The 461,373-nt window shown below is 43.9% G+C and carries 363 protein-coding genes and 5 tRNA genes (2 of these 368 only partly in view); 227 read left to right on the top strand and 141 right to left on the bottom strand.

All coding sequences use genetic code 11. The annotated features are described in order from the left end of the window. The 3 genes from FSB76_RS11940 to FSB76_RS11930 form a co-directional block, all read right to left on the bottom strand. Positions 1–354, bottom strand: the 5' portion of a protein-coding gene (locus FSB76_RS11940) for a glycoside hydrolase family 73 protein (RefSeq protein WP_147053796.1). The gene continues 183 nt to the left of window position 1, outside the view; the window shows 354 of its 537 coding nt (coding positions 1–354); it begins with the start codon at positions 352–354; the stop codon falls past the left edge of the window. Between the two features lie 3 nt (positions 355–357). Further along, complete coding sequence (locus FSB76_RS11935) at positions 358–996, bottom strand: O-methyltransferase (RefSeq protein WP_147053795.1); 639 nt, start codon at positions 994–996, stop codon at positions 358–360. Between the two features lie 163 nt (positions 997–1,159). Next, a complete protein-coding gene (locus FSB76_RS11930) occupies positions 1,160–3,919 on the bottom strand; it encodes a glycoside hydrolase family 2 TIM barrel-domain containing protein (RefSeq protein WP_147053794.1) in 2,760 nt (919 codons plus the stop codon). 854 nt (positions 3,920–4,773) lie between these two features. Here FSB76_RS11930 and FSB76_RS11925 point away from each other — a divergent pair. The 5 genes from FSB76_RS11925 to FSB76_RS11905 all read left to right on the top strand — a co-directional run bounded on the left by FSB76_RS11925 (position 4,774) and on the right by FSB76_RS11905 (position 8,637). Beyond that, a complete protein-coding gene (locus FSB76_RS11925; RefSeq protein ID WP_147053793.1) occupies positions 4,774–5,211 on the top strand; it encodes a thioredoxin family protein in 438 nt (145 codons plus the stop codon). Further along, positions 5,198–6,151: an FAD:protein FMN transferase gene (locus tag FSB76_RS11920; RefSeq protein WP_147053792.1), complete on the top strand. Its 954-nt coding sequence runs from the start codon at positions 5,198–5,200 to the stop codon at positions 6,149–6,151. Before FSB76_RS11925 ends, FSB76_RS11920 begins: the two co-directional genes overlap by 14 nt. Positions 6,152–6,164: 13 nt before the next feature. Then, on the top strand, positions 6,165–6,386 hold the full coding sequence (locus FSB76_RS11915) for a DUF4266 domain-containing protein (RefSeq protein ID WP_147053791.1): 222 nt from the start codon (positions 6,165–6,167) through the stop codon (positions 6,384–6,386). Positions 6,387–6,411: 25 nt separating this feature from the next. Continuing rightward, positions 6,412–7,713, top strand: a complete 1,302-nt coding sequence (locus tag FSB76_RS11910; RefSeq protein WP_147053790.1) for a DUF3570 domain-containing protein — start codon at positions 6,412–6,414, stop codon at positions 7,711–7,713. Positions 7,714–7,788: 75 nt separating this feature from the next. Then, entirely contained in the window at positions 7,789–8,637 is an 849-nt protein-coding gene (locus FSB76_RS11905; protein WP_147053789.1) for a hypothetical protein, read from the top strand. A 439-nt stretch (positions 8,638–9,076) separates the two neighbouring features. On the opposite strand, the gene FSB76_RS11900 is transcribed toward FSB76_RS11905, so the two are convergent. Beyond that, positions 9,077–11,026, bottom strand: coding sequence for a glycoside hydrolase (locus FSB76_RS11900; protein WP_147053788.1), 1,950 nt, complete (start codon positions 11,024–11,026; stop codon positions 9,077–9,079). A 170-nt stretch (positions 11,027–11,196) separates the two neighbouring features. Further along, on the bottom strand, positions 11,197–11,865 hold the full coding sequence (locus FSB76_RS11895; RefSeq protein ID WP_147053787.1) for an MgtC/SapB family protein: 669 nt from the start codon (positions 11,863–11,865) through the stop codon (positions 11,197–11,199). A gap of 235 nt (positions 11,866–12,100) precedes the next feature. Here FSB76_RS11895 and FSB76_RS11890 point away from each other — a divergent pair, with 235 nt between their 5' ends. From FSB76_RS11890 to FSB76_RS11850, 9 genes are all read left to right on the top strand, one after another. Further along, the gene (locus FSB76_RS11890; protein ID WP_147053786.1) at positions 12,101–13,120 is read left to right on the top strand and encodes a metallophosphoesterase family protein; all 1,020 of its coding nucleotides are present in this window, start codon (positions 12,101–12,103) and stop codon (positions 13,118–13,120) included. A 2-nt stretch (positions 13,121–13,122) separates the two neighbouring features. Next, positions 13,123–13,653 carry a YceI family protein gene (locus FSB76_RS11885; protein ID WP_147053785.1) on the top strand — a complete coding sequence of 177 codons (531 nt, stop codon included), beginning with the start codon at positions 13,123–13,125 and terminating at the stop codon, positions 13,651–13,653. 20 nt (positions 13,654–13,673) lie between these two features. Beyond that, entirely contained in the window at positions 13,674–14,087 is a 414-nt protein-coding gene (locus FSB76_RS11880) for a c-type cytochrome (RefSeq protein ID WP_225976488.1), read from the top strand. A gap of 62 nt (positions 14,088–14,149) precedes the next feature. After that, positions 14,150–15,166, top strand: a complete 1,017-nt coding sequence (locus FSB76_RS11875; RefSeq protein ID WP_147053784.1) for a sensor histidine kinase — start codon at positions 14,150–14,152, stop codon at positions 15,164–15,166. After that, the gene (locus FSB76_RS11870; protein ID WP_147053783.1) at positions 15,163–15,882 is read left to right on the top strand and encodes a LytR/AlgR family response regulator transcription factor; all 720 of its coding nucleotides are present in this window, start codon (positions 15,163–15,165) and stop codon (positions 15,880–15,882) included. The genes FSB76_RS11875 and FSB76_RS11870 overlap by 4 nt, the downstream gene beginning before the upstream one ends. A 109-nt stretch (positions 15,883–15,991) precedes the next feature. Next, the gene (locus FSB76_RS11865) at positions 15,992–17,065 is read left to right on the top strand and encodes an alkene reductase (RefSeq protein ID WP_147053782.1); all 1,074 of its coding nucleotides are present in this window, start codon (positions 15,992–15,994) and stop codon (positions 17,063–17,065) included. Positions 17,066–17,112: 47 nt separating this feature from the next. Continuing rightward, positions 17,113–17,616 carry a cupin domain-containing protein gene (locus FSB76_RS11860; protein ID WP_147053781.1) on the top strand — a complete coding sequence of 168 codons (504 nt, stop codon included), beginning with the start codon at positions 17,113–17,115 and terminating at the stop codon, positions 17,614–17,616. 320 nt (positions 17,617–17,936) lie between these two features. Then, positions 17,937–18,923, top strand: a complete 987-nt coding sequence (locus tag FSB76_RS11855) for a helix-turn-helix transcriptional regulator (RefSeq protein ID WP_147053780.1) — start codon at positions 17,937–17,939, stop codon at positions 18,921–18,923. A 100-nt stretch (positions 18,924–19,023) separates the two neighbouring features. Then, on the top strand, positions 19,024–20,025 hold the full coding sequence (locus FSB76_RS11850) for a glycoside hydrolase family 43 protein (RefSeq protein WP_147053779.1): 1,002 nt from the start codon (positions 19,024–19,026) through the stop codon (positions 20,023–20,025). 102 nt (positions 20,026–20,127) lie between these two features. Here the strand turns inward: FSB76_RS11850 and FSB76_RS11845 are convergent, their stop codons facing one another. Both FSB76_RS11845 and FSB76_RS11840 read right to left on the bottom strand, forming a co-directional pair. Beyond that, the gene (locus FSB76_RS11845) at positions 20,128–21,384 is read right to left on the bottom strand and encodes a pyridoxal phosphate-dependent aminotransferase (protein WP_147053778.1); all 1,257 of its coding nucleotides are present in this window, start codon (positions 21,382–21,384) and stop codon (positions 20,128–20,130) included. Positions 21,385–21,595: 211 nt separating this feature from the next. Beyond that, positions 21,596–22,330 (bottom strand): acyl-CoA desaturase, encoded by a 735-nt coding sequence (locus tag FSB76_RS11840; protein WP_090641046.1) that lies wholly within the window; start codon positions 22,328–22,330, stop codon positions 21,596–21,598. A gap of 608 nt (positions 22,331–22,938) precedes the next feature. On the opposite strand from FSB76_RS11840, the gene FSB76_RS11835 reads away from it, so the two are divergent. Further along, positions 22,939–23,358, top strand: a complete 420-nt coding sequence (locus FSB76_RS11835; protein ID WP_147053777.1) for a response regulator — start codon at positions 22,939–22,941, stop codon at positions 23,356–23,358. Here the strand turns inward: FSB76_RS11835 and FSB76_RS11830 are convergent. Beyond that, entirely contained in the window at positions 23,355–24,131 is a 777-nt protein-coding gene (locus FSB76_RS11830) for an MBL fold metallo-hydrolase (protein ID WP_147053776.1), read from the bottom strand. The two genes, FSB76_RS11835 and FSB76_RS11830, sit on opposite strands and share 4 nt — an antisense overlap. Before the next feature lie 85 nt (positions 24,132–24,216). Between FSB76_RS11830 and recJ the strand changes: the two genes are divergently transcribed. The 3 genes from recJ (at position 24,217) to FSB76_RS11815 (ending at position 28,293) form a co-directional block, all read left to right on the top strand. Then, entirely contained in the window at positions 24,217–25,923 is a 1,707-nt protein-coding gene (gene recJ, locus FSB76_RS11825; RefSeq protein WP_147053775.1) for a single-stranded-DNA-specific exonuclease RecJ, read from the top strand. Positions 25,924–26,016: 93 nt separating this feature from the next. Beyond that, complete coding sequence (gene lptB / locus FSB76_RS11820) at positions 26,017–26,757, top strand: LPS export ABC transporter ATP-binding protein (protein ID WP_147053774.1); 741 nt, start codon at positions 26,017–26,019, stop codon at positions 26,755–26,757. 12 nt (positions 26,758–26,769) lie between these two features. Then, positions 26,770–28,293 carry a GH3 auxin-responsive promoter family protein gene (locus FSB76_RS11815; protein WP_147053773.1) on the top strand — a complete coding sequence of 508 codons (1,524 nt, stop codon included), beginning with the start codon at positions 26,770–26,772 and terminating at the stop codon, positions 28,291–28,293. A gap of 176 nt (positions 28,294–28,469) precedes the next feature. On the opposite strand, the gene FSB76_RS11810 is transcribed toward FSB76_RS11815, so the two are convergent. Beyond that, positions 28,470–29,981 (bottom strand): hypothetical protein, encoded by a 1,512-nt coding sequence (locus tag FSB76_RS11810; RefSeq protein ID WP_147053772.1) that lies wholly within the window; start codon positions 29,979–29,981, stop codon positions 28,470–28,472. Positions 29,982–30,723: 742 nt separating this feature from the next. Between FSB76_RS11810 and FSB76_RS11805 the strand changes: the two genes are divergently transcribed. From FSB76_RS11805 to FSB76_RS11795, 3 genes are all read left to right on the top strand, one after another. Further along, complete coding sequence (locus tag FSB76_RS11805) at positions 30,724–32,601, top strand: glycoside hydrolase family 30 beta sandwich domain-containing protein (RefSeq protein WP_147053771.1); 1,878 nt, start codon at positions 30,724–30,726, stop codon at positions 32,599–32,601. A 334-nt stretch (positions 32,602–32,935) separates the two neighbouring features. Further along, the gene (locus FSB76_RS11800) at positions 32,936–34,159 is read left to right on the top strand and encodes a family 16 glycosylhydrolase (RefSeq protein WP_147053770.1); all 1,224 of its coding nucleotides are present in this window, start codon (positions 32,936–32,938) and stop codon (positions 34,157–34,159) included. A gap of 54 nt (positions 34,160–34,213) precedes the next feature. Further along, a complete protein-coding gene (locus FSB76_RS11795; RefSeq protein WP_147053769.1) occupies positions 34,214–35,104 on the top strand; it encodes a hypothetical protein in 891 nt (296 codons plus the stop codon). A 47-nt stretch (positions 35,105–35,151) separates the two neighbouring features. Here the strand turns inward: FSB76_RS11795 and dinB are convergent, their stop codons facing one another. Continuing rightward, entirely contained in the window at positions 35,152–36,273 is a 1,122-nt protein-coding gene (gene dinB, locus FSB76_RS11790) for a DNA polymerase IV (RefSeq protein ID WP_147053768.1), read from the bottom strand. A gap of 186 nt (positions 36,274–36,459) precedes the next feature. On the opposite strand from dinB, the gene FSB76_RS11785 reads away from it, so the two are divergent. Continuing rightward, positions 36,460–37,257 (top strand): NIPSNAP family protein, encoded by a 798-nt coding sequence (locus FSB76_RS11785; protein ID WP_147053767.1) that lies wholly within the window; start codon positions 36,460–36,462, stop codon positions 37,255–37,257. Between the two features lie 9 nt (positions 37,258–37,266). Here the strand turns inward: FSB76_RS11785 and FSB76_RS32105 are convergent, their stop codons facing one another. Beyond that, a complete protein-coding gene (locus tag FSB76_RS32105; RefSeq protein ID WP_158642886.1) occupies positions 37,267–37,431 on the bottom strand; it encodes a hypothetical protein in 165 nt (54 codons plus the stop codon). A 498-nt stretch (positions 37,432–37,929) separates the two neighbouring features. On the opposite strand from FSB76_RS32105, the gene FSB76_RS11780 reads away from it, so the two are divergent. Genes FSB76_RS11780 through FSB76_RS11765 form a run of 4 tightly spaced genes read left to right on the top strand, consistent with a single transcriptional unit; the run spans position 37,930 to position 42,571 of the window. Then, on the top strand, positions 37,930–38,577 hold the full coding sequence (locus FSB76_RS11780) for a TetR/AcrR family transcriptional regulator (RefSeq protein WP_147053766.1): 648 nt from the start codon (positions 37,930–37,932) through the stop codon (positions 38,575–38,577). Next, positions 38,561–39,934, top strand: a complete 1,374-nt coding sequence (locus tag FSB76_RS11775) for a TolC family protein (protein ID WP_147053765.1) — start codon at positions 38,561–38,563, stop codon at positions 39,932–39,934. Before FSB76_RS11780 ends, FSB76_RS11775 begins: the two co-directional genes overlap by 17 nt. Before the next feature lie 20 nt (positions 39,935–39,954). After that, the gene (locus FSB76_RS11770) at positions 39,955–41,019 is read left to right on the top strand and encodes an HlyD family secretion protein (RefSeq protein ID WP_147053764.1); all 1,065 of its coding nucleotides are present in this window, start codon (positions 39,955–39,957) and stop codon (positions 41,017–41,019) included. A gap of 1 nt (position 41,020) precedes the next feature. Beyond that, positions 41,021–42,571, top strand: a complete 1,551-nt coding sequence (locus FSB76_RS11765) for a DHA2 family efflux MFS transporter permease subunit (protein ID WP_147053763.1) — start codon at positions 41,021–41,023, stop codon at positions 42,569–42,571. A 266-nt stretch (positions 42,572–42,837) separates the two neighbouring features. Here FSB76_RS11765 and FSB76_RS11760 read toward each other — a convergent pair whose 3' ends face one another. The 3 genes from FSB76_RS11760 to FSB76_RS32100 all read right to left on the bottom strand — a co-directional run bounded on the left by FSB76_RS11760 (position 42,838) and on the right by FSB76_RS32100 (position 44,537). Then, on the bottom strand, positions 42,838–43,422 hold the full coding sequence (locus FSB76_RS11760) for a carboxymuconolactone decarboxylase family protein (RefSeq protein WP_147053762.1): 585 nt from the start codon (positions 43,420–43,422) through the stop codon (positions 42,838–42,840). Between the two features lie 190 nt (positions 43,423–43,612). Beyond that, positions 43,613–44,158 (bottom strand): peroxiredoxin, encoded by a 546-nt coding sequence (locus tag FSB76_RS11755; protein WP_147053761.1) that lies wholly within the window; start codon positions 44,156–44,158, stop codon positions 43,613–43,615. A 226-nt stretch (positions 44,159–44,384) separates the two neighbouring features. Then, a complete protein-coding gene (locus tag FSB76_RS32100) occupies positions 44,385–44,537 on the bottom strand; it encodes a hypothetical protein (protein ID WP_158642885.1) in 153 nt (50 codons plus the stop codon). Positions 44,538–44,752: 215 nt separating this feature from the next. Between FSB76_RS32100 and FSB76_RS11750 the strand changes: the two genes are divergently transcribed. The 3 genes from FSB76_RS11750 (at position 44,753) to FSB76_RS11740 (ending at position 49,316) form a co-directional block, all read left to right on the top strand. After that, the gene (locus FSB76_RS11750; RefSeq protein WP_158642884.1) at positions 44,753–46,684 is read left to right on the top strand and encodes a YARHG domain-containing protein; all 1,932 of its coding nucleotides are present in this window, start codon (positions 44,753–44,755) and stop codon (positions 46,682–46,684) included. 86 nt (positions 46,685–46,770) lie between these two features. Then, positions 46,771–48,678, top strand: a complete 1,908-nt coding sequence (locus FSB76_RS11745; RefSeq protein ID WP_147053759.1) for a WG repeat-containing protein — start codon at positions 46,771–46,773, stop codon at positions 48,676–48,678. Then, positions 48,675–49,316, top strand: coding sequence for a DUF2306 domain-containing protein (locus tag FSB76_RS11740; protein ID WP_147053758.1), 642 nt, complete (start codon positions 48,675–48,677; stop codon positions 49,314–49,316). Before FSB76_RS11745 ends, FSB76_RS11740 begins: the two co-directional genes overlap by 4 nt. A gap of 94 nt (positions 49,317–49,410) precedes the next feature. Here the strand turns inward: FSB76_RS11740 and FSB76_RS11735 are convergent, their stop codons facing one another. The 15 genes from FSB76_RS11735 to FSB76_RS11665 form a co-directional block, all read right to left on the bottom strand. Then, positions 49,411–51,036 carry an NADP-dependent glyceraldehyde-3-phosphate dehydrogenase gene (locus tag FSB76_RS11735; RefSeq protein ID WP_147053757.1) on the bottom strand — a complete coding sequence of 542 codons (1,626 nt, stop codon included), beginning with the start codon at positions 51,034–51,036 and terminating at the stop codon, positions 49,411–49,413. Between the two features lie 95 nt (positions 51,037–51,131). After that, complete coding sequence (locus tag FSB76_RS11730; RefSeq protein WP_147053756.1) at positions 51,132–51,410, bottom strand: Atu4866 domain-containing protein; 279 nt, start codon at positions 51,408–51,410, stop codon at positions 51,132–51,134. Then, positions 51,377–52,216 (bottom strand): SDR family oxidoreductase, encoded by an 840-nt coding sequence (locus FSB76_RS11725; protein WP_147053755.1) that lies wholly within the window; start codon positions 52,214–52,216, stop codon positions 51,377–51,379. Before FSB76_RS11725 ends, FSB76_RS11730 begins: the two co-directional genes overlap by 34 nt. A gap of 69 nt (positions 52,217–52,285) precedes the next feature. Beyond that, positions 52,286–53,017, bottom strand: coding sequence for an SDR family oxidoreductase (locus FSB76_RS11720; RefSeq protein WP_147053754.1), 732 nt, complete (start codon positions 53,015–53,017; stop codon positions 52,286–52,288). 29 nt (positions 53,018–53,046) lie between these two features. Next, positions 53,047–53,880, bottom strand: coding sequence for an SDR family NAD(P)-dependent oxidoreductase (locus FSB76_RS11715; protein WP_147053753.1), 834 nt, complete (start codon positions 53,878–53,880; stop codon positions 53,047–53,049). Between the two features lie 82 nt (positions 53,881–53,962). After that, a complete protein-coding gene (locus tag FSB76_RS11710; protein WP_147053752.1) occupies positions 53,963–54,862 on the bottom strand; it encodes a helix-turn-helix domain-containing protein in 900 nt (299 codons plus the stop codon). A gap of 157 nt (positions 54,863–55,019) precedes the next feature. Then, the gene (locus FSB76_RS11705) at positions 55,020–55,769 is read right to left on the bottom strand and encodes a carboxypeptidase-like regulatory domain-containing protein (protein WP_147053751.1); all 750 of its coding nucleotides are present in this window, start codon (positions 55,767–55,769) and stop codon (positions 55,020–55,022) included. 377 nt (positions 55,770–56,146) lie between these two features. Next, positions 56,147–57,607, bottom strand: a complete 1,461-nt coding sequence (locus FSB76_RS11700; protein ID WP_147053750.1) for a glycoside hydrolase family 30 protein — start codon at positions 57,605–57,607, stop codon at positions 56,147–56,149. A gap of 181 nt (positions 57,608–57,788) precedes the next feature. Next, positions 57,789–58,637 (bottom strand): glycoside hydrolase family 16 protein, encoded by an 849-nt coding sequence (locus FSB76_RS11695; protein WP_147053749.1) that lies wholly within the window; start codon positions 58,635–58,637, stop codon positions 57,789–57,791. A 58-nt stretch (positions 58,638–58,695) separates the two neighbouring features. Continuing rightward, positions 58,696–59,538: a PKD domain-containing protein gene (locus FSB76_RS11690; protein WP_147053748.1), complete on the bottom strand. Its 843-nt coding sequence runs from the start codon at positions 59,536–59,538 to the stop codon at positions 58,696–58,698. 19 nt (positions 59,539–59,557) lie between these two features. Continuing rightward, positions 59,558–61,105: a RagB/SusD family nutrient uptake outer membrane protein gene (locus tag FSB76_RS11685; protein ID WP_147053747.1), complete on the bottom strand. Its 1,548-nt coding sequence runs from the start codon at positions 61,103–61,105 to the stop codon at positions 59,558–59,560. 11 nt (positions 61,106–61,116) lie between these two features. Beyond that, the gene (locus tag FSB76_RS11680) at positions 61,117–64,545 is read right to left on the bottom strand and encodes a TonB-dependent receptor (protein WP_147053746.1); all 3,429 of its coding nucleotides are present in this window, start codon (positions 64,543–64,545) and stop codon (positions 61,117–61,119) included. Positions 64,546–64,812: 267 nt separating this feature from the next. Beyond that, on the bottom strand, positions 64,813–65,844 hold the full coding sequence (locus tag FSB76_RS11675; RefSeq protein WP_147053745.1) for a FecR family protein: 1,032 nt from the start codon (positions 65,842–65,844) through the stop codon (positions 64,813–64,815). Between the two features lie 489 nt (positions 65,845–66,333). After that, entirely contained in the window at positions 66,334–66,915 is a 582-nt protein-coding gene (locus FSB76_RS11670; RefSeq protein WP_147053744.1) for an RNA polymerase sigma-70 factor, read from the bottom strand. A gap of 217 nt (positions 66,916–67,132) precedes the next feature. Then, the gene (locus FSB76_RS11665) at positions 67,133–69,112 is read right to left on the bottom strand and encodes an alpha-ketoacid dehydrogenase subunit alpha/beta (RefSeq protein ID WP_147053743.1); all 1,980 of its coding nucleotides are present in this window, start codon (positions 69,110–69,112) and stop codon (positions 67,133–67,135) included. A gap of 105 nt (positions 69,113–69,217) precedes the next feature. Here FSB76_RS11665 and FSB76_RS11660 point away from each other — a divergent pair, with 105 nt between their 5' ends. After that, positions 69,218–70,069: a DUF4198 domain-containing protein gene (locus FSB76_RS11660; RefSeq protein ID WP_147053742.1), complete on the top strand. Its 852-nt coding sequence runs from the start codon at positions 69,218–69,220 to the stop codon at positions 70,067–70,069. A 263-nt stretch (positions 70,070–70,332) separates the two neighbouring features. Here the strand turns inward: FSB76_RS11660 and FSB76_RS11655 are convergent, their stop codons facing one another. Beyond that, positions 70,333–71,229, bottom strand: coding sequence for a LysR family transcriptional regulator (locus FSB76_RS11655; RefSeq protein WP_147053741.1), 897 nt, complete (start codon positions 71,227–71,229; stop codon positions 70,333–70,335). 35 nt (positions 71,230–71,264) lie between these two features. After that, entirely contained in the window at positions 71,265–72,047 is a 783-nt protein-coding gene (locus tag FSB76_RS11650) for a hypothetical protein (protein ID WP_147053740.1), read from the bottom strand. A 227-nt stretch (positions 72,048–72,274) separates the two neighbouring features. Between FSB76_RS11650 and FSB76_RS11645 the strand changes: the two genes are divergently transcribed. After that, entirely contained in the window at positions 72,275–72,499 is a 225-nt protein-coding gene (locus FSB76_RS11645; protein WP_147053739.1) for a DUF4287 domain-containing protein, read from the top strand. An 84-nt stretch (positions 72,500–72,583) separates the two neighbouring features. Here FSB76_RS11645 and FSB76_RS11640 read toward each other — a convergent pair whose 3' ends face one another. Beyond that, positions 72,584–73,573: a hypothetical protein gene (locus FSB76_RS11640; protein WP_147053738.1), complete on the bottom strand. Its 990-nt coding sequence runs from the start codon at positions 73,571–73,573 to the stop codon at positions 72,584–72,586. 115 nt (positions 73,574–73,688) lie between these two features. Here FSB76_RS11640 and FSB76_RS11635 point away from each other — a divergent pair, with 115 nt between their 5' ends. Then, positions 73,689–74,090 carry a putative periplasmic lipoprotein gene (locus FSB76_RS11635; protein WP_147053737.1) on the top strand — a complete coding sequence of 134 codons (402 nt, stop codon included), beginning with the start codon at positions 73,689–73,691 and terminating at the stop codon, positions 74,088–74,090. A 19-nt stretch (positions 74,091–74,109) separates the two neighbouring features. Here the strand turns inward: FSB76_RS11635 and FSB76_RS11630 are convergent, their stop codons facing one another. Next, positions 74,110–74,994, bottom strand: coding sequence for a PhzF family phenazine biosynthesis protein (locus FSB76_RS11630; RefSeq protein WP_147053736.1), 885 nt, complete (start codon positions 74,992–74,994; stop codon positions 74,110–74,112). A 102-nt stretch (positions 74,995–75,096) separates the two neighbouring features. On the opposite strand from FSB76_RS11630, the gene FSB76_RS11625 reads away from it, so the two are divergent. Continuing rightward, a complete protein-coding gene (locus tag FSB76_RS11625) occupies positions 75,097–75,465 on the top strand; it encodes a winged helix-turn-helix transcriptional regulator (protein WP_147053735.1) in 369 nt (122 codons plus the stop codon). 104 nt (positions 75,466–75,569) lie between these two features. On the opposite strand, the gene FSB76_RS11620 is transcribed toward FSB76_RS11625, so the two are convergent. From FSB76_RS11620 to FSB76_RS11600, 5 genes are all read right to left on the bottom strand, one after another. Next, a tRNA-Gln gene (locus tag FSB76_RS11620) sits at positions 75,570–75,646 on the bottom strand. 7 nt (positions 75,647–75,653) lie between these two features. After that, positions 75,654–75,727: transfer RNA gene (locus FSB76_RS11615), tRNA-Cys, on the bottom strand. An 81-nt stretch (positions 75,728–75,808) separates the two neighbouring features. Next, positions 75,809–75,881, bottom strand: a tRNA-Ile gene (locus FSB76_RS11610). Positions 75,882–75,885: 4 nt separating this feature from the next. Further along, positions 75,886–75,958, bottom strand: a tRNA-Pro gene (locus tag FSB76_RS11605). A 275-nt stretch (positions 75,959–76,233) separates the two neighbouring features. Then, positions 76,234–76,443 (bottom strand): hypothetical protein, encoded by a 210-nt coding sequence (locus tag FSB76_RS11600; protein WP_147053734.1) that lies wholly within the window; start codon positions 76,441–76,443, stop codon positions 76,234–76,236. A 183-nt stretch (positions 76,444–76,626) separates the two neighbouring features. On the opposite strand from FSB76_RS11600, the gene FSB76_RS11595 reads away from it, so the two are divergent. Together FSB76_RS11595 and FSB76_RS11590 are read left to right on the top strand one after the other, a co-directional pair. Continuing rightward, entirely contained in the window at positions 76,627–78,207 is a 1,581-nt protein-coding gene (locus FSB76_RS11595; protein WP_147053733.1) for a TROVE domain-containing protein, read from the top strand. Between the two features lie 1,310 nt (positions 78,208–79,517). Then, a complete protein-coding gene (locus FSB76_RS11590; RefSeq protein WP_147053732.1) occupies positions 79,518–79,994 on the top strand; it encodes a DUF1801 domain-containing protein in 477 nt (158 codons plus the stop codon). Between the two features lie 82 nt (positions 79,995–80,076). Here the strand turns inward: FSB76_RS11590 and FSB76_RS11585 are convergent, their stop codons facing one another. Beyond that, on the bottom strand, positions 80,077–82,506 hold the full coding sequence (locus tag FSB76_RS11585; protein ID WP_147053731.1) for a TonB-dependent receptor domain-containing protein: 2,430 nt from the start codon (positions 82,504–82,506) through the stop codon (positions 80,077–80,079). A 62-nt stretch (positions 82,507–82,568) separates the two neighbouring features. After that, positions 82,569–83,420, bottom strand: a complete 852-nt coding sequence (locus FSB76_RS11580) for a helix-turn-helix domain-containing protein (RefSeq protein ID WP_147053730.1) — start codon at positions 83,418–83,420, stop codon at positions 82,569–82,571. Positions 83,421–83,507: 87 nt separating this feature from the next. Here FSB76_RS11580 and FSB76_RS11575 point away from each other — a divergent pair, with 87 nt between their 5' ends. From FSB76_RS11575 to FSB76_RS11555, 5 genes are all read left to right on the top strand, one after another. Then, complete coding sequence (locus tag FSB76_RS11575; RefSeq protein ID WP_147053729.1) at positions 83,508–84,449, top strand: NADP-dependent oxidoreductase; 942 nt, start codon at positions 83,508–83,510, stop codon at positions 84,447–84,449. A gap of 361 nt (positions 84,450–84,810) precedes the next feature. Next, entirely contained in the window at positions 84,811–85,104 is a 294-nt protein-coding gene (locus FSB76_RS11570) for an HU family DNA-binding protein (protein WP_076378439.1), read from the top strand. Positions 85,105–85,113: 9 nt separating this feature from the next. Beyond that, the gene (locus FSB76_RS11565; protein ID WP_147053728.1) at positions 85,114–85,959 is read left to right on the top strand and encodes a tetratricopeptide repeat protein; all 846 of its coding nucleotides are present in this window, start codon (positions 85,114–85,116) and stop codon (positions 85,957–85,959) included. A gap of 232 nt (positions 85,960–86,191) precedes the next feature. Then, on the top strand, positions 86,192–87,742 hold the full coding sequence (locus FSB76_RS11560) for an Rne/Rng family ribonuclease (protein ID WP_147053727.1): 1,551 nt from the start codon (positions 86,192–86,194) through the stop codon (positions 87,740–87,742). A gap of 201 nt (positions 87,743–87,943) precedes the next feature. Further along, on the top strand, positions 87,944–88,852 hold the full coding sequence (locus FSB76_RS11555; protein ID WP_147053726.1) for an RpnC/YadD family protein: 909 nt from the start codon (positions 87,944–87,946) through the stop codon (positions 88,850–88,852). 723 nt (positions 88,853–89,575) lie between these two features. On the opposite strand, the gene FSB76_RS11550 is transcribed toward FSB76_RS11555, so the two are convergent. The 8 genes from FSB76_RS11550 to FSB76_RS11515 form a co-directional block, all read right to left on the bottom strand. Further along, a complete protein-coding gene (locus FSB76_RS11550) occupies positions 89,576–90,931 on the bottom strand; it encodes a glucoamylase family protein (RefSeq protein WP_147053725.1) in 1,356 nt (451 codons plus the stop codon). A 21-nt stretch (positions 90,932–90,952) separates the two neighbouring features. Beyond that, on the bottom strand, positions 90,953–92,626 hold the full coding sequence (locus tag FSB76_RS11545) for a glucoamylase family protein (protein WP_147053724.1): 1,674 nt from the start codon (positions 92,624–92,626) through the stop codon (positions 90,953–90,955). Between the two features lie 69 nt (positions 92,627–92,695). Beyond that, entirely contained in the window at positions 92,696–93,571 is an 876-nt protein-coding gene (locus FSB76_RS11540; RefSeq protein WP_147053723.1) for a LamG-like jellyroll fold domain-containing protein, read from the bottom strand. A gap of 17 nt (positions 93,572–93,588) precedes the next feature. After that, positions 93,589–95,073, bottom strand: coding sequence for a RagB/SusD family nutrient uptake outer membrane protein (locus FSB76_RS11535; RefSeq protein WP_147053722.1), 1,485 nt, complete (start codon positions 95,071–95,073; stop codon positions 93,589–93,591). A gap of 11 nt (positions 95,074–95,084) precedes the next feature. Continuing rightward, positions 95,085–98,111: a SusC/RagA family TonB-linked outer membrane protein gene (locus FSB76_RS11530; protein ID WP_147053721.1), complete on the bottom strand. Its 3,027-nt coding sequence runs from the start codon at positions 98,109–98,111 to the stop codon at positions 95,085–95,087. A gap of 259 nt (positions 98,112–98,370) precedes the next feature. Beyond that, positions 98,371–101,265: a ligand-binding sensor domain-containing protein gene (locus FSB76_RS11525; protein ID WP_147053720.1), complete on the bottom strand. Its 2,895-nt coding sequence runs from the start codon at positions 101,263–101,265 to the stop codon at positions 98,371–98,373. Positions 101,266–101,368: 103 nt separating this feature from the next. Further along, positions 101,369–102,331 carry an oxygen-dependent tRNA uridine(34) hydroxylase TrhO gene (gene trhO / locus FSB76_RS11520; protein ID WP_147053719.1) on the bottom strand — a complete coding sequence of 321 codons (963 nt, stop codon included), beginning with the start codon at positions 102,329–102,331 and terminating at the stop codon, positions 101,369–101,371. A 156-nt stretch (positions 102,332–102,487) separates the two neighbouring features. After that, positions 102,488–104,968, bottom strand: coding sequence for a DUF5686 family protein (locus FSB76_RS11515; protein WP_158642883.1), 2,481 nt, complete (start codon positions 104,966–104,968; stop codon positions 102,488–102,490). 133 nt (positions 104,969–105,101) lie between these two features. On the opposite strand from FSB76_RS11515, the gene kbl reads away from it, so the two are divergent. Genes kbl through FSB76_RS11485 form a run of 6 tightly spaced genes read left to right on the top strand, consistent with a single transcriptional unit; the run spans position 105,102 to position 109,034 of the window. Then, the gene (kbl, locus tag FSB76_RS11510; RefSeq protein ID WP_147053717.1) at positions 105,102–106,292 is read left to right on the top strand and encodes a glycine C-acetyltransferase; all 1,191 of its coding nucleotides are present in this window, start codon (positions 105,102–105,104) and stop codon (positions 106,290–106,292) included. Positions 106,293–106,337: 45 nt separating this feature from the next. Further along, on the top strand, positions 106,338–106,601 hold the full coding sequence (locus FSB76_RS11505) for a DUF6364 family protein (RefSeq protein WP_147053716.1): 264 nt from the start codon (positions 106,338–106,340) through the stop codon (positions 106,599–106,601). 5 nt (positions 106,602–106,606) lie between these two features. Beyond that, a complete protein-coding gene (locus FSB76_RS11500) occupies positions 106,607–107,005 on the top strand; it encodes a PIN domain-containing protein (RefSeq protein WP_158642882.1) in 399 nt (132 codons plus the stop codon). Further along, positions 107,005–108,039, top strand: coding sequence for a phenylalanine--tRNA ligase subunit alpha (pheS, locus tag FSB76_RS11495; protein ID WP_192910146.1), 1,035 nt, complete (start codon positions 107,005–107,007; stop codon positions 108,037–108,039). Before FSB76_RS11500 ends, pheS begins: the two co-directional genes overlap by 1 nt. Beyond that, positions 108,036–108,449 (top strand): Rieske (2Fe-2S) protein, encoded by a 414-nt coding sequence (locus tag FSB76_RS11490; protein ID WP_147053713.1) that lies wholly within the window; start codon positions 108,036–108,038, stop codon positions 108,447–108,449. Before pheS ends, FSB76_RS11490 begins: the two co-directional genes overlap by 4 nt. Positions 108,450–108,452: 3 nt before the next feature. Next, positions 108,453–109,034: a TetR/AcrR family transcriptional regulator gene (locus FSB76_RS11485; RefSeq protein WP_090652075.1), complete on the top strand. Its 582-nt coding sequence runs from the start codon at positions 108,453–108,455 to the stop codon at positions 109,032–109,034. A 6-nt stretch (positions 109,035–109,040) separates the two neighbouring features. On the opposite strand, the gene FSB76_RS11480 is transcribed toward FSB76_RS11485, so the two are convergent. Then, entirely contained in the window at positions 109,041–109,427 is a 387-nt protein-coding gene (locus FSB76_RS11480) for a hypothetical protein (RefSeq protein ID WP_147053712.1), read from the bottom strand. Positions 109,428–109,588: 161 nt separating this feature from the next. Here FSB76_RS11480 and creD point away from each other — a divergent pair, with 161 nt between their 5' ends. The 5 genes from creD (at position 109,589) to FSB76_RS11455 (ending at position 114,556) form a co-directional block, all read left to right on the top strand. Next, on the top strand, positions 109,589–110,971 hold the full coding sequence (gene creD, locus FSB76_RS11475) for a cell envelope integrity protein CreD (RefSeq protein ID WP_147053711.1): 1,383 nt from the start codon (positions 109,589–109,591) through the stop codon (positions 110,969–110,971). A 282-nt stretch (positions 110,972–111,253) separates the two neighbouring features. Continuing rightward, entirely contained in the window at positions 111,254–112,660 is a 1,407-nt protein-coding gene (gene rlmD / locus FSB76_RS11470; RefSeq protein ID WP_192910145.1) for a 23S rRNA (uracil(1939)-C(5))-methyltransferase RlmD, read from the top strand. Positions 112,661–112,807: 147 nt separating this feature from the next. Continuing rightward, positions 112,808–113,206, top strand: a complete 399-nt coding sequence (locus tag FSB76_RS11465; protein ID WP_147053709.1) for a hypothetical protein — start codon at positions 112,808–112,810, stop codon at positions 113,204–113,206. A 107-nt stretch (positions 113,207–113,313) separates the two neighbouring features. After that, positions 113,314–113,823: a phosphoribosyltransferase family protein gene (locus FSB76_RS11460; protein WP_147053708.1), complete on the top strand. Its 510-nt coding sequence runs from the start codon at positions 113,314–113,316 to the stop codon at positions 113,821–113,823. 4 nt (positions 113,824–113,827) lie between these two features. Then, positions 113,828–114,556 carry a hypothetical protein gene (locus FSB76_RS11455; protein ID WP_147053707.1) on the top strand — a complete coding sequence of 243 codons (729 nt, stop codon included), beginning with the start codon at positions 113,828–113,830 and terminating at the stop codon, positions 114,554–114,556. A 5-nt stretch (positions 114,557–114,561) separates the two neighbouring features. On the opposite strand, the gene FSB76_RS11450 is transcribed toward FSB76_RS11455, so the two are convergent. Next, positions 114,562–115,716: a CapA family protein gene (locus FSB76_RS11450; protein WP_147053706.1), complete on the bottom strand. Its 1,155-nt coding sequence runs from the start codon at positions 115,714–115,716 to the stop codon at positions 114,562–114,564. A 40-nt stretch (positions 115,717–115,756) separates the two neighbouring features. Then, complete coding sequence (locus FSB76_RS11445; RefSeq protein WP_147053705.1) at positions 115,757–116,347, bottom strand: C40 family peptidase; 591 nt, start codon at positions 116,345–116,347, stop codon at positions 115,757–115,759. A gap of 505 nt (positions 116,348–116,852) precedes the next feature. Here FSB76_RS11445 and pdhA point away from each other — a divergent pair. Beyond that, positions 116,853–117,848, top strand: a complete 996-nt coding sequence (gene pdhA / locus FSB76_RS11440; protein WP_147053704.1) for a pyruvate dehydrogenase (acetyl-transferring) E1 component subunit alpha — start codon at positions 116,853–116,855, stop codon at positions 117,846–117,848. Between the two features lie 120 nt (positions 117,849–117,968). Beyond that, positions 117,969–119,621: a pyruvate dehydrogenase complex dihydrolipoamide acetyltransferase gene (locus FSB76_RS11435; protein ID WP_147053703.1), complete on the top strand. Its 1,653-nt coding sequence runs from the start codon at positions 117,969–117,971 to the stop codon at positions 119,619–119,621. Positions 119,622–119,747: 126 nt separating this feature from the next. Here FSB76_RS11435 and FSB76_RS11430 read toward each other — a convergent pair whose 3' ends face one another. The 3 genes from FSB76_RS11430 to pepT form a co-directional block, all read right to left on the bottom strand. Further along, positions 119,748–120,299, bottom strand: coding sequence for a DinB family protein (locus tag FSB76_RS11430; RefSeq protein ID WP_147053702.1), 552 nt, complete (start codon positions 120,297–120,299; stop codon positions 119,748–119,750). 104 nt (positions 120,300–120,403) lie between these two features. Then, on the bottom strand, positions 120,404–120,910 hold the full coding sequence (locus tag FSB76_RS11425) for a GNAT family N-acetyltransferase (RefSeq protein WP_147053701.1): 507 nt from the start codon (positions 120,908–120,910) through the stop codon (positions 120,404–120,406). Positions 120,911–121,001: 91 nt separating this feature from the next. After that, positions 121,002–122,252, bottom strand: coding sequence for a peptidase T (pepT, locus tag FSB76_RS11420; RefSeq protein ID WP_147053700.1), 1,251 nt, complete (start codon positions 122,250–122,252; stop codon positions 121,002–121,004). 74 nt (positions 122,253–122,326) lie between these two features. Here pepT and FSB76_RS11415 point away from each other — a divergent pair, with 74 nt between their 5' ends. The 4 genes from FSB76_RS11415 to FSB76_RS11400 all read left to right on the top strand — a co-directional run bounded on the left by FSB76_RS11415 (position 122,327) and on the right by FSB76_RS11400 (position 125,901). Continuing rightward, complete coding sequence (locus tag FSB76_RS11415; RefSeq protein ID WP_147053699.1) at positions 122,327–123,085, top strand: hypothetical protein; 759 nt, start codon at positions 122,327–122,329, stop codon at positions 123,083–123,085. Continuing rightward, positions 123,082–123,438 carry an MmcQ/YjbR family DNA-binding protein gene (locus tag FSB76_RS11410; protein ID WP_147053698.1) on the top strand — a complete coding sequence of 119 codons (357 nt, stop codon included), beginning with the start codon at positions 123,082–123,084 and terminating at the stop codon, positions 123,436–123,438. The genes FSB76_RS11415 and FSB76_RS11410 overlap by 4 nt, the downstream gene beginning before the upstream one ends. Before the next feature lie 87 nt (positions 123,439–123,525). Further along, positions 123,526–125,271 (top strand): M14 family zinc carboxypeptidase, encoded by a 1,746-nt coding sequence (locus tag FSB76_RS11405; protein WP_147053697.1) that lies wholly within the window; start codon positions 123,526–123,528, stop codon positions 125,269–125,271. Further along, a complete protein-coding gene (locus tag FSB76_RS11400; RefSeq protein WP_147053696.1) occupies positions 125,272–125,901 on the top strand; it encodes a rhomboid family intramembrane serine protease in 630 nt (209 codons plus the stop codon). Here FSB76_RS11400 and FSB76_RS11395 read toward each other — a convergent pair. Further along, complete coding sequence (locus tag FSB76_RS11395; RefSeq protein ID WP_147053695.1) at positions 125,870–126,859, bottom strand: hypothetical protein; 990 nt, start codon at positions 126,857–126,859, stop codon at positions 125,870–125,872. The two genes, FSB76_RS11400 and FSB76_RS11395, sit on opposite strands and share 32 nt — an antisense overlap. Positions 126,860–126,913: 54 nt before the next feature. On the opposite strand from FSB76_RS11395, the gene FSB76_RS11390 reads away from it, so the two are divergent. From FSB76_RS11390 to FSB76_RS11370, 5 genes are all read left to right on the top strand, one after another. After that, positions 126,914–127,927 (top strand): dipeptide epimerase, encoded by a 1,014-nt coding sequence (locus FSB76_RS11390; RefSeq protein ID WP_147053694.1) that lies wholly within the window; start codon positions 126,914–126,916, stop codon positions 127,925–127,927. After that, the gene (gene crtD / locus FSB76_RS11385) at positions 127,920–129,407 is read left to right on the top strand and encodes a 1-hydroxycarotenoid 3,4-desaturase CrtD (protein ID WP_147053693.1); all 1,488 of its coding nucleotides are present in this window, start codon (positions 127,920–127,922) and stop codon (positions 129,405–129,407) included. Before FSB76_RS11390 ends, crtD begins: the two co-directional genes overlap by 8 nt. A 348-nt stretch (positions 129,408–129,755) precedes the next feature. After that, a complete protein-coding gene (locus FSB76_RS11380) occupies positions 129,756–131,159 on the top strand; it encodes an aminopeptidase P family protein (RefSeq protein ID WP_147053692.1) in 1,404 nt (467 codons plus the stop codon). 603 nt (positions 131,160–131,762) lie between these two features. Continuing rightward, a complete protein-coding gene (locus FSB76_RS11375; RefSeq protein WP_147053691.1) occupies positions 131,763–132,146 on the top strand; it encodes a DoxX family protein in 384 nt (127 codons plus the stop codon). Between the two features lie 257 nt (positions 132,147–132,403). Next, positions 132,404–134,422, top strand: a complete 2,019-nt coding sequence (locus FSB76_RS11370) for a M13 family metallopeptidase (RefSeq protein ID WP_147053690.1) — start codon at positions 132,404–132,406, stop codon at positions 134,420–134,422. Between the two features lie 929 nt (positions 134,423–135,351). Here the strand turns inward: FSB76_RS11370 and FSB76_RS11365 are convergent. The 4 genes from FSB76_RS11365 to FSB76_RS11350 form a co-directional block, all read right to left on the bottom strand. Continuing rightward, positions 135,352–138,018 (bottom strand): ATP-binding protein, encoded by a 2,667-nt coding sequence (locus FSB76_RS11365; RefSeq protein WP_147053689.1) that lies wholly within the window; start codon positions 138,016–138,018, stop codon positions 135,352–135,354. Positions 138,019–138,264: 246 nt separating this feature from the next. Then, a complete protein-coding gene (locus FSB76_RS11360; RefSeq protein WP_147053688.1) occupies positions 138,265–139,503 on the bottom strand; it encodes a DUF3825 domain-containing protein in 1,239 nt (412 codons plus the stop codon). Between the two features lie 192 nt (positions 139,504–139,695). Further along, positions 139,696–139,911, bottom strand: coding sequence for a hypothetical protein (locus FSB76_RS11355; RefSeq protein WP_147053687.1), 216 nt, complete (start codon positions 139,909–139,911; stop codon positions 139,696–139,698). Positions 139,912–140,059: 148 nt separating this feature from the next. Continuing rightward, complete coding sequence (locus tag FSB76_RS11350) at positions 140,060–140,404, bottom strand: hypothetical protein (RefSeq protein ID WP_147053686.1); 345 nt, start codon at positions 140,402–140,404, stop codon at positions 140,060–140,062. A gap of 307 nt (positions 140,405–140,711) precedes the next feature. Between FSB76_RS11350 and FSB76_RS11345 the strand changes: the two genes are divergently transcribed. Then, positions 140,712–141,119, top strand: coding sequence for an EthD family reductase (locus tag FSB76_RS11345; RefSeq protein ID WP_147053685.1), 408 nt, complete (start codon positions 140,712–140,714; stop codon positions 141,117–141,119). A gap of 631 nt (positions 141,120–141,750) precedes the next feature. Here FSB76_RS11345 and yiaA read toward each other — a convergent pair. Further along, positions 141,751–142,221, bottom strand: a complete 471-nt coding sequence (gene yiaA, locus FSB76_RS11340) for an inner membrane protein YiaA (protein WP_147053684.1) — start codon at positions 142,219–142,221, stop codon at positions 141,751–141,753. A 133-nt stretch (positions 142,222–142,354) separates the two neighbouring features. On the opposite strand from yiaA, the gene FSB76_RS11335 reads away from it, so the two are divergent. Then, complete coding sequence (locus tag FSB76_RS11335; RefSeq protein WP_147053683.1) at positions 142,355–143,869, top strand: hypothetical protein; 1,515 nt, start codon at positions 142,355–142,357, stop codon at positions 143,867–143,869. Positions 143,870–144,009: 140 nt separating this feature from the next. Here the strand turns inward: FSB76_RS11335 and FSB76_RS11330 are convergent, their stop codons facing one another. Beyond that, positions 144,010–144,684: a hypothetical protein gene (locus tag FSB76_RS11330; protein ID WP_147053682.1), complete on the bottom strand. Its 675-nt coding sequence runs from the start codon at positions 144,682–144,684 to the stop codon at positions 144,010–144,012. 213 nt (positions 144,685–144,897) lie between these two features. Here FSB76_RS11330 and FSB76_RS11325 point away from each other — a divergent pair, with 213 nt between their 5' ends. Beyond that, entirely contained in the window at positions 144,898–146,046 is a 1,149-nt protein-coding gene (locus tag FSB76_RS11325; protein WP_147053681.1) for an AI-2E family transporter, read from the top strand. A 206-nt stretch (positions 146,047–146,252) separates the two neighbouring features. Here FSB76_RS11325 and FSB76_RS11320 read toward each other — a convergent pair whose 3' ends face one another. After that, positions 146,253–146,669, bottom strand: coding sequence for an acyl-CoA thioesterase (locus FSB76_RS11320; protein WP_147053680.1), 417 nt, complete (start codon positions 146,667–146,669; stop codon positions 146,253–146,255). A gap of 170 nt (positions 146,670–146,839) precedes the next feature. Between FSB76_RS11320 and FSB76_RS11315 the strand changes: the two genes are divergently transcribed. From FSB76_RS11315 to FSB76_RS11270, 10 genes are all read left to right on the top strand, one after another. After that, complete coding sequence (locus FSB76_RS11315; RefSeq protein ID WP_147053679.1) at positions 146,840–147,886, top strand: hypothetical protein; 1,047 nt, start codon at positions 146,840–146,842, stop codon at positions 147,884–147,886. A gap of 85 nt (positions 147,887–147,971) precedes the next feature. Next, the gene (locus FSB76_RS11310; protein WP_147053678.1) at positions 147,972–148,565 is read left to right on the top strand and encodes an SUKH-4 family immunity protein; all 594 of its coding nucleotides are present in this window, start codon (positions 147,972–147,974) and stop codon (positions 148,563–148,565) included. 244 nt (positions 148,566–148,809) lie between these two features. Then, positions 148,810–149,784 carry a YeiH family protein gene (locus FSB76_RS11305; RefSeq protein ID WP_147053677.1) on the top strand — a complete coding sequence of 325 codons (975 nt, stop codon included), beginning with the start codon at positions 148,810–148,812 and terminating at the stop codon, positions 149,782–149,784. Between the two features lie 899 nt (positions 149,785–150,683). After that, positions 150,684–152,186 (top strand): S41 family peptidase, encoded by a 1,503-nt coding sequence (locus tag FSB76_RS11300; protein ID WP_147053676.1) that lies wholly within the window; start codon positions 150,684–150,686, stop codon positions 152,184–152,186. Between the two features lie 225 nt (positions 152,187–152,411). Further along, positions 152,412–152,870 carry a GNAT family N-acetyltransferase gene (locus tag FSB76_RS11295; protein WP_147053675.1) on the top strand — a complete coding sequence of 153 codons (459 nt, stop codon included), beginning with the start codon at positions 152,412–152,414 and terminating at the stop codon, positions 152,868–152,870. Positions 152,871–153,372: 502 nt separating this feature from the next. Next, the gene (locus FSB76_RS11290; protein WP_147053674.1) at positions 153,373–153,978 is read left to right on the top strand and encodes a hypothetical protein; all 606 of its coding nucleotides are present in this window, start codon (positions 153,373–153,375) and stop codon (positions 153,976–153,978) included. Continuing rightward, positions 153,975–154,277, top strand: coding sequence for a winged helix-turn-helix domain-containing protein (locus tag FSB76_RS11285; protein ID WP_090641804.1), 303 nt, complete (start codon positions 153,975–153,977; stop codon positions 154,275–154,277). Before FSB76_RS11290 ends, FSB76_RS11285 begins: the two co-directional genes overlap by 4 nt. 51 nt (positions 154,278–154,328) lie before the next feature. Further along, positions 154,329–156,827, top strand: coding sequence for an XrtN system VIT domain-containing protein (locus FSB76_RS11280; RefSeq protein WP_147053673.1), 2,499 nt, complete (start codon positions 154,329–154,331; stop codon positions 156,825–156,827). After that, positions 156,808–158,157 (top strand): exosortase N, encoded by a 1,350-nt coding sequence (gene xrtN / locus FSB76_RS11275; RefSeq protein ID WP_147053672.1) that lies wholly within the window; start codon positions 156,808–156,810, stop codon positions 158,155–158,157. Before FSB76_RS11280 ends, xrtN begins: the two co-directional genes overlap by 20 nt. A gap of 101 nt (positions 158,158–158,258) precedes the next feature. Further along, complete coding sequence (locus FSB76_RS11270; RefSeq protein ID WP_147053671.1) at positions 158,259–160,715, top strand: PIG-L family deacetylase; 2,457 nt, start codon at positions 158,259–158,261, stop codon at positions 160,713–160,715. A gap of 91 nt (positions 160,716–160,806) precedes the next feature. Here FSB76_RS11270 and FSB76_RS11265 read toward each other — a convergent pair whose 3' ends face one another. Continuing rightward, positions 160,807–161,358, bottom strand: a complete 552-nt coding sequence (locus FSB76_RS11265; RefSeq protein ID WP_147053670.1) for a DUF922 domain-containing protein — start codon at positions 161,356–161,358, stop codon at positions 160,807–160,809. Between the two features lie 21 nt (positions 161,359–161,379). Continuing rightward, a complete protein-coding gene (locus FSB76_RS11260) occupies positions 161,380–162,318 on the bottom strand; it encodes an SPFH domain-containing protein (protein ID WP_147053669.1) in 939 nt (312 codons plus the stop codon). Positions 162,319–162,408: 90 nt separating this feature from the next. Here FSB76_RS11260 and FSB76_RS11255 point away from each other — a divergent pair, with 90 nt between their 5' ends. Continuing rightward, entirely contained in the window at positions 162,409–162,594 is a 186-nt protein-coding gene (locus FSB76_RS11255; RefSeq protein ID WP_147053668.1) for a hypothetical protein, read from the top strand. Positions 162,595–162,690: 96 nt separating this feature from the next. On the opposite strand, the gene FSB76_RS11250 is transcribed toward FSB76_RS11255, so the two are convergent. The 5 genes from FSB76_RS11250 to FSB76_RS11230 form a co-directional block, all read right to left on the bottom strand. Then, the gene (locus FSB76_RS11250) at positions 162,691–163,524 is read right to left on the bottom strand and encodes a maleylpyruvate isomerase N-terminal domain-containing protein (protein ID WP_147053667.1); all 834 of its coding nucleotides are present in this window, start codon (positions 163,522–163,524) and stop codon (positions 162,691–162,693) included. A gap of 211 nt (positions 163,525–163,735) precedes the next feature. Next, entirely contained in the window at positions 163,736–164,248 is a 513-nt protein-coding gene (locus tag FSB76_RS11245) for a shikimate kinase (protein ID WP_147053666.1), read from the bottom strand. Positions 164,249–164,438: 190 nt separating this feature from the next. After that, the gene (locus tag FSB76_RS11240; protein WP_147053665.1) at positions 164,439–165,497 is read right to left on the bottom strand and encodes an ABC transporter permease; all 1,059 of its coding nucleotides are present in this window, start codon (positions 165,495–165,497) and stop codon (positions 164,439–164,441) included. A gap of 2 nt (positions 165,498–165,499) precedes the next feature. Next, a complete protein-coding gene (locus tag FSB76_RS11235; protein WP_147053664.1) occupies positions 165,500–166,651 on the bottom strand; it encodes a BT_3928 family protein in 1,152 nt (383 codons plus the stop codon). Further along, positions 166,648–167,130: a DUF1599 domain-containing protein gene (locus FSB76_RS11230; protein WP_147053663.1), complete on the bottom strand. Its 483-nt coding sequence runs from the start codon at positions 167,128–167,130 to the stop codon at positions 166,648–166,650. Before FSB76_RS11230 ends, FSB76_RS11235 begins: the two co-directional genes overlap by 4 nt. Positions 167,131–167,294: 164 nt before the next feature. Between FSB76_RS11230 and folP the strand changes: the two genes are divergently transcribed. After that, on the top strand, positions 167,295–168,146 hold the full coding sequence (gene folP / locus FSB76_RS11225) for a dihydropteroate synthase (protein ID WP_147053662.1): 852 nt from the start codon (positions 167,295–167,297) through the stop codon (positions 168,144–168,146). A 273-nt stretch (positions 168,147–168,419) separates the two neighbouring features. Further along, entirely contained in the window at positions 168,420–168,923 is a 504-nt protein-coding gene (locus tag FSB76_RS11220; protein WP_147053661.1) for a GtrA family protein, read from the top strand. 11 nt (positions 168,924–168,934) lie between these two features. Here FSB76_RS11220 and FSB76_RS11215 read toward each other — a convergent pair whose 3' ends face one another. The 5 genes from FSB76_RS11215 to FSB76_RS11195 all read right to left on the bottom strand — a co-directional run bounded on the left by FSB76_RS11215 (position 168,935) and on the right by FSB76_RS11195 (position 172,939). Further along, entirely contained in the window at positions 168,935–169,609 is a 675-nt protein-coding gene (locus FSB76_RS11215) for a carotenoid biosynthesis protein (protein WP_147053660.1), read from the bottom strand. Further along, entirely contained in the window at positions 169,588–170,676 is a 1,089-nt protein-coding gene (locus tag FSB76_RS11210; RefSeq protein WP_147053659.1) for a glycosyltransferase family 2 protein, read from the bottom strand. Before FSB76_RS11210 ends, FSB76_RS11215 begins: the two co-directional genes overlap by 22 nt. Position 170,677: 1 nt before the next feature. After that, positions 170,678–171,298, bottom strand: a complete 621-nt coding sequence (locus FSB76_RS11205; protein ID WP_158642881.1) for a 1-acyl-sn-glycerol-3-phosphate acyltransferase — start codon at positions 171,296–171,298, stop codon at positions 170,678–170,680. A 102-nt stretch (positions 171,299–171,400) separates the two neighbouring features. Beyond that, positions 171,401–172,024 carry a 1-acyl-sn-glycerol-3-phosphate acyltransferase gene (locus FSB76_RS11200; RefSeq protein ID WP_147053657.1) on the bottom strand — a complete coding sequence of 208 codons (624 nt, stop codon included), beginning with the start codon at positions 172,022–172,024 and terminating at the stop codon, positions 171,401–171,403. An 81-nt stretch (positions 172,025–172,105) separates the two neighbouring features. After that, complete coding sequence (locus FSB76_RS11195; RefSeq protein WP_147053656.1) at positions 172,106–172,939, bottom strand: alpha/beta fold hydrolase; 834 nt, start codon at positions 172,937–172,939, stop codon at positions 172,106–172,108. 289 nt (positions 172,940–173,228) lie between these two features. Here FSB76_RS11195 and FSB76_RS11190 point away from each other — a divergent pair, with 289 nt between their 5' ends. From FSB76_RS11190 to FSB76_RS11135, 12 genes are all read left to right on the top strand, one after another. Next, positions 173,229–173,774, top strand: coding sequence for a YciE/YciF ferroxidase family protein (locus FSB76_RS11190; RefSeq protein WP_147053655.1), 546 nt, complete (start codon positions 173,229–173,231; stop codon positions 173,772–173,774). Positions 173,775–174,114: 340 nt separating this feature from the next. Further along, on the top strand, positions 174,115–175,170 hold the full coding sequence (locus FSB76_RS11185) for an AAA family ATPase (RefSeq protein WP_147053654.1): 1,056 nt from the start codon (positions 174,115–174,117) through the stop codon (positions 175,168–175,170). 271 nt (positions 175,171–175,441) lie between these two features. Continuing rightward, positions 175,442–176,317 (top strand): DUF58 domain-containing protein, encoded by an 876-nt coding sequence (locus tag FSB76_RS11180; protein WP_147053653.1) that lies wholly within the window; start codon positions 175,442–175,444, stop codon positions 176,315–176,317. After that, on the top strand, positions 176,314–177,270 hold the full coding sequence (locus FSB76_RS11175) for a protein BatD (protein WP_147053652.1): 957 nt from the start codon (positions 176,314–176,316) through the stop codon (positions 177,268–177,270). The genes FSB76_RS11180 and FSB76_RS11175 overlap by 4 nt, the downstream gene beginning before the upstream one ends. Continuing rightward, complete coding sequence (locus FSB76_RS11170) at positions 177,267–178,268, top strand: vWA domain-containing protein (RefSeq protein ID WP_225976487.1); 1,002 nt, start codon at positions 177,267–177,269, stop codon at positions 178,266–178,268. Before FSB76_RS11175 ends, FSB76_RS11170 begins: the two co-directional genes overlap by 4 nt. A 3-nt stretch (positions 178,269–178,271) precedes the next feature. Continuing rightward, on the top strand, positions 178,272–179,318 hold the full coding sequence (locus FSB76_RS11165) for a vWA domain-containing protein (RefSeq protein ID WP_147053651.1): 1,047 nt from the start codon (positions 178,272–178,274) through the stop codon (positions 179,316–179,318). Beyond that, positions 179,315–180,097 carry a tetratricopeptide repeat protein gene (locus tag FSB76_RS11160; protein WP_147053650.1) on the top strand — a complete coding sequence of 261 codons (783 nt, stop codon included), beginning with the start codon at positions 179,315–179,317 and terminating at the stop codon, positions 180,095–180,097. The genes FSB76_RS11165 and FSB76_RS11160 overlap by 4 nt, the downstream gene beginning before the upstream one ends. Positions 180,098–180,115: 18 nt before the next feature. Beyond that, on the top strand, positions 180,116–181,948 hold the full coding sequence (locus tag FSB76_RS11155) for a BatD family protein (protein ID WP_147053649.1): 1,833 nt from the start codon (positions 180,116–180,118) through the stop codon (positions 181,946–181,948). Position 181,949: 1 nt separating this feature from the next. Beyond that, positions 181,950–182,711 carry a tetratricopeptide repeat protein gene (locus FSB76_RS11150; RefSeq protein ID WP_225976486.1) on the top strand — a complete coding sequence of 254 codons (762 nt, stop codon included), beginning with the start codon at positions 181,950–181,952 and terminating at the stop codon, positions 182,709–182,711. Between the two features lie 228 nt (positions 182,712–182,939). After that, positions 182,940–184,880 (top strand): sialate O-acetylesterase, encoded by a 1,941-nt coding sequence (locus tag FSB76_RS11145; RefSeq protein WP_147053648.1) that lies wholly within the window; start codon positions 182,940–182,942, stop codon positions 184,878–184,880. Between the two features lie 21 nt (positions 184,881–184,901). Then, entirely contained in the window at positions 184,902–186,431 is a 1,530-nt protein-coding gene (locus FSB76_RS11140; RefSeq protein WP_147053647.1) for a glucuronyl esterase domain-containing protein, read from the top strand. 23 nt (positions 186,432–186,454) lie between these two features. Then, the gene (locus FSB76_RS11135) at positions 186,455–187,252 is read left to right on the top strand and encodes a polysaccharide deacetylase family protein (RefSeq protein ID WP_147053646.1); all 798 of its coding nucleotides are present in this window, start codon (positions 186,455–186,457) and stop codon (positions 187,250–187,252) included. Positions 187,253–187,350: 98 nt separating this feature from the next. Here the strand turns inward: FSB76_RS11135 and FSB76_RS11130 are convergent, their stop codons facing one another. Both FSB76_RS11130 and FSB76_RS11125 read right to left on the bottom strand, forming a co-directional pair. Further along, positions 187,351–188,097, bottom strand: a complete 747-nt coding sequence (locus tag FSB76_RS11130; protein WP_147053645.1) for an SDR family NAD(P)-dependent oxidoreductase — start codon at positions 188,095–188,097, stop codon at positions 187,351–187,353. Between the two features lie 153 nt (positions 188,098–188,250). Beyond that, positions 188,251–189,282: a LacI family DNA-binding transcriptional regulator gene (locus FSB76_RS11125; RefSeq protein ID WP_147053644.1), complete on the bottom strand. Its 1,032-nt coding sequence runs from the start codon at positions 189,280–189,282 to the stop codon at positions 188,251–188,253. A 155-nt stretch (positions 189,283–189,437) separates the two neighbouring features. On the opposite strand from FSB76_RS11125, the gene uxuA reads away from it, so the two are divergent. The 21 genes from uxuA (at position 189,438) to FSB76_RS11020 (ending at position 216,529) form a co-directional block, all read left to right on the top strand. Continuing rightward, positions 189,438–190,634, top strand: coding sequence for a mannonate dehydratase (gene uxuA / locus FSB76_RS11120; RefSeq protein ID WP_147053643.1), 1,197 nt, complete (start codon positions 189,438–189,440; stop codon positions 190,632–190,634). Positions 190,635–191,081: 447 nt separating this feature from the next. Beyond that, a complete protein-coding gene (locus tag FSB76_RS11115) occupies positions 191,082–193,265 on the top strand; it encodes an alpha-glucuronidase family glycosyl hydrolase (RefSeq protein WP_225976485.1) in 2,184 nt (727 codons plus the stop codon). 23 nt (positions 193,266–193,288) lie between these two features. Then, on the top strand, positions 193,289–194,398 hold the full coding sequence (locus FSB76_RS11110) for a glycoside hydrolase family 43 protein (RefSeq protein ID WP_147053642.1): 1,110 nt from the start codon (positions 193,289–193,291) through the stop codon (positions 194,396–194,398). 10 nt (positions 194,399–194,408) lie between these two features. Beyond that, complete coding sequence (locus FSB76_RS11105) at positions 194,409–195,245, top strand: alpha/beta hydrolase (RefSeq protein WP_158642880.1); 837 nt, start codon at positions 194,409–194,411, stop codon at positions 195,243–195,245. A 79-nt stretch (positions 195,246–195,324) separates the two neighbouring features. Beyond that, on the top strand, positions 195,325–196,953 hold the full coding sequence (locus tag FSB76_RS11100; RefSeq protein WP_147053640.1) for a GH35 family beta-galactosidase: 1,629 nt from the start codon (positions 195,325–195,327) through the stop codon (positions 196,951–196,953). 157 nt (positions 196,954–197,110) lie between these two features. Then, the gene (locus FSB76_RS11095; RefSeq protein ID WP_147053639.1) at positions 197,111–197,683 is read left to right on the top strand and encodes a Crp/Fnr family transcriptional regulator; all 573 of its coding nucleotides are present in this window, start codon (positions 197,111–197,113) and stop codon (positions 197,681–197,683) included. A 109-nt stretch (positions 197,684–197,792) separates the two neighbouring features. Beyond that, a complete protein-coding gene (locus FSB76_RS11090; RefSeq protein WP_147053638.1) occupies positions 197,793–198,311 on the top strand; it encodes a YceI family protein in 519 nt (172 codons plus the stop codon). A gap of 29 nt (positions 198,312–198,340) precedes the next feature. Continuing rightward, on the top strand, positions 198,341–198,559 hold the full coding sequence (locus FSB76_RS11085; protein WP_147053637.1) for a tautomerase family protein: 219 nt from the start codon (positions 198,341–198,343) through the stop codon (positions 198,557–198,559). 4 nt (positions 198,560–198,563) lie between these two features. Next, complete coding sequence (locus FSB76_RS11080; RefSeq protein ID WP_147053636.1) at positions 198,564–199,298, top strand: SDR family NAD(P)-dependent oxidoreductase; 735 nt, start codon at positions 198,564–198,566, stop codon at positions 199,296–199,298. Positions 199,299–199,371: 73 nt separating this feature from the next. Next, positions 199,372–199,752 carry a nuclear transport factor 2 family protein gene (locus FSB76_RS11075; protein ID WP_225976484.1) on the top strand — a complete coding sequence of 127 codons (381 nt, stop codon included), beginning with the start codon at positions 199,372–199,374 and terminating at the stop codon, positions 199,750–199,752. 11 nt (positions 199,753–199,763) lie between these two features. Continuing rightward, positions 199,764–200,849: an NAD(P)H-dependent flavin oxidoreductase gene (locus tag FSB76_RS11070; RefSeq protein ID WP_147053634.1), complete on the top strand. Its 1,086-nt coding sequence runs from the start codon at positions 199,764–199,766 to the stop codon at positions 200,847–200,849. 4 nt (positions 200,850–200,853) lie between these two features. After that, a complete protein-coding gene (locus FSB76_RS11065) occupies positions 200,854–201,693 on the top strand; it encodes an SDR family NAD(P)-dependent oxidoreductase (RefSeq protein ID WP_147053633.1) in 840 nt (279 codons plus the stop codon). A 113-nt stretch (positions 201,694–201,806) separates the two neighbouring features. After that, positions 201,807–202,523 (top strand): RNA polymerase sigma factor, encoded by a 717-nt coding sequence (locus FSB76_RS11060; RefSeq protein ID WP_225976483.1) that lies wholly within the window; start codon positions 201,807–201,809, stop codon positions 202,521–202,523. Between the two features lie 109 nt (positions 202,524–202,632). Further along, positions 202,633–203,814 carry an ATP-binding protein gene (locus tag FSB76_RS11055; protein ID WP_147053632.1) on the top strand — a complete coding sequence of 394 codons (1,182 nt, stop codon included), beginning with the start codon at positions 202,633–202,635 and terminating at the stop codon, positions 203,812–203,814. Positions 203,815–203,937: 123 nt separating this feature from the next. Then, the gene (locus tag FSB76_RS11050) at positions 203,938–205,089 is read left to right on the top strand and encodes a FecR family protein (RefSeq protein ID WP_147053631.1); all 1,152 of its coding nucleotides are present in this window, start codon (positions 203,938–203,940) and stop codon (positions 205,087–205,089) included. A 225-nt stretch (positions 205,090–205,314) separates the two neighbouring features. Continuing rightward, on the top strand, positions 205,315–208,587 hold the full coding sequence (locus FSB76_RS11045) for a TonB-dependent receptor (protein WP_225976482.1): 3,273 nt from the start codon (positions 205,315–205,317) through the stop codon (positions 208,585–208,587). A gap of 20 nt (positions 208,588–208,607) precedes the next feature. Next, a complete protein-coding gene (locus FSB76_RS11040; protein ID WP_147053630.1) occupies positions 208,608–210,230 on the top strand; it encodes a RagB/SusD family nutrient uptake outer membrane protein in 1,623 nt (540 codons plus the stop codon). Between the two features lie 49 nt (positions 210,231–210,279). Then, positions 210,280–211,608, top strand: a complete 1,329-nt coding sequence (locus tag FSB76_RS11035; RefSeq protein WP_147053629.1) for a BNR repeat-containing protein — start codon at positions 210,280–210,282, stop codon at positions 211,606–211,608. A 153-nt stretch (positions 211,609–211,761) separates the two neighbouring features. Continuing rightward, positions 211,762–212,991, top strand: a complete 1,230-nt coding sequence (locus tag FSB76_RS11030) for a DUF2264 domain-containing protein (RefSeq protein WP_147053628.1) — start codon at positions 211,762–211,764, stop codon at positions 212,989–212,991. Between the two features lie 385 nt (positions 212,992–213,376). After that, the gene (locus tag FSB76_RS11025; RefSeq protein WP_225976481.1) at positions 213,377–214,633 is read left to right on the top strand and encodes a glycoside hydrolase family 88 protein; all 1,257 of its coding nucleotides are present in this window, start codon (positions 213,377–213,379) and stop codon (positions 214,631–214,633) included. Beyond that, complete coding sequence (locus tag FSB76_RS11020) at positions 214,634–216,529, top strand: glycoside hydrolase family 97 protein (protein ID WP_147053627.1); 1,896 nt, start codon at positions 214,634–214,636, stop codon at positions 216,527–216,529. An 11-nt stretch (positions 216,530–216,540) separates the two neighbouring features. On the opposite strand, the gene FSB76_RS11015 is transcribed toward FSB76_RS11020, so the two are convergent. Genes FSB76_RS11015 through FSB76_RS10975 form a run of 9 tightly spaced genes read right to left on the bottom strand, consistent with a single transcriptional unit; the run spans position 216,541 to position 225,436 of the window. Beyond that, positions 216,541–217,626, bottom strand: a complete 1,086-nt coding sequence (locus FSB76_RS11015; protein WP_147053626.1) for a protein-glutamate methylesterase/protein-glutamine glutaminase — start codon at positions 217,624–217,626, stop codon at positions 216,541–216,543. Between the two features lie 12 nt (positions 217,627–217,638). After that, the gene (locus FSB76_RS11010) at positions 217,639–218,121 is read right to left on the bottom strand and encodes a chemotaxis protein CheD (RefSeq protein WP_147053625.1); all 483 of its coding nucleotides are present in this window, start codon (positions 218,119–218,121) and stop codon (positions 217,639–217,641) included. 30 nt (positions 218,122–218,151) lie between these two features. Further along, positions 218,152–219,009: a CheR family methyltransferase gene (locus FSB76_RS11005; RefSeq protein WP_147053624.1), complete on the bottom strand. Its 858-nt coding sequence runs from the start codon at positions 219,007–219,009 to the stop codon at positions 218,152–218,154. A 23-nt stretch (positions 219,010–219,032) separates the two neighbouring features. Further along, on the bottom strand, positions 219,033–220,682 hold the full coding sequence (locus tag FSB76_RS11000; RefSeq protein WP_147053623.1) for a methyl-accepting chemotaxis protein: 1,650 nt from the start codon (positions 220,680–220,682) through the stop codon (positions 219,033–219,035). A gap of 24 nt (positions 220,683–220,706) precedes the next feature. Continuing rightward, the gene (locus FSB76_RS10995; protein WP_147053622.1) at positions 220,707–222,266 is read right to left on the bottom strand and encodes a HAMP domain-containing methyl-accepting chemotaxis protein; all 1,560 of its coding nucleotides are present in this window, start codon (positions 222,264–222,266) and stop codon (positions 220,707–220,709) included. Positions 222,267–222,283: 17 nt separating this feature from the next. Further along, positions 222,284–222,757 carry a chemotaxis protein CheW gene (locus FSB76_RS10990; RefSeq protein WP_147053621.1) on the bottom strand — a complete coding sequence of 158 codons (474 nt, stop codon included), beginning with the start codon at positions 222,755–222,757 and terminating at the stop codon, positions 222,284–222,286. Next, positions 222,748–224,754 carry a chemotaxis protein CheA gene (locus tag FSB76_RS10985; RefSeq protein WP_147053620.1) on the bottom strand — a complete coding sequence of 669 codons (2,007 nt, stop codon included), beginning with the start codon at positions 224,752–224,754 and terminating at the stop codon, positions 222,748–222,750. The genes FSB76_RS10990 and FSB76_RS10985 overlap by 10 nt, the downstream gene beginning before the upstream one ends. Then, positions 224,754–225,128, bottom strand: a complete 375-nt coding sequence (locus tag FSB76_RS10980) for a response regulator (RefSeq protein ID WP_147053619.1) — start codon at positions 225,126–225,128, stop codon at positions 224,754–224,756. Before FSB76_RS10980 ends, FSB76_RS10985 begins: the two co-directional genes overlap by 1 nt. After that, positions 225,128–225,436: an STAS domain-containing protein gene (locus tag FSB76_RS10975; RefSeq protein WP_147053618.1), complete on the bottom strand. Its 309-nt coding sequence runs from the start codon at positions 225,434–225,436 to the stop codon at positions 225,128–225,130. The genes FSB76_RS10980 and FSB76_RS10975 overlap by 1 nt, the downstream gene beginning before the upstream one ends. 269 nt (positions 225,437–225,705) lie before the next feature. Between FSB76_RS10975 and FSB76_RS10970 the strand changes: the two genes are divergently transcribed. The 9 genes from FSB76_RS10970 (at position 225,706) to FSB76_RS10930 (ending at position 235,778) form a co-directional block, all read left to right on the top strand. Beyond that, positions 225,706–226,029, top strand: a complete 324-nt coding sequence (locus tag FSB76_RS10970; protein ID WP_147060947.1) for an ArsR/SmtB family transcription factor — start codon at positions 225,706–225,708, stop codon at positions 226,027–226,029. 6 nt (positions 226,030–226,035) lie between these two features. After that, entirely contained in the window at positions 226,036–226,527 is a 492-nt protein-coding gene (locus FSB76_RS10965) for an SRPBCC family protein (protein WP_147053617.1), read from the top strand. Further along, a complete protein-coding gene (locus FSB76_RS10960; protein ID WP_147053616.1) occupies positions 226,511–226,903 on the top strand; it encodes a DoxX family protein in 393 nt (130 codons plus the stop codon). The genes FSB76_RS10965 and FSB76_RS10960 overlap by 17 nt, the downstream gene beginning before the upstream one ends. A gap of 12 nt (positions 226,904–226,915) precedes the next feature. Then, positions 226,916–227,473, top strand: a complete 558-nt coding sequence (locus tag FSB76_RS10955; protein ID WP_147053615.1) for a DUF4256 domain-containing protein — start codon at positions 226,916–226,918, stop codon at positions 227,471–227,473. A gap of 40 nt (positions 227,474–227,513) precedes the next feature. Further along, positions 227,514–228,092, top strand: coding sequence for a YdeI/OmpD-associated family protein (locus FSB76_RS10950; RefSeq protein WP_147053614.1), 579 nt, complete (start codon positions 227,514–227,516; stop codon positions 228,090–228,092). A 342-nt stretch (positions 228,093–228,434) separates the two neighbouring features. Next, positions 228,435–229,682 (top strand): YdcF family protein, encoded by a 1,248-nt coding sequence (locus tag FSB76_RS10945; protein ID WP_147053613.1) that lies wholly within the window; start codon positions 228,435–228,437, stop codon positions 229,680–229,682. Between the two features lie 11 nt (positions 229,683–229,693). Next, a complete protein-coding gene (locus FSB76_RS10940; RefSeq protein ID WP_147053612.1) occupies positions 229,694–230,569 on the top strand; it encodes a hypothetical protein in 876 nt (291 codons plus the stop codon). Positions 230,570–230,945: 376 nt separating this feature from the next. Beyond that, the gene (locus FSB76_RS10935; protein WP_147053611.1) at positions 230,946–234,224 is read left to right on the top strand and encodes a SusC/RagA family TonB-linked outer membrane protein; all 3,279 of its coding nucleotides are present in this window, start codon (positions 230,946–230,948) and stop codon (positions 234,222–234,224) included. Positions 234,225–234,248: 24 nt separating this feature from the next. Next, complete coding sequence (locus FSB76_RS10930; RefSeq protein ID WP_147053610.1) at positions 234,249–235,778, top strand: RagB/SusD family nutrient uptake outer membrane protein; 1,530 nt, start codon at positions 234,249–234,251, stop codon at positions 235,776–235,778. Between the two features lie 97 nt (positions 235,779–235,875). Here FSB76_RS10930 and FSB76_RS10925 read toward each other — a convergent pair whose 3' ends face one another. After that, complete coding sequence (locus FSB76_RS10925; RefSeq protein ID WP_147053609.1) at positions 235,876–238,638, bottom strand: PAS domain-containing protein; 2,763 nt, start codon at positions 238,636–238,638, stop codon at positions 235,876–235,878. 622 nt (positions 238,639–239,260) lie between these two features. Here FSB76_RS10925 and FSB76_RS10920 point away from each other — a divergent pair. From FSB76_RS10920 to FSB76_RS10870, 11 genes are all read left to right on the top strand, one after another. Continuing rightward, positions 239,261–239,452 (top strand): hypothetical protein, encoded by a 192-nt coding sequence (locus tag FSB76_RS10920; RefSeq protein ID WP_147053608.1) that lies wholly within the window; start codon positions 239,261–239,263, stop codon positions 239,450–239,452. Continuing rightward, positions 239,430–239,630 carry a hypothetical protein gene (locus FSB76_RS10915; protein WP_147053607.1) on the top strand — a complete coding sequence of 67 codons (201 nt, stop codon included), beginning with the start codon at positions 239,430–239,432 and terminating at the stop codon, positions 239,628–239,630. Before FSB76_RS10920 ends, FSB76_RS10915 begins: the two co-directional genes overlap by 23 nt. Then, positions 239,623–240,588 (top strand): sterol desaturase family protein, encoded by a 966-nt coding sequence (locus FSB76_RS10910; protein WP_147053606.1) that lies wholly within the window; start codon positions 239,623–239,625, stop codon positions 240,586–240,588. The genes FSB76_RS10915 and FSB76_RS10910 overlap by 8 nt, the downstream gene beginning before the upstream one ends. A gap of 520 nt (positions 240,589–241,108) precedes the next feature. Then, positions 241,109–244,198 (top strand): SusC/RagA family TonB-linked outer membrane protein, encoded by a 3,090-nt coding sequence (locus FSB76_RS10905; protein ID WP_147053605.1) that lies wholly within the window; start codon positions 241,109–241,111, stop codon positions 244,196–244,198. Between the two features lie 24 nt (positions 244,199–244,222). Further along, positions 244,223–245,779, top strand: coding sequence for a RagB/SusD family nutrient uptake outer membrane protein (locus FSB76_RS10900; protein ID WP_147053604.1), 1,557 nt, complete (start codon positions 244,223–244,225; stop codon positions 245,777–245,779). A gap of 10 nt (positions 245,780–245,789) precedes the next feature. Further along, positions 245,790–246,266, top strand: a complete 477-nt coding sequence (locus FSB76_RS10895) for a hypothetical protein (RefSeq protein ID WP_147053603.1) — start codon at positions 245,790–245,792, stop codon at positions 246,264–246,266. Positions 246,267–246,287: 21 nt separating this feature from the next. Further along, positions 246,288–246,707: a rhodanese-like domain-containing protein gene (locus FSB76_RS10890; protein WP_147053602.1), complete on the top strand. Its 420-nt coding sequence runs from the start codon at positions 246,288–246,290 to the stop codon at positions 246,705–246,707. 12 nt (positions 246,708–246,719) lie between these two features. Beyond that, on the top strand, positions 246,720–248,603 hold the full coding sequence (locus FSB76_RS10885; protein ID WP_147053601.1) for an arylsulfatase: 1,884 nt from the start codon (positions 246,720–246,722) through the stop codon (positions 248,601–248,603). 17 nt (positions 248,604–248,620) lie between these two features. Next, positions 248,621–250,501, top strand: a complete 1,881-nt coding sequence (locus FSB76_RS10880; protein ID WP_147053600.1) for an arylsulfatase — start codon at positions 248,621–248,623, stop codon at positions 250,499–250,501. Between the two features lie 26 nt (positions 250,502–250,527). Beyond that, positions 250,528–251,259 carry a thioredoxin domain-containing protein gene (locus FSB76_RS10875; RefSeq protein WP_147053599.1) on the top strand — a complete coding sequence of 244 codons (732 nt, stop codon included), beginning with the start codon at positions 250,528–250,530 and terminating at the stop codon, positions 251,257–251,259. 51 nt (positions 251,260–251,310) lie between these two features. Continuing rightward, a complete protein-coding gene (locus FSB76_RS10870; RefSeq protein ID WP_225976480.1) occupies positions 251,311–252,852 on the top strand; it encodes an arylsulfatase in 1,542 nt (513 codons plus the stop codon). A 412-nt stretch (positions 252,853–253,264) separates the two neighbouring features. Here FSB76_RS10870 and FSB76_RS10865 read toward each other — a convergent pair whose 3' ends face one another. From FSB76_RS10865 to FSB76_RS10845, 5 genes are all read right to left on the bottom strand, one after another. Next, positions 253,265–254,524, bottom strand: a complete 1,260-nt coding sequence (locus tag FSB76_RS10865; protein WP_147053597.1) for a cation:proton antiporter — start codon at positions 254,522–254,524, stop codon at positions 253,265–253,267. Between the two features lie 11 nt (positions 254,525–254,535). Beyond that, positions 254,536–255,354 carry a serine O-acetyltransferase gene (locus FSB76_RS10860; protein WP_147053596.1) on the bottom strand — a complete coding sequence of 273 codons (819 nt, stop codon included), beginning with the start codon at positions 255,352–255,354 and terminating at the stop codon, positions 254,536–254,538. An 8-nt stretch (positions 255,355–255,362) separates the two neighbouring features. Further along, positions 255,363–257,279: a family 2A encapsulin nanocompartment cargo protein cysteine desulfurase gene (locus FSB76_RS10855; protein WP_147053595.1), complete on the bottom strand. Its 1,917-nt coding sequence runs from the start codon at positions 257,277–257,279 to the stop codon at positions 255,363–255,365. Then, entirely contained in the window at positions 257,263–258,183 is a 921-nt protein-coding gene (locus tag FSB76_RS10850) for a family 2A encapsulin nanocompartment shell protein (RefSeq protein ID WP_147053594.1), read from the bottom strand. Before FSB76_RS10850 ends, FSB76_RS10855 begins: the two co-directional genes overlap by 17 nt. A 330-nt stretch (positions 258,184–258,513) precedes the next feature. Further along, positions 258,514–259,413 (bottom strand): helix-turn-helix domain-containing protein, encoded by a 900-nt coding sequence (locus FSB76_RS10845; protein ID WP_147053593.1) that lies wholly within the window; start codon positions 259,411–259,413, stop codon positions 258,514–258,516. 169 nt (positions 259,414–259,582) lie between these two features. Between FSB76_RS10845 and FSB76_RS10840 the strand changes: the two genes are divergently transcribed. From FSB76_RS10840 to FSB76_RS10820, 5 genes are read left to right on the top strand one after another with little or no spacing between them, the layout of a single operon-like run. Continuing rightward, positions 259,583–260,326, top strand: a complete 744-nt coding sequence (locus FSB76_RS10840) for an SDR family oxidoreductase (RefSeq protein ID WP_147053592.1) — start codon at positions 259,583–259,585, stop codon at positions 260,324–260,326. A gap of 19 nt (positions 260,327–260,345) precedes the next feature. Next, positions 260,346–261,068, top strand: a complete 723-nt coding sequence (locus FSB76_RS10835) for a carboxymuconolactone decarboxylase family protein (protein WP_317131371.1) — start codon at positions 260,346–260,348, stop codon at positions 261,066–261,068. Between the two features lie 39 nt (positions 261,069–261,107). Then, on the top strand, positions 261,108–261,578 hold the full coding sequence (locus tag FSB76_RS10830; protein ID WP_147053590.1) for a (2Fe-2S)-binding protein: 471 nt from the start codon (positions 261,108–261,110) through the stop codon (positions 261,576–261,578). Beyond that, the gene (locus FSB76_RS10825) at positions 261,575–262,183 is read left to right on the top strand and encodes a hypothetical protein (protein WP_147053589.1); all 609 of its coding nucleotides are present in this window, start codon (positions 261,575–261,577) and stop codon (positions 262,181–262,183) included. Before FSB76_RS10830 ends, FSB76_RS10825 begins: the two co-directional genes overlap by 4 nt. A gap of 6 nt (positions 262,184–262,189) precedes the next feature. Then, positions 262,190–264,355: a xanthine dehydrogenase family protein molybdopterin-binding subunit gene (locus FSB76_RS10820; RefSeq protein ID WP_147053588.1), complete on the top strand. Its 2,166-nt coding sequence runs from the start codon at positions 262,190–262,192 to the stop codon at positions 264,353–264,355. Positions 264,356–264,459: 104 nt separating this feature from the next. Here FSB76_RS10820 and FSB76_RS10815 read toward each other — a convergent pair whose 3' ends face one another. From FSB76_RS10815 to FSB76_RS10795, 5 genes are all read right to left on the bottom strand, one after another. Continuing rightward, positions 264,460–265,368 (bottom strand): helix-turn-helix domain-containing protein, encoded by a 909-nt coding sequence (locus tag FSB76_RS10815; RefSeq protein ID WP_147053587.1) that lies wholly within the window; start codon positions 265,366–265,368, stop codon positions 264,460–264,462. 34 nt (positions 265,369–265,402) lie between these two features. After that, positions 265,403–265,900 (bottom strand): hypothetical protein, encoded by a 498-nt coding sequence (locus FSB76_RS10810; RefSeq protein ID WP_147053586.1) that lies wholly within the window; start codon positions 265,898–265,900, stop codon positions 265,403–265,405. Between the two features lie 28 nt (positions 265,901–265,928). Then, positions 265,929–266,369, bottom strand: a complete 441-nt coding sequence (locus FSB76_RS10805) for a DUF2147 domain-containing protein (RefSeq protein WP_147053585.1) — start codon at positions 266,367–266,369, stop codon at positions 265,929–265,931. A 43-nt stretch (positions 266,370–266,412) separates the two neighbouring features. Further along, complete coding sequence (locus tag FSB76_RS10800; protein ID WP_147053584.1) at positions 266,413–267,228, bottom strand: oxidoreductase; 816 nt, start codon at positions 267,226–267,228, stop codon at positions 266,413–266,415. Positions 267,229–267,452: 224 nt separating this feature from the next. Further along, a tRNA-Ser gene (locus tag FSB76_RS10795) sits at positions 267,453–267,543 on the bottom strand. Between the two features lie 265 nt (positions 267,544–267,808). On the opposite strand from FSB76_RS10795, the gene FSB76_RS10790 reads away from it, so the two are divergent. The 4 genes from FSB76_RS10790 (at position 267,809) to FSB76_RS10775 (ending at position 271,218) form a co-directional block, all read left to right on the top strand. Beyond that, positions 267,809–268,780, top strand: coding sequence for a polyprenyl synthetase family protein (locus FSB76_RS10790; protein ID WP_147053583.1), 972 nt, complete (start codon positions 267,809–267,811; stop codon positions 268,778–268,780). A gap of 71 nt (positions 268,781–268,851) precedes the next feature. Further along, entirely contained in the window at positions 268,852–269,331 is a 480-nt protein-coding gene (locus FSB76_RS10785; protein ID WP_147053582.1) for a group II truncated hemoglobin, read from the top strand. Positions 269,332–269,552: 221 nt separating this feature from the next. Beyond that, the gene (locus FSB76_RS10780) at positions 269,553–270,341 is read left to right on the top strand and encodes a diadenylate cyclase (RefSeq protein ID WP_147053581.1); all 789 of its coding nucleotides are present in this window, start codon (positions 269,553–269,555) and stop codon (positions 270,339–270,341) included. A gap of 43 nt (positions 270,342–270,384) precedes the next feature. Beyond that, a complete protein-coding gene (locus tag FSB76_RS10775; RefSeq protein ID WP_147053580.1) occupies positions 270,385–271,218 on the top strand; it encodes a sterol desaturase family protein in 834 nt (277 codons plus the stop codon). A 551-nt stretch (positions 271,219–271,769) separates the two neighbouring features. On the opposite strand, the gene FSB76_RS10770 is transcribed toward FSB76_RS10775, so the two are convergent. Then, entirely contained in the window at positions 271,770–272,129 is a 360-nt protein-coding gene (locus FSB76_RS10770; protein WP_147053579.1) for a hypothetical protein, read from the bottom strand. A gap of 195 nt (positions 272,130–272,324) precedes the next feature. Between FSB76_RS10770 and frr the strand changes: the two genes are divergently transcribed. Both frr and FSB76_RS10760 read left to right on the top strand, forming a co-directional pair. Continuing rightward, positions 272,325–272,888: a ribosome recycling factor gene (gene frr, locus FSB76_RS10765; RefSeq protein ID WP_147060946.1), complete on the top strand. Its 564-nt coding sequence runs from the start codon at positions 272,325–272,327 to the stop codon at positions 272,886–272,888. Between the two features lie 73 nt (positions 272,889–272,961). Next, positions 272,962–274,719 carry an ABC transporter ATP-binding protein gene (locus FSB76_RS10760; RefSeq protein WP_147053578.1) on the top strand — a complete coding sequence of 586 codons (1,758 nt, stop codon included), beginning with the start codon at positions 272,962–272,964 and terminating at the stop codon, positions 274,717–274,719. Between the two features lie 105 nt (positions 274,720–274,824). Here the strand turns inward: FSB76_RS10760 and FSB76_RS10755 are convergent, their stop codons facing one another. From FSB76_RS10755 to FSB76_RS10720, 8 genes are all read right to left on the bottom strand, one after another. Further along, on the bottom strand, positions 274,825–275,403 hold the full coding sequence (locus tag FSB76_RS10755; RefSeq protein WP_147053577.1) for a biliverdin-producing heme oxygenase: 579 nt from the start codon (positions 275,401–275,403) through the stop codon (positions 274,825–274,827). Positions 275,404–275,421: 18 nt separating this feature from the next. Next, positions 275,422–275,760: a response regulator gene (locus tag FSB76_RS10750; RefSeq protein WP_225976535.1), complete on the bottom strand. Its 339-nt coding sequence runs from the start codon at positions 275,758–275,760 to the stop codon at positions 275,422–275,424. A 22-nt stretch (positions 275,761–275,782) separates the two neighbouring features. Then, the gene (locus FSB76_RS10745) at positions 275,783–276,202 is read right to left on the bottom strand and encodes a response regulator (protein WP_147053575.1); all 420 of its coding nucleotides are present in this window, start codon (positions 276,200–276,202) and stop codon (positions 275,783–275,785) included. Between the two features lie 6 nt (positions 276,203–276,208). Next, positions 276,209–278,428: an ATP-binding protein gene (locus FSB76_RS10740; RefSeq protein ID WP_147053574.1), complete on the bottom strand. Its 2,220-nt coding sequence runs from the start codon at positions 278,426–278,428 to the stop codon at positions 276,209–276,211. Between the two features lie 144 nt (positions 278,429–278,572). Then, positions 278,573–279,298: a LytR/AlgR family response regulator transcription factor gene (locus FSB76_RS10735; RefSeq protein ID WP_147053573.1), complete on the bottom strand. Its 726-nt coding sequence runs from the start codon at positions 279,296–279,298 to the stop codon at positions 278,573–278,575. Positions 279,299–279,337: 39 nt separating this feature from the next. Continuing rightward, positions 279,338–279,685 carry a hypothetical protein gene (locus tag FSB76_RS10730; RefSeq protein WP_147053572.1) on the bottom strand — a complete coding sequence of 116 codons (348 nt, stop codon included), beginning with the start codon at positions 279,683–279,685 and terminating at the stop codon, positions 279,338–279,340. Between the two features lie 5 nt (positions 279,686–279,690). After that, on the bottom strand, positions 279,691–281,025 hold the full coding sequence (locus tag FSB76_RS32095) for a 3-keto-disaccharide hydrolase (RefSeq protein WP_158642879.1): 1,335 nt from the start codon (positions 281,023–281,025) through the stop codon (positions 279,691–279,693). Positions 281,026–281,181: 156 nt separating this feature from the next. After that, positions 281,182–282,234, bottom strand: a complete 1,053-nt coding sequence (locus FSB76_RS10720; protein ID WP_147053571.1) for a sensor histidine kinase — start codon at positions 282,232–282,234, stop codon at positions 281,182–281,184. A 234-nt stretch (positions 282,235–282,468) separates the two neighbouring features. Between FSB76_RS10720 and FSB76_RS10715 the strand changes: the two genes are divergently transcribed. From FSB76_RS10715 to FSB76_RS10705, 3 genes are read left to right on the top strand one after another with little or no spacing between them, the layout of a single operon-like run. Continuing rightward, a complete protein-coding gene (locus tag FSB76_RS10715) occupies positions 282,469–282,681 on the top strand; it encodes a hypothetical protein (RefSeq protein ID WP_090641167.1) in 213 nt (70 codons plus the stop codon). Continuing rightward, positions 282,675–283,574, top strand: a complete 900-nt coding sequence (locus tag FSB76_RS10710; protein ID WP_147053570.1) for an ABC transporter ATP-binding protein — start codon at positions 282,675–282,677, stop codon at positions 283,572–283,574. The genes FSB76_RS10715 and FSB76_RS10710 overlap by 7 nt, the downstream gene beginning before the upstream one ends. 5 nt (positions 283,575–283,579) lie before the next feature. After that, positions 283,580–284,377 carry an ABC transporter permease gene (locus tag FSB76_RS10705; protein WP_147053569.1) on the top strand — a complete coding sequence of 266 codons (798 nt, stop codon included), beginning with the start codon at positions 283,580–283,582 and terminating at the stop codon, positions 284,375–284,377. A gap of 91 nt (positions 284,378–284,468) precedes the next feature. Here FSB76_RS10705 and FSB76_RS10700 read toward each other — a convergent pair whose 3' ends face one another. Both FSB76_RS10700 and FSB76_RS10695 read right to left on the bottom strand, forming a co-directional pair. After that, the gene (locus FSB76_RS10700) at positions 284,469–285,272 is read right to left on the bottom strand and encodes an alpha/beta hydrolase (protein ID WP_147053568.1); all 804 of its coding nucleotides are present in this window, start codon (positions 285,270–285,272) and stop codon (positions 284,469–284,471) included. Positions 285,273–285,449: 177 nt separating this feature from the next. Next, positions 285,450–286,796, bottom strand: coding sequence for an OmpA family protein (locus tag FSB76_RS10695; RefSeq protein ID WP_147053567.1), 1,347 nt, complete (start codon positions 286,794–286,796; stop codon positions 285,450–285,452). A gap of 148 nt (positions 286,797–286,944) precedes the next feature. Here FSB76_RS10695 and FSB76_RS10690 point away from each other — a divergent pair, with 148 nt between their 5' ends. Continuing rightward, the gene (locus FSB76_RS10690; protein WP_147053566.1) at positions 286,945–288,237 is read left to right on the top strand and encodes an aminopeptidase P N-terminal domain-containing protein; all 1,293 of its coding nucleotides are present in this window, start codon (positions 286,945–286,947) and stop codon (positions 288,235–288,237) included. Between the two features lie 53 nt (positions 288,238–288,290). On the opposite strand, the gene meaB is transcribed toward FSB76_RS10690, so the two are convergent. Further along, positions 288,291–289,163 carry a methylmalonyl Co-A mutase-associated GTPase MeaB gene (gene meaB, locus FSB76_RS10685; protein WP_147053565.1) on the bottom strand — a complete coding sequence of 291 codons (873 nt, stop codon included), beginning with the start codon at positions 289,161–289,163 and terminating at the stop codon, positions 288,291–288,293. Between the two features lie 183 nt (positions 289,164–289,346). Here meaB and FSB76_RS10680 point away from each other — a divergent pair, with 183 nt between their 5' ends. The 5 genes from FSB76_RS10680 to FSB76_RS10660 all read left to right on the top strand — a co-directional run bounded on the left by FSB76_RS10680 (position 289,347) and on the right by FSB76_RS10660 (position 295,192). Next, complete coding sequence (locus tag FSB76_RS10680) at positions 289,347–290,342, top strand: glycosyltransferase family 9 protein (RefSeq protein ID WP_147053564.1); 996 nt, start codon at positions 289,347–289,349, stop codon at positions 290,340–290,342. A 73-nt stretch (positions 290,343–290,415) separates the two neighbouring features. Next, positions 290,416–291,417 carry a glycosyltransferase family 9 protein gene (locus tag FSB76_RS10675; RefSeq protein ID WP_147053563.1) on the top strand — a complete coding sequence of 334 codons (1,002 nt, stop codon included), beginning with the start codon at positions 290,416–290,418 and terminating at the stop codon, positions 291,415–291,417. 99 nt (positions 291,418–291,516) lie between these two features. Continuing rightward, positions 291,517–293,391, top strand: coding sequence for an ABC transporter ATP-binding protein (locus FSB76_RS10670; RefSeq protein ID WP_147053562.1), 1,875 nt, complete (start codon positions 291,517–291,519; stop codon positions 293,389–293,391). Between the two features lie 38 nt (positions 293,392–293,429). Further along, positions 293,430–294,380: a hypothetical protein gene (locus FSB76_RS10665; protein ID WP_147053561.1), complete on the top strand. Its 951-nt coding sequence runs from the start codon at positions 293,430–293,432 to the stop codon at positions 294,378–294,380. A 2-nt stretch (positions 294,381–294,382) separates the two neighbouring features. Then, positions 294,383–295,192, top strand: a complete 810-nt coding sequence (locus tag FSB76_RS10660; protein WP_147053560.1) for a DUF5672 family protein — start codon at positions 294,383–294,385, stop codon at positions 295,190–295,192. On the opposite strand, the gene FSB76_RS10655 is transcribed toward FSB76_RS10660, so the two are convergent. Beyond that, positions 295,180–296,085 carry a glycosyltransferase gene (locus tag FSB76_RS10655; RefSeq protein ID WP_147053559.1) on the bottom strand — a complete coding sequence of 302 codons (906 nt, stop codon included), beginning with the start codon at positions 296,083–296,085 and terminating at the stop codon, positions 295,180–295,182. The two genes, FSB76_RS10660 and FSB76_RS10655, sit on opposite strands and share 13 nt — an antisense overlap. A gap of 286 nt (positions 296,086–296,371) precedes the next feature. Between FSB76_RS10655 and FSB76_RS10650 the strand changes: the two genes are divergently transcribed. Then, positions 296,372–297,400, top strand: a complete 1,029-nt coding sequence (locus FSB76_RS10650; RefSeq protein ID WP_147053558.1) for a hypothetical protein — start codon at positions 296,372–296,374, stop codon at positions 297,398–297,400. A gap of 80 nt (positions 297,401–297,480) precedes the next feature. Here FSB76_RS10650 and FSB76_RS10645 read toward each other — a convergent pair whose 3' ends face one another. Continuing rightward, a complete protein-coding gene (locus FSB76_RS10645; protein ID WP_147053557.1) occupies positions 297,481–298,164 on the bottom strand; it encodes a porin family protein in 684 nt (227 codons plus the stop codon). Positions 298,165–298,358: 194 nt separating this feature from the next. On the opposite strand from FSB76_RS10645, the gene FSB76_RS10640 reads away from it, so the two are divergent. Continuing rightward, positions 298,359–300,083: a glycoside hydrolase family 3 protein gene (locus FSB76_RS10640; protein WP_147053556.1), complete on the top strand. Its 1,725-nt coding sequence runs from the start codon at positions 298,359–298,361 to the stop codon at positions 300,081–300,083. Between the two features lie 106 nt (positions 300,084–300,189). Here FSB76_RS10640 and FSB76_RS10635 read toward each other — a convergent pair whose 3' ends face one another. Both FSB76_RS10635 and FSB76_RS10630 read right to left on the bottom strand, forming a co-directional pair. Then, positions 300,190–300,489, bottom strand: coding sequence for a type II toxin-antitoxin system RelE/ParE family toxin (locus FSB76_RS10635; protein WP_147053555.1), 300 nt, complete (start codon positions 300,487–300,489; stop codon positions 300,190–300,192). A gap of 6 nt (positions 300,490–300,495) precedes the next feature. Next, on the bottom strand, positions 300,496–300,729 hold the full coding sequence (locus tag FSB76_RS10630) for an addiction module protein (RefSeq protein WP_147053554.1): 234 nt from the start codon (positions 300,727–300,729) through the stop codon (positions 300,496–300,498). 140 nt (positions 300,730–300,869) lie between these two features. Here FSB76_RS10630 and FSB76_RS10625 point away from each other — a divergent pair, with 140 nt between their 5' ends. The 4 genes from FSB76_RS10625 (at position 300,870) to FSB76_RS10605 (ending at position 307,936) form a co-directional block, all read left to right on the top strand. Then, a complete protein-coding gene (locus FSB76_RS10625; RefSeq protein ID WP_147053553.1) occupies positions 300,870–304,040 on the top strand; it encodes an ATP-dependent helicase in 3,171 nt (1,056 codons plus the stop codon). Between the two features lie 292 nt (positions 304,041–304,332). Further along, on the top strand, positions 304,333–304,701 hold the full coding sequence (locus FSB76_RS10620; RefSeq protein WP_147053552.1) for a transposase: 369 nt from the start codon (positions 304,333–304,335) through the stop codon (positions 304,699–304,701). Positions 304,702–305,075: 374 nt separating this feature from the next. Further along, positions 305,076–306,419, top strand: a complete 1,344-nt coding sequence (locus FSB76_RS10615) for a M28 family peptidase (RefSeq protein ID WP_147053551.1) — start codon at positions 305,076–305,078, stop codon at positions 306,417–306,419. Between the two features lie 644 nt (positions 306,420–307,063). After that, complete coding sequence (locus FSB76_RS10605) at positions 307,064–307,936, top strand: EamA family transporter (RefSeq protein WP_147053549.1); 873 nt, start codon at positions 307,064–307,066, stop codon at positions 307,934–307,936. A 404-nt stretch (positions 307,937–308,340) separates the two neighbouring features. On the opposite strand, the gene FSB76_RS10600 is transcribed toward FSB76_RS10605, so the two are convergent. Then, complete coding sequence (locus tag FSB76_RS10600) at positions 308,341–310,173, bottom strand: RagB/SusD family nutrient uptake outer membrane protein (RefSeq protein ID WP_147053548.1); 1,833 nt, start codon at positions 310,171–310,173, stop codon at positions 308,341–308,343. An 18-nt stretch (positions 310,174–310,191) separates the two neighbouring features. Beyond that, positions 310,192–313,512 carry a SusC/RagA family TonB-linked outer membrane protein gene (locus FSB76_RS10595; protein WP_147053547.1) on the bottom strand — a complete coding sequence of 1,107 codons (3,321 nt, stop codon included), beginning with the start codon at positions 313,510–313,512 and terminating at the stop codon, positions 310,192–310,194. A gap of 379 nt (positions 313,513–313,891) precedes the next feature. On the opposite strand from FSB76_RS10595, the gene FSB76_RS32835 reads away from it, so the two are divergent. The 5 genes from FSB76_RS32835 to FSB76_RS10575 all read left to right on the top strand — a co-directional run bounded on the left by FSB76_RS32835 (position 313,892) and on the right by FSB76_RS10575 (position 320,056). Next, complete coding sequence (locus FSB76_RS32835; RefSeq protein ID WP_317131370.1) at positions 313,892–314,035, top strand: DUF6728 family protein; 144 nt, start codon at positions 313,892–313,894, stop codon at positions 314,033–314,035. Beyond that, positions 314,032–314,409 carry a RidA family protein gene (locus FSB76_RS10590; protein ID WP_147053546.1) on the top strand — a complete coding sequence of 126 codons (378 nt, stop codon included), beginning with the start codon at positions 314,032–314,034 and terminating at the stop codon, positions 314,407–314,409. The genes FSB76_RS32835 and FSB76_RS10590 overlap by 4 nt, the downstream gene beginning before the upstream one ends. Before the next feature lie 352 nt (positions 314,410–314,761). Further along, positions 314,762–316,864 (top strand): ATP-dependent DNA helicase RecG, encoded by a 2,103-nt coding sequence (gene recG, locus FSB76_RS10585; RefSeq protein ID WP_147053545.1) that lies wholly within the window; start codon positions 314,762–314,764, stop codon positions 316,862–316,864. 138 nt (positions 316,865–317,002) lie between these two features. Beyond that, positions 317,003–318,388 (top strand): M20/M25/M40 family metallo-hydrolase, encoded by a 1,386-nt coding sequence (locus FSB76_RS10580; protein WP_147053544.1) that lies wholly within the window; start codon positions 317,003–317,005, stop codon positions 318,386–318,388. 342 nt (positions 318,389–318,730) lie between these two features. Next, a complete protein-coding gene (locus FSB76_RS10575; RefSeq protein ID WP_225976479.1) occupies positions 318,731–320,056 on the top strand; it encodes an MFS transporter in 1,326 nt (441 codons plus the stop codon). A 235-nt stretch (positions 320,057–320,291) separates the two neighbouring features. Here FSB76_RS10575 and FSB76_RS10570 read toward each other — a convergent pair whose 3' ends face one another. Beyond that, entirely contained in the window at positions 320,292–321,239 is a 948-nt protein-coding gene (locus FSB76_RS10570; RefSeq protein WP_147053543.1) for a tryptophan 2,3-dioxygenase family protein, read from the bottom strand. 197 nt (positions 321,240–321,436) lie between these two features. Between FSB76_RS10570 and FSB76_RS10565 the strand changes: the two genes are divergently transcribed. Next, positions 321,437–321,901 carry a universal stress protein gene (locus tag FSB76_RS10565; protein WP_147053542.1) on the top strand — a complete coding sequence of 155 codons (465 nt, stop codon included), beginning with the start codon at positions 321,437–321,439 and terminating at the stop codon, positions 321,899–321,901. A 298-nt stretch (positions 321,902–322,199) separates the two neighbouring features. Here FSB76_RS10565 and FSB76_RS10560 read toward each other — a convergent pair whose 3' ends face one another. From FSB76_RS10560 to FSB76_RS10545, 4 genes are all read right to left on the bottom strand, one after another. Continuing rightward, entirely contained in the window at positions 322,200–323,489 is a 1,290-nt protein-coding gene (locus FSB76_RS10560; RefSeq protein WP_090641689.1) for an HAD-IB family phosphatase, read from the bottom strand. A 269-nt stretch (positions 323,490–323,758) separates the two neighbouring features. Next, positions 323,759–324,745 carry an acyltransferase family protein gene (locus FSB76_RS10555; protein ID WP_147053541.1) on the bottom strand — a complete coding sequence of 329 codons (987 nt, stop codon included), beginning with the start codon at positions 324,743–324,745 and terminating at the stop codon, positions 323,759–323,761. 91 nt (positions 324,746–324,836) lie between these two features. Then, positions 324,837–325,364: a hypothetical protein gene (locus FSB76_RS10550; RefSeq protein ID WP_147053540.1), complete on the bottom strand. Its 528-nt coding sequence runs from the start codon at positions 325,362–325,364 to the stop codon at positions 324,837–324,839. 13 nt (positions 325,365–325,377) lie between these two features. Beyond that, complete coding sequence (locus FSB76_RS10545; protein WP_147053539.1) at positions 325,378–326,343, bottom strand: NAD-dependent epimerase/dehydratase family protein; 966 nt, start codon at positions 326,341–326,343, stop codon at positions 325,378–325,380. 199 nt (positions 326,344–326,542) lie between these two features. Here FSB76_RS10545 and FSB76_RS10540 point away from each other — a divergent pair, with 199 nt between their 5' ends. From FSB76_RS10540 to FSB76_RS10530, 3 genes are all read left to right on the top strand, one after another. Then, the gene (locus tag FSB76_RS10540) at positions 326,543–327,724 is read left to right on the top strand and encodes a formimidoylglutamase (RefSeq protein WP_147053538.1); all 1,182 of its coding nucleotides are present in this window, start codon (positions 326,543–326,545) and stop codon (positions 327,722–327,724) included. Between the two features lie 56 nt (positions 327,725–327,780). Further along, positions 327,781–328,953 carry a TlpA disulfide reductase family protein gene (locus FSB76_RS10535; RefSeq protein ID WP_147053537.1) on the top strand — a complete coding sequence of 391 codons (1,173 nt, stop codon included), beginning with the start codon at positions 327,781–327,783 and terminating at the stop codon, positions 328,951–328,953. Positions 328,954–329,139: 186 nt separating this feature from the next. After that, the gene (locus FSB76_RS10530; RefSeq protein WP_147053536.1) at positions 329,140–330,273 is read left to right on the top strand and encodes a TlpA disulfide reductase family protein; all 1,134 of its coding nucleotides are present in this window, start codon (positions 329,140–329,142) and stop codon (positions 330,271–330,273) included. A 202-nt stretch (positions 330,274–330,475) separates the two neighbouring features. Here FSB76_RS10530 and purD read toward each other — a convergent pair whose 3' ends face one another. Further along, positions 330,476–331,750, bottom strand: a complete 1,275-nt coding sequence (gene purD, locus FSB76_RS10525) for a phosphoribosylamine--glycine ligase (RefSeq protein ID WP_147053535.1) — start codon at positions 331,748–331,750, stop codon at positions 330,476–330,478. 181 nt (positions 331,751–331,931) lie between these two features. Here purD and FSB76_RS10520 point away from each other — a divergent pair, with 181 nt between their 5' ends. Together FSB76_RS10520 and FSB76_RS10515 are read left to right on the top strand one after the other, a co-directional pair. After that, the gene (locus FSB76_RS10520; RefSeq protein ID WP_147053534.1) at positions 331,932–333,665 is read left to right on the top strand and encodes a discoidin domain-containing protein; all 1,734 of its coding nucleotides are present in this window, start codon (positions 331,932–331,934) and stop codon (positions 333,663–333,665) included. Between the two features lie 71 nt (positions 333,666–333,736). Continuing rightward, positions 333,737–333,931: a hypothetical protein gene (locus FSB76_RS10515; RefSeq protein WP_147053533.1), complete on the top strand. Its 195-nt coding sequence runs from the start codon at positions 333,737–333,739 to the stop codon at positions 333,929–333,931. A 338-nt stretch (positions 333,932–334,269) separates the two neighbouring features. Here the strand turns inward: FSB76_RS10515 and FSB76_RS10510 are convergent, their stop codons facing one another. The 6 genes from FSB76_RS10510 to FSB76_RS10485 all read right to left on the bottom strand — a co-directional run bounded on the left by FSB76_RS10510 (position 334,270) and on the right by FSB76_RS10485 (position 339,667). Further along, the gene (locus FSB76_RS10510) at positions 334,270–334,860 is read right to left on the bottom strand and encodes a murein L,D-transpeptidase catalytic domain-containing protein (RefSeq protein WP_147053532.1); all 591 of its coding nucleotides are present in this window, start codon (positions 334,858–334,860) and stop codon (positions 334,270–334,272) included. A 369-nt stretch (positions 334,861–335,229) separates the two neighbouring features. Further along, a complete protein-coding gene (locus tag FSB76_RS10505; RefSeq protein WP_147053531.1) occupies positions 335,230–335,472 on the bottom strand; it encodes a hypothetical protein in 243 nt (80 codons plus the stop codon). A 313-nt stretch (positions 335,473–335,785) separates the two neighbouring features. Then, positions 335,786–336,661, bottom strand: a complete 876-nt coding sequence (locus tag FSB76_RS10500; RefSeq protein ID WP_147053530.1) for a hypothetical protein — start codon at positions 336,659–336,661, stop codon at positions 335,786–335,788. Positions 336,662–336,675: 14 nt separating this feature from the next. Beyond that, a complete protein-coding gene (locus FSB76_RS10495; RefSeq protein WP_147053529.1) occupies positions 336,676–338,031 on the bottom strand; it encodes a hypothetical protein in 1,356 nt (451 codons plus the stop codon). Then, positions 338,031–338,702 (bottom strand): hypothetical protein, encoded by a 672-nt coding sequence (locus FSB76_RS10490; protein ID WP_147053528.1) that lies wholly within the window; start codon positions 338,700–338,702, stop codon positions 338,031–338,033. The genes FSB76_RS10495 and FSB76_RS10490 overlap by 1 nt, the downstream gene beginning before the upstream one ends. Continuing rightward, the gene (locus FSB76_RS10485) at positions 338,699–339,667 is read right to left on the bottom strand and encodes a toll/interleukin-1 receptor domain-containing protein (RefSeq protein WP_147053527.1); all 969 of its coding nucleotides are present in this window, start codon (positions 339,665–339,667) and stop codon (positions 338,699–338,701) included. Before FSB76_RS10485 ends, FSB76_RS10490 begins: the two co-directional genes overlap by 4 nt. 264 nt (positions 339,668–339,931) lie before the next feature. On the opposite strand from FSB76_RS10485, the gene FSB76_RS10480 reads away from it, so the two are divergent. From FSB76_RS10480 to FSB76_RS10465, 4 genes are all read left to right on the top strand, one after another. Beyond that, a complete protein-coding gene (locus tag FSB76_RS10480; protein ID WP_147053526.1) occupies positions 339,932–342,892 on the top strand; it encodes a tetratricopeptide repeat protein in 2,961 nt (986 codons plus the stop codon). A 10-nt stretch (positions 342,893–342,902) separates the two neighbouring features. Beyond that, the gene (locus FSB76_RS10475; RefSeq protein ID WP_147053525.1) at positions 342,903–343,916 is read left to right on the top strand and encodes an STING domain-containing protein; all 1,014 of its coding nucleotides are present in this window, start codon (positions 342,903–342,905) and stop codon (positions 343,914–343,916) included. A gap of 7 nt (positions 343,917–343,923) precedes the next feature. After that, a complete protein-coding gene (locus FSB76_RS10470) occupies positions 343,924–345,762 on the top strand; it encodes a hypothetical protein (RefSeq protein WP_147053524.1) in 1,839 nt (612 codons plus the stop codon). Positions 345,763–346,356: 594 nt separating this feature from the next. Continuing rightward, positions 346,357–347,310, top strand: coding sequence for a hypothetical protein (locus tag FSB76_RS10465; protein ID WP_147053523.1), 954 nt, complete (start codon positions 346,357–346,359; stop codon positions 347,308–347,310). Between the two features lie 116 nt (positions 347,311–347,426). Here the strand turns inward: FSB76_RS10465 and FSB76_RS10460 are convergent, their stop codons facing one another. Then, positions 347,427–349,121 (bottom strand): GH39 family glycosyl hydrolase, encoded by a 1,695-nt coding sequence (locus FSB76_RS10460; protein WP_147053522.1) that lies wholly within the window; start codon positions 349,119–349,121, stop codon positions 347,427–347,429. Positions 349,122–349,213: 92 nt separating this feature from the next. Beyond that, on the bottom strand, positions 349,214–349,894 hold the full coding sequence (locus FSB76_RS10455; RefSeq protein ID WP_147053521.1) for a GNAT family N-acetyltransferase: 681 nt from the start codon (positions 349,892–349,894) through the stop codon (positions 349,214–349,216). Positions 349,895–349,959: 65 nt separating this feature from the next. Between FSB76_RS10455 and FSB76_RS10450 the strand changes: the two genes are divergently transcribed. Together FSB76_RS10450 and FSB76_RS10445 are read left to right on the top strand one after the other, a co-directional pair. Continuing rightward, entirely contained in the window at positions 349,960–350,589 is a 630-nt protein-coding gene (locus FSB76_RS10450) for a hypothetical protein (protein ID WP_147053520.1), read from the top strand. A gap of 212 nt (positions 350,590–350,801) precedes the next feature. After that, positions 350,802–351,086, top strand: a complete 285-nt coding sequence (locus FSB76_RS10445; protein ID WP_147053519.1) for a hypothetical protein — start codon at positions 350,802–350,804, stop codon at positions 351,084–351,086. A gap of 157 nt (positions 351,087–351,243) precedes the next feature. On the opposite strand, the gene FSB76_RS10440 is transcribed toward FSB76_RS10445, so the two are convergent. Further along, entirely contained in the window at positions 351,244–353,613 is a 2,370-nt protein-coding gene (locus FSB76_RS10440; protein ID WP_147053518.1) for an ABC transporter permease, read from the bottom strand. A gap of 308 nt (positions 353,614–353,921) precedes the next feature. Here FSB76_RS10440 and FSB76_RS10435 point away from each other — a divergent pair, with 308 nt between their 5' ends. The 7 genes from FSB76_RS10435 to FSB76_RS10405 all read left to right on the top strand — a co-directional run bounded on the left by FSB76_RS10435 (position 353,922) and on the right by FSB76_RS10405 (position 371,135). Beyond that, positions 353,922–355,019 (top strand): FecR family protein, encoded by a 1,098-nt coding sequence (locus FSB76_RS10435; protein ID WP_147053517.1) that lies wholly within the window; start codon positions 353,922–353,924, stop codon positions 355,017–355,019. A gap of 174 nt (positions 355,020–355,193) precedes the next feature. Beyond that, complete coding sequence (locus FSB76_RS10430; RefSeq protein ID WP_147053516.1) at positions 355,194–358,565, top strand: TonB-dependent receptor; 3,372 nt, start codon at positions 355,194–355,196, stop codon at positions 358,563–358,565. Between the two features lie 4 nt (positions 358,566–358,569). After that, positions 358,570–360,048: a RagB/SusD family nutrient uptake outer membrane protein gene (locus tag FSB76_RS10425; RefSeq protein ID WP_147053515.1), complete on the top strand. Its 1,479-nt coding sequence runs from the start codon at positions 358,570–358,572 to the stop codon at positions 360,046–360,048. A gap of 110 nt (positions 360,049–360,158) precedes the next feature. Further along, positions 360,159–362,357 (top strand): alpha-N-acetylglucosaminidase, encoded by a 2,199-nt coding sequence (locus FSB76_RS10420; protein ID WP_147053514.1) that lies wholly within the window; start codon positions 360,159–360,161, stop codon positions 362,355–362,357. Positions 362,358–362,941: 584 nt separating this feature from the next. Then, positions 362,942–365,890, top strand: a complete 2,949-nt coding sequence (locus FSB76_RS10415; protein WP_147053513.1) for a beta-galactosidase — start codon at positions 362,942–362,944, stop codon at positions 365,888–365,890. Positions 365,891–366,072: 182 nt separating this feature from the next. Then, a complete protein-coding gene (locus FSB76_RS10410; protein ID WP_147053512.1) occupies positions 366,073–367,200 on the top strand; it encodes an acyltransferase family protein in 1,128 nt (375 codons plus the stop codon). 539 nt (positions 367,201–367,739) lie between these two features. After that, positions 367,740–371,135 carry a GH92 family glycosyl hydrolase gene (locus FSB76_RS10405; protein ID WP_158642878.1) on the top strand — a complete coding sequence of 1,132 codons (3,396 nt, stop codon included), beginning with the start codon at positions 367,740–367,742 and terminating at the stop codon, positions 371,133–371,135. A gap of 153 nt (positions 371,136–371,288) precedes the next feature. Here the strand turns inward: FSB76_RS10405 and FSB76_RS10400 are convergent, their stop codons facing one another. The 3 genes from FSB76_RS10400 to FSB76_RS10395 form a co-directional block, all read right to left on the bottom strand. Continuing rightward, positions 371,289–372,191 carry a metallophosphoesterase family protein gene (locus FSB76_RS10400; RefSeq protein ID WP_147053510.1) on the bottom strand — a complete coding sequence of 301 codons (903 nt, stop codon included), beginning with the start codon at positions 372,189–372,191 and terminating at the stop codon, positions 371,289–371,291. Positions 372,192–372,306: 115 nt separating this feature from the next. After that, positions 372,307–372,483: a hypothetical protein gene (locus FSB76_RS32355; RefSeq protein ID WP_192910144.1), complete on the bottom strand. Its 177-nt coding sequence runs from the start codon at positions 372,481–372,483 to the stop codon at positions 372,307–372,309. A gap of 315 nt (positions 372,484–372,798) precedes the next feature. Then, complete coding sequence (locus tag FSB76_RS10395; RefSeq protein ID WP_147053509.1) at positions 372,799–373,803, bottom strand: LacI family DNA-binding transcriptional regulator; 1,005 nt, start codon at positions 373,801–373,803, stop codon at positions 372,799–372,801. Between the two features lie 201 nt (positions 373,804–374,004). On the opposite strand from FSB76_RS10395, the gene FSB76_RS10390 reads away from it, so the two are divergent. The 18 genes from FSB76_RS10390 to FSB76_RS10305 all read left to right on the top strand — a co-directional run bounded on the left by FSB76_RS10390 (position 374,005) and on the right by FSB76_RS10305 (position 409,140). Further along, entirely contained in the window at positions 374,005–375,534 is a 1,530-nt protein-coding gene (locus FSB76_RS10390) for a glycoside hydrolase family 28 protein (protein ID WP_147053508.1), read from the top strand. A gap of 274 nt (positions 375,535–375,808) precedes the next feature. Next, positions 375,809–376,678 carry an inositol oxygenase family protein gene (locus FSB76_RS10385; protein WP_090643896.1) on the top strand — a complete coding sequence of 290 codons (870 nt, stop codon included), beginning with the start codon at positions 375,809–375,811 and terminating at the stop codon, positions 376,676–376,678. 274 nt (positions 376,679–376,952) lie between these two features. Beyond that, a complete protein-coding gene (locus FSB76_RS10380; protein ID WP_225976478.1) occupies positions 376,953–377,543 on the top strand; it encodes an RNA polymerase sigma factor in 591 nt (196 codons plus the stop codon). A gap of 434 nt (positions 377,544–377,977) precedes the next feature. Then, complete coding sequence (locus tag FSB76_RS10375; protein WP_147053506.1) at positions 377,978–378,979, top strand: FecR family protein; 1,002 nt, start codon at positions 377,978–377,980, stop codon at positions 378,977–378,979. A 257-nt stretch (positions 378,980–379,236) separates the two neighbouring features. Next, positions 379,237–382,506: a SusC/RagA family TonB-linked outer membrane protein gene (locus FSB76_RS10370; RefSeq protein ID WP_158642877.1), complete on the top strand. Its 3,270-nt coding sequence runs from the start codon at positions 379,237–379,239 to the stop codon at positions 382,504–382,506. Positions 382,507–382,527: 21 nt separating this feature from the next. Then, positions 382,528–384,120 carry a RagB/SusD family nutrient uptake outer membrane protein gene (locus tag FSB76_RS10365; RefSeq protein ID WP_147053504.1) on the top strand — a complete coding sequence of 531 codons (1,593 nt, stop codon included), beginning with the start codon at positions 382,528–382,530 and terminating at the stop codon, positions 384,118–384,120. Positions 384,121–384,744: 624 nt separating this feature from the next. Then, positions 384,745–386,964 (top strand): alpha-N-acetylglucosaminidase, encoded by a 2,220-nt coding sequence (locus tag FSB76_RS10360; RefSeq protein ID WP_147053503.1) that lies wholly within the window; start codon positions 384,745–384,747, stop codon positions 386,962–386,964. An 18-nt stretch (positions 386,965–386,982) separates the two neighbouring features. Then, positions 386,983–388,182, top strand: coding sequence for an acyltransferase family protein (locus tag FSB76_RS10355; protein ID WP_147053502.1), 1,200 nt, complete (start codon positions 386,983–386,985; stop codon positions 388,180–388,182). 133 nt (positions 388,183–388,315) lie between these two features. Next, positions 388,316–390,601 carry a GH92 family glycosyl hydrolase gene (locus FSB76_RS10350; protein WP_147053501.1) on the top strand — a complete coding sequence of 762 codons (2,286 nt, stop codon included), beginning with the start codon at positions 388,316–388,318 and terminating at the stop codon, positions 390,599–390,601. Between the two features lie 980 nt (positions 390,602–391,581). Then, the gene (locus tag FSB76_RS10345; protein ID WP_147053500.1) at positions 391,582–394,236 is read left to right on the top strand and encodes a glycoside hydrolase family 78 protein; all 2,655 of its coding nucleotides are present in this window, start codon (positions 391,582–391,584) and stop codon (positions 394,234–394,236) included. A gap of 233 nt (positions 394,237–394,469) precedes the next feature. Further along, positions 394,470–395,072, top strand: coding sequence for an RNA polymerase sigma factor (locus FSB76_RS10340; RefSeq protein ID WP_147053499.1), 603 nt, complete (start codon positions 394,470–394,472; stop codon positions 395,070–395,072). A gap of 87 nt (positions 395,073–395,159) precedes the next feature. Beyond that, a complete protein-coding gene (locus FSB76_RS10335; RefSeq protein ID WP_147053498.1) occupies positions 395,160–396,401 on the top strand; it encodes a FecR family protein in 1,242 nt (413 codons plus the stop codon). 650 nt (positions 396,402–397,051) lie between these two features. Next, positions 397,052–400,432, top strand: a complete 3,381-nt coding sequence (locus FSB76_RS10330; RefSeq protein ID WP_225976477.1) for a TonB-dependent receptor — start codon at positions 397,052–397,054, stop codon at positions 400,430–400,432. 56 nt (positions 400,433–400,488) lie between these two features. Then, positions 400,489–402,375: a RagB/SusD family nutrient uptake outer membrane protein gene (locus FSB76_RS10325; RefSeq protein WP_192910143.1), complete on the top strand. Its 1,887-nt coding sequence runs from the start codon at positions 400,489–400,491 to the stop codon at positions 402,373–402,375. Positions 402,376–402,417: 42 nt separating this feature from the next. Further along, positions 402,418–403,602 (top strand): DUF5000 domain-containing lipoprotein, encoded by a 1,185-nt coding sequence (locus FSB76_RS10320; protein ID WP_147053495.1) that lies wholly within the window; start codon positions 402,418–402,420, stop codon positions 403,600–403,602. Positions 403,603–403,635: 33 nt separating this feature from the next. Beyond that, positions 403,636–404,748 (top strand): DUF4998 domain-containing protein, encoded by a 1,113-nt coding sequence (locus tag FSB76_RS10315; RefSeq protein ID WP_147053494.1) that lies wholly within the window; start codon positions 403,636–403,638, stop codon positions 404,746–404,748. Positions 404,749–404,959: 211 nt separating this feature from the next. Beyond that, a complete protein-coding gene (locus FSB76_RS10310; protein WP_147053493.1) occupies positions 404,960–408,211 on the top strand; it encodes a glycosyl hydrolase in 3,252 nt (1,083 codons plus the stop codon). Between the two features lie 35 nt (positions 408,212–408,246). Beyond that, the gene (locus FSB76_RS10305) at positions 408,247–409,140 is read left to right on the top strand and encodes an AraC family transcriptional regulator (RefSeq protein WP_147053492.1); all 894 of its coding nucleotides are present in this window, start codon (positions 408,247–408,249) and stop codon (positions 409,138–409,140) included. A gap of 10 nt (positions 409,141–409,150) precedes the next feature. On the opposite strand, the gene FSB76_RS10300 is transcribed toward FSB76_RS10305, so the two are convergent. From FSB76_RS10300 to FSB76_RS10290, 3 genes are read right to left on the bottom strand one after another with little or no spacing between them, the layout of a single operon-like run. Continuing rightward, entirely contained in the window at positions 409,151–409,969 is an 819-nt protein-coding gene (locus tag FSB76_RS10300; protein WP_147053491.1) for a sugar phosphate isomerase/epimerase family protein, read from the bottom strand. A gap of 19 nt (positions 409,970–409,988) precedes the next feature. After that, positions 409,989–411,449 carry a glycoside hydrolase family protein gene (locus FSB76_RS10295; RefSeq protein ID WP_225976476.1) on the bottom strand — a complete coding sequence of 487 codons (1,461 nt, stop codon included), beginning with the start codon at positions 411,447–411,449 and terminating at the stop codon, positions 409,989–409,991. Continuing rightward, the gene (locus FSB76_RS10290) at positions 411,446–414,025 is read right to left on the bottom strand and encodes an alpha-L-rhamnosidase C-terminal domain-containing protein (protein ID WP_147053490.1); all 2,580 of its coding nucleotides are present in this window, start codon (positions 414,023–414,025) and stop codon (positions 411,446–411,448) included. The genes FSB76_RS10295 and FSB76_RS10290 overlap by 4 nt, the downstream gene beginning before the upstream one ends. Before the next feature lie 514 nt (positions 414,026–414,539). Between FSB76_RS10290 and FSB76_RS10285 the strand changes: the two genes are divergently transcribed. Then, on the top strand, positions 414,540–415,364 hold the full coding sequence (locus FSB76_RS10285; protein ID WP_147053489.1) for a phytanoyl-CoA dioxygenase family protein: 825 nt from the start codon (positions 414,540–414,542) through the stop codon (positions 415,362–415,364). 49 nt (positions 415,365–415,413) lie between these two features. Here the strand turns inward: FSB76_RS10285 and FSB76_RS10280 are convergent, their stop codons facing one another. After that, the gene (locus FSB76_RS10280; RefSeq protein WP_147053488.1) at positions 415,414–416,892 is read right to left on the bottom strand and encodes a family 43 glycosylhydrolase; all 1,479 of its coding nucleotides are present in this window, start codon (positions 416,890–416,892) and stop codon (positions 415,414–415,416) included. 77 nt (positions 416,893–416,969) lie between these two features. Further along, a complete protein-coding gene (locus FSB76_RS10275; RefSeq protein WP_147053487.1) occupies positions 416,970–417,848 on the bottom strand; it encodes an AraC family transcriptional regulator in 879 nt (292 codons plus the stop codon). 402 nt (positions 417,849–418,250) lie between these two features. On the opposite strand from FSB76_RS10275, the gene FSB76_RS10270 reads away from it, so the two are divergent. The 5 genes from FSB76_RS10270 to FSB76_RS10250 all read left to right on the top strand — a co-directional run bounded on the left by FSB76_RS10270 (position 418,251) and on the right by FSB76_RS10250 (position 426,985). Further along, a complete protein-coding gene (locus FSB76_RS10270; protein ID WP_225976475.1) occupies positions 418,251–419,696 on the top strand; it encodes an arabinose isomerase in 1,446 nt (481 codons plus the stop codon). A 419-nt stretch (positions 419,697–420,115) separates the two neighbouring features. Next, positions 420,116–420,673 (top strand): RNA polymerase sigma factor, encoded by a 558-nt coding sequence (locus FSB76_RS10265; protein WP_147053486.1) that lies wholly within the window; start codon positions 420,116–420,118, stop codon positions 420,671–420,673. 165 nt (positions 420,674–420,838) lie between these two features. Continuing rightward, positions 420,839–421,831 carry a FecR family protein gene (locus FSB76_RS10260; RefSeq protein ID WP_147053485.1) on the top strand — a complete coding sequence of 331 codons (993 nt, stop codon included), beginning with the start codon at positions 420,839–420,841 and terminating at the stop codon, positions 421,829–421,831. Between the two features lie 238 nt (positions 421,832–422,069). Next, complete coding sequence (locus FSB76_RS10255; protein ID WP_225976474.1) at positions 422,070–425,432, top strand: SusC/RagA family TonB-linked outer membrane protein; 3,363 nt, start codon at positions 422,070–422,072, stop codon at positions 425,430–425,432. 11 nt (positions 425,433–425,443) lie between these two features. Next, complete coding sequence (locus FSB76_RS10250) at positions 425,444–426,985, top strand: RagB/SusD family nutrient uptake outer membrane protein (protein ID WP_147053484.1); 1,542 nt, start codon at positions 425,444–425,446, stop codon at positions 426,983–426,985. 161 nt (positions 426,986–427,146) lie between these two features. Here the strand turns inward: FSB76_RS10250 and FSB76_RS10245 are convergent, their stop codons facing one another. The 3 genes from FSB76_RS10245 to FSB76_RS10235 form a co-directional block, all read right to left on the bottom strand. Further along, positions 427,147–428,694, bottom strand: coding sequence for an FAD-dependent monooxygenase (locus FSB76_RS10245; protein WP_147053483.1), 1,548 nt, complete (start codon positions 428,692–428,694; stop codon positions 427,147–427,149). A 41-nt stretch (positions 428,695–428,735) separates the two neighbouring features. Then, the gene (locus FSB76_RS10240; protein WP_147053482.1) at positions 428,736–429,554 is read right to left on the bottom strand and encodes a helix-turn-helix domain-containing protein; all 819 of its coding nucleotides are present in this window, start codon (positions 429,552–429,554) and stop codon (positions 428,736–428,738) included. A 95-nt stretch (positions 429,555–429,649) separates the two neighbouring features. Beyond that, positions 429,650–430,837, bottom strand: a complete 1,188-nt coding sequence (locus FSB76_RS10235; protein WP_147053481.1) for an anhydro-N-acetylmuramic acid kinase — start codon at positions 430,835–430,837, stop codon at positions 429,650–429,652. 104 nt (positions 430,838–430,941) lie between these two features. Here FSB76_RS10235 and nagB point away from each other — a divergent pair, with 104 nt between their 5' ends. From nagB to FSB76_RS10210, 5 genes are all read left to right on the top strand, one after another. Beyond that, a complete protein-coding gene (gene nagB / locus FSB76_RS10230; protein WP_147053480.1) occupies positions 430,942–432,864 on the top strand; it encodes a glucosamine-6-phosphate deaminase in 1,923 nt (640 codons plus the stop codon). A gap of 61 nt (positions 432,865–432,925) precedes the next feature. After that, positions 432,926–433,285, top strand: a complete 360-nt coding sequence (locus FSB76_RS10225) for a four helix bundle protein (RefSeq protein WP_147053479.1) — start codon at positions 432,926–432,928, stop codon at positions 433,283–433,285. A gap of 3 nt (positions 433,286–433,288) precedes the next feature. Continuing rightward, positions 433,289–434,422, top strand: a complete 1,134-nt coding sequence (locus FSB76_RS10220; RefSeq protein ID WP_147053478.1) for an acyltransferase family protein — start codon at positions 433,289–433,291, stop codon at positions 434,420–434,422. A gap of 3 nt (positions 434,423–434,425) precedes the next feature. Further along, on the top strand, positions 434,426–434,929 hold the full coding sequence (locus FSB76_RS10215) for a DUF2059 domain-containing protein (protein ID WP_147053477.1): 504 nt from the start codon (positions 434,426–434,428) through the stop codon (positions 434,927–434,929). 68 nt (positions 434,930–434,997) lie between these two features. After that, a complete protein-coding gene (locus FSB76_RS10210; protein ID WP_147053476.1) occupies positions 434,998–437,862 on the top strand; it encodes a M16 family metallopeptidase in 2,865 nt (954 codons plus the stop codon). Positions 437,863–437,944: 82 nt separating this feature from the next. Here FSB76_RS10210 and FSB76_RS10205 read toward each other — a convergent pair whose 3' ends face one another. Beyond that, entirely contained in the window at positions 437,945–438,613 is a 669-nt protein-coding gene (locus FSB76_RS10205; RefSeq protein WP_147053475.1) for a hypothetical protein, read from the bottom strand. Between the two features lie 88 nt (positions 438,614–438,701). On the opposite strand from FSB76_RS10205, the gene FSB76_RS10200 reads away from it, so the two are divergent. From FSB76_RS10200 to FSB76_RS10120, 17 genes are all read left to right on the top strand, one after another. Continuing rightward, complete coding sequence (locus FSB76_RS10200; RefSeq protein ID WP_147053474.1) at positions 438,702–441,290, top strand: ligase-associated DNA damage response DEXH box helicase; 2,589 nt, start codon at positions 438,702–438,704, stop codon at positions 441,288–441,290. Positions 441,291–441,585: 295 nt separating this feature from the next. After that, positions 441,586–442,101 carry a hypothetical protein gene (locus tag FSB76_RS10195; RefSeq protein WP_147053473.1) on the top strand — a complete coding sequence of 172 codons (516 nt, stop codon included), beginning with the start codon at positions 441,586–441,588 and terminating at the stop codon, positions 442,099–442,101. Between the two features lie 119 nt (positions 442,102–442,220). Next, the gene (locus FSB76_RS10190) at positions 442,221–442,610 is read left to right on the top strand and encodes a RidA family protein (protein ID WP_147053472.1); all 390 of its coding nucleotides are present in this window, start codon (positions 442,221–442,223) and stop codon (positions 442,608–442,610) included. A gap of 154 nt (positions 442,611–442,764) precedes the next feature. Then, complete coding sequence (locus FSB76_RS10185) at positions 442,765–443,136, top strand: hypothetical protein (RefSeq protein ID WP_147053471.1); 372 nt, start codon at positions 442,765–442,767, stop codon at positions 443,134–443,136. Positions 443,137–443,679: 543 nt separating this feature from the next. Next, a complete protein-coding gene (locus FSB76_RS10180) occupies positions 443,680–444,069 on the top strand; it encodes a RidA family protein (RefSeq protein ID WP_147053470.1) in 390 nt (129 codons plus the stop codon). Between the two features lie 37 nt (positions 444,070–444,106). Then, positions 444,107–444,766: a hypothetical protein gene (locus FSB76_RS10175; RefSeq protein WP_147053469.1), complete on the top strand. Its 660-nt coding sequence runs from the start codon at positions 444,107–444,109 to the stop codon at positions 444,764–444,766. Positions 444,767–445,075: 309 nt separating this feature from the next. Next, entirely contained in the window at positions 445,076–445,435 is a 360-nt protein-coding gene (locus FSB76_RS10170; RefSeq protein ID WP_147053468.1) for a hypothetical protein, read from the top strand. A gap of 67 nt (positions 445,436–445,502) precedes the next feature. Continuing rightward, on the top strand, positions 445,503–449,984 hold the full coding sequence (locus tag FSB76_RS10165; protein WP_147053467.1) for a carbohydrate binding domain-containing protein: 4,482 nt from the start codon (positions 445,503–445,505) through the stop codon (positions 449,982–449,984). Between the two features lie 45 nt (positions 449,985–450,029). Further along, positions 450,030–453,620, top strand: a complete 3,591-nt coding sequence (locus FSB76_RS10160; protein WP_147053466.1) for a DUF6443 domain-containing protein — start codon at positions 450,030–450,032, stop codon at positions 453,618–453,620. Position 453,621: 1 nt separating this feature from the next. Next, complete coding sequence (locus FSB76_RS10155) at positions 453,622–454,041, top strand: DUF4265 domain-containing protein (protein WP_147053465.1); 420 nt, start codon at positions 453,622–453,624, stop codon at positions 454,039–454,041. Between the two features lie 342 nt (positions 454,042–454,383). Next, positions 454,384–456,054, top strand: coding sequence for an RHS repeat domain-containing protein (locus tag FSB76_RS10150; RefSeq protein ID WP_147053464.1), 1,671 nt, complete (start codon positions 454,384–454,386; stop codon positions 456,052–456,054). 4 nt (positions 456,055–456,058) lie between these two features. Then, on the top strand, positions 456,059–456,481 hold the full coding sequence (locus FSB76_RS10145; protein WP_147053463.1) for a hypothetical protein: 423 nt from the start codon (positions 456,059–456,061) through the stop codon (positions 456,479–456,481). 365 nt (positions 456,482–456,846) lie between these two features. Further along, positions 456,847–458,604 carry an RHS repeat domain-containing protein gene (locus FSB76_RS10140; RefSeq protein WP_147053462.1) on the top strand — a complete coding sequence of 586 codons (1,758 nt, stop codon included), beginning with the start codon at positions 456,847–456,849 and terminating at the stop codon, positions 458,602–458,604. Positions 458,605–458,608: 4 nt separating this feature from the next. Continuing rightward, the gene (locus FSB76_RS10135; RefSeq protein ID WP_147053461.1) at positions 458,609–458,965 is read left to right on the top strand and encodes a hypothetical protein; all 357 of its coding nucleotides are present in this window, start codon (positions 458,609–458,611) and stop codon (positions 458,963–458,965) included. A gap of 5 nt (positions 458,966–458,970) precedes the next feature. Next, the gene (locus FSB76_RS32475) at positions 458,971–459,600 is read left to right on the top strand and encodes an immunity protein Imm33 domain-containing protein (protein ID WP_225976473.1); all 630 of its coding nucleotides are present in this window, start codon (positions 458,971–458,973) and stop codon (positions 459,598–459,600) included. A 467-nt stretch (positions 459,601–460,067) separates the two neighbouring features. Next, positions 460,068–460,742, top strand: coding sequence for a transposase (locus tag FSB76_RS10125; RefSeq protein ID WP_147053460.1), 675 nt, complete (start codon positions 460,068–460,070; stop codon positions 460,740–460,742). A gap of 596 nt (positions 460,743–461,338) precedes the next feature. Continuing rightward, on the top strand, positions 461,339–461,373 hold the start of the coding sequence (locus FSB76_RS10120; protein WP_147053459.1) for a hypothetical protein. The gene runs 391 nt beyond the window's last position; the window shows 35 of its 426 coding nt (coding positions 1–35); the start codon lies at positions 461,339–461,341; the stop codon falls past the right edge of the window.

Here is a 461,373-nt window from a genome sequence, read left to right as displayed (position 1 = left end):
GTGGCTGAATTGTTTGCGCTCGGTCATGATGCGGGCAAAATCCTGGAATGAATCAAAAACCGAATCGTATTTTTTGTAGGATGAACGTACTTTTTTATTGTGTTTAATAAAAACTACACTGCCTCCGCCTTTTACTCCAAACTGATTGTTAAGGCTTTGGGCAATGGTGCTGTTGCCACAGCCGGATTCGTGCATAGCTACACCTAAAACGATGCTTGCAGGGATGCCGGTTTCGTGCATAATACGAATGGCATCATCTTTGAACTTCTCGATATAAGATTGTGAAGTGTTTTTTTGCGCTGAAGCAGCAATTGTTGAAATCAACAGGGTGGTAATCAGTAAGATTTTCTTCATAATTTATTTTTTTCTGATAACCAGTAAGCCATCGCGTACAGGCAGGATCAGTTTTTCTACCCTGCTATCAACAGCTATGTGGTCATTTAGTTTGCGAATTCCTTGCGTATCGGCATCATTTTCGGGGCCGTACACCTTTCCTTTCCACAAAACGTTATCAATTATTATTAATCCTCCGGATCTGACTTTGTCAAAAACCAATTGAAAGTAAGTAAAATTATTTTTTTTATCAGCATCAATAAATACCAAATCGAAAATATCAGCCTGTAAATCAGCAATAATGGCCTCTGCCTGCCCAAAATGCAGCTTTATTTTATTTTCAACATTTGTTAGTTTAAAGTGTGAATTGATGATATCCTCCATTTCGCGGTTCACCTCGATGGTGTGGAGGATGCCTCCCTCTGCCAATCCTTCGGCCAGGCAAATGGCCGAATAGCCGGTAAAGGTGCCAATCTCCAGGATACATTTAGGCGCTACCAGTTTGCTCAAAAAACTAAGCAGCCGCCCCTGGTAATGGCCCGACAACATATGCGGACGCAGCACCTTTAAATGCGTTTCGCGGTTCAGTTGCTGCAAAGCTTCCGGCTCCGGATCGCAATGGTCATCTAAGTACGCCTGGAGGGCTATAGGGAGAATATCCATGCCGCAAAGGTAAGGAATTTGTTTTTAATGCGGCAATACTGCAGTTTGTGTATTGATATACAGTTAGTTGTGATTTGTGGTTGATTGAAAATGACTGTTGAGATGCAAAATAAGCTCTGGTTTGTAACGGTGTTTTGCCGCCCACTTGGTAAATTTGGGGGTATTAATGCATAAAATCAAACCAAAGTGTTCCGCTTATTTTCTCGCCGCCGGCATGGTTGGTTTGGCTTTGCGGCCCCATTACTTTTGCCGGTTGAAATTTGGTGCCGATGGGAGCAATGGCATTTAAAAACCCGATACTTCCTTCAGGAAAAGCCGGCTCCACATTGTTATTGCTCAGCGCGTCTTTTTCCCTTGCCGGGTGCAGCATTTGCAGGTAAGTATTTTTATCGGCAGAATAAACAGTGAACGGCGACTCCTTATTTTCGATAGTTACCCAGTTAACTTCGGCATGATAGCCTTTAAATTCAGGATATCCCCAGGTTTCGCCGGTAATGGTATTGTTATAGGCTTTGTGCCAAATACCAAGCTGCTGGCCTTTCAGGCGGTTTTTCCAAACGCGGTAGGGGCCGCGGCCAAGCCATTTTATGCCGGTGATTTTTTCTTCGGGATAATTGAAAGTGATACCCATAAAATCGGCATCGCCCTGTTGTACGTATTGGTACTCCAGTTTAACCGGGTGCCCCGAAGCGAAAGTCCAGGTTACATGTAGCGAGCCCGCGCCCTGGTAATCGGCTTCTACAATATATTTGCCGGCGTCGGCTTTATGTGTAAACTGTTTTAGCTGGGTATTAACACCTGCCAATACCGGCCCGCCCGATAACGAAATTGCGCCTGCCGGTTTCCTCACTTTTTGAATGTACCCGGTAACCTTATCAAAATCATAACTAATGCCATCGCACCTGATGGTTAATAATTGATCGGTCTCAGTTGTTTTTATAGCCGATTTAGCCGGAGATGCAGCGATTTTGGAGGCAATGGCAGCCGGTGTGCTAATAGCCCAGCTCCAGGTAAATATTTCTTTATTATCGGGTCCGTAAGCTGTTAGGTATAGCGCATCATTTTTTTTCCATGATGCAGGCAGCGCTAAGTTCAACGTACCCTGCTCTCCGGGTTTAAGCGCAATGGTTTTTAGTAAACCGGTTGCCGTTACTATACCGGTAGTAGTTTTACTTTGTGCCGACGGGAATTTAACCAGTTTCCACCTAAAACTACATTGATTAAGGTTGGTGAACGAATACCGGTTTTCGACAGGTATTTTGCCATCAAAACCGGCATCAATTGGCTGCGGGTTGATATAAACCGGCGACCAGATCTCTTTTATGGCATAAAAACTGCCCTCTTTTTCGCGGTGTGGCCCAACAATGCCGTCAGGGGCGTGGTTGCCGTCAGAATCATAGGTGTTGTTTTTATCGGTACGGATTACGGCCTCATCTAAAAACGCCCAGATAAAGCCGCCTGCCCCATGCGGATGTTTTACCATCTGCGCCCAAAAATCATCAAGGCCCGCGGCGGCACCACCATCATACAGGCCGTGCATAAACTCTGTGGGGAAGAAAACTTCCTGTCCGTTGGCCGCTGCGTTAACCATGTAATTGTAATCGGGGTAATGTTTGGTATCGGTGCCGTTAAACTTTTCCCATGGGTGAATCACGGTGCGTTTTTGCGGATCATATAAAGCATAGTCATTATCAAGCCCCCGGTTAAAACCGCCCTCGTTACCGTTATCCCAAAACAGGATAGAGGGGTGGTTTACATCGCGTACTACCAACTCTTTAACCAGTTTGCGGCCCACCACAGTATCGTATTTAGCCTGCCAGCCGGTAAGCTCATCCAGCACATATATGCCTAATGAATCGCAAACATCCAAAAAATCGCGATCGGGCGGGTAGTGCGACATGCGAACTGCGTTCATGTTCATTTCCTTCATCAGCTTCACATCCATTAAGTGAACACCATGGCTCAGGCTACGCCCGGTTTCAGGCCAAAAGCTGTGCCTGTCGCTACCTTTCATCATTATTTTTGCACCGTTTACATACAGGCCATCGTTGGTGCGCAGCTCTACAGTACGAAAGCCAAATTTTTGCTTTACCCGGTGAACAATGCCCGTTTTGTTTTTTAAAGCAACCACAACCTGGTATAAGTTAGGAAACTCCGCACTCCATAATAACGGTTTAGCAAAATTGGTTTGTAATTCAATATGGTTGGCCGCCGGGTTCGTTTTAGCATCAAATGGCTTACCTACCTTTTGCCCATTAAGGGTTTGTATTTGGGCTTCAATCAGCTCATCGCCCTTTAAGTTTTGAGCATATACATCTAACCGGAAAGAGCCATCTGCCTTCGCGTTTACCGCCATCCGTTCAATGAAGGTTTCCGGAACAATTTCCAGGTAAACGGGCCGGTAAATTCCACCGAAAACCCAAAAGTCGCTATTGCGGCGCTCGGCATCATTTACTGATGAGTTTGCCGATGTTTTATCAACCGTTACTTCGAGCAGGTTTTGTGCGTTAGGTTTTACCAAATCGGTTATATCATATTTAAACTGGTAAAAACTACCCTGGTGCACCGGGCCGGCCTGCTTGCCATTGATGGTCACTTTGGTATCGGTCATCGATCCTTCAAAAACGATATAAATCTTTTTGCCGGTTAGGTTATCCACAGAAAACTCATGTTTGTATAAGCCCTGCTCGTTGCCCTTAACCTTATCATGACCATAGTTATAGGTGCCAAAGCCTTGCAACTCCCAGTTCGATGGTACGGCGATCTTTGTCCACACGCCGCTCTTCCTTCCCCCTGTGCAATAAAAATCCCAGGGTATGGTATGGTCTTTATCCGTTCCCGACAGGTATTTAACGATGGTTTCCTGCGAAAACACATCGAAGCAAAGGAGCATGAACAAAAAGGGCAGCAGTATCTTTTTCATAGTTTGGATTGTATGGAAATTGATGGCACAGGTTCAATCAGTAAACAAGGTTAATTACTCCTGAGCGATTAAAAAAAAATATCCCCAAATAAAACTGTGCAATCGTTCCCGGAAATAATTTGCCCTGAAAGTGCAAAATCAAAAGCACCGAAAAATTTGGTTCGATGACGGGTTGTATGAACAACCATTTTTAATTGTGTTATCGGCATGGTTTAATTTATCCATCGGCCCAGGAGTAGGGCGATGGCAAAGTTGGCAGCTTTAAAACCTAAGATGCCCGATTTTTGAGGCTGCTTTTTCTGAACTTTTGCGGAAAAAACCTTCATTTTATTTTTGTATTAATAAATGCACTATTTGTATCAATAAATACCGAATTAGTTACCGAAAAGTGTGAATTAATCACCTGTTTTTTAACTATTTATGCATGATTATAAGGCTATTTTAGCATATAAAAGGAAGTTTGTAAATTTGTATTGTTTACCAGCACAAAAAACAGTTTTTATGTTGTTTTTCACAGGATTGGATTTATGAAATCCGCTCTGATTTGTGTGAATATTGTCTGTTAATTTTAACACCCGCACTACAAGCCTTTGCTACAAAAAATTTCTGCCAAAGCCGAATAGTCACACTGTCAATCAGTTGTTAAAATCTGTTAAATCCCTCAATTTTCATTCTAACTACAGATTGTTCAGTTAATATTGAGATAAAAGTTATCCTTACCCGGTTAATCGACACAATAATGGCATTCATCCGCACCTGGTTATTAATGCCGATTTATAGTTGCAAGTTCGTGGTTAACAACGGTATTTAAACTTTAAGTGTTATTTATTCTTTTCCCCTAATTATGTGTTAAAATGAAAATATTAACAATAATATTTTTCTTTCTTATCTCACCGCCTGTTAACTGGCTTGGCGATTTTAGCAAAGCCCAGGCCGAAGCACAACAATCGCACAAATTAATATTGATAAACTTTTCGGGATCAGACTGGTGCGGGCCGTGTATCAGGCTGCGAAAAGAGATCCTGGAATCGTCGGTATTTGAAAACTATGCAGCAGATCACCTTTTACTGGTACGTGCAGATTTTCCGCGTCAGAAGAAAAACCAGCTAAGTAAAGATCAGGTAAAGTTAAATGAGGCGCTGGCCGATAAATATAACGCCGAAGGTAAATTTCCGTTCACCCTCTTGGTTGATGAACATGGCAAAGTTTTAAAACAATGGGATGGCTATCCTGATGAAACGCCTGAAAAATTTATTGAACAGATAAATCAGTTTGCCAATGGTAGCAACTAAAGTTAAAGCAAGCGCTCCAACACTGCACAAACGCAGTTTGCGACTGATGGGCAACCGCTTTGAGTTAAGTGTAGTTGCAGATAACCAGCAATGGGCCAATGAGTGTATTGATGCCGGTGTTGAGGAGATACAACGCATTGAAGCTTTGCTTACCACATTTAACAACGATAGTGAAACCAACCAGGTAAATAACAATGCAGGTATTAAGCCTGTGCAGGTAAGCCGCGAAACATTTGAATTAGTAAAACGCTCCATCATGATATCAAATGTAACCCAGGGGGCGTTTGATATTACCTACGGTTCGGTTGATAAACGGTTATGGAATTTCGATCAGCAAATGACATCTCTGCCCGACCCTGTTACCGCAAAAAGTATGGTTCGCCTGATCAATTACCGCAACATTGTACTTGACGAACAAAACTGCACCATTTTTTTACGCGAGCGGGGAATGCGGATAGGCTTTGGCGGGATTGGAAAGGGCTACGCCGCCGAAAGGGCCAAGCAAATAATGCAGGATAAAGGTGTAGTAAGCGGAGTTGTAAATGCCTCTGGCGACCTTACGGCCTGGGGCTATCAGCCCGATGGAAAAAAATGGACCGTAGGTGTTGCCAATCCCGATGCTTCCAACCAAATTTTTTCATATCTAAGTATTTCGGGCCTGGCGGTTGCAACCTCGGGTAATTACGAAAAGTTTGTGATTATTGATGGCAAAAGGTATTCTCATACCATTAATCCGCGCACAGGTATGCCTGTGGCGGGTATTAAAAGCGTAACCATTATTACTACCAACGCCGAAATAGCAGATGCAATGGCCACCCCCGTTACCATCATGGGGGTTTATGCCGGCCTGGACCTGATAAACCAGATGAATGATATTGAAGCCATAATAATTGACGACGACGATAATTTATATACCTCAAATAATATTAATTTAACTTAATACCCCTATTTAAATGACTCATAAACTGATTAAAATAGCCGGCTGCCTTTTGCTGGCAGCATCGCTTACATCGTGTGTACACCTTAAGGAGTATCAAAAAAGCAGGATCAATGATTCGGAGATGGCATTGAGCAACCGAAAAGTAGAGCGAAACGAACTAAATTTTCAATCCTATCGTGAAGCGGCATCAGGTGCCAACGCGGGTAAAACCGGCGGGGGCTGCGGTTGCAATTAATATTAAATCCTGATTCTGTAATTCCATGAAGAAAATATATTTATCCGTGTTGGGGTTTTCCCTGATATGCCGCATGCACACCTATGCGCAAGCCTCAAAAGATAGCATTACCAATAACTTAAAGCCGGGCTTTACTTTGGCTACAACTACCGGCCAGGATACCAACGCATACCGGCCGCGCAGGTTAAGGGTTGATGAAGTTAACCTGGTATCCAGCTATTACAAACAAAATGGTAACCACTCGGCGGTTACCGGGGGCATTGGTACCGAAAACGTAACGGATATTGCAAATGGCATCGACCTGAAACTGGTGTGGCTGGGTAATACATTAAATAAAAACACCCTATCCGTAGGCCTTGGGTTTGATCATCACACCTCGGCATCGGCTGCCTATGTTTCGCAAACAGGCGCATCAAATACCGGTGGCAGCCGGGTATACCCATCGCTGGACTGGACTATTGAAAATACCAAAAAAGGGACAAGCTTCGGCATAGGAAGCTATTACTCCGGCGAATATAACTACCAATCACTTGGCGCCGATTTACATTTCTCGGCCAAAACAGCAAACCGGATGGGCGAGTTTGGCGTAAAGCTACAGGGCTATTTTGACCATGTTAAGCTGATATATCCATCGGAGTTTATTCCGACAGCAACTACTACGGTTACTACAGTTACAACAGCAAGCGGCAATTCATCAAGTTCTGAAAGTGGAGGCAAGGCCAATATTCCATCAAGCCCGAGAAATACTTATACAGCATCACTTTCTTATTCGCAAATTGTTACATCAAGGCTACAGATCATGTTCCTGGCCGATGTTGTTACCCAGCATGGCTTTTTAAGCCTGCCCTTTCACCGGGTATATTTTTCCAACGGAAAAGATACCATCGAAAGACTGCCATCATCGCGGTTTAAATTGCCTTTAGGTTTCAGGGCCAATTACTTCCTGGGCGATAACGTTATCCTGCGATCATATTACCGTTATTACTGGGACAACTGGGGCACCCAATCAAACACGGCCAATCTTGAGATAGCGTATAAGGTTACACCATTCTTTTCTATATCCCCGTTTTACAGGTACTATACACAAACGGCGGCCAAATACTTTGCGCCTTATGAGCAAAACAGCGTAACGCAAACGTATTTTACCAGCAACTACGAATATGCAAAGTTCAACAGCCAGTTTTTTGGTGCCGGTTTCAGGATAGCGCCTCCTAAAGGTGTGTTAGGTTGGGAAAACTTACATGACCTGGAATTGCGGTACGGCCATTATAAGCAAAACGTAGGTTTGGTATCCGATGTGGTATCGGTAAGCCTTGGTTTTAAATAAGATAAATAGCCATCAAAATTAAAAGCCCGGTAAAGTTTTAAATTTTACCGGGCTTTGCCTATTTTGTTCGTCACTATGGAAAACACCGACGATCTTTTTGACAAACCGCTAAGCGACGACCCGGAAGAAAACCTGCGGATGGAAAACGAACTGCTGCGTTTAAAGTTGCAGGCCGAATTGGGCGCCGACCCTCGTATCATTAACCCTGTTGACCCGGAAATTGAGAATATTTTTTTAAAGAATATTTTTGATTTTGAGCATAACTACGCTAATTCAAAACGGGTTAAGGTTTATGATCTATTGGGCCAGCCCGATTTTATACCGGCAGATAAACTAAGCGACATACAGGTAAGCGAGGCTTTGCAGCAAATTACCGATTTGCTATTGAGCAAGAATCTTGCTGTCGATTTTTCTGACGATTTGGACAATCGCACTAAATATGTTTTCATTACCGAAGAATTGTTTGACCATGAAACCGACGATTTTACGATACCGGGTATGACAAGCCATTTTGATTATGAAGAGTTTCATCCCAATCATAAAGCCAATATTCAAAATAAAGCCCTGGAGTTTTTATCGGGATGGTTTAAACAAGACTTTGACGAACGCAGTTGGGTGCTTGGCGATTCGTTTGTGGCTCCCGACAGGAAAACCTACAGCCGGGCCGAAATTGTACACCAGCTTAGCAATATTTTTAGCGCGTACACGGCATTTAATAACGAAGAATATTTTATTTACGATATCGGCTTTCAATTACAACCCGGCTCGGGCCTTGGCCATGCCGAGGGATCGGTAAAATATGATGCCGTGTTGGAAAACAACGAAACCATTCATTTTGAAGGGCCATTTAAACTATACTTTTCCCTGGAAGACAATTGGTGGAGCATTTTCCATCTCGTATTCCCCGGGTTTAAATATCCCTGAAAACAAGTTTTAAGTCGGAAGTCTTAAGTTCTAAGTCGAAAGAGAATAAATAGCTTTCGACTTAGAAGCTGTCTAAATTTGAAAAGGAAGGCCATGATTGAAATCAAAACCTGGCGAAACGTAAGAGCGGGAATGCGGAATATCGCATGACGGTTAAGACTCACCCGGCGAGGCTGTGCCCGCCACCCTCTCTTCACCTGCGGTGGAAAGAGGGGGTTTGAGCGTTGACTATCAATGCATTGTATCGAAAAAAAATAAAGAATTTTCAAGCCCATCTTTCCGGCGAAGCCGAAGAGAGGGTGGCCAGCGCAGCGTAGCCGGGTGAGTCTTCGCTGCCATGCGAATACGTTGTTGTCTATTCATTAGAAGCATAAAAACATTAGCAAATCAAATTTAGACAGCGTCTTAGAACTTAAGACTAAGGACTCCAGACTTAGTACTATTCGCTCTCCAGCGTGGTAAAGCACCGGGCGCTTAGCTTAAATGCGGCTTGATTATTAATAACTTTAATATCGCCTTTTTGGCTAACGTTATGGTCTTTGTCGGTAACGTAAACCTTAAGCCGGGTAACAGATGCCGGTAAGCCCTTTAAATAAACTTTACGCGCGGCACTGTTATTTACCAAGTGGATAACGTATTTGTGCTTGCCTGCATCGCCCAAAGCCGCGCATGATATGGCAGGTTTATCAACAGTAACCGCCAGGGCTTTCAGGCCGGCCGGGGTTGAAGCGAGCTGCTTTAGCTGCCAAAAGCGCTGGGTTGGTTTCAAGGGCCCATCATTGCCAAAAATACCGCCGCCGCTCAATGGTGAATAATCTGCCGTGAGCTGCCATTGCAAAATTGATAAGGGCTGGCATATAGCCAGCAGGCGGGTGTAAAGGTTAATCTCTTCAAGCGCGTATGATTGCTCTTCAAAATAAGCCGGATACTCCCACGCGGCGGCATCAATACTGCCTTCGCCAACCAAAAGGGGCAGGTTTAGTTTGGCAGCCGCATCGGCCCATTTTTGAAGTGTTGGAGTATCCCAGCCGCGCCAGGAGTGAAAGGATACCGCGCCAATGTATGGCCGGGCCTCCGGATCATTCATGGCCGGGTAAATAAATTTGTAGGTGGTAGCATCGGAGTTATCGCCCAGCAGCAATTTGGTTTTTAAGCCTTTATCTGCAAAATATTTACCCAGTCCTTTTATAAGCGCCAGGTGCTCCTGGCCTGTTTGGCGTATGTTGATACCCAGGTCCGATTCATTGAACGAAAAGTAAGTAACCTCAACGCCGTAATGGTTTTTGAGGTAGATGATATAATCGGTAATTGATTTGTAAATCTGCTGCGTGTTATCATTATTAAGCGGGTTGCCCCAAACGCCATCCGGTGTGGGGCGGTATTTTAGCTTACCAACAACCGCCCATTGCGGCGGCGCCCATGCCGTTAATACCACCAGCATATTCATTTGACCCAGCCGTTGCGCCATCTCCATCGACTGCCTGACATGGTTATTCAGGTTACTACTATCGGCCATAGCTATAGGATCAGTGTTCATATCCGGTTGCCAATCGCGCCAGGGCATCTCTACCCGGCCCCAGGCTACGCGCAGATTTTTCAAACAATAATCTATTACCTGCGGGTCGGTTTTTGCGTTTTGCAACCGGAAGTTGCCACCCAGTCCGGCAAATTCGCGGCCCTGAGCAGCGGCATCCAGCAGGATAGTTGCATCGGTGTTGTCAATATCGCCTTCTACTTTAATCTCAAAGGTTTTCTCAAATAAATCACCCTTTTTAAGCGTGCCTTCGCAAATGGGGAAGTACAGCTGAATGTATTTTAAATCGTCGCTTTGCGGCCTTATAATAAGCGCTGCCTCATTGGTGCTGATGCTGAAATGTTGCACAGGCGATTTAAAGGTAATGCCCTTAGCCGTTACTGTAGGCATATCATCTTTAAGTACTTCGGTTGCCATGGCTTGGTCTTTTAGTGTAACCTGGCTGGCTGCATACACTGCTTTGGGCAAACGCAGGCCCAGGTAAACGCCTATAATGCTGGTATCCCTGCGCACATTGCAGGTAATGTTTATTTTGATTTTGCCCTTGCCTATGTCGGTAACAGTCTCGGTAAATACCAGGCTATCAATAGCGGTATTTACAGTTTCAACATCGCCATCTCTTTTAAACTTCGGCCGCTGGCGTTCCTTTGCTGTCGCGTTTATTTTGTGCCAGCTGTTGCCAACCACATCAATACTGGTGTTAAAATCCATAAGCTGGCCTTGTACGCGAATGCCGTTCAGGTTACCGTAGGGCATCAGTTCGGCCTGGGCCTGGCTTTTATGAACAGCAAGCGTGCAGATAGCGGCCAGGAAAAAGATGGTTTTGGTTATATATCCCGTAGGTTGATGATTCATGATGCTGTAAAACTATTTGAATATTGGTTTGATCGGCGACTTTGGTTCCGGCAAATTTCGCTAACCTGTTTAAAACAGATTGTCCAATATAGTTCAATAAACACGGCATCATGTCTATCGGTTTATTTTGTATCAGCTTTTATCAAATGAATACCAGTTGGACCGCCATCCTACCATTCAAACGACAAAACCTCATCACTATCTATAAGCCATTGATTAAATAAAGCAAGGTTATTTTCCCTTCCCCATATTTCAAACTCCAGGATGGTTTGTACATCTTTACGTGAAGTTTTCATTTTAACTATTTTCAGCTTAAGCGGGGTTACCTGGTCATACAAGGTGCTTAGCTGGCAGGTGTTTTTAAAAACCAGCCGGTAATGGCGATGTTCAAATTTATTATCTATCCAAATTTGTATAAAATCAAGGGCGTATAATACAAACAGGGTGGCTACCAGTGCAAGGCCGGCAAGGGCAAATTCGCCAATACCTAAAAGCATTCCCAAGGCCGCCGATATCCATATAGAGGCGGCCGTGGTAATCCCTGACACGGAGGAGTTTGTACGAAATATTACCCCGGCACCAATAAAGCCCACGCCGGTAATAATGTTGGCCGCAATCCGGTCGCGGTTGGTTTCAACCCCTAGCATATAAGAGCATATGGTAAAAACAGTTGCACCAAGGCAAATTAACGCCAGGGTTCTGAACCCCGCCGATTTCCCCCTTATCTCCCGCTCCAGCCCAAGAATACAGCCGGTTACCACCGCAAGAAACAGTTTTAGTATTTCGTGCCCATATATGTTATGGGTGGGGTTCAGTAAAATGGTACTATCAAAATTCATTTATAACAGACATTGGTTTGGCTGCATAATAACAGCATGGTAGCAATATTAAAAGTAAACGTTTGGCACATTAAACTTACAACAAATACCGGTTATATTTTAGCAATGTTAATTCCATCCAAAACCCATCGTTCGTCAAGTATTGGGCTTGCTTCATGTAAAACAATATAGCCATCGGGTTTCTTTATCTTTTTTAGCGGTGTAATTCATTAACCAACAAAAAAAAATAAACGTTATGAAAAACCATTTGCACCCTGAAGAGGCGTTAAACCCCGAAGTCAATAACGACGGTATTGACCGTCGCGGGTTCCTGGAATGTATGGCTTGGGCAGGCACCGGCGTACTCTGGATGATGACCGGCGGCATCCTGAAATCATATGGCATGAGCCAGATGATAGATAAAGCAACAGGCGGCCTCAAAAAAGGCTTGCTGGTGCCCAAATCCGATTTTAGCTTCGTGCAGATCAGTGATAGCCACATCGGCTTTGCCAAACCGGCCAATACCGATGTGGTTGGAACGCTAAACGCAGCCATTGCCAAAATCAATACAATGCCCGTAGCGCCATCCTTTGTGCTGCACACCGGCGATTTATCGCACCTGGCGCAAGCCGACGAGTTTGACACGCTGGAACAATCGTTAAAAGCGGTAAAAACCGAAAAAATATTTTACGTTCCCGGCGAGCATGATGTAACCGACAACGGCAAACTTTACCTGGAGCGTTACGGCAAAGGTACGCTGGGCGATGGCTGGTATAGTTTTGATTCGCATGGGGTACATTTCATAGGCCTGGTAAATGTTACCAATCATGTTGATGGCGGGCTTGGTTATATTGGTGCTGCCCAGTTAAAATGGTTAGAAAATGACCTGAAGCCACTAACCAACAGCACACCGATAGTGGTTTTTGCACACATCCCGCTTTGGGCCATCTACCCGGCCTGGGGCTGGGGAACTGACGATAGTGCGCAGGCTTTGGCGCTGCTAAAACGCTTTGGCTCGGTATCGGTTTTAAACGGGCACATCCATCAAACCATTCAAAAGGTTGAGGGTAATATAACCTTTCATACCGCATGCTCAACCGCTTTCCCGCAGCCGGCACCGGGCGCTGCACCGTCGCCGGGGCCTTTGAAGGTTCCAGCCGAAAAGTTACGTGGCATGCTGGGCCTAACTACAGTAAATTATGTTGAGCACAATCACACACTGGCTATTACCGATACGCCATTGATTGAGGCCGATAAAATAGAAGAACATAAATAGGCATGAAAAAGATAATTTTATTGTTGCTGATGCTTTGCGGGTTAAATATCACCTACGCGCAATACAAGCCGGTAAACCAGGGATCGTCGTTAAAATTTACCATCAAAAACCTCGGCTTTGATGTCGGGGGATCTTTTGGCGGCCTTGATGGGCTTATCAATTTTGATCCTGACAATGCGGATACAGCGAACTTTGATGTTACGGTTGACGCGGCAACTGTAAATACAGATAACAACCTGCGCGATGAGCATTTAAGGGGAGATAGCTACTTCGATGTAAAAAACAACCCTAAAATAAGGCTCCTGTCAACAAAAGTAACCGGCAAAGGAGGTGCCTATTTGCTAAACGGCAAAATAACCATTAAAGGTAAAACCCAGCCAATAGTGTTCCCTTTTACAGCAGCGCCCCACGCCGGTGGCTATCAATTTAAAGGCTCGTTCAAAATAAAGCGCAAGGATTTTGGCATTGGCGGCACAAGCACCATTGCCAACGAATTGGAGGTAAACCTGGATGTGCTTGCAAAAAAGGCTTAACAGTTTTATACCACACTCAAATGAAAATAAACCAGAAGTTTATAGCTGTTATGACATTAGCAGCTATAGTAAGCGTTACCGTGGCCGCAACTGATAAAACCGCCGATACACCCCAATACACCAATTTAAAAGTGCTGCCAAAAAGCATAAGTTCCAAAGCGCTGCAGGGCATTATGGCCGACGATTTTGACGATGGCCTTGGGGTAAGCTGTGGTTTTTGCCACGCCGGTAATAAAGATGGACACGGGCTTGATTTTGCCAGCGATGCAAAGCCCGAAAAGCAGATAGCGCGCGCCATGATGCGCATGACCCTTGGTATCAACAAAAAATATTTAAAAGTAAAGCACCCCGAAATTGGCAACGCTACATTGATTGTATCATGTACCACCTGTCATAAAGGGCAGGCCTTTCCCGATGGCGCGGAACCTAAATAACCAATTGATTTTTTTTGTGCATCATATTAACGTACTTTAATAAACAAATCCGGGCGTATACCTTGAAAACCAGCAAAACAATATATCACCTCACATTTTGGGTATTGGCGTACCTGTCCTGGGTGTTTATCTTCAGGAACGGTACGCTGGTATTTACACATGCCATTACCATACAGTTTTGTTACCTGTTGTTTATATCGGCAAATTACTATTTCAACGCGCTGTATACCATTCCGCAATTGCTTAATAAAAAACGGTATGTAAAATTTGGCCTGTGTTTTTTAGGGGGAATTGTTATTACAGCGCTTATGAGGGTGCCGGTATCAATTGCCGTTGTCACCTATGTTTTTAAAGTTAAAAACGCCAGGTTTAGTTTCCCCGACATCTTTTTAGATTCGTTTATCAATATTTTCTTCTGGGTGGCCTGCATCCTGGCGGTGCACCTGGTTATCGAAAAAATACGGTCACAATTGTATATCGAACAAATTGAAAAAGAAAAAGCCACCAACGAACTCAATTTTTTGCGGGCGCAGTTTAACCCGCATTTTCTGTTTAACTCCATCAACTCTATTTACGGGCACATTGATAAATCAAACAAGGATGCCCGCGAAATGCTGCTGGTATTTTCAGAAATGCTGCGTTACCAGCTGTATGAATGTAATGTTGAACAAATAGCCCTCGATAGCGAAATTAACTACATCCGCAATTACATAGCCATACAAAAAGGCCGCATTGACGAGCGTATAGTCGTTTCTTTTTGTGCCGATGATGTAAACGGGCAAATTAACGTGGCGCCGCTGCTGTTCATTACCTTTATAGAAAATGCTTTTAAATATGTTGGGTTTAATGAGGATAAGCAAAACCTGGTATGCATTGGCCTGCAATACCAAAATAGCAACCTGATGTTCAGCGTTTTTAACACTAAAGATGCCTTTGTGAACCAGATCGAAAAGTCATCAGGGCTGGGGATTGCCAATACAAAGCGCCGGCTGGAAATTTTATATCCCGGCAGGCACCAACTCCAAATTGTTAATTCCGATACCGGTTATGAGGTAAACTTAACCCTGTTTAACGTATGACGCTTAACTGCCTTATTATTGATGATGAGCCCATTGCACGCAAACTGCTGCAGGAGTATATTGAAGAGATTGATTTCCTGGTATTGGTTGGCACGGCCGAAAACCCCTTGAAGGCAACCGCGATGATGAATGAGCTGGATGTTGACCTGGTGTTCCTGGACATAAACATGCCCAAAATGAACGGGCTTCAGTTTCTTCGCTCGGCCAACAACCTCCCCATGGTAATCATGACTACAGCATATGGGCAATATGCGCTGGATGGTTTTGAGCTGGCAGTAGTTGATTACCTGGTAAAACCATTTTCATTAGATCGGTTTTTAAAAGCAGTACAAAAAGCCCTGGAGTTAAAATCATTAAGACAAAAACAAGCCGCCCCTGTTAAAACGGAGCCCGACCATTTTTATGTTAAATGCGATGGTAAAATTGAGCGTGTGCTGTACGACGACCTGATTTATGTAGAGGCTATGGCCAATTACGTGGTGCTGTATACCATCCCCAAAAAACTGGTGGTTTATTTAACTATCAAGAGTATCCAGGAAAAACTCCCTGCCGAAAAGTTTTTACAGGTACATAAAAGCCATATTGTTAACCTTAAAATGGTTAACACCATTGAAGGCAATATGCTTAACCTGGGCAGCGCCAGGGTAACCATTGGCCAGCGTTTTTATGACGAAGTGATGGACAGAATTTTAAAAGGGAAGTATTTTAAAAGATAAAAAAGCTGCCGGTATTATTCGTCCGATCAGACTATTTTTAAGCCTTTTATAGCTATTTTAAGTTCATGGCTGTGCCGACATTTGATATATAATATCAAAACAAAAAAACATGAATACTATATTAGCTCCATACAGCACAAAAACACTTCAGTTAAAAAACCACCTGGTAATGGCTCCCATGACGCGCAGCCGGGCCATTGGCAATATCCCTAACAATTTAATGGCCGAATACTACCATCAGCGCAGCGGCGCGGGTCTTATCGTTACCGAAGGTACATCGCCATCGCCCAGTGGTTTGGGTTACGCACGTATCCCCGGCATCTTTAGCAGCGAGCAGGTTGAGGGCTGGAAAAAAGTTACCGGCGCTGTACATGCCGGTAACAGCAAAATATTTGTACAATTAATGCATACAGGCCGCATAGCCCACCAGGCAAATTTGCCCGCGGGGGCTACGGTTGTAGGCGTATCGGCCATAAAAGCGGCAGGCCAGATGCATACCGATAGCTTGGGAATGCAGGATTACCCAATTCCGGTTGCCCTTACTACCGAAGCCGTAAAAGCAACCATTGCAGAATATGTACAAGCCGCAAAAAATGCCGTGGAAGCCGGCTTTGACGGCGTTGAAGTACATGGCGCCAACGGTTACCTGGTTGAACAGTTTTTAAACCCCAACGTAAATAACCGTACCGACGAATATGGAGGCGATTATAAAGCCCGCGCTTCCTTCGCGCTGGAAGTGGTACAGCAAATTGCCGATGCTATTGGTAAAGAAAAAGTTGGTATCCGTTTTTCTCCCTTCTCAAATCTTGGCGATTTGCAGGACTATGATGCAGATGAAGTGCACAACACTTATGCCTACCTGGCGCAGGAGTTAAATAAAATAGGTATCACTTATATTCATATCGGCTTTTCGCCAAAAATTCCTCAGAAAACATTTGATGCTATCCGTAGCGCCTTTAAGGAAACCATCATACTTTGTAACGGCAATACGCCCGCTACAGCGGCCGATACCTTAGCCAAAGGCTTTGCCGATGTGCTTGCATTTGGTCGCCCGTTTTTGGCCAACCCCGATTTGGTGACCCGTATGGAGCAAAACGCGCCGTTGAATGAGGTTGATTTTACAACTTTATATACCCCGGAAGCGCATGGCTATACCGATTACCCGGTAATGGCCGTGGCCTGATAATGACAGGCAATACTTATCTTACATTTATCTATTTTTAATTGACGATGGAAAACACACAAAAAACAGTAACGTTTGTTGGCCCGGAAGAAGGGCAGGGGATTGCCATGGCAGGTAACTCGTACCGGGTAATCATATCGGGCAGGCAAACCGATGGTAAATACGCGTTGATAGATATGCTGGTACCGCCCGGTGGCGGCCCGGTGCCGCACGCTCACCCTGATGTGCAGGAAAGTTTTTACGTTGTTGATGGCGAAGTTGAGGTAAAATCTGAAGCGGGCAGTTATATTGCAGGGAAAGGCTCATTTGTGAATATCCCTTACGGGGGTATTGTTCATTGCTTTTGTAATAAATCTAACCAAATGGCCCATTTGCTTTGCACGGTAATGCCCGCCGGTATGGAAGATTTTTTTATGGAAGCGGGCGAACCCGCACCTTTTGGTACATTTTTACCTTTGCCGCCAATGACCAACGAGCTAAAAAGCAAAATGGGCGCACTATCCGAAAAGTACGGACAAAAAATGTTTCCGCCGGATTATTTAGATAAGTAGGCTTTTTTGTGATGCTGGGATGTTTTAACCTATCATGCCGAATTGTAAAATTTCGCGAAGTTCTGAAGGGGAAATGATATCCAAAAAAAACTACTGTCATCCTGAGGTACGAAGGATCTATTGGCGAACTTTTCTATCGGTTATGCAGAGCTGATAGCTCCTTCGTATCTCAGGATGACAGAAAAATTGGATATGTCATGGGTAGGTATGAAGCATTTACCCGCAAATTTTTCTATTGGTCATGCAACGTTGATAGATTTTTCATCCCTCAGGATGACGGGATAACAGGCTTTTCAATAACCACTGTTTAAATATATTTTATGCCGATAGAGTTTGAATTTGAAGTAGGCAAAGGTTTTCATTTTGGCCATGCTTTTGCCGGGCGTTTTGGTGCCGGGATAGCCCATGACCGGGTAACGCTGCCCCAATCAATTGGCGAGGGGTTTATACAGGAAGTATTCCTGAATAACGGATTATCTCTGTGCATTCACCGCTATTGGCTTAAGGACGATCTTGTTTTGCGCCGCCTGGCAGCTTCATCATCAACCATGCTCACCTTAAAGTTTGATTGCAGGCGCATCCCGGTGGAGGAAGCAGAATTGCCGCACCGGCCTTTATTTACCGGCAGTAATGGCTGCGAGGTTGAACTGGGTACCGGCAACTTTTTTTCGGAAATGGTTGTCCCGGCCAACCAGCATGTTAATTTCCTGGTGGTTGGCGCATCCCGCCAAACGCTCATTAACACATTAGATTTGCAGGAAACTGGATGCCCCATAGCATCGCTGTTGCAGGAAAGTCCATCGTTTGTGCTGCACGAAGTGATGACATCAGAGATGGAACGCGCGCTAAAACAATTAAGCAGAATTGATGAAACTACCACACTGGCCACATTGCTTTACAAAAACAAGGCCGAAGAACTCATATACCTGCTGTTCAGCAAGCTGATGCACCGTGCCGAAACCGCTTCTATAACGGTAGACCAGGCTGATGCCGAAAAGATATACAAACTGCGGGCCGCCATTTTATCCGACCTTAGCTTAACCCCGCAGCTTCCCGAGCTATCGGGCAAAATAGGTATTGGCCTTACCAAAATGAAACAACTTTTCCGCCAGATTTTTGGCGATAGTATTTATAACTATTACCAATCGGCCCGGATGAACGAGGCTGCCCGCTTGCTGGCCATGCAATCTGTATCCGAAACCGGCTACCAGCTGGGCTTTACCAATTTGAGCCATTTTGGGCGCTTGTTTGAAAGGCACTTCCAGGTAAAACCCAAGCGATATAAGGATGGATTGGCGTTGAGGTAAACTTGCTCCGGGTATAGCCGGGCATATGATCTGCAGAAACCGTATCAACTAAACCAATTTAGCTGTTATATTAGCGGTCTTAAAAAACATCAACTTTATTATGAAAAGGGGTATTTATCATAAAATCTTTTTAACGGCGGCCATAGCGGCCGCTATGGTGGCGCCGGCCCGGCGTGCTTTGGCCCAGGATAAAAAAACATCGGGCAACCCGGTTGTTGAGGGCTGGTATGCCGATCCGGAAGCTAAAATTTTTAATAAGCAATATTGGCTGTATCCAACTTACTCGGCTAAATACAACGAGCAGGTTTTCATGGATGCCTTCTCTTCGCCCGACCTGGTTCATTGGACCAAACACCCCCACATTGTTGATACCTCTGGCGTAAAATGGGTGCGCCGTGCGCTTTGGGCGCCTGCCGTTACCGAAAAAGGCGGTAAATATTATATCTTCTTTGGCGCAAACGACATTCAGAACAATAACGAAAAAGGCGGTATTGGCGTAGCTGTAGCCGATAACCCTGCCGGCCCGTTCAAAGATTACCTGGGCAAGCCGCTGATAGATCAGATCATTAACAAAGCACAGCCTATTGATCAGTTTGTTTTTAAGGATGATAACGGCCAGTACTATATGATTTATGGCGGCTGGGGCCAGTGTAATATTGTAAAACTAAAAGACGACTTTACCGGCGTGGTGCCTTTTGAGGATGGTGTTACCTACCGGAAAATAACCCCCGAGGGCTATGTAGAGGGCCCGGTAATGTTTAAACGCAAAGGCAAATACTACTTTATGTGGAGCGAAGGCGGCTGGACAGGCCCCGATTACCGGGTAGCTTACGCCGTGGGCGATACCCCGTTCGGTCCGTTTAAGCGGATAGCCACCATTTTAAAGCAGGATGCCAGTATTGCTACCGGCGCGGGCCACCACTCGGTTATTAACGTGCCTGGCACCGATGAATGGTACATTGTATACCACCGCCGCCCATTAACCGAGACCGACGGCAACCACCGTGTAATGTGCATTGATAAAATGTACTTTGATAAAGATGGCATGATACAGCCCGTGAAAATTACCAACGAAGGGGTTGCGGCGAGGGTACTGCGGTAGATGTGCAGATGAAATTATCTGAACCGGAATTCATCGAATTAAAGAATTTTTAGAATTCTGTTAATTCAATAAATTCGGCAAATTCCGGTTCAGACAAAATTATTACTTCAACTTACTCAAAGCCTCTTTCACCCTCGGTATCAATTGCTCAATATCCTCCAGCGTGCTTGCGCCTACAGATGCGCGGAACCAGTTAACCGAATCATCGGTACCGAAGGCCGAGAATGGTACCAGGGCCACTTTAGCTTCCTTGATAAGGTAAAAGTTAATATCAGCCGAATCCTTTAATACATGCCCATCGGGTGTAGTTTTACCGGTGTAATCAATTTTAAGGGTAAGATATATAGCGCCCATTGGGGTTATCGAATCTACCTGGAAGCCTTCGGCTTTCAGTGCCTGGAAACCTTCGTGCAGCGTTGTTAAGCTGGCGCGGATTTTTCCTTTCAAATCATCCAGGTAAGCATCAACAGCGGCCGTATCCGTAATAAAATGAGCCATGGCAACCTGCTCGGCCTTTGGCGACCATGCCCCCATGTGGCCAACAATGGCTTTCATATTATCAATAATATTTGCCGGGCCAAAACCCCAGCCTACGCGTACGCCTGTTGAGGCAAAACATTTAGATGCACCATCAACAAATACGGTATAAGGCCTCAATTCAGGGCGTAAAGTAACCGGATCATAATGCTTAAAATCGCCGAAGGTTAACTGCGAATATATTTGATCGTACAGCAGGTACAGAGGCTTTTCGCCGGTTGCGCGGCTTTTGTTTTCGGCAATAACCAGGTCGCAAATTTCTTCCAGGTCTTTTTTATTAAACATGGTGCCTGTTGGGTTAAGGGGCGAGCAAAGCGCCAATAAAGTTGCGCCTTTTAAATGCGGTGCAATTTCATCTGCCGTAGGCATAAAATTATTTTCGGGCTTGGTTTCAACAATAATAGCTTCGGCACTGGTAAGGTCGCTGTAGTGGTTGTTGTTCCATGATGGTGCCGGGAAAACTACTTTATCGCCCGGATCAACCAAGGCCAGAAAGGTTGAATAGATCAATGGGCGCGACCCGCCCGAAATCAATATCTCGTTAGCTTTATAATTTAAACCCATACGGCTGCTTAAAAATGCCGATACACTTTCGCGCAAGTTAAGCATGCCATCAGCCGGCGGGTAATTAGTTTGGTTGTGGTTATAAGCATCAACAATGCCGTCTTTTAAGTCGGCAGGGATGGGGTAAATATTGGAGTCGAAATCGCCAATAGTTAGGTTGGCAATATTTTGCCCCTGGCGTTTTAATTCATTTATCTCGCCCGCAATCTTAATGATCTCCGAGCCGCGTAAGTTTTGAGCTAATTTAGAAACACTCATGTTGTGAATTTTATGAGCGGCAAAGATAGTTAATTAGGCGAAAGGGAAAAGGTGAAAGGCAAAAGGTTAGACTGAAAGAATAAAGGCGAAAGGTTGGAATAAGGTAAAATTGGCTTAAAACAAAAAAGCGAAAAGCCAATCCAACCAGATCACTTTTCGCTTTTATATATGGCAAAAAACCTTTTACCTTTCGCCTTTATCCTTTAACCTTCTATAAATACGCTTTCCTTAGCCTGATGATATGCATCCAGTGCATTACCTTCATTACGGGGTAAACCGGGTCAATTTCAAACCATTTGGCGCCGAAGTTGGCACGGTTGGGGCGTTTGTGGTGATTGTTCTGGAACAATTCGCCAAGCATTAAAAAATCAAACGGAGTAGTATTTTTTGATTTGTCGCCATTATCAAAATTGGCATAACCATATTTATGACCGCACCAGTTAACAATAGCACCATGTATAGGGCCCATTAAAAAGTGAACGGGAATTAATAAGTACATCCACCATTGAGTAGCAAACACAACGTAAAAAGCAACATATAAAACACCAAATGCTATACGCGATACCATTGACGAACCAATGTAATCAACCGTACGCCATTCCGGAATGTTTCCTTTAAAGCGTTCTTCAGGGTCTTTAAGTCTTTTTTCGTGCATGCGGTAACTTTTTGCCGTATACACCATCATCTGGAAAACATCCCTGAAAAAATGTGGCGAATGCGGATCTTTCTCGGTATCGCTGTAAGCATGGTGCTCGCGGTGCATAATAGCATAAGCACGCGGGTTTAAAAAAGATGAACCCTGACAAATGAATGTCAGCAGATAAAATGTTCCCTCAAAAAATTTGTTGGTAGTGAACATTTTATGAGATGCATACCTGTGTAAAAAGAACGTTTGGAAAAAGAGCGACAGGAACCAGTGCCCGATGAAGAATATTATTATTACCACTGAATTAGAATGATTAGAATGAACTGTTATTTATAATCTTTCCAAAGATACGATTAAAACGCATAAAAAGTTTTACCCTATTTGTTTTTGAAATTATTTTATATGCAATAAAGGCTGCTTACGTATAAATAGACGCCCTTTTTGCCTGAAATGTTTTTTTTGCTTTATTGCTGTAATTCAAATTGTTGGGCAGTTAGCCGGTGTGATATTTGGCTGTCGCCAAAATCTTCGCAAATGCTAAGGTCCATTATTCGGGGGTATCGTTACTATAATTTAATTTTTATGCCCCGATAATTGCTTTGGCTTAGGTGTAAATAATTGTAACCAATTTATTACTCAATATAAGGTACCTTTGCTGCTTTAAAATACCAACGTTTAAGGCTCTTTGAGGCCATTCTGGGCCATGTCGCATACTGCCCGGGAGCGGGTTGTTGTAATTTTGCCCTCTGAATCAATTATTTATCTCCGCTATGAAGCCTTGTTTATAAAAAAATCGTCATTATTGCCGGGATATTGTGGAGGCATGAAATATTTTGTAAAAATACCGTTTTCTGGGGATAACCTTTTAATTTAACGTTGCGTATAAAGCGTATCGATTTAAGCAAATTATGACAATTAACACTAAATCCGTGAGCGTATTATTGGTTGATGACGATGAGATCAATAATTTTATCTCTATAAAATTAATAAAGAAGGCTTTATTAAATACCGAGATTATGGCCTGTTTAAACGGTAAATTTGCTATTGATCAGTTATCTGAAATTCAGCGAAAAGACCCCGCCAAACTTCCCGATTATATTTTGCTGGATATTAATATGCCTATTATGAATGGCTGGGAGTTTTTAGATGAATACAAACGTTTAAACCTCGATCCGCTGGGCAAAAGCAAAATCTTTATTATTTCATCATCAGTATTCAGCAACGATATCAACAAAGCACGCTCATACCCGCTGGTAAAAGATTTTATCAGCAAACCATTAAACGTCGAAAAAATTAAAGAGCTTTTTGAAGTTCAGCCACAAGACTAAGCAGGCATTACTTTAAAGTGTTCGCCGCCGTCATCGCTGCTTACATTGCCAATAGCAATTGTTTTGGCATGATAAAACAAGCAGGTCCACCCTTCTTCGGATGCCAATTTTCCATATTCCTGGCGCAGTTCCATCGCTTTGCGCCCATCCATATCATATTTAGCTATAAATTTTCGTATCAGTTGCTCCGGTTCCGGTAGCTCGTCGCCGCCAAACAGCGCTTTCGAGCCTTCCATATCTATCCAGAATACCTGGTGATTGGGGCAATGCCCTCCTGATAGCTCATAACGGATGCCTGGAATCAGTTCGCCACTACCCTCTACAAACGTTATATCTACGGTGCCGTCAAGCGCTTCAAAAATCTCTTTATGGTATGATGATGATTTGCCGGTAATGCCAAACTCCCATTCTCCTTTTTGTATCACGTGCCTTGCCTGCGGAAAACTGGGTTCCAGCTTGCCGTTACGCTCAACCACCAGGCCACCCGAATGGTCATAATGCAGGTGCGACATCAACACCAGTGTTACATCATCCGGATCGAACCCCGCGTTACGGATATTTTGGTGCAGCAACAATTCATCGCGGGTGTCTTTAAAACCAAGGCCGGTATCAAGCACAATAAGGTGATGAGTAGTTTTTATCAGGAATGGGTTTACATGGATGAACAATGAACCCGGACGATCCCTGAAATTGTCGATTTCGGGGTTAAAGGGGATAAATTTTTTAGTCGAATCAACTGAATATGAGCCTTCTCCTAACGCGAAAATTTCCATAGCTGCGATGTGTCAGATTTTGAATGTAACTTTGGCCGTTTAAAGTGCCAAAAATTATATTTACTGTTATAAAAGCTGCAAAGATATGAATAAACGTTGGGCGATAAGGGATAATGCCGATGAGGATTTGGTACGCAAATTATCTGCCGAACTGAATATTGATGCCGTTTTAAGCAGCCTGCTGGTACACAGGGGGGTAAACGATTTTGAAGGCGCCCGGTATTTTTTCAGGCCCGATCAGCGGCACCTGCATGATCCTTTTTTGATGAAGGATATGGAGGAAGCGGTTATACGCATTGAAATCGCCATTGCCGCCGGCGAAAAGATACTGGTTTATGGCGATTACGATGTTGATGGCACCACCGCTGTTGCCACTGTTTACAGCTTTTTTAGTAAGCAGTATAAAAACATGGAATACTATATTCCGGATAGGTATAAAGAAGGTTATGGTATATCAACCCAGGGGATTGATTATGCGGCCCAAAATGGTTTTAGCCTTATTATAGCACTTGATTGCGGTATTAAATCGGTGGATAAAATTGACTATGCCAACACCCTGGGGATAGATTTTATTATTTGCGACCACCACTTGCCCGGCGCGCAGTTACCCGCAGCTGTGGCGGTGCTCGACCCCAAACGGGCTGATTGCGAATATCCCTATAAAGAATTATCGGGCTGCGGTATAGGCTTTAAGCTGATACAGGCGTATGCCGAAAAAAACGGCATCCGGTTTGAAGCCGTGCTTGAATATATCGACCTGGCCTGTATCAGCATATCGTGCGATATTGTACATATTACTGGCGAAAACCGGGTGCTGGCACACTTTGGTCTGCAAAAAATAAATACCAACCCGTGTGTTGGTGTAAAAACGCTGATTGAGGTTGCAGGCAAAACTCCGGGAAACCTAACCATATCTGAGGTGGTGTTCCTGATAGGCCCCCGTATTAACGCTGCCGGCCGTATTGATGATGCCAAACATGCGGTTGAATTACTGATAGCTTGTGATGAAAAAGCCGCCAGGGAAAAAGGCATGATGATAAACTCCCGTAACCAGGAGCGAAAAGGCCACGATTTAAATATTACCGACGAAGCCCTGGAGATAATAGACAGTGACGAGGTGCTGATAGGCAAAAAATCTACCGTGGTATTTAACAAGGATTGGCACAAAGGCGTTATTGGTATTGTGGCATCGCGCCTTACCGAAAAGTATTACCGGCCTACTATTGTGCTTACCCAATCAAACGGGCATGTAGCAGGTTCGGCGCGCTCCGTGCTGGGTTTTGATCTTTACGAGGCACTTTGCGAATGCAAAGATCTGCTCATCCAGTTTGGTGGGCACAAGTACGCCGCAGGGTTAACCATGCTGCCCGAAAACGTGGAGGCTTTTAAAGACAGGTTTGAAGAAGTGGTGAGCGCAACCATATTGCCCGAACAATTAATACAACAGATACAAATTGACGCCGAATTACGTTTAAGCCAGATAGAACCGAAATTTTTCAGGATATTGAACCAGTTTGCGCCCTTCGGGCCCGAAAATATGGCGCCGGTTTTCATAAGTAAAAATGTGTATGTTAGCGGTAATGCAGGCCTGGTGGGGCAGGCACATATAAAAATGGCTGTAATGCAGGAAGGTACGGCAGCCTTTGATTGTATTGCCTTTAACCACGGCGAATACCTGCCGCAATTAAAGCCAGGCGTGCCCTTTGATATTTGCTACAGCATTGAAGAAAACATTTGGCGCGAACGAAGAAACATACAGTTGAATATAAAGGGGATAAGGTTTAAGTCTTAAGCCGATAGTCTTAAGTCAGAAGTAAATACACTTACGACTTATCTGTACAATCGGCAATGACTCAGAACTCAGTACTTAGAACTCAAGACTTAAATGATACTACGAGCAGAAAATTTAGTAAAAAAGTACAAACAGCGCACTGTTGTTAACGATGTATCGTTTGATGTGGCGCAGGGCGAAATTGTGGGTTTGCTGGGGCCGAATGGTGCCGGAAAAACTACATCGTTTTATATGATAGTTGGTTTGATAAAACCTAACGAAGGCACTATTTTTCTGGATGATAAAGATATAACCCAGGACCCCATGTACCGCAGGGCGCAAAAGGGTATTGGGTACCTTGCACAGGAGGCTTCGGTGTTTCGCAAGCTATCTGTTGAGGATAATATTAAAGCGGTGCTGGAGATGGGTGGCATGCCTAAAGACCGGCAAAAAGACAAGCTGGAAGAACTGATTGACGAATTTAGCCTGCATAAAGTGCGCAAAAACCGGGGCGACCTGCTATCAGGCGGCGAGCGCCGCCGTACCGAAATTGCCCGCGCCCTGGCAGCCGAGCCTAACTTTATTTTGCTGGATGAGCCTTTTGCCGGGGTTGACCCTATTGCGGTTGAGGAGATACAGGCGATGGTAGCAAAGCTTAGGCACCGCAACATAGGTATCCTGATTACCGACCACAACGTACAGGAAACACTGTCAATAACCGACCGCGCTTACCTGCTTTTTGAAGGTAAAATATTAGAGTCGGGCGTGCCCGAGGTATTGGCCGAAAATGAGATGGTGCGTAAAGTATATTTAGGTGCTAACTTTGTTCTGAAGAGAAAAGTATTCCCCCAATAATAAACCAGCTGTATGACAATATTTAACTCCGTATTTACATGGTTCATGAAAAAGCGCATTCATCAGATTGAGCTTTTTATGAAATATCCCAACGAAGTACAGGAGGAATGGTTTGAGCAGCTGATATCCATGGCCGAGAGTACCGAGTGGGGCCGTAGGTATCAATATAAAAGCATCGAAAACCTTACCCAGTTTAAGGAGCGGGTGCCCATCCAAAATTACGATACGCTGAAGCCCTATATAGAGCGGATGCTCAAAGGCGAAAAAAATGTGTTGTGGCCTTCAGAGATCCGTTGGTTTGCCAAATCATCGGGAACAACTAATGACAGGAGCAAGTTTATCCCCGTAAGCGAGGAGGCGCTGGAAGAATGCCACTTTAAGGGCGGCAAAGATGTACTTACCATTTATTTTAATAACCAGCCCAATGCCCGCATGTTTACTGGCAAAGTACTTACCCTTGGCGGCAGCCACCAGGTGAGCACCATAAACCCGGATGCTTCATTTGGCGACCTATCGGCCGTAATCATGAAAAACCTGCCCCTTTGGGCCGAGCTTCACCGTACGCCGCAACTGGAAATTGCCCTGCTGGATAACTTTGAAGAGAAATTAGAAAAAATAGCCCAGGCCACCAGGGATGTAAACGTAACCAGCATTGGCGGCGTACCCACCTGGAATTTGGTGCTGTTTAAACGGATATTGGAAATAACCGGCAAAAAAAACATGCTGGAAGTTTGGCCCAACCTGGAGATGTATTTTCACGGCGCGGTTAACTTTGGCCCCTATCGCGATCAATTTAAAGCGTTAATTCCCAGCGATGACATGTATTACCTGGAGAATTATAATGCATCCGAAGGCTTCTTCGGCATCCAGGATACCCGCGAACCGGGCGACATGCTGCTGATGCTGGACTATGGCATTTTTTACGAGTTTTTACCGCTGGAAAACCTGCACGATGAAAACCCGCATACCCTTACGCTGGACGAGGTGGAGTTGGATAAAAATTACGCGCTCATCATTAGCACCAATGCAGGGCTTTGGCGGTATATGATAGGCGATACTATTAAATTTACCTCATTAACGCCTTTCCGCATCCGGGTAACCGGCCGTACCAAACATTTTATTAATGCCTTTGGCGAGGAAGTGATTATTGACAATGCCGAGCAAGCCCTGGAAGAGGCATGCCAGCAAACCGGTGCCGTAATTTGTGAGTATACTGCCGCGCCTGTTTATTTTAATGGTAAAGATTGTGGCGCCCACGAGTGGATAATTGAGTTTGAACAAAAGCCCAACGAGTTTGAACGTTTTGTGGATATTCTTGATGAAACCCTGCGCCGCATCAACTCCGATTACGATGCCAAACGCTTTAAAGACCTGGCCCTGCGCCGCCCCATAGTACGCCGCGCCCCCGAAGGCACTTTTTTTAACTGGATGAAAGAAAAAGGCAAATTGGGCGGGCAGCACAAGGTACCCCGCCTGGCTAACAACCGCGAGTATGTGGATGCCATTTTAAAGGTGATGGAGCTGGTAACTGAATAGAATCAAGAAGTTAGAATCAAGAGTTAAGACAAAAAATGGCTAATTCTTGAATCTCCCGCGAGGTTAGCGCAGCGTAACTCGTGGGTAAAACTGATTGAAGCCTTTGGCTGTTAAAGCACAAGTCTTTTCTGTTTTTATCTCAAATATGAAACCTCCTCTACCTCGGAATAACACAATTACTTTAACCTTGTCAACAATCGAATCACCAGCAATGCTGTTTTAATATAAGGCCAGGTTTTACTCAGGCTTTCATCAGAAGTAGGTTGTGCTGATGTAAAATCCAAATTCCTTGTTATCGGAGGGTTTGGGGTATTGCGGTATGAAGGGTTATATTTTTCGGCAGTTGTTTTTTGTATTGTAAACCAATCAACCGAGGCTTCCTCCCCATTTAGAAGAATCTTTTTCCACACTTCAAAATCCAAATCATTTTCAATATATGTATTTACCCAAGCCGGGTAGGAAGTTTCACTAATAAATGTTTTACGATAAAGTGTTTGCCCCTTGCCCTTGTTTATGTTGTGTTGAAGTACTGATAGCTTTTCGGCAGCCCATTCCCGGTGCCCGGAAACGGGTGAATGCCAGGCATTATAAAACAGTTGAAGCAACTCAATGCCTATACCTTTGTAATTTAACAAAATGTCATCAAGTGCCTTGCTCACTCTTTCATTCCTGTAAGCATCAATGTCTGTTACATTTTCATTTTCCAATATAGCGTGCCTAAGCTCATTAAGTTTTAATACATCTACAACGTAGGGAAGAATATTAGCTTTATGCTCGCCGAGCATATCCCGTTTGCAAATTATCACAGCGGGAATATCCATATCCAACTGCTGATAAGCCAATATTTTGTGATGTCCGTCTAAAACGTAATTCGGGCTTGCGCTTGAATCATCATAATAGTAGTGATAATAAATAATTGCTTTTGGACGGGCACCCTCATTTATTAGATTCACGTAATGATCTACCCTGTTTTGATCTATACGGTTACGGCGTCGGGTAAAAAGGTAAATATCCCCACTTCCATAATCATAGTAATTACAGGCAAACCGATATTCTTCAGGAACAGAATCGGAATAGACCATTGAACTATCGCTATAGAAAGAGCAGTTCTTTTTGTCAAGCCTCGAGATAGCAACGTCGTAATTGCCATTGTCAAACAAATCCAAAAATTTAATTATCTCTTCAAGGATTTCGTTGTCAGATCCATGTGCCAATGAATGATCTAACCCGACAGTTAATTCCAATTGCTTTTGGTAATCATTGTCAGATACTGAATAATATTCGCCGATACTTCCCCGGCAATCGGGCCAGTTTACGGCCACAGCCTCTTCAATAACCAATGCATTCAAAAAGCCGTCGGTAATGATCTCTATAATCCCCTGTCCGTTTGTAACTTCAACTTTGCGGGTTTTATTTGCTACCAGAAACTGGAGCCATGCCTGGACTATCAAAAGAAAATCATTTGTTGGTAAGCTAAAGGAGGCTTTAACCCGACTTTCCTCATAGGTGTTGTCCTTAAAATCTTCACCGAAATAAGTTTCGGTCGCCTCCAGGTAAACCAACACATCTCCTTTTATTGGCAACCTCAATTCTTTCGGGCTTTCTTTCTCGACAAAATCGTTTACAGACCTGTAAAGCATCCCCGCCTCTAATGCGGTTTGAGCGCTTTGTATATAATGAGATAGCAAAGGATTTATTGAGCGAATTGCGATAATTCCAGTTGGAGGGGCTGAGTATTCAAAAACAAGTTTATATTTTTTTAAGATCTCCATTTAGCACTTCCATTTACAAAGCTTATATTGTATAAATATAGGTATAAAAAATGCCGCATTATCTCCCGAGAGGTTAGCGCAGCGTAACTCGTGGGTAAAACTGATTGAAGCCTTTGGCTTCAGTTCAGTTGAAAGCTGAAACCATGTTTAGCAGCGAGTTGGAACCTCGCGGCAGTTCGTAAAATCTCGCGGCAGTCGTCCCTCTTTGCCCCCGGATTTATCCCTCCCCCTTACATCTAATTACTCAATTTACCCCCTTAGGTTATAAAAATATCTCTGTTAAAATTAACTGTGACGCAAGCGTATCATAATTATTTTTTATGTTTTGAAAATCCTTTAACCCGGCGCTTAAACCTATATTTTTAATTTATTGCTCATGTGATACAACCGTATCAAAATTTCATAATGTACTATATATCAGTTATTTATGTAAATTTTATTTGTTTATTACATTTTAAATAGCCTATTTTTGATTTGTAATAATAAGCCATACATAAGCCTGTATTCCTGAAAAACTATTTTGAACGATGCTGTTTTGCCTGCGTTCAATTGAGGGTGTTTTAAACATTAGTTAAGTTGGTAAAGCGATTTAGCAATGCGTAACAGGCCTTTTGCCCTGGATTTTTTGTGCAATCAATTAAACCAAATAATAAATTTTATGAACATTAACTACTATTTAAAGCGGCTTGCAGCCCTCACCCTGATACCCGCGACCTTGCTGTTTTCCTGTAAAAAGGATGCCAATACCGGCGAAGCCAAAGCTCAACAAACCAGCAGCACGGTAGCCCGGGCAGCCAACGAAGTTGTAAACGCCTGGGTAACCACGGCCGATCAATCAAAACTGTTACAGGCACAGGCCAGCTTCAATTTTGCTGCCGATGCAGGCACCAACGCCACCACCGTAACTGTCGACGAAAATACCACCTATCAGGGTATAGATGGCTTTGGTTTTACCCTAACCGGCGGCAGTGCCAGTTTATTGAACGGGCTGGGCGGCAACCAGGCTGCCGTATTAAGCGAGCTTTTTGGTACGGCAAACGGCCAGATAGGCATCAGTTATTTACGTATCAGCATTGGTGCATCTGACCTTAGCTCGAGCGATTTTACTTACGACCAGGTGGCAGGCGATGTAAACATGAACAGTTTCAGCATCAGCCAGGAAAATACCGATATGCTGCCGATCCTGAAAAAGATCATCGCCATCAATCCATCCATCAAAATTATAGCCACCCCCTGGACGGCCCCAACCTGGATGAAGGTTAACACTACCGGCAACAACGGCTACACCGGCGGAAGCTTAAACACAGCGTATTATGATGCTTATGCCCGTTATTTTGTAAAATACCTGCAGGCCATGCAGGCACAGGGTATTACTATTGATGCCATTACCCCGCAAAACGAACCGCTTAACCCATACAATAACCCAAGCATGGTGATGCAGGCCAGCGAGGAAGCTGCTTTTATCAAAAACAATCTTGGCCCGCAGATCAGGGCGGCCGGTTTTGCTACCAAGATCATCGCTTACGACCATAATACCGATAGGATTGACTATCCGGAGGCTGTTTTGGCCGATGGCGGCGCAAACCCTTATGTTGATGGATCAGCGTTTCACTTATATGCGGGGTCAATTGCTTCTTTAACCGATGTGCATAATGCATACCCTAACAAAAATGTGTACTTCACCGAGCAATGGGTTGGTGCGCCAAGCAATTTTGGTGGCGACCTGTCATGGCACGTTAATAACCTGGTTATTGGCGCTACCCGCAACTGGAGCCGCAACGTTTTGGAATGGAACCTGGCAGCCGATGTTAATTATAACCCGCACACAGCCGGTGGCTGCAGCACCTGCCTGGGCGCCATTACAGTAAGCGGAACATCAATAACCCGCAACGTGGGTTATTACATCATAGGCCACGCGGCACGTTTTGTAAGGCCCGGAGCAGTTCGCATTTCATCAAATGTATCGGGCAGTATCCAGGATGTGGCCTTTAAAAACTCCGACGGGAGCAAGGTACTTATCGCGCTTAATACAGGCTCATCTGCAATAAGCTTTAAGGTGAAATGGGGCGCCGAGTCATTTACCTACTCATTGGCTGCAGGCGCAGTGGCCACTTTTAAATGGAATGGTACCCAATCAAGCGGGTCATCATCCGGTGCCCCGATAGGCTCGGTTATTACGCTGAAAGGCATTAACAACCAGTATGTAAGCAGCGAGAACGGCACAGCCGCCATGAACTGTAACCGCCCAACCGCATCGGCATGGGAGCAATTTACCGTGGTTGACGCCGGTGCGGGTAAAATAGCCTTGCAGGGCATGGGAAAATACGTGTCGTCAGAAAACGGTACGCAAGCCATCACCTGTAACCGAACCACCATTGGCGATTGGGAAAAATTTGACTGGGTAGTTAACGCCGATGGCAAAATATCGCTGCGGGGCAACAACAGCAAGTATGTATCCAGCGAAAACGGCACGCAAGCCATGACCTGTAACCGTACAACCATATCCGGCTGGGAAGCTTTTGGGGTGAACCAGTAAGTCAAATCGTTAAAAAAAGTGATTGTCGCCCCGAGTGGTAAAATTTCGCGAAATTCTAAAGGGGACGACATACAAAATAAAAGACTGTCATCCTGAGGTACGAAGGATCTATTCGCGAACTTTTCCGGTGGCCATGCAAGGCGTAGAATAGATTCTTCGTACCTCAGAATGACAGGAAAATTGGATATGTCATGGGTAGGTACGAAGTATCTGCTAACTGTGCAACCGGTAGAAAAGTTCGCGAATAGATGCTTCGTACCTCAGCATGACAGGGTTAATATCTCAAGTTATTTCTCAACAACACGCAATCAATTATAACACAAATACCAATCTTATGAAATCAATTCTAAACTTAAAAAAGGGCGCTTTCGCAATAGTAGCCCTGGCTGCTTTAGCCATTTCCTGTAAAAAAGATGCCAACAGGCAGACACCTGCTACCATCGCCGCTGCCGAAGCCAACCAAACTACCACACCGAGGGCGGCAACGCTTGTATGGAGCGATGAATTTAACGGCACCAGCGTTAACACCGCCAACTGGAATATTGACAATGGTAACCCCAATGTTAATAACGAGAAAGAGTATTATCAGTCGGCAAATGCCACAGTATCAGGCGGTTATTTAACTATCACCGCCCGTAAAGAAACCGTGGGCGGCCAGCCCTATACCTCGGCTAAGCTGACCACCGCCGGTAAATTCCAGCCAACTTACGGCCGTATTGAAGCCAGCATTAAGTTACCTGCAGTGCAGGGTACCTGGCCGGCATTCTGGATGCTGGGCGCCAATATAGGCACCGTAGGATGGCCCCAATGCGGCGAAATTGACATTATGGAACAAGTGAATACTTCCAATACCATATTGGGTACCATGCACTGGTATGTTAACGGCCACTCGCAATATGGCGGCAGTACTACCACAACGCCTACAGGTTTCCATACTTACGCGGTAGAGTGGGATACCAATTCTATCAAATGGTATGTAGATAATACACTGTATGTTACCGGTAATATAGCAGGCAATATTAACAATACCGGCGCTTTTCATAATCCGTTCTTCATTATTCTTAACCTGGCCATAGGCGGCGACCTGCCCGGCAACACTATTAACGATGGCGCTTTGCCTTGTAATATGGTGGTTGATTATGTGCGGGTATACAACCTTTCGGGCAGCAGCACATCGCCGCCAATTGGATCGAACATTACATTAAAAGGCTTTAACAACCAGTATGTAAGCGGCGAGAATGGTACACAAGCCATGTGGTGCAACCGCGCAACCGCCCAGGCCTGGGAAACTTTTACCGTTGTAGATGCAGGTGGCGGCAAAGTGGCCCTGCAAAGCATGGGCAAATATGTATCGAGCGAAAACGGCACACAAGCCATTACCTGTAACCGCACCACCATCGGCGATTGGGAAAAATTCGACTGGGTACCAACTTCGGATGGAAAGGTTACCCTGAGAGGCAATAACGGCAAATTTATATCGAGCGAAAATGGCACACAAGCCATGACCTGTACCCGTACAACCGCATCGGGCTGGGAGGCATTTGGCATAAATCAATAGTTAACATTTATATTGGCCTGCCCTTATCCGTATGGGCAGGCTAATTTTTACCTGATGAAAAAGTTTGCAAGCTTTTATTTTATACTGATTATAACCGCCTGCCTGGTTCATGCGCAGCAGCTTGAAAAAAAGCTACAGGTTGATGCCGGAATAGGTTACCAGCAGGAAAACTTCAGATGGTCGATATCGGGCAACATCAGCGGCCAAAACCCCAATGTGCTTTCGGAACTTAAATGGATGAAGGTTGGCGGCCAAAATGCAGCCGCATTTATCAGCTACAACTTTTGGAAACGCTTTGTTGCTTATGGCGATTACTCGCGGCACTTCATATCCTCAGGCACGGTAAACGACAGTGACTACGGCGCCGATAACCGCAACAACAATACCTATAATGAAACCTTCAACGCCAATAAAGGCAACACCAGTTTATGGAACCTTGGTGTGGGGTACGTTATTTTTAATAACCATCGTTTTAGCCTGATACCTTATATTGGTTACGGCGAGAGCACAGAATTTCTTCACCTGCTTGACCGTGGCGGTATGTTTCCGGGTTTAAATAGTTCCTACGCCCCCAAATGGAAGGGCGGGTTTTTAAAAGTTGTGTCGTCGGTGATGATAGCCCCCCATTTAAAATTCAAGGCTGATGTTACCTACCACCAGGTAAGTTACAACGGTAACGGCAACTGGAATTTAATCACCAGTTTTCAGCACCCGGTGAGTTATCGCCATCATGCCAATGGTTACGGTATTGAAGCGGGCGGCAAGTTGAGTTATGATATTACAAATCACTTTGCCATCCAAATTGGCGGCGGCTGTTTTACCTGGCAAACCGGCAATGGCACCGACCAGCTTTACCTCAATAACGGCCAAATTGACAAAACGCAATTGAATGGTGTGTCCCGGATTGGTTTCGGGGTATCCGGCGGTGTGAATTTGGGGTGGTAAAGGTGTATCAACGGTATGCAGGCAGTGTAGCGCAGGCAGGGTAAAACTTACAGCTGCAGTGCAAGCTGATCGCCTGGCCCGGCCTCTTTTTCTTCTCTTTGTTTCGCCACCATCTCACCAAAATTTGACAGCGAAATCCCCAGTAGCCGGATGCGGGTATTGTCGTCTGGATTGATGGCTGCCATCAATTGTTTTGCTGTATTGCATATCGTCTCCAAATCATTAAAAGCCGTGGTGAATGATTGGTTTCGGGTAATCTGTTTAAAATCGCTGTATTTTACTTTGAGGGTGAGCGTGCGGCCTTTCAGTTCGTATTTCAGCAGGCGGTCATGTACCACCTGTGCAATTTTTTCCAGTTCGGCTTCCATTTCGGGCAGGGTGGTAAGGTCATAAGCAAAAGTATCTTCGGCTCCTAACGATTTGGTTTCGCGGTGGGGTTGTACTTCGCGGTTATCAATACCGCGCACTATCTGGTAGTAAAAGCGGCCCGGCTTGCCAAAATGCCGTATCATTTCTTCCTCGGTTAGTTTTTTAAGGTCGGCTCCGGTATGCAGGCCCATCTGCTTCATTTTTTGCGCAGTGACTTTGCCTACACCAAAAAACTTTTCGACGGGCAATTGCTCCATAAAGTTCTCTATGCTTGAAGGGCCGATAAACTTCAATCCATCGGGCTTATTGAGGTCTGATGCAATTTTGGCAACAAATTTATTGATGGATACGCCGGCTGATGCCGTAAGGTTAAGTTCATCCTTTATTGCTTGTTTTATCTGTTTGGCTATATCAATTGCCGAGCCGATGTTGAGTTTATCGTTGGTAACGTCAAGGTAGGCCTCGTCTAACGACAGGGGCTCAATCAGATCGGTATACCGGCTGAAAATCTCCCTGATATGTTGCGATACCTCTTTATATGCAGCAAACCGTGGCCGTACAAACAAGGCATCCGGGCAAAGCTGTAAAGCCCTTTTTGATGACATTGCCGAACGTACCCCAAACTTACGCGCCTCGTAACTTGCAGTAGCCACCACACCGCCCCTGCCCTGGGGTAATCCGCCAACTACCAGTGGCTTACCGCGATATTCCGGGAAATCCCGCTGCTCAACCGACGCGTAAAATGCATCCATATCAATATGGATAATTTTGCGGATGATTTGTGTGGGTTGATCTTGCATGGATAATTTTCGTGGGCGGTTATACAGAGGTATTCCAAATGTAAATATAGCAAATAGTAGTTTTTACTGGTCTTGTTGCTGCCTGCAGTTGGCGGCAGGCCGACGGCTCCACGTTTATAACACAGATAGTTTTTAACGGTTAAGAACGAGGAATAATACTATATTTAAACTTTCAATTATACCTTTATGAAAAGACGCTCTTTTGTAAAATCAACCCTCATGGGTGCTGTAACCGCAACCGTTTTACCCGCTGTAAGTAACGCTGATACCATGCATACCGAAGTACCAATAGAAGAATATTATGAACTCCGGGTTTATAGTTTAAAAGATGCAAGTCAGCAAAGTTTGGTGGAAGATTATTTGCAAAATGCATTAATACCAGCGTTAAATCGTCACACCATAAAGCGTGCAGGTGTGTTTACAGAAGTAAAGCCCCAGGGGCAAACTAAAGTGTTCGTGCTTATTCCTTATGTCTCCACTTCTCAAATTGACAGGGTTCAAAAACTGATTAGCGATGATAAAGACTATATAGCCAAAGCTGCCGCTTACCTTAATGCGCCTGCCACCGCGCCGGCTTATGAACGGATAGAAAGTTCCCTTTTAAAAGCATTTCCGCATACAGTACTAACTGCTGCGCCCGAACGGAAGCCGCGTATTTTTGAACTACGCCAGTACCAGAGCGCCAGCGAAGCCGCGGGTAAAAAGAAGATAGAAATGTTTACTGACCAAGGCGAAATAGATATTTTTAAACGCCTTGGTTTCAACCCCGTTTTTTGGGGCGAAACTATAATTGGTCCCTTGAGGCCCAACCTTACGTACATGATTACCTTTGATGACCTGGCCGCTAAAGATGCCCATTGGAAAGCCTTCGGCAGCGACCCTCAATGGAAAAAGATAAGCAGCGTACCCGAATATGCAGATGCCCTGCTGGTAAGCAAAATAACATCAACTATGTTAACGCCAACTACTTATTCGCAGATATAAGGCGATAGGTTATCTGCCGCTGATTTTCTTTTTTGAATAAGTATGCCTTACCAGCGGCTTTATTAATTGGGGGCCTTGTCCGGTGCTGGTTTTAACCAGCCTGGTATTGCCTGCACCCATTGCATTATAGGCCGATGGAGTCCATTCAAAATTCAGTTTATTTAAACAGTTCACAACAGTTATTTTATAGCATGGGCGGTAAAAATTCACAGGCAATACTTCAATAAATTAAAACGAATTCCGTAAATGTAATGCTGTGAAAAACAATATAAAAACTGTTTTTTGTATTGGTATATAGTACAAATTTACCAGCTTCCTTTTGTATTTCAAAACGGCCTTTAATTCATGCATAAATGCTTACAAAAAGGTAATTAATTCACACTTTTCGGTAACAAATGCGATATTTATTGATACAAATGGTATATTTATTTACACAAAAATAAAATGAAGTTTTTTTGCGCCAAAGCTCAGAAAAGGCAGCCCGGAAAATCGGGTATCTTCTGTTTTAAAAAAACATAGCAGTTTAAATATATATCTACCACGCTCAAAATTTTTAACCGCTTTAAAAACAATTTTGTCATTCGATAGTAATCATTAATCAATCGATTAATGATTTGGCCCTGAACCTCTTTGATTAATCAATCGTTTGATTAATTTTGTGCCGTTAAAACAATGGACAAAGATAAAATAGACAAAAAAGACCACATCCTTGACGTCGCCGAACGCGTGTTTGCCGACTATGGATTTGATGGGGCTTCTACCCGGACAATTTCGGGCGAAGCCGGTGTTAATATGGCTATGCTCAATTATTACTTCGGTTCAAAAGAAGGCCTTTTCCTGGCAATCTTTGAGCGTAAGATCTCGTCATTCCGTACACTGCTTCAAAATATTGGTAATGACGACAGCATGACTGCCTGGTGTAAGCTTGATAAATGTATTGATAACTACGTAGAGCGCATTATTGTAAATAACTGCTTTCAAAAACTCATCAGCCGCGAAATATCGATGAACAAGCGCTGGGGGCTTACCGATAAGATAATTGAAATACTGATGGTAAACGTTGTGGAGATCAGGAAAATAATTGAAGAGGGGCTTAACAATGGCTCCTTCTATAAAGACATTGATATCCCGATGGTTATTGCAACCATATTCGGCACCAAAAATTATGTAATCAATATGCCGCAGTTATCATCATTAATTATAGGCCACGATATCCGTGACGAAAAATTTATGGAAGAAGAACTGAAGCCAAGGATTAAAACATACATGAAAAGACTTTTAAAAGCTTATTTAGTAAATGAACATGACAACTCAAAATAATAAAACCGACCACCTTAAACTGTTGAAACACACAGTTAGCGCGTTTTGGAGGTATGGCACCGCCCTGGCGGTATCAGGTTTGCTGTTTGCAGGAACGGCAACGGCCCAGGACCGTACAATCACTTTAGATGAGGCCATTAAGCTGGGCCTTGATAACAGCAAGGTGTTAAAATTATCGCAGGCTAAAATTGACCAGGCGGTATCGCAATACAACCAGGCTAAAGACCAGGCTTTGCCTACCGGTAAAGTAAGCTACGGATACAACCACGCCGAAATACCTGCCAATAAACTTTCGCTTGGCCAAAGCAGCTTTAACCTGCCCGACAGGGCCGACGCTTACTTAGGCATACTATCCTTAAGCGAAGTGCTTTACGCGGGTGGTAAATACAAATATGCCCGCGAATCGACAGATTTGCTTAGCCAGGTTGCCCGATTGGACGTGGTTAATGATAAAGACCAGATTACTTACGATATCATTAACTCCTATTACAACCTGTACAAGGTATTGCAAAGCAAAAAAGTAGTAGCGCAAAATTTAGCAACCATTGATGGACAAATCAAACAATCGCAAAGGTTTTTTGACCAGGGTTTGGTAACCAAAAATGATGTATTGCGGTTTCAGTTGCAACGCTCCAATGTCGAGCTGAATGGCATCGACCTGGAAACTAACCGCCGTATCATAAACTACAGCCTGAATGTTTTGTTGGGCTTACCCGAAGGTACCCAGCTTAATATAGACCAGATAACCGAGGTTGACAGGCCCGTTGCCCCTTTAAGCAATTACCTTGATTCCGCTTACGCAAGCCGTGTTGAATTGCAGCAGGCAGATTTACGGGGCAAAGTTGCCGAAACCAGCATCAAAAACATACAGGCTAACACCTTGCCTACATTGGCGGCATCAGGAAGCGCCTATTATGTAGATGTAAACTCAAACCCGATTCCTAAAAGCGGGCAGTTTATTACCCCGATATCAGTTGGCTTAACCCTTTCCTGGAACTTTGGCAACCTATGGACAAATAAAAACAAGGTTACCGAAGCTAAAATTCAGCGAGAGCAGGTAACTATAAACAAAAGCATTACGGTTGACCGCATTAAAAACGAAGTAAACCAAAACTACCAGAACTGGACAATGGCTTTGGATAAGATTAAGCTTTTACAAACCTCAATTGAGCAAGCGGGCGAAAATAATAAGATCCTCGAATCAAAATACAAAAGCAATATAGCATCAGCAACCGATAGGGCCGATGCCGAAACATTGCTTTACCAGGCACAAATAAACCTGGAGTTAGCTAAAGCCGATGCAGGCCTGGCTTACTATACTTTACTAAAATCAACAGGAAAAATCAACAACAAATAATACTTAAACCAGATAATAAAATGGCAAAGGCACAAGAAACACAGGAACAGGAACCAAAAAAGAAACCAAATAAAGTTATCCCTATCATATTAGGCGTATTGCTTGTTGGTGGCATCATTTTCGGTATCAAAGAATATTTATACTACGGCAAGCACATCGATACAGATGATGCGCAGATTGATGGCGATATAAGCCCCGTAGTTGCCCGCGTAGGCGGATATGTTGACTCTATTTATTTTGAAGAAAACAGCCACGTAACTGCTGGCCAAACTTTAGTTAAAATTGACGACCGCGATTACAAGGTAAAATTAGAGCAGGCACAGGCAGCACAGGTTGGTGCAAGCGCAGGTATCAATGTAAATCAATCGCAGATTTATGCTACACAGGCAAACTCATCAAGCGCAAGGGCGCAGGTTGAATCAAATGCTGCCCGTTTAGATAAAGTGCAGAAAGATTACGCCCGTTACGCAAACCTGGTAAAAGACGGATCGGTAACGCAGCAACAATTTGACCAGGCCAAAGCCGATTTGGATGTGGCTAAAGCAAACTTAAGGGCCTCACAAGACCAATATAAAGCAGCAGTTGAGCAAATTGGTACTACCCGCAGCCAGTTAAAAGTTACCAACACCGGTGTAACCCAGAAACAGGTTGATATTGACTATGCAAAACTGCAGTTGAGCTATACCACTATCAAGGCGCCATCAAGCGGTTTGGCCGCCAAAAAAAGCGTACAGTTGGGCCAGTTGGTACAGGCAGGGCAAACCTTGTTTAGCATTGTAAACGATAACAGTTTATTTATAACCGCCAACTTTAAAGAAACCCAGCTGAACGATATGAAAAACGGCCAGAAGGTTGATGTTGAGGTTGATGCCTATCCTGATATGAAAGTAGAAGGTACAGTTTACAACTTTAGCCCGGCAACCGGCGCCAAATTTTCATTATTGCCGCCAGATAATGCTACCGGTAACTTTGTAAAAGTAGTGCAGCGCGTACCTGTTAAAATAAAACTAAGCGCCTCAAAAGACGTACTTGACAAATTGCGCCCAGGTATGAGCGTAAAAGTTTCTGTAATTAAAGGAGAATAAAATGGCTGAAACAGGCTTTAAAAAATGGATCATCACTATCACGGTTATCATAGCTTCATTGCTGGAGCTTATTGATACCACGATTGTGAACGTATCCCTGCCCGATATACAGGGTAACCTTGGTGCTACCCTTGAAGATATTGCCTGGGTGGTTACCGGTTACGCTGTAGCAAACGTAATTGTGCTCCCTATGTCGGGATGGCTGGGAAGCAGGTTCGGGCGAAAGAATTATTTCATAACCTCTATTATAGTGTTTACAGTTGCCTCGTTTTTATGCGGTAATGCTACAAACCTTAATGAACTGGTTATGTTCCGGATACTACAAGGTATTGCGGGTGGCGGGTTAATATCAACATCGCAGGCCATATTAATTGAAACATGGCCACGTGAGCAAATAGGTACCGCTACAGCATTATTTGGTTTGGGTGCGGTAGTAGGGCCAACTGTAGGGCCTACCATTGGTGGTTATATTACCGATCACTCTTCTTGGAGATGGATATTTTATGTAAACATTCCGGTTGGCGCCCTTGCTGCGTTTTTTGCCTACACCTTTGTACGCGAAACGCCTAAAGACGAAAAAGGTAAACCCGTTGACTGGTGGGGCATTGGTTTACTGGCTATAGCTGTAGGCAGTTTGCAAACCATTTTGGAGAAAGGCGAATCGGAAGATTGGTTTGCAACACCTTACATCACCGTATTAACTATCACCGCAATATTAGGATTGATCCTGTTTATATGGCGCGAGATGAGTATTGACTACCCGATAGTAAATTTTGCGATATTAAGGCACCGAAGCTTTGCCGTGGGGATGTTTACATCATTTGTGCTTGGCTTTGGGTTATATGGATCGGTGTTTGTGTTCCCGGTGTTTTGCCAAAACTTGTTAGGTTTTACAGCACAGCAAACGGGCGAGATCCTTTTCCCCGGTGGGTTATGTACCATTGTAATGATGCCTTTTATTGGTAAAATGCTTAATAAGGGTATTCCGGCACAGTTTATGGCTACCGCGGGTATGTTCCTGTTCTTTGTATTTACCACAATGCTCAGTAACTCCACCATGGCCATGGGGCCATCTAATTTCTTTTTGCCATTAATGATCCGGGGTGTAGGTATGGCCTTGTTATTTGTGCCCCTAACCACCCTGGCTATTGCCGACTTGAAAGGGCCCGAGGTAGGGCAGGGAACAGGCTTAAATAACATGATGCGCCAACTGGGTGGCTCTTTTGGTATTGCTACACTCACTACCATTATCCACGTACGCCAGGGCGTGCACCGTAGTAACCTGTTAACAAATATTACGGCAACCAACCCTGCATTTATTGAACGGTTTAATGCTGCATTGCACAACTTTATGGCCAAAGGGCACTCGGTAATTGATGCTACCCGCATGGCATATGGCGCCATAGAGGGGGCTTTAACCAAGCAGGTGTTGTTATTAACTTATGATGATGCTTACTGGATATCGGGCCTGGTGATGTTATTTTCTATCCCTTTGCTATACCTGCAGCCATTCAGGAAATCAAATGCAAAAATGCCGGTAGACGCGCATTAATATTTATAACGATAAAAGCCGTTCCACTATTACCTGGAACGGCTTTCCCCAAAAAAAATTAACAATTAAAATTTAATAACTCTCCCCGAGATACAATTGATTTTTCAATAAAATAAGTGTAATCGAGGTTTGTTTAATCTTAGGCATAAATTTAGAAGTTTTTAATTAACAAACGCAAATTTTATTAAGTAATAAACAGTTATTTATGAAAAAAGCATGAAATTATTAAGTCTCATGCTTTTTTTATGCTAAAATATTGTTGATAGTTAAAAAATAACCTTGCCGGTAGCTGTAACTAACGAGGCAATACGTACGGCATCAAAAATACGCTCCTCGGTTGTAGCTAATTTTATCAGCGAATCTTCGTGGGCGTTTACACACATTTCGCAGCCATTTACAGCCGAAACGGCCAGGCTCATCAACTCAAAAAACTCTTTCCCGGTAACAGGCTTCATCATCAGCTGCATGCGGATGCGGGCCGGAATCTGGGTGTATTTCTCTTTCTGTGTAAAATGCCTGAACCTGTAAAATACATTGTTTGAGGCCAGCAACGACGCGCAGCCTACTGCTTCGCCAATTTCGGCGGCGGTTGCTTCCTGCTCTTCGGCGTATTTGGTAAAGTAGCTGGTAAGCGGCGTATTGTTGTTATTAACCGCTATGCTTAAACCTAATAAGGCGCATTCTTTGGCCGTTAAATGGGCCGACGTAAGCGTGCTGGTAAAATTCAGCTTCAAATCGCGTAAATAGCGCGACTCGCCTTTTTCTAACAGGGTAAGGCTGGTGGTACGGTAATCTTTATCTAATCCAATACTTTGCAGTATTTCCTGGATCACTTCGGTACTTTCATTCATGGTATTTGTTTTTATGCTTAAAACTTTAAACAAGGTAAGCCCCCTCTAAATCTCCCCCGGTAGGGGAGACTTTACTTTTATTTTTTTAAAAGCCCTCCCTTCCGGGGAGGGTTGGGTGGGGCTCTTTTGCGTTTATAAAAAATCCCCGCACAATAAATTAACTGTACGGGGACGTATGTAGTAGGGGGAATTAAACAGTTAGTGTTTCCTGGCCTTTTTCCCAGTTACATGGGCAAAGTTCGTCGGTTTGTAAACCATCAAGTACACGTAAAACTTCTTTAACGTTACGGCCTACGCTTAAATCGTTAACAGAAACCCAACGGATAATGCCGGTAGGGTCAACAATGAAAGTAGCGCGGTAAGCAATTTTTTCAGTTGGCTCCAATATGCCCAAATCTTCGGCTAATGATTTTGAAGTATCGGCAAGCATCGGGAATTTCAAATCGCGCAGGTCGTCATGATCGCGTCTCCAGGCAGCGTGTACAAATTCCGAATCGGTAGAAGCACCAATTAAACGGGTTTCGCGGTCGCGGAACTCGCCATAGTTTTTGTTGAACTCAGCAATTTCAGTTGGGCACACAAAAGTGAAATCTTTTGGCCACCAGAACATTACTGTCCAAACGTTATCATCATTCACCAAATACTCAGAAGTAAGTGTTTCAAACTCTTTTCCTTTTTCAAGGCTAACTACGGCAGTTTTAGAAAATTGGGGGAATTTTTGTCCTATCGTTAACATAAGCGTCTTTTTATTATTATTTATGCAAATATACTGATTTAAAAGTCAGCGTTTCATTCTAAAAATCTATACCATATAGATTTTATTGATAGTTAGTTTTTAAGGAATTTGTTTTGTCTATGTATATTAATTTCAATAGCAATAGTTGCGGAATTGACCGTCTGCGCTGTCAATTTTATCAGGGCGTTACCTGTGGCCGGGCTTTTTGCTCATACTGCACAAGGCATTAGCCGCGGGCCGGTATCCGCGCCAATCTAACGCGTTTGTCTGAACCCGGATTAAACAGATTTATCTGATTTTTTGATTTCCGTTCCGACGAGTTTTTGATATCCTGGGTATACTGTACCACCGCATGAAATAGGTTATCACTTAGATTCATGCCAACGAATGTTTTGGAAACTACTCAAGGTAAGAGCCACCCCAGAGGGGTGCAAGCTTTGTAGAAATAAAGAAATAGCTATTTTGTGCTCCAGAGGAGCACCACCCCGACGTTTATTTCTTCACCTACGGCAACGAACCCCTTTATTAACAAACCCAACACAATATACTTTGGCGATATTTTTCACGTTGATTAACAAAACCTATCTTAGTATCATGAAAACTAAACCTATCCTCATAATAATTACCATTGTCTTGGTGGTTGCAGCAAGTTGTTTTGCATTCTTTAAATACAGGAGTCAAAATAAGCCGGGCAAAAGCGAGATTATACAGTTTTTAAACGCTTTTAATAAACACATACAGGCTGGTAATATTGATTCGGCCAAAACTTTTTTTGAAGATCAGCAAAAGAGCAAAGCTGTTAAGGTATTGCTGAACGTGCTTACTAATAAAACCAATACCGGCGGCAAGGACAAGCCACTGTTTAAAACGAGCATGAATACCGAGGATGCAGTTGTAAATATCATTAACCAGGAATACGCAACAGCGATTGTTGTCACCCGTTTTAATCACGACGACGTATCTGAAAATCGGTCGACCATTTTATTTACCATTCATAAACTGCCGGGCGGGCAGTATAAAATTACCCAGGTGGATGCCAAGGGATTTGTGAAGGACTATATGGCTTTTCAAAATAAAATCTATATTAAAATTACCCCCGAAAAGGATATTTATAACGCAATTACCCTGGCCGCGTTTAAAACGGCAGATCAGCTTAAAACACGTTATGATAGCGTTGTATGGTTTGATCATGTAAATCAAAAAACATTCTATTACGTAGTAAAGGGCAAATTTTCGCTTGATTTCTATAACCCTAATCCATATAAAACAAAGCATGATGAGTTTAAAATGGGACTTGTAAATCCGGACCTTAAGGAGATAATCCCGGTTGAATATGATTTGATACACAATATTGGTGGCACTGTAGATGGTTTAATTGAAGTTGAAAAAGCTGGTAAAAAAGGTCTTTATAACATCGGTGGTAAATTGATTGCTGATGCTGATTACGACGATATTTATCCGTTAAAAGCCGGTGAGAATTTAGCAATATTGAAAAACGGCAGAGACTTCTTTTATCTGAAGGGGGATACTACGATATCTGATAAGCTAACGGATTTTAAGATTGCCGACGCGATAACTCAAATTAAAACTTTTGGCGAATCTTATGAATTATCAGAAAAAAGCTCAAAAAATATTATGGAGTACAATTCGCGGGATTGGTCAACCTCGATCATTATATCGCCATCGTATCTTGCCAACCTGCAGCTGTTGCCCCGGTTTATAGATTTTCCTAACCCGTTACGAAAATTATCTGGAACCGATTCTGAGGAAATGCAGGATGGCAGTGGGTCGATAGCCGTTTCATTTGATGGTGCAGGTAAAGAAGAAAGTGCTGATAATTGGTTCGAAAGCGTTTATTATACTATTGCCAATGATTACTTAGGCGGTCGCGGAGGGCTTTACCAAAGTAAAAATGTACTTGTAGTTGATAAAAAGCGCAACCAGATATTGGGTTTTAACGCAGATTTAACTTTAGGCGAAGAAGAAAGTTCAGGCAACCTGACCGGTGATTGCCGCGAATACTCGATTAAAGCACTTAACGATTCGCTGTTTGAGTTTAAAACAACATCTGATATTGGGGTGAGATTACAAGGTGAAGCCGGCAGTATTGACGAGGGCCGATTGTATCATTACCTGCAAGTAAAGGATGGCAAATTTGTAGCGTTGGAATCAAAAAGGGTATTCCCTACACAATATGTAAAACTTGATGATTCATATTTGCAGGGTTGTTACACTTTGGGTTTTGGAGTGTACCCGGACAGAAAAACTAAAACGGTAGATCATTTGACTAAGGAAATGCTTCAATATATGAAAAATGAAATCTACGCTTCGTATAAATACCGATTTAAAACAAAAGAATGGAGTGATGTTTTCGAGTACCGCTTTAACTCATCCGATACCACAAAAAACGCGAATGTTGACGATTCGTTAACCGTTATCGATAAATACAATATTGCCTTTATTAACAGTAAGCTAAATGGGAAACCCTTAAACGTAAAAATCCCTAATAGCCTGGCTGCAAGATAGTTTTAAGATAGAAGGATGATTGTTTATTTTTAAGCGACTGATAATAAAATGTTTTGCTGAATGTTTTAAGTTAAATACGTTGCTGTATGAAAAGAAAACCTATCCTTACTGCTATAGCTTCATTGGCTGTGCTTACTATTTGTTTTTCGTTTACGCGCGATAAAATATCGGGAAAACCGGATAAGGCTGCTATAATCAAATTCCTTAATGCATTTAATGTTCAAATTAAAGCAGGGAATATAGACTCTGCAGAATCGTTTTTTAAGCGGGATATAGCAGGTGCCGGAATGGAGATATTGGGGCAGGTAATGGGGAATTATCGTGGTTCATTGGGTAAAACAATGCTGGCATTTGACATTAATTTTGATACCCGGAATGCCCATGTTGAATTTGTAAACCACCAACTGGCCACGGCTATGGTTATTGCCCGTTTTAGCACTCCCGGTGTCAAAACTCAAATATCGCCAGTACTGTTCACTATTGAAAAAAGCAATAATAACCAGTATAAGATAGATAGCGTCGACCTTAGAAACTTTAACGAGGCATATAACAACTTCTGGAAGATAGTAAGCAGTAAATCTATCCCTGAAAAGTACCTTTATAAACCCATTACATTGGCCGCTTTTAAAAATGCTGATAAATTAAAAAAGAATTACGACGGCGTTTTATGGTTTGATCATATTAATGATCAGACCTATTACTACGTATATAGGGGAACCGTTCCTGACAATTTATATGATAGCAAAGCCCGGGATAGGGCAATTGCAAACTTTCAAATGGGCCTGGTTAATCCTGATATGAAAGAAATTATCCCCGTTTCGTACGATTTGATCCGTAGCGTTGGCGGCACGGTAAGCGGGTTGATAGAAGTGGAGAAGAATACCAAAAAAGGGCTGTATAATTTAAATGGAAAAATGGTTGTGCCTGCCGATTATGATGAAATATACCCTTTAAAAGAGAACGCGAATGTTGCGTTGCTAAAAAAGGGAACTAACTATTATTACCTGAAAAGGAATTTTATCATTTCGCCCCAATTAACCAATTTCAATATTGCCGAACACCTTGCCCTGATTAAGGCTTATGGCCAGTCGTTTACATTTTCGGCAAAAAGCCAGCCAGATATAATGGAGGAAAACTCCCGTAAAATGGATAACGCCATCTATATTGCACCGTCGTACCTGGCTGATTGGAAAATTATCCCCGATTTCACAATGTTTGTAAACCCTTTAAGAAAGGTTACAAGTATGACGAGTGTAAACCTATTTGAGCCAACATTAGTTAAGTTTGACCGCCCTAAAAAAGAACAGGCTAATTCGTGGTACGAACGCATGATTTATACCATCGGGAAGCAATACCTTGGAGGACGGTCGAGCCTGTATAGTAGCAAAACCGTTGTTTTGGCAGATAAAAGGAAAAACAAAACCCTCAGCTTTGAAGTGCCAGCTTCTATGGGCGATGGATACTATAACGGACTTGCTGTTAGCCGGTGTAACGAGAGTGACTTATTGGCGCTCAGTGATTCCTTATTTCAATACAAGATCACTTCAGAATTTGCCTTTCCTCTGACAGAAAAAGGCCTTAATTTGCTCGAAGCGCCATATTATCATTTTATCCAGATCAAGGGCGACAATGTCACCGTATTAAAAACATCAAGAATATTTCCAACAAAATTCAATAAGTTGGACGATAGTTATTTGCAGGGCTGCTATACCACGGCTGAAAACTCAGATCGACCTAAAAATATACGGGTTGAAGCGGTGGCAACAGCCGAAATATTGGAATACATGAAAAACGAGATCTACGCATCGTATCATTATCGCTTCAAGGACGAAAAATGGAATGCTATTTTTAAACAGCGGTTTGATAACGAAGCTGTAGATATGCCCCAAAACGAGGACGTTAAAGATTCGTTAACTGTTATTGATAAATACAACATCAACTTTATCAACGCAAAACTAAAGGCAATGCAACCAAAAATTCAGGCTGCCAGATGAGTATTACCGCGAGGCTATTGCGATACTTTGCTTTTGTATGGATAGCCATTTTAAGCCTGGGTACCTTTTATGAAAGTTTTGCGCATAACCACGCTTTCTTTTTAGGATTTAAGCAAGCGGCAATTAAAACAGGCTGGTATATGCCGGCATTTTATTGCCATATTTTTGCCAGCAGTATTATATTGCTGGTAGGCTTTTTCCAGTTTTCAAAAACGGTATACAGCAACCGCAGGCTGCACAAGGCGCTGGGAAAAATATATATCTGTGGGGTATTGTTTATAGCCGCGCCGGGAGCATACGTGATGACGCTGTTTGTTGGCCGGGGCATGGGCGTTTTTATATCGTTCCTGCTACAAAATACGCTTTGGGTGTTATCAACCGTATTGGCGTTTACCCTTATCAAAAAAGGCAACATCAACGATCATGTTAAAATGATGCGCCGCAGTTACGGCCTTGCTTTTGGGGCGGTAACCTTGCGCTTTTATATCCTGCTTTTCCACGTTTTTGGCAACGGTGTAAACTTTGATAATAATTATATTATCATCGCTTTTTTAAGCTGGGTGCCAAATTTGGTGTTGGTGGAAATAATCAATATAAAAGAGGCGAAGCCCCCTAACCCCCTGAAGGGGGAACTATAGCGGACAAGCAAAAAAAATACAGGCCTGGCGCAAAACGCCAGGCCTGTATTTTAATCAAAAAGCTCCCCCTTCAGGGGGCTGGGGGGCCTCGCCGCTACAATATAAACTTCGTGCTCAGGAAATTAGATTCGTTGTCGTTCACAATGTCATTGATGATTTGCTTGTTCACATCGTTCATTTTGGTGGCCACCAGCGAACGGATGGAGAAGGCCCTTAATGCGTCATGTACCGAAAGGGTGCCCTCGGCGCTGTCCTTACGACCGGTGAAAGGGAATACATCCGGCCCGCGCTGGCACTGGCTATTGATATTTACCCGGCTCACCAGGTTCACAAACGGATCTATCAGCGAGGAGATCTCTTTGGCATCGTTACTAAATATACTCACCTGCATGCCATGCGGCGAATCTATCTGGTATTCAATAGGCTCTTCTATCGACTCGAATGGTACAACCGGGATCACGGGGCCAAATTGCTCCTCGCGGTATAGCTTCATTTTTTCGTTAACCGGGTACACAATGGCCGGGTAAAAGAAAGATGCCACCGTTTCGCCGCCGTTTTCGTTAATTACTTTTGCACCGTTGGCAATAGCGTCTTCAACAATATCGGTAAGGTAAGCAGGCTTGTGTGGTTCGGGCAAGGGAGTAAGTTTTACATCTTTATCCCACGGTAAGCCAAACGGCAGTTTGGCAACTGCTTCGCTCAATAGTTTTAAAAACTCATCGGCTACATCTTTTTGAACAAATATCATTTTTATGGCGGTACACCGCTGGCCATTGAACGATAATGCGCCCAAAATGCACTCGCTTACGGCTAAAGGGAGGTCGGCATTTTTGGTTACGATAGCGGCGTTTTTGGCATCTAAACTTAATACCGCGCGCAAGCGGTTTATTTTGGGGTGACGCTTTTTTAAATCATTGGCCACCTTGCTTGAGCCAATAAAGGCCAGCACATTTACTTTACCGGAGGCCATCAATCCGGGTGTTACCACAGAGCCACGACCATAAATGGTATTCACTACCCCTTTAGGGAACGATTCCTGGAAAGCGCGCAATAATGGGTAATGTAATAGCGTACCGTGCTTAGGTGGTTTAAAAAGTATGGTATTGCCCATAATAAGGGCCGGGATTAATGTGGTGAAAGTTTCATTCAAAGGGTAATTGAACGGCCCCATACACAACACCACCCCCAACGGCGAGCGGCGAACCTGGGCAACTAATCCCTCGGCCATTTCGAAACGGGAAGACTGCCGGTCGATATCTTTAAGGGCATCGATGGTTGCATTAATGTACTCGATGGTGCGGTCAAACTCTTTGGCCGAATCGCCGTAGGATTTGCCTATCTCCCACATCAGCAATTTTACCACCAGGCTGCGTTGCTCGCTCATCTTGTATATAAAGCGCTCCATGCATTTAATGCGGTCGGCAATGCTCATGGTAGGCCACTCGCCGCGGCCATTATCATACGCTGCAATAGCTGCATCTAATGATTCAAATGCTTCCTTTTCGGTGCAAACGGGGTAGGTTCCAATTAGCTTGCGGGTAAAATTTCCGTCGGCATCAAAAAAGCCAATCGGCGAGTATACTTCGTTTACCTCGCCATCCCATGGTTTCATTTCGCCAGCGCTCAGGTATTCACGCTGGTGTACTTCTTCGGTCTGAAACCCAAAGCCAATCTGGCTTTCGGGCACAAATATCGAAGTTATCTGATCTTTAAAACTCATATTTTATAGGTATTAGATTTTTATAAAGGTAAAAAAAGCCTGCTTTTATAAGCAAGCTTTTTATGGCCTTAAAACAGAATTACGAAATTTGCAATTCAGGCACTCTCTTTATATAATACCATACCTGCGTGGTAAAAAACGCCGTCTTTAAAATCGCCTTCGGCTACAAAGCCGGTATCGTCCAGGTATTCAACGTGGTTGCCTAACCTGTTATAATAACCGGTATAGGCGCTTTTTATATCGCCGCGTGTTTCATCATAACGGCCGTTTGGTAAAAATTCATGACGTATATAACCGTCTTTGGTTACCCAAACGCCTATATGCTCGTTATTTTTTGTTGTTAAAAACCAGTTGAGTTTGTTAATTCTTTCCATGTTTCCAAATCGTTTTGTACCGATGCTATTTTTTGGTGGGCCAGCTGATAGGCATCGGCACCTAAAAATAAATTGAGTGGGGCGTCGGGTTGGTTTGCAATTTTAATCATTGCGGCAGCCGCTTTTTCAGGGTCGCCTGCTTGTTGCTGATCCATCTGGTTTTGATGCAGATTTTGCGAATCGCGTACATTCTGATAGGCATCAATCGGGTTTTTAGGCGTAATTAATGATCCCTCAGAAAGGAAGTTGGTGCGGAAATAGCCCGGTTCAACAACAGTCACTTTGATGCCAAATGGTTTTACTTCGGCATCCAGGGCTTCAGAAAAACCGTTAACCGCAAATTTGGTGGCGCAATAAATGCCGAATCCCGGGTAACCGCCAACAAAGCCGCCTATTGAAGAAATATTGATAATATGACCCGACTGTTGCGCGCGCAGGTAAGGCAACGCTTTGCGAATGACGTTTAACGATCCAAATACATTTACATCAAAGTTGTCGCGGGCCTCCTGGTCGGTTGTTTCTTCCAGGCCGCCAAGCATACCGTAGCCGGCGTTGTTAACTACTACATCTATTTTACCAAAAGTACTGATCGTTTTTTCGATAGCTTGCTGTACGCTCTCCTCGCTTTTGATGTTAACGGCGAGTGGTAAAAATGCATCGCTGGTTACGCCTACGGCACTTTCCAGGTCGCTGATGTTTCTTGATGTTGCTGCTACTTTATAGCCCTGGTTTAATAGTTTTTTTACAAGGGTAAGCCCCAGCCCTTTCGAGGCGCCGGTTACAAACCATATATTTTGATTGCTCATGATTTCTTTTGATTTATTGGCGATTTCACTGATTGTTAAATGATTTCACCGGTTAATTATTTATGTTAATTATCGTGTTTGCCCAAGGGGCCTGATCACCAATTCGTTAACAGATACATTGCCGGGCTGGCTGATGGCATAGATAACCGCGTCGGCTATGGCGTCTTCGTCCATTTTAGGCATGTTTTTAAGGTCGCCATATAAAGCCCTTATCTTCGGGCTGGTGATATCATGCCCAAGTTCGGATTGTGTTGCGCCCGGGAAAATAGTGGTTACCTTGATGGTTTGCGTCACCTCCTCACGCAGGGCCTCCATAATTGCCTTTACCGCGAACTTGGTTCCGGAGTATACGCCCATACCTGCAGATGTTTTGATACCTGCCACAGATGAGGTTGCCAGGATATGGCCTTGCCCGCGCTGCAGCATATGTGGCAGTACAGCATTAATGCCATATAAAACACCTTTAATATTGATATCGATCATCCGGTCCCACTCATCTGCCAAACCTTCTTCAAAAAAGGATAGTGGCATAATGCCGGCATTGTTCCATAAAACATCTACATGGCCAAACTTGTTGATGGCCTGCCGGATAAGGTTATCCAGATCGGTGCGTTTGCTTACATCGGTTGGTACATAGATGGCATTGTCGCCTATTTCGGTAACTATGGCTTTTAGCTGGTCTTCGCGGCGGGCGGCCAAAACCACTTTGGCGCCAAGGGCGGCCAGCTTTTGGGCAGCAACAGCACCAATTCCGCTGCTGGCGCCGGTTATTACTATAACTTTGTTTTTAATGTTTTCCATCGTTATTGTTTTTAGGTAGCTGTAAATGTTTAAAAATCAGTGGCGCAGGTAGTGTTTTCCCATTCGTGGATTTCTTTATACAAGCCGTCCAGTTTTGTTAGGGCCCGGTTATAAGCATCGCCACCTAATAGCAAACGGAGCGGCGGGTTTTCTTCATAAACCACGTTGATGATACTTGCAGCGGCCTTTTCAGGGTCGCCGGCCTGCTGGCCATTCATGCTCAGGTATTTGCAGTGCGAAAGCCTCACATCTTCATATTCGGCAATGGGATTTTGGGTAACTGTTAATGAATCGGCTGTAAGGAAGCTGGTCCTGAAAGCGCCCGGAGCTACTACGGTAACTTTAATACCCAGTGATTTAACATCCAGAGCCAATACTTCCGACAGGCCAATTACTGCCGATTTGGCTGCAGCATATACCGCCCAGCCGGCGCCGCCTGTAATGCCCGCTATTGACGCGATATTAATTATATGCCCCGAACGCTGCTTACGCAGGTAAGGCATCACCAGCCTGATTACATTTAGGGTAGCAAATACATTTACATCAAAGGCTGTGCGGGTTTCGGCATCCGTAAGTTCCTCAATAGCACCGCCAATGCCATAGCCGGCGTTGTTGATAACTACATCTATCCGGCCAAATGTTTCATGAGTATGCTGTAGTGCCAGGGATACGCTGCTCTCGTTAACCAGATCGACCTGGAGAGGTAAAAAATCAGAACTGTTTGAACCAACTGCGGCTAGAAGCTCCTGCCGGTTCCTGGAAGTGGCAGCAACAAGCTGGCCAGCATCCAGTAATTGTTTTACTAAACTAAGCCCAAAACCTTTGGAGGCCCCAGTGATAAACCATACTTTTTTGTTGTCCATAGTGTGTTTGTTTTTGATAAAACAAAGGTAATATGACAACAAAAGGGAGTAATTACGCTATTCAAACCAATTATTACGAAATTCAAACATTTCTGAACCGGGAGGGCGTAACCTGGGTTTGTTTTTTAAAAAAGTTGTTGAAATGCGTTGGTTCCTCAAATCCCAGGCAGTAGCCTATTTCGGAGATATTCCAATTGGTGTGGCGCAGGAGGGATTTGGCTTCGCTCAGCAGGCGGTCGGCGATGTGGTCGGTGGTGGTTTTGCCGGTGGTTTCGCGTATGGCACGGTTAAGGTGGTTTACGTGTACCGATAGCCGTTGCGCAAAATCATTGGCCGACCGCAGGGCAAAGCGTTGCGACGGCGTTTCTATCGGGAACTGCCTCTCCAGCAGCTCGGTAAATACCGATGTTATGCGCGATTTGGCATCGGCGTGTTTATACACATTCTCAGATGGTTGGGTCTTTAATGCATAGTAACACAATTCGGTAACATAATTGCGGATCAGTTCGTATTTGAAAGCGTATTCAGAACCAATTTCGTCCATCATTTTGCGGAATAAGCCGGTAACGTATTCATCCTGTGCACGGTCAAGCTGGTATACCGGTTTGGCGTTAAGGCCGAACATGGGCAGCTCGCTCAATCCGTTGCGGAACCGCTCCACAAAAAACTCTTCGGTAAAAATGCAGAAAAAGCCCGTACGGTCGTCGCTCATGTGCTCAAAGGTATAGGGTACAAGCGGGCTAAAAAACATGAGCGAAGTGCCTGACAGCGTGATGCTTTTATCGGCATAATGGATGATGTTTTCGCCCCGCATCAGGCTTATTTTATAAAAGCTGCGGCGACTATAGGTAACCGGTTTGGCGTTGGGGCCAATACAATCCTCAATTTTAAAAACATTAAAATGACCTATGTTTTGCTGCAGGTTATTGGGCAGCCAGTCGAATTTGTTTTTGTAAAAGTCTTCAAGTGTTTCGGTAGTCATAGTCAAAGTTACAAAATTCAAACCGCATGTCAAGTGGCGTTTTGGGCTCTACTGTCTTAATAGTGACATTTTTGCTATACTTTTTAGCACTTTTAGGTGATTTATTGGCACTTTTTGGACAAAGGTTCTCAATAAACACACACTTTTATACAAAAAATTAAAACTCTGCTTCTTTTACATCATCATGGTGGGGCTTCCTGAATTTGGCAGCACTTTTTTTGATGTAGGTAAAAATATCATAGTCGCTCATTTTGCGTACCTGGGCGGCGGCGGGCCGGTACTGGTTAATGAAGTGGTATAACGAATCGGATTGCAGGCCGGTGAGCTGGGCCACGCGCTCGTCGCTAAAACGGCTGTCAACATATTTGCCCTCTTCATCGCGGATGAGTGCCTGCTTAAACCTGTAGGCATTGCTGTGTTTGTAAGTAAGCAGGGCAATCAGCTGGCTGGGTACAATGGCAACGCCAACCATCGGTATAGGGCCCGATGTTATGCCCGGCCTGATGATATCCGAAAACTTTGGTCGATGGCTGTTAAAATCGCGGGCAAACTGAACGCGGTTGCTGATAGAATCTTTCACCCTATCGCGCCGGGCGCTAATGTTTACCTGTTTAAGCTGGATGGTTGCCTGCTCCAACTGTACAATCACATCGCCGGTTGTTGCAGGGGCAACGGCCTGCTTAAACGATTTATAGCCTTGTATTTTTACCATTAACGTATCTCCCTGCCTGGCAACACCAATGCTGAACACGCCTTCCATATCGCTAATGGCGGTGGCGTTTGTTGTGGTTACCAGCGCGCCGCTAATGCGCAGGCCGGTGGCCTTATCAGTTACTATGCCGTTTATTTTTTGCGCGTAAGCTGCAAGGCCGGTGCAAATAAAAAATAGGATAAGCAGGTGCCGCATGGTGTGATGTTGGTAATAAGTTTTAAGTCGCGGGTTCTGAGTCTTAAGTCGGAAGTTTCAAGTCAAAAGCCACACTCTTTGGGCTTAGAGCTCTCCGGGACTTCCGGCTTACGACTTAAAACTTCGGGCTTAAAACTATTAATGAGCCTGTTACAAATATAACCGGGTGGCAGCTTTTGTGTATGGCGTTTAACATCTTTTAACCAAATGGGGACGTAACATTTGTCATGCAGTCTCAAGTTCGAAGTCTCAAGTTCGAAGTCTTAAGCCAGAAGTCTCAAGTCCAAAGCCTTTTTTAAAGACTTGAGACTTCGAACTTGAGACTTAAGACTAAAATTACTAATGCCCCGGCTTGCTTTTAAATTTTTGCAAACAGGTTACTGCCAAATATAGGTGGCCACGGCTCCGGCTTTTAACGATGTGTTAATCATTTTTGATTTATAACTGATATTAAAAGGCTGGTCGGCAGTTCCGGCATTTAAAGCAACCAGTACTTTGGTACCGTCGGTGTTTTTAAACGCTACGGTTAGCACATTGCTTACTAAATCGGATGCTATCCTTACTGCTCCGGGCCTTACAAATTTTGAGGCATGCGCAATAATATAGTAGGATACGTTACGGGATACGCTGGTGCCAACGGTAATTGCGCCTAAACATGAAGTGCAGCCGCCTACAGTATGCGGGTTTTGATTAGGATCTGAGGCCAGGTTCCACTCAATAACATTACGGCTCCAGTTGCGGGTAGCACCAATGATCAGGTTGCTTACGTGGTAGGCTAAATCGGCGCCAAAGTTACCGCCGGCAAAGGTTGCCTGTTCTGTAAAGTAGATATTTTTTGCAGGGTATTGGTCATGCACGGTTCCAAGTGCGTTGATGAACCCGCCGTAAAGGTGAAAAGCCGCGCCATCAACAAAATCGGCTGCTGCTTTATCTGCAAAAATATCGGTTGCATACTCCGGGTGATCGGCGTTGTGGTCATAAACTATTATTTTGGTTGCAATTCCGGCTGCTTTAAATGCAGGCCCTAAATTGTTTTTTACAAACTTACCCTCATCTGCCGATACCATTAACATGCTGGGGTTATTATAGGCGTTAAGCGGTTCGTTTTGCGGGGTAATAGCATCAATGGTTATACCCTCGGCCTTCATAGCCTGAATGTATTTTACAAAGTATTTGGCATAGGTATCAAAATATTCGGATTTTAAGCTACCGCCATAAAAGCTATTATTATCTTTCATCCATGCGGGGGCGCTCCAGGGGCACGAAAGTATTTTTATATCGGGGTTTATGGCTAATATCCTTTTAAGGATTGGCAAAAGATCTACCTTTTCTTTATCAAGGCTAAAATTGGTAAGGGCTACGTCTCCGCTTACATCGTCATAACTAAAAGGTGCCGCGCTAAGGTCAGATGCGCCAAGGGTTATACGCAAATAGCTTATACCTATATTGGTTCCATCGGTTTTAAACAGCTCATTTAACAGCGCTGTTTTATTGGCCTCGCTTAACGAGTTGATTAGCGAAGCACTGCCCCCGGTAAGTGCAAAACCAAATCCATCAATAGGCTGATACACTTTTGAATCATCTACGTTGATAGTAGGGTTGGCACTGGTGTTGGTATTAAACACCAGCGAGATATTTTGCTGCTTAAACAAAACAGCCTGATCTGCCGTGGTAAGCCACATGTTTACGTCGGTTGTAACAGGGGTTACCGGCTCAACCGGCTTGGTTGGTGTGGTGGGTGTATCATTGCCGCCGGTTGATGATTTGCTGCAGCTATATTGAGTTACAGCAAAACCAATGGCTAATATACCAAGCAGGTATCGCGAATATTTTTTCATATTTTTACTGTTAAGTCTTGAGTCCTGAGCCGTAAGTCTTAAGCCCCAAGCCCGAAGTCCTGAGCCCGAAGTCTAAAGTTGATTTTTTTCTTTCGACTCAAGACTTTGGACTTAAGACTCATGACTTAAAACTCAGTACTCAAGGCAAAAGGCAATCCGTCAATTTATCGTTGACACGACATTAGTTTGTTGTAGTCATTTTGTAAAAACGCACGTAATCTACCTGCATCGAAACGGGGAAAATACTATCATCTACCCCTTGCACACCGCCCCAGTTGCCGCCAATGGCAAGGTTTAGTAATACGTGGAAAGGTTTATCAAAAGGCCAGCCTGCAGATCCTTTACCATCATTGGTATAAGTAAATACCAGCTGATCATCGTAATAACCTTTTATAGCTGTTGGTGTCCAATCGGCGCGGTACAAATGATAAGCGGTAAACGCAGTAGGTATTTCTAAAGTACTTGTTTTGGCGTTACTGCTGTTATATAACTGGTTGTGTACGCTAAAATGAACCTTGTTCGGATCGTAGCCCACATGTTCCATAATGTCTATTTCGCCGGAGTTTGGCCACGCGCCGTAAGCATAATCGTTTGGCAGCATCCATATTGCAGGCCAGGTTCCCCTGCCGGCAGGCAATTTGGCCTTCACTTCGATGCGGCCGTAAAGCATATCGCTGCCATTTTTTGAAACCATCCTTGATGAGGTATAATTCATCCCGTTCAGGCTTTCTTTTTTGGCGGTAATTGTTAGTATGCCATCTTTAATAACCGCGTTGTTGGTGGTGTTTGTGTAATACTCCAGTTCGTTATTACCCCAACCGCTTCCGCCAACATCGTAGGTCCATTTTGCAGGGTCGGGTGCGCCGTTGGTGTCAAATTCATCTGACCACGAAACGGTACTTTCAAAACCGTATGTTTTAACAGGCTGCTCTATTTGTTTAAAAGGCTCCATGGTCGATCCGCTCTTTTTTGAGCACGATGGCGCAGCTAAAACCAGCAACGGATATATAGCAAATAATAGCTTTTTCATGTTTTGATTAGCGTAAGAACAAGGCTGCTTAATTGAGGCAGCCTTGTTCTGTTATAAATTATTGAACCCCGCGCAGCGTTACTTTGGTAAACTCGATACCGGTTAAGCCAAGGTTATTACCCCCGCTTTTAATAAGTAAATACATTTTACCAGTTGCGGCAGCCGTAACAACATTACCGCTCCCGGCGCATTGTATGGCCGATAGTTTACCGTTAAATGGTGTTTTGCCACAACCCGTCCAGGTGTTTATAGCAAGGCGTGCGCCACCATCGCTGTAATCCGAACCGTTAACAGGTTGTTTTGTGCCAAAGTAAACTTCAAACCAGGTGTCAGATGCGCCGCTGCCATCAACGTTCATATCTATCTGATATTTACGCCCGGCAACTACGTTTATGGCCTGCCAGATACCGGCATGGCCATAATTGCCACCCTTTGCAACCATTTTGCCATTATCTATAGCAAAGGTAACACCGTTTGATATGGTTATATGGTTCCAGAAAGCGTCATCGCTTGCAGCCATATTTGACCCCAGCACCAGGTTGCCGGCAGATGGATCAGATGTGGCTACGTTAACATCCTGCGAAGCGGTTTTTGTTTCGCCGCCTTTACCTATTGCGGTAAGGGTAACTGTGTATTTACCGGCATCCGGAAAAAACACAGTATCGGTTGGTTTGCCTATTGCAGCACCATCGCCCAAATCCCATTTTACACCTAATACGCCTTTGGTATCGGCATTCAATACATAATAGTTTGCTTTACTGGCTACCGGCGTTACGGTGAATGAAGCTTTAAGATCTGTAGAGGTTAAGCCATTACCATCAAATTTTTCTGGCTTGCAGCCTTCATACATTCCAATAGCAAGTACCCCCAGGGCACAGGCTTTAATAATGTTCAATTTCATAATTATTTCAATAAGTTAATTATAACGTACCACCCCACTCTTTACCTTGCTTAAGCTTGGTGTTGTTTAAATCATTAAGCGGGATAGGTAAAATTTCGTTTTTACCGGCAGTAAAGCCTCTTGATCCTAACACTGTTGCGGCATCGCCCCAGCGTACCAGGTCAAACCAGCGGTGCCCTTCGCCGGCAAGTTCAAGGCGGCGTTCTCTTTTCAAATTTTCAAAGGTGGCAGCCAGCCCGTGCGTTACCCCATCGTTATAAGCCCGGGTGTGTACGGCGGTCATTAATGCCGTTGCACGTGCTGTGTTACCTGCACCACGAATAAGCGCTTCGGCTTCCATCAGGTAGGTGTCGGCTAAACGTATTTCGTATAAATTTTGCGGATAATTTAGTTCAGGAGCACCGCCGCCGGTAGTTTTATCGGCAACATGCCCGGCAAATTTACCCAGGAAATAGCCGGTGTTCATATATCCCGGTGTATAGTCGGCAATGCCGTTTGCTTTTAAACTATCTAAGTTTGCAACCGTTGCCTTGTTACGCGGATCGAAGTGTATGGCATCGAATAAATTTTTGGTGATAGGCAAAAAGCTGTAACCTGAAATGTAATCCGGCGCTCCGGGTTTAAGGGCCTTGTAATCCCTGGGGCCAACAATAATATTTAAAACGTTGCCCTCGGTACAGGCAATGCATGACCAATCGCCTCCTGATTTTGATGAGTGACCAACTTCGAGTATCGACTCGGCGTTAAATTTATTTTGTGTTTTCCACAGGTCGGCAAAATTTGCAAGCAGTTTGTAACCATATTTTGTGTTTTCCTGGCCGGGAGTTGCTCCGTTTACTTCTGCAAACTCTGCTGCTGCTTCTGTCCATTTTTGCTCATAAAGGTAAACCTTACCTAATAAGGCATGTATAGCGCCTTTGGTAAGGCGGCCGCCATCTGTTGTTATGTCTACTTTGTCGGGAATATTTCCGTCGGCTATTGCTGCTTTTAAATCAGTTTCAATTTGCTTATACACTGCGGCAGGGGTAGCCTGCTCTATGTTGTAAATCTGGTCGGCCGGTATCGACTCGGTTAATAAAGGCACATATTTAAACAGCCTTACCAGGTCGAAATAGAAATAAGCGCGCAATGCGGTAGCTTCAGATTTGTACCTGCTTTTCAAGCCCTCGTCCATCGGAACGTTTGGCAATTTCTGGATCAGCACGTTTGCACGGAATACTCCCGAAAAACCGGCCTTCCATAACTCGTATGACGGGCCTACCGATGGGGATAGCGTATAGTTTGAAAATACCTGCAAATCGTTAATATCGGTAGCGTTACCACCACCCGCATAATGATCGTCGGACCCGGCATCCATGGCGCCTTCTTTGGTTACAAAACCGCCGCCCTGCCATCCAACAACATCGTAAACGGCTGTAAGCCCATTATATGCCTCGGTTTGGTTACGGTAATAGCTCGATTCCAGGTTGGTGCCTTTAGGCGTTACATCCAGAAAACTTTTTTTACAGGCGGTTACCGCGAATGATGCCGCCAGGAAAAATGATAAATATTTTATACTCTTCTTCATTTCATTAATTATTAAAATCCAACACTTACACCCAGCATATACGATTTTGCCTGCATATAAAAACCACGATCGATACTGTAGCTGCCGCCGCCAATCTCCGGATCGTAACCAGAGTATTTGGTAAAGGTGAACAGGTTCTCGCCGGTTACATATATTCTTGCCCTTCGCATACCAATTTTGCTAATCAGATTTTTAGGGAGGCTATAGCCTAACTGCAGGTTTTTGATGCGGAAGTAATCGCCTTTTTCAAGGTAGTATTTAGAGTTATAGGTGGTGTTATGGTTAGGGTCGCCATCAACTACACGGGGCTCGGTGTTTGATGTGCCCGGGCCAACCCATCTTTCTAAACGTTTAGTGGTAAAGTTTGAGTTGCCGATATCTAAACGGTGTAAACCCTGGAAAATCATGTTGCCTGCCTGGCCTTGTCCAAACACAACGATATCGAAGTTTTTGTACGATGCATTAAAGGTCAAGCCATATATCCACGATGGTGTAGGGTTGCCAATGTAGGTACGGTCCTGGTCATTAATGGTTCCGTTGCCATCAAGGTCGGCCCATTTAAAATCGCCGGGTTTAGCATTTGGCTGTATTTTATGGCCGCTTGCCGATACGTAGCTATCAATCTCTGCCTGTGTTTGAAAAATACCCATGTTTTGGTATCCGTAAAAAGAATTGTAAGCCTGGCCAACGGTAGTACGTGTAATGCCGCCTTCAACTCCCTGGAAGCCTGCGCCATCAAGGAATTTTTGACCGTTGCCTAAATAGGTAACTTTGTTGGTGATGTGCGTTACGTTGGCGTTAACGTTTAAGTTAAATTCGCCTATTTTTTTACGGTAACCCAATTCTAACTCCAGGCCTTTGTTCTGCATATCGCCAATGTTAGCCGCAGGGTTTGAGATAGCGCCCACATATAACGGGATTGGGGGGTATTGTAAAATACCACTGGTTTTCTTTTTAAACCATTCAAAGGTCAGGTTAAAGTCGTTAAATAATACCGCATCAAAACCCACGTTGGTTTGCGCGGTTTCTTCCCAGCGAAGGTTGGGGTTTGATGGCGCATTTGGGCTGTAACCGCTTATGTAAGTATCGCCGGTACCAAAGCTGTAGTTACGGCCACCGCCGATAGTTGAAAGGAATGCATTATCTGCAATGGCATCGCTACCCACAACACCGTAACCGCCACGGAATTTCAAGAAGTTAACAGTTTCGTTTTTAGGCCAAAAAGCTTCTTTTGAAGGTACCCAGCCTAATGAAAATGAAGGGAAAGTACCATATTTATAGTTTGCGCCAAACCTTGATGAACCATCGCGGCGGATAACGCCTTCAATGATATAACGTTCATCATAATTGTAGTTGGCACGGGCAAATAACGAGCTGATGGTGTGCGCCTGCCCTTCGCTGCCGTAACCAATTCTGTTAGCGGCGGGTATGCTGTAATTTAAAGATGCATCCTTAAAGTTATCAACCGGCAGGTTGTAATAGGTTACGCCGTCTGTGTAGCGGTTGTTTTCTGAATAAGCTCCCTGCCCAATGAGTACAGTAGCGCTATGTTTACCTATAGTGCGGTTGTACGATGCAGTGTTCTCAATGTTCCAGTTAAATAACCGGTTGCTTTCGCGGTTGTAGCTGTTTTGCGACGTTACGGTAGATGAGTTGAGGTATGCTACCGGGTTAAACGATTCATTGCCATAAAAAGCGATCTTGGTGCCTACTGTAGATCGTAGCTTTAAACCTTTTACAGGCTCTAATTCGCCGTATATATTGCCTACAATGTTATGCGCCCAGCTATAGTTACCTAACCTGGTTGATATATATGCAAGCGGGTTGGTAATTTCCTGGCCTACTATATTTGATATGCCGTAAGGATAGCCCAAAGCATTTCTGCGCACAGGGTTATTGGCGTATACCGGGGCCGAAGCAGCCGCCTGGTCGGTTACAACCGGAACGGTAATAGGGTCGAGGTTTAAAGCCGAGCTGATAGGGCCGCCAAACTCGCTGTTGGTATTACCCAGGCCTATTGATTTGTTATAAGTATAGCCAAGGTTTTCGCCAAAGTTTATCCATTTTGCAGGCTTGTAAGTTTGGTTAACCCTAAAATTAACGCGTTTGTATTTTGATATATCTGTGGCAACAATACCATCCTGCTGCAAATAACCAAAGGATGTATAGTAGGTAGATTTATCGTTGCCGCCGCTAACACTTAGCTCATGATTTTGGCGTTTGGCGCTGTTATTGAAAATAACGGATTGCCAGTCGGTTCCAACACCTAATGATGCCGGATTGGGATATACAATGGCGCCGCCGCCGGCAACGCTTGCTTCGTTGCGTAGGGTTGCATATTGCTGGGCATTTAATAAATCAATTGTGCGCGCCGGTTTAGATGTGCCATAATAACCTGAATAATTTATCTGTGGCTTACCTTCGCGGCCTTTTTTGGTAGTTACCAAAATTACGCCGGCAGCTGCACGCGTACCGTAAATTGCCTGTGATGCGGCATCTTTTAACACTTCAATCGACTCGATATCTGATTGGTTAAGGTAGCCAATGCCGCCGTTATCAACTACAACACCATCAACAACCCAAAGCGGGTCGTTATTGTTAAATGAGGTGATACCCCTTACACGTACGGTTGCGCCCTCGCCCGGCTGGCCATTGTTTGCGGCAATGGTTAAACCAGAGGTGCGGCCCTGTAATATTTGCTCTACGCGTGTAACCGGCAGGTCTTCAAACTCTTTGGCGGTAACACCGGATATTGCACCGGTAGTTACACTCTTTTTTTGCGTGCCATAGCCTACAACCACTACTTCGTTTAATCCTTTTATATCTTCAATAAGGGTTATGGTGATTAAGGTTTGTTTACCAACAGTAACTTCGGCAGAGCGGTAGCTGATAAAATCGACAACCAAAACCGCGTTCTCGCTGCTAACGTTCAACTTAAAGTTGCCATTTACATCGGTTTGTACTCCGTTCTGTGTCCCTTTTTCACGTACGCTTGCACCAGGCAACGGTAAACCTTTTTCGTCAACCACTTTACCAGATACCGCAATACCGGTTATTGCCTGGTTAAACTCAGCAGATTTGTCGGCAGTGCTTGCGGCGCCTTCGGCTGCTTTAATATCGGCAGGTTTTCCCAGTACTATTCTGTCTTTTAAAACCTCGTAATCAATGCCGTTGCTTTTTAGCAGCTGGTCAAGAACGTTTTTTAAACTTTTGTTCTCGAAATTCACAGTAACTTTTTGCGACAGATTTATCGAGTTTTTACTGTAGATGAATTTGATGTCGTTGTCTTTTTGCAGGTAGTTTAAAACCTCCTGTACGGTAACCTGTTTAAACGACAGGCTAACCGTTTTGTCAAGTACGCTTTGCGCCCTTAACGGGCTCGAATAAGCTATGGTGCTTAGTAAAACTGCTATCAATATTTGACTAAATGTAATCTTCATGATTTTAGACCAGGGAATAGGCTTTCGCAAACGAAATTTCATATATTTGTAATGTTTCTTTGTTAAAAATGAGACAATTAAATGCCCGCTACACCATTTTATGGTGCATCAGTATTGGGCTTTTCAGGCTTAGGAGTGGTCGCAACACTTCTAAGTTTTTTTATTTTACGGGTGAATTTGCAACCTCAGGAACTGAGGTGTTTTTTTAAGTGGGTATCTTACTATACATAGGCTTGTTGGGTTAATTGAGGTTAGTAAATAATTGGTTTAATTAAGTTCGATAGTGTTGTTGTCCTTTATCTGGTAATTTACGTTGATAGATTTTTTTAGGGCCGCCAACACATCCGGCAGGTTAAAGCCCGCAAAATCGGCATTCAGCATATAATGGTTCAACCTGTCATTAGCTACCTTTATATGTACTCCATAAGTAGCATTAAGTACCGGGATAATTTCGCGCAGGGGTTTGTTATCAAACGAAAGGTTAACCTGGCTCCATATTTTTAAAGCAGGCTGATTGACCATACCCGCCGGTTTCAACAAATGTTTATCTATCAGGTAAACTGCTTTTTGATTGGGATAAAGCATCAGCTCGTGTTTTTCTAAATTGGTGTTCACGTTGTTCTCCTGATCGTTGTTTTTAATACTTACCGATACCTTGCCGGTTACAACCGATACATCTGCAGTGTTACTGCGATAATTATCACGTATTAAAAAACTGGTGCCCCAAACCTTGGTGATTATCGACCGCCCGTTGATAATAAAAGGGCGTTTGGGGTTTTTAGTTATCTCAAAAAAGCCTTCGCCGTACATTGATATGATCCTGGCATTTTTTGCAAATGTTTTAGGGTATCTTATGTTACCTCCCGGACTTAACCAAATGGTGCTGTTATCGGGCAATACTGCTTTGTAAATTTGATTTGAATTGTTGGTGATATCAACCTGCTCTACCTGCTGGGGGGCAACTTGTGCAACCTGTGAGGAGGTACCTTTTTTGTTATTAACAAAATAAAAAGCCCCCAGTAAAATTGCACCAATGGCCGCTGCGGCAGACCATTTTAATATGCCCAGGTACCGAACGCCTGCTGTTTGAGCCGGCTTATCATCAACTTCAATATTTTCGGTAATCCGGTTAAATATCCGCTCTTCTATTTCCTTTTCATCGGCTTTGCTTACGCCCGAGATATAATCATAGTCATCCTCAAAAGAATGATACCATTGTTTAACCAATGCAATCTCTTCTTCTGTGCAATTACCATTCAAATACTTTTCCAGTAATTCTACGGGTATAAGTGGTTTCATGAAAACTAAAATATTAGCGGTTTATAAATACTTGACGTTTGAAAAGAGCGCATCCCCTACGCGTTGATAAAAAAATTATGGTTCTATGCGATGACGCTTTGTGTGGTTAACGCAGAAGGGGCCCCATTAGCTTCTAAAGATATATGTTGTTGACACATCGGGATTTGTTTAACACGAATTAGAGGCGTAGCCTCGGCCAATCTTGTAGCCACGGGTTTTAACCCGTGGAAAAAAACAAAGCAAATGATGGAGAGCCGGAGGTTCGATCCATATGAGCAGGGCGTATATATTGGTTGAACAAATTAAAAATACATGGATTTAGATCAAAATATAGGCCGTGCCGATGGCACTTTTGCCGTGTTTTGACCAACTATCCACGGGTTGAAACCCGCGGCTACAATATGTGTCGGGCCGATGGCCCTTAGGAAGAGCGTCATGTAGAAGCTGATTGAAATTGATTAACCCACACAAAGCGTTATAGCGCCAAGATTATTTTACCAGGAGAAATATCAGCAGCAGGAGGTAGTTATTAAGACTAAGGCGAAGTCTGTTGAGGGCTTTTGTCAGGTGGTTTTCGACAGTTTTTTCTGATATGCCAAGCTCGGAGGCAATTTCTTTATTGGTTTTATGGCTAACCCGGCTTAACTCATAAACAGACCTGCATTTATCCGGTAACTGGTTTACCACGTGGGTTATATTCAGCTGCAGATCTTTAAGCATGATTGCTTGTTCGGTAGAGTGATCGGCCTCGGTGTAATTAAGCTTGAAAAATTCCTGGTGTGTTTGCCGTGTAAGTTCTTTACGAAAATGATCAATTACGCGGTAGCCAACGCTTTTATAAAGGTATCCCCCTATGGTTTGATGGATATTTAACTCATGCCGTTTATGCCAGAAAGCAGTAAACAATTCCTGCACAATTTCTTCCGAAGCATCCTTATCCTTTAAACGTTTGTATGCTTCGGCATATAACGCTTTCCAGTAACGTTGATAAATCTCCTTAAATGCGCCAAGAGAATCTTGTTGCATCAGACTAATCAATTGCTCCTCATCAAACTTAGTAAAATTGGTCATGCGTATCTTGCAGAAGATTAATTATATATTATTAATTAACCTTTTACAAATCTCCCAAAAAAAACAATCAATACCAAGGGTTTAGTTTTATCTTAAAACATATGTTATAGCAGCGCATTAAAAGTACGGATCGGCTTTAGCCCAAAGTCTTAAGTTCTAAGTCGAAAAGAAAAAAAACGACTTTGGACTTAATGCTGTTGACTTAACACCCCAGCAATTAATACCCCAGCAACTTCTCCATCATTTCCGCAAGCCTTGCTTTGGCCAAAAACTGGTCTTCCAGCGCTTTGTTCATGGGGATGGCTGTATCCAGGCTGCCGCAGCGCATTACCGGGGCATCCAGGTATTTAAAGCAGTGTTCGGCAATGTGGGCGGCAATTTCGGCACCGAAACCGCTGGTGAGGGTATCTTCATGTAATACCAGTGCCCGGCCTGTTTTTTGCACGCTTTGCTCTACAGCTTCCTTATCCCATGGCAGCAGGCTGCGCAGGTCGATGATCTCTAAGGATAATTCAGCATGTTTGGCCGCATAATCCAGCGCCCAGTGTACGCCCAAACCAAAGGTGATGATGGTAGCTTTTTCGCCTTGTTGTACAATGTTGGCCTTGCCAATTTCTATCAGTACATCATTATCGGGCACGGGGCCGGTAATGCTGCGGTACAGGTATTTGTGCTCAAAGTATATAACGGGGTTGGGGTCGTCAATTGCGGCCAGCAGCAGGCCCTTGGCATCGGCCGGGAAAGCCGGGTAAACCACCTTAAGCCCCGGCGTTTTTGTAAACCAGGCCTCGTTACTTTGCGAGTGGAAAGGCCCCGCACCTGTGCCCGCGCCGGTAGGCATGCGTACAACCATATCAACTGCCTGCGCCCAGCGGTAATGGGTTTTTGCCAGGTTGTTAATAATCTGGTTAAATCCGCAGGTAACAAAATCGGCAAACTGCATTTCAACAATAGCTTTGTAACCGTTGAGCGCCAAGCCCATACCCGCGCCCACAATGCCCGATTCGCAGATGGGGGTGTTGCGCACGCGGCCTTTGCCAAATTCTTCTACAAAGCCCTGGGTTATTTTAAATGCGCCGCCGTATTCGGCAATATCCTGCCCCATAACTACCAGGTTGGGATATTTACGCATGCCCTGCCGCATGCCATCACTTATGCCGTCAATATATCGCTTATTGGTGGTCGGGCTTACCGGGGGCTGGCTTGCCGGGAATTGGTAGGGCCGGTACATATCGGCTACCTCGGTTTCAATATCCGGCACAATATCAGCCTCGCTGTAAACCTTTTCAAATTCCGATTCGATAAGCGTTGTAAACTCCTTCCTGATCACGGGTATCCACTCTGGCAGCAGTATGCGCTCATTCAGTAAATATTTCTCAAAATTAGTCAACGGATCTTTTGCGCTCCACCACTCAAATAAGTTTTGCGGTACGTATTTGGTCCCCGAGGCCTCCTCGTGCCCGCGCATCCTGAAAGTCATACACTCCAGCAAAACGGGGCGCGGGTTTTCGCGGATGCTGTTTTTAATATCCGTTATGGTATGGTAAACTTCTAAAATATTGTTGCCGTCAATGCGGCGGCCCTCCATGCCGTAGCCTATAGCCCTATCAACCAACTGGGTGCAATGATACTGCTCATTTGTAGGAGTAGATAAGCCGTATCCGTTGTTTTCGATGAGGAAAATAACGGGCAAATTCCACACGGCTGCAATGTTTAGGGCCTCGTGAAAATCGCCTTCGCTGGTGGCGCCTTCGCCGGTATAAACCAGGGTGGTTTTATGCCGGTTGGATAATACATCGGCCAGCGCTATGCCATCGGCTAATGCCAGCTGCGGCCCCAGGTGCGATATCATCCCGATGATTTTATATTCCTGTGTACCAAAATGGAACGACCTGTCTCGCCCCTTGGTAAAGCCCGAGGGTTTGCCCTGCCATTGCGCCATTAAGCGCGAAAGTGGGATATTACGCGTTGTAAAAACGCCCAGGTTGCGGTGCATGGGCAAAATATACTCATCATCGGCCATAGCCAGGGTACTGCCAACGGCAATGGCTTCCTGCCCTATGCCAGAAAACCATTTACCAATGCGGCCCTGCCTTAACAGGATGAGCATTTTCTCCTCGACCATGCGCGGCAGCAACAGTTTTCTGTAAAAAGACAGTAAAGTGTCGGTATTAAGGTTTTTACGATCAAAAATCATAAGGTAAAACTACTGAAGTTTTTAAATGGCAAGGCGCCGAACAGGGTCAAAAAATAATTTTTTCGGGTTAAACTTTGTATGTTTGGTAATTCCTAACTGAAAACGATGAAACGATTTGTATATTTATTATTGGCGGTGTTGCTGATCATTGGTTTTACGGCCTACGCGCAAGATTTCTTTTTACTGCCGGGCAGTTTCTACATGAAAAAAGGCGATAATATTAACCTTCATTTGTTAAGTGGAAATGAATTTGCAAAGGAGGGGGAGTACAAATACGACGGCGCCAAAATCTCGAAGTTTGTATTGTACGAGGGGAAAAAGCAAACCGACCTGGGCAAATCGCCAAAAGATACGGCTTCAAACATCTTAAACTATAAGCTGGAAAGCCCTGGTTTGGCTACTATCGAAGTTATCAAAAGTGAAAATGTAGAATCGGAACGAAACAAATTTTTGAAATACCTGAGTAGCGAAGGGCTTGATCAAATTGCCGAAGAAGCAAAAGCTAATAACCAGCAATACTTTGTAGAAAAAACAACCCGCTACCTAAAAACACTGGTAATGGTTGATAAGCCAACCGACCGGGATTTTGATAAATCCCTGAACGAAGAGTACGAAATTGTTATTAAACAAAACCCCTACAAAGCCGATTACGGCGATGATGTTACCGCCGAAGTTCTTTTTCATGGTAAGCCCTTAAAAGATGCCGTAGTTATTGTGTATGTAAAAACAATTAACGGCAATGTTTATCCCCAGAAATTGAGCGCCGATGCAAACGGCCTGATATTTTTTAAACTAAGCCGCGAAGGGATATACATGCTAAGTTCGGTACATATTGAAGCATCGAAAGATAAAAATGCCGATTTTGAAAGCTGGGGAACTACCTACACTTTTGCTTTTACCAATAACGGCAGTATGCCCGATACCTACCGCGAATTTGGCTTTGGTAATAAGCATTGATTGGGGGTACATCTCGTATAAACACGCAAAGAAAATAAGAATTGACTGGGATTATAAATTTAACGGGGTTTACGCCTTTAGTTCCTTTTTTCGATAATTGTTGTTTATTGGCCTCTGACCGGGACTCGTCAGGTTAAGGGAGAAACAGGATTTTTGATTGTTAACGAACAATTTCTGGACGCGTTAAGGTCTTATAAAGGCTGCTGGATTCCTGTTCAAACGAAAACCACTCACCTAATCAACCCAGTCAACTATTCACCTGCCTAAATTATATGCTCCAATGCATAATTGATAAAATTGCTCGTCAAGCCATAATCTTCCGTCCCCTTCCGGCGGATGAAAAAGAAATCGCGGGTGATTTTCAGGCCTTCTATGGGTACTTCAACCAGGTCGCCTTCGGCCAGCTGGCGGATGATAGAGGGGCGGGGCATAAAGCCCAGGCACTGATCGGCCAGCAGGAAGTTTTTAAGCGCTTCGGTACCGCCAAGGCGTATTTTTACCGATAAATCTGCCGGTTTGATGTGCAGTGCCGACAGCGATTTTAAAACGGCGTTTAGTGTTCCTGATCCCCGTTCGCGCACGGCCAGGGGCGTTTTAACAAACTGCTTTAAGGTTAACGATTTACCGGCCAGCGGGCTTTTTGCCGAGCATACCGGGATCACCTCATCGCTCATAAAGGGTTTGTAGGATACCGTTGTGAGTTTATTATCAACCTCGATGATGCCGATATCAACCTCGTGGTTCAGTAAGGCATTCAGGATATATTCGGAGTTGCGGTTTACCAGTTGTACATCTACATTGGCGTATTCGCGCTGAAAGCCGGATAGTATCGATGGTAAAATATATAGCGCAATGGTAGTGCTGGCCCCTAAGCGTAAATGGCCCGCTGCCTGCGACAGGTTGCTGAGTACCGACAGGTCGTACTCAATTTTGCGTTCAATTTCGGTGGCTTGCTGCAGGTATTCGTTCAGCTTATTGCCTGCTTCAGTAAGCAGGATACTGTTGCCTTTGCGCTCAAATAAGGGAACTTTATACTGATCTTCCAGAGCTTTAATATGCTTGCTTATGGCAGGCTGCGTTACAAACAGCACCTGCGCAGCCTTTGAGAAACTCAAATTGGCAGCAACTTCCATAAAAACACGGTGGGCGAATGAGATCATAATTTACATCTCAAAGATAGTAAAAGGCCCCGGCGCTAACTCTTTACTTTCTCGAAAAACCTTCCGGTAAATTTATAGGTGATAAACTTGCGGGTCATTTTACCGCTGAAATCAACCAGCGGGGTACGTATTGTTTTGGTAGTATAGTCAAATGTGATGCTCGGGAAAGTATCCCAATCGGCTACCGATTGCAGGTTGTATTCATAATACAGGCGGCTTAATACGGCAGTGGGGGTTTTTACCATAGGCACACGTCCGTTTAGCACACCTTTTTCAATAGCGTAAGCGCGGATGCCCTGCCCGGCTTTACTGGCCGACATTACCGAGTTATAGACAGCCAGGTACATGGTTTTGTTGTTGGCCGTAAAAGTGTAAATCTTGGGGAACCAGTAGGCTTCCTTGCCCGGCGGGTCCATTTTTAACAGCGATAACGTTTGGCCGTTAACCTTGTATTGCAATATGTTATCAAAATCGTAGCCGCCATTGCCCAGCCGGGTATCCCAGGAGTACGTGCGGAACATGCCATCGGCCGAAGTTGCGATAACCATGCGCTCTTTTACCAGCGACGTGAATTTTAAATCGATAGTAAAAGGGTATTTGGATGTGTAATATTTGAGCTTAAAGGCAAAAATGCTGTTCATCTTCTTCAGCGAATCAACAGCTTTCCATTCCTTTTTATGCGCGCCATAGTAATTAACGCGCTTAAAAATCCGTAGCAAGTCGGCCTCAATAGCCTGTGGGCTGCTAATGGTTTGGGCAGATAAATTTGCCGTAACCAAGCAGCAACAACAAACAACAAATAGCTTTATGGCTTTCATCGGAAACAAGTTAGTGAAAAAGCTTCAATAACGCTAAGATAATAGTTATAATTTATAACTAACCACCCGGAAACAACTGGTTATTTGCGCTGTACCTTTATAAAATATATTACATCCTTAGGGTCATGGCAATACGCTATCAACTAAAAATAGCCGAACGGTTAAAAACAGGTGAAAATTGACGTTTACATTTTATATTTAGCCTCATAAACCAAGTATAACCAACGATGTCATTCCAGGGATATTTAAAAACAATCAAAACCAAAACAGGCAAAGAGCCAGCAGATTTCAGGGCGATAGCCGAAGAAAAAGGTTTTACACAAAACGGCGAATTAAAAGCAAAAGCAGGCGATATAGTAGCCTGGCTAAAGGCCGACTTTGACCTTGGCCACGGCCATGCCATGGCTATTTATGCTTTACTAAAAGGCATTAAGAACGAGGATAGCGAATAATAAACGAAAGCGGAGTTATGTATTCGATAGCTCCGCTTTTTGGCAATATGGCTTTTAGCTTTCGGCCTTAAGCTTTTGGCTTAATTACATTTTTTGCTTCATATCAAAATGCTCAACGGTTTTAACGCCCGTGGGCCATTCGTTAAAAGCGGAATACAGCACATATTTATTATCCTTATCAATGCCGGGGATGGTTTTATCTATCACTTTCCTGATCACTTCGTTCTCTTTTTTGATAGCTGTAGTGTCGCTTAGCTTGATATTGGTTAGGTAATATATCATCGGGAATGTGCCTTCCTTATCTTCCTGGGTAAAAATGCGTATAATTTCAAGGTGGGTTGGCGCGCCTTTAATGGGCAACGGAACCTTATATTTAGCAGATACCTGGTTTAAAACGTTGCTGTAAAACTCGCCGGCTTCGGCTTCACTATTATATTTCCAAAGGCTGCTTGGTCTTGAGCAATTGATAGCCGAAGCGCCGTCATTCAATGCGTTTACCAGGAAACCTTTTGTGTAGGCAGCCTTAGCATCGGCTAAAAGCGCTGTCATGCTTTTCCCGTTTTTGGCATAGGCGCTGGTTTCCAGCTGGCTAAGTTTCCAGCCATAATCATACTTGCAATAAAGTGCCGTTATCATATACTGGTTGGCAATATGCTTGGGCACAAAAAAGGCAATGTACATTTCTTTAACACCGCCGGGACAGTAAACGGTGTATTTGCCGCCAGTTAAGGCCGATTTAATGGTATCGCCATGAATGTAGCGGTTAACCACATAGTACTCGTCAAGTATTTTGTAATCATCTTCCTTAAAACGATTGCTTACCAGTTCAACAACTCTTTTCCTGTTGGTAACGGCTATAAAATCCTGCGACATGATGTATTCCAGCTGGGGTTCGTCGTCGGTTTTCAGCGCGGCAAACAGTTTGTCGTTCAAATCGTGGAAACGGCTTTGATCGCCTGAGCTTATTTTTTCGTTTTTATAAATGCCCGGGCCACTGGGGCCGCCGCAGCTTTGCAATATGGATATGAAAAGTAAAAAGACGGGTATCTTTGTAAGATGTTTAATATTGTTCATTTTAATTGTAAAAGGTTCCTGTTACGATAATACTGATTTTTTAATTATTGGCCAATAATTTACTGTAGCATTTTCGCTATTGTTGCCGTAATAAGCTTAATAAACCTGAGTATCAATGAAAAAAATATTACCCGTATGCGCCATCGTTTTGTTTTTATTTGCCTGTAAAAAAGATAATAGTGTTGGTATTAGCCTTAACGGTAGCTGGGAATACCGGGGTACAACCTGTTATTGCGCACCACCAACCGACAGTAGCGCCTATAAGCCGGGCAATGGCACCGTTTACAGTTTTTCGGCCACCAATTACAAATACTATCTTAAACACGTATTGAAAAAAAGCGGCACTTATAAACTGTTTAAAGAAAACGTGAACGGCGCCGAGCGTAACCGCATCATTTTTGATAACGATTACAACAGCGAGGCAAAATATATAGGCCTTACCGGGAACAAGTTTAGCCTGGGCGGCGCTATAGGCAGCGCGGCTGATGCGCCGGTAGACTACTATGAAAAGGAATAAATACCGCCTACCGGGCCTTTTACAGGTATATGATGCCTTCCATGACAATAACCGACGAGCCGCTTACCCAAATGCCATCGTCCTCAACTTTGATATGGATTGACGATGGGTGCTTAACGGCTGTGCCCTGCAATATTCTATAATCCTGCCCTTGCTTAATATGTCCCAGCTTTTCCAGGTAACCAGCCAGGGGCCCGGCAGCTGTTCCTGTTGCAGGGTCTTCATCAATTCCAATACCAGGGTTAAAAAAGCGGCTTTCGGCAATATAGCCACCATCCTGGCCATTTGTGGTAAACAGGTAAAAGCCCTCAAATTGGTAATTTGCAGAGAGTTGTTTTAAAAGTGCCTTATCGGGCACCGCGCGTTGTAATGCGTCCAGATCTTTTACCGGGACCATCAGGTGGGCAACTTCTGTTTCAACAACGTTGATTTTCCAGTTGTTTAATTCTAAATCTTCTAAATCCAATCCAATAGCCTTTGCAACCTCCCCGGCAGGCAATTCTGTTATTATCCTGGCGGGCTGCTGTTTCATGGCCACGTACGGAAGCCCGCCGTGTTCAGTAACCTGCAAGGGGATTCTTGTATCCTTGATTATTACAGACGGAGGCCCATCCTGGTGTTTAAAAATATCCCAACCTTTTATCAAAGCCAGGCACACCGCGCCCAGCAGGTTATGGCCGGCGCCTACTACCTCAAATTCTGCCGGGGTAAACGAGCGTACCTTCAGCGCGTTTTCGGTTGTTGAATAATTTACGAATGAAGTTTCGGAGTAGCCAAATTCCCGGGAAATGGCATGGTACTGGCTCAGCTCAAGTTCATCATCGGTATAAACTACCGAGAGTTGGTTGCCTTTATATTTCTGATCGGTAAATACATCCAGCACGTAATAATCAAGTTTTTTCATTTTTATTTAATTAACATGATGCCAAAAGTAAGGCCCGGTAGTTTATTTTTGTTATGGGTTAACCAAAGGTAACCGGTTACCTTTGGTTAACTATCAATTATTATGGCTACTATAAATATCAACGGGAATATACAGGAAGCAAGCTGCGACCAGGAATTGGCGGCCATTAAAGACAGCCTGGAAATATTGGGCGGAAAATGGAAATTGCGCATTATGCGGCACCTGAATAACCATGTTGGCGAGAAAAACACATTTAAAAAACTTCAGCGCGAAATTGAAGGAATTTCGGCCAAGATGCTGTCTAAAGAATTGCAGGACCTGGAAATGAACCTGCTTGTTTCCAGAACAGTGATGGATACCAGGCCTGTTACCGTAAATTATTCTATCACCGATTATGGGCTGAGTGTTTTCCCGGTTACAGAAACATTGGTGCAGTGGGGTTTAAACCACAGGCAAAAAATAAAAGCCTGATATTAAAAAATAGAGCAGGCAAGATAATTCATTCAATACGGAAGCTTGTGTCAAATAATACGTAATTTATAATTAAAAATACGTATTTTAATAAATAAAACGCATGGGTTTTTCTGCATGGATTCGAACCACGATTAACTGAACCAAAATCAGTTGTGCTGCCAATTGCACCACAGGAAAATAAACAGAGGCTGGTACAGGATTCGAACCTGCGAACATTCCTTTTGCAGAGGACTCCCTTAAACCACTCGGGCAACCGGCCAAGGCATTATTTAAATTATCTTTATCCGCTCATTGCATCGTTATTAGTTTTGCTGTATTTATGTAACTTGCTGTTTTATAGTGGAAATAAAAGGACTTGAACCTTTAACCGACACCGTATAAGGGTGCTGCTCTGACCATTGAGCTACATTTCCATAGTAGGGTAACCCGGGCTCGAACCGGGAGCCTCTCCGTTCCAAACGGAGTAATCTGACCATTGATATACTACCCTGTAAAACAAAAAATCCCCTTAGGTTTATCTAAGAGGATTGCGTTAGTTTATATCGTTTTTATGAATACATAGCTATCTCCTCTGATAAATCAGCTGGGGGCATTGGCTCTGTATACATATTGTATTTTTCATGCTGCAATGATACATAAATATTTTATTAAACAAGAAAATATTAAATTATTTATTTTTAGAAGCTGTCTAAATTTGAAAAGACCATGATTGAAATCAAAACCTGGCGAAACGTAGGAGCGGGAATGCGGAATATCGCATGAGGGTTAAAACTCACCCGGCGAGGCTGCGCCCGCCACCCTCTCTTCACCTGTGGTGGAAATAGGGGCTTGAACGTTGACTATCAATACATTGTATCGAAAAAAAAATAAAGAATTTTCAAGCCCCTCTTTCCGGCGAAGCTGAAGAGAGGGTGGCCAGCGCAGCGTAGCCGGGTGAGTCTTCGCTGCCATGCGAATACGTTGTTGCTTATTCATTAGAAGCATAAAAACATTAGCAAATTAAATTTAGACAGCGTCTTAGATGTTGGCATAACTCTTCAAGTTCCCAACACAAAGTGGCAAGCATTTAAAATTTTTCAAAAATAATTTTACTGCGCAAATAGGCTGCGCAGGGCCTCTCAACCTTTGTATTATCAAAACAAATAAAAGGAGGTAACAATGAAATTTAACCTGTTAAGCAAAGTAAAAAATCAGTTCACTAATCACGAGGGTGCAAAAGCGTTTGCACTATCGCCAGAGATGGAACTGTATACCCTGGTAGTAACCTGGAGCCTGAGCGATTCCTTTTACGAAAAAAACGATGACCGTATGGAGCGCCTGCGCAATATTATATATAAGTGCAAGCCCGAATTTGTGGGCAGGCTGGCAGTATATGCCCGTACCAAAATGTACATGCGTTCGGTGCCATTGGTTTTGGTTACCGAATTGGCTAAGCTGCACTCGGGCGACGATTTGGTTGCCCGGGTTACAGCCGGGATTGTTAACCGCGCCGACGAAATAACTGAATTGCTGGCCTGCTACGAAATGCTAAACCAGCGCACAGGCCCCAAAAAACTGAACCGCTTATCAAAGCAAATGCAAAAAGGCCTGCAGGCCGCTTTTAATAACTTTGATGAATACCAGTTTGCCAAGTACAACCGCGATACCGCTATAAAAATGCGCGATGCTTTGTTCCTGGTACATCCAAAAGCAAAGGATGATGCACAGCAACTGGTGTTTAACAAAATAGTAAGCGGCACATTGCAAACCCCATACACCTGGGAAACCGAACTATCGGCATTAGGGCAGCTTAATTACGATAGCCAGGAAGCAAAAACGATGGCTTTCCGTAACAAATGGGAGGAGTTGATAGATAGCGAAAAGTTGGGTTATATGGCCTTGCTGCGTAACCTGCGCAATATACAGGAAGCCGGTGTAAGTTATGCCCATATCCAAAAGGTATGCGCAACGCTTGCCGATGCCGATAAAGTGGCAAAGGCAAAGCAGTTTCCGTTCCGTTACCTGGCTGCATACCGCGAACTGTTAAATGCCAAAAGCGAGATCACAGTACAAGGTATAGGTCAAAGGCTTAAAGCGCTGTTAACGGGTAACAATGGCTATGCCGGCGAGTTGCTGGATGCGTTGGAAAAAGCGGTACAAGTAAGCGCGGTAAACATCAAAGGTTTTGATCACGATACCAGGGTATTACTGGCCTGCGACGTGTCTGGTTCGATGCAAACAGCGGTATCGGCAAAATCAAAAATTTTGCTGTACGATGTGGGTCTGATGCTGGCCATGTTGCTGCAATCGCGTTGTAAAAATGTAGAAGTGGGTATGTTTGGCGATACATGGAAAACCATTATGGTACCACGCCACAACATATTGAACAATGTGCAGGAGTTTTACAAACGCGAAGGCGAAGTTGGTTATTCAACAAACGGTTACCTGGTAATCAAAGACCTGCTTGACCGCAACGTGCAAATGGATAAAGTAATGTTATTTACCGACTGTCAGCTATATAACAGTATACCAGTCAGCGGCGATTATATCCACGCATTATGGTCGCGTTATAAAACAGCGGTTGCGCCAAAGGCAAAACTGTACCTGTTTGATTTAAAAGGCTACAGCAAGGTACCGTTGCAGGTAATGCAAAACGATGTTTACCTGGTAGCCGGCTGGAGCGATAAAGTGTTTGAAGTACTGGAAGCCCTTGAAAAAGGAAACTCAGCTTTAAGCGAAATCAATAAGGTGGAAATCTGAGCCAGTAGGTTATACGTAATACGTTGTACGTTTTAAGCTTTAAAAGAACGTATTACGTACAACGTTGAACGTATAACCTTTTTAAAAAATTAAGAATGCCGTAGATCAGGATTACTTCGCCAATAAGGGGAGGGCATTGTAGCGAAAGCTGTGATGGGGGTTCGAGTCCCTAAAGCGAGTCCCCGCTTCCTGGTCGTTTGTTGCTTCTTATGATATTAAAAAAAAAGAAGGTGTCGTAAATAAGTGTTACTTCGTTTGTTACCGTCGCCGGGACATTAGTCTACGACCGGATATGGATCACTTATTGTTAATTGCCCTTTTTTAAAGGAATTTAAAATAAAAAGAAGGTGTCGTAAACGAGTGTTACTTCGATTGATAACCCCCGGGTCGCCGGTTCAAGTCCGGCCTGTAGCTTAGGTTGCAGTAGCTCAGATGATAGAGCAGGGGCACCGCAAGGTGCAAGTCACTTGTTGTCAGTTACCCTTCTTTAGCTCCCAGCCCCCTAAAGGGGGAGTTGTGAAATTGCGTTCCCCCTTTAGGGGGTTAGGGGGCAAACTCGGGACTAATAAAAGGTGTCGTAGATAAGTAATACTTCGATTTGGGACGTCAGGGTCGCTGGTTCAAGTCCAGCCTGTGGGTAACCGCAGTAGCTCAGTTTGGTTAGAGCATGATGCAGAAATACTTATTGCCTGTTGCCCTTTTTAGTGTCCCGGTCATCAATGAGGTTTAATAAAAATGTAGATAGCAATAACCGGTGGTTAAGGTGTCGTTAAACAAGTGTTACTTCGATCTCAAAAATCCCAGGTCGCCGGTTCGAGCCCGGCCTTTAGCGTCAGCCTTCAAAAGCCCGCTATTGTAGCTCAGTGGTAGAGCAGGCACGTCACTTGTTGCCAGTTGCCCTTGCCATTGGTTGTTGCTTATTGTATAACAACTGTAAAGAAGATGCCGTAAACCTGCGTTACTTCGCCTGTCACGCTTATGCCAATCGCAGGTTGATTTTGCTCTTCTTTATAGTTTTTTTGTTTCGTTGTCCTGTGCCGGCTGGGATGCAAATCAAATTGTAACTAACAGACTATTTGGGCTAAAGCCCTTAACTTTCAATTTATGCTTATCCGCCCCTTAAAAGGGACGGCAATGAACTAAAACATTTATTGCCGTTTGGCTTCAGCCAACGGACAAAGATTCAACAGAAATAGGGCTTTAGCCCAATTTACTTTCAGCAATATTCATTTAGTGACAACTTGATTTACGCCACCCTGTTGCTTTGCGAGTTTTATGTTAATATATTTAACATACCAAACCAGCAAGCCATGCCCAAAGAAGAAGTAACCGATTTACTCAGGTTTCTGTACGAGTTTTCGCCCGGGGTGCGTGAAAAAGCAATCTGGCTACGCGAATTTGTGTGGGATTTGTACCCGCAGGCTAATGAACTTATTTATGACAACTACAATGCGTTGGCCTTCGGCTGGTCGCCTACAGAAAAGTTGGGGCAAACTTTTTGTTCGGTAGCGGCCTATCGCGGTGGCAATCAAAACGTACATTTCGGTTTTTATTGGGGATCAGAAATTGCCGACCCACAAAACCTTTTGTTGGGTAACGGCAGTCAATACCGGTATGTGCTTGTAAACAACCTTGATGATTTCCCCAAAGATTATATGACAGCTTTAATTGAGCAGGCCTGGGAAAATTCATTGGCCAAAGTCAAAAATCCTAAAGATATCGTTCATGGCAAAACCATCACCAAAATGATATCGCCAAAAAAACGCGAAGCAAAGGCGAAAAAATAATACCTGCCCAATCATTATACTTTAGCTTTTCCGATTGCCGATTAGCCTTCAGCTTTATGCCTTCTGCTTTTAGCTCCGGTTATCAGCCATTCCCAACCCGGTCTTTCTCATCCCCGGCACTACCATCTGACCGGTTGGCCACTTTGTATGATTTGCCAAAGCGATAGGTAAACGCCAGTGTGAATACGCGGGTATCACGCGTCAGTTTAAAATACTCGGTGGCATTGGGGAATTGCGTAAGCCCTTCCATGGCATTGGTATAAAAAATATCGCGGGCGCTGAATTTTAAAGTTGCCCGCTTTTTTAATATTGGCCTTGATATACCTAAAGATAGTTGCCCGGTTGGGTATAATTGCTCCTGTATATCGTTACGGGCCCTGGTGGTGTAAAATCCGGACAACTCGGCGGTATAAATTTTTGCAATAGTAAACTGGTTGTTGGTATTTATGTTCAATTGATCTGCCTGGCTGGTATAGGTATTTCCATTAAAGCCTTTCAGTTGCTTATGATTGTATAATGCCTGAAAGGTAAGGCTCCACCAGTTAACCGGCGATACCGATAGCGTTGATGACAGGCCATAATTATGGGTGCTGCCTACGTTCCCCTGCGAATACAACAGGATTCCCTTGGCGGCATCGTTTAAAAACAGCTGCGAAAAATAATTTTTTATATTGCTGTATAGCAGCGTAGTGGTAAGCAGGTTTTTGTACTGGTGGCTTAGCTCAAAATTCCAGCTGTATTGGGGCAGCAGGTAGGGGTTGCCGGTTTGGTAGGTGTATTTATTGATGATAAAATAAAAAGGGTTCAGGTTTTGAAAAATTGGGCGGTCAATGCGGCGGCCGGCGGTTAATGTAAAACTATGCGAGGAGTCGGCCTGGTAGCTGATAAAACCACTGGGGAAAAAGCCGCCATAATTTCTTTTAAAAGCCGAGTCCGGTTGCAGTATATTGCCTAACTGATGAGCTTTATAACTGGTGTACTCGTACCGCAAGCCGGCCTGCGCGGTTATTTTAGCATACTTTTTCTCGAAAGTGCCATACACCGCGTTGATGTTTTCCTTGTATAAAAACTGGTTGCTTTTACTGTAGTCTTCGGCCCATAGCCCGCTATTCAGGTTTTCATATAAAGCGGCGTTATCGGTGCTGCTGTAAGATGATTTATAGCCCGATTGAAAAGTGCCATACTGGTCTGTTTTGATGCTATAATCAACCTTGCCGGATAAGATGCTGATAGTTGTGGGAATATTGCTTCTTGACAGTTCCTGGTAACCGCCCGGTGCAAGCAACGAGTTGTTAAAGTTTTGTTCGCTTTGGATATTGTAATGCAGGTAATCAACATCGGCCCCAAGTGTTTGCGACGCGGAGAGTGTATGCCGTAAGTTTAAGTTGACCGAGCCGTTTTTAAACCGGTTTTTGTTGTGGTTGGTGGTTGATATGGCCGAGTCGACCACGTCGCTGGTATTTAACCAGGTTGCTACCGAACGGTTATTACCGTTGCGGTTAACCAGCGTGCCGCCTAATACTACACCGATGGTGGTTTTGTCGGTAACAGCGTAATCTAACCCGGTTTTGACGGTGTTGTTGAACGATGTGCCCGAAAAATAGGAGGGCTGATCGAGCTTGGCTGTTATGTTGTTGCCGGCATCGTAATACTTTCTTAGGGCATAAATATTGGTTAGGTATTGCACCAGGTTCATGCTGTAACTAAAAAAAGTGTTGATTTTGCCGGTACGGAAATTAACTACCAGGCTATTATTATTTTTAGGATAAACACCTTGCCCAACCGACGATGTAAACGTGCCGTTAAATCCCTTTTGCTTATTCTTTTTGGTTTTAATGTTGATGATACCGGCATTGCCGCTGGCATCATATTTAGCTGTAGGGTTGGTAATCAGCTCTATCTGCGAAACCTGGCTCGAGCTCATGCTACTCAATAAATTATTTAAATCGGCACCCGATAAATAGGTTTGTTTGTCGTCTATCATCACCATAACGCCTGCCTTGCCCTGAAGGGAAATGCCGCCGTTCCTGTCAACACTAACGCCCGGCGATTTCTCCAGCACCTCTAAAACGGTAGAGCCCGTATTGGTAACCGAGGCATCAACATTTAATATGGTTTTGCCATCTTTTTGTTGTACCAGGGGAGCATGGGCCACAATATTCACCTCCTGAAGGGCCGTGTTTAAGGGCTGCAGCTTAATGGTATCGGCATAATTATGCCCGGGGAATTTATAGGCACGACTGAGTTGTGGTTTGTAGCCGGTATAAGTGGCCGAAAACAGGTAAGAGCCTGCTGGGATAATATCAAACCTGGCCGCTCCGCGGGCATCTGCAATGGCCGATTTTACGGGCTTATCGTCTTTTATCAGTTTTACAGTAGCACCTTCTGCTGCCTGCCCGGTTTCGGTTAGTATAATCAGGGTGAAATCAGGTTTCGCGGCTCCGGAGGATTGTGCAAACGAAATTGATGATAAAAAAAGCAGGACAAGCAGGCACCGGGTTTTGAGGGTCATATCAGCTAATATAATCAGAATTCAGCAGTAAGACGCCGGCCAATCCAAAGTGTTACACCTGGTTACGATGCATGCGGCAATTGTATCATTTTGCGGTATTCTTTAGGACTGTTGCCTTTTTGCTTTCTGAAAAACTTGTTAAAGTGGCTTTCATCGGTAAAGCCAAATTCGCTGGCAATTTCATTCAGGCGCTTATCGCTAAACTGCAGGCGGTGCTCAATCAGTTTGGTTTTATAATTGATAATGTATTGCTGCAAAGTTTCGCTGGCGTGCTTTTTAAAGTAGCGGCCCATATACGCTTCGGAGATACTGAAGGTATTGCTGATTACATCAGCTTTTAGTTTCTCTGGGTAATAGATATTACTTTGCACGTATTGTAAAATATCCATCGCCTTTTCTTCGGTGCCCATGTTTAACTGCTCCGGCAGGTAGCGGGCAATGTTTCGGGCCACCACGATGATCAGCGTATTTACCAGTTGCTGAATAAGCTCCTTATTGTAAATGTCCTTATTCTGATACTCACGGATAATGGCCTCTATCATTGGTCCAACCAGGCGTTTATCGGGCAGGTTTTTAAGAATGCAACCCGGCTGGTGATTGGCGTTGTGCAATATGTACTCCAATCGCTGGATGTTTTCATGTAGCAGGCTGCCATTTTTGAGGTAGATATCGTTAAAGCGCAAAAAGAAAAACTCGGTAGTACTGTCAATATGCAGCGAATGGCAGTCCTCGGGCGTTATCAAAAACATATGCCCGGCCCGGTAATCAAAATGGTTTTTGTTGATGCATTGCCTGCCGGTGCCGGATATCACATAAATTAATTCAAAAAAGCTATGCTGATGTTCAAACTTTGGGCATTTATCTAATGTTAGATAAGCAATTGAAAACGGTTCGTACAGATTTTCCTTTACCATAAAGCAAAAATACCAAATTATAGTAAATATATACCAATTTAATTATTTTTATTGGTAGATATTTGTCTTACTCAAAAAAATGAAAAAATGAAAGCAATAATTTTAAAAGAATTTGGCGGTATAGAAAATTTTGAAGCCGTTAATATACCCGTGCCAACCATCGGGGCCGATGAAGTATTAATAAAGCTAAAATCCATCAGCATAAACCCGGTTGATTTTAAAACCCGCCAGGGCAAAGGTGCTGCCGGCCGCACCAAAATGGAGTTGCCCGTAATTTTAGGCTGGGATATATCGGGCGTAATAACCGGGATTGGCAGCGATGTTACCGGTTTTAAACCTGGCGACGAGGTGTTTTCGATGATCAACTTCCCCGCGTTAGGTAAAGCCTATGCAGAGTATGTTGTTGCCAAACCGTCCGAACTGGCTAAAAAACCCGCAAACATCAGTCATAACGACGCCGCCGCCGCAACCCTTGCCGCGCTTACCGCCTGGCAGGTGTTAACCACCAAAGTAAATATCAAAAAAGGCGATAGGGTGCTGGTTCATGCAGCATCGGGAGGCGTTGGCCATTATGTGGTACAAATGGCCAAACATTTAGGTGCCTATGTTATTGGCACTTCATCGGCAGCCAATAAAGATTTTGTTTTATCATTAGGTGCAGATGAGCACATTGATTATAAAGCGCAAAAGGTTGAAGATGTGGTGACTGATATTGATTTTATATTTGACCCCATTGGTGGCGCAAATACAGAACAGTCGCTCCATGTCGTCAATAAAGGTGGTGCGGTAATTTGTATTTTGCACGCTTTTAACGACGAGTTGCTTCAAAAAGCGAAAGACTTAGGTGTGCATGGCCACAATGTACTGGTTTACCCAAGCGGCGATGACATGAAAACCATTGCAGACTTGTTAGAAAAGGGCATCATCAAATCACATGTATCCAAAGTTTTCCAGCTGGAGCAGGTGGGCGAGGCGCATACCTTGCTGGAAAGCGGCAGGGCAGTTGGAAAAGTTGTGATAGCATTGTAAGAAAGAGAATTAATGCGCCTGTCGGCGGCCCGTGTAGAGGCACGCCCTGGTCCCGAGATGTGATGGCTTACCCGGGCCGGCAACAGGCTTAAATTTATACATATTGTTGTTTTAGGTTACGTGAAACCTGTTTTGTTAATCAGCCGGCCTTTGCCGGCTGATTAACTTATATACCTCCGGCACTCCGCCATTCCCAAAGGGAGTAAATAAGCCCTATTGTCTATACTTTGTAACGAAAATGAACGTTTTAGGTACTGGGTAAAAAAAAACTGTTAAATATTTCGCACTTAAATATTAAAGCGATACTTTTGCAACCCCAAAACAGTTAAGTATTTATATAATTAAATAAGAAAAATTAGACATGACTAAGGCAGAAATTATAACTGAAATCTCATCTAAGACAGGTATCGAGAAAGTAGACGTGCAGGAAACTGTTGAGGCGTTTTTTAAAGTTGTTAAAAGCTCAATGGTGGGTGGCGAAAATGTTTACGTTAGAGGATTCGGTAGTTTTGTAGTAAAGAAAAGAGCAAAAAAGACAGCACGTAACATTTCAAAAAATACTGCCATCATTATTCCAGAGCATTTTGTGCCAAGCTTTAAACCAGCAAAAACTTTTGTTGAAAAAGTAAAAACAGGTAACAAAACCAGCAAATAATTTTAAGATATGTATAAGAAACAAATAGCCGTTAGTGTAGCAATAGTTGCTGTAATGGGCTATTTGTACTATTTACCTGTTAAAGGTTTAATAAAACCTAAAGAGGCCAAAAACGATAAAACAACGGTACTTAACAGCCGCAAGGCTGCCACAACAGTAACGGTTGATATGGTGTCTGAGCCGGCCAAAGCAGCAATTGGGGCGGCATTGGCAGCAAAGATAACTGACCTTGAAGGGCAATTGAAAACAGCATCGGGCGCTGATGCCGAAAAGTTGCAACAGCAGCTGGCCAAACAGTGGGACGATGATAACCAACCCGCACCCGCGGCGTTTTACTACCAGGCCCTGGCCCGCAAAGGAAACAAAGCCGAGGATTGGTTAAATGCAGGTGGTCGTTTTAACGATGCATACAAACTCACCCAGGATACTTTATTGCAGCCGGCTTTTGTAAGCAACGCTGCCGAGGCATTTCAAAATGCCTTAAAGTTACAACCTGAAAGCCTTGCAGGCAAAACAGGATTAGGCGTAGCGTACGTAAATGGCGCTGGTGCCCCTATGCAAGGTATTGCCTTGCTGCTTGAAGTAGTAAAAAAAGACCCGAACAACTGGAGCGCAAACCTTAATTTAGGAATGTTTGCCATGAAATCGGGCCAGTTTGAAAAAGCAGTTGCAAGGTTTAAAACATTACTTGCCCAAAAAGCAGAGCTTGAGCCGGAGTTTTACCTGGCCGAAAGCTACAAGCAGCTGGGCATGAAAAAGGAAGCCATTGAGGCTTACCAAAAGTGCAAAAACATGGTGCCAGATCAAGCATTTGTGCAGCGTATTGATGACGATATAAACGAATTAAAGAAGTAATCAACATTTAAAAATTATTATTATGCCCAGCGGTAAAAAACGTAAAAGACACAAAATGGCTACCCACAAACGCAAAAAACGTTTGAGAAAAAACAGACATAAAAAGAAATAAGCTGCGATAACCAAAGCAGATTTTACCCGCCTTTACTAAAGGTGGGTACTTTTTATTATGAGTGTTTTTTACCCTCTTATTTACATACGGTGTTTACCGTTTTAAGAAATGGAGTAGCAGTTGATAAAAGAATTAATTATCGATTCATCCCCCAATGGGGCTACTATTGCATTATTACAGGACAAACAACTTGTAGAGCTTCATAAAGAGCAAACCAGCAATAATTATACTGTTGGTGACATTTACCTTGGGCGTATCAAAAAGATAATGCCCAGCTTAAATGCTGCTTTTGTGGATGTAGGCTACGAGAAGGATGCCTTTTTGCATTATCTTGATTTGGGGCCGCAGGTGCAAAGCCTGCTTAAGCTAACCAAGCAAGTACGTAGCGGGGGATATCAGTCAAAGCTGTTGGACGGCTTTAAGCTGGAAGCCGATATCAATAAAGGAGGCAAAATCTCTGATATATTGACTAAGGGCCAGCTCATTCCGGTTCAAATAGCCAAAGAACCTATATCAACCAAAGGGCCGCGCTTAAGTTCTGATCTTTCTATTGCAGGGCGATATGTAGTACTGGTTCCGTTTTCGGAAGCCATCTCTATCTCCAAAAAAATAAAAAGTAATACAGAGCGTAACCGCTTGCGCAAGGTTGTTGAAAGTATTAAGCCAAAACATTTTGGCGTAATCATCCGTACGGTATCTGAAAGCAAAGGCGTTGAGGAATTACAGAAAGACTTGCTTGATCTGATATCAAAGTGGGAAGCATTTATTACCAGGTTGCCGTCTATCGAACCATCTAAAAAGGTTTTAGGCGAAATTGGACGTACATCAACTATCCTGAGGGATATATTGAACCCCGATTTTCAGCACATCTACGTAAATGATAACAGTATGTTCGAAGAAATCCGGTCATACATCCACGAGATTTCGCCGGATATGGAAAGTATAGTGCGTATGCATAAGCATAAGGAGCCTATATTTGAACATTTTGGCGTTGATAAACAGATTAAAGGGGCCTTTGGTAAAACCGTAAACCTTGCCGGTGGAGCTTATTTGGTAATTGAGCATACCGAAGCGTTGCACGTTATTGACGTAAACAGCGGTAACCGCACAGCCAGTAAAGAAAACCAGGAAGAGAACGCCTACCAGGTAAACAAAGAGGCGGCTAAAGAAATTGCCCGCCAGTTACGTTTGCGCGATATGGGCGGTATTGTTGTTATCGATTTTATAGATATGCACAAGCCGCAAAACCGTAAAGAACTGTTTGACCACCTGCGTGCCGAAATGCTGCTTGACAGGGCAAAGCACACCATTTTACCACCGAGTAAATTTGGCCTGGTGCAAATTACCCGCCAGCGCGTACGGCCCGAAATGAATATTGTAACCAGCGAAGTGTGCCCTACATGTAATGGTACAGGTACCATTAGGCCAACCATTTTGCTGATGGACGACATTGAAAATAACTTCAATTACATATTGGATGAGCAAAACGAAAAGGGTATTACCCTATGCGTTCACCCATATATTGAAGCTTATATTAAACAGGGTATTTATACCCGCCAAATGAAATGGTTCCTGAAATACGGACAATGGATTAAGGTTAAAAGTAATCCTGCTTACCAGATCACCGAGTTTCACTTCTTCTCCTCAAAAGACGAAGAGATCAAATTATAAAAGATGTGCAGATATCAGATTTCAAATATGCAGATGTTTGAGAGATGAAAGGCCGGTTAAAAATGTGCAGATGTTGATAAAACATCTGCACATTTTTTTTGGGGTGAGGTACGCTCTGTTTCAGCATTTAGATTAACAGAAAACCGCGTTTTTCTTTATTTAGCTTTTAATTGACGAGCTTTTTATTTTTATTATTGCTTAATGAGAAGAAAAGACGACATCCTTTGGAAAGGGATACTGGAAGATGTTTTTGATGATTTCCTGTGTTTTCTTAATCCCGATGCCGCGAAGATTTTTGACTTTGATAAAGGCTTCGAATTCCTTGATAAAGAGTTGGAACAGGTTTTTCCACCCGAAAACGACGAGTATTCGCCAAAGGTGATCGATAAACTGGTTAAGATATTTACCAAAGCGGGCAAAGAAGAATGGATTTTGGTGCACGTGGAAGTACAGGGCCAATATCAAAAGGATTTTGCCAGCCGCATGTACACGTATTTTTATAGGATACTGGATAAATATCAAAAACCAATAGTAGCCTACGCCATATTTACCGAAGCCAATACAAAAGAAAGACCAAACCATTTTGCCATAGACTTTATGGGTACCAGCTTACGTTATACGTTTAACACCTATAAAATAGCCAGCCAAAGCGATGAGGCACTGCAAGCCAGCGATAACCCTTTTGCTTTGGTGGTACTTACGGCAAAGGCGGCACTTGCAGGCAAAGATTTGAAAAGCAGCCGGGAGCGTGATGAACTGCTGCTGAACTTAAAGCTTAACCTGACAAAGTTATTGCTGGCCAAACAGATAGCAAAAGAAAAGATAAGGGTACTGATGAATTTTTTAAGGTATTACATACGCTTTGAAAATCAGGATATAAACACTAAATTTGAGCAACAGGTAGAAATTTTAACGGAAAGGAGTACCACCATGGGTATCGAAGAACTTTTATTAGACAGGGCCGAGAAAAAAGGCGAAAGAAAAGGCAGGAATGAGGGTAGAAAAGAAGAAGCTGTTGCTATTGCCCGCGAAATGAAAAAGGATGGTATGGCTGTTGCCCAGATCGAAAAATTCACCGGGCTTTCGACAGAGGAAATAGAAAAATTATAAGTAAGCCACTGTAAATGCTAAAAGGGCTATTACTTATGTTAGGTCGGTTAACCATAAACTGTGTAAATTCTCCAATTTTAACCATCCATACTATCCCGATATAAAGCACAAAACTTATCAATTAACGCAATTGAACGGCAATGCGGGCGGTTTATCCGGGAAAATTTCAACGCAATTTTCTCGCCGGTTTAAGCCTAATGTAATATTAAGGATTAAGCCTGATTGATGTTTTAAAAATTAACCAGGTTGTTTTTACGGTATACTTAGCCAGCTCCCACCGGTGAGCTTGAGGTTTAACTTTTCGAAAAGCATATCGCGGTAGTCTTCGGCAGTACATATCCAACAATTTTCATTACTACTCATCACCGCTCATAAAGCATTGTGCCCATAGCAACTGACCTGATTAACAGGCTAAAACGGATGTTTAATTTGATAAAATGTCATGTAGTACATCTTCTGCCAGTTAAATTTTTTAATTATTTATAACATAATGAAAACAAAAGCGACTGTTTATCGTTTTATATACATCAAGAAATCCGGAGAGGTTGGTAGAATAGCCTATCCAGGTTTTTAAGATTAAACGAAAGAAACGGGGCTGCAAAAGAAATTTTGCGGCCCCTGTTTCTTTATATCGTTTGCTCCTATAAACAACTCATAGGACTGAAGAGGAAAAGTGTGAACTTTTTTCAGGACGAGACACAAGAAAAAATCCTGTAAACTCCTTTAATCGTGTTTTATTGCCGGGCTTTCAAAGCCAAGCTTTGTTAAGCCATGCTGTACATCGGGATTACTCATAAATAATTTCCAGAGCAAACCGGTACGATAGTTTTCTATCATCACCACAATAGGGCCCTGGTCAATGGCCAGGTATGATTTGCCGTACCAGTTATGCTGTTCGCTGAAGGCATCTGTAAAGCCGTATTCGCCCCAGATCTTATCGCCCAGGTCATAATAAAAATGGCGCAGGGCCTTCATGGATTGTTCCGGCGTATACGGGAATGCCGATAACGCAGCTGTAGGTGTTATCACCCCCAAATCGTTTGTTGGCGAGTGGGCGTTATAGCCTTCAAAATTATCGCTGGCGGTAAGGCCCCAGCAATCGGGCCCGTAGCCTTTGAACTTTTTGGGGTTATCTACACAATAGGCGTAATTTATCAGTGTATGGTTTTTATTTTGCTCCCAATAGTCGGCATACTGATCTTTTAAGCCCTTGGGATTTAAGCCCATAAAGGAGTATTGCGAAAAGAAAAGCGGGCCACCATAATCAAAACCCAAAGGCAACTTATAGCCGTAAAAAGTTTTCCCGTTTTTAAAAAAATCACTTTGCGCCCAGCCCTGGGTGTATACATTTGCACCTACAGGGTAGCGTTGTGCCGATGCGGCCAATACGTACGTTATAAGGCACTCATTAAAGCCGTGGATGGCAAAGTTCATAGCCCAGCCATTATTGGGGCTCCAGTGCCAGTAAAGGGCATCACGGCCCTCGCGGGTATACCAGTTCCATTCCATTTCGCCCCACATCCAGCTAATCACATCGCGTATGCGCTGCTCTTTTGGGGTATTGGCAGTAAAGTATTGTTTGGCGCAAATTAACCCCTGGAAAAGGTAAGCCGATTCCACAATGTCGCCGCCGTCATCTTTACGGCCGAAAGGGATCACCTTGCCGGTTTCGCCGTTCATCCAATGTGGGAATGCGCCGTGGAAAGAGTTGGCCTTAAACAGGAAGTTCACAATCTTCACCATCCGGTCAACAGCTTGCTCATGGCTTATCCATTTGCGGCTATCGGCCACAATAAGCGCCATAACACCAAAACCCGAGCCGCCAGTGGTTACCACTTCATCGCCGTAATCAAATGATTTGTTGCTGCGCTCGCGGGCGAGGCCGCTTGCAGGGTGGCCAAAATCCCAAAAGTAACGGAATGTTTGGCGTTGCACTACATCAAGCAATGCGCTATCGCTTAGGTTTTTGATAATGCCTACCGGTTTAATGCCATCTTCGCTGGTTTTTTTTGCCGGTTTTTGGGCCAAAGAGCATAGGGTAAGCAGTAACAATAAAGGGGTTAATATAAATTTATTCATGTAAAATGGTATTAATCAGGGTTAAAGGTTAGGGCTGCTGAACCCTAAGTTTTTCATGCCCGCTTTTACTTCGGGCGCACTCATAAACAAATTCCACAGCAGGCCGGTGCGGTAATTTTCGGTCATTACCACAATAGGTCCCTGGTCAATAGCCAGGTACGAGCTGGCAAACCATGGGTTAGTTAAATTAAAGGCATCGTAAAAGCCATACTGGCCCCATAATTTATCGCCCAGGGTATAGTAAAAAAACCTTAGCGCCGCCATAGATTGGTTTGGCGTATAAGGCAGCGATGCAATGGCCGCGGTAGGCGCTATAACACCAACATCATTTGTAGGCGAACTTGCTGTATATCCGTTTTCAATGTCGCTTGCTGTCAGTCCCCAGCAATCGGCGCTGTAGCCATTGTTGCCCAACGGGTTTGCCACGCAATATTTGTAATTGATGGTGGCATGCGCTTCGTTCTGCGTTTGGTAATTGGCATAGGCATCGCTTAAGCCTTTAGGGTTGATGCCCATGAACGAGTATTGCGAAAAAAACAACGGACCGCCTCTGTCGGGCCCAAGTGGCAGGTTAACGCCGTAAAAGGTATTGCCATTTTTAATAGCGCCGTTTTTTGCCCATCCCTGGTCATAAACACTTTTGGGGATAGGGTGAGTTGTTGAAGATGCGCCTAAAACGTAAACTATTAACGCCTCATCCCAGCCGGTAATTTTCATGTTGATGGCCCAGCCCAAATCGGGGCTCCAGTGCCAGTACAATACGTTTTGATCGCCCTGCCTGAACCAGTCCCATTCTACACCATTCCATAAGGTATTGATATCTGCGCGCAGTTGAGTTTCGTTGGTGTTGGATGCGTTAAAATATTGACGGGCGGTAATGAGGCCCTGCATCAGGTATGATGTTTCTACCAGGTCGGCCCCGTTATCCTGTGCGCTGAAGGGTACAACAGCGCCGGTAGCGCCATTCATCCAATGGGGGAAAGCACCGTGAAACTTTTGGGCTTTGGTATTTAAAAAGCTCACGATTTTTTGCATCCGGGCCAATCCATCGGCATGGCTTATAAAGCCGCGGCTAACGCCGGCTATAATGGCCATAATACCAAAACCCGAGCCGCCTGTGGTCACCACGTCGCCGGATGTATTGCGTTCACGCGCCAGCCCACTGGTTGGGTGGCCAAAATCATAAAAATATTTCAGGGTTTGTTGCTCAACCAGGTCAAGCAGTTGATCGTCAGATATGGTGCTGAATTTTCTGCTACTATCAATAGCAGTGATCAGTTGTACTGACAAGGGAGACTGCAGGCTGTCGTTTTTTGCCGATTTTAGGCCTGTAGTAACGGCAAGTGTGTACTGGGTAATGGGCGATAGGCCGGTTGGAGTAATTACAATAGTGCTATCGTTGTTTTGGTAGGCTGTATTAAAAGCTGCCGCTACCCCTGCCTTACTGCTTAGGCTAATGCTTGCCGCTGTTGAGGTACGGCTGAGCGGTGTCGAAAATGTAATAGCGATAGCCGGTTTACTATTGATATTGCTATAACTAAAGCCGCTGTTTTTGCCATTAACCTTTAGCCCACTAAACATAAACGATGAAGGAGCGGGTGTAACGGGCGTAGATGTATTATTTGAACTTTTACCGCATGAAAAAAGCAGCATTACAAACCCCAGCCCCAAACAATAATCTTTGATATTCCTCATTCCCGCCTTTTTTAAAAAGGTTGCCCGCCTTAAACGGCAAGGCAACCCCAAATCAATCAAACCGTATTATTATCTTTTAGCTTTTTCAAGGTTGTACAAAGCCAGTACCTGCGTGGCGGTAAGTGCTTTGCTGTAAAACCTGATGTTATCCATGGTTCCTGTAACATAACCAGCCCAATCCTGCGCGCCGGTATTGGCCGTAAGCGAAGGAGTGGTTTGAAACTGTAGCGTACCAAAAACCATTTTACTGGCTTTGCTCCAATCCATAGGCGCAAAACCGGCAGCTGCGTTTTTGCCTACCTGCGTTCCGTTATAATAAACGTAAATGGTTGATACTGTTTCATCAAAAGTAACTGTAACGTTTATCCACGTGTTCCATGGATTGGCAACGGCATAGCCGCCTTCCCAGCCATCTACCCCGGTTGACATGCCGGCCTTATTAAACGCATGTACTTTAAGTACGCCCGATGATGCAGAACCGCCATTGTCAAAAAATATGGCCAGGCTGCCCCAGAAACCCGCGCCGCCTGTTTGGTTGTTCTGGATATCCATTAAACCTACCGCCGAAGTATTTTGAGGCATTTTTACCCAAATACTGGTAGTAAAACTGGTTAGCGCTTTAATGCCGGCAGGTGTATCATACAGTACGTATGATTTATTGGCGCCCTGCAGGCCTTTACCGTTTAAGCCGGTAGCAAAGCTTGTGCCTGTTGCTACCCCGGTGGCTCCCGATACACTATCGGCCAGGCCGCTGGTGAACGGGAAATAGGCAACCAGGCTGGCAGGTTCAATATCTTTACTGCTGCTGTAACCACCGTATGAAGGCAGCGGTTTAGATGGCGCGTATGATTTTGGATCAAAGCCTTTATGGCAGGCTGTTATGGTTAAGCTTACAGCTACGCCCATTAGCAGCGCAGCTTTAAGTGTATTTTTAAATGTTTTCATCGTTGCTGATTGATAAATTAATAACCTGGATTTTGTGTTAAAGCACCACCGCTTATATCGATCTCGTTTTGCGGTATTGGCCACACCTCGTTTTTGCCGGCCTTCCACCCACGCGAACCAAATACGGCAGCACCACGCCCCTGGCGTATAACATCAAAATAACGATCAAACTCCATAGCAAATTCAACCCTGCGTTCGTTGTAAATTGCGGTGCGCAAAGCAGCCTGATCTGTAGTAGTCACCTTAGGCAGTATAGTTGCATTGTTACCCCTTGCCCTGGCACGTACCTGCTCAAGTGGGCCTAAAGCGGCCGCCGAATTCCCAAGTTCATTATTAGCTTCGGCGTTCATCAGCAATACATCAGCATAGCGTATAACAATTTTATCTTGCTGGCAGCCCTCGTTAAAACCAGATACATACAGGCTAAAAGGCACATATGATTTTTGATTGTACCTTGGGTTATCGCCATCGGCAGGTATCACATCACCTTCTGGCGTTGTTTCGCCCCTGAAAATGATAGTTGCATCGCGTCGCGGGTCGCCTGTTTCGTAAGCGGCAGCCAGGTCGGCAGTTGGTACATTAAAGCCCCAACCACCACCGGTTGAACCACGTACACCCTGTACCTGCGAATATTGCGAGTTTGATGCGTCGGGATTGTTAGGGATAAGGTTACACTGGATCTCGAAGATAGACTCCTGGTTGTTTTTGTGCGTCGTCCTGAACATTTGCTCGTAGTCAGGGTATAAAGAATAGCCCATACCCATTACCTGCGTGGTATAGGTAAGCACATCGGTCCATTTTTTAAGGTACAAGGCTACTTTGGCATGTAAAGATAATGCCGCGCCTTTAGTAATACGGCCAACATCTGCCGAGCCGTAAGTTTGCGGTAAAGCCGTAGCCGCATCTGTTAAATCAGTTTCAATAGCTGCCCAAACCTGTGCTTTTGGCGTGCGCGGCAGGTTATACTCAGTAGCGTTTTTTGGTAAGGTTAAACGCAATGGTATGTCGCCGTATGCCCTTACCAGCCTGAAATAGCAATATGCCCTGATGAATTTTGCTTCGGCAAGGTATCTTGTCTTTAAGGCATCGTCCATGGTGATACCCGGTACATTGGTCAGTATCTGGTTGGCAAGATTGATGGTTTGATATTGCCCTTTATAAAACCCCTGCAGCTGGCCTTCGCCGGCAGTAACGGTAAAGTTATGATAGGTGTTCATATAGGTAGCATCGGTAGCGCTGCTGCCTTTCTCAGCATCATCAGAGCCCATGCTCTCGATAGCAATAGATGGGAAGGCGATGTTATTGTATTCATGCATGTTGGCATACATGGCACTTACCGCCTTTGTAGCATCATCCTGTGTTTTAAAAAATTGTGTTGCCGCGGTATTTTGGGCAGGATCGACATTCAGGAAGCTTTTTTTACAGCTTTGAAATGCTATAGCAAGTGCAATAAAACCTAATATAAAGGCTTTTTGCAATAAAGTTTTTTTACTGTTCTTCATCTTTATATTGATTAAAAAGTAACGTTAACACCAAAATTATAAGTTGCATATAAAGGATATACGCTGGCGTCGATACCCATGCTGCCTACGCTGCCGCCAACTTCGGGCGTGAAGCCTTTATAGCCAAAAAAGTTGAGCGCGTTTTGCGCGTTGGCATACAGCCGTATTCTGGACAGCCCCCATTTTTTTGACAATACAGATGGCAAAGTATAGCCTAACTGTGCGTTCCTCATCCTGAAATATGCGCCGCTTTCTACAAAAAATGAGTTTGGTGCCGCGTTGGCGGTTGAACCTACGTTTACCGATGGATAGGTATTTGAGGTACCTGCCCCATGCCAGCGATGGTCATAAAAATCTTTGGTGAAGTTTTCGTTACCAAAACGGTATGCAATGTTGGCATTGTACACACTTACATCTGCCACGCCCTGGAAATCTAAAGCCAGGTCGAAACTTTTGTAGGTAAATGAGGTGTTAATGCCATAGTTGTATTTAGGCAGTGGGCTTCCTAATACTACGCGGTCGCGGCTGTCAAGTATGCCGTCTTTATTGGTATCCTGGTAAATAAAGTCACCTGGTTGGGCACTGGTTTGTTTTGATGCAGCTACTTCGGCCGGTGTCTGGAAAATTCCGGTCACTTTGTACCCGTAAAACTCGCCAATGGGCTGGCCTACTACCGTACGGGTTGCCAAGGCGCCGTTGGCAATGCCTGCGCCACCATCATAAATGGGGTTGGCACCGCTTAATACGCTTAGTACTTTGTTGTTATTGATACCAAGGTTTGCGCTGATGCTATACGAGAAATCTTTTGTAGCCTGATCTTTCCAGCTTATTAAAAACTCGGTACCACGGTTGCGGATGCTGGCCTGGTTACCTATCAAACTGCTGTTATTGGTACCCAATGAACCTGCAATAGGTATAGCAAATATAGCGTCCTGGGTTTCGCGGTTATAGTAATCGGCTTCAAATGTTAATCTGTTCTCTAAAAAACCACCCTCTAAACCAAAGTCGGTAGCCACGGCTTTTTCCCAGACAATAGTTGGCGGTACAAGGCTGTTAATGCTTGCGCCAGGATATGCTGTTTGCGGATTGCCAAAAATGGCAGTAAGGTATGGGTCTGAAGAAACAACCTGTATAGATGGGTTTATAGGTACCACCGAGTTACCCACTTTACCCCAGCTTCCGCGAAGTTTCAGGTTGCTAAATAACTTCTGATCTTTCATAAAGCCTTCGTTGGTAATTACCCATCCTGCACCTACCGATGGGAAGTAGCCGAAGGTATGGTCGCCATAAAACTGCGAAGCACCATCCCTACGGATTGAAGCATTTAACAGGTATTTGTCTTTAAACGAGTAATTAGCTCTTGCAAATTGCGATAAGGCCCTGGTGTGCACCTGTGATCCCGGAGTTGCATAGTAAGTAACCTTTGCAGTATCGGGGAACGAGTTGTGTTGATTGCCGCTGCTGGCATAAGGTACACCCTGCGCGTGGGCATCCAGCTGTTTATCGCGGTTGTTTTGCGCGCTATAACCCAATAAAGCGGTTATTTTATGATCTTTTATTTTAACATCGTAGGTTAACGTGTTTTCCCAAATCCAGTTGCGGGTTTCGGTATGGTTTACGTCCAGGTTTGATACCAGGCTTTTTTGCGCCAATGTAGCCTGGTAAATAGGTGTATAACCCCTTACCTCGGCCTGGCCAATATCGCCGCCAAAACTTGTACGGAATTTGAAGTTTTTCAGAAAATTAACCTCGCCATAACCATTGTATGTAAAGCGGATATTTTTTGATTTTTGATTGAAAAAATCAAGCGTAACCTGTGGGTTATAGTTGTTGCCATCTCCGGTATGGTAATCATTAGGATCGCCGTAATTACCATCGGCATAACGTACAGGCAAGGTAGGCGCTGCGCCAAATAACTGGTGGAAAATGCTGCCGTTAACGTCTTTTGATTTGCCTAAAAGCCCATTGGCAGTGTAGCCAAATTTTAATGCTTTGGTGGGCTTAAAATCGTTTGAGAGTTTTACGTTAAAGCGCTGGTAGTTGTTAGTTTTTGCAATACCATCCTGATCAAGATAACCAAACGAATAGTTGTAGGTATATTTATCTGTACCGCCGCTTAAGGAAACCTGGTGGCTTGTTACAAAGGCATCGCGCAATACCAGTCCGTACCAATCTGTCCCTTTTCCGTAGCTCGAGGGGTTGCTGAATATTAATGGCGACTGGTTATTAGAAGTATAAAGTTCATTAATGGCAGTAGCATACTCGGTTGCATTGGCCATTTTTACCTGGTTGGTAACAGATTGCCAGCCGGCATATCCATTGTAGTTAACAACCGGCTTGCCTTTTACGCCTCTTTTAGTGCCAATTAAAATAACGCCGTTTGCCGCCCGGATACCGTAGATGGCTGTGCTTGATGCATCTTTAAGGATGCTTACGCTTTCTATATCCTGCGGATTTAAAAAGCTGATATCGCTGTACCAAACGCCATCAACAACGTATAGCGGGCTAACATTACCATAAACAGTACCTAAACCACGAATGGTAATAGATGGCGAAGCGCCCGGCGAGCCGCCGTTGGTAACCTGTACGCCGGCTACTTTACCTTGTAAGCCGCTAAGCGCATTGGTTGAGGCCTGTTTAGATATCTCTGCGCCCTTAACAGTTGCTACCGACCCGGTAACATCAAGTTTGCGTTGCGTACCATAACCTACTACAACTACCTGGGCCAACTCGTTAGCCTGGGCCTTTAAGGCTACATTGATGGTGGTTTGGCTGCCTACCAATACAGCCTGGGGGGCGTAACCTATATAAGCAAATGTTAAAGTTGCTGTACCGGTAGCGTTAATGGTAAATGTACCATTAACATCTGTCTGGGTGCCTGAAGTTGTTCCCTTTACCTGCACCGATACACCTATCAGGCTTTCGCCGGTGGTAGCATCAGTAACTTTTCCTTTAACTGTAACGTTTTGTGCAAACGCGGCGTCTATGGAAAAAAGAAACAATAGCATCAACCCTGAAATAGTAAAAATTCTTTTCATAGTGGTTAATAAATAAAAACGGATTAGAAATAATTGGTTTATTAGTTTACAAAGCTGTACAGATAATACAGTTTAATCAAAAAAATTAACTCAACATTAATACATCAACATTAACATACTTTCTCAAAGTTTGTGTGGTGTTATTTTATTTGTCTGATAATCAGGGTAATAGTGTGGTGTAGCGTATGGCCAATATACTACAGCTGGGGTAAGCTGTAAATCGGTTTTATAAATGCTTATGAGAGGTAATGATGTAGTATTATAGCTCGATGAGAAACTCCACCAGGTTTTTATCGTGCTCCAGGTTGAGCTTTTTACGCAGGCGGTAGCGCCTTATTTCCACGCCGCGCAGGGAGATGTTTAAAAGGGAAGCCATCTCTTTACTGCTCATATTCATGCGCAGGTAGGCGCAAAGTTTAAGGTCATTTGGCACCAGGTCGGGGTGGTCTGATTTTAGTTTTTTGAAAAAGTTTTCATGCGCTTCATTGAAACTTTTTTCAAATATGTTCCAGTCGCGCTCATCATTCATACCTTCGTCAATAACTTTTTGGATGCGCCGCAGCTGGTCGTCGGCCAGTTTTTTGCCTGAACTATCTTTAAGGTGCAGTATTTCTTCGCTTATTTTTTGCAGCAATTCATTTTTGTAAACCAGGTTCATGGCCGAATTGGCCAGCTCGCGGCTTTTGCCGGCCAGGTCTGCCTGTAACTGCTCATTTTTAATGCTGATAATGTGTTGCTCGTTTGCAATGGCCTCCTGTTTTAAAAACTCCTCCTTTTCACGTTGAAGCTTTTGGTGAATATGCAACTGATGGCGTTTTAGTTTCAGACGGTAATAGTACCTCACCAGGTAATAAAACAGTACCAGCAACAAGGCATAAAACAGCATAGCCGGTTTGCCGGCATACCATGGCGGCAGAATAATGAATGTTAATGAGGTGATTGACGATACATTCTGATCGTTTATTTTAGCGCGTACCTTAAAATGGTAGGTTCCCTGGTCAAGGTTGGTAAACTCTTTCTGGCTCTGTTGTGTCCAATCGCTCCACTGGCGCGAGTAACCTTCCAGGTAATACTGGAATTTAATTTTAGCCTGCTTATAATACGGTAGCGAGTAGGAGATGCGAATGTTGTTTTGCGTATAAGGTATTTCGATATCGTTAAGGCCACTGCCGTCTTCACTTATCACGTAAACTTTGTCGGTAATGTTTTCAACCTGGCGTATGAGTACTTGCGGAATGCTGATTTTGTTGGGGAGCAAAGCATCCTCATCGTTGAGGATCACGAAGCCATCATCAATACTAATAAGGTAGGTTGATGCATTGATACGGTTAATAGTTTCATAATGCTGCACCATTTGCCCGTTAAGAATGCTGAACCTGTTGGTATCAATACTCAGCTTGCCCGGCACCGAAAAGTCGGCCAGGGCTACACGGCCCTGGTTTATAAACCAATATTTTTTGCCTATGGCTTTAATGATTTTGCTGGAGGTGGCAAATGTGCCCAGCTTTTTATTAAGCTGTGTGTATTTAAAAAATCGGTCGGTAATATCATCGTAAACATAAAAGCCCGAATCGGAAGTAAACACAACCCGGTTATCAAGGTCGAATACATTTACATTGTAACTGCCGGGCAGGCCATACCGGCTATCGTAATATACTTTGGAAGTTACCTTTTTCAGGTCGGCGCTTAAGGTTAGCTTGTAAATGCCTTTGTAAGCGTGGCTTACCCAAATTTGTCCTTTACTGTCCTGTTCAACATACCGCGATGGCTCGCCAAATCCCTCAACTTTATGGTCAAATATCCAGTTATTCAGCGCATCTTTCCTGAAGATTGCCAGGCCGGTATAATTTCCTTGAATGAGTTTATCAGTACCAAATTTTTTGGTTGTCCAGCCACCGGTAATAGTGGATATTTTGGTTATGGTGCTACCGTTTACCTGGTAGGTGCCATCGTTATGGCCGCAAAGCAAGCGCCCATCCTGCATGGTAAGCTCCCAAACCTGGCCTTGCGAGCCGGGGATAAGTTTAAAATCAAACGACTGGAAAAGCTTGTTGTTGTTTTCGGGAACCCAATCGCTGTAAAAAAGCCCCTGGTTTGTACCCAGGTAAATTTTATTATCAAAAATTATACTGGAGTAAACCGTGCCAAACTTGCCGGTTTTATCAAAGTAAAAATATAGTGGAGAGTTGACTTCGATACGGTCGATGCCATTGTCAAGGCCCGCCCAAAGGTTTTGTTCGCTATCTGTATACAGGCTTAAAACAGTGTTGTTTTGCAAGCCGCTTGCCTTGTTAATATGCTGAATAAGGTTGCCTGCAGTATCAATAACCACTACGCCATTTAATATGGTACCATAGGCTACATATTTACCGGCTATTAACGCACCGTTATTAAGCTGGTATGTTTTTAAAAAATCGTTTGCCTGGTTTGCCCAGGGTTTTATGGTTTGCCCGTCGTAAATAAACAAACCATTTTGGGCTGTACCAATAATGAATTTGTTTTTTTGGAATGGCAACATCGATAACACGCCACTTGGCCCCAATATATTGCTGCCGGGAACAAAAAGCAGCCGGTTATCCTTAAGCTCAAATAGCCCAACCGAAACCTGTTCGATAAAAAAGCGATTCCCTGCTTTAAACATAAACAGGTACGGGTTTGGCGTTTTTATGACGTTGATTTTTCCTTTGGAATAAATGTATATCGACCCGAACGATTGGAAAATGATGCGCCCGCCATCAATATATATCTTCCAGATCTCTTCATTAATCGGCCTATACTTTGCGGGAACCAGGTTTATCAGCGAGTTGTATTTTAAAACTCCCTTGTTATCATCGGTCCAATAACCAAATTCGCCATAGGCCCCAACATAAATTTTGCCTTTGCCATCGGCCGATACCGAGCGAACAATTAAGCCGTTGGGCATGTGATGCTGTTGCCAGTATTTGCCATCAAAGGCAAGTAAACCCTGGGCATTGCCAAAATACATAATGCCATGCTCATCGCGCGTAATGCTCCAGTTTTGATTGCCCGATTGGTACATGGCCTTGGTGTAATTTTGTACATAAGGCACGCCTACGCTTTTGATATCCACCGCGTGTGCATTTAGGAGACGAGTACAAAACAACAGGAAAATAATCAGTAACGATTTACGCATGGGTTATAAGATGGCATCAGCCTGCAAAGCAAACCAATTTTACGAAATTAAGGTTTGAGTTGCAGAAATAAAAAAGCCCACCGGTTTGGGTAGGCTTTTTTTGTTATCGGTCTGCCAGTTGCAGGTTATTTCTTTTATTGGTATTTACCGGCTGGGGTACTTTTACATAATAGCCTGTGCCGTCATAAACCCTTTTGCGTGGATGGCTTTGGCAAGCATCGCTGCAGCAACCTTCCAGTTTGGTGCCACATTCATCGCATTGGGTAAAATGTTCGTTGCACTCGGGGTTGGCACAGTTTATCATTTTAGGGGTGGTGGTACCACAATTGCGGCAGGTTGATATCACTACCGGGTTCACGCTGTTTACATCAACAGAAAGGCGGTTATCAAATACATAGCATTTGCCTTCAAAATCCTGGCCGCCGGCTTCTTTACCATATTTAATGATACCGCCATGTAGCTGGTAAACTTCGGGGAAGCCTTCGTGCAGCAACAGTGCCGATGCTTTTTCGCATTTAATGCCACCGGTGCAATAGGTCAGGATCTTTTTATCTTTGTATTTGGCCAGTTCATTAATCATGGCCGGGAAATCCCTGAAGTTTTCGATGTCAAGCGTTACCGCGTTTTTGAATTTGCCTAACGAATGTTCGTAGTTTGACCGTACATCCAAAACAACCACGTCATCGCGGTCTTTCATTGCCATAAATTCTTTTGGCTCCAGGTGCTTACCTGTTTGTTGTTGCGGGTTGATAACATTGGGGTCGCGCAGGCCCGAGTAAACTATCTCGGCCTTGTAACGGCAGTGCATTTTTACAAATGAGGGCTCGGTAACTTCGTCAACCTTAAAATCGATACCGGCAAAGCGCTCATCGGCATGTACAGTATCCATATAGGTTTTACAAGCTTCAGCGGTGCCCGATACGGTACCATTAAGCCCTTCTTCGGCCACAATAATACGGCCGGTTAACCCTAAGCTTTTACAAAATTTTAAATGATCGGCAGCAAATTGCTCCGCATCGGCTATTGTTGAATAACAATAGTACAGTAGTGTATTATATATTGCCATAATCCATTGATACTGCTGTAAACAGTGTTAAATGAGGCGCAAAGATAAGGTTTTGAGGCGAAAGGTAAAAGGATAAAGGCGAAAGGTTTACAGACCCACTAGCCATCGTTCTGGCTTTTCAAAACCTTTCGCCTTTACCCTTTTACCTCAACAAACCTACCTGATCCCATAAAAGATCCTGAAGCCCTGGATGTATTTTTGGTTGCCCATGTAGGATACGCCATAATCAACCCTGAAAATGAGGCGCTGTACGCCAACGTAAAACTCCGTGTAATCGCGGTTTGCTTTGGTGGTAAGATAATTTGCGCCAATAATCTCTTCAAGCTTGGCCTTACGTAATAACGGAATTTTGTTAAAAATTGAACCGGCAAAATTATGTTGAAAATGAGCTTCAAGGAAAGCGCCATTGGTACTGTAAGTATAAAAAGGCAAAAAGTGGAAACTGCCTACATAGGTTGGATCGAATGTGGTACCCTGGTTACCTAAAAAGTGATTGTAATCCATGTAATAGAGGTTTTTATCATTAAAGAAGCCGCCGGCTGTTAATTTGAACGATGAAAAACCTGTTAAACCAATCCTTATTTTGTTTTGCGAGATATCAACAGATGTAAAATCGTAATTTACATCAGAACCTAACAGGCTATTAATACCTTTCCTATAATTTAAGGTTAAGGTTGGATATTTTGAAGGCAGATTAAATTTGCCGGTGGGCCGGGTTACGTATTCCTGATCGAAGGTAAAGGTGGCCGATGTGGTAAATGTTAATGCCTGGTTATCGGGAAACAAAAAGGAATGGTCATCTGCCGGTGTACCCGGCGGGGCCAATGGGTTGTTTGATGTAAAATCCCTGTTTTTTACATCTTTAATGTGCGAATATGAAGTATTATACAATTGGCTTCGGCTGGCGTATGACAAGCTGCCCGATAGTAATACGCCATTGGTTACCTCGCGCTGATATCCAAATAGGCCATAGTGGGTACGGTAGTATTTTACATAGTTGTTCTCGCTGAGCAAGGTACTTAAGGTATTAAAATATAATGATCGGGTGCCTACGTTATTCAAATCCAGCACGTCGCTGCCAAAACCCGTAAAAAATTTGGCATTATGGAATGGATCATTTTTATAGTCGGAATAAATATTGGCGCTGAATATCTTATTTGAAAAGCCGTAGCGTAAGGACGGCGTTATACTGAATGCATGAAAATCATCAATCTTTTTGCTGTACCTTACTTTAGCGTTAATGCCAAAACCTTCAACAGTGTTGTAGTAAAATGTTTGTATAAACGGCGATACCCACAATGAATCCTTATTGTCGCGACTGGAAGCATAATAGCCAAATATCAAATAACCCGGGTAGTTAATATGGTTTTTGGAGTGCTGCAATGTATCCAGGTAGGCTTTGGTTTGTTTATAGGCGGCTACACTATCCTTTTTCTGGTAATCGCGGGTTTCTTTCGGTGTTAGCGGCACAGGCCGTACTGATGTCCAGTAATCTGCATTTTTAGCATTTGAAACGGTATCAACTTTAAGCACTTCGCCGGTAAAAAAGTGCTCAGGAAAGGTTGGATTAATTTTATAGTTATTGTAAATAGCTTCGTAATAGCCGCCAAATGTAAAACCCAGCACTTTGCCCTTAAAATTGTATTGAACCGCGGCCGGCATCCAAACACTATCCGTTATGGCTACGTACTGCTGGGTAATTTTTAAGGTATCTATCAGGTTGAGGCTATTCAATCCTTTTTCCAGGTATAAATCGGCGCTGTACAACCGCCATTCGCCATCAACTATATAAATATCTCCCTGGAAATACTGGCCATGGGCACGGCGTGGTATAACCTGTATCTTATCTATTATCCGGCCATTTTCATTGGATACACCGAGGAGCTTATACCTGTAAAAGGTGAGGGCATTGGATGCCAGTGGCGATACAAAACCGCGGGTGCTTAAGCCATTGATGCTGAACACATTTTTGTAAAAATTCACCTGCAGATCGGATGCCTTGTTGTAGCTAAAAGCGGTGTTGATACCCGATATGCGGTTGGCAATGGTAACTTCCCTGATTTTATCGGGCGATTGAAAGTTATAATCTGATAGTGACTCCTGTTGGTAAAGGATGCCCCGCCCCATCGAGTCAAGGTCAAGCGCGCGAACCACTTCTTTTGATAATAGAGCTTTGGGTGCGCTTAACAGTTTTTGTACGCCTTTTATATAAACTGCGCAGGAATATGAGGTAGCTTCATCCAAATAATATTTTCTTTTTTTGATCACCTGTTTCATGATGGTATCGGCAGCATCATGATTTTTACGATACATGGCTGCAACCCTTTCTGTACCAAATATTTCGTCATCAAGCTGAACGTTCATGGTTTGGTCGTTATCGGCTATGGTAACTTTTACAACCTTTTCGTCGTACCCTACAAAACGATAAGTTAAATTGTAATCGCCCGGTGCAAGCTTAAACTGGTACAATCCGTTTTCATTGGCTGTAGTACCGTAAGTAGAATTGCGGATATATACGGAAGTAAACGGAATAACTTCGTTTTTTTTGTTGGTTATTTTGCCCGATAACAAATATTGCTGCGCCGATGACGTAACGGCACATAACATGGTAAAAATCAATAGTAAGTGTTTTCTCATCTTCATTCAACAATCAAATACTACTTATCGTTCAAATGTTTTAATTCGCCCTTAATAATTAATTAAAAGTATGATTGAGTCCTGCCAAATGCCCGGTATTGCTTAATTTTGCTGCCTTTAACCATCAACTACTATGTATAATACATTACAGCCGGTTTTGCAGCAAGAACTGGAAGCCATTGAAAATGCAGGTTTATTTAAAAAAGAGCGCATCATTACATCGGCACAAGGTGCGGATATTACCGTGCAGGGCGGGCAGGAAGTAATAAATTTTTGTGCTAATAATTATCTTGGTTTATCTGGCAATGCTAAAGTTATCCAGGCAGCTAAGGATGCAATGGATACACATGGTTATGGTTTATCGTCTGTTCGTTTTATTTGCGGCACGCAGGATATTCATAAAGAACTTGAAAAAAAGATAGCCGATTTTTTAGGCACCGAAGATACCATACTTTATGCTGCTGCTTTTGACGCTAACGGCGGTGTGTTTGAGCCACTGTTTGATGCACAGGATGCTATTATATCTGATGAGCTGAACCATGCATCGATCATTGATGGCGTACGTTTATGCAAAGCCCAGCGCCAGCGCTACAAACATGATGACATGGCCGATCTTGAGGAAAAGCTGAAAGCGACCGAAAGTTGCCGTCACCGTATTATTGTTACCGATGGCGCTTTTAGCATGGATGGTACAATTGCACAGCTTGATAAAATTTGCGCCCTGGCCGAACGATACAATGCTTTGGTAATGATTGACGAAAGCCATTGCAGCGGCTTTATGGGTAAAACAGGCCGTGGTACGCATGAGCACCACCATGTAATGGGCAAAATTGATATTATTACCGGTACTTTGGGTAAAGCCTTAGGTGGTGCATCCGGTGGTTTTACCTCGGGCCGTAAAGAGATTATTGATATGTTGCGCCAGCGTTCGCGCCCGTACCTGTTTTCAAACACATTGGCGCCTGCTATTACCGGCGCTTCAATAGCAGTTTTGGATATGTTGAGCGAGACTACCCAACTGCGCGACAAGCTGGAAAACAATACCCAATACTTCCGCCAAAAAATGACCGAAGTTGGTTTTGACATTAAACCTGGTGTGCACCCAATTGTACCGGTTATGCTTTATGAAGCTAAACTGGCGCAGGAGTTTGCCGCCAAAATGCTGGAAGAGGGTATTTATGTAATAGGTTTTTATTACCCGGTGGTTCCGCAAGGCAAGGCTCGTATCCGAGTACAAATTTCGGCAGCTCATGATATGCACCATTTGGATAAGGCAATTGCCGCGTTTACCAAAGTAGGTAAGGAATTGGGAGTGATTAAATAATACGTGTAGATTCTTTATATTTGTAGATACAGGAGGGATTTTATTATGAAGCTGACTTTAAGTATAGAACCAGGATTAATAGATCAAATGAAAGAGGTTGCAAGAAAGAGAAATACAAGTATTTCAAAGATTGCTGAAAACTTATTTAAAGGAGAATTAGAGGCGGAAACAAAAGCACCATTCATAATGAAGAAAGAAGAAGAGCTTTCTGATTGGGTTAAAAAACTAACAATTACAGGAGAACCAGTTGCCGACTTTGACCATAAAGCTGAGTATCGCAAGCACTTAGACGTAAAATACGGGTTGTGATAACGGTGTTTATTGATAGCGATGTGATTTTAGACGCATTGTTAAAGAGGCCAGGATTTTATTTGCCGGCGGCTAATATATTAGAATTAGCCTATGAGAAACGATTGAAATTGCAAACATCATCAGTTGTGTTTGTAAATGCCCATTATTTCCTTGATAAGTTTGACAAGGTTAACAAACTTGAATTATTAAAGCGCCTAAGATCAATAGTAAGTATAATAGAGATAGGCGAAAAAATCATTGATTTAGCAATAAGCAGTAATTTTGTCGATTTTGAAGATGCCGTTCAGTTTTATGCAGCTAAAAGCGCTAATGCTGATTTTATCATCACTCGTAATATAAAAGATTATAAACATTCTACTATCCCGGTTTTAACAGCCGAACAATTTTTAAGAACACTATAATGCAAAATAAAATAGACCAATACGCCGCCGAAATTAAAGCCTTTGCTTCTGCCAAGGCCGATGAACTGGAAGCGTTCCGCATAAAATTTTTAGGCACAAAGGGAATTATCAAAGACCTTTTTGAAGAATTTAAAACCGTAGGCCCCGAAGAGAAACGTACTTTTGGTAAAGTGCTTAATGAGTTTAAACAGCTGGCGGAAGCTAAATACAACGAATTAAAAGAAACTAACAACTCACAACTAACAACTAACAACTCAGATATCGATTTAACGTTGCCTGGTGATGGGTTTACTGTTGGGTCACGTCATCCCTTATCCCTGGTGCGAAACGAGATCATTGATATTTTTAAGCGCCTTGGATTCGTAGTTGCAGAGGGCCCGGAGATTGAAGATGACTGGCATAATTTTTCGGCATTAAATTTCCCAGAAGAACACCCGGCCCGCGACATGCAGGACACGTTTTTTATTAAAAAGAACAGTGGTAAGGATGATATTGCTTTACGCACGCATACCTCATCGGTGCAAGTGAGGATGATGGAGCAGGGTAAGCCGCCGTTCCGCGCTATAATGCCGGGCCGCGTTTACCGTAACGAAGCAATATCTGCCCGTGCCCATTGCTTTTTTCACCAGGTAGAGGGTTTGTATGTTGATGAAAACGTATCATTTGCCGATTTAAAGCAAACACTGTATCATTTTGTGCAAGAGCTTTATGGCGAGGGTACCCAGGTACGGTTCAGGCCATCGTACTTCCCGTTTACCGAACCATCTGCCGAAATGGATATATCCTGTACCATTTGTAAAGGTTCAGGCTGCAATATGTGTAAATACAGTGGCTGGGTCGAGATTTTAGGCTGTGGTATGGTTGATCCTAACGTTTTGGAAAATTGCGGTATCGATAGTAAGAAATTTACCGGTTTTGCGTTTGGAATGGGTATGGAACGAATTGCCAACCTGAAGTATGTTATCCGCGACCTGCGTTTGTTTTCTGAAAATGACGTGCGCTTTCTGAAACAGTTCACTACAGAGATGTTATGAGGAAACTGCTGGCGATAGTGCTTATTGGTTTGTGCTGTTTTTCATGCGGCAAAGCAACAGACAATATACCCAGTGTACCGGTAAACTTTTCGGCACCCATAAATGATCCGCGCCTGGCGCCGCTTACCAGTGGTGGCGGCGTAGTTTTTATAGGCGGCTATGGTGTTGCCGGGCTAATTATTTACCGTACCGGATCTGGCCAGTATGTAGCTTACGACCGGTGCAGCAGCTATCAGCCCGAAAAAAAATGCGCGGTTACGCTTGATGCTTCAGGCTTTTCGGTAACCGATCCCTGTAGTGGTTCTAAATTTTCTTTGGCCGATGGTACGCCGGTAAAAGCGCCGGCCACCAAATCATTAAGGGCATATAGTGTGAGTGTCTATAATTTTCAGATATTTGTATCCAATTGATACATGGAAGCCGATAAAATTAAAGACAGTATAAAGCGGGCAGCGCAAGATTTATTCCGCAAATTCGGTTACCATAAAACCAGCGTTAACGAAATAGCCAAAAAAGCAAGGATCGCAAAAGCCACTATCTACAAGTATTTTGATAGTAAGGAGGCGGTATTGCATATTTTGCTGATGGACTATATTAAAGCCAGTGTTGATGACCTGGTGCAGAGCAATACGCCCGATATGGACGAAGAGGCCCACCTCAACAACCTTATCATGAAAACCTGCCGCCTGTCATACACTGTTTGCAACGAGTTTATTGGCTGGGATTTTATCCGCGAATCAACCAACTCCCAGGACTTTTTAAAAAACCTGAGCAACGAGCTGGAAGAAATGCTGATGGCATCATTTATCCAGCTGCCCGGCATCCGCAAACACGAAACCTATCACCAGCGTTTACGGTTCCTGATCAAATGCAGCAAAAGCATCGTGTTCAGTTTTGCGTTTACCTCGGTAAGCGATTCGGATGTGCGCAAAAACTTTGTTTCTTTTCAAAAAGAGATATTGCCTTATTTGGTAAAGGCGGCCATTACTGTGTAGGTTGAGTTATTTCAAATTGAACGTTATCGATCCGCTTTCTTCAACATCCCAGATGGTTGATTCATCAACGTTGATCGCATTTAAATTTAAAAAACTATCTGCTTGCTGTAAATAATCTTCGTCGGTATCGCCAAGCCGGGGTATTGCTATGATCTGTGGATCAATGTTAATCCTGCGGATTCTGTCGGTCAGCAGTAACAACGTGGCTTCCGAATAGGTTGATGACGCATCCCGGGCCAATTCGCCATTCCCGTCAAACAGGAAATAATCTGTCATTAAAATCGAAAAGAATTGCTTATCACGTTTATCATAATAAAACACTTCCGAGAATTTTACCGGAGATTGCTGCAGACCGGTTATTAGCCAATTATAAATTTGTTCCTGGGTGCTCATCCTTTAAAGATACAGACTTAAATAATAATAAAAGTATTTTAACAATATACTTTGAAATACAAAGTTCTTTTTGTTGATTTGTCTACAGGAACAAAGGGCAATGAAAAGGTCTATTTTTTTACACATTGACTTTCAAATACAAAGTACTTTATAAAAGCAAAATGATACAACAAGAACCAAAAACACGCGTAATAATGGACTGGCTTAAGGAGTCGGTTACAGTTAAATTACTTTTTATAGGAGTGCTGATTATAGTATTGCTCATCCCCTCATCGCTGATTAATAACCTGATAAGCGAGCGCGCGCAACGACAGGACGAGATGATAAATGATGTATCAGACAAATGGTCGGGCGGGCAGCTGGTAACAGGGCCGGTATTGGTTATTCCTTACAGAAAGCATATTCAAAAAATGGATACCGCCGGTAAGGTAACGTCACAGGATGTTATGGAAAACCTCTATGTCCTGCCCGATAATTTGAACATCAAAGCAGGTCTTAATACACAGATATTGCATAGGGGCATTTTTGATGTGGCAGTTTATAACTCGCTTGTTAAAGTATCCGGAAACTTTTCAAAGGCCAGTTTGGCCAGTGTTTCTTTAGCCCCTGATCAGCTCGTACTGGATAAGGCGCGCCTGGTTTTTAGTATTACCGATTTAAAAGGTTTAAAAAACAACCCTGTTGTTAAAGCCGGCGGCCAAACCCTGGCTGCCGAGCCTGTATTTAACAACGCCGTGTTGCCGGGCGAAGGCTTGCAGGCAGCCATAAATCTATCGGGAATTAAAGATGGCGAATTTACCTTTGATTATAGCCTTGATATGAAAGGAAGCCAGGAACTTAGCTTTTTACACCTAGGCAAAACTACCGATGTACAAGCCGGCGGCAGTTGGGCCAGCCCAAGTTTTGATGGCCGTTATTTGCCCGACGAACGCACCGTAGATAGTGGAGGTTTTAAATCGCATTGGAAAATGTTGTATTATAACCGGCCCTTCCCGCAGCAATGGGTTGATGATAACGGTTTGCTAAATAACGTAAAAAAGCAAGCCGATGCTACTTTCGGAATTAAACTTCGTTTACCGGTTGATCAGTATCAAAAAACGACACGTACCAGCAAGTATGCCATTTTAATTGTGCTGCTTACTTTTATCTCCCTGTTTTTAACCGAGGTTATCCGAAAGCAGAGCATTCACATTTTTAATTATGTTTTGATAGCCGCGGCCATGATCATTTACTACCTGTTGCTGCTATCTTTCTCCGAGCAAATTGGTTTTAACTTCGCTTACCTTGTGGCATCTGTTGCAACCATCGGCCTCATAGCAACATTCATAGCATCTATATTGAAAAACAGGATGGCGGCTGTGTTATTTGCTTTTATCCTATCGGTATTTTATACATTTATTTTCGTGATCATCCAGTTGGAAGACCTCGCGCTGATGGTAGGGAGTATAGCCTTGTTCATTATTGTGGGTGTGCTGATGTATTTCTCGCGGAAGATTAACTGGGATAAGCAGGAATCAATAGTAGTTGACGCTGCAAATAGCTAAACATTCATTTCACAAAAACCTAAACTTTATATTTATATACCATATACCATTTTGGTATATGGTATAATATTTATTATGTTTGCATAGTAAATTTAAATGTCATGAGCCGTGAACTAACAGATTTTTCAAAACAGGTAGACGAGCAGTTCGATATTGAGTTTAATCCATTAACAGATATTGTAAGCTATTTAATGGGTTTATTTCTTTAGTGTTGTTGCTCCTTTTTTTCGTCTTAATTCTTGATTCTAACTTCTTGATTCTGATTGTTACCTTTGCAGCCTGATGAATAAAGTTGCAAAACAGAAGTTTTTTGAAGACGTTCGGATAATAGATATTGCCGAAGAAGGAAAAGGCGTGGGCAAAACCGACGACTTTGTGCTTTTTGTTGATAAAGCCATACCCGGCGATGTTGTAGATGTACAGCTTTATAAAAGCAAAAAGAATTTTGGCGAAGGCAAAATTTTTAACCTGAAGCAAGCTTCTGAATACCGTACCACACCATTTTGCGAGCACTTTGGTACCTGTGGCGGCTGCAAATGGCAGCACATGACCTACGACGCCCAACTTAAATTCAAACAAAAATCTGTTGCCGATGCCCTTGGCCGTATAGCCAAAATTAATGTAGATGGCATCATGGATATCATCCCTTCGCCGGCGGATAGATATTACCGCAATAAACTGGAATATACCTTTAGCGATAAACGCTGGCTATATGATGGCGAGAACAAAGAAGATGAAGCCCTGAACATGAATGCCCTTGGTTTTCATATCCCGGGTCGGTTTGATAAAATTTTGGATGTAAAGCACTGCTACCTGCAGGCCGAGCCATCAAATAGTCTGCGCAACAGCATCCGCGATTTTGTGATTGAGCAGGGGTATTCATTTTATAACCTGCGTAACCACGAAGGCGCATTACGCAACCTGATTGTACGCACATCATCTACCGGCGAGATCATGGTTATTGTGGTATTTGCTTACGCGGAACAGGAAGAGGTGGATAAGCTGATGAATTTTATTGATGCCGGTTTCCCGGAAATAACATCGTTATTATACATTATCAACCAAAAAAAGAACGATACCATTTTTGACCAGGATGTAATAGCCTTTAAAGGCCCCGAATACATTCATGAGGAAATGAATGGCATCAAATTCCGTATAGGCCCAAAATCGTTTTACCAAACCAACAGCATCCAGGCGCTGCGCCTTTACGAGATAACCCGCGATTTTGCAGGCTTTACCGGTAATGAGCTGGTTTATGACCTGTACACAGGTGCGGGTACCATTGCCAATTTTATAGCGGGCAGCGTAAAAGAAGTGGTAGGGGTAGAGTATGTGCCCACTGCCATCGAGGATGCTAAAGTAAACTCGGCTATTAACAATATCACCAATACCAAATTTTACGCGGGTGATATGAAAGATGTATTGGTTGCCAGTTTTGTAACTGAGCACGGCAAGCCGGATGTGATCATTACCGACCCGCCACGTGCTGGTATGCACCCTGATGTGGTTGCCCGCCTTATGGAAATTGAAGCGCCTAAAATTGTTTATGTAAGCTGTAACGCAGCTACCCAGGCCCGCGATTTGCTGGTATTAAAAGAAAAGTACGATATCGTAAAAATACAACCCGTAGATATGTTTCCACATACACAGCATGTGGAAAATGTGGTGTTATTGGTGTTAAGGGGTTAATTATGAACGGATAAGGATTATAGAATGAGATTTTTACCCTTATCGTTTTCTTGTTTAGAATGTCCCCATTGCGGTTTATAATTTAGTTTTTTAGCGTAGGATTTTCCCAATTAGAGTTTAGAATTTATTTTTTAGAGTTTTCTATATATGCAACCCGAAGATCTGTTAAACCCGGATAATGAAAACCAACCTCAGCCGGCCAAAAACAGCCCGCTGCTGAGTTTGGAGCGCGATCTTAAATTTTTTAAGGATTCGATACATGAGGTGGCCATCGAAATTATGGTAGAAGGGCTATCATCGTATCCGATTTTTATAGCCCACCAGCACGAGTTAAAATTGGGCGAGTTGATACTGGACAGGCACGATTTGAATTCGGACTGGAGCATCCACGCCTCAACGCTTGAGGAATTTACCGAACGCGGTGTAATTAAACCGGAATTGAAAGAACGCTTTATCAGCAGCTACAAAAATCCCAACGAATATATGTGCGTGTTTGTAGTAGTGCCCGAGGGTGCAAATTTTGTTTATGTACCCTATAAAAAATAGAATGTGCAGCGTTTAAACTTGAAACCTTAAAACGGACTTGTATATTTACCACGCATAAAACCAACATTGTAACGGTTCATCGTTAAAACTTACAAAGCTTTCTTCCCATGCCCGAAAAGAAACTCCTGATATTAAACCGGCAGCAGATACAGCAAAAGCTGGACCGTATGGCTTACCAGATACTGGAAGATAATTTTGACGAGGAAGAGATACTTATAGCCGGCATACTGCCCCGCGGCAACCATATCGCCGCTCGCCTGAAAGCCATTTTGGATAACATCGCTCCATTTAGCAGCAAACTATTATCTATCGAACTGGATAAGCAAAGCAGCAGCCTGCAGGCCAATATAGATTTTGACGTGAATGCCTGCAGCAACAAGGTAGTGATTCTGGTTGATGATGTATTAAACAGCGGCAAAACCCTGGCCTATGGCTTTGGCGTTTTTTTGGATGTGCCGTTAAAAAAATTACGCACGGCTGTTTTGATAGATCGTAATCACAAAAGTTTCCCGGTAACTACTGATTTTGCCGGTATGGCTTTATCAACCGTTATAAAAGAACATGTAGATGTAGTGATGGATGAAGAGGGAGAAGAAGACGCGGTTTATTTAAGATAAACCGATGAAGCAAATAACCGGCTGCCTGCTTACTGCTATGCTTTTTGCATCCTGTAATAACGATGCGCAGCAGAAAGTGATAGACGTTTTTAGGCCGGCTTTAGCAAATATAAAACCGGTAACTGCCAAAAAATATGGATTTGGCGAAGGCTTTTGCGGGCAAAATATCTATCTCAACAGCGATTCTACATTTACCTGGGTGCATGCCTGCGAAGGACAATCGTCTTCGAGTATTGGCAAATGGCAGGTAGCCGGTGATAGCGTGCTGTTAACGCCCTATCCCCAGAAAGCCGATAATATCTCATATCGGGTTTCGCTTAGTAAATCTATTCACGATTCGCGGGTGGTTATTATAATAACCGATAAAACAGGCACTCCTGTAAAGGATTTTGTTATACTGCCGTTTAACAATAAACCGGCATTCACTTTTACCAACAAGGGTGTAATGATGGGCGATAAAAGCTATAAACTATCTTATTTTCAGGATAACATGAGTACCGATAGCACGGGCACAATAAGGTTATTAAAATCCGAAAAAGATAGCCTCGATTTTTCAAAGTTGTATGCCTTAACAGGCAAAACATTCAGAATAAGTACCAGCAACCTGCCCGATACCATCAGGCTGACAATAAATATCAATGGTGTTGCTTTTACCGGATACCAGGTAAGGTATTTGGCCGATCGGCCTCAAAAGTTTAGGTATGCCGGCGGCGACCTTATCTTAAAAAAATAGTACGTTTAGTTTTCCGGTACGTTGGCGGTTATCTGGCCTTCGTCAGATATATTTAGGATGCCTTCAGGAAAATCGGTTTCGGTAAGTTCCCTTATCCTGGTGGCGGCACGGTTTAGGGTATCCCTTTCCAGGCCTTTATCATGCGCCTGCCTGTATGATAGTATCTTCCCGCTTAAAAATTCTCCCTTTTTATTAACATAAACTTTTAAAACCGGCGCAAGCCCGCAAATGCCGGCAACGCTCACACAGCGGTAGGTGCAAAAGTTGCCCAGGCTATAGGCTATTAGCCTGTTTTTGTACATTTCCATAGCACGGTTAACATGTGGGCCATTGCCAAAAATGAGGTCGGCTCCTGCATCAATAGCATTGTGGGCAAATGCGTATACATCGCCCCGTTTTTCGTTAATGAAGCTTTCCATTTTACGGGGCACATGCTCATAATTAACACCTTCGCCGCCGCCATGAAAAGATACGATGACCACATCGCATCGCTGCTTTAGTTCGCTGATAATGCTGGCAGCGCCCTTTAAATTGAGGATAGGAACAGTGTTGGCATTGGGTGCAAATGAACAAAAGCCGTATTTTATGCCATTTACTTCAAAAACTGTTGATGGCTTTATCAGCAGTCCCGCATAATTAATACCAAGGCTATCCAAGGTTTGTGTGGTACTGTTGCGGCCTTTAATATCAAAATCGCTGATATGGTTATTGGCAAGGCTAAGCAGGTTAAATCCTGCATCTTTTAAAACAGAGGCATATTTTGTAGGCATCCTGAACAGAAAGGCCTTACTTTTTTGATGCAACTTGTAATGCGCAGGATCGCCGGAATCTAATAACGATCCTTCCAGGTTACCAAATATCACATCTGCGCCTTGCAGGTCGGGCTTTACCGCATTAAAACTGTTTACGGCGCTATCAGGCGGCAGGGTAGCATTATTAGGATACGAAGTGCCCAACATAATATCGCCCATTGCGGCAATACAAAGTGAATCGGGTACAATGGGCGCGGGTTTTGGAGGTTCGGGCTTTGCGATCACTGCTCTTTGTTGCTTTACCACAACATGTTTTGGCGGCGGTGTTTGGCAAGCCTGCAAAATTATAACCAGGCAGATTACAACAGGCAGTGAACAAGGTTTGGTATAAAAAAAAAGTCCCTTCATGTTTATGACGGGACTAAATTAAGTATTTTATTGAATTTCTTTAGTTGCTATTGTCGTCGTCGGTATTGGTTGCAACGTTGCTGTTGGTTAGCTGGTCTTTAAATGAAGCTAACAAACGACCGCCTTTGTAAAAGTAACGGCTGTAATAATTATCGTCGAGACTGCTAATGGCCACCCCTCTTGATGATGCATGTGCAAACTTGCCATCGCCCAGGTAAATGCCTACATGTGAAATACGGCGGCTATGGATTTTGAAGAAAACAAGGTCGCCTTCTTTTAAATCATCTTTACCAACAGGGTTAACCATGCTGAAAATATCGCGTGAGCTTCTTTTAATATCCAGGTTAAAAACCTCGCTGTATAACTCTTTGGTAAATGCAGAGCAATCTATACCTTTTCTTGACTCGCCGCCAAAATGGTAAGGGGTACCAATCCAGTCATAAACAAAGTGAAAAAGTTTCATGTTTGAGGTGGCTGATAAAGCAACACCCATAATTTGAGAGAGGTATGTTTTTGCTAAACCCTCTTGTTCGTCGGTTTTATCCTCGGTAACAGCTGGAGTGGTTTTTGTTTGAGCTTGCGAAGCTAAAACAGTGAACATTAGGGCAATAGCCAGGGCAAATTTCTTCATTTAATCAGTTAAAGTTGTTGTTAGGGCCAACAAATTGTTTATTAAATTAGACACTTTGTCTATCGTTGAATACAAAACTATCCATATTTTTTAAATTTGCAAATAAAACGTGCTTTTTTTTCAAAAAATATAAATATAAGGGCCTTACTAAAAATGTTATTAATATAAAGCTAATACTATTACGAAGGATGGATATTTATGGTTACCCTTTTTTGTGCGTGAATCATGATTTATTTCAAAATTGGGTAAAAAAGAATCTGAAAAACAGGACAATTACTGTTTTTTAGCGGTTCAAACACAGAAAGTTAACAAAAACTCTTTTGCGAAAATTAAAATTGACATTATAAAGTTTGGCAAATCAAACAAAATGCTATTGATATTGCTTACCAAATGTGCGCTGTAAGAAATAAAAAATAAAACTGCATAACATTTGGCTGCGGTTTCGATAATTTAAAGGATATAATTAGATTTGCGCTTTACTCCAAGAAATTGACTGTTTAAATACATGAGTTCAATCGAAATAACTAAGGACACTTACCTGATGTGGTACGAACAAATGCTGTTGATGCGTAAGTTCGAAGAAAAGACAGGACAACTATACGGGCAACAAAAAATCAGGGGCTTTTGTCACCTGTACATTGGGCAGGAGGCTGTATTGGCCGGTGCCATGTCTGTAATGAAACAGGAAGACAGCATGATAACCGCTTACCGCGATCACGCACATGCTTTGGCCAAAGGCGTAGAGCCTAAAGCTATCATGGCCGAGATGTATGGTAAAGCAACCGGATGCTCAAAAGGCAAGGGCGGCTCTATGCACATGTTTGATAAAAGCAAACACTTTTACGGCGGTCACGGTATAGTAGGCGGCCAGGTACCACTTGGTGCCGGTGTTGCATTTGCCGAAAAATATAAAGGTACCGAGTTTGTGAATATCACTTACATGGGCGATGGTGCTGTACGCCAGGGCGCACTTACCGAAACCTTTAACATGGCAGCACTTTGGAAACTACCTGTAATTTTTATTTGCGAAAATAATGGTTACGCCATGGGTACTTCTGTTGAACGTACAACCATCCAAACTGATATTTATAAATTAGGTTTGCCTTACGGCATCCCTTCATCGGCGGTTGATGGTATGGACCCGGCCGCAGTGCACGTTGCTATGGACGAAGCTATTTCACGTGCCCGTTCAGGTGAAGGCCCAACCTTTTTAGAGATGCGTACTTACCGCTTTAAAGGTCACTCCATGTCCGATCCGCAGAAATATCGCACCAAAGAGGAATTGGAAAGCTATAAAGCAAAAGATCCTATTGAAATGACCAAACAGACTATTGTTGAAAAACAATATGCCGATGATAAATGGTTTGAAGAGATTGATGCCAAAATTAAAGCTATTGTTGATGAAGCGGTTCAATTTGCCGAAGAATCGCCATGGCCTGATGCATCTGAACTATACACCGACGTTTACGTTCAGGAGGATTATCCATACATTAGGGATTAGTTTTGAGTTTTAAGTAATTAGTTTTGAGTAAAGCTGCAAAAAGATTTTAAACTCAAAACTCACTACTCAAAACTTGCCACTATTATATAAATACTAAATTATAACACATATAAAAAGTATATGGCCGAAGTAGTTAAGATGCCTAAAATGAGCGATACCATGACCGAAGGGGTATTGACTAAATGGCATAAAAAAGTTGGCGATAAAGTAAAATCAGGCGATGTATTGGCCGAGGTTGAAACTGATAAAGCTACCATGGATTTTGAATCGTACCAGGATGGCACCTTGTTATTTATAGGTGTTGAAGAAGGTGCAGCCGTTCCGGTTGATGCGGTTATTGCCGTAATTGGCAAGGATGGTGAGGATTACAAAACCGCGCTGGCTGATAGTGGTAGCGAGCCTGCCGCGAAAAAAGAAGAGAAGGCTGCCGAACCGGCACCTGTTGCCGATAAAAAACCAGCAGCCACCGCGGCGCCAAAGGTTGATTTATCGAGCATACCAGCTGCGGTTATACGCATGCCGCTTTTAAGCGATACCATGACCGAAGGTACCATTGAAAAATGGAACTTTAAGGTAGGTGACAAAGTAAAAGCCGACGATTCATTGGCTGATGTGGCAACCGATAAGGCTACTATGGAGGTTGTAGGATACGAGGCAGGTACTTTATTGTACATTGGTGTAAAAGAAGGCGAAGCAGTTGCTGTTAATGGCATTATTGCCATTGTAGGTAAAGAGGGAACCGATATTACGCCTTTATTACAGGCTGGCAATGATGCACCTGCACCTGCTGCCGAAGCGGCTCCTGAAGCCAAAACCGAAACTGCTGATGCCGCGCCTGTTGCATCGTCAACATCTGCTGATGACAGCCGCGTAAAGGCATCGCCACTTGCACGTAAAATTGCAAAAGATAAAGGCATTAACCTTAATGATGTAAAAGGCAGTGCCGAAGGCGGCCGCATTATTAAAAAAGATATTGAAGAATATACACCGGCTGCTAAACCGGCTGCTGAGCCAACACCGGCTGCTGCACCTGCATCGGCGCCTGCTGCACCGGCAAAAGCACCTATCGTATTGCCAACTTATACCGGCGAAGAGAAATTTACCGAAAGGGCAGTTACACAAATGCGTAAAGCCATCAGCCGCCGCTTAAGCGAAAGCTTGTTTACTGCTCCGCATTTCTACGTAACCATGAGCATTGATATGGATCAGGCTATTGCAGCCCGTACCCGCATTAATGATGTTGCCCCGGTTAAAATATCGTTTAATGATTTTGTATTAAAAGCCTGTGCTGTTGCCTTAAAACAACATCCTGCTATTAATTCATCATTCCTGGGCGATAAAATACGCACTAACGAGCATATTCACATTGGTGTTGCCGTTGCTGTTGATGAAGGTTTGCTGGTACCGGTAATTAAATTTGCCGATGGTAAATCACTAAGCCATATCTCGGTTGAAGTGAAAGAATTTGCCAGTAAAGCAAAATCTAAAAAATTACAACCTGCCGAAATGGAAGGCTCAACATTCACCATATCAAACCTTGGTATGTTTGGTGTTGATGAGTTTACTGCTATTATTAACACACCAAACGCTTGTATTCTTGCTGTAAGCGGTATCCAGGCAGTTCCGGTTGTTAAAAATGGCGCTGTAGTGCCTGGCAACATCATGAAGGTTACCTTGAGTGCAGATCACCGGGTAGTTGATGGCGCTACTGCCGCAGCATTCCTGCAAACTTTAAAATCGTTACTGGAAGAACCAGTTAGATTGCTGATATAATTTGATTTCGGATTTTCGATTTCGGATTTAAATATAAAGAGCGATGAGGGGTTATACTTCATCGCTCTTTTTTTGCTATAAAACATAAACGCTCCCGCGGGCTTCCAGTCCGTGGTAACCATCGTGTCAACTTCCGGCTGACGAAGCGAAATCCCGTACAATGGCATTCAACTTATGCACATGTCTGTAAGCATGATAAACCGCAACAGCGGCCCATTCCAGCCGTGTAAGTAAGCCTATTCCGGTAAACTCAGGTATAAGGCAGGTGCCTGTCAGGTCTTGATTTTGAACAATCTCTTTAAGTTGCTCAGAAACCGCCGAAAGGTCATCTGCCAACGGAGCCTTGTCATAATCCTTGTTATCGGGGATTAAAGTAGGTGCTGCGGGATATTGGGCATCAAAATCTAAAAATATACCTTTTATAATATCAACATATTGGTCGGGGCTGCGTAACGTAACTTTTGCCGGGCCGTTTAAAGTTGATACTGCGCCCTGCAACGAAAGCCGCAGGTGCTCCAGGTGCTGCGCCGGTGTCCACGATCCTGGCTGTGGCACACGATTGAAATCGGTGGGTTTAATTGATGCTATAACTTGCATCAATTCGTTCATTGTTGATTCAAGCGAAATAGTTAATGGTTCTGGTAAATTGCCGGGGGCTTTAATTGTCTGCTTGTCCATAGTGCTGTGTTGATTGATAATCAAATATCGGCAGGCGCAATATTATTTGGCCGGGGTAATATGGACATTTTAAGGGCGATTTGCGACAGTTTTATTCCCTGCTGCTAGCAGAAGCATAGCAACTCCTTTCGCATTACATAATCATTCATCCAGTAAGGACCAATGGCAATATCCTCTTCGTAAGCAACAGCAAAGCCCATTTTTTCATAAAATGATTTGGCCTGGTTATACCGGTTTACATTGAGTTCGAGAATTTCTTTGCCCGCTTCCCTTGTCTTGTTGGCCACTTCGTTTATCAATATTTTGCCGTAGCCTTTGCCCTGGGTTTGGGGCAGGCAATATAATTTATGCAGCTTATAAATGTCGGGGTTTTCATCGCGCGGCGAGTAGGCGGCAAAAGCAACGGGCGTGCCTTCTTCTTCAAGTAGCAGGTAGGTTTGCAGGTTATCGGCTACTTGTTTTCCTATTTTTTCTGCCGAATAAATCTCGGCCAGCATAAATTCAATTTGTTCGCGCTCCAATATAGCCGAGTAGGTTGCCCACCAGGTGGTATCGGCTATTTGCAGTATGGTATCAACATCGTTAACTGTTGCCTTCCTTATAGTATACATAATCTGTAGTTGGTTTTCTGTGGTCTGTAGTCGGTTTTCTGTAGTCGGTTTTCTGCGGTCTGTCCTCAGGCCACCGGCCTCAGTCCTCGGCCTATGCTTTTTCTTCCCATATCATGCAAAGGTGCAAAATGGTTTCTACCGCCTTTTGCATATCCTGCACTGATACCCATTCCTGCTTGCTGTGAAATGCGTGTTCGCCGGCAAAAATGTTGGGGCAGGGCAGGCCCATGAATGATAATCTTGAGCCATCGGTTCCACCTCTTATACTGCATAATTTGGCTGTTAAGCCCGTGCGGTTTATAGCTTCCATGGCATTGGCAACAATTTCCGGATGCTGCTCCAGCACATTTTTCATATTGCGGTACTGCTGGCTGGTAGTTAAGGTATAGGCAGAGTTCGGATATTTTTTTAAAACCTCGTCGGCTGTTTTCCTAATTACATCGGCATGGCTTTTCAGGTTACCCTCGTCAAAATCGCGGATAATAAAATCTATGCCCGCCGTTTCTACATGGCCCTCTATACTCACCGGGTGTACAAAGCCCTGCATGGCGTCGGTATGCTCAGGCGATAGTTCATCCGGCAAAGCGGCTACAATTTCGCCGGCTATTTTTATGGCGCTTTCCATTTTGCCCTTTGCAAAGCCAGGGTGGGCGCTTACGCCTTGTATTATCAGCCGGGCGCCATCGGCACTAAAGGTTTCATTTTCCATATTGCCGGCACTTTCGCCATCAATGGTATAGGCGGCATAAGCACCAAGCCTGGCAATATCAACATGGTCAACTCCGTGCCCAACCTCTTCATCTGGTGTAAACAATATCCTGATGTCGCCGTGCTTTATTTCGGGATGATTGATCAGCTGGTAGCAGGCGTCCATAATTTCGGCCACACCGGCCTTGTTATCGGCGCCTAATAAAGTTGTACCGCTGGCAGTTATTACATCGTGGCCAAATTGATTTTTAAGATCGGGATGATCGGTCAGTTTAACAACCTGTGTGGGGTCATCAGGTAAAATAATATCCTGCCCCTGGTAGTTTTTATGTACAATGGGTTTTACATTGGCCCCGCTGCAATCGGGGGCGGTATCTACGTGCGAGCAAAAGCAAATTACAGGTACCTGCTTATTCGTGTTTGACGGAATGGTAGCGTACACATAGCCAAACTCGTCAAGATGGGCATCCTGAACACCCATAGCCAGCAACTCGTCAACCAACAAGCGGCTTAAGTTTTTTTGCTTTTCTGTTGATGGGAATGTAACCGAAGTGGGGTCTGATTGCGTATCAATGGTAACATATCGCAAAAAACGATCGGTGACAGTAAAACTTAGCGGGGAATTAAAACTCATAAGCTATATTAGTAAAATTTTAAAGCCATTGGTAAACCTGTATGCGCTTTTGTAAATATTGATAAAAATTAACATTGAAAAAATATATTCTTTTTTTTGTTTTAGGCTTCACAGTTGCAATGGCTAAAGCGCAAAGTGGATTTAATTATTATGAATTTGGTGCTGGTATTAGCGCAAGCTATGGCAAAGCCGAAGCAGATTTAAAAAAGCAGGATTACCATCCGGCAGTTAGTTTGAATTTTGTTTACAATTACAGCCCGTTTTTGCCCATTACTGCCGAATTGCAAAAGGGTACCTTCTCGGGTGGCGGTGCTTTAAAAAGCCAGGATTTTTCGGGCCGGTATTTTACCAATTCATATTTTTCTTTTAATGTACATGGCGATTTACAGGCCGGCGAAATACTTGACTATAGTGATAGCTGGGTTTTAGACCGGATTAAAGGTTTGTACATTGGCACAGGTATTGGCTTTATATACAACAACATGACGCGCATTGAGCGTTTTAACAGGTTTCCTGAAAACGGGGTAGTGTACCCCGATCCCAATTCGGGCGAGGGTTTCCAGGGAAAAAATAACAGTTTGAACATTATTATTCCTATCAGGCTTGGCTATGAGTTTAAAATTTTTGATGACTATGATCAGCCCCGGTACGGTATAGATATCAGTGTTCAACACTATTTTGCTCCGGGTGAAGGTCTTGATGGCTATAACGACCCTACATCAAAATATAAAAATAATGCTACAGACCAATATACCTTTGTAACCGTTGGGTTTAAATATAACTTTGGTAATACAACGTCATACGTTAAACTCATCAGAAAATTCCAATATTGAACGTAGAAGAATTGCGTGATTATTGCCTGCAAAAAACAGGTACCACCGAAGGCCTGCCCTTTGGCGAGGAAACGCTTGTGTTTAAAGTTGCCGAAAAGATATTTCTGTTGATTGGCCTTACAGAAGGCAACCGCTTTAATGTAAAATGCGATCCCGAACTTGCCATTGAACTGCGCGAACGATACCCGGAGGTAATTCCCGGCTATCATATGAATAAAAAATTGTGGAATACCGTTTATATGGATGGCTCGCTGACCCGCAGGCAGCTTTGCGAGATGATAGACCACTCGTACCAGCAGGTTGTAAAAAGCCTGCCTAAAAAAATCCAGGCAGAACTTTCAGATTTAATATAGCATAGTAGCAATATTTTTGCAGCTGTCTTAAATCTTGACTCTTGATTCTTAACTCTTCCCACCTATCTTTGAGCCAAACACAATTCCATGAGATCATTTTTATTAGCCATAGTTTTCTTCTTCGCCTGTATAAGCGCCAAAGCACAGCTAACCCCTTTTGAATTAAGTAAGGATAAAAACTATACGGCTACCTATGCCGAAGTAATTAGTTACTATCAAAAGGTAAATAAACTGTATCCGCAGCAAATGAAAATGATTAATTACGGCACAACCGATGTGGGTAAACCGTTAACATTGATTGTACTTTCAAAAAATGGTGTTTTTGATCCCGGGCTGATAAAAAAACAGGATAAACGCGTATTGCTTATCAACAACGGTATTCACCCCGGCGAGCCGGAAGGGATTGATGCCAGCATGATGCTGGTGCGCGATCTGCTTAAAAAGAACCAGTTGCCAAAGGATGTTGTGATTTGTTTAATTGCGCTTTACAACATCGATGGTAATCTAAACCGCGGTCAAAGCCGTGTAAGCCAAAACGGACCGGCAGCATACGGCTTCCGCGGAAATTACCGCAACCTTGATTTGAACCGCGATTTTATAAAAGCGGATAGCCGCAACGCGCTTGCTTTTACGCAGATATTAACCACCTGGAAACCCGAAGTGTTTTTAGATAACCACACCAGCGATGGCGCCGACTATCAGTATGTGATGACGTTGATAGAAACCCAGAAAGACAAGCAAAACTCGATACTGGCCGATTATACCTCGAAAACACTGACGCCATACCTTTATAGCCACATGAAAAAAAGCGGCTACGAGATGATCCCTTATGGCGCGGGTGAAGAAGGCCTGCCAGACTCGGGCATCGTGAGCTTTTTGGAAACTCCCCGTTTTGCCACCGGCTTCACTGCCCAGCATAACATTATCAGCTATATTACCGAAACCCATATGCTTAAACCATTTGATAAACGGGTATATGCAACCTATGATTTTATGCAGCACTTGATTGATATAAACCAGCGTGATGCTAAATTGATAGGTGACCTGAAGAAAAAAGCCGATGCAGCCGTTATCAGCCAAAAAACGTTCCCCTTAAAATGGGAGGTGGATATGAAAGCCGTGGATACCATCACCTTTAAAGGATACGAGGCCGGCTACAAAACCAGTGATGTAAGCGGGCTAAAACGCCTGTATTATGATAGGAGTAAGCCTTACACCAAAGTCATCAAATTTTACAATACCTATAAAACAACTGTAACTGCCGATAAGCCGCTGGCCTATGTAATACCACAGGCTTGGGGTAAAGTGATAGACCTGTTTAAGCTTAACGGTGTAAAAATGCAGCAACTGGCGCACGATACCACGTTAAACCTGCAGATGTATTACTTTGGCGATATTAAAACACCAACGCGTCCGTTTGAAGGCCACTACCTGCATAGCAGCGTACAATTAAACCCGGTTGATATGGCCATGAAATTTTATGTCGGCGATTACGTTGTATATACCAACCAGGCCATCAACCGGTATATTGTAGAAACATTGGAACCACAGGGAGTAGATTCGTTTTTTGCCTGGAACTTTTTTGATTCGATGCTGGGTGAGAAGGAATACTTTTCGGACTATGTTTTTGAAGACAAAGCTGCCGATTTGTTGAAGAAAGATGCGGCCCTGAAACAAAAACTGGATGATGCTAAAGCAAAAGACCCGCAACTGGGCAACAGTGCGCAGGCGCAGCTGTTTTTTGTATATAAAAACTCGCCTTACTTTGAAAAAACATACATGCGCTACCCGGTGGGCCGCATTTTAAACGATACTAAACTCGACCTTAAATAAATGGAAAACCTTATACTGGCCCCAGTAGCCTCGGTAATATTTGCACTAACTATTCTTGTTTCCTTAATCGCCTTCTCTAACCAAGACCTGTATGGTAAGCTCATGCTGCACCCGTACAATGTGTCGCGCGGGCATTATGTTTATACCATCATTACCAGCGGGTTTATTCATAAAGATTGGATGCACCTGTTTTTTAACATGATGTCGTTTTATTTCTTTGCCTTTCAGCTGGAGCCGGTTTTAGGACATTTTCAATTTGGTGTGCTGTATATGATAAGCCTTATCCTGAGCGATATGCCATCGGTAATAAAGCACAGGGAAAATTATAGTTATTACAGCCTCGGGGCTTCCGGCGCAGTAAGTGCTGTGGTTTTTAGCGCAATATTATACAACCCATTGGGCAAAATGATGATTTTGCCTATCCCGATAGAAATTCCGGCCGTTATTTTTGGTGTGTTATACCTGGTATATTGCAGCTATGCAACCAAATACTCCCGTGATAATATAAACCATGATGCTCACTTTTATGGGGCACTAAGCGGCTTATTGATCACCATTTTATTTCACCCGGGTATAGTTCCTTTCTTTATTCAGCAAATTACCGAGAAAGTTCAATCTTTGCTGCATTAACAAAATCGCCATTGGCATTAAACAGGAAACTTATGGGGGCATTTGGATTTTTGATGATCTCTAACAGTAAAAAGCCCCAGTTTTTCCAGAAGTTTTCAAGCACCTGGCCGTAAATTTTGTTCATCCAATCATCAAACAGGGGTTTGCTGCTAGTGCCGCGTAAGGGGGCGGCTTCTATGTAAATGGTATCGCCAACGGGCATTACCTCATACTCGGGCAGGCGGTTAAACAGGTAGGCCGAGTAAAAGAAACGAGCGTTCACCTCCTCAAACTGGATGGGGTGCAAAGGCTTATCTGCTATTTTATCCAGCATTTCCTGGTGATAGCGCCCATTGGAGCCATTATCCTGCAGGCAAATTACCAGGCCAAAGTCTTTTATCCGCAGCGAGAATGTAAGCGTATTGATCTCATCGCGATAGCCAAAAACATTGTCGGCATTATCTACCTTAAACAAAGCGATGCTGTAGGGTTTAAAGCCATCCAGCTCGATGGGCAGGTTAAGCGTTTGCAGCATCAGGTGCAGGTTGCTGAACCGGTGAATAATAGCCTGCGAAATATTAAACTCCTCGCCCTGCGCATGTTGTTGGCGGATACCGGCCTGTATCTCGTTAAAAATAATCCCGTATAATAATTTGCCGGCCCATTGAAAAAGCTTGAATTCATCAAGTTGTTTTACAGCTTCATAGCCAGTTTCAAACGCGGCGGCTATTTCGGCCTCCAGCGGTTCCAAATATTGCTCGTTTATGGCGGCGCTGTTGGGGAGTTTTAAGTCCTTGTAGGTGGCCATACTTTCGTCGAGCAATTTAAAGGGCTGGTCTTCCAGGTTATAACGGCTCATGAGCCATTGTGGAAAAACCTGTATTTTTTCTTCTTCAGAATTTAAAGCTTCGCCCGTAAGGAAGCATTTGCTGTTACTGAAATTAAAACGCTGAAACGGTGAATAAATTTGTGCCGGCATGGCCGCAAAGATAAGCACGAAATTCATTCTAAACTTTTAGCTTTGGTTTTTAACATGGAACTGACATATCAACCCTTCGAATTACAACTCAGGCACGCTTTTACCATAGCTAAGTTTTCGCGAACTACCACGCCTGTTATGCTGGTGCAGCTAAAGCATGAAGGCCATACCGGCTATGGCGAAGCGTCAATGGTGCCCTATATGGGCGAAAGCCACCAAAGTGCCATGGAGTTTTTAAGTAAAGTTGATATTGGCCAATTTAGTTATCCTTTTGATTTTGGGAGGATAATTAGTTACTTAGATAGCATTGCGCCCGGTAACCCGGCGGTAAAAGCCGCTATTGATATTGCCCTGCATGACCTGGATGGCAAAATTAAAGGGCAACCCTGCTGGCAGCTTTTGGGTAGCAAACCCGCCCTGATGCCCGTAACCAGCTTCACTATCGGCATTGATACGCCCGAAATGATCATCAAAAAAGTAAAGGAAGCTGAAGGTTTTAAAGTGATAAAGGTGAAGCTTGGCCGCGATACAGATAAAGAACTGATAGGTACCATTCGTTCGGTTACAGACGTACCATTATATGTAGATGCCAACCAGGGCTGGACAGATTTGCAGCAAAGCCTGGATATGACCTATTGGCTACAGGCGCAGGGCGTGCAATTGATAGAACAACCTATGCTTAAAACCGACCCCGACAGCAATGCCTGGCTCACAGAGCGCAGCCCGATCCCAATTATTGGCGATGAGGCTGTACAGCGTTTTGAGGATGTGGAGAAGGCGAAAGGCGTATATACGGGCATCAACATCAAACTCATGAAATCGGCCGGGATGTACGAAGCCAAACGAATGATAACCAAAGCGCGCGAACTGGGCCTGCAAATCATGATAGGTTGCATGACTGAAACCAGCTGCGCGGCACTGGCCGGTTTAGCCCTTGCCCCGCAATGCGATTGGGTTGATTTGGACGGGCCCTTCCTGGTAAGCAATAACCCCTACCAGATGCCCGGTTTTGCCGATGGTAAATATATTTTAAATAAAGAGCCCGGACTGGGCTTACGCAATGGCTAAGGCACTAATCATCGGATCCGGCATAGCGGGCATCGCGACAGCGATAAGGCTTGCGGTGCAGGGCTACCAGGTTGAGGTTTTTGAGGCTAACAGCTATCCTGGCGGTAAATTATCTGAATTTGAGCAGGATGGATTTCGTTTTGATGCCGGGCCAAGCCTGTTTACCATGCCGCAGTATGTAGATGAATTGTTTGTCCTCGCCGGCAGAAATCCTAAAGAGTTTTTTAGCTACCAAAAGCTGGATAAAGTTTGCCAATACTTTTACGAAGATGGCACACGCCTGAATGCCTTTGCCGACGCAGAACTGTTTGCCAGAGAAGTAAATAATGTTACCGGCGAGCCTGTTGCATCAGTAAAAAAATACCTGACCAACAGCGCAACCATTTACAATATAACCAATCACGTTTTCCTGGAACAATCGCTGCACAGGCTTAAAACATTTTTGAGCCGGGATACGGCAAGGTCGGTTTTGGGTTTGCCGGGGATAGACGCCTTCCGGACAATGCACAAGGCCAACGAGGGGTATTTTAAAGACGACCGCCTGGTGCAGTTTTATGACAGATATGCTACGTACAACGGATCAAACCCATATGCTGCGCCGGCCACCCTGAACGTGATACCGCATTTAGAGCAGCACTACGGCGCTTATTTCCCTATTGGGGGTATGTATAGCATTACGGGTAGTTTAGTTAAGCTGGCGGAATCTTTAGGGGTTATATTTAATTATAACTCAAAGGTTGATGAGATCATGTTAGATGCCCGCAAAGCCACGGGCCTAAAGGTGGGGGAGAAGAATATCAACGGCGATATCATCATATCCAACATGGATGTTTGGTTCACCTATCAAAGGCTGCTAAAGGCCCATCCCAAACTATTCCCCCGGAAAATCCTGGGCCAGGAGCGCAGCAGCTCGGCGCTGATATTTTACTGGGGTATCAGCAGGAGCTTTCCCGAACTTGATTTGCATAACATTTTTTTCAGTACCGATTACAAAGCCGAGTTTGATCATATCTGGAAGGATAAGAATATCTTTCACGATCCTACTATCTATCTCAATATCAGCTCTAAATACAAGCCGGACGATGCTCCCGCCAGCTGCGAAAACTGGTTTGTCATGATCAACGTGCCGGCCAATGTAGGGCAGGAATGGGATACCCTGGTTGCCACCGCCCGCGAAAACATCCTCAAGAAACTCACCCGCATTTTGGGCGACGATATCGAAAGCCTCATCCTGTCCGAAACCATCCTCGATCCGCGGCAGATTGAGAGCAAAACCTCATCCTACCAGGGCTCGCTGTATGGCACCAGCAGCAACAGCCGGTTCGCGGCATTTTTGCGGCATGCCAATAAATCGTCCAAAATTAAAAACCTGTATTTTTGCGGGGGTAGTGTCCATCCCGGCGGGGGAATTCCGCTTTGTTTACTGTCGGCAAAAATTGTGAGCGGTTGGATTGCCGATGATTTCCCTCAAACTTCTTAAAGCGCGTTTTTTGTTCATAAAATGCGCATTTTTATAGCTAAAAACAACACAAAACGCGTAAAAAATCGCTATTATTTCGATAAAAAAACTACAAAAATTAACACTTTTTATTACTTTAAAAAGTACCCCCACTTTTGTTAAAAATTTTCCAGCCAAAGTTTCGGATTCAAACATCGGCGGCTTTCATAAGTCATAAAATTGGGACTTATTTTCAATATCGAACACCGAATACCCAATGTCGAATAATGAAGGGAAACTTCGGTGTTGGAAATTCGAAATTCATTATTCGATATTATTTTTACTTTTCTTTAATTAACTACATAGGGTTAGGGGGCTTATATTTGCGGCATGGATCTTCAATTATTCGATAAGCAGGTTTATGCCGACAGGCGGCAAGTGTTAACCCAAAGCATGGCCAATGATGGCCTTATTGTGCTGCTGGGCAACGAAGAAAGCAGCATGAACTATAAGGACAACCATTTTAGCTACCGCCAGGATAGCAGTTTTCTGTATTACTTCGGGCTGGATGTTGCGGGGCTGGCCGCGGTGATTGATACCGACACCGGCGAGGCCCTGATCTTCGGCAACGAGCTGAGCATCGACGACATTATCTGGACAGGCGTACTGCCTACCGTGAGCGACATGGCCGCCCTGGTTGGCGTTAGCCAAACCCGCCCGTACAACGATATTACCCACTACATCCACAAAGCGCAAACCACCGGGCGCAAGGTGCATATACTGCCGCCTTATCGCCCCGAAAATAAAATTAAACTGGCAGCATGGCTCAATGTGAGCCTGCAGGATGTGGCCGATCATGTTTCGGTAAAACTCATTAAAGCGGTAATTGCCCAGCGGGTGATTAAAACTCCGTTGGAGATTGCCGAAATGGAAAAAGCGGTATCCATTAGCGTTGATATGCAGCTGGCCGTTATCAAAAACACCCGCCCCGGCATTAAAGGCTACGAGCTGGTGGCCAAAGCCAACGAGGTAGCCATTGCGGCCAACTCGCGCCTGGGTTACCCGGCCATTATTACGCCCCGGGGCGAAACCCTGCACACCCATTACTACGGCCATACCCTGCAGGACGGCCAGATGCTGCTGTGCGACATCGGCGCCGAAAACGCCATGCACTACGGCGGCGACCTTACCCGCACCGTGCCCGTTGGCCAAAAATTTACCACCCGCCAGGCCGAGTTGTACGAGGTAGTGCTTAACTCCATGGACCACGCCATCAGCATGCTGAAACCCGGCGTGCGTTATAAGGACATTCACCTGGCCGCCTGCCAGAAACTGGTGGAAGGCCTGAGCCAGGCCGGCATCATGAAGGGCGACCCTGCCGAAGCCGTTGCCGCCGGCGCACATACCATGTTTTTTCAATGCGGCCTGGGCCACATGCTGGGCATGGACACCCATGATATGGAGGATCTTGGCGAACCCTATGTAGGCTACACCGATACCCTTAAAAAGGAAACCGCCGTTTTCGGCCTCAAATCCCTGCGCCTGGGCCGCGAGCTGGAAGCCGGCTACGTGCTCACCATCGAGCCCGGCATCTACATCATCCCCGAACTCATCGACCGCTGGCAGGCCGAAAACAAATACGCCGATTTTATCAACTACAACGTACTGAACACCTACCGCGATTTCGGCGGGATTAGGATAGAGGATAACTTTTTGATAACCGGTACCGGCAGCCACCTGCTGGGCAAGTATTTGCCCAAGAGTTTGAAGGAGATAGAGGGGTTGAAGGGTTAAAATTATCCAGTTTATACATTGTGCTTTTATGCCTCGAGCCTGTCGAACGATTGCTAATGCTATTGAGTTAAGGAATTAAGGCCAATTTAATATCGAACACCCAATGCCCAATTTCGAATAATGAAGGAAAACTTCGATATTGGATATTCGAAATTCGGTGTTCGATATTATTTCTCACTTTCTGCTTCTCTTAACTTAATAGCATTGAAGGCTTGCGCGGAGAGAACTTTGTCCGCGATGTTTCGATGGGCTACCTATAACATGTTGAAAAATTGAAGTCATCCTGAACTTGTTTCAGGATTCCACAGGACAGGTGGCCCGCATGAAGTACACTTAGTTTGTGGGGTGCCGAAACAAGTTCGGCACGACAAAGAGGATTAAATTGTTGTCGTTACCACTTCATAACCCACAAAAATTACCACTCAGCACAACACCGCTCTTTTACAGCGCCACCCCCCGCGTTAATCCCCACCCGCGTGCCGGTCCATGCCTCAAAATGCCTAAGCCAGTATCAATAATGCCCAATTGACTATAAAACCACTGTGGGTTTTAAGGCAGATGCCCCATTTTTGAATCAAATCAAACAAAAAACACACAGAAATCATGACAACAAAAACAGCAAAAACAATTTTCTGGATCGGTACAGCATTAACCTCATTATGGTTTGGCACCAGCGGCATTTGCGAACTTACCACCAATAAAATAGTATGGGATATCACCCTCAAATTGGGCTACCCGGCCTACTTTATTTATGTACTGGGTGTAGCCAAGGTATCGGGCATTACCGTTCTGTTAATCCCCAACAAATTGCTCCGGTTAAAAGAGTGGGTATTTGCAGGCGTATTTTTCGATATCATTTTTGCCTTCTTCTCCAAGCTCATCGTCATCGGCCCATCCGCCACTATCGATGCCCTGGTGGCCTTCAGCATCGTAACCGTAACCTACATCATGTTCAGAAAGGTGTACCCGGCAAGTTATATCTCCTGAAGCCCTAAGCCCCGGCCCTGCGCGATTCCCCTCTCGAAAGGGGCGGAGGGGTGTGTTATATGCGCGCGACTGAACGCTGAAAAACACACCCCTGCTAACGCACTTCCCATCGCGCCCCCTCTCGAGATGGGAACAAAAAAGCCCCGATACCTTGTGCAAATCCCCTTTTGAGCTGTGGACAGGACGATGCTCCACCATTTAAAATTTCATTCCCCAACATATTCCTAAATTATTACCTTTAAACAAATTGACTGTTTATGAATAAAGTATTTTACCTGTGTGTAGCGTTAGTTGTTTTGGGTGCCTGGAAATACCAGGACGATCACAAAAAAGGTTTTGTTGATGTGGCCGGGATCGACTCGCTGACAAAACCCGGCGATAATTTTTTTCGCTTTGTTAACGGGCGCTGGTACGATACCGCCAAAATTGCCGCCGATCAATCGGGCGTGGGTTCGTACAGTTTCATGAACATTCCGCAAAAGCTGCTGCTGCAAAATATCCTGGATAGTGTTTCAAAAGCCCGGAACACGATGGGCAGTATCGACCAAAAGGTGGGCGATTTTTACGCCTCGGGTATGGATACCGCAACCATTAACCAGCGCGGATACCAGCCCATTAAGCCGGTACTGGCACAAATTGATGCCATTGCCAACGTGCCCTCACTCATCAAATTTGTAGCCGCGCAGCTAAAAACCGGGAACGGCCTCATTATCGACTTTGGTATTTATCCCGACAACAAAAACAGCAGCATCAATATTGCCCATGCATCGCAAACCGGCATTGGCTTGCCAGAAAGGGATTATTATTTTAAAACAGATTCATCCACACTTCGCGTTCAGCAGGCTTACAAGAAATACATCGGCACCCTGTTCCGGTTAACCGGGAGCAGCCCTGCCGCCGCCACAAAAAATGCAGCTATTGCTTACGGCATCGAGCAGCAAAACGCGGCATCGCATAAAACCAATATCCAATTAAGGGATGTTAATGCCAATTACCATAAGGTAGCCATCGCCGCCATCAGCAAAACACAGGCTAATATAGGCTGGCCAACATTGCTGGCCGAACTTGGCGCCACAACCGACTCGGTTGACATGGGCCAGCCCGCTTATTACGATAAGCTGAACGGCCTGTTAAAATCGGTACCCATAGCCGACTGGAAAATTTATTTAAAAGCCGCCACCCTCCAAAACTACGCCGAAATATTGAGCAAGCCATTTGTAGATGCCTCGTTTGAGTTTAACAAAGTATTAAACGGGCAGGCCGTACAAAAAACCCGCAGGCAAATCATGACGCAAAACGTCGACAATTACCTGGGGCAGGCTTTGGGCCAATTGTATGTGAAACGATATTTTAACGAGGATGCCAAAAAACGCGTGCTGGTATTGGTAAACAACCTGCAAAAATCGTTCGAGAACAGGATCAATCACCTGGACTGGATGAGCGACAGCACCAAACAAAAAGCCAAAGAAAAACTTTACGCCATCACCAAAAAATTGGGCTACCCCGATAAATGGCGCAATTACGATAAGGTACAAATTAACCGCGGCAAATACTTCGAAAACATCCTGTGGCTGAAACAAAACGACTACCAAACGCAGTTAGCCAAGCTGAACAAGCCGGTCGACCGGACGGAATGGGGTACCACGCCATCTACGGTTACCGCTTATTACAACCCATCGTTTAACGAGGTTGTTTTCCCGGCGGGCATCCTGCAATATCCCTATTTTGATTTTGAAGCCGACGATGCTATCAATTACGGCGGCATAGGCATGGTGATTGGCCACGAAATGACCCACGCCTTTGACGACCAGGGCGCCCAGTTTGACAAAGACGGCAACGTAAAAAACTGGTGGACAAAACAGGATTACGAAAAGTTTAGGGCCAAAACAAAACAGCTGGCCAATTTATATGGCTCGTTTACCGTGTTAGATACCGTACACATTAAAGGCGCGCTCACCCTGGGCGAAAACACCGCCGACAATGGCGGCATAGCCATTGCCTACGACGCCTTTAAAATGACCGACCAAGGCAAAGGCAACACCAAAATTGACGGCTTCACGCCCGACCAACGCTTCTTCCTGTCCATAGCCCGCATCTGGAGAGTAAAAACCCGCGACGAGTTCCTGCGCACCTACGTAAACACCAACCCCCACTCGCCCGCCATGTGGCGTGTAAACGGCCCCTTAATGAATTTCGCTCCGTTTTATAAGGCATTCAACGTACAGCCGGGCGATAAAAATTACAAGGCGGAAGGGGAGAGGGTTAAGATTTGGTAGGGGAGGCGAAGCCAGCTAAAACACTTTTGTCATTTCGAACGAGGTACGAGGAGAAATCTTGTACGCCTTGCATCCCAAAAGCCTGTCGGAATGCAGCGCGTATAAGATTTCTCCTCACCCCAGCGCTCGAAGCCCACTACAGTTCGTTCGAAATGACATTTTTCTTTAACTAAAAAGATGTGGCTACACCGTAGCCCATTCATCAGGACGGTAACCAAAAAAACCGTACAAATTGGCCCGGGTTACAGCCCTCCCACCCAAAGCTAATATCATGGGCGTTCCCGTTGGTAGAAACGGGCCGTGCTTTCCCCTCATACGCGCACAAGGCATTAGGCGCAAAGCCGGTATCCGGTACAATCACTAACGCGAAAACCGTTAAGCAAGAAATCCCCGATGTTATCATACATCCGGGATTTTTTAGCTTCTGGCCGGTGTTACCACCGTATCAGCCAGGGGTTGCGTTTTAAAACAGCCTTAGCTGGGAACCTATTTGGTGATTGCCTTTGGCCTTCCGTGAGGCTAAATGGATGGGGCATAACACCTACCACCGGCGGAAACATGGTTAACATAACTTAACATATTTTATGTAAATTAATTATAAATATTTGATAATCAAGTTTTTGTAATTTATCATGGTTAACATTGAATTGATGGTTCTCGCAGTTTGGTGGCTTGTAAAATGTTTGCGTTTGTTGGTGCCAAAAGGGGCACGGAGGGGATGGGTTTTAACCCGGAGATCATAGGGTTAAGATTTGGTCGGAAGGATAACCTATGTAAATTCGCATTACCCTTTTAGCCCTGCCTAATAATACAAAATCCCGATGCAGTTAAGCATTCGGGATTTGCATATTCAATACTTAGCATGCGGATCACAAGGGGGACTCTTGTGTTAGCGTTCAAAAGAACTTGCGGTAGCGGGAGAGGTTTTATCAAGATTTAAATTTCAACCAACTAATGGCTTTCGCAGCGTATATTTTTTTTGTTGCGAGTTCTTTGCCACCAAAAAAATCACTTGGAAAAAATTCAATAAGATCATTCACTTTGTAGTTGTGCTGTTTTCCCAAGACTATATTTAATTGTGCCATTTTATCAAGCGTTAAAATCTTTTCACTAAGGATTTTTTTTTGCGATGATTTATCGGAAGCGATCACCTTTCTGCCAAAGTCAGTGAGTTTTTTATTGCCGTCTATGATATCGGTCAAATACAAATCCCGATAAATATTTTTATTAATTGCTGGTTCTTCTATGTTTAATAAGTGTAAAGCTTCAATGATTTCTTTAAAAGAGGTTCTTGGCAACAACTCTTCTTTATTTAAAGAGTTTAGTCTAGGATTACTACGTCCCTTTTGAGGTTCGATAATCTTATTTTTTATGTCAATGTTCGATATTGCAAACCAACTTATTAAAGTTTTAGCATAGGCATCCCAAGTCGTGTCTTGAAAATCCTGCTTGAACGTAATCTTAAGCACTTGCAAAATAGTATCCTTAGTGATTTTATTATGGTTTGTCTTTTTAAGTACTAAATAAGGTGTATAATTCTGAAATTTATCAGTTATATATTTTATGAAGCCTTCTTTAGAGATTTCAACCTCTCGCTTAATTTTAAAATATTCATTTTCTTTTTGCACCAAGCCTATGTTTCTTAACTCTAGCAATATATTGTATAAGGCTTCTTCACCTATTCCTTTTGAGTGCTTATGGGACAATTGTGTGAGAGTCTCTTTTTTTTCCACGCTTTCAAACAGAAGAAACACATCTAAGCAAGAGTTGACCATTTGTCTTAATAGAAAACTTTCCCCAATAATCGGAATCACCCCAGTAACTAGATAATCCCTGAAAATATCCCAATAAATATTATAGTTAACACCCGACCTAATAATAAGTCGTTTGTGTAGTAACGATTCGATTATTTTATTTTCAATTAAATCGCCTACTTCAGTTTCTTCAAAAAAATTGCCTTCGTACGCTCTTTTTGCAATCAATTTTAACGCTTTCAATTCAGTCCCCTCTATACGTTCTTCATCTTTTTTAAATAAATCAGCAATATTCAGATTAGACTCAATTAAATTTTCTTTTGCTAAACCAAGTTGAATTTGATCAAAAATATGAATACACAATTTTTTGGTCAACCAAGGTAGACCTTGTGAGCTTTCCTTAATCCTATCTTTTATACTTTTGTCTAATGGACCGACGGATTCTTCCAATTGTTTTATCACTCCGTCAATTTCCTTTTCTCCAAATTCAGTTATCGTAAATTCCTTTGCTTGCTCTTTAGCTTGCTGCCAATAAGAGTAGGCTTCATGATCAATAGGGATAATTATTTCTGTTTTCCAAGAGAACCCAACAATTATGTTAGGCTTAGAATCTGTAACATCACTCAAAAATTTATAAAAGGATTTAAATAAATCCTTTTTCCTGAAAACATCCTCAAATTGGTCAAAAATCAAAATTAAAAATTTTGATTCAACAGATAGACGTTGTAGCAGGAGCTTAACAGAATCGGAAGTTAGCAGCTCGGTGTTAGTAGTGAAAGTAATGTCACGGTCAAACATTGTCTTACTCAAAAAGCCGCTATCTAAAGCGGAGTTCAGCAGTTTTTTTAAAGACAAAGCAACAAAATTGTCAGAAGTTGCACTCCTTGTATCAATTGCTAATGCATAAAACTTGTTTTTATAGTGCTTGTTGCGACACCTACCTTTAATTTCAAGGACTAAAGAACTTTTGCCCCATCCGGATTTACCGTTTAGATAGAAAATTCGTTTCTTAGATTTTCCAGAATGTATCTCTTTAAAATAATCTAAAATTTGAGTTCTAATGCCGTCACGACCAACAAAGTGTTTGTTTTCAGATGATGCTGGAAGATAATCATACCAATGTTCACTTTCCTGCACTTCTGAAATAGTTTCAATAAGATTATCTGCCGAATAAATTTTACTTTCTTTTTTAATTGAATTTAAATTACTTGTGACAACGGTAAGATTTTTTACATCATCGATTCGATTCTTTAGAAGTTCACTTGTTTCAAAGGAAATATTTTTGTCGTTTTGATTGGCATTGATAAGGTAAAATTTTGTTGGATATGCGTTACTCTCATTTATCAAGTAAATGAAGTAATCACCAAAGTAAGTGACTGCCAAAATCGTCTTTGAAATTGACAAGGTACTTATAGCTTGTTCGCTTTCAAAGACCATTTTTGCATCTTTAAGCATTTGGATGATGTCGTTCGGTTCAAAAAAGCTTAAATTTTTATATTTCGGTTTTTTTCTTATCTCACTTAGTAGGGCACCGGCTTGACTTTCAAGATCTTGCGTTCTGAAGAAATAACCGTAATTAGCCTCTTTGAAATCTACATTAAAACAAAATTTACTTAATTCGTCGGAGGAGACTTTTTCCTTAGCTTTGCATTCAACATAAAGCGTTTCTGTTTTATGTTTATGTTCTGCAACAAGGTCGATTTCCATACCTGAAAAATTTATATTTCCACGTATTTCATATTGGTGAATTGATAATAACTTTCTTATTAGGTCTTCAAAACAATTTCCCTTTGCTTTATTGGAAGCTCCTTCTTCAAGTATGATTTTTATTTCTTTTGTCACAATTGTTTTAAAATCTAATGCTAATAAATGTACTGTTTTTTGCCCCTTTTCGTTTACGTTTCAGTTTCTAAGTTGGCTCAAGCGATCTGTGTGTTTAGGTTGTAAAGTAACCATTTTCAACTAGCAATGATGGAACGGAAAGTGCTAGCTTTTAAACAGTTTGGAGGAATTATTTTAAAATGCTGAAATTTTAACAGGCGCGCTTTTTTAAGTTTATATCATTAAGAAACACGCTATCTTCTAAAATTAAGGATTTAGCCACTCGCGGTCTGGCTTAGCTAAAAGACGTGCATTATTGTACGCTTGGTCTAAGCTCAGAATGGTATGCGCTTCATGAATATTCTCATTTTTATTTACGACGAGTGCAGCAACTGCCTCAGCTTTGTTTGATCTGAAGCAAAGCGGTAACAAGAATTGAATTCTATTATCGTAAAAGTGCGGTATAGCAGTTTTGTAATTTCTTCTAATTCTTCTTTTAGCAAGCTCTATTGCGTCCTTAATCTCTTCAATAAACGCCTCATCATCCAAATTTCTGATTCTTTCGGATTCAATTCGAGCTTTTCGCTTTAATAAATGTTCTTTATCTGGAATAATTGGTACTCGTGTGTCAAAAATTAAATCAGCCACCTCTGCTTCGGAAAAATAAGTCGCTATATCGGGCACCTCAATAAAATATCTCCTATAAACAGATTGTTCAGTGTTGAATTCTATGAATGACCACTCTGGGATTTCCAATCCCCACCCAGTTATGGGAGAGTATTTAGGGTTTTTTATGAAATAAGCAAAAATCTCATCTTGTTGTGGTGTTACCAACCCCGTATTAAAATAAGAATATTCCTTGTTGTCTTTTGAGGAGCGACCTTTAACAATTTTATCTTGCCTGATGAGCCTTATACATGTATGATTAATATAGCTATAAAGAACTGGCATTCCTTTGGTAGGTTTTTTTAAATAATCCCAATTTTCCAATTCCGCAAGCGATTTTAAGTCATTTAAACTTTGTCTTAAATCTTGAAAAATTGCAAACTCTTCAATATGGGATCTATAGTCAATTTTCGTTACCTCGATTGCACATTTTCCTCTATCATTTATCCCATCTGTAAAAATAACGGGTTCCCCGACTTCGATCCTCTCGTATTTATCAGCTTTTTCTTTTTTTATTGACGAATGGTGAAAAAAAAGTTTATTTTTCTTTCCGTAATCTTCTATGTAACCAATTCCTCTTTCGTTATCAAATGATATAATATGTCCTACTTTTCTTTTAGAAGAATCAAGACAAATTTTTTTTGCCTCTTTTTCTCCTGGTTTTCTAGCTTCACCAACTTCAAAAACTACCGGTTCATCTTTGTATTTATCAGTTTCAATAAGCGTTAATAAGTCTCCTTCAATATTTTGAAGATTGAAATAGATATCTCTTAATTGATCATCCACAGATATTTTGCCCCAGAATTCTAGTGGTTTGTAAAATTTGATTTTCCCAGTCATGTGTTTAAGTTAAGTTGGATTTATGATTTTTAAATCTATTGTCTAAATCGATGTTACAACTGCATCATTACACAAAATAATCACCCTCCTACGCAGTCTATTTGCGTAGTTGTTTTTTTTGAAATTTATTTACAATTATTAATTGCGCTCTCGTGTTAGACGTTTACCATCGATGAGGATGGATGTGAAATATTAGGGCTTTTCGATTTTAGTTTTAAGTAAGATAATCAAGTTTTCATTTGTCCCTCTTAACCGATATATTTTTCTGTAAATATCAAGATAAAATTGCTGTGTTTCCTTTTCTGCATTTGCAAAATAATGTTCTACCTGCAGCATTCTTTTGAGGTCTATTTTTGCTTGTTCACTTGTTATTGCTTTTTTTTCATTCAATGAAGATGTAATCCTCATTAAAACATTGTATAAAGTATCTTGGTATCTAATGATTGAGTCACTTGTGTAAATAATCACATCGCAAACACAGGTCAGCTACCGCGCCGGCTGCCGGGAGGCTAATTTCAGGTTGCTAAACAGGCAACAGCGGGTATTAACCATCAATTTAGTGAGAAAAGATTACCTTTATAAAAAATCCGAATGCCATCCCCACACAGTACATTGAAAACTGTGTTTCCGTTTTCGAAAAAATTTTTGTGATAGCGGCACCGCCTAAAGCGGATATGATTACGGCAAGATCTTTTATATCATGTGATTTGCCATCATAAAAAGTGACTGCTGTTATCCAACCAATTACGAGGCCAAACCAAACGGCTCCCCCATCATTGATTAGTACTTTATCTCTATATTTGGGGATTTTATTAGTTTCAGGTTCGTCAGAATTTTGAGAAAAAGGTTTATTGGCCATGATAAAGTGTTTTGGTGTCATAAATATACATAACTTTTTCATTTGTAGTATTTTAATAAAAAAAAATTTAATGTGAGTATTGTCTGCTCCGCCCTTGTTGGTGTTCCCCACCGCACTTTGTTGGAGTTGTCTCCATAGGTGTTCGGAAGATTATTCTGGAGGACTTTTTAAGGTCGGGGCGGCAGCGGAGGGAAGTAGTGACGATGACAGTTATTTGAAAACATACCTGGGGCAAAGAACGATGGTATAACCCCCCCTTAAATTTTAACCCACATAACGTTTTGTGAATAAATACAATATGTTAATATTTGTATATTAAATTGAACCTCTCCAGTTAAATAAACCAATTATGAAATTAAGGCTGATTTTATCATTTATCCTTTTAACCATTTCTTTTACCGTGTTTAGCCAGGAAAAGCAGAACGTAACTATTGTTGAAAAAGGCTTAATTAAAGTATCTGTGATGTACCCTTATGCCGAAGGTAAAACCTTTAATATGGAATATTATGAATTGAAGCACATGCCAATGGTAGCGCGGTTTTTAGGATCAAATTTGGTTAAATACACCATCGAAAAAGGGATTGCCAGTGGTATCCCAAACCAACCGCTGCCCTTTATGGCTATTGGCACATTTTATATCAAAAGCCTAAGCGATTATCAAGCTGCTATCGCGCCAAACAGAGATGCTATTCGTGCCGATTTTTCAAATTATACCAATATCACTCCTGTCATTTTGGTAAGTGAGGTGATAAAGTAAACATAGCATTTTCGCAAAAGGGTACCTGCTTGTCCCTCTGGCGCAAGTGTTGTGCGGTTGCACGCGGGAGGATTCATTCCTACCCATGACATATCCAATTTCCCTGTCATCCTGAGGCACGAAGGATCTATCAGCTGTGTATGACCGATAGAAAAGTTGGCGAATGGATGCTTCGTACCTACCTATGACATGTTAGGTGTTATACAAATATTGGCTTTGAACGCTGGCTACGACTCACCCCGGCTACGCTGCGCTGGCCGACCCTCTCTCCGGCTTACGCCGCATAGAGGGTAAACCCCATTTTTATTTTTTGGCCCCTCTATGCGCGAAGCGGAGAGAGGGGTGACGGGCGCAGCCTCGTCGGGGTGAGTCGACTCGCCGCCATGTGATATATGTCATTCTCCCTTCAGAATTTCGCTAAATTTTACCACTCAGCATGACAGTCTTTTATTTTTGTATATCATCCCTCCTTCAGAAAACTGCGAAATTTTACCCCTCAGAACGATAGGGCGATTAGTTAAAAGGCCCCCTTTTTTTTAGCCCATGTATTTGAGGCTGCCAGCAGGCAAATAACCAAATAAACCCCGCAGGCCTTTTTTAACAAGGGCGCTGCGGGGTGGTAACCGCTACGTTACAGTTCTTTGTCGTCAATCAGTTTGGCGTCGCGGGTGTTTTTTTGGACGGCAATGGCCGAGAACATGCTGAGGCAAAATGCCATGGCGTAAAAGCCTTTCTCGCTTCGGGCCAGGTCGGCATTCCACAGGCCGATGGTTAATAAAACCATGGCCGCGATGGTGGCAAACCAGCTGAGGCCGTAGTACAGGTCGGTAACGGCCAGCCCTTCGGCCCTGTCCCTCACGCTTTTTTGTACCGAGATAACGGCGAATAAACCAAATAATAAAATGGTGAAATAATAGCCTTTTTCGTTCAGTTGGATAGTGGCATTCCATAAGCCAACGCAGTAACCTATTACGCCCACCAATAAGGCAAACCACGAGGCGCCTATAAAGGCGGCGGTTGGTTTAAACGGGTTTCTTTTGATCTTGTCGCCATATTTTCCAAAGGCTGAATTTTCTTCTGTTTTGTTTTGTAGCGGTTCCATGTTTGTGTTGTTTTAGTTGTTAATATGGAAGCAAATGTGCGATGTAAAACCGGCCTGTAAAAATCAAATTATGTAAATTACTGACGATATAATTTGGTAATTAATGTACATTTACAGGCATAAATACCTTGATATGGACTCACTATCGGAACTGGTTAACCTGCTCAATAATGCCGATAAAACACTCTTCAGGCAGTTTCTACAGCGCAAAAACAAAAGGGAAGATGTAAAAAACCTGACTTTACTTGATTTGATAGAAACTGACGATATAGATGACATAAATAAACTATACAAGCCCGAAAAAAATAAGGATGCCTACCATGCTTTACGCAAAAGGCTGCAGGATAATTTGCTGCTGTTTTTATCGCAAAAAACCTTCGAGAGCAGCCATGCCGAAACATACGATGCCTTGCGCCTGGTGGTGGTAGGGCGTTTTTTGTTGGAGAACGACGTACATAAGGTAGCTTTCAAATGCCTGGATAAAGCCGAACGGCTGGCCACACACTTGGAGCAGTTTAATTTGTTGAATGAGCTTTTGCTGTTGAAGCTGCAATACGCCCATCTGGAGGGCGCCGAAGACCTGGATGCCCTCACCGCGTGCTTTATACAGAACCAGCTGCATATGCAGCGCGAGGCTAAGCTAAACATGGCCTATGCCTTTTTACGGCAGGAACTACAGGCCATACACCTGCAAGGGAAAATAGTGAATTTGACCAGCCTGGTGATCACCACCATCAGGAAATACAAAATCTCGGCCCAGGACCTGATGACCTATAAGTCCATCTACCAGATCCTTTTCATCGCCAATGAATACGCGGCGATACAGCAGAATTATGGATTGATAGAGCGCTACGTTAAGCGGACGGATGAGTTTATGCAGGGCCAGGCGGATAGAAAGCAGTCGTACCTTTTTTACCATATCTCTATCCTGTATTTTTTGGCCAACTTTCACCTGCGGCAAAAGGATTTTGCAAGGAGCGCATCGTATTTAAAGGAAATGATGGATCTGATGGAAACGGATAGCCGTTACCATGAGGTGTTTTATTTGCGTTACCAGTTGCTGCGTGGCCTTAACCTGTTTTTTACAGGTTTTGCAAATGATGCCATAGGGATATTGCAGGAATCGCTCAGCAAAACCAACAACAGGAGCAAGCCGGAAGATATAGAAGATGTACGCATATGCCTGGCCATGTTTTTGGCCCTGTGCAACAACCAGCAAAGTTTAAAACAACTCACCTTACTTACCCGAACCGATGCCTGGTACGAAAAAAAGATGGGCATGTTATGGACCATCCGCAAAAACCTGATGGAAATTCTGGTGCATGCGCAGTTCTCCAACATCGACGTTGCCATGTCGCGGCTAAACAGCTTCAGGCGGCGGTATAAAAAGTACCTGCTGAAAACGTCGGAAGAACGGGTACTGTTATTCCTGAAGCTGGTTGAAAAATACCTGCAAAAGCCCGATGTGGTTTTCGACGCGGCATACCGGGACCAGGTTTTAACCCTGGCCGATAAGGCAGAAAATAACGACATTTTCACGCTAAGCTTTATAGCCTGGCTGATAGCCCGCCGCGAGAAAAAAACAGCTTATGAAGTGGTGCTGGGGTTGGTACGGCAGAAGAGTCAAGAAATTAGAATCAAGAATTAAGACAGCCTCATTTAGCGCAAGTGTTGTGTGGCTGCAAGCAGGAGGATCGTTTGTGAATTTGTTGGTGCTCCGTGCCGCCGTTGTTGGAGACAACCCTTGCTGCCGTAAGCCTCCTGGCTGATGTGCCCACCTGATATCGGCTACCACAATGCCGGGTTTGCATCGTACAGATCTATAGTGTTTAACCAGTATATAGCATTTTTATCGGTAGTTGGCGAATGATATGATATTTGAGCAAATTCGTTATTTGTGCTTAGCAGCGTGACAATATTGCCTTTGATCAGATATCCGTTCCTCTTTATAAATGCCTTTCCATCGTAATTATATAACGGGGCTTTAGCCGGTTTAATAAGCCGAATACCGGTAGCTGTACTTGAAGCCTTAAGAGAAAATATGTTTTTAACCGTATTGGCCGTGAAATCAAAACTTGCGTAGCCCAGCGGCTGGCTATTCAATATAATTTTTATTTTTTTATTGCCGGTGAAACTGAGGATGCCGGAAATTCCCTCGCTGTCGCCGGGCCAAATTGTATTAATTTTATAGTTTACGCCATCACTGCTGGTGCCGTATATATAAAATACGTTAATGTTCCTGTATTCTTTAAACTGATCATCCCAGTTATCATAATATTCATAAACACCTGTCAAAACCCCTCCGTTAATGTTTATTGTAATATCTCCGTTTCCCCGGCTCGAATAAACACCAGCGCTCCCCATAATAACATGCTGCCTCTTATCTTGTCCGGGTGAATTGTTAGCAGGCACGTAGCCCGTTAAAAAGAATAAAGCTAATAATAGTGTAATTTTCAAATGCATGTTTCAATATTTTGTTCAAATTTACTGATACGCTCTCTTAAGCGCATCACCTTTTTTCGCTATACTGATTCCGCATCACTCTATACCGGCGTACGCTTGGGCTTAAGGCCTTGCGTAGGCCGCAGGCATTGCCATTTTGGAGAATAAGGCCCCTGCAGGTGCCTGTTAATTTCATACCTTTACGCCAAGCACCAAATGGGCTTGCCCTGACCTATGGACCTGAATACCTTTACTAAACTTCCGTTTTATATTAAACTGGCCTGCGTATTATTCAGCCTGTTTGCCATTGGTTATCTGGTGATCATTGGCAAAGAAATCCTGTCGCCGTTGATATTTTCGTGCCTGTTCTCGATTTTACTGCTGCCAGTGGCGGCCTTTTTAGAGAAGTGGCTGCGTTTGCCGCGAAGCGCGGCCTCGATGATGGCTGTGGTGTTGCTGCTTTCGCTGGTAGGTTTACTCATCTATGTCATCGCCTCACAAATTGCCGACCTGGCAAAGGACTGGCCGCGGTTCCAGGCGCAAATCAATCAATCGATGTGGCAGTTTAGGGGCTGGGTGCAGGATACCTTTCATATAACGCGCGGTAAACAGCTTAGGGTGGTAAACTCGGCGGCCAGCAAGGTAATGTCGCCAGATCCTGCGGTATTGGGGGCAACGGTGCTGTCGTTGTCGTCTATCCTGTTGTTCCTGGTGTTTACTTTTATTTATACGTTTTTCTTTTTGCTGTACCGCCGGCTGATCATGAAATTCCTGGTATCTGTTTTTTTGCCCGAAAATAAAACCACAGTGCATGAGGTGATTGAGCAGGTGCAGCGCATTATCCGCAAGTACATTATTGGTTTGCTTATTGAAATGGGTATTATAGCAACAGGCGTAAGCGTGGCATTTAGTTTTATGGGGGTGCAGTATGCCATTTTGCTGGGCTTAATTACAGGGGTGTTCAATATTATCCCCTACGTAGGTATTTTTAGCGCCCTGGTGGTAAGCGCCGTGGTTACGCTGGGCACCTCGCCGGATAGCAGCAAAGTTATCTGGGTGATGGTTACGCTGGTGGTTACCCATTTAATTGACAGCAATGTACTGCTGCCGATAGTTGTTGGCTCGAAAGTAAGGATCAACGCTTTGATTACCGTGCTTGGCGTGGTAGTGGGCGAAATGATATGGGGTATACCAGGCATGTTCCTGTCTATCCCCAGCATAGCGGTGCTGAAAATTATTTTCGACCGGGTAGAAAGCCTGCAACCCTGGGGCATTATCCTGGGCGACGAGGAAAAGGAACAAAACAAACTGGCTAAAGGCAACAGTGTAAAAAACAAGAAGGCAATTATTGAGGATGTAGAGCCATCGGGGAGCCCCACCTAAATACTCCCCGGTAGGGAGGACTTTAAAAAAATGACCGATAAAATTACCACCGATGTAATTGAGTTAAGAATAACAGAAGGGCAAATAATATCGAACACTGAATTTCGAATATCCAACACCGAAGTTTTTTATTCATTATTCGATATCGGATATTCGGTGTTCAATATTAAATCCGATTTTAATTCCTTAACTAATCCCCAATCTGCCTAATCCTCCAATACCGGGGCATCTTTAATTTTTTCCAATACCGATGCGGGCAGGTAGGGGCGGCCGCCGGTGGCGGGTACGCAGGTGCCGGTGAATACGGCTTTGGTCATTACCTTGTTATTAAAAATGATGGATTGTTTAAAGTGCAGTTTGGGCAGGCCTGCCTTATCGGTATATAAAGTACAGGTAACGGTAAATTCATCGCCCTTTTTTAACGACCGTAAAAAACTGATGCTGTAGTTGGATAACACCATATAAACGCCGTTGTTAGCCTCGGTTTCAAAATCAAAACCCAGCACTTCTCTGATATAATCATGGCGGCAGTATTCCATATAAAAAGGGTAGTACAGGCCATCCATAATTTGCTGCACATCTATGTGTTCGTCTTTGGCAACGTAAGTTTTTGAGTATTCCATGGTAGTTGATTTTAACAGGTAGTCCGCAAATATATAGCAATCTGTTATATGGTGCCCGGCAAAATTGAAGAATGTTATTGCATGAAAATTTTATTCGGTCCCGATTTGCGCGGTTTAAATTTGCTTATATTTAAATCATATTTCACGGCCTTTTACCGGGAATAGCCAACATGAAACCTTTATCCGGGCTTTTGCTCATCATCCTGTTGCTCTGTACAATTGCGCCTGAAAGTGCCAATGCTCAAAATTATTATTTTACTGTTAAATCCCTTAAATATGAAGCGTTTGCGCGCGAACTTCATTTCCCAGTGTTTTACAGCGATTCGACACGGGCGTTACCTACTACAAAAATAAATCAGCTACTACAGCTATCCGAATTGGAGATGCTGAAAGGGTATCAAACCAAAACCATATTTGAGCGCGTTAACTATAACAACGGCACTATTTACGGCGGCAAAACAGATTTGACCTATACCATATATACCAATAACAGCAAGGTACTGAGCCTTGGTTTTAATGAAGCAAGCAGCGGAATGACAACTGCCTCCTGGCTTCGTTATTATAACTTTAATCCCGGCAATGGCGACCTGGTGCAACTGCCAGACCTGTTTACCCCAGCCGGATTTAAACAGTTTAAAAGGCAGGCTATTAAGAAAAGTGTAAGCGCGTTTAAAAAACAAATTCATGACGCCGGCGAGCAGGACAGTGTATGGCAAGAAGTCATCGACGATTTGAACAACGATATTGCCGACGATTTTTATATCAAAGGCCACTCCATCATTTTAGATGGCGAAAACCGACTGTCGAAACGACAAAAAGGGTGGGATATGGAGATTCAATTTAACCTCCCCACATTTAGTAAATATCTGAGTGATTACGGAAAATGCGTGTTTGGGTTAAAAAGCGGCCCGGTAGCCCAATACAAATCAAAATCGCTGCACCAGCTTTTTACAGGGAAAATCGATAAATCTGCCATATTATTTGTGCTATGGCCCGAGGAAAAGACCTGTGAAGGTATTTATTGCTACCAGAAATATGGCCGGGGCATTACCGTACGGGGCGATTTTGTAAACGGGCAAATAAATGTAGAGGAAGAAAGCGATGGCCTTAAAACCAAGCCGCATATCATTGGCAGGGTAACCGCCGATTCGATAATTGCAACATGGGCAAAAACTAAAACCAGTCGGCCGTTGCCGTTTGTTGTTTACAGGAAGTGATAAGGTGATTGATACCCATTCAGTTTTGCCCCCCTTGCATTTATGAAATATTGCGTATAATTACCAGCTACCTGATAATAACAACATGACCCCACAGGCATTTAAAAATAGCTGGACAAACACAGACGAACCGCTTTCGCCTGTGAGCAAATCACGTCTTGACAGGTTTGATTTACAGAAGCCAACCTTTGACTTTCTTCACGTAGCCGGTCTGCCAGGTTATTGCGAACCACATTTGTCTTTTGCCAACGATACCGACGATACTTATTATGGCATAAGTAAACTAACCGAGCAATATGATTTTGAAGAAGATGAACTACAGTTTGCTAAATATATTGTAATTGGCTCTTGCCGTGATGGAGATGCTATTGCTATTGATACAACCGATAATGACAAAATTGTTCAGCTTGATCACGAAGATTTATTCAGCTCAATGTACTTTAACAGTTCTATAGAAACATTAGCCGAGTTTTTAATTCTTTACCGGGATTTTGAAACAGAGGTATTACAAGGTAAAGACCCCAACGACAATTTTCAGTGTTATAATTTTACAGACGAACAGTTTGAACGGCTTAAAAGTAAAATGTTTTCCGTAGATAGCGGGGCAGTAACAGAAAGTGGCTTTTGGAATGAAGAACTGGAACTGATGCTTGTTTTTAGACAAGAGAAATTTTTGTAAGGCTGACTCCCATTCCTCCTTGATTATGAGCGCGCCAAATCGCGCTAAGATTGCCCCAACAGCAGTATATTCCTTATTGTAATTGAATCCAAACCGCAGATTTTCCTGCTTTAGTATTTGCCAGCCATTGAATTTGGCAGCGGCATTTCCTCTCCATCGATAACTTTTGGTTATCGAACATTGCATAATGTGATGAAAATTTGCATAGTTGATTGTGGAGTTTTGCGGCGTAGAAAAACGAATAATGAATACAACGCCACCATCCATTGCGCCTGCCGGGTTAATATTAAACACCAATGAAAATATCCGCAAAGCTATTTTTATTACCTGTATCCTCCTTTGTATTACACCGTATATAAGCCCGGCCCTCGCTTTGATCATGGGCCTGGTTGTCGCCCAGCTCACAGGGCATCCTTATTTGCACCTGAATCATAAAGCCACACACCTGCTCCTGCAAATTTCTGTAGTAGGCTTAGGCTTTGGTATGAATGTGCATAGTGCCTTACAAGCCGGAAGGGAGGGTGTATTATTCACCATAGCCTCTATTGCCTGCACATTTATATTCGGGCATTTTATAGGGAAATGGTTAAACATTGAAAAGAAAACATCCTACCTGATATCCTCGGGCACCGCCATATGCGGCGGAAGCGCGATTGCGGCTATATCGCCGGTAATTAAGGCGGGAGAGAAGGAAATATCGGTTGCATTAGGCTGCATATTCATTCTCAATTCGGTAGCCTTGTTTGTCTTTCCGGTAATAGGGCATCACTTTAACCTTTCCCAAACGCAGTTCGGCCTATGGTGCGCTATCGCGATACATGACACCAGCTCGGTGGTTGGGGCTGCCGGTAAATATGGCAACCATGCGCTGGAGGTGGCCACCACGGTGAAACTGGCAAGGGCCTTATGGATTATACCGGTAGCTTTTATATCAACTTTTACTTTCAAAAATCAGTCAAAAAAAATCAGGGTACCCTATTTCATTGCCTTGTTTGTGCTGGCAATGGTTGCCAATACCTATATCCCGGTTACAAAGCTGGTTGGCCCTTATATGGTTATCATTGCCAAAGCTGGGTTAACACTTACGTTGTTCCTAATCGGTGCCGGATTATCCAGAAAGGTACTTGCTTCAGTCGGCTTCAGGCCGCTGTTCCAGGGCATTGCTCTATGGGTTATTATTTCGGTGGCTACTTTGTATGCGGTTATGTACCTGGCGTAATTTAATGAAGTGCCTTTGTAGTTTTTAAGCATCCTGGTTGATAAAGGCGGGAAAGACTCATTTAATTGCAGGCCAAAGCATCTTTATTACCCAGGAATGTGCCGCATACCTGGACACAGGTAAGCGACAAGGGGCAATTTTCCAAAAAATGCGTTTTTCTCCCAAAAACGGAAAATACCTTTTTAAAGGCCTTGTTTTTTTGCCGTTTTAAGCCATTTTATGCCGTTGGCACAGCAATTGGGTTGTTATCAATGTTCTTTCATAGTTAAAGAATTTTTTTTATAAGGTTTAGGTTAGGCCGTACAGATCGCGAGGGTTTGTACGGCCTGTTTTATTTATCGAAAATAATCAAGGTAGTCCCTTTTAAACATCTCAATTAATAAGGGCACGTAAAAAGGATGGCTTATTTCGCTCAAAAACGGTAAGAAGCAAAGGCGCAAAGCATTTTTCTTAGAAGCTGTTTTAAATTTGAAAAGGAGGGCCATGATTGAAATCAAAACCTGGCGAAACGTAGGAGCGGGAATGCGGAATATCGCATGACGGTTAAGGCTCACCCGGCGAGGCTGCGCCCGCCACCCTCTCTTCACCTGCGGTGGAAAGAGGGGATTTAACGTTGATTATCAATACATTGTATCGAAAAAAAACAAAGAATTTTCAGGCCCCTCTTTCCGGCGAAGCCGAAGAGAGGGTGGCCAGCGCAGCGTAGCCGGGTGAGTCTTCGCTGCCATGCGAATACGTTGTTGTCTATTCATTAGAAGCATAAAAACATTAGCAAATCAAATTTAGACAGCGTCTTAGAAGCTGTTTTAAATTTGCTCCGAATTATTTATTAACCTTGGTGCAACTTTTTCGGGGCCAGTTTCGACTTATATTTACTCAACAACCAAACAATTAATCACATGAAAAAAAAGCCCTCATTTTTCTGTTTTACCGCTGCATTTTTATTAGTAACCGGTTTGATGCTTTGCTGTCCGTTTGCATCGCCGGCACAAGATTGCAATTGCGCCACCAATTTTGAGTGGATGGTAACAACCTTCGAGAAGAACGATGCTGGTTTCCAATATGTAGTAGATAAGAAAGGAATGGACGATTATCAAAAGCACAACGCCGCGTTTAGAGAGAAAGTAAAAAACATTACGAAAGTAGTTGACTGCCAGGCCGCGCTGTATAACTGGCTCAGGTATTTCAGGCCAGGGCATATCGGCATCTCGGTTCCAAATCAGCCGCAATCGGCTAACAACACAAAATTTAATGCCGATTCTGTTAGGCAGTTGTACAAGAATACAAAAGTTGTAAACCTCACCGAAGCACAGTTTATTTCAGTTTTAGCAAAGAAAAAAAATAAGAACCCCATTGAAGGCATCTGGACAGACGGGCGGTACGTGATAGGTATAATTGGCGATAGCAAAGACGCTATGAAATATACAGGCTTTATCATTAAAGCCGACAGTATTTTCTGGATGCCCAAACAAATAAAAGTTGACATGATACTAAATGCCAATAAAAAAGGATTCACTGCCAGCTACTATATGCAAAACCATTCAACGCAGCCAACCCAGGCCAACCTTGTAGCCGGAACCAATAATTTACTGATATTGTATAACACCTACTGGACCAGGCTACATCCTGAAAATTCGCCCACAAAAAAGGAATCGATAGTAACATCCTTTTCAAGATCGCAGGTACCATTCATCGAAAAGCTGAGCGATAAAACCGTGTACATCCGTATTCCCTCGTTCCGGGCCGATCAAAAACGGATCATCGATAGCTCTTTGTTGAAATATGATGCCATGATCAAATCCGTGCCTAATCTTATCATCGATATCAGGAATGGTACAGGTGGCTCAGATGCTTCTTATGAAAAGATCATCCCATATCTTTATACATCGCCAATAAGGGAGGTTGGCGTGCAATTGCTGGCAACGGAACTGAACGCCGCAGCACACGAAAAATATGCAAAGCAGTACGATGATACAGCCAACAGGAACTACTGTTTACGCGTTGCCAAAAAGATGCGCGAGCATCCGGGAGCTTTCATAACCATGTCTGATCGTATAGCCGATAATGACACCCTGAAAGAAGTTTTGCCATATCCTCAAAAAGTGGCGGTTATTTGTAATCAGAACAACGGCAGCACTGACGAACAATTCCTGCTGGCGGCAAAACAAAGCGCCAAAGTAAAAGTATTTGGCCGCCCGACATTTGGTGAGCTGGATATTTCGAATATGAATTATATCGATTTCCCCGATAAAAAATTTCAGTTGGGTTATTGCATGAGTAAAAGTTTCCGGATTCCCGGCTTTATGATAGATGGTGTAGGTATTCAGCCAGATTATTTTATCGACGAGTCCATTAGCGAAACCGACTGGATCGACTACACACAGTCGGTGATAGAAAATTAATAGCTGCAGCTGAACTAAAGCATTGATATAAAGAGTGACCCGTAATTTAGCGTTCCGGCGTTTTTGCACGAAAAAAAATAACCGGCTTAATCAAATCTGATATCGTTTAATGCAATGATGACATAGAGACCGAAACCGAAAAAGTTTAAAAGTTTCCCGGGAAAATGCCCTGAGCGCTGCCTCAAAGTCGACCAAACAATTAACTTTGTGCTATCTCATATCCCCATGAACTTAACCCATCAAATAAAGCTTTTCGGTCAGCTCAGCGTTAATGAACTATATGATTTGCTCCGCATGCGCAGCGAAGTATTTGTTGTAGAACAGAACTGCGTGTTTTTAGACCAGGATAATAAAGACCAGCAATGCTATCATCTTTTATTGTACGCCGATGGCAAGCTGGCGGCTTATAGCCGCCTGGTACCGGCAGGCATATCCTACCCCGAAGTCTCGATAGGGCGGGTAGTTACATCGCCTGCTTCCCGTGGTACCGGCCTTGGGCGCAAGATTATGGAACTTGCCATTCAAAGCTGCCATGAGCTGTTTGGCCCGGTGCCCATACGCATTGGTGCTCAAACTTATGCACTTGCATTTTACCAATCGCTCGGCTTTGTTTCGGAAGGCGAGGTGTATGACGAAGACGGTATTGAGCATATTGAGATGGTGTTGGAAGCCAAACTTATGTAGCCATTTTTTTTGAGCTGTTATTAATAACTGGCTCAGAAAAAGCATCCGCATAGGCTGTCTTCAAAAAAACTTCTTATTTCTGAAAAGCTGTCTAAAAAATCATAAGATAAAAATGTTGTGGCTTTATACACACCATCACCTGTTTGAATATATATAACCGTTCGGTTGAACGCCGGCTACGACTCACCCGGCCGACGCTGCGCTGGGCCACCCTCTCTTTACCTGCGGTGGAAAGAGGGTTTAGTATATTGATAGTCAATAATTTATTAAATTTAAATTCCTGAAACCCTCTTTGCGGCTTTAGCCGGAGAGAGGGTGGTCGGGCGTAGCCCCGACCGGGTGAGTCGTCGCCGACATGCGATATACCACATTCCACACCCCTACGTTTAGCCAGACTTTAGCGCTCAATAATGGTTTTTCTTAATAGCCTCTGAAAAAAATATCTCCCCGCCTCTTGCATTTTTGATTTTAATATGTAGCTTTGAAAAACAAAGTGCTTTTAATGAAAGATCAAGACATTCATGCAGAATTAAGCTCTATCCGGGACCTGATGGAGCGGTCGGCCAAATTTATTTCGCTGAGCGGCCTGTCGGGCGTAATGGCTGGGATATATGCCCTTATAGGTGCATTTTTAGGCTGGGAAATATTAACACATGAAAGTGTCGGGCTTTTGCGTAACGATTTTGCAGTAATTATTCAGTTATGTATAGTGGCGTTTGGCGTTCTTGTCCTCTCTATTGGCACAGGCGTTTGGCTTTCTATCCGTAAGGCAAAAAAACTTGGGCAGCCATTTTGGAATACCGGCAGCCAGCGCTTACTTATCAATATGGCCATCCCTTTGGTGAGCGGGGGCTTATTTACTTTTATTTTAATATATCGCGGTTATTACGGCGTTGTTGCGCCTGCTACACTCATTTTTTATGGTATGGCACTGGTTGCGGGTAGTCATTACACGTATTCTGGCGTAAAAAGCTTGGGGATAATCGAGATTTTATTAGGTTTGCTGTGTGCATTAATGCCTGGCTATGGCTTACGATGCTGGGCGATAGGTTTTGGCTTGCTCCACATTATTTACGGCACGGTAATGCATTTTAAATACGATAAGTGAAGATCTCGTTAGAACAATTTGATAAAGCTTTTGAAAACCGGATACGCCTGCAAATTATGAGCGTACTGGTTGCCAATGAAAGTTATGATTTTAATGCACTTAAGGAGTTGCTTAACCTTACCGACGGCAACCTGGCATCGCACCTGAAAGCGCTGGAAAAGGAAGAATACATTCAGGTGCAAAAGAGTTTTATTGGCCGCAAGCCCAATACCAAATACCTTGCATCCGAGAAAGGCCGGGCGGCATTCAGGCTGCACCTGCTTGCCCTCGAAAATTTAATAAAACAGCAAAAGCTGTAATTTTTTTACTCATATACTTTGTATTTCAAAGTTCTTTTAAATAAACAAAAAATGAAAATTCTTAAAGCAATTTTATCCGAAGATAGGGTGATTAAAATCGGGCTGGTGCTGATACTGGCCTCGGCTGCCTTGTTTGGTATTACCGAAACCAGCTTGTTTGAACTGAATGATGGAGGCGCTTTTGGCGTGTTTTTTATCAACTATTTATTTTCTGTAACCTATTTTTTTGTTGTAGTGTTTAAACGGCCAAAGCGGCTGGCCTACTGGGTAATGCTTTTTATGCTTTGGTTTATCAGCGCGTTTGCTTTAAACCGCAGCATGAATGTGTTTGATATTTCGGTACCCTGGCTTTGTGTGGTTATTTGCCTATCGTGTGTAGCGTTAATAATGGCCTTGTTTATGGAGCAGCTGACTGCCGCGGGTAAACACGTTGTAGTGTTTTTGCTGGGGGCAGCCTTTTTGCTGTTTGTTTATTACAGCCTTTACCTTACCTCTATGTATATTATTGGCCTCATAGCCGCCATAGCCATCGGTATCTCGCTACATGTTTTTGCGCCGGTAGCATTGGCTATCGTCACTTTTATAGTAATTAAAAGGAATGTGGCAGGCAGCCGGTCGTTAAAAATGGCGCTTGCGGCGGGTGTGTTTGTTCCGGTTTTAGTGTGCGCCTTGTTTATCGGGCAATGGCACAGCATCAACAAACAGGTTAACCTGGCCGTTAACCACAATACTTTGGCCGAAGGTAAATTGCCGTCGTGGGTGGTTATCAGTCAAAATATTCCTAAAAACAGTATAGCCGAGCGTATTATTAAAGCCAACCTGGTTTACAAAACCGTAAACCTGCAGGAAAACTGGCTATGGAATACCGATTTTCATAAAGCATCTTTCGACGAACCTTTAAAGCACGATCCGCTTGTGGTGTTGGCCAGCCTGTTTTGCGGCCAAACCAATTTAGAGGAGCACGAACGCATCAAAATACTGGAGGCCATGTACGATGCGCGGCACAAGGCGCAGGACAGGTTATGGAGCGGCGATAAACTGAAAACCGCATCGGTAGTAACCAACGTTAAAATATTCCCCGAATACCGGCTGGCTTACACCGAAAAAAACTTGTTTATAAAAAGCAGCGAAACCCGCACCTGGTGGCCCGGCGAAGAGGCCATTTATACTTTTCACCTGCCCGAGGGCTCGGTTGTGAGTTCGTTATCATTATGGATAGATGGCAGGGAAGCAAAGTCGCGGTTAACTACCAAGGCTAAAGCCGATTCGGCTTATAAAACAGTGGTTGGCGTTGAGCGGCACGATCCATCGGTAATTCATTGGCAGGAAGGCAATACTGTGAGTGTAAGGATTTTCCCGGTTACAACGACCGAGGCCCGTAAGTTCAGGATAGGCGTTACCAGCCCGCTCAGGCAGCAGGGCACACAGCTGGTTTATGAAAGTATTTATTTTGACGGGCCGCCGGCTACCGGCGCCGATGAAACCTTACAAGTAGCGTTTTCGAAAAAGCCACCGCTGTTTAGCCTGCCTGGTTTTGAAGAATTGAGCGAAGGTGTTTTTACAGCCGACAGAAAATACCAGGCCGATGATGAGATTGTTTTTGCCGCTCCGCCACTTGCCAATATGCCATTTACCTTTGCGGGGGCAGGCTACAAGCTGGAAAACTATAAGCCGCAGTATGCCGCTTTCGACCCCGCAGCTGTGTACCTTGATTTGAACAGCTCCTGGAATATAACCGAATTTGATAGCCTATGGCAGGCCATCAAAACAAAAAAGGTGTATTACTACGATGGAGAACTAAAAGAAGTGACAGAAGAAAACAAGGCTGAAGTATTTGCCAGGGCGCAGAAACTGAATTTTAGCCTGTTCCCTGTTAACGAGGTTAAAGATGCCGAAAAGGCCTTGATAATTACCAAATGCGCCGATATAGCACCCAACCTGGGAGATTTGGACGAATCGGAATTTCAGCGGCGCCTTACCGCTTACCTGGCAACCGCAAAACCTGTACGGATGTTCAATATTGGCACCAAAATAACCCCTTACCTGAAAGCTTTAAAAGAAATGCGGGTGTTTGTTTACGATAACGGCGAGTTGCCGGCCTTGTTAGATAAACTTAACCAGCACCGGTTTATTCAATCGCAGGAAGATGCCGGGCATGTAGTGCTGGATCAATCGGGGTTTATCATCAGTCAAACCACCGATACCCTGAAAAGTAACGCCCCCGATCATTTGCTGCGTTTGTTTGCCTATAACGATGTTATGAAAAAGGTTGGTCCGCATTATTTTGATAAAACCTATGTGCAGCCGGATATCATCCGGGAGGCCGAACAGGCCTATATAGCCTCGCCGGTATCCAGCCTTATCGTGCTGGAAACCCAGGCAGATTATGAGCGTTTCGGAATTGATGAAAATAAGGATAGTCTTAAAAATGCCTCCATGAAATCATCAGGCGCAGTACCCGAACCGGGCGAGTGGCTGTTGGTGCTCATAGCGCTTGCGGTAATTAACTTTTTAGTATACCGCGCCAAATATGCTAAGCAGGATATTTAAGCCACCTTTTGCGGGGCGGGCCTGGGGCAGCAGTCGTTTGCTGATAAATGGCTGCTGCCTGGTTTATCTGGTTATCGGCATTAAATTACTTTCCATTTATTTTTTGTGGAATGCCGATTTGTTAATGGGGATAGTACTTGCCCCTTATATCTGCCGTGTAAAGGCAGGGGAATACTCCATGCGGTACTTTTTACCCTCAACAATATTTAGTGTTATCGCGCTTGTTTTTCCGGTTAAAACCACGCTGTTTGTTGCCTTGTTGTTTGCCGTATTATTGTTTTTTGAGAATTTTAAAGGGAAAGTGAGCCTGGTTTTATTTTTCCTGCTATTGCTGGTTTCGCCGCTGTTTATGTATCTCAGCAATGCGATCAGCTTCCCCATCAGGATCTGGCTGAGCGAGGTAGTGGCCGGCATTTTAAGCAGGGTTGGAATTGCCGCCCATGCATCGGGCAATATTATTGAGCTAAACGGCAGGGAGTTTTCTGTAGACCAGGCCTGTGCCGGGCTGCATATGCTGAGCATGTCGTTTATTATATGCCTGTTTATAATAGCCCATTGTCAGCGTCAAAAGGTCAATCAGCTTGGTTTTATTAAAATTGTGCTGCTGCTGGCGCTTACCTTTTTGCTGAATATTGCAGTCAACCTATGCCGTATTATGCTGCTGGTATTGTTTAAAATACCAGCAGCCAGTATTTTTCATGATGTAACAGGCGTTATTTGCCTGTTGGTATATGTTGTACTCCCCTTGTTGTGGCTGAGTAATTTTTACCTGAAAAAATCGGCAAAAGTGGAGAGGCACCCGCGCCAGGATCAGCTTATCCGGCTGGTGCCTGATGAGGTAAGGTATCCTTTTATTCATTTGCTATTTGCCGGGGCACTCATCGTTATCTCATGCAATTTAAAAAGCATGGATGTACTGAGCAATAAAGGGGCCTATGCGGTAACCCTGAGCGGCTACAAAAAGCAACTGCTGGAAAGCGGCGTTATTAAGTTTGATAAACCCGGCCAACTGGTGTACCTGAAGCCCACACCCTTTTACGGCCCCGAACATAACCCCATGATTTGCTGGCAGGGCAGTGGGTACAATTTTACCAGCATCCGCAAGCAAACTATAGCCGGGCGCGAAGTTTACTCGGGCATCCTTACCAAAGGCGCGGATAAGATATACTCGGCCTGGTGGTTTGATAATGGCAGGCTGAAAACTGTTAGCCAGCTTGAATGGCGATGGGCAGCAGCCCAGGACAGCAAGCCATTTTACCTGGTGAATGTGAACGCAACGAGCGAGGCTGGATTGTTAGAGGCAGTTACGGGGTTGCCGGGGATAAAGTAAAAGATAGCGGGGGACTCTCTATGGCTCACCAAAAGTCGGCGTATTGTTATATTATTGATACAGAAAATTGTAAATAGGTATCTTTCAATATATTTGTTTTCATGAAGCGTACCGCCCTTTTTATAGCCTTATTATTTTTTTATAACTGTGTAATTGCCCAAACGTCGCCGCCTACCGATATCGGCACTATTCAGCAAAACCTTAAAAAGCTTAACACCCTGGGCAGCGTATTGTACGTAGCCGCTCATCCCGACGATGAAAATACCCGCCTGCTGGCCTACCTGGCGCAGGAAAAACATTATCGTACGGGCTATTTGTCGCTTACCCGTGGTGATGGGGGCCAAAATTTAATAGGCAACGAGCAAAGCGAACTGCTGGGGCTTATCCGTACGCAGGAGTTGCTGGCCGCCCGCAGAGTGGACGGTGCCGAACAATTTTTTACCCGTGCCAACGACTTTGGCTTTTCTAAAGGGCCCGAAGAAACTTTGAAAATTTGGGATAAAGAAAAAGTTTTGGGCGATGTGGTTTGGGTTATCCGCAAGTTTAGGCCCGATGTGATCATTTGCCGTTTCCCTACTACAGGCGAGGGCGGCCATGGCCACCATACCTCATCGGCTATATTGGCCCAGGAGGCTTTTAGCGCCGCTGCCGACCCCGCCAGGTATCCCGAACAATTAAAATATGTAAAGCCATGGCAGGCCAAACGCCTCATGTGGAACACTTTTAACTTTGGCAGTACCAATACTACTGCCGCCGATCAGTTTAAAATAGATGTTGGCGTATACAACACCACCCTTGGCAAAAGCTATGGCGAAATAGCCGCCGAAAGCCGCAGCAACCATAAAACCCAGGGCTTTGGCTCGGCAAAACAAAGGGGCGAGTCCTTTGAATTTTTTAAAACTATTTTGGGCGATGCCCCGCAAACCGACCTGATGGATGGTGTAGAAACCGGCTGGAAACGTGTTAAAGACGGCGCGGATATTGGCGAATCGATAAAAGTGATCAGGCGGAATTTTGATGCGGAAGCCCCCGAAAAATCAGTAACCCCTTTAGTGGCATTGCTGGGTAAAGTTGAAAAGATACCAGATGTATACTGGCGCGCACAGAAAACAAAAGAACTGGACGATTTGATAGCTGCCTGCGCAGGCTTGTGGTTTGAGGCTTATGCTGCTGAAGCTACTTATGCGGTAGGGGATAAGATCCAGGTACGGTCGGTAGTGGTGAACCGATACAATGATAAGGTGAAGATTAATAAAATAGGCGTTGGTAGCGATGTGTTGGACCTGGGATCGAAAGTTATCCCTGCCAACCAACAGCAGAGCTTTGAAGGCTCGACTGTAGCCGATAAAATAACACAACCTTATTGGTTAGCATCAGATCATAAGATAGGTACCTACAATATCGCTGATGATGCAATGGCCGGCAACCCCGAAAATCCGGATCTGCTTACCGCCAGTTTTCAGTTTATTATTGAGGGAAAGCCGGTAAACTTTGAGCGCCGCCTGGTATACAAATATGTTGACCCGGTACGTGGCGAAGTTTATCAGCCATTGGAAATTACCCCGCCGGTTACCGCCAATATCGACGGGAAAGACTACATTTTTAACAGCCAGAAACCGCAAAGCATCCAGGTTAAACTCAAAAGCTTTACTGTCGCCAGCGGCAACGTGAGCATAAAACCTGTAGATGGCTGGAATATAAGCCCGGAAAAAATTGAGTTTGGCGATAAAAATAAAAACGACGAGTGGACGGTTTCTTTTACTGTAGCACCGGCAGATAATAAGCCAAGAACTGCCGATTTACAGGTTATTGTTATGGCAAACGGCAAGCCGTATTCATTAGCATTACGCAGAATAAGGTACGATCATGTGCCTGCCATTACCCTGTTCCCCGCCGCCGAAGCTAAACTGGTAAACCTTGATCTGAAAACCGCGGGCAAAAAACTAGGCTACATTGCCGGTGCCGGCGATTTGATGCCCGAGGCCCTGCGCCAGGTAGGTTATGATGTGCACATGCTATCAGAAAACGAGATCATGAACGGCGATTTATCGGCTTACGATGCCATTATTACCGGGGTTCGCGCCTACAACGTAAACGAGCGCCTTGCTTTTGAGCAGCCTAAGTTAATGGAGTACGTAAAAAATGGCGGCAACCTGGTAGTCCAATACAACAATAACTCGGGCCTGGTTACCAAGCAAATTGGCCCGTATCCTTTTACCGTAGTTAACAGGAGGGTTACCGACGAGGACGCGGTTGTAACTGTTTTAGACCAGCCCAACCCGGTACTCAACTACCCCAACAAAATTACCCAGGACGATTTTAAAGGCTGGATCCAGGAACGCGGCCTGTACTTTGTAAGCGATGCAGACCCTAAATACAAAGCCATTTTACAGATGAATGATAAAGGAGAATCGCCCCTAAACGGATCGCTCATAGTTGGCGATTATGGCAAGGGCCGGTTTGTTTATACCTCGCTGGCCTTTTTCAGGGAGCTGCCTGCCGGTGTGCCGGGGGCATATCGTTTGTTTGTAAATTTACTGAGTAAACCGGGGAATTGAGTCCGAAGTCTTAAGTCCTGAGACTTAAGTCGGATGTTAACCTGCTATTTTTTGACTTAGAACTTTTGACTTCGGACTTTCGACTTAAATACTACTCTTCCGGTTCATATTCCAGCCGTTTTTGGAAGTATAGGTCCCAGCTGTGTTGCTGCTGGCGGTTGGTCATGTGCTGGGTATCTTCGTCGTAATTGGAGTTAAGCTGCTTGTATTTGGCATCTATGCGGTTAAAAAGCGCCATGGCCTCATTGCGGTAATTGTAGCTAAAACGGGTTTTGCTTATCTGCCTTAATATCTCCTGTTGCTCCAGGTAAGCAATCAGGTAATGGCCCTGTTCGTGCTTCAGTATTTCGGAAAGCATCTCCTGCGAGGTTACGCGGCTCCTGTCGAGCCATGATTTATAGTTGTTGAGCAGCAGGTTTACGGTTGCCGTAAGGATATAGGATCCGCTGCGGTTACTGGCTTCGTATTTAAAATCGATGGTACAGTTGGTATAGGCTACAACCCCACCGGCATTTGCCCGTGGGGTGCCCAAAAAATCATTAATAGTTAGGGGATGATAGCGCTGGTACTGCTGCGCATTGGCGGTTATCGTCATTAAACATATGGCGGCGGCGCCAATCAACTTCACTAATCGTACTTCCATTAAGTGTAGGGGTTAAAACTTTCACTTTTTGACGTCGTCGGTATGTAAAAGGTTTAAGGCCATCATTTCTTTTAATGTATGCTGCATGGCATCGGTTGATCCATCCAGGAAAATCACGTTTCCTTTTGAGTTTTCAGAAAAGTGTTTGATAGATTCTGTCCACATGGTAAATAATATCACCGAGGTATCCATGTTGGCGCCAGCCATTTCTTTGGCGGCAACCGTCATACCGCGGGCAACTTCCTCGCGGAATAAGGCTATACCCTGGCCGCGCAGCTGTGCAGCCTCACGCTCGGCCTGGGCCGAAATTTTGATGGCATTACCCTCTGCTTCCGCCGCTTTGGTTTTGGTGATCAGCAGGGCCTGGCCTTCGTTTTCGGCGGCGGCTTTCAGGTTATTTGATGCCACTACCTGGCTCATCGATTTCATGATCACATCATCAAAAGTGATGTCGTTCAGCTGCAAATCCTGCAGGTGGTAGCCCCAGCCTTCCAGTATCACATCCAGTTGTTCCTTTACGTGCTCCACAATATCGCGGCGCAGTATCAAAACCTCGCTCTGGCGTTTGGTGGCCACAAAAGCACGGATAGAGCCCTCAACCGTGCGGATAAGCGCCTGCATCAGGTTGCGTTCGTCAACAAATTTAAAAGCCACATTTTTGATGGTTTCTTCCTGTTGGTCCAATACCGAGTACAGGAGCATCGCCTTAAAGTAAACATTAGCCTGATCGTAAGTTACTGCCTGAAATTCCAGTTCGACAGAGCGGTTCTGGATAGAAATTTTGGAGTAAATATTTTCGATAAATGGCAGCTTAAAATTAAGCCCCGGCGTAAGTATGCGGCGGTACTTGCCAAAGATGGTAATTACCACTATTGTGCCCTGTTTTACAGACACAAAGGATGATAGTATGATTACCAAAATAATAAATACAATGAGTAATGTGATGATTGAACCTGTCATGAGGGTTTATTATTAATTAAATAAATATAGATAAATTATTGGTGTGTTATTTGTTTTTATAAAATGCTAACTAAAACAGCATATCAAATCATGAACTTAAAACGTACTTTCGGCGCCATACTTACCGTACTCGGTATCATCGGCTTAATTTATGCAGGCATTGGTGTTATTAACCATAGTAGCCAGGTTACCACACTAATTGTAGTAGGTATAATAGCTATTTTATTTTTCTTTACGGGCATCAGCCTCGTGCGCAATACTAAAGACGAGGCCTGATTTATAGTCTTAAGTTCAAAGTCGGGAGTCTTTAGTCAGAAAATAATAGCATTACTTCAAACTCGCGACTAAAGGCTATAGACTTTGGACTTCCTGCTAAGCCATTACCGATACCATTTGGAGCACCTGCCCGGCAAGCGTCGCATTCCCGGTTATTTCAACCCGCGTTTTTACATCGTCCGGGCGGATGCTTTTAGAAAACAATTTCCAGGCAATATCCGGTGGTATTTTTACGGTGGCAGCAAAGCTGTCGGTATCGGCATCTTTTAATAAATGCCATCCGTCTTTTATTTTCTTAAGGTACCAGTTGCCACCAATGCCGGATGTGATGGTAATTTTGATGAGGGTGTTTACAGGTGCGCCCGTATTTTTAAAAGTATGGGGTAGTCCTTTGAAAAAAGTATCAATAAAAGGATAAAAAAACTCGCGCGTCATGATACCATCGCGGCCGGTTGCTTCCCTTATTTGCTGCTGGTGATGCCATTTTTCGGTGTATTCGCGGGCAAGGTGCATCCAGTTAAGACTTTCCTGTTCGCCTGCCCAGCCAACAGAAAATATGGCGGTGTCATTAGGGTTCAACGACTCATAATAGGCAGATGCTAACCGCCCGGTTGTTTTATGCAGCAGAAGCAATATATCGGGGCTTATTCTTTTGGTAGCGTTCACCCAATCGGCATTAAGTTTATTTAGCCAGTCAACCAGGTCGTGATAGTTGTTGTTGGCAGGTGCAAGGTCGCCAAAATATTTATCGCGTTGAATGGATAAGGCGCGAATGTTGCCATCCAGCAGGTGCGATACCACATCCTTTACTTTCCAAGCTTTGGCCACCGTTTGCTTGTTCCAATCTGCCGGGGTTAATGATTCCAGCAGTTCCATCAGTTTTCCATCCAATGGTTTAAAAAGATGCCTTACTTCAACGCGGTTTTCCATGGTGATAAATTTATTGGTGTGATAAAATCCTAACCCTGTTGTCATTTCGAACGAGGAACGAGGAGAAATCCTGAACGCCCTGCATCCAAACCAGCCTATCAGAATGCAGGGCGTTCAGGATTTCTCTTTCGCCCCCCTCGCTACCGGCCCTCTCTACTCTATCGAAATGACATTTTTTTTATTTAGCTCTTGTCAACCGTTCAACTTCCATCTACACCACTTCGCCCAAGCCCAAAGCGCTTTCCAGTTTCTCAACCGACATGTCGATACCATCTACATGGTGGTGTGCTTTCAAATAAAAGCTTTCCCGCTCGGCCAGTTTGCCGGTAATAAATTCAACCAGGTCATCGCCTTTTTTGCCTTGCAGTACCGGGCGTACGGTTTTGCTGTTTTCCAGCCTGTCGGCCAGTGTTTTGGGCGATAGTTTTACGTACAGGGTTTTGCCGTTGGCATTCATCCAGTCCATATTGTCAAAAAAGCAGGGCAGGCCGCCACCGGTTGATACCACTACGTTTTCGGGATATTCGGTTTGCTTCAGCAGATCTGATTCCATCCGGCGGAAGGCATCTTCACCAAAGCTCGAAAAATATTCTGCTATGCTCATGCCTACGTTAGCTTCCAGCGCGTGGTCAAGATCAATAAATTCGTAGCCTAATTTGGCAGCCAGCTTACGGCTCCAGGTGGTTTTGCCACAACCCATAAACCCGACTAAAAAGTACTTCATAATAATATCTTTATTCGATAACAGTTATTTCCAAATTCCCCTCTTGAGAGGGGGCGCGTTAGGTATGGGTGGTGGCAGGGGTGTGTTAGCCAGCGTTCTTTTTAGTCGTACAACACACCCCTCCGCCCCTCTCAAGAGGGGATTCGCACATGGGCCTACGCTATTAAGCTTAATTAAGCCGCACTATACCTCAGCTTAATTTTACCCGCGGATCTATCCAAACGTAAATGATATCTACCAGGATACTAATCACTACAAATATAAAGGCAATAAAGAGTATTGAACCCATCACTACCGGAAAATCCGACATTTCCAGCGCATCAACCGTGGCTTTGCCCAGGCCGTTGTAGCCAAAAATGTATTCCACAAAAAATGAACCGGCCAGCAGCGATGCAAACCAGTTGGCAATGGCGGTTATTACCGGGTTAAGCGCGTTTTTTAACGCGTGCTTATAAATGATGGTATTGTTGCTTAATCCTTTGGCTTTTGCGGTACGGATATAATCCTGCCCCAAAACATCAAGCATGGCATTGCGGGTGAGCTGTACAATAATGGCCAGCGGACGCAAGCCAAGGGTGATCATGGGCAGCACCAGGTTTTTAAGCGTCATCACCTCGCCCCGGAAAGGATCGTAACTATACAAACTGCCCGACATGTTGAGGCCGGTGTATTTACTCAGCTCAAAACCAAATATCCAGGCAATGATGATGCCCGCGAAAAAAGCCGGCGCGGAGATACCCAAAGTGGAAAATCCTATTGCCAGCTTATCAATCCAGGTGTCTTTATGCACGGCACTCAGCACGCCTAAAAATACGCCAATAACAATAGCGAAGATCATGGCGGTAGTTGCTAATACCATAGTATTGGGAATAACCTCTAACAGCAAACTGGCCACATCCTTACGGGTTTGGTATGATCGGCGCAGGTAAGGCCATTTTAACCCAAGCACTTTGGCATCGCTTACCGCAAATAGTTTTATGTAATGATAGCGTTGCTGTTCTTCGGTAGTATTTAAGTGGATGCCTATGGGCGAAAGATCATTAATGTAATAAAGAAATTGTACCGGCTTGGGTTTGTCCAGCCCAAACTCCTTACGTACGGCCTGTAACGATTGCACGTCGGCCCGCTGCCCTTGCGTCATGCGGGCAGGATCAACGGGTAAAATATTAAACAAAAAGAAAACCACCAGCACCACCCCCAGCATTACGGCCAGCCCGTAAAATAATTTGCGGATGAGGTAGCTGATCATGGTTATTGCTTTTGAAAATACGTTTTAGCCAGATCATCATACTTAGGCACCGAATGATAATGCCATTTATTGATGACAAAGCCATTCTTTAACAGGATTACCCCCGGGTTGGAGCGGATCATGGTTTTAAGCGGTACGCCATCGGCATAAAAAACTTCGCTGATCATCCGGTGCTTTTTTACAAACGCCTGCGCACTTTGCGGCGAATTTGCGGTAAGCAGCATGGTGCGGATATTAAAGTTTTGGGTGGCGTTGATGGCCAGGGCATTCAGTTTGTTTATCGCATCTTCGTCGGTTTTATCCAGATCATAAGCTACGATGATGATACTGTAAAAAGGGCTTGCAAGCAACTCTTTGGTAAAATCATTGCGTTGGGCATCCTGGATAGACAGGTCGCGGATTGGCGGCTCGTAGCCTTTTTTTACCAGGCGGTTTTCCGGGTCGCCAACAACCTCCCAATTGGCATCCTTCCATATGCCGGTGCTCAGGTATTCCTTATCGGTCATTACCTTGGTTTCTTTAGTTTTCTTATTTTTTAGATGATAAGTAAGCACGAAAACATCTTTGGGCGCATTGGGCGGGGTATCCATTTCGGCCGAAATATTGGCGCCTATTTTATAAGGCAAAAAGTCAATTACCGGCAAAAAATTATAGGTGTAGAGGCCAAACCCTACCGATACAAGGGCCGCGCCGATAAGCCATTTGTCGCCGGCCTTGGCGCTAAATAAGGGTTTTATTTTAAATCGGTTTACAAATATTACCGCTACCAAAACCAGTAAAACCATATCCTTGCTAAACGATTGCCATGGGGTAAGCGGTATAGCATCACCAAAGCAGCCACAGGTTTGCACCACTTTAAAAAAGGCTGAGTAGAAAGTTAAAAAGCCGAAAAAGATAATGAGCAGCAATAAGCCCCAGGCTATTTTTACCGGCCGTACGCCAATAAGCAAGGCAAATCCCAGGATCATTTCCAGGGCACAAAGCAAAATAGCTATGGTTAACGACAGATTGTTCAGGAACGTGATATGGAAAACCTCGAAATACTCTACCAGTTTATAAGAAAAGCCCAATGGGTCGTTGGCTTTTATCAGTCCGGAAAATATAAACAGTAAGCCTACCGCTATCCTGCAAAACCAAATCAAAGCATTTTTCATTTTACTCCAAGTTTTATAAGGGCAAATACCGCGTAATTCAGCATATCCTGGTAGTTGGCTTTTACCCCTTCAGATGCTTCGGTAAGGCCCTGGTTGTCTTCAATTTGTTTTACACGCAACAGCTTCATGAGTATCAAATCGGTTAATGAACTGATGCGCATATCGCGCCAGGCTTCGCCGTAATCGTGGTTTTTGGCAAACATGAGTTCTTTGGTTTCCAGTACCCTGTCGTCAAACATGCGTTCAACATGGTCAACAGCCAGTTCCTGCGGTGTTTCGGGCGAGCTATCCAGCTGCATCATGGCTATAACGCAGTAGTTTACAATGCCAATATATTCGCCGGTAATATCGTCGCCCACTTTCGAGATCTTTTTTTCTTCGAGTGTGCGGATGCGTTGTGCTTTAATAAAAATCTGGTCGGTGATAGATTGCAAACGAAGGATGCGCCAGGCGGTACCATAGTCGCGGGTCTTTTTCATAAAAAGGCCCTTACAATTGTTTATTACCGCGTCGTATTCTGCTGATGTGTTAGCCAATGGTCTGAATATTTTAAAGTTGGAGCGTTGTAATTAGGGGGATATGCTACCGCTATAAAGTTATTAACTTTACCACATTAACCCCTGTCAATATTACAACAAACAAAGTGGCTAAAGATACATTTTTTCGTAAAAAGATAACCCTGAATGCAGATGGGAAACTTATAAGCCTCGCTACGCCGAAGGTAATGGGGATAATCAATATTACCCCCGATTCTTTTTATGCCACCAGCCGCAAGCCTTCTGTTGATGAAGCTTTGCAGCAGGCCGGAAAGATGCTGGCCGATGGCGCTGCGTTTTTAGATATCGGGGCTTATTCGTCTCGCCCCGGTGCTGTTGATATTAGCGCCGCCGAAGAAACCGACAGGCTGCTGCCTATTGTTGAGGCAATTGTAACCGCTTTCCCCGATGCTGTTTTATCGATAGATACCTTCCGCGCGCCGGTTGCCGAAGCGGCAGTTAAAGCGGGTGCGCATATGATTAATGATATATCGGGCGGCACGCTGGATGCCGATATGTTTGCTACCGTGGCACGGCTGCAGGTTCCATATATTTTAATGCACATGAAGGGTACGCCGCAAAACATGGTGCAAATGGCGCAGTACGATGATGTTTTTAACGAGGTACTGGATTATTTTGTAAATAAGTATCAGCAGCTGAAACAATTGGGCGTACATGACGTGATCATCGATCCTGGTTTCGGCTTTGCTAAAAACCAGCAGCATAATTATGCGCTGATGAAGCGCCTGCAGGATTTTGATGTTTTGGAACTGCCGTTATTAACCGGCATCTCTCGCAAAAAGATGGTTTACGGCTTATTGGGAAGTACCGCTGCGGATGCATTAAATGGCACAACTGTTTTGAATACCATCGCCTTAAGCAAAGGCGCCAATATTTTGCGGGTACACGATGTAAAAGAGGCTGTTGAGGCGGTGAGGGTTTGGGGGATGTGTCAGTAAATAAGATTATGCGGCGACAAAATTAATCATAAATTACCAACTGCCGCGAGGTTCCAACTCGTGGCTAAACCTGGTTTCAGCTTTCAGCTGAACTGAAGCCAAAGGCTTCAATCAGTTTTACCCACGAGTTACGCTGCGCTAACCTCGCGGGAGAAATAGAGAGCCTCGCAGGAGAAATAGAAGGCCGAAGTCGCTATCCATCAGTGGCCATTTTTAGTAAACAAACCACCTTGCCCAACTTTATTTTAATTATTTTACCTTTGCCTATTATCTATGAGAAAGGTACATGATTTTATAAGGCGCACTATTTTTTACATTATTGATCTGTTTTACAAGCCCTTTAAAAAATGGATGCCCTTACATACCTTCCGTTACGCGGCATGTGGCGGGGGCAATGTGGTGTTTGATATAACACTGTTTTCGTTTTGTTATAACTTCATTTTTAAAAAGCAAAACCTGCACATCGGGGCGTATACTTTAAGCCCGCATATCGCGTCGCTGGCTTTATCTTTCAGCATATCTTTTTGCACCGGGTTTTACCTGAACAGGTATATCGTTTTTAAAGAATCGGGACTGAGCAAAAAAGGCCAGCTTGGGCGCTTTGTTTTGGTAAACGCCATCTGTATAGTTTTAAACGTTATATTCCTCAAAATCCTTGTTGATTGGCTGGGCATTTATCCCACGCCATCAAAAATTATAGCTACGGTGTTTATCGCTTGTTTCAGCTATTTTAGTCAGACGCATTTTTTCTTTAAAACAAAAAAGGCAGCGGCCTAAGCAGTGGCGTATTAATTTAATAAGCCCAGAATCATAAAAAACACAAACTCCATGGCCAGTAAAGCAGGGCCGGCTTTACTCTGAGGCGGAAATTTAAATTTCTCGAATATAAAAAGCATCAGCGCGCTTACCGCAAACCAGCACACGTAATTTTTTATGGGGATGGTGTTGCCTGCCCAATGCCAGTAATCAAAATGGATAGCTACGGGTTCAATGAGTATATCAAGTAAAACCAGCACCAATGCGCCTACAAAAATGCGGACGTAAATATTTTTGATGCGGCTGCGCTGCGTGAGCACCCCGGTAGCATAAATAAGCAAAAACCAGTTGATACCAATCATCAGTGGAACGCCAAATAATTTAACGCCCAGCGTTTCGCCATACTTATAGCTGCCAAACAACCAGCCTGTATGCACCCCAATAAGCTCGGCAACAAAACCTAATGTAAACAGCAGCAACGCAAACAACCCGAATTTAGCATCGGGGCGGTTGTGACTGCAGATGATAACGCCGGCCATGAGCAATAAATGCCAGGGAACCAGATTAAGAAATTTAGCATCGAAGCCCGATAGGTTAAACCCTACGGTGCCTACAGCATGAAAAAGTATAATAATAATGATGGCAATGCGCTCGGTTTTTACATTGCCGGTTGATAGTTGCGTGTTCAAATCCTGCGCCCCTTCCATACCGTGGTTTTGGTGAGATATTTTTGGATAGATATAAAAGCGACGATCATCATGTTGGTCATTTGCAACGGATGCAATAATACGTTATACAAAGCATTTTGCCCGGATGTAAGCGAGATCATTATCCGGGTAAGGACGATGAGGCCGCACATAAACAGGATAAGCGGCAGGTTTAGCGTCATGACCAACATCATCGGGAAAATGATAACCAGCAGCAGGTACGTCAAAAAACCAAAGATGCTATAGTTAAACGCCGCCAGGAAATTTTTGCTAAAGCCGGCCAGGGCTTCGGTATAGCTTTTGTACATGCGGCAACTGATCATGCCGTTGGCCAGCAGCGCTTCGCCGTTATAGGCTTTGGCTTTTATGAGCCGCATAATTTCTACATCCTCTACCACTTTATCCTTTACCGCTTTATGCCATTGCTGCTGGTGATAAACAGGGGCATCAAACAGCATAAACTGCCCGCTGGCCGCCGCAACAGACGGATTTTTTACCAGCGATATTAACCGCACTGGCAGCAGGTTCAATAAGATAAAATGCATCAGCGGCACCACCAGGTTTTCGCCTAAAGTTTGCATTTGCTGGTTAGCAAACAAGCTTAACAGGCCCAGGCTGCCGGTGTGCATGCGGTGTACGGCGCTGTTAATTAAACCAGGTTGCACCTGCTCGTCAGCATCCAAAAAAAGCAGATAATCGCCATCGGCCTGCAAGGCAAGCTGATGACAGGCAAAGTTTTTACCTATCCAGCCGGCAGGTAACTCCGCTCCTTTGATTACTTTAAACTGGGCATGCGCCTGGGCAAATTTTGAACACACCGCATAGGTATCATCTGTCGAACCATCGTCAAGCACCAGTACTTCATAATGCTGATAATCCTGCTGGTGGATGGATTGCAGCAGGGTTAGTATATTGCCGGCCTCGTTGCGGGCAGGGATCAGTATGGATACCTTATCGGTATAGTGTTTGCCTACACGCCGTAATTTAGGATCGGATATAAAGTTGAACAGGGTTACTGTAAAACGCAGGATGATGAAGAAAAGGGTGATTAATATAATTACTGTCACTTTATATATCAAATTGCGTTTGAAGCAGTTTTGAGCTGCTATAGTGTTGCTGATAAGCCTCTTTTAAACCGGCAATGTTTGTATAGTTATTGTTATCTGTTTTTAAATAAACGGTTGCCGTGCTCTTTTTATGTTTAAAGTACTGAATAAATGTTGAAGCAAAGAGTAATTGATATTTTCCTTGTGCTTTTTGCATTATCCGGAGTACGCCTTTGTCAAAACGCACATCTTCAACATAATTTGAAAACAACTTTCCTTGCGGAAATATAAGTACAAGATTCTGCGGATCATCCAGTAGCCGGGCAGCATAATCAAGCGAATTAATGATATCCCTCGATTTTTTGGTGACCGAAAAAGCCCCCGCAAATTTAAGGTATTGCAGCATGTGCACCGTTTTTTCCTCAACCATTACGTGGTATTGCTTTTTTAACAGTTTTTCGGTTACACAATACAATATTAACCCATCCCAAAAACTAAAATGATTGGCTACCAGCAATACCGATTTGCTTTTATCAAGCCCCACATCATTAAATAACACTTCATGAAACTGCCGCGCCACTATCCATTTTACATAGTAGTGAATGATACGGTTTATGAAAATATTCTTTTTATTGCGAATCACGTTAGTTATGAGTTGTGAGTTTCGAGTCGGAAGTCCGCAGCCAAAAGTTCTAAGTAAGCAAAAGTTGACTTAATACTTAGCTCTACAGGCTTCCGACTTCAATCAGTGTTTCATATTTATTTGGTTTAAAAGTGCCTGTTGATGAAAATTGTTTACTCGTTCCTTAAGTTCATCAAACGTAAACTCACCGGCTATGCCGCAATCAAACAGGTGTATATAGGCGCGTGGTTTTAAGCTTTCAAAATAATCTATCAGTATGCAGTGGTAAACTACCTGGCATGGGCCTTTAATTTGTTCTATAATTTTAAAAGTGCCTTTCTTAACATCAATATAGGTTTCATGGTTCGATCTGATCTCGCCCTGCGGGCAAATCATCAGCAGGTTACGGCTATCATCTAATAACCTGGCGCCATAGGTTAATGATTCATCGCTTTGGCGCTTTCCCTTTACTACCGAAAACATACCCACATAACGCAGAAAACTATATTGAAGCGCATTTTCATGCTGCATCATTACATACCAGCGCCGTTTCATGATTTTAACTGCGGTATAGTTTGATAAAAATGCCTCCCACCAGCTAAAGTGATTACACATCATCAGCACCGAGTGGCCGGGCCTTGGTTCAAAAGGTGTAATATTTATTTCCTTAAAATTACGGCCCAGCCATAAGCGTACAATCCGCATATAAATGGCGCTTATCAGGTCGTTTCTGCGTGGGGTTATCATTTTTTTAGGTCGGTTATACAGAATCTATTAATTAATTTCACTTATATTGCTTTTATTAAATCAAAAATCCATGTGTTAGTTTTAAGCTTTATGCATTTTGCTTTTAGCTTCTAATAAATATTCGTCCAATGCTTTGGTAACCAGCCAATGCCCCATTTTAACGTGATGTATTTCAACATCTTCTGCAGCTGCCAAAAAATCTTTGGCTACAGATTTGGGGAAAAGATGGTCGTCTGTACCAAATATCAGGGTGCATTTTATTTTATACTGGTTAACAAGCGCTGCTATTTTTGATACATCGGGGTTTAGCAGCTTTATCAAATTTAAGGTATAATAAGTATCAAGCCTTTTTTTGGGGGTATCAATCTCGTTGTAAGCAATCTGGTAAAGGCTCTCATCAATCACCCCAACCACTTTTACTACCTTTAATAAAAACGGGGCCAGCCAGCTGCTTTTGGTGGCCAGGCGAAAGATAGATTTGCCAAACACGTTGTGTGTTATGATATGAAAACCCGTACGTTTAGTGAGTCCGTCGGGTGCCATCAGTATTATGTCGTCAATTAAATGGGCGTATTCCTCAACCAGGGTAAGCGCAAGGCTGGCCCCCAGCGAATAACCCAATACAGAAATCCGTTGCTCGCCATAAATTTTAAACCACTCCTGCAAATAATTGTACATCATTTGCTTGGTCATGCCGGCGCGTATCTGTTTATCGGTCCAGCCATCAAGGCGGCTCTCGCCATGAAAAAAATGATCAAAGCCGTAAACATGGTATCTGGTTAATAACGATTTTTCGAGCACATGAAACTGCTTGCCGGTCATACCATAACCATGGAAAGCAATTAATGGTTGTTTCCCGGTACCATATTCATGAAAATGTACTTTGCCCAGGCCGGGCAGCTGTAAAAAACCCATTGCCGCAATAATAACAATTATGCAGGAATATATGTGATTCTGGTTTTTACAACGCCATAAACCACTTGCAAAGGAGTGCTGCTAATAGTCGCGCGCATGATGCCGAAAGTTTGTTAATTACACAGGGTACTAATTTTAATACACCAGTAGTTTGCAAAATAACCCATGTATTGCCTAAAGTAAAGTTTTTTATATGGTTTATTTCATAATAATTAATATTATTTATAAATAACTAAATTTGGCATTGCCTTTGTATTTACATCAGCACATAACTTAAAAAACATTTACCATGGCAACTACCAAAACAAAGGCTCCTGAGCAAACATTAGATGTACAGGACTCGGCATTGAATGAATTATTTATTGATGAACTGAAAGACATTTATTGGGCCGAAAAACATTTGGCAAAAGCATTGCCAAAAATGGCAAAAGCAGCAACATCTGATGAATTGCGTGCCGCTATTGAAAACCACCTAAGCGAAACCGAAAGGCAAATTACCCGCCTGGAAGATGCTTTTGCATCGATAGACGAAAAAGCCGTAGCTGTAAAATGCGAAGCGATGGCTGGTTTACTTAAAGAAGGTGAAGAAATTATTACCGAAACTGAAAAAGGCAGCATTACCCGCGATGCAGGTATTATATCGGCCGCTCAAAAAATTGAGCACTACGAAATTGCTTCATACGGAACCTTAAAAACATTAGCTACCGTATTAGGCTACAATGAAGCCGCAGAGCTTTTGGACTCGACCTTACAGGAAGAAAAAAACTGCGATAGCCTGCTTACCAAAATAGCTGAGGCCGGGATTAACCAAAAATCAAAAACAGAAAAGGCTTAACAACACCTTTCTATATCTGATAACACAAAACGCCATTGCGATGTAAAGCAATGGCGTTTTGTGTTATAAATTGAAGCCTGCTTTGCGGGCTTTTAGGTATTACAGTACGGCAAATGTGTGCCGGGTTAAATAAGCCGAGTCCTTTGCAAGAGTAGCGCCCCAACCCAACCTCCGGCCCCCGGCATCAGACCTCCGACCCCAAATCCCTCAACCCTCGATAAAAAACCTATATTTACAGCTAACACTTAAAGATTTAACAAATTTTAACAATTAAACGTGGAATTTTTTTAGCAGAAAAAAGTTTGTGTGTTTAAGTTTGCTCTCGAAATAAAAAAGGTTCATGGAAGAATTTAAAAGTAGTACAGAAAATGTTTCATCGGGTGCTGTTACCGGCAGCACATCGTATTCAACAGATATCAGGGCACTTAATGAAATGATACAACGCGAAAGCGCTTTTATCGATCTGCTTAAGATGGAGATGGATAAGGTGATCGTGGGTCAAAAATATATGGTTGAACGTTTGCTGATCGGTTTATTGGCCGATGGGCATATTTTGCTGGAGGGTGTTCCGGGGCTGGCAAAAACCTTGGCCATCAATACGCTGGCCAAATGTATCCAGGCCGATTACAGCCGCATCCAGTTTACGCCCGATTTATTACCAGCCGATTTGGTTGGTACCATGATCTACAACCAGAAGAAAGAAGAGTTCATTGTTCGTAAAGGGCCGTTATTCTCCAACTTTATTTTGGCCGATGAAATTAACCGTGCACCTGCCAAAGTGCAAAGTGCACTTTTAGAGGCCATGCAGGAGCGCCAGGTAACTATTGGCGATAACACCTTCCCGCTGCCAAACCCGTTTTTGGTACTGGCTACCCAAAACCCAATTGAACAGGAAGGTACTTACCCGCTGCCCGAAGCACAGGTTGACCGTTTTATGCTGAAAGTGGTAATTACCTACCCCGAGCGTGAAGAAGAAAAAAGAATTATCCGTTCAAGCATATTACCAGGCGGTATGCCAAAACCATCCCCTGTTATTAAACCCGAAGAAATTGTACGTGCCCGCAAAATAGTTCGTGAAGTTTACATGGACGAAAAAATTGAGCAGTACATCATCGATATTGTTTTCGCTACCCGTTTCCCCGAGCAGTACAAACTGGCGCACTACAAAAACCTCATCACTTTTGGCGCATCGCCAAGGGCAAGTATCAGTTTAGCGCTGGCAGCAAAGGCTTATGCCTTTATTAAACGCCGCGGCTATGTAATACCCGAGGATGTACGCGCCATTTGCCACGATGTAATGCGCCACCGCATTGGCCTAAGCTACGAGGCCGAAGCAGAAAACATCACCAGCGAAAATATTATCACCGGGATACTGAACGCGATAGAGGTACCGTAAGGAGCCTCACCCCGGCCCTCTCCAAAGGAGAGGGAGGAAAAAAGCGAGATCTTCGTTTCTCCAAATTGTCATTTCGATAGAGCGGCGGAGGAATGAGCAAGGGGGGCGAAAGAGAAATCTTATACGACTATGCACGCATGCAATTCGTATAGTAAAGTTTGCGAACAGGGCGTATAAGATTTCTCACTATCGTTCGAAATGACATTCGTTAAATTAAACACATACTAATCAAAAGTCCTCTCCTTTGGAGAGGATTTAGGTGAGGCTTCTTATGGAAACCAAGGATCTTTTAAAAAAAGTAAGGAAGATTGAGATAAAAACCAGGGGTTTAAGTAACCACTTATTCTCGGGCGAATATCATTCGGCTTTCAAGGGGCGGGGGATGGCCTTTAGCGAGGTGCGTGAGTACCAGCTTGGCGACGAGATACGTACCATCGACTGGAACGTTACCGCGCGTTTTAACCACCCTTACGTAAAGGTGTTTGACGAAGAGCGCGAGCTTACCGTAATGCTGCTGATGGATGTGAGCGGTTCTGAAAACTTTGGTACACAGGGGCAGCAAAAGCAGGACCTGGCAACCGAGCTTTGTGCTGTGCTTGCCTTTTCGGCCATCCAGAATAACGATAAAGTGGGGGTGATATTTTTTAGCGATAAGATAGAAAAATTCATCCCGCCAAAAAAAGGACGGTCGCACATATTGATGATCATCAGGGAACTGATTGATTTTAAGCCCGAAAATAAAGGCACCAATGTGGGGGTGGCATTAAAGTACTTTACCAGCGTTATAAAAAAGAAATGCACCGCTTTTATCCTGTCGGATTTTATAAGCCCGGCATTTGAAAACGAGCTGAAAATAGCCAACAAAAAACACGATATCATTGCCGTGAGGCTGTTTGATAAACACGAAGAAGTATTCCCCAACCTGGGTCTTATCCCGATGAAAGACGAGGAAACCGGCGAGGTGGTGTGGATAAATACGGCTGATGAGCAGGTGCGCTATGCATTCAGCCTCGAGGCCCGCAACCGAACCATAGCCATGGGCGATACTTTTAAAAAATGCGGTGTTGATTTTACCAGCATCGGCACACACGAATCATACGTAAAACCATTAATGACACTATTTAAAAAACGGGAAGGCAGGAGATGATCAAGTGTTTTAAATATTTCCTGGTATTGCTGCTTACGGGTACTTTTTATACCGCTTTTGCGCAAGCCCCGCAAGCCGAGGCAAAACTGGATAGGGCCACCATTTTAATTGGCCAGCAAACCAGGCTTAACCTAAGCATCAGGCATAACATAAAGGATAAAATAGAGTTCCCTGCGCTGGTTGACTCCATTGCCGGTAAGGTGCAGATTGTAAGCAGCAAGGCCGATACTATTTTTGATAAGCAGGATCAAAGCATCGAGACCGTTCATCGCGCTTACAATATTACCGCGTTTGATAGCGGGGCCTATGTTATACCATCCTACGCGTTTAAAACCACCACAGGCCCGGTTTATACGCAGCCATTAACACTAACCGTACAAACCGTTGCTGTTGATACCACCAAGGGATTTTATGATATTAAGCAGCCGCTGGTAGTCAATTATTCGTTTTTTGACTGGCTGCACGATAACTGGCAGTGGGTAGCCATTGGCTTTTTGGTACTGCTGATTATAGCAGGCATTATTTATTATTTTGTTACCAGGCCTAAAAAGGTAATGGTGGTTGAGCCGCCTAAACCTAAAGTGCCGCCGCATGTAATCGCCCTGCAAAAACTACAGGAACTGCGTGGCAAGAAAGCTTACGAGCAGGATGTTAAATTATACCATATTGAGCTGAGCGAAATACTGCGCGAATATTTAGAAAAGCGCTATGGCATTAAAACCCATGAGCAAACGTCCGACGAGATTTTTGCAAGCCTGCGCACGCTGGATATTACAGACGATAACAAAAACCTGCTGCGCCAGGTATTGATACTTGCCGATTTGGTAAAATTTGCCAAGGAAAAACCGCTGCATTTTGAAAACGAACAAAGTATGGATAATGCCATCAGCTTTGTAAACAAAACCCAGCAGGCTTACCAGCCGCTGGCCGATAAACAAGAGGAGGGCAAATGAGCTGGTTTAAAGGAATAGAATTTGCCCACCCGGGATTTTTTTGGCTGTTTATCAGTATACCCCTCATGGTTGGTTGGTATATATGGAAACAGCGGCAACTGCAGGGCAACCTGAATGTACCTACCCTGCGGGGCTTTACCCTAAAAAAAAGCACGCTGCCAAAGTTCAGGCATAGTGGTATTGTGTTACGGTCGTTAGCCTTATCGGCTATGATTGTTGCGCTGGCCAGGCCTCAATCGTCATTAAGCTGGCAAAACAGTACTACCGAAGGTATCGATATCATTATTGCTTCAGATATTTCGGGCAGTATGCTTGCCGAAGATTTTAAACCCAACCGCCTGGAAGCAGGTAAACAAATTGCCATCGATTTTATAAAGGGCCGCCCCGACGACCGCATAGGCCTGGTGATATTTAGCGGCGAGAGCTTTACGCAATGCCCCTTAACAATTGACCATAGCGTATTGATAAACCTTTTTGCCGATGTACGTAACGGCATGATAACCGATGGTACGGCCATTGGTATGGGCCTGGCAACCGCAGTAAACCGCCTGCGAACCAGCCAGGCAAAAAGCAAGGTAATTATATTGCTTACAGATGGATCAAACAATGCTGGTTCGATACCACCAATAACTGCCGCCGAAATTGCCCGCCAGTTTGGGGTAAGGGTGTATACGGTAGGGTTGGGCACTAATGGTTTTGCACCTTACCCGGTACAAACACCGGCAGGGATACAATACCAAAAAATGCCTGTGGTAATTGACGAGGGTACCTTATCAAAAATTGCCAGCCTAACCGGCGGTAAATATTTCAGGGCTACCAATAACGAAACACTTAAAAATATTTACGAGCAGATTGATAAGCTGGAAAAAGCCAAAATTGATGTTACCCAGTATCACAAAAAAACAGAACTGTTTTTACCCTGGGCAATTATAGCCCTGGCTTTCCTGTCGTTGGAATTTATATTAAAAAACACCCTGTTTAGAGGGGCTTTAACCTAACAGATGCTACGTTTTGCACATATAGAATATTTATGGGGGCTGGTAATCATCCCGGTGTTTATCATCGCGTTTTTGGCGGTAAGTATCTGGAAAAAGAAAGCCATCTCGTCATTAGGAGATAAAAAGGTGGTGATGATGATGATGCCGCAGGTATCTTTATCAAGGCCATGGCTTAAGTTTATTTTCTTTTTGCTGGCCTATGCCATGCTCATCATCGGCATAGCCGACCCGCAAATTGGTTCAAGAACCGAAGAGGTAAAACGCAAAGGCGCCGATTTAATGATACTGCTTGACGTATCAAACAGTATGCTGGCCCAGGATTTGGCCCCAAGCCGCCTGGAAAATGCCAAACGCGCCATTGCTCAGTTGATTGACCGCATGCATGACGACCGTATAGGTATCATCGTATTTGCCGGCCAGGCCTATGTGCAGCTGCCTATTACAACCGACTATTCGGCAGCCAAGTTATTCCTGAGTACCATTAATACCGAGATGGTGCCAACCCAGGGTACTGCCATTGGCGCGGCTATTGACCTGGGCATGCAGTCGTTCGATTTTAAAAACGGCACCGGCAAGGCCATGATAGTTATTACCGATGGTGAAAACCATGAGGATAACGCCGTTGAAGCCGCGGCGGCAGCCAAATCAAAAGATGTATCAGTAAATGTGGTTGGTGTAGGATCGGAAAGCGGCGCGCCCATACCGGTTTATGACGAGCAGGGACACCAGACAGGTTTCCATATGGACCATGAAACCGGCCAGCAGGTGGTAAGTAAACTGAGCGAGGATATGTGTAAAGAGATTTCGGCCGCAGGCGGTGGCGTTTATGTACGCGCCAATAACTCCAACAGCGGCCTGGGTATTGTGATGGACCAGATTAACAAATTGCAGCGTAAAACGGTTGATAGCCGGTCGTTCAAGGATTTTGAAGATCGTTTCCAGTTCTTTTTGGCCATTGCGTTTGTGTTGCTGCTGGTTGAGTTCTTTATATCAAACCGTAAAAACATGCGTTTAAGCGGGATTAAATTATTTGAAGTAAAAAAGCCATGAAGCAATTAATTATAGTTGTATTATTAGTACTGCAGGCTTCATTCCTTTTTGCCCAGCAGGAAAAAAGGGATATCAGGAAAGGTAACCAGCTTTACCAGGCTAAAAATTATAAAGAGGCCGAGGATAACTATCGTAAGGCGCTGGCTAAATCCAACAACAAAACGGTTGAAGGAAATTTTAACCTGGGCGATGCCCTATATAAACAAAAAAAGTTTGAGGATGCACAGCAGCAGTTTACCAAAATAGCAGCAACATCAAAAGACAAGCAGGTATTGGCCAATGCTTACCATAACATAGGCAACTCCTTGTTGGAAAACAAAAAACTTGAAGAGAGTATTGCCGCCTATAAAAAATCGTTGCTTAATAATCCTGACGACGAGCAGACCCGCTACAACCTGTCATACGCCCAAAAAATGCTAAAGAAGCAGCAGGACGATAAAAAGAACCAGAACAAAAACGATAAGAACAAAGATAAAGACCAGAACAAGGATAAAAACAAGGACGACAAGAATAAGGATAAAGACAACAAGGATAAAGATAAAAAAGACCAGGACAAGAAAGATCAGGATAAAAAGGACAAAGACAATAAGGATAAGAACAAGCCTGATAATAAAGATCCGCAGGACCAGCAGCAACAACAGCCGCAGCCCAACAATGTATCAAAAGATGATGCCGAGCGTATGCTGGAAGCCCTGAAAAACGACGAGAAAGCAACGCAGGACAAACTGAAAAATAAAAAGTTAAAAGGCGCCAGAGCCAATATTTCAAAAGACTGGTAAGCCTTATATTTATAGCACATGAAGTTAAAGTACTACATATTGTTGCTCTTGCTGTTTTGTACAACCGTGCTTTTTGCGCAGGGTGTAAAATTCACCGCCTCTGTTAATAAAACCGAAGTGGGCACTACCGAGCAATTCGAGGTTACATTTACCATAAACAGCAATGGCGAAAGGTTTGTACCGCCAAACTTTAATGGCTTTTTGGTGGAATCGGGGCCAAATGTTTCCCAGAGTATGACCGTAATCAACGGTGCTTCATCATCAAGCATGGCTTACAGCTATGACCTTGTTGCCGTTAAAGAAGGCACCTACACTATAGGTGCGGCAACAATTGTAGTAAACGGTAAGCAGCTAAGCACCAGTCCAATTAAAATTAAAGTTGTAAAGGGCACATCAGCAGCGCAGGCCAATGCAGCCAGGCAACAGCAACAACAGCAGCAGGTGCAAGGCCAGGGCATTGTGGCCGGCCACTCAAAAGATATCAACCGGGATCTTTTTATAAGGGCCGATGTAAATAAAACCAGTGCCTACATAGGCGAGCAACTCACTTTAAGCTACCGCCTTTACACCAGGGTGGCGCTGGTTGGCAGCGAACTGGAAAAAATGTCGGACCAGAATGGTTTTTATAGCCAGGAAATTAAAAGCCTTAATAACCCTAATGCTGTTCAATGGCGTATTGAAACCATAAAGGGTATAAAGTACAACGTAACCGAAATAAAGCAAAACATTCTTTTTCCCGAGCGTGCGGGCAATATCACCATCGACCCGATGATCATGGATTTTATTGTGCGCGAAACCGTACAATCGGCCGATCCTTTTGATAACTTTTTTGGAGGAGGCAGCTATAATGATGTTAAGTATAAAATAAAAAGCAGCCCCGTGGTTATCCACGTAAAACCATTGCCCGAAAGTGGTAAGCCTGCCAGCTTTAGCGGCGCGGTTGGTCGCTTTTCGGTAACTACATCGGTGGATAAAACCGACCTGAAGGCCAATGAGCCGCTTAACTACAAAATTACCCTGAAGGGTAAAGGCAACCTGAAGCTGCTGAAGCCGATGGCACCTGAGTTTCCGCTTGATTTTGATAAGTACGACCCGAAGGTAACTGATACCATAACCGATAATGAAACCGGCGAGTCGGGTACCCGTGTGTACACTTACCTGTTGATACCACGCCATGGCGGCAAATTCAACATCGACCCTATCAAGTTTTCGTACTATGATTTATCGGCAGGCAAATATGTAAGTCAGCAAACCAAAGGCTTTACCATTAATGTGGCCAAGGGTGCAACCGAAAGTAACGTTACCTCTCTTGGTGCCGATAAACAGGATGTTAAGCTATTGAATAAAGATATCCGCTACATTAAAACGGATGGAAGCGATATCAGTAAAGATGAAGAAGGTTTTTATGGGTCGGGATTGTACTATTTCCTGCTGCTGCTGGGCCCGCTGCTGTTTGTTGGTGCGTTAGTTTACGGCAAAGTATATGAAATGAACAACAGCGATGTGGTGAAGGTAAAAAGCCGCAAGGCAGGTAAAATTGCCGCCAAACACCTGGCCAGCGCAAAAGCGCAGCTAACGGCAAATAATAAGCCGGTATTTTATGAAAATGTGTTTAAAGGGCTATACGGTTACTTAAGCGACAAGCTGAATATTGCCGCTGCCGACCTAAACCGCGAAAAAATAGCTACCGAACTAAAGGCCCGGGAATTGGACGAGCCAACTATAAACGAATTGCTGGAAACATTAGACCTTTGCGATATGGCCCGCTTTGCCCCGGTTTCGGGCATATCGGAACAGGAGGTTTTTGATAAGGCAAAAAATATGATCAATAACATTGAAGATAAAATATAACATGCTAAAGCGCCTGATATACCTGTTGCTGTTGATTGTAGCGCCATTGCTTGCTTTTAGCAATGATGCAGGCCCGGCCCTGTTTAAAAAAGGCAATAGCCTGTACCAAAAGGCCAATTATAAAGAAGCCGCGGCAACCTATCAAAAAATGGTTGATGATGGCTATCAATCGGCCAGCCTTTACTTTAATTTGGGTAATGCCTATTACAAAAATGGCGATATAGCGCCGGCCCTGTTATACTATGAAAAAGCACACCGGCTATCGCCGGGCGATGAAGACATCCGTATAAACATTCAGTTTGCCAATTCAAAAACTACCGATAAAATTGAAGGAGCTCCCGAATTTTTTATCACCAAATGGTGGACTGGCTTTATACTTGCTTTACCGGCCAATACGCTTGCAGTTTTCAGTGTGCTGCTTTTTATAGGAGCTTCATGCTTACTTATCCTTTACAGGTTTTCGGGCTCTGTGATCGTGAAAAAGATATCGTTTTACTCGGCTATCTTGATGTTGTTGCTGGGTATCGGCACTATTTTTATTTCGGGCAGGCAGGCGGCCTACTTTGATGCCCATCATGATGGTATTATCTTTAATTCGTCGGTAAACGTTAAAAACGCACCATCCAACACCGCAAAAAATGGCTTTGTACTGCACGAGGGTACCAAGGTTAATATTCTTGATAAAAACGCCAGCTGGGTAAAAATTAAACTGGCCAATGGCAACGAAGGCTGGGTTGGTGCTGCTGATGTAAGGGAGATATAAACCTTCCGGTAAAGTCATATTCATATTAATCACCGGTTTCTACAAACAGGTAGCCGCATCAAGTGCCGTTAAGGCCAATGCCTGCCGCTATTGCCAGCCTACCTACAAATCATCATGTATTAATATGTATGTTGTTTTTGAAAAAGATTTGTGCAATCGATTGCACAAATCTTTTTTTATTTGTTACTTCGTAATAGTAAACCTCCAGACAAAAAGTTCCAGCAAATTATGAAATCAGTGAAGCTATTGCTTATCGCGCTGTGCACCAGTTTTATAATGCCTACTTATGCTTTGGTGCGGCTGCCGCAGCTGGTTGCAAACGGCATGGTGCTGCAGCGCAATACCCATGTGAATATCTGGGGATGGGCGGATGCGGGCGAAAAAATCAGCATTCAGTTTCAGCACAAGGCTTTCCGTACGGTAACTGATAAAAATGGTTCATGGAAAATGGTTTTACCGGCAATGCCTGCGGGCGGGCCTTATACAATGGATATACAAGGCAGCAATCGCATCACCATCAGCGATATTTTAGTTGGCGATGTTTGGTTTTGTTCGGGCCAATCGAATATGGCTTTACAAATGGAGCGGGTAAAGGAAAAATACCCCGATGAGATAGCTACTGCCAGTTACCCGCAAATCAGGAACTTTTTTGTAAAAACCGAGGCCGATGTAGCCAAACAGCATACCGATCTACAACCGGGTAAATGGGTGAAGGCAAGTCCCGAAACGGTGTTGGGTTTTGGCGCCACATCGTGGTTTTTTGCCAAACGGCTTTATCAAAAATACCATGTGCCAATAGGTATCATTAACGCAAGTGTAGGGGGAACTCCCATAGAAGCCTGGATTAGTGAACAAGGACTCATGAATATCAAACCCTATTATGAAAGGGTAAAGCAATTTGGCGATGCCGCTTTTATAGATAGCGTTTTAAAAAAGCATTTGCCGCCTAATAACCCGCTGAATACATCCCCCTTAGGAATTGATAAGGGCTTAACAGGAATTAAACCATGGTACGATACCGCCTATGTGCCGCATAACTGGCACCATTACTGGCTCCCCGGTTACTGGGCCGACCAGGGCGTTAAAGGCCTTAATGGCGTGGTTTGGTTTCGGAAAGAAGTTAACCTTCCTGCATCTTTTGAAGGCAAAGCAGCTAAATTGTTTTTAGGGAGGATAATTGATGCCGATCAGACTTATGTTAACGGCAGGCTTGTAGGCAGCATTACCTACCAGTATCCGCCACGGCGTTATAATGTGCCGGCGGGTTTGTTGAAGCCGGGTAAAAATGTAATAATTGTGCGGGTGGTAAATACCGCGGACAAAGGCGGTTTTGTGCCCGATAAAAGATATTACCTGAGCGTAGCAAGTGACACGATCGACCTGCGCGGCGATTGGCAGTATAAAGTAGGGCAGGTGTTTGAGCCGGTTAAGCCCGTTGCCGAATTTATTGCCCAAAGTGAACCAACCGGCCTTTATAATACCATGGTTGCGCCGGTTATTAAATACACAATTAAAGGCATGGCCTGGTACCAGGGCGAAAGTAGCGTCAATAGCGCAAAAGCATATGGCATTTTATTAAAAGCCCTTATTGCCGACTGGCGCGATAAATGGCAACAGGGAAACCTTCCGTTTGTATATGCCCAGCTCCCTAATTTCAACGAGGCGCAATATGCACCAGCAGAAAGTGACTGGGCCGAATTACGGGAGGGGCAACTGAAGGCGCTTACGTTACCGGGTACAGGTATGGCAGTAACCATTGATGCCGGCGAGTGGAACGATATTCATCCGCTTAATAAAAAAACGGTAGGTGAGCGCCTGGCCATAGCCGCCGAAAATGTTGCTTATGGCGATAGTAATATAACCCCCTGCGGTCCGGTTTATCAATCGGCACGGGTAGATGGGAATAAAATTGAACTGACATTTAAGTATACAGGCACCGGGCTTGTTGCTAAAAATGGGGATGAACTATCGCAATTTGCTATAGCCGGTGCCGATAAAAAGTTTGTTTGGGCCAGTGCCGTTATTAAGGGCGATAAAGTGCTGGTATGGAGCGATAAGATATCAACGCCATTATATGTAAGGTATGCCTGGGCCGATAACCCCGACGGGGCCAACCTGTATAACAAAGAAGGTTTGCCTGCATCGCCTTTCCGTACTGATAAACCATAATTCGCTATAAAAACCGTAAAAATGAAAACTGTCATTTTCTTTTTTTTATTTGCATTACCCGTAATGGTTAGTGCGCAAAGCCCGGCCCCGGTAAATTTTACGGCCGAGCAGGATCATCAGAATATGATGAAACAGTTGGGTATTAAAACATTGCGTAACGGCCCAAGCGGCGACGAAAATGCCCCCAACCACGCTAACTACAATGAGGCTTTAGCTAACCCTTTCCCTGATTTGCCGGATGCCCTTACCCTAAAAAATGGTAAAAAAGTAGCCAATGCCGACATGTGGTGGAAGCTACGCCGCCCCGAAATTGCAGAGGATATGGAACGTGAAGTATACGGCAGGATCCCGGCAAATGTGCCCAAAGTAACCTGGACGGTAAAGGTAACCGATAAAGAACGCGTAGGTTTTTATCCCGTAACAGCCAAACAACTGATAGGTCATGTTGATAATACCGCTTGCCTGTCAATCAATGTAAATATTGAAATGACGCTGGTGCTGCCAGCTAATGCTAAGGGCCCGGTTCCGGTATTGATGATGTTTGCCCGCAGTGCGCTTCCGGCGCCGGCGCAACCATCGCCGGCCGACCTGGAAAAGATAAACAGTGCTTTGAAAGAGTTACTTGTAAAAGAACACCCTGAACTGAAAGCCATTTTTGAGCAATATCCCGCTTATAACCCGGTAGCAGAGCAATCGCCGTTTGGGCCGGGTGGCTTCCCGGTAATAAAAGGCGATCCGCCTACGGCCATGCAGCTGATAGCTAATGGCTGGGGCTATGTGCTGATTGATCCTTCATCGATACAGGCAGATAATGCCGAAGGGCTTACCAAAGGTATTATTGGCCTGGTAAATAAAGGGCAGCCCCGTAAACCCGATGATTGGGGTGCCTTACGCGCCTGGTCATGGGGCGCCGCAAGGGCTTTGGATTACCTGGAGACGGAACCCACCGTTGATGCCAAACACGTGGGCATTGAAGGGGTATCGCGCTATGGCAAAGCCGCTTTGGTGACGCTTGCTTTTGAGCAGCGCTTTGCCATGGGCCTCATCGGTTCGTCTGGCGAGGGTGGCGCCAAATTACACCGCCGCAATTTTGGCGAAGCGGTTGAAAGTTTAACCGGTGGCGAGTATTATTGGATGGCAGGCAACTTTATGAAATACGGGGCCAGCGAGGCCACTTTTGGAGCTAAAACAGCAAAAGACTTGCCCGTAGATGCGCATGAACTGATAGCGCTTTGCGCGCCGAGGCTTACATTTATCAGCTATGGCATTCCCGAACAGGGCGACGCCAAATGGCTGGATCAGCAGGGGAGTTATATGGCTACCGTTGCTGCCGGGGCGGTTTTTAAATTACTGGGCGTAAAAGACATAGGTGTATCAAACGATTACAAAACAGAAAAAATGCCGCCGGTAAACACCGGTATGCTGGATGGCGTATTGGCCTGGCGGCAGCACGATGGTGGCCATACCGATGCCCCCAACGTAAAATACTTTATTGCCTGGGCCAAAAAAATGATGGAGCAGGAGAAAGCCGGCAATCCCATAGCTAAATAATAAAATCAAAAACGGTATATTAAATGAAACCAGTCAAATACGCCATCCTATTTTTTTTACTACTGCTTGCGCTAACCTCAAGGTCGCAGGACAAGCCCTTGTGGAATAATAAACAGTGTGCAGTTGTATTAACCTATGATGACGCAATTGATGTTGACCTTGATAACGTGCTGCCCGCGCTCGATTCGCTTAAATTGAAAGGCACTTTTTATCTTATCGGCTCGTCGCCGGTTGTGGTAAACCGGATGGCAGAATGGCGAAAAGCGGCATCGCAGGGCCACGAGTTGGGCAATCATTCCCTGTATCATCCCTGCGATGGCAGTTTGCCGGGCCGCGGTTTTGTAACCGCCGAAACTGACCTGGGTAAATACTCGCTTGAACGTGCCGTTAAAGAAATAAAAGCAACCAATACCCTGCTTAAAGCGATTGACGGCAAAACGGCGCGTACTTTTGCATTCCCTTGTGGTGATCTTAAAATAGGCGATAAGTATTTTTACGATTACCTTAAAAACGATTTTGCAGGCGCACGTGGCGTTGCCCCAGGACTACAGACATTAAAACAGGTAAACCTGGATAACATTGATAGTTTTATGATTAACGGGCAATCTGCCGATTATTTAATTAACCTGGTTAAACAGGCCATGCAGTCTCGCACGTTGCTGGTGTTTTTATTTCATGGCGTTGGGGGCGGGCATAATCTTAATGTTAGCCTGGAAGCGCACAGTAAGTTACTACACTACCTTAAACAACACCAAAAGGAAATTTGGGTTGCGCCAATGGTTGATGTTGCCGCTTACATCAAAGCCGATCAGCAAAAATGATAAGCCTGCTGCCAATCGGGCAGGTTTATGAATTTGGGTGCAGATGTGGCTCATATGTCTAATTTGAATAGGGGCGAAATCAGGAATGTTAAAACTATTTAAAATCCAATCGAATTTCCGCCATCCACCTGCAATATTACGCCGGTTACATATTTGGCGCTATCTGTGGCTAAATAATAAATAGCCTCGGCAATGTCGGCAGGTTCGCCCAGTTTGCCCATGGGGGTGCGACCTAAAACTTTTTGTTTCCTGGCGGGATCATTATCCAATGCCTTTGCCGACATATCTGTAGCGATAAAGCCTGGAGCCACGCAATTAACCCGGATGCCCTGCGGCGAAAGCTCGGTAGCCATGGCGCGGGTCATGCCTTCAATAGCGGTTTTTGATGCAGTATAAGCTATTACATAAGGGATGCCGTACTGTGCCGCCATTGAACTTACGTTAACAATACTGCCGCTGCCCTCAGCCAGCATAGTTTTTACAACTTCGCGGCTCAGTGCAAATACGGCCACCAGGTTTGTTTGTATAATTTGCTGAAAATCGTCGTCGGTAACCTCGATGAACGGCTTTTTATGGTTGATGCCGGCGTTATTCACCAGGATATCGGGTGCGCCAAACTCCTGAACAATTGATGCTACTAAAGCCGGTATCCCGGCGGTCTGGCTTAAATCGTAGGGTTTATAACTGCAAAGTTCGCCAAGGTCATGGGCTACCGCAGCTAGTTTCTGCTCATCACGGCCAATAATAATTGTCCTGATACCTTGTTCAATAAATTTTTTTGCCGTGGCTAAACCCAGGCCCGACGCGCCTCCTGTAACTATAGCCAGTTTAGTTTTTGATTCCATTATGATATATTACCGTTAAAAGAGCCAAGAAGTTAGAGTCAGGAATTAAGACTTTGAAGCGATGATCAAAGACAAGAAATAATTTGCTATCCATAGTGCGAGGCCGTCTTGATTCTTGACTCTAACCTCTTGATTCTATTTTTAATTGCCTGTTTACTTTTCCCTTGCCGATGATTCCCTTATAATCAATTCCGATCTTAATATCAGGCTGTGGGTTTGTTGCAGGTCGTTTTTGTTTACCAAATGATTGATGAGCAAATTGGCGGCAACTTCGCCCATTTCAAATCCCTTGTAGTTAATGGTGGTTAAATTGGGTTCAATTACGCACGATACCGGGTCGTTGTTGAAACCCGCAACGGCAATATCCCCGGGAATTTTTATCCCTGCTTTTTTGAGGACTTGTATACAGCTTACTGCACTTGCGTCGTTAGCGCAGAATAAACCATCGGGCAGCGGGTTCATTTTTAGTATTTCCTGGGCAGTTATAGCCGATGCGTTGGCGCTAAGATCATTAATAAACAACAAACTTTCGTCGAATTGAATACCGTGTTTTTCCAGCGCGGCCTTATATCCCCGTAGCCTTTCCGAATAAACATTTCTTAAAACGTTGGCCGTAATATGCACTATCCGTGTGCAACCCTGCTCAATAAGGTGCCCGGTAATTTCATAAGCTGCTTTAAAATTATCAATATAAATTTGAGGATAATGGTCATGCTCAACCACCCGGTCGAAGAAGATTACCGGGATCCTGCGTTTTATAAACGGTTCAAAATGTTCAACATTGATAGTATCATAGGCCAACGAAACCAGCAGGCCATCAACCCGGTTATTTAGCATTGCCTTCGCGTTATTAATTTCTTTTTTCATCGTTTCCAATGATTGGCTGATGATGAGGTTATAATCATTATCGTTCACTACCTTCTCTATACCCGCTATCACATCAGATGTAAAACTGCTATTGAGCCTTGGTACAATTACGCCAATGATGTTGCTGTTTTTGCGACGTAAGTTGCTGGCAAAGGAGTTGGAACGGTAGCCCATTTCTTCGGCGGCTTTAACAATCATCTTTTTGGTGTTTTTGTTTACCCGTAGATGATTCTGAAGCGCGCGGCTTACTGTAGCTGCCGAAACATTAAGCTTTTTGGCTATATCGTAAATGGTAATCTCTTTTTCGCTGCCGGGCATGGGTTTAATTAAGCGCTTAAAACTAACTGTGCAACCGTACCATAAATGGCCAACGGATTATTTAATGGATAAATGTAAAAATTAAATGCTTGTTTAGCTAATTTTTGGCAATCGATTGCATAAATTTAGGCCTTATTATACCAATATCAGATACTATGATACCAGATTTACTACAAACCTTTAGATGGTTTGGCCCCGATGACGCTGTTACTTTAAGCGCGATAAAACAAACGGGTGCTAAAGGTATAGTAACGGCACTACACCAGGTGCCCTGCGGTGATGTTTGGAGTGTTCAGGAGGTTAGGAAAAGGCGGGAAATGGTCAACAAAGAAGGCTTTAGCTGGGCTGTTGTTGAAAGTGTGAATATCCATGAAAGTATCAAAACCGGAAGCCCCGGCCGCGACCGGTATATTGAAAACTACAAGCAAACCCTTACCAATTTGGCAGCTGAAGGAATGCTAACCGTATGCTACAACTTTATGCCCGTACTCGATTGGACGCGTACCCATCTTGATTACCGCTTAGCCAATGGGGCATCGGCATTACTGTATAACGCTACGGCTTTGGCGGCATTTGATCTGTATATTTTGGAACGCGAGGGAGCATTTAATGATTTTAACCCCGAACAGCAACAGGCAGCGAAGCTTTACCTTGATAGCCTTACGGGTAGCAATAAGCTGCTGCTAACTAATACGATATTAGCTGGCCTGCCTGGTACCGATGAAGTTTTTAGCATCAACGAATTTAAACAACACCTACGCAAGTATAGTGAGATAGATGCCCCGACTTTAAAAGAAAACTTGTTCTGCTTTTTAAGGGCCGTTATTCCGCATGCAGAAAATTTAGGCATCAAAATGTGCATTCATCCGGACGATCCGCCATTCCCGATATTAGGGCTACCCCGTATTGCATCCACGTTGGCTGATTTGACGGATATCGTAAATTGTTGTCCGTCAATAGCAAATGGCATTACGCTTTGTACCGGCTCATTGGGCGCTTCCGGTAAAAATGATATACCACGTATTATAAGGGAATTGGGTAGTAAAATCCATTTCCTGCACCTGCGCAGCGTGCAGAGGCTGCCCGATGGCAGTTTTTACGAAGCCGAACATTTGGCAGGCAGTGTAGATATGTATGCAGTGATGAAGGCTATCATTAGCGAACAAATAGCCCGTAAAAATGCAGGCAGATTAGATGCTGCTATCCCTATGCGGCCAGATCATGGCCATAAGTTATTGGACGATTTCAATTACAGCACTTATCCCGGTTATTCAGTAATCGGCAGGCTTAAAGGCCTTGCCGAATTGCGCGGTTTAGAGATGGGGGTAAAGGGAGGTGTAGTGAGTGGTTGATTGGGTTGATTAAGTGAGCGGTTGAGCAGTGCCTAATTCGTAAAACGCGGGCAGGTGGTAAGATGGAGGGGCCACCTCCTGCGTGCAATGCCCGGTAAAAACAAGGTGATGTTCTTTTGCCCGTTAACCATAGGGCCCATATCCCGGGCGGGTTTAGTTGGGCCGCTTTTTATTTATGGCGACGCATGTTAGTAAGCGTTTTACCAGCCCATTGATGAATAGGTATAAATACCCGAATGATTTTAATAATAATTGAATAATTGGTTTTGAATTGCTAAATATAATTAAAGGTTTATATATTTGCAATCGATTGCATTAAGCTTAAATCATTGTAAACCATTGTGGATAGGGCATGTATAACACGTGTGCTTTCATAAACTTTAATACATCATTTTATTGTGTTTATAACCGGGTAAAAAACTTTACCAATGCTGAAATATTAACGCCATGGCCAAATATTTTGTAAAAAAGAACATGTGTTTATTGATCATGCTTTTATTGGGTATGGTAAATAACGCATGTGCCGATGAGGGCTATAAACTTTGGCTTGAGTATAACAAAATAGCCGACCGGCCGGCTGCAGCGGTTTATAAACAGCAATTGAAGTATATGATTTTTCCGGCGGAATCTGATCAGCTAAAGGCAGCCAAAGCTGAACTGATAAAAGGGTTGGAGGGTATGTTATCGATGCATCCTGCCGATACTAAAAGCATAACAGGCGGGCAAACAATCATCATTGGTACAACGCAATCCTTAAAAGGACTGGCTGTTATCGTTCCGGACAGCATAGGCAACCAGGGATATCTTATAAAAACAGCGCTGATTAATCAAAAAAAATGTATCCTGATTACAGCCAAAACCGATGTGGGTGTGCTGTATGGTGTTTTTAATTTTTTAAAGCTGCTGCAAACCCGGCAGCCTATCAACAAACTTAATATAGCAGATCGCCCGCGTATAATGTACCGGGTACTTGATCATTGGGATAACCTGAACCGTACTGTAGAGCGTGGCTATGCAGGTTCATCTATCTGGAACTGGCATAGGCTGCCTGGTATTATAGACCAGCGGTATATTGATTATGCGCGTGCCAATGCCTCTGTAGGCATCAACGGCTCGGTTATCAACAATGTAAATGCCGACGCGCTAATACTCTCGCCTCAATATTTAACTAAAATTCAGGCGCTGGCCAATGTTTTCAGGGTATATGGCATTAAACTTTATCTATCGGTAAAATTCAGCAGCCCGGTAGAGTTAGGTCATCTGAAAACAGCCGATCCGCTAAATGACGATGTGAGAAAATGGTGGGCAGATAAGATCGACGAAATCTACCGTTACATTCCCGATTTTGGTGGTTTTTTAGTGAAGGCAAATTCCGAAGGTCAGCCTGGGCCCCAAACCTATGGCCGCACCCATGCCGATGGCGCCAACATGCTGGCCGATGCGCTGGCCCCGCACCATGGCATTGTGATGTGGAGGGCTTTTGTATACGATAATAATGTGCCCGACGACCGGTCGAAACAGGCATATAATGAATTTAAGCCCTTTGATGGGAAATTTAAAGATAATGTAATCATCCAGGTAAAAAACGGGCCGATTGATTTCCAGCCGAGGGAACCTTTCCATCCGCTGTTTGGCGCTATGCCCAATACCGCATTGATGATGGAATTCCAGCTAACGCAGGAGTACCTTGGCTTTTCGACACATTTGGTTTACGAAGCGCCGTTATTTGCCGAAACCCTGCAATCAGACACGTATACGGCTGGTAAGGGCTCAACCGTATCGCGTATCCTCCAGGGTAGTTTCAATAAAAAACTAATAACAGGTATGGCCGGCGTGGCCAATATTGGCACAGATTTAAACTGGTGCGGGCATCCCTTTGCCCAGGCCAACTGGTACGCCTTTGGGCGGATGGCCTGGAACCCCGATCAATCATCATCAGCTATTGCAGGCGATTGGCTAAAAATGACTTTTACCAATGATGCTGGCTTTGTATCATCCATAAAAAAAGTCATGCTGCAATCAAGGGAGAATACGGTTAATTATATGACACCATTGGGGCTGCATCATATCATGGGTGTATCTACCCATTATGGCCCCGGCCCATGGGTTGATAACGCAGGCCGGCCCGATTGGAATGCTACTTATTACCACAAGGCCGATTCGGCCGGCATTGGGTTTAACCGTACCGGCACAGGCAGCAATGCGCTATCACAATATGCACAGCCGGTACAATTGCATTGGGAAAACCTGCAAACCTGCCCCGATGAATACCTTTTATGGTTCCACCATTTAAGCTGGACCTATAAAATGCGTTCGGGCAGGTCATTATGGGACGAGTTGGTTTACCACTATTATATGGGTGCCGATTCAGTTAAGCAAATGGGTTTAATATGGGATAAAATGCAGGGCAAAATAGATGTGGAACGTTTTAACCAGGTACAGCAGCTGATGAAAGTTCAGCTAACGGAAGCCACTACCTGGCGCGATGCCTGCGTTTTATATTTTCAAGCCTTTTCAAAAATGCCTGTCGGGGCCGGATATCCTAAGCCGGAGCATCCGCTATCGTACTATAAAGAGATGAAGTTTTACTACGTGCCGGGTATCGGGGGCAACAATTACATGACCAATTAATCATCACCATAAATCAAACGCCAATGAGCAAGCAATTTACCACCGCAAAATTAATTACTACGCTTTTTATAGCCGCAGGCATGTTAAGTGCATGCGACCCGCCCGCTAAAAAAACGGCCGATGCAGACAGCAGCAAAGCAGATACCGGCAAAAAGGTAAAATTCCTTTCGCAACCGCTTATCAGCACCATTTACACGGCCGATCCATCAGCACATGTGTTTAACGGTAAAATTTATATTTATCCATCACATGACATCAACGCAGGCATCCCCGAAAATGACAATGGCGATCATTTTGCCATGAAGGATTATCATATACTTTCGATGGATAGCATTGGCGGCAAGGTTACTGATAACGGCGTTGGGTTTGATATTAAAGATATTCCCTGGGCCGGCCGCCAGCTTTGGGCGCCGGATGCTGCTTATAAAAATGGCACCTATTATTTATACTTCCCGGTAAAGGATAAAAAAGACGTTTTCCATATCGGCGTAGCTACATCGGCCAGCCCGGTGGGGCCGTTTAAGGCAGAGCCCGAACCCATTGCCGGGAGCTACAGCATTGATCCGGCTGTATTTACCGATACCGATGGTAAAACCTATATGTATTTTGGCGGTATTTGGGGCGGGCAATTACAGCGCTGGTCGACCGGAAAATATGAGGCCGATGGTTCAAAAACAGATTCGAAGCAGGAAGATGCCCCGGCCATCAGCTGCCGTGTAGCCCTGTTAAAACCTGATATGAAAAGCTTTGATGGCGCGGTAAAGGATGTTGTTATTTTAGATAGCCTTGGCAAACCGTTATTAACTAAGGATCATGACCGCCGGTTTTTTGAAGGCTCATGGATGCACAAATACAACGGTAAATATTACTTTACCTACTCAACCGGCGATACACACCTACTTTGCTACGCAATAGGAGATAAACCGCTTGGACCATTTACCTACAAAGGCGTGTTTATGAAGCCTGTACAAGGGTGGACTACCCATCACTCCATTATCGAAATAAAAGGCAAATGGTATATATTTTACCATGATACCCAAATATCGGGCAAAACCCACCTGCGTAATGTAAAGGTGACGGAGCTACAGCATAATGCAGATGGTTCAATTAAACTCATTGATCCTTTTTTGTAAACCTGTGGCTATGAAAGCGCTCAAATTTATATCAATCACTTTGTTGTTGTGCTGTATCCTGTGCGGGTATGGCTTTGCACAGCAGGCAAGGCTGGTTACCATACCCAACTCCAATCATCTGCAGATGCACTCCAAGCTGGCGGGTAATAACTACGATATTTATATCCATTACCCGGCAGGTTATGATACTGCAAAGCGAAAATTCCCGGTATTGTATGTTGTTGACGGGGATAATGATTTTTCGCCTTCGCTGGAATATCTTGGACTTTTGATGGCGGAGTACCATATTCCCGAACCAATATTGGTAGCCATTGGCGATGGCGGTTTAATTGGTACGCCGGGTAATAAACGTAATCGCGATTTTACGCCGACAAAAAACCCTGCAACACCCGAAAGTGGCGGGGCACCTGCTTTTTTAGCTTTTATTGAAAAAGAGCTTATCCCCACTATTGATGTGGATTTAAAAACAGATACTGCTAACCGTACCTTGTATGGCTATTCTATGGGCGGCTTGTTTGCCACGTATACCTTGTTTATGCAGCCATCCCTGTTTAAAAACATTCTTATTGGCAGTCCGGCTTTAGGTTATGATAACGGCAGCGTTTTCGATATCGAAAAAAGCTATTTTGCCAAACATAAAAGCTTGCCTGTAAATGTTTTTATTGAGGTAGGCGGGCTTGAAACGCCGGGGCAGGTAGTGCCAAATAAGCAACTGGTTGCCTTACTTGATGAGCGTAATTACCAAAAGCTTGTTTTTAAGCACATCATTATTGACAATGTTACCCATTTATCGGGTAAGCCGGTTACAATGCTTAAGGCACTGCAGTGGGCATACACTGGCAAGTAACAGGAGCATTTGATGTTTGGGCGTTAAAGGTACTGTTTGTTTTATCATTGGGATTAAGCATTAAAGTAAATCAACCGTTATGAAATCAGTTGTTTTAGCATTTATTTGGTGTTGCTTGATGGCGTTTGAAACCAATGCGCAAAACAGCAGCCCTGCAATGCCGCAAATTAAATATTGGGGTGATAATGCCGAATTGCTGGTGAATGGTAAGCCCTTATTGATGACAGGCGGAGAATTAGGAAACTCAAGCGCTTCAAGTACAGCGTACATGGAACCTATTTGGCCCAAACTCAAAAAAATGCACCTGAATACCTTGATAGCCCCGGTATATTGGGAATTAATGGAGCCAAAGGAAGGTACATTTGATTTTATGCTGGTTGATTACCTGATAAAGAGCGCCAGGGAACATCAAATTAAACTGGTATTACTTTGGTTTGGCACCTGGAAAAACAGTATGAGTTGTTACGCACCCGCATGGGTTAAAACAGATCAAAAACGGTTTCCGCGTGTGCAAAGCAGCGAAGGCCGATCTGAGGAAATCATTACGCCGTTTTCTGAAAATGCATTGAAAGCCGATTGTAAAGCTTTTACCGCGCTTATGCAGCACTTAAAACAAACAGATAGCCGGCAACACACGGTAGTAATGATACAGGTAGAAAATGAAATAGGTATGCTGCCCAGTGCCCGCGATCATTCAAAGCCGGCCGATGCAGCTTTTAGCGATGCCGTTCCGGAAAAGCTAATCAATTATTTGACTTTGCATCGGGATAAACTGGTGCCCGAAATTCAAAAGGCCTGGGAGGGCAATGGCTATAAAAAAGCAGGTGATTGGGAGACTGTTTTTGGTAAAAGCGCGGCTACCGATGAAATGTTTATAGCCTGGTATTTTGCCAGCTATGCCAATGAAGTAGCCAGGGCGGGTAAAGCCGTTTATCCGCTGCCAATGTATGTAAACGCTGCCCTCAATGCGCCGGGCAAACAACCGGGGCAATACCCAAGCGGAGGGCCGTTACCGCATTTAATTGATATTTGGAAATCTGCCGCTCCGGCCGTTGACCTGCTTTCGCCCGATTTTTATAACCCTAATTTTAAGTATTGGAACGACCGTTATACCCGGCCGGACAACGCTTTGCTGATTCCCGAACACCGCTTTGAAGAAGGGGTGGATGCAAAAGCGTTTTATGCAATTGGCCACTACAAGGCCTTAGGTTTTTCTCCTTTTTCTATTGAATCCGGCAAAAAACCCGAAACAGAATCGTTGGGTAAATGCTATGATATTATTAACCAATTATCGGGCGAGCTTAGCAAAGCCAAAAAACAAGGTTTGATGGAAGGGGTATTGTTAAGTAAGGCTGCGGATACGGTTAAATTGGAAATGGGCGATTATATACTAACCGTTGCACACGATTTAACCTTGGGCTGGTCGCCAAACGCCAGAGAAACTACCTGGCCACTAACCGGTGGCATCATCATCGCTTTATCAAAAGATGAGTTTTACGTAGGCGGCACCGGGCTGGTAATAAGTTTTAAACCCAAAAATCAGGCGCAGCGGGCGGGGATAAAAAGTGTTGATGAGGGCACTTTTGTTAACGGTAAATGGCAGGCAGGCCGTCGTTTAAACGGTGATGAAGATCACCAGGGCCGGCACCTCAGGATCCCGACGGGCGAATATGGCATTCAGCGTATTAAGCTTTATAGTTATGAATAAGAAGAAAATCGAGTAATTCCAAAACTCGGTTATCGGCGGCCTGGAGTGCGGAAGTGCTTTTTAAGATATGTTTTTGGTGCCCTCATATTGCTCGCCGGCCAGGAATTTATAATTAATTCCTAACTTTAAATTGTCAGCGTATCAGTTATAACTGCCAATGGAAGCCAAAGAAATATTAAAAGCTCACGTAGCTAAAATAGCCACGTTGACCGACGAGCAGTTCGACTATTTCTTTTCGCATTTTAAACAACAGCGTTTTCAAAAAGGACAGGCACTTATTACCGAAGGTGATAAGGTAGATTGCGAATATTTTGTGCTCTCCGGTTGTTTAAAATCCTTCTTTATCAACGATGATCTCAAAATGTTTATCCTGCAATTTGCCATGCCCACCTGGTGGGCATCAGATTATAACGCGTTATATAATAATACAAAGGCCACCATCAATGTAGATTGTATTACCGATACGGAGGTGCTTTCCCTAAGCAATGATGATAGGGAGAAGTTATGCAATGAACTCCACAATGCCGAACATTTTTTTAGATGGAGAACTAATAAAGGATATGTAGCTGCCCAAAAAAGGCTCTTATCTTTCATGAATAACAATGTGAAATACAGGTATGAAGAACTTTTGAAGCTTTATCCTGAGCTTTATAATATTGTCCCTAAAAACCTGATTGCAGCATACTTAGGCGTCTCGAGAGAAACCCTTAGCCGGCTTTATAACACCTGAAAGTGATGTACATCACATAAATATCTATTCATTTTAAATGTGATGTAGGTCACACGTGCCCCTGAAATTTCCTGCCGTACTTTGTTGTGTAATTAAAAACACAAATAAAATGGAAACTCAAAAATTTGAAATCGTAAGCACTCAAAGCAATATTGATTGGGTGGGCCGTAAGGTAACCGGGGCACACAATGGTACCATAGCCGTTAAAGAAGGTGAATTTATTTTAAACGACGGCAAACTTGCCGGAGGTAAATTCACTATCGATACCACATCTATCAAAATATTGGATGTAACCGACCCTGCAACAAATGCGCAGTTTGCAGGCCACCTTGCTTCTGATGATTTTTTTTCAATTGAAAAATATCCCGAAGCAACTTTGCATATCACTTCAGTTTCAGGCAACCATGTTGAGGGCGACCTGACCATTAAAGGCATCACCCATCCTGTTGGTTTTGATGCCGCTGTCAGTGTTAACAATGGTCAGCTTACTGCAACAGGCAGGTTGGTAATTGATCGTACTAAATATGCAATGAAATTCCGTTCAGGTAATTTCTTCAAAGACCTGGGCGACACCTTGATTTATAATGATTTTGAACTGAATGTAACTGTAACCGCAAAAGCTGCCTGATAAGCAGCTTTTGCATAAAAATTAAAGCCATGCCATACGTAAAAATTGAAGTAACCCGCGAAGGAGTTACAAGAGAACAAAAACAGAGACTGATTAAAGGCGTTACCGACCTGTTGAGTGATGTGTTGAATAAAGACCCGCAACTAACCTTCGTGGTGATCCAGGAATATGATTTGGACGACTGGGGACATAATGGAGAACAGGTATCTGTGTTAAGAGAAAAAGGTATTACCGCTGATAGAAAATAAGATAATGAAGAAGCAAACCATAATAGTTACCGGCGCCTCATCTGGTATCGGTAAAGAAATAGCCCGCCACTTTTTAGCAAAGGGCGACAATGTAATCATCAATTCATCAACAGCCACTAAGCTGGAGCAGGTTTACCAGGAATTGGGCGGTGGTGAAAATCTGGCCATGGTGGCCGGCGATGTAAGTGATAAAAGAACCGGTGAACAGCTTTTAGCAACTGCCATTGAAAGATTTGGTTCGGCCGATGTACTGGTAAACAATGCCGGTATTTTTGAAACCAAACCCTTCCTTGAAGTGGATGAAGCCTATCTTGACCGCTTTTTGAATACAAACCTTAAAGGAACTTACTTTACAACCCAGGCCATTATTCCGCAAATGCGGGAACAGCATGATGGCGTAGTTATCAATATTGGTACACCCCTGGTTAACCACAGCCTTGGCGGGGTACCCATTACAGCACAAATGGCATCAAAAGGCGCAATACATGCACTTACTATCCAACTGGCGGCCGAGTTTGGTAAAGATAACATTAGGGTAAATACAGTTGCGCCCGGCACAATCCGTACCCCGATGCACGGCGAAAATGCCGACCAAACTGCAGGTTTACATTTGCTAAACCGCGTTGGCGAAGTGGAAGACATTGCCGAAATGGTTTACACGATTGCCAGGAGCAACTTTATTAGCGGTGCCATTATCAACGTAGATGGTGGCTTGGGAGCCGGGCACCATCTTAATTAATTTGAAAACGCTTTTATTCACAGCTTTTTTGTCATGCACATTGCTGGCATTAAAAGCACAAAATTTAAAGAAAATGGAAACTAATCAGCAAGATTCATCAGCCATCACCCAGGTGCTGGAAAATTACTACTTCAAGGGTATCTATGAAGGTAATATTAATACCCTGAAGCCGATTTACCATCCCGGCACTTTATTGTTCGGCGATGTTAAAGGTCAGCCATATGCCAAAACGCTCGATGAGTACCTTGATGGTGTTGCTCACCGCCAAAGCCCCAAAGATTCTGGCAAGCCTTTTAAGGGGACAATTATTTCTATCAATGTAGTTAACTCTATAGCCTTAGCCATGGTACACGTAAAAATGTACGATTTTAATTATGATGAGTTCCTGTCGTTTCATAAAATAGATAACCGCTGGCTGATCGTTAATAAAATGATTAGCGATGTGGCGGAATAAATTATAAAGTTATGTGGTATCAAACAAAAGCATCTCAAATACTGGGCATTCAGTATCCTATCCTGCAAGGGCCGTTCGGTGGCAACTTGTCATCTGTTGAGCTGGTAACAACGGTATCTAACGCCGGAGGGCTTGGTGGTTATGGGGCTTATACGTTAAGCCCGCAGGAGATAGTTGAGGTAGATAAGCAGATTAAAGCAGCAACCAATAAGCCTTACAATATTAATTTATGGGTTTCGGATACAGATGCCGTGGATGGTACAGTATCGGACGAGCAGTTTAAACAGTCTCAAACTTTATTTAAACCTTATTTTGATGAGTTGGGAATTCCCCTGCCCCAAAAGCCTGCGGTGTTTACATCACGTTTTGAAAACCAGGTAGAGGTTATCCTGCACCAAAGACCGCCGGTATTCAGCTTTATGTTTGGCATCCCATCTGCCGATATCCTTGAACAATGCCGCCGGCTGGGCATTGTTACCGTAGGCGCGGCAACTACGCTTGACGAAGCCATAGTACTGGAATCAGCCGGGGTTGATTTGATTATCGCTTCGGGCTTTGAGGCCGGCGGACACCGGCCGTCATTCCTGGCATCGGCAGAATCATCTACCATAGGGACTTTTGTATTGCTTCAGCTGATTAAGGAAAAGGTAAAAACCCCGGTTATAGCGGCAGGTGGCATTGCCAACGGAAAAGGTGTTGCCGCGGCGTTAGCACTTGGCGCAGATGCCGTGCAAATTGGTACTGCCTTCCTGGCAACGGATGAGTCGAATGCTACAGCCGTTCACCGGCAAATGTTGTTTTCGGATGCGGCTAAGTACACCACGTTATCGCGGGCATTTACCGGTAGATTGGGCAGGGGCATAACCAGCCGCATTGCAAAAGAGCTGGTGCATAAGGAAAACGGCTTTCTTCCCTTCCCGCTGCAAACACAGTTTATGTCGCATTTACGGAAAGCTGCCATAGATCAGGAAAAATGGGATATGATCCTGTTCTGGGGCGGGCAGATAGCGCCGGTGCTGAAACATACAAAAGCCGCTGAACTGATGGGGGCTGTAATCGAAGAAACCACAGCATATTTTGACCATTTAAAAGCATAATATCATGAACACTTCAAAAGTATGGTATGTAACCGGGGCCTCCCAGGGATTGGGGTTAACCTTGGTAAAAAAGCTGCTTGATCGCGGCTACCGCGTTGCCGCAAGTTCGCGCGATGCCAGGGCATTAAACCAGGCCGTTGGGTTGGTAGACAGCGAGCGTTTTCTTGCACTGGCTGTCGATTTGAATAACCCGGATTGTATTGATGAATCTATACAGCAAACACTGGCAGCATTCGGGCGGATTGATGTAGTAGTTAACAATGCCGGCTACGGAATGGCAGGAACAGTGGAAGAAATAGCCGAACAGGAGATCCGTAATATTTTTAGTGTTAACGTGCTGGCAACCATAAATGTGGTGCGGGCGGTACTGCCGGTAATGCGTAGTCAAAAATCAGGCTACATTATAAACATTGGTTCGGTGGCTGGTCTTGTGGGTGCTCCTGGCTGGTCGGTTTATTCGGCTACCAAAGCTGCTGTGGCTGCTTTTTCGGAAGTAATTGCGTTGGATGTAAAAGAATTTGGAATTAAGGTTACTGTGGCCGAGCCTTCGGGTTTCCGTACAGGCTTTTTAACCAAAAACTCACTTGCCCTTACTACCAGCAAAATTGAAGGTTATGAAGCCGTAAGAAACGCCCAGGATCGTTACCTATCCATGAACGGGCAGCAGGCCGGCGACCCCGGTCGCGCCGCAGAGATATTTATTGAACTGGCCGAAAGTCCCGAGCCACCAATACATCTGTTTCTGGGAAATGATGCCTATAACCGGGCCTCAGAAAAGCTTGCCGCCATGTCTGCAGAATTGGAACAATGGAAATCAACAACCATTGCAGCAGATTTTGAATAATATCACGGCCTTAATTTTCCCCCCCCCCATTTTATTTTAACGGAAATATATGTTTCCGGCCTCATTTGTAACCTGGCTACATAGCGCTACTTGTCGCTTTAAGCCAGGTATTTATGAAAACAGATGAATTGTACGCCGTTGGAGCTGCAAAAAAGAGTATTCTTAAAAATAATGGCCAAGATCATAACGGTTTCACAGCTATTGCAATTTTTGTAAAAAATGCATTACATTCGTTAATTAAACCAGTTATGTCCTCTAAACGGATGCTTATTGACCAGGAGCTGATAGCGCTGTTAAAAAACGGCGATAGGGATGCTTTTGCCGAAATTTATAGGCGTTACTGGACAGTGATGTATATGCATGCACTGAAGATGCTAAGAGATGAGGATGACGCCAGGGATATTATCCAGGAAACTTTCACGTCATTATGGTTAAAGAGGGAATGCATAAGTTCAGATGCTAATTTAGCAGGATATCTTTTTATATCGACTAAAAATAAGGTGATCGACCTGATAGCACGCAAGCGGGTACGCTTGGATTATCTTGATTCATTAGCTGCTTTTGCCGAAGCCAATAGCAACCAGACATTGGAGCGGATAGAAGAAAAAGAAATAATGGCAGCGCTGAAAAAAGAGATTGCGCAGCTTCCCCTTAAAATGAAGCAAATATTTGAAATGCGTATCCATCAGCATTTTACTTACAAAGAAATTGCCGACGAACTTGATATATCCGATAAAACAGTTAAAAAACAAATCAGCAACGCTATCAGGATAATCAGGCCTAAGCTTAATCATCTTTCGGCAATTGTTTTAATATTATCGGGGTTGTAATTTAGTAGTTTGTGATATTGATAATTATATAGCTCATCATATTATAAAAGGTTCTGGTTTTGTATTTATTACCGTGTAAATCAAACATTAAGTGTTAGATTTGCACGGTATGATTGCCAGAAGAATAGAAAAAAAAGTTGAAGAAGCGCTCAGTAGAAGTGCCTCTGTTGCCTTGATGGGGCCACGTCAAGTGGGCAAAACAACTATAGCGTTGAATATAAGCGATTCTGGTACGGCTGTTTATCTGGATTTAGAAAACAACCTTGATCTTCAAAAAATACAGGATATCAATGCTTTCCATGCAGAGAATAGCCAACAACTCATCATTATGGATGAAGTGCAACGTATTCCTCAAATTTTCGCAGCACTTCGGGGAATCATTGATAAGGAACGGAGAAAGGGCCATAAATATGGACTATTTTTGTTCCTGGGTTCTGCTTCGATAGATTTGCTACAGCAATCCAGCGAGTCATTGGCAGGTAGGATTGCATACTTGGAACTTCAGGGCATTGATGCCCTGGAATTTGGAACAGGCACAATCGACAAGTTAAATCAGCTTTGGCTTAGAGGCGGATTTCCTGATAGTTTGCTGGCCAGTAGCGATAGAAACAGTCTGGCATGGAGACGAGATTTCATCAAAACCTATCTGGAAAGAGACATACCGCAATTAGGTCCGCGCATACCAGCTGTTACACTGGAACGGTTCTGGACAATGTTGGCACACGTTCAGGGCGGCGTAACTAACGCGTCACAGCTTGCGAAAAGTCTTGAAGTGAGTGCTACAACTATCTCCCGCTATTTGGACCTGATGGTTGATCTGTTATTGGTCCGGCGCTTGCAGCCCTGGGGAAGTAACGTTGGAAAACGATTGGTAAAAAGCCCTAAAATATATGTTAGGGATAGCGGATTGACCCACGCTTTGCTTAACATTGAAAACTATAATGACCTGCTGGGGCATCCGGTAGCTGGTGGAAGCTGGGAGGGCTTCGTAATCGAAAATATCTTATCGACAGTTCCCGATGGCGTTATACCCTACTACTACAGGACCGCCCACGGGGCAGAGATTGACCTGGTGTTAGAATTCTCCGGCCGGGAGAAATGGGCTATCGAAATCAAACGAAGCTCTTCGCCCACTCTTTCCAAAGGATTTTATCTGGCATGTCAGGATATCGGTCCGGATAAACGCTTTGTCGTGTATGCAGGTCAGGACCAATTCAATATAGGCGAAAATATCACTGCAATCCCACTGCATCAAATCATGTCTAAATTGCTTGAATACAAGGGAATCTAATAAGCTGAACTATAAAAATGTAACATAGCGAGCTATAAACTTACTAAAAACACACTTTTTTTTAATTTCATCTACTACTTCCTCCCTGGCTGGCCGTTTCATTAATAACAACCAGAATAAACCATGACCAGGGAACAAGCACAGGAACTATTAAATAAGCACCAACTCGGCACCTGTACACCAGAAGAGCAGCAAATGCTGGATAGCTGGTATTTGAATGAAGCTGCTAAGCAACCTGTACCCAATGGACCTTCCGATCCGTCAATGGAAGAGGTGTTGATCTGGAACAGGATTGTTAGTGAAATTCCCGAAACTGCTAAAGTCAGGCATTTTAAAAAATGGTACTCCATCGCTTCGGCTGCAGCCATCCTTGTTTTTGTTTCGTTTGGTGCATACCTGTTTGTTAAAAAACACCAGGAGCCTAAACAGCTCGTTCGTCAGCATAATCCTCAAAACGATATTTTGCCGGGTGGCAACAAAGCTATCCTGACCCTGGCCAACGGTAAACAGATTACCTTAACCGGCGCCCACAATGGAACTCTTGCTGTACAGGGCGCGGTGGCAATTAATAAAACCGCCGATGGAAGGATAGTTTATGATTCATCCGAAAAATCAGCATCTGATGATGCAAAATTAACTGCGTACAACACCATGACTACGCCACGCGGCGGGCAATATTGGGTTGTTTTGCCCGATGGTAGCCGGGTGTTGTTAAATGCGGCTTCTTCGTTAACTTATCCAACCGCATTCAGCGGCGCCGAGCGTAAAGTTGAGCTTACAGGCGAGGCTTATTTTGAAGTGGCGCACAATGCCGCCAAACCATTCAGGGTTTACAGCAAATCGCAGATAGTTGAGGTGCTGGGCACACATTTCAATATCAATACCTATGATGATGAGCCGGCCGTTAAAACCACCCTGCTTGAAGGGAAGGTAAAAGTGATATCGACCGCTAAAAATCAAACCCGGATTTTGCAGCCAGGGCAGCAGGCTTTTTTAAATGCACTTGCATTTAATATTGGCGAAGTAGATGTAGACGAAGCAACCGCCTGGAAGGATGGTCTGTTTGTTTTTGAAAGTAATGATATACAGCAAATTATGCGGATGGTTTCCAGGTGGTATGATGTAGATGTGGCATACACCGGTACTTTACCAGCCGACAAATTCAGCGGTTCTGTATCCCGGTTCAGCAATGTTTCTGAAGTGTTGAATACGCTGCAGCTTACCCGTAAAGTGCATTTTAAAATAGCGGGTAAAAAAATAACCGTATCAGAATAAGCTATAACCAAGCCAATAAATAACCGATATACTAACCTAAAAAACGAGAAAAATGAGAAGAAAGCTACGAACGTAACCATGAAACGGGAGCTTAAAAAAAACGTGAAAGTGTACCACCACTTCCACGCCAAAAATTTGAGTTAACCCATTAATCTGTCCGCCGTTCCGGCGCATAGAAAAATTATTTGTCAATAAACCTTGTTTTAACCCAAACTATTCAAAAGTATGAAAATATCTACTTTTAACATAGGTGTGCCCAAACTATGCATGCCTCAAAAGTTATTATTAGTTGTGAAAATAACTGTACTCCTCTTTTTTGTCGCTATTATGCACGTCAGCGCTTCATCTTATGCGCAAAAAATAAATCTTTCGGCAACAAATGCTCCTTTAAAAAAACTATTTAAAGAGATAAGGAAGCAAAGCGGCTACAATTTTATTTATACCGAAGGTATGATGAAAGATACCCGCCCGGTTAACATCCACGTTAGCAATGCATCTATCGGCGATATTCTTGATAAAGTATTTCATGACCAGCCACTTTCTTACACCATTAGCAACAACACAATAGTTATCAAAGAAAAAGATAGCCAGGAAAGCGATAACGTATTAATAACCATTACAGGTACTGTTAAAGACGAAAAGGGCGAGCCTTTGCCTGGTGTTACCGTAGCGGTTGAAGGTATTGCCAATGCCACATCAACCGATTATAATGGTAAGTATACCATTAAGGCTAATGCAGGGCAAACCCTGGTGTTTTCATTTATTGGTTATAAAACAATAAAAAAGCTTATAAATAGTAACGAGCAGCTTATAAACGTCTCGTTAGAGCCTGCATCCAGGGATTTAACAGAAGTAGTTGTAGTTGGCTACGGTACCCAAAAACGATCGGATATAACAGGCGCTGTGGCATCGGTGCCCAAGGCCCGTTTATCGGAGTTGCCGGTTACCAACGTGCTGCAAGCCCTGGAAGGAGCTGTGGCGGGGGTTACTATAACCAATACATCATCTGTACCGGGTGCTGTACCCGGCTCAATTGTAAGGGGGCAAAACTCTATCAACGCAGGCACCGGCCCGTATGTTGTTGTGGATGGTATCCCGCTGAGTAAAACCGGTGGTTCGCTTAACGATATTAATCCCAATGATATCGCTTCGATGGAAATATTAAAAGATGCATCGGCGGTTGCAATATACGGAACAAACGGCTCAAACGGTGTTATCCTGATTACTACCAAAAGAGGGAACAGCGGTAAACCTGTTATCCGTTATAGCGGTTATGCTGGCATCGAAAACCTGGCGCATATTCTTGACCCGCGCGACCCTGCTTCCTACATTCAAAAATATGCCGATTACCTTTCGCAAACAGGTCAAACACAAACCAGCCCGGTGCCAAACAGTTCCGAACTGCCCAATTACCAGGCAGGTAAAACCATTGATTGGGTTAAAGAGACCACTCAGCAGGGAGTAATGCAGGATCATAACCTGAGCGTTTCTGGCGGTAGCCCCGACGTTAAATATTTTATATCAGGCGATTACCTGAAGCAAAAAGGCGTGGTAAAAGGCTATCAGTACAATAGGGTAAGCATCCGCTCAAACCTGGATGTAAATGTCACCAATTTTTTAACTGTTGGTATGTCATCCTATTTCGCCAACAACAATTACGATGGCGGCAGGGCCAACCTGTTATTCGCTACAGCCATGAGCCCTTATGGTAATTTGTATAATGCCGATGGCACCTATACCATTTACCCCATGGCGCCCGAACAATTGTATACAAACCCTTTGCTGGGCTTAACTACCGACCAAATAAACCGTAGCGTGAATTTAAACGGTAATGGGTATGCCGAGATTAAATTTGGCGGTGTACTTAAAGGATTAAAATACCGTGTAAATGCCGGCTACACCTATTTGCCAACACGGGTTGATAGTTACAGTGGCCGTTTGGCAAATACGCCCTTAGGATCGGCCAGTGCTGCAAGCTCCGAAACTACAGCCTATACTATTGAAAACCTGTTGTATTATAACCGGGATATTGGTAAGCATCACTTTGATTTTACGGGGTTATACAGCGCACAGCGCCGCAGGTATTTTACTTCAACAGCATCTGCCACAGGTTTCGTAAATGATGAGTTGTCATTTAATAACATTGGCGCCGGTGCAACGCAAACCTCATCGTCATATTCAGATAGGTATGCCCTTACCTCGCAGATGGGCCGTATCAACTACTCCTATAACAGCCGTTACCTGTTCACCGTTACCGCCCGCCGCGATGGATCGTCGGTTTTTGGCGCTAATACAACCAAGTATGGTGTGTTTCCGTCGGCAGCGCTCGGTTGGAACATCAGCCAGGAAGACTTTTTAAAAGATTCAAAAATAGTTAACAGTTTAAAGCTGAGAGGCTCTTATGGAAAAACCGGTAACGAGGCGATAAGTGTTTATCAAACTATAACCACAGATGGTACTGTTCGGTCGCCATTTAACGGGGTAAGCACTATTGGGGTGCAGGCCAGTAACCTGGGTAACGCCAACCTGCTTTGGGAAACCACCGTAGGCACCAATATCGGTGCAGATTTCTCTTTATTTAACAGTCGCATCAACGGATCGGTTGATGCTTACAAAACGCGTACATCTGGTTTACTGTTAAAACGAAGCCTGCCGGCAATTACCGGTTATTCATCAGTATGGGATAATATTGGTAAAGTAGCCAACAAAGGCATCGAGGTTACCTTGAATACAAAAAACATTGATGGCAGGGATTTTCGTTGGGAATCAAACATCGTATATGCCATCAACAGGAATAAAATTGTGAGCCTTTATGGCGATGGTAAAGATGATATAGGCAACAGGTGGTTTATAGGTAAACCTATCAGCGTAATTTACGATTACAAAATGACAGGCGTTTGGCAAACCGGCGAGGATGCCTCTAAACAAGACCCAGGAGCGAAACCGGGCGACCTGAAATTTGCCGATACCAATGGCGATGGCAAAATTACTGCTGATGACAGGGTTATACAGGGGCAAACCACGCCAAAGTGGACCGGCGGTATTACCAATACCTTTCACTACAAGCAATTTAACCTGAGTGTATTTATACAAACAGCACAAGGTATGCTTAAAAACAATGCCGATTTAAATTATGCTGATGAGTCGGGCAGGAGGAATACACCGGCAGCCATTGGATACTGGACACCATCAAACGGCAATAACTCGTTCCAGTCTTTAGCTTATACCAACACCAGGGGTTACGGCTACCCGCGCGATGCCAGCTATACCCGCATTAAAGATGTAACATTTAGCTATGTTGTGCCGCAGGTGTTGTTAGATAAAGCGCACATTAACGGCTTAACGTTTTATGTAAGCGGCCGCAACCTGCACACTTTTACCAAGTGGATAGGCTGGGATCCTGAAAATAATTACTCGACCAGGGGATCTGGCGATTGGACAAACAACTATCCAACTACCCGCACATTTGTTTTTGGCGCCAACATCTCATTAAAATAAACTGATAAAAGATAAACGACATGAAAAAGTATTCAATTATAGTGGCTTCTGTATCAGTGCTAATAATCGCATTTGCATCCTGTAAAAAGTCATACCTGGCCGAAAAGCCTTACTCTTCATATACCCCGCTAACGCTTAACGATTCATTGGGCTTTGAAGCCGCTGCCGTAGGCCTTTACAATTATGAAAGCACCATTTTAACCTATTCAAGCGCGCAGGGCTGGCCAAGTGTTTGGCAGGTAGGTACCGATGTGGCCAATGCTACCGCAAACCAGCAAGGTATTGAAGTGCCTTATTATAATTATGCGCAGCTTACCCCAACAGATGGGGCAGCCTCATATATCTGGGGTAAGTATTACGCGTTAATTAACAATGCCAATATTATCATCAAGGCCGTCGAAGATCCGTCGAACACCAAGCTTACCGCCAAAGGCAAAAATATGATAGATGCCGAAGCCAAGTTTTTTAGGGCATATGCTTACAATAACCTGGCTACATTATTTGGTAAAGTGCCTTTGGTAACGGCCCCGCTTACGGCGCCAAAAACAGATTTTGTACGTGCCCCGCTTGATCAGGTCAACAACCTTATTATAAGCGACCTTACGTTTGCAAGTACAAACCTGTCTGATTTAAATGCTGGAACTTCCAAACTAAACGTACAGGGCAAACCTGTTGACAGGGCTAATAAGTACATGGCCATGCAGCTTTTGGCCGAGGCTTACCTGCGCATGGGCAAAAACGACCTGGCCGAACAGCAGGCGCAGGCAGTTATCAGCAGTGGTAAATTTAGCCTGATAAGTAATCGTTATGGTGTGCGGGCAAGCGGCGCCGGCGATTATTACTCAGATATGTTTGTGTACGGTAACCAGCGCCGCAGCCAGGGTAATTCGGAAGCCATATGGGTTATTGAACAGGAAAATCCAAATTCTGTTGTTGGGGGTAATACAGATAATGCCCAGCAACGCCGTGTGTGGGGAGCCGCCTATTACAATATTAGCGGCATGGTGCTTTGCGATTCGCTTGGTGGCCGCAGTATTGCCAGGTTAAGGTTAAGTAACTGGGTATTGTACGGTTTATATCCAACAGGCGATATTCGCAATTCGCAATATAGTATCAGGAGGCGTTATTATATCAACAATCCAACTGCTGCCAACTATGGCAAGCAAGTACCATTTACCGGTCCCGATACCTTATACAAAATTTGCCCAAGCACAACCAAATGGGGGGCGTTTGATCCTAACGATACCTTTGGTTATGCTATGATCAAAGATTTTATGATGATGCGGTTAGGCGAAACCTATTTGTTACTCGCAGAGGCCCAGGTAAAGCAAGGTAAAACTACCGAGGCTGCAAATACCATTAACGTTTTGCGCACAAGAGCGCAGGCACCACAGGTTACCTCCAGCCAAATGACCGTTGATTTTGTACTTGACGAGCGTGCCCGCGAATTGATTGGGGAGGAAAACCGGAGGATGACGCTGATGCGTACCGGAACGCTGGTTGATCGTGCAACACGCCTCAATTCAAATGATGCTCAGCACCCAACAACCGGCCTGGCAGCAAAAAACCTGTTATTGCCCATCCCCTTATCAGAAATTCAGTTGAATAAGGATGCCGTTTTAGAACAAAATCCAGGGTATTAATATAATTCATAGTGTGCGGCAGTGTATATTGCCGCACGCTTTACAACTTATGCTTTTCAACCCCTTCAAACAATTCCTGTTTATAGCTTTATTGATAGGCAGCTTTTTGCATGCAGATGCACAAAACTACCCTGTAAAAGTGAGTGCCATAGGCCCCGGATGGGCTAATAACTCGGTGAACACCGTTATTTTTCGCAAGAATTCGCTGGTTACTTTTAAAGGAGAGCAATATGCTGCTTATTACAACCAGGAACAGGTTTTAACCCTGGCCAAAAGAAAAAGCGGATCAAGCGAATGGCAAATTGCAGTAACGGCCTACAAAGGCGATGCCGCTGATGCTCATAAGGATATAAGTATTATGGTTGATGGGGCGGGTTACCTGCATGTGGCCTGGGGTATGCACAATCAGTCATTAAACTATGCAATGGGCCTTGCACCGGGTAGCCTTGTTTTGTCGGCGCAAAAATCAATGACGGGCATTGCTGAAAACAGTGTAAGTTACCCTGAGTTTTACCGGCTTCCCAAAGGTGATCTGCTATTCCTTTACAGGGATGGCGCATCAGGAAACGGCAACCTTGTGCTTAACAGGTATAACGTATCGGCAAAAAAATGGGTAAACATACAGCACAATCTGATTGACGGCGAAGGCAAACGCAATGCCTACTGGCAAATGGCTATTGATAAAAAAGGTTTTATACACCTGTCATGGGTATGGCGCGAAAGCCCCGATGTAGCCAGTAACCATGATATGTGCTATGCTATTTCAAAAGATGGCGGAATAAACTGGGAAAGATCAACCGGGCAAACCTATAATTTACCAATCACGGCTGCTACCGCCGAATACGCCTGCGAAATTCCACAAAAAAGCGAGCTAATTAACCAAACATCTATGGTTATTGACGACGACGGTAGCCCCGTTATAGCCAGTTACTGGCGGGAAGCAGGGGAGGCCGCCCCGCAATACCATATCATTTATAAAAACAATGGAGAGTGGACAAGCAGCAGCCTCGGTTTTCGCAAAACACCTTTTAGTTTAAGCGGAATGGGCACCAAGAGTATTCCGGTATCACGCCCGCAAATTATAGCCTGGAAACAGGGGGGAAATACCGTCGCGGCCTTAATATTCAGAGATAAGGAGCAAGGGGATAAAATTTCTGTTGCAATTACGGGTAACCTGGCCGGGAATAAATGGACGGTTAGCGATTTGTCGGCATTCGCTGTTGGCGCCTGGGAGCCAACCTATGATACCGAACTATGGAAAGATAAAAAAACACTTAACCTGTTTATACAAAATGTAGTACAGGTAGATGGAGAGGGCCAGGCCAATATTACCGCCCAGCCGGTACAGGTGCTGGAATGGAAACCGGCCGGTAAGTAAACGGAGAATATGAAAATTAAAAATGCATGAAGTCGCCGCCTCATCCTGCTGATTTTTAGCAGGGCTGTCGCGTGCAGGTTGTAAACGGTTGGATTGATATTGTATATCGATAGCCAGCTGCGTTGTCTACATCAATTATTGAAAATAACTGCTATGAAAAAAATATTGTTTTTGCTTTGCGCAATGTTGGTTGTATCCAATATATGGGCGCAAAAAAACATAACTAATGGGCTTGGCGACCGCAAACTGTGGTTAACCTATATGGATAAAATAGCCCGGCCTGTTATATTAAACCTGGCCGAAGATAAGCTGAAGCAAAATATGCCGGTGAGTTTATCTGATCGTATTGATAATAAGGAAGGGCGTTCAAAAGTTGCTTACCTTGAAGCGTTTGGCCGAACCTTAAGCGGGATTGCACCCTGGCTTAACCTGGAAGGCGGCGATGCCGGAGAAATAAAATTGCGTAACCAGTACCGCGCATGGGCATTAAAAGCGATAGCAAACGCGGTTAACCCGCAGGCTAAAGATTACCTGCAATGGAACGGCGGGCAGCCTTTGGTTGATGCATCTTATGTAGCCTTTGCGCTTGTCCGCAGCCCCTGGTTATGGGAACACCTGGACGATAGTGTAAAAAAACAGGTGGTTGATGCCATGAAGATAACCCGTAATACGGTGCCGGTTTACTCCAACTGGATCCTGTTTTCGGGGATGATAGAGGCCTTTTTTTGCAAATACGATTTAGGGGACGACCCGTTACGCACCGAATTTGGCATCCGCGAATTTATGCAGCACTGGTATGTTGGCGACGGCATGTTTTCTGACGGGATGACCTTTCATTTGGACTATTACAACAGTATTGTGATACAGCCCAATTTAAACGCCATGTTACAGGTGCAGGGCGAAAAAAAGAAGAACTATCAACACGAACAGGAGCGCGCAAAAACCATTGGCCAACGCTATGCCGAAATATTGGAGCGCCTAATTAATGCGGATGGCAGTTACCCGGCAACAGGCCGCTCAATAGTTTACAGGGCAGGAGTTTTTCATCATTTGGCCAATATGGCTTATATTAAACAACTCCCGGCATCATTGCCGCCTGCACAGGTACGTTGTGCGTTAACTGCTGTCATCAAAAAAACGCTGGAGTCGCAAGCTACATTTACTGCGGATGGATGGCTCAATATTGGTCTTTATGGCAAACAGCCCGGCCTGGCCGATTTTTATATCACAACCGGCAGTCTATACATTTGCAGTAATGTTTTTGTGCCACTTGGTTTGCCCGAAACTGACGAGTTCTGGAGCGCCCCGCCGCTAAAATGGACCGAAGCCAAAATCTGGAGCGGGGAAGATGTAAAAGCCGACCATGCCCTGGATATGAAGTAAAGAAAAGCTGGGCAAACGCATCTGAACTGGGTTAACATAACTTAACACATTTTAATTTTATTTATTGTAAGTATCTTATAATTAAAGTGTTGTGAATTTGTATGGTTAACATGCTTTAATGCTTGTGCATTTAAGCCGGGCCGCATTCCTGATAAGCGTATTTTTTGTACAATTGACTTCTTCTCCCCCATATTTGGCCTAATGCCCCCCCCTGCGGGTTTTTGTTTTAAACTACTTTCGAAACTCAATTATAAATGGTTGCTCCAATTTTGTTTGCGCCCGGCTGTAGATCGTTTTAGCAATTAGCAGATCGGCCCTTTTTACAATTAACAACATAGGTGTGTGCGGGGAGGCGGAGTACAAAATTGAGAACCAATAAAATATTATGAAAAGAAATTATCTGAAAAATCGTTTCAATATCAAAGCGCTGTACAAAATTTTACTCGTCCTGATGCTCTTGAGCGACGGATTTCGGGCTCATGCCCAAAAAAGCTTACAGGTGCTATTCAATATAAACTATTGCGCTGCGCAAGCGCAAAAAACGCTAAGTAATATTCCGGCAAGTGGCAATAACCTGCCCCGTAATATAGATAAAGGCAAAACAGACTGGCGATATGTAAACTACAAGGACTGGTGCAGTGGTTTTTGGCCTGGTATTTTATGGTACTTATATGAAGGAACCCATGATGAAAAATGGAAAACAGCTGCTGATAGTTTCACAAAGGAATTGCAGCCGCTTTCTGAGCATAGTGGTTTTGATCATGATTTGGGTTTCATGATATTTAACAGTTTTGGCAACGGTTACCGGCTAACGGGGAATCCCGAATATAAGCGGGTTGTATTGCGTTCGGCAGATTCATTGGCCACTTTGTTTAATCCCAAAGTAGGTACTATATTATCCTGGCCGTCGATGGTTAAAAAAATGGGTTGGCCCCATAATACCATTATCGATAACATGATTAACCTCGAACTTTTATTCTGGGCCTCAAAAAATGGCGGCAGCCGGCACTTATATGATATCGCGGTTAAACATGCCGAAACCACCATGCGCAATCATTTCAGGCCCGATTATACATCTTACCATGTGGTGGTATACGATACCATTACCGGGAAAAAAATAAAAGGCATAACCCACCAGGGCTATGCAGATAACAGTATGTGGGCCAGGGGGCAATCATGGGCAATATATGGTTTTACCATGTGCTACCGCGAAACCGGCAAAACCGAATTTTTAAACTTTGCACAAAAAGTAGCAGATGTATACCTGGGCCGCTTACCTGCGGATTTGATCCCTTTTTGGGACTTTGATGATCCTGCAATTCCCAATGCTCCTAAAGACGCTTCGGCGGCCTGCGTAACAGCTTCGGCATTGCTGGAACTGTCTGGCTTTGTAAAGGACAAACACAAGGCACAAATTTACCGGCAGAAGGCTGAAGCTATGTTGCAAACGCTTTCCTCGCCGGCTTACCAGAGCCATCAGGTAAACAATGCCTTTTTACTTCATTCTACTGGGCATCACCCCGCCGGAACAGAAATTGATGCGTCAATTATTTATGCCGATTACTATTATTTGGAAGCCCTGTTGCGGTTGGATAAATTACAACATGGCAAAGCCGCTCATTATCAACATAAATCAAACTAAATGAGGTATTTGCTATTAACTATAGTTTCGTTTATCGTTTTAGTGGCCAAAGGGCAAGGCTCTGCAACAGGTACGCCGCTTGTAATTCAATCGCCTGATAAAAACCTGAGTCTGAAGTTTTATCAAAAGCAGTTGGCCGGTAACAAGCGGGTTATGTGTTACCAGGTAACTTATAAGGATAAACAGGTTATCAGCGAGTCGGTTCTGGATATTCAGCTGGATAACCAGTTATCGGAAAAAGCCATGGCACTGAAGATAGATCAGCATAAAAACTGGTGCGAAAACCTGGTGATAAAAGATATAAAAACCACCGCGCATGATACCACCTGGATACCTGTAAATGGCGAACGCAGCCACATCAGGGATCATTATAATGCCTGCGATATCATCCTGGTGAAGGATGATAACCCCATGTATGTGATGCAGGTACAGGTGCGGGTTTATGACGAAGGCGCTGCAATACGCTATTACTTCCCCGAAAATGAAAAAGGGACGTATTACAACGTGACCGCCGAAAATACCGAATTTAGTTTCCCGGCGGGTACCCAGGCCTGGTTTGCCAACTGGGCCCAGGCACCTTATTACAAACTGCCACTCGCCAGCTGGCCGGGAGAAAGTGAACGACCACTTACTTTAGAGCTGCCCAACGGGCTGTTTGTAGCGCTTGGCGAAGCGCAGCTGGTTGATTATGCCCGCACCAAATTTAAGTTAAGCGATGATAAGCCTAACACCATAGTAACTGCTATGTTTGGAGGGGCGCAGCTTGTATCTCCGGTAGGTACGCCATGGCGCGCAATTATGGTGGCCTCGGCTCCCGGCGATTTAATAGCGCATGATTATATGATGCTTAACCTGAATGAACCATCACGAATAGCCAATACCGAATGGATAAACCCCGGTAAAATTATGCGCGTGATGACCCAAACCACTGCCGATGCCAAAGCCAATATCGATTTTGCGGTAAAACATAAGCTGCAATACATATTATTTGATTGGAAATGGTATGGGCCGGCATTTAGCTTTAACTCGGATGCAACAAAGGTGGCTATCCCCAATTTTGATTTACCAGGGATTATTCAATATGGTAAGGATAAAGGTATTGGCGTATGGTTATACGTTAACCAGCAGGCATTAATGGCGCAAAGCGACAGCTTGTTTGCTGTATATAACAAGTGGGGGATAAAAGGCGTAAAATTTGGCTTTGTACAGGTAGGTTCGCACCGCTGGACAACGTGGGTGGAAAAAGCCATACAGCAGGCGGCGGCCAGCCACATCATGGTTAACATTCATGACGACTGGCGCCTTACCGGCGAGCAGCGCACCTGGCCCAACCTGATGACCGCCGAAGGCGTACGTGGCAACGAAGAAATGCCTGATGCAACCCACAATACTATATTACCCTTTACCCGCTATTTAGCCGGCCCGGCCGATTATACCATTTGTTATTTTGATAAACGGATAAAAACAACCCATGGCCACCAGCTGGCATTGGCGGCAGTTTACTACAGTCCTTTGCAAACGCTGTATTGGTATGATAAGCCATCGGCAGAACATAGTGAACCCGAACTGGAGTTTTGGGACGACATTCCTACCACCTGGGATGAAACAAGGGTAATACAGGGAGCGCCCGGGCAGTATATTACAACCGCAAGACGTAAAGGAACCGAATGGTTTGTGGGTACTATTACCAATAATGATGCAAGGACGCTAAAGATGGCGCTCACCTTTTTGACGCCGGGCAAAAAATACAGGGCCAAAATATATAGCGATGATGCCGCGGTGGCCACAACTACGCACGTGCGGGTTAGCAGCAGCGTATTGAGTAGCAAAACTATTTTAACCATTAACCTGCAACCATCGGGAGGCGAGGCGATGCATTTAGAAGAGATTAAATGAAAAGCGGTTTGTTAAACAAACCGTTTTTCATTTATGAGTTGAACTACATATCTCGAAATTTCTTTCAAGGGTAAAATCTTGTCTGCTGCATTTAGCATAATGGCTTCTTTTGGCATCCCGAAAACAACACAAGAACTTTCATCCTGCGCTATGGTCCGGCCGCCGGCCTGCTTTATTTCAAGTAAGCCCCGGGCGCCATCGTCGCCCATGCCCGTTAAAATTATTCCGATGCCATTTTGCCCGGCGTAAATGGCTGTAGAACGGAACAATACATCTACCGCCGGCCGGTGACGGTTTACCAGCGGGCTATCATTCAGTTCAACATAATATTGCGATCCTCTTCTTTTAAGTAAAAGATGCCTGTTGCCCGGCGCTATTAATGCTGTGCCGGGTTTAACCAAATCGCCATCCTCTGCTTCTTTAACGCTAATTTTACATAAGCTGTTCAGGCGTTCGGCAAACAAGCGGGTAAAATTTTCGGGCATATGTTGTACTATCACAATGCCGGGGATATCAACAGGGAGCGGTTCTAAAAATGTCCTTATCGCTTCTGTACCGCCGGTTGATGCTCCCACTGCAATTACTTTGTCACTAATCGCAATTTGATTTTTTGGCTTTACGAAATGTAGCACCGCATCGGCCGATAATTTAGGTTCTACAGAAGGTTTCCCGATAACGGACTTCCTGGCAAGTTTGGTAAGCGCTGCCGATTTAACAATTTCACAAATCCTGTTTCTAACCTCATCGGTAAGTGCCGGTGTTTCAAACATTTCTTTTGTAAGTACCTCAACAGCGCCGTATTCCAATGCTTTCAGTGTTACTTCCATATCTCTCCCGGTGTTCCCCGTTATAATAATCACCGGAATTGGGTGCTGAGACATGATTTTTTTCAGGAAGGTAATTCCGTTCATCCGCGGCATTTCAACGTCAAGTGTAATAACATCCGGCACCTGCACTGCCATTTTGCTGGCTGCGATATACGGATCAGCGGCAGTGGCCATAACTTCAATGTCGGGGTCGGCGCTTAATGTCTTGTTCAGTAGTTGTCTGAATATGGCAGAGTCGTCAACAATAAGAACTTTTATTTTATTCTTCATATTGGTGAGGTGTTAGCCTTTGGGATCAATCTGTTGGTCGGGAAAGCTTTGTTTAATATATTTGATCATTACTTTACCACTTTCCGAGTAAAATAAAACCTTTCGTCCACGGTATCCTCCAACATTATGGCTTAAAACCGGTATTTGCTCCTTTTTTAACACCTCAATAGCCAGTTCGATGTTGCGCTCGCCAATATGAAATACGCCATTGGGTGTGCCTGTTTCGCAACCTCCAAACACTTTAGCTTTTAAGTTGCTTTTGTGGCTGCCCATAGCCAGCATTTTATTAATAATAGCCGGTATGGCAATATCGCCATACTTGTTTGATGGCGTACCCTCGCCGTTCCAGTAGGGCAACATATAATGGTTAATACTCCCAAATTCCAGGACAGGGTCCCAAAGGGCAACTGCTACGCACGAGCCCAAAATAGTATCGACAATGTGAGGCTTTCTACTCGCAAAAATCGACCCTGGGTATAGATAATATCTGTCCATTATAAACAATTGTAGTATAGCATCAGCCTTTTATTTCCTTTGAAAAATGTTAGGCCGTATTTGTGTTAAGGGTAAATTCATGTTCGATACGGATTCAGAATGCCCCAGGAATAAATACCCGCCAGGTTCTAATTTCGAACACAACTTCAGTATCACTTTTTCTTGTGTTGGCCGGTCAAAATATATCAAAACGTTACGGCAAAAAATGATATTGAAATTTGCTACCGGGCCAAAATCTTCGTCAATAAAGTTTAACCGGGCAAACTTTACTTTTTCTCGTAATTGGGGTACAATGCGCACGGTTTTATTATGCACATCCTTGCTTTTAAGCAAAAACTGCCGTTTCAATGCAATTGGAACGGGGGCTACTTTTTCCTCGGCATATACTGCTAACGCTGCTGCCTGTAAAACCCTGGTCGAAATATCGGTTCCCCAAATACTAAAGTTAAAACCCATGTGGGTATCGGCAAACAAGCTTAAAACCATGGCTAAAGTATAAGGCTCTTCGCCGGTAGAGCAGCCCGCGCTCCATACTTTAAACGGTTTTGCAAAGGAATAATCCCTGAAAACCTCGGGTAATATGTTATTTGATAAATAATCAAAATGAACAGATTCTCTGAAAAAATCGGTTTTGTTGGTCGTCACCACATCAATCATATGAATAAGCTCAGAACGCTGACCTTCGTTGCTGAAAATAAACTCGCAGTATTTTTTATATGATGGTATATTTAACGTTCGTAGCCTTTTAAGCAAACGCCCTTCCAGCATTATCTTTTTTGATGGCGGCAGCTTAATTCCATAATTGTTGTAAATAAATGTACTTAACCTGTTAAAATCAAGGTCGGTCATTTTGGAATTATCAAAGCTATCAATATTAAGGTAAGCCATATAAGGTAACTCAAAATAGCACGTTAAAATTTCTCATAATCGGCGTCGAGGGTATCCATATTTAAGCTAACCCCGTTGGTTGCTGATTTGTATTTGGGAGGGTGGCTTACCTTTGCTGTATTTCTCCTGGGCCTGCTTAAAGCGTTAGGCTGGTTAATTGCTGCCTTGTATTTTGAGCCGTTTTCAAACCTGAAAAATGAGATGATTTCTTTTAACTGGTCTGCCTGGGATGAAAGCTCTTCGGCGCTGGCGGCCATTTCTTCCGATGTAGCGGCGTTTTGTTGTGTAACCTGGTTAAGCTGCTGTAAGGCGCTGTTTATTTGCCCTGCGCCTAAATTCTGTTCAGAACTTGATGCGTTAATCTCTTCTACCAATTTGGCTGTATGCTGTATATTAGGCACAATTTCGCCCAACAGCCTGCCCGATTTCTCGGCAATGTTAACGCTTGATTTCGAAAGTTCATTAATTTCTGTTGCGGCAACCTGCGATTTTTCTGCCAGTTTCCTCACTTCTGCCGCAACAACGGCAAAGCCCCGGCCCTGGTCGCCGGCGCGTGCGGCCTCAACAGCGGCGTTAAGCGCAAGAATGTTTGTTTGCCTGGCTATATCGCTTATTATCGTGATTTTTTCGGCAATCAGCTTCATCGAACTAACGGCTTCATTAACAGCAACGCTTCCGTCCAGCGCATCGGCCGAGGCCTTGATCGCTATTTTTTCTGTTTGGTGGGCATTGTTGGTGTTCTGCTGTACACTTGCCACCATCTCTTCCATCGATGAGGAAACCTGTTCTGTAGCGGCAGCCTGTTCGGTAGCCCCTTCAGACATTTGCTGAGATGATGAACTTAACTCCTGGCTTGCGGCCACAATATTATCAGAAGCCGAGCTGACGTACGAAATAACATTTTTAAACTTATTGATCATTCCCTTCAAATCCTCCAGCAAAAAGCCTATCTCGTCGTTGCTAACTACGTTAATGTCAACAGTTAAATCGCCGTCGGCAAGTTTTGATACCACCGTTGTTGCATTTAAAATTGCCTTTTTGATGCTATATACAATAAGTAACGATATGGATAATGAAATGGCTATACCAAATAGCATGATGATATAAGAATGTGTTTTAGCGTCCGAATATATTTCCTGGCCTTTGTCATACTCGTCCTTAGAGACAGCTACCTGTATATCAATCAGTGCGTTTATATTATTTATAATGGGATCTATTTTCGGGAATAGCTCGTTAATAGTAAAGGTTGACAGTGCGGCTTTATCTTCCTTTTCTATTATCGACTGGAGCGACTCCATCGCTTCGTCTGAATTGCGCATTAACTCCTCTGTTTGTGCAGCCAGTTTTTTTTCTTCGGGTGTTGCAAACGTGGCGTTATAGGCTTTCCAGTTGTTGTCGATATCTTCCTGCGCCCGGGTAATTTTTCTTTTGCCTGCTTTGAAATCAATGACGCCATCCTTCATTTTTTGGGTAACGCCTTCAATATTAATAGCGTACATGTCGGTAATTTGCGTTAGTTGCTTTAGGCATACTACGCGGTCTTTAAATACCGTTTCAAGCGATCCGTTCACATTACTTAGATTATTCAGTCCGTACAAGCCTATTGCCACGAGGGTAAACGAAGTAAGGAAAACCATGACAAATAGCTTTGTCGAAATTTTAATATTGTTCATAACATCTGATCGTTTAAGTCCGGTTTAATATTTTTCGTATTTTTCGTCTATCGCATCCTTACCATTCATATCTATCCTGATACCTTTATGAGGGTATTCAACTGCCGGCTTTGTTTTCTTAACAGCGTAATTGTTGCCGTTAAAAGTTTTCTGATATGGTTTTATAGCCGTTGCACGCCGTAAATCCATGCGCGATTTAACATCGGTTCCGGAATCAAAGTTTACAATATCTTTCAACTGCTCGGCCTGGCCCGATAATTCTTCCGAACTTGCAGCCATTTCTTCAGAAATTGCCGCGTTTTGTTGTATAACCTGGTTTAGTTGCTGCAATGCATTATTAATTTCATTGGCCCCGGTGTTTTGTTCCATACTCGAGAGGCTGATTTCCTGTACCAGTTTGCACGTTTTCTGAATTTCGGGCACAATCAAATCAAGTAATTTTCCCGACCTTTCGGCAATGGTGACGCCTGATTTAGACAGGTTGTTAATTTCATGTGCAGCCGTTTGACAACGTTCGGCAAGCTTCCTTACTTCGGCGGCTACAACTGCAAAGCCCCGGCCGTTATCGCCGGCCCTTGCGGCTTCAACAGCAGCATTTAACGCCAAAAGATTGGTTTGGCGGGCAATATCTCCAATAATTGAAATCCGCTCGGCAATCTCTTTCATAGATTGTACGGTAATATTAACCGCCTTGTTGCCTTCAACAATATCTTCAACAACTTTTAACGCTATTTTTTCGGTTTGTAAAGCGTTTTCGGTGTTTTGCTGTATACTTGATACTATTTCTTCCATTGATGACGAAACCTCCTCGGCCGATGCTGCCTGTTCCGTAGCCCCCTCAGACATTTGCTGCGCCGATGAACTCATTTGTGAGCTGGCCGACGAAATATTTTCTGAAGCTACCTGCGCGTACGAAACCAGGTCTTTAAGCCTGGCAACAATGCTGTTGATGTTTTTAATAATAAAAAAAGCAAGTAATAACGAAATAGTTATGCCCAGAAATATAACAGTATAAGCATGGGTTTTAGCCGTTGAATACACAATTTGACCATTTTTGTATTCGTCATTGGCTACTGAAACCTGGATATCAACAAGCGTATTAACATTGTTGAGGATAGAATCAACTTTGGGGTTAACATCGCTGAGGGCAAGGGATGCGAAAGCGGGCTTATCCTCTTTGTCCATAAGAACTTTAAGGGTCTCTAGCGATTCGTCGGCATTGCTCATCAACTCTGCCGTTTGGGCCGATAGTTGTTTTTCTTCGGGAATAGCGCCGGTTGCTACGTATGCCGCCCAATTAGCTTTAATTTCTTTTTGGGCCTTTGATATTCTCTTTTTGCCGGTTTTAAAATTAATACTGCCATCATTTATTTGCTGGGTAACGCCTTTAATATTAATAAGGTACATATCCGAAACAACTTTTAGTTGTTTAAGGCATACTACCCGGTCTTCAAATACCGTTTGGAGCGATGCGTTTACATCCTTTAAATTAAGCTGCCCGGTAACGCCAACTGCACCAATGGTGAGGAACAGTACACCAACCAGGATGTAAAGTTTGGCCGAAACTTTTATGTTTTGTAACATTATGTAACGTTTTAAAATTAACTTTCAGTAATAGCATATACATCATCGGCCGAGAAAACCTTGTCGATATTTAATATCATGACAAAATTATCCTCTACTTTTCCAATGCCGGTTATAAAATCTTCGCGGTACATGGCGCCCATACTTGCTGAAACCTGGATGTCCTCATCCGGGATATCAATTACTTTTTGTACCGAATCAACAATGGCGCCTACCAGCAAGGGTTCTTTTCCGCTATCGATATTCAATACCACAATACAGGTATCAATGGTAAATTCGGCATCGGGCATGGCAAATTTGTTGCGGGCATCCATTACGGGTAAAATATTACCCCGTAAATTAATTACACCCTTCATAAATGCAGGCGATTTGGGAACGTTGGTAATGGGGCTCATTTCTAAAATCTCCAATACGTCGCCCACGTTTATAGCAAAAAGCTCGTTTTGAAGTTTAAACGTTAAATACGATTGTGTTTGCAGTTTTATTGACATGTTGCAAGGCGTTTTTGGTGTAAGTATTCCTCAATAACTTTATTGGTATCCAACACAAGGGCAATTTTGCCATCGCCAAGTATTGTTGCTCCCGAAATATGATCCATGTTTTGAAAATATCGCCCAAGCGGTTTTAATACGGCCTGAAACTTCCCAACAATATTGTCGACAATTAAGGCAACTCTTCTTTCATCGTAGTATACTAATATAATTTCCTGCGAACCCGACAGGTTTTCTTTGCCGTCGAATTCTTCGCTTAAACTGATAAAAGGGATTTGTTCGCCATCAAGTATAATGAGGTTATTGAAGCGGTTTAATTGCTGTACGGCGGGTGCTTCAAAACACCTATCGACAGCTGCCAGCGGAATAACAAATGAAACATCATTAATTTTTACCAGCAGGCCATCAATTATAGATACCGTAATGGGTAGTTTTATAGTAATAGTTGTGCCGATGTTTAGCTGGGAAGTGATTTTAATTTGGCCCCTGATGTCTTCAATCTTTCGTTTTACTACGTCCATCCCTACACCCCGACCCGATATTTCGCTTACCTGTTCGGCCGTTGAAAACCCTGGCAGAAAAATAAGGTTGAAAATCTCTTTTTCGCTAAGCACTTCATCTTTACTTATAATGCCCTTTTGTAGGGCTTTATCCTTTATTTTTTGAGGGTCGATGCCTTTTCCATCGTCCTGAATTTCGATGTAAACATTAACCCCGGCACAAAATGCTTTAAATAAAATTTGGCCATGCCTTTTTTTACCGGCCTTAACCCTGTCGTCCGGGTATTCGATGCCATGATCAATGCTGTTTCTGAGCAGGTGCATTATCGGATCGGCCAGGCCTTCCATAATGTTTTTATCCAGTTCGGTATCGGTACCTTCGGTAACAAAGTCTATTTCTTTATTCAGTTCATTCGCCAGGTCCCTAACCAGGCGGTTGAAGGGGTTTAGCATGTTTTTGATAGGCACAAGGCACATACTGAATGCGTTATCCCTAAGCCTGGTTGATATTTTTTCCAGGCTTTCGGTCACCGCCAATAATTCCGACTGCGGATTTTGGTCGGTAAGTGTGCCAAGTTTAGCTTGTAAGGTCATCAACTCGCTTACAAGACTCATCAGGTTATCCAGCCGTTCTGAGGGTACCCTAATACTTGATATTACATTTTTTTTGCCCGTTTCTGTTACTGTGGTTTTTGAAACAGCCGGCAAAATATCTTTGATAGTTTCGTCAGGATAATCTGTGTTTTCATTTTGCTGTACCAGCGGCTCTTCGGACTGGGGCAATAAATTAATTTCGAGCTTACACCGGCCCTCAACAAAAACAAACACCTCCCTGATGGTGTCAATACTAACGTTGGTGGCCAGGTAAATATCCCAGGAAGTATAGCAATACGTGGGCTCGATGTCCTGCAAGGAAGGAATACTATCGATATTTGGAATAATGGTACAGTTACCCAGTGTTTGCAATTCCTCTAACAGGTAAACAGGATTGGTTCCGTTGTAAAATATTTCGTTATAGGGTTCAAAAACGATATGGTAGTTTTTTAACCCAGCATTTTCTGGTGCTGATGTTTGAACAGTTGTGGCAAATAAATTGCTTTCAACGTTGGGTTCGTCTAAAATATTCTTCAAAACCGTTACAACCCTTACCGTAAGGTTTTTATGGTTTTTTTGACGCTGAGCGTCTAATTCACCTTCATTTTTTACCAAATAAGTTAAATGATCAAGCGAATCAAGTGTGATGTCGATGATTTCTTTGGAGATTTTTTTCTGCCCGCTGCGTATGTGCTCGTAAATTGATTCAAGATGGTGGGTGAATTCTGTAATTGCCTTAAACCCAAACATCGAACTATTTCCTTTTAGGGTGTGCATGGCTCTGAAAACCTGCTGTATCAACTCGGCATCATCGGGGCAGGTTTCCATTAAAAGCAAGCTTTTTTCCATGTCGGCTATCACCTCCATGGCATCTTCGCTAAAGTTTTGCTTGTATTGGTCCATTATCCTATTATTTTTTTTACAGTTGAAACCAGTTTTTCTTTAAGAGCATCCTTACTCAATAACACCGTTGCGCCAGAGGTTTTGATATATTCCCGAATGCTGATTGTACTATCTGAAACAAACAACACAACAGGTAAAAATTTATAATACTGCATGTTCCTTATCTCGTTAATTAACTGCAGGCCATCTTTATTAGGCATGTTCAGATCGGTGATAACGAGGTCAATATTCTTTTTATCAAATTGCGTTAATGCATCTTCACCATCGCAGCTGGTTAAAACTTTGTAGCCTGCACTTTTAAGCATAAAGCTTGTTAGCCTTATCACCATTTCGGAGTCGTCAACCAATAGCACTGTTTTTCCTGCGCTGTTCATTAAACTGATATGAATTTGTTAAACCCTGAATTATTTAACACTTCGCTGATGTACGCCGTTGGTTCAAAAATGTAGTGGACTTTTTTGCCATGGTCAGACGCGCTCCGGGATAAGGCCATGAGCAGTTGTAATGCTGTGAGGTCTATTTTATCAATGTTTTTAAAATGTAGCTCAACATGGTCATGATTGGCAAGAAGCAACAAAAATTCATTTTTTATTTCAGCGGAATCCCTGATCTCCAGGCTGCCGCTGATAGTTGTTTGTATTCCATTGCCTGTAAGCATATTTGTGAAAGAAACATTTTCCATGTATAAACCAGTTAATTAGAGGGCAGGGAATTAATTTTTTAGTTTTTAACGTGTAATTGGCAAGCAAGGTTATATTTAAAACAAGAAGGTTTTAGCGCTTAAATAAACTACGCAAATTCAAAAAAAGGATTTGGGGTTTGATCATGCAGCAGATGCTTTTATCTCACACATATCAGAAATTGCAAAAAGTGCTGCAAATGACAAATAAATAAACAAAAATTTGCGTAGTTAAATAACTACATTTATATTTGTAGTCAAATAGCTACATGATGAATTTAAGACGAGACGTATTCCAGGCCATAGCCGACCCGACAAGAAGGGCTATACTTTTGTTGGTTGCCACACAATCGATGACTGCCGGTGCCATAGCCTCAAACTTTAATACGGCAAGGCCAACCGTTTCAAAGCACTTACAAATACTTACCGAATGTGAATTGCTTGGCCAGGAGCAAACAGGCAGAGAAATTTACTATCATATTAACGCCAAAAAAATGAAAGCTATAGCCGATTTTATTGAGCCGTTCCGCCAGATGTGGGATGACAGGTTTAACAAACTGGAAGATATCATGAAAAACTATCAACAAAAAAAATAGCCTATTATGGAACTTAAAACCAAGATTAATGCCGAAGACGGCAAACAGTACCTGGTAATTACAAGGGAGTTTGATTTACCGCTGGAATTACTTTTTAAGGCCCACATTGAGCCTGAAATAGTGGAGCAATGGATGGGGACTAAAGTATTGAAGCTTGAAGGTAAAAAGCACGGTAGCTGGCAGTTTGAAACATCAGATGCAAAAGGAAATGTAGTTTTCAGGGCCAACGGGGTGATTCACGAGTTTGTTCCCAACCAGAAAATCACCCGGACTTTTGAAATGGAAAATACACCTTTTCCTGTTCAGCTTGAGTTTTTGGAATTTGAACAACTCACCGATGCTACCAGTAAGATTAACATGCGTATCGTATATAAATCAGTTGAAGACAGAGACCAAATGCTGAAGCTTCCTTTTGCCCAGGGACTTAACATGGCACATAACCGGTTAGAAAACACGTTGAGAAAATTAAACAATATACATCATGACAAAGCGCAATAAAATTATCTATTGGGTTGCAACTATCTGGCTTGCATTAGGGATGATATCAACCGGGATAGTGCAGCTGCTAAAAATGAAAGAAGGGCAGGGCGGTGCAGATAGTATAGCGCACCTTGGTTATCCTGTTTACCTGTTAACAATATTAGGCGTTTGGAAATTTTTGGGAGTTGTAACCGTGCTTATTCCTAAATTGCCATTGATAAAAGAATGGGCTTATGCAGGCTTTTTCTTTGTGATGACAGGTGCAATATTTTCACATCTGGCATCGGGCGATGGTGTTAAAGAGATATTTCCATCGTTGTTATTGCTGGTGCTAACGATAGTATCCTGGTATTTCAGGCCTGCAGACAGGAAATTGATTTCAGTTAACCCATAAAAAAAGAATTGTATGAACGCTAATCTATCAGCAGAAAAGAGCGGGGAATTACTCGCATTATTGAAGGCTCGTTTTGAAAAAAACATGAACCGTCATGAAGGTATCGAATGGGCCGTTGTGCAAGCGAAACTACAGGCAAATGCCGAAAAGTTATGGTCGCTTAATGAAATGGAAATAACCGGCGGCGAACCGGATATTGTTGGCGTTGATAAAAATACAGGCGAATACATTTTTTATGATTGCTCGGCCGAAAGCCCTAAAGGTCGCAGAAGTTTGTGTTATGACAGGGCGGCGCATGAGGCACGGAAAGAATTTAAGCCGGAGAATACCGCTATTGACGTGGCTGAGGCCATGGGTATAGGGATTTTGACAGAAGATGAATACCGCGCTTTGCAAAAGCTTGGAAAGTTTGATTTGAAAACATCAAGTTGGGTAAAAACACCGGCGGAGATCAGGAAACTTGGCGGGGCTGTGTTTTGCGATCGCCGGTACGATACGGTGTTTCTTTACCATAACGGAGCCGAATCCTACTATGCCGCAAGGGGTTTTCGCGGCTTGTTAAAGGTGTGAATTTTGTATAGCAACTGATAACCAATATTAAGCAGATACCATGAACCCGAAGGTTGATTTTTATTTTAACAAAGGCGAAAAGTGGCACGAAGAACTGGAGCAATTAAGATTGATCATTTTGGATTGCGGGCTTACTGAAGAATTGAAGTGGGGCTGTCCTTGTTATACTTATCAGGAAAATAACATCGTACTGATACATGTATTTAAAGAATACTGTGCAGTTTTATTTTTCAAAGGCGCCTTATTAAATGATGCCAGCGGTATTTTGATTCAGCAATCAGAAAATGTACAGGCGGCACGGCAGGTGCGGTTTACCAGCGTGCAGGAAATAATGGCTTTAAAAGCCACCCTTAAAGCCTACGTTTATGAGGCTATTGAAGCCGAAAAAGCGGGTTTGAAAGTGAGCTTGAAAAAGACAGATGAATTTGCAATGGCCGAAGAATTTAAAAATAAATTAGATGGAATGCCCATGCTGAAAACTGCATTTGAAGCATTAACACCCGGGCGGCAAAGGGCATACCTGCTACATTTTGCTGCCCCAAAACAATCCAAAACCCGCGAGGCAAGGGTTGATAAATATATACCCCAAATTCTGGACGGAAAAGGATTGAACGATTAGTATACTACAATACTGTTGTTCCCTTGAAATTGAACAGATTGATTTTTATAAGTTTTATTGCGGATGAATAGCCACCGCCGGTACTCCTCAATATCCGTCTCTCTCCATATAACAGCAATTAAACCGGGTTATCGCTTTACACCAGTAAAGTCTGAAATTTAATAAAAAACCGGTTGATTTACTCGCGCTATCCGTCAACCGCCGGCATCGCAAATCTGGTAAGTTTTTACACGTAAATTACTTTAGCCGATCCCGTGACAGAACCATCTATAAGATTGTTACCTGGGGTTAATCTTAAGTTTAACTAAGAGGGGTTTCTTTACGCTTTGTTAAAAAACACCTATGAAAAAAACTATAGTATTATCGCTGCTGTGCCTTAGTTGGTTAAGTAATTACGCCCAGGCGCCCCTTGCAACCGGCGAAAAAAAAGTATCAACCGACTATGTGGAAGTAAAAAACTACTATTTGCTCTCCCTTTTTGAGCAGGATAACGAAGCAGGTTTATTACTTAAGGGCGATTCTCAACTGGCGCAACTCGCTCAACAAAAATTAGGCAAGCTCAATACTTCTCTTACCGATTGTGTTGATGCATCGTGCTTAACTGCTGCTGTTAAATTTACCGATGAAGAGATCCGGGTAGTAACTGAGCGCCTTGCCGCTATCTACAAACCAGGTAACGCTTTGGGCAAGTTGGTAAAATCAAAGTTGATTCCATCCGGTGCGTACAGCTTATATAAAAAACTGCCCGATGTGGAGCTCTTGCAAAAGGCCTGGGAGCAGGATGCCGGCAGTATTAACTATACGATATCGGTATACGCCGAAGGGAAAAAACCTAACTATCCGCAAATAGATTCTATCAGTTACAATGTTCATGCAAAGGCTTATCGTACTTTAATGTACGATGTTACTGCTACTTTGATTGGCGACGTTAAAAACACGGGCTTGTTTTTTAAGCCATCGATGCAGGCTGCATTGCTTTATCTGCAGATAAATGAGCGGCAGGATCCGGCCAATTACGAGCCTATGGAACTCGGGGCGAATAAAGCCGCCGTAATAAGGGCAAAAACCATTAAATGGTCTGCTTATCCCTACTCAAACATTATGGTGCCCGGCGCCGGGCCCGACAATTTAACTTCGCCTTTAAGTGGCGAAGGTATGCTGCGGTGCAGGTTGGCTGTTCAGCAATATAAGTTAGGTAAAGCTCCGTTCATCATCGTATCTGGCGGCAAAGTGCATCCCTACAAAACCAAATATAACGAAGCCGAAGAAATGAAGGCATACCTGATGAAAACCCTGCATATCCCCGAAAATGCCATCATTATTGAGCCGCATGCGCGCCATACTACTACCAACATGCGTAACAGCGCCAGGCTTATCTATAAATACGGCATCCCGGCCGATAAGCCCGGTATTGTGGTAACAGATAAATCGCAAACAGATTTTATTATGACGATGGATGCCCGCTGCCAAAAGGAGCTAAACTACGTGCCCTACAAACTGGCCAAACGGAACTCGGAAACCGAGGTTGAATATTACCCCGTTGAAGATGCGAAACAAATTGATCCCGACGAACCACTTGACCCACGATAAACATTCAACATATGCAAAAAATTACTTTAACCATAGCTGCACTAATATTCGGTATCGGGAGCATAACATCCGGTAATATTGACCATCAACTTAAACGTTCGATCACTATCGATTCTTTGGGCGCATGCCAGGGCATCTCCTACCAAAAAGGCCGCATATTTTTATACGGAGACCGGGAGGTAGGCATGATCCGTGAGTTTAAGATGGAGGGAGATAGCCTTGTTTATCAGCATAAAGAAGTAAAGCTTACCAAAAACGGGCAGGATGTAATTAATCACCCTACGGGGATAGCCTATAACGGTACTGGTCCTACTTTTATTGGCAACTCCATCCGCCTTAACGCCGAAGGTACCAAATGGCGGGCCGTTATTTATTGTGTTGATTGGAAAGCACTGCTGAAAACCGGTACGCTAGATGCCAGTCTGCTCAATACCATTGATGATGATGCCTGTATACAAGGCACCCGCCCTGAATATGTTAAATATAATAATAAGTGGTATGTGGCTACAGCCGATTATGGCGACCATGGCAATGAAGTAAGATTATATGATCCGGCGAAACTGGCAAAAGCAACAAACACTAAAGAGCCGGGTGTACTTTACAAAAAGTTTACATGCACACTCTGGGTGCAAAACCTGCATTGGATAGCCGATAGGGGTGTGCTGGTGCTTATTCAAAATAAAATTGAAGGGCGGCAATGGCGCTTTACCTATGTTGATCTTGAAAAATCGATTGAAGCGGGCAAGCAGGTAGTCATCAACCAGGTCGATGGTATTGACAGGGCCGACGAGCTGGAAGGCTTTTCGTTTATTGGCGATGACGAAAAGGGAATTGCCGTAACATCATCGCGAAAAAACAACGTGAACTTTACCAAAACAAGCTGGTAAAACACCGTTAAAACAAGCCGGATTATTTGATGCCCCGTAAAATGCCCGGCATTTTTTATTAATACAAACTTAATATTTAAGTAGCCCGATGTTAAGATAACTGGCTTAGTTTTGTTGCCATTACTTCAATATTAATAATCTATAATTAATATTATATTATCACAACGCAATAAATATTGCGATAATATTAAACTTACATCTATTTTAATTTAAATGCCTATGTAACATTAATTTAAACTTAACATCGATAGCCGGCGATAAAACATAGAAACCGGTGAATGCTCTAACATTCACACGGCTCCCGGAATAATTGTCAAATAACTAAAAAGCGGTCGAAAGCTTTACTGTCATTTCCTAACAATCAATTTTTAAAAATATGAATAAAAAGATTACCCGTGATCTTTTTGAAAGGTTTTTGCTAAAACCTTTTATCTGCCTCATGATCATGGCAACCGCGTTTAACTCAAACGCCGCAACCCCTATTAAAATTGCAATTAACCAGGCAATTCAAATAACAGGTACCGTAACCGACGAAACCAACCAACCCCTGCCTGGTGTATCAGTAATGATCAAGAACACTAATAAGGGCACATCAACAGATGTAAGCGGAAAATACAGCATATCAGCAGAGCCGGGTGCTGTACTTGTTTTTAAGTTTATTGGATACCTGCCAAAGGAAATAACCATTGGCGACCAGGCCAATATAAATGTTAAACTGGTACCACAGGCCAACATGCTTAACGAGGTGGTAGCCATTGGTTACCAAACTATCCGTAAAAGCGATGTTACCGGTTCGGTTGCCAGCGTAAAATCAAGCGATTTAAATCTTTCTTCTCCTTCATTGGGGCAGGCGCTTGTTGGTAAAGTATCGGGTGTACAGGTATCGCAAACAGGCGGTGCGCCATATACCAGCCCCAAAATCAGGGTTAGGGGCATCGGCTCGTTCAATGCCAGTTCTGATCCGCTGTACGTTATCGACGGTTACCCATCAAATGACATCTATATTAACCCGGAAGATGTGGAAAGTATCGATGTATTAAAAGATGCTGCATCGGCCGCTATTTACGGTTCGCGGGCATCTGGCGGCGTGGTATTAATCACTACCAAAAAAGGTAAATTGGGCAAAGGGCGTTTTGAATACGATGTGCAAACCGGGATTGACCAGCTGGCCCACAAAGTAAAACTATTGAATGCCGATCAGGCTGCCCTGTTGGTAATAGATGGCCGTAATAACGCCTACCATGACCTTTGGGTAAACACCGGCCATACCTGGAATGATGCCATGTATTCTGACCCGAACGCAACCCGTGTAGCCAATGTTGGTAACACCGGTAGCGTAAGTATCCCCGATGGCTTGTATAATTTCGCTACACAAACTCCCATTAAGCAAACCGTAAATACCGATTGGCAGGATGAACTGTACCGCAACACATTTATGCAGAAACACACCTTGTCGTTTTCGGGCGCATCAAGTGATATCCGTTACTATGTGAGTGGCTCATACCAAAACCAGCCGGGTATTATTCAAAGTACCGGCCAGCAGCGCTATAACTTCCGCGCAAATATTGATGGTGATGTTAGCAAACGCATCCACATTGCGGCCAACGTAGCTTATACCCAAAACACCAACCAGGAAACACAGGAAGGACGTTTTGACCACAGCCCAATTCTTGGCGCGCTTATTTATATGCCCTACCTGCCCGCCTATAATGCCGATGGTTCATTAGCCACCAATGCCGAAGCGGCCGGTTCAACCCAATATGGTTACCAGGGTATTGAAAACCCGGTTGCACTTGCCGAGCGTATTAAAATTAACAGGAAAGGGTACCGTGGTCATTACAACGCGGCCGCTATATACCATATATCCAAAGATCTTGACTTTAAAACTAACCTGGGTACCGAAACCTATACCGAGAAGTATGATTATTATTACCCAACCACGTTAAGCAGTGGTGCTTTTCCTCCGGGATCACAACAGTCAATTTTGGCGGCTAACGCGCAGGCTTCAAACCTGGTAACTGTTGACAGGCTTGCCGAGTTCACCTTAAATTATAATAAGCAAATTGGCAAGCACCACTTTGATGCCCTGGCAGGCTACACCGCGCAGATTACCTCTGCCGATTATATCAGTGTAAAAGCAAATGGCTTTCAAAATGATGCCATTCCCGAAATATCAAACAAAGGCGCACTGGCAGCTAACTTTTCTTTAAACAACGCCTATAAAAGTGAATATACATTGTTATCGTATCTTGGCCGTGCTAACTATAACTACGCAGGGAAATACTTTTTAACTGCGTCGTTCCGTGCCGATGGTTCATCACGTTTTGGGCCGGCCAATAAATATGGTTATTTTCCATCAGTTGCCGCCGGCTGGAACCTGTCTGACGAGGACTTTTATCACAACTTCCTCGGCGATCAATCAACCGTCAAGATCCGTGCAAGCTGGGGCAAAAGCGGTAACTTCAATATTCCTAACTACGCTATTCAGCAAACACTGGCAACGCCAACAGGTACCGTGCTTGATGGTAACAGCGCGGTTACTGCAACCTACCCTGGCGGGATAAAAGATAATACCTTAAGCTGGGAAACTACCTCGCAGTATAACTTTGGTACCGATATATCTTTGTTTAAAGGCCGCCTTTCAATTATTGCCAACTATTACCTGAGTTATTCATACAACCTGTTGTATAACCAGCCTATTTCGGCAATATCAGGAAGCACTACTATCCTAACCAACCTGCGCGATTCAAAAATCCGTAACGGCGGTTTTGATTTCCAGGTAGACGGAAAGATTATTAACAATAAAGATTTCACCTTTGGTGCAAGTGGTAATATTTCATTAAACCGCAATAAAGTTGTTAAGCTGCCGTCAAACAACACCCTGATCATTAACGGTGCCGAGCGCTCATACCTTACCAGCATTACTACACAAGGCCAGCCAATAGGCATGTTTTATGGCTTTAAAGTTGGCGGCATAATTACTGCCGATAATTTAGGTAAAACCGCCCCGTCTGCCTCACAAACCAATCCCGCCAAAATTGGCGACCTGTGGTTTGTTGATACCAATCATGATGGGATTGTAAACGATGCCGATAAAGGTATTATCGGTTCGCCATATGCCAAATTTACATACGGTTTTGCCTTAAACAGTACTTATAAACATTTTGATTTAAGCGCTGCCTTCAACGGATCATACGGAAACCAGATCCTGGATGGACAGGACTATTACCTGTATAACGGCGAGGGATCGGGCAATCAATACGCCAACGTAGCCGACAGGTACAGGAATGCACAAAACCCGGGCGATGGCTCTTTTTACCGCGCTTCACGGGCCGGTACGCAAAGCAACAGTACCCGTTTATCAACCTTCTACCTGCAAAGCGGCTCGTACCTGCGTTGTACCAACTTAACATTGGGCTATACCCTGCCGGGCTTTTTGCAAAATACTTTGGGCCTTACCAAGGCGCGTGTTTTTGCAAGTGTAGTTAACGCGTTTACCATCACCAAGTATAAAGGCTATAACCCCGATGTAGATTATAACTACTCTGGTGCAGCATCAAACAGCACGCAGCCTGCCAACCTTGCACCGGGTATCGATTATGGTACCTACCCGCTGGTAAGGTCATACAACTTAGGTGTAAACGTTACTTTTTGATAAATTTTTTAAGAAGATATAAAAATGAATAAGAAATTTTTAGCCATTGCCTGCCTTGCCGCGGTTGTGGCCATAAGCCCGTCTTGTAAAAAAGACTTTTTAAATGAAAGCGACCCCAACGCGGTAACGGTCGACGCAAGCTACAAAACACCCAACGATGTGTTGTTGGCTGTAAACGGCATTTATCAATCAATGCGCAGCGGTAACAATGTTGGCGAGGGAAGCGATTTGTGGACAGATCAGCGTTCAGATGATACGGGTACTAACGATAACCAGTCAAACTCGGGCGAACCTTTCCAGTTCAACAACTTTTCTATATTGCCAAGTAATACTTATTTAAAGGCCCACTGGGTATCACTGTATACCACGGTTAGCCGCGCAAATGTAGTATTATCGCACATAGACCAGGTTAGCTTTCCCGATAATAACCTAAAGCTTAAATACGCTGCCGAAGCTAAATTTTTGCGAGCTTTTACTTATTTTGAATTAGTGCGCCTTTGGGGCGACGTTCCGTTGGTAACCAAACAACTATCATCTGCAGCCGATGTTGCCGCCTCAACTTTCAGGGTTAAGCAGGATGCGGTTTACCAGCAAATAATAGCCGATTTAACCGATGTTATTAACAGCCCGCTTCCAAACCTGCAGGCATCAACCGGCAGGGCGTCAAAAGCAGCCGCTAATTTCCTGTTGGGCCAGGCATACCTTACTATGGCTACAACTTTAGATCAGACTAACCGGACCGCTAATTTAAACAACGCCAAGGCGGCCTTAATGGCGGCTTACAACATGCGTAACTTTGGCGATCTGAACAGCATCCCTTATACCGATGTATTTGATGTAAGCAAGAAAGCAACCTGCCCGGAGCTGATCTTCCAGATTGTGAACATCCAGGGCGATCTTAACTACAGTTCATCAAATGCTGCCAATTTCCAGGCTAAAGGCGAAACCATCAATTCGCAAAAACCATCATCGGGCGCGGGTTATAATGTTACCCACGATTTGATCAACGAGTACGAAACCAACGATCCGCGAATGACCTTCTCCGTTAAATACGCTAATGACCCTATTGTTAAAGATTGGTTTGTTACCAAATTCAGGGATGTTAGTAACGCCGCCGGTGTTAATGGCTATGGTGGTAACGATTGGATTTTGATGCGCTATGCTGATGTAATCCTTTCACTTGCCGAGGTTAATAATTACCTGGGTGATGCAGCAACTGCTACAGGTTTCTTAAACCAGGTACGTACCCGTGCAGGCATGCCAACCTATGCTGTATCAATGACCAATAGCGATTATGCTTCAAGATACCCAACGCTTAAGCTGGCTATTTTACATGAGCGCCGCGTTGAGCTGGCCTTTGAGCACCACCGCTGGTTTGATTTGTTACGCACATTTACCACCGATGAGTTGGTAGCCTACTTTAAAGCCAAAAAACAAGCCGATTTTGGTTTGGCCCAGGTAGCCAACTTTAGTACAAAAGACCGTTACTATCCTATCCCGTTTGATGAGTATAAACTTAACCCTGTTAAGATGTACCAAAATCCGGGTTATTAATTAAAACAGAAAGGAGAGGCTAAAACCTCTCCTTTTTTATTACCACTTCGGTGTTGCTTAGTTTGCCAAAGATGTTGTCTTCCAAAGTAATAAATCATCAGGAAGTCGCCAGGGGTAAACTGAAATAAAAAGTAGAACCTTTTCCGCTTTCACTTTCCGCCCAAACCTTCCCGCCATGACGTTCAATAATCTCCGAACTCAGGTATAAACCAATTCCGAAACCGGATATATGCCGGGTATGGTTAGTTTCCACACGGTAATAACGGTCAAAAATCTTACCAAGATCATCCTGTTTAATACCCATACCTTCATCTTTAACGCTAAGGATAACCTCGCCGTCCCTTACGATGCAGGATACATCAATATATTTGCCTTTTGGCGAATATTTGATGGCATTGCTTATAAAATTCGATATTACCGAGCCTATCTTGTCGCGGTCGGCGCTCAGCAGCAGCGGCTGGTGCTGGTTATAGTTAATTATATGGGTACTGGTGGTTAAGTTAGCTTCTTCAATCACATCGGCAATGAGCGTTTCCATGTCAAAATTTTGCTTCTCGATGTGTATCTTCCCCGATTCCAGCCGCGAAATGTTCAGGAAGCCGTTGATCATGGCGGTCATACGCTTTACCTGCTGGTTAGCCTTTTGCATGGCACCCACCAGGAAACTATCTGCGCTGTTACCAAGTTTTGCATTGGCCACCTGGATAATAGCGCCAAGTGAAGTCAACGGTGTTTTTAGCTCATGGCTCACCATTCCTATAAAATCGCTCTTGCGTGTTTCATCCAGTTTCTTTTCGGTGATATCCCTGGCAATCTTTGATAAGCCAATAATGTTACCCTGCGGGTCTTTAACGGGCGAGATTGTCAGTGATACATCAATCAGGCGGCCATCTTTGGTTTGTCTTTTTGTTTCAAAATGCTGCACACGCTCACCTGATTTTAAACGAGCCAATATCTGAGGCTCTTCATCAAGGCGGTCTTCCGGAATCAGTTTATAAATACTTTCTCCAACCATTTCTTCAGCAGGATAGCCAAAAATGCGTTCTGCAGCCGCGTTCCAGCTGGTAATTACACTGTCAAGCGTTTTACTTATAATGGCATCATCTGACGATTGAATGATTGCGGCCAACCTGGCACTTTGCTTTTCGGCCTCTTTCATATCTGTAATGTCCAGCACGGTGCCAATAAAGCGGGTTGCCAGGGCCAATTCAAAATAAACCGAGCCGTGTACTTTCACCCAGCGGGTTTCATCACTATTAAAACGAATGATCCGGAAGCTAATATCATACCGGCCGCCCTTTTCAGGATCGATGGCTTTTTCTATCTCCTTTTGTACCCAATCACGGTCGCTTGGGTGAATGTGTTCCGAAAATAAAGCAAAAGTAACCGGTATATCTGGCGGCACACCATAAATGTCGCGGCATTCTTTTGACCAGTAAAGCTCCCCCGTTTGCGGATTATAATCCCAGGTGCCCAGGCTGGTTGATTCAATAGCCATACCCAGGCGCGAGGCGCTGGCTGCCAATTCCTGGTTGGTATCTTCCAGTCGCTGCTGCATAGCCATTAACTCCTCGTTGGTAGTAACAAGTTCCTCGTTCGATGCCGCTATTTCTTCATTAACCGCTTGCAGTGCCTTGGTGTATTCAACCTGTTGTTGCTCTGCAAGTTTGCGTTCGGTAATATCCCTGGTAGTGCCGGCAACTGCCTCTACTTCGCCATGTTCATTCACTACCGGTGTAAAAATATAATCATATACCCGGCGGCCTAAAATAGCATGCGGAAAAGACACCTCTCCGCGTATAGGTTGTTTGGTTGCTTTAACCTGGTCTATCTCCCGTTCATGCATTTCTGCATGCCAGGGTTCGTAGCCATTGTCGAGCAAGCCTTTGCCAACTGCATTTTCCCAGGTTTTGCCCCACATGGAAAGCAACGCCTGGTTGGCATATATAAAGCGATAATTTAAATCAAATACATAAATCAGGTCGGGTGTACCAGAAGTGATAGTTTCATATACCCTTGTTTGCTGGTCTGATCGTTCCCTGGCCCGTCGTAAATCCTGCTGTACTTCTATCATCCCGGTAACCTCGAATACAAACGCCATGATGCCATCTATCTGGTCATTTTCATCGCGGCGTGCCTGATAGGTAAAACTAAAATAACGGTTGGTTGTAGGTCCGCCTTCATATTCGGCTATTGGTATCAAAAGCTCGTTCATTTGATAAGGCTCTCCGGTACGGTAAACATTCAATAATACCTCCTGCAATGGAGTACCTGCCAACTCCGGTAACGCTTCAAACAGTGGCCTGTTTAATAATCTTCGGCCGGGTAATAATTCCTGGTATGCCGGGTTAACCAACTCGTAAACCAAGTCCGGGCCGTCAAGGATACAAATACCTGCCGGGGCCTGCATGAAAAAGTTCTTAAGCCGGTCGCGTTCCCGTTTAAAGGCTACCCGCGCAGCTTCAATATTTTGCCGTTCATTTACCTGGCTGGTATTTTCAAGCACCCAGACCGCTACTTTTTTTACTTTACCCGCCTCATCTTTTATGGGCGCATAAACAAAAGTAACGAAGATTCTTTCCTCCCTGCCATGCCTGATCAGCATCAACTCCACCTCGTTTGCATAATAGGCCTCGCCTGTTTTAACTACGTTGGCCAGGGCATCTTCGTAATAGGGCCGGGCCTCGGCAAAGGCATCCCAGTAAAACTGACCGAAAATAGTTTCATAAGGCTTTCCGGCTACCTCCAGGAATTTCTGGTTTACAATTTCGGCAACAAGGGAATTGGCATTTAATATGCAAATTCCTATAGGCGCATGGAGCACAGCATTATGTAAATCTTCTTCGTCAGTTAATTGCATGAGGGGGGCCGGCTATTTTTATATCGTGAACCAAAATAACCAAAAAAAAACAATTTTGTTTAAGGCTATTTTGGATGTCAAAAGTCCCTGTTATGCACGATGGCTGTTATCTGGTAATTTATAAATCAAGATTAATTATGAGGGATGGCCGCGCTGCTATTACAGCATCAAAAGTTGGCTGATAGCAGCAAATGCCGGTTAGCCAAAGGTAGTGCCATTTTTAGGCATATCCTTGGTTTTGATGGCTTAAACGCAAATAAATAAATTATGTTATATAATTTCTATAGAAATAGTAGTATATATCAAATCCTTTTTTATATTTGCCCCTGTAATTAAATCACAAACAATTAAATCATTAAAAGCAACCACCATGCAACCCGATCTTTTACCCAAATACGGCCTTGCTAATTACCCATCAGCTGCTATTGCTTTTACCTGCTGTTGTATTTCTTGTTGTAGCTGTTGATATAGCATCCTAAGGATTTAATCCTTCCTCCAGCTCCCGTTATTTTACGCGCGGTTCGCTGACTACAGAATTCATTTTTTAACTAACAGGTGCCTGTGCCGGCGTAAGTATCGTTGTGCGGTATCAGGTGCTACTTTACCATTAAATATTTTCATTATGACCATTAACGACGTTTCCCTGCTCGGGAAAAAGGTATTGGTTGGCATCATTGTAACCCTGATACCTTTCATTATCATTTTCGGCGGCCTGTGGCTTACCCGCAAACTATTGGAGCGAAGCTCAAAAACTAAAATAGCATTCACCACTTACCCAAAAGTAACCGATTATGAAACTGGAACAAGCCACTAAAATACGGATAGCAAAAAACGCGTTGCTCAGCCTGCTGCTTTACGCGCTGCCCATTGTGCTCATGTTTGCAACTTTTTATATCACCGGCCAACGCCCGTGGGAGAAAAAGCAACAGCATAAAGAACAAAATACTATTAAGAACAAACCTGTAAATACTCAACCACAAAGCAATGATTGAACAGATAAAACAAGTAATAGAAAACCTTAACGGCTACGGTTTTTCCGTTTTGGTACTGGTACTCGGTGTGCTCGAATTTTCATTCGGCCTTTACAAAAAACGCTGGAACAAGAATGAAAAATGGGTGGATATTGCCTGTTTTACCATCCCAAAGCTGGTGGTAAAGCCGCTGGTAGCGTATTATGGGCTAAAGGTATTGCCTGCTATACTACCGGGTTTTAAAGATACTTTTAGCTGGGTGCCTTTTTTCTGGGGCTGCGCTATCATAGCGGTGGCCGATGATCTTACCCAGTACTGGTACCACCGCCTGCATCATGAAGTGCCATGGTTATGGCGTTTTCATCGTACGCACCACTCTGCGTCATACATGGGTATGGCTATGGCCAGCAGGCAAAATATCATTTATACTATTTTCTTTTCGCAAACTTATTTAACAACCGCTTTGGTTTACCTCGGCTTAGGCATCCCGGCTGTGGTTGTTAAAGGTATTAAAGGTACCATTACCACACTGGCACACTCAAGTATTCCCTGGGATAAGCCGTTTTATCAATACAAAATATTACATCCATTGGCCTGGATACTTGAACGCACCATATCAACACCGGCAACGCACCACGCACACCACGCGGCTACTACCGATGATGGGGTGGGCTACTACAAAGGTAATTTTGGTAACATGTTCTTTTTGTGGGATATCATTTTTGGTACAGCCCATATTTCGCGCCAGTACCCTAAAGCTTACGGCATATCACATTATGAGGGCGATCAATGGTACGCACAGCTGGCTTGGCCTATATTTAAATCAAAAGTACCCGGAAGCGAGCTTGCTGCAGATGGTCCTATGATTAAAGCAGATGTTCCGCTACAGCCACACCAGTTGTACCGGCCCGAACCCCTGGCTGAGCCGGAAACAGAACAGGCCGAAGCTTCATTCAGGCTGCAGCCGGTAAAAGCTTAAAAATGGAATAATATTAGTGCCGGTAAAGGCTACATCCATGCCAGCTATGCGGAGTTGGTATGGGTGTAAGTATCGGCAAGTTACTTGCTGTTGCCGGCCTTAGGAGCATGACCCCAAAATACAGTGCTAATTAGTGAGATGGGGCGGGCGCTCTTAAGAAAAATAATACCCCTTAAATAAATAATCTGCCTGTTTAACGGGCATAATGAGAAAGGAACATGAAAAAATAGAACTATTACTTACTACAAAAAGGGGAAAAGCAAAGCCTTTCCCCAGTCATTAAAACAACGAAACAGGGATCGATTGGCGTTGAGCCTGTTTCAATTGTGTCATTTTAACTATCCAAATTTATGCAAAATATTGCGAAAGCTGGGAAAGGCTATGCGTTGCCTTTTTCCCGGCCCGCGGCATCTTTTATGCTGCAAGTAGTTGACCACATTTTTCGTCAACAGCACTCATACACCTCGTTTTACGCGGTCACCCAGTCGTCCGGTTTTTCATCTCTTAAAAACCTGTCGACATGAAAAAAACTTTAATAATCGCCCTCTTAGTACTAATTGTGGCCCCGTTGGTAACCTTCGCGCAGCAAACGGAGCCAATAATAAACTCAAGGCTGGTTGGCCGCGTTATTGATGGTGCTACCAAAGAACCGCTGCCCGGTGCAGTAGTACGCATCGAGGGTACCACACACGCGGTAGCAACCGATATTGAAGGTAAATTCAGCTTCGTAACCGGGCAAAAATTCCCTTACAAACTCATTATTACTTTTACCGGTTACGAAAAACAAGAGTTTATTGCCGATGGCAGCCCTGTAGAAATACAACTGAAAGATGCCCAAAACCAGTTAAACCAGGTTGTGGTAGTAGGTTACGGATCGCAAAAGCGTAAGGATATCACCGGTTCGGTTGCCTCGGTACCGGCCCTGGCTTTAAAGCAACCCGTTCCCTCGCTCGATAGGGCTTTGCAGGGTGCCGTTTCGGGCATCCAGGTTACACAAGCTACCGGGCAACCCGGTGCCGGCGTAACCGTGCAGGTGCGTGGTGTTAACTCCATAAATGCCGTTGCCGAACCTTTGTATGTAATAGATGGTTTTCCAACGTCAAACAGTAACTCGTTAACGGATGCGGGGGTAACCAATGGCCCTAAAATCAACCCGTTGGCATCTATTAACACCTCTGACATCGAAAGCATCGAGGTTTTAAAGGATGCTTCGGCTACGGCCATTTATGGTACACGGGGTGCCAATGGTGTTATTATCATCACAACAAAAAAAGGTAAGGCCGGTGTATCATCCATTAATTATGATGGCAGTTACGGCAGGCAGCAAGTAATTAAAACCATACCGTTGTTGAATACAACACAATGGGAAGCACTGCGAAACGATGCTTTGACAAACAGCGGCAAGGCAACACAAACGGAAGCTCAATTAAACCCTTATAATGCCAATACCGACTGGCAGGACGCGGCTTTCCGCAAAGGTAACACGCAAAACCACAGCCTGTCAATATTTTCGGGTACCGAAAGAACACGGGTGGCTTTTTCCGGCAACTATTTTAAACAGGACGGTATATTGCAAAATACCAACTTTGCGCGTTTTGCGGGCCGCGTAAATGTTGAGCACGATTATAATGATAAGTTCAAAATATCGTCGTTTATAACCGGCAGCCGCACCACAGCCCAGATAGCGCCCGCAGGTGTAGTACCGGCTATTTTGTTGATGACGCCTACTACGCCCATTTATAATGCCGATGGATCGTTCTTTATCAAAAATATATTTGAAGGCACCTACGGTAACCCTATCAATACACTGTATAACCAAATTAACACCACTACCACAAGCCGTATTTTGGGCAATATAGCCGGCGATTATAGGATTACCGAAAATCTTACTGCAAGGGTATTAGCAGGTATCGATATCATCGACAATAAACAAAACCGTTACCTGCCTGCATCGGTATACGAGGGATCTGGTTACTCTGGCCTTGGTGAAGTAGGTACGCTGAACTCCTTTAACTGGCTTAACGAAAATACGCTTACCTACAATAAAAAATTCGGTAAGCACTCGCTAAACGTACTGGCCGGTTTTACGCAGCAACAATTTAAAGCCGAAGGCTCTATCAATGGCGCATCGGGCTTTGTTAGCGATTATGATACTTATAACAACCTTGGTTCGGGCAGTATTACCTCTATATCAGGAAGCGGCTTCGCCATAGCTCCGTCTACATCGTCAAATACCTGGGCGCTGAAATCATACCTGGGCAGGGTAAATTATGGTTTTAACAGCAAATACCTGCTAACGCTTACTTTGCGTGCCGATGGTTCATCAAAATTTGCACCGGGGCACCAGTGGGCGTCCTTCCCATCGGCAGCGGTGGCCTGGAATGCCTCGAGCGAAGATTTCCTTAGAAACGTAACCGCTATTAGCCAGCTAAAGCTGCGCCTGAGCGCCGGCCAAACTGGTAACAGCGATATCCCGGCATACCAGTCATACTCGCAATTAGGTTATTACCGCTATAACTTTGGCAATACCACTGTTGCGGGTTTTGCACCAAACAGTTTGTACAACCCCAACCTAACCTGGGAAAAAACCGCTCAGTATGATCTTGGTTTCGACCTGGGTTTATTTAAAGACCGCATTAGTATAACGGCAGATGTATATTACAAAAAAACAACCAACCTGCTGCTTTACCTGCCCTTGCCTGCAACAAGCGGCCTTACCATTATTACCAATACGGCCATCACCAATCCACAACAATATGAAAATGTGGGCTCGGTGCAAAATAAAGGTTTCGAGATCGGCATCAACTCGCATAACCTCACCGGTGGTTTTGTATGGAATACCAACCTCGTATTCGCCGTTAACCGGAACAAAGTATTAAGCCTTGGCGGTAACGGTGTTACCCAGTTCATTCCGGATTCTTCCCTGCCTTCTATCCTTAAAGTTGGTGAGCCCATTGGTTCATTTATCGGTTACAAAACCAATGGCTTAATCCAGGCAGGCGGTACGGTGCTTACACCCGCGGCCAATACATCGCCCGGCGGGCAAAATTATAAGGATATCAATGGCGATGGTAAAATTACACAAGTAGCCGATAGGGTAATTCTTGGTAACGCCCAACCTAAATTTACAGGGGGTATTACCAACACTTTTTCTTATAAAGGCATCGACTTAAGCGTATTCCTGCAAGGTTCCTACGGTAACAAAATCTATAACCAACAACGTAATGTATTGGAACTGGGTACAGGCTACACCAACGCCACCACCACTTTACTTAACCGTTGGACGCCCACAAACACCAATACCGATGTTCACAGCGCTTTCCAGGATCCGGCGCCAACCATATCCGACAGGTTTGTAGAGAATGGCTCGTACCTGCGTCTTAAAAGCCTTAGTATAGGCTATACTTTTCCGCAATCGGTACTTTCCACCTCGCCAATCAAGAAGATCAGGATCTATGCAAACGCGCAGAACCTGGCTACCTGGACCAAGTATACCGGGTACGACCCGGAAGTGAGCAGTAATGAGCAGTCGGCCATTACCTCGGGTGTCGATAATGGGGCGTATCCTAACAACAAGTCGTTTATTGTAGGTATAGGGATCACCCTGTAGCGGTTAACTTTTGATTTTTAAAACATGAAAACTAAAAATATTAAATACCTGATCTTACTGATCGCTCTTGGCGCTGCATCCTGCGCCAAACTCAATGAGGATCCGCGATCATTTATACCGGCAAGCCAGTTTTATAAAACCCAGGCCGATGCCGTGGCGGCAGTTACAGCTGCTTACTCGTTGTTAAATGCAGGCGCAAACAGTGTTCAAACACCATACAACACCCTTTTTAATACAGGGATGGATTTTATGGGTGATGACGAAGGACCCGGTCCTGGCGCTACAAATGCCGATGTGCGTTCACAGGCCGTGCTCGGGCATTCGGCATCGGGCCTGCGTATTTTGCAGATATGGCAACAGCATTATGCGGCTATTAAAAAAGCCAACATCGCTATTGATACCATCCCCGATATCAAATTTGATGCTACGCTGAACAAAAGGCTTGTTGCCGAAGCTAAGTTTTTAAGGGCTTTGTATTATTTTAACCTGGTGCGCTTGTATGGCGATGTGCCTTTGGTACTTCACGATCAGACTTCTATCAACTTGTCCGATCTGCAGGTGCCCAGAACGGCGGCCGCTACGGTTTACACCCAGATAGAAACCGATTTAGCCGCTGCTGCAACCGATTTGCCAAATAACTATACCGGTGCCGACGTTGGCAGGGCCACTGCCGGTGCGGCCTATTCATTACTGGCCAAAGTTTACCTCACCGAGCGTAAATGGGATAAAGCCGTAACCCAGGCCGAAGCCGTGATAAGCGGCCCGTACGGGTACGATTTATTTACCAATTATGCCGATGTGTTTTTACCGGCAACTGAAAATGGTAAAGAACACATTTTTTCGGCCCAGTTTAAATCAAATTCGCAGGGACAGGGCAATAACCAGGCGCCGCGGTCGGTGCTGAACGGCATACCCGGCATGGTAGGCAGCTATGCCGACCAGGTGGTGTTTTACTCAGTACCCGATGCCACCAAACCGAATGGTGTAGATAAGTTTTTTAGTATCTATAAACTATATCCGGCCAATGATAAACGCAAGCGGGTAAGCTTTGTAACACGTTTTCAAAGCCCCACAACCAACCTGTACTATGGTAAGCTGAATGATGCTACTATCGCAAACGATTCCATCCCCTTCTTTAATAAATACTTTGACCCGGGCGTTGCTGCCAACGAAGCCGAATCGGGCGCTAATGTGCCAATTATTCGTTTTTCGGATGTGCTGTTGATCCACGCCGAAGCAGAGAATGAACTGAACGGGCCAACTGCTAAAGCTTATGCATCTGTTAACCGGGTAAGGAAACGTGCCGGCCTTGATGACCTTTCGGGGCTCGACCAGGCATCTTTCCGCAATGCGGTTTATTTAGAACGAAGACTGGAATTTGTTTTTGAGTACCAGCGCTGGTTTGATTTGATCAGGGAAAGGGATGCATCGGGCAAGGGCATACTTGAAGCAAGTTTGCTTAAGGTTGGCAAAACCAATGTAACTAAGGGCGCGGCAGGTAAATTTTACCTGTTCCCGATACCGCAGCAGGAAATAGATAATAGCAACGGCAAACTCACCCAAAACCCTGGCTGGCAATAAAACCATAGCGATGAAAAAAGTAATTGTTATCCTTTTGATGCTGACAGGCTTTGCCGGCGGGGTATTTGCCCAGGCGGCCCCTATAGAAAGCGGCTCGCATGGCATCGACCCAAGAGTAAGCGCTGCCGTGTTGCAGGTGCTCGACGAGTATATGGCCACCTTTAATGCCAAAGATTTGAAGGGCTGGGAGGCCACCTACCAGTTTCCGCATTACCGGCTGGCCGGCGGAAAAATGTCGGTGTTAGAGAACGCCGGCTTGCGCGACTCGGCCAAAGTTTTTGGCGAGCTGCAGAAGGCGGGGTGGGACCATAGCCAGTGGGACCACCGCAACATTGTGCAGGCATCGGCAGATAAAGTGCATGTGGATACCCGGTTTTCTCGCTTCCGGGCCGATGGCAGCCTGATAGGGCATTATGAATCATTGTACATATTAACTAAAGAAAACGGCCGCTGGGGCGTAAAATTCCGCTCCAGCTATGCCGAATAATATCAGGATTAAATTAATACTATGAAAAAACTAAACATCATTATCCTGCTGCTCCTGGCGGTTACAGGCATACAGGCTCAAACTTATGTACAAAAAAAATCGGCTAAAATTATAGTAACACCCGAAGTAAGTAAAAAACTGCTTGCCGAGGTAGAGCAGGGTAAAGCCTACCTGGTAGATGTACGCACCCCGGATGAATATAACAAGGAGCATTTAAAGTATGCGGCCAATATCAATATCAAAGGTGCTGATTTTGCCGATCAGGTAAAAAAGTTAGACAAAACCAAGCACATATACCTGTATTGCCATTCTGGTAACCGCAGCGGCAGAGCTGCAGATTCGCTGGCAACGCTGGGGTATAGTTTGGGCTACAATATTGGCGCCATTGATAGCTTAACAAAGGCTGGCTTTCCTGTTCAACAGGCTCAATTTAAACCATAACATACACATATCATGAAGATATTAAACAAGTTGAATAAAAAACTGCCGGGAAATTCCGAAACCGGTTACCATAAAAAGATATGGCCTGTTATAATGGCCATTGGTTTAATAGGGCTGCAAAGTGCAAAGGCCCAAAATAATCAGCCTTATGGCGGCGTAGTGGGTAAAACGCTTGATGATTCAAAGGAGTGGTGGCCCGAGCCTCATAAAGCACCCGCCGGTGCGCCAAACGTATTATGGATAATTTTAGATGATGTTGGCTTTGGTGCATCAAGCACTTTTGGCGGCATTATTAAAACCCCCAATTTTGATACGCTGGCCAGTAATGGGCTGCGTTATACCAACTTTCATACGGCCGGTATTTGCGCGCCAACACGTTCGGCGCTGCTTACCGGGCGTAATCACCACTATGTTCATGAGGGCGGTTTTTCGCACATAACCATGTCAGCCGGTTTCCCCGGTTATGATGGTCGTATTCCATCTGACAAGGGAACCATTGCCGAAATATTGCGCGAGAATGGCTACAATACTTTTGCTGTAGGCAAATACGGGCTTACACCTGATGAGGATGCTACCGATGCGGGCCCGTTTGATCGCTGGCCTACAGGCAAAGGTTTTGATCATTTCTTCGGATTTTTAGGATCGGCTACCGATCAGTACAAGCCGGATTTGGTTGAGGACAACGCCCATGCAACACCGGATGGCCGCCACCTTAACGAACAGATAACCGATAAGGCCATATTTTACTTAACCCGCCAGCATAAAGCAGCGCCCGATAAGCCATTCTTTTTATACTACGCGCCGGGAGCTACCCACTCGCCGCACCAGGTAGCCACCGAGTGGAGCGACCTCTACAAGGGCCAGTTTGACAGCGGCTGGGATGATTTCAGGGAAAAAGTTATAGCCCGGCAAAAACAACTGGGCATTATTCCCGCCTATGCCAAACTGCCCGAGCGCAACCCACGTATCCCGGCCTGGAACTCATTACCAGCGGCAGAGAAAAAGCTTTATGCCCGTTTCATGGAAGTTTACGCCGGATATTTAACCTATACCGATCATGAAGTTGGCAGGCTTATCAGTCATTTAAAACAAAGCGGCCAGCTGGATAATACATTGGTATTTGTAATCATTGGCGATAACGGGGCCAGTAAGGAGGGTACGGTTCACGGTGTTATCAACCCAAAAAAGAATTCGCCAAAACTGGTAGCCGAAGATACCTACCTAAAAACCAACATTGAAGATATTACCGATATAGGCACGCCGCAGGCAACTACCAATTACCCGCTGGGCTGGGCACAGGCCGCTAATACACCATTTAAATACTGGAAACAGGATGCCAATTCAGAAGGCGGAACACGCAATCCGCTTATTGTGTATTATCCAAAGGGTATTAAAGATAAAGGGACTATCCGTACCCAATATGGCCATGTAATTGATGTGCTGCCTACCACGCTGGAGTTTACAGGTATTAAACTACCGGAGTATATCAGGGGTATTAAGCAGGACACCATACAGGGCACATCGCTGGTATACTCCTTCGATCATCCTGAAGCGCCAGCACGACATGTTTTGCAGCATTACTACATTTTTGGCTCACGCTCGGTTTACAGCGATGGCTGGAAAGCAGAGGCGGCGCATCACCCGGACAATGTAGAGCTGGGCGATTTTAAAGTGGGCCAGAACGTGCCCGATAAAAGCTTTGACGAAGATGTATGGGAACTATACAACCTTAACCAGGATTTTAATGAGCGTATTGACCTGGCAAAAAAATACCCTGAAAAGCTAAAAGAGCTTAAAGCGGTTTTTGACCAGCAGGCTAAAAAGAACAACCTGTATCCGTTTATCGACTGGTACGATGTTTACCACCAGCGCATCCACAAAAACTATAAAAAGTAAAACTAAATAGTACGATTATGAAATACGCCTATCATCGAATTATTGCCCTATCGGCCATAGCCGTTGCGTTTAGTGCGCCTGCTTTTGCGCAGTTGCCACAGGTGCCGGTAACGCCGCAAAACATAGCGCCTATTGACCTCTCCACTTACAAAGGCGTGGAAGGAAAAACACTTGCCGAATCAAAAGAGTGGTGGAACAAACCACTCAAAGCGCCCAAAGGTGCCCCCAATATTGTTTGGATACTGTTGGATGACGTAGGCTTTGGCGCATCCGGTACTTTCGGCGGGCTTATCAGCACACCTAACTTTGATACGTTGGCTAACAACGGATTGCGTTATACCAACTTCCATACGGCTGGTATCTGCGCGCCAACACGCTCGTCATTACTTACCGGGCGTAACCATCATTACGTGCACATGGGTAATTTTGCCCATGCCTCAACTGCGGCCGGTTTTCCCGGTTATGATGGCCGTATACCGGCGGACAAAGGCACCATTGCCGAAGCGCTTCGCGCCAACGGGTACAGTACTTTCGCGGTGGGCAAATGGGGGGTAACACCCGATGAGGATACCACGGCTGTTGGCCCATTTGACCGCTGGCCTACTGGTAAAGGTTTTGACCATCACTTCGGTTTCCTGGAATCGGCAACCGACCAATATAACCCGCCGCATTTGGTGGAGGATAACTTCCACATTAAACCAGATGGCCGTAACCTGAACGAGCAGATCACCGACAAAGCCATCGCTTATATCGATGCTGCGCATAAAGCAGCACCCGATCAGCCTTTCTTTTTGTATTACGCCCCTGGCGCCACACATGCACCGCACCAGGTAAGCCATGAATGGAGCGACCTTTACAAAGGCAAATTTGATGAGGGTTGGGATGTATACCGCCAACGGGTTTTTGACAACCAGAAAAAAGCAGGCTACATTCCCGCTTATGCCAAACTGCCCGAACGCAATGAACGTATCCAGGCCTGGAATAGCTTGCCTGCCGATCAAAAGAAACTGTATGCCCGTTTTATGGAAGTTTATGCCGGCTACCTTACCTATATCGACAACCAGGTGGGCCGGGTTATCAGCTACCTGAAAGCATCGGACCAGTTTGATAATACCTTGGTTTTTGTGATGATAGGGGATAACGGTGCAAGCAAGGAAGGAACCGTTCACGGTGTTATCAACCCTAAAAACTCCGCCCTTACTACGCTTGAGGCTGATTATATTAAAAAGAACGAGAGCGATTACGAAACCATCGGCACGCCCGAAGCTTCAACCAACTACCCTTTAGGTTGGGCACAGGCGGCTAACACGCCGTTTAAATACTGGAAATCGGATGCTGATGCCGAGGGTGGTACCCATAACCCGTTGATTGTTTATTATCCAAAGGGGATCACCGAAAAAGGCGGCATCCGCACGCAATATGGCCACGTTTCGGATATTTTCCCTACAACCATCGAAGCTGCCGGTTTAAAACTTCCCGGCTATATCAAAGGTATTAAACAGGATACGCTGCAAGGTAAATCGCTGTTCAGTTCGTTTAATAATGCCCAGGCAAAATCGTTGCATACCCAACAGTACTATTACATTTTTACTTCGAGGTCTATCTATAAAGATGGCTGGAAGGCCGAGGCAGCGCACCGCCCGGATAACGTAGACCTGATAAACTTTCCGAAGGAGAAAACAATCCCCGAGCGTAATTATGATAAAGACGTTTGGAAACTGTATAACCTGAACGAAGATTTTAACGAACGTGTTGACCTGGCTAAAAAATACCCTGAGAAGCTAAAGGAGCTTAAGGATTTATTTGACGCCGAAGCTAAAAAGAACCACGTGTATCCATTTATCGATAGGGATGATATTAACAACAAAAAGATCCATCACCTTGAGAACAACAATTAAAATGATAGTATTTAAAAATTAACATCATGAAAAACTTAAAAACTATTTTACTGGCCCTGCTGGTAATTTTTACCGGCGAGGTAAAAGCGCAAGCGCCTGCCTTGTTATCGCTGGAGGCCTTTGCGGCTAAATTAAAACAGGCTAAAGACCCGCAGATACTTGATGCCCGCGCTGCCGAGGAGTTTGCGCAAAACCACATTAAAGGGGCTACAAATGTTGATGCCAAAGCTGCCGACTATCAGCAAAAACTTGATGGGCTGGATAAGAATAAACCAACGTTTGTTTATTCGATAGCCAATGGTCGTAGCGCGGTGTTATCGCGCGAATTGCGGGCCAAAGGCTTTAAAGATGTAGAAGAGCTTCCCGGCGGTTTGGCCAACTGGATTGGCTCGGGTTATCCCATTATTTCAACAACAAAAAAAGGCGTGTCGCTTTCAAGTGCCCAGTTTACCGAATTGGCCGCTTCATCGCCATTGGTGTTGGTCGATTTTGGATCGAGGTATTGTGGCGCCTGCAAAAAACTGGTGCCTGTGCTCGATTCATTGAAAGCCAATTCCGCCTTTACACCAAAGGTGATCAGTATTGAAGTTTATGACAATACCGCACTTGCCAAAGAGTTAAAAGTAAACGTGCTGCCAACACTGGTACTGTATAAAAACGGCAGGGAAGTTTGGAAAAAGCAGGGCTTTTCGTCAACTACTCAAATTGAGACCGTCGTCGAACAGGTAAAAACTGGGCTGGCCGCCAATGGTAAATAAAGCAAAGCTATGCTAAAACGAATCTGTTGCTTACTTCTCCCTATATTGTATATGGGGCCTGCATTTGGGCAGGCCCCTAAACAAAAGCCCAATATCGTCATCATCCTGGCCGACGATATGGGCTTTTCTGATATAGGCTGTTTTGGGTCAGAAATCAGCACGCCCAATATTGACCGACTGGCGCATGAAGGCCTTAAAATGACCCAGTTTTATAATGCAGGCCGGTGTTGCCCCTCGCGCGCGGCGCTGTTAACTGGTTTGTACCCGCACCAGGCAGGCGTTGGCGATATGATAAAATATAAGGGCTCGCCCGCATACCAGGGATTTTTAAATGAAAACAGCGCCACCATTGCCGAGTTGCTAAAAGATGAAGCTGGTTATAATACCATAGTATCGGGAAAATGGCATGTAGGTTTACAGCAATCGGCACTGGCGTATAATCGTGGGTTCGACAGATCGTTTACGATGTTGAACAATGGCAGCAGCTACTTTAATTCGGCACCGCTGTATAATGATGGCAGCAAGATCACTTTTATGCTTAATGATAAAGAAGTAACCCGGAACGATACTTCAAAATATCTAACGCAGGCCATTACAGATTTTGCCGTCAAATCTTTAGACGAGATCAAAGCGCAGCAAAAACCTTTCTTTATGTATGTGGCCTACAATGCCCCGCACTGGCCTATCCAGGCCTTGCCACAGGATATTGCAAAATATAAGGGCCAATACCTTAAAGGCTGGGACGTGTTGCGAAAACAACGCTACGAAAAACAGCTTGCTGCAGATATCATCAAAAAGCAATGGCAATTATCTGCCCGCGATAAGCGTGCACCGGCCTGGGATTCACTATCTCCTGAAGAAAAAGATAAATGGGACACCCGCATGGCCATCTACGCGGCCATGGTTTACAGGATGGATGCCTGTATAGGCGAAATTATAACTAAATTAAAGCAACTTGGAAAAGATAAGAATACCATCATCCTTTTTGCATCCGACAATGGCGGCAGTGCCGATGAAGTAAAAAGTTTATCTACAGTCATTCAAAAATCCGGCGTGCCGGGCTCGGTAAATTCTATAGATAGTTACGAGATACCCTGGGCCAATGTAAGTAATACACCGTTTAAATTGTTTAAACGCAATACGCATGAGGGCGGCATAGCAACACCACTCATAGCGTGGTATCCGGGGCACATCAAAGCAGGTAGCACCAATGATAGTCCCGGTCACCTGATAGATCTGATGCCCACTTGTCTTGATCTGGCAGGTGTAAAATATCCAACTCAATTTAAAAACAGGCAGCTTACACCGCTGGCTGGTGTTAGTTTGGTTGACGCATTTAAACGCAAACCTTACACCGGTAATAAAACACTGTTTTGGGAGCATGAAGGCAGCCGGGCCATAAGGAAAGGCAAATGGAAACTGGTTGCCGAATCGGGACAGCCCTGGGAGTTATATAACCTTAATGCAGATAGATCTGAAATAAACAATTTAGCAGATAAGTTTCCTGCGTTAGTCAATCAGCTTAAGGACGAGTATGGTCAATGGGCAGTAAAAGTGGGTGTTGTTGACTGGAGTAAAATAGCAAATCTTTAGTGGCGTAGCCAGGCTTCTTGCCGGCCGGGACGGGCAAACGCATCTAAATAGCTAATGCAATGAGCGATATAAGCATCAAACAAGAATTGTTTTTATTGGCTGATCCTGGTTAAATGATCCACCTACCGAAGCGACTTGTATCGGCCAATAACAGGCACAAGTATTTGTATGCGCCCAAACTGCGCGCTCAGTTTAGTGTTAACCATGGTTAATTATAAATTATTGACTATTAAGTATTTGCAAATATTTTACCTGAACTATGTTAAGTTATGTTAACCCAATCAGCTGTGTTTGCGCTGACTGACCGGGGAATACATCATGGCTTAATACAGCCAATTGACTAAATATAAAAGCCTGCACATCACATCGATTTGCGGGCTTTTATGGAGATGTTGTGAAGTTTGGGGGATGATCAGGTTGGTTCAACTAACTGCAGTTTTTGCTCCTTCAAAAAGTAATGTTTCATGATCGGCCCGGAGATGATCATGGTAACCACCGTCATCACAACCAGGCCTTCAAATACCGGTTCGCTTATAATTTTTGCCTGTAAGGCCAATAAGCCCAGCACAATTTCCTGCGATCCCCTGGCATTCATGCCAAATGCTACCGCTATAGATTCATTCTTGCTCATGCCGCTCATGGCGCTGCCAATGCCCGCGCCAAGTAATTTGGCCAGGCAGGCAATAATCAATATAATTACCACCACCTCAAGGTTAAAATTGGCTATAAAATTAAGCCTTAAGCCAACCGAGGCAAAAAAGAGAGGAGCCAGTACATTGATGGTAAACTGGTGTAATACATGCTTATGTTTCTCTGTAAAGTACACCGAATCATTGATGCCCACACCAACCAGGAAGGCGCCAAATATACCGCGCACCCCAAGGCCTTCGGTAATACAGGCGCTGATTAAACAAAGGCAAACGGCCATAGTAAGCACACGGCCGGGCTTTTCGCCTTTACCCGCAAAAGCCAATAGTTTGTGGATGAGCCACCGGCCAGCTGTTAACATGAAAACGGCATAAAGCACCACAATACTTACCGACCAGAATGATGCTTCGCCTTTGCCCACATTCATTAGCTGGATAATTACAGAGAATAAGATCCAACCCAGGAAATCATCAACCATGGCAGCAGTTAATACGATGTTGCCTATGCGGGTGTTCAGGATATCCAGGTCGAGCAGTATTTTGGTAATTACCGACAGCGCGGTGATAGACAATGCCGTTCCGAAAAACAGGGACGTGACCAGCTGGTTATTAAAGCCATTGGCAAAATGACTCTGGTACAGATACCATACCGAAGCAAAACCAATGGCAAAAGGGAATATAATACCCGTAAGACTAATACTGATGGCCTGTTTTCCATTCTGCCTTATCTGCTTCAGATCTACTTCAAAGCCTGCAATAAACATCAGTAAGATAATGCCAATATTGGCAATGCCATCAAATGCTTCGAAAGCATGCGGTGTTGCAAGAAAAATATCTTTAAACACAGATGGAAATAACAACCCCAGAAGCGTAGGGCCAACAATAATGCCCGCGAAAATCTCGCCTATTATGGCTGGTAATTTATACCTGCGGCACAATTCGCCTAAAAGCCTTGCAGGTATCAGGATTATCAACAGAATAAGCAGGAAATGAATTATCTCTGATGAGTTAAGTTTAGAAACCATGTTAAAAAAAATTATTGCAGGTTTTCTTTTACCTCAATTCGTAATTGATGGGTATTAAAAACATGCGAAAAGGGCTGGACGCTTTTTGTCAGGAACACGCTGCCTCCAATTACGCTGTTATGGCCAATTACCGTGCGGCCGCCTAAAATAGTGCTGCGGGCGTAAATAACCACGTTATCCTCAACTGTAGGATGCCGTTTTGTTTCGGATAGTTCTTTACTAACCTGCGCGGCGCCTAATGTTACCCCTTGATATATGGTTACATTTTTGCCAATAGTGCTGGTTGCTCCAATAACTATCCCCGTGCCATGATCTATACAAAAAGGCGTATCAATCTGCGCTTTGGGATGAATATCAACTCCCGTTTTGCCATGTGCATGCTCAGATAATATCCGGGGTAAAATGGGTATGCCCAACCGGGTAAGCTGGTGTGCTATGCGGTAAACCGCTATTGCGTAAAAACCGGGATAAGATACAATTACCTCATGCACGCTGGTGGCGGCGGGATCTTTTTCATAGATCATGGATGCATCCTTTCTCAGGTCCTGGTAAACTTCGTTCAGCGAATCATAAAATAAAATAACGGCCTCTTCAATATCAATATCCTTCGGGTCAAGGTAGCTTAACAGGATATTCTCCAGGTCTATCTGGTTCTTTTTTAAATGACCACCATATATCGATAGCTTGTTGGCATGATTATTTGGAAACAGAAACTCAAAAAGATCAGACAGCCAGCCTACGCATTGCCTGATCTTTGGCGTAGCCTCCCATTCGGCTTTATGGGTTTCATAAAGCGTTTTTATAAAGCCGTCAAATTTATCGTCTTTCATGGGCTGGGTTATCTTTTAAGACTGTGAAGCGTATTTACCAGCAAATCAATTTCGGCACAGGTGTTATAAAAGGCCAGTGAGGGCCTAACCGTTGCTTCTACGCCAAACCGCCGCAATATGGGCTGCGCGCAATGATGACCGGAACGAACGGCTATACCCTGCTGGTTTAAAGCCGCGCCCACTTCTTCGGTTTTGTAGCCATCCAATACAAACGATAAAACACTGGCTTTATCGGGCGCGGTGCCTATCAGCCGTATTCCTTTTACATCTTTTAATAATTGGGTGGCATAAACCAACAAATAGTGCTCATACTGTGCTATCAGGGGCATACCCAAACGGGTAACATAATCAATTGCAGCACCAAGGCCCACGGCATCGGCAATATTACCGGTTCCGGCTTCAAAGCGGCCGGGGGCATCATGGTATTGGGTATACTCAAAAGTTACATTCTTAATCATATTGCCACCACCTTGCCATGGCTGGGTTTCGTTTAACAGATCTTCCTTCCCATAAAGCACCCCAATTCCGGTTGGTCCGAATACCTTATGTCCCGAAAATACAAACCAATCGGCATTTAAGGCCTGTACGTCAACCGGCATGTGCGATACCGACTGTGCGCCATCAACCAAAACTTTGGCGCCTGCCAAATGTGCCAGGTGCACAATTTGCGCGGCCGGTGTTACTGTACCCAAGGCGTTTGATACCTGTGTAAAAGAAACCAGTTTGGTTTTAGGCCCAAGAAGTTTTACATATTCATCAACGAGTATTTGCCCATCGTCATCAACAGGTATGATCCTGATTTTTAGCCCTTTTTTGGCCGCCAGTTGCTGCCACGGAACAATATTGGCATGGTGTTCCAGTTGGCTTACAATAATCTCATCACCGGCGTTCAGGTACTGTTCGCCCCAGCTTTTGGCTACAAGGTTAATGGCCTCCGTGGCTCCGCGAACAAATATGATTTCGTTGAGGGAGCGCGCATTTAAAAATTTCTGCACTTTTTTTCGTGCACCCTCATAAGCATCGGTAGCCCTTGCTGCCAGTTCATGTGCTGCGCGGTGAATATTTGAATTTTCGTGCTCGTAAAAATAGCTGATGCGATCAATTACCTGCCTGGGTTTTTGCGTTGTGGCGGCATTATCCAGCCATACCAATTGCTTACCGTTCACCTGCTCATGTAGTATCGGGAAATCGCGCCTTACAATGTTGACATCAAAAGGGGGGGCGATAATATGGCTCAGACCAACCTGCTTAACTTTTTCCGGTTCCGGTTTCACCGAGGGTAATCCATAATTACCTGATAAAAAATAGAATGGAACTTCAGCAGCGGCAGGTGCTCCGGTAAACGGCGAACCATTTGAAGGGCCTGAAGTACGGATTTCGCCCAATATTTTTTTCAGATCGATGTCAAAGGCCTGCTCCTGTTGGTACGGCAGTTGAAATAAGCTTTCAGGCGCTGGTGAAAGTTGCTCAACCTGGAAGTTTTGTTTTAACGGTACCTCAGGTATAAGGGCTGTTTTAACCAGGTAAGAGTCGTAACCAACCCCTGGTTGCGTAGGCAACTGTCCGCCAAACGCTGCGGACGCGCTGTTTTGTACAGGCGTTGACGGCGCGGGATGGGTATTCAAATTAGGATCGGCAAAACTGGTTTGTGGATCTTTAAGATTAACGGCATTATTTTGATTGATGGCAGATGGCGAAATGCCACCGCCCCCAATTGTACTTGAAGGAACAGATGCCGCAGGCTGTTGCGGCGAAGTAAATAGCCCTGTGTCAGTAACAGCACCCGGCAAAGGCAAAGCTTCGGGTGCTTGCTGAACGGGTAATTGGTTTACAACACCACCCGGTGCCGATTTAAAGAACTGATTGGCCAGTTGCTCTAACTCTTGCAGGTTGGGCAAGTTATCCGTATTAATATTTGTACTCATGGTAGTTACCTAAATCAACATCCTCTAAAACAGCTATAGCGTCATCAACCAAAACCGCCAATGAGCAATAAAGCGAAACCAGGTAAGAGGCTATGGCCTTGTTATTGATGCCCATGAACCGTACGGATAAACCCGGAGATTGCTCGCCCGGCAAACCAGGCTGAAACAAGCCCACCACACCCTGGCGGCTTTCGCCCGTGCGTAAAAGAATGATCTTTGATTTGTTATTAACGATAGGTAATTTATCCGATGGAATAAGCGGTATGCCCCTCCATGTAATAAATTGCGAACCAAATAAAGAAACAGTTGGTGGCGGTACGCCACGGCGGGTACACTCGCGACCGAAAGCGGCAATGGCCAAAGGGTGCAGCAGAAAGAAACCCGGCTCTTTCCAAACCTTGGTAATCAGTTCGTCCAGGTCGTCTGGCGTAGGTGGCCCCAACCTTGTTTTAATTTTTTGCGATGCGGCTACGCTGCTTAATAATCCGTATTCGGTATTGTTGATCAGTTCGCTTTCTTGTCGTTCTTTAACAATTTCGATAGTGAGCCGCAATTGTTCGCTTATCTGGTTATAAGGCTTGCTGTACAGGTCAGATACACGGGTGTGTACATCTAACACCGTATTTACAGCACTTAAATTATACTCACGAGGATTTTCCTCATAATCAACAAATGTTGAAGGTAATTCGCGCTCATCGCGGTTAGAGCAGTCTACTTCTACATTATTAGCATCTACAACCTTGTTTAAGCGGTATACGCCCGATTCAACCGGAATCCAGTTTAACAGGTGTGTAAGCCAACGGGGCGTAATGGTTGATAGTTGCGGTACGGTACGGGTTGCAACGGCTAACTGCCTGGCGGCTACATCACCAAGAGCGGTTTGTTTTGGTTTTTGATCTGGCATATTAGAATTAAGATATCGGGTATAAAAAAGTTGTTTTAATGCTATTTATCTACAGAAATAACTGTCAAGGCAATAATAGTATATTAAATCGATAGATTTAATAGCTTAATAAAAAATTATTTTAACAACTCAGAATTAAATAGCGTTATTTGGCTTATTTGTGCTTTGCGGGGAGAATAGGAATTTTAGAGATTGTAAGAGAAATTATTGATAACAAATGATTACTACCTGAAATAAACATCTGATGTTATCTAATTAACAACATGGCTATTTTAAATTCGATTGATTGATGAAGGAAGTATTTATGAATGGAGTAGATTTTATAAAGTTTTAATTATTCAAAATCCGAAATTCATTTGGTGTATATCCAAGGCGTTGTTTAAATAAACGGCTGAAATGCTGAGGATATTTAAAGCCCAGCTCGTAAGCAATTTCGTTGACTGTTTTATCACGATCTGAGATCTTTTCTTTGGCCAAATCCATCACTTTTAATTGAATAAATTCCAAGGCAGTTTTTCCGGTTTCCTTTTTCACCATATCACCAAAATAGTTTGCAGATAGGTTCAGTTTTCCGGCGCAATAAGCAACATTAGGAAGTCCAAGTTTCTGTGGATTCTCAGACCGGAAATAGTCATTTAGCAGGGTCTCAAACCTCTCAATAATGCCTTTGTGGGCTACCTCGCGGGTTAGAAACTGACGGTCATAAAAACGAATACAATAATCCAGGAATAGTTCAATGTTAGCAACAACAAGCTTCTTGCTGTGTTTATCTAAACCGCGTTTAAGTTCAAACTCAATTTTCGAAAAACAATCCATTACAATCTGTCGCTCCTCCTCGGACATATGTAGTGCTTCATGAACTTCGTAGGAGAAAAAAGTATAATCGCTTATATGGCGACCAAGATGAGTACCCGGTAGCATGTCGGGGTGAAACACTAAGGCAAGGCCTTGGGGTTGATAATATATTTCTTCATGATTTTCACCGATAGCCTGGCCGGGAGCCAGGAATATCAGCGTGCCTTCTTCATAATCGTAATTTTTCAGACCGTATCGGAGGTCGCCGCACCTTATTTGTTTCAGAAAAACCGTATAAAAATTATAGCACAATCTTCGGGCAGGCCTCGGATCTGCCTTTGAAAGATCAACAATACTTACCAGCGGATGTAAAGTAGCCTGGTTGTTAAAGTTGTTGTAATCCCTTATCGTATCAAACTTGAGTACATTTTCCATTTGACAATTTATTAGGTCAGCATATCAAATTTACCTGATCGGTAATGGATTACCTATTCATTTGCGTTTAATCGGTGAATTTGGTAGATATTCCTGTAAAATGTATACCAAATTACTAACATATCATCACCAATTTTGATGTTATATAAAAACAGTATTTATTCTACTTATGAAAAATATAAAAGGAAAGGTGGTGGTAATTACCGGCGCAAGCAGCGGGCTTGGCGAAGCCACTGCACGTATGCTTTCAGCAGAAGGCGCGGTTGTTATCCTTGGTGCACGACGTGCAGACCGGATCGTGTCGATAGCGAATGAACTTACCAAAAAAGGAGGCAAGGCATTGGCGGTGCCAACAAACGTAACGAACGCCGAACATGTGAAAAAACTGGTGGCCACGGCGGTAAGTGCTTATGGCCGTGTTGATGTGGTCATTAACAATGCCGGAGTTATGCCGCATTCGCCTTTGGAACGTTTGAAAATTGATGACTGGAACCAAACGATCGATGTGAATATTAAGGGCGTTTTATATGGTATTGCAGCGTTTTTGCCATACATGACTAATCAAAAAAGCGGCCATATCATCAATGTTTCCTCTGTTGCCGGGCATAAGGTGAACCCAGGCGGTGCAGTATATGCTGCAACCAAGCATGCAGTACTTGCCCTGTCTGAAGGCTTGCGGCAGGAGGTGAAACCTTATAACATCCGGACTACAGTTATTTCTCCAGGTGCTGTTGCAACAGAATTGCCGAATAGCGTCAGCGAACCTGACGTAGCCGAGGGGATCAAAAAGTTTTATGAACAGGCAGCGATCTCTGCGGATTCATTTGCGCGATGCGTGATCTTCGCCATGAGCCAGCCGGAAGATATGGATGTCAATGAGATTTTATTTCGGCCCACAAGTCAGGCCGGATAGTAAGTAAGTTATAATAATCATGAAGAATATTGCCAGGTTAACTTTTATACCAATTTTTACATTATTTATGACATTTACCGAAGTGGACGCCCAGGTATTAAACGGGAAGCAAAGAAGCATCGTGAACATTGCAGCGCTTACCGCCAAAGGCGATTTGCCGGCACTTAAACTTTCGTTGAATACGGGGCTCGATGCTGGCTTGAGTATTAATGAGATCAAAGAAATACTAATACAACTCGCGGCATACTGCGGCTTTCCGCGAAGTCTGAACGCGATAAATACTTTTAGTGCAGTTACTGCTGAAAGAAAAGCAAAAGGTATAAGCGATTTTTTAGGAACAGAACCGACACCGCCTGGCAATACGAGCAACAAGTATGAGATCGGAAAAAACAACCTGGAAAAGCTAACCGGGCGAGCTGAAAACGAAATTAAAACCGGATATGCAGCATTTGTCCCGGTGATTGATACATTTTTAAAAGAGCATCTTTTTGCAGACATTTTTAGCCGGGGTGTGTTAACGAACCAGGAAAGGGAGCTGACCACCATTTCGGCTCTTGCCAGCCTCGGTGGTGTTGAATCACAATTACAGGGGCATTTGTCAATCAGTATGCGTTTAGGTTTTACCGAAGCCGAACTTCGGCAAATGCTATTGATCATTGAAAACAGCATTGGTAAAAAGGAAGCGGATGCCGGGCGGGAAGTATTATCAAAAGTTGTTGCCTTGCGAAAGCAAACGAATTGATTGGTTTATCAGTTTTTAACTAAATTTTAATAAATGCTTATGGTCTCGTTAAATGTAAATCAAAAGGTTTACCAGGTAGATGCCGATCCCGACATGCCACTATTGTGGGCGATAAGAGATTTTATCGGTTTAACTGGAACAAAGTTCGGCTGCGGAGTGGCGCAATGCGGTGCTTGTACCGTACATCTGAACGGTGAAGCTGTGCGTTCGTGCGTTACTAAAGTAGGCAGGGCGGTTGGGCAACAGGTGGTTACTATTGAGGGGCTGTCGGTTAATAACAGCCACCCCTTACAACTTGCCTGGAACGAATTAAGTGTACCGCAATGTGGCTATTGCCAATCAGGTCAAATCATGTCTGCGGCAGTACTTTTACGGGAAAACCCCAAACCTACTGAGCAGGATATTGACGACGCCATGTCGGGTAATATATGCCGCTGCGGAACCTATCAGCGTATCCGCGCCGCCATTTATAAAGCAGCTGAACTACAACAAAAAGAAGCTAAATCATGAGAAAGCTGGTTGTTGTAAGCGCCTTTTTGTTTATGGTAAGTACAATCATTGTGTCTTTTCGCGCAGAAAAAAATCATATCAGGGGTTCTATACCTGTCCCGAAAGATAGTGTCGGATCTGTAAAAGCTTTTATGTCGGTTTATAAAGTATTAAAAAGTTCCCGTTGCATGAATTGCCACCCAGCAGGTGACGCTCCGCTACAGGGAGACGATAATCATATTCACGCGATGAACGTAAAAAGAGGTGTTGACGGGCATGGTATTTATTCGATGCGTTGCAGTAATTGCCATCAGGCCGAAAATGTACCCGGCCTGCACATGCCACCCGGAAACCCTAAATGGGGCTTGCCACCTGCTAACATGCGAATGGTTTTCCAGGGCCGTTCACCGCGCCAACTTGCGTTGCAACTGCTCGACCCTAAACAAAATGGTGGCAGGACTAAAGCGCAGTTAATAGACCACATGGCCAATGACAACCTGGTTGCATGGGGTTGGCATCCCGGCGATGGACGAACATTACCGCCAATGAGCAGACAGGCTTTTGTTGCACAAGTCAAAATATGGTTAGCTAAAGGTGCCTTTGCACCAAGTGCCAAGTTAAAGTAAATAATTATGGAAGCAATCGACCAAATATCAAGGCGTCATTTTATCAAAAGCGCGGGAACTGCAGGTATCGCCCTTTGGTTAGGATTATCAGCCAAAGGCAGTACGCGTAAAGCCGTAGATGCTGTTGCCGCCCAAAAATTCACCCCGTATATATTAATCGAATCCAATGGGAATATTACCCTTTTCAACATAAAACCTGAAATGGGACAAGGTACTTTTCAATCGATTCCCGCGCTCATTGCTGAGGAGTTTGAAGTATCGCTTGACCAAGTTATCATAAAGAATACCGGGGGCGAGAAGGAATTCGGAAATGGCCAGCGTGCCGGGGGGAGCACTTCGGTACGGGGCAGCTACGATGAGATGCGGAAAGTAGGTGCTGCTGCAAAAGCTGTTTTCATAACTGCTGCAAGTACAAAATGGCAGGTAAATGAAGCGGATTGCTATGCCGAAAATGGAAAAATCATCCATCGGCCCTCGCAAAAATCTGCTTCATATGGCGAGTTACTGGAGGAAGCCTCCCAAATAGAGCTGCCAAAGAACCCGAAGTTAAAAGACCCGAAAGATTTCAAAATTATAGGTATTCAGTACAAGAGGCCTGATGTGCCTATGAAAACCAATGGTACTGCAATCTTTGGGATTGATGTGCAATTGCCGGAAATGGTTTATGCAACTGTGGAAAGGTGTCCGGTTATTGGTGGAACACTAAAAAGCTTTGACGCCGGCGAAGCGCTGAAAATGCCGGGTGTGATTAAGGTGGATAAAGTGGAGCGGATTGTAGGCATTTATAGCTTTATGGGCGTAGCAATCATAGCAAACTCCTATTGGAACGCCACTCAAGCCCGCAAAAAGCTGAAAATAGAATGGGATACTAAAGGATATGAAACCTATAACTCCACAGAATATGATCAGTTTTTATGGAAACATGCGGATGACGAAGGGTTGATCGACAAAAATGTAGGTGCGATAGATACTATAAAAACCACGCCTGACAACACTGTGGATGCAAATTACGAAACCCCTGTGATTGCACATCACACGCTTGAACCTATGGTATGTGTGGCACAAGTTAAAGGCGACAAGGTAGAAATATGGTCATCTACTCAGGTTCCTAATTTGATGACCGCCGCGGATGGCAATAGCATTCCGGCCCTGACGGGCTTTAAGCCTGAAAATGTAACCTATCATAATATGTTTATCGGCGGTGGTTTCGGGCGACGTTTATACTACGATTATATTGTAGAGGCAGTTAATGTTGCCAGGTTGACCGACAAACCGGTTAAAGTACTTTGGTCGCGTGAAGATGCTACCAAAAAAGGGCCATGGCGAATGATGACGTTTTCCAAAATGAGCGGAACGCTTGATAAGGATGGAAAATTATTAGCCTTCAGGCACAAAGTGATCGGGCCTAATTTTCATCAGTCGCTATTCAAAACCTTTAACACCAACCGGCTTGACGGAAGTATGGTTGAAGGAATAGGTTCCCAGGATTACCAGATACCAAACTTGAAAACGTCGTATGTCAACACGGAGTCGCATATCCCGGGGGCTGCATTTCGGTCGGTAGTTAGTTCTACAATTTGTTTTCCACATGAATCTTTTATTGATGAAATGGCTCACAAAGCAAAAAAAGACCCAATGGAGTTTCGATTAAGTATGTGTGCACAAACTTCAGACACCTGGAAGTTACTTCAGAAATTGAAAGAATTGTCAAATTGGAACCACCCGCTGCCAAAGCGCAAAGGTCGTGGAGTTGCGCAATGGAAATTTTTTGGTTGTCAACTTGGTTACGTGGTTGAAGTTACCCATGATCCTGTAACTAAATTGATTAAGATTGACAGGGTTACTGCGGTTATAGATCTTGGCGTAGTTGTTAATCCCGACAATGTTAAGAATCAGATTGAGGGCGCGGTTATTATGGCACTTTCCGCAGCCACCAAGCCGGGAATCACCTTCAAGAACGGCATTGTAGAACAAAACAATTTTTACGATAACCCAGTACCCCGTATAAGTGAGGCCCCGCCAGTGGAAGTGCATATTCTTGCGGATGGCGGCAGAATGAAAGGCGTAGGGGAGCCGGGAATACCTCCTTTCGCACCTGCATTGGCAAATGCCATTTTTGCAGCTACAGGAACGCGTTACCGGAAAATGCCATTTGATTTAAGGACGGTATAAATAAGTGATTAAACTTTAAGTCGAAACTTTATTGGTTAGAGCTCAATAAGGTTCAAGCTGGTATTTATCCGGTCTCAATTAATCAACGGGTTTATTACATATAATCAATTCAAAGAACGATATTCATTCGGTGTTTGTCCGACCCGCTGCTTAAACAGCCGGGAGAAATATTGCGGATATTCAAAACCAAGTGAAAAAGCCAATTCACTAATAGATTTGTTGGAACTCAATAAAAGATTTTTTGCTTCTTCAATCAAATAATAATGAATGCGGTCCTGTGCATTCATCCCTGTTTCTCTTTTAAGTAAATCGCTGAGATAGTTAGAAGATAAGTGCATTTTATCCGCCAGATATTTTACTGTTGGCAAACCTTTCTCGTTAAGTAAAGGTGATTGTATATATTCAAGTAACTCCTTCTCGACCTTTGACAGCAGATCTTTATTGGCATGCTTTCTGGTAATAAATTGACGGTCGTAATATCGTGTACAATAGTTAAGCAATAACTCGATATTGGAAACAATTAGCGTCTGGCTATGCTTGTCTATATTTTCAAATAATTCAACATCTATATTTTCTACGATATCATACAACACTGTCTTTTCTTTTTCTGAAAGATGAAGCGCTTCATTGGCTTCATAAGAGAAAAAGGAATAATCCTTTATTGATCTGCTTAATGATGTGCCCCTGATCAAATCCGGGTGAAAGAATAATCCCCATCCTGAAACGTCCACTTTTTTTTGTAGGGGTTCGTCCAATGCTATGACCTGCCTTGGTGCCATACAAATTAAGCTGCCCTCCTGGAAGTCATAGGATTGCTGTCCGTATTTCATTTGATTGATGCAAAAATTCTTAAACATAATAGAATAAAATCCTAAAGTCAATTTCAATCCTGAGTAGAATTGCTCTTGATATTTGGAGAAGTCCACAACAGCAACTAACGGATGCTTTACCTTGGAGTTGGGAAGCATTTTGTGCATTTCCGAAATGGTTTCTATATGTACAACGTTGTTCATTTACTTAAATTTAGAAAATAGTTCTTATTGCCTGCTATTTCAATGCTTCTAAAATTGCTTTGTAATAAATTTCAGCCCTTTCCTGAGAAAAATAGTCAACGACCAAACCGGCAATAGCAAATAATGTGAGGCCGATACCCCAGCCTTGCAGTGACGAACTTTTTGAGAACCAAAATATGAGCAGGGTAAGTAAAAAACACACCGCGGCTACCACTTTTGAAATGGTGTACATATATTGAAAATCTTCCACTCGCTTTTTTTCAGTTTGGATGAACTCCGATTTGTTCTGAGTAAAGGATTGCCGAAAAACCGGCAACCTATTTTGATTTGAAACATACATTGAGCCGCCTAATGCAGCATACACAAAGCCTGCGATAATTAACGGGATAATAAGTGCTTTTGCATTTGGGGTGGTTCCGAATTTCCAGAAAAGCCATCCGGAAAGAATCGTTGTGGCACCAAAGGCGAAAATTAATATACCTTCTAAAATTTCACCTTTAATCCATGCCGATGTACTGTTAAAGAAATTCATTTTAAAAAGATTAACTGTTTAAATTTAATTATTGATTATACGGATGAAATGTGGCGGTTTGGCCAAGCATTGAAAAGCCCATATACCCGCGCAGATTTAGCTTACCATCTTTAACCCATACCTTGCATTTGTAGGTGTCTCCAGTGGGAGGATTATAGATCTTACCGCCTGTAAATTCTTCACCATTCCATTTTAAGCCGTTTACACTGATAATCCCGATGATGTTTCTTGAACGTAATTTTTCATCCGGGTTTTTTTCATCCCTTTTTGATGTTTTGCCATCACTTTCAACTATTTTATTGCCCCATAGCAATTTGGCCTGGTATTCATTAGCTGATTTAAAGAACTCTAACCGGACATCTTTCTTGTCCGATTCCCATTTGCCTACGATGGCACTTTCTACGGTTTGTGCCTTAACAACCGATGTAAAGGAAATGATCAACGCAACAGCGATATTGAAAATTTTCATATTGTTTTACTTTAATGATTAATATAAATGATTGATGATTGAATTACATTTGACTCATAACGATCTTGTCGAATAACCTGTCGCCCAGATAAGTTCTCATCCAAACCATAGGCTTGGCGAATTTTCCAACCCTGTAGCGTGTTTTAGGGTTGTTGCTTCTTACGATTTTGCTCACGGCATCGGCAATAACAGAAGGTTTTGAAGAGCCATTTCCTTCCGCAGCTTTTTTTGTGCCCTCAATGATGGTAGTCATCATCTTCGAATAAGCACTTTGTTTGGAAATTTTTGAAAAGTTGTCGATCAGCACAGAACCAAATTCTGTCGCTATAAATCCTGGCTCCAACACAACCACTTTAATATTGAATTGCTTTAGTTCCAATCGCAAGCAATCGCTCATGCCTTCAACGGCATGTTTGCTGGCATGATACCATGCACCCATTGGGAAGTACATTTTACCACCCATTGAAGAAGTGTTGATGATTAAACCCGATTTGGCCTTGCGCATAAAAGGAACAACCTTTTGCGTCATGGCAGCCATACCAAATACGTTGACCTCCATTTCTTTCCTGGCTTCAGCTAAGGGAACGTCTTCCACTGCACCGTACAGGCCATAACCCGCGTTATTCCATAGTACGTCAATCTTACCTTCTTTTTTAAGAATCGTATCAACAACATTTTGAATATCCTCTTCATTGGTTACATCCATTTGCAACGGATGACCACCCAATGACTTCAGATCCTGCATCTGGTCAATTCTTCTTGCAACTGTATAGACAGTATGACCTTCCCGGATGAGCTTCTTCGCAGTTTCTTTACCCATCCCTGAACTTGCACCTGTAATTAAGATTATCTTTTTCATTTTTGTGCTATTTCAAATTAATAGCACAAATGTCTGGCGAATGAAAGGGCTCGTGTTAATACAAATACTGGGTAGTTGTATACTAATTCTCTTTTGTGGATATAATTAAAGTACAGAAACCGTTAGTTGGTTTAGAGGAGTGCAGAAAAGCAAAAAAACCTTGCCACATCATTGTAGCAAGGTTTTTAATTTTTACAATAAAATTGGGTACTACCGAACTTTTTTGGCGGAGAGGGAGGGATTCGAACCCTCGATACCCTTTTGAAGTATACACACTTTCCAGGCGTGCTCTTTCGACCACTCAGACACCTCTCCGTATTTGCTAAATGGATTGCAAAGGTAAAATATTATTGCATTTGCCGCTAATAAAAAAGCGGGCACCTTTTTTAAGGTAACCCGCACACACAAAACTTTAACTCAACTTATAAATATGGCAATCATTGGTATTGACTGTTTGCCGATCAGATAGTTTAATTTGGGTAAAAAATATTCTGCATCAATGCAGATAAATAATTTTAGCTTATGTTTGCCTCATATTGCCACATGGCAGTTTTACACCATAAAAGCTTGTTTAGTTTAAATGCTGAGCATCAACGACATTAAGAAACCTATCGCTGCCGATATTGATGCGTTCGAAGAGAAGTTTAAGTCTTCTATGCATAGCTCGGTGCCGTTACTGGATCGTATTACCCATTATATTGTTAAACGTAAGGGCAAGCAAATAAGGCCAATGTTTGTTTTTTTTGCTGCCAAAATTTGCGGCGGCATCAACGAATCTACCCACAGGGGAGCGGCTTTGGTCGAGTTGCTGCACACTGCGTCGCTGGTGCATGATGATGTGGTTGATAACTCCTACCAGCGCCGTGGTTTCTTCTCCATTAACGCTTTATGGAAAAACAAAATTGCCGTTTTGGTTGGCGATTACCTGCTATCCAAAGGGTTGTTGCTTTCTATCGAAAATAATGATTTTCAATTGCTGCGCATTGTTTCAGAGGCTGTTAGGCAAATGAGCGAAGGCGAGCTGATGCAGATAGAAAAAGTACGCCGCATGGATATTGGCGAACCTGTTTATTACGAGGTTATTCGCCAGAAAACCGCTTCGCTTATTGCTTCCTGCTGTGCCTGCGGGGCCTCATCGGCCGGGGCAAGCGATGAGGTGGTTGAAAAAATGCGTCTTTTTGGCGAAAAAATAGGCATCGCCTTCCAGATTAAGGATGATATGTTTGATTTTGGTACCGACGATGTGGGCAAGCCACTGGGCATCGATATCAAAGAAAAAAAAGTTACGCTGCCGCTCATTTATTCGCTGGCTAATACCACGGCGGTTGAAAAGAAAAGGATTATTAACCTGGTTAAAAACCATAACGATGACCCGGCCAAAATTGCCCAGATCATCAAATTTGTGAACGAAACAGGCGGTTTACAATATGCCGAAACCCAGATGAAAAAATACCAGGACGAGGCTTTTGAAATTCTAAACACCTTCCCGCCGAGTGATTCGCATAGTGCGCTGGAGCAGCTGGTACGTTTTACTACCGAGCGGAACAAGTAAAGATTCCCGATTTAATTCTACATTTTAGGTTGCTCTCTGCTATCTTTATTCTGCGTTAATGGCATAATGATATGGAAACTAATAAAATCCCTTCGCTTTTTGAGTGGGCCGGTGGTATGCAGGCCTTTGAAACTTTGTTTGATAAGTTTTACGATAAGGTTTTGGCCGACGAACTGCTGGAGCCGGTATTTAAACACATGTCGGCACAGCACCGCCAGCATGTTGCCCATTTTGTTGCCGAGGTTTTGGGCGGGCCTAAAACTTACAGCGAGGAGGAGGGAAGTCATTTTATGATGATAAGCAAGCACCTGCAAAAATACCTGACCGAGGCCCACCGCAAACGCTGGATGGAACTGCTGCTGCAAACTGCCGACGAATTACAACTGCCCGACGATCCCGAATTCCGGTCGGCATTTTTGGCTTACCTGGAGTGGGGCACACGCATTGCGGTTATTAACTCAAAACAAAGCGAAACGACCGAGGCTACCGATGCACCAATGCCGGCCTGGGGCTGGGGTGTGCCAGGTGGGCCGTATATGCCGGGGGATTAGATTAAAGTTTTTAGTTGGGAGCCTTAAGGTCTAAGTCAAAAAAACAACTTTAATTGTGACTTTATGCGGTATGAATTGCTAAGTTGAATAAATAACCTCTTTTTGCCCCCCCCCCTCCCGCAATTGATGGTAATACAGGAATGCAGCCCCCAAATCTTACTACTTGATACTAACTACTTACTACTCATTTTCTAACTTGCCGAAACTTGTTAACTTCGTAAATGCATTCCTTTTTAAGCAGCCTTAAAATTACGCCTTTTGCCATACTGGATATCCTGTTGCTGGCAACCATTATATACCAGCTTTACAACCTGTTGCGTGGTACTATAGCCGCTAATATTTTTATAGGGCTTGCATTTATATACCTGCTGTATTTTATTGTGCCCGAAACCAAAATGCCGCTGTTGGCGGGCATCCTGAAAAAGGTGGTTGATGTGGGGATTATCGTGGTGATCATTGTGTTTCAGCAGGAAATCCGGAAGTTTTTGCTGCTGGTAGGCAAAAACGCATCCTTGCAGCGCAACAAGGCATGGTGGCAGTATTTTTTTGGTAAAAAAGAGGTGGAGAAAAACAACTACGCCCGCATTAAACCTATTATTGATGCCTGTAAAAGCCTCAAGCAAACTAAAACCGGCGCCCTTATTGTGTTTGCCAAATATTACGACGAGCAGTTTTACCAGAATAGTTGCGAGGTAATGGAAGCCCGGATATCTAAACGATTGCTGGAAAGTATTTTTCAAAAAACAAGCCCCCTGCATGACGGGGCCGTGGTTATTGCCGAAAACAAGATTAAATCGGCCAGCTGTATTTTACCGCTTACCGAGAAGACCGACCTGCCTGCGCAGTTTGGCCTGCGCCACCGTGCCGGCATTGGTGTAACCGAAGCCAACGAAGCAACAGCCATCATTATATCCGAAGAAACCGGCGAATTATCCTACGCCAAACAAGGCCGCGTAAAAATGAACATCAGCTTTGCCGAGCTGGAAAAACTGCTGAATAAGGATTTTTAGTTTTAACTATATAAACTTATCATTGTTAAACGTTTAATAAACAATGTTTAAAGGTTTCCGCATAGATGATTTGATCACCATATCCAACGTTTTACTTCGGCTGGCTGTGCGTTACCTGTTGTTTGCCGGCTCATTTTACCTGGTGTTTTATGTGTGGAAGAATAAAGCCATCTGGCGCGCCAAAATACAGCAGCGCTATCCCGAAAATAAGCACGTGATTCGCGAGGTGGTGAACTCCTTTGTTACCATCATTATTTTTGGCCTGGTTATCATGAGCGTTATTTTCGCAAGTAAAGCCGGGTTAACCCGTATTTATCCCAATATAAGCGATAAGGGATGGGGCTATTACATTTTTAGTATTGTGCTGATGATACTGATGCATGATACCTACTTTTATTGGACACACCGCGCCATGCACTGGAAGCCTTTATTTAAGGCGGTGCATAAAACACATCACCTATCTACCAACCCAACCCCATTTGCAGCATACGCTTTTCACCCGCTGGAGGCGGTTATTGAAGTTGGCATTGTGCCCCTGATAGCTTTTACCATCCCGTACCATGGTACAGCTTTAACGGTGTTCTCGTTATATTCCTTATTGCTTAATGTAACCGGCCACCTGGGTTTCGAGCTTTTTCCTAAGGGCTTTGCCAGTAATAAGGTGTTTAAATGGCACAATACCTCAACACATCATAATATGCATCATCGGCTGGTTAAATGCAACTACGGCCTGTATTTTAATATATGGGACAGGCTGATGGGTACCAACCATCCCGACTACGAAAAAAGTTTTGATGAAGTGGTAGAAAAGCGCGGAGCATCTGTTGTGGCCGAAGCTAATAACGGCGTGTTGGTAGCTGAAGAGCAGGTGAGGTAGTTTTATACTTGGAAAACCGCGCATACTTTACTTTCAAGGCGCGAAGGCCTGGCATCCTGAGTTGTAAAATCCTCGACTTCTGAAGGGGGGAAATGACATATAAAAGACTGTCATCCTGAGGTACGAAGGATCTATTCGCGAACTTTTCTATCGGTTATGCACAATTGATAGATCCTTCGTACCTCAGGATGACAGGTTATACTTTCGAGGTGCGCAGGCCTGTCACCCTGAGTAACCTTTATTTGCGCACAAATGATCGCATTGCAAATGACACTTTTTTTTCAATTGATAATCAAATAGTTACAAATGTGTCAATGGCAGCCTGTCGAAGGGTCGCGCGCGGAGAGGCCTTTGCCCGCTATGATTCGACAGGCTCACCATGAGAGCCCCTTTAACGATGTCATTCTGCCTTCAGAATTTCGCGAAATTTTACCACTCAGGATGACAGGAAAATTGGACAACCCCAGATAGCATTAATCCCCGAAATTTCGTGAAATTTTGCAACCCACATAACACTGTTTTTACCTTGTAAAGCCCTTCCGCCATAAATATTACGGTGTTGAATTTGCCAGGCTGTCCAATTTAGGCGATCCATATCCTTTTATCAGCATTGTATAATGCATACCCGGCTCGTCGGTTTTTACTATGGGCATCCGGTCGGTACCGGATACTTTAACAACCGGCATTAAATAGCGCATAGGCTGGGCATCCGGCACCCGCTGTACGTTGCCTGATAGTAAATCTTTTAACTGCGGTGTTACTGGTTGGGTTGCAAAAAAAGTGGTTGCTGTTTTGGGCTTTAAAGTGGGGCTCCAGGTAATTTTATTATTGAAAAAAGGGTTAAGTGATATCTGCGCTTTTAACTGACTTATACATGTGGCCAAAATGATAATTAACAGTGTTTTTTTCATAGCTGTAATAGGTTTACACTAAGATAAATACAAATGACCATTATAAATGTTAAAAAAAGTTATTTAACATTTATAGCAAAAAACATAGTTGCAAAAATTACGTTAGTTGGCAAACCATTGCATGCATCAAATGATAAAACAGTTGGCCTGCTGTTAAATGGTAGATTTTATTATTTTTGTGAAAAATTTAAACCGATGAGCGAACTCATTAAAAAACAAGTTACTGATGCAAAGGCATCCATGGAAAGGGCCATTGAGCATGCCGATAACGAATTAAATAAAATACGTGCCGGTAAAGCAAGCCCATCAATGCTGGATGACGTTACGGTTGATTATTACGGTACGGCAACTCCTTTAAGCCAGGTTGGTAGCGTAAATACCCCCGATGCCCGCACAATTATTATACAACCCTGGGAAAAATCATTGCTTGCCCCTATAGAAAAAGCAATTATAGCGGCTAACCTTGGTGTTAACCCGCAAAACGATGGTATCATCATCCGCATAAACGTACCGCCGTTAACCGAAGAGCGCCGCCGCGATTTAGTTAAAAAAGCAAAAGGCGAAGCAGAAACCGGTAAAATAGCTATCCGCAACATTCGTAAAGATGCCAACGAGAAGATCAAAAAATTAAAATCGGAAGGCGTATCTGAAGATGAAATAAAAGTAGGCGAGGCCGAAGTTCAAAAACTTACCGATGCTTATATCATCAAAGTTGACCAGCTTTCTGAAGCCAAAGAAAAAGATATCATGACGGTTTAATATTAACCTTATGTCAAATTAAAAGGGAATGAGCTACTTAGCCATTCCCTTTTTTTATTTTTACTGCCGAAACATGAATATATTACTTTCTTACTTGAAAAAACACCGCTGGATAGTGGTGATGGCGCTGTTTCTGGCGGCTATGAATATTGGTTTTTCATTGCTTGACCCGTGGATAACAGGCCGGATAGTTGACCGCGTTATTGAAAAACGAGGCACGCTGCATTATGAGGAGTACCTGCGGCAGGTGTTAATGCTGGTTGGTGCAGCCATTGGCGTAGCCATGGTATCGCGTATTGCAAAAAATTTCCAGGATTACTTTACCAATATTATTACCCAAAAGGTTGGTGCAGCAATGTATGCCGATGGCCTGAAACACTCGTTAGAGCTGCCTTACCAGGTTTTTGAAGATCAGCGTAGCGGCGAAACGCTGGGTATTTTACAAAAGGTACGGTTAGATTGCGAAAAGTTTATTACTTCGTTTATCAGCATATTATTTGTGTCCCTTATCGGGATGGTGTTTGTAATTGTATACTCGGTAAGTGTAAATTACCAGGTAACATTGGTTTATTTTGCTGCTATACCCATTATTACTTTTGTGAGCATGGCCATGAGCCGTAAGATAAAAACCATCCAGAAGAAAATAGTATCTGAAACTACCGCACTGGCCGGATCCACTACCGAATCACTAAGAAATATTGAATTGGTAAAAAGTCTTGGTTTGGCTAAGCAGGAAATAGAAAGGCTAAACAACACCACCTACAAAATACTCGACCTGGAACTAAAGAAAGTAAAATATGTACGCAGCATGAGCTTTGTACAGGGTACTACTGTAAATTTTGTGCGGAGTGTAATGGTGGTTGTACTATTGATGCTGATATTTAAAGGGTCGTTATCGCCGGGACAATACTTTAGCTTCCTGTTTTACTCGTTCTTTTTGTTTAACCCGCTACAGGAGCTTGGCAACGTGATTTTGTCATGGCGCGAGGCCGAGGTTTCGTTAGGGAATTTCAAAGGCATTTTGAGCACCCCTATTGACAAAAAACCCGAGAAACCTGTAATGGTAGATAAAGTAAATACGCTAACCTTCAGCAATGTTACTTTTAAACATTTAACCGCCAACCGCAACGCGCTTAATCATATTAATTTTGAAACCAATACAGGCGAAACCATCGCATTTGTTGGTCCATCGGGCTCGGGTAAAACCACACTGGTAAAACTGTTGGTTGGTTTGTACCAGCCGCTGGAGGGCGATGTTTTATACAATAACATTTTAAGCAAGGAGATTGATCTTGATCAGCTACGCGAAAAAATTGGTTTTGTAACGCAGGATACCCAGTTGTTTTCGGGCACCATCCGCGAGAACTTATTGTTTGTTCGCCCGGATGCTACCGATGAAGAGTGTATGAACGTATTGCAGCGTGCCGCCTGCCAAACCCTGCTGGCGAGGGCCGATAAAGGCCTGAGCACGGTTATTGGCGAGGGTGGGGTAAAAGTATCCGGCGGCGAAAAACAACGCCTCTCGATAGCTCGTGCGCTGTTACGCAAACCCGATATCCTGGTGTTTGATGAGGCTACTTCATCTTTGGATTCTATCACCGAAGAGGAGATTACCGAAACTATACGTAACGTATCTGAAAACGAAAATCATATCACCATACTGATAGCCCACCGTTTATCAACAATCATGCACGCCGATTGTATTTATGTGCTCGAAAAAGGCCGCATCATTGAGTCTGGCCGTCACCTTGATCTGATAAGCCAAAAAGGTTTATACTATGCCATGTGGAGGCAGCAAATAGGCGAAAAAATAACGGCAGAAGTGGAGTAGTGCTAAATGTGCAGATGTTTGGCAACGCCTAAAAAAATGGAGATGCCACGCAACTGGTATAGTTAAACGGGTGTCTTAAACAACCGGGCACCGGCGGATAAAAAGTTATGCCGGCCAGCCCTGCAACGATGCAATATACTCAAACATGCCGATAGCGCTTTTTACAGCCGCCGGGTATTCATTTGCAGGTATAATTGTATCCAAAACCTGTATAAAATGTTTCCAGTTTTCAACCAGCTTATCGCCATAAACCTGGTAATAATGGTAGTTTAACTGATAAGGGGCAAGCTGGGGATTATTTTTTAAACGTTTTACTATCACGTTGCCGCCCAATGTTGCGCCTTCCATCACGTACATGCTGCCCAGTATCGCGGCATCGCTGCTGGTATCTATAAAACTGGTATCAGGTTCGGTTTGCGGGATGGTAATGTGTGCTTCTTCCAAATCCTGTAGTAAAGCGGGCAATTTTATCCGCTCTTCAAAATTTAGCCTCTGGCGCAGGTGAACGCTTAAATGGGTATATAAAGCTTCCTCGATATGGGCGTGCGTGAGATAATTGGTAGTCAGTATTTTTTGATATTCGTCAAAAGTCAGGGTGCCATTCATTATCTGGTCAACAAACATCAGCTGCTCAAGCTGGTTATGCTGTTGCCGGGTTGCTTGTTTTAATGTTTCGTGCAGCATAAAAAAGATAGATTTTTATCAGGCGGCAAAAATTCCGTCGACGCAATCATAAAGTTCATTAAGGGCAAAAGGTTTTGGTAAATACGCGGTTGCGTTAATTTTTTCGGCTATCCGCCTGATATCGTCATGACCTGAAAATAATACATATGGTATATTTCTGTATTCAATTTCCGGTTTTATCTCATTAATGATATCCCCGGCGTTTTTTTGCCCAATGTAGTTATCTAACATGATCAAATCAGGCGAAAAACGGATAACGTTTTCCAGCACATTGTACCCATTCGTTTTTACTTCTACCTCGTACCTGTCAGACAATGCCAGGTCCATGATGATCCCAATATCCGGATCATCCTCTATAACGAGTATTTTTTTTTGTGTCTTAATTGATATTTAAATTTTGGGTGAACCAGAAATTGTAAAGTGACTCCACGCAGGTTACCAGGTTGTTATAGCCTGATGGTTTGCTCAAAAACGCGTTTGCACCAAATTCAAGCGATGCTTTTACATCTTTTGGGTTATCGGATGTAGAGAAAAATACAACCGGTACATATTTTAAAAATGCTATCTCCCTGATGCGTTTAACTAAATCCAGGCCAGACAGGCCTGGTAAATTTAAATCTAATAAAATAAGTTTCGGCTTGGCTTTAGCTTCGGTAAGCAGGCGTAACAATTCAAGTGCGTCTTTACCGTTGCCTATGATCTTAACAGACAGGTCGTCCTTAACCTCCTTTACCGCGTGTTCCATAATGAAGGCAAAGTCTTCATCATCTTCCACGTAAAATATGTCTGGTGAGCTCACAGTTGATTAATTTTTAAAGGATACATAAAATATTGTGCCAACTTCTAATTTACTTTCAAACCAAATACGCGCGTGGTGTTTTTCAATTATTCTTTTAACTATGGCAAGGCCAACTCCGGTCCCTTCAAAGTCAAGCGCGTTATCCATTCGTTTAAACAGTTCAAACACCCGGTTATAATAATTTACATCAATGCCAACGCCATTGTCTGATACGGAATAGGTAACTTCATTGCTGCCAACTTTGCCCTCTATCTTCACTATTGCAGGTTGTGATTTTGATGAGTACTTTACCGCATTGCTTATTAAATTGGTAAACACCTGGCTTATCATCACTACATCGCCATTTATAGGGGGAGTATCACCCATAATAAATTCGAGGTTAGGGGAGTTTATGGCCGATAGCACCTCGCGCTTAATTTCGTTTAGCAGCAAGCTCATATCAATAGGGTTAATTTCAAGGTCGGTACGGCCAACTCTTGAATAATGCAGTATCTCTTTAATCAGCATATGCATTTTATCGGTGCCCTTAATGATCCGTTCAAGCATTTTTTTTGCGCTTTCATCCAGGCTCTTGTTGGTGGCCAGTAAAAGTTCTGAATAGTTTTTGATGGATGACAACGGCGTTCGCAAATCATGTGATATGGTGTAGCTAAATGTATCCAGTTCATCATACGCTACCTGTAGCTTTTCGTTCAGCAACCTTATCTCATTGGCTTTGCGGTTAATAGCGTATATAATATCTTCTCTCACTTTGAGCACAGTGGCCAATTCGTCGTTTTTCCACTTTGCGGATGTGTTCTGAACTATCTGATTCCAGATCTCGAATGATTTGCGGGGCGACAGCTGTAATAATCCGTCTTCGGTTTGCTCAACGGGCTTTTCGGGGTTGCCGGCCCAGTTAATGGAGGTAATTTGCTCGGGCTTAAACCATATAATCATCTCGGCCAGTTCTTTTGATAATACACAGGCAAGTATGCCGCTGGCAACATTGCTGTATTTTTTGGCTGCCGCAAAAATTTCGGGGAAACGATGTGTATAATAAATATTATCAACCATATTCACCTTTAGCCAGCCTGCAATCTCCTTTATCTGGTCATCATCGGGCGTGTTGCCTAAGGTGGTAATCCCGCCGTCAAAAATAAGTGCTACACCGGCAGCCATTGTAACATCCCGGATGGTGGTTTTATTTTTAGTAAGCGCAAAAACAATATCGATATCTTTTTTAATATAATCGGCAATGGTGCTGGCCGCTTCATTAATGGCAGCTACCTGCTCGTTATTTTCTTCGTCCTGCCGGTATTCCAGGGCCGAAGAAAGGATTTGGCCAATCAATTTCGAAGCATCGCGCGCCTTATAGTCAATAAATCGCGGCGAGTAATTGTGGCAGGCTATCAGGCCCCAAAGTTCGCCATGTGCAATCAGCGAAATACTGAAGCTGGAGCCCACGCCCATATTTTTTAAGTACTGAATGTGTATTGGCGATACGGCCCGTAGTACCGAATGTGTTAAATCAAGCGGTACATCGGCCTCCTGGTAGGTAATAATGGGCGAGCTTTCGGCATTTACATCTGCAATAATGCGGGTAAGGTTTAGTTTGTAAAGTTCACGCGCCTGTTTTGGAATGTCTGAGGCAGGGTAATGCAAGCCTAAAAAAGGTTCAAGATCGTCGTTCTTCACTTCGGCAACTACCTCGCCATGGCCATCATCATTAAATTTATAAATCATCACCCTATCGTAGTTAATGATCTTTTTAACTTCAAAAGCTGCCTTTTGTAAAAGTACAATCAGGGTTTTGCCGCTCAATATTTCGGCAACCGAACGGCCGATGGTTTTTTGAACGTCCAGGTCGAGGTCCGAATCTGTAGTTTCAAACTCCATAATCAACTCTGTTTTAGAGCGGCCGATAATGACGTTATACCCCTTACCTTTTGTATGGATGGTTAGGGGGTTGATGATCTCGTCGGATTTACTGTTTTTAGCCAGGTTTAAAATTTGGGTAAGCTGGGCGTTATCTGCCGATAATTCCAGGTAAGGTTCCAGCTCAGTAATGTGCTTCCCTAACATGTGCTGCGGTACAACATCGGCGTATTGTTCAATATTTGTGCTGATGTAGCTGATAACATATGTACTGGCGTTAACAGCTACCAAAAAACCATGCGACTGTATTTTTCCGGGGATATGTATGGGTTCTCTGTCGCAATTGGTTAAATCAACCTGAAAATTCATATTTAACTTAGATAAATGATAATAGTAGATCGGGTTAAAATACGAAAAAATATAGTTGAAGGAAATTAATTAATTAGATAAGTAATTAAGTTTCGAAGCCTGTAGCGCTCAGTGCGTGCTGTTTTTTCCGGATAGCCAGGATGCTTAAACGTTTTTATCGTCGATGATTTTAAAAAACTCATCACGGTAAGTATCGCCCACCGGGATAATTTTGTCACCTATCTGGATACGGCTGCGCTCAATGCTGTCAATTTTGTTAAGCGCTACAATGTATGATTTATGTACCCTTACAAAATGCCTTTCGGGCAGGGCATCTTCCATTTTTTTCATGCCCTGCAGGGTAATAATACGCTCGGCAGGGGTAAAAATGGAGATGTAATCTTTTAACCCCTCGATAAACAAAATATCGTGCAGGTAAACCTTTTGAATTTTATGCTCGGTTTTTACAAAGATAAAATCTGTCGAAAAATCATCCTGCTGCGCGGGCTCGGCCTGGATAACCGTTTTGGTAACGGGCTGTATGATACTTTGCGCTTTTTGTACCGATTTAAAAAACCTGTCAAAAGCTATCGGCTTAAGCAGGTAATCAACCACATCCAGCTCATAACCTTCCAGCGCGTACTGGGGGTAGGCTGTGGTGAGGATTACTTTGGCTTTGCCATTGGCTATTTTTAAAAACTGGATGCCGGTAAGTTCGGGCATTTGTACATCTAAAAATACCAGGTCGACATTGCCTGCCTGTACCAGTGTTAGGGCTTCAATGGGATTGGTTGTGGCTTTCACCAATTGCAAAAAAGGCATTTTGGATATATAATCTTCCAAAATATGCAGCGCTAAAGGCTCATCATCAACTACCAGGCATCTGATCATGCTGTAAAAATAAGAGTTAAATGGTTTATTAATTAAATTTTATGCTAATGATTGTCCACAACGCATTGTTCCAATTTTGTTAAACTCAATTACTTGTATAAACGCTGCGTCCCATATTGTAAAGTTGTGAATAAATAACAGGCTTAAAATATCTTCCTCAATAGTATACTTTGTTACTGGCCTCGATCCATTGCGCGTAGTGACAACATAAAGTGTTTCTTCACTGAAGTGAGCGTTAATAGCGTCAATAACAAGATTTCTATTAATATTGGCAAACTCTCCCAAATAAAGCCATTCGCTATCTGCTGTATATTTAGTCCAGGTGATTTTGTTTTTTTTGGAGTCTGCCACGGCGTATATTAAGTGAGGATCGGTAATGCTTTTCATATTCATCATAGCGGCGTTAACTCTACCGATTTGTAAAATAGCTCGGCGCCTTCCGATTGCAGTAATATCCTGCCTTCGGCTACCGAACCTGTACCCCAGTTTACCAGGTGCCCGTTTACATAATGTTCAATTTGGTTGCCGTTGCAAATAATCTCCAGCGTATTCCACTCGCCCCGCGGCTTTTCAAAATTCGCCGTACGGAAAATGTGCTTTTGGTCCCAGGCAAACTCCCATTTATTGGGCGAATCTACATTGGTATGTTTTACGCACCAAAAATCGCCGCAATCCTGCTCCTGTATCTGAAACTCTATTGATTTTGGCCAAACAGTATCCTTTTCCATCAACCCAAAATGATACAAAATGCCCGCATCCCTTTTACCTGTTTGGCGCGGAAAATATTGTTTGCTGCCCCATTTAAATACCACTTTAAGGTAATAATTGGAGTATGATTTAAGCGTACTCATATAGCCAAAGTATTTACCCATTACATGCACCGCGCCATTTTCTACAATGAAATTGTTATATATATCGTTGTTTTTGCCCAGCGTATCTAAAAATGTATACCAACCCGTTTTATCCTTGCCGTTAAAAAGCTTTTGAACGTTGATTTCCCTGATCCAGATATTGCGGAACGATACCGGGAACTCGTGTTCCTGCAGTAATAAAGGCTGTGCAAAGTTGTGCCTGGTGTATTTAGGCTGGCCAACATGTGCCACCGTGCCTTTTATGGCTACATGGTTTTGCACCAGCACGCCATTGTGTAAAGCCGTGATGTACGCAGGTGTTTTAAGCGAGCTATCTAAATTAAAACGCGGGGCTGTGTATATGATGTCATACTTTTGCCACTCGCCGGGTTTAAGGGAAGCGTTTACCAAAGGCACGTGCTGTTTGTAAACAGAGCCCGCCTGCCCGTTGGAGTAGGTTCGGTTTTTATAACTATCCAGTATCTGCAGCTCGTAACGGCTTTGCATTATTACACCACTGTTGCCGCGCTCCTGGCCTTCGCCTTTTACAATAGCCGGTGTGCGCCATTCAATGTGCAGCTGGCAATCGGCAAAGTTTCTTTTGGTGATAATGGAGCCGCTGCCGGGTTTTATGGTGAGGATACCGTTTTTAATTGTCCAGCCCGGGGGCATTCCTTTTTGATCTGTCCATTCGTCCAGGTTTTTTCCATCAAACAAAATAATAGCGTCTGATGGCGCTTTATTGCCCGCACCCGGTTGTACTACGGCTGGTTCCGGGTCCCAAACTTCGGTGAGTTTTGGATCGTTTTGTGCCGAGGCGCTGTACCCGCATACGGCCAATAACAGCATTAATAAAGTGGTTTTTAACTGGTTCATGGTTTGTGTATTTATTGCACACTAATTATCACGAATTAAATCTAATAACACGGATTTTTGAAAAAACACCAAGTCACACGCACTTTCGGAATGTGTTTTTTAATTTCTCTCCACCCCGATTTGTGAAATTCACCTCAATTAGTGATAATTCGTGTGTTATAAAATTATCGATAATTCACAAGTATAGGTATCTTCTGTATCCCTGATATTTAAAGTATACTTACCGGGGTATAAAAGATTAAGCCGCCGTTGCACATTGGTTAACCCTATGCCGCCAATGGCATCGCGGTTGTGGGTATGTTTTTTATTTTGGATGTAAAAGTGCAGCTTGCATTCATCAACATTAATGAGCAATTTAATTGGCGTCATCACATCATTGGCCACGCCATGCTTAAAAGCATTTTCTATAAAGGCTATTAATAATAAGGGGACAATTTGCTGATTGGTTACATTACCCATTACCTTAAAATCAATAAATGCCTTATTGCCGAAGCGGATTTTTTGCAAATCGATGTAGTTATGCAGGTATTGAAGCTCTTTGCTTAAATCAACCCGGTTGTCGTTACACTCATAAAGCATGTAACGCATAATTTCAGATAGCTTGAGGATAGCCTCGGGCGTGGTATCTGACTTTTGATAGGCCAGGGAGTAAATACTGTTAAGCGAGTTGAATAAAAAATGTGGGTTTATCTGCGATTTTAAAAAAGCCAGTTCGGCAGTCAGGCGTTGGTTTTCAAGATCGTGCTGAATGCGTTCGTTCAGGAACCAATCGGTAGTGAATTTAAGCACGGTACTTAAAAAAATAAAAATCAGGCTGGTAAAAACGGTGTTGAAAAAGTAAGCGGCAAAGCTTATTTGCTGCCCCTTGTTGTGTATCAGTATCACATCTTTAAACAGCAAACCTACGCCATATTTAATAACGCCAAAAACTATAATGGTAATTAAAGCCACACAGGCATAAGCCCAGTACCGTTTTTTATCGAGGAAGCGCGGAATATATACCAGGAAATTAATGTAAAACAAGCCGATATTGATTACCGGGAATACCAGGAATATGATAACCAATTGCCTTGGCGTAATGTGATCGTTCATCCGGGCCAGGAAAATGAACAGCGAGATCATCCCCAGCCAAAAAAGTAAATGCCAGAAAATATGCCAGGCTGTTTTTAAACCGCGTGTTTGATTATCCGGAGAAATAGTGTTTTGCATGTACCGTTTTATCCCTTAATAAAAAGGTTTAATCTGATGTAATTTAGTATTTTGATTGTTATACGGGTGTTTATTTATATATAATAATTCAATTTGTCGATGAACTGGCTTTTATAATCGATGAACTGGTAAAAATGTTTAAAAAGGCGTTCATCTATAAACTCCGTGTGTTGGTCTAATACTTTTTAGCAGGTGGTAAATTAAGTATTTCTTTGTTCTATCAAATCACTCGCAATGAAAACGCTTATCAAAAATTCTAATCCTTTTATCATGTTGTTGATACCGGTAATGTTTGCCCTTATTTTAGGTGTAAGCTACCAGTTTGAGCAAAAAAAGGAATCAGCAGTAATGGGTACATCAGCTGTACACGCTACTTCGTTGTTTTACAAAGGTATTACCCTTGTTAAAACTGTTTGCTCAGTTGCCAAAAGCAACAATGTATGGTAATTAGTACCGAAGGGTTATCCTTCAACTTCGGTAACCAGCAAGTGGTTAAATCACTTGCGCTGCAGGTACCCGAAGGAAGCATATATGGTTTTCTTGGCCCAAACGGCGCCGGGAAAACCACTACTATCAAACTCCTGTTAAACCTGCTCAAAATTCAAATCGGCAGCATCCGGATATTTGAACAGGACATTCAACATCATCGCACTCAAATATTATCGCAAATAGGTTCGCTTATTGAGCAGCCTGCCATATACCAGCACCTTACCGGTAAAGAGAATTTATTAAACAGGGCCTTGTTACTACAGGTACCTGTAAAACGCGTTGACGAAATGCTGGCGCTTGTGCAGCTTACCAATGCAGCCCATAAAAAAGCCGGACAATACTCACTGGGGATGAAACAGCGCCTGGGCATTGCGCTTGCCCTGCTTGCCGATCCCAAACTTTTAATTTTGGACGAACCTACCAATGGTCTTGATCCTAACGGCATCATCGAAGTTCGGGAATTGCTGATTAAGCTTGTTAGCCAGTATAAAAAAACAGTATTTATATCAAGCCACTTACTTGCCGAGGTTGAACGTATGGCCACGCACGTGGGTATCATTAACCATGGCGAGTTGCTGTTTCAGGGTAGCATCGGCGAGTTACAGGCCCTGAGCCAGCCCCTGGTATGCATCGAAACAGATAATACGGTTGATGCCGCTAACCTGCTTACCCGTAACGGTTATTCTGTTAGCGATGTTACCGATAATTACCTGTATGTACCCTACATCAGCAAACAAAAAACTGCCGATATTAACGCGCTGTTGCACGGTAGCGGCCATGCCATATTCAGTATAGGCAAACAGCAAAAAGATTTGGAACGCCTGTTTTTAGATATTACCCAAAAAGCCTGAGCCCCATGAAAGGATTTATACTATCGTTCCGGTCGGAATTTTACAAAAGCCGTAAAACGCTGGGTTTTTGGGCAGCCATCATACTACCGCTGTTTATTTGTACCCTCCTTTTTGTGGGCTTTTACCTTAAGGCCGAAAAGCTTACGGGTACACCACCCATAATGCTGTGGCTGCAATTTGCCGGCGCCATATTAGGCGTAATGGGGTCATTACTGCTGCCCATGTTTATTATTTTTATAGCTTACTCGGTAAATAGTATCGAGCACAAGGCTGATACCTGGAAAAGCCTGTTTAGCCTGCCAATTTCGCGCTGGGCAGTATATGGGGCCAAATATACATATGCGATATTCCTGGTGTTTTTAACGCTTGCGCTGTTTGTACTGTTTACCATAGGGTTTGGTAATTTACTAAGCATTGTAAAGCCCGAGCTTAGGTTTGATAATTACCACATGGAAAAAGAGCTGGCGCAGATATATTTTAAATTATTTTTATCATCGCTGGGTATCTTGTCCATCCAGTTCCTGCTCAGTTTACTTTGGGCCGATTTTTTAAAACCAATGGGTATCGGCTTTGTATGTACTATAACGGGGGTTATCCTGGCCTCAAAAAACTGGGAGTATTGTTATCTTTTTCCTTATTCGCACCCCATGGAAGCCATAACTACCATGATGCATCGTGGAGAGGGGGCGCCAAAAGGTATTGAAATAGATGTGTTTACAAAAGATGTTTTTGTAAGTATGGCAATAGCCGCAGTTGTATTTATTGCAGGATACTTTATTGTGCAGAAGAAAAGCGTTAAGTAGGGCACGATTTACAGGATTTTGTTTTTTTTGCCGGATAAGAATAAGAAGACTTTGAATATTTATATAGACGTGTAGCACACGTCTTTTTTATTTAAAGCATCTTTTTTAACCAGGCCTGGTAGTCGGTATTATCATCTAAACCATTATGATGCTGGCCTTTCAGGATGATGAGTTTGTCACCGGGCTTAAAGTGTTTCTGGAGTCGCCGGGACGAAGAGAGGTTGATCAACTCATCTGCATCACCGTGAAAAATGACAATAGGAGAAGATGTATGCTGAAGATACTCATAAGTTTGGAGTGGGTATTTTAAAATAAAAGAGGGCAAAAATGGATACAGGGTTTTCGCCTCATCAGCCAGGCTATAATAAGGAGCAAGCAGGATGAGCTTTTGCGGATGATTTTGTGATGCCAGCCAGGCCGCCGGGCCAGTGCCAATAGAATAGCCGAGTATGACAATTTGATTTTCGGGGTATAATGTTTTGGCATGTTGGTATGCCATTTTTACAGCGTCAAGAAGTTGCTGTTGCGATTTGATATGACCGGTGCTTTTTCCGTATCCCGGATAATCAGGCATAAATACATCATACCCTACGTTATTGTAATTACCTGCAACTGTATGCCAGCTATCAATTGTACCACCATTGCCATGCAGGTAAAAAACAAGCCCTTTTGATTTTGGGGTAATAAATAGAACGCCGTTTAATGTATTGCCATCGGCAGTTTTTATATTGTATTCTTTATAAGCCGAGCTAAAATTATACTGGTATCCGGCAGGATACCCCGTCCCCTGGAAGATCAAATTATCCTGTGAAAAGTAAAAGAAACAGCAAATGGCCAGGTAAATGCCCATAAAAATGCCTATAAGCCAAAGTGTTACTTTTAAAATGATGTTCATGATTTGTTTAAAGATACCAGTTCCAGTTAAACACGGCAATCAAAAGAATAAAGGAAATTACCCGTGCAATGCGTTCGGAATCTTGTTAACCCTGCAAAATCCTTAAATCGTGTCAGAAACAAAGAAAGCCCCGGGTTATCCGGGGCTTTCGCAAATAATGTGTTGTTTTGTTAACGATTATTTTTGTTTGAACTGAACACGACGGTTTAATACACGACCATCTTCTGTTGAGTTATCAGCAATTGGCATAGTTTCGCCGTAGCCTTTGATTTTTACTTTTTTAGCATCAACACCTGAGTTAACTAAGTAAGTTTTTACAGAGTTAGCACGATCTTTTGATAAAGAAAGGTTGTGAGCAGCAGTACCTTCAGATGAAGCAAAGCCATCAACCTCAACACCTTTACCAGAAGCACGCAGGTCAGCAGATGTAGCATCTAACACTGGATAAGATGAAGTACGTAATACTGAGCTATCAAATTCAAACTGGATGTTTGAGTAAGCAGTACCTTTAGGGGCCATACCTTCCATTTTGGTAGTGTCTTTAGGGAACACGATAACGCAACCAGAACCATCAACTACGCTGCCTGCAGCGGTGCCTGGGCATTTGTCAAACTGATCAGCAACACCGTCACCGTCTGAATCTTTTTTCAGGTCGTTAACAGCAGTTTCTACGTTTGTTACACGGCCTTTTAAAGCTTCAACTTCCTGACGTAAAGCTGCATCGTACAATTCGTCATACATCTGAGCAACCGGGTTTACCCACTCTAAGTTCTGTTTTGTTTTTGGACCGAAAGTGTACTCTAAACCACCATAAGTGTAAGAGTAGTGGCTAAATGTAGGGTAAGTGTGGGTACCTGCAAAGTTGTAACCTTGTATAAAGCTAACAGTGTAACCTAAGTTTAAGGCTAACGCGTCGCTAAGTTTGAATTTTACACCTAAGCCAACTGGAGCAAACAATTCTTTAACTGTTTTATCACCGAATGGCAATGTAACAACTGTGCCAGTTGGGCCGGTGTTTTCTTTAATCTTATACACGTCTAAACCTAAACCTGCAGATCCGTAAAAGTTAACGCTGTTTTTGCGGTGTAAAAAGCTAACACTTGCAATGTTAAATACAGCGCTTAATGCACCAGAATTAAAACTGGTTTTGTACCCTGAGATACCAAATTTAGAAGTAGTTGTTACTGACTGGCCAGCTGCAGAATTGGCTGCATCATCTTTACCAGTAACTTTACCACCCAAATAATCAAGTTGTAAGCTAAAAGTGTGCGATAGTTGCTGCCTTAATGAAACGCCATATCCCAAATCAACTGCAAACTTATTTGTTGTGTTGTTTGTAAATGGAACAAGACCATCGGTAATACCAACGCTCACGCCGATACTTAATGTGTTGTACTGTCCGATCCCGCCAAACAATTTGGCAGATCCGGTTTTTGTCGAGTCGGTTTGGGCACTGACCATACCCGCAACCAGCAAAGAAGCAAACGACAGTGCTGCTGTTTTCTTTAATGTAGAATAATTCATAGTTTTTAAGATTAAACGATTTTAATTGTGATTTTTTTCAAATTTAGTAATTATGTTTGAAACGATGACCAAACATTGTTCCAAAAAATGTAATAGTTACACAAATAAGTAAAAAAAATTGATTTATTAAAATAATCAAGGCTTAAATATGAAATATTCGGAAATTTTTAATTCGTTATTTACAAATAATAGAAAAAGTTTCGTTTCGAGAACAAAACCGAACTCGTTGGCCATTTTTCACTCCAATGATGAGTTTCCGGTGAGTGGCGACCAGGTTTTTGCCTTTAAACAAAATCCTGACTTTTTTTACCTTACCGGCATAGACCAGGAGCAAAGCATACTATTACTGTTCCCCGATTGTCCTAATAAAGCATACAGAGAAGTACTCTTTTTAAGACAAACAAATGAACATATTGCCGTTTGGGAAGGGCACAAGTATACAAAGGAAGAAGCCAGGCATGTTTCTGGTATCGAGAGTGTTTACTGGCTGCATGAGTACGACTCAATTTTGCATAGCGTTATTAATTATGCCGAAAATATCTACATCAACACCAACGAAAATGACAGGTATACACATACCGTACCATACAGGGATATGCGGATGTATGAAGCCTTGCGCCAAAAATACCCGCTGCATAAATATGAACGCTCGGCATTGATATTAAGGGATTTAAGGGTTGTAAAATCTGAGCTGGAAATTGAACTGATCCAAAAGGCCTGCAACATCACCAACGATGCGTTTGTACGCGTTTTAAAATTTGTAAAACCCGGTGTTGCCGAGTATGAGATAGAAGCCGAAATTATACACGAGTTTTTGCGGCAACGGGCTACAGGCCATGCCTATAGCCCCATAATTGCTTCTGGCAAAAATGCCAACGTGCTGCATTATATTGATAATAACCAGGTTTGTAATGATGGCGACGTTATCCTGTTTGATTTTGGCGCCCAATACGCCAATTACAATGCCGATATGAGCCGGTCGGTGCCGGTTAACGGGAGGTTTACCCCACGCCAGCGGGCAGTTTACGATGCTGTATTACGTGTAATGCGCCAGGCAAGCAGTATGATTATAGCCGGCACTGTTTTAGGCGAATACCAGGATGAGGTTGGTAAGATAATGACCAGCGAACTGATAGGCCTTGGCCTGCTTGATAAACACGATGTTGAAAAGCAGGATGCCAATGCCCCGTTATATAAAAAATACTTTATGCATGGCACATCGCACCATCTTGGTTTGGATGTGCATGATTTTGCAAGCCGCTATAAAAAATTCGAGGTTGGCAATATACTAACCTGCGAACCTGGTATTTATATTCCGGAGGAAGGCCTGGGAATCAGGATTGAAAACAATATACTGATTACTGCGAACGGTAACCGCGACCTGATGGCCGGTATCCCGGTAGAGGCGGAGCATATTGAAGAGATTATGAATAGTTTTTAGTCGAAAGCCCTCAGTTCTAAGTCGAAACAGGCTTAAAACTTAAGACTTTCGGCTTAGGACTTATCAAACGAATCAACAAAACTATAAAGGTTAAAGTCTTGATGTTTTAAAGCTTCGGTAACATCTTGCTGAAGCTTTTTTTTATCTATATGCTGTGTTAATTTGTATGTTAACAGCTTGTAAGCCTTCTCGGTAAGTAATAACTGGCGGCGCGGATTTTTTATTTGTGCCGGTGTTTTTATAAACCCGGCAACTTCGGCAAGCCCTGTACCCTGCGATGCTGTTGTTTTGAATACTGGTGGCTGCCCGTCTTTTTTTTGCCCTATGATCTTCTTCAGATTATTGGCAAATACATCGGCATCGGCCCTCTCGGCTTTGTTAACAATGAAAGCATCGGCAATTTCCATCAGGCCCGATTTAATGTGCTGCACTTCGTCGCCACCTTCGGGTACCAATACCACAAGGGTAACATCGGCCAGCCCGCTTATTTCAATTTCCGATTGGCCAACACCAACGGTTTCTATCAGCACATAATCAAACCCGGCTGCACGCAGCACATCCGTCATTTCGATGGTTTTGGCCGATAAACCGCCCAACGAACCGCGGGTAGCCAGCGAGCGGATAAAAACATCAGGATGGTTAAAGTGCGAAGACATCCTGATCCTATCGCCCAACAAGGAGCCGAAGTTAAATGGTGATGTGGGGTCGATGGCCAAAACGGCTATTCTGCTGCCATCTTTTAAAAGCAAATCTATCAAAGCATTTACCAGGGTGCTTTTGCCGGCGCCCGGCGGGCCGGTTATGCCAATTACTGGTGTTGGTTTATTAAACACAAGGCCCTTTAATACTTCCTGGCTTCCGGGCAGGTCGTTTTCAACAATGGTTAGGGCACGGGCAACTTGTTTAAAGTTAATGCTATTTGTCATTTCGGTGTTGTTAAAAACAGCTGCCACATTCATGTTTGTAAATGCAAATGACGAAAATTATCATAATAAAAGGCAATATAATCTTTATTATTGCACCTGTACGGCCTGTATTGAGTTTTAAGTTCTGAGTAAAAAAGAATGAATAAGGCGTTCGGCCCAACAGCATATTCAACGTTTGCAACAATGCCCCAGCCCCTCAAATCAAAAATACAGCATATATTAATAAGCCGCACAGATGCCATTGGTGATGTTGTGCTTACCCTGCCCATGGCTGCTTATATTAAAGAGCTGCTGCCAGGAGTAGTGGTTTCGTTTTTAGGGCGCACTTATACCCAACCCGTTATAAATACCTGTGCAGCGGTTGATATTTTTATTAACTACGACGAAATAAAAAAGCTGTCCCAAGCGGAGCAGGTTAGCTATTTGAAAGATAAAAAAATAGACGCCATTATTCATGTGTTCCCCAATAAGCATGTAGCTCAAATAGCCAGGGCCGCCGGCATTAAATTGCGTATAGGCACCACCAATCGCGTTTTTCATTGGTTTACCTGTAACAAACTGGTAAAACTAAGCCGTAAAAAATCCGATCTGCACGAAGCACAACTCAACCTTATATTATTAAAACCTTTGGGCCTGGCAGCTGTCCCTTCGTTACAGGACATCATTGAGCATATCGGTTTTGAAAGCAGGGCACTTTTCCCTCCGGAATTAGCCGGTAAGCTATCCGGCGATAAATTTAACCTCATCATACACCCCAAATCGCACGGCAGCGGGATGGAATGGGGGCTTGATAATTATGGGAAACTTATTGATAAACTGCCATCGGATATATTTAATATTATTATAACCGGGTCTGATAAAGAAAAAATATTGCTGGCTGATTGGATTGCAACCCTGCCCGCTACAGTAGTGGATATGACCGGTAAAATGAGTTTACCACAACTTATTAGTTTAATCAGCCAGGCAGATGGGCTGATAGCCTCGGGTACCGGGCCCCTGCATATAGCGGCTATGGCGGGGATAAACACCCTTGGTTTGTTCCCCTCGGTAAGGCCTATTCATCCCGGGCGCTGGGCGCCATTGGGTAAAAAGGCCGGATTTATGGAAAGCGGGACAGATAATCTGTTGCCATTGTCAGTAAACCTGGTAGCAGAAAAAATAACCAGCTGGCTGCTATAGCAGATAAACGGCGGCCTTTAAAGCCAATTATTGTACTTTTGCCAAATTCATAACGTATAAAAATTAAAAGTTAATGGCCCTGATAGATAACAAACAGATAAAGCATATTTTAATAAACAGGATTGATGCCATGGGCGATGTGGTATTGCAGCTGCCCACCTGTATTTATTTAAAACAGCTATATCCGGATGTTACCATTAGCATGTTGGGCCGTAGCTACACTAAGCCAGTGGTTGATGCCTGCAAGGCAATTGACCATTTTATTAATTATGATGAGATAGGCCCTTTATCAACAAATGAGATAGCTGCTATTTTTAAGGAAAAAGGCATCGATGCCATAGTACATGAGTTTCCGAAAAGGCATATTGCCGAAGCGGCAAAAAAGGCAGGTGTAAACTTAAGGATAGGTACCACAAGCCGTAATTATCATTTTTTTACCTGTAACCGGTTGATCCGACTAAGCAGGGGCAAATCGGACCTGCACGAAGCGCAGCAAAATATTTATTTATGCAAACCGCTTGGCGTTACCCACGTACCAACGCTGGGCACTATAGCATACTATTATAAAGATAATTTTAAACCATCTATTGAATTACCTGCCCGGTTTAAAGATCAGTTAACTAACGATAAGTTTAATTTAATTATCCACTCCAAATCAAACGGTAATGGCAGGGAGTGGGATATGGATAGGTTTACCGCCCTTATTAAGCTTTTACCAGCAGATAAGTTCCGTATTTTTATCACAGGGTCTGAAAAAGAACATGAATTGTTTAAAACATGGATACCGCAACTGCCGGCACATGTAATTGATTTAAGCGGTAAAATGTCGCTTAACGAATTGATTGCCTTTATATACAACGCAGATGGGTTGCTTGCATCCGGCACGGGACCTCTGCATGTTGCAGCCGCTTCGGGCATCCATACCCTGGGCTTATTCCCAATTTCCAGATCAATAAATGCCACCCGGTGGGCCCCCCTGGGCATCAAAGCCGAACATATTGAAAGCGACTCGGATACCCTGGACAGTATTTCTGTCGAGATGGTTTTTGACAGGATAAGCGACTGGGTTAAGTAGATAGCAATAATTAAAGCCTTATCATCGTTTAAATTGCACCCCAAAAACTAAGTATTTATTATGCCGCTATTTAGTTAATTTTGCGGTTCAACTTTTTGAATGAAAACTTATTTCAGATTACTATCGTTTGCCCGTCCTATCGGAAAATTCGCATTTCCATACTTTGTTTTAACTCTTTTATCCATCATATTTAATACATTAAATTACGCATTGCTGGCACCCCTCTTAAAAGCAATTTTTGACCCTGCCGCAAAGAAGTTACTTATACGACCCGAAAACTGGTGGAACCCATTAAAAGATTTAAATTATTTTGCCCAAGTAGCAAACCTGCATTATGGAACTTTGGGAGCGCTCAAATTTATTTGTGTGGCTATAGTTGTATCGGTTTTATTGAGTAACGTGTTCAGGTATTTTTCGCAAAGGATTATGGAGAACCTGCGTATTTATACATTGCTCAATCTGCGCCGTACAGTTTTCAATAACGTAATGAATCTACATCTTGGCTATTTTAACAACGAACGAAAGGGAGACATTCTTTCAAAAATCTCCGCCGACGTTCAAGTTGTCCAATTTTCAGTTACAGGTACGTTGCAGGTAGCCTTTAAAGAGCCTTTTCAGCTTTTATTTTACCTAATAACTTTATTTGTTATCTCTGTTAAATTAACGTTGTTTTCGATGTTAGTTATTCCAATATCTGCTTTTGTTATTTCAAGAATAGTAAAACGATTGAAAGAACAGGCCAAGGCATCGCAGGAAACCTATGGTAATATGATAAGCAACCTCGACGAGGCACTGTCAGGCATCAAGATCATCAAAGCCTTTAACGCAACGCAGTTTATAAAAAATAGGTTTGATCGTGAAAATAAGGAATATTCCCGAATAACCCGTTCAATGGCCAAAAGGCAACAAATGGCTTCACCGGTATCAGAGTTTTTAGGGGTTTTAATGGTAGCGGGTATTGTATTATACGGGGGATCATTGATAATCAACCACGAAGGATCACTTACTGCAGATAACTTTATTGTTTATATTGCAATGTTTTCGCAAATCATGCGACCTGCAAAAGCCATCTCTGACTCATTTAGCAACATTCATTCCGGCATTGCCGCTGGTGAGCGGGTGTTAGCTTTGATTGATGAAAAGCCGCAAATTGTCAATATGCCAAATGCTGTTGAATTAGAAGATTTCAATGATAAAATCACGTTTGAAAATGTGTTTTTTTCATATAATGATAAGTCGGCTTTAAAGGTTCCCGCTACAATGGGAATTGAGCCGGTAGATATTGACAAATCGGTTTTAAAGGGTCTGAATCTCACCATTCCTAAAGGAAAAACAGTTGCCCTGGTTGGGCCATCCGGAGGTGGAAAAACAACGACAATGGATTTGCTGCCTCGTTTTATTGAACCACAGGCAGGGTTAATTAGTGTTGATGGAATAGACATCAGGAATGTTACGATGGAATCGCTGCGTGCTTTAATGGGAATTGTGAACCAGGAATCTATCTTATTTAATGACACGATATTTAATAACATTGCGTTTGGTAAAACCAATGTAACTCAAGAAGAAGTTGAGGCCGCTGCCCGGATAGCCAACGCACATAACTTTATAACAGAAACTTCAAATGGCTATCAAACTAATACCGGCGATAGGGGGACTAAATTATCGGGGGGGCAGCGTCAGCGTATTTGTATAGCCCGTGCAGTTTTGAATAATCCGCCTATCATGTTATTAGACGAGGCTACATCGGCATTGGATACCGAATCGGAAAAACTGGTGCAGGAAGCATTGAATAACCTGATGCAAAACCGTACTTCGCTGATTATTGCTCACCGCCTGAGTACTATTCAAAACGCCGATTTAATTATTGTATTGGATAACGGCCGGGTTGCCGAGCAGGGAACCCACCTGGAGCTGATGAACCATAACGGGGTATACCGCAGGCTGATTGACATGCAAACATTTACGGCCGATTAAATAAAATAGCATTCTCAATAAATTTTTGATTAAGCAAAATGATACAAAAAAAGAGTTTTATAGGTACTTACTGGCTTAAATACACCAATAGGGAAGGCTATAAAACTTATAAGTGGGAGTTAAGCAATTATAAGAAAGTAGAATTTATACAGTTTTTAACCGGTAATGACCGCTTAACCACGCCGGCTAAAATTCAGGCTGCTGCCAAAACCAATCATCAGATCAACTTAAATCACAGTGGCAATGCCGGCGATATCATATACGCTATGGCCACTATAAAAAAGCTGGCCGAAACGGTTAAGGTGCCCATCAACTTGTATTTACGCGCCGGTCAGCCTTTAATGATAGCCAACCCAGCAAAGCACCCCTTAGGCGGTGTAATGCTCAATGCCAAAATGATAGATATGCTGGCGCCCTTAATAAACTCGCAGCCGTACATCAATAGCCTGGGCGAATTAAAGGACGAAGTGATTGACATCGATCTTGATTTTTTCAGAGCCGGGCATATCCCTATGGATAGGTGCAACATTGCCCATTGGTGCGCCTACGTTACCGGGGTAACACCCGATCTTTGGAAAAGCTGGCTTCATGTTGAGCCGGATACGGCCTTTGCGGGTTACATCGTTATTGCCCGCAGCGAAAGGTACCGGAACATAACCACCGATTATTCATTTTTGAGTAAGTATGATAAATTGAAATTTATAGGGGTTGAATCGGAGTACGAGGATATCAAAAAACAAATCCCCAATATTGAATGGGTGCAGGTAAGCGATTTTTTACAAATGGCGCGGATAATAGCCGGTTGTAAATTTTTTATCGGCAACCAGTCGTTCCCATTCTCAATTGCCGAAGCCCTTAAAGTGCCCCGGATACTGGAGGTTTGTTATGATGTGATTAACGTGGTACCAGAAGGGCCCGGCGGGCACGATTTTCTTTTTCAGGATCATTTTGAATCTTTAGTTGCAGAACTTTACACCAAAACAACATAGGTATGATTGCGACCCAAAAAGTTGTTGTAATAGTTCCCATCTATAAAAATGAACTTTCGGCTTTAGAAAAGGTGGCCCTTGCACAAATGCAACGTGTTTTAGCTGCTTATCCGCGTATAGTTGTTAAACCGGAATCCCTTGTTTTATCTGATGAAATAGCTTCTTTTAATTTTACCGGCGAGGAAAGTTTTGAAGATCATTTTTTTAAAGGCATTGAAGGCTATAATGCGCTGATGCTGTCGGATATCTTTTACGGACGTTTTTTGGGGTACGAATTTATGCTTATCCATCAGCTGGACGCTTTTGTATTTACCGATGAGCTTGCTTTATGGTGCAATCAGCCATATGACTACATTGGAGCGCCATGGATACCGCCAGGTAAGTATCCTGACATAGTTAAAGCTATTAAATCAAAAATTCAATTTTATTACCACGCCCGTTATAATGTGCAAAAAAATGGGGTGCCATCGCCAATGCAGTACGAGTACAAGGTTGGTAACGGTGGCTTATCGCTGCGCCGGGTTAATAAATTTCATGAACTTAGTATTAGTATGCGTCACAAAATGGATATTTATTTAACCCGTCATGAGCACGAGTTTAACGAGGATATTTTTTGGAGCATCGAGGTAAACCGTAAGCGCAAATTATTAAAAATTCCATCCTGGAAAGCTGCGCTGAAGTTTTCAATTGAGCAGCCCCCCGCAAGGTGTATCGAGTTAAATAATAACCAGCTGCCTTTTGGATGCCATGCGTGGGATTTGTACCCTGACTTTTGGCGCCCAATTTTTAAAACCTGCGGCTACCAGATATAACTTGCTAAAGAGGGTTTGGATTTAATGTATTTTTTAAAAATATGGAACTTCAGTTTAAAAAACAGCTTTGAGTTGAGCTGAAAAAAACGCCTGTTTTTCCAAAGCATTTTAATGGCGGTAGTTATAGGGTAGTTGAACTTGATTAACTCATCAATAAAATTTTTAAAGGTGTTTTTTTCGATAAAAAAGATCTGTTCGGCTGTTAGCTTACAGGCTTTTATAGGCAAAAATTTGTTCCACTTATTGTGTAATTTCAAATTTTCTTCCATCCATACATCGTTAAACAACCCTTCAGAAAAGTGGTTGAGCAATATATCGAAAGTAACAGCCACTTTATATTTCTGACTTACTGATAAGGAGAAATCGATATCGTACCCATGAAAGCCTTTAAGGGTGATTTCATCAAACATAAATTCCTCGGCTATTTCCCGGGTAGTAGCCATAAATACACCGTCGATACATACTACTTCGGCAAGGCGTTGCTTACCGGGGTTATGGTAGGCATGTCGCGCTTTCTCTTTTTTGTATTTGAATGATTGTATAAGATTATGATAGTGTGTATAAGCGCCCACACCCCCCACACCCGAAGGCGCCAGCGGTTTATAGCTGCTGCCTGCTATGCCTACTAAACCTAATTTGGGGTCTTGCTCAAATAAAGCTAATAGTTTTTGGCCCCAGTTATTGGTTTTTATCAACACGTCTTCATGCACAAAACATAAAAAATCATATTGAGCACGCAGCATGGCTTTATTGTAAACCTCGCAGATGCCCATTTGCCCCTTGCTGTTATCAGTGGCAACAATTTCAAACGGAATGCCGATTGTGGCATCGATATTTTCACTTACCTGTTGCAGATTAGCTTTATTAACGGATGAAATAATAATTGATATCATTCAGTAATATGTTTTTCCGGTAAAAAAGTAGATGTTAATAACCTAACGGATAAAAAACGTATTTAATGCAATTTTTATCGTGTTTAAATCAATTACGTGCGTTTTTGTTAATGTGATACAGCTTTTGCCCAAAAAAGTTTTTTATTTTATTAATAGCTTACCAGCAAATACAGCATAGTATTTGTGCATTTGTAGCAGATATATAAATTATGCCGTATTGCAATAAATGGAAAATGATAATAATGATTACAAGGTGTTTTAAATTGCTAAAAACAACAAACCAGTTTTGACAAAGAATTTGACCGAAATAAAGTGCCTGCCCGCAACCAGGATTTATATTTTTTGCCCGGCAGGGTACGCCACCGGCGGCCCCGAGGCTTTGCACCAGTTGGGCACCAAGCTAAGGCAAATGGATTTTAATGTATTTATGCATTACTACGCTACCCCCGATAGCGTGGATATAGTGCATAAAAACTATGAAAAGTATAGCGTGCCTGTTGCTGAAAATATCGAGAACTACGCCCAAAATATCATCATACTGCCCGAAACGCACCTGCTGCCTATTTTTGATGATAGCTATAAAAAGCTGCGCAAAGTTATCTGGTGGCTTAGCGTGGTTAACTATTACATTACCCAAAACAACCTAACCCAAAGTTTACAGCACAAAAAGTATTTTAAACTGAAAAATTACCTGGGTAAATATCCTACAGCATCATTCGGCAGGCTTAAAGGCCGCAAGGATGTGCAGCACATCAGCCATTCTTACTACTCGCAGGTGCACCTGCTCGAAAATAGTATAAAGCCAGTTGGCCGGATATCGGATTACATGAACAGCGCTTTTTTTGATATGGTAGCCGAAGGTACGCCCAAAGAAAACCTCATAATATACAACCCGGTTAAAAACGACTCCTTTTTAGATAAGATCATTGCCGCTACACCCACCATGAAATGGGTACCTATCAAGGGCATGGCGCCTGCCGAAGTAGCAGCCTTGATGAACAGGGCCAAACTATATGTAGATTTTGGTTTCCACCCTGGCAAGGAGCGTATGCCGCGCGAGGCTTGTTTGATGCGCTGCTGTATGATTATTGGCAAAATCGGTTCGGCAGCTTATCAGCAGGATATGCCTATTCCTGAACAATATAGGTTTGAAAAAGAGGATGGTCAAATCCCAGAAATTATCGGCCGGATAAATGAATGTTTAACTAACTACCATGAATTGATAAAAGATTTTGCGCCTTACCGGCAAATACTTTACAAGGAAGAAGAGCAGTTTGAACAAGATATTCAAAAGGTATTTGTAAAGGATAAATAACAAGAGCCACCCGGCAATCCCGCATGGCTCTTGTTCAATAACTTTAAGCTTAGGCCTTCGGCTTTTAGCTTAAAGAGCTTTTATTGAAATTTAAACCCTAAACCAATTTGCCAAACCTGGTTGCGGTAGTTAGGCAGGTAGGAGTTATCATCCGGACGGCTGGTGGTCAGGTCGATATTATAGCGGCCCCTAAGCTCGATGTTTCGGCTCAAATCAACGCTAAGCCCAATAACACCGCTTACGTCGGTATGGTCGCCGCGGTTGTTATAGTATTGCTCCTGCTCGGTAATAAAACCGGTTTCATAAGTATTTTTGGTTGATGCCAAAAAGTTGATGGATGGGCCTACCAAAAAGTTGAATTGCGGTGCCAGCTTAACCTTTAACAGCAAGGGTACATCAATGTAATTGGTACGTTGCGTAAACTTCCCGTAATCGGTATTGGCTGTATAACCCTTGCCCGAATACAAAACTTCGGGGGCAAATGATATTGGATAAGCAATAGGGATATCCAAAGTTAAACCACCGTTAAAACCGGCGATAGAGTTGGTGCTGAAGTTGGAGTTATCGGCATCAATAGTGTTTGAAATGTTTAAGCCGCCGGTTAGGCCAACTTTTATGCGATAAAAATCGTCCTGGCTTTGGCGCGGACGTTCGCGGCGTTCTTCGCGGTAACGGGGCCTGCGGCGTGGCGGGCCGTAATATCCTTGTGCGCTGGCGTCATATACTGCAAACAGGCAGATAGCAAAAAAAATAATCTTCTTCATGTTAGTGTGTTTTTATATAGCCATAGAATAAAAAATATCGCAAAGGTTTAATTGGACACTAATGGCACGAATTTTTTTCTAATTACACTAATCTGCGCGTAGGTTTTGTCTGTATCACTATCAATTCGTGCAATCCGCTTTAATTGGTGGCAATTCGTGTTGCATCAATTCGTGTTTCGTGTTTACATTTGAACATGCCAAAATTGAAAACCAGCTATTGTTTCGCATTCATAATCTCCCTTAATTTTATCGTTATAAACGCTTTCGCGCAAAAGGAAAGCTACATCCAAAGCCTCAACACGCAAAACCATTGGGTGGATTCTGTTTATCATAAACTGAGCCGTAAACACCGTATAGCGCAATTATTATTTGTGCGGGCACATACCAACAAGGGGCAGGCCTATGCCGATTCGGTTGGTAAAGTGATTAAGGATCAGCAAATTGGCGGCCTGGTGTTTTTCCAGGGCGGCCCCGGCAGGCAGTTAAACCTGGTTAACCAGTATCAAAAACTGGCAAAAGTCCCTTTGCTGATAGCCATGGACGGTGAATGGGGCCTGGGTATGCGCCTGGATTCGACCGTATCATACCCATACCAGATGACGCTTGGCGCTATACAGGATAATACACTGATATACAAAATGGGGCGCCAGGTGGCCGCCGATTTTAAACGTATAGGCGCTCATTTTAATTTGGCGCCCGATATGGATGTGAATAATAACCCTAATAACCCTGTGATCAATTATCGCTCATTTGGCGATAATAAATATAACGTGGCCAAAAAGGGTATAGCCTATTTTACAGGTATGCAGGATGCCGGTTTGCTAACCGCCGCCAAACACTTCCCCGGCCATGGCGATACCAATGTTGATTCGCATTTTGATTTGCCCCTGCTGCCTTATAGCCGGGCCCGGCTTGATTCGTTGGAAGAATACCCCTTTCGGGAGGCTATTGCGGCCGGCATCAGCGGGGTGATGATAGCCCACATGAGCATCCCGGCATTGGATACCACTACTCATTTGCCGTCTACATTATCGCGCCCCATCATTACCGGTATTTTAAAAGATTCGCTGAAGTTTAAAGGCCTGGTGGTATCAGATGCCATGGAGATGAAAGGCGTTGTAAAATATTTCCCTAATGGCGACGCTGATGTGAAAGCTTTTGTTGCCGGTATGGATGTTATCGAGCTATCTGAAAATTCCGATCGTGCAATTAATCTTATCCGCAAAGCATTGCGTCACGGTGCCATCAGTAAAGCCGAGTTTGAAATCAAGGTAAAAAAAGTACTTGCAGCCAAATATTGGGCCGGGCTTAACCAGTACCGGGAAGCATCCCCCTTAAATCTTAACGCAGATATTAACAGCCCTGCGCAAAAAGACCTGGTGCAGCAACTAAGTGATGCCGCGGTAACCATATTGAAAGGCGATGCATCAACCATTAAGCTGAACCCGTTTTTAAAAACCGCTATTGTGAGTATTGGCGTATCCTCGCCAACGGCGTTTCAGCAGGAAGCTGCCAAAAGCTTCCCCAACTGCAAGCTGTTTATGGTTGATAAAAACACCCCGGCTATCGGCCTTAAAAATATACTTTCGTTGTTAAGTCAGTACCAGCAGGTAATAGTGGGCGTGCATGATACCCGCCTTCGCCCCCAAAGCAAGCTGGACTACAACAGCGACGTGAAATTGATGATAGCCGATTTGGCCGGTCGGCCTAATACGGTGATCAGCGTTTTTGCCAATGCCTACACCATAGCCGGCCTGCCCGGTATCGAAAAAAGCAAAGCCCTGATGGTATGCTATCAAAACAGCCCCGAGCTGCAAAAATCAGTAGTGAAAGTGCTAATGGGTACTTTGAAGCCAACTGGTAAATTGCCGGTAAGTGTTAATGTGTTTTTCCCTACGGGGACGGGGATAGGGTTGTAGTGGGGGGAGAATTATTTGCGTTAGGGATGGGCGCGGATACCGGCCCGAGCGTAGTGCCTGCAGGCGTATGAGCATACAGCCCGGGCCGTAGGTAACGCCCAAAAGACTATTTTCGAATTTTTTTGTTTGGATTACGACTGGTATGAAATATGGCCATCACGGTAATCTGTTTCAAATTTTCATCGATTACATAAACAATCAGGAAAGGAAATTTTTCCGTTAATGCCTGGTGAAATTGATTATAGTCGGCCTTGTAGTGATAAGGGCTCCTGCTAATTTGATTTAGCTTTCTGCGGATGGCTGTTTCAAACACGTCGCCAAGTCCCGATTGTTGCTCTTCGTACCACAAAAATGCATTTGAGAATTCCTTAGTTGCTTCCTGCCGGATTTTTAAATCATAACTCATCGATAATTATTTTATCAATGATTGTTTTGCCATAGTCAAGGTTTCATCCCAGGTAAATGATTGGCCTAATCCGTTTTGATGGTCACTAAATCTTTTGTCCAATTCCTCTCTTTGGGCTTTGGTGAGTTCGTAACCGTCAGAGATTTCATTTTGTAACAAGGTATAAATAGCTTTTAATTTATCATCTTCTGCCGTTTCAATATATTCATGCAATTGTTTTCTTATTTGTGATGTACGCATATATTTTACCTTTTCACAAATTTAAAATATTTCGGTGAAGTTCTATGCAATGTAGACGCTAGCAAATAATTTATTTAGAACAACATTACCATCCCCAAGTTGCCATCCCGCCCGGCCTTTCCTATCTTTACTCAACAATTATGCAATCCAACTTCAACAAATACAACGATAAATTTCAATCAGCATTAGCCGGGCTAAACCCCGAGCAATTGGCTGCCGTAAATAAAATGGACGGCCCGGTACTGGTAGTTGCCGGGCCGGGTACCGGTAAAACGCAAATACTGGCGGCGCGAATTGGCAAAATATTAACTGATACTGATGCCCTGCCCAGCGAAATCCTTTGCCTAACCTATACTGATGCCGGGGCGGTGGCCATGCGCAAGCGCCTGTTTGAGTTTATTGGCCCCGATGCTTACCGGATTAATATATATACGTTCCATGCCTTTTGTAACGAGATTATCCAGGAAAACCTGGAGTATTTTGGCAAGCTGAACCTGGAATCACTGTCCGACCTGGAATCGGCCATGCTGTTTCGCGAGTTGGTGGACGAGTTTGCTAATGACCACCTGCTGAAACGTTTTACAGGCGACGTGTATTACGATACCAAACGCCTGAAAGACCTGTTTAGCACCATGAAGCGCGAGAACTGGGATGCGGCTATGATTGAAAAGGCCGTGCAGGAATACCTGGACGATATCCCCAACCGCGAGGAGTTTGTGTACAAACGCGCCAACTCTAAAACCGGCATCAAAGTCGGCGATCCCAAACAAAAGGACATTGATGCCGCGCATGACCTGATGAAAAAACTGGTAGCCGCCGTACGCGAATACCAGAACTACGATGTTAAAATGAAAGCCAAGGGCCGCTATGATTATGACGACATGATCATTTGGGTGCTGCGTGCTTTCCGCGATAACGATGAGATACTGCGCAAATACCAGGAGCGCTACCAGTATATTTTGGTAGATGAGTTCCAGGATACAAGCGGGTCGCAAAACGAGCTGCTACGCTTTTTGCTTAACTACTGGGATGTACCCAACGTGTTTGTGGTGGGCGATGATGACCAGTCGATATTCAAGTTCCAGGGTGCCAACATGAGCAATATTCTTGATTTTGCCAGCGATTATGTGAGCACCCTTAAAACGGTGGTGCTGAAGCACAACTACCGGTCGAACCAGCACATATTGGATATTTCCAAAGCACTGATTGATAACAACCAGGAGCGCTTAACCAAACAGCTAAAGCTCGATAAGGATTTACAGGCTTCGCACGCGCGCTTCACGGAGATGGCCGTTGAGCCTGTGATTCGTGAGTACGAGAACCCCGACCAGGAACTGGTAGATGTATCAGCACAAATAAAAAAACTGATTGATAAGGGTGCCGAGCCCGGAGAGATAGCCGTAATTTACCGTAACCACAGCCAGGTAGAAGAAATGATCCAATACCTGGAGGTAAAAAAGATAGCCGTAAACACCAGGCGTAAAATAGATATTTTAACCCAACCCTTTGGCGAAAAGATCATCAACATTATGCGCTACCTGATGCAGGAACTCGATTCGCCCTACAGCGGCGATGAACTGCTGTTTGAGATACTGCATTACGATTTCTTTAATATAGCACCCATCGAGATTGCCAAAGCCAGTATAGCGGTATCGCAGGAAAACTTTGCAGCCAACAGCCGCGATAAGGTAAAAACATCCATCCGCCGGTACATCAGCGAGCTGCGGCCACCTGCCCAGCCAGATCTGTTTGCGCCGGATAAGTATATGGAGATGAGGTATCTCATGAACAATATTGATGATTTGCTAAAATCGGCCGTAAATTCAACGCTGCAAGCGTTTTTCCAGGATGTGATTGCCAAAATGGGCATCCTGAAATACATTATGCAGCAGCCCGATAAAGGCGGCTATATGCAGATGCTTACCAGTTTCTTCGATTTTTTAAAGGACGAGAGCCGTAAGAACCCGGATATTAAACTGTCCGACCTGATAGCCACCATCGAACTGATGAAAAAGAACGGCATCCGGCTTGATTTGAACAAAGTGATCTTCAGCGATAACGGGGTAAACTTTTTAACTGCTCATGGCTCCAAAGGGCTGGAGTTTGAGCATGTGTTTTTTATTGGCTGCGATAAACGTACCTGGGATAGTAAGGGCCGCAACAGTGGTTTTAGCTTGCCGGATACCCTTACCCGCTCGGCAGCCGACGATATTGCGCAAAAAGAGGAGGCCCGCCGCTTATTTTATGTGGCCGTTACCCGCGCCAAACAATGCCTCATGATATCATACGCCGGCAAGGATAAAAAAGGAAAAGACCAGGAAGCAAGCCAGTTTATAGGCGAGATTTTAGCCAGTACCGATACACAGCTGCAATACCCCAAAGTGCCCGCCGATACCATGGTTGATTTTATTGCTACCCAGTTTAGCGAGGTTGAAAAACCAAAGGTTGAACTATTGGATAAAAACTACATTAACCAGCTGCTGCAAAGCTACACGCTTTCGGTAACGCACCTGAACAACTACCTGGATTGCCCGCTGCGGTTTTATTTTCAGTGTTTAATCAGGGTGCCATCGGGCAAAAGTCCGTCGGCCACGTTTGGTCAGGCGGTGCACTGGGCTTTGAATAAAACATATCGCCTGTTGAAGGAAAACCAGGACGAGTTCTTGTCGACCGAGCAGTTCATGAATGAGTTTAAATGGTACATGGCCCGCAACCGCGATTCGTTCACCAAAGATGAATATAAGCTGCGCCTGGCTTACGGCGAGAAGATATTGCCGCCTTATTACGAGCAAAATGTTGGCGGCTGGAACAAGATTGCCGTAACCGAAAAATCGATTAAAAATATCGAGATAAACGGCGTACCTATTAAAGGTAATCTGGATAAAATGGAGTTCGACGGTAAAAACGTTACCGTAGTTGATTATAAAACAGGTAAAGTACGTAATGCCAAAGACAAACTGCTGCGCCCCACATTTGATGCGCCCATGGGCGGCGACTACTGGCGCCAGGGCGTGTTTTACAAAATATTGGTTGACCATGACCGCACCAACGACTGGGAGGTTATTGACACCATTTTTGATTTTGTTGAACCTGTAAGCGAAGGCGAATATTACAAAGAGAAATACGTGATCAGCCCCGCAGATATTGAGCTGGTAACCGAGCAGATCACCGATACCTACGCCAAAATTATGGCCCACGAATTCAGTACCGGTTGCGGCAAAAAAGAGTGCGACTGGTGCCATTTTGTAAAAACGAATTTTAAACAGGCAGAGGTGGTTTTGAACGCGGTAAGCGAGGAGGAAGAGGGATAGTTTTTTGCTGGCAAATGCATTTTTTGTAGAGACGCATAATTGCGTCTCCCGCAGGACATTCAAAATTTACAAGGCAGCAATGTCTGTTTGTCAAATGAAAAATCAATATTATTACGACGTGCATTGCGGAATTAAACACTGTGCCTGAACGCGGGAGACGCAATTATGCGTCTCTACGTTGGGAAGAAAATTCTATTACTTGTAGAGACGCATAATTGCGTCTCCTTTAGGATATTTGCAAGGCCGGAAGCTCAAATAAAGCAACATAGAACGCCGGACTAACGTGCAACAAATGGAAGATAAGTACCAAAAGAAATACAGGATCTCATCGCCCCGTCTTGCAGGATGGGACTACGGTTCGCATGGTTTATATTTTGTGACTATTTGTACTAAACATCGTATTCATTATTTGGGCGAGGTTATTCAACCCGAAAACCGGAGCGACGCTTTTGTCGAATACACGGATATAGGCAAGATCGCCCATGATAATTGGTTAAAAATAACGGAATTTCATCCATTCGTTAAGCTCGATGATTTCTGCATAATGCCAGACCATATGCATGCGATCCTTTTTATTGATAAGCCTGATAAAACATCATGGGAAGTAAATAAATTGTGGCGCACAAAAAGGAAATTTGGCGGCAGTTTTACGCGGGTATAAGTCATCGGTAACAACATTTGCCAATGATAACGAGATAGATTTTGCCTGGCAACCCCGGTACTATGACAGGGTTATCAGAGATGATAAAGAATATAATAACATTCGTGAGTATATTTATAATAATCCGAGAAATTGGCTGGCAGATAATGACGGGTTTGAGAATCTTTATTTTTAGAGAAGTGTCATTTTTGTAGAGACGCATAATTGCTTCTCCCGCAGGACATTCAAACCATACAATAGTTTAAAATATCACATTAATACACCAATTAAGAGAAAACGCAATTCTGAAGATACCACGGGATTAAACGTTGTATCTGAACGCGGGAGACGCAATTATGCGTCTCTACAGAAAAAAATAAAAAACGCACCCACCTATGAAATACATCACCATCCTCCTTCTCTTCGTCACCACCATCACCTCTGCCCAAACCATCATTAAACAGGATGCGCAGATTAAGCAAATGGTTGATGAGGTATCGTCCAAAAACATCGAGGCTACCATCCGCAAACTGGTTAGCTTTAAAAGCAGGCATACTTTAAGCGATACCACCGGCAAAACCACCGGTAGTGGTGCTGCACGAAACTGGATCAAGGGCGAAATGGAAAAATACGCCTCGGAATCGGGTGGGAGAATGACGGTTGCCTTCGATACATTTACCCAGCCAAAAGGTACACGGATTGATAAGCCGGTAAAACTGAAAAACGTATTGGCCATACTTAAGGGCACCGACCCAACAGATACCCGCGTTTACCTGGTATCGGGTCATTACGATTCGCGGATTAATGATGTGATGGATGCTAATGGGGTAGAACCGGGCGCCAACGATGATGCATCGGGTACGGCGCTTTCTATGGAATTGGCCAGGGTAATGGCCAAACGTTCGTTCCCGGCAACCATAATTTTTATGACAGTGGTGGGCGAGGAGCAGGGGCTTTACGGTTCGACCAATGTGGCCAAACGCGCCAAAGCCGAAAACTGGAATGTAGATGCCATGCTGAACAATGATATTGTAGGCAACACCCATGGCATGGAAACCGACCTGAAGGATAACCGCAGCGTGCGGGTTTTTAGCGATGGCATCCCCACCAATGCTACCGATAAGCAGGTGGCAGCGCTAAAATCATTGGGCGGCGAAAATGACAGTCCATCGCGCGAGCTGGCCCGCTATGCCAAGGAAACCGGCGAACGCTATGTTGACCAACTGGATGTAAAACTCATTTACCGCCGCGACCGCTACCTGCGCGGCGGCGATCACCTGCCGTTTTTGGAGCAGGGCTTTACGGCTGTAAGGTTTACCGAAATGAACGAAGATTTTAACCGCCAGCACCAGAATATCCGCACCGAAAACGGCGTAGACTACGGCGACCTGCCCGACTTTGTAGATTTTAACTACGTACAAAAAGTAGCCCGCATGAACCTGTCGGTGCTGGCCAACCTGGCCCTGGCGCCTGCCCGGCCACAAAACGTAGGCATTGTAACCAGCGACCTTACCAACAAAACCAAACTAACCTGGGAAGCACCATCCGCAGGCAAAAAACCGGCAGGCTACTACGTACTGATGCGCGAAACCACCAGCGCCTTTTGGGAACGTAAATTTTACGTAGCTGATACAACGGCTACGCTGGCCTACTCAAAGGATAATTACTTTTTTGCAGTGCAATCGGTAGATGCTGATGGGCACGAGAGTTTGCCGGTGTTTCCGAAGCCGATACGTTAATTGCCAGGGTATATGGAAATTAGTAATATCATAAATTTAGTTACCGCTGCTCTCTTTGGCGGAACCTTTGTAATAGTTCCCTTGCTTATAATTGTTCATCTTTTAAAAATCCGGTTGTATAAGATAGATAAACAGGTATTGATACAGGCTGTTAATACCTGCTTGCTTTTTGGTTCTACCATTTTTTTGATATCATTAATTGCAGAGATATTTAGGGCGTATTATTCACAGGCTGATTATCAGCAGTATGTTTTTCTCAATCGTTACACGGGGCCATTATGGTATGTAGGGGCTGTAGAGATAATTAGTAAGTTATTGTTGCCTCAATTGTTTTGGATTAAAAAATTTCGGAAGTCTATGAGTGCTTTAATCTGCATTTTTTGCATCATGATATTTTTGAAGGTTGTCCCGTTATTAATAATGTTTTTATCGTCGCTTGTGTTATTTAAAAGTATCAGCATCGGAATTGCTTACCGCTTAAGCTATTCCTGGCATGATCTCTTAATTTATATCGTAATTTTAACAGTATTCTATTTTAATTTGAAACGAAAAAAGTTAAGTCAGGCTGTATCTGTTTAAGCATGGTTACTTTTGTTTCAAACTAACAATTTACCTTTAAAAATTAGAAGGGCAGCTACCACCAAATGCAAAAAAACAAAATACCCATACGCCCATTATTAGCGGTTTTAGGTTCGATACTAAGCGTTCAAATTGGGGCAGCTATAGCTAAGGGATTGTTTCCGGCTCTTGGTGCTTCGGTAACCGCCACCTTGCGGATTGGCTTATCCGCACTGATGTTGCTTGCGGTGAACAGGCCCGGATTAAAAACCCTGACAAAAGTACAATGGCGGGCGGTTATCCCTTACGGATTGTGCCTTGGGGCCATGAACTTGATTTATTACCTGGCATTATCACGCATCCCGTTGGGGATAGCGGTCACGCTTGAGTTTATGGGGCCGCTGCTGCTGGTAGTATTCAGCTCAAAACGGCTCATCGAATTTTTATGGGTATTGCTTGCTGCTGCCGGAATAGCATTGATGACACCCTGGAACAACACCAACATTGATTTATTTGGCGCGGGCATGGCCCTGCTGGCAGGCGCTTTTTGGGCCGGGTATATTGTTTTGGGCCGCAGGGTATCGGCAGTGTTAAACGGTGGGGAGGCTGTTACCATAGGTATGCTGTTTGCATTAATTATTACATTGCCATTCGCCTTCGCAAGTGGCGGCATGCTGAATTTCAACAGCAGCATGATTATCCCTGCTGTAGGGTTGGCATTATTTTGCAGCGCTGTCCCGTTTTCGTTAGAGATGTATGGCCTCAAATACATTCCCACCAAAACCTTCAGTATCCTTATGAGCATGGAGCCCGCTGTAGGTGCTATTTGCGGGTTGATTTTTCTGAAAGAGTATCTTTCGGTACAGGAATACGCCGCGGTTGTGCTGGTGGTAATCGCAAGTGTAGGGGCAACAATTGGTAACCGCGAAAATATAGGTAAAATAGCCCCCGACGTTTAACCGTCGGCTCCCAAATGGCTGTAATCCGGATATTGGAGCAACAGTGAAGCGTTAGGCAAATGCCAGGATATATGGGCCGTTCCTGCGGAACTTTGAATAGGCGTGGCTATCTTGTCCACAGGTTAAAACCCGTGGCTAATAGATGATCCGCCCGCTACGCGGACTTTGATGCGGGATCGAGACACTTATGGTCAATTGAGAGATTTATTTTTTTGACTTAAGACTCTCAACTCCGCACCCGATGAGTTTTTTACGTTTACCTTCCTCCAGGGGTGTAGCTCCGCAACATATTGTAGCCACGGGTGGAACCCCGACAATTAAAACAGAGAACCGTAGGTTCGGCACATATAAATTAAAAAAGGCCGTCCCTTTCGAGACAGCCTTTCATTGCACCTAAACCCGGATTACCAACCCGGATTTTGGGTTAGTTGGGGGTTTAATGTAATTTGTTGGGATGGAAGGGGGTATAAATAATTTTTTTCGCCAAATAACCTGGCGGTTTGATCCAGGATCAGGTTGCCATTGGCATCTTTGGCGTTTGTTGGTACGGGCTTTACAGGGTCTGGGCCCAACTCCGCCTGAGTTCCGGTGTATTTATACAACACCGGCCATGGGCTTACAAAAGCGGCAGCATTGCCATAAGCAGTACCACCTACGTTAGTTACAAGGTCGGTTGTGCCGCTGTGCCAGCGTTTAATGTCGTCAAACCTGAAATCTTCGTCATAAAGCTCTATCGTACGCTCTCTTCTTATCTCGGTACGCATATCCATATTATTGGTATTCACCAGTGCATTGCTAAGCCCCGGCATGCCATTGGTTGAATTGCAGCGCAGGCGCACAAGGTTTACAGATTTGTTAAGGTCGGCATCTGAAATTATTCCGTTTCGTTCATATACCGCTTCGGCATAGTTAAGCAGTACTTCCGCATAGCGAATTACCGGGTAATCTTCCGATTCTTTACCATCAACCAATTGCCTTTCTGATATCCATTTCTGATTGCCGTAGCCGTAAGGTTTTGCCGGCCCCAGCGAATTTGCCCTGTCGGCCGCATCGCCGGTCCAGTTAACACGGCCATTTATGCTGTACCAGTAATACTGGTAAGTAATTTTAATGGTGTATTTTAAACGGTTATCGCGGTTCTGGAATTCTGACAGATAGGTTTGAAAGCCGCCAAACTGCGGCGATTTTTCAACCGGCAGCCCATCGGTACACAAAAACATATTTACAAATTTTTGCGCTACGCCGGTTGCCATGGTGCTGCGGCTCACAAATACGTTAGCCGGCTTCAGCACGTCATCATATCGGGTAGATAGTATGTATTCATGGTTGGCAGTTTTGGTGATACCCGCAGGATTTGATTTGATGTTTTCAAGTATGAATAAATATTTCAGGCAGGAGTCGCCCAGTACAGTGCTGTTGCCGCCAAGAGCGTTTGAAGCCGCCGTGCCAAACAGTGCATACTGGTTACTGGCCATAACTGCGGCACTTGCCGCTATCGATTTATCCAACAAGGCATTATACCGCGCTGCATCGCCCGATCTGAATTTTTGCCAGGTACCTTCATAAAGTGCCACGCGGCTCAAAAATGCCTGCGCTGCCATCTGGGTTACACGGCCAAAATCTGCTGAGTTGGTTGATAGGGAAACCGGCAGGGCTGGTATGGCTGCCTGCAGGTCGGCTATAATCAAATCGGCTACCTGGTCGCGGGTGGCCCTGGCGCCAAACAACTCCGGCGAGGTAAGGTCAAGCGGCTTGGTAATCAGGGGCACGCCACCGTATTGCTGTAAAAGATCAAAATAGGTATACGCGCGGAAAAATTTGGCCTCGGCCACATATTGGGCTATTTCGGCAGGCCTTGGGTAAGATGCCGCTTTATCCAGCAGGTAATTGGCAGCCCTTATCCTGCCATAATCAACAGTCCAGTTTCCGGCGTTACCAAAGCCGGGCTCGGTAACGGGTACAATGTTGGTACCCGAGCCGTAGGCACCACCGCCGCCAAACAGGTCTGACCGGCCATCGGAATGCGGATTATCAGACAAGCCGTTAATGGTGGTAAAGTTTTTAAGATAGCCGTAATACTGGTTGGCAAAAGTTTTAAAATCTGTTGGTGATTTAAAGTAGGCCGCATCTGATAATTGGTCAAGCGGCTTTAAGTTGAGTGCTTTATTACATGACATTATAGTAAAGCCAAAGGCAAACCCTATAACCGACATGAACTTGATATATTTCGTCTTCATTTGATATCTTTTTTTAAATTAAAAAGTCACGTTTGCGCCAAGGGTGAGGTAGCGGTAAAAAGGGTACCTTTCGTTGCCTGATACTGTCCTGGTAACTTCCGGGTCCCAGCCGTCATGTATATAGGTTTTTTCCCACAGGTCGCTGCCCGAAAAGTAAATCCGCAGGCCTTTTATGGCATGCGTGTGTGCCAGCAGGCTTTTAGGTATGGTATAACCAAGCACTACGTTTTTAAGGCGTACATAGGCGCCGTTTTGCACACGCCAGGTTGATGGCTGGTAGTTATAGTTGTTAATACCGTTGTTTTGTGCCGAATGCAGGTTGGGATAATAAGCATCCGGATTTTCTGGCGACCACACATTACCCAGGTAAGATGTTGTTTGACCCTGGAAAATAGACAGGAAAGGAACGCTGAAGTTTGCTGATGACCCGGTACGCAACACGGCCCGTTTGCCTACTCCCTGGAAAATGGAGTAAAAATCAAACCCATTCCACTGCAAACCAAGGTTAAGCCCATAACTGTACCTTGGGTTATCCGATCCCAGGTAAACAAGGTCGCCCTTATCGGCAGTGGTGCCTCCTATACTCAGTTTACCATCGCCATTAACATCCACAAACTTATTATCGCCGGGGCGCAGGCCGCTCATCTGGCCGGCAGGGTTAGCAAGCGCCGATGGTATGGGTAAGCCTATGTTGTTGGTGCTCCCGGCAGGCGCGTATTGTGCGTTATAAGCATCAACTTCGGCCTGTGTTTGCAGCTTGCCTCCATATTTTAAGCCGAAGTACGATCCAAGAGGATACCCCTCAACGGTTGCGTTATAACCTGGTGCAATAACATTTGCCCCGCCAAAATGAACCAGCTTGTTTTGGTTATCGGTAATTGTACCGCTAACCGAGTAGGTTAGCTTGCCAATGTTTGACCGCCAGGTAAGGCTACCCTCATACCCCCAGGTATGCAATGTACCAATGTTTTGTGTTGGTGCGCTGGCGCCAAGTACACCCGGATACAGCTGGTTAAGCAGCATATTATTATTTTCATTCCGGTAGATGTCAAATGAGCCCGAAAGGTGGTCGTTTAAAATGGCGAAATCCAATGCCAGGTTCTTTTTAACTACGGTTTCCCAGGTCCGGTTAAGCGAAACCAGGCTGCCGGTGGTAGTTACCGAGGTTGCCAGGTTATTGCCCAATAACGCGCCGCCCGTATTTACGTTAAGCGATTGTAAGTAATCATACAAGCCGATGCCGCTTTGGCTGCCGGTGGTTCCGTAACTTGCCCGCAGCTTAAGGGTTGAGAAGATGTTGAGGTTTTTTACAAATGACTCTTCGGATATAAGCCATGAACCCAACACCGAGCCAAATATTTTCCATCTTTTATCGGCAATAAACTTTGACGAGCCATCATAGCGGCCCTGCACCTCCAGGTTATATTTACTGTTGTAGGTATATGTAGCCCGGCCGAAGTATGACCCCAGCGCATAATGATTCTGGGTTTCGCCATTGGTTACAAAGCCGGCGGTGCCGCTGGTAACACCGGTTCCTAATGATGGGATATCGTCGCTGCCCAGGTTGTAGGTACGTGTGGTAAAATAATTGTACTCATCGCGCTCGTATGAGCTTCCAAGCATTACCCCAACGGCGTGTATCTTGTTAAACACGTTATCGTACGATACCCTGCCCGCCAGGTTATAATAAGGCTCGGTAATGTTGCTGCGGTTATAAAACGTATTGCTGCCGCCGTTGCCGCCGTTTATCGGGTTGGTTTGTATTAACAGGTTACCGGCATAGTTGTAAAACTGAACCTGCTTTTGCTGTATCCTGCTATCCTGGTACCATACGTGGTAGCCTGTTACCGCAGTAAATGTAAGGTGTTTGGCAAAATTGTAGGTAAAGGTTGAATTGAGCAAAGCCCTGCTGTTCGATTCCTTGTTATCGCCGCCATATTTAAGCAGTGCAGGCGCGCTGTAAACCGTTCCCCAGGCATAAGGCTGCCCTTTTGAAGTAAAAGCGGGCAGGCCGGGCTGGGCGTAGTTACTTAGCGCGCTGTAACCGCCGTAGCTATATAATGTAGGCTGCTGTATATTATTCCTTTCGAGGGATATATTGGTTTCCAGGTTTACCCTGTCGCTAAATTTATAGCTGTGATTTAAGCGGAGGTTGTAACGCTGGTTTCCGTTGAGGCCCCATTTTAGCTGGCTGCCGTCGTTAAGGTAACCTAATGATACCCGGTAGCCGCTACGGTCGCCCGAGCCCGAAAAGCTTAGGTCCTGCTGGGTTGATGTAGCGTTGCCCCACAACATTTTTTGCATGTTGGTATCAAAAAAGGTAAAGTCCTTAACATCGCCAAATGATGGCAGCGGGGTGCCATTATATAAAACACCATTGGCCGAACCGGCATAGCCCGGTAACCTGGTGATATCGATATAAAGTGAATCAGGCGGATGGGTGGCCAGGTCGGCCAGTTGGTACCAAAGATAGTTGGTAGGAGCCACGCCATAGTTATCGTTTGTTAAGGCCTCTTTTAAGCTTTGGCCCCACTGCCGGTCATTAATCAAAATAGGCTGAAGGCCAAGTCTTTTTTGGGAAATAGTAGAAAGGTACTGTACATCCATTTTACCCGATTTGGCTTTTTTGGTAGTGATAAGCACTACACCAAAGGCAGCGCGCGCACCGTAAATAGATGCGGCGGCATCTTTCAGGAAAGATATATTGTCAATATCATTCGGGTTTATGGAGTTTAGCTCGGCATTGTTAACCAGTGCTACACCATCCAGCACAATAAGCGGATCCTGGGTGTTGGTTGATGTGGCCCCGCGGATCTGGAAGTTCCAGTTTTCGCGGCCGGGCTGGGCCGATGTGCGGGTAACCACCACACCCGGAACCTGGCCCTGTAAGGATTCGAGCGGGTTATTGATAGGCCCCCTGTCCTGGAAAACCTTTGATGATACGGTGGCAACCGCTCCGGAAACAGTAGCCCGTTTTTGCTGGCCATAGCCTACTACAACCACCTCTTCCAGCCCCTTGTTTGATGGCGTAAGTTTGATGATCATCGGCTTATCAAAATCGGCGGCTACAGTAACCGATGTATAGCCAATGCTCTTAAACTGCAGCGATGTATTTGCTGCAACGGTAATTTTGAAAGTGCCGTTTAAATCGGCTGCTACCCCGTTTGATGTGCCTACAGCCAGCACGGTAGCCCCTATAACGGCCTCGCCGGTGCTGGCGTCAATAATTTTACCGGTAACGGCCTTGTTTTGGGCCGATGCTGTTGCTGCGCAGGCAATTAACAGAAGTACAGCAAACAGCCGTAGTATCCGGTGTTTTGTTTGGTAAAAAACATTCATAAAGTGTTGGTTTTAATGTTCATAATTTTAATTTGTATTGGATTTCAGTTGTTTAATTATTGGTTTATTTAGTGCCCCCGGGCAGGTAATTAGTATGGTAAAGACATTAAAAGAGGAGTGGGATACTCATTTTTGGAGCACTTTTTTTAAATGTATTGAGTGGACTACTTCGCTCTCGCGAGGTTAGCATAGCGTAACTCGTGAGTAATCGGGTGTAAGCTTCCAGCTTACGTATCCATATCCGCTTAGCGCGGGGGCAGCTGAAAGCTGCAAACATGATACCCACGAGCTGAAAGCTCGCGGGAGCGGTGGGGCAAATCAAAAGCCCTCTCCTTTGGAGAGGGTTGGGTGAGGCTCTTTTTTTTACTAAGTTTGTATTATGTATTTCTTTAGAAAAAAAGATCCCAACAGGCCTACCAGTTTTAACCTGCGGGCCATGCATATTATCAATGCAATTGCCATAACTATGTTTTTAGCGGGCATCATCTACAAGCTTATACAAGTGTTCATACTTAAAAAATGATGGAAATAATAAACACCAATAACGCGCCTGCACCTATCGGGCCGTACAGCCAGGCAACCGTTGCCGGTAATTTTGTATTTGTATCTGGCCAGATACCTCTTAACCCCGCCACCGGCGAACTGGTTACCAGCGGTATTAAAGATGAAGCCGTTTTAGTAATGGAAAACATTAAAGCCATTTTAACCGAAGCAGGCATCGGCTTTGCCAACGTGGTAAAAACCAGCATATTTTTAACCGACCTGGGTAATTTTGGCCAGGTAAACGAAGTATACGGCACCTATTTTACATCAAGCTTCCCTGCCCGCGAAACGGTACAGGTATCGGCCTTGCCAAAAGGCGTTAATGTAGAGATATCGGTTATTGCGGTAAAATAAAGCCTCAAGCCCCACCCAACCCTCCCCTGAAGGGGAGGGCTTTTGAATAAAAATACGCGTCATTGCGAGTGACTACCGGGTGATCTGGAAAAACAGTAATGACGTTTGTGAAATAGCATTTATAAAACCCGTCATTGCGAGGTACGAAGCAATCCCGAACTATGTGGGACTTAGCAAATCGAGGATTGCTTCGTACCTCGCAATGACGGATATTCGATATTGATAGTATAGGTGGAACTTAGCAAATCGGGGATTGCTTCGCGCCTTATAACAAAATCAACTAACGGTTTAAAAAACACGCTAATAAAAAGTCTCCCCTTCAGGGGAGATTTAGAGGGGCTGCAGCTTTCCTATGGATCCTTTTCAAACACCACTTACATACTTAAAAGGCGCGGGCCAAACCCGGGCCGAGGTGTTGAAAAAAGAATTGGCTATTGCCACTTTTGAGGATTTGCTGCGCCATTTCCCTTTTCGGTATATCGACCGGACAAAATTTTACAAGGTAAAAGATATTAACCCCGATTTGCCTTATGTGCAGGTTTTGGCCCGCGTTATCAGCAAGCAAATTGTTGGCGAAAAGCACACTAAGCGACTGGTAGTGCAAACCCGTGATGATACCGGCACGCTGGAACTGGTTTGGTTTAAAGGCATCAACTGGATAGATAAAACCATTGTGCCCGGCACCGTATACATTGTGTTTGGTAAAGCAGGCTCCTTTAACGGGCAGGCGCAAATGGCGCATCCCGAAATGGAAATCTACTCGCCTGCTAATATGCAGCGGCAGGGCAACGCCACCCTGCAGCCGGTTTACAACTCTACCGAAAAACTTAAACAGTTTCAGTTGGATAGCAAGGGCATTCAAAAACTTACCGCTACTTTACTGGGTTTGCATGCTAAGGATATTAAGGAGAATTTGCCGCTATATATTATCCAGCATTTTAAACTCCTGGGCCGGGCCGATGCTTATCGCAATATCCATTTCCCGGCCGATGCCAATTTGCTGAACGAGGCTTTGCACCGGCTTAAGTTTGAAGAATTGTTTTTGCTGCAGCTTAAACTCCTGCGCAATAAAATGCTGCATACCCAAAAGTTTAAGGGGAATATATTCGGCACTGTAGGTCATTACTTTAACGATTTTTATCACCATAAACTACCTTTCCAGCTAACCACGCCGCAAAAGCGGGTGTTAAAGGAAATAAGGCAGGATACCCAGCGCGGCGTACAAATGAACCGCCTGCTGCAAGGCGATGTAGGCAGCGGCAAAACCGTTGTGGCCCTGATGGCCATGCTGATAGCTGTTGATAACGGCTTCCAGACCTGTATTATGGCGCCAACCGAAATATTGGCCAGTCAGCACTACCAAACCATCAGCACTTTGGTTGGCGATGGTTTTATCGAGGTGGCCCTGCTCACCGGATCGACCAAACAAAAAGACCGCAGGGTGCTGCACCAGAAACTGGAGAGCGGCGAAATGAAGATACTGATTGGTACCCACGCGCTGATAGAAGACAAAGTGCAATTTAAAAACCTGGGTTTTGTGATAATTGATGAGCAGCACCGTTTTGGGGTTGAGCAAAGGGCGAGACTTTGGCGTAAAAACGTCGTGCCGCCCCATATCCTGGTGATGACGGCAACCCCCATCCCCCGCACCCTGGCCATGACCCTGTACGGCGACCTGGATGTATCGGTAATAGACGAGCTGCCCGCCGGCCGTAAGCCCATCCAAACACTGCATTTTTTTGATAACCAGCGCCTGCGGGTATTTGGTTTTATGAAAAAAGAAATTGCCCTTGGCCGGCAAATTTATATTGTGTACCCGCTGATTAAAGAAAGCGAAAAACTCGACCTTAAAAACCTGGAGGAGGGCATCGAAATTATCTCGCGCGAGTTTCCATTGCCTGAGTATAAGATCAGCATTGTACATGGCAAATTAAAACCTGCCGATAAAGAATTTGAGATGCAGCGCTTCATCAAAGGGCAAACTCAAATTATGGTGGCCACCACCGTGATAGAGGTTGGGGTTAACGTACCCAATGCCTCGGTAATGATTATTGAAAATGCCGAACGTTTTGGCCTGTCGCAACTGCACCAGCTGCGCGGTAGGGTAGGGCGCGGGGCCGAGCAATCGTACTGTATTTTAATGAGCAGCCACAAGCTAAGCCACGATGGCAAAATCCGGCTGAATACCATGGTGAAAACCAATAACGGTTTCGAGATCTCGGAGATCGACCTGCAGCTGCGCGGCCCCGGCAACCTGGATGGTACCCAACAAAGCGGCGTGCTCGACCTGAAGGTTGCCAACCTGGCTACCGACCAGGAGTTGTTGTTTAAGGCCCGCAAAACGGTGGAGCAGATCTTCACCAAAGACCCCCAGTTGGCCCTGCCCGAAAACCAGGTGCTGCACCATGCCTTCGAAACAAAAAATGCCGGTTTAAGCTGGGATAAAATTTCCTGAGGCTTTCATTATTGCCGCAAAATATTAAATTTGTTTCCGACTGACTTTGCTATAAAATAAACTTGTGAAAAAGTTGAAATTTTTTACTCAAAATTTGAAGTTTATCGCACATTATTATCCATTCTTTGAACATTTTTAATGAAAAAAACATTTACCCTATTATGCGCCGCCATGCTGTCGGCCACCTTTGTCCACGCCCAGCAGGACTCCCTCATGATCCGCAAAATTTACGACGAAGCCCTTGTAAACGGCAAAAGTTATGAAAGCCTGCGTTACCTGTGCAAAAACATAGGCCAGCGTATCAGCGGCTCGGCCAACGCCCAAAAAGCGGTGGAGTGGAGCAAGAAATTGATGGAAAGCTACGGCTTCGATAAGGTTTATTTACAGGAGGTTATGGTGCCGCACTGGGTGCGCGGAGCCAAAGAAACCGCTTTTATTATTGATGGTAAAAACCGTATCCCGGTGCCTATTGCCGCCCTGGGCATGACAGTTGCTACCCCCAAAGAAGGAATTACTGCCAATGTTATTGAAGTACAGAGCCTTAAAGAACTGGAAACTCTTGGCGAGGCGGCTATTAAAGGTAAAATTGTATTCTTCAACCGCCCTTTCGATCCCCGGTTTATTGAAACAGGCCGTGCCTACGGAACCGCTGGCGATCAGCGCTTTATGGGGCCTGCCGCCGCTGCCAAATATGGCGCGGTAGGTGTTATAGTCCGCTCACTGACCGAGTCACTGGATGATTATCCACATACCGGCGCAACGTTGGTTGATAAGGATGGTAAAAATATCCCGGCCGCGGCAATCTCTACCAAAGCGGCTAACAAGCTGAGTGCCATGCTTAAAATGCGCAAATTTCCGGCAGCTAAATTTTATTTTAAACAAAGCTGCCAGTTGTTGCCAGATGTATTATCCTACAACGTAGTTGGTGAACTGACTGGTACAGCGCATCCTAATAAGTTCATCACCGTAGGCGGCCACCTTGATTCATGGGATTTGGCCGAAGGTGCGCATGACGACGGTACCGGTGTAATGCAATCGGCCGAGGTGCTGCGGGTGCTTAAGGCGGTAGGCTATCACCCTAAAAATTCAATTCGCGCCGTATTTTTCATGAACGAAGAAAATGGGGATAAAGGTGGTATTAAATACGCCGAACTTGCTGCCCAAAATAAGGAAGAACATATTGCTGCCATAGAAACTGACGAGGGCGGATTTACGCCGCGCGGTTTCAGCTTTTCGGATGTATCTAAGGATTTTATAGCCAAAGTGAACAGCAACTGGAAGGCCCTGCTTGAGCCATATGAAGTTGATCAGTTAACTATCGGCGGTGCCGGTGCAGACATTGAACCAATGAAAAAAACGGTGCCCGGTGTAGTGTTAATTGGCTTCAGGCCCGATTCACAGCGCTATTTTGATGTGCATCACACACCTAACGATGTTTTTGAAAACGTAAACAAACGCGAACTTGAATTAGGTGATGCCGGCATGGCAGCACTTATTTACCTGATTGATCAGCACGGATTTTAACACGATTTTCAGGATTTTACAGGATTGACAGGATTTTTTTTGATTTGCAACCGCCGGTGTCTTCGCTGGCGGCTTTTTGCATTAAGGATAGGAGCGGATACCGGCCAAATGTGATTAAGGCCTGCGCAGTATAAGCGTATAGCCTGACCCGAGGAACGAGGGTAATGCCCATATATAAATTTTGAAAATAAGGAGATGTTTTCTGGTATGGTCTGCGGGCAATCATGCGGTTTTTAGGTAAATAGTGTGCACATCTACTATTTGCGCATCAAAAAAATCCTGAAAATCCTGTTAAATCCTGAAAATCGTGTCGTAAATTTGCACTTCATCTAAAACAACCCTGTGACTGAAGAAGGCGATAGTACACCCCAGAAAATAGATTCGTTTGCTGCATTGCGATATAAAGACTTCAGGTCATACATCGGCATGCGCTTTTGTTTCACCTTTGCATATTCAATGCAGGCCGTGGTTATCGGCTTTTACATGTACCAGATTACCCATAGTGCGTTTGCATTAGGTTTAATAGGTTTATGCGAGGCCATCCCGGCTATAAGCATTGCGCTGTACGGGGGCTATATTGCCGATAAATCTGAAAAGCGTAAAATGCTTTTGCTGATATTCAGCGGCGTTATACTTACATCATTGGTGATGTTTACGGTTACGCTTAAAAGTATGAGCGGCATTATCCATGTAGGATGGATTATTCCGATAATTTATGTGATGATATTTTGTAATGGCATTGCCCGTGCATTTTACGGCCCGGCTACTTTTACTATTTACGCGCATAGCATCCCTAAGGAAGTGTACCCTAATGGCAGCACCTGGAGCAGCTCCAGCTGGCAGGTAGCGTCAATCATTGGCCCGGCCGCCGGTGGGTTAATCTATGGCTATTCGGATAAGTTTTTTGGTATAAGCGGCATCACTGCAACATTTGGCTGCATTATTTTTTTCCTAGTTGTATCGTTGGTGTTGGTTGCGCTGTTGCGAAAATATCCGCCTGTATTTGTGCCGAAGGAAAATATCTGGAAAAGCCTTTCGGCAGGAATTGAATTTGTATTTGGGAATAAAATGATGATCGGCGCCATGAGTCTTGATCTGTTCTCGGTATTTTTTGGTGGTGCTGTGGCTTTGCTGCCGGTTTTTGCCAACGAAATTTTGAAAGTAGGGGCCGAGGGATTGGGCATTATGCGGGCAACATCGTCATTAGGCGCGGTTTTAACCATGTTGGTAATGACCCGGTTTTCGCCTATGGGTAAGCCATGGCGCAATTTATTGATAGCGGTAACCGGTTTTGGGTTATCAATTATATGCTTTGGCTTGTCTAAAAGCTTCTACTTATCGCTGTTTTTTATATTTACCGAAGGCGCGTTTGACAGCGTTAGCGTAATTATCCGCGGTACAATTATGCAGTTGTTAACGCCCGATCATATGCGTGGCCGGGTATCGGCGGTAAACCAGATGTTTATAGGTTCATCAAACGAAATTGGCGCTTTTGAATCAGGTACGGCAGCCAGGTTAATGGGTACTGTGCCCTCTGTGCTTTTTGGCGGTAGTATGACGATGCTTATTGTTGGGATAACCTACCTGAAAACCAAAAGGCTTGTGCCGCTGTCACTAAGCCAAATTCAACCGCCGGAGGTGGCTGAAGAAGAAATCATCGCCAAATAAGTCTCCCTTTCAGGGAAGGCTCGATGCTATTAAGTGAAGCGCATTCAACCCCGTAGGGGTATAACATTTGTAGAGAAAATAGAAAAATAATGCTCCGTGCCGTAGGTACGGAACTTATGTAGCGTACCTACGGCACGCAAAATGTTAAATTACAAGTTACTACAAATATTTTGCTCCGATGGAGCAACCTGTCAACTCTTTAACCTAATAGCATTCAGGGGAGATTTAGAGGGGCTTACCCCAGCACGCTATCCACCCAGGCTTTACCCCAGTTTTCCACTTCATCGGCACTCCAGAGTGATGGATAAAAAATACGTTTCTGAAAGCGCGGAGGCAGGTATTTTTGCCAGTTGGTACCGCCGGTGGCTTTTATTTCCTCGGGTTCGCGGTTAAGGTAACGCACAGCCGATTTGTAGTGCGATAGCGGCCAGTTTACGTTTACATTTACATCCAGCTGGCGCAATTCGGCTTTTAACTCAGGTGTAAGCCGGCCTTCGGCCTCAAATTTTAAAGCCAGTGTGTTAAAATTATAGCCAACATTTGCCTTTCCCAGCTCAATAAATGTTTTGGCGTACTTTTTTTCGAACTGTTTAAGCGTTAATGTTTTTTTACCGGTTGATAGCTCGGTAGCGCCAAACTTCCAGTACAGGTATTCAAATTGCTCGTCAATTGTGGCCGTACGTAATTCCTCGCGTTTATCCTTGGCTACCAGGTTAATAAAATCGGTAGCGTATATCTCGATCATCCTGTACTGGCCCGATTGAAAACCGCTGGCGGGAAGTAACGACATCCTGAACTTCAGGAACTGCTCTTTTTCCATCCCATCAACCATAATCTCAAACGATTGGGTTAGCGCGCCAAAATACCTGTTAATGCGCTTTAAACGTGCAGTAAAAAAATCAACAGTTAAGGGTTGGGCCGCAGCTATCTGTTGGCACTCATGCAATGCCAGCTTAAAATATAATTCGGTTATCTGGTGATAGATGATAAAGATCTCTTCGTCGGGAAAGGGCGTTTTAGGGCTTTGCAGGCTCAATAACGTATCCAGATGTATGTAATCCCAGTAGGTTAAAAAATCGGCGTATAGCAGCCCGTCAAGATAGGAGTTCATATCCTGGCCCATGGCTTCGTATTTTTCCTGTAACTGCGCCAGGCGCCCTTCAATTTCTGGAGAGAATTGCATAATCAAAGGTAGCAAAAATGGGATGAGGTTAAACAAGGCAGCCCGCATCAAAAATTAAAACATTTTTTGATGCGGGCTGTCTTATGTCTGAATCAGAATTGACAGAATTAATGGATTTTCAGAATTTAAAAAATGAAAACGTGTAAATTTATTCTGTTCATTCTTAAATTCTGATTCAGACAATAACCTTAAACATCATGAAAATCAGTAAAATATTAATAGGTATTGATGATAGCACTTACGCGCATAATGCTGCGGCGTATGGGTTTGATATTGCACATACTTATAATGCCGCGGTGGGCCTGGTACATATTATCGAGCCGACTGTTTTTCCGCAAACGCCTAATGATAGTTTAATTGGTATGCCGGAAACTATGGGGATAGATCAGGTTGAGTTAATTGATATACAATCAAAGCAATCTTTATCAGTAATTGAAAGTATTAAAAAAGAATATGCGGGTGAGCTTGAGGTTACCTCGTTTACCGATTTTAATATTACTGCCGATGGTATACTTAGCTGCGCTAAAGAATTTAACGCCGACCTGATTGTATTAGGCACGCATAGCCGCACCGGGCTTGATCGTTTCCTGATGGGCAGCGTAGCCGAAAACGTAGTAAGGCATTCAACTATCCCGGTATTGGTTGTCCCTTTTATTGCTTAAGCAGGTTCGGGGTTCGTGTTGCGAGGGGCGGGTAAGCACCGCCCGGTATTTTAAGAGGCTCTCTAAATTTGATTTAGATTATTTATGTATCACTTAAAATCATTGCCGTTGACTTTAGTCAACGGAATAATTGAAAGGCGAGTGGCTTTAGCCAAAGTCCGCTTGAATAATTTGGCTAAAGCCAGCAATTATAATTTTTTACCGTTGACTTTAGTCAACGGCAATGAATAATTTCCGTTTTTAGGCAGATTCTAAGACTTCAAAAACACGAACCAGGCAACAGGAACCGGGCAACCGATTAGTATAGTAGCCTGAATTTAATAGTATGCTCAATCGCCTTCAACTCGTTGAGTACCTGGGTATCGTAGCCCGTATTTACGTCGGTAATAACATAACCTATTTGTGGGTTGGTAACCAGGAACTCGCCAACAATATTGATGTTGTGGCGGGCAAATACATCGTTTATTTTGGCCAGGATGCCGGGCACATTTTTGTGAATGTGAATTAAGCGGTGTGCATTGTTAACCCTTGGCGGCTGTAAATCTGGAAAATTGCAGCTGGTATGCGTTTTGCCCTCGTTCATGAAAGCCAATACCCTTTTTGGCAAAAAATCGCTGTTATGCGGGTTATGCCTCGGATCGTCAAATATAATAATGCCGTTTTCGGTGGCTGTTTCGGCAAGTTTGTTATTGCACTTGCCAAAAATACCTATCACTTTTAACCGGCCTGAATTTTGTACCTGCTCGGGCGTTGGCTGGTGGTCTTCATCACAAAATAAAACACCTGCTTCTTCTAAATATTTATCTTCAATCTCATCCCGGTTGCGAATGTTGTACCCTTCTTTTTTCATTTGAGCCTGTGCCTCTTCATCAATTGCGCCAACTACCAGGCATTTGATGCGGTTTTTGGGATATGATATGGCGCGGGGTAATTTGTTCAGGTACAGGAATTCGTCAAAGCTTGGGGTAACGTGGTCGGCCTTTTCGGTTACAGATTTACGCTCAATGTTTTCGGTAAAAGCATAGAATTTCTTGATCATGCCCGATTCCTTCAGCTGAAAATCGGAGTAACCATCGCCTATGCCATAAATATCGCCGGGCAGCTGCAGTTCTTTAAGCAACTTAACTTTACCCCCTTCTTGCGACAGGGGGTTGGTGCGGTCATAACCTATAATATTACCTTCGTCGTCAAACTCGAAAGTATTGGCGTAGATGTTTTCTTTTTTAATATGATACTCGGTAACTACTGGCGTAATAAACTCTTTAAAACCGCCGGATACGATCAAAACCTCGTCCTGGTGATTTTTAAAAAAGATGGTGTTGCGCGAGAATGAGGTAGATACCTTTTTTTTAAGATGGCTGATGAGTTGCTTTAAATGATCGCGATTGGCACATAATAATTTAACCCTTGCTTCTAAACTTTGGGTAAAGGACAGCCTGCCTTCCATCGAGGCATTGGTTAAATCTTCTATCTGTTTGTAAATACCCTCGCGGTCGGGATGATTTTTGAGGGATATGCGGGCCAGTTCGTCAAGGGCCTCAACCTGTGTAAACGTGCTGTCGAAATCAATAATAAAGTACTGCTCCATCTTGGGTGCAAATGTGCAAATTTTTTTGGTTCATTAGTTCATTGGTTTATTAGTTCATTAGTCATATATTGTGGCATTATTAAATTAGATTATATGGAATTATTATCCCCATCAATGGGACTGACAGTATGGAGTATCATCAATGTAGCGATTTTCATCCTGATTGTATGGGTGGTTTTAAGGCTGATCAAGGCTTATGGAAAAAAACACAGTATCAAAAAAATATAACCGGGTCAACTTAATCTAACCCATCAACCACTCACCACAACTCACTTCCCAAACCGCTTGCCATATTTAATAGCAGGCAATTCAATATACCGGTGCATTAGCCTGGAAAGAAACACCAGGAATATCAATATCACCACATCAAAAAGAATATTTAAAGTAACATTGGTTTGTATCGCGGTGGTTTTTAAATGCCCTAACAAATAGATGCCGATGGGCACGTGTACCAGGTAAAGCGAATAGGAAATATCGCCATAGCGGCTAAGCAAATTGCTTTTTAGCGGTTTAAAGTGGTTGATAACAATAAGCCCCCCGGTAATTAAGCAAAGTACAATGTAAATATAGGATTGATGGGTTGCGTAAAAATCAACCGCTGAAAAGGCCAATAAGGCAATATTAAACCATTTATAGGCAGGCTGATGCAGTAACTGGTATATGGCTACACCAAGGCTAAACAATGGCCACAGGTTTAAAAAGAACAATGGTCCCGATTCAAACCGGGGTAAAACAATACTCAACAGCGTAACCCCTGTTAAAGCAATTACAAAATATTGTTTTTTAAAAAAGGCGCAGGCAAATACCGCCAGGTAAAAAAACACCTCGTACGATAGCGTCCAATACACCCAGTTGATCGTTTTTATATCGGTTATGGGCGTTGTGGTAAGCGTAATTGTGGCTAATATGCCCGCAATACTTTTAGGAAGCACTGCTACGGAATTTACATGGGTTATCACCTTGAGTAATAAAACTATAACTGCGGTAGTAACCAGGCTAAACCAATAGGGCGGGAAAATGCGGAAGAAACGCCTTACCATAAATTCGGTTGGTTTTTTGGCGTGGTGCAAGGCTATAAGTATGCAGTAACCGCTTATGATAAAAAATATGGGTACCCCCAGGTGCCCGTATTTACAAAAATCGCGGTACCAGTTGTCAATCGGTTTTATAGGCTGGTTAAGATGGAAAAAAACTACCCATGAAGCTGCCAGTATCCTCAGCAAATCTATCAGGTGGTTTCTTTTATCGGGTTGCATGTAAAAAATGAATGGGCAAGGTAATGATATTGATATAAATAAATATGCTGGTTAGCTTCAATATGCCCAGGAGACTGTTGCTACTTGCACTTTAATTCACATCGATAAAATTGAATCTCTTTTTAAAATATTTTCGTGGTTTCCTTCTTAAAAACTTTTTAAATACCTTATCATGAACAAGCAAGGGTACGGTAAACTGGGTAATGATTACCTTTTGGTTATCTATTGTGTATAGTATTATATAATCAAAATTCTGGAATCTGCCCCAGGGTTTACCTTCATAAATTTCGACTGTTACAACTTCATCACTATTAATGTGTATATCAAGGTTGTCTTTACCCATGTTGAGTGTTAGTCTGTCGGCGCTTAGTATTATTGTTTTATCCTTATCAAATTGATAATACTGCCTCAGTACAAGCCATGTTTTTATTTGCTGGTATAATATTGATATCAAACCAGTAAAAAAAAATAGCAAAAACAACAATAGAGGTCCTGTTGCGGGAAATAATAATACTGCTTTTATGGTAAACCAAACAGCAAATCCGACTAATGCTAAAGTAAAAACGGACTCAAAAATTAAGCGCCGGGGATTAAATGTATAGCGTTTTTCCGTATCCATAAATCGCCTTCAATTAGTGCAATGCCTCGCAAATCTCCTTAATGGTTTTATTTATCGGCTTAAATTCAATGCCAATAGCATTCCTGATTTTTGAGTTGTCAAATTCCCGTGTTACCGATGCCGCCTGTGCCGATGTTTTGTCGATAGCCGGGTTGCCACCTGTTAACGCGGCTATTACTGCGGCACCGCGCCAGCCAATTTCCATCAGCCAGGGTTTGGCTAAAATGGCAGGCGGTTTAATCCCAAATCCGTTTGCTGCCTCGGTGGTTATAGATTGATAGGTGCGATTTTCGGCGCTGATAATGTAGCGTTCGGCGGTGATATCGCTGTTCATAAGGCCAACCATACATTTGGCTACATCGTGTACATCAACAAAGCCAATAGTGCCGGCGGTATAAAATTTAAGGCCCTTACGGATGGTTTCAAATAACGCGCCGCTGCCCACTTTACCAGCGCTTGCGCCGATAATAAGCGATGGATTCACAATTACGGCATCCAAACCTTCGGCAATACCGCGCCATACTTCCATCTCGCTCTCCAGCTTTGATATGGCATAACCATCGTTTTCTGTTGATTGCTCCAGGTGATGGTTTTCGGTAGTAAGGTCGCCGGGTTTGGCCAGGCCTATGGCGGCTATCGAACTTACGTGCACCATTCTGATGCCCTTTTCGGCACATAAATTAACCAGGTTGGCCGTGCCGGTCACGTTAGTATTGATCATCGGCTTTTTATCGGCCGACTTTAACGATACCCACGCCGCGCAATGATAAACCTGGGTTACGCCAACCAAGGCATTTTCCAGCGCGAAAATGTCCAGCATGTCGGCCTCAACCCATTCAATTTGCGATTGAAAAGGAGCAAGTAAGGCAGGTATGCCTGAAGTAGCCCGTTTGGTGCAACGAATGTTTGAGCCAGATGTAACCAGCAGTTTCGCCAGTTCGGCCCCGAGAAAACCTGTTGCGCCAGTAATTAGAATCATATATGCGGATTTCAGATGTGCAAATATGTTCATAAATGTGCAGATTTCAGATGTGCAGGTATGCAGATGAAGAATTTTGATTTACAATGTTTACATACTTTACTTATCCTATTCAGTTAATCCATTAATTCCGAAAATTCAGTTCAGACAAAAAATGTTCATCTGAAATCTGCACATTTGCACATCTGAAATTTGCATTATGTCCTTAGCTGATTTTTTTAAACCCATCGATCTGAAAAAGATCACTCCTAAAAAGGGCTACTATACCAGTCAGCTTGGCGATAAAATTGTGCATTATTCTGTCGATTTTCCCGACCTGGAGGAGAAAACCGACCTGGCTATCATCGGTGTTATGGACGATCGTAATGCTACCGATAACCAGGGCTGTGCCCTTGGGCCCGACTATATCCGCGAGAAACTTTACCAGCTTAATGAAGGGGGCTACAACTTAAAAATTGCCGACCTGGGCAATATCACAGCAGGCGCATCGGTTACCGATACCTACTTTGCCCTTAAAACTGTAGTATCCGAACTGGTTAAAAAAGACATTATCCCCATTATTTTAGGTGGTGGACAGGATTTAACCTACGCCCAATACCTGGGTTACGAGGATTTGGAACAGAAGGTTGACCTGGTGGTAGTAGATGCCCGTTTTGACCTTGATGAGGACGAAACCCCGGCGGGATTGGAAACCACTTCGCAATCATACCTCAACAAAATATTTTTACACGAGCCCAACTACCTGTTCAATTTTAGTAACCTGGGGTACCAAACTTATTTTGCCAGCCAGGAAAGTTTGCGGGTAATGGATAAGCTTTACTTTGATGTACACCGCCTTGGCGAACTGACCGGCAACATTGCCGTAACCGAGCCCGCCATTCGCAACGCCAGTATGGTAAGCTTTGATGTGGGCTCCATCCGGTCTGCCGATGCTGCAGGCAACGCCAATGCTACCCCCAATGGCTTTAACGGGCAGGAGGCCTGCCAGCTATGCCGGTACGCGGGTTTTAATGATAAGCTAAGCTCGATAGGTTTTTACGAGTTTAACCCGGCCTATGATAATAACGGCCAAACGGCTATGTTGCTGGCGCAGATGATCTGGTATTTTATTGATGGTTTTTATGGCCGTAAGCGCGATTTTCCGCTCAATCCAAAATCGCAATACCTTATTTATAAAACCAGCCTGAAGCATGAAGACCAGGAGGTTGTATTTGTAAAAAGCAAAAAATCCGACCGCTGGTGGATGCAGGTACCTTACCCAACGGGGGGCTCAAAAAACGAACGCTTTCACCTGGTGCCCTGTAGCTATGCCGACTATAAAACGGCCACATCCGGCGAGTTGCCCGACCTTTGGTGGCGCACCTATCAAAAATTAAACTGATAATAGCAATTATAGCAGCATTTTAACGTTATCAATCCTTATAGTTTTTAACTCTGATGAAAAAAATATTTTTTTTAATTATAACCTTATTACCGGCCATAGTATATGCCCAAAGTACCGATACCTTTACTATAAATGGTAAATTGGGCAATGTAGGCGCGCCGGCAAAAGTTTATTTATCGTATCAGCTGGGCGCCAACAGCGTTATTGATTCGGCCGATATTGTAAATGGTGTTTTTAGTTTCAAAGGTTCGATGCTTAACCCGGTTAATGCCACGCTGGTGGTTGATTACAAAGGCCTGGGGATAGAAAAATTTACCCAGCAATATAGCGATGGCCGGGCATTATCAAAAAATGCCGATAACCTTAACTTTTTTATTGATAAAGGCACGCTGACTATTACCAGTAAAGATTCTGTTTCAAAAGCGCAAATCACCGGTTCGCAGCTTAACCTTGATAATATTAAATTGCAGGCCCAGCTAAAAAGCATCAACATGCGCGGCGAGCACCTGATGGCCGAAGTTAAGGCTGCCACACCCGAACAACAGAAATCGCCTGCATTCCAAAGCGCCATACAAAGCAAGTATAAAGCATTGCAAACGCTGCAAAGTTATACTTTAAAAAGCTTTATAACCGATAACCCCAACAGCTACCTAAGCCTACTGGCGCTAAGCTCGGTAGGTGGCCCGGCGCCCGATCCGGGTGAAATAGAGCCTTTGTACAACTCGCTTTCGGCCGATGTAAGGAATACCGAAGCCGGTAAAGTGATGAAAGCGCAGCTTGATGCCCTAAGGGTTACGGCAATAGGTGCCCTGGCGCCCGATTTTGTGCAAAATGACGTGAACGGTACGCCGGTTAAACTTTCGTCATTCAGGGGCAAATATGTTTTGCTTGATTTTTGGGCATCATGGTGTGGCCCCTGCCGCCAGGAAAACCCTAACGTAGTACGAAATTATAACAAGTATAAAACCAAAAACTTCACCATTGTGGGTGTATCGTTAGACAGGGCCGACAGCAAATCGGCATGGCTTGCGGCTATAAAAAGTGATGGATTGGACTGGACACAGGTATCTGACCTTAAGTATTGGAACAACGCTGCCGCAGCTCTTTATTCGGTAACTTCAATCCCTCAAAATTACCTGATCGGTCCGGATGGAAAAATTATCGCCAAAAACCTTCGTGGCGAAGACCTTGACGCCAAGCTGGCCGAGCTTTTTGGGAAGATATAGGGTTGTGAGTTGTGAGTTGTGAGTTGTGAGTGTGGTTATGTTAAATAGTTAAAACAAATACCGCCGGGACGATTTATGACTTATGACTTATGACTAATGACTAATGACCGAATATTGTAACTTTTTATTGACTATATGTAATATGTAGTTTTTACATATTACATTGCGGGTTGAACTTTATCGCATATGAAAAAAATAATATTGTTAGCATTGGCCGCGCTGCCTGTGGTTGTTTTTGCGCAGGATAACAAATATGACATACAAGGTAAAATAGGCGATTTTAATGCGCCTGCCAAAGTGTACCTGGAGTATAGGTTCCCTAAAGGGAAACCTATTTATGATTCATGTACCGTGGTAAATGGTAAATTCCATTTTGCCGGCTCGGTTGGTGCGGCGCCGCTTAACGCCTATTTGTTGTTTAACTCAAAAGGTACCGGCACGGGCAAGGCCGATGGTTACCGGGCTATTTATCTTGAACCTGGTTTAATTAATGTAAACGCTGCTGATAAAATAGAAAACGCCACAGTTGACGGCCCTAAAACCAACCAGGAAAACGAAAAATATCAACTGGCACAAAAGCCTGTAAATGATGCCTACAATGCTTTGGAAGAAAGACAGAAAGCTGCTACAGCCGAGCAAAAAGCATCGCCGGAATATCTTAAAAAAGAAAAAGCCGACGAAAAAGCTATAGACGAGTTAAGCGCGGCTACAGATAAAAAATTTATCAGGGAAAACCCTAACTCAATCATCAGCCTGAACGCCCTTGAATCATTGGCCTACAGTACCGATTATGCCGATCTTAAACCCTTATATGACGTTTTAACACCGGCTGTAAAAAGTACCGACGCGGGCAAGGCATTGGGCGAAAGGATGCCTAAACTTAAGGCTGTGGCCCTGGGCGCTGTAGCACCGGAATTTGCCGAGGCTGACACCAGCGGGAAGGTTATCAACCTGTCTTCATTTCGCGGTCAATATGTTTTGATTGATTTTTGGGCATCATGGTGCGGCCCCTGCCGCAGGGAAAACCCCAACGTGGTAAAAGCTTATAACCATTACAAAGGTCAAAAATTTACCATCCTGGGCGTATCGCTTGATAAACCAAATGCTAAAGACAAATGGTTGGCTGCTATCCACAAAGATGGCCTAACCTGGACCCACGTTTCTGACCTTAAATTCTGGGATAGCAAAGCGGCAGGTTTATACGCTGTTCGCGGTATCCCCCAAAACTTTCTGTTAGATCCCAACGGAAAAATAATTGCCAAAAACCTGCGCGGCGACGACCTGGAAGATAAACTTGCCGAGATTTTCGGGAAAATATAGTTGGTTCATTGGTTCACTGGTTCATTAGTTCATTGGTGAATAGTTTGAAAATAGTTTATTAGTCTATCGGGCTGAACTTATAAAAAAGCCATGCTGTTTAAATATCAGCATGGCTTTTTTTATGCTTTGGTTCGGTTTTAAATAGGCATTACAGTTAAACTACTATGCCACCAATGAACTAATGAACCAGTGAACCAATGAACTAAAGCAAGTCAAACCCAATATCTTTCCTGAAGTACATGCCATCGTAATAAATACGGCTTGCATCGGCTGTGGCTTGTTGCAGGGCGTTAAACATGTTATCCTGCAGGGTAGTTATTGCCAAAACGCGACCGCCTGTGGTTATCACGTTTTCGCCGTCAAGGCTGGTGCCTGCGTGGAATACGATACTGTCGCGCACGTTTTCGGTGCCGGTTATTACTTTGTTTTTCAGGTATTCGCCGGGATAGCCGCCAGCTACCATAACCACGGTGGCGGCAGTTTTTGGCGAAATAATTAGCTCTTTTTCGTTAAGGTTACCTTCGGCTACGCCTTGCAGCAGGTCAACAAAATCGCTGTCAATACGGCGCATTACGCTTTCGGTCTCCGGGTCGCCCATGCGGCAGTTGTATTCTATCACCCAGGGTTCGCCATCTTTATTCATCAGGCCTATAAAAATGAAGCCTTTGTATGGGATGCCATCTTTTTTCAAACCCTCTACCGTTGGGATGATAACTAAATCTTCTACCTTTTTAATATAAGCGGCATCGGCAAACGGTACCGGCGAAATGGAGCCCATACCGCCTGTATTTAAGCCCGTATCACCCTCGCCTATACGTTTATAGTCTTTAGCTTCGGGAAGTATTTTGTAGTTGCTGCCATCGGTCATCACAAAAACAGATAGCTCGATGCCTTGTAAAAACTGCTCAATAACCACACTCGAGCTGGCATCGCCAAATTTAGCTTCGGCAAGCATTTGGGTAAGTTCCAGCTGGGCTTCTTCAAGCGAAGTACAAATAAGCACCCCTTTGCCTGCGGCCAGGCCATCGGCCTTAAGCACAACCGGAAGGCCGGCTGTGGCCAGGTACGTAAGGCCCTCCTGCAAGGTATCTTTAGTAAAAGTTTTATAGGCAGCCGTAGGTATGTTATGCCTTTGCATAAACTGCTTGCTGAAATCCTTACTGCCCTCTAACTGGGCGGCTTGCTGCTGCGGGCCTACTACGGGTACATTTTTTAATTGCTCATCGGCCAAAAAGAAATCGTGAATGCCTTTTACCAGCGGCTCCTCGGGGCCTACCAGTACCAGGTTGATGCCTTGTTCCAATACCAAAGCCTTAATCCCCTCAAAATCGGTAACCTTAATGTTAACGTTGGTGCCGTACTGGTGAGTGCCGGCATTGCCGGGGGCGATAAAAAGCTTTTCACATTTAGGGCTTTGCGCAATTTTCCAGGCGAAGGCGCTTTCCCTTCCGCCCGAACCGAGGATCAGGATATTCATGGGGGCAAAGATAGTTTTTTTGGGTGAGTAGCATTGGTATCGGTGGTTGCTTTTTTGAGTGGATACCATGGGCTGCCAAATAAAATTATTTATGCGCATTTGACGGGAATTAAATATTCAGCTATTTTTACGCCCAATAGCAGTCGCGCTACCTCGTATTAATAACCTGCCAACCTTTATCATGAGTAAAATTTTGCGCATATTGCTTATACTAACCATTGTTGTTTTGGCGGGTTGCAACAAGGATTTGCCCGAAAAAAATACAAAGCAGGCCATTACGCTTGATAACCAAAGTTTAAAAGCACCGTTGGTAAATACCAGCATACCCATTGTTAGTATTGCGGCATCATCAACCTATCCTTCCTGGAGTGCATCAAACGCTATTGACAGTAATACTGCTACCAGCTGGAGTTCGGTACGGCACGCGGGCCCCGATGGCGCGGAGTTTATCCAGTTTTATTTTAGCGGCACAACTGACGTAAATTATGTGAAGCTAACCCCAAGGTATGGCGCCAATAATGCAGGCTTATGCTTCCCTCAAAATTTTACAATTTATTATTATACAGGCACATCATGGGTAGCCGCAAAATCGTTCACTAATTTTGCCAATCCTCAAAAAAACGACAACTACAATTTGCCTGTAATAATACCACTGCCGGTTGCCGTGCATGCCGGCGGTATAAAAATAGAAGCCACCCGCCTGCGTGCTGATGGGCCTAACTTTTATTTACAACTTGCCGAAGTTGCCGCAGGATACGATGATGGGTTCAATCATTTTAAATGGGCCGGCAACGATAACGCCGTTAGGCAAAACCGGGTTAATAACGCCGGCTCGGGCACGTTTAACCCAGACCGCATTTTTAACTGGACGCAAGACGACCGAGACCCCATTATACGCGGCACAACCAATGCTGTTAGTCCTAACATATACGCGCCAAACATAGTATATGACGGGAGCGCCTGGAATATTTATTACGGCGGCTGGGATAATACATCGCAAAAAAACGACCGCATATTTGCAACCGTAACCCACGATGATTTTTTAACTTTTGGCCCGCACACGTTAATGATTGGCAATGGCGACAGGCGCCATGTAAATAACGAAACCGTACTTAAAAAGCCCGATGGCAGCTGGCTGATGTATTATACATCGTTACCCCAAAACTCGGTTACCAACAAGCCCAGCTTTGCAACTTCGCCTGATGGCATTGCCTGGACCCCCAATGTTGGCTCCGGCAACTCCATGTTGACTATGGCCAATTATCCTGGCTGGGCCACTGCCGATGTAAATGGCTCAAATGTTGGCTACTTTGAAAATGGTACCTATCATTTGTATTTTAACGATTTTGCAACAAAGCGCAGGGCGGTCCATCATGCGGTAAGTACGGACGGGATAAATTTTAGCTACACCGGCGATGCGCTTGCCGAAGACCTTGTTGCGCAGGATGTAAAAGCGTTTACTTACAACAATACCACTTATTATTTAATGGGTATGCACCATAACGGGCAGGAATTAAGGTACAGCCTGGGCAACAGCCTCACCAGTTTCGCGGCCAGCAGCTTTTTGTTTGGCAATCACAATGCGGGCGATTTATATATCACGTCGATGGGGTTTGTAACCAATGCCAACAGGTTGTACGGCGTAATTTATGGCGCCGGCCCTATCGGCGATTTGAGCCACAATTCGTTACACGCCAGGTGGCTAACAAAAAAAGTGATTTTTATAAGCGACAGAACAAACATGCGCTGGGGCGATATTGAAAAAGCACACGGGCCAAACCAGGTGATACTTTACATGAATACCGATATGAAAACCGGCCACTTTTATGTGTACGATACCGACGGTACCACCCTGCTGTACACCAGCCCGCAGGTTACCATGCGTTCGGGCGATGTGTGGACGTATAACCAGTAGTTGGTTTGGTGGTAGGTTGCTTTTTTGTTTTTACTGTTTATTTTGAGAAAAACCTTTTTACAGATTAGCATATGATGATCATTGTTGCTTTTATTTTTGCCAAAATTGGCTCGAAAAGGGTTATTGGTGGCGTCACCAGCTTTTTGCTTTGTTTATTTTTAGCGCCGGCAGGCTGGTATCTTGTTTTATCATCAAGGCGATTAGATGACCATGTGTTAGATGCTGCATTGATCATAGAATTTAGCCCGGTGGAAAAAGAAACATAAGGGCCTTTATTCTTTTCTGATTTTTCGTAGAGGAACCTGTGTATGGATGTCCGTCGTATTAAAACTGTTCATCGCCTTGCATGCGGCCTCAGGGTCCTTTTTCAAAGAGACCCTGAGGGGACAAAAGTTGACAGGTTGCTCCAGAGGAGCAAAACATTTGTAGCACTTTGTCTTTAGTTTTTGCGTGCCGTAGGTACGCTTCATAGGTTACCTACCTACGGCACGAAGCATTATTTTCTATTTCTTCTACAAATGTTGTACCCCGACGGGGCTGAAAATGCTTAACCTAAAGCATTGCAAAAACCTTAAAAAACAGCAAGGGTCCAGCTAAACTTATACTAACTATAAATCCACATCAGCATCCGCCTTTTTTGTTTCCTGATCAGCGCATCCACAATTTTTAGCGTATTGTTTGATATCGCCGGGCAGCCCCATCCTTCGGGCGTGCCGTTGGGGTACACATTGGTTTCGGCAACCTGGTCCCAGGAGTGGAATACAATTTGCCTCGCCAGGGCATTGTTGTTGGTACGCTCCAAACCGGTTAAAAAATATTTTACGTGGATGCCCCAGGCGCTATAGGCCCGGCCATCAACCTGGTATTTACCCAGGGCGGTACAATGGCTGCCGTCGCTATTGCTGAAAACGGGTTTATCCTTTGTCCACACGCCCGACCACGGGGCGCTGGCACAGCCATGGCTTACCAGGCCGGTAATCATGGTATCGTTTTTACTAAAATCCCAAACCATAAAGCGCTTAACGCCCGAGTGCAGGCTCATATCTATCAAAATACAATAGCGGGTATTGTAGCCTTTTTGTTTGCAAAAAGCAAGGCTTTGTTTGGCCTTTAGCCGGGTGCGGTTAATATCAATATGCGGGGTTGCAGCATTAGCAGCTACGGTTAACAGCAGCAACTGCAATAGTGCAAACAATTTAACACAAGGTTTCACCGGCGATTAATAAATATTGTGATGAGGTGAAACGTTATAATTAAGCAATTAGTATCAGGAGGTGCTTGGTTTGAAATTTTCTGTACGCAAAGGTTCTCTCAAACACACCCCTAATGCTATTAAGCTAAGGAATGAATGGTCAATTTAATATCGAACACCCAATGCCCAATTTCGAATAATGAAGGAAAAACTTCGGTGTTGGTAATTCGAAATTCAATGTTCGATATTATTGCTCACTTTCTGCTTCTCTTAATTTAATAGCATTGAACACACCCGAGCGGACATCAGAAAAAACGGTAAGCAGTTTTATTAATGAACCAGGTGCAAAAGATAAGGGCGCTATATAGCCAATCAAACAGCAGTTATCAGCGCTGCGCCGGTGGCGTCAATGTGCACCAGGCAATCGGCAACCGAAATATGGTGTTTAAATTTGTTGATAGGCTCAATCCAATCGCGCGAGGTAAAAACAGGGGCCAGGATGTTTACCGACTCTACCAGCACCTCTTCGCCATCCAGCACCAGCCGCCAGCATTTATTTTGGCCGTCACTTTCGGTATTAAAGCGTATTTGGGCAAGGTTAACTTGTATATTCATTATTAATTTGGGGTATTTAAATGCTAATGGCCTAAAAACGCCCGTATTTTGTGAATATTATGAAGCGAATTGCTTGTTGCGTAATTGTTACAAAAATTGCAGGGTAGTTGTCAGGATCAAGACGTGAAAACAGCTAATTATCGCCGCCCATGCCACCTCGGATCCTTTTTCGAAACGCCCCCGACGAAGAAAAGCCACCCGGTGCCTGTAAGGAAGCCAAAAAATTCTTAATTCTTGATTCTTGCCTCTTGACTCTTCTTATTGCGGCAGCGGGAAGTGCTTACGGTAGCAGGTGTACAAAAGATTTATCATCTCATATGTCTTCAGCATCTTTAAGTATATGTTTTTTAAGTTTTATAAATATTTTTAAGCCGAGGGTAAACCTGAGCTCGTGCGCTGAATAGTTTGGGAAGTTTGCGAGTACGCTTTGTCCACCTGTAGTAATTCCGTTAGGTCCTTGTGCCACTGCGGGATTATATTCAATATAATCCCTGTTAAACTGGCTGTTTACCGAGTAAGCGGCTGATAAAAAGACAGCGGCCCGCGTTCTTTTCATAACGTAGCCTTCGTACCCTACTGAACCTGATACTAAAAACAGGTTTGATACCTGCGAAATATTGGTGTCGGTAAAAGTTGCACCATCCGGCGTGGCAGATGATGCGGTTATATACTGCCGGTTAACGCTAACGGGTAAGCTAAATATGCCGCCAAATAATAACCAAAGGTGGTTTGTGGCATCAACCCGGCCGGGCCTGAATTTTAAATATATGGGTACCTCTAAGCGGTTAATGCTAAAATAGTCGGTAGCTACTTTGTCCTGCTGATAGGTGGTTGTACTCACTGAATAATTAACCCCAACCAAAAGGCCGGCAAGCGAATTATTTGAATAAATATCAAGGGCTACACCACCTGATACATAAGGATATTTGGAATGATCGGGCCGGGTATCTTTATAAGTGATGCTAAGTTCGGACGGATTAACCGTACTTTTCATCATTGCCGGGAATGCGCCTTCGATACCTGCACCTACGGAGAATTTTGCATTACGGAATGAAATAAACCTTGACGACGGTACCGGGGTATCTCTGTCTTGCCCGTTTATGTTTTTCGATGTGTCTGTTTGAGCCCGGCTAAAAAGCGGAGCAGCTGTTAAAACTAAAATTACTACGTATTTATACATTTTCAACATGATAAGTGGTTTGGTTAGTTAACAATTTCTTCAATAAAATATTTTACCTTTTTTCTGATCTCTTTATTTGTTTCCTGGTTATAGGCGTTTATAAGGTTATCGTAACATCTTTTTCGGAATGCTTTAAAATCCTTATTTGTTTGAACGTTCATTGCATTTAACACCTGCCTATTATGATCATATGCCAGGTATGCCATATATAAATATTGCTCGGTGCCAATATGGGTGCCATAGCGTCCGTACTCGTCCAGTATTTTAAAATACGCCCCGGCATTGTCTGTTTTGTTTTCTTTATAAAGGCGTATAGCGCTGTCAATTTTATTGTTGGCATAATCAACATCCTTAACACGCGTATGGGTTAAGCTATCTAATGCAACCCTGTTATCTGGCTTAAATTTTAAGGCATTAGTGTAATAGTAGCAGGCATCGCCAAAATTGTTTAATTTTTGTTGTTGCCGGGCATTTGCCATACTCGCAGTATAGTTCTCATCGACCGAAACTACCCGGATATGGCGTATGGTATCGGCAATCCATACGTTGTTAATATCCTTTGGAAAAACCAACATATGCCCGGTATACCAGTTAATGGCGCGGGCAGATTGTTTTTCGCCCATGTACTTTTTTCCTTGCTGCAAAAAAATACTATCATTACGCAGGCCATCTTTACACCTGGTCAGCATCAACAGAGGGTAACTATCCTTTGGATATCTATCTGCCATAAACAAGTAAGCTTCAATGGCATCCGTATATCTATGGCTGTAAAAAAGTACATCGGCAGTATTCTGTTTTTCTACTTTCTCCTTATCCTCTGTTCTTACATCAATAAGGTTAGCGCATTGGTAATGTGTTTCTTGGTCATATTTAAAATCTGCGGCAAAGGCTACCTCCCGTATCTTGTAACCATTATAATTATTTTCATCATCAGGTAAACTAACTTGTACCACTTCCGAAAATACATTCACCCTGCCTTTTTGAGCGATACATTTCTCTGTAACGTATATGGCCGATTTTCCGTCCAGTGTGTCAATACAGTCTATCAATTGCCCCTGTGTAAACCTGATGTCGACCTTAAAATTATACCCGGTAGCAACTTTTACCAAATAATTGTCAATAGGTTCTTCCCTTACACCACCTTTATATTGCCCGCCCAAATCTATAGCGTGATTGGCATCGGGGCTGAACATGGCCGACAAACTATCCCTAAATATTACAGAACTATTGGTAAAATTGCCGCCAGAATATTTAACCAGGTAATTTTTAAATGCTTCGACACGAGTTATTACCTGTTTGCGCTGATTTGCGGAAAGTACCTGCGCTTGTAAAAGTGTTGCACAGCATAGCATCATAAAAATCTGGATTAACCATCTCATTATTCTATACGTTTCTTTTTTATCATAATTACCTCACCGGCTGTTATATCACCTAATAATACCTTGTATTTGGCCCCTCGTGCAGATGCTTTTTTGGGTATGATAATAATTTTTCCATACTTGCGGGTGTCATCGCCCCATTCGGTTAAGTAGGTTAACTTTTCCATTACCGGAACTTCGGCCTGCGCTAAAACAAACGCAGTTTCTTCCTTTTGCACCCTGAAGTGTTGCAGAAAAGAGAATTTGCCTACGTAAGCGCGCTGCCCGTTAATGGTGGTCTCTACCAAATTCGTGGGGCTTACATCTACAATAATCTGGTCAAACGTTATGGCAACCACATTTAATTTGTTACGATAATTATAATTTGCAACTTGTGTTAGGTACTCTAAAACAGGGTGCTCAATGCCAGGATCGTTAGGTTTTGGTTTAACCGTAATTGTGGCGCTATCGGCAAATAGCCTGAGGAGTTTAGCCTTTAGGGTGTCCCTTTGTCGCGTTTTTGTTTGCTTATCAGCTAAATCACTGAGATAGAAACAAAAATTCTGTACATCGATATTAGCCTGGGCTTCAATCTGATCTTTGTCCTGGGGTGAGATTACCGGAATTTTATGCTGCGCTTTCGCTACACCGTTTAACAAGATCAGCATAGCAACAAGTAAACATCTTTTCATTTGATGATTTTTATATCGTGTGGTTTTTTATGGATTTCGGTGACCTCTATACTATCTATTTTGTGATTTGTACTTACAAGCCTGGTTACCCGTATATCGGCTACCTGGTTTTTAACATACAATCCCGATAAATATTCTCGGCCCGGCTCGGGGACGGCTGCTGATGCGCTTTTGTCGTATTTTACATTCACGATAAAATGAGGATTAAAATAGGTGCTCATTGCATTGTCTAACGCCTCTTTTTGAACCTTTTCCGTGGTATCTTTCAAACTGTTGATACGCAGCAAAACCGTCCTGATGGTTTTAATATCAGAAGTAATGTATTTATCATCGCCGGATGTTTTAGCAGGTTTTAACGCAGTTGTCTGCGGAGGGTTATACAACAGGCGCCAACCCAAAATGCCCGCGACTAATATTACTGCCGCAAGTAAAGCTGCAATTTTAGTCCAGTGAAATGGCCAGCGGGTAATCTCAGGGCCCGTTAAGGTGTCGTCTTGTAAACCTTCTTGTTGCACACCCGAAGTATTGTTAACATCTTCAATTTCGGGTAGCGGGGCTGTTGCTAATGCAGCCAAACAGGCGTTATATATTTTATCAAAATAATCTTCTACTTCGCCGCCATTTACTTTTATCCAATGACGCCTTCTCAATATCAACTCTAATGATTCATCTAAAACTATTGGTTCGGTATTAAAAGGAATTATTAATTTCTTTTTCCCCGAAGCTACGCTGATTTCATCTTGTACACGGTCCGATGCATTTGCATTTTGAGTTAGCACAACAACCATAATTCTTGTTGCTTTTATACCTTGCATTATGCCGGCACCATAAGGTTTCCCGGCAGCTATGTCCAAATCTCTTGGCGCTATCCAGCAGGTAATTTTTCTTTCTTCCAGGTATTCGCATAACGACTTTGCAAGTTTGAGATCCTTGCTGGAATGACTTATAAATACAGCTTTATCCATTTTGGGGTTTAAAAAATAATAAGGTTAAGCTTATTCAGATAATAAAAATACATTATTAATTTAAAAAGGCTACTTGTTATCTCATAATTTCTCATAAATATTTTGTTGACCAATATTTAACAAAATGGCTAATGGTGAATTGTTTAAGCCTGCCAATTTACTTTGTTAAATAATTTAATTTTCGGGTAGATATTTTTTGATGCGTCCACATCCCGTAAAATAATATTCATTAAATTTACCCTAAACCCAAGCTGTATCCGCCGCATGCATATCCATTACAAAATTTTCCTGGCTTCCTCTTCAGAACTTGCCGGCGACAGGCAGGCTTTTGGCGATATGGTGCAGGAGCTAAACGGCAAGGTGCAGCGCGAAGGCAAACAGGTGTACTTTGATTTGTACAAATGGGGACACGGCACCATGTCATTTGCCCAAATGCGCAAGCAGGCTACCTATATCCAGGAAATTGAAACCTGCCATATTTTTGTAATGCTGTATGAAAGCAAGGTAGGCGAGTATACCGACGAAGAATACGAATTTGCTTACAAACGCTTTAAGGAAACCGGGGAGCCGCAGGTACTGGTTTTTAAAAAGCAAACCGCCAAAACAACCGATAGCAGCTTAAAAGCCTTTGAAGCTAAAATAGCCCAAAGGGACGGCCAGTTTAAACCCCGCTATACCGATGCAGATGACCTGCGGGTAAAGCTATTTTCGGAAATAGACAAGTATTTTGCAACCGGGATTTTGCAGCCCGGTTTACCTGCCGAAACCATTTGCAACGATGGCCAAAGCGTGCCCGGTAATTTTGTGGGGCGCGAGGAGGAATTAAAGGCCATCCGCCAAAAGCTGGATGCCGGAGGCAAACTGATGCTCATTAATGCCGAGGGTGGCATTGGCAAAACAACCCTGGCTGCCAGGTACTGGCAGGAAAGCACCTATCATTATAAATTCAACGCCTGGCTGTTTTGCGAAAATGGCATTGTAAGCGAATTAAAGAAACTGGCCCCCCGCTTTAATATCGACCTGAGCAATTTGACTGAGGAAGAGCAGTTGGAACGGTTAAAGGCAGGCCTCCAAAATGTATCGCACAATTTTTTACTGGTGCTTGATAATGCCAATACCCCCGAACATATCGAGGCCTTTAAACAAAACTTTCGCGGCTTTCACTGGCACGTACTCATGACCAGCCGCTGCCATGGCATTTTGGAACCCGGGCAGGAATACCAGATAACCCACCTGCCCCCGCCTTTGGCCAGGGCCTTGTTTATGAGTAATTATACAGAGGAAGGCCCGGAATTTGAAACCCTGCTTGATAAGTTATTATTAGCCATTAACTACCACACCCTGCTGATAGACATTTTTAGCAAAAACATGCTGGAGCTAAAAAAGCGCGGCGAAACTTTGGCCGAGCTGCTTTGCGAGCTGGAAAACTACGGCCTGTTCCTGGGCAAACGAAGCTTTGAAGTAAACAATGTCTACGCCGGTAACCTGCATAAAAAAGCTGCGACTACAGACCAGATCCTGGATATCCTTTACGATTTTTCGAAACTGGACCATGCCGAACGCTACTGGCTGGTAAATATGGCCTTGCTACCCGCCGTGCCACACCACTTTATGTTTTTATGCGAGCTTTTTAAGCAGGATAAATTTGAATTTAAGGTTTTAGATGTACTGGCAAAAAAGGGCTGGCTAATTGATGATGACGTAAATTACCGCATAAGCCCGGTAGTGCAAAAAGTAACGCTTGCAAAAAATAAGGAAACCGTGCAAAAGGATAGCGAAGCATTGTTGGATAATTTGAACGAACAACTGGAGAATGATGGCACTTATTTAGAGCATTTTAATTCGGCGGGGCCCTTTGTGTCATTAGCCGAAACGATTACAAAAAACTTGATAAACAAGCCATCTCAAGGCTTAATTACGCTCAATTTTAATGCCGTAGTCTATTATATAAGCACTGGCAATTTAAGCGAAGCGCTATCTGTAGCCCAAATTGGGCAAAAAATAAGCCTGCAATTGAATAATAAAGGGTGGTTGGCTGTTTTTTACTCAAAGGTGGGCGAGGTACACGAGGCTACCGGCAGGCTGGCTGATGCCCTGCAATTTTACCACGATTATTTAAAACTCTCGGAAGAATTGCATGCTGAATTTCCTTCCGATGTATCTTTTAAAGATAGCCTGGCTATTTCTTATTTAAAGGTGGGCGATATACACCAGGCCAATGGCAGGCTGGCTGATGCCCTGCAATTTTATAACGATAGTTTAAAGCTTTCGGAAGAATTGTATCACGAATTGCCATCCGTTGTATCTTTTAAAAATGGCCTGGCGATTTCTTATTCAAGGTTGGGCGAGATACACCAGGCCAATGGCAGGCAGGCTGATGCCTTGCAATTTTATAACGATTATTTAAAACTTTCGGAAGAATTGTATCATGAATTCCCATCCAATGTATCTTTTAAAAAGAACCTGGCTATTTCTTATTCAAAGGTTGGCGATATACACCAGGCCAATGGCAGGCTGGCTGATGCCTTGCAATTTTATAAAGATTATTTAAAGCTTTCCGAAGAATTGTATCATGAATTCCCATCCGATGCATCTTTTAAAAGGGGGCTTGCTATTTCTTATTCAAAGGTGGGAGAGATACACCAGGCCAATGGCAGGCTGGCTGGTGCCCTGCAATTTTATAACGATTATTTAAAGCTTTCGGAAGAATTGTATCATGAATTCCCATCCGACGTATCTTTTAAAAGGGGCCTGGCTATTTCTTATTTAAAGGTGGGAGAGATACACCAGGCCAATGACAGGCTGGCTGATGCGCTGCAATTTTACAACGATAGTTTAGAGCTTTTGAAAGAATTGTATCATGAATTCCCATCCGTCGTATCTTTTAAAAATGGCCTGGCTATTTCTTATTCAAGAGTGGGCGCGATACACCAAGCCAATGGCAGGCTGGCTGATGCCCTGCAATTTTACCGTGATTATTTAAAACTCTTGGAAGAATTGCATCATGATTTTCCATCCGATGTATCTTTTAAAGATGGCCTGGCTATATCCTACACACAAATTGGTGCGATACTCTTAAAAGGGGATATTTTAAACGCCCAGCAATATTTTCGTAACGCCAAAAAGGTATGGGATGAACTGGTGATTGAAGCTCCACAATACGAGAAGTTTTCAAATAACCTCCGTTGGGTGGACGACGAACTTAAAAAAATAGAAAACCAATAACCTAAACTATATGAAACCAAAACTATTTATCGGTTCCTCGGCAGAGGCGCTTAGTATTGCCAGGGGGCTGCAGGCCTTGTTAACAAGTGACTTTGATGTAAAGGTATGGGATGCCGCTTTTATTGCCGGGGAGTTTTTTTTGGAGCGTTTACAAAAGGAGCTTTTTATTACCGATTATGCTTTGTTTATTATAGCGCCGGATGATAAGATTAATAAGCGGGGTGCCGATGGCTTTATTACCCGCGATAATGTAATTTTTGAACTGGGTATGTTTGTGGGCGCGCTTGGCCTTAAAAAGGCTTACTTTATAGTAGCCGAAATTGTGCAGGATGGAGTTAAAATAAGCCCTACGATACCAAGCGACCTGGATGGCATTAAGAAAACGAAGATAAAGCTGGATGCTGATGCCGATGGGGTGATTTTAAATAACGACAATAACAGCCAGGCCATGCATACCGCCGCCGATGCGATAGGGAAATTATTGAAAGTTAAAAAGGGCTTGACGTTAAACTTGCTGCCGTCTACATCCCTGGCTATTGGTTATTACCGCAATTTTATATTACAGGCATGTAAAGAACTATCCCTAAAGGCTGATTTTGAAGTAGCCGGCAAACAACATGACCTTACCCGCGATGCCTTTGATTTCTACATCGTTATTCCCGATAAAGGCCAGAGCGCATCGCATGCTGCCTATGAAAAATTTGTGCGCGATACTAAGCTTAACCACATACAAATAAAGCCTTCGAATCCCGATGCAAGGCCTTACCCATTTTTTATCCAGTCGGATTTAAAAAACGGCAGGCTGCAGTTATATGATTACCCTACCACGTTGCGCGCATCAAGCGACGCCATACAATTGGTAATGCCGGCCAATACAGATGAGGACGAGATTGAGGAATTGGAATTAAAAGAGATTGCCAATTTTAAAGCCACCCTGGAGTTTTTATTGAAAAAGCCGGATGCTGCCGGGTATAGGGATAATATTCACCTGGTAACCGCCACCCAAATAGCCAATACCCAATAACATATTTATGACGCATAAATTTATCACTATAGCCTTTGCCGGCAAACGCGACCTGCCCGTTGCAAACCAGGTACCCGAGGCCATTGCAACCCTGTTTGCAGCCCTTGATGCCGAATTTGGCCACACCAATTTGCACCTGGCAACCGGCCTGGCCAAAGGTGCCGACCAGGTTGTGGCCGGGGTATTTGATACCGGCAACTGGCTGGCGGAAGGTACCACCAACACCAAATCGATGGGGGCAGTGATAGCCTTTGGAAAAGACGATTACCTGGAAACCCTTAAAAATCCCGAATCGACCGAAGAGGTTGATTTGTTTACCTCGCTTTATGATAAATGCACCCATAAATTGCACCTCGATGGTGTGTATGCGCCCGGCGTCACCGGTAAGCCCCTAAGGTCAAGGGCGCACAGGCAGCAAGGCAGGTTCCTTACCCGCATGGCCGATGTATTTGTGGCTGTTGCTGCAAAAAATAGCGAATCGCTTGCCGGTGGCACATTGGAGTCTACCCTGTGCGCCCTGCAATCGGGCAAACCCGTAATACTTTACAATCTGGCCGACAGCCTGTTTTACTACTACCGCGATGCCATATCCTGGACACTGGATACCGAACAGGCAAGTAGCGTAGCGGATATAGTAAAGGCATTTAAAAAGGAATTTTACAGCCTGAAGCAAGATGATGCTGCCGGCGCAATACAATCATACCATACCGAGATTGAAAAGCTAAGCAAACCAACAAGCCTGATGTTTAGGCTGCGAAAAATGGCCTGGTTTTATGGTTCAGGATTGACCAGGGAGCCGGTAGCAGTAAAATCGCTGGCCGATGCCATAACCAACAAGCGGGCCGAATTGAGTAACATAAACGCCAGGTATCAATCGCAATACCGGGGCGGGTATATGTTAAACTATTTGCTGGCCTCCGTTGCGGTATTTATAGCGGTAATGGCAACCTGCTTTTACATTTATTTTCCCGAAAGCTGCTATTGGCGTTATATCATACTGATAATGCTGGGCATTGTTAAAGTGGTCTTGATCCTGATCATCATTAGCAATACCAAAACCATCAACAATAACAATTTCAATAAAATGGCCATCGAGTACCGTTACGTATCCGAAAGGCTTAGGGCAAACCTTCATTTAGCGTTTGCCGGTATTTTTAAAGCCATCAAACCCTCGCTTGGCAACCACAATAAAAATTATTTGGCCGCCTATCCCGGCGAGGTAGTGTATCAGCATATTTTGAATAATATATTTGAAACAGAATTCGAGATTACGCTAAACAGTAACGATTTGTTAGCAGGAACCGAGGCGATTGAGAAAGACTGGTATCAAACACAAATAAATTATCATAAAAAGGAAACGGAGGCCAAGCATGCCATGCACAGCCGGCTGGAGCATGTTGCTGAAAAAATGGGCGCATGGGTGTTGCGTATTGTTTATTTTGAGTTAGGACTGATGTCTGTTGAATTGTTATTGCTGTTTTTAAAATCGCACCATATTGAAATACCCGGAAATATAGAACACATTGTTGAAAAAGTAGGCCATATTTCGCCGGTTTTATTAGCGCTTACTACATTGCTGCCTTCTCTTGTAATCACCCTTATCAGTCTTAATTTTCAAACAGAAGCCAATCGGTTGTCTGTTCGGTCTGAAAGATTGATAAATGAAATTAATGGAGCGATAACTGACCTTGACCAAAAACGGAATGACTTACAAAAGCCGGAACGGTTAAGCGAGGGGGCTATATTTATGGATTTACTTAGTGAGTATGACAAAATGAGCACTATCACCACCGATGAAGTTGCCGAGTGGTCGTTATTGTACGAGAAAAACGTGCCCGAAACATAAAAACGTATAAGTACTTTCAGGATGAAATTCTCTTATTTTGAAACCCATTCTTCACTCCGTGTCCCCGGATTATACAACTTATAATCACATGAAATTAGGTATTCCGCAGTCCGCGTTAGGGATGGCAGAGGATACCGGCCCGAGCCTAATGCCGGTGCAGTATGAGCGTACAGCCCGGCCCCGTTTCTACCAACGGGGAAACGCCCATGTGATTTTTTTCTATGGTAAAAAAAGGTGTTGTAACAGTTCAAATTTGGTGTCATCCGGGCGCGTCGACGATGGGGTAAAAAGTATCGCTATTTTGTGCTTTTTTTATTGTTTAAGTGTGAAAATAACAATTAAAAACCGATCAAAAAACAGCCTTTTTTTAAGGAAATTACCTGTGTGAATTTGTATGCTATTTGTATAATGTTTGTGTGAATTTTTGATGTATTTGTGTGCTTTTTTGCATCATTAGTATATGATTTGTATCCTCTTTTTGAAAATGTTTTGCTATAGCTTAAATTCATGACAATTTTTGCGTTTTTGAGGGCCTCGCCGGTATTGCCCGGCGATTTTGTTATATTAGCACAACAACCATTTTAACTATAGCCATTGAAAAACAAGCTTATTTTGGCGCTGATGCTCCTGCTGGCGTCGGCTGCTACCCGGGCGGCGCAACCCCATGCCGATACGGTGAAAACGGGGGTGTATATTACCAGCATCCACGATATTAATTTTAAGGATAAGGAGTACACTATTGACCTTTGGCTATGGCTGAAGTACAAAAACCGCAAGTTTGATTTTGTGCAAAACCTGGAGGTTCCACAAGCCAAAACGGTTACTAAATCGTTTTCTACCATCGATTCTACCGGGGCTACTACCTACCTGCTCATGAAGCTGCAATGTGTAATGATGGACTCCTGGGCTATTAATAATTTCCCTTTTGATAAGCAGAAATTACGCTTTTCGATAGAGAATTCGCAGTTTGATTCGCACGCATTGGTGTTTGTGCCCGATACCCTGGGCAAACACTTCGACCCCCGCTTTACCCTGCGCGGCTGGCGTGTTGACAGCCTGGGCATAGCCGCCGGCATCAAGAAATATGAAACCGGCTTTGGCGATAGCACACTGGCCAAACCACATACCGAGTACAGCAACTTTAAGGTTACCATGAAGATAGCCCGCGACGCCATGGGCCTGTTTTGGAAGATGTTCCTGGGTATGTATGTGGCTTTCCTGATAGCGTACATGTGTTTTTACATCCATACAGATAGCATCGATTCGCGCTTTGGGCTAAGTGTGGGCGCTCTGTTTGCGGTGATTGGTAACAAGTATATCATCGATTCGGCCCTGCCCGAGTCGACCACCTTTACGCTGGTGGATACCCTGCATGGTACAACGCTGTTTTTTATACTCTGCATTATCATATGCACCGCGTACTCGTTACGGCTGATTAAAAAAGAACAGGAGGCCAAAGCCAAACGCTTTGATTTTATATGCGCACAAGTGCTGCTGGCGGTTTACCTGCTGCTGAATGGCTGGTTTATATACGGGGCGGTTAATTAATGTTCTAAGTCTAAAGTCCTAAGTCTTAAGCACAAAGTCAAAAGTTTTAAGTCAGAAAGCTTTTTTTTGACTTCAGTCTTAGAACTTCGGACTCAAGACTTCAGACTCAGAACTTACTACCAAGTTAATTTCAACAATGCTACACCTTGCCGGGGCAGGGTGATAGTGGTGTTTAAAATGCCGGCTTTAACCTGCAGTTTTATGGGTTTGCCAAGGGTTTGCAGTTGCCCGGCCTGCTCCAGTTGTTTCACCTGTTCGGGCGTAGGGCTTTGCGGCGATCCCATTTTTTTCCATACCTCGTAGGAGTTACTGTGCTGGTTATCAATTTGGTATTGCACAAGGGTTGCGGTGCCCGTGGGCAGGTTGCTGAGCGTTATGTTTACCGGCTGACCTGTGGCCTGTACATCATCGTCGTGGTAATTCCATACCATTACGGTTGCCTGTTTTTTGTCTTTGGCGGCCAGCGCGCCAATATCGGTGTGGCTGCCCCGCATGCCCGAGTCGGTAACGGCGGTAAGCGGGTACATCTGGCTGGCGTTAACCTTAAGCCGTTTGCCCTGCATCATCCCAAACATCCGGAATACGTTAAGCACCGGCTTATCGACCCCGTGGGTAGCCAAATCCCTGAACCCATAAAACCAGGGCTGGTTTTCAAACTCAAACGACCAGGATACCGCCCCCATAAAGTTTACCCCCAACGAGTCGGCCAGCAGGTACTTGCGTGCAAATGACGCAGCCGTGTAACTGGAATACATGGTGCCGTTGCGGTAAGCGTTGGATGGATTGGTGGCCATACCACAGGCCGCGCAGCCCTCCGGGTCAGATTCGCCGATAACGATGGGGATGTTTTTGGTTTGCGGGTAGGACGCCACTATTTTAAAGCCTTCGCGGATATCGCGCATTTGCGGGGCCATATTCATGCGTACATGGCCGTTAACCAAGGTAGGCTGCCCCTTGGCATGAAAGGAAATAACATCCAACGGCGAGCCTGTTTTGCCGGTAGCATAGTTGGTGCCGGTGAGGCAATGTTCAATAAATGCCCTCAAAAACCTCATCCCGCCCTGGCTTGATCCACCTGCTATTTCGGGGCCGCCAATTTTGGCGGTAGGTAAGGCCCTGCGCAGGCCCTGGGCGGCATAATCATACATTTTAAAAAACTCGGGCATGGTGCCTTTCCAATAGCTAATGTTGGGCTCGTTCCATACTTCCCAGTACCAGCTTTCTACTTCTTTTTTGCCATAACGGGCAACCGAGTGTTTTACCCATTGGTAAACCAGCTCTTCCCATTTGTTATAATCTTTAGGCGGATAGGCCCAGCCGGTGTAAATGTCGTTATAGTCGTCGCCCGGTTTCCAGTGATGGCGGTAAGGTTCGGGGTGGGTAGATAGGGCCTGGGGCATAAAGCCTATCTGGGCGTAAGGTTTCATGCCCAGTTTAATATAGGTATCAAATATGCTGTCAACCAGGTGCCAGTTGTAAACAGGCTTCCCGTTGGCATCTTCAGTATACGCATTGGTCGATCCCCATTTGAGGGCGGCTTCGCCATCGCCGGTGGTAAGCAGGTTGTGTACCCGCATGTGTACCGGCGTGGGGCTTAACGCGGCCAGGTGGGCAAGCAGTTTACGGCCATCTTTCATGTAGGTATAGTTGGGCTCATCGTGCCCAAACCATGCCCAAATTGGGCTCATGTTGCCGGTTTCGGCGTTTAAATCTATATTAATAGTGGCGGTTTGCTGCTGTGCGCAAATGCACTGGCTTTTTAGCAGCAATGTAAGTAGGCTTAAAAGCGCAAATCCTGTTTTGATATTCATATCCGGAATGTATAGGTTTTTGTTAGCGGGAATAACAAACATAGTACATTACTTGTGGATTATACACTTAATTAACAAAACTTTTACATTAGTTAAATTTTAGCTATCGCACAGATATTCATGGCTTTACGTGTTTCAAAGCCCAGTTTTTGATATACTTTAATCGCGTTTATATTACTTTGCAGCACATGTAAAAACGGGATTCCGCCTGTTTCTTTAATCAGCCGTACCTGGTGCATAATAAGGCGGCTGGCGTAACCCTTCCCCAGGTGATCGGGATGATTGCAAACGGCGCTTACCTCCATGTAGGGCAAAGGCTGTAACCTGCGCCCCGCCATGGCCACCAATTCATCGCCAATAAAAATACCAAAATAGTTGCCAAAATCGATAGTGCGGTTAAAGAAGGGGCCGGGATTTGTAAGCTTGGTAAGTGCCAGCATAGCTGGTATATGCTCATCAGTTAACGGCGTAAAGGCAATGTCGTCAATGGCTGCAGGTATGGGGTTTTCATATATCATCTGCAGGCATTTCATGGGGTTTACTACTTTCCAGGGCTGGGGTATTTCGTAGTCTCCGGGACTAAAAACCGCTATAGTGCGTTTGGGTTGTACAATATCATAAAGGGCGGCAAAGTTTTCGGGTGTGTTTTGTATCATTCCTGCAAAAGGGGATACATCAGGCAAAAAACATTTAACTGTATCTGTGCCTTCTGCAAGGTTATGATTGCCGGTTACAGATGCATTCCAGGCGGGATTATCAAGTGGGTGTTCCATTGGTGTAAATGTAGTTATTGGCAATAAACATATCTTTATCGAAAATTAAAAGGCACGCCGCTTACATGAATCAGTTTAAGATTAAATTTCAGGACAGGATAGAAACTTTTTTTGATTCAGCAACATCTGCCAGGCAAAATACCGGGCTTTTAACCGACGTGCTTGACTATGCCAATGCCGATCCTCACCGTTTTAAAAAAGAGATAAAAGAACTGCAATTTGGCTCCGTGCTATCATCACCATTACCCGTTGTTTTGGAGGCCCTTGCCGTTGATACAGCGACTTGGGGCGAATTTTACGTAGATGTTTTAAAGGAGATATTTGAAAAGGCCCGCGAAGTTAAAAAGCCGAAGGAAATATTGGGTTATTTAATGGAGTTTGCCTTTATTGAAAAAGATCTGTTGCCCTTTAATCAAAAAATTGTAGACATATTGATGCGGGAGGCTGAAACTGATATAGTGGAAATAAAAATTGCTGCTATAAATACTTTGGCAAACTATATTTTAAACCCTTCTATCGGGAATAAAGACTTAGTTAAGGCCGTCTTCATTTCCAAATTAAACGACCCAAGCTGGAAGGTTAGATGCTTTACTTATGAGCTTTTAAGGGTGGAAAATATCCTACCCCAGGGGCAACGTTTATCAATCAAGGACCAATTATTAAAACTTGTTTTCGGCTCACCATCGGCGATATAAGCATGCTTGTCATTCTGTATAAAAAAGACGCAGTTTCTTTTACTGATGTACTGAAAGCCAAACAATTGGTACCCATCTATCCATATTTCAAATTAAAAAATATAACTAATTGATTAATAATGTGTTTTTCATGAAGATGGTTTGATTTTTGTTGCATTTAACGTAACAAAACATTCACTTTTTACGTCTACTAACTATTAAATCGCTTGATCATGAAAAACAATAAAATCAAACTTAATAATGCACTCACCAGCCGGGTAATAGATCTGCATAACCAAGGTTATACTGACGACTTTTTGCCCGTAAAAAATGAATTTTTTTGCCTTCAAAACAGTGAAAATTTTTCGCTTGCCGATTTAAATATCCAGGTAATTGACCAGTGTTTTGATCAATTTAGCAACACTTATAAATACATACATACCATTGAAACCGCTAACGGCAACAAAGGCCTGTTAATGACCGATTTGATGTTTGCTGATATGGAAGCTGTTAGCTAATGGTTTAAACGCGCTATGCGATATTTGCTCCAATTACATCTGTACATTCTTCTTAACAACACCAGCCGACTTAAGCTCCATTTATAAATGATAGGGCAAAGTATACCTGTGTTCATAAACAGGGATAGAGAAACTACCACTCCCGCTTCAATACTATCTACTCCGATCTCAGACTTTTTACCGGGTTGGCCAATGCGGCTTTGATAGCCTGGAAGCCTACGGTAAATAGGGTAATAACCATAACCGACATAGCTGCAATAACAAAAACTACCGGGCCAATATCAATACGATAAACAAAGCCCTGCAGCCACCGGCTCATGGCGTACCAGGATATGGGGAAGGCGATGATTACCGCGATGGCCACCAACTTCAAAAAATCCTGCGTAAGCATAATCATGATGCTGTTTACCGATGCACCAATTACCTTGCGGATGCCAATTTCTTTTTGCCTTTTTTGAGCAGTAAAGGCCACAAGGCCAAACAACCCCAGGCAGGATATCAAAATAGCCAGGAACGAAAAATATTGCGCCAGTGCAGATACCCTTACTTCGGTTTCATATTGTTTCTGGTAAGCTTCATCCAGAAAGCTGTACGCGAATGGGAAGCCCGGATTAAAGGATTCATACAGTTGTTGAATTTTTGCAATGGTTTCTTTTTGATGATCGCCTTTGAGCCTGATCATCATTTTAAAATAAGGGCTGCTGCCTTGTGCCAGCAGGATAAACGATGGCCTTACCACCTCGTGTAACGATTCGAAATGATAATCTTTTACCACACCAATAACCTGGCAGGTATTACCCAAAACTTTAATGGTGCGGCCTACCGGGTTTTGAAGCTGCATGGCCTTAACGGCGGTTTGGTTAAGTATTACCTTGCTGCCCTCGGCGCCGTAGTTTTTGTTAAACGAACGGCCGGCGGCCATTTGCATATCCATGGTTTCGATAAAGTTGAAACCACCAAAAAAACCTTCAAAGTACACATCGCCGTTTGATTGTTTACCATCCCAACTAAGGCCGGCGGTGCCAAAATTGCGCCCAACCATGTTGTGCTGCGTAAAGCTGGCATTTAAAACACCCGGGATATTTTTCAGTTCGGCGGCAAAGTTCTCTTCGTTTCCGGCAAGCTTGCCTTCCGAGTCAATGCGGATCAGGTTATCTTTGTTATAACCGGGTTTGGTATGCTGGATGTATTGAATTTGCCTGTAAACCACCAGTACAGCAACAATAAGGGCCACCGATAACGTGAATTGAAACACCACTAAACCCTTACGGGCCAGCAGCTCGGTAAATGATGAACTGAGCTTGCCCTTTAAAATAGCCAGCGGATTAAATTTAGACAAATACAAGGCCGGGTAACTGCCCGATACCAAACCGGTAAACAGCGTAATGCCTGCAAGCATTATAATAAGCTGCGGGGTAAATTCAAGCCGTATTTGTTTACCGGTAAGCTGGTTAAACTGGGGTAGCAATGCCCAGGCTATACCTATAGCCAATACCATGGTAAATATGGCCATCAGTAATGATTCGGACAAGAACTGGGCAATCAGCTGGCCGCGTTTTGCACCAACTACTTTTTTAATGCCTACCTCTTTCATTCGGCCCGATGCTTTGGCCGTACTTAGGTTCATAAAATTGATACAGGCAATAAGCAGAATAAACACGGCAATAACCGAAAATAGTTTCACATACTCCTCGCGGCCGCCAACGCGGGCACCATGGTTAAACGTATTTTTAAGGTAATTATCAGAAAAGCGCATGGCTACAGCACTCCGCGTGGTATCACCACTATTCTTTTTTACAAGATTGAGTATCTTTTTGTTAAATACAGCCAGGTTAACCCCTTTTTTTAGCATCACAAAGTTATGCGGGCCGCCATTGTTCCAGGTTTTTACCCAGCCCTGCACGTCGGCCAGGTAATCAAATGATAACACAAAATCAAACTGCTGGGATGAGTGTACGGGCAATTTTTCAAATACGCCGGTAACCGCAAACTCCTTGTCGTGCTGAAAGCGGACGGACTTGCCTATGGCATTATCAACAGTAGTAAACAGCTTTTTGGCCAGTTCGTCGGATATTACAATATCGGCTTTGGCTGCAAGCACATTGCCGCGCTCGCCGTGCAGCATTTTAAAAGAGAAGATGTTGAAATAATCTTTACCCACGTACTGCCCGCTGGCTTTAATGTTTTTATCACCAACCGTTAAAGTAAATTTTTGCCACCAATCGGCGGGGGCCACGGCCGCGGCATATTGCACATCCTCGGATACCTGGGTTTTTAGCACATCGCTCACCAGGCCCGATGATTCGTCGCTAATTTGCTGACTGCCGCCGCCGGTGCGGTGTTCCATAATTTGATAAACTTGGTTATCGTTATCAAAAAATTTATCGTAACTCAGCTCATCATGTACCCACAAATAAATTAACAGCGTACAGGCCAGCCCGGCCGAAAGGCCAAGCACATTTAAAAAAGTAAACTGTTTATCCTTTTTTAGATTGCGGAAAGCAATCTTGATGTAGTTTTTAAGCATGGCACCGGGTTTTAGGAGTTAACAAACAGACGTTATCGCCCAAATCAGCGTAAATATTATGCCTCTGTTTTAACTATTTGATTGTTAGATATATAATAACCAATCAGGTACTTTCCACTGTATCGAAACCGGACGATTTGCGTACGTTTTTGGTATGGCCGGGAAAGTGCTACAGGCACCTCAATCGCGCCCAAATGAGACTCATCAAAAGCTTGATAGCGGCACTGTTTTACAGCCTTAAAATTTATTTTAAATTCTTTTAGGAAAATCGCGATTGACTGGTGTCCTTACATCAGATCGACTAAATTATGGGAAAATCAAGGTTTATTGAGCTGATGGCTAAAAGTATGGACGGATCGGCCAATAAGGAAGAGTTGGATGAACTCGAACTGTTTTTAAATCAGCACCCCGGATACAAAAAAATTCAGCAGGTAACAGACGCCTTAACAGGTACACTTAATAACGACAGCGAGGTTTTGCCTACTACTATAAACAGTAAGCTGGATGAGTTATGGGTTAAAATAAAAGATTCTGAAGAAACAGAAACCGAAGTTTCTACTACCAATGTACGGCCATTTAACTGGAGGTGGATTGGCGCGGCTGCTGCAGTTGCCGTACTTGCTTTGTTTGGCTTTTTGTTTTATAACAGGCAGGCCAAACAGCAACTTGATGTGGCAGTAACAAAAAAAATTGATGTGCCTTTTGGCAAAATGATGCAGGTTACTTTATCAGATGGTACCAAAGTGAAGTTGAATGCAGGCAGTCATTTTTCGTACCCTTCGGTTTTCCAGGCCGGGCAAAGGGAGGTAAGTTTAGAAGGTGAGGGCTTTTTTGAAGTAACCAAAAATCCGAAGAGACCATTTTTGGTACATACCGCCGGCTTCACAGTAAAAGTTTTAGGTACTGTATTTAACGTAAAGGCTTACCGCAACGACAAAACAACCGAAACTACTTTATTAAAAGGAAAGGTGCAGGTTGAGCTGGCCGATGACCCCGAAAAAAAGATCATTTTATCGCCCCACGAAAAACTGACCATTAATAACCCGGCGCAAGGTGTACCTAACCAGGCCGTTAAAACGACAGTTGCCAAAATTAAATATGAGGTAGCCACATTGCCGGTTGTAAGCAACGATGTGTATGCAGAAAATGCCTGGATAGACCACAAAATAATGTTTGCCAATAATGATTTTGAAGACGTTGCCCGGCAAATGGAACGCAAATACGATGTGAGGATAGTGTTTGCAGATGAAGCCCTCAAAAAAGAGCAGATAAGTGGTGTGCTTGAAAATGAAAGCCTGGATACTGCCCTGAATTTCCTGAGGCAAATTGTACCGTTGCAATCAAAAATTGATGGTAGTACGGTTTACCTATCCTACAAGAGTAAAAAAATAACAACAACCAACTAATATTAACTTAACAGCAGCACATGAAGAAAAACAATTACCTAACAGACTCCTGAAGCCCATAAATAAACAAGGGAAGAGGTGCAACTCTTCCCCGCAAAAATCTGGGATTTATCATTGTGAGTAAGCGAGTTGGAACCGAGCTTACTCTATCCATTAATTTTCAAAACAAATGTAATGAAAAAAACAAGAAGGGCATTTGCCATTCCGGGTGCCCCCGTATGCCTTAAAGTTATTTTGCTAATGAAAGCAGTTTTCTTGCTAATCCTGGTTACCTGCATGCAGGTTTCGGCCAGTGTTTATTCACAACAGAAATTTACACTCAGCATTAAGCAAACTGAGGTAAGTACTATACTTGCCAAAATTCAAAAACAAAGCGATTACCGTTTCTTTTACAACTACGCCGCCATAAAAAAACTGGGCAAGGTTGATCTGGACGTTAAAAACGCTTCTATCGAACAGGTGTTGAGCTCGCTTATGGATAATAAGCTGCCCTACAAAATGGCCGATGACCACGTAGTGATCATATCGGCAGCCGAAACTACCAATGCCCTTTTGCTTGTAAAAGGAAAAGTGGTTGACGCCAAAGGCGAACCGCTCATTGGTGTAAACATCAGGCTGCAGGGTACCAACCTCGGGGTAACAACAGATGTTAACGGTAACTTCGTAATTAACGCCCCGGTTAACGGCGTACTGGAGTTTAGTTATATAGGCTTCGAGAAAAAAATAGTGACTATCAATGGCGATCAGACCCTGTCAATCACGCTTGTTGCCTTGCCATCTGCTTTAACAGAAGTTGTTGTAGTAGGTTATGGTACCACTAAAAAAATAGATGTAACGGGTTCTGTTGCCAGCGTTAAAGGTGCCGATATTCAAAATTTACCTGTGGCATCAGCTGCACAGGCCCTGGATGGCCGCGCAAGTGGCGTAAGCATTGTACGTAACGATGGTTCGCCTGGTGCAGCGCCAAGCATCCGTATTCGTGGTACCGGTACTATTAATGATGCTAACCCCCTTATTGTTATTGATGGCGTACCAACCAGCAACGCCGATGCGCTAAGTGATATTAACCCTAATGATATTGCATCTGTCGAAATTTTAAAGGACGCCTCTTCAAGTGCTATTTATGGTACAAGGGCCGCAAATGGTGTAGTTTTGGTGACTACTAAAAAGGGTACTTACAATCAGAAACTATCAACATCGGTTAATTTTTACAACGGTTTCCAAAATACAACCAAATACATTAAGCTGCTTACCGCTCCTGATTTGTACAAATTGAAAAGAGAGCGGTATACCAATGATGGTGCTACTATAGATGCGCCATGGACCGATACCTATTATGCAACTCAGCGTACTGATTGGCAGCATGCCATTATGGGTACAGGGCATGTAACCAATGGCGATGTAAGTTTGCAAGGTGGTAACGACGTATCTAATTATTATCTTTCACAATCAATTTATAACGAAGACGGTATCATCGACAAAACCAACTTTAAACGCTACGTTACCCGTATCAATTCTGAACATAAAATAACCCCATGGTTTAAGCTGGGCGAGAATGTGCAGTTATCTTACGGCAATCAAAATGGCTTTGATAACAATAACTCGCAAACGGGATTGATTTTCTCGGCATTGCGATTTAACCCGGCAATCCCCCTGGTTAATCCCGATGGTACATACGGAACATCAAAAGCTTATGCCAACCAGTTAGGTGATATTAACAGCCCTTATGCCACCATTCAGGAGGCCGATAAGTACACAAAAAAATATCGTGTACTGGCTAACGCGTTTGCCGAAATTTCATTTTTGAAGGAACTGAAACTGCGTGTTAACTATGCGTTTGACGGCTCGTTGATACGCAATTACAACTTTAATGTTGCCGATGTTAACCAGACAAGGCCAAACCAAACATCTACCCTCACACAAAGCGAGGAAGAAGTATCGTCTCAGTTGCTCGAATCGTTCTTAACCTACGATAAGGTATTTGGTAAAAGCCACGTAACCTTTACCGGTGGCTATTCTTATCAAAACTTTAAAGACTACGGCTTTACAGCGCAAAGAGTTGGCTATGATGATACCGACCCGGATCAAAGAGTACTTAATCAGGGTGCCCTTCAGCTTAACTCAAATATAATACCACAACCAACATCCCTTCAGTCGGGTTTTGCAAGGCTGTTTTATGATTACGACAGCAGGTTTCTGGCAACGGTAACATTCCGTGCGGATGGATCTTCAAAATTTGCCCCTGGTAACCAGTGGGGTTATTTCCCGGCCTTTTCATTGGGCTGGAGGTTGTCTAACGAACAATTTATCAAAAACATAACCTGGATAAGCAACCTTAAATTAACCGGTGGTTATGGCGAACTCGGAAATCAGAATGTTAGCCCTTACCAGTACTTAAGTTTATTAAAAATAGGCAGCACCTACGAAAACAATGGCTACGCATTTGGTGGCTCGGGAGTAAGTGGTGCCGCAGTTACCAGCATTGCCAACCCCGATATTACCTGGGAAAGGGCTGCCATGACCAACATTGCACTTGATGCCGGTTTTTTAAATAACCAGTTAAATACTACTGTAACGTGGTTTAATAAAAACACCAAAGATATGCTGATATCACCTCCGGTAGTAGGCACGTCGGGTTCGGTAGCAATCCCTAACCAAAACATTGGTACCATGAATAACAAAGGTGTTGAGGTTGAGGTTAATTACCAGGGCGGCGATGATAAATTAAAATACTCGTTTGGCGCAAATGCATCTTTCATTAAAAACAAGGTAACACAGTTAAACGGCGAAGGCACGTTTATAGGTTCTACTGTTTACGGCCGCTCAAGTCAGGAAATTTCACGTACTTACCAGGGCCAGTCGATAGCATCGTTCTATGGCTGGAAAACAGATGGATTATATCAAACCCAGGCCGAGATAGACAATGATCCCGCGCTTAAAAATGATTCGCGCAAAAGCTCGATCAGGCCTGGCGACGTTAAATTTCTGGATTTAAACAGTGATGGTTTAATTGATGGTAACGACCGCACTAACCTGGGCAATCCTAACCCGAATGTTACAGCAGGTATCCAGGGCAGTATATCGTACAAAGGGTTTGATTTATCGGCCAATTTTACCGGTGTATTTGGCGTAAGCTTATACAACGCCGACAGGATGCAGGGTATCGATCCAACTTATCCGTTTAACCTGTATGCCGAAGATTTAGGCCGCTGGACAGGCGCTGGTACAAGCAATACCATTCCCCGTTTATCGCTTGACCGTGCTAATGATAACTACCGCACATCCGATCTGTTTGTAGAAAGCGGTAACTATTTCAGCCTTAAAAACGTCACGTTGGGCTATACTTTACCTTTAACATGGTCTAAAAAAGCCGCCCTTAAAAGTGTAAAATTGTACGCTTCCGGGCAAAATGTCTTTATGATAACCAAATACAAAGGCTATACACCCGAGTTAGGTTATACCAACGGCAACCTGCAGCGCGGCGTTGATGTGGCTCAGTACCCATCGGTACGTACAATTACATTCGGTGTAACAGTTAAATTATAAAATCATGAAATCGAACAAAATATTATATATAGCAATAGCACTGGCTTTATTTAACAGCAGCTGTAAAAAAGCGCTCGATTTAAAGCAGCAGGGGGTTTATACCTCTGATAATTATTTCAGAAATGAAACAGATGCCGTTACCGCCGTTAATGGGATATACAGCATTTTACCTGAAGAAGATTATATTGGCCATGCCGAATGTACATTTGATGTACCATCTGACGATTACTGGCGCTCAGGCGACCACGGCGAAGATGAAGGCATTGAAAATTTAACTTACGATGCTTCAAACGCGGCTATCAGGTACCCCTGGAAATGGCGCTACGAAGAAATCAACCGCGCTACCAATTGCATTATCAATATCCCTAAAATCACCGCTATATCTGCCGATATTAAAAATCGCAGCATGGGCGAGGCTTATTTTTTAAGAGCGTTTGGCTACTGGCGCGGAATGTTAATTCATGGCGATGTACCAATTATCACAGAGGATGATTACTCGAAACAATTATTTAACGTTCCCAAATCGCCGATTGAAGAAGTTCGTAAACAAATAGAAAGCGATTTGCTGAAAGCTGTTGACCTGCTGCCGGAAAGTTACGATGCTTCAAATCTCGGCCGGGTAAGTAAAGGTACAGCATTGGGGCTTTTAACCAAGCTTTACATGAACTGGGAAAAACTTCCCGAGGCTATTGCAACTGGGCAAAAGGTAATATCCAATTCGCATTACGCATTGGCTCCCAATTACACCGATAACTTCACCCGTGCAAATGAAACCAGCACCGAAATGCTTTTTTCTATCCAGGCGGTACAAAACGTGTTACCAAATGATTTTACGGTTTACTATATCCCAAGGCCATGGGGCGGTTACGGCTTTAGCCAGCCATTACAGGGATTGGTAAATGAGTTTGAAGCTAATGATCCACGTAAAGCTGCAACTGTATTAAGTGTTGGAGACAAAGTTGATCTTGGTGACAACAAAGGCTTAACTACCTTTACCGCTGATCTGTCGGCAACCGGGTTCGCATTTAAAAAATACGCAGTATTTAACACATTCGCCGATGGTGGCGGTGTTGATCATAGCTTTGTGGTACCTTTAATGCGGTCAGCCGATATTTACCTGCTGGTAGCCGAAGCTCTTATACGTACACAGGGTGCCGGCGCGGGCGATGTGCTGATAAACCAGATAAGGCACCGGGCTTCGCCATTGTTGCCACCCGTTGTAGGTGCAGGTATGACACAGTTAATACATGAGCGCCGTGTTGAACTTGCCGGTGAAGGCGAGCGCCACCAGGATTTAATGCGCTGGGACAAGAAAAACATTGTTGATATTGCAGCCATATACAACAAGGCAGTTTCAAAAGCACCTATTGACCAATCTAAAACAGTTACGTTTGTTCGCCCTAAAAATTACTATTTCCCGTTACCACAGGTAGAAATTGATAAGAGTAAAGGCGTTTTGGTACAAAATCCAAACTTTAAGTAAAAATGATTAATTAAATGCCGGTAGCCGAACTGATTTGTTAAGTCGATTTGTTTGGCTGCCGGTATTTTTATTTATATAACACCCTATACAAACAGAACCAGCTTTAAATAATGAAAAAAGGTTTATTGATACTTATTGTTACCGCATTTAGTTTAAATACCTATGCCCAGGTGGATCAAAAAGCTTCGTACGAGTTTATCGAACGGACAATTCCGGGCAGGTCGGGCGCATTCCTTGTCGAAACTGTTAGCCAGGATAACGGGAAAGACGCGTTTGAGCTGGATAGCCGCGATGGTAAAATAGTATTGCGTGGTAACAACGGGCTATCTGTAGCTGCAGCTTTAAATTATTACCTTAAAACCTATTGTTTTTGCGATATAGGCTGGAATGGTACCAATTTAAACCTGCCTGCAAATTTGCCTGCGGTTACAGCCAAAATACATAAAACCACGCCGTATCAATACCGCTATTACCTTAACTATTGCACATTTAACTATACCATGGCCTGGTGGGACTGGGCACGCTGGCAAAAGGAAATTGACTGGATGGCGCTCAACGGTATCAACATGCCGCTGGCCATTACCGGCGAAGAAGCCATTTGGCAGGATGTATACAAAAGCATGGGCTTTACAGATAAAGAACTGGACGCTTTTTTTTGCGGACCAGCCTACTTCTCCTGGTTTTGGATGGGCAACATTGATGCCTGGGGTGGCCCGCTGCCGCAGCACTGGATGGATAGCCACCGCGCTTTGCAAAAAAAGGTACTGGAACGCGAACGTTCATTCGGGATGAAACCCGTATTGTCGTCATTTACCGGCCACGTGCCGCCATCGTTTAAAGACAGGTTCCCGAAAGCTAAGGTAAAAAGAACCAACTGGGATGCAGGCTTTCCTGATGTATTCATTCTTGACCCCGACGATGAACTTTTTGAAACCATCGGCAAAAAATATATCGAGGCTCAAAACAAGGAGTTTGGTACCGATCATTTGTACTCGGCCGATACTTTTAACGAGAATGTGCCACCTACCAATGATTCAACTTACCTGGATGGTATGAGCAAAAAAGTATTCCGCTCCATGACCGCCGCCGACCCAAAAGCGGTTTGGGTAATGCAGGGATGGATGTTCCATTACAACAATAAATTCTGGCAGCCGCAACAGATCAAAGCCTTGCTGAACGCGGTACCTAACGACCAGATGATCGTACTTGATTTGTACAGCGATTCGCACCCGGTATGGAACCGTACCGAAGCCTACTATGGCAAGCCCTGGATTTGGAGTATGCTGCAAAACTTTGGCGGCAACATCAGCCTGTTTGGCCGCATGCGCCACGTAGCTGCCGATCCGGCCATCGCCCTGCATGATCCTGAATCAAAAAACCTGGTAGGCATAGGCATAACTCCCGAAGGTATTGAACAAAACCCGGCCCTGTTTGCCCTGATGCTGGAGAATGTTTGGCGCGATAGCCCTATTGATGCCGATGCCTGGGTAAATAACTATGCCCACAGGCGCTATGGGCAAATCAATGCCAACGCATCCGAAGCCTGGCACATATTACTGAATACGGTTTACAGCAGCGGCTTGAGCGAGGGCGGCCCCGAATCAATCATCGTGGCCAGGCCAACCATGCAGAAAACTATCGACAGGGTTTTAACCAAACTAAGTTATGATCCCCTAAAGCTGGCCAAAGCCTGGCAGCTATTAGTAAACGCCGCCGATAGCCTGAAGCAAAGCGACGGGTATCAATACGATTTGATAGATGTAACCCGGCAGGTGCTGGCCAATTATGCTTCGCCATTGCAGCAAAAAATGGCATCGGCCTATAAAAGTGGTGATCAGGAAGCATTCAAACAAAACAGCGCCGCCTTTTTACAGCTAATGGATGATATGGACGATTTGCTAAGCACCCGCAAAGATTTTTTATTAGGCAAATGGATTAACGAAGCCAGGGCCAACGGTATTACCGATAAAGAAAAGAATTTGTATGAACTAAACGCCCGCGACCTGGTAACCCTTTGGGGCGATAAAGAAAGCGGCCTGAGCGAGTACTCCAACAGGCAATGGGCCGGCTTAATAAAGGGATATTACAAACAGCGCTGGGAACTATACTTTAGCCAGCTAAACAAAGCCATGGCCACAGGCGCACCCTTTGATGCCAAAGCATTTGACGCCCAGGTAAAAAACTGGGAGTGGCAATGGGTAAACAAACACGATAACGCCTATACTGATATTGCCAAAGGCGATGGAGTAGAGAAAGCGAAGGCACTGTTTGCAAAATATAATAGTTTGGTGTTGCAGGCGGCGTATTAGCAGTTATCCGGTTTTTTGTAGAGACGCATAATTGCGTCTCCCGCAGGACATTCCGAATTTGTAAGGTCGTCAATTTGCATGTGTAATTTGCACGCGGGAGACGCAATTATGCGTCTCTACATTGAAAAGGCAATACTTTCCCGCGGTCTGTGTCCTCACAGACCGCTGTTCCGAATGTTTTCGGTTAGGGGCGACCCTACGATGTATTGGGAGGCATGCCGGGCATAGCGTAGACGACTCACCCCGACGAGGCTCCGCCCGTGCCCCTCTCTCCGACTTCGTCGCATAGGGGCGAGAAAAAAAATTGGGGACACCCTCTTTGCGGCTTTAGCCGGAGAGAGGGTCGGCCAGCGTAGCGTAGCCGGGGTGAGTTGTCGCCAGCGTTCAAAGCCGGGCATATCGATGAAGGTATCTGTGGGAACGCTGTCATCGGGAAAGAAATAGAGATTGTCATCCTGAGGAACGAAGGATCTATTCGCGAACTGTTCTATCAGTCATGCAGGGCGGTAAATAGATCCTTCGTGCCTCAGGATGACAGAAAGGAAAATTGTAGTCACAAACAAAACACATTGAATCATAAACACATGATCAAAAGCACATACCTGTTTTTAACAATTCTGATTTGCCTGGCGTTAAGGACAACCATAAAGGCCCAGGATAGTAACGACCACATTTTTCCGCCATCTGCAGCTGCTAAACCCTATATCGATTTTGATAGCAAAGGATTTTTAATAGAAGGTAAACGTACGTTCATTGTATCTGCGGGGCTGGAATACGCCCGCATACCCCACCAGCTTTGGCACGATAGGTTGCTGCGCATCAAGCGTGCGGGATTTAATTGTATCGAAATTTATACCATCTGGAACTTTCACGAAGCACAGGAAGGTAAATTTGATTTCACCGGCGACCGTGATCTGAACCTGTTTTTAAAACAAGTGAACGACTTAGGCATGTACGCCATTGTACGCGTTGGCCCGTATTATTGTGCCGAATGGGATAACGGCGGCTACCCGATCTGGCTTAAGTTTAAAAAGGGATTGAGTGTTCGGGAAGATAATCCATTGTTTGAAAAATATGTCGACAGGTTTTTTGATCGCCTTTTACCTATCGTGATGAACAACCAGGTAAACAAAGGAGGACCGGTAATACTGGTGCAGCTGGAAAACGAGCACCCGAAAGGCTGGGGCACCATAATGCCCGATGGCTATTTTAAACATTTGCAAACCAAGGCGCTGAGTATGGGCCTGCAGGTGCCATACTTTTTTAGCGGCCTGCACCACGCCAGCGACCCGGCAGGTGATGGCAAACTGGATGATGCTGCACGGCCAAACCCTTGGTTTTCTACCGAGTTTTGGAGTGTATGGTACTCGCAATACGGCGCAAAACCTGGCGACGACCAGCTTTACGACAGGCGCACCTGGAAAATCATTGCCAACGGCGGCAATGGTTACAATTATTACATGGCGCACGGCGGATCGAACTTTGGGTACACCAATAATGACGAGGACGCGGCATCATATGATTACGGCGCGGCCATTGGCCAGACAGGCGACTTAAGGCCTATTTACTATGCCTTTAAACGGGCAGCCTCGTTTGCGCGAAGCTTTCAGGATGTGCTGGAAAATAGTGTAGACAATAATGCCGCTTACCGCAAGATAGTACTGGATACGGCCTTGAGGGTAAGTGCCCGCAAAAGCCCCGCTGGCGAAATTGTTTTCCTGGATAATACAAGTAAAGAAGCAACAACAACCCAACTGCATATTGATGATAACATTGCAGGCAGCAAGATCACCATTTTGCCGGGCGAGATATATCCGTTGGTGCATAATTATCAGCTTAACCCGCAGGTTACGCTAAAATGGGCCTTAACACGGGTATTCGCCATAGTAAGGCAGGATAATGCCACTACCATTATTACCGATGCCGAAGCGGGTTCGGTACTGGCGTTATATTTTAAAACGAGTGATAAGGCATCAACAGAAAACCCAAATGTAAAAGTTAATGGCGATGAGGTGAGTATTAAACAGGTGATGCCGGACGCAAATAAGCCGCTGGAATATACTTTTAAAGCGGGTACACAAACCATTCGTGTTTTGGCCATGAACAGGGCACTGACAGATAAAACTTATATCGAAACCATCAACAGGAAAAACTATATAGTTACAGGTGCCGCCTATTTGGCAGAAGCCTCTGTTATCGGCAGCCAGTTTACGGCCGATATAGAACAGCCATTATTGGCACATCAAAAAGAGCAGGTTTATGTTTACACGGATAAAACAGCAGTGTTGTTAAACCAGATTCCATCAGTAACAGTCAATCAGCCCAAAACTATTGCGCTTAGCAATTGGGAATTTAAAAATGCATCGGAGCAGGCGGCTATAAATTATAACGCAGGCAAATGGCTACCATCAAATAATCCTGTACCGATGGGCGCGGATGGTGATGTAACAGCCGATGCCTGGTACCGTACTACACTCACAACCCCGGTTGCAGGTAAATACACCTTACAGGTAAAAGGCGGCGGCAGGGGGCAGGCTTTTGTTGATGGCAAACCTGCTGCTAAATGGAAACTGAACGATGGGGAGCTAACCCTTGATCTGAAAAAAGGCAAACATACCCTCGCCATTTTTGCAGCACATGATGGCAGGGATAAACTGGCTGCTTACCTTGGGCCGATTGACGAGGTAGATAGTAAAGGGGTGTTTGGTCCGGCGCTCATCAAAAAAGGAGGTCCGTTTATCAGCGAGTTAAGCAACTGGTATTTTGCCAGGGCCAATAAAATAAGCGATGTTAAGCAAGGGCCACCGACGTTTGATACTACCATGTTTAAACCGTATAAAATAAACACCGATGTTTTTAATTTAAAGGAAGGATACGGCTGGTTTACTACAACTATACCACAAGAGCCCGCAGGCACGTCAAAAATAACCCTGCAGTTTAAAAGTGTGGATGAAAATGCTACCGTATTTATTAATGGTAAACAGGTATTTAAACACGACGGCTGGAACCAACCTTTTGAAGTGAATATAACCGATGCCACTGCTTTAAAAGCGCCTATACGGCTTGCTGTATTTATAGAAAATTACTCCAACGAAGGAGGGATCGATCAGCCCGTAAAAATTAATGCCATTGGCGATGCGCCTGCCGTAACCGGCTGGAAAATGAAAGGCGGCCCGGGCGATGCCTTGGCAGTAAAGGGCTGGCAAAAATTTACCGGCAAGGTTAAAACCAATGCCCCCACATTTTACCGGTCTACGTTTACTATACCACAGGCAAAAGGAAAAACCTTTATCTGGCGGTTTGAGCCTAAGGGGCTGGGGCATGGCTCGGTATGGGTTAACGGGCATAACATTGGGCGGTATCCGGAGAAGATATCGATTACCAGTTTATACATTCCCGAATGCTGGCTGAAAACAGGCCCGAATCAATTGGTGATTTATGATGAGGATGGCAAACAGCCCGATCATACGCTCATTGTGGCTGAGCAGGAAGCAGGCAGAGCCACGACACAAACAATTACAGATATTAAATAATCAATGAGTATTCGTTATTTGGTTTTAAATTCCCCTCTTGAGAGGGGGCGGGCAGGAATGGTGTAATGGCAGGGGTGTGTTTGAACGCGCGATAACACACCCCTGCCCCTCTCGAGAGGGGAACCCACTGCACCGGCCTTTTTGAACCAAAATGCATATAGTCAATAAATAATCAATAAAACATGGCACTAACTACTGAAAGGTTTACCGCATTAGATATTTTTAGGGGGATGACCATCTGTTTCATGATCATCGTAAACGCCCCCGGTTCTGGCGCGGACGTGTGGACACCGCTTGACCACGCCCCATGGATAGGTTTTACACCAACCGACCTGGTGTTCCCGTCGTTCCTGTTTGCGGTAGGCAATGCCTTAAGCTTCTCTAAAAAGAAATTTGAATCGGACGCCGCCTTTATCAGCAAAATATTTAAGCGTACCGTTATCATCTTTTTATTGGGCTACCTCATGTACTGGTTCCCGTTTTTTCACCGCGTTGCCGATGGCTGGGCTTTTAACCCGCTAAGCCATACCCGCATAATGGGCGTGTTGCAGCGTATAGCCCTGTGTTACTTTTTTGGCGCTTTGATTGTGCATTATTGCTCTCAAAAAACAGCAGTTATCATATCGGGTTTATTGCTGATTGGCTACTGGCTTTTCCTGGTATTATTTGGCGAACCGGGAAAAGAGTTTACTATGCTGGGCAATGCCGGTACCAAACTTGACATTGTGTTATTAGGTAACGATCATTTATACCACGACAAAGGCGGCCCCGTAGCTTTTGACCCCGAAGGATTGCTGAGCACACTAACCGGGATAGTAAATGTGATAGGCGGCTTTTTAGCCGGCGCGTTCATACAACGTAAAGGTAAAACTTACGAAACTGTGGCCAAGCTCATGATATTTGGCGGCTTGCTCATTGTAGCTGCCTTGTTCCTGGGCCAGTTTTTCCCGATAGCCAAAAAATTGTGGACAAGCACTTTCTCACTGCTCACCATCGGTATCGACCTTGCCATATTGGGCCTGCTGATATTTATTATCGAAATAGAAAAAGTAAAACGCGGCACCAACTTTTTCCTCATCCTTGGGCGTAATTCACTGGCCATCTACCTGCTGTCAGAATTGCTGCTTACCGTTTTCCAAACCATATGGGTAGCCCCCAAACTGAGTTTTTACGATTGGATAAACCAGGTATTTTACCAGCGGGTATTCCCCGGTGCGCTGGGCACACTGGTATTTGCCATTTGCTACATGATGTTGTGCTGGCTGGTAACTTATGTGTTGGATAAGAGGAAGATATATATTAAAATATAACGAGGGTGAAAAAGTTGAGATCTTATCTGATCATGTTATTATATCCCCACAAATCACATTTTCAACCGTCATTGCGAGGTACGAAGCAATCCCGAACTGTTCAGGGCAAGCATTTTATCATAAGTGGTAAAATTCCGCCAAACGCAGAAAGGGGAATGAGTTACATCGCATGGCGGAAACGACTCACCCCGACGAGGCTGCGCCCGTCTGCCCCTCTCTCCACTTCGTGCATAGAGGGGCGAAAAAAACGTTCTTATCTTTTCAACCCTCTTTGCGGCACAGCCGGAGAGAGGGTCGGCCAGCGCAGCGTAGCCGGGGTGAGTAGTCACCAACGTTCAAGTCAATATCCATCTAAACCCCAACACGGCACCCTGAGCCTGTCGAAGGGTCGCGGGGAGAGGCCTTTGTCCGCTATCCTTCGACAGGCTCAGGATGGCATATTTAATATTTACACAAAAATTGGTTTTGAACGCTGGCTAAGACTCACCCGGCGAGGCTGCGCCCGCCACCCTCTCTTCGGCTTCGCCGGAAAGAGGGGCTTGGAAATTTACTATTTATTTTTTTTATCTAATATATCGGTATTAAGCGTTCAAGCCCCTCTTTACACCGTAGGTGAAGAGAGGGGGGCGGGCGCAGCCTCGCCGGGTGAGTCTTCGTCGCCATACGATAGTCGCCGCGTAACTTTTGCCCTTTTTCCGTTAACATTCATATTAACCCTCTTCCTCACTCGCACCGCCTCCGCCCAATACACCAACCACCTGCCATACGTAAACCCTTTCATCGGCACAGCCCAAAGTAAAGTGCTAACCAAATGGGGCAGCGATGGCGGTACCTATCCAGGCGCGGTGGCGCCATCGGGTTTTATACAGTTAAGCCCCGAAACCAGGTTTGGAAAGGGTTATAATTACGGTGACAGCGCCATTTGTTATTTCAGCTGTTTCAGGCATATGAGCGGCTTCCCTCAGGGTTCAACCGGCGGGTTTTATGTGATGACAATTAACCCGGCAGGTGAGTTTGAGCCGCAGAAATACAGCCGGAAGTTTTCGCATACCAATGAAACCGCAAGCCCAGGCTACTATAAGGTGATGTTTGATGACGACCACAGCACCGTTGAATCTACAGCGACAACCAGGGCGGGGATATTCCGCTTTACGTTTACCGAAGGTTCATCACCGCAGGTATTTATCGGCGATGCGGGGAATATTAGTGTTATATCGCCCAAAATACTCCATGCCTCCAACGGCAATATGGTCATCAACTTTACAGAAGCCTATGCCTCAAAAAGAGAGGTAAAAGGCGGCTGGATTTTTAGTTTTGAACCGGCTAAAAAGGATAATAAAGTTATCGGGCTTAAGCTAAGTGCTTCCAACGTCGGCTATGCAAGTGCCCAGCGCAATATAGATCAGGAAATAGGAGCATTGTCTTTTGACCAACTGCGTAAACGTACCGTTAACGAATGGCAAAAAAAACTGGCTGTTGTTGATGTAACAGACAGTAACGATGCAAATAAAACCGTTTTTTATACCGCCCTGTATCATTCGCTTTTAATCCCCTGGGTTATCGACGATGTGGATGGCCGATACCGGGGGGCGGATGATAAAATTCACCAAAAAACAGGCAATCACCAATATGGGGCCTTCTCGCCCTGGGATACTTTCCGCTCGCTGCACCCCTTGCTTACGCTGCTTTACCCGGATAAGCAGCAGGATGTAATTTTATCTATGCTGGATATTTACAAGCAAACCGGCCACCTACCAACTGAATCTATGACAGGCAACCATGCCATCCCCATCATTGTTGATAGCTACCTGAAAGGGATAACCGGTTTTGATAAACAGCTGGCCTATACCGCCATGAAGAAAAGCGTATTGGAACCGCCGTTCATACAGCCGGACATGGAGATCTTTAATCAAAAAGGTTACATCCCCTTTACCCGGTCCGAGTCGGTTACCCGCACGGTTGAATATGCTTATGATGATTGGGCTTTATCGCAATTTGCCAAAAACGTTGTTCATAATGATAAAGATTACCTGCTTTTGGCAAACCGCGGCTACAGCTACCGCAACCTTTTAAATAACGACCAATTGTTGCTATTGTCCCGCAACGATGCTGAGTTTAAACTACAGCCGGGCATGTCGGGTTACAAAGAAGGGGATAAGTGGGTGTATTCCTATTTCGTGCCCCAAAACATTAAAGATCTTATTAACCTCACGGGCGGCAACGACCAATTTGCCCGCCGGCTCGATTCGGCGCTTAGCAATAATGTGATCCTGTTTGATAACGAGACTGTTTTTCATTTGCCCTACCTGTTTAACCAGGCAGGCAAATCGGCTTTAACCCAAAAATGGTTAAGGCAAATTATGCTTCATCGTTTCAGCAACAGCCCCGGCGGTTTGCCAGGTAATGATGACCTGGGCTCAACCTCCAGCTGGTATGTTTTTAGCGCCATGGGTATTTACCCGGTTTGCCCAGGCAGGCCTTACTATGCTATCGGCACGCCCTTGTTTAAATCTGTTACACTGCACCTGCCAAACAGAAAACAGGTTACGGTAGGTAGTAATGTTTCAGATACAAAAGGTTACGTAAAGGCTTTAACCGTTAATGGTAAACCCTGGCAGCAGCTCACTCTGCCGCATTCGGTATTAATAGCCGGCGGCTCAATGGTTTTTGATTTGACGGATAAGGCAGGGAATTGGCCAAAGGATAACAACCCTGTTGAGCTATCCGAAACAAAACAAAATCCTGCCTTTAAAATATTGAGTTGCTCCGTTTCAAAAAAAAATGTTGCGCCCGATGAGCCTTTTACCATTCATTTTTCAATCGGCAACGCAGGCGTTACCGGCGTTAAAATTGTTACGCTATTGGTTAATGGCAAACCGTACGCTTACAAAAATTGTATGGTAGCTTCGGGTAGTACTCAAAAAGATTCGCTGGTCTGCCGGCTTTACCCCATCGGGAAAACGGAAATTAAATTAGAGGGGCTGCCCCCGGTGATGGTTGATGTAAAACTGCCGCCAAATCCCGCGGCGCATCCCTTTAAAATTACAGGCCTTACCGCTACTGCAATGCTTAAAGTAAATGAGCCGCAGCGCCTCGCTTATATCGTCCAAAATATTGGCGGTGTAAAGCATACTTTTAACATCCCGATAACTAAAAACGACTCCTTAATTTTTACCGATACGGTTGTGTTGGAACCAGGCGAAAAAAAGGTGATAGACCACTTATTGGCAGGTGCTTCAAAAGGTTTTAAAAGGATAACCGCAGGTGATCAAAAGGTGCTTTATAAAGTGTACCAGGACAACACAGAATCGCTTTTGCTTGATCTTTCTCCTATAGATTATTCGGTCGACAATGTGGTAAAAGACAACTCCGGATTTCGGCATGACGGGCAAATAGTAATTGCCAAAAAGTCAAAAACTGCTGGCAGGCTCGGGTTTAATGAACACACCTTTGTAGAGGTACCCAACACTCCCGCCCTTGATAATATGGGCGAAACCATCACCATGATGGGCTGGGTATACCCCACCGGAAACGAAAAAGGATTAGTTGATATGATAACCAAGGGCGATAGCCACGTTTTACAGGTATCTGATCATCAAACGCTTACTTTTTTTGCCGGCGGCTGGGGCCGGGGCGATTGTACCGTTAACCTGCCCGCCAACTGGAATAACCAATGGCACCACATTGCCGGGGTATGCACGGGTAACACACTCTACCTATATATTGATGGTGCATTGGCGGGTACCACCGTAATGGAAACCACTGTAAACCTATCGGTAACCAACAAATGGACCCTGGGCAGGAATGAGGAGTTTCCGTCAGAAAGGATTTTTCATGGATATATGGATAAGGTAAAAGTTTACCAGGCGGCCCTAAGCGCAGATGAAGTATTGCAGATAGTAAAAAATGAACAACCAACAGAAACTGCCCATTGATTATATTTTCCTTATTAAAAGGCAGCTGATAATATATTGAAGAGCAGTGTTTTATTGCTCTGGTAAATTGATAAATAAGACTTGATGGGAATGTTTTATATAATTGGGTATTGATGTTTTGTGTAATATTTTTTTAAAAGGTCAAGTAGGATATTACCCCAGGTAATTCACATATTGCTCATCAAAGGTTCCATCGCTGTACAGATCGATAAGGCCATAGCCGGGGGCGGTTTGGCGCAGGTTGCCTTCCCACCATGCGCCGCTTACTGCGCCGTTGCAAATGTAGGTAACGTTGTTGTACACTACCTTGTCGCGCAGGTGGATGTGGCCTGCCAGGCATAACTTTACGTTGGGGTATTGGGCAAACAGGTTAATGATGCGGGTACTATCGGTATGCATGTCGCCGCCCAATATTTCCCATTTGTTAATAATGTTATCGGCTATGAGCACTGTAGCGCTCAGAATAGGTATGTGCGACATGATGAGCACCGGCATTGCCGCATCTGTAGTTTTTAGTTCGTTTTCCAGCCAGGCAAATTGCTCGTCGCCCAGTTTGCCAATGTACCAGGTGCCATCAACATCCAGGTGAACGCTATCAAGCAAAATAAATTTCCAGCCACCCTGTATAAAGCTATTGTAAGGCCTGGCCAGCTGTAGCTGGTCCATGCTGTATTGTTTGCCATAAACAGCTTCGGTTTTATTGTTTTCGTTCCACCAGATGTCGTGGTTGCCCAGGCAAAAATGGGTAGGTATGCTTGTTTCGGTTTTCAGGATGCCCTTCATCAGCTGCCATTGCGTGTTAATGGTACCCAGGTTTTCCTTATTCATATCAAAAACAATATCGCCGCCGTTCAGCATAAGGTCGGGCTTTTGCTGTTGTACGTGGTGCAGGCATTTCACAAATTTAGCAGGTGCACCAAACTTGTCTTTCAGGTGAATATCGGTAACATGTGCCACCCTCAGTGCGCGCCTTTTAGGATCAATACCCTGGCTAAACCCAATTGACGGTACCAGCAACAGGCCGCCAATGTTTTTTAATGCTGCTCTTCTCTGCATTGTTAAACGTAAAATATAATCTGATGCTACTGTTTGTCTTTAGCCGAAAGTCTTAAGCTCTAATTAAAAAACAAGTTCGACTTGGAGCTTAAGACTTAGAACTTTCAACTTAAAATTAAACCAACGGATCGCCCCGCTCATCCTGTTCCTCCCTGTCGGGCTTCATTTCCGATTGGATCATATCCTTTTCAAACTTCTTCTCGTCTTTGATGTTGCGGCGCACCAGCCAAACCACCAGCGCGATTGCTATTAGCACCGCTAAACTTACTTCAAAATAATTTATATTGTTCATAAATCAGGTTTTACAAACGGATGTAGCCAGCGGGCAGGTCTTAATTTCAACAAGCTTTACTGCAAACAGCGTAAATGCCTCATCACCAAAAGTAACTCTCGATTTCCGGCACTTAATTCTTAAACGAGATGTAGGGAAAGGGCTCGAACCTTTCATATGCCGCCGTCCGGCGCCCTACGCAGCGGTATACCTTTGCTCACCTGGTAACCACTGCAAAGTTAAACCACCCAAACGGGATTTTTACCGCCGGGGTATTATTTAACAGAAAGGTAATATAGTGTGGGAAATAACCGGGAACCGCGGATTAAATAACCCTTAAAATCCTGTGGATTCTCTTTTTATGATAGTTGATTTTAGTACCAGCGTTTCGTTTGGTTCAAAATATTTTTTATTCAATATTTTAAAAAGAATGCCTGCGGCTTCTTTGCCCATTTCAAAGGCTGGCTGTGTAATTGTGCTGAGTGAGGGATTTAAAAGCGGCGCGGTTTTGAGGTTCGAAAAACTGATTATCTTAATGTCGCGAGGGATATTCAAATTAAGGTCTTTGCATACATAGTAAAAAGGCAGGGCCAGGTTCTCAATAGACGTTATAATGCCATCGGGTTTTTTATCAATCAGCAATTTTTTTATCAGCGCGTAATTTTCATCTTCATTGTTGGCGTCGTTTACTACTAATGCGTCGTTTTTGATAATGCCGTTGTCGTTTAGTGCTGCACAATATCCGGCAAACCGTTTTTTTCCTGTCGATAGGTTGTTTAATGCCATCAGGTAGGCGATTTTTTTGCATCCACCTTCAATTAAATGACAGGTTGCATTGTAAGTGCTTTCGTAGTCATCTGTAGTTACCTTTACGGCATCTATATCTTCATTTACCCTGTCGAAAAAAACAACGGGCAACTGGTTAATAATGTCCTTGAAATTTTGATCGTTGTTGGTTTCACTGGCTACCGAAATCAGGATCCCATCAACCCTTCCACTCAATAAACGGCGCATAAAGGCCATTTCCAAATCGCTGTTTTCGTGCGTTTGGTAAATCAAAACATGGTAATCGTGCCTGCGCGCTATTTCTTCGATGCCGTTAATGGCTTGCGAAAAAAAGTTATTGGTTACTTCGGGAATAATTACGGCAATGGTTTTTGTTTTATGGCTTCTTAAATTACTGGCAGCCGGATTGGGCTCGTAGTTTAGTTGTTTAGCCAGTTCCAAAACCTTCTTTTTGGTTTCGGGGCTTATTTCATGACTGTCCCGTAGCGCCCTTGATACGGTGGCGGTTGATAAATTTAGCGCTAAAGCAAGTTCTTTTAAATTGATGTTACCCATTGCGGATACCTTTTTATAACGGTATAATTTTACTAATATAAAGAGGTTTATGCAAACGTTTACGTAAATAAATGAATGCTGTTGCCGCAAACTAAACTAAAAGTTTAACAACTTAGGTGCCTGATTAAAAATTGAAATCCTTGTATGTAGCGTGTACCGGGATAGTAATCCTGCTTAATTTTTCTTTATCGATAGTTTATCATGAAAATATTTTCTTTTTTGGCTTTGCTTGCAATGCCCTTTGTAGGTTATGCGCAGCAAAAAGTTTTTAACATAACCGATTATGGTGCAAAGGCCGATGGTATTACCAATAACACGGCAAGCATTCAAAAGGCTATTGACAATGCAAACGCGCAAGGCGGTGGTATAGTGCATGTTCCGGCCGGGAAGTTTTTAACGGGTGTTATCAATCTAAAATCAAACGTTACCCTAAACCTGGCTGCTAACGCCGTATTGCTCGGGAGTGCAAAGCGGATTGATTATGGCGAAGGCCATGCATCGCCCTTAATATTTGCAAAAGATCAGCAACACATTGGCATCACTGGTAAAGGAACAATTGATGGCAACGGCGACGAATTGCTGAAAGATCTTTTCGCGATGCTGAAGGCCGGGAAATTGCGCGATTCGTTGTGGCAAAGAACTAATCCCTGGGGGCAGGTCCAACCCGAAGAACCCAACCGCCCCAAGCTAATCGGCTTTTATAATTGCGCCGGTATACAGGTAAAAGGTATAACTATTCAAAATGGCCTGGTGTGGATCCAGGATTACCGGGAGTGCCGCGATATGGTTATTGACAGCATTAAAGTAATAAGCAATACCTACTGGAATAATGACGGCATCGACCTGGTAGATTGTAAAAATGTAAAGCTCACCAACAGTTTTTTTAATGCCGACGATGATGGCATCTGCCTTAAATCGAGCAACCGGAACAGCTGCTGCGAAAATATATATGTAGCCAATTGTACCATACGCTCAAGCGCCAGCGGTATTAAATTTGGTACAGCTTCATGGGGCGGCTTCAAAAAGATTACCATGAAGGATATTAAAATTTATGATACCTACCGCTCAGCAATTGCCCTGGAATGCGTTGACGGGGGCGTGATGGAAGATATTGACATCAGTAACATTAATGCCGTTAATACAGGCAATGCTATTTTTATTCGCCTTGGCCATCGCAATAAAGATACGGTAGTAAGCAAGATCAACGGTATCAGGATAAGAAATGTAACCGTTGATGTACCCAAAGGCAAGCCCGATAAAGGATACCCCATGGAAGGGCCGGAGGTTAAAGGCTCACATAACCCCTTCCCATCGTCAATTGCCGGTTTGCCGGGGCATCCTGTTCAAAACGTAACCCTGCAGAATATCAAAATAGTATACCATGGCAATGCCAGTAAAGCTGTTGCCCATGTAAGTTTAGATTCATTGAGTAAAGTGCCCGAAAATCCGCGTGATTATCCTGAGTTTTCGATGTTTGGCGAATTGCCTGCCTGGGGTTTTTATGCCCGCCACGCGGCAGGGGTGAACTTTAAAAATGTAACGCTCAGCTGCGCCGGGCAGGATTTTAGGGCAGCCTGCGTGTTTGAAGATATTAATGGATTAACCCTTAACTCACTTAAAATACCGCAGGTAAAATCGTTACCCGTAATAGCGCTTTTTGGCGTTACTAAATCGTTAATGCAAAATGTACAAGTGCCTGGAAGCGCTAAAAATAAGGTACTTACAAAATAGGTAAAGGTTGATGTACGTAATCGTTTACGTAAATAAATACCCCTGATTATGTAAAACCGATGTTTTTTTTAGTGAATTTTAAAACATTATAAAGCTAAACTGTGCCTTTAAGCGCAGCTCATTTTAAAACGTAGTTATTGGATTGCCGGTTTATAAATAGCCTGTTGTAGTTTTTACTTCGAGGTTTCTGGATGTAGCGATAAGTATATTTTAGAGTTTGACAAATGGGGGCTTTACCAATGTTTAATAATTAATTGTTTGAATGGTTTACGATATGGAAAAGTTAACTGAAAAAGAAATTTCGCCGCTGCCAAGTTTGGATGTTTGGGAAGATGATGTATTAAGCAGGTACCCCGAGCCCGGCACAGCTAAGGCCAAAGAGGAGTTCAGGGTTTATAATGATGCCGAAGATAACCCGGTAAGGGAGTTTTACAGGCTTAACCATACCTACCAAACCTATGGTAACGTATTAGCCAAAAAAGCTAATTTTTTACAGTTTGATAAAATGGAAATGCCCTGGTGGTCGGCAATGGAGTATTTGAATACACTGGTTGATGAATCGGACCCTGATATCTCGCTCGATCAGTTGCAGCATTTATTGCAAACATCTGAAGCCATTCGTGCCGATGGCCATCCTGATTGGTTTGTATTAACCGGCTTTATTCACGATTTAGGCAAGGTGCTTTGTCTTTTTGGCGAGCCCCAATGGAACGTTGTAGGCGATTCGTTCCCGGTAGGATGCAAGTTTTCGGATAAGATAGTTTACCCTGAGTTTTTTGCCGCCAACCCCGATAGCACAGATGAGCGCTATAATACCAAATATGGCGTTTACACCCACCAATGCGGGTTGGATAACGTGCACATGTCATGGGGGCATGATGAATACCTGTACCACATTACCAAAGATTATTTGCCCGAAGAAGCGTTGTATATGATCCGTTACCATTCCTTTTACTCGCAACACCGCGAAAAGGCTTACGATCATTTGCTGAATGCGCATGACCAGGAGATGTTTAAATGGGTTGATAAATTTAACCCGTATGATTTGTACTCAAAAAGTCCAAAACCGCCCGTAGTATCGGAGTTAAAGCCTTACTACGAGGATTTGATTGCTAAATATTTGCCGGCTACTGTTAAATTATAATTTTAATGTACCCCTATAACAGCGATTTTTTTTGATTTATTTGATTTTAGCCTGTCACGCTTAATCTGTAAAAACAATACCTTTTACAGGTTAAGCTTAAAACAGGCCATCTTTGAAAGACCGGTTACCATCTTTTAAAGCAATTAAAAAAATCAGGTAAATTATCAGCAAAAACGCTGTAAGGCACATTCATCGATAAATAAATATTTGTACTTTTCACAATTATTCCTACTTGTTAATTTAAATGATTAAATAGTTACCGGTTGTTATGAATATGGATGCAGATAAAGATTTAGTGTTTCGCTTACACGATGACGACATCGGGGCATTTGATCTGCTTTATCAAAAGTATCACCAGGCTATTTATCGTAATATTTACAAACTCACTAAGGATGATGATATCTCCTGCGATATTTTACAGGATATTTTCATCGCACTATGGGAAAAGCGTGCCGAAATTAAAGCCGATCAATCGGTAAGCGGCTGGCTTTTTGTTTTGAGCTTCAACAAATCAATATCTCATTTACGTAAGAAACTACGTGAGGCTGCGGTTGTTAACGCTATGCCTTTTGCCGAAATTGAGCAGGAAGATAGCAGCCTTCACTTAATTGACGATCAGTATTATTTATTGCACCAGGCCATTAACCAGCTATCGCCACAGCGTAAAAAAGTATTTACCCTTTGCAAGTTAGAAGGGAAAACTTACGAAGAGGCCGCCGAAACGCTAAACATATCTAAACATACTGTTAAAGAATATCTTGGGCATGCTGTAGCAGCAGTGAAAAACCATATCCATGAACACCAGGCCGAATGGAAAACCGCCGGTGTATTGCTGGCCTGTTATTGGGTTGGCATCGATCAATAATTTCGATCTGAGCTATATAGCGTGGGCGTTAAAATTAATAGAGCCTAATTTACCCGGAAAGCGAATAGCGCAATTCCAATACTGTGCTAAATAATATAGAAACTGCTTTTCTTTGCGGTAAACAATACAAATTTACACGCTTCGTTTTATATATCAAAACAGCCATTTATTCATGCACAAATAGGTGAAAATAAGTTAATTAATTTATACTTTTTAGCAACAAATGCGCTATTTATTGACACAAAATGCGCATTTATTGATACAAAAATAAAACAGAGTTTTTTTTGCGCAAAAGTTCAAAAAAAACAGCCTGAAAAACCGCGTATCTTACGCTTTAAAATACCTGTTTGTAATTTTTGAATTTTATTTGAAAATAATTATAAAAACCATCCCCCCGTTTTAAACCTCCCGGCGTATTTATATAAAAATTGCTCGTGGAAACCATAGTTCAACGTTTAGAAAGGCTTTATAAAACTGATATCCTTACCCAGGACGACAAGCGCTGGCTTGCCGAATACCTAAAGGGAGATATCTCGGAGTTATACCTTATAGCGCTTGATGGTTTTAGTAAAGATGTGCTGGAAAAGAAACTTACCCTTACCGACCAGGCATCCAATCAAATACTTCAAAATATTCATCAACGAATAATTAAGCCTGCTGAACAGGAGCATCCCACGAGACGGTTGTGGGTAAAAATGGCAATTGCCGCATCTTTAGCCACTGTTTTTTGTACAGCCTACCTGTTCAGAAAACAGCTGGATAATTGGATAGACCCTGTTAAATACCAGGAAACAGTAGCGCTAAACGGCGAAATAAAACTCATAAGCTTATCTGACGGTACTACCATATGCCTTAACTCGGGCAGCAGGCTAAACTACCCCGATAAGTTCAAACAAAATACAAGGGAAGTTACCCTTACCGGCGAAGCTTTTTTTAAAGTAGCGCATAATAGCGCTAAGCCATTTATCATCCATTCGGGTAAAATTATAACCACAGTTTTGGGTACCAGTTTTAATGTTAAAGCCTATACCGAAGATAAAGCCATTAAAGTAACCGTGGTAACGGGTAAGGTGGGGATATTAAAAACAAAAGTAAAACAGCCTGCCGTTTTGCTTACACCCAATATGCAGCTGGTATATTCCAAAACTGACGAAACACTGGTTGCAAAAAAAATTGACGATGCCTTATCGGTCATTAGCTGGCAGCAGGGTAAGCTGCAATATCACAATACGCCATTGTCTGATGTGCTGGCCGATGTTCAGCGCAAATATAACGTAACGATCAAGGCTGATAAAAACCTGCTCAACTGTACGCTGTACGCCGATTTTAACAACATGCAATTGCAAAAAGTGCTAAAGCTGATAGAAGCCCTTATAAACGCCCACTTTAAAAAAGAAGGCGGCATCTATACCTTAAAAGGTAAAGGATGCAACTAAAACACCAATTATATAAAACAAATGATGTTTGACACCTAATTAAAACGCTATGAATTAAAAAACAGGGAAAGAGAAAAATGATCCTCCAAAATGGCCGGGCCAGTTTTGGAGGAATAAAATGCCAAAGATTTATTAATGGAGCATGCAGGAGGCCTCAAGAACCATAGCACGTTCCAGCTTGACCTATAACACTTTAATATAGCAAAAATATGAAAAAAACCATACCCGAAAGATTCTTTCGAGCCATAACACTCGTTATGAAAATTAATGCGATTATTTTATTAGTTGTCTGCTCGCTATCGTCCATTGCTATGGCCGATAACTCATACGGACAAAGCGTGCTGGAAAAGCCAGTTACCCTTAAGTTGAAAAAAATGCCGCTTTCTGATGCGCTCGAGCGCATTTCGGCAAATACAGGTGTACGGATAATGTACACCGGGAACAACATTGAAAGTGATGTTAAAGTAACCTTGACTGCCAGAAACGAGAAACTGGAAGCCGTTTTGAAAAAGGTTTTGCTTGACAATCAATTTACTTATACCGAAATTGAAGGCAGCCTGTTGGTTAAGCCTGCACCAAAGCCACCGGTTGAGAAAAAAGTAGAGCTTCCTCCGCCTACCATTATTACCGGTACCGTTGTAGACGATAGAGGTTTACCACTGATAGGTGTTTCTGTTAAAATAGCAGGGCTTGCAACAGGTGCGGTAACCGATTTAGATGGTAAATTTAAGGTGCAGGTGGCCAACGAGAATGCCGTACTGGTATTCTCTTATATCGGTTTTGATACGCAACGAATAACCGTTGGCTCACAAACTGTTATAAAGGTTACATTGGTGCCGTCGGCCAATTCGTTATCTACAGTAGTAGTTGTGGGTTACGGTACCACAACAAAAAAGGCATTAACCAGTTCGATTGCTACTGTTAAGGCCGAGCAATTTAACGCAGGCGTGGTAACAACCCCTGCAGATTTATTGGAAGGTAAAGTGGCCGGTTTAAATATTACCAATGATGGTAACCCCAATGGTACGGCATCGGTTACCCTAAGGGGGCCTTCGTCTATAAGGGCAGGTGCCGCCTCTGTGCCGTTTTATGTGATTGACGGTGTACCCGGTGCCGACTTTAATTTACTGGCGCCATCGGATATCGCTTCGATAGATGTATTGAAAGATGCTTCTGCAGCGGCCATTTACGGAACAAGGGCTACCAACGGTGTAATTATTGTTACCACCAAAAAAGCAAAATCGGGCCAGTTAAGGATGACCTATAACGGTTACGGATCATTTGAAAAAGTATCCAACCAGTTTGATGTTGCCAGTGCCGATCAGCTGCGGGCGTATGTAAAAGCAAACGGGCAAAGTTTTACCCCTGCTAATGATAACGGCGGCAATACCGATTGGCAAAAAGCGGTTGAACGCAACACCGGTTTTTCGCAAAACCACAACCTGTCTTTTGGCGGCGGTACCGATAAAACTACTTATAACGGAAGTTTAAATTACCTTGATAACCAGGGTATTGTTAAAAGCAGTGGTTTAAAACGTGTAATAGGCAGGTTGAACATTACTCAAAAAACGCTGAACGATAAACTGAAACTCGATTTTTCGTTAAGTAATTCTGTTTCCAACTCAAACCTTTTGGTTAACGATATACCATTGTCGAGCGCAAACGGACAAAGCCCCGGCCTGTTTAAATCAATCGTTCAGTATTTACCTACACGTACTATTTACAACGCCGATGGCACTTTTTATAACGATCCTACTTTAAAACTGGGCTACAACCCGGTGGGCCTGATCACCAACGATACCTATAAACGGAAAATTAGCCTGTTGCTGGGCAATGTGCGCGGTGAATTGATTTTACCGGCCGGTTTACTATACAACTTTAACTTAGCTTACCAGGAAACAAATACCGATAACAATACCTATTACAATTCGGCATCTGAACTTGCACCTGGCCTTAATGGTAAAGCTATCCGGTCGACTTATGAGGATACTAAAAAGTTATTTGAAAACTATTTAACCTACGCGCATAACTGGAATGATGTGCACAATTTTAAACTGTTGCTTGGTTACTCGATAGATCAGACAACTACCGGCAACGGTTTTCAGTCAACCAATCAAAACTTTATTTCTGACGCCACCGGATACAGCAACCTTGCCCTGGGTACGCCGGCTGCCGGTTACCGGGTTGATTATGGTAGCGTTAACGAAGAAACGTTACGCCTGATATCATTTTACTCGCGCCTAAATTACAGCTATAAAGGCAAATACCTTTTGGAGGCATCTTTACGCCGCGATGGTTCAAACGCGTTTGGTACCAATCACCGCTGGGGCTATTTCCCTGCTGCGTCTGCCGCATGGCGTTTAATCGATGAGGATTTCATGAAATCGCAATCGCTGTTTGATGATTTGAAGTTAAGGGTAGGCTATGGTAAAACAGGTAACTCGTTAGGCTTCTCGCCTTATACGCCGATAACGCTTTATGGCACTACCGGTAGTTTTTACTATAACGGTGCTTATATCGGCGCTATTGGTGTAACCCAAAACCCAAATCCTGATTTGAAGTGGGAAAGTACGGGCACGCTTAATGGCGGTATCGACTTCTCGATATTAAAAGGACGTTTAGGTGGCTCGGTTGATATCTACAATAAAAAAACAACCGATATGATCACTACTGTTCCGGTATCATTGATCAATAACTTTGTAAGTTACAAGGTTGAAAACGTAGGCAGCATGTCTAACAAAGGTGTCGAGATTGCCTTGAATGGTACGCCTATCAAATCAAAAGATTTTACATGGAGCAGCTACGGCAACATTTCATTCAATAAAAACAAGATCACATCACTGGCCCCAAATCTTTCTAAAATATATGTGGGTGATCCTGAAGGACCAGGACAAAGCGGTATAAACGTATCAATAATTGAAGCCGGCTATCCGCTTGGCGAGTTTTATACCTTGAAATACCTTGGCCGCCCCAATGGCGTGTCAACCTTTATGGGTGCCAACGGCCAGCCAACTACAACCCCTACCAGTGCCGATCAAACTTACGCTGGTAACGCGCAGCCTACCTATACATTTGGTTTAGGTAACGATTTTACTTATAAAAACTTTAGCCTTAATTTCTTCTTCAGGGGCCAGGGTGGTAACAAAATCATGAACGCTTCGTTAGCCAGCTTTAACCAGCCAACCCAGGCTTCGGCGCATGGTGTGCCCACGTTAACATTAAGCGAGCCAGGTACCGATGTTAATGCCAACTTATATTCAACCCGTTACCTCGAAAGCGGCGCCTTCATCCGGTTAAGCAATGCCACACTTGCCTATAAACTAAATGTTACCGGTAATTATGTGCATGGCATCCGCTTTTATGTTACCGGAACCAACTTATTTATTATCACCAAATACAAAGGGGTTGATCCTGAATTGAATTTGAACATCAATAACCAGCAAAGCGGCCAGTTTATTGGCGTTGATAGTAATAATTTCTATCCAAAAACAAGGAGCTTCCTTGCAGGTATACAAGTTGATTTATAATAACCATTAACCTAACAAGACATGAATAATTTAAAAAGATATATAAAGCCTGGCCTTATTGCCATGGTTATGGGGGCTATTTACCTTTCGGGCTGTACAAAATTAGATATCACGCCCAAGTCGGCACTTACCCCATCTATTTTCCCTACTACACCTGCACAGTATGTAGCTGCCACCGGGCCTATTTATACCTCGTTCCGCGGGGCGCCGGGCAGGCAGTACTGGTTATTACAAAATTTAAGTACCGATGAAAATGTGCTGGTGGCGCGTGGCGGTAACTGGCTGGATGGGGGTACCTATTCAACTGTGAACCTGCATACCGTAACCCCTGATAACGGCATGACAGAAACCTGCTGGCAGTGGGGGTACGGAACCATAAGCTTATGTAACCAGGTATTATCGTTATTTGATGCTACACCGGCAAGTGATGCTAAAAAGCAAACCGTTGCCGAAATTAAAACCATGCGGGCATTGTCTTATTTTTACCTGATGGACCTTTTCGGAAACGTGCCTATCAGCAAAAAATTTGGCGATACTACCAACCTGGGAACCCAGCCAAGGGCAACAGTGTTTGCATTTATCGAAAGCGAACTGCTGGCGCAAATTCCTGACCTGAGCGCTACATCGGGCGTAACAACCTACGGCAGGCCAACCAAAGGTTTAGCCTATGCCATACTTGCAAAAATGTACCTTAACGCCCAATACTATATTGGCACAGCAAGGTACCAGGATGCGGTTACCATGTGCGATAATATTATAAAACTGGGCCAATATTCTTTAGATGCCGATTATTTGGGCATGTTTAAACCCAATAACGGTCCGCAAATTAAGGACTTTATTTTTGCTGTACCTTATGATGGCGTTCAGGCGCAGGGACAATATTATGCCCGCTGGACAATTAACCCTAACCTGAAAAACAAGTATAAAATGCCTTACACGCCAGATGGGCCTGTGTATACGTACAAACAGTACTATGCTTTATTTAACGATGATAATGATATCCGTAAAAAACAATACCTGGTTGGCAAGCAATACAACAATGATGGCACGCCAATAAACATTACTACAACCAACATAGGGCTTGATGCAAGTTATAGCGGCCCTAATCCGAATGCAACTGTTGTACACCAACTGGAGTTTACGCCCGATATTGTTTGGAAAAACCCCGCCACTTTTGATATTGGTAACGATGAGCTTGCCAACGAAGAAGGCTACAGGAACAACAAATTTTATCCGGACAGCTTAAATACAGATCGTAACCAGGGTAATGATGTGCCTATGTTCAGGTATGCCGATGTGTTGCTGGAAAAAGCCGAAGCCATTTTAAGAGGTGCAACTGCAACCAACGGCGATTCGCCTTTATCATTGGTTAATCAGGTAAGGGCACGTGCAAAAGCTTCGCCAATGGCGGCTGTTACCCTGCAGGATATTTTAGACGAACGCGGCCGCGAGCTGGCTATGGAAATGTGGCGCAGAAACGACATTATCCGTTTTGGCCAGTTTGAGAAGGCATGGGGCATCAAAACCGATGCAAACCCTGCTAAACGCATTTTTCCAATACCAAGGCCCGAAATGGCGTTAAATCCAAAACTGGTTCAAAACCCTGGGTATTAATTTATGTTACCTTACAAATACAGGCCGCGCAACGGCCTGTATTTGTTTTTTATCGGTTTTTGCTTTTTTTTTAAATTGTTTTATAAGATTTTTTTAATAAATGATGATGAGGTGTTAATGCCTGGCGATAGGCTGAGACGGGAAGGGTGTATGGCGGTAACGACTCACCCCGGCTACGCTGCGCTGGCCGGCCCTCTCTCCGGCTAAAGCCGCAAAGAAGGTTTTAGGATTTTTTACTTAATAAAGTATTGATTATAAATTAACTACTAACACTAAACCCTCTATGCGGCGTAGCCGGAGAGAGGGTGGTCGGGCGCAGCCTCGACCGGGTGAGTTGTAGCCAGCGTTCGGGCAAATGTTTATGACATAAATTTCAAAAAAGAGTTTTGAAAAATTTTATAAGTTATTGATTATAAATGCCTGCTAACACGAAACCCTCTTTCCGGCGAAGCCGAAGAGAGGGTGGCGGGCGTAGCCTCGTCGGGTGAGTCTTAGCCGGCGTTCAAACAAATGTTTATAACATAAATTTCAATACCTTGTAAGCAGCTAAAAAGCCAATAACGTAAATTAAAAGTTAAAACCCTCTGCAATATTTCTATCTTATCAAATTTAAACAGGCTCTGTATGTTGTTAAGCAAATTTTTCTCAGTACGTTTTTTTGCCCTGCTTATTGTTTCAATTTTTATCGGAAGGGAAGCAGATGCCCAGGTTAACAAGCAGGCATCATACGCGTTAATTAGCCGGGTAATACCCAACGCAGCAACACATTTTAAGGTAGAGGAAATCCCGGCGATAAATGGCAAAGATGCGTTTGAAATAGAAAGCATTAACAACAAAATTGTATTAAGAGGCAATAATGGCGTCGCGATAGCATCGGCATTATACTATTACCTAACCGAATACTGCCACTGCCAGGTAACCTGGAATGGCACCAATTTAAACCTGCCCGTAAAGCTGCCGAAATTGCCTGCGAAGATTCACAAAAACACGCCGTACCAATACCGGTACTACTTAAACTATTGCACGTACAACTACAGTATGAGCTGGTGGGACTGGAAACGATGGGAAAAAGAAATTGACTGGATGGCCCTGCATGGTATTGATATGCCGCTTGCGCTAACGGGCCAGGAGTATACCTGGTACGAAGTTTATAAAGATATGGGTTTTACCGATAACGATTTGAAATCGTTTTTTTGTGGTCCGGCTTATTTTTCATGGTTTTGGATGGGCAACCTTGATGGCTGGGGCGGCCCGCTGCCCGTCAGCTGGATGACCAGCCACCGCGATTTGCAGCAAAAAATATTAAAGCGTGAAAGAGCGCTTGGCATGAAGCCCGTTTTACAATCATTTACCGGCCATGTACCCGCCGCGTTTACAACACGCTTCCCTAATTCAAAGCTGAAAAAAACCAACTGGAACAATGGTTTTGGCGACACCTATATATTGGATACCCACGACCCAATGTTTGACTTAATTGGCCGTAAGTTTTTAGAAACCCAAACCCGTTTATATGGCACCGATCACCTGTACTCGGCCGATACTTTCAATGAAAATGAACCGCCAACGGATGATCCGGCTTACTTATCGGCATTAAGCGCCAGGGTTTACCAGGCCATGAGCAGCGCCGACCCTAAAGCTATATGGGTAATGCAGGGCTGGCTTTTTTACAGCGACCGCAAATTCTGGAAAACTCCACAGATAAAAGCTTTGCTTCAAGCCGTGCCCAATGATCACATGATTATGCTTGATTTGGCCACCGAAATTGAACCCGTTTGGAAACGCACCGAAGCCTATTACGGTAAACCATGGATCTGGAATATGCTGCATAATTTTGGCGGCAATATAGGCATGTTTGGCAGGATAGAGGGTGTGGCACAAGGCCCCGCGCTGGCCCTTAAAGATACGGCCTCGGGCAAGCTGCAAGGCATTGGCCTTACTATGGAGGGGATTGAACAAAACCCGGTATTATATGAGTTAATGACCGATAATACCTGGCGTACTGAGCCTATTGAACTGGATAGCTGGCTTAAAACTTACATTTTAAACCGCTATGGTAATGTAAATGCTCATACTATTAACGCCTGGCAGGTATTGAAGAAAACCGTTTATAACGGTAAGGACATCCGCGATGCCTCAGAATCGATTATAACCGGCAGGCCAACTTTTGACTCGGCCGCGGTATGGACAAGGACTAAGCTAAATTATAACCGTAAAGACTTGTTGCCCGCCTGGGACGAACTGATGAAGGCTGTACCCGCATGCAGCAAAAGCGATGGCTTTCAGTACGACCTGGTTGATTTATCCAGACAGGTATTGGCAAACTACGCCCGGCCATTGCAGCAAAAATGGGTAAAGGCTTATGAGGATAAAAATATAGCCGACTTTGATAAATACAGCGCTCAGTATCTTCAGTTGATTACCGATATGGATGCGCTTTTGGCAACCCGGAAAGACTTTTTATTAGGCCCTTGGCTTGCCGATGCCCGTAATTGTGGAACCACGCCAACCGAAAAGGCAATTTACGAACGGAATGCCCGAAACCTGGTTACGCTTTGGGGCGATGAAAAAAGCCCGCTTCATGAATACTCCTGCCGGCAGTGGAGCGGCTTGCTAAATGATTTTTATAAAGTACGGTGGCAAAAGTTTTTTACAGAAGCGCAGGCCGCGTTAAAAGCCGGAAAGCCGATGGATGCCGCCGCATTTGATAAAAACATAAGCGCCTGGGAGTGGAGTTGGGTAAATACGCAAAAGCCTTACCCGGTAACTATAAAAGGCAGCAGCATATTGCTGACGCAACAACTGTATAAAAAGTACCGCACTAAAATGGGGGCAGACTTAAAATAACATTAATATTTAAGGCATATGACCAATACACCAATTGTATCTGATCCTTTTATAAATGCCGGCAACGGTAAAAATATACCTGTAAAGTTACCCCGCCTGTTATCGTTAGATGCGCTGCGTGGGTTTGATATGTTTTGGATAATGAGTGGCGAAGGGGTGATACACGCCCTGGCCAAAGCAACCAATTGGCCGGTTTTACTGTGGATGTCGGGCCAGTTGCACCATACCGATTGGAATGGGATTACATTTTATGACATGATCTTTCCGCTGTTTTTGTTTATCGCCGGGGTATCTATGCCATATTCTATGCACAATAAAATGCTGAAGGCGGGAGTAAACGATGCACAGTTTTTACCTAAAGCCGATAAGCGGAGCATCTATTTATCCATGCTCCGCCGTACCCTGATACTGCTTTTTTTAGGGCTGGTTGTTAACGGACTTTTTAAGTGGAACGGGTACGAGCAAACGCGCTTTGCAAGCGTATTGGGGCGTATTGGGCTTGCCTGGTTTTTTGCCGGGCTCATTTATTTGAATTTTAATTTTCGGCAGCAGCTTATCTGGTTTGCTGTATTATTGTTGGGGTATTGGGCAGCTATGATGCTTATCCCGGTGCCGGGTTATGGCGCAGGAGTTTTAACCATGAATGGCAGCCTGGAATCATATATCGACAGGCTGTTGCTTCCGGGCAGGCTGCATGATAAAGTGCATGATCCCGAAGGGGTGTTGTCAACCATCCCGGCAATTGGCACAGCTATGTTGGGTATTTTTACCGGTCAGTTTTTAAAATACCAGTCGGCAAAATGGCCCATGTGGAAAAAGGGCGTGGCGCTATTTGTAGCTGGGCTAATACTAATTGCCATCGGCTCCGTATGGAATTTAACCTTTCCTATCAACAAACGCCTTTGGACAAGTTCTTTTGTTTTATTTGTAGGTGGATGGAGCCTTGTTTTCCTGTCGGTGTTTTATCTGATTATTGATGTGGCCGGCTATCGCAAATGGGCTTTCCCTTTTGTGCTTATCGGGGTAAATTCAATCCTGATTTACCTGGCATCCGAAGGCATGATTGATTTTCAGCACACCGCCCATTACTTTTTTGGCGGGCTGATCCAGTACGTATCGCCGCTATGGCAAGCGGTATGGCAGGCCATAAGCATAGTGGTTGTGCAGCTTGCATTGCTTTATTTTTTATATCGAAACAAAATATTTTTGAAGATATAGCCTTGTGCGTTGCAGAAGCTTAGTGTTAAGTTAATAGTACTAAGCCTTAAGTCAAAAGTCATATCTAATCTTTTTTTGACTTAGGACTAAAGACTTTCGACTAAAGACTATTACACGATTAACATGATATCGTATGATAATTTATAAAGAGCTACGCTTATTTTTTACTTTATTGCTGCTGGCTATCTCGGCATCAGCATTTGCGCAGGATGTTGTTAAATATGTACAGCCATTGGCCGGTACCGCTGTTGCCACAACGGCATCGGCAATAAAACACGGTTCGGGCTATGCCGCATCGCAGGCCAATACTATCCCTGCGGTAACCACACCATTCGCCATGACGCAATGGACGCCCGAAACCCAGGCGACTGAAAACAAGTGTGTACCGCCATATCTTTATAAAGATAGCTTGTTTTACGGCCTGCGCGGTTCACATTGGCTAAGTGGCTCCTGTACGCAGGATTACGGCAGCTTTACCATTATGCCCATAACCGGCAAATTAAAAACCAACAATTACCAAACCTCATTTAAACACACCGATGAACTGTTAACCCCTTATTTATACCAGGTTAATTTAGCCGAATATAGCGTACATGCCGCCGTAACCGCTACCCCACGCTGTGGGATAATGCAGTTTACCATGGATAAGGCCGATAGCCTTTATTTACTGGTTACACCCAACAGCGACAGGCACGAAGGCTACATACAAGTTGATGCCCAACACGGAGAAATATACGGTTACAACCCGGCGCATCGCATTTACCAGGGATGGGGCAAAAGCGCCGGTTTTAATGGCTTTTTTGTAATCCGGTTTGAAAAACAGGCCGATTGCGCGGGAACTTTTACCGAAGGGAAGGTTTTATCGGCCACAAGCCTGAAAGACATGCCAGGCTTAGGTGCCTTTGTCGGCTTTAAAATGAACAAGGGCGAAAAGCAGGTGATCCGTATAGGTACATCATTTACCAGCCTGGATGGCGCCCGTAAAAATTTACAGGCAGAAATGCCCGGCGCTGATTTTGATAAAGCGGTTGTAAGTTGTAAGCAGGTTTGGCAAAAAGCCTTAGGTCAAATTAGCGTTGCTACCGATAACCTGAAGGATAAAAACATTTTCTACACGGCCTATTACCATACTATGCAGCAACCGCGCTTGTTTAGCGATGTGGATGGCAGCTATCCGATGTTTGCAACCGCTTATAAAAATGCAAAGCTGGCAAAGGGTAATTATTATGATGATTTTTCGATGTGGGATATTTACCGGGCCGAAATTCCTTTGTATGAAATACTAAAACCGGCTTTTGTAAACGACCTGGTACGCTCGCTGATTATCAAAGGCAGGCAAGGAGGCTGGATGCCCATATTTCCCTGCTGGAACAATTATACTTCAGAAATGATAGGCGATCATACGGCTTCGGTAATCAGCTCCGCCTATCTTAAAGGTATCCGCGATTATGATGTAAACGAAGCTTATGGCTTATTGCGGCACAACGCATTTGATATACCGGCCAATAAAGCTGATTATGTAGAAGGTAAAGGCCGCCGGGCTTTGGATAGCTATTTAAAATATCATTATATCCCGCTGGAAGATAGCGTGCCCGATGCCTTCCATAAAAAAGAACAAGTGAGCCGTACGATGGAATATGCTTATGATGATTATGCCTTATCGCAATTTGCGAAACAAATAGGTAACACAGCCGATTATAAATTGCTGATACAACGAGCGGGCTATTACAAAAATGTATTTGACCCGGCAACAGGCATGGTACGTGGCCGTTACGCCAATGGCAATTGGATACCGGATTACAACCCCGACAAAAAAGAAAGTTATATTACCGAGGGCACGCCCCGCCAATACACATTTTATGCTCCGCAGGATATTCCGGGCCTTGCAAAACTAATGGGTGGCCCTCGCAAACTGGAATCGGCTTTGGATAGTTTGTTTTTGAAAAAAGAATACTGGCACGGCAACGAGCCTGGGCACCAGATTCCGTTTATGTACAATTATACCCCAGCGCCCTGGAAAACCCAGCAGCAGGTTCGGGATATACTTGCAACGGAGTATAGTGATGGGCCGGGTGGGCTCGGCGGCAATGACGATGCCGGGCAAATGTCGGCCTGGTACATGTTTGCATCCATGGGTTTTTATCCGGTAAACCCGGTATCGGGTCAGTTTGTATTATGTTCGCCAATTTTTGATAAAGTAATATTGAAGCTGCCCAATGGGAAAAGCACAACCATAACCTGCCACAAGAAAAGTAAAAGCTCAGCATACATCTACCAGGTTAAGCGGAACGGGAAGCTAAGCCTCCGTAATTATATCAGCTACCAGGAGATCATGAACGGCGGCAGCCTGGAATTTTTTATGCAGGATACACCGGATGCTAAATGGGCAACCCAAACCCAATATCAGCCTGGCCGGTAAAACTCGAATAAGGGGTAGGTAAGAATTATTTGTACATAAAATTTAAGCGCAGTTTAAATAAGCTTTGACTTAATGCCACCAAGTCAAATTATAAAGCAACTTTATTCTTCAATAAAAAGGACATCAAAGCTTGGCATGTCTCCCCATATCGTTATGGTGCTTTGTATTGGTTGTTCTATTTTAATTGTCTTTTACATAGCCGTTTCTAAGGGCCATAGGCCCGGCACATATTGTAGCCACGGGTTTCAACCCGTGGACGATTGCCCAAAGGACAGCCAGAGTGCCATCGGCACGGTCCATATTTTTAGGTAATCCAGGTATTTGAATTTTGTTCATGCGATTGCGCATTGCCCATATGGGTCGAACCTACGGCTCTCTATCGTTTTCTTCGTTTCTTTCCACGGGTTAAAACCCGTGGCTACAAGATTGGCCGAGGCTACGCCTCTGATTCGTGTAGAACAAGCCCGGGTGTGTCGACAAAACATATCTTTAGAAACTAATCAGTAACTGCATCTGTGTTACCTATACAATCCGATATAAAATAATAACAAAGGGGCAAATTTCAACCAGAAATTTGCCCCTTTGTTAGTGGTAGTCACACTTTTCCTGAAGCGCTTTTGAACAGCGAATAGCTTTATAAGGCGCTCTGTCTTGCAGGACAGAAAGGGATGGTTATCATATCTGCTTAAATTAATTTTGATTAACCATTTATAATCTATCAAATTGCCGGGTTGCAACCAATGATAAAATATTGTTGAATACGTGTTGTTTCGAGTGATTATAATTGAAATTGTTTTGGCTTTTAACAACGGTTATGCCTTTGTGGCGAGTTAACCAACAAAGCCTTTTATAAACCATTTGTTTCTGAAGGATAAAATGAAGTTGGAGAACAAACTATGCCGGCATGGCCGCTAACCGGGCTATCCGGTTTTGGTGGTCGACTTTATATAACCTTAGATCGTAAAAACATTAACCTATATATGAGAATAACCCTTGCCACGGCCTGCTTTTTATTAGTATGCAACATTGGTACAGCACAGGTAATAGCCACCAACCTTTTAACCGAAGACCAGAAAAATCCTATCAGTATTGATGCCCGAAACCCCCGGTTTAGCTGGCAGCTGGCTGCAAATGGCAGTAAGGCCAATAACCAGGCTGCTTACGAGGTTCAGGTGGATGCTATTGACGCGGAGAGTGGCAAGCCCGTTAGTTTATGGTCAACCGGTAAGGTGTTATCGGGCCAAACGTTGTATGTGCCTTATGGGGGCAAAACGTTGAAATCGGGACATAGTTATTCCTGGAAGGTAAGGACCTGGGACATCAGCGGCAAACAATCCGCCTGGAGCGAACCTGCCTTGTGGACAATGGGGCTGTTATCACCGGCCGACTGGCAGGCAAAATGGATAGGCCCTTCAACTCCCGATGCAGTGAATGGCCCGGTTCCGTTATTAAGGACGGGGTTTTTGTTAAACAAACAGATTAGCAAGGCAACCGCCTATATCACATCTCACGGGTTTTATGAGGCTCAGATCAATGGCAAAAAGGTGGGCGATGCCTACTTAACCCCCGGGTGGACAAGCTATAACAAAAGGTTGCAATACCAGGCTTATGATGTTAAGGGTCTTTTAAAATCGGGCGATAACGCTATTGGATTGTCGCTTGGTAGTGGCTGGTACCGCAGCCCGCTGGGGCCGTACAATCCAAGGCCGGATTTTTACGGGAAAAACCTTGCGCTTTTACTGCAAATTAAAATAGTTTACACCGATGGCACCGAAAAGCTGATCGTATCCGACGAAAGCTGGAAGTCATCTACCGGCGCCCTGCGCTTTGCCGAAATTTACGATGGCTGTATCCTGGATACCCGGCTTGCCCGGCAGGGTTGGTCGGAGGCTGGTTTTAACGATCGGGATTGGCAGGATGTAAAAGTACAGTCGCTTGATAAAAACAACCTGGTTGCCACCATTAATGAACCGGTTAGGCAACATGAAACATTTAAGCCTGTTAAAATCATCACCACCCCCCGGGGCGAAAAAGTGATCGACTTTGGTCAAAACCTGGTAGGTTGGGTAAAAGTTACCGTTCAGGGCCATACCGGCGATTCCATTATGATATCGCATGCCGAGGTATTGGATAAGGCCGGCAATTTTTACACCGAAAACCTGCGTGCCGCCAAAGCGCAAAATATTTACATTTTAAAAGATAACAGCAAACAAACTTTCGAGCCGCAGTTTACCTGGCAGGGTTTCAGGTATATTAAAGTAACGGGCATTAAAGGCGAATTAAACCCGGCCGATTTTACCGGGATAGCCTTGTATTCAGATATGAAGGTTACGGGGAGTTTTGCATGCTCAAACCCATTGCTTAACCAATTACAACACAATATTCAATGGGGGCAAAGGGGCAATTTTTTAGATGTACCTACTGATTGCCCGCAACGCGATGAAAGGCTGGGCTGGACGGGTGACGCACAGGTTTTTTCGCGCACGGCATCGTACAACATGAATGTGCACAACTTTTTTAGCAAGTGGCTTAAAGATGTAGCTGCCGACCAGTACCCCAGCGGAAGTATCCCCTACATCATCCCCGATGTTTTTACTAACGGCAACAATGAAGTTGGCGGCAGCACCGGCTGGGGCGATGTATCAACCATTGTACCGTGGACAGTGTATTCGGCTTATGGCGATAAACAGGTTCTGGAAAACCAGTACACAAGTATGAAAGCCTGGGTTAAGTACATTGAAAAGCAAACCAAAAACGACCTTTGGGTTACCGGCAATCATTTTGGCGATTGGCTGTTTTACAGCGTTAACAACGACAGGGACGGTACATCTGCCATCACCAATAAATATTTAATAGCCCAATGTTTTTATGCCCACTCAACACAAATATTACTTAACAGCGCCAAAATCCTGAACAAAAAGGCCGACGAGCAGTATTATACGCAATTATTACAAAGGATAAAAAATGCCTTTGTAAAGGAATACGTTACGCCAAATGGGCTGATATCATCTGATACACAAACGGCCTACGTGCTGGCGCTTGAATTTGATATGCTGCCGGTATCCCTAAGGCAACAGGCTGCCGAACGGCTGGTTAAAAATATAAAGCAGTATGATTATCACCTTACAACCGGCTTTTTAGGTACTCCGTACCTTTGCGATGCCCTCAGTAAGTTTGGCCATGCCGATGTGGCTTACAGGTTGTTGTTACAGGATACCTATCCATCCTGGTTATATCCTATAAAGGCAGGGGCCACAACCATTTGGGAAAGATGGGACGGCATCAGGACCGATGGCAGCTTCGAGGAATCGTCAATGAACTCCTATAACCATTACGCTTATGGCGCCATTGGCGACTGGATGTATCAAAACATAGCCGGCATACAGGCGGGAGAGGCTGGTTATAAAAAAATAATTATCAAGCCGGCTATAGGCGGCGGCCTAACCTGGGCCGAGGGCGGTTACGATTGCCCGTACGGACATATCAGTAGTAAATGGAAAATAGAAGGTGGCAAGCTTGATATGTCGGTTACCATTCCACAAAATACTACTGCGGATATTTTTGTGCCCGATGCGTTGGGTAAAACCTATCAAAAGTTTTCTGTTAAGGGAGGCGATTATCATTTTCAACGATAACTATCCGGTCGAAAGGAGATTTGGTGGCTTTTAAGTTTGAAGCTAATAGATATTCGCGATAAATAAAGTGTCACTTAAGCCTATAAATGAGTGAAAGGTGACAATGACAGATAGGGATGGTTTTAATATTTATGTTATGCATTATTGTGTAACCAATAAAAACCATTCCAAATTTTAAACGGATAACGGGTGTAACCAAACCTTGCTTTGCAACTTCAAATGAAAAAAACACTATGAGTTCTTCTCTTGGCCAAACGGATAAAGAGCTTACCGCATTACTCAAAAGTGGGAGTGTTTTGGCGTTTACGCAGTTGTATCATAAATACAGCCCTAAGATGTACGTCAACATGTTTAAGATGGTGAAGGACAAGGAGGTAGTAGAAGAGATGATCCAGGTTTTATTTTCACGGATCTGGCATCAGCGGGAGACAATTACCTATGAGCGCGATTTTTCGGGTTATTTATATAGGGCAGGTTCGCATTTGGTATGTGATTTTTATAGAAAGCTGGAAAGCGACCGGAAAATGACGGCCCACTTTAAATCGACTATTACCGATCATTATTCGCACATAGAAGAAAAGATATTTTTTAAAGAAAGCGAAAACCTGCTGCAGCAGGCTTTGGCAGAACTTTCGCCACAACAGCGCCAGGTTTATCAGCTTTGTAAGCTCGACGGATTTAGCTATAAAGAAACCGCCACAAAGCTTGGCATATCTCCCCATACCGTAAAAGAATATCTATCTAAAGCAAAAAACGTTGTAAAATCTTACATGGTCAAAAACATGGAAATTGTTACCTTTTTGATGTGTTGTTTTTACATAGTTTTGTGCTATTAATTGGTGCACAGTTTTTTAATTCGATTGATTGAGCCCCCCATATTTATTTTAATTACGTCTTTAGTAAAATAGTATAACTGCTGATAGATGAACTACAGGGAATTATCACTTCTGTTTGAAAAACTGGTAAAAAATGAATGCACTGAAGAGGAAGCAGATTTGCTGTTAAAGTTGCTGTCGGACAGATCTTATGACGGCATGTTCCGCCAGTTGGCAGAAAAGCAATTACAGCAAACAGCCCATGGTGAAAGCCCAAACGATGCGTCTGAAGAATCGCTGAACCTTAAATTGGAGGCGATTTTAAATTCGGGTTTGCCAGCAAAAAAAATCAACAAAAAAAATGTCCGCCATTTATATAAATGGTATGCTGCGGCTACCATGCTGTTGTTTCTGGCTATTGGCGCCTATGTTTTCAAAAAAAATAGGCCTGCAAATTTGGTGGCAAACAACCACCAGCAAAAAATTACGTTTGGCGGCAATAAAGCCGTTTTAACTTTAAGCAACGGTCAAAAAATTAATTTGGAGGATGCGGCTAACGGCGCCATAGCCGCCCAATCTAATTTCACTATCACAAAAACAAAGGCGGGGCTGGTGGTTTACCAGGCCAATGCTTCCGGCGAAGGTGGCAGTGCCGCATCGGCAGCGCCTTTATATAACACGATTACAACACCCGATGGCGGCCAATACGAGGTTGTGCTTCCCGATGGATCAAAGGTGTGGTTAAACGCGGCATCGTCCATAAAGTTCCCGGCGCAGTTTGCGGCAGATAAACGTTTGGTTGAGTTAACCGGCGAGGCTTATTTTGAGGTGACGAAAGTTTTTATTCCCCAAAAAAAGGTGAATAAGTTTGAAAAAATGCCCTTTATTGTTTTGAGCGGCCGCCAACGAATAGAAGTATTAGGTACCAGGTTTAATGTAAATGATTACCGGGAAGAGAATAGTGTGAAAACAACTTTACTCGAAGGATCGGTAAAAGTGAATACACTTAACGGCGACGGCCAGCAAACATCCCCCTTATCGGCAATGCTCAGGCCGGGGCAACAGGCAGACCTGGATCGTGGTAACATAAAGGTTAGTGCGGCTGATACCGCTTCGGCAACTGCGTGGAAAAACGGCTTTTTTCAATTTGACAATGAAGATATTTATGTGGTAATGCGAAAAATTGCCAGGTGGTATAACATTGATGTGGATTACCGTGGAGACATGCGCGGCAAGGTTTTTTCGGGCGTGATATCAAAGTATAGCAACGTAACCGAAGTGCTGAAGATGCTGCAGTTAACCGGCAGTGTTTCGTTTACCATCAAAGAGCGTAAGATTACCGTGTTGTAATATTTTTTACCAATCATTTGCCGCTGTTAAGTCAATAGTACTAAACCGTCAAGTCTAAAGTTTAATTTTTTAAGTTAAAACTCAAGATTTTGGGCTAAAGACTATTCATCAATTTATCATTGACATGGCACTACAGGCCCTAAATATTAACTATAACAGCTATAGTTGTTAACCTCCATTTTAAAGAAAATTTTCTTTAACCAATCTGCCAGGTCAAAATGAATCACTCCGATGACCTTATAGTACTATGGTAATGCTTTATACAAAGCCAAGGTTAATATTGCGTGTGATACTTTATTAATAAAATTGATCCCCCCCCCTTTTCTCAGGCATTTCCGTCTTTACAATAACCAATACTTAAATGAGCTGCGTGGCTTGCTGTTTTGTTAAACAGCACGGTTGCCAGGAAGCTATAAATGGGTTTTCCATAAAAGAAAACATAACCAGCCTAAAAAACGAAAGGAGAAGGACTATGAATTAACCTTACTAAGCCTCAAGGTAAAAACAAAACCAGGGATGCTTGCGACAACCCTGGTCAACGTTGGCCTATTGAAATCATTCCCGTTATAGAAACAACTTTCATTTCATAAACCTAATTCCAAATGTATAAAACTTATACGGCATTTTGTTGCGGCATAAATTCCCGCGTAATGCTCCAATTCATCAAGATAATGAAGCTTACCATTATTTTAATAATTGCCACTCTGCTACAGGTTAGTGCTGCCAGTTACGGGCAAAAAGTAAACCTGGCAGTAAAGGAGGCATCGCTTGAAAATGTTTTAAAACAGATAAAGGCACAAACCGGCTTTAATCTGCTTTACAACCCCAATGTTCTTAAAGAAACCAAATCAATTAGCCTCGATCTGAAAAATGCATCTATTGATTATGTGCTGCAAAAATGTTTCGACGGGCAGCCTGTTACCTATCTCATTGAGCGAAAAACCATTATTGTTAAAATGAAACCCCCGGCGGCCGTTGTTGACGAAGCAAAGGACGAAAATCAAAAAATTACGGTAACCGGAACAGTTAGAGATTCGCTTGGTACCTTGCCTGGTGTAACCATTAAGATAAAGGGCACCGGTTTAGGAACAAAAACCGATGAAAACGGAAAGTTTGTGCTGGATATACCCAATGATAATGCGGTCCTTGTGTTTTCTTTTGTTAGCTACGTTACGCAGGAAGTGCCTGTAGATGGGAAAACGGTTATCAATGTGCTGCTAAAATCCAATAAAAATTCATTAAACGAGGTAGTTGTAGTGGCCTTTGGTACACAAAAGAAAACCGATTTGGTTGGCTCGGTTACTTCGATTAAACTATCTGAGCTTAAAATTCCATCAAGTAACCTCACAACAGCGCTGGCGGGCCGCGCCGCAGGCCTTATTGCTTTTCAGCGCGGTGGCGAACCCGGCAAAGATAACGCCGATTTTTTTATCCGTGGTGTTACCACTTTTGGTTACAAAAATAACCCCTTGATCCTTATTGATGGGATGGAACTAAGCACAACAGATCTGGCCCGCTTACAGCCAGACGATATTGCCAGTTTTTCTATCCTGAAAGATGCTACATCCACCGCAGTATACGGCGCACGCGGGGCCAACGGTGTAATTTTGGTAACCACCAAACAAGGTAAAGTAGGTAAAGCACAAATAGCGTTCCGGTTAGAAAACTCCATTTCAACTTCGGTACGGGATATCGAAATGGCCGATCCTGTTACCTATATGAAACAATCCAATGAAGCGATATTAACACGTAACCCATTGGGCATAACCCTTTACAGCGATGAGAAAATAGCAAACACTGCCGCAGGGTTAAATCCTATAATTTATCCGGCCAACAATTGGAAAAAACAGGTTTTTAAAGATTATACCATGAACCAGCGCGCCAACCTGAATGTTAGCGGTGGCGGCGAGGTTGCAAAATACTTTGTTTCGGGATCTGTAAACAGGGACAACGGTATGTTGAAAGTTGATCACCGGAACAATTTTAATAATAATATTGATTTAACAAGCTATTCGCTTAGGTCAAATATTACCATAAACCTTACTAAAACAACCGAAATGATTGTCCGTTTAAGCGGCAATTTCGACGATTATACGGGCCCTTTGGATGGCGGAGCGGAAATGTACAGAAAAGTTATGCGCTCCAATCCGGTGCTATTCCCTCAATATTACCCTGTGGACGCTGATCACGCGTTTGTTAAGCACATCATGTACGGAAATTACGACCAGGGCGGCTATACCAATCCCTATGCAGATTTAACCAAGGGGTATATGAACTATTCAAGATCACTGATGCTGGCACAGTTAGAAGCCAAGCAGGATCTATCTGGCTTTATCGACGGGCTTTCGTTAAGTGCCATGATGAACATTAACCGCACGTCATATTTTGATGTAAGGCGATCATACAATCCTTATTTTTATTCGCTTACCGGGTATGACCCTGTTGCCAATACCTATTCAATAACAAATATTAATGAACCCACCGCAACAGAATACCTTGACTACAACCAGGGGGGGAAAGATCTGAATTCTACCTTCTACGCGCAATCCATGTTAAGCTATAACCATCAGTTTAAAAAACACGGCTTTAGTGGTTTGCTGGTATATATGATACAAAATAACATCAGCGCAAACGCTCCCGATCTGCAGCAATCTCTTCCGTTCAGAAACGTAGGGGTATCAGGAAGGGCAACTTACAATTATGACAGCCGCTATTACCTGGAGTATAACTTTGGCTATAACGGATCTGAAAGGTTTTCTCAAAAACACAGGTTTGGCTATTTCCCATCTGCCGGTGTTGCCTGGAGTATATTCAATGAAAAATTCTTCGAGAATATTAAGCCCGTTGTTAACAACCTTAGGTTGAGGGCCACTTACGGGTTTATCGGAAACGACGCCATCGGGTCGCCGTCAGACCGTTTCTTTTACCTTTCTAATGTGGATATGAACGCCAACTACCGGGGCGCCACTTTTGGAAACGGCCAGGGAGCAGGCACTTATTTAAACGGCGTAAACATATCGCGATACGCCAATGACGACATCACCTGGGAAAAATCGACAAAAACAAACCTGGCGCTTGAAATAGGGCTTTTTAACAAACTGAAGATAAACGCCGAGATATATTCCGAAAAACGTAAAAACATCCTGATGTCGCGCGCGTCAATTCCTGTTACTATGGGTTTAACTGCCGATGTACGCTCAAACGTAGGCGAAGCTGCAGGAAAAGGAACCGATATTTCGATAGATTACCAGGACAATATAGGAAAGGATTTTTGGTTTTCGGCAACCGGTAACTTTACTTATGCCAGGAGCAAGTATACCGTTTACGAAGAGCCGGTTTATGACGAAAAATATCGCAGCCGTATAGGAAATCCTATTTTTCAGGAGTACGGATACATTGCAGAGCGGCTATTTGTTGACGATGCCGAAGCGCTGAATTCACCGAAACAAAACTTTGGTCCTTACGGCGGCGGAGACATAAAGTACACCGATGTAAACCGCGATGGTCAAATTACGGATGCTGATCGTGTTCCTATCGGCAATCCACGATTACCTGAAATTGTTTATGGGTTTGGATTTTCTATGGGGTATAAGAACCTTGATTTTTCGGCTTTCTTCCAGGGGCTGGCCAATGAATCATTTTGGATTGATGCCAACAGCACGTCGCCTTTTAACAACCAGACACAATTATTAAAAGCCTACGCCGATAGTCACTGGTCTGAAGATTCACGTAATGTTTACGCCCTTTGGCCAAGGTTAAGCCCGGATATTAACAATAACAACAACCAAACCAGCACATGGTTCATGCGCGACGGTTCGTTTTTACGCCTGAAGCAGGTTGAACTTGGGTATAAGCTCCCTCAAAGTTTGCAAAAGAGTTTGCACCTCTCCAACTTCAGGATTTATGTGAACGCAACTAACCTGCTTAATTTCAGCAAGTTTAAATTATGGGATGTAGAAATGGGTGGCGATGGCCTTGGCTATCCTATTCAGCGCGTGTTTAATATTGGTTTAAACGTATCAATAAGGTAAATGCTGCATTAAGGCACAATTAATTTATACCAGTTAAATTCATAAACACACATATTATGAGAAAATATATTGTAACCGGAACTTATGCATTGCTCTTTTTAGCTGCATTAACTTCCTGCAAAAAGTTTTTAGATGTAGTTCCGGATAACGTGGCCACCATAGATAACGCCTTTACCATGCGTACCCAGGCTATGAAGTTTTTATTTACCTGCTACTCCTTTATGCCAAAAAATGGCCAGTTAGGCGATGATCCGGCGATGGTTGGGGGCGATGAGCTATGGGAAATTCCTGAGAGGGGTGCCTATTTAGATATGGCCAAAGGCTTCCAGAGTAAGGTTGGCCCGCTGGGCGATAGGTTTCAGCCAATGTACCAGGCCATCAGAGATTGCAATATTTTCCTTGAAAATATTGGAAAAGTACCCGATATGCAGGAAACAGAAAGAAGACGATGGATTTCGGAAGTGAAATTTCTTAAAGCCTATTACCATTTTATCCTGGTGCGGATGTATGGGCCTATTCCGCTCATCAAAACAAATTTGCCTATTTCGGCAGATGTGAACCAGGTAAAAGTAGTTCGTAATCCTGCAGATTCTTGTTTTAGTTATATTGCGAAGCTGCTTGACGAAGCAGCACCGGGACTACCATTAACAATCATCAGCCCGACTACCGAGGCAGGGCGCATTACACAGCCCATCGCACTGTCCTTAAAAGCAAAGGTATTGGTTACCGCGGCCAGCCCGTTATTTAATGGTAACACCGATCAGAGCAGTTTAAAAAACCTTGACGGAACGCCGCTATTTAATACTACCTATTCAAAAGTAAAATGGGATTCGGCAGCTACTGCCTGCAAAAGGGCTATAGATGTGTGCGAATCTGCCGGCATAAAACTTTATGTGTATAACCCGGCCTTTCAACAATTTACCCTTACAGATACCATTAAAACGCAGCTAAGTATCAGAAACGCCGTTACCGAGAAATGGAACAGCGAGATCATCTGGGCTAATACCCAATCAAATACGGCTGATTTACAACGGTTGATATCAAGCTGGTGGGATCCATTATACCTTGACGGCGTTATTACAAGGGGAGAACTTTCGCCTCCTTTAAAAATTGCCGAACTGTTTTATACCGCCAATGGTGTACCCATTGATGAGGATAAAACCTGGGATTATAACGGCCGTTATGATTTACATACTGCAGGTGACGCCGATAAGCTGTACATACGGAAAGGTTATACTACCGCCGGGCTGCATTTTAACAGAGAACCGCGGTTTTACGCAGATCTTGGCTTTGATGGCGGCGTTTACTATGGCCAGGGGCGCTTTGATGATAAAAAATACATGGACCTGTTTTACCTGGAGGGGAAATTTAAACAACGGGATGGTAAAGGCAAATACGGTTATAATACGGTAACCGGCTACAACCTTAAAAAACTGATAAACTTTCAAAATACAATTAACTCATCTAACGATTACTCGGTTATTGATTACCCCTATCCTATAATGCGTTTATCTGATTTGTATTTACTTTATGCTGAAGCGTTGAATGAATCAGGAGGGCCGTCGCCTGAGGTAAATAAATATATCGACCTGGTGAGGAAACGTGCCGGTTTAGGCACAGTTGCATCATCATGGACCAACTACTCTACCAATCCTGTAAAGTTCCAGAACCAGGATGGTATGCGTGCCATTATTCACCAGGAGCGCCTTATCGAACTGTCTTTTGAATCGCAACGGTTGTGGGACCTGCGCCGCTGGAAAGAATCATCCAAAGAGTTAAATAACCCAATTAAAGGCTGGGACCTATCGCAAACAACGCCCATATCCTATTACCGCATCACTGTGCTTTTTAACCAAACGTTTGGGGCAAAAGATTACTTCTGGCCTATTGCAGAAGGTAACATGACCGCTAACAGGAATTTAGTTCAAAACTTAGGTTGGTAAAAACATCATTTACAGGTTGATCACATAATTAAAACAGGAAAAATGAAAAAGATATATTTTATAGGAGGGTTGCTGGTAGCCCTTTTATGGTACAGTTGTTCAAAAGAAGGAAGATTAGACTTTGTAGATTCAAATGCACCAGCTCCTGCGCAAATAAGCGCGGTAAAGGTTGATGCAACTCCCGGAGGAGGCATACTAACCTATACGCTTCCGGCCGACCCGAATCTGGCTTACGTAAAGGCTGTATATGAAATACAGCCGGGCGTTTTCAGGGAAGCAAAATCGTCAAGATATACAGATACGCTACGTTTGGTAGGTTTTGGTGATACATTGAAACATGCGGTAAAGGTTTACAGTGTGGGTAACAATGAAAAGGCGTCGGACCCTATTTCGGTTGATGTAACGCCCAAAACACCGCCCGTTAAATCTGTGTTTAAAACATCAAATTTTTCGGAAACATTTGGCGGCGTAAGCGTTTCGTTTAAAAACCCCGATAAGGCAGATTTGGCTATTGTGGTACTAAGGGATACCACCGGCAATAACAATTGGGTAACCGTGCGCACGTTTTATACCGCCGCAACAGCAGGCAACTTTGCCGCCCGCGGCTTTGAATCAAAACCCCAAAAATTTGCAGTGTTTATACGCGATCGCTGGAATAATAAATCAGACACCTTGGTTAAAACATTGACCCCTAAATTCGAGATTGAAATTCCGAAAAATACCTTTAGTAAATTGGTGTTGCCAACCGACCAGACTGAACTTGCAGACCCGGGTTTTAACATCGAAAATATATGGAACGGATTGGCCGACAGGCGAATTTATGCTTCATCAAATGCCTCGTCGCTGCCGCAATGGATCACCATTGATTTGGGTAAAAAGGTTTTGATGAGCAGGTTTAAAATGTGGATGGAACCTAATGATCACTGTTACACAGGATCGGGTTTGAAAAACTTTGAACTATGGGGATCAAATTCGCCCGATCCGGATGGCGGATGGACGCAGTGGACCTTGCTGGGTAATTTTACAACATTTAAACCATCGGGCCTGCCGTTGGGCCAAAAAACCAACGAGGATATCAACTATGCTACCAACCTGGGAGCCGATTTCAATTTTGATGTGCAGCCGCCCGCAGTACGTTACCTGCGGTTAAAATCGCTTGAAACATATAGCAGCCCGGGGCAGGTGGTAATTATGGAGATGACTTTTTTTGGACAGATAATACAATAGGTATTTTACTTAATTAATCGTAAAAATCATATAATGAAAAAGATATTTCATATCGGACTAATAGTATTCATTACTATTTGTGTTTTTGCAGCTTGTACCAAGATGGATGCAACATACAAACAATTTGTAGTTCCGGGTGGATTAACCTATACCGGGAAAGCTACAGCACCAAAAGCTTATTCGGGCCTTAACAGGATAAAGATAGCGTGGCTAAGGGGATCGGATCCATCGGTAATAAAAGCCAAAATTTTCTGGAATAATTTTAAGGATTCTTTGACTATTGATATCCCGCCGGTAGGCGATACCGTAAGCGCGATGATCAACAACCTGGACGAAAAAAGCTATACGTTTGTTATCCGTACCTATGACGGAAAGGGAAATTCATCCATACCTGTCGAGGTAGTAGGCGGCTCTTATGGCGTTAAGTACCAGGCGCAACTATTAACCAGGCCCGTAAACTCAACCGTATTAAGTGCAAAGGGCAAGCTTACCATCAATTGGGGCGGCGCCGATGTATCAAACGGCGCTTTTGCATCAGAAGTTAAGTATACAGATGTTACCGGTAATGTGAAATCGCAGGTATTTTCGGTAGATCAGAAAACCTCCGAAATAACCGATATTAAACCCAATACGAATTATAAGTTCAGAACGATATTTAAACCTGATTCGCTGAGTATCGACAACTTTTACACCGGCTATTCAGACGGAGGGTTATTTGTATTTGACAAAAAGGACTGGAAAATTATTGATTATTCGACCCAACACCCCGGGGGCGACAATGCGGTAACCAACTTTATTGATGGTACCGATGCAACACGCTGGCATACCTGTGCAGGCTGTTCAAGCTATCCGCATTATGCAACAATAGATATGGGTATAGAAAGAACAATTACCCAATTTGGCGTTTGGCGTACCACTTTTGAAAACGGAGGTGACGACCGCGGGCCGGATAAATTTCAGTTTTTTACCAGCACCGATAATACAAACTGGGTAAACCAGGGCACGTTTAATTTTAACCGTTTAATTAATGGCGAGCAACGGTATTTAACCCCTAATAACCCAAGGGCAAGATATTTTAAATTTGTTGGCATAAGCGGCCCGCAGAGCTATATGGTAATGGGCGAAATAAGCACCTACGGTTTATAATTAGCCCTGAAAAACACTGTAATTTCAAAATTTTTAAAAATTGTTATTGGTTAACAAAGCATGATCTGGTTATTTATTGGGAATAACCGCGTGCACGGAAGTCGCAGGAGAAATCCTGCGCTTCTGGTTTTTGGAGATTCACGTAAAAACAATCCAATAATAACAACATAAATAAACCGAAAGTCCCCCTGTTATATTTATAAGAAAACTTATGACGATATCTATAAAAAATAGCTTGTTACTCCTCTTCCTTTTTTTCATCACCCAGGTAACCAATGGTCAAAATGCTCATAGCCTTCCTCCGTCCAGGTTAGCAAAGTTTGATGCAATTGAAAAAGATTTTAAAATGATTCCGGATTCTATTCAGACCAGTGTTTATTGGTATTGGTTATCGGGTAATGTTTCGAAAACAGGGGTGGTGAAAGACCTGGAAGCCATGAAAAAAGTGGGCATTAACAGGGCATTTTTAGGTGATATTGGCTTAAACGATGTGCCTTACGGGAAGGTTAAATTCCTTTCGGATGAGTGGTGGGATATTTTGCATACCGCGCTTAAAACGGCAATGCGCTTGAATATTAAAATCGGGCTGTTTAACGGGCCGGGATGGAGCCAGGCCGGAGGGCCATGGGTTAAACCGGGGCAAAGTATGCGTTATTTAACCTCGTCGGAAGTATTGGTAAAGGGGCCCTTGCTTTATAATAAGCAGTTGTCTAAGCCACAATCCAATTTTCAGGATGTAAGGGTTTTGGCGTATCCTGTTCCGGCTGATTATGGCGCCGATATCAGCGAAGTAAAACCCCTTCTATCGTCAGCGCAGGGAATCGACTCGTTGAACAACCTGATGGATAATAACCTGGCTACCGGGGTTCATTTTAAACAGGGGCAGCAATTGTCGGTAGATATTAATACGCCAAAGCCATACACTGTACGCAGCATAACTATCTCCACAACGCATCAGCCGGTTTACCTGGAAGGAGATATACAGGTGAAAACGAAGGATGAATATATTACTGTTAAGCATTTTATTATCGACAGGCGAAGCCCGGCGTTAAACTTTGGCTTTTTACCCTGGGCCAAATCGGCAATTGCCATACCGGCAACTACGGCTTCAGGTTTTAGATTATCGTTCACCAATATCTCTGGTAATTCGGGCATAACAGAATTAAAAATGTCGCCAATGGCGGTGGTTGATAGTTATATGGAAAAAACGCTGGCCAAAGCCTGGCAAACCGAAGACCTTACCTGGAATGCCTACCTCTGGAAGCCGCAACCCAGTAAGCAGTCAAAATATATTATAAAACAGGAACAGGTGATAGATATATCAAAATACATGGCTGCCGATGGTACGCTTAACTGGCAGGTGCCTGCCGGCAACTGGATAATTGAGCGCAGCGGAATGGTTCCCACCAACATGCACAATGTGCCTGCAACGCCCGAGGCAACAGGCTTTGAAACGGACAAGATGAGTAGCCAGCATATTAATGAACATTTTGATAATTATGTGGGCCAGGTATTAAAGCGCATTCCGCCCGAAGATCGTAAAACCCTTACCGTAGTAGTGGCCGATAGTTACGAAACGGGCAGCCAGAACTGGACTGATTTACTGTTACAGGAATTTAAGCAGAAGTACAATTATGATGCTACGCCATTTATGCCGGTTTTACAGGGTAAGGTGGTTGGAAGCGCTGTTATGTCCGACCGTTTTTTGTGGGACCTTAGGCGCCTGATTGCCGATGATGCCGCTTTTAAATACGTGGGCGGCCTTACCAGGATAAGTCATAAGCATGGCCTTACCACCTGGCTTGAACCATACGGTTATTTTGGATTTCCGGCTGAATTTTTACAATACGGAGGCCAGTCGGACGAGGTAGCGGGCGAATTTTGGCTTGACGGACGTTTGGGTATGTTTGAAAACCGGGCGGCCTCTTCGGTGGCGCACATTTATGGCAAGGTTAAGGTGTCTGCCGAATCATTTACTTCGGCGGGAGCCCCCTGGCGCATGTACCCCGGAAATTTAAAGGCGCGCGGCGACCGCTTTTTTACCGATGGCATAAATAACACCTTGCTGCATGTTTTTATACACCAACCCGATGATGACCCTAAACCGGGCATCAGTGCCTGGTTTGGCACTGAGTTTAACCGGGGGAATACATGGTTTTTTGATATGGATGTATTTGTGAAATATTTAAAGCGGTGCAACTTTATGTTGCAGCAAGGCCAATATGCGGCTGATGCCGCCTACTTTATAGGCGAGGACGCCCCAAGGATAATGGGAGTTACAGATCCTGAACTACCCAAGGGATATTCATTTGATTATATTAACGGCGATGTGATAAAGGGAAATCTTTCGGTAAAAAATGGAAAGCTTTGCCTGCCCAATGGCATAAGCTACAGTATTTTGGTTATGCCTAAGCTTAGCACCATCCGCCCGGAGCTATTGGCTAAGATAAAGGAGCTGGTGCGTAACGGAGCAGTGATATTGGGGCCGAAGCCCGAAAGGTCGCCAAGTTTACAGGGCTATCCACAAGCAGATAAGCAGGTAAAGTTAATGGCAGCTGCGTTGTGGGGCAATATTAATGGTACAACAAATAAGATAAATCATTATGGCAAAGGCCTTGTAATTAATGGCATGGATATGCAGGAGGCCCTGAATTTGATAGGAGTTAGCCCTGATTTTAAAACAGAAAAAAACGACCCCGTTCTGTTTATCCACAGGAAACTGAACAATGGATCGATTTATTTTATATCGAACCAAAAAAATGAAACGGTTAACATTACCGCGCAGTTTAGGGTAACCGGTAAAAAGCCCGAACTTTGGGATGCCGTGACCGGCACCGTATGCAATTTGCCATCATTCTATTCAACAGCAACCCATACCATTGTACCTTTAAAGCTTGCGGCGAATGAAAGTGCCTTTATTATTTTCAGGAACGATGGGGCGGGTGGCGATACAACAAAGTCAAATTACCCCGAGCCTAAGCAAAGCATACCTATAACATCACCATGGGTTGTAACATTTGATAATGCCATGGGTGGGCCTGCAAAACCGGTAACATTTGGTACATTAACAGATTGGTCGCTTAACGCAAATGATAGCGTCAGATACTATTCCGGTGCTGCATATTATCGTAACGCCATCAACATAGATAAGATAGAAAGCGGTACAAACTATGTAATTGACCTTGGTGTTGCCAGGGATATAGCCAAAATAACAGTAAACGGTATTGAAGTGGGTGGTGCATGGACGCCGCCATACCGCCTGGATATTACAAAAGCATTGCGGCCGGGCAAAAATCAACTGCAAATTAAAATTGTGAATACATGGGTAAACCGCTTGTTGGGCGATGCCAAATTACCGGCTGATAAAAGGAAAACAGCAGCCTTGTTTGGCCCGGATGCAGGAAAAGATTTGGAACCATCAGGATTACTGGGACCGGTAACAGTTAATATGTATACTTATTAATTAGCCTTAATTAGCCGTATATTTACCCATAAGCAATGCAGAATTACCAAAAATATCTGAATGTAGGGCCGGCCGAAAAAAACTGGGGCTTTTATTTGAATACAGTAGGCTCTGCAAAAGTGGGGCCTAATAAAAACTACCCTAACAACCGCGAGCATCCCATAGATCATTCCTTTACCTGGGATAAAGGCCGCATACTTAGCGGTTATTACATAGTTTTTATTACCAAGGGCGAAGGTATACTGGAATCTGCAAAAACAAAAGCTTTTGAGGTTAAAGCAGGAATGTGCTTTTTGCTATTCCCTGGGATATGGCACAGGTATAAGCCACATCCGCTATCGGGTTGGGAAGAATATTGGGTAGGCTTTAACGGCGAATATCCCGACGAGTTGATGCGAAAGGGCGTATTTAAACCCGAGGCCCCCTTTATTGATGTTGGTTTGAATGAAGAGCTACTCCAGCTTTTTCATACGTTGATAAAAACTGTTGAACGTGCAGAAATAGGATACAGGCAAATTGTAACCGGCATAACACTTCAAATGCTGGGCCTGTTAAGCGCGCTTTCAAAATTTCATGATCAAACGGGAAGCAAAAATGAACGGCTGGTTTCAAAGGCGAAATTTTTGCTGCAGGAGTCGGTTGAAAACCCGGTGAGTTTAGAGGATATTGCCAAAGAGCTGCCAATGGGGTATTCTAATTTCAGGAAAACATTTAAACAAGTTACGGGCCTTTCTCCCAACCAGTATCACCTGGAGTTGAGGCTGGATAAAGCAAAAAACCTGCTTGCGTTTACAAATTTAACGGTAAATGAAATTGCTTATCAAACCGGGTTCGAATCGATTTTTTATTTTTCGCGTATGTTTAAAAAAAAGAATGGTTTGGCGCCAAAGGAATTCAGGAGCCAGCTTGCAAACCATCAACAGATGTAACCCGGATTTTTTATATCCGGCTGTACCGTTCTCTGATCAAATCTTTCATGTAACAGTTGATTTCAAACTGATTGACTATTGGCTCAACGCTAAATGGGGTTTTGGGCATGTACGGTTCGGGACCAAACTCGGTGGTTATGGGTAATATATCCCTGCCGATGTGGGCGTTGTTTAAAACTATCTGGTCCCACCAGGTAAGGAAGTTGTTAAGCGCATAACCCCACTCCGGTGCCCGCGGATCGGCCACCTGCGGGCCTTGTTCAAAACCAATACGGGCATGAATATGATAACTTCGTTTAATAGCTTCATCAACTATGGGCTTAAAATTTTCAAGCATACTTTCGGTAACACATACCCAGTGCGAAAAATCGGCCGTGATGTTAAAATCCGGGCGCGCCGCAAAGAACTCGCTGGTCATTTGGGGCGAGTATCCTAACCTGCCCCTGTGTGTTTCGTGAACTACTTTGATGCCTGTTTTAACGGTAAATTCCTGGGCGGCATCAACCAGTTCAAGGTTTTGTTCAAACGAGAAATAGTCCCGGCCCGTATGGGAGTTTATGAGCAAGGGGGCCGGCCCGGCACATTCATAAAGATTTTTAATGAACGAAGCCTTGAATTTTTTTAACGTGCTCCCCTCGGCCCGATGCTGGTGGCTCACCATATACATTTCATGCTTTTGTAAATAATCAAACAAAAGCTTTTTGTCGTTATGGTCGGTTGGTATCCAGGTGTCTATACCATCGTACCCGGCAAGTTTTATTTTATCAAGAAACCCGCCCAGGGGCAAATGCTCATGTCCCCATTGCGGGCTTAATATTTTGATTTTCATGTTTTAACAAAAAGGGCAATTAGTTACCGAGTGTAATCACCTTAACAGCAAATGCTTTCATCTCTGTTTCTTCGCCATTGATAGTTGCTACCGCTGCTTCATTATCGCCAGATTTCATATCTATGGTGCTCACCTTAGCCCCCTTGAAATCTGCAGGAAGTTTTACGTTGATTGCCCTGTTCCTTTTGTTTAAAAGCAATACCTTTTTTACCCCTTGCGTTACAAAGGCTTGTGCTAAAATATCATCGCCATTATTGTCGTCCAAAAATGTTTTAACCATTTTACTGCCGGGCGTAAAATTGTCTTTAATCAATTTTAATACCCAATACCGCGCGTTGGGCTTATTATTTTGGTAATTTATCATACTCACATCCGGGAACTGTGTTGGAAAACCTACCAATTGCGATTCGCCGATGATATCGATACCCGCTTTTGATAGTTCGATAAAAAAATAAGCATACACACTTGCCGATAGGTTCCAATAAGCAGGTGTTATGGGATGGTTGCGCATTTCGTCGCTTACAAATGTGCCCAGTTCATTAATGTCGGTTTTGGTATTGGGTGCGAGGTGTTTACGAATGTTTTCGATATAATTAACAGCATTCACAAAGCTTTCGGCCTTATCAAAAACAGAATATTCGTAAGCATCGAATTTTTGCCGGCTATTGGCATTTGCGTAGCAATGGTATGATATTACATCAATTGGGATACCTGGTTTATGGTTAGCCGGATTAAGGAAATATTCAAACCATCCGGGTTTTACATAGGCAAGGGCCATCCCTACAAATTTTGCTCTGGGTAATACCCCCCTGATGGCTGTAACCATAGCATCATAAATTTTAGTATAAGTTTGCGGCGACATGTTATGCTCAAGGTCGGGTTCATTTAACACCTCCCAGTAAGGTATTTGATAATGGTAGCCAGACTTATGGTATTTTCCTAATTCGTCGGTAAATCCTCCTTTGGTATACCAGCTTATTAATCGCACATAATAACCTGTTAATTCTTTCATTGTTGTATCGCGCAATTGGGTACCACCGCCATAACCCCAGCCAACCTGGTTAGGATCGTCAGGATAAGTAACAGGCTGATTGGTCTTGAACATCCATTGGGGAATTGTACTGAAGTTGATGATTACGGGATGTCCTTTGGTTGCTTCTAAAAAATCTATGGTCATGGGGTCTATTAAACTAAAATCCCATGATGTGGTTTTTTCCGGAGCCTTCAACTCGGCTACAGCAAGCTTAGGGTAAGGAAACCAGGGCACATATCGTACATAATCAGCCCCAAGATTTTTAAGCGCATTGAGGGCGCCTTCGCGCATGGCTCCCTGGGGGCGTAACATGGGGTTGCCAACAACCTGCAGCGTTGGGGTCGATTTAGATATCATCACAGTTTCACCCCATCCAATTTTAAGTGTTTGCGCTTTACAAATTAAGCCACAAAACAAAAGCGCTATACTTACAGTTGTCGTCTTCATTTTACATTGGTTGTTTTTTTATTCTTAACGTTTGCTATAATCGGGTCAAAAAATATTCCGCTCAATACAGGATTGTCACCACGTACAAGGTTTATTCGGAATTTAACCGATTTGTTGTATGCGTAGGTGAGGTAAGCGCCATTAACACTATTGTTAACAAGTTTAACCGGCGCAATAAGTTTTGAGGTTGCCGCATCAAACATTTCAACCGCAATTTTTCTCCCTTTTTTGTCCCAGTCGAGAAAATAGAGCGATATTTTATAGTCATGTGTGCCCTTTATAGTTATGGTAGAAGTAAAGGTAAAGCCAATCTGGTCTGCATCCATAGCGTATAAGCAAGCGGCTGTTCGTGACATGCTGTTGGCGCTATCGGGAGCCGGTGCCCTGTGGTCGGTAGTGTTTGATTGCCAAACAACAGAATTGGGCCGGCCGTTTCCTTTTACCTTGTAATATTCTACATTAGATACATAAGCGGGCAGCGATGTTTTGTCATTACCGTTCCCGTTATAGTTACACAGTACGTAACCGTCTTTTCCATGAACGCCGCCCCAGTCGCCTTTGGTTGTTGAATCAATTCCAAAGTATTTGGCAGCATAATACTCCGCCGACTCTGCATACCTTGGGGTAGCGCCACTATATTCGGCAACCATTTTATAGGTTCCGGGTTGTACGCCATTAAGGTAAACAAATTGCGAATCCTCGCTGGCACCGCCAAATCCCTTAACCGGGTGATAGGTACCATCCCATATGAGCACACCATTGACCTTTATACTGCCGATTTTTTTTTCGGCCTTTGGAATACCAATGCGGCCAACGGTGCCGGCAGGTACCGAAAAAGCGCATTGCCCGGTAGTAATATTAAAGCTTGCACTTATATCGCCCCGTAAAGTTGGTGTTTTTCCGGCAACATTTGGAAGCGTTCGGCCAAGGTGGGGCAGTATATCAAATGTAGCGAAGCCGGGCGAGGTTGGTTTTATCCCAAGAACCTCCTCGCTAAGCCATTTGGTAACACCAGCACCCCAGGGATGGCACAGACTGGTAAACCCGCATTGGTTGGCCGGCACCTGCCCGTTTTTGCCAACCGCAGCATTCCACGATGGCCGGTAATCCTCAAAAAAAGTAGTGCCTCCGTATTTTACCTGGCCACCCCAAAGATCACGTATCGAGCTCAAAGCATCGTCATACTTGTTTAATAGGGCAAATGCCTGGATTACGAAATATTGGTTAAAAGGGGAGTAAGAAATGCGGTTTACCCTGTCGGTAAAACTGTTTTCATAAATTGCTTTCTCCTCGGCAGGGTTTAACAGGCCTGTGGTAACGGCGTCGGCGCCTGCATGAAGGCCAAAGCTCCCGTACCAACCGGCATCTTTCCTGGTTGCAGCTATTTTTTCAGTAGCATAATGGTTGTATTTATCCCGCAGGTCTGTTCGTCCATATACGCCCATGGCCGCCGAGAATTCTTTCCATGCACGTATAGACAGCATTTTATAAGCATTTTGCGGCTCCGGGATATTTGGATGTTCAAATCCGGCCCCCAAACGTTCGTCCCAGCCGTAAAACTCTAAATTTGGGTTGGTCCCAAAAATCTTGTAAGCGTCATCCAGCTTTTCGCAGGCGTTATCAATATAGGTTTTAACTGTTGCTGTGTCGCCGGTGTATTTATAATAGTCAATCAAACTCAATACCCAATATAGTGCATAGCTCTTGATGCCGTTACTTTGGGTTGATGTGTATGCTATGTTTTTTTTCACAAAATCATAATTCCCAAACGCTACCATCGACGCCGCCTGGGCTGGGTGCGCATCTCCGGTCCAGGAAAACCTGTCGCCGCGGTTCATTAAAATAGCGCCTAAATAGTCTTTAAGCAGGTTAAGCTTTACCGTGTATGCGCCGGTGTACCATATGCGCGTAAGCATGGTATCGCTGCACGAAAAGCTTCCTTTATAGTTGGTGGGCTTTATCTGGCAAATGAGCCGCACGCCCGTAATATGCCAGTTTTTAGCAAATGACCGTACCCTAATCCATCCAAACCGAACGCCTTCGTATAAATCGGGGTTCAGCTCAAGGCGGTAGGTGTTGCCATGTTTTTTGGGAGCCAGTGTTTTTGTTGGATAGCTGGAAAAATAATCAGGAGGCTGATTATATTCACTTACAGTCATTTCTACTTTGCCGCTAAGATCCGGGCTGTCAAACTCCAGCCAGCCAGCATTTGTTTGCCCAAAATCAAAGCGGACATCGCCACTCCCGTTTACTTCAATAACTCTGTTTTTCTTAAATTCACCCATATTAAAGCTTGCCGGGTTAGATAATGTCCAGCTAACCGGTTGCAATTGATAACTTTCTAACCCATCATTTGCACCGGGCTTGGCCCATGTATAATTAATAAGCGGATCGGGCGACCGCGGATTTGCTATGCCGGTTTTTTTTGCGGATACGGGTGGGTAGCCGGTAATTTGCGAAAGTACCGGCTGGCAGTAGCCAAGGCACAACACAACAAACCAAAAGCTAAAAAAAACACACTTAAAATGAGCTTTAAAATAAACGTGCAGCGCAAAAGCACGTGTTAAGTAATTCATAGGGAATAATTTAAACAGGCGATTTATAATCTGGTTATCCCAACGAAATTACATCCTTATTGATAAAATATATTTGTTGCAAACAGGCTATTGTTTGCACTTTTTGATACCCGGGACGATGGAGGAGCCAAATGCAGCTTTTGTTTGTTTCCTGTTCAAAAAGCTTTGGGCGGATTTGTAACAGAATAGGGCAGGAAACGAACTCTATTCATGGCTTCCATGTCAGAAAGTGCAAGGGAGGGAATAGCGCCTCTTATTATTGCCGGCATTTAACACTTGAACTTATAAAGGTGTTAATGTTTACAAACATTTTATATGCCTGTCTCAGCTAAAAAAATCAATTGGTTTAGGTTTAACAGAAAAATGAACAGCCAGCTTTTGGCCTTTATAAATGAACGGAAAAAACTGAGACTGTCAAAAAATGCAAACAAATTCAATTTTTGGTAAAATAAATTGGGAGAACGATTATTTAGGTTTGTTTCAACAATCAGTTTTACCTAAATAATAAATTTGTATGAACACATCGATAGATCAATTGCAGGTTGATTTTTACCAGGAAAATGGTTTTGTAGTAATTGAGGATTTTTTGAGCCCCGAAGAACTCGAATTATGGAGGGAAGCCGTAACTGAGGCAATTAATGACAGGGATGGTCAAAAAATTCCGGGCAAAGCCGGTAAAGTTGGCGAAGACGATGGCATCAATAAAGACTCGGAATACCTGAGCAAAGTTTTTGACCAGATGATCAATCTGTGGCAAACCAATGAAAAGGTTAAGGCGTTGATGTTTAATCCCCAAATTGGCGAGATGGCCGCAAAGCTGGCCGGTGTAGATGGAATTAGAATTTGGCATGACCAGGCTTTGTTTAAAAGGCCATGGGCCAACCCTACATCATGGCACCTGGATACGCCGTTTTGGTCGTTTTCCGATCGCAGGGCCTTATCTATCTGGGTTGCCCTTGATGATGCCACGCTGGAGAACGGATGCCTGTTTTTTATTCCGGGATCGCATAAGGTAACCAGCTTTGAAAATCCTGGTATCGGACGAAACATGGAAATGATATTTAATTTTTATCCGGGCTTAAAACAATCAGCTTCTGTTGCTGCACCAATGAAGGCGGGCAGCTGTTCATTCCATAACGGGCTTACCATTCACGGTGCAAATGCCAACATGACGCCAGGCTTGCGCAGGGCTATGACATGTGCTTACATGCCCGATGGCGCTACCTTTAACGGCATCCAAAATATTTTAAGTGACGAGCAGTTTAACAAGCTTACTATTGGCGATAGTATTGACGATGAACAACAAACTCCTTTGATCTATAACTCCGTTGCCAAATGAAGCAGATAGAATGCAGTTAAGTACCAGCACATTTGCAAACCATCTGCCGCTATTTTGAAACTATTGTTTTCGAGAACAAAAAACGTTTTGATGGTTTTGCATTGTCTTCTACATAATACTCCAATCCATAGGCTCCTTTGGTTGCCCCGGTGCCAATTGTAATCAAATAACGCTTGCCTTTTTGTAGCCGGATTTCCGGGCGAATAAGGGTGTTTTTTGGAGACCAGCTGATGCTATCAGCAGCGATATTTACTGAATATAAGCGCTTGCCTGCTGTATTTTTTATCTCAATTAATAAGCCATCACCTGGGTGCTGATTTTTAAAACATGATATGGTCACTTGCCTTAAAATGCCGTCCTTGTTGGCGGTAAAACTCTGGCTGCGTTTAGTTGTACTATTTATATCGCAAACCGGCGCCAGCTCGTTTACCCCGGAATTTTTATGAGTTGCTTTTTTTGCCGATGAATAAATGCTAAATGTTTTGCTGCATTCCATTTTGTTGATAGCGCCATGGGCATCGAATGTTAAAGGCGACCAATAATAATTGGCCAACGATTCGTTTTTCGCGCCGTTGTTCCATAGGTCGCTGCCGAAAAGAAAAACCTCGCCCGATTTTAATTTGATGGACGATACAAACGAGGGCTGGCCCCCGCATGAGTTATCGCTGATCTTGATTCCTTCAGACCACGGGCCCATAGGTGATGGCGCAGTACGATAAGATGCACCTGTTCCGGAACAATAACCGCAGTTTGGGTCGGAGTATACCAGGTAATAGATGCCCTTCCTTTTAAATAAAGATGGTGCTTCCGTTTCGCCCGGCGTAATGGCCCTGGTAACCTTGCCCGTACCTGTCATATAGTCGACGCTTAATTGCTCTACGGCTATTGCGCCTTTGGCCCGCCAATCTGTATAAGCCAGGTAAGCGGTACCGTCATCATCTACAAAGGTATCGTGGTCGCCATTGTTCAGGCCGGCAACAGCTGCCTCGCTATTTACGGCCAGTTTAGGTTCGGCTTGCTCAACAAAAGGGCCGGTTGGCTTGCTGCTTGTAAATACACGGTAACCCACCCTGTTATCATAAACGTTTATCCATAATACATATTTGGCGGTGCTTTTATTGTAAATAACATGTGGCCGAAAGCAACCGTAAGTATTTCCGTCGCATCGGGTTTGCCAGATTTTGGTACTCGCATCAAAAAGCGCTCCCCGGTCTTGCCAGGTAACCAAATCCGTTGATGTATATACCTTAAATCCGCAAAATGGAGCTTCTTTATGTCCCCATTCAAATCCGCAGCCATAACTGGTTCCGTACAGGTAATATACTCCGTTAAAATAGGCTATTTCGCCGTCATGAGCGTCAATAGCATCACCAAGCTTGCTAAATTTTGTTACCTGGCCGCCCGCTTTGCCAAAGTTTGTTACCTCTGAAGGTTGCGTGTGGCCGCACAGCGGTAAAAGCAGGCAGCTAATAACCATGCAAATGAAGGTGGCAAGAGGCTTTTTATCAAAATAGTTAAAGAAGTTCATGTTGGGTTGATTAAGATTAGTAAGTACAGATCACTCGTGCAGGTTTGATTATCAATATCGCTTGTTTAAGATTATGTTTAGCCAGCCGCGCGTTTCCGGTAATCGGTAGGAGACAGGCCGGTTTTTTCTTTAAATAACTTGGCGAAGTAGAAATAAGATTCGAAATTTAATTTAAACGCGATTTCTTTTACAGACATGCCGGGTTCGGTCAGCAATTCCTTTGCCCGGTCAATCTTAAGTTGAATGTAATATTGACCTGGCGATAACCCGGTATAATTTTTAAAAACTTTCCTGAACCGCGAATAGCCAATGTTTAACTGGGCGGCAGCTTCCTCCGGAGAAAAAGCTTCTGCGATATTGGCGCGAAATAATAACCGGGCCTGGTTTACCACAACTGCATTTTCTTCCGATTCGATTGCATATTGTTTGGTGATGGAATGGCAATAGCCCAACAAATGCAGTGCAGCCCCCGATATTAACGGCTGATATCCTGAACTCTCATTTTTAGTTTTTTCAATTATCGAATTAAAAAGGTTAAATACATTTTCATTAAACCCTATATATACACAAGGCGTTTCGGGCTTAAAAAAACCTTTTTTAACAAGGTTATCCAGAATTTCGCCCTTTATCCCTATCCAGTATTCGTCCCAACCGGTGTTGTCGTCGGGTTTATACCGATGTCTTTCACCAGGAAAAAGAAAAATGAGCGTGCCTGCCTTTACATCTTTCATCTTACAATGATCCGATTCAAAAATGCCCTGGCCTTTTGTGATATAAATTACCTGGTATTCATTTAAAATCCGGCCATTTTTCCAGTTGAAATTGTGATGTGAGGGATGGGTTTTTGACGGATAACACCCCGCAGGTTCCACATGTGTGCAGCCGGTATTTAATACGCATAGCCCCCAGTTTTCATCGTCCTGGCTAACAGGTAAATATTTGTAATAATTGATCATCTCCCGATAATTAAGCAAATAAAAGTAAATAGTAAAAGACTATAAAATGGGATTGAGGCATACCGCCGGTTTATATGATGTGATAAAATTATCAAGATTTTTATTACATAATCTGTAAATGACATAAATGGTATATTAAATATCAAAATGTACATAAGCGCCCGTTTGGTTGCCGGGATGGGAAAGCCAAAAACTATATATCAATTATCAAATTATATATTTTCCGCCATGTTAAATCAAATAAATTTGATTGCCAGTTAGTACCAACCATGTCAAACCATGCCAATTTGGTAATTAATAAAATTTCAGGCCATGTCATAGCATAACGTGTTGAGTTAGCTATAACTTGTTATTCACCACCAATCAGCATAAACTAAAAAATCCATACAGTAAAAAATAAAAATGATGACTGATAAAAATTACAAACCTGCACTTAAAGTTGGCTTGTTCGGTATAGGCTTGCAGGCATATTGGGAACAATTTGAAGGGCTTGAAAAACGCCTTGCAGGTTACGTTGATTTAGTGGCCGGCAAACTAAACGGCTACGGTGCCCAAATTGTAAACCTTGGGCTGGTAGATACCCCTGAAAAAGCATTCGAATCGGGCAGCCGTTTTCGGCGCGAGGAAGTAGATTTGATATTTTTATATGTTACCACTTATGCCCTATCATCTACAGTACTTCCTGTTGTAAGCAAAGTTAAGGTGCCGGTTATTGTACTGAACCTGGCCCCCGAGGCGGCCATCGATTATTCAACGTTTAACCAAATGAACAACCGCACCGCCATGACAGGCGAGTGGCTTGCCTTTTGTTCGGCTTGCCCGGTACCCGAAATTGCCAACGTATTCCGGCGGTCAAATATCCCTTTTTACCAGGTTACCGGCATGTTGAACAACGATCCCGGTGTGTGGGATGAGGTAGAAGAATGGATAGCAGCTGCCAAAGTTGCCCACATGATGTACTACAACAGGATGGGGATAATGGGTAATTATTATAGCGGTATGCTGGATATTTACGCAAACCTTACCCTGCAATGCGCAACATTTGGCGGCCACATTGAAGTTATCGAGGTTGATGAGTTGTCTGGTTTAAGGCCAGGGGTTACCCAACCGGAGATAAATAAAAAAATAGAAGAGTTTTACAACAGGTTTGATGTACAGGCCGATTGCCCTGCCGATGAAATAAAGCGGGCCGCAGTAACCGCGGTAGCGCTCGACAAGCTGGTTGAAAAGCACAGGCTGGGATTGGTGGCCTATTACCACAAAGGTACAGGCAACGCGCAAAATAAAGATACCATGAGCTCGGTTATCCTGGGAACATCATTGCTTACGGCAAGCAATATTCCGGTGGCCGGCGAATATGAAATAAAAAATGCACAGGCCATGAAGATTATGGACTGCTTTGGAGCAGGCGGATCATTTACGGAATATTATGCCATGGATTTTAAGGCAGATGTGGTATTAATGGGGCACGATGGCCCTTGCCACCCGGCGATTGCTGAAGGCAGGATAAAGGTGAAGCCCTTGCAGGTTTATCATGGCAAGGTTGGCAGCGGACTATCGGTGGAGATGTCGGTAAAACATGGCCCTGTTACCTTATTATCCGTTATTGAAACTGTTGACGGGAAGGTGCAGTTACTTATTGCCGAGGCCGAATCTGTTGCCGGCCCCATATTGGAAATTGGCAACACCAACAGCCGCTATAAATTTCCTATTGGAGCCAGGGGATTTGTAGAGGCCTGGAACTCGTATGGCCCTGCACACCATTGTGCCGTGGGTAAAGGGCATATTGCTTCAAAAATTGAAAAATTAGCAAAACTGCTCAATATACAGGCGGTTAAAGTGTGCTGATGGGTATATTATAACAGCCAATCTCTTATCCACTAAATCAATAGTGCTGTGCTGTATATATCTGTTAGTCAGTATGTTATAATTTACTCTTTTTAGGTTGCCCGTGTGATGTAAAAGATTGTTGAGGCTTTGCTGTGTAATGAGGTGTGCAAGACAGTATAGGACGGTTGTATGCGTGCAGGTATTAATTTTGTGATTGCAACACTATTTTTAAAATAGCTTCCTTCGGCTTTTTTGATTAACGTTTTGCATTGTTGAGCAAAGAAATTACAAGTCCAAATCTTTAATTACTCAACAAATGCCATAGCAATTAACCAATTATTGATCCAGTTTAAATTGTTATTTCAATCACATAGCCTTATGTTATTTGAACTGCCGGTTTAAAGGATAAACTTTTTATTGAACCAGATACCTATTTTATGCTTAATAAAGATTGTATTCTTTGTTCGGATGATCAGTTACTGAAATTATTGCAGGAAGATAATAGGGGGGCGTTTGACCTTATTTATAAGCGATACTGGGAACCTCTTTTTATATATGTTGCAAAAGTTGTAAAAGACAATGACGAAGCCAAAGATATTGTGCAGGAAGTATTTGTTTCGCTCTGGTTTCGCAGGATGCATTTGAATGATATCAATTCTTTAAGGGCTTATTTATTTACCGCCGCCAGGTACAAAGGGTTAACTTATATAAAAGACAATATCTCTAAAAACAAATATTTAGAATCACTTAAGTTGTTTTTTGACCTGGAATGTGATTCAATTGCAAAGCAAGTTGAGGCCAACGAGTTAAGCTTATTTGTTGATAGCGAAATTGCTAAACTGCCTCAAAAAATGAGAGATGTTTTTATTTTAAGCAGGAAAGAACATCTCTCGCATAAACTGATTTCAGAAAAACTAATGATTTCTGATAAAACGGTAAAAAAGCAAATCAACAATGTTTTAAAGCACTTTAGATTAAAGCTGGCCGAAAAATAGCAGGTTTACCAACTCACCCACAGTTATTTCCAATTAGCCCGAACTGCTTTCAGTAAAAGCATGTGATCGATTTTATTTAATTGAACTTCAGTTGCTTGTGATTTATTTTACATTTTATCTACTACCAACTAGGCATATTTAAGACTTAACCTTAGAACCACAGAGATGACCAGCAAAGAAGCAAAAAAGCTATTGAAACATTACAACGACGGTACCATTACGCCCGAAGAAAAATTCAGGCTGGAGGCATGGTACGAGATGCTTGCAGAGTCGGGTGATTTTGAATGGCATGCAGACGAAAAAGAATTGATAAGCAGCGACCTGAAAAACGCTATTGATGCCCGGATAGACAAACCCGCCAGGCACATGATCAATTTCAAGTCGGTGCTGGTAGCTGCTTCTATGTTGTTGTTTTTAGGCCTGGGCTGGTTTACAATAAAGCACCTGGATGAAGTAAAAAACAAACTAAGTCCCGAGGTTTATACCGAAACCTATGCCCCGGCCGGCCAAAAAATAACGCTTACGCTCAGCGACAATTCGACAGTTATTTTGAGTGGCGGTAGCCGCATAAAATATCCTGAAACATTTAACGGCAAAATCCGTGAGGTTGAATTGATGGAAGGCGAGGCTTATTTTGACATTTACCACGATAAGCATAAACCTTTTATTGTTGATGTAGCGGGTACGCAGATAAACGTGTTAGGAACTGCTTTTAATGTACGTGCCTACAAATTTTTGAAAAATGTTCAAATAACGGTATTGCGAGGTAAGGTATCTGTACGCGGGCTTGCCAACCTAAAATATGAAAAAGTAAAGCAAGTTGTTCTGTTGCCTAATGAACAGGTCACTATTGGTAAAGTAAACGGCGACATAGCGAAGAGGCTTATCAATGCAACGGATTTTACCGGCTGGATTCAGGGTAAATACAAATTTGACGATGAAACATTGGGCAACGTTGCAGGTATGCTTGAATCGTACTTTAAAGTGAAGGTGCATTTCTCTGCCGAGGGTCTGAAAAATATTCGTTTTAGTTCGGAGTTTGACAGCAAAGACACGCTGGAGGACCTGCTTTTTTCAATTTGTGAGGCTAATAAACTGACTTACAAAATAAACAAACAAGACATTTTATTAAGTACCAAACCAGTAAATAACAAATAAACCGATTATTAAAACTTAAAACGAGAAGCACTATGGGATAAAATTACAAACCAGCGCAAAAAAAAACCGGTGCGAACTTGAATTCACACCGATTGAATTAATTGAAAAAATCAGCTCAGTAACGCCAATCACTCACTGATTTTCAATGCGAATTAGTAAACATTTAATATTCACTTAATCACATTTCAAAGGTATGGAAAAATATACCAACTACCTCTTGCCGTTAATTTTACGCGTCATGAAATTTACATTCTATATGGTCATGGTTGTTATTTCGGGAACCCAATTACTTTGGGCGAACAATTCATCCGGACAGATATTAGAAAAAACCAGGATAGACATTGCGGCCGATAACAAAAGCCTGAAGTCTATTTTAAAGGATATCGAGGGTAAAACCGATATCCGTTTTACTTACAATGAAAGCCTGATAAAACAATATCAGCATCTAAGTATAAGTGAGTCCAGCCAATCGGTGGCTTTAATTCTGAAAAATATTTTTGGTAACACCGACCTGTCTTACATCGAAAAGAAGAATAAGGTAATTATTGTAGAAAGGCGAAAGCCGGAACCTCTTTTACTGGATGGTACGGAAAACGAGGCTGCAACAATAACGGTTAAAGGAAAAGTAAGTGATGATAAGGGAGAAAGCCTGCCCGGAGTGAGCGTGAGGGTTAAAGGCACAACAGTAGGTGCAACCACCAATACGTCGGGCGATTATCTGGTTAGATTAGTAGATACAACCGGGGCAATACTTGTGTTTTCATACATAGGTTTTGAAACTAGGGAGGTACCTGTAAGCGGGCGCTCAGTTATTAATGTTAGCCTGGCAGCATCTTCAAGTAGTTTAAAAGAAGTAATTGTGGTAAGCTACGGAACGCAGAGTAAGCGCGAAGTTACAGGCGCCATTAGCCAGCTTAATACTTCAGAGGTTAAGGATTTACCGGTAGCCAACATCGGTCAAAAATTACAGGGCAAATTTGCAGGCGTACAAATAAATCAGAACGATGGCCAGCCCGGTGTGGAAATGTCGTTCCGTATCCGTGGTGCTGCATCCATTGGGGCTGGTAACAACCCGCTGATTGTTATTGACGGGTTTCCGACAGAAAGCGGGCTTCAAGCCTTGAGCCCTGATGAAGTGGAAAGTATTACCGTTTTAAAAGATGCTTCTGCTTCCTCATTATATGGTTCGCGGGCGGCTAATGGCGTTATACTTGTTACAACCAAACAAGCTAAGAACGGAAAGCAAAATATTGAGTTCAGTACTTATAATGGCGTACAAACGGTATCTAAAAGAGGCCGGCCGGATTTAATGAATGCCCCCGAATTTGCTGAATTTAAGAAGGAGTATTACGAAGATGCTGCAAAGTACGAAGGCTATACCGGTGGCGTACCTGCTCAATATCAAAACCCTTCGCAATACAAGCCTACTGATGGCACCAATTGGTTTGATGTTTTGTTGAGGAACGCCCGGACACAGAATTATAATTTGTCGCTTTCTACCGGCACTGCAAATTTGAAATCTCTGGTAAACCTTAACTACAACAGGCAAGACGGAGTAATGCTTAATCAATGGGCCGAAAGAGTTACCGCAAGGTCAAATAACATATATACAGCATCCAGCAGGTTAACTTTGGGGCTTAATCTTGGTGTTACCTACCGCAACCAAAATATCACTCCTAATTTGGGTCAGGGGCGTAATATTATCCAGGTTGCCTACCTTACAGATCCAACGCTTAATTATAAAAATGCAGATGGAACTTATCCCATTGGTTTTGCGCCTCCGGGCATGTTTCAAACTCCCAACTATTACAATGTTTTAAATCAAACGGTAAACCTGTATAAAAGGCTATCCCTTATCGGGAATGCGTACGCTACGGTTAAACTTACCGACGATTTGAAATATAAAATCAGCATCAATGTTAATGGGGAAAATGGTATTAATCGTGGTTTTAGCCCATCAACAATACGTGGCGGGGTTCAGCCGGCTACCTCAGCATCGGCTTATTATAACACCAATAATTTTTTATCATGGCTTGCCGAAAACACCTTAACCTATACAAAATCAATTAACAACAAGCACAATATTGAGGCTTTTGTTGGGTACACTGCCCAAAAAACCAGTTATGAAAACAGTGGCATATCGGCAACAGACTTTCCGGATGATAATATTCAATGGCTGAATGTAGCTGCAACAAAAACTGCTAACCCGGGTGTGGATGCCTACGATTTTACCATTCTCTCGTACATAGGCAGGTTAAACTATAATTACGAAAATAAATACTTGCTTTCCCTCGCATTCAGAAGAGATGGCTCATCAAGGTTCGGAACGAACACCAAGTATGGCAACTTTCCTTCTGTTTCTGTAGGCTGGGTTGTTTCTGACGAAGATTTCATGAAATCATTCAAAAATATCGACCTCCTGAAACTAAGAGGCAGCTATGGAAAAGTGGGTAATAATAATATAGGGAACTATACCTACCTGTCTGGCGTTGATCAACGTAATTATGTTTTCAATAATCAGGTTACTTCCGGAAGTTCACTCAATGGTATTGGCAACAATAACCTAACCTGGGAAACAACAGCCGGGTATGATATCGGTTTAGATCTTGGTCTTTTTGGCAACAGGGTTTTATTAACGTATGACTATTACTGGAAGAAAACCGACGGGTTATTATATCAAATTGATATTCCTTCACAATCGGGTTTTAACAGCGTTACTTCAAACATTGGCCGGTTTGATTTTTGGGGTCATGAAATTAGTATAGAAACAAAGAATGCTGTAGGAAAAATTAAATGGAATACAACCTTTAATATCTCTTTCGATCGCAATATTGTTAAACAGCTTGGCACCAGCAACGCACCTATTGGCGGTTACCAGGAATATTGGGATGATAACCGCACCGCGGTAGGCCATCCTATTGGATTGTTTTACGGGTATATAAATACCGGTGTGTACATGACCCAACATGAGTTTGATACACAACCACATGATGCGGCGGCTACGGTAGGGTCGGCAAGATTTGCAGATGTAAGCGGTCCCGACGGAAAGCCGGATGGCATTATTGACTACCATGACAGGACCTGGATAGGTAACCCCAACCCTAAGTTTTCTTACGGGATGACCAATAGTTTTGGCTACAGGAATTTTGATGCCAGTATAGTGGTAGCAGGTACGGTTGGTAATGACATTGCAGACGATGCTTTTCAATCTACCGAGAACCTGGATGGAGTTTTCAATGTAAGAAAAGGTGTGGCTAACAGGTGGAGATCAGAAGCCAATCCGGGAGATGGTATCTACCCAAGAACAAAATCCGGTACCACGGTCGATTTCCGCAACTTTACTACAAGGCAGGTTTTTAGCGGTACATACCTGATGGCAAAAAATATAACAGTAGGGTACACTTTTCCCATAAAACACAACTCTGTTATAAGAAGTGCAAGAATATATTTTAGTGCGCAAAATGCTTTCACGTTTACAAAATATCCAGGAATGAACCCCGAGATAAGCCTCTATGGTTTAGATGGCCTTCACCAGGGGCGCGATTTTACGGCATTCCCCATTGCAAAAACTTATTCAGTAGGAGCAAACCTTAACTTTTAAAAATAAACAACATGAAAAATAAGTTATTATATATCATTGTCATGACAATGGTTTTATCATCTTGTAAAAAAGATTTTTTAAACCAGTTGCCTCCAACATATTTGAGTTCTGCCTCGTTTTTTAAAAATAAAACCCAGTTTGATCAGGCATTAACGGGGGCTTATACATCATTGCGTGCAATAGTGCACGAAGGAATTTATATGGACGAAATGCGTTCTGATAACGCTTTTTTTACAAGGTATTCTGCCAACAGGGGATTAGAAAGCTTAGAAGTGCTGGCGCTGTTTTTGGATGATGCCAATTCCAGCGCAACGCCCAATTCACAGGGAAACCGGTATGCAGATAATTATACAGGGATTGCCAGGGTAAACACTATTTTAACCAGGCTGGCATCGTCTACCTTATCACAACCCGAAAAAGACCAGATTTCTGGCGAAGCTTTATTTCTGCGGGCCTTTTATTATTTCGATTTGGTACAGCATTATGGCGGGGTACCTTTACAGTTGAAGGAGTTAACTTCGGTAGAAGAGGCATTTCAGCCAAGAAATACGGCCGACGAAGTGTATAAACAAGTCATAGCAGACCTTAAAGCGGCCATTCCTGTACTTCCCGTAGCCGCTAAATTTCCGCAGTCGGGCAGGGCATCTAAAGGCGCCGCCAAAATGTTATTGGCCTATGCGTACATGTCGCAGCCAACTAAAGATTTTGCAAGTGCTGAGACTGAATTACGCGACATTACCCAGATGAATTATACCCTGCTGCCCAAATATGCTGATGTATTTGATCCGGTTAACAAAAACAATTCCGAATCGATATTTGAAGTGCAGTATAAGTCGGATCTGATTAGTGGCCAACAAAGTAATTTTGCCTGGATTTTTATGCCTAAAACAACTAATTCAGAGTTTCTTGCGGGCTACCATGGAGGTTCGATGGATATCTCCAGTGGTTGGAATGTGCCAACAAAGGAAATGGTGGATTCGTACGAGCCCGGTGATTTAAGGCTGCCTGCATCCGTTGCTGTTGTTGAAGGGAAAATTAGCGGGGTGGAAGATTTTACGGCCACCGGCCTTAAAAGCCCTGTTGGCTTTACGCCCACACCGGGGTTAACCTATTTTTATATGATAAAAAAATACTTTCATCCTCCCTATATAACAGATTTTAATACCCCCGATGACTGGCCGGTATTTAGGTACTCAGGAGCACTTTTATTATTGGCAGAATGTTTGGTGAATGAAAATAAAAATGCCCAGGCATTACCGTATTTGAACCAGGTAAGACAAAGAGCTGGCTTGCCGGCAGTTGCGCAGGCAACTGCGGCCAATGTGGCCGATGAAACCCGCCATGAATTGGCGTTTGAAAATCACCGCTGGACAGATTTGATCCGTATTGGAAAAGCCATTGAGGTATCTAACGCAAAAGGGGTACGTTTAAAGGCATTGTATGGATGGATATTACCGGCAGCCTTTAATGTAACACAAAATAAACTAATTTTCCCGATTCCGTTCCGCGAACTGCAGATAAACAACAAACTGACTCAAAACCCGGGCTATTGATTTTTTACTAAGCCGTAGCCTTCAAAACAGGTAAACAAGTGTCTTACAAACCTTGTTTACCTGTTTGTGTTTATTATGCTTTTGTATTTAATCCGGTGTTGAATAAACTATTATTGAATTTAACTGATGAGCGGGGATATGTTTGGCCGGTTAACAACCTTTTAATTGCCGCCAAACCAACGCTCAGCAATCGGCCGAAGTTCGCTGTAATCTGGGTTGCCTGCACAAGCCCAGGCGATAATGCCATCCGGGCGTATCAGCGCGGCGCTTACACCTAATCGCTCTTTTGTGCTGCCTGAGATATATTTGATCGGCTTGCTATATTCGCCGGCTAAGGATTTAAGCGAGGGGTTGGCATCAAAATCCAGCAGTATCCCCAGGCCATCGTGCATAAGCTCGCCAATTTTTGTGCCATCCCCAAGTTCAAAGTTGGGAACACTGTAGCCAGCCAGGGGGTGATGACCACCAAGATCATAGTGGGTGGAAACACCCCAAACGCGCCCTGCAAAATAGGTGGCACCATCACGTGTATTCATCAGGTCGTGTATAATTGCTTGCAGTGCGCGGGCTCCCGGGCTTGGTTTCATGATGGCAACCTGCGCGCGCGACCAATCCAAAACCTGTGCGCCAATTGGGTACCGTTCAATGTAATAGCTATCCAACAGGCCTTCCGGCGCTCCCTGGCAGATGGTTGCAGCAAGTTTCCAGCCGAGGTTCATGGCATCGCCCAGCCCAAGGTTAAGCCCCTGGCCACCTAATGGCGAATGAATGTGAGCAGCATCGCCGGCTAAAAGTATCCTTCCGTTGCGGTAGGTAGTGGCTTGGCGTGCGCGGTCGGTCCATGTGGTTGCAATATGCAGGGTATTGATGGTAACATCGGTGTCCGAAATGCGACGTAATACCTCCTGCACGTGTTCACGGGTTATTGGCTTTTCTGATCCATGAAATGCCCCGGCGTCAAAATCCTGCATCATTACGTAGCCGGGCTGCGATTGCAGGTACATACCTCTTGGTGTCACATTTCGGCCCGGGTTTAGTTTCTCAGGATCGGCAATGTCAATCCGGGTAGTGTAGCCGGTAAACTCAGGTTCAGTGCCTGCAAATTCAAAACCGCCCAACTTGCGCGCAACGCTGCGGCTTCCGTCGCAACCTACCAGCCATTTGCTCTGAAAAGATTGCCCACCAGACTGTACAGTTACCCCGTCTGCTGTTTGGTGAAGGTCGGTAACGGCAAGTCCGCGCTTGATTTCTACGCCAAGAGCCTCGGCGCGGCGGGCCAGCACAGTTTCAAGCTCCGCCATTTCTGAAATCAAGCTGGTATCAGTTGAGCCGGGCAGGCGGTTCGCGAATTGCCCCGTGTCAATATCGCCTTCATGAAAAGGAATGCCGGCGAAGTGCCCAACCTGGCGCCGTAACCCTTGCCCGGCATTTTGATGCGGATTTTTAAGGCGCTTGTGTACCTCGAGTTCATGGAGCAACCCGCGCCGGTACAGCGCCTCGATAGTAGGAGCAGAGAGCCCCCTGATCCCGAAGGGTAGTTGTTTTAACGGCGATTGCGGATCTTCCGCTTTTTCCAGTATCAGTACCGAACATTTAGCCAGTGCCAGTTCGCAGGCCAGGAACAGGCCCACGGGCCCGGCGCCTGAAATGATCACATCGTAGGCGGAATTATTTTGTGTTGATTTATCGCTTTTAAGTGTAACTTTCATATGGAATGATTTGATACACAAAATTCAGCAATACTGCTGCTTCAGGCTTGTACAAACGCGACAAAATTATTGCCTACAGGCGGCTTTCCTTGCTTTGCTTTTCGGGCGAATGCTGCCGGAGTGGTACCGCTATACCGTTTAAACTCGCGGCTTAAGTGAGATTGATCTGTATAGCCCAGCTGATGGGCTAAGCCGGCAAGGTTGATGTCGGGATAAAGCCATAACTGGTTGCGCACCTGCTCAAAACGCATTAAACCGGATACATCTTTAATTGTGTGGCCAGACGATTGCTTGAAGTTGCGCTCCAGCGTACGAACGGTAGCATGTGCGGCCGCCGCTACCTGGCTTACCGGCATGGTACCCTTTGCTTTGCTCATGGCAACTCCTGCTTTAAATAGCATACTGCTGGTAGCAACGGCCGACCGGGCAGTCAGGAAATACTGTTTTACCGCGGCCAGTGCTTCATCTATCCTGCCGGCCTCAATGCAGTTTATTAAAGTAGGTTGAAGTTGGGCTATAGGATGCTCAAATATGGTCACACCGCCTTTACCCGCCGGCAGCCCGAGCAAATCGAACACCGTCCAGGGAAAGCACCTGATGCCAATAATTTCTAAACGGTTTTTGGCATAAAAAACAACAGGTTGGTTGAGCAACCCCATCATAAACGGCGATGGCAATGGTAGCATGCCCTCATTCTGGGCAATGCTGCAACCGCTCCCGAAATGAAAAATAATTTCGGCATAGCCATCGGGTTGTACTTCAAAATCAGTTACCTGGTCCCCGAAATCTCTGCTGTTGTACCAAAAACATTTTATGGAATCTTGTAGCTCTTCGCGAGGCGCAAATTCTTGGTGCTGCATATTGAAAGATAGTGCTGCAGGATAATATTAGCAATTTTTACTTAAACTTTATTTAAACTATCCGAAGGCTTTTTGAGCAGCCACCAAACAGATCATCAAACTGCAAAACTAAACTTCCCCATCAACACCTTCGGATTATCGCCCAAAACAATAGGTTCGCCGCACAAAGCCTCATTCCCAAGTAAGGCAAATAATATGGCTTCCTTGGCATCGGGATTAATACCAAGGCTGCTTGTATCCTTAATATTTTCAAAGGCCAACTTCAGTTGGGTTATCACAAAGGGGTTCCTGGCTCCGCCGCCGCTTACAAATATTTTCAGGTTATCGACTTGTATATTGGCTTTGATAAAATTGATAATGGATGTAGCGGTGAATGCGCTTAATGTACTTACCAAATCTTCGGGCGGCAATTCCTTTGTTTGTGATTGTTGTTGCGCATTTTCAACAAATGCAAGGTTAAACAATTCGGGCCCTGTAGTTTTCGGCGCAGCCTCTAAAAAAAACGGGTGGCTGAGCAGGGCGGTCAGTAAGTCGTGATTTACTTTACCGCTGTTGGCAATGGCCGAATCTTCATCAAAAGCCTTGTTAAAATACCGGCGGCAGGCAGCATCTACCAGGGTATTACCCGGCCCAACATCTGTACATAAAACGTTGGTTGTATCATTATTTGCGGGCAAATAGGTAAGATTTGCAATGCCGCCGATGTTCAGCAAAATCCGTTCTTCGCCGGGTTTGTGGCCCAATAGCACATCGCCATATAAGGCCAAAGGTGCGCCTTCGCCGCCGGCAGCAATGTGTTTTTGCCTGAAATCGCTTATGGTCAATATCCCGGTCTTTACCGCCAGGTGATCGCCGTCGCCAATTTGCAGTGTGGCATTGGGATAGTTTGCCTGTTTGTGTAACCTCTTTGGTGCATGGTAAATTGTTTGACCATGGCTGGCTATAAAATCGACTGTATCGGGGGCAATATCCCACTTTGAAAGGGCTTGTAGTACCAATTCGCCATGGTAGCTGCCAATGTAGGCATTTAGTAAAGTGAGTTTTTCCAGGTCGACCGTTTTTTTGGCAAATACCTGCTGTACTTCGCTTTTAAACCCTTCGGGATATGGGATGGTGATAAACTGCAGTAGTTTGTATTGAGTTTGCAGGCCATGGCCGCTAAAACTGCATAAAGCAATATCTAACCCATCTAATGACGTGCCCGACATTAAGCCGATAACGGTTTTAACAGGTTTTTGGGCGATATCAAAAAGCTTTTGCAGATTTTGGTTTAACGGTAACATGCGGTTAAATTACTATTTGTTTGGTCGTTTACAAAAGTTAAAATAATGGGTGTGGTCAATAAATATCTGATATATTTGTTTTCAACCAAATTCAACCCAACCCCATGGCCCGATTAAATTTATTGGAAGAGACCCGGTACGAGAAGCTGCCGGTAAGCGTTTATGGCAACCAACAGGAGGCATCCCTTGCCGTAGCAGGCAGGATAGCCAAACTTATCCGCGATAAGCAGGCAAAAGGCGAACAGGCCGTGCTTGGTCTGGCAACAGGTGTTACCCCCATCCGTGTTTATGCCGAACTGGTACGCTTACACAAAGAAGAAGGCTTGTCGTTTAAAGATGTGATCACCTTTAACCTGGACGAGTACTATCCCATGAAGCCCGATGCCGCCCAAAGTTATGTTACTTTCATGTATGAAAACCTTTTCAGCCATGTTGATATTGATAAAGCCAATGTGCACATACCCGATGGTACTTTGGATAAAGAAGATGTGGTAGCCTTTTGCCTGGATTATGAAAAACAGATTGAAGAATTAGGCGGCCTGGATTTACAGATATTAGGTATCGGCCGTACCGGTCACATCGGCTTTAACGAACCGGGTTCGGCACCAAACTCGGGTACCCGTTTGGTTACTTTAGATGATTTGACCCGCAGCGATGCCGCCCGCGATTTTGGCGGTAAGGCCAATGTGCCTACTAAAGCCATCACCATGGGTATTGGCACCATTTTTAAAGCCCGCGAAATTATCCTGATGGCCTGGAGCGCCAAAAAGGCGCCGATTGTTAAAAAAGCCGTGGAAGGTGAAATATCCGGCGAAGTACCTGCCACCTATTTGCAATTATCAGATCATGTTGAATTTGTACTTGACGAAGCGGCAGCTTCTGAACTAACCCGTTTTGATACCCCATGGCTGGTAAAAGATTGTTCATGGGATGATAATACCCTGAAAAAGAAAGCCGTGATCTGGCTGGCTGATACCATTGGCAAACCGGTATTAAAACTTACCGAGGAAGATTATAACAACCACGGTATGGCTCAATTAGCGGTAGAGCAAGGCCCCGTTTACAACATCAATATTGATATCTTTAACCAGATACAGCATACCATTACCGGCTGGCCGGGTGGCAAACCCAATGCGGATGATTCACAACGACCTGAAAGAGCTTTACCGGCGAAAAAACGTTCGGTTATCTTTTCTCCACACCCGGATGATGATGTGATTTCGATGGGTGGTACATTCATCCGCCTGGTTGATCAGGGGCATGATGTGCATGTAGCCTACCAAACATCGGGCAATACCGCGGTTTGGGACGATGATGTACTGCGCTACATGGAATTCGCTATCGATTTTACCAACAGCATCGGTGAGGACAGTAACCACCTGACAAAATTGTATGAAGAAATGCGCGCCTTCTTCCCGCAAAAACAACCCAACCAGATTGATACCCGCGAGATAAGGAATGTAAAAGGTTTCATTCGTAAAACAGAGGCCATTTCAGGCGCCCGTTATGCAGGTTTGCCCGACGATCATATCCACTTTATGGCTTTGCCTTTTTACGAAACAGGTAAAACCAAAAAGAACACCGTTGGCGAGGAAGATATCCAGCTGACCATCGACCTGTTGCAAAAAATAAAACCACACCAGATCTTCGCAGCCGGTGATTTTGCCGACCCGAACGGAACCCACCTGGTTTGCTTTAACATTATCCTTGCTGCTCTTGATCGCCTGAAAGCAACCGAAGAATGGGTAAAAGATTGCTGGTTATGGATGTACCGCGGTGCATGGCACGAGTTTGAAACTTACGAAATTGAAATGGCTGTGCCGCTTTCACCACAAGAGGTAATTCGTAAGCGCAATGCTATTTTCAAACATCAATCTCAAAAAGACAGGCCGGTATTTCCTGGTGATGACGCGAGGGAGTTTTGGGTACGTGCCGAAGACAGGACACGAGACACCGCGCAGAAATATGATCGCCTGGGTTTAGCGGAGTATGAAGCCATGGAAGGTTTTAAGCGTTATAAGTTTTGAGAGGTGAGTTTTAAGTGATGAGTTTAAAAAAGCGCCATTTTAATTAACGATAATCTGATTAATGCAGGATTTTAAGAAACTGTTGGTTTGGCAAAAATCGTTCGATTTTGTGTCTGCTATTTACCAGCATACAGCAATGTATCCATCAGAAGAAAAATATGCTTTAATTAGTCAAACACGACGCGCTGTAATATCAATATCAAATAATATCGCCGAAGGTTGTGGTAGGTTCACGCAAAATGATTTAGTTCATTTTTTGCAAATGTCTTTAGGTTCTGCCAATGAAGTTGAAAACTGCCTCCTCATTGCCAATTCTTTGAAGTATCTAAGCGACGAAAACATGAACGAACTTAACGATCGTAACACCGAGATTCGGAAAATGATGCTTTCATTAATCGATAAAATAAGAAAAGGAAATTAGTATATGACAAAAGAGATTTCTACTCAAAACTCATCACTCAAAACTCAAAACCCACGTCTTCTCTCCCTCGATGTAATGCGTGGGGCTACAATCGCCGCTATGATACTGGTGAACGATCCGGGCGATTGGGGGCATATCTATGCACCGCTTGAACATTCCAAATGGAATGGCTGTACGCCTACAGACCTGGTGTTTCCATTCTTTTTGTTTATGGTTGGTGTATCGGTTACCTACGCTATGGAAAGCAGGAAATCAACTGTCTCTCATTCCAAATTAATTCTGAAAGCACTGCAGCGCACTGCTATCTTAATTGCCATCCCCTGGATAACGCAATTGATATTTCACTGGGACCGTGGGTTTTCGCATTTGAGGTTTCCAGGTGTATTGCCACGTATTGCTTTGGTCTATTTCATTTGTACCATAATCTATCTAAAAACATCACAAAAAACATGCGATTGGATTTTTGCCGGCGCGTTAATCGGTTATTTTATCATCATGACATTTATCCCTGTTCCGGGTGTAGGCTATGCCAACCTGGAGCCGGAGACTAATATGGGGGCCTGGATAGACAGGTTGGTTTTTACCACCAATCACCTCTGGAGCGAATCGCGCACCTGGGACCCCGAAGGTTTATTAGGCACCTTACCTGCCGTGGCAACGGGGTTGTTCGGTATCAGGGTTGGCACCTGGCTAAAACGGAAAGATGTAGACGATAATGTTAAAGTAAGCTGGATGTTTACCTACGGCGTTATCGCCGTTGTTGCCGGGCTGGTATGGGATTTGTTTTTTCCCATTAATAAAGCCTTGTGGACAAGCTCGTTTGTGCTTTATACCGGCGGGTTGGCCACCATTGCACTGGCACTAAGCTACTGGCTTATTGATGTGCAGGGGCGTAAGCGGTTTACTTATCCTTTCGTAGTTTTTGGGGCCAACGCCATTACGGCTTATGTGCTTTCGGGTTTTATTCCGCATTATTTGAACATGATAAAAATTGGCGGCTTATCTATTTATCAAACCGTTTTTGCGCCCCATTTCTCGCCCCTGAATGCCTCCTTGGTAAGTGCCATATTTACAGTTATTATATTATGGCTGGTGATGTGGATATTGTATCTTCGAAAAATAATTATCAAAATATAGTAAATGAAATTTAAACCAACCCTTATCGCCTTAATGGGCATTTTGCTCTTCTGCATCACCAACGCAAAGGCACAAACCACCACTCCATCTTTCAGTGCATCGCAATTAAAAGCGGCCGAAAAATTCTTGATAGCGACCGGTATAAACAGCCAATTTGGAGGCATTGTTGATAACATGATAAATACATCAAGCGCCCAGGTTCCTGAAGCGCAACGAGGCGAATTTGTAAAGGTAATGAAGCGCTTTATGGTCAAATATTATTCGTGGGATGTATTAAAAACGGAGTTTGCAAAAATATACGCTGCAGAGTATACCGAAGATGAACTCAATCAATTAACGGCATTTTATAATTCGCCGCTTGGCAAAAAGTTAAGCGCAAAAACTCCAATTTTAATGCAAAAGGGCATGGCCTTAGGACAAAAAACCATAGCCGATCACAGGCCCGAGCTGGAGCAAATGATGCAAGACGCATTTGCGAAAAAAGAAGCACCCGCGGCCAGGCAATAATTAAGGACCACAATTTGTAACTAATAGTTTCGTTTAGCATCTTAGCATAAAATATTCCCTATAATAATATGAATTTAAATAAACAGCTTTCTGTAGCCGCTTTAGCTTTACTTATAGCTTCAGGAAGTGCTTTTGCACAAGTTAAAAAAAAGCCGGCGCCATCGCCTAAAAGCAAACCGGTAGCATCGCAATTGCTTGCAAAAGCAGATGTATTGCCTATAGATAGTAAGGTGATTATTGGCAAACTGCCCAACGGCCTTACTTATTACATCAGGCAGAATGTTGAACCTAAAAATAAGGCAGAACTTTACCTGGTAAACAAGGTAGGGTCTGTTTTAGAAACCGACGATCAGCAAGGCCTTGCCCATTTTACCGAGCACATGGCCTTTAACGGCACCCGCGATTTTCCTAAAAACCAGATGGTTGATTACCTGCAAAAATCAGGTGTGAAATTTGGCGCCGATTTAAATGCTTACACCTCATTTAACGAAACCGTTTACCAGCTACCCATCCCTACCGATACGGCAGCTATTTTTAATAATGGCTTTAAAATATTGGCCAACTGGGCCGGCTACGTCAGCTTCGACCCTTCTGAAATTGATAAAGAACGCGGCGTTGTTTTAGAAGAGCAGCGGCTGCGCGGCAAAAATGCCCAGGAGCGTTTGCAACAGCAGGTATTGCCCGTGTTGCTTAATAACTCCCGCTACGCATTGCGTTTGCCTATAGGTAAGGAAGATATCCTTAAAAACTTTAAACCCGAGACAATAAAAAGCTTTTACCATGACTGGTATCGCCCCGATTTACAGGCGGTAATTGCGGTAGGCGATTTTGACCCTAAGCATGTTGAAGAGCTGATAAAACAAAACTTCTCGGGCTTGCAAAATCCAACTGCCGAAAAACCACGTACAAAGTATACCGTGCCTGCTACACCGGGTACCGCTGTTAAGATAGCTACGGATAAGGAATTCCCTTATACGCTGGCCGAAATTATTGTAAAACATCCTGGTACAACGGTTAAAAACACGGTTGACTATATGCAGAGTGTCAGGATCCGGTTGTTTAACCAGATGCTGAATGCCCGTTTAGGCGAATTGCTGCAAAAACCAAATCCGCCGTTTTTGTTTGGCCGGTCAAGCTACGGCGGCTTTTTGGGCGAACAGGATGCTTTTACTTCAATTGCTGTTGCCAAAACACCTGCCGAGTTAGAAGGCGCCATTAAAGCCGTTGTTGCCGAAACAGAACGGGCCCGCAAATTTGGCTTTACCCTTACCGAACTGGAGCGCGCCAAACAGGATGCGTTGGTGCAAATGGGCAATGCCTATAAAGAGCGCGATAAAACACGATCGGCAAATTTTGTACGTGAGTATCAGCAACACTTTTTGGAAGGCGAAGCAATCCCCGGTATTGAGTATGAATACAATTATTATGTAAACAACATTAACAAGATCACGGTAGACCAGATGAATGCTTTGGCCGGTAAATTTATTGGCGACCAGAACAGGGCCGTGATTGTTGAAGCCCCCGAAAAAGACAAAGCCACCTTACCAACCGACGCTACTTTACTGCAATGGATAAGTGCGGCAGGACAAGGAGTTACCGCCTATGTTGACAATGTATCATCAGAGCCTTTGTTGAGTAAATTGCCCGAGGGTACTAAAGTTGTGAATACAGTTGTCGATTCTTTAATCGGTACTACTACCTTGACGCTTGGTAATGGACTTAAAGTGATATTAAAACCAACCGATTATAAAAACGACCAGATCCTGATTAACGGCTATGCTTTTGGTGGATCGTCGTTAGCAAGCGATGATGATTTTACATCGGCTAACCTGGCTTCGTCTATCATTAGCAGCAGCGGTATTGCCCAGTTTAACCAGGGTATGCTCGATAAAAAAATGGCCGGCAAAAATGTGAGCATCACCCCTTACATCAGCGAGTTTGCCCAGGGCATTTCGGGTAACTCATCGCCTGCAGATTTTGAAACGGCGTTGCAGTTAATTTACCTGTACTTTACCCAGCCGCGTAAGGATAACGATATCTGGGAATCAACAATTGCCCAAACAAAATCGGTATTGGCCAACAGGGGCCTCGATCCGCCGAGCGTGTTCCAGGACACGGTATCAGCAACATTAAGCAACCACAATTTCAGGGGGATGGTTACCACGCCCGAAAGGCTGAGCAAAGCATCGTTGGATAAGGCCTACAGTTTTTATAAAGCCAGGTTTGCCGATGCAAGCAATTTTACCTTCACCCTGGTGGGTAATTTTGATGTAGAAACGGTAAAACCATACCTGGAGCATTATTTAGGAGGTTTGCCATCAACCAATAGTAAAGAAACCTACAAGAATTTGAACATTCAACCTCCGGCCGGCCAGATCACTAAAATAGTTAACAAGGGTGAAGCCGAAAAAAGCAGCGTTCAGCTGGTATTCAGCGGAGATTATGAGTATAATGATGCCAATAACATCCAAATGGATGCGTTGGAGGAAGTATTGAATATTAAATTGATTGAACGCCTGCGCGAGCAGGAGAGCGGTGTTTACGCTCCTGGCGTAAGGGCCGGTTACCACAAAACGCCAAGTGGTAGGTATAGCATCACCGTTTATTTTGGATGCGCACCGGAGAATGTGGACAAAATGATAGCTTCTACCCTGGATGAGATAGCCAAGCTTAAACAAAACGGTGCCCAGGCAACCGATATCCAGAAATTTGTAGCCGAAGAAGCCCGCAGCACCCGCGAGCAAATGAAAGAAAATGTTTTTTGGGCCGGATACCTGGCATCGTCGTCACAAAACGGCGAAAACCCAGACCAGATTTTGCAACACGTAGGCAACCTTGAACAGGTAACCGTACAAAGCACTAAAGATGCAGCCAACAAATACTTAAGCGGCAAAAACTTTATCAAATTAATTTTACTGCCCGAGAAGAAATAATTATTTCTTGCTGATAGTAAAAGCGCCCTGTTGGTTTACCCGGCAGGGCGCTTTTTGTTGACTGATCAATATGGTATTTCGCTTAATGCATGTTGATATAAGCAGAAGCCGCCTCATGTGCTTTGTGAACCACAACGGCTACACATTTTTTAGTAACGTCGTCTATCTCGAAAGATATGCCCTTATCGGCATCAGTATAAACCTGTACATCGTGACCGTTGGCTTTATACCTGTTAACAGGTTTTAGCGAATAATCTTTTTTAACAGCATCTAAAGTAGCACCAACACCCAAATGACCGGCAGTTTTAAACCACGGCGATGTTACCAGTATTTTTTGGACACGGCTGATAGATTCATCTTTGCCACCCATGTTACGGTGCGAATAAATGCTGGTGCGGTAGTCTTTGGTATTGTGTTTGGCAAACCATACCATTAATGAGCTGCCCATGGCAGCATCCGAGCTATCGGGCTTGCCTAATTGCTTTAAGGCCAGCTCCAGGTCCTGGTCAATCAGGATATGGCCTATTCCTTTCCCCGGCAAAATGAGGCGGTCGGTGGCAACGGTACCCATTGTTGATGTATCTGACGATATCAGCTTATCGGCTGCAGAATCATCAACGATAGATTTATCGGTTAGGGTAGTATCAGCCGCTTCGGTTTTGGCGGTATCGGCATTTGGTTGTTTATGGGCTGGCTGGTTACAGGATAACAGGCCTGTTGCCAGCAATATGATCAGGCTATTTCTTATCATACTATAGCTAACAGGATTTATCACTAATTTGTTGGCGCGTATTTGTTGCAATGGCTAACTAAACGCAAATTCAATTGTTAAGCAAACGATGATTACAAAAGGCCGGCAGGTTATACAGCATTGGTACAAGCAAAAAAACTGGCAGCAATTCGCCTTTCAGCAGGAAATGGAAGCGGCCTACCTGGGCGGCTACTCCGGTTTGCTTAACGCACCTACGGGGAGCGGCAAAACCTTTGCTTTGTTTTTGCCTTTCCTGGTAGATTTTATTAACAAACACCCGGATACTTACACCACACAAAAAAACAATGGCTTGCTGATGCTATGGATAACCCCTTTGCGTGCGCTTACCAACGATATCCGCAAAGCGATGCAGGAAGCCTGCGACGAAATGGGCCTGCCCTGGCATATAGCCACCCGCACAGGCGACACATCTGCGGCGGAAAAAGCAGCGCTGAAACGTAAATTGCCCGAGGTGTTGCTTACTACCCCCGAAAGCCTGCACCTGATGCTGGCCCAAAAAGAGTACCCCAAATTGTTCAATAACCTGCAGGTGGTAGTTATTGACGAGTGGCACGAACTACTGGGCACCAAACGCGGCGTGCAGGTGGAGCTGGGATTATCTAAGTTGAAAGCCTTAAGTCCGAAGTCTGAAGTTTTTAATCAGGTCCCCGAAAAAGACTCAGGACTTATGACTCAGAACTTAAGACTCAAAATCTGGGGTATCAGTGCAACCATAGGTAACCTGGAGCAGGCGGCCGAGGTTTTGCTGGGCAATAACTTCCCGGCAGATCAGATCAGGATGGTGCGGGCCAACCTGGAGAAGAAACTGGATATCCAGTCCATCATCCCTGGTAATGTGGAGAATTACTCATGGGCAGGCCATATTGGTTTAAAGCTGCTGCCGCAAGTGATGGAAATTGTGGCCAAAAGTAAAACCACGTTGATATTCACCAACACACGGTCGCAATCCGAGATCTGGTACCATGCTATTTTAGATAATTACCCGGAATACGCAGGCATTATGGCCATGCACCACGGCTCGTTGGATAACGAACTGCGCAACTGGGTGGAGCAGGCTCTGCATGCCGAGGCCCTGAAACTGGTGGTATGTACATCCAGCCTCGATCTTGGCGTCGATTTTAGGCCGGTTGATTGCGTGATACAGGTGGGCAGCCCCAAGGGCGTGGCCCGTTTTATGCAGCGCGCCGGGCGAAGCGGCCACCACCCTGGTGCGGTATCACGGGCATATTTTGTGCCCACACACTCGCTGGAATTGCTGGAAGGGGCCGCGCTTAAAGCCGCCATTAAACGAGGCATATTTGAAAGCCGCGACCCTATGCTGCTTACCATGGATGTGCTTATCCAATACATGGTTACGCTGGCCGTATCCGACGGTTTTAGGGCCGATGAGCTGTTTAACGAGGTAAAGGGTACCTACGCCTTTGCCGACCTTACCCGCAACGAATTTGGCCAGTTATTGGAGTTTATAACCACCGGCGGCAAAACACTGGCGCAATACGATGAGTTTTTAAAAGTAGAAATAGAGAACGGCCTGTACAAAGTAAACAGCCGCCGGGTGGCCATGCGGCACCGGCTAAGCATTGGCACCATCACCAGCGAGCTGAGCATCCGGGTGAAATGGCTGAGCGGTGGCAGCCTGGGAACCATCGAAGAATCCTTTGTATCTAAACTTAAGCCGGGTAACACCTTCTGGTTTGCGGGCCGTAGCCTGGAGTTTATCCGGGTAAAGGAAATGACGGCCTTTGTTAAAAAATCAAACTCCACCAAGGGTTTAATACCCAGCTGGAATGGTGGGCGCATGCCCTTGTCGTCACAACTGGCTGCCGTGTTCAGGGATAAGCTGGACGAGGTGGCGCACGGCATCGAAAAGGATGTGGAGGTGCTTGCGCTGAAACCTTTGTTTAAATTGCAGCAGGAATTATCGCACTTGCCGCAAAGCCACGAGTTTTTGATCGAATCCTTCAAATCCCGCGAAGGGCACCACCTGTTGTTTTATCCTTTTGAAGGGCGGCTGGTACACGAAGGTATGGCATCATTGCTGGCCTTCAGGATCAGTAAGATCAGGAATGCCAGCTTTAGCATCGCCATGAACGATTATGGCTTCGAACTGCTTACCGACGAGGACGTACCCATTGAGGACGTGCTGGAAGACGCCGGCTTTTTTTCGATAGATAACCTCATTGATGATATCCAGCATAGCCTGAACGCCAACGAGATGGCCCGCAGGCGGTTCAGGGATATAGCCCATATTGGCGGGCTGGTATTTACCGGCTATCCCGGCCAGCAGGTAAAGAATAAGCATTTGCAGGCCTCTACCTCCCTATTGTTCGAGGTGTTTACCGAGTACGAGCCGGATAACCTGCTGGTGCGCCAGGCTTATAACGAGGCTTTGGCCTTCCAACTGGAAGAATTCAGGCTGCGGGCGGCTTTGCAGCGGATAGCCACCCAAACCATCATCCTGAAAACCATTGAGCGGCCCACGCCATTTGCCTTCCCGATAATGGTTGACAGCCTTGGCCGTGAAAAACTGACTACCGAAACTATGGAAGAACGTATTGCCAAAATGGCCCGCCGCTACGGCGCCGAAGGCGTTGGCGAAGTTGATGAAACCCGCAAAAACCGCAAGCCCGGCATCACCCGGAAGAAGGGATTTTAGGTGCCTGTTTTTGCATTAAAACCTGCACTTTACAACTACTTTTCCCATACTTTTGCTGAACTTGTTAAACACCATTTAGTATTTTTGATATACTTTTAAACACTTTTGAGATACTTCTACAATCTATTAATTAATTGATTATAAGGTTTTTGACTTATATATTCTATGTTAAAGTGTCTTTTATTGTTTTTAATCAGCTACGGATGGGCAAATAAAAGCCGGGAAATGTTGTTACCATACAAATTTACAAAAAAGCAGCCCGAAAAACCAGTAACTTGGGCTAAAAAATAAACCTATGCTGCTGAGATCATTTGAACTTAAAGAGGGAAATTTCTTTATCGCCATGGAGTATTACGGACTTATCCTGAACCGTACTTTCGTGGTCATTATTCTTAACGACAGGCTTATCGGTTTAAAGGTTAGCGGGGCAATAAGTGCCGAGGGCGGTCATAACCCTTTTACTATCGCGGCCACACGGGCACTTGCGGTTAAGGGCGATTTGCAGAATCCTTTTGCCTATGTTAAACAAAAATATACCCGGCAATTGCTGGACGAGGACATTTTGGGCTCTGCGATATTAAAAGTGGATAGCGCTAATTTTGAAATATTTAAGCGCGACATCATTGAAGTAACATATGATGCCCGCAAAAAATGGGGCATGGGGCCATATCCGCACGATGGCAAAGTTTATGTAAAAACAGCCGGCAAAACCAGGGAGTTTATTATCCTCGGGGCGCAATCGGGTGAGGATATCAGGCGATGGATATTGGGCGATAAAAAAGCAAAAATGGACTTTGCTGTAACGGTTTAGCAAATTTGCCCCCTATAGCCGGTTAACAGGCCACCTAAATAAAACCGGTTTAGCAGCGCGGTATATCATGCATATTTTTTATATTTATAAGCCATAAATCACCTCAAAAACCTATCGCCATGTCATCAAAAATCAGCTTCAATACCGTTAAAATACCGCGTTTAAATACGTTTATCCCACAGGCTGTAATAGCAGGCGGTTTAATATACGTTTCGGGCATGGCAGGGCTTAATCCCGAAACCGGCAAATTGATTGACGATACTTTTGAAGGGCAGGCCCGGCAGGCTTTCACAAACATCCAAACCATACTGCAGGAAGCCGACAGCAGGATGGATAACATTGTAAAAACCACCATCTGGATGGTGAGCGGCCAGGACCCAACCTTTGCGGCCATTAATAAAGTTTATGGCGAATTCTTTCCCGAAAACCCACCGGCACGCAGCGCCCCGCAGGTAATGCCTTTTCCGGGTGGCATTCTTATTTCGGTGGAATGTGTGGCGCTGGTGTAGGGGGGTAAAGCGGCAACAAGGACCCTGAGGATTGTAGGAAAACATTGTCTAAAGGTCCGGTAGGTCGACTGGCACAGGCCTCGGGAGCTTCTATCGAGAGACTGCGGGGAGATAAAAATAAGTTGATTTTATTATATTTATAAAAATTAGTTGTATGGAAGATTGGCAAAAGGAACAAGAAAAAAAAGAGGCAAAAAAAGCAGCCGAATCAAATTTGCATTTTTCGGGATCTACCCATCAAGTTAATCAGGATTACGAAAGACGCAAAGAACAGAACGAGTATTTTAAAGCAGTTTTAGGCAAAAATAACAATATATCAACCCATCATTCAGAACCGCTCAATCTATCTACATCAAAAAGTCTGGAAGTCTCTGATTTTAACCCGATCGTGTTCGGCGTAATCATTTTTATAACAGTAGTAACCTCTTTCAATTTTATGCTGTATTCAATGCTGTTTTTGTCTTCTAGCCTGGGACTTTACATTTGGTATTTATTAAGAAAAGTTCAAAAAAGAAACAACCAATAGCTTTCATTCATTTTAACCAATTTCGATCATAAAAAATATAATTATCAGCCTTACGCGCATGTCTTGACTGTTGCTCTCTTATTACGGTGAGAGCTATTCAGCTTCTGGTCGGTGATAACACCGACCACAGGCTAAAGGGTTTTTAGTGTGCTAAGTCAAATGCCGTCGCAAGAATAAATTCAACAGCCCCTTAAATGAGGATTTTTGTTCTATTTTAGTTTGGAACTAAACCTTAAGCATTATGAGCAAGCCCATAAAAATAATTATTTCACTCCTTTGCATCATACTGGGGTATGTTTTTGGCTACATTTCATGGGGTGGCGTTTACAATTTTGGAGTATTCATTAACTCAACATTGTTTAGCCTTTCTCCTATATTAATAATTGTTGGCTTTGTTCTTTTTATTATGATTTTAACTAAAAAATAGAGTTTTGGCGAACTGATAATAAAAGCTACTGTAAATTATAGGTCATTACCTATTTAAATAAGTCATCCCATAGTTTTATCTTTATAAGCCATAAATCACCTCAAAAACCTATCGCCATGTCATCAAAAATCAGCTTCAACACCGGTAAAATACCGCGTTTAAATACGTTTATCCCACAGGCTGTAATAGCAGGCAGTTTAATATACGTTTCGGGCATGGCAGGGCTTAATCCCGAGACCGGCAAATTGATTGACGATACTTTTGAAGGGCAGGCCTGGCAGGCTTTTGCAAACATCCAAACCATACTGGATGAAGCCGGCAGCAATATGGATAACATCGTAAAAACCACCATCTGGATGGTGAGCGGCCAGGACCCAACCTTTGCGGCCATCAATAAAGTGTATGCCGAGTTCTTCCCAGAAAACCCGCCGGCACGCAGCGCCCCGCAGGTAATGCCCTTTCCGGGTGGTATCCTGGTTTCGGTGGAATGTTTGGCGCTGGTGTAGGGGATTGCAGCATATTGCACAATAATTTTCCGCACAAATGTTTGGATTATTTAAAAAGAATAAAAAACGAAAGACCTGGCCGATAACCGACTGGGAAATGTGCATCATGTACAATGCCCTAACCCAGTTGCCGGCCGGGTTTGCGCACCTGAAACAGCAGCTTGAATACCCGCTGTTTACAGTAGCTTCTACCGGCAATAGTACATACGATCGTGATTATATATCATTCAGTTTCGATCCGGATATCTACAAAGACTTTGAAAACCGGCGCATGCAAGATTATATGATCAGCAATATCAAAGTATCCAACATCGATAAAAGGATTTTTGATTATAGCATTCTGGTTGCTGCCGATGTTATTTGCGGCTATACGTTAAAAGGCTTCGACCAGTCGGTTATCGACCTGAATAGCGTTGATGTGAGCGCCTATACCAAAGTTTACTACCCCAATGCCGACTTTGATAAACTGGCCACTCTGTTAAACGCAGATGATATGAAAGAAATTAACCCCAGCGAAGTATACGAGGTAGTTTTAAACGACAAAACCTATTACCACATTAAAGACCTGGAAGATGGCGATTTCATTGGCATTGGCACCGATAAATTGATTTATACAATTACCCACGATCCGTTTGAAATTGTGCCGCTGGATGTAAGCTTAAAAAACGTATTTGATGACGATAAATTCAATCAATAAAGGCTAAGCAGGGCAATGCCTGCGGCCCAGGCTCAAACGCACAGACCGGTATCGATTGCAGAACTTAACACGAACTTCGGGGAATCTAAAACCTTTTGATTTAAAAATCCGTCATCGTCTGATACAACTGCTTGCTACTAAAAACAGGTACTGACAAGGTAGTGTCACCATTGTATTCAACCATCTTCGGTAAATTTGAAGTATCCCGGCACTCCGTGTTTTAACGGGGTGCCACCCGGTGAAAACACCTATTGTAAAACAATTTAAATACTATTAATTTTAGCATAAATTATTGATACCCCTATAAAAATGAAACCAGGAATCCTTATCACAACCCTATTATCGGGCTGCTTTGCATTGTGCTTTGTGGCCGCGACCAGCCTCGACGGCAAATGGACCGGCGCGCTTCGCCAGGCCGACAGCACCGCCTACCCATTAACCTATAATTTTACGCTCATCGGCGATTCCGTAGCTGGTACGGCTAAAAGCCCGCTTGGAGAGTTCCCGATTGACCAGGGCAAGCTTGATACCGCGGGGCTGCATTTTAAAGTTACCGTGAACGGGCTCGACGTGTACCACAACGGAACGGTGTACGCCGATTCTATCGGTATGAACATCAGCCTGAATGGTTCGGTGGTACATTGCACGCTTAACCGGGCTGGTAATTAAACAGGAGCTTTCATCATCATTCTTAAAATCCGCTGCTTTTAAAGATCCCACTTTTTTATTTTCATATATGAACCCTATCCTTAGAAACTTACTGCTTTTCTGTATTTTTATTGTGCCGTTTAAAACCTCGCTTGCCCAGGCTCCGACACTGGTCAAGGTAGTGCCACCGTCGCCCAATATGCAGGCCTTCCAGAAATACGGGAATATTCCCATAAGCAATTATACGGGCCTGCCCAATATCAGTATCCCGGTTTATACCATCAAGTTCAGGGATATCAGCTATCCTATCTCACTCAGCTACCATGCCTCGGGCATTAAAGTGGCCGAGGAAGCCAGCCAGGTAGGATTAGGCTGGGCGTTAAATGCATTAAGCTCCATTTCACGCAACGTCATCGGCGACGATGATTTTAACGGTTCCGTGTACTTTCACAGTACATTTAATAATCTCCCCGACTTTTCCGGTGGCCAGGGGCCGCGGGATGTCATCAGCCACGGCACCATCCTGAACCTGTTTAACAAGAACCAGTCGCCGACGATGTTTACCAAAGACCTTACAGCTGAGTTTAACAATGCGCCTCCGTATGATTTTCAGCCCGACCAGTATAACTATTCCCTTAACGGGCGTTCGGGCAAGTTTGTGCTGAACAGGGACTACCAGGCGATCATCGAGCGGCAGGAAAAACTACAGATTACTACAGTAACCGGCGGTGCCAGCTGGAAAATCGTATCGGACGACGGGTTTATATATGACTTTACGGCTTACGAAACCTACCACGATGAGGGAGGCGACCATAAATCGGCATGGTACCTTACCAAGATTACCTCGCCCGCCGGCAACAGTATCACGTTTAACTACACAACGGTGAACCGTACGGTAAAAACAATAGGCGGCTGGTCAGAAACCTGGGACTATTATGACCCGGCGGTAATCAGCGGCTTCAGCGACCAGCCCTATTTCCAGACGCACAATACGGGCCACCAGAGCGGAGCCGCACCGGGCAAGGAATATACGTTGCTGGTGCTGGATAATATTGACTTCAATACCGGCGTGGTTAAATTCAACTATTCGGACCGCGACGACCTGGTGGATGACAAGAAGCTGGATAATATATCTGTTTATACCAAAAACGCCGCAGGGGTAGTAAGCACCACGCCCTTAAAAACAATAACAATGACGTACGGCTATTTTGACCATGGCGATACGGATGACGACGCCGGAACCGGGAATGCCAACACCGCCAAGCGGCTGAAGCTGGTAAACGTACAGCAAACCGGTTATTACGGCGGAACGGCCGTTAGCGAAAACCCTTATACCTTCACGTATAACGAATCAAATTACCTGCCCTCCAAAGGCTCTTTCGCACGCGACCATTGGGGTTATTATAACGGTATTACCAATACGTCTACCCTGATACCCAGCGTGATTCCGCTGAGCTCTCCGGACCCGATCACGGCTTATATGGGGCTTCCGGGCCCGGAACGGGAGCCCAACGCCACCCTGGTGGGTACCTACGCGCTGTCCAGTATCCAGTACCCTACGGGCGGGACAACGGAGTTCCAGTTTGAGGCTAATGATTTTGACGAGCAGCAATCGAGGGTGAACGATTTCAGCTATTTTAACAAAACCTTTACCGTGCAATCCAAATCGGTGACGCTGAACTACGACAACCAGGTAGGGCAAAAGGTGACACCATCAGATACCCTGGATATCTCGGACGAGTATATGTACGTACCCAACCCGCTGCAACCGAGCGCCAATAGCACGGTTTCGGTACGGATAGTGATCCGCTTTTCGGACCTCAGCGCCTGTACCAACATGCCAAACCCGTTCCCGACCACGGATAAGCTGACATTTGATTTTTATGACGTGACGGGCACTACGCTGATGTTTCATAAGGATGCCTCCTACTTTCCGACCTGTTCTGGTGGCGGTACGGATAACTGCATGACCTGCAGCGGCCCTGCCTTTACTTATAACATGAATAACCTGACGCTGCCGCCCGCAAAGTATAAGCTGAAAGTGCATGTTGATCCATCCTTTTCGGCCATCCAGGACATTCACTTCACATTTACTTATTATACGCAAACCGGCTCACAGAATTCAGGTGCGGTAGCGGGCAATTCAACATACACCACCGGCGGTGGGCTGCGTATTAAAAGGATCATAGATCACGATGCGGCCAACCCGGCGAATATTAACGTTAAAAAATTCAACTACCACTATTTTGCCAACAAGGATGGCTCCGGCACCAAAGAGTATACATATGGCAGGCGGATGTCGCACCCGGTTTATACTAATTTTACATTTTCGTATGATACCCAGGTAAGGCATTATGGCTCGCTGACACAGGTAGCCCCCGTCCTGGGCACGCACATGATGCGCTCGGCCGACAGTAATATTCCGCTGAACGGCTCCGCTGGTGGCGCGGTGGTCGGGTACGACCAGGTAGAGGTGCTGGAAGGGGAAAACGGCGAGAACGGCAAGACGGTTTACACCTACGTTAACCAGCCCGATCACGTATCCGACTACAGCCAGTACAGCCTGCCCGTGCAGGCCCCCTTTGCGTCGAACGTGCCGGAGTTGGGGAACGGTAACCTGCTGTCGGAAGTAACCTATAAGAATGTTTCGGGGCAGTTTGTGAAAGTAAAGGAGTTGACGAATACTTATTACGAAACCCCGGCCATCCAGAATGATGCATACGGTTTGGAATGCCGGGTACCCACCGGGTATCATTTTGAGGATGGCGCGCTGTCGACACAACTGCCGATAAGCCCGGACAACCGCGACATCGTGACCTATTTTTCGTTGCGGTCGAAATTCAGCTACCTGGGCCAAACCAATCAAAAGATCTACGATCCGCTGGATAATACCAATACCAAATATGCCGAAACCAACACCGTATATAATTACGACAACCCCCAGCACCTGCAACTCACCAGTGCAGTTACCAGCAACAGCAAGGGCGAAACAGTAACAACCTACAACAAGTACCCGCTGGATTACACCCTCACCGGAACGGTTACCGATTCGACAGCCCTGGGTATAAGCAAGCTGGTGGCAAAAAACCTGGTTAAACCGCTGATAGAAAAATATGTAAAAATAACTAACGCCGACGGCAGCAACGCGCGGGTAACCAATGCCTTGTTTACCAAGTACAAAACAACCATGCCTATGCCGGATGTGATGCAGATGGATAACAGCATTACCCCCATAACCGGTTTTACGCCGGCATCAATTACGGCCAGCGCCACGATAACAGACAGCCGTTATAAACCCTATGTGGTGTTTGACAACTACGATTCATGGGGAAACCTTGTGCAGCAGCATAAGTACCTGGGCGCCAACGATGCGTATATATGGGGCTATAACAATCAATATCCCATAGCGCAGGCCAGCAACGCCAGATACAACGAGATCATGTTCAGCAGTTTTGATGAGCCGGTTGGCTGGGATGCTAACCTGACGGCATACGATGCCACGTTTAAGCGCACCGGGGTATCTTCGGGCAGGATAGACGATGCCTCTGCCACCGAGCTATACAGCATGGGCACGAAGTGGCTTGCGATATCGCTGACCGCGGCTAAGAAGTACCACTACTCTGCCTGGGTATACAGCAACGGTCCGAGCGCAGACCTCGTGCTTTTCATGAAGCGGGCAGGTGAAACCGGCTACTATTCCTACATTGACTTCGTCAGCACATCGGTAACCGGCAAATGGACGTACATCGAGAAAGACTTCCTGGTGCCTGCCGACGTCACCCAGCTGAACATCCGCATCGACAACAATGGCGCATTAAACGGCGGCACCAAGGTATGGTTTGATGACGTGAGGCTGTACCCATCGGACGCGCAGATGAGTACTTATACCTACGAGCCGCTGGTAGGTATGACCAGCGCTACCGACGCCCGGAACATGACCACCTATTACGAATACGATGGGCTGGCCAGGCTGCTGAACATTAAGGATCAGAACGGCAAGATACTGAAAAACTACAGCTATAACTATGTATCGCTGGCGCCGGTGTGGACAGATAACGGCACCACGATGTGCGTACAGTCGGGCGGCGCCAATACAGGCGAGCAGCAGAAGCAGCAGGCCGATACCAACCCCCTGAGCGTCACCTACAACCAGACCCGGTGGGTAAGCAACGGTACCAATACCACCGCGTGCCCCCTGCCTGCAACTGTTTATGTAAAGCAAACGGTAGGCAGCACCAGCGTAAGCAACGGGCTAACGTATAACACGCTGAAGTTTAATACCTACAGCGATGCCAATTGCACTGTTTTGGTAAACGCGCCGGTTACCCTTACGGTTAATTACAGCTATGTAACCAGCCGCTCGTATGCCGATGGGCGCACGCCAAACCCCGAGGTGACTACTACCAATGCCACGATTACCATAACGGCGGGCACCAACCAGGCAACCAGCGGATCGATCATCATTTCGGGCTGCTTCGGCACGGCGGATAAGCAGATCTGCTACACGCCCAGTACACAGATAACCGTACAGCCAGGCACCGGCTATATACCGGTAAACCCCGAGAACTAATAATTCCATCATGGTATAACCTTAAACACTTATTCAGACAAACAAATGGAATTGCCAAAAAAAATATATAAGAGTTTCCTGCTAATGGCAGGAGTGTTTTTCACCGTAAGCGCGACGCACGGCCAAACCTCCACCCAAAACTACATCCGTACCAGGGTGCCGCGCGTACCCATCGCTACCAATACCCGGCTTGACCAGCTGACGGGGGTCAAGGATTCTGTAATGACGACGATAGACTACGTGGACGGCCTTGGCCGGCCGCTGCAAACGGTACAGATGCAGGCATCGCCTGCGGGGTACGACGTGATTCTGCCCCATACTTATGATGCCTTTGGGAGGGAAGCCGTAACGTATTTGCCCTACCGGACAACCAATACCAGCTACGGCGCTTACCGCAGCGACGCACTTACCACGGGTGCGGGTGTAAGGGCTTTTTATAATCCGGCAAACGGTACCGCCGAGGGGCAGCAGACGAGCGGGGTGGTGCTTACGCCTTATCCATATTCGGTTACCGGCTTTGAGGCCTCGCCACTGAACACGGTAATTGAGCAGGGTGCGCCCGGGCAGGCCTGGCAGCCCGGGGCCGCGCCGGATGCGGCCAGCAACAAAAATACGCTGCGCATGGTTCAAACCATCAACGACCAAAGCGCATTCAGCACCACTAACGTCACCTCGTCCAATACCGGCAGCCGGATGGCGGCCCTGTATACCGCGACGGTGAACACCAACGGCAGCCGGTTGCTGGTACGCGCAGGCAATACGGCCACCTACGGCAGCGGGCAGCTGTTTGTGAGTATTGCCCGCAACGAAAACTGGAAACCAACCGACGGTTGCTTTGGCACCACGGAGGAGTACAAGGATAAGGACGGCCATGTAGTGCTTAAACGGACGTATAACATTAAAGGCAGCACGGCCCAGATGCTGAGCACCTATTACGTGTATGACGACATTGGGAACCTGTGCTTCGTGCTGCCGCCGGGGGCAAAGCCGGACTCGGCGGCCGCTATCAGCAAAAGCACTCTTGACAACTTCTGCTACCAATACCGCTACGATGCCCGGGGCAGGCTATTCCAAAAAAAAGTGCCGGGCAAAGGATGGGAATTTACCATTTACAATGCGCTTGACCAGGCTATAGCTACCCAGGATTCGGTACAGCGGATGAAGGCGAGCCAGGAATGGACGATAACCAAGTACGACGCGCTGGGCAGGCCGGTGATTACGGGTATTTTTCAGAACGGCAGCAGCGGTACCGATAACCACGTAGCCGTGCAGGCGCTGGCCGATGCGGTTACCACGCTTTGGGAGGCTCCCGCTACCACGGGCAGCACCGGCTACACGGGCAATGCCTGGCCCAATACCTATACCACAACGCTCACGGTGTCTTATTATGACCTGTATACCAACGTACTCGGTATTCCGTCGTTGTACAACCAGCAAAGCAATACGCTGTACACCAAGCGGACAACCGGTTTACAAACCGCGACGAAAACCCTGGTGCTGAACACCACGGGCGATTACCTGTGGACGGTGCCCTATTACAACGAGGACGGGCAGGTGATCCGCACGTTCAGCCAGCATTACGTGGGCGGCTCGTCGGCACTGAGCCAGTACAACTACGACGACGTGGCCACCGGGTACAACTTTAATAAGCAGGTAGCGTTCACCTATCACTTGCACTACGTCGCCAACGCCGCCAGGACGTCCCCGGTGCAGAAGCTGATGTCGTCCGAGGGGTTTTCCTACGACCACATGGGCAGGCGCAGGTCGGCCACCAGCCAACTGCAGGACAGCACCAACGCCGTCCAGGGCACCATACGGGTATCGGCGGCCTATTACAACGAGTTGGGGCAGCTGACCAGGAAGGGGCTGCATGCCATCAACGGCACATTGAACTTCCTGCAGAACGTAGACTACCGCTACAACGCGCGGGGCTGGCTGACGAACATCAACAATCCCACCCTAAGCGCCGACGGCGGGATCACCAATACTGATACCAACGACCAGTTTGGCATGGAGCTGAAGTACGACAACGCTGCAACGCCGCAGTACAACGGCAACATCGGCAGCACCACGGTGAAGACTGCGGCCCTGTCGGGCACCAGCTACCCGGCCCTTACCTATAACTATGCTTACGACAAGCTGAACCGGCTGACCAACGCCGTGAGTACCACTACCACAACCAACGACAATTTTTATAATGAGAACGTGACCTACGACGTGATGGGCAACATCACGAAGCTGAACAGGTACGACAAGCCTGCAAGCTCCCGCATAGCGATTGACAGCCTGACGTACACATACGTAAGTGGGAACAAGATAGATCGGATCGACGAACTTGGCACGGCAGCGGGCTTCATCAACGGCGCGAACCAGGCGGCGGAATACACCTATGACGGCAACGGCAACCAGCTGATGGACCTGAACAAGGGGCTTACCCAAACCTACAACATGCTCAACCTGCCGCAGACGGCGGTCAGGGCAGGCATATCGGTTGCCTACATCTACGATGCCGCGGGCAGGAAACTGAGGAAGCTGTCGACAAGCGGAAGCACGACCACTGTCACGGAGTACGTGAACGGCATCCAGTACGAATATACCGGAACCTATCCCGTGATTTCCTTTATCCAGACGGAGGAAGGCCGGGCGAGGAAAAACGGAACGGTGTACAAATACGAGTACGACCTGAAGGACCACCTGGGCAACACCAGGCTGACCACCACCTGGGATCCGACGGACGCGGCGAACCAGCTTACGCCGCTGAATTCGCAAAGAAATGATTATTATGCGTTTGGGTATACCATACAAAGTTTGATCGGCACTTTGCCAAGTTCTCCAAATCACTATCTTTACAATCACAAGGAGCTGCAGGACGAGACCGGGCTATATGATTATGGCGCAAGGTTCTATGACCCGGTGATTGGTAGGTGGACGAGTGTTGATCCATTGGCGGAAGAGGAAAGAAGGGCTTCCCTATACAACTATACCTTTGATGACCCTATTAGACATACAGATCCTGATGGGATGTTTGGGGAAGATATCAATGATGGCGGCGAGGGTGACTGTTGCGGAGATCCTACTACAGCTGCAAAAGTTACTGCCGGTGGTATCATGGGTGGAGGCTTGGCATTAGGTGGGACTATTGCACTGGGGGGAGCTCCAACTGGACCTGGAAATGCGTTAACATTGCCTGTTGCTGGGGTTGTTATAGTTGGTGCAGCAGCTGGTGCTGGATTCATGTGGGTCATGGATAAGATATTTAATAGCAACAGTAATGCGTCACAGAGCAGCAGTAATGCATCACAATCCCAATCCCCAAATACGACTCAAAGAAAGGATAGTCCAACAAGTTTAGAAGAAAAAGCTGCTAAACTAAACCAGAAAGACAGATCCGGCAAGGATTTTACACCAGCTGGATCAAAAGTGGTAAAGGATTTAAACGCAGAAAAAAATAACGGAACAATGCATTGTGATAGCTGTGGCGTTGTTGTTGAACCTGCTAAACAACATAAAAAAGGTGTAACTCCTCCTGATAATGAAGCGCATGTTGATCACGACAAACGAAAGAGACATGGCGGAAGAGGCAATCCAGATAATGGAAAAGTTAAATGCCGAAAATGTAATTTAGATAAAGGTTAATATGAAAGATAAAGTATTGTTAGTCTATAAAGATGAAGAGAACTATCAAATAGAAAGTGTTTGGTCGACAAAAGTTGGAAATTACTACAGGATTGATAACATACCCTTTTTTGCTAAGAATATAGCACCAGGTGATATCGTATCAATACAAGATGATGATGGTCAGCTGTTTTTTGATGAGTTAATAGAAGCCTCCGGGAATAGTGTAGTCCGAATCATTTTCTTTAGCGAGAATGACATTACTCGTGTAACAAAAGAATTAGAAATGCTTGGTTGTAATTGGGAAGGAAGTCATCTAAATAAATTGATCTCTATTGAAATTCCCAAAAGCATTCCCTATGGTATAGTTAAAAAGTATTTAGAGCATGGGCTTAAAGCGGGTATTTTTGACTACCAAGAAGCATGTTTAGGCTTTAAGTGATTATTCCAGCTACCGTGAGGGCTTTTGAACCCTCAGCTACCGCAAGCCTCCAGGCTTGTGGTACGCTGATAGGTAAACGCTGTGCTACGTAATGAATATGCCAATCCCGGGTGCACGTTTCATCCGGGATTTTGTATTTTTAAACGGAGTAAAGGAGTAATACAAGAACATTAATGTTAACAACAAAATTGTTGACTGCCCTAAAGGCATGGCGTATACTTAGCATGTGGGCGCACAAGCCTGGAGGCTTGCGGCAGCGGGGGCTGGCTCACGAACATCAACAACCCCAACCTAAGCGCCGACGGCGGGACCACCAATACCGATACCAACGACCAGTTTGGCATGGAGCTGAAGTACGACAACGCGGCAACGCCGCAGTACAACGGCAACATCGGCAGCACCACGGTGAAGACTGCGGCCCTGTCGGGCACCAGCTACCCGGCCCTTACCTATAACTACGTCTACGACAAGCTGAACAGGCTGACCAACGCCGTGAGTACCACTACCACAGCCAACGACAATTTTTATAATGAGAACGCGACCTACGACGTGATGGGCAACATCACGAAGCTGAACAGGTATGATAAACCGTCGACGACCAGGATAGCCATAGACAGCCTGACGTACACTTATGTAAGTGGGAATAAGATTGACCGGGTAGACGATCTCGGTACAACGGCTGGTTTTAACAACGCGGTAAGCCAGGCGGGAGAGTATACCTACGATGGCAACGGCAACCAGCTGATGGACCTGAACAAGGGGCTTACCCAAACCTACAACATGCTGAACCTGCCGCAGACGGCGGTCGGGGCAGGCATATCGGTTGCCTACATCTACGATGCCGCGGGCAGGAAACTGAGGAAGCTGTCGACAAGCGGAAGCACGACCATTGTCACGGAGTACGTGAACGGCATCCAGTACGAATATACCGGGACCTATCCCGTGATTTCCTTTATCCAGACCGAAGAAGGCAGGGCGAGGAAAAACGGAACGGTGTACAAATACGAGTACGACCTGAAGGACCACCTGGGCAACACCAGGCTGACCACCACCTGGGACCCGTCGGACGCGGTGAACCAGCTTACACCGCTGAATTCGCAAAGAAATGATTATTATGCGTTTGGGTATACCATACAAAGTTTGATCGGTACTTTGCCAAGTTCGCCAAATCACTATCTTTACAATCACAAGGAGTTGCAGGATGAGACGGGGCTTTACGATTATGGCGCAAGGTTCTATGATCCGGTGATTGGGAGATGGACGAGTGTGGATCCGCTGGCGGAGAAAGGCAGGCGTGAAACGCCATACGGTTATGCTTTTGATGATCCGATGCGTTTTACAGATCCGGACGGAATGTGGCCGGATTGGGGCGCTTTGGTAAATGCAGTGAAAGGTTGGTTCAATACTCCGACCAAGTTTGCCAGTGATGTTTCCGCTGGTTATCAAACTTCAATGGGCATGGTGCCGGCTGGAACAGAAAAGGCAACAAATGGAACAGCAGTTATGTGGGCTATTGCTGCCGGAGTTAATGCCTACTCAAGTCAATATAATACTGGAAGTAGATTTGAGATTGAAAGTCCCGTAAATACTCCAAAAGTCAATGCTCAACCCGAAGTACCTGAGGCTGCAGTAGCACCAAAGACTTCGGCTCATACGGAACCTGAAGCACCCCAAGGAGGAGCTTATAAAGACCTTTCGGTAGGGACGGATGAGCAAAGACATCATTTAGTGGCTGATGCCGTCAGCCCTGTCAGCAAGAAAGCAGGACCATCGATAGTCATGAAAACTACCGATCATGTCCTTACAGGAAGCTGGGGTAATTTCAAAGAATCAAAGGCTTTCCAGGCTAAGCAATATGAAATGATTTCGCAAGGCAATTTTGAAGGCGCGATGAACATGGGTATTGAAGACGTTCAGGCGAAATTCGGCACAAAATATGATGTCGGCATACAGCAAGCGAAAGCTTATGCAGATAAGTTAAATAAAGCAAAGACATCAACAACCAAAGAATAAAAATATGGATTACACAATAAAGCCATATGAGTCTCTCGGAAATATCACTTTGGGACTACATAGAAATGAAATCAGGAAACTCCTAAAAGAGCCTAATATTGAATTTTACCGTAACCAATTTTCTAAAACCCCAACTGATTTTTTCGAAAATTTAGGGCTTTTTATAGGTTATGATGAAGATTTTTTATGTGAGGCAATAGAAATAGTGAAGCCCGCAAATCCGATTTTGTTTACGATTGAACTGTTAAACTTGCCCTATGCATCGGTCGAAGAGCAAATTGCAGAGTGGGACGATGGGTTAGAGATTACGTATACAGGCTTTACATCTTATAAATTCGGTGTAGGTGTGTATGCCCCGAACAGAGATGATTCTCCGAATGAAGTTAGCGAATCGGTAATTGTGTTTAAGAAAGGGTATTACGATTAGTACCCCCGCTACCGCGAGGGCTTTTTGAACGCTACCGCAGGCCTCCTGGCCTGTGGTACCTCCAGCTACCGCAAGCGTTTTTCTTTCGCTGCCGCAAGGCTTGCGCTGCCGCAAGTCTCCTGGCTTGTGGCCCGCTGATAGGTAAACGCCATGCTAAGTTAAGTAATAAATATGCAACACTCGGATGATTAATTTCATCCGGGTGTTTTTGTATACCCGCAGCTCGCGTAAAGGATAGAAACGGGTACCGGCCTGTGGCTAAGGCCTGTGTAGTATGAGTGAATAGCCTGACCCTGCTTCTACCGGCAGGGGTACGCCATTATTAAGTCAAAAGTTAAAATTTAAAAGTCAAAAACCAACATTACGTGGACGGCTCGTCGTCGCTGAGCCAGTACAACTACGACGACGTGACAACCGGGTACAACTTCGTAAAGCAGGTGATATCCAATTTAAGGCGGCATTATGTCGCCAACGCCGCCAAAACCTCCCCCATTCAGAAACTACTGTCGTCGGAAGGCTACTCCTACGACCACATGGGCAGGCGCAGATCGAACTCCAGCCAGCTTCAGGACAGCACCAACACCATCCAGGGGGCTGTACGGGTATCGCTGGCCAGTTACAACGAGATAGGCCAGCTGACCAAAAAAGGCCTGCATTCCATCAACGGTACCTCCAACTTCCTGCAGAACGTAGACTACCGCTACAACCCAAGGGGTTGGCTGACGAACATCAACAACCCCACCCTAAGTGTCGACGGCGGGATTACCAATACCGATACCAACGACCAGTTTGGCATGGAGCTGAAGTACGACAACGCGGCAACGCCGCAGTACAACGGAAACATTGGCAGCACCACGGTGAAGACGACGGCCCTGTCGGGCACCAGCTACCCGGCCCTTACCTATAACTACGCCTACGACAAGCTGAACCGGCTGACCAACGCGGTGAGCACCACCACGACCCCCAACGACAATTTTTATAATGAGAACGTGACCTACGACGTGATGGGCAACATCACGAAGCTGAACAGGTACGACAAGCCTGCAAGCTCCCGCATAGCGATTGACAGCCTGACGTACACATACGTAAGTGGGAACAAGATAGATCGGATCGACGAACTGGGCACGGCAGCGGGCTTCATCAACGGCGCGAACCAGGCGGCAGAATACACCTATGACGGCAACGGCAACCAGCTGATGGACCTGAACAAGGGGCTTACCCAAACCTACAACATGCTCAACCTGCCGCAGACGGCGGTCAGGGCAGGCATATCGGTCGCCTACATCTACGATGCCGCGGGCAGGAAGCTGAGGAAGCTGTCGACAAGCGGAAGCACGACCACTGTCACGGAGTACGTGAACGGCATCCAGTACGAATATACCGGGACCTATCCCGTGATTTCTTTTATCCAGACCGAAGAAGGGAGGGCGAGGAAAAACGGAACGGTGTACAAATACGAGTACGACCTGAAGGACCACCTGGGCAACACCAGGCTGACCACCACCTGGGACCCGTCGGACGCGGCGAATCAGCTTACGCCGCTGAATTCGCAAAGAAATGATTATTATGCGTTTGGGTATACCATACAAAGTTTGATCGGTACTTTGCCAAGTTCTCCAAATCACTATCTTTACAATCACAAGGAGTTGCAGGACGAGACGAGGCTATACGATTACGGCGCGAGGTTCTATGATCCGGTGATTGGAAGGTGGGGAGCGGTTGACCCGTTGGCTGAGAAAGGGAGACGATGGTCGCCTTACGTTTATGGTTTTGATGACCCAATAAGGTTTGAAGATCCTGATGGTATGTGGCCTGATTGGCAAGCATGGGGTCATGAAATCAAGCAAAGTTTCGTTGGCCACTACCAGGCAATTAAACAGGTTTTAACTACCAACCCTCTAACGACAGCGAAGAAGGCATTAGTGGGAATGGCGATTAACGCTCAAAAGCACCCCGTAGAAACTATATTAAATGCTGCTACAGGAGGAAATTACGATAGAGCAAAAGAAAGCTTTACGCTTATTAAGTCGGTTGTAACAGACAACGCTAAAACCGGAGGACCAATAATTGGTAATAGCACGGCAAATGTTGTAGATGTTGCGGGCAGGAGCTGCCGTAAGTAAAGCTATGACTCCCTTAGCAAATTTAGTTCGTGAAGGAGCTGCCGCAGATTTATCTGGCTTGACCAAGCCGGTTAGTACATTAGAACCCGGACCATTTGCAGGGGAATCTATTCCCGCTCGTGGCGCCACGCGTAATTTTACGCTTGATGAGCGAGCAGCAATGAATCAGATCGGATACGACACAGGATGTCATACTTGTGGTACTACTGACCCCGGCACAAAAAGCGGAAATTTTGTACTTGATCATCAACCACCAAATGCATTGACACCTGCGGGAGGCTCTCAAGATTTATATCCTCAATGTATTGGTTGCAGTCTAAGGCAAGCAGGGGAAGTTACCCAGGCTAAAAAGAAATTATAGATAACATGAGAATTATTAGAACTATTAGAATAACAAATCAAAATAATTATTTAATTACAACAGGTTTAAAGCGATTTATTGGGTTTGAACTTAGACTTATGACATGCGAAAAAGATGAAAATCAATATATACAGTTATTAACCTATCTTATTAACTATTTTCTCGATTATAAGCCTATAATAAATGACAATCAGACTATTGCCTATCATTCATGGATTCTAAAGTTTATATTTATAAATAAAACAATTAATTTATTTGAAGCTCAATCAAATGGCGATGGTTTTATTGAAGGGGCTGAGTATGGCATAACCGTTGTTTCAGAGCAAATAAAAGAATGCCAGGATCAAAATAGCATTCCTATATTCCCTTTATTTAACCAAATGATAGTAATATCAGAAGGGGTTCTTGAAGGAGATTTTGTTGATGCCGTCCGATATCCTTCACCACAACATATGACAGGATGGTGGTTAACGACTAATCTTTACAATAACGATATTAAAACATTAAAAACCATTCATTACCATCATTTGGCATTTAAGCGCCCAGATCTTATTAAATATTTGGCGTTACCTTTTGGATTCCGATTTTTATCCGAAAATAAAATGATTTGGTTTGACGAAGGGGTTTTATCTTAAATATCAAAGTTGGTGCACGCTTGTCATGGCCGTTCGCACTAGGTGAATAAACGAAAATGTTTGAAATCTTGCCAATAAAATTTGTACTACAAAGGTCAAAAACCGAACTTCCATATGTAAGAATCTGTCTAAAAACGTAAATTATTCATTGCCGTTGACTTCAGTCAACGGTAAAAAAATTATAATTGCTGGCTTTAGCCAAATTATTCAAGCGGACTTTGGCTAAAGCCACTCACCTTTCAGCCATTATTCCGTTGACTAAAGTCAACGGCAATGATTTTTAAGTGATACATAAATAATCTAAATCAAATTTAGACAGCCTCTAAGAGTCTGTCTAAAAACGGTTAAATAAAGTTGGTATGTGTTGAAAAGTGAGTAAAAAGGCCATCGCCAAATGGATGAATAGTCACTAATTGTGAATAACAACAAACGCAATTAGTATGACAAATTATCCAACAATTTAAGCGATCCATCTTGACGATGTACTTGAAAAAATTGATAATAACCTTAAAGATTACGGTCTTGCTGTAGAAGAGATCATTGCTGATGCCAATTATAGCAGTTCGGATGCCTTACAACGCCTTATTTCCAGGGGCATTACCGGGTATATTCCCAATACCGGAACCTATAAGCAAGAGCGCGATGGCTTTAAATATGATGAAGAAAATGACCGATACATATGCAACCAGGGAAATACTTTAAAGTTCATTGGCTACAAGAAACATCACTGTGTTTCAAAAACCTACATGAGCAAAAGATCTGATTGCAAAAAGTGCGCTATTCGTGAAAAATGTATTGGTAGGGCAAGCTATAAAATGCTAACTAACTCGTTAAACAGGCCATTATTTGATGACATGCATAAACGAATACATGAGGACTATGGAAGGCAAATGATGACCATCAGAAAAAGTACAGTAGAGCCAGTAATTGCCACATTAGTAGAATACTTAGGAATGCAGAAAGTGCATACGATCGGTATTAAACTAGCCAATAAATGTATGATAATGGCGGGAATTGCTCACAATCTTAAGAAGTTAATTAAATATGGAGGGAATAGGCTCTGGCAGGAGATTTTAAGCTTACTAGAGCCTTTTAAGACATCTGATTTTATTACGCTTAAATTAGATGTCAGGCTAAAATGACAGCACAACTTGGTTTATTGTTCGTTGAGGCTTCGTTGTGCAACGACCACCTCCAGGCCTGTGTACGCATGCTAGGCCGGGTGCTTGTTGGATAATATAAAGCTGTAGAATAAACAGAGCCTGGCGGAGATGCCGGGCTTTGTTATTTAATGTGCGTAAGCTTTACCGGTTTTAGCATCGCGTATAATGGCATTAGCCAGGAATATGAGTTTATCTTTAACGGAGGGTTCCTGTTTTCCGTAGAGTTCCGCTGTTCGAATGTCTCCGACTTCGAACGGGTATGCTTGTAGTTTGTAACTACAGTATTTTCGCTAAATGAATATGCAACATCCGGATGTTTAATTTCATCCGGGTGTTTTTGTATACCGGCGGTTCGCAATAGGGATAGCAGCGAATACCGGCCTCGCGCTTAATGCCCAATGTTATTAAGTTAAGAAATAACCATCTGTAAATCAATTATTTACTTTAAAAATTCACTTATTTTTCCTATATTAAACTCATAATCAATTAGTTAAATTGGAAAAAAAACTCCATATTTTATCGTAGAAAAATTGAGAGAAGCGCTATCAGACCAAGAACTGATAGCTAAGTTTAAGATGGAAAAAGAGGATTTTACCCGTAACAGAAAACA

This window comes from Mucilaginibacter ginsenosidivorax, assembly GCF_007971525.1.
Taxonomy (GTDB): domain Bacteria; phylum Bacteroidota; class Bacteroidia; order Sphingobacteriales; family Sphingobacteriaceae; genus Mucilaginibacter; species Mucilaginibacter ginsenosidivorax.
Note: the sequence above shows the minus strand (reverse complement) of the source record. Positions and strands in the feature narration are given on the sequence as shown.

Coding starts and splice junctions, on each gene's coding strand:
- FSB76_RS11935 (WP_147053795.1), bottom strand. CDS start 996: ATGGATATTCTCCCTATAGCCCTCCAGGCGTACTTAGATGACCATTGC.
- FSB76_RS11930 (WP_147053794.1), bottom strand. CDS start 3,919: ATGAAAAAGATACTGCTGCCCTTTTTGTTCATGCTCCTTTGCTTCGAT.
- FSB76_RS11925 (WP_147053793.1), top strand. CDS start 4,774: ATGAAAATATTAACAATAATATTTTTCTTTCTTATCTCACCGCCTGTT.
- FSB76_RS11920 (WP_147053792.1), top strand. CDS start 5,198: ATGGTAGCAACTAAAGTTAAAGCAAGCGCTCCAACACTGCACAAACGC.
- FSB76_RS11915 (WP_147053791.1), top strand. CDS start 6,165: ATGACTCATAAACTGATTAAAATAGCCGGCTGCCTTTTGCTGGCAGCA.
- FSB76_RS11910 (WP_147053790.1), top strand. CDS start 6,412: ATGAAGAAAATATATTTATCCGTGTTGGGGTTTTCCCTGATATGCCGC.
- FSB76_RS11905 (WP_147053789.1), top strand. CDS start 7,789: ATGGAAAACACCGACGATCTTTTTGACAAACCGCTAAGCGACGACCCG.
- FSB76_RS11900 (WP_147053788.1), bottom strand. CDS start 11,026: ATGAATCATCAACCTACGGGATATATAACCAAAACCATCTTTTTCCTG.
- FSB76_RS11895 (WP_147053787.1), bottom strand. CDS start 11,865: ATGAATTTTGATAGTACCATTTTACTGAACCCCACCCATAACATATAT.
- FSB76_RS11890 (WP_147053786.1), top strand. CDS start 12,101: ATGAAAAACCATTTGCACCCTGAAGAGGCGTTAAACCCCGAAGTCAAT.
- FSB76_RS11885 (WP_147053785.1), top strand. CDS start 13,123: ATGAAAAAGATAATTTTATTGTTGCTGATGCTTTGCGGGTTAAATATC.
- FSB76_RS11880 (WP_225976488.1), top strand. CDS start 13,674: ATGAAAATAAACCAGAAGTTTATAGCTGTTATGACATTAGCAGCTATA.
- FSB76_RS11870 (WP_147053783.1), top strand. CDS start 15,163: ATGACGCTTAACTGCCTTATTATTGATGATGAGCCCATTGCACGCAAA.
- FSB76_RS11865 (WP_147053782.1), top strand. CDS start 15,992: ATGAATACTATATTAGCTCCATACAGCACAAAAACACTTCAGTTAAAA.
- FSB76_RS11860 (WP_147053781.1), top strand. CDS start 17,113: ATGGAAAACACACAAAAAACAGTAACGTTTGTTGGCCCGGAAGAAGGG.
- FSB76_RS11855 (WP_147053780.1), top strand. CDS start 17,937: ATGCCGATAGAGTTTGAATTTGAAGTAGGCAAAGGTTTTCATTTTGGC.
- FSB76_RS11850 (WP_147053779.1), top strand. CDS start 19,024: ATGAAAAGGGGTATTTATCATAAAATCTTTTTAACGGCGGCCATAGCG.
- FSB76_RS11845 (WP_147053778.1), bottom strand. CDS start 21,384: ATGAGTGTTTCTAAATTAGCTCAAAACTTACGCGGCTCGGAGATCATT.
- FSB76_RS11835 (WP_147053777.1), top strand. CDS start 22,939: ATGACAATTAACACTAAATCCGTGAGCGTATTATTGGTTGATGACGAT.
- FSB76_RS11830 (WP_147053776.1), bottom strand. CDS start 24,131: ATGGAAATTTTCGCGTTAGGAGAAGGCTCATATTCAGTTGATTCGACT.
- recJ (WP_147053775.1), top strand. CDS start 24,217: ATGAATAAACGTTGGGCGATAAGGGATAATGCCGATGAGGATTTGGTA.
- lptB (WP_147053774.1), top strand. CDS start 26,017: ATGATACTACGAGCAGAAAATTTAGTAAAAAAGTACAAACAGCGCACT.
- FSB76_RS11815 (WP_147053773.1), top strand. CDS start 26,770: ATGACAATATTTAACTCCGTATTTACATGGTTCATGAAAAAGCGCATT.
- FSB76_RS11805 (WP_147053771.1), top strand. CDS start 30,724: ATGAACATTAACTACTATTTAAAGCGGCTTGCAGCCCTCACCCTGATA.
- FSB76_RS11800 (WP_147053770.1), top strand. CDS start 32,936: ATGAAATCAATTCTAAACTTAAAAAAGGGCGCTTTCGCAATAGTAGCC.
- FSB76_RS11795 (WP_147053769.1), top strand. CDS start 34,214: ATGAAAAAGTTTGCAAGCTTTTATTTTATACTGATTATAACCGCCTGC.
- dinB (WP_147053768.1), bottom strand. CDS start 36,273: ATGCAAGATCAACCCACACAAATCATCCGCAAAATTATCCATATTGAT.
- FSB76_RS11785 (WP_147053767.1), top strand. CDS start 36,460: ATGAAAAGACGCTCTTTTGTAAAATCAACCCTCATGGGTGCTGTAACC.
- FSB76_RS11780 (WP_147053766.1), top strand. CDS start 37,930: ATGGACAAAGATAAAATAGACAAAAAAGACCACATCCTTGACGTCGCC.
- FSB76_RS11775 (WP_147053765.1), top strand. CDS start 38,561: ATGACAACTCAAAATAATAAAACCGACCACCTTAAACTGTTGAAACAC.
- FSB76_RS11770 (WP_147053764.1), top strand. CDS start 39,955: ATGGCAAAGGCACAAGAAACACAGGAACAGGAACCAAAAAAGAAACCA.
- FSB76_RS11765 (WP_147053763.1), top strand. CDS start 41,021: ATGGCTGAAACAGGCTTTAAAAAATGGATCATCACTATCACGGTTATC.
- FSB76_RS11760 (WP_147053762.1), bottom strand. CDS start 43,422: ATGAATGAAAGTACCGAAGTGATCCAGGAAATACTGCAAAGTATTGGA.
- FSB76_RS11755 (WP_147053761.1), bottom strand. CDS start 44,158: ATGTTAACGATAGGACAAAAATTCCCCCAATTTTCTAAAACTGCCGTA.
- FSB76_RS32100 (WP_158642885.1), bottom strand. CDS start 44,537: ATGAATCTAAGTGATAACCTATTTCATGCGGTGGTACAGTATACCCAG.
- FSB76_RS11750 (WP_158642884.1), top strand. CDS start 44,753: ATGAAAACTAAACCTATCCTCATAATAATTACCATTGTCTTGGTGGTT.
- FSB76_RS11745 (WP_147053759.1), top strand. CDS start 46,771: ATGAAAAGAAAACCTATCCTTACTGCTATAGCTTCATTGGCTGTGCTT.
- FSB76_RS11740 (WP_147053758.1), top strand. CDS start 48,675: ATGAGTATTACCGCGAGGCTATTGCGATACTTTGCTTTTGTATGGATA.
- FSB76_RS11735 (WP_147053757.1), bottom strand. CDS start 51,036: ATGAGTTTTAAAGATCAGATAACTTCGATATTTGTGCCCGAAAGCCAG.
- FSB76_RS11730 (WP_147053756.1), bottom strand. CDS start 51,410: ATGGAAAGAATTAACAAACTCAACTGGTTTTTAACAACAAAAAATAAC.
- FSB76_RS11725 (WP_147053755.1), bottom strand. CDS start 52,216: ATGAGCAATCAAAATATATGGTTTGTAACCGGCGCCTCGAAAGGGCTG.
- FSB76_RS11720 (WP_147053754.1), bottom strand. CDS start 53,017: ATGGAAAACATTAAAAACAAAGTTATAGTAATAACCGGCGCCAGCAGC.
- FSB76_RS11715 (WP_147053753.1), bottom strand. CDS start 53,880: ATGGACAACAAAAAAGTATGGTTTATCACTGGGGCCTCCAAAGGTTTT.
- FSB76_RS11710 (WP_147053752.1), bottom strand. CDS start 54,862: ATGACTACCGAAACACTTGAAGACTTTTACAAAAACAAATTCGACTGG.
- FSB76_RS11705 (WP_147053751.1), bottom strand. CDS start 55,769: ATGCGGCACCTGCTTATCCTATTTTTTATTTGCACCGGCCTTGCAGCT.
- FSB76_RS11700 (WP_147053750.1), bottom strand. CDS start 57,607: ATGAAAAAATATTCGCGATACCTGCTTGGTATATTAGCCATTGGTTTT.
- FSB76_RS11695 (WP_147053749.1), bottom strand. CDS start 58,637: ATGAAAAAGCTATTATTTGCTATATATCCGTTGCTGGTTTTAGCTGCG.
- FSB76_RS11690 (WP_147053748.1), bottom strand. CDS start 59,538: ATGAAATTGAACATTATTAAAGCCTGTGCCCTGGGGGTACTTGCTATT.
- FSB76_RS11685 (WP_147053747.1), bottom strand. CDS start 61,105: ATGAAGAAGAGTATAAAATATTTATCATTTTTCCTGGCGGCATCATTC.
- FSB76_RS11680 (WP_147053746.1), bottom strand. CDS start 64,545: ATGAAGATTACATTTAGTCAAATATTGATAGCAGTTTTACTAAGCACC.
- FSB76_RS11675 (WP_147053745.1), bottom strand. CDS start 65,844: ATGAAACCACTTATACCCGTAGAATTACTGGAAAAGTATTTGAATGGT.
- FSB76_RS11670 (WP_147053744.1), bottom strand. CDS start 66,915: ATGACCAATTTTACTAAGTTTGATGAGGAGCAATTGATTAGTCTGATG.
- FSB76_RS11665 (WP_147053743.1), bottom strand. CDS start 69,112: ATGATTTTTGATCGTAAAAACCTTAATACCGACACTTTACTGTCTTTT.
- FSB76_RS11660 (WP_147053742.1), top strand. CDS start 69,218: ATGAAACGATTTGTATATTTATTATTGGCGGTGTTGCTGATCATTGGT.
- FSB76_RS11655 (WP_147053741.1), bottom strand. CDS start 71,229: ATGATCTCATTCGCCCACCGTGTTTTTATGGAAGTTGCTGCCAATTTG.
- FSB76_RS11650 (WP_147053740.1), bottom strand. CDS start 72,047: ATGAAAGCCATAAAGCTATTTGTTGTTTGTTGTTGCTGCTTGGTTACG.
- FSB76_RS11645 (WP_147053739.1), top strand. CDS start 72,275: ATGTCATTCCAGGGATATTTAAAAACAATCAAAACCAAAACAGGCAAA.
- FSB76_RS11640 (WP_147053738.1), bottom strand. CDS start 73,573: ATGAACAATATTAAACATCTTACAAAGATACCCGTCTTTTTACTTTTC.
- FSB76_RS11635 (WP_147053737.1), top strand. CDS start 73,689: ATGAAAAAAATATTACCCGTATGCGCCATCGTTTTGTTTTTATTTGCC.
- FSB76_RS11630 (WP_147053736.1), bottom strand. CDS start 74,994: ATGAAAAAACTTGATTATTACGTGCTGGATGTATTTACCGATCAGAAA.
- FSB76_RS11625 (WP_147053735.1), top strand. CDS start 75,097: ATGGCTACTATAAATATCAACGGGAATATACAGGAAGCAAGCTGCGAC.
- FSB76_RS11600 (WP_147053734.1), bottom strand. CDS start 76,443: ATGAATAAGCAACAACGTATTCGCATGGCAGCGAAGACTCACCCGGCT.
- FSB76_RS11595 (WP_147053733.1), top strand. CDS start 76,627: ATGAAATTTAACCTGTTAAGCAAAGTAAAAAATCAGTTCACTAATCAC.
- FSB76_RS11590 (WP_147053732.1), top strand. CDS start 79,518: ATGCCCAAAGAAGAAGTAACCGATTTACTCAGGTTTCTGTACGAGTTT.
- FSB76_RS11585 (WP_147053731.1), bottom strand. CDS start 82,506: ATGACCCTCAAAACCCGGTGCCTGCTTGTCCTGCTTTTTTTATCATCA.
- FSB76_RS11580 (WP_147053730.1), bottom strand. CDS start 83,420: ATGGTAAAGGAAAATCTGTACGAACCGTTTTCAATTGCTTATCTAACA.
- FSB76_RS11575 (WP_147053729.1), top strand. CDS start 83,508: ATGAAAGCAATAATTTTAAAAGAATTTGGCGGTATAGAAAATTTTGAA.
- FSB76_RS11570 (WP_076378439.1), top strand. CDS start 84,811: ATGACTAAGGCAGAAATTATAACTGAAATCTCATCTAAGACAGGTATC.
- FSB76_RS11565 (WP_147053728.1), top strand. CDS start 85,114: ATGTATAAGAAACAAATAGCCGTTAGTGTAGCAATAGTTGCTGTAATG.
- FSB76_RS11555 (WP_147053726.1), top strand. CDS start 87,944: ATGAGAAGAAAAGACGACATCCTTTGGAAAGGGATACTGGAAGATGTT.
- FSB76_RS11550 (WP_147053725.1), bottom strand. CDS start 90,931: ATGAATAAATTTATATTAACCCCTTTATTGTTACTGCTTACCCTATGC.
- FSB76_RS11545 (WP_147053724.1), bottom strand. CDS start 92,626: ATGAGGAATATCAAAGATTATTGTTTGGGGCTGGGGTTTGTAATGCTG.
- FSB76_RS11540 (WP_147053723.1), bottom strand. CDS start 93,571: ATGAAAACATTTAAAAATACACTTAAAGCTGCGCTGCTAATGGGCGTA.
- FSB76_RS11535 (WP_147053722.1), bottom strand. CDS start 95,073: ATGAAGAACAGTAAAAAAACTTTATTGCAAAAAGCCTTTATATTAGGT.
- FSB76_RS11530 (WP_147053721.1), bottom strand. CDS start 98,111: ATGAAAAGAATTTTTACTATTTCAGGGTTGATGCTATTGTTTCTTTTT.
- FSB76_RS11525 (WP_147053720.1), bottom strand. CDS start 101,265: ATGCGTAAATCGTTACTGATTATTTTCCTGTTGTTTTGTACTCGTCTC.
- trhO (WP_147053719.1), bottom strand. CDS start 102,331: ATGGCAATATATAATACACTACTGTACTATTGTTATTCAACAATAGCC.
- FSB76_RS11515 (WP_158642883.1), bottom strand. CDS start 104,968: ATGAGAAAACACTTACTATTGATTTTTACCATGTTATGTGCCGTTACG.
- kbl (WP_147053717.1), top strand. CDS start 105,102: ATGTATAATACATTACAGCCGGTTTTGCAGCAAGAACTGGAAGCCATT.
- FSB76_RS11505 (WP_147053716.1), top strand. CDS start 106,338: ATGAAGCTGACTTTAAGTATAGAACCAGGATTAATAGATCAAATGAAA.
- pheS (WP_192910146.1), top strand. CDS start 107,005: ATGCAAAATAAAATAGACCAATACGCCGCCGAAATTAAAGCCTTTGCT.
- FSB76_RS11490 (WP_147053713.1), top strand. CDS start 108,036: ATGAGGAAACTGCTGGCGATAGTGCTTATTGGTTTGTGCTGTTTTTCA.
- FSB76_RS11485 (WP_090652075.1), top strand. CDS start 108,453: ATGGAAGCCGATAAAATTAAAGACAGTATAAAGCGGGCAGCGCAAGAT.
- FSB76_RS11480 (WP_147053712.1), bottom strand. CDS start 109,427: ATGAGCACCCAGGAACAAATTTATAATTGGCTAATAACCGGTCTGCAG.
- creD (WP_147053711.1), top strand. CDS start 109,589: ATGATACAACAAGAACCAAAAACACGCGTAATAATGGACTGGCTTAAG.
- rlmD (WP_192910145.1), top strand. CDS start 111,254: ATGAATAAAGTTGCAAAACAGAAGTTTTTTGAAGACGTTCGGATAATA.
- FSB76_RS11465 (WP_147053709.1), top strand. CDS start 112,808: ATGCAACCCGAAGATCTGTTAAACCCGGATAATGAAAACCAACCTCAG.
- FSB76_RS11460 (WP_147053708.1), top strand. CDS start 113,314: ATGCCCGAAAAGAAACTCCTGATATTAAACCGGCAGCAGATACAGCAA.
- FSB76_RS11455 (WP_147053707.1), top strand. CDS start 113,828: ATGAAGCAAATAACCGGCTGCCTGCTTACTGCTATGCTTTTTGCATCC.
- FSB76_RS11450 (WP_147053706.1), bottom strand. CDS start 115,716: ATGAAGGGACTTTTTTTTTATACCAAACCTTGTTCACTGCCTGTTGTA.
- FSB76_RS11445 (WP_147053705.1), bottom strand. CDS start 116,347: ATGAAGAAATTTGCCCTGGCTATTGCCCTAATGTTCACTGTTTTAGCT.
- pdhA (WP_147053704.1), top strand. CDS start 116,853: ATGAGTTCAATCGAAATAACTAAGGACACTTACCTGATGTGGTACGAA.
- FSB76_RS11435 (WP_147053703.1), top strand. CDS start 117,969: ATGGCCGAAGTAGTTAAGATGCCTAAAATGAGCGATACCATGACCGAA.
- FSB76_RS11430 (WP_147053702.1), bottom strand. CDS start 120,299: ATGGACAAGCAGACAATTAAAGCCCCCGGCAATTTACCAGAACCATTA.
- FSB76_RS11425 (WP_147053701.1), bottom strand. CDS start 120,910: ATGTATACTATAAGGAAGGCAACAGTTAACGATGTTGATACCATACTG.
- pepT (WP_147053700.1), bottom strand. CDS start 122,252: ATGAGTTTTAATTCCCCGCTAAGTTTTACTGTCACCGATCGTTTTTTG.
- FSB76_RS11405 (WP_147053697.1), top strand. CDS start 123,526: ATGAGATCATTTTTATTAGCCATAGTTTTCTTCTTCGCCTGTATAAGC.
- FSB76_RS11400 (WP_147053696.1), top strand. CDS start 125,272: ATGGAAAACCTTATACTGGCCCCAGTAGCCTCGGTAATATTTGCACTA.
- FSB76_RS11395 (WP_147053695.1), bottom strand. CDS start 126,859: ATGCCGGCACAAATTTATTCACCGTTTCAGCGTTTTAATTTCAGTAAC.
- FSB76_RS11390 (WP_147053694.1), top strand. CDS start 126,914: ATGGAACTGACATATCAACCCTTCGAATTACAACTCAGGCACGCTTTT.
- crtD (WP_147053693.1), top strand. CDS start 127,920: ATGGCTAAGGCACTAATCATCGGATCCGGCATAGCGGGCATCGCGACA.
- FSB76_RS11380 (WP_147053692.1), top strand. CDS start 129,756: ATGGATCTTCAATTATTCGATAAGCAGGTTTATGCCGACAGGCGGCAA.
- FSB76_RS11375 (WP_147053691.1), top strand. CDS start 131,763: ATGACAACAAAAACAGCAAAAACAATTTTCTGGATCGGTACAGCATTA.
- FSB76_RS11370 (WP_147053690.1), top strand. CDS start 132,404: ATGAATAAAGTATTTTACCTGTGTGTAGCGTTAGTTGTTTTGGGTGCC.
- FSB76_RS11360 (WP_147053688.1), bottom strand. CDS start 139,503: ATGACTGGGAAAATCAAATTTTACAAACCACTAGAATTCTGGGGCAAA.
- FSB76_RS11355 (WP_147053687.1), bottom strand. CDS start 139,911: ATGAGGATTACATCTTCATTGAATGAAAAAAAAGCAATAACAAGTGAA.
- FSB76_RS11350 (WP_147053686.1), bottom strand. CDS start 140,404: ATGAAAAAGTTATGTATATTTATGACACCAAAACACTTTATCATGGCC.
- FSB76_RS11345 (WP_147053685.1), top strand. CDS start 140,712: ATGAAATTAAGGCTGATTTTATCATTTATCCTTTTAACCATTTCTTTT.
- yiaA (WP_147053684.1), bottom strand. CDS start 142,221: ATGGAACCGCTACAAAACAAAACAGAAGAAAATTCAGCCTTTGGAAAA.
- FSB76_RS11335 (WP_147053683.1), top strand. CDS start 142,355: ATGGACTCACTATCGGAACTGGTTAACCTGCTCAATAATGCCGATAAA.
- FSB76_RS11330 (WP_147053682.1), bottom strand. CDS start 144,684: ATGCATTTGAAAATTACACTATTATTAGCTTTATTCTTTTTAACGGGC.
- FSB76_RS11325 (WP_147053681.1), top strand. CDS start 144,898: ATGGACCTGAATACCTTTACTAAACTTCCGTTTTATATTAAACTGGCC.
- FSB76_RS11320 (WP_147053680.1), bottom strand. CDS start 146,669: ATGGAATACTCAAAAACTTACGTTGCCAAAGACGAACACATAGATGTG.
- FSB76_RS11315 (WP_147053679.1), top strand. CDS start 146,840: ATGAAACCTTTATCCGGGCTTTTGCTCATCATCCTGTTGCTCTGTACA.
- FSB76_RS11310 (WP_147053678.1), top strand. CDS start 147,972: ATGACCCCACAGGCATTTAAAAATAGCTGGACAAACACAGACGAACCG.
- FSB76_RS11305 (WP_147053677.1), top strand. CDS start 148,810: ATGAATACAACGCCACCATCCATTGCGCCTGCCGGGTTAATATTAAAC.
- FSB76_RS11300 (WP_147053676.1), top strand. CDS start 150,684: ATGAAAAAAAAGCCCTCATTTTTCTGTTTTACCGCTGCATTTTTATTA.
- FSB76_RS11295 (WP_147053675.1), top strand. CDS start 152,412: ATGAACTTAACCCATCAAATAAAGCTTTTCGGTCAGCTCAGCGTTAAT.
- FSB76_RS11290 (WP_147053674.1), top strand. CDS start 153,373: ATGAAAGATCAAGACATTCATGCAGAATTAAGCTCTATCCGGGACCTG.
- FSB76_RS11280 (WP_147053673.1), top strand. CDS start 154,329: ATGAAAATTCTTAAAGCAATTTTATCCGAAGATAGGGTGATTAAAATC.
- xrtN (WP_147053672.1), top strand. CDS start 156,808: ATGCTAAGCAGGATATTTAAGCCACCTTTTGCGGGGCGGGCCTGGGGC.
- FSB76_RS11270 (WP_147053671.1), top strand. CDS start 158,259: ATGAAGCGTACCGCCCTTTTTATAGCCTTATTATTTTTTTATAACTGT.
- FSB76_RS11265 (WP_147053670.1), bottom strand. CDS start 161,358: ATGGAAGTACGATTAGTGAAGTTGATTGGCGCCGCCGCCATATGTTTA.
- FSB76_RS11260 (WP_147053669.1), bottom strand. CDS start 162,318: ATGACAGGTTCAATCATCACATTACTCATTGTATTTATTATTTTGGTA.
- FSB76_RS11255 (WP_147053668.1), top strand. CDS start 162,409: ATGAACTTAAAACGTACTTTCGGCGCCATACTTACCGTACTCGGTATC.
- FSB76_RS11250 (WP_147053667.1), bottom strand. CDS start 163,524: ATGGAAAACCGCGTTGAAGTAAGGCATCTTTTTAAACCATTGGATGGA.
- FSB76_RS11245 (WP_147053666.1), bottom strand. CDS start 164,248: ATGAAGTACTTTTTAGTCGGGTTTATGGGTTGTGGCAAAACCACCTGG.
- FSB76_RS11240 (WP_147053665.1), bottom strand. CDS start 165,497: ATGATCAGCTACCTCATCCGCAAATTATTTTACGGGCTGGCCGTAATG.
- FSB76_RS11235 (WP_147053664.1), bottom strand. CDS start 166,651: ATGAAAAATGCTTTGATTTGGTTTTGCAGGATAGCGGTAGGCTTACTG.
- FSB76_RS11230 (WP_147053663.1), bottom strand. CDS start 167,130: ATGAAAAAGACCCGCGACTATGGTACCGCCTGGCGCATCCTTCGTTTG.
- FSB76_RS11220 (WP_147053661.1), top strand. CDS start 168,420: ATGAGAAAGGTACATGATTTTATAAGGCGCACTATTTTTTACATTATT.
- FSB76_RS11215 (WP_147053660.1), bottom strand. CDS start 169,609: ATGGAAGGGGCGCAGGATTTGAACACGCAACTATCAACCGGCAATGTA.
- FSB76_RS11200 (WP_147053657.1), bottom strand. CDS start 172,024: ATGATAACCCCACGCAGAAACGACCTGATAAGCGCCATTTATATGCGG.
- FSB76_RS11195 (WP_147053656.1), bottom strand. CDS start 172,939: ATGGGTTTTTTACAGCTGCCCGGCCTGGGCAAAGTACATTTTCATGAA.
- FSB76_RS11190 (WP_147053655.1), top strand. CDS start 173,229: ATGGCAACTACCAAAACAAAGGCTCCTGAGCAAACATTAGATGTACAG.
- FSB76_RS11185 (WP_147053654.1), top strand. CDS start 174,115: ATGGAAGAATTTAAAAGTAGTACAGAAAATGTTTCATCGGGTGCTGTT.
- FSB76_RS11180 (WP_147053653.1), top strand. CDS start 175,442: ATGGAAACCAAGGATCTTTTAAAAAAAGTAAGGAAGATTGAGATAAAA.
- FSB76_RS11175 (WP_147053652.1), top strand. CDS start 176,314: ATGATCAAGTGTTTTAAATATTTCCTGGTATTGCTGCTTACGGGTACT.
- FSB76_RS11170 (WP_225976487.1), top strand. CDS start 177,267: ATGAGCTGGTTTAAAGGAATAGAATTTGCCCACCCGGGATTTTTTTGG.
- FSB76_RS11165 (WP_147053651.1), top strand. CDS start 178,272: ATGCTACGTTTTGCACATATAGAATATTTATGGGGGCTGGTAATCATC.
- FSB76_RS11160 (WP_147053650.1), top strand. CDS start 179,315: ATGAAGCAATTAATTATAGTTGTATTATTAGTACTGCAGGCTTCATTC.
- FSB76_RS11155 (WP_147053649.1), top strand. CDS start 180,116: ATGAAGTTAAAGTACTACATATTGTTGCTCTTGCTGTTTTGTACAACC.
- FSB76_RS11150 (WP_225976486.1), top strand. CDS start 181,950: ATGCTAAAGCGCCTGATATACCTGTTGCTGTTGATTGTAGCGCCATTG.
- FSB76_RS11145 (WP_147053648.1), top strand. CDS start 182,940: ATGAAATCAGTGAAGCTATTGCTTATCGCGCTGTGCACCAGTTTTATA.
- FSB76_RS11140 (WP_147053647.1), top strand. CDS start 184,902: ATGAAAACTGTCATTTTCTTTTTTTTATTTGCATTACCCGTAATGGTT.
- FSB76_RS11135 (WP_147053646.1), top strand. CDS start 186,455: ATGAAACCAGTCAAATACGCCATCCTATTTTTTTTACTACTGCTTGCG.
- FSB76_RS11130 (WP_147053645.1), bottom strand. CDS start 188,097: ATGGAATCAAAAACTAAACTGGCTATAGTTACAGGAGGCGCGTCGGGC.
- FSB76_RS11125 (WP_147053644.1), bottom strand. CDS start 189,282: ATGCCCGGCAGCGAAAAAGAGATTACCATTTACGATATAGCCAAAAAG.
- uxuA (WP_147053643.1), top strand. CDS start 189,438: ATGATACCAGATTTACTACAAACCTTTAGATGGTTTGGCCCCGATGAC.
- FSB76_RS11115 (WP_225976485.1), top strand. CDS start 191,082: ATGGCCAAATATTTTGTAAAAAAGAACATGTGTTTATTGATCATGCTT.
- FSB76_RS11110 (WP_147053642.1), top strand. CDS start 193,289: ATGAGCAAGCAATTTACCACCGCAAAATTAATTACTACGCTTTTTATA.
- FSB76_RS11105 (WP_158642880.1), top strand. CDS start 194,409: ATGAAAGCGCTCAAATTTATATCAATCACTTTGTTGTTGTGCTGTATC.
- FSB76_RS11100 (WP_147053640.1), top strand. CDS start 195,325: ATGAAATCAGTTGTTTTAGCATTTATTTGGTGTTGCTTGATGGCGTTT.
- FSB76_RS11095 (WP_147053639.1), top strand. CDS start 197,111: ATGGAAGCCAAAGAAATATTAAAAGCTCACGTAGCTAAAATAGCCACG.
- FSB76_RS11090 (WP_147053638.1), top strand. CDS start 197,793: ATGGAAACTCAAAAATTTGAAATCGTAAGCACTCAAAGCAATATTGAT.
- FSB76_RS11085 (WP_147053637.1), top strand. CDS start 198,341: ATGCCATACGTAAAAATTGAAGTAACCCGCGAAGGAGTTACAAGAGAA.
- FSB76_RS11080 (WP_147053636.1), top strand. CDS start 198,564: ATGAAGAAGCAAACCATAATAGTTACCGGCGCCTCATCTGGTATCGGT.
- FSB76_RS11075 (WP_225976484.1), top strand. CDS start 199,372: ATGGAAACTAATCAGCAAGATTCATCAGCCATCACCCAGGTGCTGGAA.
- FSB76_RS11070 (WP_147053634.1), top strand. CDS start 199,764: ATGTGGTATCAAACAAAAGCATCTCAAATACTGGGCATTCAGTATCCT.
- FSB76_RS11065 (WP_147053633.1), top strand. CDS start 200,854: ATGAACACTTCAAAAGTATGGTATGTAACCGGGGCCTCCCAGGGATTG.
- FSB76_RS11060 (WP_225976483.1), top strand. CDS start 201,807: ATGAAAACAGATGAATTGTACGCCGTTGGAGCTGCAAAAAAGAGTATT.
- FSB76_RS11055 (WP_147053632.1), top strand. CDS start 202,633: ATGATTGCCAGAAGAATAGAAAAAAAAGTTGAAGAAGCGCTCAGTAGA.
- FSB76_RS11050 (WP_147053631.1), top strand. CDS start 203,938: ATGACCAGGGAACAAGCACAGGAACTATTAAATAAGCACCAACTCGGC.
- FSB76_RS11045 (WP_225976482.1), top strand. CDS start 205,315: ATGAAAATATCTACTTTTAACATAGGTGTGCCCAAACTATGCATGCCT.
- FSB76_RS11040 (WP_147053630.1), top strand. CDS start 208,608: ATGAAAAAGTATTCAATTATAGTGGCTTCTGTATCAGTGCTAATAATC.
- FSB76_RS11035 (WP_147053629.1), top strand. CDS start 210,280: ATGCTTTTCAACCCCTTCAAACAATTCCTGTTTATAGCTTTATTGATA.
- FSB76_RS11030 (WP_147053628.1), top strand. CDS start 211,762: ATGAAAAAAATATTGTTTTTGCTTTGCGCAATGTTGGTTGTATCCAAT.
- FSB76_RS11025 (WP_225976481.1), top strand. CDS start 213,377: ATGAAAAGAAATTATCTGAAAAATCGTTTCAATATCAAAGCGCTGTAC.
- FSB76_RS11020 (WP_147053627.1), top strand. CDS start 214,634: ATGAGGTATTTGCTATTAACTATAGTTTCGTTTATCGTTTTAGTGGCC.
- FSB76_RS11015 (WP_147053626.1), bottom strand. CDS start 217,626: ATGAAGAATAAAATAAAAGTTCTTATTGTTGACGACTCTGCCATATTC.
- FSB76_RS11010 (WP_147053625.1), bottom strand. CDS start 218,121: ATGGACAGATATTATCTATACCCAGGGTCGATTTTTGCGAGTAGAAAG.
- FSB76_RS11005 (WP_147053624.1), bottom strand. CDS start 219,009: ATGGCTTACCTTAATATTGATAGCTTTGATAATTCCAAAATGACCGAC.
- FSB76_RS11000 (WP_147053623.1), bottom strand. CDS start 220,682: ATGAACAATATTAAAATTTCGACAAAGCTATTTGTCATGGTTTTCCTT.
- FSB76_RS10995 (WP_147053622.1), bottom strand. CDS start 222,266: ATGTTACAAAACATAAAAGTTTCGGCCAAACTTTACATCCTGGTTGGT.
- FSB76_RS10990 (WP_147053621.1), bottom strand. CDS start 222,757: ATGTCAATAAAACTGCAAACACAATCGTATTTAACGTTTAAACTTCAA.
- FSB76_RS10985 (WP_147053620.1), bottom strand. CDS start 224,754: ATGGACCAATACAAGCAAAACTTTAGCGAAGATGCCATGGAGGTGATA.
- FSB76_RS10980 (WP_147053619.1), bottom strand. CDS start 225,128: ATGAACAGCGCAGGAAAAACAGTGCTATTGGTTGACGACTCCGAAATG.
- FSB76_RS10975 (WP_147053618.1), bottom strand. CDS start 225,436: ATGGAAAATGTTTCTTTCACAAATATGCTTACAGGCAATGGAATACAA.
- FSB76_RS10970 (WP_147060947.1), top strand. CDS start 225,706: ATGAATTTAAGACGAGACGTATTCCAGGCCATAGCCGACCCGACAAGA.
- FSB76_RS10965 (WP_147053617.1), top strand. CDS start 226,036: ATGGAACTTAAAACCAAGATTAATGCCGAAGACGGCAAACAGTACCTG.
- FSB76_RS10960 (WP_147053616.1), top strand. CDS start 226,511: ATGACAAAGCGCAATAAAATTATCTATTGGGTTGCAACTATCTGGCTT.
- FSB76_RS10955 (WP_147053615.1), top strand. CDS start 226,916: ATGAACGCTAATCTATCAGCAGAAAAGAGCGGGGAATTACTCGCATTA.
- FSB76_RS10950 (WP_147053614.1), top strand. CDS start 227,514: ATGAACCCGAAGGTTGATTTTTATTTTAACAAAGGCGAAAAGTGGCAC.
- FSB76_RS10945 (WP_147053613.1), top strand. CDS start 228,435: ATGAAAAAAACTATAGTATTATCGCTGCTGTGCCTTAGTTGGTTAAGT.
- FSB76_RS10940 (WP_147053612.1), top strand. CDS start 229,694: ATGCAAAAAATTACTTTAACCATAGCTGCACTAATATTCGGTATCGGG.
- FSB76_RS10935 (WP_147053611.1), top strand. CDS start 230,946: ATGAATAAAAAGATTACCCGTGATCTTTTTGAAAGGTTTTTGCTAAAA.
- FSB76_RS10930 (WP_147053610.1), top strand. CDS start 234,249: ATGAATAAGAAATTTTTAGCCATTGCCTGCCTTGCCGCGGTTGTGGCC.
- FSB76_RS10925 (WP_147053609.1), bottom strand. CDS start 238,638: ATGCAATTAACTGACGAAGAAGATTTACATAATGCTGTGCTCCATGCG.
- FSB76_RS10920 (WP_147053608.1), top strand. CDS start 239,261: ATGACCATTAACGACGTTTCCCTGCTCGGGAAAAAGGTATTGGTTGGC.
- FSB76_RS10915 (WP_147053607.1), top strand. CDS start 239,430: ATGAAACTGGAACAAGCCACTAAAATACGGATAGCAAAAAACGCGTTG.
- FSB76_RS10910 (WP_147053606.1), top strand. CDS start 239,623: ATGATTGAACAGATAAAACAAGTAATAGAAAACCTTAACGGCTACGGT.
- FSB76_RS10905 (WP_147053605.1), top strand. CDS start 241,109: ATGAAAAAAACTTTAATAATCGCCCTCTTAGTACTAATTGTGGCCCCG.
- FSB76_RS10900 (WP_147053604.1), top strand. CDS start 244,223: ATGAAAACTAAAAATATTAAATACCTGATCTTACTGATCGCTCTTGGC.
- FSB76_RS10895 (WP_147053603.1), top strand. CDS start 245,790: ATGAAAAAAGTAATTGTTATCCTTTTGATGCTGACAGGCTTTGCCGGC.
- FSB76_RS10890 (WP_147053602.1), top strand. CDS start 246,288: ATGAAAAAACTAAACATCATTATCCTGCTGCTCCTGGCGGTTACAGGC.
- FSB76_RS10885 (WP_147053601.1), top strand. CDS start 246,720: ATGAAGATATTAAACAAGTTGAATAAAAAACTGCCGGGAAATTCCGAA.
- FSB76_RS10880 (WP_147053600.1), top strand. CDS start 248,621: ATGAAATACGCCTATCATCGAATTATTGCCCTATCGGCCATAGCCGTT.
- FSB76_RS10875 (WP_147053599.1), top strand. CDS start 250,528: ATGAAAAACTTAAAAACTATTTTACTGGCCCTGCTGGTAATTTTTACC.
- FSB76_RS10870 (WP_225976480.1), top strand. CDS start 251,311: ATGGGGCCTGCATTTGGGCAGGCCCCTAAACAAAAGCCCAATATCGTC.
- FSB76_RS10865 (WP_147053597.1), bottom strand. CDS start 254,524: ATGGTTTCTAAACTTAACTCATCAGAGATAATTCATTTCCTGCTTATT.
- FSB76_RS10860 (WP_147053596.1), bottom strand. CDS start 255,354: ATGAAAGACGATAAATTTGACGGCTTTATAAAAACGCTTTATGAAACC.
- FSB76_RS10855 (WP_147053595.1), bottom strand. CDS start 257,279: ATGAGTACAAATATTAATACGGATAACTTGCCCAACCTGCAAGAGTTA.
- FSB76_RS10850 (WP_147053594.1), bottom strand. CDS start 258,183: ATGCCAGATCAAAAACCAAAACAAACCGCTCTTGGTGATGTAGCCGCC.
- FSB76_RS10845 (WP_147053593.1), bottom strand. CDS start 259,413: ATGGAAAATGTACTCAAGTTTGATACGATAAGGGATTACAACAACTTT.
- FSB76_RS10840 (WP_147053592.1), top strand. CDS start 259,583: ATGAAAAATATAAAAGGAAAGGTGGTGGTAATTACCGGCGCAAGCAGC.
- FSB76_RS10835 (WP_317131371.1), top strand. CDS start 260,346: ATGAAGAATATTGCCAGGTTAACTTTTATACCAATTTTTACATTATTT.
- FSB76_RS10830 (WP_147053590.1), top strand. CDS start 261,108: ATGGTCTCGTTAAATGTAAATCAAAAGGTTTACCAGGTAGATGCCGAT.
- FSB76_RS10825 (WP_147053589.1), top strand. CDS start 261,575: ATGAGAAAGCTGGTTGTTGTAAGCGCCTTTTTGTTTATGGTAAGTACA.
- FSB76_RS10820 (WP_147053588.1), top strand. CDS start 262,190: ATGGAAGCAATCGACCAAATATCAAGGCGTCATTTTATCAAAAGCGCG.
- FSB76_RS10815 (WP_147053587.1), bottom strand. CDS start 265,368: ATGAACAACGTTGTACATATAGAAACCATTTCGGAAATGCACAAAATG.
- FSB76_RS10810 (WP_147053586.1), bottom strand. CDS start 265,900: ATGAATTTCTTTAACAGTACATCGGCATGGATTAAAGGTGAAATTTTA.
- FSB76_RS10805 (WP_147053585.1), bottom strand. CDS start 266,369: ATGAAAATTTTCAATATCGCTGTTGCGTTGATCATTTCCTTTACATCG.
- FSB76_RS10800 (WP_147053584.1), bottom strand. CDS start 267,228: ATGAAAAAGATAATCTTAATTACAGGTGCAAGTTCAGGGATGGGTAAA.
- FSB76_RS10790 (WP_147053583.1), top strand. CDS start 267,809: ATGCTGAGCATCAACGACATTAAGAAACCTATCGCTGCCGATATTGAT.
- FSB76_RS10785 (WP_147053582.1), top strand. CDS start 268,852: ATGGAAACTAATAAAATCCCTTCGCTTTTTGAGTGGGCCGGTGGTATG.
- FSB76_RS10780 (WP_147053581.1), top strand. CDS start 269,553: ATGCATTCCTTTTTAAGCAGCCTTAAAATTACGCCTTTTGCCATACTG.
- FSB76_RS10775 (WP_147053580.1), top strand. CDS start 270,385: ATGTTTAAAGGTTTCCGCATAGATGATTTGATCACCATATCCAACGTT.
- FSB76_RS10770 (WP_147053579.1), bottom strand. CDS start 272,129: ATGAAAAAAACACTGTTAATTATCATTTTGGCCACATGTATAAGTCAG.
- frr (WP_147060946.1), top strand. CDS start 272,325: ATGAGCGAACTCATTAAAAAACAAGTTACTGATGCAAAGGCATCCATG.
- FSB76_RS10760 (WP_147053578.1), top strand. CDS start 272,962: ATGAATATATTACTTTCTTACTTGAAAAAACACCGCTGGATAGTGGTG.
- FSB76_RS10755 (WP_147053577.1), bottom strand. CDS start 275,403: ATGCTGCACGAAACATTAAAACAAGCAACCCGGCAACAGCATAACCAG.
- FSB76_RS10740 (WP_147053574.1), bottom strand. CDS start 278,428: ATGAATTTTCAGGTTGATTTAACCAATTGCGACAGAGAACCCATACAT.
- FSB76_RS10735 (WP_147053573.1), bottom strand. CDS start 279,298: ATGATCAGATGCCTGGTAGTTGATGATGAGCCTTTAGCGCTGCATATT.
- FSB76_RS10730 (WP_147053572.1), bottom strand. CDS start 279,685: ATGAAAAGCATTACCGATCCTCACTTAATATACGCCGTGGCAGACTCC.
- FSB76_RS32095 (WP_158642879.1), bottom strand. CDS start 281,025: ATGAACCAGTTAAAAACCACTTTATTAATGCTGTTATTGGCCGTATGC.
- FSB76_RS10720 (WP_147053571.1), bottom strand. CDS start 282,234: ATGCAAAACACTATTTCTCCGGATAATCAAACACGCGGTTTAAAAACA.
- FSB76_RS10715 (WP_090641167.1), top strand. CDS start 282,469: ATGAAAACGCTTATCAAAAATTCTAATCCTTTTATCATGTTGTTGATA.
- FSB76_RS10710 (WP_147053570.1), top strand. CDS start 282,675: ATGGTAATTAGTACCGAAGGGTTATCCTTCAACTTCGGTAACCAGCAA.
- FSB76_RS10705 (WP_147053569.1), top strand. CDS start 283,580: ATGAAAGGATTTATACTATCGTTCCGGTCGGAATTTTACAAAAGCCGT.
- FSB76_RS10700 (WP_147053568.1), bottom strand. CDS start 285,272: ATGAACATCATTTTAAAAGTAACACTTTGGCTTATAGGCATTTTTATG.
- FSB76_RS10695 (WP_147053567.1), bottom strand. CDS start 286,796: ATGAATTATTCTACATTAAAGAAAACAGCAGCACTGTCGTTTGCTTCT.
- FSB76_RS10690 (WP_147053566.1), top strand. CDS start 286,945: ATGAAATATTCGGAAATTTTTAATTCGTTATTTACAAATAATAGAAAA.
- meaB (WP_147053565.1), bottom strand. CDS start 289,163: ATGACAAATAGCATTAACTTTAAACAAGTTGCCCGTGCCCTAACCATT.
- FSB76_RS10680 (WP_147053564.1), top strand. CDS start 289,347: ATGCCCCAGCCCCTCAAATCAAAAATACAGCATATATTAATAAGCCGC.
- FSB76_RS10675 (WP_147053563.1), top strand. CDS start 290,416: ATGGCCCTGATAGATAACAAACAGATAAAGCATATTTTAATAAACAGG.
- FSB76_RS10670 (WP_147053562.1), top strand. CDS start 291,517: ATGAAAACTTATTTCAGATTACTATCGTTTGCCCGTCCTATCGGAAAA.
- FSB76_RS10665 (WP_147053561.1), top strand. CDS start 293,430: ATGATACAAAAAAAGAGTTTTATAGGTACTTACTGGCTTAAATACACC.
- FSB76_RS10660 (WP_147053560.1), top strand. CDS start 294,383: ATGATTGCGACCCAAAAAGTTGTTGTAATAGTTCCCATCTATAAAAAT.
- FSB76_RS10655 (WP_147053559.1), bottom strand. CDS start 296,085: ATGATATCAATTATTATTTCATCCGTTAATAAAGCTAATCTGCAACAG.
- FSB76_RS10645 (WP_147053557.1), bottom strand. CDS start 298,164: ATGAAGAAGATTATTTTTTTTGCTATCTGCCTGTTTGCAGTATATGAC.
- FSB76_RS10640 (WP_147053556.1), top strand. CDS start 298,359: ATGCCAAAATTGAAAACCAGCTATTGTTTCGCATTCATAATCTCCCTT.
- FSB76_RS10635 (WP_147053555.1), bottom strand. CDS start 300,489: ATGAGTTATGATTTAAAAATCCGGCAGGAAGCAACTAAGGAATTCTCA.
- FSB76_RS10630 (WP_147053554.1), bottom strand. CDS start 300,729: ATGCGTACATCACAAATAAGAAAACAATTGCATGAATATATTGAAACG.
- FSB76_RS10625 (WP_147053553.1), top strand. CDS start 300,870: ATGCAATCCAACTTCAACAAATACAACGATAAATTTCAATCAGCATTA.
- FSB76_RS10620 (WP_147053552.1), top strand. CDS start 304,333: ATGGAAGATAAGTACCAAAAGAAATACAGGATCTCATCGCCCCGTCTT.
- FSB76_RS10615 (WP_147053551.1), top strand. CDS start 305,076: ATGAAATACATCACCATCCTCCTTCTCTTCGTCACCACCATCACCTCT.
- FSB76_RS10605 (WP_147053549.1), top strand. CDS start 307,064: ATGCAAAAAAACAAAATACCCATACGCCCATTATTAGCGGTTTTAGGT.
- FSB76_RS10600 (WP_147053548.1), bottom strand. CDS start 310,173: ATGAAGACGAAATATATCAAGTTCATGTCGGTTATAGGGTTTGCCTTT.
- FSB76_RS10595 (WP_147053547.1), bottom strand. CDS start 313,512: ATGAATGTTTTTTACCAAACAAAACACCGGATACTACGGCTGTTTGCT.
- FSB76_RS32835 (WP_317131370.1), top strand. CDS start 313,892: ATGTATTTCTTTAGAAAAAAAGATCCCAACAGGCCTACCAGTTTTAAC.
- FSB76_RS10590 (WP_147053546.1), top strand. CDS start 314,032: ATGATGGAAATAATAAACACCAATAACGCGCCTGCACCTATCGGGCCG.
- recG (WP_147053545.1), top strand. CDS start 314,762: ATGGATCCTTTTCAAACACCACTTACATACTTAAAAGGCGCGGGCCAA.
- FSB76_RS10580 (WP_147053544.1), top strand. CDS start 317,003: ATGAAAAAAACATTTACCCTATTATGCGCCGCCATGCTGTCGGCCACC.
- FSB76_RS10570 (WP_147053543.1), bottom strand. CDS start 321,239: ATGCAATTCTCTCCAGAAATTGAAGGGCGCCTGGCGCAGTTACAGGAA.
- FSB76_RS10565 (WP_147053542.1), top strand. CDS start 321,437: ATGAAAATCAGTAAAATATTAATAGGTATTGATGATAGCACTTACGCG.
- FSB76_RS10560 (WP_090641689.1), bottom strand. CDS start 323,489: ATGGAGCAGTACTTTATTATTGATTTCGACAGCACGTTTACACAGGTT.
- FSB76_RS10555 (WP_147053541.1), bottom strand. CDS start 324,745: ATGCAACCCGATAAAAGAAACCACCTGATAGATTTGCTGAGGATACTG.
- FSB76_RS10550 (WP_147053540.1), bottom strand. CDS start 325,364: ATGGATACGGAAAAACGCTATACATTTAATCCCCGGCGCTTAATTTTT.
- FSB76_RS10545 (WP_147053539.1), bottom strand. CDS start 326,343: ATGATTCTAATTACTGGCGCAACAGGTTTTCTCGGGGCCGAACTGGCG.
- FSB76_RS10540 (WP_147053538.1), top strand. CDS start 326,543: ATGTCCTTAGCTGATTTTTTTAAACCCATCGATCTGAAAAAGATCACT.
- FSB76_RS10535 (WP_147053537.1), top strand. CDS start 327,781: ATGAAAAAAATATTTTTTTTAATTATAACCTTATTACCGGCCATAGTA.
- FSB76_RS10530 (WP_147053536.1), top strand. CDS start 329,140: ATGAAAAAAATAATATTGTTAGCATTGGCCGCGCTGCCTGTGGTTGTT.
- purD (WP_147053535.1), bottom strand. CDS start 331,750: ATGAATATCCTGATCCTCGGTTCGGGCGGAAGGGAAAGCGCCTTCGCC.
- FSB76_RS10520 (WP_147053534.1), top strand. CDS start 331,932: ATGAGTAAAATTTTGCGCATATTGCTTATACTAACCATTGTTGTTTTG.
- FSB76_RS10515 (WP_147053533.1), top strand. CDS start 333,737: ATGATGATCATTGTTGCTTTTATTTTTGCCAAAATTGGCTCGAAAAGG.
- FSB76_RS10505 (WP_147053531.1), bottom strand. CDS start 335,472: ATGAATATACAAGTTAACCTTGCCCAAATACGCTTTAATACCGAAAGT.
- FSB76_RS10500 (WP_147053530.1), bottom strand. CDS start 336,661: ATGTTGAAAATGTATAAATACGTAGTAATTTTAGTTTTAACAGCTGCT.
- FSB76_RS10495 (WP_147053529.1), bottom strand. CDS start 338,031: ATGAGATGGTTAATCCAGATTTTTATGATGCTATGCTGTGCAACACTT.
- FSB76_RS10490 (WP_147053528.1), bottom strand. CDS start 338,702: ATGAAAAGATGTTTACTTGTTGCTATGCTGATCTTGTTAAACGGTGTA.
- FSB76_RS10485 (WP_147053527.1), bottom strand. CDS start 339,667: ATGGATAAAGCTGTATTTATAAGTCATTCCAGCAAGGATCTCAAACTT.
- FSB76_RS10480 (WP_147053526.1), top strand. CDS start 339,932: ATGCATATCCATTACAAAATTTTCCTGGCTTCCTCTTCAGAACTTGCC.
- FSB76_RS10475 (WP_147053525.1), top strand. CDS start 342,903: ATGAAACCAAAACTATTTATCGGTTCCTCGGCAGAGGCGCTTAGTATT.
- FSB76_RS10470 (WP_147053524.1), top strand. CDS start 343,924: ATGACGCATAAATTTATCACTATAGCCTTTGCCGGCAAACGCGACCTG.
- FSB76_RS10460 (WP_147053522.1), bottom strand. CDS start 349,121: ATGAATATCAAAACAGGATTTGCGCTTTTAAGCCTACTTACATTGCTG.
- FSB76_RS10455 (WP_147053521.1), bottom strand. CDS start 349,894: ATGGAACACCCACTTGATAATCCCGCCTGGAATGCATCTGTAACCGGC.
- FSB76_RS10450 (WP_147053520.1), top strand. CDS start 349,960: ATGAATCAGTTTAAGATTAAATTTCAGGACAGGATAGAAACTTTTTTT.
- FSB76_RS10445 (WP_147053519.1), top strand. CDS start 350,802: ATGAAAAACAATAAAATCAAACTTAATAATGCACTCACCAGCCGGGTA.
- FSB76_RS10440 (WP_147053518.1), bottom strand. CDS start 353,613: ATGCTTAAAAACTACATCAAGATTGCTTTCCGCAATCTAAAAAAGGAT.
- FSB76_RS10435 (WP_147053517.1), top strand. CDS start 353,922: ATGGGAAAATCAAGGTTTATTGAGCTGATGGCTAAAAGTATGGACGGA.
- FSB76_RS10430 (WP_147053516.1), top strand. CDS start 355,194: ATGAAAAAAACAAGAAGGGCATTTGCCATTCCGGGTGCCCCCGTATGC.
- FSB76_RS10425 (WP_147053515.1), top strand. CDS start 358,570: ATGAAATCGAACAAAATATTATATATAGCAATAGCACTGGCTTTATTT.
- FSB76_RS10420 (WP_147053514.1), top strand. CDS start 360,159: ATGAAAAAAGGTTTATTGATACTTATTGTTACCGCATTTAGTTTAAAT.
- FSB76_RS10415 (WP_147053513.1), top strand. CDS start 362,942: ATGATCAAAAGCACATACCTGTTTTTAACAATTCTGATTTGCCTGGCG.
- FSB76_RS10410 (WP_147053512.1), top strand. CDS start 366,073: ATGGCACTAACTACTGAAAGGTTTACCGCATTAGATATTTTTAGGGGG.
- FSB76_RS10400 (WP_147053510.1), bottom strand. CDS start 372,191: ATGCAGAGAAGAGCAGCATTAAAAAACATTGGCGGCCTGTTGCTGGTA.
- FSB76_RS32355 (WP_192910144.1), bottom strand. CDS start 372,483: ATGAACAATATAAATTATTTTGAAGTAAGTTTAGCGGTGCTAATAGCA.
- FSB76_RS10395 (WP_147053509.1), bottom strand. CDS start 373,803: ATGGGTAACATCAATTTAAAAGAACTTGCTTTAGCGCTAAATTTATCA.
- FSB76_RS10390 (WP_147053508.1), top strand. CDS start 374,005: ATGAAAATATTTTCTTTTTTGGCTTTGCTTGCAATGCCCTTTGTAGGT.
- FSB76_RS10385 (WP_090643896.1), top strand. CDS start 375,809: ATGGAAAAGTTAACTGAAAAAGAAATTTCGCCGCTGCCAAGTTTGGAT.
- FSB76_RS10380 (WP_225976478.1), top strand. CDS start 376,953: ATGGATGCAGATAAAGATTTAGTGTTTCGCTTACACGATGACGACATC.
- FSB76_RS10370 (WP_158642877.1), top strand. CDS start 379,237: ATGAAAATTAATGCGATTATTTTATTAGTTGTCTGCTCGCTATCGTCC.
- FSB76_RS10365 (WP_147053504.1), top strand. CDS start 382,528: ATGAATAATTTAAAAAGATATATAAAGCCTGGCCTTATTGCCATGGTT.
- FSB76_RS10360 (WP_147053503.1), top strand. CDS start 384,745: ATGTTGTTAAGCAAATTTTTCTCAGTACGTTTTTTTGCCCTGCTTATT.
- FSB76_RS10355 (WP_147053502.1), top strand. CDS start 386,983: ATGACCAATACACCAATTGTATCTGATCCTTTTATAAATGCCGGCAAC.
- FSB76_RS10350 (WP_147053501.1), top strand. CDS start 388,316: ATGATAATTTATAAAGAGCTACGCTTATTTTTTACTTTATTGCTGCTG.
- FSB76_RS10345 (WP_147053500.1), top strand. CDS start 391,582: ATGAGAATAACCCTTGCCACGGCCTGCTTTTTATTAGTATGCAACATT.
- FSB76_RS10340 (WP_147053499.1), top strand. CDS start 394,470: ATGAGTTCTTCTCTTGGCCAAACGGATAAAGAGCTTACCGCATTACTC.
- FSB76_RS10335 (WP_147053498.1), top strand. CDS start 395,160: ATGAACTACAGGGAATTATCACTTCTGTTTGAAAAACTGGTAAAAAAT.
- FSB76_RS10330 (WP_225976477.1), top strand. CDS start 397,052: ATGCTCCAATTCATCAAGATAATGAAGCTTACCATTATTTTAATAATT.
- FSB76_RS10325 (WP_192910143.1), top strand. CDS start 400,489: ATGAGAAAATATATTGTAACCGGAACTTATGCATTGCTCTTTTTAGCT.
- FSB76_RS10320 (WP_147053495.1), top strand. CDS start 402,418: ATGAAAAAGATATATTTTATAGGAGGGTTGCTGGTAGCCCTTTTATGG.
- FSB76_RS10315 (WP_147053494.1), top strand. CDS start 403,636: ATGAAAAAGATATTTCATATCGGACTAATAGTATTCATTACTATTTGT.
- FSB76_RS10310 (WP_147053493.1), top strand. CDS start 404,960: ATGACGATATCTATAAAAAATAGCTTGTTACTCCTCTTCCTTTTTTTC.
- FSB76_RS10305 (WP_147053492.1), top strand. CDS start 408,247: ATGCAGAATTACCAAAAATATCTGAATGTAGGGCCGGCCGAAAAAAAC.
- FSB76_RS10300 (WP_147053491.1), bottom strand. CDS start 409,969: ATGAAAATCAAAATATTAAGCCCGCAATGGGGACATGAGCATTTGCCC.
- FSB76_RS10295 (WP_225976476.1), bottom strand. CDS start 411,449: ATGAAGACGACAACTGTAAGTATAGCGCTTTTGTTTTGTGGCTTAATT.
- FSB76_RS10290 (WP_147053490.1), bottom strand. CDS start 414,025: ATGAATTACTTAACACGTGCTTTTGCGCTGCACGTTTATTTTAAAGCT.
- FSB76_RS10285 (WP_147053489.1), top strand. CDS start 414,540: ATGAACACATCGATAGATCAATTGCAGGTTGATTTTTACCAGGAAAAT.
- FSB76_RS10280 (WP_147053488.1), bottom strand. CDS start 416,892: ATGAACTTCTTTAACTATTTTGATAAAAAGCCTCTTGCCACCTTCATT.
- FSB76_RS10275 (WP_147053487.1), bottom strand. CDS start 417,848: ATGATCAATTATTACAAATATTTACCTGTTAGCCAGGACGATGAAAAC.
- FSB76_RS10270 (WP_225976475.1), top strand. CDS start 418,251: ATGATGACTGATAAAAATTACAAACCTGCACTTAAAGTTGGCTTGTTC.
- FSB76_RS10265 (WP_147053486.1), top strand. CDS start 420,116: ATGCTTAATAAAGATTGTATTCTTTGTTCGGATGATCAGTTACTGAAA.
- FSB76_RS10260 (WP_147053485.1), top strand. CDS start 420,839: ATGACCAGCAAAGAAGCAAAAAAGCTATTGAAACATTACAACGACGGT.
- FSB76_RS10255 (WP_225976474.1), top strand. CDS start 422,070: ATGAAATTTACATTCTATATGGTCATGGTTGTTATTTCGGGAACCCAA.
- FSB76_RS10250 (WP_147053484.1), top strand. CDS start 425,444: ATGAAAAATAAGTTATTATATATCATTGTCATGACAATGGTTTTATCA.
- FSB76_RS10245 (WP_147053483.1), bottom strand. CDS start 428,694: ATGAAAGTTACACTTAAAAGCGATAAATCAACACAAAATAATTCCGCC.
- FSB76_RS10240 (WP_147053482.1), bottom strand. CDS start 429,554: ATGCAGCACCAAGAATTTGCGCCTCGCGAAGAGCTACAAGATTCCATA.
- FSB76_RS10235 (WP_147053481.1), bottom strand. CDS start 430,837: ATGTTACCGTTAAACCAAAATCTGCAAAAGCTTTTTGATATCGCCCAA.
- nagB (WP_147053480.1), top strand. CDS start 430,942: ATGGCCCGATTAAATTTATTGGAAGAGACCCGGTACGAGAAGCTGCCG.
- FSB76_RS10225 (WP_147053479.1), top strand. CDS start 432,926: ATGCAGGATTTTAAGAAACTGTTGGTTTGGCAAAAATCGTTCGATTTT.
- FSB76_RS10220 (WP_147053478.1), top strand. CDS start 433,289: ATGACAAAAGAGATTTCTACTCAAAACTCATCACTCAAAACTCAAAAC.
- FSB76_RS10215 (WP_147053477.1), top strand. CDS start 434,426: ATGAAATTTAAACCAACCCTTATCGCCTTAATGGGCATTTTGCTCTTC.
- FSB76_RS10210 (WP_147053476.1), top strand. CDS start 434,998: ATGAATTTAAATAAACAGCTTTCTGTAGCCGCTTTAGCTTTACTTATA.
- FSB76_RS10205 (WP_147053475.1), bottom strand. CDS start 438,613: ATGATAAGAAATAGCCTGATCATATTGCTGGCAACAGGCCTGTTATCC.
- FSB76_RS10200 (WP_147053474.1), top strand. CDS start 438,702: ATGATTACAAAAGGCCGGCAGGTTATACAGCATTGGTACAAGCAAAAA.
- FSB76_RS10195 (WP_147053473.1), top strand. CDS start 441,586: ATGCTGCTGAGATCATTTGAACTTAAAGAGGGAAATTTCTTTATCGCC.
- FSB76_RS10190 (WP_147053472.1), top strand. CDS start 442,221: ATGTCATCAAAAATCAGCTTCAATACCGTTAAAATACCGCGTTTAAAT.
- FSB76_RS10185 (WP_147053471.1), top strand. CDS start 442,765: ATGGAAGATTGGCAAAAGGAACAAGAAAAAAAAGAGGCAAAAAAAGCA.
- FSB76_RS10180 (WP_147053470.1), top strand. CDS start 443,680: ATGTCATCAAAAATCAGCTTCAACACCGGTAAAATACCGCGTTTAAAT.
- FSB76_RS10175 (WP_147053469.1), top strand. CDS start 444,107: ATGTTTGGATTATTTAAAAAGAATAAAAAACGAAAGACCTGGCCGATA.
- FSB76_RS10170 (WP_147053468.1), top strand. CDS start 445,076: ATGAAACCAGGAATCCTTATCACAACCCTATTATCGGGCTGCTTTGCA.
- FSB76_RS10165 (WP_147053467.1), top strand. CDS start 445,503: ATGAACCCTATCCTTAGAAACTTACTGCTTTTCTGTATTTTTATTGTG.
- FSB76_RS10160 (WP_147053466.1), top strand. CDS start 450,030: ATGGAATTGCCAAAAAAAATATATAAGAGTTTCCTGCTAATGGCAGGA.
- FSB76_RS10155 (WP_147053465.1), top strand. CDS start 453,622: ATGAAAGATAAAGTATTGTTAGTCTATAAAGATGAAGAGAACTATCAA.
- FSB76_RS10150 (WP_147053464.1), top strand. CDS start 454,384: ATGGAGCTGAAGTACGACAACGCGGCAACGCCGCAGTACAACGGCAAC.
- FSB76_RS10145 (WP_147053463.1), top strand. CDS start 456,059: ATGGATTACACAATAAAGCCATATGAGTCTCTCGGAAATATCACTTTG.
- FSB76_RS10135 (WP_147053461.1), top strand. CDS start 458,609: ATGACTCCCTTAGCAAATTTAGTTCGTGAAGGAGCTGCCGCAGATTTA.
- FSB76_RS32475 (WP_225976473.1), top strand. CDS start 458,971: ATGAGAATTATTAGAACTATTAGAATAACAAATCAAAATAATTATTTA.